A 455,542-nucleotide genomic window follows, 5' to 3' on the forward strand; every position below is an offset into this window, starting at 1 on the left:
CTGGAGCATCCTGGTGCCGGAGGTACTGCTCGGCGTGGCGAGCGTGGCCCTGCTGTGGGCGACGGTGCGCAGGTCGTTCGGGCCGGCCGCCGGATTACTCGCCGGGCTGGCACTCGCGGTGACTCCGGTCGCGGTGCTGATGTTCCGGTTCAACAACCCGGACGCGCTGCTGGTGTTCCTGATGATCGCCGCGGTGTGGGCGATGACGCGGGCGATCGAGGACGGTCGCTGGCGGTGGCTGGTGCTCACCGGCGTGCTCGTCGGATTCGGCTTTCTCACCAAGCAATTACAGGTGCTGCTGGTCGTTCCGCCGCTGGCCCTGGCCTACTTGATCGCGGGACCGCCGAAGCTCGGCACTCGGGTCCTGCAGCTGCTCGCCGCCGGCGCCGCCATGGTGGTGGCCGCGGGCTGGTGGCTGCTGGCGGTGGAGCTGTGGCCCGCCTCGTCGCGGCCGTGGATCGGTGGGTCGCAGAACAATTCGATCCTCGAACTCACCCTCGGCTACAACGGGTTCGGCCGGCTCACCGGTGACGAGAGCGGCAGCGTCGGGCCCGGTGGCGGTGATCTGCCCGCCGGTGGCAACGGCATGTGGGGCAGCACCGGCATCACCCGGATGTTCGAAGCGGCGCAGGGCGGCCAGATCGCCTGGTTGATCCCGGCCGCGCTGGTCGGCCTGGTCGCCGGAATTCTGCTGCGCGGCAAGGCCGCTCGCACCGATCGGCAGCGCGCGTCGCTGATCGTCTGGGGCGGTTGGCTGTTGGTGACCGGACTGACGTTCAGTTTCATGGCGGGGATCTTCCACCAGTACTACACCGTGGCGCTGGCCCCGGCGGTCGCCGCACTGGCCGGGATCGGTGCGGTGCAGATGTGGCGGGAGCGGCAGCGCCTGTGGGTCCGGCTGCTGCTCGCGCTCGCCGTGGGGCTGACTACGGCGACCGCGTGGATGTTGTTGTCCCGCAGCGCGCATTGGGTGCCGTGGTTGCGGTGGACCATTCTGGTCGCCGGCATTCTCGCCACGATCGCCGCGCTCGTTCCGGCACCGCGGAAACTGGCGATCGTCTCCGCGCTGGCCATCGCGTTCACCGGGCTGGCCGGTCCGACCGCGTATGCCGTCGACACGCTCGCGACCTCGCACGCGGGCGCGATCCCGTCGGCGGGACCGAATGTCGGCCGGTTCGGCATGTTCGGTCAGCGGCCGCCGTGGGCCGAAGGAATGAACGGCATGCCGGGCGGCCCCGGCGCGCCGCACCCGGATGGTCGCACACCGAACGGCGGACCCGGCCGGCCAGGCATGCCACCGCCAGGCGCGATGCCCGGCACTCCGACCGCAGGCACCGGCGGCGAAATGATGATCGGCGCGGGCGGTTTGCTCGGTGCGAGCAAGCCGAGCGACCGAGTGGTCGCCCTGCTGGAGCAGAACGGCTCCGCCTACACCTGGGTCGCCGCCGCGACCGGCTCCAACAGCGCCGCGGGTTTCCAGCTGGCCACCGAACTCCCGGTGATGCCGGTCGGCGGCTTCAACGGCAGCGACCCCTCCCCCACCCTCGCTCAGTTCAAAGACTATGTGGCCCAAGGCAAGATCCACTACTTCATCGGCGGCGAACGCGGTGGCCGGGGCGGCGGCAACCGAGACTCCGCCCCCTCCAACAGTTCTCAGATCGCCCAATGGGTCCAGGAGAACTTCACCGCTACCGAGGTGGACGGCGTCACCCTCTACGACCTCACCACCCGCTGACCCGGAAGATCCGCCGGGTACGTGGCCTCGACCCACTCGGCGAAGGTGGGGCCGGCGAGCGTCGCGTGCGGGCCGGCCAGGAGGGTGCCGTCCTCGAAGGCCTCGCGGTCCGGGTTGGCGGGATCGCTGGATTCGACGATCCGGACGGGGCTGCCCCGGTGGGCGGCCAGCAGGGTCGCGGCACCGGCCATGGTTTCCGGCTGCGGACCGGCGATTTCCGGGAAGGGCGCGCCGGTGGCTTCGGGGGCCGGGTCGACGGCGAGGTCGACCAGGGCCTCGGCGACGGTGCGGGCGGCCACCAGCTGGGTACGCATGTTCGCGACATAGGCGACATCGCCCTGGGTGCCCCACTGGGTCATCACCTCGACCAATTCGTGGAACTGGGCGGCGCGCAGGATCTGGACCGGCAGCGGGCCCTCGAGCAGCCGCCGCTCGTGCGCCAGCTTGGCGGCGTTGTAACCGGCGGTGGAATTGTCGATGCCGATGATGGAGACCACGACCAGGCGCTCGACGCCGGCCTTCCGGCCCGCCTCGTGCAGGTTGCGGGCGGCGGCGGTGAAGAACTCGGTCGCGATGGCCTGGTCGGCGGACGGGGTGCTGGAGGCGTCGATCACGACCTGCACGCCGTCCAGTGCCTCGACCAGCCCCGCGCCGGTCTCGATGTCCACGCCGTTCTTGCGGGAGAACGCCACCACCTCGTGTCCTCGCTCGATCAGCACATCCACCACGTGCTTGCCCAGCCGCCCGGTCGCCCCGGCTACCGCGATCTTCTTCGTCGTCATGGTCCCTGCTCCTCCGTGTCGGTGCGGTGTTCCGCGTTCACTGAGAGGACGACCCAGCGATCCCGAGTGTGACATCCGGACGAAAGCCGACCGAAAGCAGTCGGTTCGGGGGGTGTGATCAGGCGAGGGTGGCGAGGAGGCGGTCGTGTACCACGGTGCGGATCGCGGGGGTGAGATCGGGTTTTTCGGTGAGGAGTTCGAGCATGCGCAGGATTTGTAAGGTTTTGATGCGGGGTGCGAGGTTCGGGTCGGCGGGGTCGAAACCCGCGGCCTGGAGGAAGTCGGGCCAGGCCGGGGTGGCGGGATCGATGACGCTGACCGACCAGGCCCACCAGGCCGGGTCGAACAGCGGGTCGGCGAGGCGGACGGATTCGAAATCGAGCAGGCCGGTGATGATTTCGCCGTCGGTGAGGATGTTGACCGGGGCGAAGTCGCCGTGCGCGAGGACCGCCGGGCGATCGGCGAAGAGGGCGGGCAGCGACCGCAGGGTCCGGTCCAGGGTGGCGCGATGCGCGGCGGCGAGGTCCAGTCGGCCGGCCCAGGCGGTGGCGCTCTCCACCAGGCGGGTGGGGCTGGCCCAGAGGTCGTCGAGTTGCAGGCCCGCGGTGGGCAGGCGGCGGAACGCGGCGAGCAGCGTGCCCATTTCGCGCGCGATGATCGGGAATTGCGGACTGGCCAAGCCGATTTCGGCGCTGGCCGGAATCGGGACGCCGGGCAGCGCGTCGAACACGATCCAGGCGGGGTCGGCGTCGAGGTCGAAGCGGCGGATGCGCGGAATGGCGATGCCCCGCTTGGCGGCGGGTTCCAGCAGGGTGTGCATGACCCGCAGGCGGCGTTCGGCGTCGTCCGGATTGCGGTAGCGCTGTAGCACCATCCGGTCGCCGTCGGCGAGCGTGAGCAGGTCGGTGCGGTTCTGGAAACCCCATTCGGCCGGCGCGCTACCGGCAATCGGCTGGCCGAGAGTCTGCTCGAGCCCGCCGTACTCCGCATGGTCCATACGGCAGACCCTAAGGCACGCACGGACTGTTGCGCGCCGATCGGCGGTGCCGCGCGAAACAAGGACGTAGGGGCATACTTCGGGCGCGCTCGTTCGTCCCGGTCGGCGGCCTGATCAGGGACATCGTCCGGCCGTGAACCCGCCGCACGCACCCCCACGCGGAGCCGGCCGCGCGACGGAAATCACTCCGCGCGCGGCGCGCTGAGCGCGGCGTGCAGGGTGGCCGCCCACTGCTGGACGATCTGTTTGCGCCGCGCCGAATCGTCGGTGAGCACGTCGGCCAGGCCGAGCCCGCGTGCCATGTCGAGGGTGGCCTGCACCAGGTGGTGGGTGACCGGGTCGGCGTCGTCGACGCCGAGCGCCTCCACCGCGCGCCGGTGCGAGATCCGGCCGAACTTGGCCTCCAGCGGGACAATTCGTTCCCGCAGCGCCGGATCGGCGGCCGCGTGCGTCCACACCTGCAGCGCCGCCTTGAACAGCGGGCTGGTGTAGGACTCGACCAGGCCGGCCACCACGGCCTCGGTCCGGCCGACCCCGTCGGCCAAGGCGGCGACCGCGATCGCCTCGTCCTTGGCCTGCTGGGTCCGGCTGTCGAACATGTACTCCAGCGCGGCGGTGATCAGCTCCTCCCTGGTCGGGAAGTGATGCTGCGCCGCGCCCCTGGACACCCCGGCCCGTTCGGCGACGACCGCGACCGTCGCTGCCGCCCAGCCGGTTTCGGCCAGGCAATCGATGGTCGCCTCCAGCAGGCGCTGCCGGGTGGCTCGGCTGCGGTCCTGCTTGGGTTCGTGGGGTGTGGCCATGCGGCTATTCTGCCCAGCTCGCCGGACGACGCTGCAGGAAGGCCGTCATGCCCTCGCGCACCTCATCGGTGCCGAAGAAGCTCGCCGAGCGGGTGGCGAGTTCCTCGGCCGAGACGTCGAACTCCGCGAGCATGGCCGCGTTGACCAGCCGCTTGCTCTCGGCCAGCCCCTGCGGCGAGCCCTTGCGCAGCTCGGCGCGCAACCGCGCCACCTCGGCCGCCGGATCGGCGGCGGCGGTGGTGATCAGCCCGATCTGCTCGGCGATGTCCGCACCGAACTTCTCCCCCGTCAGGTAGTATCGGCTCGCCGCGCGCGAGGTGAGACGCGGCAGCAGGGTCAGCGAGATCATGAACGGGGCCAATCCGATTCGCACCTCGGTGAGGGCGAAGCTGCTGGTCGGCCCGGCCACCGCGATATCGCAGGCCGCGACGATGCCCATGCCGCCTGCGCGCACGTTGCCGTCGATCCGCGCGATCACCGGCTTCGGGGCGGCGATGAGGCGGCGCAGGACGCCGATCATCACCCGGGTGCGGTCGTCGGCGGCCACCGCCGGATCGGCATTGCTCGCCTCGGACAGGTCCGCGCCCGCGCAGAAGGTGTTGCCGGTGTGCGCGAGCACGATGCCGCGCACCGCGTCGTCGGCGGCCGCGTCGTCGAGCCCCTGGAGGAGTTCGGCAACGAGCTTGGACGACAACGCGTTCCGGTTGTGCGGCGAGTCGAGGGTGAGCGTCGCGAAGCCGTCCGCCACCTCGTAGCGGACGAACGGCCCGGTCACAGTGTCGGTCATGGACAGCCTCTCAGTAGGACTTCGGCAGGCCGAGCGAGTACTGGGCGACGAAGTTCAGCACCATCTCGCGGCTGACCGGCGCGATGCGGCCGATGCGCGCGGCCGCCAGCATCGCGGCCAGGCCGTACTCCTTGGTCAGGCCCGCGCCGCCGTGCGTCTGGATGGCCTGATCGAGCGCCTTGATGCTCGCCTCCGCCGCCGCGTATTTCGCCATGTTGGCGGCCTCGGCGGCGCCCATCTCGTCGCCCGTGTCGTAGAGCGTCGCGGCCTTGCGCATCATCAGCTTGGCCAGCTCCAGCTCGATCTTCACCTGGGCCAGCGGATGCGAAATGCCCTGGTGCGCACCGATCGGCGTCTTCCACACGGTGCGTTCCTTGGCGTATTGGACCGCGCGGTCGATGGCGTAGCGGCCGAGGCCGATGGCCATCGCGGCGCCCATGACCCGTTCCGGGTTGAGCCCGGCGAACAGCTGCATCAGCGCCGCGTCCTCCTTGCCGACCAGGGCGGTCGACGGCAGGCGCACGTCATCGAGGAACAGCGTGAACTGGTGGTCCGGCTCGATGATGTCCATTTCCTGGGGCGTCTTGTGGAAGCCCTCGGCATCGGTCGGCACGATGAACAGGGCGGGCTTGAGCTTGCCGGTCTTGTGGTCCTCGGTGCGGGACACGATGAGCACCGCCTCGGCCTGGTCCACGCCGGAGATGTAGATCTTGCGCCCGTTGAGGATCCAGTCGTCGCCGTCGCGGCGCGCGGTGGTGGTGATCTGGTGGGAGTTGGAGCCCGCGTCCGGCTCGGTGATGCCGAAGACCATCTTGGCCGAGCCGTCGCCGAGCTTGGGCAGCCACTGCTGCTTCTGCTCGTCGGTGCCGTACTTGGTGATGATGGTGCCGCAGATGGCCGGGGACACGACCATGAGCAGCAGGCCGGCGCCCTGTGCGGAGAGCTCCTCCATGACCAGCGCCAGCTCGTACAGGCCGGCTCCGCCGCCGCCGTACTCCTCCGGCAGGTTCACCCCGAGGAAGCCGAGTTTGCCCGCCTCGTCCCACAGTTCGGTGAGCGGCTCGTTGGCCCGTGCCTTCGGCAGCACGTAGTCGCGGTAGTTGTACTTCGCCGCCAGCGCGGCGACCGCGGACCGGAGCGCGGTCTGCTCTTCGGTTTCGACAAAACTCATTTGCTCTCCTGGGTTTCCGTGCCTTCGGCAGGGTCGACGACGGCGAGGACGGCACCGACTTCGACCTGCTGGCCGACGGTGACATTGACGGCGCTGAGCACACCGGCGGCGGGCGCGGCGATGGTGTGCTCCATCTTCATCGCCTCCAACCACAGAATCGGCTGGCCCTGTTCGACCCGGCTGCCGACCTCGGCGCCGAGCCGGATCACGCTGCCGGGCATGGGCGCGAGCAGCGAACCGGTGGCCACCTGGTCGGCCGGATCGCTGAAGCGGGGCAATTTGCGCACGCTGACCGGCCCGAGCGGGGAGTCGACGCACACCAGATCGGCGTAGCGGGCAACGGCGAAATGCCTGCGGACCGAGCCGCGTTCGCCGGGGACGGCGAGCACCACGCGGTCGGGGGCCGCTTCGACGAGTTCGAGTCCGTCGTGGCCGTCCACCGAGACGACGCCACGGGTGAAGCGGTAACCGATGTCGTGGATCCCGCTGGTGCGGCTTTCGAACAGCTTGTGCGTCGACTGGGACGGCAGGTTGCGCCATCCGCTCGGCAGTCCGCCGCCGACCCGGGCGGCGCCCCGATTCGCCGCCGCGTCGGCCAGTGCCGCGGCCACGATGGACAACGCCTCATCGGCTTCGGACACCAAAGGCGCTGCCAGCGTGTCCAATCCGTGGGTGGCGAAGAACGCGGTGTCGGTGTCGCCGGCCAGGAACGCGGGGTGCCGCAGCACCCGGACCAGCAGGTCGCGGTTGGTCACCAGACCGTGGATCTTGGCCCGGTGCAGCGCGTTGGCGAGCAATCGAGCTGCCTCGCCGCGGGTTTCGGCGTACGAGATGACCTTGGCCAGCATCGGGTCGTAGTGCACGCCGACCACCGAGCCGTCCACCACGCCGGTGTCCAGGCGCACGCCCGGACGGTCCAGCAGATCGAATTCGGTGACTACCGACGGGATGTCGAGACGATGGACGGTGCCGCTCTGCGGCTGCCAGTCGTGCGCCGGGTCCTCGGCGTAGAGCCGGACCTCGATCGAATGCCCGTACAGCCCTGGGGATTCGGCGGGCAGCTTCGCCTCCGCGGCCACCTCCAGTTGCAGGCGAACCAGATCCAGGCCGGTGGTGCACTCGGTGACCGGATGTTCCACCTGGAGCCGGGTATTCATCTCCAGGAAGAAGAACTCCCCGCGCTCGTCGGCGAGGAACTCCACGGTGCCCGCGCCGGTATAGCCGATCGCCCCCGTGGCCAGCCGGGCCGCCTCGAACAGGCGCTCGCGCATGCCCTCGGTGCGCTCGACCAGCGGCGAGGGGGCCTCCTCGAGCACCTTCTGATGCCGGCGCTGGATGGAGCATTCGCGCTCACCGACCGCCCAGATGGTGCCGTGCGTATCGGCCATCACCTGAACCTCGATGTGGCGGCCGGTTTCCAGGTACCGCTCGCAGAACACCGTCGGATCGCCGAACGCGGACGCGGCCTCCCGGCGCGCGGCCTCGATCTGCGCTTCGAGCTCGCCCAGCTCGCGCACCACCCGCATGCCGCGACCACCGCCGCCGGCCGACGCCTTGATCAGCACCGGCAGGTGCGCCTCGGTGACCTCGGCCGGATCGAGCTCGGCGAGCACGGGGACGCCGGCCGCGTCCATCATCTTCTTCGAGGCGACCTTGGAACCCATCTGCTCGATGGCCTCGACCGGCGGGCCGATCCACACCAGACCGGCGGCCAGCACCGCCTTGGCGAAATCGGCGTTCTCGGAGAGGAATCCGTAGCCGGGGTGGATCGCGTCCGCACCGGCGGCCAGCGCGGCCTCGATGATCAATTCGCCGCGCAGGTAGGTTTCCGCCGGCGTATTGCCCGGAAGCAGCACTGCCGCATCGGCTTCCGCGACGTGCGGGGCGGCGGCGTCCGCGTCGGAGTAGACCGCGACGGTACCGATGCCCATTCGCCGGCAGGTGGCGAACACCCGGCGCGCGATCTCTCCGCGATTGGCGACCAAGACGTTCGTGATCTGCCCTCCCGCCGCCCGGCCACCACCCCTCACCGAATCGCTACGCGATGCTGTCATGACTGGCCTCACATTCGGAAGACGCCGAAGCCATCGGCGCCCTTGATCGGAGCATTGTGAATGGCCGACAAGGACATTCCCAACACGGTGCGGGTATCGCGCGGATCGATGACGCCGTCGTCGAACAGGCGCCCGGACATGAACATGGCCAGCGACTCGGCCTCGATCTGCGCCTCGATCATGGCGCGCATCCCAGCGTCGGCCTCCTCGTTGAACGGCATGCCCTTGGCCTCCGCCGCCGCCCGGCCGACGATCGAGATGACGCCGGCCAGCTGCGCGCCGCCCATGACGGCGGACTTCGCACTGGGCCAGGCGTAGACGAAGCGCGGGTCGAAGGCGCGGCCGCACATGCCGTAATGCCCGGCGCCGTACGAAGCGCCCATCAGCACCGAGATGTGCGGCACCTTCGAGTTGGACACCGCGTTGATCATCATCGCGCCGTGCTTGATGATGCCGCGCTGCTCGTACTCCTTACCGACCATGTAGCCGGTGGTGTTGTGCAGGAACAGCAATGGCGTGTTCGACTTGTTCGCCAGCTGGATGAACTGGGTGGCCTTCTGCGACTCCTCGGAGAACAGCACGCCGCGCGCGTTGGCCAGGATGCCGATCGGATACCCGTGCAGCTCAGCCCATCCGGTGACCAGGCTGCCGCCGTAGAGCGGCTTGAACTCGTCGAAGTCGGAGCCGTCGACGATGCGCGCGATCACCTCGCGCGGGTCGAACGGAATCTTCAGGTCGTTCGGGACGATGCCGAGCAGGTCCTCGGGGTCGTAGAGTGGCTCGATCACCTCGGCGCGCGGCGCGGGGCCCTGCTTGCGCCAGTTGAGCCTGCGCACGATGGAGCGACCGATGCGGATCGCGTCCTGCTCGTCGAGCGCGTAATAGTCGGCCAGGCCGGAGACCCGGGCGTGCATGTCCGCGCCGCCGAGCGATTCGTCGTCGGACTCCTCGCCGGTGGCCATCTTGACCAGCGGCGGGCCGCCGAGGAACACCTTGGAGCGTTCCTTGATCATCACCACGTGATCGGACATGCCGGGGATGTAGGCGCCGCCCGCGGTCGAGTTGCCGAAGACCAGCGCGATGGTCGGGATGCCCGCGGCCGAGGCCTGGGTGAGGTCGCGGAACATGCGGCCGCCGGGGACGAAGACTTCCTTCTGCGTCGGCAGATCCGCGCCGCCGGACTCCACCAGGGAAATCACCGGCAGCCGGTTTTCCCGGACGATGTCGTTGATGCGCAACGTCTTTCGCAGCGTCCACGGGTTCGAGGTGCCGCCGCGCACGGTCGGATCCGGCGCGACGATCATGCACTCGACGCCCTCCACCACGCCGATGCCCGCGATAGTGCTTGCGCCCACGTGGAATTCGCTGCCCCAGCCGGCCAGCGGGCAGAGCTCCAGGAACGGCGAGTCCTCGTCGATCAGCAGCTCGACCCGCTCCCGCGCGGTCAGCTTGCCGCGCTTGCGATGCCGGGCCAGCTTGTCCGGCCCGCCGCCGGCGATGGCCTTGGCGAACTCGCCCTCGACCTCGGTGAGCTTGGCCGCCATGGCCTCGGCGGCGGCGGTGTACTCCGCGGACGCGGTGTCCAGGGTGCTGCGTAGTGTCGTCAAGACTGGTACCCCAATCGTTTGGCGGCGAGGCCGGTGAGGATCTCGGTGGTGCCTCCGCCGATGCCGAGGATGCGCATGTCGCGGTACTGGCGTTCGATCTCGGATTCGCGCATGTAGCCGAGTCCACCGAACAGCTGCACGGCCTGATTGGCTACCCATTCGCCGGCTTCGACGGCGGTGTTCTTGGCGAAGCAGACCTCGGCGATCAGGTCGGTCTCGCCGTTCGCGCTGCGCTGCGCCACGTCCCGGGTGTAGACGCGGGCGACATCGATGCGGCGGGCCATCTCGGTGACCGTATTCTGCACGGCCTGCCTGCTGATCAGCGGGCGGCCGAAGGTCTCCCGGCCGCGCACCCAGTCGAGGGTGAGGTCCAGGCAGCGCTGCGCGCTCGAATACGCCTGCACGGCAAGGCCGACCCGCTCGCTGACGAACGCGCCCGCGATCTGGAAGAAGCCGGAGTTCTCCGGGCCGACCAGGTTTTCCGCGGGCACCCGCACGTCGACGTAGGACAGTTCGGCGGTGTCGGAGGCGCGCCAGCCCATCTTGTCCAGCTTGCGGCTGACCGTGAAGCCCGGCGTGCCCTTCTCCACCACGAGCAGCGAGATCCCGCCGGAGCCGGGGCCGCCCGTGCGCACCGCGGTGACCACGTAGTCGGCCCGGCAGGCGGAGGTGATGTAGGTCTTGGCGCCGTTGACGATGTAGTGGTCGCCGTCGCGGCGGGCGGTGGTGGTCAGGTGGCCGACGTCGGAGCCGCCGCCGGGTTCGGTGATGGCCAGCGAGCCGATCTTCTCGCCCGCCAACGTCGGTCGCACCCAACGCTCGATGTGATCGGGGTTGCCCGAGGCGATCATATGCGGCACCGCGATGCCGCAGGTGAACAGCGACGCGAACAGGCCGCCGGAAGCACCCGCCTGGTGCAGTTCCTCGCACACGACCATCGCGTCGATGCCGTCGCCGCCGGAACCGCCTACGGCTTCGGGGAATTGGATGCCGAGCAGGCCGAGCGCACCGGCCTTCTTGTGCAGCTCGCGCGGGATCTCCCCGTCGCGCTCCCACTCGTCCAGGTAGGGCAGGACGTCCCGCTCTGCGAAACCCCGTACGGTGGCACGCAATTCGCGCCGTTCAGGGGAATTCCAAGGACTCGGACTCATGGCAACAGCTCCAATGGGATGTCGAGATGACGGGACCGCAGCCATTCGCCGAGCCCCTTGGCCTGCGGATCGAAGCGCGCCTGATAGGCGACGCCCTGACCGAGCAGGCCTTCGATGATGAAGTTCACCGCCCGCAGGTTGGGCAGCACATGCCGGGTGACCGTCAGCGGGGCGGTCTCGGGCAGTAGCTCTTTGACCCGCTCGACGGTGAGTGTGTGGGCCAGCCAACGCCATTGCGCGTCGGTGCGCACCCAGACACCGATATTGGCGTTGCCGCCCTTGTCTCCGCTGCGGGCCAACGCGATGGCGCCGAGCGGGGCGCGACGGGTTTCGGTGGCGGGCAACGGCTCCGGCAACTCGGGCTCGCCGACCTCGGCCAGCGGCAGGGTGTCCGTGGCCGGCGCGATGTCGACGCGGGAGCCGTCCGGCAGCACCGCGACGTGCGGCACCTCGGTGGCATCGACGAACCCCGGCGAGTACACGCCGTAGGGAGAACCGTTGCCGGGCATGGTGGTAAAGCTGCATCCGGGGTAGCTGGCCAAGGCCAGTTCGACGGCGACGCTGGAGAACGCGCGGCCGACCTTGTTCGGGTCCGGGTCGCGCACCACGCAGCGCAGCAGCGCGCTGGCCTGCTCCTCGGTGCCTGCGTCCGGGCGGTCCAGCCGCGCGAGCGTCCAGTCCAGCTCGGCGGGTCGCACCGGCAGCCAGGACTCCAGCTGCCGTTGCGCCAGTGCGGCTTTCGCCTCGATGTCGAGCCCGGTGAGGATGAACTCCATCTCGTTGCGGAAGCCGCCGAGGGTGTTCAGCGACACCTTCAGCCGGGCAGGCGGCGCCTCCCCGACGACGCCGCCGATCAGCACCCGGTCCGGGCCCTCCGCGCTGAGCGCGATGGAGTCCAGGCGCGCGGTGACATCGGGGCCGGCGTACCTGGCGCCCTGGATCTCGTACATGAGCTGCGCTTCGACCGTGTCGACCGTGACCGCGCCACCGGTGCCCGGGTGCTTGGTGATGACACTGCTTCCGTCCCTGCGGATTTCGGCGATCGGGAAGCCCGGCCGGCCCAGATCGGGCAGCTCGGTGAAGAACGCGTAGTTGCCGCCGGTCGCCTGGGTGCTGCATTCGATCACGTGCCCGGCCACCACCGCACCGGCGAGTGCGTCGTAATCGGTTCGGCCCCAGCCGAAGTGGGCTGCTGCCGGGCCGACGATCACCGAGGCGTCGGTGACCCGGCCGGTGACCACGATGTCCGCGCCCGCGTTCAGGCATTCGACGATGCCCCACGCACCCAGGTAGGCGTTCGCGGTGAGCGGTGCGCCGAGGCCGAGTTCGCTTGCGCGCGCGACCAGGTCGTCGCCTTCGACGTGCGCGATCTTCGCGTCCAGGCCGAGGTCGGCGGCCACCTTGCGCAGGCGCTCGGCCAGCCCGGCGGGGTTGAGACCGCCCGCGTTCGTGACGATCTGCACGTTGCGTTCCAGGGCGAGGCCGAGGCAGTCCTCGATCTGCTTCACGAAGGTCTTGGCGTAGCCGAGGCTCGGATCCTTCATCCGGTCGCGGCCGAGGATCAGCATGGTGAGCTCGGCGAGGTAGTCGCCGGTGAGCACGTCGAGCTGCCCGCCCTCGAGCATCTCGCGCATGGCGCTCAATCGATCACCGTAGAAACCGGAACAGTTGCCGATCCGGAGCACGTCCGGGTTGGCGGCCAGCACACTCATCAGCGGGGATGCCTCCTGTAACGGCGAACCGTCAGGGCACAGCCGCGTGCCGCACCCGTGAAGTCCGCGTTCCGAGGACCAGCATCACACCCGGGTCAGAAAAAAGCAAGCACGCGTGCTTGTTAATTATCAGCGCGACACCGGGGCCGCGAACACTCAGTGCCGCGGGCGCTGCACAATAGGCACAGTGTCCACCGACGTCACTGTGATCATCCTGCTCGCGCTGGCCGGCTTCTTGCTCGGCGGCGTCTACTCGACCTGGAAAACCGCGCGCAAGTTCGCGATCCTGCTGGCGGTGCTGGCCGTGCTCGCCATCGCCGGCGCGGCGGCCTGGGGACTCGGCTGACTCAGAGCTCGGAGAGCTTGAAGATGCGCAAGTCCTCGGGGACTCCGCTGAGCGGCGCGGCGAAGAAGCTGCGCCGGTAGGGCTTCACCGCATGGCCCAGCTCGGCGAGGGTCTCGGGCTTCAACGACCGCAACGTCGCCTCGGACAGCATGGTGTTGCCGTTGCCGCCCGCCTCCATCACCCTGGCCGCGATCGTGACGTCGACGCCGAGCCAGTCGCCGCCGATCTCGCGGGGCGAGCCGGTGTGCAGCCCGATCCGCATCGCCGGGCGATAATCGCGCACCTTGACCTCGGCCAGGTTGCGCTTGGCGTTGATCGCGGCGCGCACGGCCCGCTCGGCCGACGGGAACACGGCCATCACGCCATCGCCCATCCGCTTCACCACCTGACCGCCACGCTCGGCGATCGGCGGCTCGATGGCCTTGGCCACCCGGCGCAGCAGCTCCAGCGTCGCCTCGTCGCCCGCGGAGAGCGACCAGCCGGAGAAGGCCACCAGATCGGTGAACATCACAGTTACTTCTGCGTTACCTTTACCGCGGCCGACTCGCTCCAGCATCGCCTGCCAGACCTGGAGCGCGCCGAAGCCGATCTCCCTGGCCGCGCTCGGGGTATCGCCGACGAGCTTGTCCGCCGCGCGGGCCACCGCGCGCGCACCGCCCGGCCCGGTGACCGAGAGCGGGTCGCCGAACGAGGGATCGCCGGGCAGCTGCTCCCGCGCCTTACGCAGCACGCCGATGAAGTCCGTGCGATTGTTCGCCGCGTTCATCAACGCGGACAGCTGGCCCTTGCGCAGGCCTGCCCCGGGGCGACGGATCGGTCCGTCGCCGTCCGCGGGCACCAGCGGGATCACGACCTCGGGCGGGAGGCCGTTTCGGTCTTCCGGCTCCGACCCGGGCGCAGCACCGCCGGAAGGTGTTTCGCTCACGCCCAGAGGGTATCTCAGCCGACCTGTCGTCGGCGGATCACTGATCATCGCCACCTGCTACCTCCCGACGGACGGAGCGGGCACAACATTGGGGCCGCCGATGGATAACGAGCTGGTTGCTGAGTCGAACTGTACTCGCGGATCCAGCACCGATGAAGCGACCTGTTTCACAGTTTCCGGGATATTCACATAGCCCATCGACCGGTAATAATGCGGCCTCGCGCAGCCCGGGAAACGCCCATCGGCCCGGCGCGAAGGGGATCGCACCGGGCCGATGGTGACACCGTCCGCCGGGCAGTGGCGGGGCGGTGACGGGGCGCGCGGACCTCCCGACAAGGTCGGCGCGCCGAACCCGAGTGGCGAGGGAAGCGACTCGGGTCGCTGGGGGTCGCTACGCGTCGCGCTGGTTGATCATGATCAGCGCGGCGCCGTAGACGATCGCGGTGAAGCCGAGGAAGTAGAGCAGGCTGCCCCACGGACCCCAGTGCCAGTTGGCCCCGGACTCCGAGACGGCGAGGAAGTGGCTCGCGTTCTGGAAGGGCAGGAACGGCCCCACGTTGCGGCCGAAGCTGCCGAACGCGCCGAGCAGCGGCTCGATCAGCAAGGACCACAACACGATCAGCGAGATCGCGGCCGCGGACTGGCGGACCAGCACACCGACGCCGATCGCGACGGCGATCATCAGGAAGGCGTAGATCGGGATGCCGTAGACCGCCCGCCACTGCCCGTCCAGGGTCAGGTTCGCCGCGGGGGCGGACCCGCCGATGGCCTTGGCCACCCCGATGGCGAGGAAGGCGAGGATCGTGGTGAGCACGGCGCTGAAGACACCGACCAGCAGGGTCTTGGTGATCAGCACCTTGCTGCGATTGGGCACCGCCTGGAACGTCGTGCGGATGACACCGAAGCGGTATTCGCTGGTCACGGTCAACGCGGCCATGATCATCAGGACCATCACGCCGAAGCCGACGACGCCCGCGGTCGCGGTGCTCACGTCCAGCGTCGGGGTGCCCTCCGCGGGGTTGTCCCCCGCGGACTTGGTGACCAGCGCGAACAGCGCGGCCAGCCCGAGGGCGAGCGCGACCACGATGGCCGAGCACCACCAGGGCGACCTGGTCGAGGTGAGCTTGATTCGTTCTGCTGCCAGCACGCCCATCAGAGCGCACCTCCCATCGCCTGATCAACGCCTTCGCCGTGGTACTGGACCGCGCCGCCGGTCATCCGCATGAACGCCTCTTCCAGCGAAGCACGTTGCGGCGCAAGCTCGAACAGGGTGATCTCGTTCGCGCCGGCCAACTTGCCGACCGCGTCGCTCGGCACGCCGGCCACGACCAGCGCGGGGCCGTCGGTGCCGGTGCCGTCCTCGCGGACGGTCATCCCGTTCGAGGTGAGCACGCTGCGCAACTGGTCGAGCTGCGGGCTGCGCACGCGCACCGACTGTTCGGAGGCGCGCTCGATGAATTCCTGTGTGGTGGTATCGGAGATGAGCTGGCCGCGCCCGATCACCACGAGGTGCTCGGCGGTTTGCGCCATCTCGGAGAGCAGGTGGCTGGAGACCAGCACGGTGCGGCCCTCGGCGGCCAGTCGCTGCATGAACCGGCGGATCCACAGGATGCCCTCCGGGTCCAGGCCGTTGACCGGCTCGTCGAACAGCAGCACCTGCGGGTCGCCGAGCAGCGCGCCGGCCAGGCCGAGCCGCTGGGACATGCCGAGCGAGAAGCCGCCCGCGGTCTTGCCCGCCACCTCGGACAGGCCGACCAGCCGCAACACCTCCTCCACCCGGGACTTGGCGATGTCGTTGGAGGCGGCCATCCACTCGAGGTGGGCGCGCGCCGAACGGTTCGGATGCACCCACTTGGCGTCGAGCAACGCACCGACGGTGCGCAGCGGATGGTCCAGTTCGCGGTATGGCTTGCCCTGGATGAGCGCGGTCCCCGAGGTCGGCTTGTCCAGCCCCAGGATCATGCGCATCGTCGTCGACTTACCGGCTCCGTTCGGGCCCAGGAACCCCGTCACCTGTCCGGGTCGAACGGTGAAGGATAGATCCTGAACGGCGACGGTCTGCCCGTAGTGCTTGGTCAGCCCTCTCAGCTCGATCATGGTGACCAGCCTGCCCGAAAATGCCGCGACGCGCGTCACTACAAAGTGTCGTGTTGGATCATCCTCAGGGATGAGGGCCACCCCTACTACCGACGACGCCACCCTGATAGACGTCCTGAGCGGGGGTTTCGGCCCGCGACCCGGTCAGAGCGCGGGTGAGGAAGCCTGCGCCCAGAATCGTTTCGGAATGCGACCCGCCTGGCGCGCCAGATAGCCGGCGCGCACCGCGGACGCCATGGCCTCGGCCATCAACTCCGGTTGACGAGCCCTGGTCACCGCCGTCGCCAGCAGGACCGCCGAGCAGCCGAGTTCCATGGCCAGCGCGGCGTCGCTCGCGGTGCCGATGCCCGCGTCCAGGATCACCGGGACCCCGGCCTCGGCGACGATCATCTCGATATTGTGCGGATTGCCGATGCCCAGGCCGGTGCCGATCGGCGAACCCAGCGGCATCACCGCGACGCAGCCCGCGTCCTCCAGCCTGCGCGCGAGGATCGGGTCGTCGGTGGTGTAGGGCAGCACGACGAAGCCGTCGTCGACGAGTTGCTCTGCGGCGGTGATCAATTCGATCGGGTCGGGCAGCAGTGTGCGCTCGTCGGCGACCACCTCTAGCTTGACCCAGTTGGTGTCGAGCGCCTCGCGGGCCAGTTGCGCGGTGAGCACCGCCTCGGCCGCGGTGCGACAGCCGGCCGTATTGGGCAGCGGGGCGATGTTCAAGCGCTTCAGCAGATCCAGCACGCCGGTGCCGCCCGCGGCGTCCACCCGGCGCATGGCGACGGTGGTGAGTTCGGTGCCCGAGGCGACCAGCGCCTCCTCCAGCACGGCCAGGTTGTCCGCACCGCCGGTGCCCATGATCAGGCGAGAACCGAACTCGCGGTCCGCGATCCGCAGCGGTGCCTCAGCCACCCTGGACCGCCGTCAGCACCTCGATCTGCCAGCCGCGACCGACCGGCTCGTCCCAGCGGGACTTGGGGAACACCGCGCCGTCCACCGCGAGCGCGATGCCCTGCGTCGGCAGCTCCAGGCGGCCGAGCAGCTCTCGGACGGTGAGGGTTTCGGCGAATTCGTGATCTGTGCCGTTCACGCTGACGCCGATGGGGACGGATGTCGAAGTCATCGAACTCCTCCTGCGGATGACGAAGGGGACGGCCGGTGAGCCGTCGTGAAGCGTTGCGGGTCGGCGGGTTCCGCCTCGGGCAACGGTGTTCCGGCGAGCTGGGCCAGGACCGCGTCGACGGTGAGCGGCAGGGTCAGCATGCCGTTGCGGCCGTTGCCGGTGGCCGCGACGACCCGGTCGCTGAGCCTGCCGAGCAACGGCAGGTTGTCCGGGGTACCCGGGCGCGAACCCGCGCTCGCCTCGGCCAGCTCGTATTCGCCGATGCCGGGGAAGACGGCCTCGGCGTCGGCGATCAGGTCCCGGACGCCCGCGACGGTGACCGCGGTATCGAAACCCGCCTCGTATTGGGTTGCGCCGACCACGATTCCGTCGGCGCGCGGGACCAGGTACATAGCCCGGCCGTGCACCCTGGCCCGGACCACGTGCCGCGGCGCGGGGGTGACGCCGGGACGGTGGCGCAGGCGCAGGATCTCGCCCTTGACCGGCCGGACCGGCAGGTCGGGCCACAGCCGGGCAGACGCCGCGCCGGCCGACAGGACGATCTGATCGTGGGTGAGCGCGTCCAGCGCGTCCACGGATTCGGCCCGGATCTGCACTCCCGCCGCCGTCGCGGCCTTCCGCAGCGCGGCGACCAGGCGCCGATTGTCGATCGCGGGTTCGGCGGGCGCGTGCAGTCCGGCGCGGACCGTGCGCGCCAGATTCGGTTCCAGCGCACGGACGCCCGCGCGATCGAGGACCTGGAGTTCGTGACCGCGGCCACCCACCCACTCCGCGACAGTGCGCAGGTCGGCGACGTCGGCGGCGTCCAGCGCGACGGTCAGTGTCGCGTCGGCCACGAACACCGATTGGCCGGTGGCGGTCTCGACCCGGGCGGCGAACTCCGGCCAGCGGGCCAGCGCGGCCGCCCCGAACGCGAGCACCCGGTCTTCACCCGGCCAGCCCTCGGACAGCGGAGCGAGCATGCCACCGGCCACCCACGAGGCGCCGGAGCCGACCGCCGGGTCGAACAGCGTGACCGACCAGCCTGCCTCGGCGGCCTGCCAGGCCACCCCGAGCCCGATGACGCCGCCACCCACGACGGCCAGCGTCCGCATCCTGTTCCACCTGCCTCTGTCTCCGCTGCGCGGCGTTCGCGTGGCGCCGCCGTTCGCTTCCCCACGGTAGCGCGGCTACGGTCGAAGACGTGCAACCCTCCCACCCTGCCCGACCCGCATCGCCCCGGGAGCGCCTGGCCTCCGCTCGCCTCTATCTCTGTACCGACGCCAGACGGGACCGGGGCGATCTGGCCAAGTTCGCCGAGGCGGCCTTCGCGGGCGGGGTCGACATCATCCAGCTCCGGGACAAGGGTTCGCCCGGCGAGGCGAAGTTCGGCCCGCTCGAGGCGCGCGCCGAGCTCGGCGCGCTGGCCGAGCTGAAGGCGGCCGCCCGCAGGCACGGCGCGCTGGTCGCGGTGAACGACCGCGCGGATATCGCGCTGGCCGCGGGCGCCGACGTGCTGCACCTCGGCCAGGGCGATCTGCCGCCCTGGTACGCGCGGCGCATCCTCGGCCAGGACGTGGTGATCGGACGCTCCACGCACAATCGCGCGCAGGCCGGGCTGGCCGCGATCGACGAACACATCGATTACTTCTGCACCGGTCCGGTCTACGCGACCCCGACCAAGCCGGGACGGCAGGCGGCCGGCCTCGAGCTGGTGCGTTCCACCTTCGACGCGCACCCGACCCGCCCGTGGTTCGCGATCGGCGGGATCGACGCGGACAACCTGCCCGACGTGCTCGCGGCCGGCGCCGACCGCATCGTCGTGGTGCGGGCGATCACCGAGGCGCGGGACCCGGAAGCCGCGGCGCGGCAACTCAAGACGGCGCTGCTCGCCAACGGTTAGCCGATGGCCGGGCATCCGATCAGGCGGATACCGCGGTCAGGACAGGACTTGGCCGCGGGTGAGCGAGACGACCGCCGCGCCGTTGTCCGACGCGGGTCCGGGTTGCGGGGCACTCGCCTCCGGTCCGACGATTCGCGCGTAGCCACCGGGCCCGTCGGGGTCGGTGTGCAGCCAGAAGAAGCCCTGATCCGCCAGATCGATGGTGCGCGGCAGCGCGGCGGCGACGGCACGATCCTCCGCGAGTTCGCCGAGACAGACCCGGGCGGGGGCGGCCCGCAACGCGGGCCAGGCGGCGGCGAAGCCCGGATGCAACAGCCTGGCGTCGACCTCGGTCTCCGGGATCCACGCGACCTCGGAGCTTTCCCGGTTCCGGATGGTCGGCAAGGTCAGCACGGCGTCGGCGATCACGGTGGTGTAGGTCCAGCCGCTCGGCGCGGACGCGGTCACCCGCTCGCCGCGCACCCGGACCTCGGCGGGATCGATCCCCGCCTCCTCCCACGCCTCGCGCACCGCGGCATGCACCGGGGTCTCGTGGCTGTCCCGGGCTCCGCCGGGCAGCGCCCAGGTGCCGCCCTGATGACTCCAGGGCGCGCGATGCTGCATCAGGACGGCCGAGCCGCCGCCGGCCAGCGGGGCGCGCAGCAGCAATCCGGCGGCGCCGAACCGGCCCCAACGCCGCAACCCGCCGGGGTCGCGCGACCATCCGTCACCGTCACCACGCATCTGCTACCCATCCTCGATCTGCCGCCGCCGGGCCGCGTTCCGCTGCCAAGCAGGGGTATTTCACACGCCGCGGCACCGCTACGACCACAATAAACTCCGCAACGACAGACACGGGGTGACCGTTTATCCGGTCGGTCCGTCGAGAAATCCGCGAATGCGGCCCAGACTGGGGAGGTGGACATGGCTCGGATCGAGCAGGCGACGGCGGTTCTGCGGCCCTCGCCCACCGCCGAGCTCGCCGCGCGGGACAGTCCAGGCGCGCTGCGAGCCGCCTTCGTGCGCGAGCAGTTCGACCCGGCGCGGCTGCGCCTGTTCGCCGCCTCCTCGCCCGGCCGGCTGATCGCGATCGGGCTGCTGCTCATCACGGTCTGCGTGGCCGCGGGCTGGGTGACCGGCGCGACCGTCGGCGACCGGCAGCAGACGCTGAACGTGCTGCTCGACGACACCGAGCCGGACGCGTACTCCGCGCACCGCCTCTACACCTCGCTGTCCATCGCGGACGCCGCGGCGAGCACCGCGTTCATCTCCGGCGGCCTGGAGCCGCAGGCGGTGCGCGATCGCTACAGCCAGGCGATCGGCGAGGCCGCCGCGGAACTGGTCGCGGAGACCGGCCGGGCCTCGGGCACCGCGCCCAGCCGGATCGACAACACCGATACCCAGTTGCGCACCGGGATCGCGACCAGCCTGCCGGTGTACACCGGGGTGGTGGAGACGGCGCGGGCGAACAATCGCAGCGGATATCCGGTCGGCGCGGCCTATTTGAGCGAAGCGTCCAACCAGATGCAGACCGCCGTGCTGCCGATGGCCGAGGAACTACAGAACCGGCGGCAGGCGGCGGTGACCGAGGCGCAGCGCAATCACGTCCGGCCGCCGTGGACCGCCATCGTGCTGGTGGTCCTGGCGCTGGTCGCGCTGGTGTGGGCCCAGTTCGATCTGGCCAAGCGGTGGCGCCGGGTGCTCAATCCGGGGCTGCTGCTCGCCTCGGCGGCGGTGCTGATCCTGTTGACCTGGACCGTGATCGCGGGCGCGGTGTCGGCCACCTCGATGATCCACGGCCGCGACGACGGCGCGGTGCCCGCCTCCCGGCTCACCGAGAGCCGGATCCTGGCCCAGCAGGCCCGTTCGGCGGAAACGCTGAAGCTGGTCAGCCGGGACGCGACCGGCGACTTCGACCGGACCTACGACGCGAATATCGCCCGCCTCGCCGACCTGCTCGGCGGCTACCCGAGTTCCGCGCCCGCCGCCGACGACGTGCGCAATGCCATTCCGGCACTGGGCCGTTGGCGGGTCGCACACCAGCGCATGAACGACACGCTGGCCCGCGGCGACTTCAACGGCGCGGCGGCGGTGGCCACCGGTCCGGGGGCCGCCGATGTCGCGGCGCAGGTGGAGGCACTGGACAAGGCACTGGAGCAGGGCATCGACAAGACACGGAATACATTGCGCGACAAAATTTCCCAGGCGGCCCAGGTGCTCGCCTTCATGGGCCCCGGCGCGCTGGTGCTCGGCATCGTCGCGGCGGCCTGCGTCGGGCTGGGCCTGTGGCCGCGACTGCGGGAGTACCGATGAGGGCCGGGCACGGCCTGGTCGCCGTCGCACTCGCCACCGTCGCGCTGGTCGGCGGCTGTAGCACCGGCGCGCCGACCTCGCTGCCGAGCAGCACGGCCAAGTACACCGAACCGCCGCTGCCCGCGAAAGTCATTCCGGTGCTGACGGATTCGCCCACGCCCGCGGCCGCGCCCGCGCAGTGCGGCGATCCGACGGCGAGCCTGCGCCCGAGCACCGCGGGCGGACCGACCATCGACGCCATCCGGGCCCGCGGCCGGCTGGTGGTCGGGCTGGACGCGGGCAGCAACCTGTTCAGCTTCCGGGATCCGACCTCCGGGGCCATCGTCGGCTTCGACCCGGACATCGCCAGGGAGGTCGCCCGCGACCTGCTCGGCAGCCCGGACCTGATCGAATATCGCACCCTCGGCTCGGCCGACCGGGAACGCGCGCTGCAGAACCGCGAGGTGGACATCGTGGTGAAGACGATGACGATCAATTGCGAACGGCGCCAGAAGGTTACCTTCTCCACCGTCTATCTGCGCTCCAACCAGCGGGTGCTCGCGATGAAGAACTCCGGGATCAACGGCATCGCCGATCTCGCGGGCAAGCGGGTGTGCATCGTGCGCGGCACTACCTCGCTGGACCACATGCGCCACGACCAGCCCGCCGCCACCATCCTGACCGTGCCGACCTGGGCCGATTGCCTGGTCGTGTTGCAGCAGCGCCAGGTCGACGCGGCGAGCACCGACGACTCCATCCTGGCCGGGCTGGCCGCGCAGGACCCGTACACGCAGGTTGTCGGCGACAGCATCAGCGTCGAGCCGTACGGCATCGGCATCCCCAAGGGCGACGACGATCTGGTGCGCTTCGTGAACAGCACCCTGGAGCGGATTCGCAACGACGGCACCTGGGATCGCATCTATCGCCAGTGGCTGACCGTGCTCGGCCCGTCCCCCGGCCCGCCCGCCCCGAGTTACGTGGACTGACGGCCGATGAACACAGCAGACGACGCCACTCCCGACGCGGACGAAGCCACCGCCGCTCCGCCCGCGGCCGGGGACGAGCCGCTCCCCACCGAACTGTCCCGGGGTCGTCGGCCTGCGCTGAGCGAGGCAGGCGGCGAACCCGTCGAACCGGTCCGCACCGAACTGACCCGAGGTCGCAGGCACGCCCCCAGCCGGACCGCCGACGAATCCGTGGAACCGGTACGCACCGAGCTGACGCAAGGCCGCAGGCACGCCCCGAGCAAGACAGGTGACGGAACCGAAGAACCGGCTCGCACCGAACTGACCCCTGGCCGTCCCGCACCCAGCAAGACAGGCGACGAAACCGACGAGCCGGTGCACACGGAGCTGGCGGTGGGTAGCCGGCCGACGCCCAGTCAGGCGGCCGCGGCCGAAACCATCATCGGCGCTTGGCGAACCGACTCCGAACCGGACTCCGCGGCGACGATGCGGACCTCGGGCCGCAGCGTGCGCACGGCCCGGTCCCGGCCCACGATGCGCAAGCTCGGCGGCGGGCTGGTGCCGATCCCGACGGTCGAACCGGCCGATCCGCGCGCCGCCGTGCTGACCGATCCCGTTGTCTCCGAAGGCAAGCGGTTCTGCTGGCGCTGCGGCAACCCGGTCGGACGGGCCACCGCCATCCGGCCCGCGGTAACCACCGGCACCTGCGATACCTGCGGCGCCCCTTACGATTTCCGGCCGTCGCTGCACGAGGGCGACGTCGTGTCCGGCCAGTACGAGGTGCAGGGCTGCATCGCGCACGGCGGGCTCGGCTGGATCTACCTGGCGATCGACCGCAATGTCAGCGACCGCTGGGTGGTGCTCAAGGGCCTGCTGCACACCGGCGACGCCGAGGCGCAGGCGGTCGCCGTCGCCGAGCGCCAGTTCCTCGCCGAGGTCGCGCACGCCAGCATCGTCAAGATCCACAACTTCGTCGAGCACACCGATCCGGACGGTGCGCCGATCGGCTACATCGTGATGGAGTACGTGGGCGGGCGGTCGCTGCGCGACATCCTCAACTCCTATCCGCGGCCGTACCGGATGCCGGTCGCCGAGGCGATCGCCTATCTGCTGGAGATCCTGCCCGCACTGGAGTATCTGCACTCGATCGGGCTGACCTACAACGATCTGAAGCCGGACAACATCATGGTCACCGAGGATCAGGTGAAGCTGATCGATCTCGGCGCGGTCGCGACCATCGAGTCATACGGAAATCTATACGGCACCAGGGGTTTTCAAGCACCCGAGATCGCGAAGACCGGCCCCACCGTCGCGTCGGACATCTATACCGTCGGGCGCACACTGGCCGTGCTCACGCTCGAGATGCCGATGGAACAGGGCCGCTACCTCGACGGCATCCCCGACCCCGCGGATCATCCCGTGCTGGCGCGCTACGAGTTCTTCCATCGGCTGCTGCTGTGCGCGACCGATCCGGATCCGGATCGCCGATTCCCCTCTGCCCGAGCCATGTCCGCGCAGCTGTCCGGCGTGCTGCGGGAGATCCTCGCGCTGGAGACCGCCACCGAGCATCCGCAGTTGTCGACGGTGTTCAGCCCGCCGCGAGCCAGCTTCGGCACCGAGGAACTGATCCGCCAGACCGACGCCTACGCCGACGGACGGGCCCGCAGCAAGCAGCTGGAGGCCCGGGATGTGGTTGCCGCACTGCCTATTCCGTTGCTCGACTCGGCCGATCCGTCGGCGCCGCTGCTCGCGACCACGGTGCACGCCGAACCCGCCGAGTCGCTGGCGGCGTTACAGGCGGCCGAGGAACGAGCCAAGGCGGATCCGGAGAACGCGCCGGAGACCCTGGATCTGGAGCTCCGGCTGGCCGAGGCGCGGGTCCGGCTCGACCTCGGCGAGTCGTCCTCGGTGCTGCGTCTGCTCACCCGATTACCCGAAAACGATTGGCGGGTCAGCTGGTATCGCGGCCTGGCCCTGCTGCTCGATGTGGAGTACGAGCAGGCCTTCGCCAGCTTCGACGACGTGCTGCGGGTGCTGCCCGGCGAGATCGGGCCCAAGCTCGCGCTGGCCGCGACCGCGGAACTGGTACTGCAACAGTGGGATTCGACCGATCCCGAGCAGTGGCGAGCCTACGCGGAGAAGTTCTACGACACCGTCTGGCGCACCGATCGCGCGGTGGTGAACGCGGCCTTCGGGCTCGCGCGGCAGCTGGCCGCGGTCGATCGGGTAGCGGACGCGGTACACGCACTGGACGAAGTACCGGCCGCGTCAAGGCATTTCACCACCGCCAGGATGACCGCGGTGCTGCTGCTGCTCACCGCCGCTCCGGTGGCCGAACTCGAGGAATCCACTCTGCATGTCGCCGCGTCCCGGGTGTCGAGCCTGCCGACCGGCGAGGGGCGGACCGTCCAGATGCGCGTCCTGGTGCTCGGCGCCGCGCTGGCCTGGTTGCAGGCGGGCAATACGCCGAAGCGTTCCGACGCGACGCTGTTCGGCGCGCCCTTCACCGAACGCTGCCTGCGGGAGGGGACCGAGGCGGGCCTGCGCGCCCTCGCGCGCAGCGCCCCCGGCCGCAATCATCGCTATGCCCTGGTCGACCTGGCCAATTCGATCCGCGCCAAGACCTGGGTGTAGACCACTCACGAAATCCTCACGATGGGTTCGGCAGCATCTGCGTCGGATCAGGTTCGCGCAGTCACACCGAGACCCGCACCGGACCACCGCATGCCACCGGGACCGCGATGCCCTCGCCGCTCCCGGGGCAGGTCACCGGACTGCCCTCCGGGGACCGCGCGGCGAGCGGGAACATCCCGATGTGCCTGCCTCAGCGGCAGATCCGGCCCGGTCGGCCTTCCCTCCCGACCGGGCTTTGCCGCTCTCGGGGTCAGCCGGCTTCGGCGACGCGGTGCGCGGCGCGGGCGATGGCCAGTTCTTCGTTCGTCGGGACGACCAGCACCGCCACCTCCGTGTCCGGCGGCGAAATACGGCGGGCAGCACGAGATTTCGCGGTGTTGGCGGCGGGGTCGACCTCGATGCCGAAGCGGGACAACCCGGCCAGGGCATCGGCGCGAACCCGCGGGCTGTTCTCGCCGACGCCCGCGGTGAAGGTGATGGCGTCGACTCCGCCCAGGTCGATCAGGTAGGCGCCGAGGTAGCGGCGCAGGCGGTGGATGTAGACGTCGTAGGCGAGTTTCGCTGCGGCGTCACCCTTTTCGATGAGTCTCTGGAGTTCGCGGAAGTCGTTGACGCCGGACAGGCCCTTGATACCGGAGTCCCGGTTGAGCAACGTGTCGATCTGGTCGATGTCGAGGTGGGCCGAGCGCACCAGGTGCGCGATGATGCCGGGGTCGAGGTCGCCGGACCGGGTGCCCATCACCAAACCCTCCAAGGGGGTCAGGCCCATGGTGGTGTCGATCGGGTGGCCGCCGCGGATCGCCGAGGCCGAGGCGCCGTTACCCAGGTGGAAGACGATCTGATTCAGGTCGGCCGGGTCGCGGCCGAGGAGCTCGGCGACCTGGCCGGACACGTACTCGTGCGAGGTGCCGTGGAACCCGTACTTCCGAATGCCATGCGCGGCAGCGACCTTCGCATCGATGGCATAGGTCTTGGCGGCGTCGGGCAGCCCGTGGAAGAACGCGGTGTCGAACACCGCCACCTGCGGAACCTCCGGCAGCAGCTCGCGCGCGCTCTCGATGCCCGCGACATTCGCCGGATTGTGCAGCGGGGCAAGCGAAGACAGTTCGGTGATGGCCGCGACGACGTCGTCGTCGATCAGCGTCGGCCGATAGAACACCTCACCGCCGTGCACCACCCGGTGCCCGACCGCGCGGACCCCGGCATCGGCCAGATCGTGCCCGGTCTCGGCGAACATGTCGAAGATCAGCCGCAGCCCGGCGGTGTGATCGGCGACGGCGCCGCGTCGCTCGGTGGTCGAGCCGTCGGCCTGATGCTCGATCCCGGCGTTGTGCTCACCGATTCGATCGACCATGCCGGACGCCGTCACCGCGCCCGACTCCGGGTCCAGGAGTTGGTACTTGATCGACGACGAGCCGGAATTGATCACCAGCACCAGATCGTCGGCAGCCTCAGTCATCACGCCTCCCGTGTTCGGCGGTGTTCCCGCACTCCCCCAGCAACCACGCGCGCGAACCACCTGTTCCGCGGCGCGAACCGGCTGTGTCGCGACAGACACCGTCACTCACCCTGCGCCTGGATCGCGGTGATCGCCACGGTGTTGACGATGTCGGCGACCAGCGCGCCGCGGGACAGATCGTTGACCGGTTTGCGCAGACCCTGCAGCACCGGGCCGATGGCGATCGCGCCCGCGCTGCGCTGCACCGCCTTGTAGGTGTTGTTGCCGGTATTGAGATCGGGAAACACGAATACCGTTGCCTTACCGGCCACTTCGGAATCGGGCAGCTTGGTGGTCGCGACGGTCGGCTCGATCGCCGCGTCGTACTGGATCGGGCCCTCCACCGGCAGCTGCGGCGCCCGTTCCCGGACCAGCTTGGTCGCCACCCGCACCTTGTCCACGTCCGCGCCGCTGCCGGACTCGCCGGTCGAGTAGGACAGCATGGCGATCCGCGGCTCGATGCCGAACCGGGCCGCGGTGGCCGCCGAGGAGATCGCGATGTCGGCCAGCTGCTCCGACGTCGGATCGGGCACCACCGCGCAGTCGCCGTAGGCGAGCACCCGATCGGCCAGGCACATCAGGAACACACTGGACACGGTGGAGACGCCGGGCACCGTCTTGATGATCTCGAACGACGGCCGGATGGTGTGCGCCGTGGTGTGCGCGGCGCCCGACACCATGCCGTCGGCGATCCCCTTGTAGACCATCATGGTGCCGAAATACGAGATGTCGGACATGGTTTCGCGGGCGCGCTCGACCGTCATCCCCTTGTGCTTGCGCAGCTCCGCGTACTCCTCGGCGAATTCGTCCAGGTGACCGGAGGTTTGGGGATCGAGCACCTGCGCGGCGGAGATATCGACGCCGAGTTCGGCGGCGCGGGCGCGAATCGAGGACTCGTCGCCGAGGATGACCAGGTCGGCGATCTTGCGTTGCAGCACCCGTCCGGCCGCGCGCAGGACGCGGTCGTCGTCGCCCTCGGGCAGCACGATGCGCTTGCGGTCGCCCCTGGCGCGTTCGATGAGCTGGTACTCGAACATCTGCGGCGTGACCACGCTGGTCAGCGGAACCTCGATGCGGCGCAACAATTCCGCCGCGTCGACGTGCTCCTCCATCAGCGCGAGGGCGGTGTCCACCTTGCGCGGGCTGCCCGCCGACATGCGGCCGCGGGTGCGGTAGGCGGCGCTGGCGGTGTCGTAGGTGCCGAGTTCGGTGGTGAGGATCGGCAGCTTCGGCTTCAGGCCGCTCATCAGCCGCGCCACCGCCGGATGGGGCAGCATGCCGCCGTTCATGATGATGCCGGACAGCGACGGAAAGCCTTCGGCCTCATGCGCGTTCACCACGCTGAGCAGCACGTCGGAGCGGTCGCCCGGGGCGATCACCACGACGCCGTCGACCAGCCGCTCCAGAATGTGTTCGGCGGTCATGCCGCCGACCATGATCTTCAGCGCCTCGCGCTGCAGCAATTCCTGGTCGCCGCTGTACATTTCGCCGTCGATGGCGCTACAGAGTTCGGCCATGGTCGGCGAGATCAGCAGCGGCACCTCGGGCAGCGTCCAGGTGGGCACCGGAAGGTTCCGCAACGTGGCGGCGACATCATCGATGTGGTCCGGGTCGCAGCGGTTGGCGATGATCGCGACCAGCTGCGCGTGTTCCAGGACGAGCTCGCTCTGGCACAGCTCGGCCAGCTGCTTCACCTCGGCGGGGGTGCGGCCGGAGCCGCGCACCACTAGCAGCACGGGCGCGCCGAGATTCACCGCGATCCGGGCATTGAAGCGCAGCTCGCTGGGGCTGGCGACATCGGTGTAATCGCTGCCGACCACCACCACCGCGTCGCACACCTTCGCGACCTCGTGGAATCGCATGACGATCTCGCTGATCGCGGCGTCCGGGTCGGCGTGTACCTGCTCGTAGGTGACGCCGGTGGCCTGCGCGTAGTCGATATCGGCGGTGCTGTGCTCGAGCAGCAGCTCGAGGATGTAGTCGGGCTCGGTGGTAGACCGGGTGATCGGCCGGAACACCCCGACCCGCGCGGTGGTCGCGCACAGCATCTGCAACACCCCGAGGGCCACCGTCGACTTCCCGGTGTCGCCTTCGGGCGAGGCGATGTAGACGGTGGACGGAGCGTGATCGGCCATGCCGCAAAGCTTAGTGAATAAGCGGCTAACCGGGCTGCACGGCGAGACGGTCGTCACCAGCTGTTCGGAAACGATCGGCCGCTATAGTCCGGGCATGGCTGAGCAGTTTCCGAACCGGCAGTGGGGTTCGCGCACCAACGCACTGTCCCGGCTGGCGAACAAGTTCGCGGCGACCAAGCCCGGTTCCTGGTTCGTCCGCAAGATCACGCCGCTGGATCGCGCGGTGCTCGAGCGCACCGACGCCAAGTACACCGTGCTCGGCCCGATCGGCGCCCCGGTGATCCTGCTGACCACCATCGGGCGCAAGTCCGGCCAGCCGCGCACCCAGCCGCTGCTCTACGTGCACGACGGCGACGTACTGTACGTGATCGGCAGCAACTTCGGCCAGGAACGCCACCCCGCCTGGACCGCCAACCTGCTCGCCGACCCGGCCGCGACGGTCGCCATCGCGGGCCAGCGCCTCCCGGTGCGGGCCGCCCTGGTCGAGGCCGACGCCAAGGACGCGATCTTCGCCCGCTTCGTCGAGCTCACCGGCGCCTACGCCGCCTACAAGAACCGCACCAGCCGCGACCTGCGCATCTTCGCGCTGCACCGGGCGTAATTCACGACTCGTCGGCGCGTTCGATCGCCGACAGGTGCGCGATGTTGGCCTGGTCGCCGGCCTCGGCGCTCGGCCGGCCGGCGAACCAGGCGTCCAGGATTTCCTGGAGCTCCGCGCTGGAGGTCGAACGCAGGCTCAGCGCAAGGACATTCGCGTCGTTCCACTGACGCGCGCCCTGCGCCGTCGCGGCGTCGCCGCAGAGCGCCGCGCGGATGCCGTCGACCTTGTTCGCGGCGATCGACGCGCCGGTTCCGGTCCAGCAGCAGACGATCGCCTGTTCGGCGCGGCCCTGCGCGACGTCGCGGGCCGCGGCCGCGCTCGCCCAGGCCCAGTCGTCGCGCTCGCCGTCCGCGAGCGCGCCGTGCGGGACCGTCTCGTGTCCGCGCCGGGCCAGCTCCTCGATCAGTTCCTGTGCCACACCGACGCGTTCGTCCACAGCCACCGAGATCCGCATACCCCCAGCTTAATCGCGCATCGCTCAACTATTGACAGCATGCTGTCAAACATGACAGGATGCTGTCATGATCGAGAAAACAGTTCACGTTGCCGTTTACGACACCTTCGCCGACTGGGAGATCGGCGCCACCACGGCGCACATCAACCGGACGACCTGGCAACGGGAGCCGGGCACGTGGCAGACGAAAACGGTTGGGCTGACCACAGATCCGATCACCACGCTGGGCGGGATGCGGATCGTGCCGGATATGACGCTGGCCGAGCTCAGGCCGGCCGACAGCGCGATGCTGATCCTGGCCGGCGCGGACACCTGGGCAGGCGAGGAGCTGATGCCCTTCGCGGCCGCGGCGCGCGAGTTCCTCGCCGCGGGCGTTCCGGTCGCGGCGATCTGCGGCGCGACGCTCGGGCTCGCGAAGGAAGGTCTGCTCGATACCCGCAAGCACACGAGCAATGTGCGGGAGTTCTTGCTCTACAGCGGATACGCGGGTGCCGGGAACTACGTGGAAGAGGCCGCGGTGACCGACGGCGACCTGATCACGGCGGGCGGCACATCGCCGTTCGAATTCGCACGCGCGGCACTCGGCAGGCTCGGCGTGTACGAGCCGCACGTGCTCGACGGGTGGTACCGGCTGTACGGGCACTCGGATCCGGCGGGCTGGATGGTGCTCGCCGAGTACGAGGAGCAACGGTCCGTGGCGCACGCCGGATGAGGAAGAATCGGGCGGCGATCCGGTCGACCGGCCGGATCGCCGGGAGGTGCACGTGACAAGGAACGAACAGGAGCTGTTCGCGACGGCCGCCATCACATCGTTCCGGCTGAACGGGCAGTTCCTCGCGATCGCTGAGGAACTGGCCGCCCCGGCCGGACTCACCGCGGCCTGGTGGCAGGTGCTCGGCGCGGTGCTCACCGAACCGCTGCCGGTGGCGGGCATCGCCAGGGACATGGGCATCACCAGGCAGAGCGTGCAGCGCATCGCGGACCTGTTGGTGGACAAGGGCCTTGCCGAATACCGGCCGAACCCGGCGCACCGGCGCGCCAAGCTGGTCGCGGTCACCGACGCGGGGCTCGCGGCCGTGCGGCGGATCAATCCGCAGCACGCCATCATGGCCGAGCGGCTGGCCTGCGAACTCGGCTACGAACAGCTCGCGGCGGCGGTGGAGCTGCTCGCCATGCTGTCCACCGCGCTGGACGCGATCGCCACGGAAAAGTAGATCAGCCGGCGAACGGCTCCTTGGTGCGCCCGACCAGATCGGCGACGGAGTCCAGCACCAGCGTCGGCCGGTACGGATACGCCTCGACCGAGGCGCGGGTGGAGATGCCGGTGGTGACCAGGATGGTGCGCATGCCGGCCTCCAGGCCGGAGATGACGTCGGTGTCCATCCGGTCGCCGATCATCACCGTCGACTGCGAGTGCGCGCCGATCCGGCGCAGCGCCGAGCGCATCATCAGCGGGTTCGGCTTGCCGATGTAGTACGGGTCGCGGCCGGTGGCGCGGGTGATCAGCGCGGCCACCGAACCGGTCGCGGGCAGCGAGCCGTCGCGGGACGGGCCGGTCGGGTCGGGGTTGGTCGCGATGAAGCTCGCGCCGCGCTCGATCAAGCGGATCGCGGTGGTGATCGCCTCGAACGAGTAGTTGCGCGTCTCGCCGAGCACCACGTAGTCGGGGTTGCTGTCGGTGAGTACGTAGCCGATCTCGTGCAGCGCCGTGGTGAGGCCGGATTCGCCGACCACGTAGGCGGTTCCGTTCGGGCGCTGCTCGTCCAGGAAGGTGGCGGTGGCCAGGGCGGAGGTCCAGATCGCCTCCTCCGGGATGTCGAGTCCGGTGTGGCGCAGCCGGGCCTGCAGGTCGCGCGGGGTGCGGATGGAGTTGTTGGTCAGCACCAGGAACGGGGTCTCGTTGGCGCGCAGCTCGGCGAGGAACTCGTCGGCGCCGGGCACCAGTTGGTCCTCGTGCACCAGGACACCGTCCATATCGGTCAGATAGGACAGGATCGGTTCATCAGTCACCAGACAATTGTCCCACTAGGGACACTGCCGGACGGAGTCCGTCCTCGGACCGCGCATGTTCGGAGTGAATGCGGAGGGTATGCCTATCAGGCACAGTTCCGCGGGTAAGCCGGGCGCGGCGCGACCCTGCGCAGACCTGGGACTACAGCTGACTATGGTCGAAGACGGCCGTATGACGTATGTGCGGAATGCGCCGGACAGTGCTGAAATGGCCGAGGTGCGGGAACGCCAGCCGTCCCGCACCGGTTGAAGCCAAGCAGGACCGCAGCGCGTCTGCGGCCGACCAACGGTGTGCGGGAATGCCCGCACAGGTGTGCAGCGAAGCGACAGGAGTGGCGCACATGGGTGAGCTCAAGCTCGGATACAAGGCGTCGGCGGAACAGTTCGGCCCGCGCGAACTGGTGGAGATCGCGGTGCTGGCCGAGGAACACGGCCTCGACAGCGCAACGGTCAGCGATCACTTCCAGCCGTGGCGGCACAAGGGCGGGCACGCGCCGTTCTCCCTGGCCTGGATGGCCGCGGTCGGCGAGCGGACGAAGCGGATCCAGCTCGGCACCTCGGTGCTCACCCCCACCTTCCGCTACAACCCGGCGGTGATCGCGCAGGCCTTCGCCACCATGGGTTGTCTGTACCCCGACCGGATCATGCTCGGCGTCGGCTCCGGCGAGGCGCTGAACGAGATCGCCACCGGCTACAAGGGCGAGTGGCCGGAGTTCAAGGAGCGCTTCGCCCGGCTGCGCGAGTCGGTCGAGCTGATGCGCGCGCTGTGGACCGGCGACCGCGTCGACTTCGCGGGCGAGTACTACAACACCGTCGGCGCGTCCATCTACGACGTGCCCAAGGGCGGCATCCCGATCTATGTCGCCGCCGGCGGACCGCTGGTCGCGCGCTACGCGGGCCGCGCGGGTGACGGCTTCATCTGCACCTCCGGCAAGGGCATGGAGCTCTACACCGACAAGCTGATGCCCGCCGTCGCCGAGGGCGCCGCCAAGGCCGGACGCACCGTCGACGACATCGACCGGATGATCGAGATCAAGATCTCCTACGACACCGATCCCGAACTGGCACTGGAGAACACCCGCTTCTGGGCCCCGCTGAGCCTGACCCCGGAACAGAAGCACAGCATCACCGACCCGATCGAGATGGAGGCCGCCGCCGACGCCCTCCCGATCGAGCAGATCGCCAAGCGCTGGATCGTCGCCAGCGACCCCGACCAGGCCGTCGACCTGATCAAGCCCTACCTCGACGCCGGCCTCAACCACCTGGTCTTCCACGCCCCCGGCCACGACCAGCGCCGCTTCCTCGACCTGTTCCAGCGCGACCTCGCGCCGCGCCTGCGCGCACTGGGCTGATCCCACGAGAAAGGCTCCGCCCGTTCCGGATACGAACGGGCGGAGCCTTTTTCGTGGCTAGCTCAGGGCGTGGTCGAGGTCGGCGAGAAGGTCCTCGACGTCCTCGAGGCCGACGGAGATGCGGACCACGCCGTCGGAGAGGCCGATGGTGGCTCGGCCTTCCGGGCCCATCGCGCGATGAGTTGTGGTGGCGGGGTGGGTGATCAGCGACTTGGCGTCGCCGAGGTTGTTCGAGATATCGATGATGCGCAGGCGGTTGAGCACTTCGAAGGCGCGCTTCTTCGCCTCGTGCGCAGGCGCGTTCAGCTCGAAGGTGACCACGGTACCGCCGGCGCTCATCTGGCCGGTGGCCAGGTCGTGTTGCGGATGTGATTCCAGGAACGGGTATTTCACCCAGCTGACCGAGGTGCTGGTCTCCAGGAAGCGGGCTATGCGCAACGCGGACTCGGTCGAATGCCGCACGCGCAACGGCATCGTCTCCAAACCCTTGAGCAGCGTCCACGCGTTGAACGGGCTCAGCGCCGGACCGGTATGGCGCATCAGCGTTTTCACCGGGCCGTCGATGTAATCCTTCGCGCCGAGGATCGCGCCGCCGAGCACCCGGCCCTGGCCATCGATGTGCTTGGTGCCGGAATAGACGACCACGTCGGCGCCCAGCTCGAAACCGCGTTGCAGCAATGGGGTGGCAAAGACGTTGTCCAGCACCACCTTCGCGCCCGCGGCATGCGCGAGCTCGGTGACCCGGCGCACGTCGACGAGGGTCTGCATGGGGTTGGCCGGCGTCTCGAAGAACACGGCCTGGGTGGGCACCGACAGCGCCTGCTCCCATTGATCCAGATCCTCGCCGTCGACGAAGACGGTCTCCACGCCCCAGCGCGGCAGGATCTCGTTGCACACCACGAAGCAGGACCCGAACAGGCTGCGCGCGGCCACAAGTCGATCACCGGCGCCGAGCAGCGCGCCCAGCGCGGTGAAGACCGCGGACATTCCGCTCGCGGTCGCGAAGCACGCCTCGGCGCCGTCGAGCAGCCGCATCCGCTCCTCGAACATGGCGACCGTCGGGTTGCCGTAGCGGGAGTAGACGAAATGCTCCACGTCCCCGGTGAACGCGGCCTCGGCGGCCTCCGCGCTCTCGTAGACGAAACCGGAGGTCAGGTACAGCGCCTCCGAGGTTTCCTCGAAACCGGAGCGGCGCAACCCCCCTCGCACGCCGAGGGTCGCCGCGCCGACACCCTCGGGCAGCGGCTTGTCGAACGCACCACCTGTGATCACGACTGCCTCCCGACGACAGAGCTCCGCGACAACGCGTCCACCGAACAGCAGCTACTCATGACTGCCGCCAGGGCAGGCCGAGGGCGCGCCAGCCGGCGCCGCCGCGATGTCCGTCCGCGTCGAGCGGGCCCTCGAAGCCCTCGAGCACGTTGTACGAGGTGCCGAACCCGGCCTGGGTCGAGGCGATCGCCGCGCCGATCGAGCGCTGGCCGGAGCGACAGAGGAAGATCACCGGCGCCTCCGGGTTGTGCCCGTCGAGCGCCGTGACCAGCTGCTCGGTGAACTCGCCGTTGCGCGACCCGGTCGAATCGACCCACTCGATCAGTACGGTCGGGCGCTCGATCGAGCTGGTGTCGGGCACGCCGACGAACTTCCACTCGGCCTCGGTGCGCACGTCGACCAGGACGGCTTCGGGATTGTCGCGCAACAGATCCCAAGCCTGCTGCGGGGTGATGTCACCGGCATAACTCATCTGGACCCTCCTAGAATCCGCACTTGCCGCGCTCGGGTTTGACGCGCGGCCAGGTCGTCACCCGGAGCACCCCACCGCGGAGGAGGGTTGCCGACCAGTATTGCCGGGGCTTGACACTGGTTCTCATGACCTTCCGCTGAGATTGCCTGGACGAGGGTCACCCTGTCAAATGGCTGCTCACGGTATGAGAATGCTCAATTACAGACCAGCCATTTGTCGCCGGAGCGAGTCAGATTCCAGGTGGAAGTCTGCTCGTCGCCGTCGACCTTGGTGGTGACCGTGGCCTTCGCCCGGTCGCCGTCGCGCTGCGGATCGACGAGTTCGATGAATTCCACGGTCTTTCCGCCGCCGGAGCGCCCGGCGAGCGGGGAGCGTTTCGGATCGAAGCCCGGGCAGCCCGCACCAGGTGGGGGCACCAGGTCGGTGTTGTTGGACCCGTCGACGAAGTTGCGCACCGCGGCGGCGATCCGGTCGGAATCTGTGACATTTTTCTCAGCGGGCGACACGACCCCGCCGATGATGATCGCGCCGAGCACGATGACCGCGAGGACGGCCGCGGCGACGAACGGTGCCACGGAACGCTTGTCGGTCTGATCGACCGTGATGACCTCGTCTTCGGCGGGTGACTCCTGATCGCTCATGCCACGATGATCCCTGGTCGGCAGGGCTATCCGACGCTCGACCCCACCGGGGGCGCCACACCCGGCGAAGGCCGGTGTCCCGCGCGGGAGTCGACGCCGCGAGATCGGGTAGCCCGGACAGAACGCCTAGGGTGGCATCCATTCAGTTCTCGCACCGCCGAGGGCGGCCGTGGCCGCCACCGATAGAATCGCGAGACTGCGGCCTGCTGTCATAGCCGCGACTGAGGTGGCCACGAGCCGACAACCGCAGTGTCCGCGCCGTCAGGTGCAACCAGCCAGCGCGTAACTTAGCCTAGGCTAAGCAAGACGCCGTTAATTTGTTCTCGACCATAAGGGTGCGCGTAAAGATGACCGACCAGAGTGCAGCTGACCGCCCGCTCCGCATCGCCATCGTCGGCGCCGGGCCCGCGGGAATCTATGCCGCCGACGCCCTGATGAAGTCGGATGCCGAGGTGAGCATCGACCTGTTCGAGCGCATGCCCGCGCCGTTCGGGCTGATCCGCTACGGCGTCGCGCCGGACCACCCGCGGATCAAGGGCATCATCACCGCCCTGCACAAGGTGCTGGACAAGCCGCAGGTCCGCCTGCTCGGCAATATCGATTACGGCACCGACATCACCCTCGATGACCTGCGCACCTTCTACGACGCGGTGATCTTCTCCACCGGCGCCAATGCCGACCGCGCGCTGGGCATCCCGGGCATCGGCCTGGACGGCTCCTACGGCGCCGCGGACTTCGTCTCCTGGTACGACGGTCACCCGGACGTGCCGCGCACCTGGCCGCTGGACGCGGAGAAGGTCGCCGTGCTCGGCGTCGGCAACGTCGCGCTCGACGTGGCCCGCGTGCTGGCCAAGACCGGCGACGAGCTGCTGCCGACCGAGATCCCGCCGAACGTCTACGCCGGCCTCAAGGCCAACAAGGCGCTCGAGGTGCACGTGTTCGGCCGCCGCGGCCCGGCGCAGGCCAAGTTCACCCCGCTGGAACTGCGCGAGCTGGATCATTCGCCGACCATCGAGGTCATCGTCGATCCGGAGGACATCGACTACGACGAGGGCTCCGAGGCCGCGCGCAGGCACTCCAAGCAGGTCGACATGATCGCGAACACGCTCGAGCAGTGGGCGATTCGCGACGTCGGCAACCGCCCGCACAAGCTGTTCCTGCACTTCTTCGAGTCGCCCGCGGAGATCCTCGGCGAGGACGGCAAGGTCGTCGGCCTGCGCACCGAGCGCACCCAGCTCGACGGCACCGGCAACGTCAAGGGCACCGGCACGTTCAAGGAATGGGACGTGCAGGCGGTCTACCGCGCCGTCGGCTACCTGTCGCAGAACCTGACCAACCTGCCGTTCGACGACCAGGCCGGCACCGTGCCCAACGAGGCGGGCCGGGTGATCGCCGACGAGAACGCCGACGGCGCCGACCGTTACGTCCCGGCCACCTACGTCACCGGCTGGATCAAGCGCGGCCCGGTCGGCCTCATCGGCCACACCAAGGGCGACGCCAACGAGACCGTGGCCTGCCTGCTCGACGACAGCGCGAACTTCACCCCGGCCACGCGGCCGGAGCTGGACGCGGTCACCGAGTTCCTGGAGAGCAAGGGCATTCCGTTCACCACCTGGCAGGGGTGGTACCGCCTGGACGCGCACGAGCGCTCGCTCGGCGAGCCCGAGGGCCGCGAGCGGGTGAAGGTCGTCGAGCGCGAGGACATGCTGCGCGCCAGCGAGCCGCACAAGGTCTAGCCCGACCGGGTTTGTTACCTCCGCGACAGCGGAAAGACTCGCACTGAGGCATTCTGTACAGGTGTTCGATGCCCATCTCCACATCTTCGATCCGCGGTTCCCGCGGTTCGAGAACGAGGGCTACCTGCCCGGCCCGTTCACCATCGCCGATTATCGAAAGCGGATGTCCCGCTTCGACATCGGCGGCGGAGCCGTGGTCAGCGGGTCATTCCAGGGCACCGATCAGACCTATCTGCGGGCAGCCCTCGCCGAGCTCGGCGAGGGCTGGGTCGGGGTGACCCGGCTGGACCTGGACGCCACCGACGACGAGATCGTCGAGCTGGATCGGATCGGCGTGCGCGGCCTGCGGTTCAACCTCAAGCGGGCCGCCGCCGACATCACCGGCATGACCTTGCAGGCGCTGCGGGCGCACGAGCTGGTCGGCTGGCACGTCGAGGTCTACATCGACGGGCAGATGCTCGCGTCGTTGCAGCCGGTGATCTCGAAACTGCCGGTGTTCTGCATCGACCACCTCGGCATGTCCGACGAGGGCCTGCCCTACCTGCTGGATCTGGTGGACCGCGGCGCGCGCGTGAAGGCGACCGGGTTCGGCCGGGTCGCGATGAGCGTCCCGGACACCCTGCGGCGCATTCACGCGGTCAACCCCGAAGCCTTGATGTTCGGCACCGACCTCCCCGGCACCCGCGCCGGCCGTCCGTTCCAGGACTCCGACGTCGACCTCATCTGCGACGTGGTCGGCACCGACATGTTCGCCGTCCTGGAAGACAACGCCCGCGCCTTCTATCGCCTCCCCGCCCGCCTCCGCCCCCTGCCGGCCGACCCCGCCCCCACCCTCCCCCTGCTGCACCCCGACCAGCCGACGCTCCCCATCCGCCGCGACAGCCTGCCCAAACCCGAAGTGGCGGACACGATCCCGTTCCCGGTCATCGAGTAGCTAGGCGGCGATCGCGCCGATCACCCAGACGCCGGTGGCGAGCAGGGCGCCGAGGAGTTCGATGAGCATGGACAGGCCGACGCCTTTGAGCGCGTGCACCGTTGACTGCCAGGCCTGCCGGCCGACGCGCAGGCGGTGGAGTTCGGAGAGGTAGACGCCGAGCACGAAGCCGGCGAACAGGCCGACCACGGGGATGACGAAGAATCCGACGATGCCGAGGACCGCGCCGAGCACGAGTGAGCGGTTGGCCACGCCCGCGTCCTTCATCTTCCGGCCGGGCCAGGTGTATTTGATGACCCCGGACAGCACCAGCAGAGCGGTACTGATGCCGAAGACGATCCAGGCGGTCGCGCCGCCGGTCATGAAGGCCCACACCGCGATCGCGCCGAAGATCAGGATGACGCCCGGCAGGATCGGGACGATGATGCCGAGCAGGCCGACCAGAATGACCAGGCCGACGAGGACCTCACCTCCGCTACTCACGACTCCGCCTCGCCGGTCTCTCGCATGACTCCGCCTCACCGCGCGGGCTCGCCGGACGTTCCCGCGAATGGTGCGCTGGTGAGATTGTGTCGTACCGGGTGCGTCCGCGCACGACCCCGGAGCAAGGTGCCCCGGGCGACCGAGACGATGGCTGAGGCAGCGTTATTGTCATACTGTCAATACACCGGCCGGTCCGCTTCCCGAAGTGCCGCCGCAGTGCCGGTGTGCTGGATCAACGACGAACCGAGGTAGGGCGTGAGCACTCCATCCACCGCCGCTAAAGGCCCGCTGGCGGGCATCAAGGTCATCGAGCTGGCCGGTATCGGCCCGGGACCGCACGCCGCACTGCTGCTCGCCGATCTGGGCGCCGACGTGGTGCGGATCCAGCGCGCGGGGCAGATCCCCGGCGGGTTCGACCGGCCGCAGCAGCGCGGGCGGACCATCGTCGAGGCCAACCTCAAGGATCCGGCCGACATCGAGAAGGTGCTCGGGCTGGTCGAGAAGGCCGACGTGCTCATCGAGGGCTTCCGGCCGGGCGTGACCGAGCGGATGGGGCTCGGCCCGGAGGACGCGCTCGCCCGCAACCCGCGCCTGGTCTACGGACGGATGACCGGGTGGGGCCAGGAGGGTCCGCTGGCAGATCGCGCCGGGCACGACATCAACTACATCTCCATCACCGGCGTGCTGCACGCCATCGGCCGCAAGGGCGAGCGCCCGGTGCCGCCGCTGAACATGGTCGGCGACTTCGGCGGCGGCTCGATGTTCCTGGTGTTCGGCCTGCTGGCCGCGCTGGTCGAGCGGCAGACCTCGGGCAAGGGCCAGGTCGTCGACGCGGCGATGGTCGATGGCGCGCTTGCCCTTTCGCACATGATCTGGGGCATGCGCGGGTACGGCGCGTGGTCCGATGAGCGTGGCGTGAACCTGCTCGACACCGGAATGGCTTTCTACGACACCTACGAAACCGCCGACGGCAAGTACATGGCGGTCGGCTCGATCGAGCCGCAGTTCTACGCGCAGTTGCTCGCCGGCCTCGGCATCGACCCGGAGGGCCTGCCCTTCCAGCTCGATCCGGCCGGCCAGGAAACGCTGAAAAAGCTGTTCACCGAACGCTTCCTGACCAAGACCAGGGACGAGTGGGCGGAGATCTTCGTCGGCACCGACGCCTGCGTCTCCCCCGTGCTCACCTTCGAGGAAGCCACGAAGAACGAGCACATCACCGCCCGCGGCTCGTTGATCGAGGTGGACAACATCACCCAACACGCGCCGGCGCCGCGCTTCTCCCGTACCCCGAACGGCATTCCGACCCCGCCGCCCGACGCGGCGACGCCGATCGAATCCGTGTGGGCCGACTGAGTTCTCGATCCGAAGGCCCCGGGCGCGCACCGGGGCCTTTCGGGTGTCCATAGTCGCCCGGGGTCAGGCAGCGGCAGGCTCGACCTGGATCGGACGGCCGCCGTCGGCCAGCCCACGGGTGACGAGCTTGGCGACGCGCGCCACCATGGTGCGCGGGCGGCGGGGCAGCAGATGCGCGCTGGCGAAGTTCTGCACGCCGGGCACAACATAGCCCCTGTTGCGTTCCAGCGCGCGCAGCGTGGACCGCACAACCTGAGTGGCACTGCCCATTTGGCCCAGCGCGGCATCCCGGGTGCCGACGGTGTCGAAGAACGCCGTCTCGGTCGGGCCGGGGCACACGGCGAGGACCTTGATGCCGCGGCCGCGGTATTCGCTCCACAGCGACAGGCTGAAGTTCAGCACGAACGCCTTGCCGGAGGAGTACGTCGCGAAGTACGGCGACGGCTGGAAGGCCGCGGTCGAGGCGACATTCACGATTTCCCCGCTGCCCCGCGCCACCATGGCCGGGATCAGGCGGCGGGTGAGCCCGGCCAGCGCCACGACATTGACCATCAGCTGCTCGTGTTCGCGGTCCGCGCCGAGGTCCTCGAACCGGCCCGCGCTGCCGAAGCCGGCGTTGTTGATCAGTAAGTCGACCGAAAGCTGCCGTGCCGCAAGTTCTTCCGCCACTCGCGCGGCGGCGTCCGGCTCGGCGAGATCCTGCCCGATGACCTCGACACGCACGCCGTGCTGTTGATTCAGCTGCGCGGCAATCGATTCCAGGCGCGGTAGCGATCGGGCGACCAAGACGAGGTCATCGCCGCGAGCGGCCAGCGCGGCCGCGAATTCGGCGCCGATCCCGGACGAGGCGCCGGTGACGAGTGCGGTCTTTCCAGTGCGGGTCATGTCGTATCTCCTTCGATCTGATGCAACATAAGAGTAGCGCTATTTATATTAACTGCAACTTAAATGTCGCAGTTTATAGGTAAATCGCTGCTCAGATGTAGTGTGTAGGGAGTTCTACAGAACGGAGCACCCATGTCGCCCACGTCCGCACGTCCGCTGCGCGCCGACGCCGAGCGCACCGTCCGCACCATCCTGGACGCGGCCGAACGGGTGCTCAGCGAGCACCCGAACGCCACCCTCGAGCAGATCGCCGAGGCGGCCGGGGTCGCGCGGACGACCGTGCACCGGCGCTTCGCCAATCGGGACGATCTGGTGCGCACCATGGCGGTCGCCGCCTGGCGGCGCATCGCGGCCGCGGTCGACGCCGCCCGCCCGCTGACCGCCCCGCCGCTGGTCGCGCTGCACCAGGCCACCGCCAACGTCATCGAGATCAAGTACGGGGCCTCGTACGCGCTCGACCGGGTGGACAGCACCGACCCCGAGGTGGCCGAGCTGCAGGCGGACGTCTACGCGAAATGCGATGCGGCGCTGGGCCGCGCGCGCACCGACGGGTTCATCGCGGCCGACGCCGACCTCACCTGGGTCCGGCGGGTGTACCTCGCGCTGATCACCGAAACCGTACACGGCAGTAACGAATTGGACGGAACCACCGACCCGGACATCCTCGCGGGACGCGTCATCGACACATTGCTGCGGGGCGTCGGCGCACGGTCGTAGTCATCCCTTGCGGGGCAACGACTTCAGTAGCAGGTGAGCGGCTGCAGCGGATCCGCGGCCCGCGGGGTCAGCGCCTCGTACGCGGCGGCGATCGCCTTGACCGCCAAGCGAAGTTCGGGTTCCTGATGGGTGAACGGCAGCCGGATGAAGCGCTCGAAGGCGCCCTGGACGCCGAATCGCGGTCCGGCAGCAAGCAATACGCCGTGGTTGGGCGCGGTGGCGGCCAGCGCGGTGGAGACCGGAGCCGGCAGTTGCGCCCACACCGACATGCCGCCCGCGCCGTAACCGAGCCGCCAATCCGGCAGCTCCTCGGCCACGGCCTCCACCAACGCGGCCCGCTGGGCACGCAATTGGTCGCGACGGCGGTCGAGGATGGTGTCGGCATTGGCCAGCAGGTGGCAGGTGGCCAGCTGGTCCATCACCGGGGTGCCGAGGTCGACCGTGGAGCGGATGCCGAGCAGCTTGGTGATCAGCGGCTGGTTCGTCCGGATCCAGCCGACCCGCAGGCCACCCCAGAACGACTTCGAGGCCGAGCCGATGGTGACGATCTCGTTGCCCTTGGCGAACGCGGCAACCGGCGGCTGCTGCGGCTCACCGGTCAGGTGCAGATCGGCCATCGACTCGTCGATCACCACGGTCATCCTGGTTTCCCTGGCGATGGCGGCCAGTTCCGCCCGGCCGTCCGCGTCCAGCAGCAGGCCGGTGGGGTTGTTGAAGTCGGGCACCAGGTAGGCCAGGGTGGCCGCGGTTTGCCGTGCGGCACTGCGGATTCCGTCGAGATCCCAGCCCTTGTCCGGGGACTCGGGGCGCAGCGGCACCGGCACCGGGCGGGCGCCGACGTCGCGGATCGCCTCGATGGCATTCGGGTAGGTCGGGTGGTCGATGAGCACCCGGGCCGCGGGCGCGGTGAGCACGTTCAGCAACAGGCGCAGACCGTGCTGGGCGCCGAGGGTGACCAGGATCTGGTCCGGTTCGGTGGGCAGGCCGCGCTCGGTGAACCGGCGGGCGATCGCCTCGCGCAGCGCGAGCACGCCGACCGGATCCATGCCGTGCGTGCCGAGATAGGCCGGAAGACCCTCCAGCGCAACCGAATACGCCTCCTGCATCTCCAGCGGCGCGGCCATCGCGGCATAGGTCATGTCGATGGTCGGCAGCTCGGAGGCGGCCATCATGGCGAGGATGCTCCTGGCCGGCTTGCTGCCGTCGTGCTGCACGTCCCTGGGCAGGGCGACGGTGCTGCGCGAGCCCTGGCGGCTGATCAGGTAGCCGTTCTCGCGCAGCAGGGAGTAGGTCGAGGTGATCGTCGTGCGGCTGACCCCGAGGGTGCCGGCCAGGTCGCGTTCGCTGGGCAGCGCGACGCCGAGCGGGGCCCGGCCGTCGTGGATCAGCAGCCGGATGCCCTCGGCGAGAGCGAGATACGCCGGGCGTGCGGATCGCCGGCTCGGCTCGGTCTCGCCGTCGGAATCCACGTTCCGCCACCGGCCCAGGTCGCGAGCCAAGGTGCCCGCTCCGATAACTCTCGTCGCCATAAGGTCCAGTATCGAGGGAGTGGATATTTAAAGCAAGGCCAGTCGAGGCGCAAGCTGGCCTCATGACCACACTTGCCACCCTGATCATCGTCGCCGCCCTCGGCTATCTGGTCTATCGCGCCATCCCGCGGGGTGCCGAGCGGGCGTTCCGGCTGGAGCGGTTCCATCCGCACAGCCCGATGTCCGACTGGACCTCTTCCTACTACGACGAGCAGCGCCGTTACGCGGATCTGGCCGCGATCTACGGACGCGGCGACGTGCCGGAAGCGGAACCTGCCGTGATCCGGGAGCCGGAAACCGCGCAGCCCGAGGCGATTCCGGCCGCGCCGGCGCTCGCCGAACCGACCGGGCAGCCCGCCGGAACACCCGACCATTACGCATGGCGGTCCCGGCGAACCGTCGCCCCTGGTCGCACTGCGCCGCGGCGGCCCGCCCGCGGAGTCCGGCGGCTCGTCACCGATCCGAGCACCCTCGACAGCAAGGCCAGTTGAGCAAAACTGGACTGGAATATCGAAACTTGTCGGTCCCGCCGTGCACACTGAGCACATGAACGCCCCTCGTTGCCTGTCCGCCGAGGCAACACTCTTCGACACCGCGATCGGCGTCTGCGCGATCGCGTGGAGCGGAGCGACCGTGATCCGGTTCCAGCTCCCCGAGGCCAGCCCGGCCGCGACCCGTGCGCGTATCACGCGCCGCCGCACCGGCCTGCCGGACGACGAGGTCCGCGAAGAGACCCCCACCGGCGCGATCGCCGAGGCCATCACGGGCATCCGCGCCCACCTGGCCGGCGAACTCGACGACCTGCGCTGGATCCCCTTGGACACCAGCGGAATTCCGGAATTCCACCGCGCGGTCTACGCGGTGACCCGCGCCATCGACCCGGGGCACACCCTCACCTACGGCCAGGTGGCCGATCGCATCGGCCAGCCCGGTGCCGCGCAGGCGGTCGGACAGGCCTTGGGCCGCAATCCGATTCCGCTCATCATCCCGTGCCACCGGGTGCTCGCCGCGGACAACGCGCTCACCGGTTTCTCCGCGCCCGGCGGTGTCACCACCAAGCAGAACCTGCTGGAAATCGAACGCACGCCGGGGTTCGGCGAACCAACCCTGTTCTGAGTGAACGGTTCTCGCACGCCGGTCGTCGCGCGTGCGTCACCGGCCGGGCAACGCGCCGTCGCCAGGGGAATCGATCGCCGCTCCTGGACGGTTGTCTGTAAATAACGTTCACCGACGTACCGGGCCGTACCCCGCACGAAAACGGCATAGTGAGCAGCATCACAGACTTCCGGGCGCTGATCCGGCCGCCACGGCCGCCGATGAATCCACGCACCCGGCACCGTCTGAACAAGCACAGGCACCAACGACCGTTGGGCGAGACCCCGCTTCGAAAGTGAGACTGTTGTGGAGACCGTGACCTCCGCCGACGGAACGGTGATCGCGTACGACCGCCACGAGGGCCATGCCGGAACGGTGATCCTGATCGGCGGCGCCTTCGGCTACCGCAAGTTCCCCAAGATGGTCGAGCTGGCCACGGCGCTCAACGAGCATTACGGCCTCACCGTGCTCAATTACGACCGGCGCGGCCGCGGCGACAGCACCGAGGCGACCGGCGGCTACGACGTCGAACGCGAGATCGACGACCTGGCCGCCCTGATCGAGGCGGCGGGCGGGTCGGCGATGCTGTTCGGCTGGTCGTCCGGCGCGGCGCTCGCCCTGCGGGCCGCCGGGTCCGGGCGCATCCTCGGCATCACCAAGGTGGTCGCGTTCGAGCCGCCGTTCGTGGTCGATCACGAAGGCTTCGTCCCGGCCGCCGACCTGGAGCGGACGCTGCACGACCTGGTCGCCGCCGATCGGCGCGCCGAAACCGTCCGCTTCTATATGACCAAGGCGATGGGCGTCCCGCGCGTCTTCGTCTCCGTCATGCGCTTCACCCCGTTCTGGAAGAACCTGCTCGCCACCGCGAACTCGACCCCGCACGACTGGGCCGTCATGCGCGAGTTCATGCGCGGCGAACCGCTGCGGCCGGAGGACTGGACCGCCGTCAAAGCCCAAACCCTGGTCATCGCGGGCGCCAAGAGCGAAACCCTGCTGCGCAAGGGCGCCAAGGCCATCGCCGCCGTCCTGCCCGACGCCGAATTCCAGGAAATCGCCAAACTCAGCCACAACCCGAACGTCGGCCTGCTCGCCCCGCCGGCCGGTGAATTCCTCACCGGCGCAGCGGAAACCACGGGCTAGCCACCGGACGAAGTTTCGGGTTCCACAGAGCGTGCATACGGTTCACAAGGGTTAGACACCCTGTGAACCGTACGGGCGGTCTGTGGTTAGCGCGATGGCTCGGCGGGGTGGGGGTTAGGCGGTTGCGCCGAAGGTTGCGCCTGCGCTGCCGCCGAGGAGGCCGCCGGCGACACCGCCGGCCACGGCGGCGGGGAGGCCGAGAACGGCGGCTCCGGCCACGGCTCCGACGCCCGCGCCGATGGCGGCGCCGGCTCCGGTGGTTGCCGCGGCGATCGGCCAGGCGGCGACGAAGGCCGCGCCGATCGCCGGAAGCGCGCCTGCGCCGGCGGTCGGGATGCCTGCGGCGGCGGCCGCGATCGCGCCACCGGCGGCGGTGCCCGCGACACCGACCGCGAAGCCGATGCCCGCGCCTACGCCGGCACCGAGAGCGGCTCCACCGACGCCGCCGATCACGGCCGCCGGGATGCCCGCGATCGCGGCGCCGGCCACCGCACCACCGACCGCACCGGCCGCGGTGGCGGCGGCGATCTTGTCGGAGCGGGTCGGGTTGATGCCGATCGAGCGACCGCCGGTGGCGATGGCCGCCTCGACGCCCGCGGCGGTGTCGTTGACGCCGGCGAGCAGTTCGTCGGGCACCTCGTTCGGGGCCGGGGTGCTGAAGTCACCTATACGGAGCGTGCGCGGAGGCGGGGCGATCGGGGCGACGGGCTCGACCGGCTGCGGCGCGTGCAGTTGCTGCGGCTGGATCGGCGGGGCCGGTTCCGGCGTCGGCACCGGGCGGGCGTAGTTGAGGCTCTGCGTGTCCGCGGGGTCGGCCGGAGCGGGCTTCGGGCCGGTGACGCCCTGCTGGTTCGGGCTGGTGACGCCGGGTTGGCTCGGCGTATGCCGCGGTGCGGCCGGGGTACTCGGCGCACTCGGGGTGGTCACGCCGGGTTGGGTCGGGGTGCCCGGGTCGGCGGCGGCCACGCCCGCGCAGGCGACCGCGATGGCCAGCGGGAGGGCGCCGACGAGGGGGCGCATGCCGCGCCGGGTCGTCGGATTGTTCAGTTCTAGAGACCGACGAGCCACGTCGAAGCACCACCATCAGGTTTGGGTCAGCCAGCACGTCCCCGCGTACTGCGCGCTCGCACCCTATCTTTAGCTGATCGGATGCTGTCAAGTCGAGAATTCGACTTCACATTTCCTCAGATCATCGGTTTGCGCCAAATAAACGTCCTATTTTCTGCAAATACTGTTGGAGCGCATTTAACCGATTGAAAGTAGCTGACAGATCACTGATATTGGCGATCCGAGCCGGACAGCGTTGCTAACCCGCTCGGCCAGAACGAGATTCGGTCGCTGTTTCCCCGGCTGGAGCGTCGCTCCGACAGTGCCGGTGAAAGAACCGCCGGGCGGGCGGTGCACGCGCTGATGTCGTACCTGCGGCGGGTGCCGGTAGTCCTTTCGCCGGAGTCCGGGCGCGACCTGCGGTGGATTCGCCGAGGTGCGGGCCGGTTGCAGAATCGATCTGCCCGCACTCGCGGTCGAACTCGGCAAGCTATGAGGGAGGGTGGACATGACCACTGCGACGGCGGGTTCGTCAGGTGTCGCGGATCCGGCGGTCGCCGAGCCCGGCTCGGCCCTGCCGCGGATCGCCTGGCGGCCGGTGCTCACGGTCGCGGGCATGGTCGGGCTGGTCTTGCTGATCGCCAGCCGGAACTACGGCTACTTCTTCGACGAGGCGTATTTCGTGGTCGCCGGCCGAGATCACCTCGCGTGGGGGTATTTCGACCAACCCGCCCTGGTACCCGCGCTGGCTGCGGCGATGAGTCACCTCGCGCCGGACTCGCTGATCGTGTTGCGGCTGCCCGCCACGCTCGCCGCGGTCGCCGGGACGGTGCTCACCGCCGTGCTCGCGCGGGAACTGGGCGGTGCTCGCGGCGCGCAGGTGCTGGCATCGATCGGGTACGCGTTGTCCTCGGCGGTGATCCTGTGTCATTGGCTCGCAACGTATTCGCTGGATCCGGCCTTCTGGACCGCGATCGTCTGGCTGGTCGTCCGCTGGGCCCGATTGAACGCCGAAGGGCGGCCCGACGATCGGTTGCTGTTCTATGCGGGCCTGGTAACGGTGTTTTCGTTGCAGACGAAGTTCCTGGTGCCCGCGCTGTGGGTGGCACTCGTGCTGTGTGCGTTGGTGTTCGGGCCTCGGCGCTTGGCCGGGCGGCCCGCGCTGTGGGTGGGCGGGGCGGTGGCCGCCGTGGCCACGATTCCGAATCTGCTGTGGCAGAACCGGAATCGGTGGCCGTACACGCATATGTCCGAGGTCGTGGCGGCGGAGTTCCCCGGGGTGGGCAGGTTCCTGTGGGACAGCGCTTCCGGAGCAGGTCTGGCGGTCGGGTTGCCGCTGCTACTGATCGGTCTGCCGATGTTGTTGATCAGCAAGCGGTTTCGGATCTATCGGTTCGCCGGTGCCGCGCTGACCCTGGTTTTCCTTGCTTACCTGGCGAGTTCGGGTCGCTCCTACTACGCGTGCGGTTTGTACGCACTGCCGATCGCCGCGGGCGCGGTGGTCGTGGCGTCGCTCGGCAGACGGGTCGTGATCCGCGGGCTGGTGGCGGTGGCGCTGGTCATCGGCCTCGCGATGGGGGCGGCGGCGGTTCCGGTGTATCCGCGCTCCTGGGCGGAACGCATCCCGGACACCACGCTCATGCTCACCGCGAAGGCATTCGCCCAGTCCGACACCATGATCGGCGATCTCTCCGACGCCGTCGCCGCGGCCTACCACGAACTCCCCGCCGAGATCCGGCCGCACACGGCCATCGTCGCCGAGAGCTACCCGTTCGCCGCCGCCGTCGACCTGCACCGCGATTCGACCGGCCTGCCCCGCGCCTACAGCCCGCACCGCGCCTACTACTACTTCGGCGCACCACCCGAATCCGCCACGGCGGTCCTGTATATCGGCACCCCGGCCCCACTCCTGTCCGCCGCGTTCACCAGCTCCCAGCCGATAATCCCGGACCTGGCAACACTTTTGGTGGACCGAACCGTCCCGTGGGACACCCTCTGGCCCCAGCTACGCGAACAATAGCCGGCGCCGCACCACTTCTGATTTCCCGCACCGAGAATCGCATGCAATTTTCGGTGCGGGAAATCAGAGGTGGTGCGGGAACGACTCAGCCGGCGGACTCGCCGCGCATGAGTGCGCCGAGGGATTCGCGATCGGTGACGTCCATTTTGATGCAGGCGCGGTAGAGGTGGCCCTCCACCGTGCGTACCGAGACGGTGAGGCGGTCGGCGATCTGCCGGTTGGAGAGTCCGGCGGCGACGAGGTTGGCGATCTCCCGCTCGCGGGCGGTCAGCGGCAGCGGCTGGGCGGCCTGCCGCAGCGCGGGGGTACTGGCACCGCCGCAGGCCGCGGCGAGACGATTGGCCGAGGCGGCGGACTCCAGCAGACGCCGACGGTCACCCGCGCGCTCGTGTGCGGACGCCGCCTGCGCGGCCGCGTCGGCCGCGGACAACAACGCCCCGATCCGCTCGAATTCGGCTGCGGCGGCATCGAGTCCGGGCCCGTCGTGCGCGGCCAGCGCGACCGCGTGCTTGGCCTGCGCCTGCACCAGCCTGCCGTCCACCCTGGCCGCGAGATCGGCGAGCCTGCCCGCCACGGACTGCTCGCCGAAGCGGGCGGCGGCATGCAGCGCCATGGCCTCGATCGCGTGCTGGTTCGACCGGGCGGCCGCGTCGGCCGCGCTCATCGCGAGCCGGATGGCCGGGGTGACGGTGCCCTCCGCGGCGGCATGCCAGGCCCGCGCGATCTCGAGCTGCGGTTCGTAGACCGCGCTGTGCCGACCGCCGCGCGCGGTCGCCTCCGCGATCGCCTCGGCCGCCTCGGTGGACCGGCCGAGCGCCGAATACGCCTCGGCCAAGCGGATTCTCGCGGGGAACATCCACGCGGCCGCCCCCTCGGCGGCGAGCGCGGCCAACGCCTGTTCCAGATTCTCGATGGCGTCCGGAAAATGCCCCTGGGCCACGTCGACGGTGCCCTGCAGGATCTTCGACATGCCCCAGGCCAGGTACTGGCCGGGCGCCGAGTAACCGAAATAGGCTGTGGCACAATGCCGTGCGGCTTCGAGGTCGCCGGTCAGCAACAGCGCGAGCACCTCGGCGTGCGTCGACATGAACCGGTTGAGCCCATCGATCTCGCTCTCCACCGCGTGCCCGCGGGCCGCGTACTCCAGCGCGGCCGCGCCCTTGCCCATCAGGGTCAGCGCGAGCCCACCACCGAACGACGCCCACCAGATCGCCCAGGCCGGTGCGCCGTTGAGCGCCATCACCTTTTCCGCCTCGGTGATCGCGATGTCGATCTGGTTCTCGTTGACGGCGCAGGCGGAGGCCAGCCCGTCGAGAATGGCCGCGATCTTCGGGTGCTCGACCTTGCTGCGCACCAGTTTCAGCACCTGGTCGGCCTGATCGGCATCGCCCATGGCCCACAGCAGATTCGCCACCCTGGTGCTACCCCAGCGAGCCAGTTGGACCTCGGTGAGCTGATCCGGGTCGAAGCTGGCCAGCGTGCGCTCGGCCTCGATCCGATGGCCTTGCCACAGCAGCGCCCTGGCGAGCAGATCGGCCGATTCCACCCCGCCGCGACGTTCCACCGCAGCCCGCGCGAAACGTTCGCCGAGCGGCAGGTTCGCCAGGCCGATGGCATCCGCGGCGGCCGCCTCGAACAGCTCGAGATCGGCGGATTTGTCGCTGTCCAAAGCCAATTCGGCCAGCCGGATCCGGTCGGCGGCGGAATTGATCGGCCGCTCCTTGAGCGAGGAGTACAGCCGGCCACGCAACCGGCGGGCCGACGCGATCCCCAGCCTGCGCCGGATCACCTCGCCGAACAGCGGATGGTTGTAGCGCACGGACAGCTGGTGCCCATTCTCGACAACCCTGATGACGCCACGGGTTTCGGCCGATTCCACCGCCTCCTCGCCGGACAGTTCGGACAGCACGTCGAGGTCGATCGGCTCGCAGAAGGTGAGCAGCTCCAGCACATGCAGCACGTCGTCGGGTAGCTGCTCGACCCGATCTTCCAGCAGCGCAGCCAGTTCCGAGGTCACCGCCGCGCGCCCGCGCAGCTGCCAGACACCGTTCACCTGGCGCAGCGAGCCCGCCTCCAGCGCGCCCTCCACCAAATGCCTGAGGAACAGCGCGTTTCCGCCGGACGACTCCCACATCAGGTTGGCCGTGAACCCCTCGAGCTGCCCGCCGAGCATCGACTCGACCAGGTCGACGCTCTGCCGCTGGGTGAACGGATTCAGGTCGATGCGCAGCAGGTGACCGTCTTTCCACAGCGAAGTCACCGCGTCGGGCACCGGCACCCCGCTGCGCACGGTGGCCACGATGTGCGCCGCCTTGTCGATGGCCAGCTGCAAGAGCAGCGTCGCGGACAACTGATCGAGCAGATGCGCGTCGTCGACCCCGATGATGGTGTGCCCGTCCGCGAGCAGCGCCTCCCTGGCCGCGGACATGAACGTCACCGGATCGTGCGCCGTATAGACGCCGACCATGTGGGCGAACACCCCCAGCGGAATGCTGCGCGCCGATTCGGTGCCCGCCACCCAGCGAATATTGCCGCCGACCGCGGCGGTCGCCTGCCTGGCCAGCGTCGTCTTGCCGACACCGGCGTCGCCGGTGAGGACCGTGCCGACGTGTTCCGTGCCGGTGAGGGCCGCGCGGATCGCCTCGAACTCGGTCACGCGCTCGACCATCGGCCAGTTCCGAGCCATGACTCTTACTCTAGATGTAACCGATCATGTAACCCACCCATCGAACGACGAACGGCCACAATCATTCAGCGGGGCTATAACTTTCCGGTCTCAGCCGAGCACGTCGTGGCGCACGATGGTCTGATCGCGACCCGGACCGACGCCGATGCAGGAGATCCGCGCACCCGACAGCTCCTCCAGCCGCAGCACGTACGCCTGCGCATTGGCGGGCAGTTCCTCGAAGGTGCGCGCCCCGGAGATGTCCTCCCACCAGCCCGGCATCTCCTCGTAGATCGGCTTGGCGTGATGGAACCCGGTCTGCGTGGTCGGCATCTGCTCGACCCGCTCGCCGTCTACGTCGTAGGCGACGCAGATCGGCACCGTCTCCAGGCTGGAGAGCACGTCGAGCTTGGTGAGGAAGTAGTCGGTGATGCCGTTGACCCGGGTCGCGTAGCGGGCGATGACCGCGTCGAACCAGCCGCAGCGCCGGGCCCGGCCGGTGGTGACGCCGACCTCGCCGCCGGTCTTGGCCAGGTAGGTGCCGAACTCGTCGAACAGCTCGGTCGGGAACGGACCCGAGCCGACCCGGGTGGTGTAGCACTTCAGGATGCCGAGCACCGCGTTGATCTTGTTCGGCCCGACACCCGCGCCGACCGCCGCGCCGCCCGAGGTCGGGTTGGACGAGGTGACGTACGGATAGGTGCCGTGGTCGACGTCCAGCAGGGTGCCCTGCGAACCCTCCAGCAGCACGGTCTCGCCGTTCTCCAAAGCGACGTTCAGCTTCAGCCTGGTGTCGGCGATGCGGTGCTTGAAGCCCTCGGCCTGGGCCAGTACCTCGTCGACCACCTGCTGCGGGTCGAGCGCGCGCCGGTTGTAGATCTTCACCAGCACCTGGTTCTTGAACTCCAGGGCGGCCTCGACCTTCTGGGTGAGGATCTTCTCGTCCAGCACGTCGGCCACCCGGACGCCGACCCGGGCGACCTTGTCCTGGTAGCAGGGGCCGATGCCGCGACCGGTGGTGCCGATCTTGTTGTTGCCGAGGAAGCGCTCGGTGACCTTATCGATGGCCACGTGGTACGGCATGATCAGGTGCGCGTCGGCGGACAGCAGCAGACCCGAGGTGTCGACGCCGCGATCCTCCAGCCCGGCCAGTTCTTCGAGCAGCACGCCGGGATCGATCACGACGCCGTTGCCGATGACGTTCGTCACGCCGGGGGTGAGGATGCCGGACGGGATGAGGTGCAGAGCGAAGTTGTCGCCGTTGGGCAGCACCACGGTGTGGCCCGCGTTGTTGCCACCCTGGTATCGGACCACCCATTGCACCCGGCCACCGAGCAGATCGGTAGCTTTGCCCTTACCCTCGTCGCCCCACTGGGCGCCGATCAGGACGATTGCCGGCATGGTTGTATCTCCTACGGTTCGACGTGCAACACCCTGAGCGATGGCAGCCGGAAACAGACCGGCGGGGCGCGATGAGCACCCGTGTTGCAGCTACTGCCGTGTCGAGGCGGTGGCCGGGAGCACAGTCTAGTAGACGCGTCGCCGACGGCATGGGACCGCATCTCTGCGTAGGCTGATTGACGGCTCGACACCCTGTGGCCGAGGCCGTGCGGGGCTAGGGTTGCAGCCGTCGGGACCGGGCAGGGTTCGGCGGAACTGGCGAAGGGCCCGACGGAGTGTCGGCTCGAACCGAGGAGGGTGTACGGCAGTTTGAGTACCCACGTTCTCCGTTGCGACGGCGCACCGGTACCTATCGCCCTCGCGGCGCTGCCGACCAGTTCGACGGCCGCCGTCCCCGATACCACCGAGATCGACGAATTGCTGCCCGTGCTGGCTGCCGACAGCCTCCCCCGGCTCATCGTGCTCGGCGACGACGCGGCGTTGGCCACCGTGCTCACCCACCTGATGCGCACCGAACGGCTGCACGTGGAGATCGGCTATGTGCCGGTCGAGAAGACCTATGGCTCCCGCGCCTATCAGACGGGCACCGGCAATGCCGCGGCCAAGCGGGCCATCGACGGCAAGGCCACCGCGGTGCCGCTGATCCGCGACGACACCGGCCAGGTGCTGGTCGGCCGGGCCAGGATCACCGGCGTGGGCGAGGAGAAGCTGGAGGGCGAGGCCTATGTGGACGACGTGCAGCTGTTCTCCGGCAAGGTCGCCGCGATGCTGATCTCGCCGACGCTGCACCAGCCCGGCGTGCGCGCCGCCGCACCGAAGGGCATGCGCAAGCGCCGCTGGGTCGAGGGCCGGGCCGCCCAGCTCGGCACGCCGGGCGCGGTGGTGACCAGGGACGGCATCCGCACCGAGCGGACGGTGCCCCGGTCGAGTTTCTACCGGCATCACGAGCCCTGGTTGCTGGTCCGATGACCGACCGCTTCTCCGCCGAACGCCGCTCGCGCGCGATCCGGCCGAGCCCGATCTTCTTGCTGGTGGTCGTCCTCACCGCGGTCGGCGGCGGACTGGCCTGGGACGCCGAGGTGGACTCCACCCGGGCCAAGGTCGGCGTGTTCGTGCTCGTGGTGTTCGGCTGGGTCATCACGCTGTGCCTGCACGAATTCGCGCACGCGTTCACGGCCTGGCGAGCGGGCGATCGCGAGGTGGAGTTGCGCGGGTATCTCACGCTGAATCCGCTGAAGTACAGCCATCCGCTGCTGTCCATCGTGCTGCCGATGGTGTTCATCGCGCTGGGCGGCATTGGGTTGCCCGGCGGCGCGGTTTACGTTCATACGCACAACTTTTCACCGCGCACGCAGCGGATCATCAGCGGCGCGGGCCCGGCGGTGAACGCGCTGTGCGCGGTGCTGCTGCTGGTGATCGTGCGGGTATTCGGCAGTGCGAGTTCGCATCCCGCGCTCTGGTTCGGACTGAGCTTCCTGGCCTTCCTGCAGATCACGGCGACTTTCCTGAACCTGATCCCGTTGCCGGGACTCGATGGTTACGGGATCCTCGAGCCGTCGCTGAGCTATCAGACGCGCCGCGCGCTCGATCAGTTCAAGCCGTTCGGCATGTTGATCCTGTTCGCGCTGTTGTTCACTCCGGCGATCAACGGGGTCTTCTTCGACGCGGTGTACGCGTTGTTCGAAGTATCCGGGGTGCCATCCAATTGGTCACGTTACGGCAGTTTCCTGACCCGCTTCTGGACGTAAGGCCAGGCGCGTTCGATCGAGTTGCGCACCGAGGGGATCATTTCGGGCGGAATGGGGTATCTCCCCGTACGACCGCACCGCCACCGCGCCGATCAGCGCACTCGGCAGCGAAAACCGGCCGCACAACGGGGTTTTCACTGCCCATGAAGTAGATGTTGGAGCAGGATCTCTATGACCAGCACATCGCCCGCGCCGGTTCTGTCCGTCGTGATTCCCGCACTCAACGAAGCGAAGTGCATCGTGCGCACCCTGGACCGCCTCGTCGTCCAGGACGCGATCGACGAGATCATCGTCGTGGACAACGGCAGCGAGGACGGCACCCGGCAGATCGTCCGTGACTACGCGCTCGACCATCCGGAAGTCGCTCTCATCGAGGAGCCGACACCCGGCATTCCCGCGGCCCGCAACGCCGGATTCGACCGGGCGCGTGGCGATTTCCTCGCCCGCACCGACGCCGACACCCTGGTCGGCCCGGACTGGGGCGCGGTCATCCGGGACACGCTGACCGAGCAGCCGGACACCGCCGCCGTCACCGGTATCACCACCTATCACGACTCGCCGATCGGCTTCTTCCTGAAATTCGGCCTGTACCTGCAGGATCGGCGCGGCAAGCTGGGCGGTCCGGTGGGCAACATGCACGGACCCAACATGGCCATCCGCCGGTCCGCGTGGCACGCGGTGCGCGACGAGACCACCACCCGCTCGGACGTCGCCGAGGATCTGGATCTGGCGTTGTGCCTGACCAAGCGCGGGTTGCGGATCGACCAGCTGAAGCACATGCGTGCCGAGACCTCGGCCCGGCGACGCCGGACCGGCCCGCGCGATTGGTGGCGCTTCCAGCTGACCGGGTTGCGCACCATCACCGAGCAGGGCTACCAGGTGCAACCGTTCCACCGCGCGGTCATCGTCGGCGCCTGGCTGACCCACACCGTGCAGTGGCCGATCTATCGATTCTGGGACTTCGACCGCCGCCGGTTCACGCTGCGGCCCGCGCCCGCCCGGGTCTCCGCGGTCGGCGAGATCGACGCCACCTGACAGTTGGTGCCCCCAAGCATTGGGGATTCTGTCTGCGTACCAAGACAACTAGGGTCGAGACAGTGATCGGCGCGGGCCGGGCCCGTTCGTGCCGAGCGTCGTTTCCGGACTCAGGGCTGAGTCCACTCACCCCCTCTTGTCAGCCGCGCGTCTGTTCAGGGCAGGAACAGACCCTCCCGGCGGTACTCAGGCATGCCCGAACCAGATTTGGAGCAGCACCCACTCATGCACACCCCCGATGGGGCGACGGTGTTATCCATCGTCATCCCCGTGTTGAACGAGGCCGCCTGCATCACGCAGACCCTCGACCGTCTCGTCGCGCAGGACTCGATCGACGAGGTCATCGTGGTCGACAACGGCAGCGACGACGGCACCCGCGAACTGGTCAGCGACTACGCCCTCACCCACCCGAAGGTCGAACTAGTCGACGAACCGCAGCGCGGCGTCGCCCGCGCCCGCAACACCGGATTCGACAAGGCGCGTGGCGATTTCATCGGCCGCACCGACGCCGACTGCCTGGTCGCCGCCGACTGGGGCGCGACCATCCGCCGGCACCTCACCGAACAACCCGAGGTCGCCGCGGTCACCGGCATCACCACCTACTACGACTCACCGGTCGGCTTCCTGCTGAAATTCGGCTACTACCTTCAGGATCGGCGCGGCAAGCTCGGCGGCCGGGTCGGCAACATGCACGGCCCGAACATGGCCATCCGCCGCACCGCCTGGCTGGAGGTGCGCGACGACACGGTCACCCGGCCGGATGTGATCGACGATCTCGACCTGGCGCTGTGCCTGACCAAGCGCGGCCTGCCGATCGATCAGCTGATCGACATGCGGGTGCAGACCTCCGCGCGGCGCCGCCGGACCAGCCCGCGGCGCTGGTGGCAGTTCCAGCTGAGCGGCCTGCGCACCATCACCAACCAGGGCTACCTGGTGCTGCCGTTCCACCGAGTTGTCATCGTCGGCGCCTGGCTGGCGCACACCGTGCAGTGGCCGATCTATCGATTCTGGGACTTCGACCGGCGGCGCTTCACGCTGCGCCCGGGTCAGGCCAGGATGTTCCCGCTGAGCAAGGAAGAAAGCGGGGCCTGACGAACGTAGAGCCGCCCGACCGGACCCCGGATCAGGCGGCTCCACTCCTCGCAGCGGGCGAACCGCCCTTGACCCGACGGCCACCACACCTATGGCCGAGCAGGCAGTTCGCTTGTGTGCGAAGTGGTCGACCGCGACACCCCTCGTTCGATCGCGGTCACCTGTTCAAGGTATGGGCACGCGGCCGCCGGAACACGAGTAGCGGACTACCCAAAGATGGACGAGATCGGCCGCACGCCGGCGCGAGTAGTCAGTCCTCGGGCGTGACGAACGGCTTGGGCACCGTCGGCGGCAGCAGCGCGATCGCGGAGATCCGCTTCACCCCGCAGACCTGCATCAGGTCGACCACGATGGAGCGCACCTGGGCGAACACGACGTGGGCCGAAAGCCCCGCGCCCTCAACCAGTTCCGGCCGGGCCTCCTTGGCGACGGTGCGCAGCACGCGGGCGGCCTCGGCCTGGTCGGGCTGCTCGCCCGGGTCGGCGAGCATCATCCGGCGCACCACTTCGGCGGCCTGGCCGAGCCGTTCGACCTCGTCGATCAGGCGCGGGTCGAGTATCTCGTCGTCCTGCACCAGGGTGAGCGAGCGGCGCAGCAGCACCCTGGTGTTGCGCACCGCGTTGTCCAGCGGGTCCGCGGTGGCCTTGATCCGTTCCAGGCGGGCGCGAGAGTTCCAGTACAGCGGGGAGATTCGGCTGATCTCCTTACCGCCCTCCAGGGTGGCGCGCAGCGAGTCCAGTTGCGGTTGCGTCGCGCGGACCGCCGCGAGCGCGGCCCGCAGCTTGTCCGGATCCTGCTCGAGCAGGCCGTCGCCGCACTCGGTGAGCGACTTGCTCATCACCGCAAGGATTTCCGCCGCCTGTTCGCGGGCCCGCCGCACCGGGTGCAGCGGAATCGACGCCACCACAACGACTCCCACCAGGCCGCCGACCAGCGCGTCGATCATCCGGGAGAAGCCGCCGCCGGCCGAGGGCGGCAGCAGCGTCGCGACCAGCACGGCCGAACCGGCGGCCTGCATGGTGATGATCGATCCGCCGTCCAGGAACACCGCCGCCGCCATGGCGACCGCGACCACCAGCGCGATCTGCCACACGCCGGTGCCGGCGCGGGTGATGAACAGATCGCCGATGCCGATGCCCACCGCCACGCCGACCACCAGCTCCACCGAACGCCGCAGCCGCGCGCCGAACGAGATGCCGATCGACACCACGGCCGCCGTGGGCGCGAAGAACGGCTGCGGATGGCCGACCAGTTCGCGCGCGATGAACCAGGCCAGGGCCGCGCCGACCGCGCATTGCAGGATCGGCAACGCGGACAGCCGCAGCCGCGCCCAGGAGGAGCGCAGCCGATCCATGCTGCTCGCCCGGGCGAGCCCTACCCGCGGCCGGATGTTGAGGTCGAGCCCACCCGTCACCCGACCGCCACCCGCCACGGAATCGGTTCGCGATACTGGTTCACTACGTCTCAGTCGAGACCGAGTTCGGCCGCTGCCCGCGGGTCGCAGTCTTCGAGCAGATCGAGGCAGCGCGCGTATTCCTCGGTCTCACCGATCGCCTTGGCCGCCCGGGCCAGCGCGCCGACGCTGCGCAGGAAGCCCTGATTGGGTTCATGGCTCCACGGCACCGGACCGAAGCCCTTCCACCCGTTGCGCCGCAACAGGTCGAGGCCGCGGTGGTATCCGGTGCGGGCGAACGCGTACGCGGCGACAATGTCGTGATTCACCGGTTCGTCCTGGGCTTCACCCCTGGTCAGCGCCGCCTCGGCCAGATAGGCCCAGGCGATCGACGCCGACGGATGGTCGGCCGCGACGCGCACCGGATCGGTCTTGTCGAGCAACGCTTCTTCCGCGTCGGGGATTTCGGGGAGGAGTACCGGCTGCGGGCCGAGGAGATCACCGAACGAGGTCATGGGCTTCATTGTGCACCGATGTCCGATTACCTCCGCATTCACTCCGGGCAACGGCCGGACAATCGTCGCGGCCATGCGCGCTCTGATGTCGGGCTTCGTCCGGGTGTGCCCGTTAAGCTGGCCGTCGAGTTCAACTGTTCCGCCTGAGCGAGGGGTAGTGCGTGTCCGACCCGAACGACGACAAGAACCCGGTGCGGGAGAGCGCCGATCCGGCAACCCCGGCCGGTGCCGACGCACGCCCCGATGCCACCACGGAACGCAACCCGGTCGCGGACGCGGCCGCGCCTGCCGCACCTACCCGCCCTATTCCGGCCGGGAGCGAGTCGTCACGAAGCGGCACGGCGGCCGTCAAGGGTTCAGCAGGCCAGGGCTCGGCCGCACCGGACGCGGGCAAGTCCGGCTCGGCTCCCGGCGGCGCCGGTACGGCGGGAAGCACCGCGGCGCAATCCGCGAAGCCGGCCAGTACGGACTCGGCCGCTGCGAAGTCCACGGACTCGAGCCAGGCCACCGGACAGACCGCGCGTACCGCGCCGGTGGCAGGCAAAGCCGCGGCGCAAAGGCCGAATGCTGTTGCAGCGTCCGCGAATACCCCGGCCGCACCCCCCTCCGCGCCGGGAACCGCCGAGTCGGTCGGGTCACCCGCCGGGCAGACCGCGGGACGGCAGCAGGGCTCGGCAGATCCCAATGCCATTCCCAAGGTCAGCGCACCGGCCCAGGCCGCGAACCCGTCCGGCGCACGGCCCGGGTCGGCAGAGGTGACGGTGAAGCAGGCGGCTCCCGGCGCGGACGCGAAACCAGGCGCGGCGCAAAAGGACAGCCCTGCGGCCGCCGCCGAGACCGAAGTGATCGAGCGCGGCGCGCAGAACAAGTCCGGCACCGAGGCCGCTGCGGCCGAGTCCGTCGCACCCGAGTCGAAACCCGCCGCACCGCAAACAGGTAAGCCCGTCAACGTGGTGGCCGACATCGCCAAGGGCGGTGCGGCGACCGCGGAAACCGTGGCGATCGAACGCGACGCCAAGGACCGGCCCGGCGCGGCGGGCGCGAAACCGCCGACCCCGAGCGCGGCCGCCCCGCCCGCGGCGCAGTCGAAAGCAACTCCAGCACAACCGACCCCCGCGCCGGGCAATGCCGCGAAAACCGAGCCCGATCTCGCGCGCCCGGGCACAGCCGCCGACAAACCCGCCGCCGCTCCGGCCGCCGACGCCGCACAAGCAGTCGGTGCCGCTCCGGCCGCCGGTGGCGCCGAAGGCGGAACTTCCAGCGGCACAGCCGCGGCCGACGCCCGCACCGAGGCGATCAAACGCGGCCTGCGAGATCATCAGGCCGCCAAGGCATCCGGCAAGAACGCACCGGCGGCGACGCCGGTCGCGAAGGCAGGCGCGGAACCGGCTGCGCCGCAGAAAGACAACACCGGCGAAGAAAGTGCCACCGGAGCGCCGGGCGGCGCGGCGGCGAAATCCGCCTGGTTCGGCGGAACGAAACCCGGTGCGGCCCAGGACAGCGCGCCCGAGCAGTCCGCCACCGAGCAGTCCGCCGAGCCGGCGGCGAAGGACGACCTCCCCGACGGCGACGCACCGACCACGGTGATGCGGGTGCAGCAGCGTCCCGCCCCGCCGGCCGAGGACGCGGCGCCCGAGGCCGACACCGTCAAGATGCAGACCCCGGCCCAGAGCAAACCGGCCCCACCCGGATCCGAAGACGTAACCATGGCCATGCCGGTGATCAAGCCGGACGACGCGCAGACCGTCGCGCTGCCGATCCAGCGCCCCGCCGACGCGCCGAAGCCGTCCGGCACAGACCGGGTCACGCCGGGCGCGGGCCGGGTGCCGATCACCAAGCCGCCGGCCACGCCGCGCCCGGCCGCCGGTCCGAAACAGCCTGGCCCGCAAGCGCCTTCGTCGCCGCCGCAGAGCGGACCGGCCGAGGATGCCCGGCCCGTCCCGCCGCCCCCCGGCCTGCCCCGGCCGGGAACCGCGCCCTCGCCCGCGGACACCCAGCTGACGATGCCCGCGCAGCAACTCGGCGGACCGCGCCCGCCGCAGCCGCGCCCGATCGCCCCGCCGCAGCGGATCACCCCCGCCGCGCAGGCCCCGGTCGACGCGGTCGAGCCGGCGTCCGCGCCGGGCCGCTCCAAGCGGTGGCTGCTCGCGCTGGCCGGCGCCGCCGTGGTCGTGGTCATCCTGATCGGCGTGACCGTGGCGGTCATGGTGAACTCGACGGACAATTCGCCGGAGACCAAGGTCCGCGCCGCCATCACCGATTACACCCAGGCCTTGAAGACCGGTGACCTGAACACCCTGCGCAGCACCACCTGCGGTCCGCTGCACGACTTCTACCAGGGCATTGCGGCGGACCAGTTCGCCGGAGTGCACCAGCTGTCGATGGACCGGCGCACCATCCCGGTGGTGGACGAGGTCGACGCCGTCCGGATCACCGACAAGACCGCGATCGCACAGGCCACCGTCTACACCGAGGCGGATCCGAACAAGCGCTCGGCGCGCACCTTCGATCTTCAGCAGACCGACAACGGCTGGAAGGTGTGCGACCCGCCGACCAGCGGCCAGTAATACAAAGTCGAACGTGAAATAGGCTGCCCGCGCACCGGGCGGCCTATTTTTGTTTCATAGCCGATGCGCATCACCGATATCGGGCGATAAAAGTGCATTTCGGGCCCGCACATGAAGCGGAAGCAAACTCGATAGCAATTCCATATCGATCGACGGTAGCGGTGGTCACACTCGGCTGGTCAATGGTCCGGTTCATTAGTAGCGTGGCCGCATCATGGGCAGGGAACAGACGATGGCGCTCGACATTGATGATGTGCAACAAACGGCGACGCTGGCCGGGCAGCGGTTCCGCGTCCGCGACCATTACGAGGTCGGCCGGGAAAAGATCCGGGAATTCGCCCGGGCGGTGCAGAATCACCACGGCGCGCACCACCAGGAATCCGATGCGCACAAGCTCGGCCACGCCGGCGTCCTCGCGCCGCCGACCTTCGCCTCGGTCATCGGCTCGTCCGGCACCCGCTCGCTGCTCGAGTCGGTTCTCACCGAATACGACCTTTCCCAGATCCTGCAGACCGATCAGGTCTTCCAGGCCTACCGGCCGATCCTCGCCGGTGACCGGCTGACCAGCGAGATCCTGATCGAGTCGATCCGCCAGTTCGGCGACAACGATTTCGTCGTGGTCCGCTCCGCCCTGGTCAACCAGCACGGCGAGCTCGCGCTGATCGGCTCCACCACCATCGTGGCGCGCCGCGGCGCCGAGGTGGACCCCGGTCTCACCGACGTGGTCGACAACATCATGATGCACGGCCAGGTGGTCGAATTCCCCACGGCCGAACAAGGATTGGACGACAGTTCGGCGCTGATCCCGCTCGGCCCCGGCGACCTGCCCGCCCCGGCCGCGGATCGGGTGATCGCGCCGGTGCACACGCTGCCCGACTTCGATCAGCTGTCGGCCGGCGATCAGCTGCCCGCCGGTTCGTTCCGGCTGGCCCGCGGCGACCTGGCCAATTACGCCGGGGTATCCGGCGACGCCAACCCCATTCACTTCAGCGACCACGCCGCGCAGCTGGTCGGCCTGCCGACCGTGGTCGCGCACGGCATGCTGACCATGGGGCTGGCCGGCGGCTATCTGACCGACTGGCTCGGCGATCCGACCGCGATCGAGAAGTTCAGCGTGCGGTTCTCCGGCTTCGTGCCGGTGGCGGCGAACGCGGCGAGCACGGTCGACTTCACCGGCCGAATCAAATCGCTCGACCCGGCCACCCGCACCGCGACCGTCGTGCTCGGCGGCACCTCGGAGGGCCGAAAGTTGTTCGGCCGGGCCATCGCCGAGGTCCGGCTGGCCTGAGTCTGCGGTTTCACAGGTAATCCACACCCCACGGCGCCACGATTCCGGCGCAGGATGGATACCGTGAGCAACTCAGTACTGCGCCGCGTGTCCCCTGCGATCGGCGCCGCGTGTCTCGTGGTCGGCGCCCTCGCTCTGGTGCCGCCGACCGCCACCGCCGATGCCCCCGCCACCCTCATCAGCAGTCCCAACGATTCGTGGCCGACGCCGGACCGCGACGGCAAGGGCGACGATGATCGGAAGAAGCGATCGAACAGGATCTACACCGACTGCGATCAAGTGCGCGCCGAGGGCGCCGGGACGATCTACCGCGGCGATCCCCGCTTCAACTCGTTCCTCGACCAGGACGGCGACGGCATCGCCTGCAACGGCTGACCGCTACTGCACGGCCAGGAAGATCAACATCGTTGCCCCGATCCGGATCTGGTCGCCGTCGGCGAGCAGCGCGCCGTTCTCGATCGGGTCGTCGTTGACGTAGACGCCGTTGGCCGAGTGCAGGTCCTTGATCAGCAGACCGGCCCGGCTCGGCATGATGTGCGCGTGGTACCGGCTGGCCTTCGGGTCGTCGAGCACCAGGTCGTTGTCGGTCATCCGGCCGATCCGCAAGCCGCCCTGCGCGATCGGGACCACCCGGCCGTCCGGCATGCGCAGCTTGCCGCTGCGCACCGTGCTCGGCGCCTCGGTGACCGTCTCGGTCATCGCCGCGGCCATCCGTTCCACCTGCCGGTGTTCGGCCGCGCCGAGCGGTTCCTGGCGCAGCACCCGATGTTCGAGCTCGATCAGCGCAGGCCCCGGATCGATGCCGAGCTCGTCGGCGAGCACGGCCCGCACCCGGCGGCACGCGTCCAGCGCGTCGGCCTGCCGGCCGGAAAGGTAGAGCGCGGTGATCAATTGGCCCCACAGCGGTTCGCGCAGCGGATGCTCGCCGGTCATCGCGACCAGCTCGCCGATCACCGACGCGGCCCGGCCCAGCGCGATTTCGGCGTCGATCCGGGCGGAGGCGACGGCGAGCCGTTCCTCGTCCATCGCGGTGGCGAAACCGTCGGCGAACTGCAGCCCGCTCAGATCGGCCAGCGCGCGGCCGCTCCATTCGCGCAGCGCGGCGCCGAAAAGCTGTGCGGCACCGGCGTGGTCGCCGAGCGCGGCGGCCCGGCTACCGGCCTCCCTGGTCGCCTCGAACCGGCCGAGATCGCAGGCGGTCTCGGCCACTTCGAGGCGATAGCCAGAGGATTCGGTGCGCAGCACCGTCGCCGGATCCACACCCGAATTACGCAGCGCCTTACGGATATTCGAGACGAATACCTGCAGGCTGGCGGCGTAGGAGTCGGGCGGGTCCTCGTTCCACACCATGTCGGCCAGCGCGGCCGACGATACGGCGCGCCGCCGATTCACGGTGAGCGCGGCCAACAGAGCCCGCGGCTTGGGCCCGCCGACCGCCACCGGCTCACCGCCGACGAGCAACCGGACAGGCCCGAGCACGCGCACATCCAGACACATGAGCTGTCGAGCCCCCGGTGGGTTGATGAGTGGGTCAGGCGCTGATCGACCTTCCCGCGGACTTCAGATCATTGCATGCCTCGGTGACACGTGCCGCCATCGAGGTTTCGGCCTTCTTCAGGTAGCTGCGCGGGTCGTAGACCTTCTTGTTGCCGACCTCGCCGTCGATCTTCAGCACACCGTCGTAGTTGGTGAACATGTGCCCGCTGATCGGCCGGGTGAACGCGTACTGGGTGTCGGTGTCGACGTTCATCTTCACCACGCCGTAGCGCAGCGAATCCTCGATCTCCGACTTCAGCGAGCCGGAACCACCGTGGAAGACGAAGTCGAACGGCTGCGCGTCCTGGCTCAGGCCGAGCTTGGCCGCGGCCACCCGCTGCCCCTCGGCCAGCACCTCGGGCCTGAGCTTCACGTTGCCCGGCTTGTAGACGCCGTGCACGTTGCCGAAGGTCGCGGCGAGCAGGTACTTGCCGTTCTCGCCCGCGCCGAGCGCGTCGATGGTCTTCTGGAAGTCCTCCGGTGAGGTGTAGAGCTTGTCGTTGATCTCCGCCTCGACGCCGTCCTCCTCACCGCCGACGACACCGATCTCGACCTCGAGGATGATGTTCGCCTGGGCGCACGCCTTCAGCAGTTCCTTGGCGATTTCCAGGTTCTCGTCGATCGGGATCGCGGAACCGTCCCACATGTGCGACTGGAACAACGGCGCCTGCCCCTTGGTCACCCGCTCCTGCGAAATGGCGATCAGCGGCCGGACGAATCCGTCCAGCTTGTCCTTCGGGCAGTGGTCGGTGTGCAGCGCGATGGTGATGTCGTATTTCGCGGCGACCACGTGCGCGAACTCGGCCAGCGCGACCGAACCGGTCACCATGTCCTTCACGCCCAGGCCGGAGCCGAATTCCGCACCGCCGGTGGAGAACTGGATGATGCCGTCGCTGCCCGCGTCGGCAAAGCCCTTGATGGCCGCGTTGATCGTCTCCGAGGACGTGCAGTTGATCGCGGGAAAGGCGAAGGAGTGCGCTTTGGCCCGACCGAGCATCTCGGCGTAGACCTCCGGAGTCGCGATGGGCACAGTAAGACCTCCGTGATTGTTGCGGCAAAGACCTATTTTGTCAGCCACCACACTAGGACAGCGGTGTTTCGCCTGGTATCCAGGGAGGGCGGTGCCGGGGCGACCGGAGTGACCAGCCGGTTGTCCGCGCGGAACCAGCAGGTGACCGTCGGGTAGTTTCGCGCACAGCAGGGGGTTTCTCAGCTGAACCCGGTACTGTGGGGCCGGTAATTACGCTGGCAGCTTCCCGATGCGACGGCAAGCGATCAGGCCGGCCGTATCCAGAACAGGAGACCGCGTGATTCTGCTGGCAGCGACAGAATCGGTGACGAGCAATCTCGCTCTCAAAGAGTTGCTCGACCCGATGCACCTGCTCACGGAGACGTGGCTCAAGAACGCGGTGCTTCCGGCAATCCTGGTGATCGTCTTCATCGAGACCGGTCTGCTGTTCCCGATCCTGCCCGGCGATTCGCTGCTGTTCACCGGTGGCCTGCTCGCCGCGCAGACGAATCCGCCGGTGTCGATCTGGCTGCTGCTGCCCGCCGTGATCGCGATCGCCTTCGCCGGCGACCAGAGCGGATATTGGATCGGCCGGGCGATCGGGCCCGCGTTGTTCCACAAGGAAGACACCCGGTTCTTCAAGAAGCACTACGTGACCGAGACGCACGAGTTCTTCGAGAAGCACGGGCCGAAGACCATCATCCTGGCCCGGTTCGTGCCGATCGTGCGCACCTTCATGCCGGTGCTCGCCGGGGTGTCCAAGATGGACTACCGCAAGTTCGTGGCGTTCGACATCGTCGGCGCCATCCTGTGGGGCGGCGGCGTGACGGTGCTCGGCTACTTCCTCGGCAATGTCGCGTTCATCCGCGATCACGTCGAGGCGATCTTCCTGCTCATCGTGCTGATCTCGATCCTGCCCGGCATCTTCGCGGTGGCGAAGAAGCTGCTCAATCGTGGCGCGGAGCCGGCGGCCCGGCAAGAAGCCGAGCTGACCGTCTCGACGAACGAGCCGATCCGCTGAACTCGTGATCGCGGCGTCCTCGCCCCTAGCAGTGGGCAATTTCGATCCGTTGATGTCAGCGGGGCCCGCGCTCGTCTGGACAGTGGTGCTTGCCTTTGTCTTCATCGAGTGCGCGGTCATTCTCGGGCTCTTCCTGCCCGGCGACTCCATGTTGATCACCGCGGGCATCGTGATGGCGTCCAACGCCTCCGGCGAGGCACAGGTGTGGGCGTTGTCGGTGGGCACCATGCTCGCCGCCATCGCGGGTAACCAGGTGGGTTACGTGATCGGGGCGCGGACCGGGCACCGCCTGGTGGCGCGCAAGAACGGCCGCTATATCAACACGAAGAATCTGCAACGGGTCACCGAGTTGCTGGAGCGGCACGGGTTCGTCGCGGTGCTGGTCGCCCGCTGGATTCCCTGGGTGCGCACGCTGTGCCCGACGGTCGCGGGCGCGGCGGGCATGGACCATCGAAAGTTCACCATCGCCAGCACGATCGGCGCGATCATCTGGGCGCCGGTGCTGTTGCTCATCGGGTATTACGCGGGCGGTTTCCTCGACCGGGTGCCGTGGCTGATGCCCATCGTGATCGGCACGCTGGTGCTCGGCCTGATCGTCGGGACGGTGCTCGGCGTCCGGCACTACCGGCAGGAGATGGCCAAGCCCGCCGAGGAGTTCGAGCTGGAGACCTCGCCCAGCGGGATCGTCGACCCGGAGAACTGAGCCGAAGGCCGGTCTTGCGTTTACAGGCCCGCCGCGCTGACCAGGTAGGCGGCTTCCATCAGCATCCAGCCCGACAGCTGCACGGACAGGTCGCGTTCGGGCACCCGGGACGAGGTCACCGAGCCGCCCGGGGTGAACCGGCCGGCCCCGGCGATGCCGCCGGGCAGCGTCGCCGGTTTGCTCCAGTCGTGCCCGAACAGCGGCTCGCCCTCGACCTCGAGCCGGTTGGCCCAGGCGGCCGTCGCGGAGGCCCGGACGATCTCGGCCGCGACGCGTCGGTCGTTTTCCTGTTCTTTGCCCTCGCCGGGCAGCATCAGCGCGACCACCGCGAGGTAGCGGGCCAGGATGCCGTTGAACAGTCCGCCGTCGCCGCCGCCACCGCCGCTGACGATGCCCTTGACGGTCAGGTGTTCTTCGACGGCCGCGAGTAATCGGTGCACCCGCTCGCCGTGCCGCGGCTCACCGGTGTGCACGGCCAATTCGGTTTCCACACCGAGCACCACACCCTGGCAGTAACTGAACACCGGGCGCTCGATCTCGCCGGCGGGCAGATGGATTCCGTCGAGGATCAGCCCGGTCTCGGGATCGCGCAGCGTCTTGTCCAGCCAGTCGGCGATCTCCTGGGCACGCCCGGGCCGGCCGAGCCGCAACAGCGCGATGGCGGCCGGGCCGTTGGCGGGTGCGTTGTAGTAGTCCGAGCCGATGCGCCAGGGCAGGGCACCGACCGCCGGCTCGAAGCCCTCGTAGAGCGGCTTCTCCAACGCGATCAGTCCGCTGCGCGCCTCGGTGACGCCCGCGGTCCGCTCGGCCCGCTCCAACGCGATGGCCAGCCAGGCCATGTCGTCGTAGTACCGGTTCGTCCAGCCGGTGAGGTTGCGCAGCCGATGCGAGCGGGCGATCGCGGCGATCCGCTTGCGCCGCACCGGAGTCGGCACCCGGTTGGCCGCGTCGACCGCACAGTCGATCAGGTGCGCCTGCCACCAGTAGTGCCAGGACCCGAAGGCCCGCTCCCGCTTGGTGGCCGGCCAGCCGACCACACCCAGCTGAGTCCCTGGCAACGCCCACAATGCCCGCAGGTGCCGGGACACGATCGCCGATTCGGCCATGTCCGCACGCTCGGACCACAGTGCGGGCGTCGCGACGGCGCTCTCCGAGCGCTCACCCAGCGACCGCGGCGTCGAATGCCGCGGATCCTGTGCCCTCCGCGTGGTCATGCGTCAATGGTGCCAGCCGAGCCCGGATTTCCGCGCCCGATTTGTTACACAAGCGATGTGTATTTGTACTCGCAGCTCGACGCGCTACGCCGGAGCGACCGATCCTTCAGCCGGCCCGGCTACTGGTCAGGGCGCGCAGATCGAGTTCGACCGACGTTCCGGCGATATCGACGGTCGCCCGACCTGAATGCTCCCCGACCAACTCGTAGTCTCCGTCGATCAGGTGGTAGGCGGTCAGACTTGTCGGCTCGTCGAGATCGATGAGCCAGTAGTACGCGATGCCGGCCTCGGCATACTCGACGAATTTGGTGACTCGGTCGGTCCGTTTGGAACCAACCGAGAGGATCTCCACAGCCAAGAGAACATCAGCGGCGTCCCAGCGTGGAAGGTTCAGGTCGATACCCTCAGCGGGCACAGCGAGGACATCAGGAACGCGAATCGTTGGGGGTGGGCCTGATTCGATCACGACCTCGGTCTCGGTCAGAACACCATGGGTGACGGGTAGTTGCGGCTCGAGTTGTGCCGCGAGCCGCCAGTTCACCCGCTGATGCTTCGACAGCGGCCTCGGTGACACGACCAGAACCCCCTCGACAAGCTCGTAGCTACGGCTGTTGTCCTCCGGCAACGCGATCCAGTCCGCCAAGGTCAGCAGATGATCAGGCCAGTGCATATCGACAGTCATCGCTTCCTCCTCCCACGAGGTATCGCCCGCTGACAGTGTCGCACAGCAGTAGCTTGCTACCCCTTCAGCCGCAGCACCGCGAGTACGCGGCGGTGGTGGGTGTCCGAGGGTGGCAGGTCGAGCTTGGTGAAGATGTTGCCGATGTGCTTTTCCACCGCGCGTTCGGTGACCGTGAGCGAGGTGGCGATGGCGTTGTTGGACAGGCCCTGCGCCATCAGTTCCAGCACCTCGCGTTCGCGCGGGGTGAGGCGGGTCAGGGAATCCTGCTGGCGGGATGCGCCCATCAATTGGCTCACCACCTCCGGGTCTAGGGCGGTGCCGCCGGTGGCGACCCGATGGAGGGCGTCGACGAAATCGCGGACGTCGGCCACCCGGTCCTTGAGCAGGTAGCCGACGCCGCTCGCGCCGCCGGCCAGAAGCTCGGTGGCATAGCGGGTTTCGACCCACTGGGAGAAGACGAGCACACCGGTCATCGGGTATTTGCGGCGCAGTTCGATGGCGGCCAGCAGGCCCTCGTCGGTGAAGCTCGGCGGCATTCGCACGTCCACCACCGCCACGTCTGGGTTGTGCAGGCCGACCACGTCGCTCAGCGTGCTCGCGTCGCCGATCATGGCGACCACCTCGTGCCCGCGTTCGGTCAGCAGACCGGCGAGCCCGTCCCGCAGGATCGCGCTGTCCTCGGCGATCACGATGCGCAGCGACTCGGTCACCGCGAGCCGTCCTTCGGCAGCAGGATGGTGACCACGGTGGGTCCGCCGGTCGGGCTCTGCACGGTGAGGCTGCCGTCGACAGTGCGCGCACGGGCGGCCAGGCCGGACAGTCCGCTGCCCGCGGCGAGTTCGCCCGGCGCGGGTTGGAGTACGCCGCCGATCCCGTTGTCCCGCACGGTGACCGCGATGGTCCGCGAGTCCGTCGGCACCACCGAGATCCACGCCCGGGTGGCGTTGGCGTGCTTCACCACGTTGGTGAGCAGCTCGGCGACCGAGAAGTAAGCGATCGCCTCGACCGCCGGATTCGGCCGTTCCGGCAGGTGCACGCGCAGTTCCACCGGCACCGAGCAGCGCGCGGACAGCGTCTCCAGCGCCGGGCCGAGCCCGAGTTCCAGTGCGGGCGGGTGGATTCCGCGGACCAGCTCGCGCAGTTCGGTCAGCGCCTCCTTGGAACTGGCGTGCGCGTCCGCGATCAGGTCGCGCGGGTCGCCGCCCGAGGACAGCCGATCCTCGGCCCGGCCCAGCGCCATCGCGATGGTGACCAGCCGGGCCTGGGTGCCGTCGTGCAGATCGCGCTCCAGCCGGCGCAGGGTGGCCGTCGAGTCGTCGACCGCGGCCTGCCTGCCCTGCTGCAGCTCGATGATCCGCCGATCGCCCGCGGTCGCGGTCAGCAGGGCCATCGCCAGCAGCCGGTGGATCCAGCAGACCGCGCGCAGCAGCCAGGGCAGCACGAAACAGCCGAGCACGCCGAGCGCGCCGAAGCCGAGCACCCGCGGCCAGCTGTCGATGTAGAAGTCGCCGAACTGGGCCATCGAATGATGTTCCACGCCTTGGGCATCGACGTTGATCGGATCGAACAGCCACCAGGCCAGCGGGGACAGCGCGACGAACACCGTCATCGCGATGCCGAGCAGCACGAACCAGCCGACCGCGACACCGAGCACGGCCTGGGCGAGCAGGTACAGCGCGGCCCGCCAGCTGGCCCGGTCGGCGAACGCGCCCTTGACGAAGCCGATCAAGCCCGGCTCCGGCCGGAACGGCGGCGGCGCGGTCAGCTGCGCGCCGAGCAGGTCCTTGGCCAGCGCACGATAGATCCGGGCCCAGATCCGGCCGCCGAGCAGGATCACCGCCAGGATCGGCAGTCCCACGATGGTGAGGGAGATCGCCAGGCCGCCGCCCCAGCCGACGTACATGTACGCGAGGGCGAGGCAGCCGAGGGCGAACACGGTGAAGACATAGACGAGTTCTTTCCAGGCCCGGGCCTGGAACGGGGCGCGCAGCACGGCGCGGGCCACCCGGTCGGCGGAACGCCCGGCCGGTGCGGGCGCCGGGTCGAGCACCAGGGTGGGTTCGACGTGTGTCTCGGTCATGGCTTCCATGGTTGTCGGCGCGGGGATCGGTGGTCGATGGAGCTGTCCGCCGAATACGTGGTGTAGCCAGCTACACCCACTACCATCCTGCTGATGAGCTACCCGCCGCAGCAGCCACCGTACGGTTATCCAGCCTACGGACCGCCGCAGGAACACCCGCAGGCCACCATGATCCTGATCCTCGGCATCCTCAGCCTGGTGTTCTGTCAGATCATCGGTCCGGTCGCCTGGGTGATGGGCAAGCGGGCGCTCAACGAGATCGATGCCTCCGGCGGCGCGCTGGGCGGGCGCTCGAACGTCATGGTCGGCTACGTCTGCGGGATCATCGCCTCGGCGCTGATCATCATCAGCATCCTGTTCATCGTGCTGTTCGTCGTGCTCGGCGTGGTCGGCGTCTGGAGCAGCTCCAGCACCTACTGACCCCGCCGGTCCGGCCGCGTGACCGCGCGGCGGCGGGCGGAATTAGCATCGTCGGAGTGAATCACCCAGTGCCGGACGCGGCGGAGCAGGACCCGGCCGGGCCCACCGAGTGGGGCGAGCACCCGCACGGCGTCGGCCCGTGGGCCACCGAGCACGCCGAGCCGCCGCCGGACGATCCCCGGCTCGACCCCGAACTGCTCGACGCCGGTGACCGCCGCAATGTGGTCGACGCCTACCGGTATTGGACGCGCGAATCGATCGTCGCCGACATCGACCGGCGCAGGCACCCGTTCCACGTCGCCATCGAGAACTTCGGCCACGACGCCAACATCGGCACGGTGGTCCGCACCGCCAACGCCTTCGCCGCCGCGGCCGTGCACATCGTGGGCCGGAAGCGCTGGAATCGCCGCGGCGCCATGGTCACCGACCGCTATCAGCACATCGAGCACCACGCGAGCATTGCCGAACTGCTGGAATTCGCCGCGGGCGCGGGCCTCACGGTAGTCGCCGTGGACAACGTGCCCGGCTCGGTGCCGCTGGAAACCGCGGACCTTCCACGAGACTGCCTGCTGCTTTTCGGCCAAGAGGGCCCCGGGGTTACCGAGCACGCGAAAGACGCTGCGGCGATGACGGTTTCGATCGCTCAATTCGGGTCGACCCGCAGCATCAACGCGGGCGTCGCGGCCGGAATCGCCATGCACGCCTGGGTCCGCCAGCACGCGGACCTCGCCGCTGCCTGGTGACGGATATCCCCACTTCAGCGCCGCAACGAGCCTATCCTGGAGGCCTGACAGTCGGGGGTGGAGGCTGGGATGGATCACGGGCGTATCTTGCGTACGGTGCTCGCGGTGACCGCCGGGTACCTGGTTGTGCTCGGGGTGTGGCTGGGGTGGGTGGTTCAGCACACGCCGCCGGGAACGGTGCCGTATCAGATCGTGGCGTTGGTCGGGCTGTTCGGCACGTGCGTGGGAATCGGGATGATGCTGGCGGGCCGGCCGTCGAAGGCGGACCGGCGGTTGTGGCGCGACGGGCTGGAGGGATGGGCGACGGTGCACGGGGTGCATCCGTTGCGGCGGACCGATCATCACACCGAGTTGACCGAACTCGATCTGGAGCTGACCATCCCCGGAGCGGAAAGCTACCGGGGGACCATCGTTTTCGACGTCACGCCGGCGGACAAGCCGCGCCTGGCGGTCGGCGAGACCATCTCGATCCGGGTCGATCCGGCGAACCGCGATCGGATCATTGTGGTGCTGTGACAGTGGCTTTCGACCCCGCGCGGTAGATGTCGGCCAGTCCGGCGGCGGTTACGGCCATCCGGTCGCGCAGCTCAGCGGGCGCGAGCACCTCCGCGTCCACGCCCAGCCGAAGCAACAGACCGGCGGTGTGCTCGATCGTTTCCATCGGCATCGTCACGATGACCCGTCCGGTGCTGTCGGCCGGCTCGGCGCTGTCCCGCGCGGCACGGACCAGCGCGGGCTCGAGCAGGTGCGGCAGACGCTCGAGCGCACGCTTCGTCAGCCGGACCCGGGCGGTGCCCCGATAGCGGCGGGCATCGAAATCGGCGAGGTAGCCGGCCCAGCAGGTCGCCAGATCGAACCCGGCAGGGCGCTCGAACGTGCTGTCCAGCAGTTGGATTCGGAGAATCTCCGCTACCCGATAGGTGCGGATACTGTCCGACTGGGCGACCAGATACCACCGACCGGATTTGAGCACGAGCCCATAGGGCGCGACCTCACGATCCACCTCCCGTGGCTGCGCCCACCGCCGGTAGCGGATCCGAATGCGGCGCTGGGTCCAGGTCGCGTCGACCACCGCCGCCAGCTGCGCGATGCTGTCCGGATCCGCGTACCACTCCGAGGTGTCCAGATGGAACCGCTGCTGGACCCAGCCGACGCCCTCGCTCAATTCGTCCGGTAGCGCCGCCTTCAGCTTGAGCTGCGCGGTGGCCAGCACGGCACCGAGCCCTAGGTCCGCGGCCGGACCCGGCAGGCCCGCCAGGAACAGCGCCTCCGCTTCGTCGGCGGTCAAGCCGGTCAACCGGGTGCGATAACCATCGACGAGCCGGTAACCGCCGGCGTGACCCGCCTCGCCGTACAGCGGGATCCCGGCCAGGCTCAGCGATTCGACGTCTCGATAGACCGTGCGCACCGAGACCTCCAGTTCCCGCGCCAGTTGCTCCGCCGTCATCCGCCCCCGCGCCTGCAGCAACAGCATGATCGACAACAGTCTGCTCGCCCGCATACGAACCAGTTTTCCACTGACAGAAGATGGCAGTGAAACCCGGTTAGCCTCGCCGAGCCCGATTCGAACGAGAGAGGCAACAATGATCCCGAGCGATGAAACCTTCGACGGCACCTGGCCTTTCCAGGCCCGTTACACCGAAGCCGCCGGATTCCGGCAGCACTACATCGACGAGGGCCCGGCCGATGCCGACGAAACCCTCGTCCTGCTGCACGGCCAGCCGACCTGGGGATACCTGTGGCGTCACCTGATCGGCCCACTGGGCCGAGCCCGGCGCGTCGTCGTGCCGGACCATATGGGCTTCGGGAAAAGCGCTACGCCGGCCGATTCCGACTACCTCGCGTGCGACCACGTCGACAATCTGGAAGCCATCCTGGTCGAGGTGCTCGACCTGCACCGGATCACGCTGGTGCTGCACGATTGGGGCGGGCCGATCGGCGCCGCCTTCGCCCTGCGCCACCCCGACCGGATCGATCGCATCGTCGCGATCAACACCGTGCTGCCGCTCGGGCAGCCCGGGTACCGCGAGCTGATGGCAGGCAATCACGCCGACAGCGCCTGGTTCCGCTGGGCGGCCGCGGCCGAGGCGGACGGCACGCTGACGGAAGTCCTTGGTAACGCGGGCAATACGGTGATTCACGCGATGCTGGCGTTGCAGACCGTCACCCGGCCGGAGATCGTGACACCGACGTGGATCCGGGCCTACGCGAGCCACTTCACCGATCGCGCCGAATGCCTCGGCGCGATCCGCTTTCCCCAGCAGGTCGTCGCTCCCGGCCCGAAACCGTCACTGCCCGAACCCGATCCGGCAGCAGCGGCAGCCGTGCGGGCCAAACCAGCGATACTGCTGGAAGGAATGCAGGACACCGCCCTCCTACCGCGCTACATCATTCCGGCATTCCGCGCGGCCTTCCCGGACGCTCCGGTGATCGAACTGCCGAACGCGGGCCACTTTCCCCAGGAGGACACACCGGACGCGGTGCTGGCCGCCCTGGAACTGTTCCTCCAGACAACCCCCATCCACGCCGCAGCCGAGCACTAGTTCGGTGCAGACGCACCAGTTCTGATGTGCCGCACCGGGAATCGCATGCGAATTTCGGTGCGGGAAATCAGGAGTGGTGCGGCTGTGGGGGTTTCGCGTGGGCGGCCGGGTCGGCGAGCAGGAACTGGGCGGCGGCGTAGGTGGCGAGGATGACGCCCTCGGTCAGCCGGCGGCTGCGGTCGGTGCGCGCGAACAGGCGGCGTAGCACGATCAGGCCGTCGGAGACGGTGAACAGCAGGGCGCCGAGGCCCAATCGGCTGCGCGGATCGGTGTTGGGAAGGTTAACGCCCGCAATGGATTTCGCCGCGGGTGCCAACGCGGGATCGGAGGCCAGCACACCCGCGGTGCCCAGCGTCGCACCGTACGCGGTCAGCGGCACGGCCACGCCAGGCGCCTTCGCGCGCAGCAGCGCGGCCGCGCCGAGCCAGGCGGCCAGCCGCGGCACCGCCACCTCGGCGTGCGGCCGCGCGCCCTTACGCAACCACAACGCCGAGTACCCGGCCTGCATCACCGCGAACGACGACGCTCCGGCGATCAACCGGCGATCGTTGTCCGGATCGATGAGCAGGATGTCACCGAGCGTCGCGGCGCCGAGCGAACCGAGCAGCACCGCACGATCGGTGCGGTCGATATCGGTCCCCTCGGTCACCACATCCGCCGCCAGCAGCGGCATCATCAGGGGTTTCGAAACCCACTGCACCTTTTCCCTGCCGGTGGCCCCGGCATAGACGGTCGCAGCGGCCGCGGCGAGAAACCCGGCCCGGAACCACCTCATCGCGCGCGGCGTTCGTGCGGGCGCCGCCGATCAGACACTGAAGCTCGGTTCGGCCGGCTTGGGCGGCAGCGTGACGACCTGACCGGCGTAGCTGAGCCCGGCGCCGAACCCGAGCAGCAGCGCCAGCTGACCGCCCTTGGCCTTGCCGGTCACCAGCATCTCCTCCATCGCCAGCGGAATCGACGCGGCGGAGGTGTTGCCGGTCTGCACGATGTCGTTGGCCATCGGGATGTCGTCGGCCAGGCCGAGGTTCTTCTTCATCAGCTCGTTGATCCTGGCGTTGGCCTGGTGCGGGATGAAGACCTCGATGTCTTCCTTCGCCACCCCCGACACCTCCAGCGCGGTGGACAGCGCGCGCGGCAAAGTGACCGCGGCCCAACGGAAGACGCGCGGGCCCTCCATCCGCAGCGACATCCGCCCGATCGGCTCGACCGCCGGGTCGGTGCCCTGCATGGCCTGCGCCTTCTCCATGTAGTCGAGGAAGTTCACGTCCTGCGCGATCGCGGAGGCGTTCTCGCCGTCGCTGCCCCACACCGTCGGCGAGATGCCGTTCTCCTCGGCCGGCCCGATCACCACCGCGCCCGCCCCGTCACCGAAGATCATCGCGGTGCCGCGGTCGGTCGGGTCCAGGCCGACGGTCATCGTCTCCGCGCCGATCAACAGCACGTACTCCGCCGAACCGGCCCGGATCAGGTCCGCGGCCACGCCGAGACCGTAGCCGAAGCCGCCGCAGCCCGAGGTCAGGTCGAACGCCGGGATCCCGTTGATACCCAGGTCGTGCGCGACCGACGGGGCGCCGTGCGGGGTCAGCATCAGCCAGCTCGACGTGGCCAGGATCAGCGCGCCGATCTTCGACCGATCGATGCCGCTGTTGACGATCGCCCGCTCACCGGCCGCGGCCGCGATCGACTGGAGGGTCTCGTCGCCGCTGATCCAGCGCCGGGTCTGGATACCGGTGCGCTCGAAGATCCACTGCGGGGTGGAGTCGAGGACTTCGCACACTTCTTCGTTGCTGACGATTCGCTGCGGTCGATAGGCACCGATACCGAGCATCGCAACGTTGTCGCGATTTTTGTTGATTGCAATGCTCACCACTGGAGATGACCCTTCACCTTTGAAGAACTTGACCGCTGTCCAGGCTAGCTGAGGGCCAAATCCTTCAGTCCGAGGATGGATCGATACTCCAGTCCCTCGGCCGCGATCACCTGGTCGGCCCCGGTTTCCCGGTCCACCACGGTGGCCACGCCGACCACGGTCGCGCCCGCGTCGCGCAGCGCGCGCACGGCCGTGAGCGGGGAGTTTCCGGTGGTCGTGGTGTCCTCGACGACCAGCACCCGCTTGCCGACGATGTCGGGTCCCTCGATCTGGCGCTGCATGCCGTGCGCCTTCGCCGCCTTGCGCACCACGAAGGCGTCGATCGGCCGGCCCGGCGCGTGCATGACCGCGAACGCGACCGGATCCGCGCCCATGGTGAGCCCGCCGACCGCGTCGAAGTCCCAGTCCGCGACCAGTTCGCGCAGCAGCTTGCCGATCAGCGGTCCCGCGCCGTGGTGCAGCGTCGCGCGCCGCAGGTCGACGTAGTAGTCGGCCTCTTTCCCCGAGGACAGGGTGACCCTGCCGTGCACGACGGCGAGCTCGCGCACGAGCGCCGCCAATCTGTCCCGGTCCGAACCGGCCGCAGTACCCAGCGCCGACTCGTTGGTGGTTGCCTCGTCGATCATTCCTAAGTCCTTCCGCGTGCGTCGAACAAGCCGCGATTCAGTCGGGCCGCCAGGGTTCGCGGGATCATCCCGGCGACGGTTCTCAGCGTTGTGTACTGCAGGCTTCGGCAGCGACGACGTGTCGATACCGGCTCGCTCATGGGATTCGGTGTGCACGAATCCCGGGCGCAGGGCCTGGACCTGTTCGGCCAGTCCAGCTGCCAACCCTTCCGTGAAGGATACGACCTGGATCGGGGACGCCGGACACGTCGAACCGCGCCCGCAGATCACCCCGGCCACGCTGTCGAGGTTGACGACCGATCCGTCGGCCGCGGCGATCATAGACGGACGCGGGACACGTCGGTTACTGCGGCACAGGTCCCTGGTACGGACGGAAGCCCGGATGGAACGGGCCGCCGGGCGGTTCGGCCGCCGCGTCGTCCGCGCGGGCGGCCGGGCGACGGTCGGGCTCCTCGGCCCAGTCGTCGTCGGCGGGGAGCTCGTCGCGCTGGGCGGGCATCCACTTGTCGCGCGGCTCCGGGGTCTGCTCGCGCGGTTCCGGCGACCGTTCCTCGCGTCGTTCCGGAGTCCACTCGTCGGTGGTCCTGCGTTCCTCGCGAACCCGCGCGCGGGCGTCCGGCACCACGGCCAGCGACGGGCGGCGCGGCGGTTCCGGTTCGTCCGGCGCGGACAGCGGGGCGCGGTCCTCGGCGTAACTCTGCTCGGCGAACGGGGCCTCGTCTAAATCCTCGTCCTTACGCAGCCGCGGCGGCTGCACCCTGGCGCCGCCGAGAGGTTCGTCCAGCTCTTCGCCCTCGGACTCGTCCGGGCGCTGCCTGCCGCGCGGCCGCGGGCGGCCGGGGTCGTGCCCGCCGTTGTCGAAGCGTGGCTCGCTCACCGGCGGCAGCACATGCAGCAGGCCGGACAGGCGCAGCACCGCGTCGATCGAGGTCTCCCACTCACGCGAGGAGGTGCCGACCGACAGCATGCCCAGCGTCCAGTTGCCCTCACTCCAGAGCATCTGCACGGTGTCGGGCAGCGTCTCGATGAACGCCACCATCCGCTGATCGACGGCGTGCCTGGCGATTTCCGGGTTGGTCGCGAACACCACCCGGTCGCCGATCGCGCCGAGCAGCTCCAGGTCGGCGTCCTTCGGCGGCGACGCGGTCTTGAGCCGCATGTCGACATCGATGTCCGAGCCGATCTGCCTGCGCACCGCGATCAGCGTCGCGGAGTCCTCCAGATCGAAGAGCACGAACTTCTCGCCCTTGCGGATACCGGACACCACATCGACCGCGGAGAGGTAGCCGAGCTTGGCCAGCGCGCCGCGACGCCAGGTCGATGGCAGCGCAGGCTCCACCGACACATAGGTGTAGCCCTGGGATTTCGCCCAGACCTGCCGCGCGTGACCGGTCCGCTGTCGCTGGATCCGATCGAAATACAGCAGCACGATCGCACCCACGAGTGCGATCGCCGCCAAGCCGAACCACATTGCCGTCATCGGTGTCTAGCCTATCCAGCTCGGGGGGCGAATGCCCGTCGCCACCCGGCGTCGGTGCTGCGGGTCGTTCATCGTCCGCCGCCGGGCAGCGCGGTACTGATGATCACCTTGGCCTGAATCGATCCGTCCGCACCCTTGTCACCCTGGATCAACACGATGTCGCCCGCGGGCAGATCGGACACTTTGGTGCCGGACATCGAGATCACCTGGGTGTTCGCGTCGGTGCGCACGGTGACCGTGGCGCCGAGCAGGGTGCTGATGGTGAGCGTGCCGCCGTCGTTGGTGTTGATGGTGCCCATGGTCGCACCGAGATTCTCGATGCCACCGCCGAGGCCGGGCACGCTCGGAATCCCGCTCGGCGTGGGCCGCGGTGAACCGGGCAGCGGACGCGCGGTCGGAAACGCCGAGGTGCTCGCGGCGCTGGTGGACGACGAATCCTTGTTGGCGAGCAGCACTCCCGCGATGACGCCGACCACGGCGATCAGCGCGACGACCCCGAGGCCGAGTGCGATCCACAGCCCGGTGTTGCGCCGCCGCGGTGGTTCCGGCGGCGGCATGCCCGGCCCGGGCGGGACGCCGTCGACCGGCGGCGCGCCCTGCCACTGATTGCCGTAGGTGCTTTCGTAGGCACCCCATTGGTTGTCGTGCGGCGGGAACTCGCGCGTGGCGTTCGGCGGGGGCGGTGACCACGGCTCGAACTGCTCGGTCGCCGGGTACGCCGAGGGCGCGCCGGACCCGTACGCCTCGGAGTACTCCGTGGTGTGCAGCGGCTGCTCGAACCCGGACTTGCCCGCCAGGTGCTCGGTCGGAGCATCCTCCGGCCGCTGCCCCCACGGATCGTTCGGGTTGGTCATGGCTTCCAGGTTAAGCGTTCCGATGAGTCGGCGGTCGATACCCGAGGCATCGACCGCCGACTCGCCAGTACCTAGCTGCCGACGATGAGTCCGTCACCGTCCGGCGAGACCGTCACCTTCACCGTGTCGCCGTCGGTGATCTCGCCGCCGAGAAGCGCTTTGGCGAGGGTGTCCCCGATCGACTGCTGGACCAGCCTGCGCAGCGGACGCGCACCGTAGACCGGGTCGTACCCGCGCACGGCCAGCCAGAACCGGGCCGAGTCGCTCACGTCCAGCTTCAGCCTGCGCTGGGACAGCCGCTTCTGCAGCTGGTCGAGCTGGATGTCCACGATGTGCTCGAGCTGCTCCTCGTTCAGCGCGTGGAACATCACCACGTCGTCGAGCCGGTTGAGGAACTCCGGCTTGAACGCCGAGCGCACCGCGTTCAGCACGAACTCCCGATCGCCGCCCGCACCGAGATTGGAGGTCAGGATGAGGATGGTGTTGCGGAAGTCCACCGTGCGGCCCTGGCCGTCGGTGAGCCGTCCCTCGTCGAGCACGGCCAGCAGGATGTCGAACACATCCGGATGCGCCTTCTCGATCTCGTCGAACAACACCACCGTGTACGGCCTGCGCCGCACCGCCTCGGTCAGCTGACCGCCTTGGTCGTAGCCGACGTATCCGGGCGGGGCGCCGACCAGGCGGGCCACCGAGTGCTTCTCGCTGTACTCGCTCATGTCGATCCGGACCATGGCGCGTTCGTCGTCGAACAGGAAGTCCGCCAACGCCTTTGCCAGCTCCGTCTTACCGACACCGGTCGGGCCGACGAACATGAACGAGCCGGTCGGCCGGTTCGGGTCGGCAACCCCGGCGCGCGCCCGGCGCACCGCGTCCGACACCGCCTGTACCGCCTCGGTCTGGCCGACCACGCGGCGGCCGAGTTCCTCCTCCATCCGCAGCAGCTTCTGGCTCTCGCCCTCGAGCAGCCTGCCGACCTGGATGCCGGTCCACGCCGAGACCACCTCGGCGATGTCGTCGGGCCCGACCTCCTCCTTGAGCATCACCTCGCCGTCCGCCGCGGTGCCGGAGGCCTTTTCGGCCTCGGCGAGTTGCTTCTCCAGCGCCGGGATCTTGCCGTAGCGCAGCTCGGCGGCCTTGCCCAGATCGCCGTCGCGCTCGGCCCGTTCGGACTCCCCGCGCAGCGACTCCAGCTCCTCCTTGAGCACGCGGACCTGGTCGATGGCGCTCTTCTCGTTCTGCCAGCGGGTCATCAGCTGGTTCAGCTTCTCCCGGTCGTCCGCGAGTTCCGAACGCAGCTTCTCCAGCCGCTGCTTGGAGGCCTCGTCGGTCTCCTTGCTCAGCGCGACCTCTTCGATCTCCAGCCGGCGCACCGCGCGCTCGACCTCGTCGATTTCCACCGGGCGCGAGTCGATTTCCATCCGCAGCCGCGAGGCCGACTCGTCCACCAGGTCGATCGCCTTGTCCGGCAGGAACCGGGAGGTGATGTAGCGGTCGCTGAGCGTGGCGGCGGCGACCAGCGCGGAGTCGGTGATGCGCACGCCGTGGTGCACCTCGTAGCGCTCCTTGATGCCGCGCAGGATGCCGACGGTGTCCTCCACCGACGGCTCGCCGACCAGCACCTGCTGGAACCGGCGCTCCAGGGCGGCGTCCTTCTCGATGTGCTTGCGGTATTCCTCCAGCGTGGTCGCGCCGACCAGGCGCAGCTCGCCGCGGGCCAGCATGGGCTTGATCATGTTGCCCGCGTCCATCGCGGATTCGCCGGTCGCGCCGGCGCCGACGATGGTGTGCAGCTCATCGATGAACGTGATGATCTGTCCCGCACTGTTTTTGATGTCTTCCAGCACGGCCTTGAGCCGTTCCTCGAACTCGCCGCGGTACTTCGCGCCCGCGACCATCGCGCCGAGGTCGAGCGAGACCACGGACTTGCCGCGCAGCGACTCCGGCACGTCACCGGCCACGATGCGCTGGGCCAGGCCCTCGACGATGGCGGTCTTGCCGACGCCGGGCTCGCCGATCAGCACCGGGTTGTTCTTGGTGCGCCGGCTCAGAACCTGGACCACGCGCCGGATTTCGGTGTCGCGCCCGATCACCGGATCGAGCTTGCCCGCGCGGGCGGCCTCGGTGAGGTCGGTGGAGTACTTCTCCAGCGCCTGGTAGCTGCCCTCGGGGTCGGGGCTGGTCACCCTGGCGCTGCCGCGCACGGCGGTGAACGCCTCGCGCAGCGCGTCGGCGCTCGCCCCGTACTTCTTCAGCAGCATGGTCACATCCGAGTCGCCGGCGGCCAGGCCGACCATGACGTGCTCGGTGGAGACATACTCGTCGCCCAGCTCGGTGGCCAGTCGCTGGGCCGCCGTGATCGCGGCCAGCGCCTCGCGGCCGAGCTGCGGAGTGGTCGTGGCGCCGGTCGCGCTGGGCAGCCGGTCCACAATGTCCTGGGCCTCGCGCCGGACCGTCGCCGGATCGACGCCGACCGCCTTGAGCAGCGGGGCGGCGATGCCGTCGGTTTGATCCAGCAACGCCACCAGCAAGTGGGCCGGACGAATCTCCGGGTTGCCCGCAGCTGAGGCCGCCTGCAATGCGGCGGTCAGGGCCGCCTGAGTCTTGGTGGTGGGATTGAACGAGTCCACAGTTACCTTCCTACTAGTCGATTCCCGCGGCACCGAGAGCATTTGGTCAGTGGTGTGACGACCTTGGTCGACTCGTCCGCCCGACGCGCTCGCACGCGCCTCGTTGCCGTTCTGTACCGTCCAACGCACGAAAGGTTGAGTCTGTTCCGCTCAAGTTTGATTTTCTCGCCGATTCCGGGTCGCCCGCTCCCGCGAGGCGCACGTGCAGGTAGAACGCTACGCCCGACACCGCGCCAATGCCGTGAATCACAGCGTCGATGGGGTATGGATGCATACGATGACGTTTGCCGTTAGTTGATGCATCAAAGAGCGCTTGCCCGGCACGCAGGTGCGAGGCCGCACTCTTCAGCCCGATTCAAGGAGCGAATAGATGCGCGCGATTGTCGTACGGAAGTTCGGAGCCACGCCGGAGTTGACCGACATGCCGGTCCCCGAACCCGGGCCGGGAGCGGTGCGGGTGCAGCTGGAGGCCGCCGGGGTCAACCCGTTCGACGCGAAGATGGCCGACGGAATCCTGGACGGCAAACTGCCCCACGACTTTCCGATGATCCTCGGGGTGGACGGCGCGGGCGTCGTCGCCGCGGTCGGCCCCGGCGCCAGCCACTTCGCCGTCGGCGATCGAGTGGTCGGCAAGTTTCTCACCCCACCGGCCGGTCACGGCAGCTTCGCCGAGTACGCGGTCCTCCCGGAGGCGGCCACCCTGGTGCGGATCCCCGAGGGTGTCCCGACCGCGGCCGCCGCGGCCCTGCCCACCGCGGGTGTCACCGCGCAGGACCTGGTCGACGCCACCAAGATCGAGCCCGGACAGACCGTGCTGATCGTCGGCGCCACCGGCGGCGTCGGCTCGTTCCTCGTGCAATTGGCCAACATGGCGGGCGCGAACGTCATCGCCACCGCCCGCGCCGCGGTCGCCGACCAGATGACCCGGCTCGGCGCGGCCGAGACCGTCGACTACACCGCTGGCTCGATCCGCGACCAGGTCGGCGCCGCCCATCCCGACGGCATCGACGTCCTCTACGACCTGGTCAGCCCGCCCGAGGCGCTCGCCGAACTGACCACCCTGGTGCGCGACGGCGGCACCGTCTACTCCACCGTCTTCGCCGCCGACGAGGACGCCCTGCGGGCCCGCGGCATTCGCGGCGGCAACATCGAATCGAGCGGCCGCGCACCGGAATTGACCCGACTACTGGACCGGGTAGCCGAGGGCGACGTGGTCGTCCCGATCGACGCCACCCTGCCGCTGGCCGACGGCGTCGCCGCCCTGGGCGCCACCGGCGCCCGCGGCAAAACGGTGCTCACTATCTGAGCAAACTCCCTCGTCGTGCATAAATCGCCTTCAGCAAACATGTGCCCGCACCAAGAGCTACCATCTGGCCAGGCAACCTGCCCAGCACGATCCGACCCCCGGGAGCCGAAGCGCAGCGAGGCCGAACTGCCGCCCTGGTTTTCAGGGATACTGGTCAGGGGAGGACCGTGGGTTACGGATACGTTCCCGGGCAGAACTGAGGGAAAGGAAGCTTCGCGTCGTGGATGCGCGTTCGGCTGCGCTGGTCCGCGCCAACTTCCGTGCGGTGATCGAGTCCCCGCACGGACCCGAGCGGTTGGTCAGCGCGTTCTACGGCCATTTGTTCGCCGAGAACCCGCAACTGCGTGAACTCTTCCCGCCTGCGATGGAAATGCAGGCCAAGCGGATCGTCACCGCCATCCAGTACGTGCTCGATCACCTCGAGGACTGGGGGCGGGCGCAGAAGTTCCTGGAGCAGTTGGCCCGCGATCATCGCAAATACGGGGTCGACGCGGCGCACTACGACGCCGCGGGCCGGGCCCTGCTCTCGGCGTTCCGCGCGTACAACGGCATCGGGACCTGGCATCGCGGGCTGGAGGAGGGCTGGCGCGACATCACCATCCTGATCTCCGCGTCCATGGCCATCGGCGCGAACTCGGACAAATCCCAGCCGTATTGGGAGGCGACCGTGGTCGGGCACCGCCGGGTGCTCGAGGACCTGGCCATCGTGCGGCTGCAATCCGAGAGCCCGATCCCGTATCAGGCCGGACAGTACGTGCCGCTCACCGTGCCGCAGCGGCCGAAGATGTGGCGCTACTTCTCCCCCGCCATCCCGGCGAACCCGTACGGCGAGATCGAGTTCCACGTCCGCAAGATCCGCGGCGGCTGGGTCAGCCCGGCCATCGTGAACGAGACCAGGGTCGGTGACCGCTGGCAGATCGCCGGACCGCTCGGCGGCCTGCACGTCGACCGGGACAGCGGTCGCGACGTGCTGCTGATCGGCGCGGGCACCGGGATCGCCCCGCTGCGCGCGCAGCTGATCGAGATGGGCCAGCGCGGCATCAACCCGCGGGTGCACTTCTTCATCGGCGGCCGCTACCCCTGCGACCTCTACGACGTGGAGAACATGTGGCAGCTCTCGCAGAGCAATCCGTGGCTCACCATCGTCCCGGTCTGTGAACAGAAGACCAATCCGTGGTGGTACCCCCATCCGCCGCAGGAAGAGCCATACGGCATGCACCGGCGGCTGATCGGTAATCTGGGCGCGGTGGTCGCGAGCTTCGGCGCGTGGGCGGACCGGCAGATCCAGATCGCCGGATCGGCGAAGATGATCGCGGACACCCGGCGCGCGTTGATCGCGGTCGGCACTCCGGAGCACATCATCAGCTCCGATCCGGTTTGACGAAGGAGGTCCCCATGGGGGACGGCAGCGGACGGAGTCCGCGGGGTGGGTAGTACATCGGGGGACCCGGCTGCGCGGGGCAATGGCGCACACCACCCGACGGAGTGGACCTCCACGGTCGTCGGGCACCATCGAATCCGCCACGACCTGGCGGTGATTCGGCTGATCGGCGAGTTCGTCCCGTTTCTCGCGGGGCAGTCCGTCGAGGTCACCGTGCCGCAGCAACCCAGCATGCGGCGCAGGCTCTCCCCGGCGCTGCCGCCGTCGCTGGACGGCAAGCTGGAGTTCCACGTGCGCACGGTGCCCGGCGGCTGGTGCAGCGGCTCCATCGTGGCCGACACCCGGCCCGGCGACGAATGGCAGATCCGTGCCCCGTTCGGCAGTTTCGCGGTCGACCCCGCGGGCGAGGAAATCGTGATGATCGCGGGCGGCACCGGGCTGGCCCCGCTGCGCGCGCAGATCCTGGACCTGGCGCGCGAGCCGGAGCCGCCGCCCACCTACCTCTTCTTCGGCGGCCACACCCCGCGCGACCTGTACGCCTCGGACATGCTGTTCCTGCTGGCCGGTGAATTGCCTTGGCTCACCGTGATTCCCGTGGTCGAGAGCCCGGACGATCCCAGCTGGGCCGACGAGTGGTACGAGCGCAGCCGGGTGAACATCGGCTTCCCGCCGGACGAGATGCTCTTCGGCACGCTCGCGGAGGTGGTCGGTTCGCACGGCGCGTTCGACCATCATCAGGTGCTGGTGTGCGGCTCCCCCGCCATGGTCAACGCGACGGTGGACCGGTTGCTCGCCACCGGAACTCCGCCGGAGCGCATCCAATTCGAAGGTCTATAGCCGGAATCCGGTCGCGGTACTGGGCGCGACCGGATTCCGACTGGGTCCGGGATTACGGGAGGGGTCGAAATCCCGGACGGCCGGTCAGAACAGGGGGTCGTGGCGGATGTTCTTGGTGAGCGTCCCCGCGGCCATCATGCGGAACTTGGTGGTCTGCACCATCGACGGCGAGCCGACGATCTGCACGTCCCGGTCGGCCCAGGCGCCGAAGCTGGCGACCACCTTGCCGATCTGGCCGGTCAACCGCGGCTCCAGCCCCGCGTACGCGGGCGCCAGTTCGCCGGGATCGGTGTACCACCAAGGGTTTTCGTCGTGTTCGGTGACCGGGGTGACGGTCAGCCAGCGGTTGGCCACGGCCAGGCTGTTCAACGTGTCCAGATCGTAGAGGTCACAGGGGTGGTGACCGCCGACGAACAGATGCACCTTCGGGTTGGTCCGCCGCTGCGCCATCGCCATCAGCTGGGCGCGCAGCGGCGCGATGCCGGTGCCGCAGCCGACCATCAGCATCTTGCGCTTGGTGTTGCGCGGGATGCCGAGGCCGCCGAGCGGTGAGCCGAGCAGCCACTGGTCACCGATCGCGGTCTGGCCGACGATGGCCGAGCTGACCCAGCCGCCGAGCACGCCGCGGACGTGGAACTCGATCTCCCCGTTGGCATTCGCGGGCACGGCGGGCGACATATAGCGCCACATCCGCGGCCGGGACGGGATCTGCACGCTGAGGTACTGGCCGGCGGCGTATTGCATCGGCTGATCCAGCTGCAACCGCAGCACGGCCAGGTTGCGCAGCACGTCGCGGCGTTCGACCACGGTGCCGGTCCAGACCGGCGGCGTGGTTTCCTTCTCCGCGGCGCCGATCATGGTGTCGCCGATGATCTTCAGGCCTTCGTCCCAGGCCTGGTCGACCTCGTCGGTCCACATCTCGGTGCCCGCGTACACCCGCATCGCGGTCTTCAGCGAGACGGCGACCGCGGTGTAATGCGCGGGCTGCGCACCGTATTTGCGATGGTCGCGCCCGAGCTGAGCGAGGAACGGCAGGAGTTTGTTCGGCTCCTCCAACCGGTCCAGGACGTAGGCGATGGCCTTGACAAGGCGATCACGCTGTGCGTCCATGGCGGCTGGAAAGAAATCGCGGACTTGGGGGTAGTCGGTGAATAGGATCGCGTAGAACGATCTCGCTAATTTCTCCGGCCCCCCTTCCTCCGCAGCAACCGCCTTGAACGTCGTTCTGATCAAAGCGACAGTCCGCGAATCCATTTGTGTCACAACCCCATTTCGCACTCGAACACAAACTGTGCCGGCGAGTGAGGTGCTGCGGGACACTCGTCAGCAGCCGTTGCCAAGGAGTGTAGGCGAGGTTTGCCAGCAGCGGAATCCTCCGTTTAAACAACAAGCATGTAATTCCCCGGAAACGAGGAGGGGCAGCGCAAAACACTCACGAAACCGACTGGCAGACCGTAAAAAACGAGTGAAATCAGTCACGGATACACTGAATTTGCATGACTCGTTCTGCAATCCTCGTACCGGTAGCGATCCCAGAGCGACCGCACGGCAACACCACTGGGCGATCGACCGACTGAGTCGGTCCACGCCGCACGCCACGCCACGGGGGCCTGCGATGAAACTGACCAGTCGGCTATCGCCCCGAAGCCGAGGCGCTGATGCCCTGGCGCACACCACGTCTCGGCTTACCGTTGGCTATCCTTCGAAATCCCCGGTTGAATCCGACTTCGGGCCGCTGACCTCGGAGCACGATCAATTCTCCGAGGCCGGCGACCCGATAGTTAGCCAGCCGTATTCAGTATTGTTGCGGGACTGTCATTCGCTCAAATACCACGGCGATTTCGCGGTTGCCAGACCACGAGTGCGGTACTGCGTTGCGGCGGCGAAAGATCCGGCCGATAGCCGGCCCGCAGCCGATCCAGCTCGGCCGCCAGTTCGGCGACCCGCTGCTGCAATTCCTCGACCTGGTTGGTCAGTTCGATGATGCGTTTGATGCCCGCCAGGTTGACGCCCTCGTCCTGAGACAGCCGCTGCACCTCGCGCAACAGCTCGACGTCCCTGGCCGAGTAGCGTCGCCCGCCGCCCGAAGTGCGTTGTGGCGTAACCAGTCCCAGACGGTCATAGGTGCGCAGGGTCTGCGCGTGCATGCCCGCCAGCTGGGCCGCCACCGAGATCATGAAGAACTCGGCCCGCGACCCGCTGGACGCCTGCTTCGGATCATGGGACATCAAGCACCTGCCCATCCAGCCCGTGGATCGAATCCGCTTGCCTTCTCCGCCTCCGCATAGCGCCGGAGCGCCTCGGCTGCGTTGTCGTCCAACTTCTGTGGCACCGCGACCTTGACGGTGACCAGCAGGTCACCGGCGCCGCCGCCGCGCTTGGGCACGCCACGACCGCGCACCCGGAGGATGCGGCCGTCCGCGGTGCCGGGCGGCACCTTGACGCCTACGCGCCCTTCCAGCGTCGGCACGGAAACCGTGGTCCCGAGCACCAATTCGCTGTAGCTGACCGGCAGCACCAGGGTCAGGTCGTCGCCGTTGCGGCCGAAGACCTTGTCCTGGCTGACGTGCACGCTGACGAACAGATCGCCCGACGGCGCGCCCCGCAGGCCCGCCTCGCCCTGTCCGGCCAGCCGAATCCGTTGCCCGTCACTGACTCCCGGGGGAATCCGCACCGTGATGGTGCGTGTGCGGTTCTGGATGCCGCTGCCGTGGCAGTCGACGCACGGGTCGTCGATGATCGAGCCGGTGCCCCGGCAGTCGTCGCACGGCTCGCTGAAGCCGAACGCGCCCTGGTTGCGGCTGATCACGCCGGTCCCGTTGCAGTGCGGGCAGACTCGCGGGCTGGTGCCCGGCTTGGCGCCGCTGCCGTGACAGGTGGTACATGGCGACGGACTGGTCATCCGCAACGGAACCGTGACGCCCTGGGCGGCCTCGCGGAACCCGAGGGTGGTCTCGGTCTCCACGTCCGCCCCGCGACGCGGCCGGCTCGTGGTGCGGGTGCCGCCGCGGTTGAACAGACCGCCCAGCAGGTCACCGAGGCCACCGTCGCCCGCGTTCGCGGTACCGAAGATGTCGCCGATGTTGAAGTCCTGCGAAAAGCCGCCGCCCGCACCGGGAGTGAAGCCGCCGCGTGGATAACCGCCACCCGCGAACAGCTTGCGGGTCTCGTCGTACTCCTTGCGCTTGGCCGGATCCGACAGCACCGCGTGCGCTTCGCTGACGGTCTTGAACCGCTCCTCGGCCTTGGTGTCACCGGGATTGGCGTCCGGATGCAGGTCTCGCGCGAGCTTGCGGTACGCCTTCTTGATCTCGTCCTGCGAGGCGCCGGAGGAGACACCCAGTTCCTTATAGAAGTCCTTTTCGATCCACTCCCGTTGACTCACCGGATATCTCCTCCTCTCGCAGTATTCGATTCGCGGCACTCGCGGGGCCCTGCGTGGTTACGCTCCGCTACCGCCTCCGTGCCCGACGCTCGAGCCGCGGAGTTACTGTTTGTTCGCGCCGGCATCAGCGTCCGATGCCTTGGTCGAATCGGCTGTGGCCGCGTCGGCCACCCCATCGGTTACCCCGACCAGCGCGTGCCGAAGCACCCGTTCGCCGAACCGATAGCCCTTGCGCATGACCAGCCCGATCACCGGGTCGTGCCCGGAGCCCTCGTGCTGCACGGCCTCGTGCAGGGTCGGGTCGAAAGGCTCACCCTCCGAACCGAATTCCTCCAGGCCCTGCTTGTGCAGCGCGGTGGCCAGCTTGTCCGCCACCGACTTGAGCGGTCCGTTGTCCAGGTCGCCGTGCGCCCTGGCCCGATCGAGATCGTCGAGCACGCCGAGCAATTCGGTGACCACGGCGGCCTTGGCGGTGTCGATCGCGGTCTTGCGATCGCGTTCGACGCGGCGCCGGTAGTTGGCGTACTCCGCGGTCAGCCGCTGCAGGTCGGCGGTGCGCTCGGCGAGTTCCTTGCTGATGGCGTCGGCCAGCAGCTCGGCGCCCTGCGCGGTGCCGATGATCGAGTCGGTGCCGTTCCCGGCGTCCGGGCCGGGGCCGGCGGCGGACTCCGCCGCCGGCTCCCGTACGTCACCGGTCTCCGGGTCGATCTTGCGGTTGTCGACGAAGGTGACCGGCTCTTGCTCGGAGTTGCGCTGCTCCGAATCGTTGCCGTTGGTCACTTCTTCTCCGTGTCTACCGGCTCGTCCACGACCTCGGCGTCGACGACCTCGTCATCGGCGTCGGTGGCCGAGGATCCGTTGCTGGACGCGGCCGACTCGTTGGCCGAGGACTCGTAGATCGCCTGGCCGAGTGCCTGCGACTCGGTCGCCAGCTTCTCCACGGCCGCCTTGACCGCGGCGATGTCGGTGCCCTTGAGCGCCTCGTTCGCCTCGGCGATGGCCGCCTCCACCTTGGACTTGATCTCCGCGGGGACCTTGTCCTCGTTCTCCTTGATGAACTTCTCGGTCTGGTGCACCAGCGACTCGGCCTGGTTGCGGGTCTCGGCCTCCTCGCGGCGGGCCTTGTCCTCGGACGCGTGCTGCTCGGCGTCCTTCACCATCCGGTCGATCTCCTCCTTGGACAGGCCGGAGCCGTCCTGGATCTTGATCGTGTTCTCCTTGCCGGTGCCCTTGTCCTTCGCGGTCACGTGCACGATGCCGTTGGCGTCGATGTCGAAGGTGACCTCGATCTGCGGCACGCCGCGCGGGGCCGGCGGGATGCCGGTCAGCTCGAACGAGCCCAGCAGCTTGTTGTGCGAGGCGATCTCGCGCTCACCCTGGAATACCTGGATCTGCACCGAGGGCTGGTTGTCGTCGGCCGTGGTGAAGGTCTCCGAGCGCTTGGTCGGAATGGTGGTGTTGCGCTCGATGAGCTTGGTCATCACGCCGCCCTTGGTCTCGATGCCCAGCGACAGTGGGGTCACATCGAGCAGCAGGACGTCCTTGACCTCGCCCTTGAGCACACCGGCCTGCAGCGCGGCGCCGACGGCGACGACCTCGTCCGGGTTCACGCCCTTGTTCGGCTCACGGCCGCCGGTCAGTTCCTTGACCAGCTCGGAGACGGCGGGCATACGGGTGGAGCCACCGACGAGCACGACGTGGTCGATGTCGGCGACGTTGATGCCCGCGTCCTTGATCACGGACTGGAACGGCGCGCGGGTGCGGTCGAGCAGGTCCGAGGTGATCTTCTGGAACTCGGCGCGGGTCAGCTGCTCGTCGAGGAACAGCGGGTTCTTGTCCGCGTCGACGGTGATGTAGGGCAGGTTGATCGAGGTGCTCTGCGAGGAGCTGAGCTCGATCTTCGCCTTCTCGGCGGCCTCACGCAGCCGCTGCAGCGCCATCTTGTCCTTGGTCAGGTCGATGCCCGCGCTGGCCTTGAACTTGTCCACCAGCCAGGTGACCACGCGCTCGTCCCAGTCGTCACCACCGAGGTGGTTGTCGCCGGAGGTGGCGCGGACCTCGACGACGCCCTCGCCGATTTCCAGCAGCGAGACGTCGAAGGTGCCGCCACCGAGGTCGAAGACCAGGATGGTCTGTTCCTTGTCGCCCTTGTCCAGGCCGTACGCCAGCGCGGCCGCGGTGGGCTCGTTGACGATGCGCAGCACGTTCAGGCCGGCGATCTGGCCGGCTTCCTTGGTGGCCTGACGCTGGGCGTCCTCGAAGTACGCCGGCACGGTGATGACCGCGTCGGTGATCTCCTCACCGAGGTAGGCCTCCGCGTCGCGCTTCAGCTTCATGAGCGTGCGCGCGCTGATTTCCTGCGGGGTGTACTTCTTGCCATCGATCTCGACGGTCCAGTCGGTGCCGATGTGGCGCTTGACCGAGCGAATGGTGCGGTCGACGTTGGTGACGGCCTGGTTCTTGGCCGGCTGGCCGACCAGCACCTCGCCGTTCTTCGCGAAGGCGACGATCGACGGGGTGGTACGCGATCCTTCCGAGTTGGCCACGACCACCGGTTCTCCGCCTTCGAGTACGGCGACGACCGAGTTCGTGGTCCCGAGGTCGATTCCGACCGCACGAGCCATTGTTGTTCCTCCTATTTGACGTACTTACTGGTGTCGGGTGCTGGGCGGGTGCCGCCCTGCGGCCAGGTCACCCTGTGCCGCGAGACCTAGCCCCCAAACACCTGGCGGAGCACGGTCCCAGCAACGCTGAGCGTGGTCGGCTCAATCCTGCACCCAATTATCATCGGGAGTCAACTCAAACTTGAGCCCGACACACTCAACGTTGTCGAATAGCTCAACGGACGACCGCCGAGGATCATTCCCGAATCCCGGCATCGATTTCGGCCGTTCCCGATTCTCGTCCCGCGAACCCGGCGTGGCTACCCGTGGTGCGATAGCCTGCGCGGCGGGCGCGAGCCCGGCGGAAAGGAGTCCCGGTGTCGGCGAAGACGCGGTCGTGGTGGGGTTGGGGCAACGTCGAGGACGCGGTCGGCGGGGCGGAGCGGGCGGCGCTGACCGAGCGGGTCGCGGCGATCCTGCCGGGCGCCGACCTGACCGTGCACGAGCCGCCGGCGGTCGAGTCGCTCGCGCTGCCCGCGCCGCGGGTCGCCGCGCCAGACGCGCTGGCCGAGCTGGTTTCCGTCGATCCCGCCGATCGCGCGGCGCACGCGCACGGGCAGGCGTTCCGCGATGTGGTGCGAAATCTGCTCGGCGAGGTGGGAACTCCGCCCGACCTGGTGATCCGCCCACGCACCGAGGCGGACATCGTCGACGTGCTGGACTGGGCGAGCCGGGCGAACATCGCCGTAATCCCTTTCGGCGGCGGCACTTCCGTGGTCGGCGGCGTGGAGCCGCGGCTCGACGGGGACTTCGCCGGTGCGGTGAGCCTGGACCTCGGGGCGCTCGACCGTGTGCTCGAGCTCGATCCCACCAGCCGGGCCGCGCGGATTCAGGCCGGGGTGTTCGGGCCCGCGCTGGAAGGTCAACTGCGCGAAGCGAATCTGACGCTGCGGCATTTTCCGCAGTCGTTCGAGTTCTCCACCCTCGGCGGGTGGCTGGCCACCCGGGCGGGCGGGCACTTCGCGACGCTGTACACCCACATCGATGACCTGGTGGAGTCGATGCGCGTGGTGACGCCCGCGGGCGTCGGCGAATCCCGCAGGCTGCCCGGTTCCGGAGCGGGGCCCGCGCCCGATCGGATGTTCCTGGGCTCCGAGGGCACGCTCGGCGTGATCACCGAGGCCTGGATGCGTCTACAGGACCGGCCGCGTTGGCGGGCAACGACTTCCGTGCACTTCGAGGACCACGGCCGGGCGGTCGCCGCCACCCGCGCCGTCGCGCAATCCGGTCTGTACCCGGCCAACTGCCGGCTGCTCGATCCCGCCGAGGCCTTCCTCAATGCCGGCGCGGCGACCGCGGGCGGGGTGCTGGTACTCGGCTTCGAGTCCGCGGACCACCCGATCCGGCCGTGGATGGAACGCGCCGTCGAGATCGCCGAGGACCACGGCGGCACACTGCCCGAACCGGTGCGCTATTCGGACTCGGACGCGACCACCCACGGCGGCGGCACCGCCGATACCTGGCGCTCGTCGTTCCTGCGCATGCCCTATCAGCGCGACGCGCTCGCGGCCCAGTCGATGATCACCGAGACCTTCGAAACCGCCTGCACCTGGGAGAGATTCGACGAGTTGAAGGCCGCCGTCACCACTGCGGCGAACGAGGCGATCCGCGCGGTGGGCGCGACCGGCGTGGTCACCTGCCGATTCACCCATGTCTATCCGGACGGGCCCGCACCGTACTTCGGCGTCTACGCCGCGGGTCGCTGGGGTAGCACGGTCGCCCAGTGGGACGAGATCAAAGCCGCTGTCTCCGAGGCGCTCTCGGCCGCGGGCGGCACCATCACCCATCACCACGCGGTCGGCCGGGATCACCGGCCCTGGTACGACCGGCAACGCCCGGAACCGTTCGCGCTCGCGTTGCGCGCGGCCAAGTCCGCGCTCGATCCGGCGGGCATCCTGAATCCCGGTGTGCTCCTGTGAATTACGTCAGCAGGGGCGCACTCGCTCGTGGGTGAGTCCGGGATGAATCCCCGGACGTAACCCGTTGCTCGCGGCGGTGCGCTGCAACAACCCGAGCAACGTCGCCCGCTCCTCGGCGTCGAGCCCGGCGAACAGCTCGCCGTCGAGGGCGGTCACCGCCGCCTGCGCGCGACCGAGCACGTCATCGGCGGCCGGCAGCAGATACACGGCGTGGGCCCGGCGATCCGTCGGGTGTCTGCGCCGTTCGACCAGCCGTCGCTTCGCCAATTCGTCGACCAGCCCGACCATCACATTGCGATGGATGCCGAGCGTCTCGCACAACTGCTGCTGCGTCTGCCCGTCGTGTTCGCGCAGTACCCGCAGCATGCCGAAATGCCGGGGACCGATGCCGAGCGGAGCGAGCAGCTCGCCGAATCGGCCGCCGGTGTAGGCCCCCAGCTGGCCGAGCAGGAACGCCGGCTGGTCGGCCAGCGGCACGAACGTCGAATCGGCTTCGGTCACCCGCCCAGCATACCGTTAACGCACATGAAATGATTGCCATATTGCGTGATCATCACTTCAGGTGCATAGTTTGACACGTCGCCACGCCCATCGAGTCGAAGAGAGCCGCCGTGGACCACGACCCGCACCCCACCGACACCCCACCCCCACCGAATCTCGACCCGCGCCGCTGGATCGCCTTCGCGGTCGTGCTCGCCGCGGGCTTCATGGATCTGCTCGACGTCACGATCGTCAATGTCGCCGTCCCGAGCATCCAGTCCGATCTCGAAGCCCAGTACGCCCAGATCGAATGGATCGTCGCGGCCTACGTGCTCGCGTTCGCCGCGGTGCTGATCACCGGCGGCCGGCTCGGCGATCTGTACGGGCGCAAACGCGTATTCCTCGTCGGCATGGCCGGATTCACCCTCGCGTCCGCCGCCTGCGGGCTCAGCACGGACCCGGCCATGCTCATCGCGTCACGCTTCGTACAGGGCGCGATGGCGGGGCTGATGGTGCCGCAAATTCTGGCCATCATCCGGGCCACCTTCCCGGAACACGAACGGGCCAAGGCGATTGCGCTCTACAGCGGGGTCGGCGGATCCGCGTCTGCGGTCGGGCTTTCGCTCGGCGGGCTGCTCGTGCAGTGGGATCTGTTCGACCTCACTTGGCGGCCCATCTTCCTGGTAAACATCCCGGTGGGCATCGCCGCGCTGATCGCCGCGACGGTCGTGATGCGGGATTCGCGTTCGCCCGCGCCACCGCGGCTGGATGTGACCGGCATGGTGCTGGCCGTCGGCGCGGTGCTGCTGCTCGTCTATCCGATCACCGAGGGGCGCCGGCTGGGCTGGCCTGCTTGGACTTTCGCGCTCATCGTGGCCGCGTTGCTGACCTTCGGCGCGTTCGTCGCCTACGAGCGGCGGCGGATGCGCACCGTCGGTTCGCCGCTGATCGACCTCGGCCTGTTCCGCTCCCGGCCGTTCGCGATCGGGCTCGGCAGCTGGCTGCTGTTCTGGATCGGGCTCGGCGGGTTCTTCCTGGTGTGGACGCTGTTCATGCAGTCCGGACTCGGCTGGTCGCCGATGCGGGCCGGGCTGACGGCGGCGTTCTTCGCTGTGGGAGCCGGTGTGGGGGCGGGCATTTCGGTCGGGGCGCTGGCGCCGCGGTTCGGCAGGCGGGTGTTGATCGCCGGCGGAGTGGTGAACGCGATCGGGTTCGGTTCCTACGGCTGGCTCGCTACGCACTACGGGGCCGAGATCGCCTCGTGGCAGATGGTTTTCCCGCTGCTGGTGACCGGCACCGGGTTCGGCATGGTGGTCGCGCCGACCATCGACCTGCTGCTCGGTCAGGTGCCGGCGAGCGCGGCGGGCGCGGCGTCCGGGTTGCTCAATACCGGGCAGCAACTCGGCACCGCGCTCGGGGTGGCACTGGTCGGCGTCGTGTTCTTCACGCAGCTGGACCATGATTCAGCACGCGGGGTGGACGCGGTGACCCCGCAGATCCGGTCCGAGCTCGCCGAGGCCGGAGTGCCGGCACCCGCACAAGACGAGATTCTCGCCAATTTCCGGGCCTGCGTACGGGATCGATCCGCGCAGATCGACCCGACCGTGGTGCCGGACAGTTGCGCCTCGCCGACCGGCGGCGCGGAGGTCGGCGAGGCGCTGACCGCGGCCGGCGCGGACGCCAACGCGGTGAACTTCGCCAATACCTTCGAGTACACGCTCTGGTACGGCATCGGCATGCTGGCGCTGATGTGCCTCGGATTCCTCGCACTGCCGAAGGACGCGAGGCTGGCGGAGCACGAAAACACGACCACCACAGCGGATTTGACACCGATAGGGGTATGAGGACAATGGATATCTTGGTCATCGGCCGCGGCCGGAACGTTGTGGACTCGGCGATTCCGCAGATCCAGGCGCAGGGGTTCACCGCGCACGGGGTGATCGCCGACGCGGACGCACTCGCGGTGCTCGACCGCGACCCGGTCGGCATACTGCTCATCGGCGGTGGGGTGGAACGGGATTCGCGGGAGCTGCTGATCCAGCGGGCCGAGCAGCACGGCGTCGCGGTGCTCGAGGCCCAGCGCAAGGGACGTGATCTCGACACCTACCTCCAGGAGGAGGTGTTCCCGGCACTACGCGCACGGCGGTGAAATCCGAACGGGCCGGAGTGGATTCACCACTCCGGCCCGTCGTCCCGATTCAGGCGTGCGCCGGCTCCGGCAGATCGACGGTCTCGGCGATCGCGCCGCGCCGCAATCCGGTCGCCGCGATCACGCCCGCCAGCACCGCGGCCACCACCGGAACGACCAGCGCGGTCCGCAACCCGTCCATCCCGGCCTGGCCCGCGTCGACCGCCGCGACGTTCACCGCGGTAACCACCGAGATCCCCAGCGCCGCCCCGAATTGAATTCCGGTGTAGAGCAATCCACCGGCCAGGCCGTGCTCTTCCGCCGCGATGTCGTCGGTGCCCGCGATGGTCAGCGGCCCGTACACGAGCGCGAAGGCGACGGCGAGCAGCACCATCGTCGGCAGCATGGCGAGGTAGGCCCGATCGAGATCGGTCGGCAGGAACAGCGCGTAGGCCAGCGCCGCGAGCACCACGCCGCCGAAAACCACTCGGACATTGCCGAATCGACGCACCAGCCACGGCGTCAGCAGCGGCGCGAGCAGCGCGTCCAGACCCATCACCGCCATCGCCAGGCCGGTCTGCACCGTGCTCCAGCCACGGAGCTCCTGGAAATACAGCGTCGCGAGGAACTGGAAACCCATGAACGAGCCGATGAACAACACTGCGACCAGGTTGGTGCGGACCAGCGGGGCTGAGCGCAGGATGCCGAGCCGGACCAGCGGCGTGGCGGTGCGCCGTTCGTTCACGACGAACAACCCGAGCAACGCCACCCCCGCGGCGAAGGTCGCGGCGGTCAGCGCCGGTCCGTCGCCCGGGTGCTCCAGCCGGACCACGCCGTAGACCAGCAGCAGCATCGCACCCGTCACGGTCAGCGCGCCGAGCAGATCGAAGCCGCCCCGAACCCGTTCCGGCACACCGGCATCCCGGACCAGGACGATCGCGGCCAGCAGCAGCCCGGCCGAGACGAGTACCGGTACGAAGAACACCCAGCGCCAGCCGAACGCGGTCAGCAACCCGCCGACCACCATGCCGAGCGAGAACCCGCCCGCCGCGACGCCCGCGTAAAACAGCAGCGCCTTGTCGCGCACCCGCCCCTCGGCGAAGTTCGTGGTGATCAACGACAGTCCGGCCGGGGCGAGGAACGCCGCGGCCACCCCGGTCACGAAGCGTGCGGTCAGCAGCATCCAGCCGGTCGTGGCGAAACCGCCCAGGCCGGAGAAGACCAGGAACACGGTGAGCCAGCACAGGAACATCCGCCGGCGGCCGAGCAGGTCGGCGGCGCGGCCGCCGAGCAGCACGAACCCGCCGTAGCCGAGCACATACGCGGACACCACACCACTGAGCATCCCGGTGGACAGGCCGAGCTCGGCCCGGATCGAGGGCAGCGCCACATTGAGCATCGCGACATCGATGCCCTCCAGGAAGATCGCGCCGCACAGCACCGCGAGCACACCCCAGGCGCGGCCGGACATCGCCGTGAAGACCTCGACCGCTCTGACTTTCACCATCACGACTCCCCAAACAGACTCGGTTCCCGACAGTGGGGTCGGTTACCTCTTGATACCGAGGGAAAGTCTGGGGCAGAATCGGCAACCATGGAAGACGGCACATCAAGGTCACCGGGGCACTGCGGGGATACCGCCGCCGACTACGACGTTCTCCAGTGGGACACCCGCGTCGACTGCGAGGTACGCCAGATTCTCGACCGGGTCGCGGACAAATGGTCGCTGCTGGCGATCGCGCTGCTCGATCAGCGGAGCCTGCGATTCACCGAGTTGAAGCGCAAGATCGACGGCGTGAGCCAGCGCATGCTCACCCGCACACTGCGCCAGCTCGAACGCGACGGGCTGGTCTCGCGCACCGTCTTCCCGACCGTCCCGCCGCGGGTCGACTACGCGCTCACCCCGCTCGGCGCGAGCCTGCACACCACGATCAAGGCCCTCGTCACCTGGACCGAAGGGCACCAGAACGAAATCGCCGCGGCCCGCGACGACTACGACCGCCGCGCCGCCGCCGAGGCGCTCGTCACCGCCGGATCGCCGTAGCCGGCGACTGCGCGCAGTAGCGTGGACGGACTACCGATTCGAGGAGTTCACCATGCGGGCCGCCGTCGTCACCAACTCGAAGTTCGAGGTCCTCGACCTGCCGACCCCGGTACCAGGGCGCGGGCAACTACTGATCGAGGTGATCCGCTGCGGCATCTGCGGTTCCGACCTGCATGCGCGCAGCCATGCCGACGAGATGGCCGAGCTGGCCGTGACCACCGGCTACGACGCGTTCATGCGCTCGGATCAGAGCGTGGTGCTCGGCCACGAATTCAGCGGTGCGGTAGTCGATTACGGGCCGGGGTGTCGTAAGCGGTGGGCGACGGGCACACCGGTGGTGGCGCTGCCGATCGTGCGGCACGGTTCGAAGCCGCAGCTCACCGGGCTTTCGGTCGAGGCGCCGGGCGCGTACGCCGAACAGGTGGTGGTCCAGGAATCGATGACCATGCCGGTGCCCAACGGGTTGTCCGCCGAACACGCGGCGCTCACCGAACCGATGGCGGTGGCCTGGCACGCGGTGCGCAAAGGGCGAGTGGGCAAGGGACAGAACGCCTTCGTGATCGGCTGCGGGCCCATCGGCCTCGCGGTGATCAGCATGCTGAAGGCGGCGGGCGTACGCACCGTGGTGGCCAGCGACTTCTCCCCGCGCCGTAGGGAACTCGCGACCGCCTGCGGCGCGGACATCGTCGTCGACCCCGCCACCGACTCGCCCTGGACGGCAGGCCCCAAGCGCGGCCGGATCAACGGCGTCACCGACATTCTCAGCCTCGGCTTCGACACCATGGACCGCCTGCACCGCGTCCCGAAACTGCCCTGGTGGTACGTCTTCCGCCTCGCACACACCCTGAACGCCGGTCCGTCCGGTCCGGTCATCTTCGAATGTGTCGGCGTCCCAGGCATTCTCGACCAGATCATCACCGCCGCACCCCCGCTGTCCCGCGTGGTCGTCGTCGGCGTCTGCATGGAATCCGACCGCATCCAGCCCGCCATGGCCATCAACAAGGAACTCGAACTCCACTTCGCCTTCGGCTACGACCCCGGCGAATTCCGCGACACCCTCCACCTGCTCGCCGACGGCAAAGTAGACCCCGCCCCCATGATCACCGGCACCGTAGGCTTGGCCGGCATCGATTCCACCTTCACCACCCTCGCCTCCCCCGACCACCACGCCAAAATCCTGATCGACCCGGCAAGTTCCGCCACTGCGCCCTAGGACTTGGTAGCGGAGGTTTCGTAGGGGCGGTAGTCCTTGATTTTGATTGTGCGGGCGATCTTTTGGGGGGCGCCGCCGATGAGGCCGCGCCAGGGGAGGTAGGGCAGGAGGCGGACGTTGAGGTTGCGGAGGCGGATCATCCACTTGGTCGGAGGTGCATACCATTTGCCTACGCCCTCGGCGAAGGCCTGGCAGGCATTGACCAGCGGGAGCAGTTCTTTGCGGTAGCGCGGGAAGGCGACGGTGTGGTCGCCGCGGGCTGCGGCCAGTTCACCGGCCAGGACGTAGGCGCCGACGAGGGCGAGATTGGTGCCCTGGCCGGATAGCGGGGCGGCGCAGTAGCCCGCGTCGCCGACCAGTGCCACGCGGCCCTTCGACCAGTCGTCCATGTGGATCTGCGCCATGGCGTCGAAGTAGAAGTCGTCGGCGGCGGTGAGGTGTTCGAGCAGGCGGGGCACCTGCCAGCCCGCGCCGGCGAAGGTGTCGGCGACGATTCGCTTCTGCTGCTCGACGTTTCGGTAGTCGTAGTCGATCGGCTCCGACTCGAACGCGAAAACGGCTTTGGCCCGGTTGTTTTCGCGGGCGCTGTAGCTACCGGCGATCTTGCCGGGGAGGTTGTAGTCCTGCTCCCAGTGATCCAGCGCGAGCAGGTTGGGGGTGGTGTAGATGCTGATGTAGTAGCCCATGTGCCGGAGGTAGTCGGACTCCGGGCCGAAAACCAGCCTGCGCGTGTGGGAGTGCACGCCGTCGGCGCCGATGACCAGGTCGAAGGTGCGCGGCTCGGCGTGCGAAAACGTGACGTGCACACCCTTTTCGTCCTCGGTGAGGCCGATGATGCTGTCGCCGAAGAGGTATCCGGCATCGTCGCGAGTCGCTTCGTACAGCACCCTGGCCAGGTCGCCGCGCTGGATCTCGCAGTCCCCGCCCGCGCCGACACCGTTGAACACCTCGCTGCTCATGCTCGCCCGCGCCTTGCCGGTCGCGTCGACGTAGGAGGTGCCGCGCTTGCCGGTGCTGAACTCGTGCACCTGCCTGAGCAGGCCCATCTTTCGAATCACCTCGGTGCCGGCGCCGAGCACGTCGATCGCCTGACCGCCGTCACGCAGCGCGGGGGCGCGCTCGACGATGGTCACCGCGAAGCCGTAGCGGTTCAGCCAGAAGGCCAGCGTGGGCCCGGCGATGCTGGCGCCGGAGATGAGGACGGTCATCGGTCGGTTGCTCATGCGAAAAACTGTACATTTGTCTTAGGCAAGCGCGCAAGACAAATGACTGAGGCAGTCGCCTACCATGTTGAGCATGGGAAACCGGGAAGATCTGCTCGCGGGCGCACGGCAATGCCTGTTCGAGAAGGGCTACGCCCGCACCACCGTGCGCGATATCGCCACCGCGGCGGGCGGGGTCAGCATGGCCGCGATCGGCTACCACTTCGGGTCGAAGGAGGCGCTGCTGGGCGAGGCGCTCGCCGAGGCGAATCGGGAATGGGGCGTAGAACTCGAGCGCGCGTTGAGCGATGCGGCACAACCGGATTCGACGCCGCTGGAGCGTTTCGCGGCGCAGTGGACGGCGGTGATCGAGTCGCTGCGCCGTCATCGCGGGCTCTGGGCGGCCACCTTCGACACCATCGCGCAGGGCGGCCACGACCCCGCCATCAGGGAGGGGCTGGCGGCCGGCCTGGCCGAGGCACGCGCCGGATTGGCCCGGCTCTTCGAGCACATCGACGAGGACGACACGGAACAGGGCCGAATGATCGGCACCTTCTACCAGGCCCTGCTGACCGGCCTGGCCGCGCAGTATCTGCTCGACCCCGAGCACGCGCCGTCCGGCGCGGATCTGGCCGAGGCGGTGCGCCGGATCACCGCGTAGCCGGCCTACTCCGGCAGCAGACCGAGGGCGCCTTCCGCGCTGCGGGCGGCGGTGAGGCACGCGGTGGTGGTGAACTGGTCGGCGAGCGGGTGGCGGGCGCGGGATCGCCATTTGCGCACCGCGGCCACCGCCTGGTCACGCTGAACCGAAGGCGCGGCGTCGACCGGCAGCCCGAGGCGCAGGTGCGGGGCGATGCCGGAACCGCCGATGAGCCGGTGCAGTTCGGCGAGATCGGTTGGCGGCAAGGCCAATTCATCGGTGCGAAGGCGGCCGAGCAGGCGGAGTTCGGCGAAGCCGTGCACGTCGGCGAGCAGGGTGCGCACGCGGGGCAGCAGGGCGTCGGCCTCGCTGCCCGGGTAGGCAGTCAGCACGCGGGCGAGGGCGGTGAGGGCGGAGTGCGCCTTGAGCTGGTCGGCGCGCTGGCCGAATTGGACGTCGAGCACCGAGCGCAGCTCGTCTACGCCGCTGCGCGCGGTCAATTCCGCTGCCAGCGTGGCGGAGTCGCGCACGCCGAGCCGGATCAGGGTGACGGCCATCCGAATGCCGAACAGGCCGAACCGTTCCGCGAGCTGCGCCCGCAGCTCCGGTGCCACCGGCAACGCGACATCGGGACGCGCGAAGCGGTCCGCGGACAGCAGCGCCGTGCTCAGTTCGTCGACCGGAACTCCGGCCAGCGCCTCGAACGCCGCGTACTCCTGCTGCCGCAACGTGGCAGCGGCGAAGGCGAGCAGCCCGGCGACCGGAATCACGGCCTGGCACAGGCCCGTTCGCTCCAGCTCCCCGGCAAACCGGGTCGCGACATCCCGCGCGGAATGCAGGGCGTCGATCCGGCCCGCCCCGATCTCGTCGGCCCTGGACACCACCCCGACGACACCTAGCGGGCCGGAAACACCGTGCGCCGCACCGGTTCCGGCACCGACCCGTTCGAGGAACCGGACGTCGGCGGCGTCGAGCCTGCGCAGCAGATACACCACCGCGTCGGCGCCCGGAACCGCGATGCTCTGCTCGGCCTGCTCCGCGCCCGGCGTCAGCAGCCGGGCCGTGCGCCGCGACACCTCGCGCGACAGCGACGACGTGCCCGGCGTGTCGATGATTGTGGTGTGGGCCAGTGCCGCCGCGGGCCATTCGACCTCGAGGTGATCGACCTCGCGTGGGGCGGGCGCGTTCCAGTTCAATCGCTCCAAATCGAAGGTCAGTCCGTGCGTTCCGCCGCCCCGGCGCACCACCACGTTCGCGCGAGCGCCGTCGCCCGCGTGCGCGGTCACGCTGGGCGTGGATCCGTAGCGATACCAGGTGACCACCCGGGTGCACTCGGTCGCGTCGGTCGGCGCGATGTCCTGCCCGACAAGCGAATTGAGCAGCGTGGACTTGCCCGCCTTCAACGATCCGGCGAGCGCGATGCGCAACGGCTGATCCAACCGGCCCGCACAGTCCGCCAGCAATGCCCGCGGCCGCGGCTCGCTCGCCAGCGCCGCCCGCGCCGCCCCCACCAGCCGATGTGCCTCGGCCACAATCCCCGGCGCCGCGCCGACCTCTCGATTCACGGGGCAACCGTACCGGCGGGCACGCTCGGCAGCGCGGCCTGCATGGCTTCGGCATATCGGCCCAGCTCGGCGACCACGTGCAGCTGCCGCTCCAGCACCGCGCCCCGCTCGGCGCGGCGCGCGCCGGCCATGGTCGCGGCCTCCTGCGCGGCCCGCAGCGAGTCGTCGATCGAACGCAGACTCCGCTCCGCCACCCCGGCGTAGTGATCGCGCAGCGCCCGGTGGATGCGATGCAGCCGGTCCTTGGATTCCTTGCCGGTCTGGAACGCCACATCGTCGACGAACCGGCGGACCGCGGCCTTCGCCTCGGTGCGCCGCCGCGCCAGCCTGGCCTGCTTGTCGTCCCGGAAAGCCTTGCCACCCACCACGAGTCCGGCGCCGATCGAGATCGGATTGAGCAGGGCGAGCCCGGCGAAGGTGCTGGCCAGGCCGATCATCAGCACGCCACCGTAGGAGCCGCGCATGCCGACGAGCAACTTGCTGCCGAAGCCGATGTCCGGCTCCAGGTCGGCCAAGGTGCCCGCCCCGGCGTGACTGCCTCCGGCGGCGGCATCGGACCGCACGTCCGGCAGATCGGCGGTGCCGACCTCGGTGAAATGCTCGGCGACCCGCTGCGCGAGTTGCAGTGCGCGCGAATGGGTCCACAGCAGGTTGTCGCCGATCGCGGTATCGATGGTGCCGGTGAGGTATTCGGCGATGCTGTCCCAATGCCGGCCCGGATCGTGCTCGTCGATCCACTCCTCGGTGGTTCTGGCAATGCCGCGCAACCGATCTCGCAGATCGTGGTCGACGTCGCCGGCCAGGTCGGTGATGCCGTCGGCGAGGGTCTGCTGCCAGGCGGCGGTGCGGCGATGCAGTTCTTCGGCCGAGGTCCGCGCGGCCTGGAGTTCACGAACCGCGGCCGCGCCCCGGGCCGGATCGCGCACCGCGACCAGTTCGCTGCCCAGCGCGAGCGCCAGATGTTCGGCGACGGAGCGGATGTCACGGGCCACCGCACTGCGCGTAGCGAGCTGATCGCGAGCGACCACCTGATCGCGCAGGAATTGATAGAGCACCCCGAAGCCCGACTCGAGGCCGAGTTGCTGGTCTTGCAGGCGCAAGGCGTGGCTGCGCAGCAACGCGGAGACCGCGATCATCGGCACGTCCATGCCCGCCTCGGCCAGGTGGCGCTGATCGGCCTCGAATACCTGACGCCAATGCGGGTACAGGTCGGTCTTGGTGATGAGAAGCGCTACGGTGGGGCACAATTCGCGCACCTGGCGCAGGAACGCGAGCTCCGGCTCGGTGATTTCGGTGGACGCGTCGGAGAGCACCAGCACCGCGTCGGCGGCCGGCACCATGGTCAGCACGCTTGCCGCGTATGAACTTCCGTGCCCGCCGACGCCGGGGGTGTCGACCAGCACGATGCCGTCGGCCAGCAGGGCGTTGGGCACCTGGATTTCCAGCCGCAGAATCCGCCGTCCCTGCGCCAGCGGGGAACGCGCGGTGATCGAGCCGATCTCGTCGATCGGCACCGGGACCCGGGCCTCCGGACCGCCCTGGTCACCGCCGGGCGCGGTCAGCACCAGTTCCGCCTTCGGCTCGGGACCGTAGGCGAGCAGCGTGGTGACCGTGGTGGTCACGTCGTCGCCCACCGGGCAGAGCTCGAGATTCAGCAGCGCGTTGATGAACCGGCTCTTGCCCTGATCCAGTTGTCCCGCAATGACAATGCGCCGCCGCGGATCCCGCACCCGATCGGCGGCCACCTCGAGCCGGCCGACCAGATCGTTGCGGCCCGCGGCGCGCGCCGCCGCGATGGTTTCGCCGAGTACCGACAGCAGCGGTACCGCCGGTGGTGTGGCGTTCGGTGCGGGCGTCCCCATCGCGGTGTCGACCTCTTCCAGTGGAGCGGGCATTGTCAGTGCGGCGGCGGTGCGATCAGTGCAGCATCGCGTCGCCGGTGAGATCCGCACCGGCGCTGCCGGCCAGATCCGCGCCCGCGTGGGTATCGCCGAACAGGCCCGAATCGCCGTGCACCCCGGCGGTGCTGTCCAGCCCCGACCCGAACGCGCTCGAAACATCCAGCGACGACCAGGCATTCGCGGTCGAACCGACATCGCCGCTCAGCCCGGCCCCGGTGTCCACCGCGCCGTGCGTGGTGCCACCCACCGAGCCACCAAGTCCCGCGGCGGTATCGACCGCGCCATGCGTCGTACCACCCAGCGAACCACCAAGTCCCGCAGCGGTATCGACCGCACCATGCGTCGTACCACCCAGCGAACCACCGAGACCAGCACCGGTATCGACCGCACCATGCGTCGTACCACCCAGCGAACCACCGAGACCAGCAGCGGTATCGACCGCACCATGCGTCGTACCACCCAGCGAACCACCGAGACCGGTGGACAGATCGCCACCGAGACCCGCGGCCGAATTGATCCCGGTCGACAACCCGGTCTCCAGGCCGGTGGCCGCATGACCACCAACGTCGAGGCCACCGCCGAGTCCGGTCGCCAGACCGGTCCCGACCTGCGCCCCGGCCCCGGCCGAACCGTCGAGCCCGGCGGAAAGTCCGCCACCGAGACCGGCGCCGGCATCCGCCGCCGCCCCGATCCCGGTGGACAAGCCCGTCTCCAGCCCGGTCGCCGCGTGCGCGCCGGCATCGAGAGCACCGCCGAGGCCCGTGGACAACCCGGTCTCCAAGCCCGAACCCACTTGCGCCCCAGCGTTGATCGAACTATCCACCGTCGAACCGAGCCCGGCGCCGAGATCGGCGCCCACCTGCGCACCCGCGCCGAGGGCAGCACCCGCGGTACTCGACAGCCCGGTCTCCAGACCCGACCCGACCTGCACGCCCGTATTCACCGCACCATCCAGCGTCGAGGACAACCCGCCGCCGACGCCGGTGCCCGCGCCGATCGCCGCACCGAGCCCGGTCTCCAGACCCGCAGTGGCCTGCGCCGCCGAATTGCCCACGGCGCCAATGGTTGTGGACAGTCCGGCGTTCAGATCGGCCCCGCCCTGTGCGACACCATTGAGCCCGGCGGACAAGCCACCCGCCAGCTGTGCCCCGGTGGCGTTCAGACCGGCGGTCAAACCGGCGCCGAGATCGGCGCCCGCGCCCACTGCCGCGTCGAGGCCGGTCGTCGCCCCGGTCACCGCGTGCAACGCACCCTGCAATCCGGTGGAGACGTCGGCGCCTACCTGAGTGCCCGCATTGAGCGCGGCATCGAGCCCGGTGGAGATCCCGGCCGTGGCCGACCCGACCGTGCCGAGGGCGCCGCCGATACTCGTCTCGAGCCCCGTCCCGACCTGCGCTCCAGCATCCACGGCACCCTGCACACCGGCGCCGATGCCGGTGACCGCCTGCCCCGCCACACCGAGCGCGCCGCCGACCGCCGCCGACAGATTCGCGCCGATGTCGGCGATCGTCCCGAGCCCGGCGGAGAGCCCGGCACCGATATCCGCGCCGACCTGAAGCCCGGCATCGATCGCGGTGTTCAACCCCGCGTTGAGGTCGAGACCGGTTCCGACCTGACCACCGAGGTCGACCCCCAGGTCAGCGCCGATATTCAGCCCGGCATCCGCCGCCGCGGCGGCGCCGACGGTCCCGGCCGCACCGATCACCGCGGCCGCACCGGTCTGTGCCCCGGCCGCGACGATCGCCGACAGCTGCGAGCCGCCCGCGACCAGCGCGGACTCGGCGACCATCGGGGCGACGGCCGCGATGTCCTCCGGGGTGACCGCGGGCAAACCCGCCGCCGCCAGCGCCTGCGTCGGATTCGCGCAGTAGCCGACCGCCGCTTCGTGATCGCGCAGCAGGTTGAGGATGAACTCGAGAATCGCGTTGGGTGTCATCGGAAACTCCTGAGAGCCGGCGGACCTCCGCGATCCGCATCGTTGGAATGCATTTCACGCTAGGGGCGCCACTCGTTACGCGTAACGGGGCCGACCCCCACAACTCACCCGATCGCGCCCTTAGGGGCATCCGGCGCATTAGGGGAATTTCCCCGGAACTTCCCCGGCGGCGGTAACGGCGGACGGCCAGCAACCGAAACAACGAGTGCGTCGGCGTGCTCCTACCGCCGTCCACACTCGGACTACACAGCAGCGACATCGGACCACAGAGTTTTTCGAACGGGGTTCTCGAATGACAGAGCGTCTGGCGCTCGGCATCACTGTCGGGTCGTCGAATTCGGTTGCCGTGGCGGCAGCGGGGAACGGCGGCGACCACGTGGTCACGCATCCCAGCGTGTTGCGCCTCGCGGCCGGCGCGCCACCCGCCCTCGGCGCCACCGCCCGGGCCGGCGGACGGCACTCCAGCGACGTAGTGCTGGAGGGATTCCTGGCCAGGGTCGGCGATCCGGTGGACATGCTCGCCGAGGACGGCACCGCACACTCCGCCGCCGACCTCGTTTCCGCGGCCATCGCCTGCCTGATGGACGAGACCGGCACGCAGGCCGGAGAATCCGGTTCGACGGTCGCCTGCCATCCGGCGTGGTGGTCCCGGCACACGGTCGATATCCAGCGCGCGGCACTCGATCGCGCGGGCCTGCGCGAGGTGACCCTGGTGCCCGAGCCGACCGCCGCGGTCCGCTGGCTCGAATCCGCGCACGGCCCGCTCGGCGACGGCGCGGTGATCGTCTACGACCTCGGCGCCACCGGCCTCACCGTCTCGGTGGTGCGCACCGGCGATCACGCGGGCGTGCTCGGCACACCGCTGCGGACCACGGACATCGCCGGCGCCGAATTCGATCTGCTGACCATGCGCTACGTGCTGGCAAACGCTGCCCTGGCAAATGATTTCGATCCGTTCGACCCGGTTGTCGAGCGGAAATTGTCGGTATTGCGCGAGCAGTGCCGAACCGCAAAAGAAGAGCTCTCGATAAATACGGCCACGGTCGTCCCGGTGCGGTTGAATCCGGCGGACGCGCAGGGCGGCAACGTCCGGCTGGTCCGGGGCGAACTGGAAGACCTGCTGCGCGGGCCGCTGCTGACCTCGATCGAGCTGGTCCGCGACGCCGTGCACCGGGCCGGACTCGACATCGGCGATATCGGCCGGGTGCTGCTCACCGGTGGCGGCGGCGCGATTCCACTGGTCGCCGAGCTGATCTCGACCGAATTCGGGCTGCCGGTGGTCGCGGCTCCCGACCCGGCCGATACCAGTGCCCGCGGCGCCGCCGTGCTGGCCGCGGACCTGGCCTCGGTGCGGACGCCGATCGCGCCGCCCGCGCCGCTCGAGCCGGCGACCAAGGAGCTTCCCTCGGTGCCGATCTCGGCGCTGCCGAGCGCTGACACCGCACGCAAGCCGCGGTTCAGCGGCAGGCAGCGCGCCGCCATCGTCGCGAGCGCCGCCGTCGTGCTCGGATTGCTGGCCACCGGCACCGTGGCGATCGGCACCGGCGCCCAGTCCAGCCCGAACCCGGCCTCGACCGAGCACTCGTCTCCGGCCCGCGCGGCGGAGATCGCCGCGACCACCGGCGGGCAAACCGGCGACCCCAATCTGCCCGCCGCCGCGGCAGATCCGACCACCTCGGCCGCCGGCCGCCCGAAAACCGAAGCAGGACAACCCGGTTCCCCCGCCGCGACGACGGTGGCCGTGGTGAACAGCCAGCCCGCCGGCAACCAGCCCGCCGCGCCGCCCGCGGAACCCGGTGCGCCGCAACCGGCCCCGCAGCCCGCACCGGCGCCCGGACCTACCCCGGCCCCGGCTCCGCCCCCGGCACCGGGTAACTACCCCGCACCTCCGACGCCGCCGCAGGCCCCGAGCCTGCCGACCGGCACCTTGAAGGACCCGATCGATACCGTCGGCAACACCGTCGGCACCGTGCTGCGCGCGCCCGGCCAGATCCTCGGAGGAAACGGTGGCTGACATCGCGTTCGACACCCTGCCGTCGGCCCGCGAGCTCCTCCGGGAACTGGAGTCCGCCGACCAGGAACCGGTCGCGTATCTGATCCGCGGCCGCTCGCAGACCGGTAAATCCACCCTGCTCAACGAGATTCGCAATCGCCTGCGCGCCAGGGGCATCCCACTGCAGGACGCCTTGGCCGTGGAGACCGCGCACACCGGCAACGGCGCCCACGCCACGAACGGATTCGGCACCCGCATCGCGCCATCCACCGACCTTCCCGCGCTGATCGTGGACAACGCCCACACGCTGAATCCGGCCGAGCTCGAATACCTCTGCGCCACCGTCGAATCCGGGCAGCGCACGGTTGTGATCGCGGCCCAGCCGCGCCCGCACGACCACCGGCTGCGCACCCTGGCCGACACGGTCGCGCGGCGCGGCCGGGTGGTCGAGCTGCGCGCCCTCGGCGTGGCCGACATCGCCCCGTTCGCCAGGGAACTCGGCATGATGGTGCCGCGCCAGGTGTCCCAGCACATTCACCGGCAGACCGACGGCATCCGCGGCGGCGTGGTCGCCGCGCTGACCGCCGCCTGCTCGGCCCGGCTCGACGCGGGCATCGGCGCGGTCGACGCGGCCGTCGCCGGCTGGGCCCGTTCGCTGCTCGACGACCTCGCCCCGGACCTGCTGGAAACCCTCGTCGTCGCCACCACCGGCGCGGGCCTGGACGCCAGCGAGCTCACCGAGGTGCTCGGTGTGGAATCCGTTGCCGCACAGCACCTCATCGATCGGGCTCGGGCCAGCGCCCTGGTCACCGATGCCGACCTGCTGCTCACCCCGGCGGTCGGGCCGCTGCGCACGCTGCTCGGCGACCGCCGGTTCGTCGCGGTTCAGCGCAAACTGCTCGGCGCGCGACTGGACGCGGGACTGCTGCGCGATCACACCGCGCTGCTGCTCGCCGAATCCGGCGTCCGTGATCCGCGGCTGGCCGAATTCCTTTCCGCCGCCGCGGAAAAGGCCGGCCGCGAGGCAGTGCGCTATTACGCGGCCGCCGCGGCGACCGGCGCCGACCCCGATCTGATCGCATTGCGCTGGGCCGAGGCGGCCGGACGCAACGGCGACGGCGAAACCGCGATGCGGCTGGCCGAGCCGGTACTGGCCCGCTCGGGTGTGTCGAGCGCCGAACTCGCCGACGCGGTGCGGATCTGCGCCGCGGCACTGACCCGCCGCGGCCTGGTTGCCCGTGCGGCCCAACTGTATTCGTGGCTGGGCGCGCAACGCGTCGGCGCCGATTGGGCCATCGGCGCGACCGTGCTCGCGCTGGCCGGCGACCTGCCCGGGGCCACGGAGATGTCCGAATCGGCCACGCAATGGCCGCCGACCGAGGCCAACGCGCACGCCCGGCTGATCGCCACCGCACTGGCCGGCTCGCTCAACGGTCGCGAGTCCACGCACGGAAACCACACCCCGCCAACGCTGTCCACGCACGGCACCGCCTCGTCGGTCTCCGCGCTCGTGCAGGCAGCGCACGCCGACTCCGGCGTCGACCGCTTCCTCCCCTGCACCGCGGTATCCATCGCAACCCTGCTCTGCCTCGGCACCGGCGAACCCCGCCGGGCCGGCGACGCGCTGCGCCGGGCCACCGCCAGCGGCCTGCGCTGCCATCAGCTCCAGGTGCTCGCTGCCTGGGCCGCCATGCTCGGCGGCGACGAACGCGCCGCCGCCGCGACGGTCGCCGCGCTCGACCATGACTCGCTCGACGTCCGCGACCGGCTACTCGCCCACGGCGTCGCGGTCGGCTTGGCCAGGCGCACCGGCGACCACGCCGCGCTGTCCAAGGCCTGGCATGCGGCCTACCTGATGTTCGACGACGTCGAGGCCGACCTGCTCGCGCTGCTCCCGATCGGCGAATTGTGGCTGGCCGGAATCAGATTGCGGGACGAGGGCCGGATCGCACCGCTCGTCGAGGCGGCCCAGGCGATGCTGCGCCGGCTGAACGAGCCGCCCGCCTGGGCGAACGCCTTCCACTGGTACGGCGTGCAGGCCGCGATCCTGCACGAGAGCCCGGCGGAACTGATCCCGCACGCCCGCCCGCTCAAGGCCGCGGCCGAGGCGGGCGATCGGCACGCCGCCGTGCTCGCCGACGCGGGCCGGACCTGGGTGCTGGTGCTGCGCGGCGAGGTGTCGGTCGCGCCGGTCGAGGCGGCCGTGGCCGGCCTGAGCGAGATCGGCATGACCTGGGACGCCGCCCGGCTGGCCAGCGAGGCCGCCCTCGCCGCGGCCGACTCGGCGACCGCGACCGCGCTGCTCAAACTGGCCCGCACGGTCCGCGCGGACGCCAAGCCGCAGGATCCGATCCTGCCGCCGGCCACGGCAACGCCGCAGCCGGGCACCCGCCCCGCCCCCGATCCGGCGGTCGGCGAGCCGGCGGCGATCCTCAGCGAGCGCGAACGCGAGGTCGCCGAGCTGGTGCTACTCGGGCTGACGTACCGGGAGATCGGCGCTCGCCTGTACATTTCCGCCAAGACGGTGGAGCATCATGTCGCCCGGATCAGGCGGCGGATCGGTGCCCGGTCCCGGTCGGAGTTATTGTCGATGCTTCGCGCCATGGGACACGGCTCTCTGCTGGTGTGACAGAGTGCGGATTCGTACGCCGGGAAGCCGAAGCGAGGTACTGAGGATGGCCACAGGGGTGGGCCTACGCATCGCCGAGGACGAGTGCACGGCGGCGATCGTCACCGACGGCGACGAAGAACCGTTGTTCATCGTCCGCGAGTCGCTGCTCTACATGTCCGACGACGGTGACGCCACGCTCGGCGGACCGCCGCCGGACGAGAACGCGCACGCCATCACCGGCTTCGCGCTGGCGGTCGGCGATCCGGCCGGCATCTCGGTCGACGACGGTGAGGCCTACCGGGCCGAAGACCTGGTCGCGACGGCACTGTTCTGCCTGATCAACCTGACCGCGGACCACCTCAACGGCCCGGCCGAGTTCTACGCGACCCACCCCGGCGATTGGCCGCGCGAATACATCCAGGCCCTGCGCGACGCGCTGGACTACCTGGGGCTGCGGTCGGTGCTGCTGGTCAGCGAGGCCGACCTGCCGAGTGCCGAGACCGGCGAACCGGGCAGCACGTTCGCCTACGACGCCGCCCGCGCGGCCCTGGCCGCGGTGCTCTCCACCCCTGCGGGCAGCACCCCGCCGGACCCGACGCATGCCGAGAACTCGACGGTGGACACCGTCATCATTCCGGCCGTGCCCGCGTCCGAGCCGACACCGCAGGCGTATTCGGCGGCCATCCCGATGGCCGAGCCGGTACCGACGGAAGCGACCGCGGTTCCGGAAACACCCGCGCGCAAAGCCGAACCGGCCAAGGACCGCAAGCAGCTCCCGCTGCTGATCGGCGCCGCCGCGCTGATCGGACTCGTGCTCGGCGGCTTCGCGGTGGCCGTGCTGTTCCGCGACGACGGCCAGACACCGGTGCCGCCGCTGCGCGACGCCAAGTCCGACCAGGTCACGGTGAGCCCGACCCCGCCCGCGCCGCCGATCAACTTCCCGACGGTCCCATCGACGCCGCCGACCACCGAGGCGCCGGAAACCACGACGACGCCGCCACCACCGCCGCCCACCACCGAGCCGCCCCCGCCGCCGCCACCGACCACCGAGGCGCCGACGACGCCGCCGAGCACCACGCGCCCGCGGCCCACCACGACGACGCCGTACAACCCGCTGCCGCAGATTCCGACGATCCCTGGCCTGCAGATACCGGGCAGTCGGTGATTAGTAGAGACCTTCCCCGGTTTGTGCCTTAAAGTGATGCGCTGACCGGTGTTGTCGGATGAATTGCAGGCGCCCGGTCTGTTGCTGGAGGACGACTGTGAGCCAACGGATTCCAGGCCCGTTGCCGCGGATTGAGCTGGCACGTGCGTGCCAACGAAGGGATTTCATGCGCAAGTTGGTGGCGCGCAGCGCCACGGTCAAAGCTGTCGCCCTCGCTTCGACCGTTTTCCTCGCACCCTTGCTCTGCACGTCCACCGCCGCGGCGGCACCGGCGACACCCATCCAGTTGAACGCCGACGCCCTGCCGCAGGAACTGGTGCAGGCGATCGCGCGTGACCTGAAGATGACCCCGACGGAGTACCTGGACCGTGCGGCCCGCGCCCAGCAACTGCGCGACTACGCCCGCGACTTCCGCTCGGAGCGCCCGGAGGCCTTCGCCGGCGCGTGGATCGGCACCGATGGCAAGCCCGTCGTCGCGGTCACCTCGCTCGACGCCGCCAAGATCGCCGCGTCCGACGGCTACCAGACCCGGCTCGCCCCGGTGTCCGCGGACGGCCTGGAGGGCTCGCTGATGCAGCTGAATCAGTGGATCACCAGCCTGCCCAAGGAGATCTCCACCGCGATCAACTCGGTCGCCATCGACTTCCTCAACAGCCAGCTGGTGCTCAGCGTCGCCAACACCCCCGCGGGACACCTGCTGAACCTGCCGACCCTGATCGCCAACATCAAGGTCATCCTGTCCCCCGGCAGCGGCGGCGCGATCGAGCGCAGGCCGATGGGCGGCGACACCTACATCAGCGCCCCGATCCCGCTGCACGACGCCGCGCTCAAGGGCGTCGACGTCTGCTCGTTCGGCTTCAACAGCGTCGACGCGGCGGGCAACGCGCTGAATATCAGTGCGGGCCACTGCGATCCGAACATCGACAAGAGCAACCAGGACGCCACCGTCTACTTCCCCAACGTCAAGGACATCCCGAACAGCCCGGAGCTCGGCTCGTTCGTCCAGGCCAAGCTCGGCGGCCAGAGCGCGCTGGACTACTCGGTTATCAAGCTGAACGAGCGCGCGGTGCGCGCGGGCATGGATCAGCCGACGGTGCGCGGCGCCAACGGCACCACGATCGCTATCACCGGCACCGCCGACCCGATCACCGGTGCGCCGGTGTGCAAGTCGGGGCAGTCGTCCACCTTCACCTGTGGCTTCGTGGTGGCCGACCGGGTCGAGACCCAGCTCTACACCGCGGAGGGCGTCAGCAAGACCGTGCGCGGCTTCGCCAGCTCGGCCTGCACCCTCGGCGGCGACAGCGGCGGCGCGATCGTGTCCGGCACCCTCGCGCTCGGCATCACCAGCGGTTCCAACGCGGCCGAGGCGCCGGATTGCAACGAGGCGAACATCGCGCTGGCGCAGTACGGCGGCACGGCCAGCCTGGGCATTCCGATCCGGCCGATCCTGGCCGATATCGACGCCTCCGCCGGTGGCGGAGTCGGCAGCGGCATCGCGGTGCGCACCCGGCCCAACGCCGGGTGAGGCGCGCTGAACAGTGCCGTCAAATTAGCGCTCGTTATAAGTAGGCATCCCGCGTTCTAGCCCATATAGTCTGGGCATGCTCCTGCCACGTATAGGTCCTCTCCGATCAGCTGCGCGACAGACCCTGGTCCGAAAATCAGCGATCGCCGCTTCGGCGGCGATACTGCTGTTCGGACCTACAGCGGCAGTAGCGACAGCACAACCCGATCCGGCCCCGAGCCTGCCCGCCGAACTGGTGACCGCGCTCGCCCGCGATCTGAAGATCTCCCCGGAGGAGTACCTGCACCGCGCCGACGTGGCCCAGCAGGTGGCCGCGTTCGCCACCACCGCGCAGCGGCAGTTCCCGGCGGTGTTCGGCGGCTCGTGGCTCGACGACAACGGCAAGGCGGTTGTCGCCCTGGCTCAGGGGCCCGGCGCCGACGAGGCCAAGAAGGCCGCGGAGTCGGCCGGTTTCGAGGTCCGCAACGTGGCCAAGAGCGAGTCCGCGCTGCGCGGGGAGAAGACCGCGTTCCAGCGCTGGCTCGACGGGCAGCCCGAGGCGGTGTCGGCCCTGGTGCGCGGCGTGGTGATCGATACGGTCAACAACAGCATCGCGGTCCGGGTGGACAAGGCCGGCCTGCCGATGCCGAACTTCATCGACCCGGCCAGGGTCATCGTGATGGCCCCGCCGGTGGCCGGTGAGCAGGGCACGCTGCAGGCCACCGAGATCGCCGGCGCCGCCAACGGCGTGCTCGCGGGCGGCGACGGCTACGCCTCGGTCGCCGGCCGCATGTCGCTGCGCTGCTCGCTCGGCTTCAACGGCACCGACCGCAACGGCAACATCATCAATGTCACTGCGGGCCACTGCAACCCGGACATCCCGTCGGCGGGCAACGACAACGCCGCGCGGATCCACGAGCTCAACGGCGACCGGCTCGGCAACGAGCTCGGCCGGTTCGAGAAGTCGGTGCTCGGCGCGCAGGACTACTCGGTCGTGCGGATCGCCGACCAGGCGCGGGATCGGTTCAGCAACAACGAGGTCCGGGTGCCCGGCGCCGCGTCGGTGCGCATCGAGGGCGTGGCGACTCCGGTCGTCGGCGCGCCGGTCTGCAAGTCCGGTTCGCGGACCGGCTTCAGCTGCGGCGTGGTGAACGCCGTCGACCAGACCGTGCAGGTCGGCGAGCGCGAGCTCACCCAGGCGTTCTCGGCCAACATCTGCGCGCTGCCCGGCGACAGCGGCGGCCCGATCGTGACCGGCCGGCTCGCCCTCGGCATCTCCAGCGCCTCGTCGGTGGCCGACTACCCGATCTGCGAGATCCCCAACCTGATCGGCGCCCTGACCGGCAACGCCCCGCAGCTGTTCGCGCAGCCGGTGAGCGTGGTGCTCTCGGATAACCCGGGGCTGAAGATTCGCACCAACTAGCTCCACCCAGTCGAAAGGCCGGCCGCACCGCGCGGTCGGCCTTTTCGCTGTCCCGGGGAGGTTTCCACTGGCCTTGCGCGGCCCATCACCCGGCCGATGCGGTGCGGTGGCGGGCCATGTTCGGGCATTCTGAACCGATGTGTTTGGTGTTGATCGGCTGGCGGGCGCATCCGGAGTACCGGTTGATCCTCGCGGCCAACCGCGACGAGTTCTACGCCCGGCCGACCGAATCCCTGCGCTGGTGGCCGGAGGTGGCGGGCCTGCTCGCCGGGCGAGATCTCGGCGCGAAGAACACGGCCCCGGGCGACCCGCCGGGCACCTGGCTCGGGCTGCGCCGAGAAGACAAGGGCCGCAATCGTTTCGCGACGGTGACCAATGTGCGGGCGCCGAAGGACGAACGCGGTGACGCCCGTTCCCGCGGCGCGCTGCTGATGGACTTCCTGCGCGGCGTCTCGGATCGGCACCCGGGCATAGATTTCCCCGGCCCGGAGAAGTACGTGCTCGATGTCGCGGCCGCCCCGGACGACTACAACGGCTACAACCTGGTGGTGTCGGACCTGGAATCGCTGTGGTGGCATTCAAATCGCAGCGCGGCACCGCCGCGCGAACTGGCTCCGGGCTTTCACGGCCTCTCCAACGGCACGTTCGTCAGTTCGGCAGGGGTGAACCCGGATAACCCGGATTTAACCGCCCCACAGCCCATCTGGCCCAAAGTACGGACCGGTCTGACCGAGCTGCGGGCGGTGGCCGAGTCGGATCCTGGCGCCGTGGAACGTTATTTCGCGGTGCTGGCCGATCGCACCAAGGCTCCGGACGCGGAATTGCCGAGCACCGGGGTGCCGAAGCTGATGGAGCGCAGGCTGTCGTCCCGGTTCATCGCGGACGCGGCGCACGGCACCAGGGTGAGCACCGTGCTGCTGGTGCGCGCGGACGGCTCGTTCGAGATGGCGGAGCGCTCGTTCGGGCGGTTCGGGCGGCGCAAGCACACCGTCTCGTTCGACGGAACCCTGGATTTGCCCGCCTGAAAACGACGACTGGCCCGACTCTCCGAGGAGAGCGGGCCAGTGGCCGGAACTCGGGTGCTTACTTCGCCGGGAGCGGCTTGTCGGCCCACTTGGTGGTGCCGTCCGCTGCCTGGAAGGTGTTCATCAGCTCGATGCCCGCGGCGATCAGGGCCGGGCCACCGACGGCGATGGTGCCGAGGATGCCACCGATGCCGGCGCCGGCCACCAGGCCGGGGAGGCAGAACGCGGGGATCGTGATGATGCAACCGATGGTCGCGCCGATCGCGGTGCCGACGAAGCCACCGATCGCGGTCGCGATGCCGAAGTTGCTCGCGAACTCGTTCTGCGCGCGCTGGTTCTCCATCGGGGACGCGATGTCCTGCGCGACGGACGGCTTGGCGACGACCGGCTTGTCCGTAACGACCAGATCCGCGGGCTTCTGCGGGGTGACCTCGAGGACGGTGCCGTCCTTCTTCACCTCGGTCTTGACCGGCACCAGGCGACCGTCGACATCGACGTCGAGCGGGAAGGAGACGAGGGTGTTGCCCTGGCCGTCCTTCACGTTGGCGACGGAGATCTTCGGATCGGTGGCGGTGGCGCCGTCCTTCTCGGTGACCGAGAAGGTTCCCCCCTTGAGCGACGCGACAACCGTCTTGTCGACCAGCTTGACGGAGTAGTTGAGATCAGCCGGGGCCGCGACAGGCTCGGCATGCGCGGTCCCGAGGCCGATGGTCATCGCGCCGATGACCAACGCGGCACCCGCGGTGGTTCTGCGGAGGTTCATTCAGTTTCCAATCCATCATCAGGTTGCCTGCCCGCCGGTCCCCAGCACGCGAGAGCGCTCTTCATCAAATCCGGGCGGTCGCCCCGGATCCTCCCCGAGCAGTGTGAAGACAGGCACAGCAGACAGAACGTCGTGAGCGTAATCCACCGACGAGCCATAAGCGAGAAGCATTACGCGCCTTGAGGACTAAGCCTGTCCTTACCGATTAGGCCGGATGCCTCGGCGTTTACGGTGTATTGAGCTGAACACGCGCTCGGATGGGCAAACCGAGTGTGACGTTCATCACAGGTGAAATTTGCGTCAAGCCCCAGCAAGAGGGGGCATAGCTCAGCTGCAAATGGTACGACGGATAGCATATGTTACCGGTGGGTAACTTACTGCCGGTTAGGATACGAGCCAATCGGGGCGGCCGAATCGCCCCCGCTCGTGTTGCCTCTAGAGAAAGGTCGCGACATGAATGCCCTGACAGTGACGCTGGGCACGATTGGGGCGACGCTCAGCCTCCTGTGTTGGGCGTCGTTCTTCGGCGGCGTCCGCAGCATCGTCCGCGCCATCATGGTCGGACAGCCCGCACCGGACCGCTGGCGACCGTTCTTCCCGCGTTTCAAGCAGATGGTCATCGAGTTCCTCGCGCACACCCGGATGGCCAAGTTCCGCACCGTCGGCTGGGCGCACTGGCTGGTGATGATCGGCTTCATGGGTGGCGCCATCCTGTGGTTCGAGGCCTACGGCCAGACCTTCGACCCGTCGTTCCACTGGCCGATCATCGGCAACTGGGCGATCTACCACCTGTGGGACGAGATCCTCGGCATCGGCACCGTGGTCGGCATCGGCACGCTGATCGTCATCCGCCAGCTGAACCATCCGCGTCTGCCCGAGCGGCTGTCCCGGTTCAGCGGCTCGAAGTTCGGTCCCGCGTACGTGATCGAGCTCATCGTGCTGATCGAGGGTCTCGGCATGATCTTCGTGAAGGCGGGCAAGATCGCCGCCTACGGGCATTCCGATCCGTACACCGACTTCTTCACCATGCAGGTGGCCAAGCTGCTGCCCGCGAGCACCACCATGGTCGCGCTGTTCGCGTTCGTGAAGCTGATGTCCGGCATGGCCTTCCTCTACCTGGTCGGCCGCAACATCACCTGGGGCGTGGCCTGGCACCGGTTCTCCGCGTTCTTCAACATCTACTTCAAGCGTGAGGACGACGGCGGCGTCGCGCTGGGTGCGGCCAAGCCGATGATGTCCAAGGGCCTGCCGGTCGACATGGAGACCGCCGACCCGGACACCGACACGTTCGGCGCGGGGCGAATCGAGGACTTCTCCTGGAAGGGCTGGCTCGACTTCACCACCTGCACCGAGTGCGGCCGGTGCCAGTCGCAGTGCCCGGCTTGGAACACCGGAAAGCCGTTGTCGCCCAAGCTGCTCATCATGTCGCTGCGCGACCACGGCAACGCGAAGGCGCCCTACCTGCTGGCCGGCGGCCGCAAGGACATGGGCGGCGACGAGATCGGCCTGGTCGACGCCGAGGGCAAGCCGGACGAGGCGGCGCTGGCGAAGATCTCCGACGCGGCCAAGGCCGAGGCGGAGCGTCCGCTGGTCGGCGGCGAGGATGTCAGCGGCATCATCGATCCCGAGGTGCTGTGGTCGTGCACGACCTGTGGCGCCTGCGTGGAGCAGTGCCCGGTCGATATCGAGCACGTCGACCACATCATCGACATGCGCCGCTACCAGGTGCTCATCGAATCGGAGTTCCCGTCCGAGCTCGCGGGCCTGTTCAAGAACCTGGAGAACAAGGGCAACCCGTGGGGGCAGAACGCCAAGGACCGGCTCAACTGGATCAACGAGGTCGAGTTCACCGTTCCGGTCTTCGGGCAGGACGCCGACAGCTTCGACGGCTACGACTACCTGTTCTGGGTGGGTTGCGCCGGCGCCTACGAGGACCGGGCGAAGAAGACCACCAAGGCGGTCGCGGAGCTGCTCGCCACCGCGGGCGTGAAGTTCATGGTGCTCGGCCAGGAGGAGACCTGCACCGGCGACTCGGCCCGGCGCGCGGGCAACGAGTTCCTGTTCCAGCAGCTCGCCGCGCAGAACATCGAGACGCTGAACTCGGTGTTCGAGGGGGTCGAGGACAAGAAAAAGAAGATTGTCGTCACCTGTGCGCACTGCTTCAACGCGCTCAACAACGAGTACCCGCAGGTCGGTGGCAGCTACGAGGTGGTGCACCACACCCAGCTGCTCAACCGCCTGGTGCGGCAGAAGCAGCTGATCCCGGTCGCCTCGGTGTCGCAGAACGTCACCTATCACGATCCCTGCTACCTGGGCCGGCACAACAAGGTCTACAACGCACCGCGTGAGCTGATGGAGGCCTCGGGCTCGACCCTGATCGAAATGCCCCGGCACGGTGAGCGTTCCATGTGCTGTGGCGCCGGCGGCGCGCGCATGTGGATGGAGGAGCAGCTCGGCAAGCGGATCAATATCGACCGGGTCGACGAGGGATTGAACACGCTCGCGGCGAACCCGGGTGCCACGCCCGGCAAGATCGCGACCGGTTGCCCGTTCTGCCGGGTCATGCTCAACGACGGTGTCACCGCTCGCCAGGAGAAGGGCGAGGGCGAAGGGGTCGAGGTCGTCGACGTCGCGCAGTTGATGCTCGATGCCATCGATCGGGTGGACGCGGCGCGGCTCACCGAGAACCTCACCGTGGTTCAGGAGCCGAAAGCTCCTGCGGTCGAAGAGGTTTCCGAGCCGGAACCGGAGCCGGAGACCGCCGCGCCCGCGGCCAAGGCGGCGCCGGCCGGCGGTGGGCTCGCGATGAAGGGTCCGGGCAAGAAGCCGGGCGGCGGCCTCGGCATGAAGGGTGCCGCCAAGGCGCCCGGGGCCAAGGCCGAAACGCCTGCGGCCGAAGCCGAATCGGCGGCCGAGACGCCTGCCGCGCCGGTCAAGGGTCTGGCCATGAAGGGTCCGGGCAAGAAGCCGGGCGGTGGATTGGGCATGAAGGGTGCCGCCAAGGCACCCGGGGCCAAGGCCGAAACGCCTGAGACCGAAGCCGAATCGGCGGCCGAGACGCCTGTCGCGCCGGTCAAGGGTCTCGCGATGAAGGGTCCGGGCAAGAAGCCGGGCGGGCTCGGCATGAAGGGCGCCGCCAAGGCACCGGGAGCCAAGGCGACTCCGGCTCCGGAGGCCGAATCCGCGCCTGCGGCAGAAGCGGCCGAGGCGCCGGCGCCCAAGCCCGTCAAGGGCTTGGGGATGAAGGGGGCGGCCAAGGCGCCGGGTGCCAAAGCGCCAGCCGCGAAGGCGCCCGCTGCTCCCGCGACTCCAGCGGCGAGCGACTCCGACGCGGAAACCGCGACCGCCGAACCGGTTTCGGAGCCCACCGAGACCAAGCCCACGGTTCCGGCCAAGGGATTGGCGATGAAGTCCGGGTTCAAGCGTCCCGGCGCGAAGGCGCCGGGCGGCTCCGCGCCCGCGGCTCCGGCCGAACCCACTGCGGAACCCGCTGCGGATTCCGCTCCGGCGGAGTCCACGTCGGCGCAGGAATCCACCGCCGACTCGGCTGCCGCAGAACCGGTTTCGGATCAGCCGGCGAACGGCAACGGTGCCGCAGAGGTGACTCCCCCGGCAGCCAAGCCGGGTGGCCTCGGATTCAAGTCCGGCGCGAAGGCTCCCGGCCGCAAGAACTGATCGCCACAACTCCACAGTTATCCAGTTCGACCCGGATCCGCACGATGGATCCGGGTCGAACTGTTTCCGTCGATCGTCTGGGCGTGCGGATTCCGCGAGTCTGGGGATACCCGCAAGCCGGTGTTCTGATCAGCGAATCCGAGCACCACCGCACCGCTGTATTCGGCGAAACACGTGTGGGGAGGCACTGGGGAATGCCTTGCATATAGCGCAATAGCCACCAGTTCCCTTACGCCACTGTCGATCCCGGCCACGAATAGCCGCAATATGCGACACGCCCGCAGTCGCGCTCCCTCGGCGCCTTGCCCTGATTCCGGCCCGCGCCCTATCGTTTTTGGCACATTAGAGCTCGAAATGTTCTCTCTGCCAAAAAGTTTGATACTGATCAGTAAGCCGGCCACTGCTGCTCAGGCTATTAGGAGCGCAATGATCAACAAACGAAAGCTGACAGTTCTCGGGGCCGCAATTGGAATCGCACCCATCCTCGCGGTTCTGGTCCCGGCAGGCACGGCCAGCGCGCACGGGTACATCTCGTCACCGGCGAGCAGGCAGGCCCAATGCGCGGCAGGCACCGTGTCCTGCGGACCGATCAAGTACGAGCCGCAGAGCGTCGAAGGACCGAAAGGTTTGCGCAACTGCCACGGCAACCTTTCGCAATTCGCCGAACTCAGCGACGACAGCAAGCCGTGGAAGGTGCACACCGTCGGCAATTCCGCGTCGTTCACGTGGACCAACACCGCTCGGCACAGCACTTCCAACTGGGAGTACTACATCGGTAACACTCGCGTCGGCGTCGTTCCGGGCAATAACCAGCAGCCCGGCCAAACCGTCACGCACACCGTGAATTTCGGTAGCTTCACCGGACGCCAGAAACTCCTGGCCATCTGGAACATCGCCGACACGTCCAATGCCTTCTACGCCTGCGTAGACCTCAACATCGGCGGCACGCCGCCCACCACCACTCCGACCCCCACCACCACGGTGCCGCCCACCACGACGGTGCCCCCGACAACCACCAACCCACCGACCACCACCCCACCCACCTCACGCCCCTGGGCCGCGGGCACCGCCTACACCGCCGGCAACGAGGTCTCCTACGACGGCCTGCGCTACCTCTGCCGCCAAGCACACACCGCCGCCACCGGCTGGGAACCCCCGAACACCCCCGCCCTCTGGCAAAAGCTCTAACCCCACCCGTCCCGGACCCCGACCCCCGTCGAGGCCCGGGACGCTTGCGTGCGATGCCGTCGACCCGATGCCGACAACAAGTGCTGGCACCTGACATCAGTTTTGATACAGTGCGAGAGACATGACTTGGTTCTGTCTCGCTTCGGCCGCCTGCCGGACGCGATGCAATGGCACGCACTCTCCGGGAGGGCAGATGGATTACGACTGGTCAGCGCTGGATCTAGCGTTCCGGGACGAGGTGCGGGAGTTTCTCGAGGCGAAGCTGACGCCGGAGTTACGGCGGGCGGGGCGGCTGGCGACCAGCGTGTACCCGGACCACGAGGCGAGCATGGCGTGGCAGGGAATTCTGCATGAGCGCGGGTGGGCGGCGCCGGCCTGGCCGGTGGAGTTCGGCGGGTGTGATTGGAGTTTGACCCAGCACTACATCTTCAATCGGGAATCGACGTTGGCGGGGGCGCCCGCGCTGTCGCCGATGGGGATCAAGATGGTGGCGCACGCGATCATCGCGTACGGGACGCCGGAGCAGAAGGCGTTCTACCTGCCGCGGATTCTGACCGGGGAAATCTTTTTCTGTCAGGGATATTCGGAGCCGGAGGCCGGGTCGGACCTGGCATCGCTGACGATGGCCGCCGACGAGGACGGCGACGACCTCGTGTGCACCGGCAGCAAGATCTGGACAACCCATGCCACGGAAGCGAATTGGATCTTCTGCCTGGTGCGCACGTCGCGGGCCGGGAAGAAGCAGCAGGGCATCACGTTCCTGCTGATCGATATGAACACACCGGGCATCGAGATCCGGCCGCTGGTGATGACCTCGGGCGAGCAGGTGCAGAACCAGGTCTTCTTCGACCACGTCCGCGTGCCGAAGCGCAACGTGCTCGGACAGATCGACGAGGGGTGGACTGTCGCGAAGTACCTGCTCGTGCACGAGCGCGGCGGCGCGATGGCGCCGTTCCTCCAGGCGATGGCACAGGAGATCGCTGTCGAGGCAGCGAAACAGCCCGGACCAGATGGCAATTCGCTGATCGACGACCCGGCGTTCGCGGCGCGGCTGGCCGAGGCGCGGATTCGCACCGAGGTGCTGGAAATCCTGGAATACCGCACGATTTCGGCGATGTCGCGGGGACACAACCCGGGTCCGGCCTCGTCGATGCTGAAGATTCTGGCGACCGAGCTGAGCCAGAAACTGACCGAACTCGCCTTGGCCGCCGCCGGTCCGCGCGGACGCGTGTATCAGCCGCACGCCACGAAACCGGGTGGGCCGATCGCGGAGTTCATCCCGCCGGCCGACAACTACCGCAGCGGTGCGCCGTGGCAGGCCGTCGCGCCGCTGCGCTACTTCAACGACCGAGCGGGCTCGATCTACGCGGGCAGCAACGAGATTCAGCGAAACATCCTCGCCAAAGCAGCATTGGGGCTCTGATGGACTTCACCCTTACCGACGAGCAGGAACTGCTCCGCACCGCGATCGCCGGATTCCTCGGCGCCCGATACGAATTGGCGAAGAGCCGCACCGCGGCCAAGACCGGCGCCGGTTGGCAGCCCGCGGTGTGGCGCGGATTCGCCGACGAACTCGGCATTCTGGGCGCGACGCTGCCCGAGCGGGTGGACGGGATGGGCGGCGGGCCGGTCGAATTGATGGTGATCGCCGAGGAACTCGGACGGGCGCTCGTGGTCGAGCCGTTCGTGGACACGGTGGTGGTCGGCGCCGGACTGCTCGACCGGTCCGGGGGTGAGCGCGCCGATGCGCTGCTGCGCCAGATCGTGTCCGGCGACGTGCGCACCGCTTTCGCCGCGCTGGAACCGACTTCGGGCCAGACGCTGCACGACGTGTCGGCCACCGCACGGCGCGACGGCGATTCGTGGATCATCGACGGCACCAAGACCGTCGTGACCAGCGCGCCGCTGGCGACCCACCTGCTGATCACCGCCCGCACCTCCGGCAATCGCCGGGACGAGCACGGTATCTCGTTGTTCTGCACCGACTTCGACGCGGACCGCCCGCCGGCCGGTGTCGAGGTGCACTCGTACCGGACCATCGATGATCGCGTCGCCGCCGACCTGGTCTTCACCGAATTCCGCCTGCCCACCGACACATTGCTCGGTATCGAAGGCACCGCGTGGGTCGCCATCGAGCCGACCATTGACGAAGCCATCGCGGCCATCGCCGCCGAGGCAGTCGGCTGCATGCGCAAGGTCCTCGCCGACACCCTCGAATACGTCAAGCAACGCAAGCAATTCGGCCAGCCCATCGGCAGTTTCCAGGTCCTGCAGCACCGCATGGTCGACATGTACATGGAACTGGAACAGGCCATCGCCGCCGTCTACCTGGCGATCCACTCCCTCGAAGCCGACCCCGCGACCCGCGCCCGCGCCGTCTCCGCGGCGAAGGTCACCATCACCCGAGCCGCTCGATTCCTCGGCCAGAACGCCGTCCAGCTACACGGCGCCATGGGCATGACCGAGGAACTGGCCATCGGCCACTACTTCAAGCGCCTCACCGCCATCGAATACGAATTCGGCTCCGACGACCACCACCTCACCCGCTACGCAGCCCTGACCCGTCCCTAATTGTCCCAGCTGACCTGCGAAAAAGTGCCCGCAGCTCGACATCAGAACTAGTTCTGACATACTGACCCTATGAGCGCAACAGCCACCTGGTCGGAGTTCCTACGCGATCCGAACCGGGTCATCGAGGCGATGGAGGAGAGCGGGGACGTGATCCTCGTTCGCCGCGCCGCCCCGCCTGTGCGGCTCTCCGACGCGGCCGAGTCGGCGGCCACCGAGGAGACCCTCGGTGCGCTGACCCAACTCCTGGCGATCGCGCTCGACGACGAAATCCTCGAACGACTCGTGGGCCGGCTGACCATCACATTCCCCTGGATCGAACTGCTGCCCGAGTCGGAACGAACCGAGTTCGTCGCGGACTTCCTCAACCACGCACGGGGCGGACTGGCCGTCGGCCGTCTCGCGGGCCTGACCGCAACCTTGGCCGCTTGGCGGGATACCGCTGCGGCACATGCCGATCCGCGGATCCGCATCGACGGCACCGACCTCAACTTCCTCGACAAGCCGGTGACGGTGCGCGACCCAAGGGGCGGTGAGTGAGCAAGCGGCAAGATGTGCCCCGACCGCTCAAACGATGCGAATACGAACTCGCCTTCGTCACCAGCGAGGCCCAGAAGGGCTGGATAGATTGTCTCGCCGCCGCCCGCAACGCGATGGTCGACGCCTGGGACACCCTTACTCGCGCACCAGAGGTCCAGTCCCCACGTCTCTATTCACTCAAGGGCGAATTGCGATACGGCACCTATCAGGGCCGGACTTATGAGCGGTACCAGTACAAGTTCACCGACGGCGGCCGACTCTGGTACTTCGTAGAACACGCGCCGAAGGGAAGCAAGACTGCCGGCCGAGTGCTGCTCGAACGATGTCTGCCGGGCCATCCGAAGGAAACCGAGTAGCACATCGGGTACGGGTCCGTGCGGCGGCCGAACCACCCGCAAGCGATGTCCATCGATTGCTCGGCACAGAGCGAAGAGCATGAAAATTCGGCCCGTCTACCTGCAGCTATTTACACATATAGTCGCGTAAGAGACCTATTCTGCACAACACGGCCACACCCATATACGGGGTCGAACGACCGCCGAAATTCGGTGTGGCGGCGGGGGTTCGGGGGGTCTAGATTGGGTCGGTTCTGGACTGAGAGGGAATTGATGGGGACCGACGGTGTCGTGATGAGTGTGGTGGGGTTCGTGGTTCGGGGGGTGGATGAGCCTGTGGTTGCCGAGGTTCCGGCGACGGACGAGGAGGGGGTGATGCGGGCTTGGGGGCAGGTGTTTCGGCGGCGGCGGGTGCCTGCGGAGCATGTGCTGGCGATCCATGCGGAGTGGGAGCCGTCGGCGGCGGATCGGGAGTTCATGACGCGGAATTTTCCCAATCTCGCCTCGGTGACGTTCGGGTTCGAGCGCCCGGCGCCCGACGGGTGGCCCGCGGCGTTCGAACGGGCCGCGGCGGAAGTGGCGCTGCGCGAGGCGGCCGCGCAGGATCTGCACGCGACGTTCGATTCGGCGAGCGGCGACCCGGAAGCCGCTGCGCCGGTGCTGCTTCCGCTGCTGCGGATGGTTCAGCTGCCGCCGCCGCTGTCCGCGTCGCGGGAGCTGATCCCGAATCAGCTGTACCTGCTGGCGGCGCGGGTCGCGCCGACCCCGCGCGGGACCTTGGGCATGAGCTGGGTGATGCGCAATCAGGTCGACAGCGGCGAGATCGATTTCGACGAGGTGCTGGCGGAGGCGTTCTCGAATCTGTTCGACGGCATGCGGATCGGCGTCGGCGAATCCACAGACCGGACCGAGCGGCTGCTCTCCTTCGAGGGACAGTCCCCGACCTACATGCCTGCCGCCGCGATCGCCGCGCCGGATTTCCACGACCGGCTGGTCGAGCTCCTCGGCGGTGATCGTTTCGTGGCCGGAATCTCCTGCCACGACAAGTTGCATGTGGTGCGCGCGGATTCGGGCTGGCTGGGCGACCTCGAGCGGATGGTGTTCGCGGCCGATCACCTCGAGGAGGACCTGGTCCCGACACTGCTGGCGATCGAGCCCGGGAGTATCCGCATCCTCGAGCAGAACGGCACACCACTGATGTGAGCCGCTAACACCCCTCGAAGACGGCCTTGATATAGCCGGCGGATTGGTAGAAGTAGTCGTAAGCCCATCGCGCGACGGACAGGCGCGGTTCTGGATCGACGAAGAGAAGCTCTCCGCCCCAGCACTTTCCGAGAATGTAGCGCGCCCGGGAAATGTGCGGCGTGAAGGTGACGACGATGACCCGGCGCCAGCCGCCGGCACGCGCCATGCGGGCGAGGGCACGCCCCTCACCCCGGGTGGTGCGCGGCGACGGATCGAAGCACACCACCTCGAAGCTGTAGCCGCCGTGGCAGATTCGATTGATCAGCGCGCTGTGCTCGTACGGATCGGAGACGAGGACGCGCGGAGCGAGACCGTCGTGGGCCAGCCGAAGGGCTAACCGCTCGCGCCCGTCATGGGCCCCGCCGAGCACGAGGATGGCGTCGGCGGCGACCGGAGTGTCGGTGCGCGGACGGACGTAGACGGGCCACAACGCGGTCACCGCCACGGCCACCACGAGGACGAGCACGAACCCGGCCCAACCCCATCGGCGACATCGCATCCGATCGATGCTAGCCGGATCAGCGCAGGTCAGGGCCTCCGGCTCGATATATGTCGCCACATGTACACCTACCGTTGCCGTGACCCTTGCCTCGGTGACGCGGGGTGGCCACCGGCGGGGCTTATCAATCGATCATGCGATGCACAGTCTTCGGAACCGGGTACCTCGGGGCCACGCACGCGGCGTGCATGGCCGAGCTCGGGCACGACGTCATCGGGGTGGACGTCGACCCGGGCAAGGTCGCGAAGCTGTCCGATGGCGTGGTGCCGTTCTACGAACCCGGACTCGAGGATGTGCTGCGGCGCAATCTCGACTCCGGCAGGCTGCGCTTCACCACCTCCTACGCCGAGGCGGCGGACCACGCCGACGTGCATTTCCTCGGCGTGGGCACGCCGCAGAAGAAGGGCGAGTACGCCGCCGACCTGAAATACGTACACGCCGTGGTGGACACGCTCGCGCCGATGCTGGAGCGGCCGTCGGTGATCATCGGCAAGTCGACGGTGCCGGTGGGCACGGCCGCCGCGCTCGGCGTCCGGGCTCGGCAGCTGACGTCGGCGGACGTCGAGGTCGCCTGGAACCCGGAGTTCCTGCGCGAGGGCTTCGCGGTGAAGGACACGCTGCGCCCGGATCGCCTTGTGCTGGGCGTGGATCGGGAACGCGCGGCGGCGGGCTGGGTCGAGGACATGGTGCGTGCGGTCTACGCGGACCTGATCGCCGACGAGGTGCCGTTCCTCCTGACCGATTTGGCCACCGCCGAATTGGTGAAAGTCTCGGCGAACGCCTTTCTGGCAACGAAGATTTCATTCATCAACGCGGTATCGGAAGTCTGCGAGGCGACCGGCGCCGACGTGACGATGCTGGCCGACGCACTCGGCTACGACGCGCGCATCGGCCGCCGATTCCTCAATGCCGGACTGGGTTTCGGCGGCGGTTGCCTGCCGAAGGATATTCGGGCGTTCATGGCGCGCTCCGGTGAACTCGGCGCCGACCACGCGGTGGCATTCCTGCGCGAGGTCGACAACATCAACATGCGGCGCCGCACCAAGGTGGTGGACATGGCCGCGCGCGCCTGTGGCGGTTCGCTGCTCGGTGCGAATGTCGCGGTGCTCGGCGCGGCGTTCAAACCGGAATCCGACGATGTTCGCGATTCGCCCGCGCTGAATGTGGCAGGCATGATCCAGTTGCACGGCGCAGTGGTGACGGTGTATGACCCTAAGGCGCTGGAGAATTCACGCCGGGTGTTCCCGACGCTGAACTACGCGACCTCGGTCGCGGAGGCATGTGAGCGAGCCGACGTTGTGCTGGTACTCACCGAATGGGACGAGTTCACCGCACTGCGACCGGAGGATTTGAATCGGGTAGTTCGGACAAAGTCGATCATCGACGGACGGAATTGTCTCAATCGTGCCAACTGGCGAGCGGCCGGATGGGTGTACGCGGGACTCGGTACGCCGTAGAGTTGCGTCGCGAAGGGCGGGTCTACGTCGGGATGAATAGTCCTGCCGTATGCACAGACGCTCGTCGACGGTATGGTCCGGAGAGCGGGCCTTCGCGCTGGCTCGCATGTCGTGAAGTGTGAACGAGATGGGCAGCTGATGAGTTCGGTATTGGGAGTTTCGGTGGGGGCCGGCGCTGTCCGTATGGCGCGACCACACACCGCGAACCCCCACGGGCACGTCGAGGCGCATTCGTTCGATCTGCAGACCATTCCGGTGGGCGAGCAGTCCGTCGAGGAACTGGCCGCCGAGGCCATCGGCGTCACGCTGGAGACCACGCCCGGCATCACCGCGACCGCCATCGCCTACCGCAGCGAGCAGCACGCGCGCGCGCTCCGCGCGGCCATGGCCCGCCAGCAGCTGACCAACTACGAACTGGTCCCCGAGGTCGTCGCCGCGCTCGAATTCGCCCAGTCCACCGGCGATATCCGCGGCATCTCCTCGCTCGTCGTGTACGACCTCGGCAGCTCCGGGCTCACCGTGAGCGTGGTCGACACCCAGTCCCGCGAGGTGCGCCACAGCGAACGCACCAGCGATATCAGCGGCGACTACCTGGACTCGCTGATCCGCGAACAGCAGATCGCCTCCGGCCGGATCGCACATCCGCCGGACGCGGCAGGCCTGGCCGTGCTGGACGGACTGTGCCGCGAGGCCAAGGAGCAACTGTCCTCGAACACCGCGGTCGCGCTGCCCAGTGAGCAGGGCCTGGTGCTGCTGGCCCAGGAGAACTTCGAGTCGCTGATCATGCTGGCGATCGAGTCGTCGGCGCGGATGGCGCGCGACGTGATCACCCGCTCCGATCGCCCGGTGCACGGCGTGCTCGCGATCGGCGGCTGCGCCCGGATTCCGCTGGTGGCCAGGGTTCTCGAACGGTGGATGGGCGTTCCGGTGATCGTGCCGGAGAGCCCGGAGACGGTCGTCGCCCGCGGCGCCGCGCTGCTGGCCCGGCCGGTGCTGCCGGAGCCGGTGGCCGCTCCCACGACGCTCGACCCCGAGCTGTCGCCCGCGTGGCTGTCCGCTCCGCCGAAGCGCCGCAAGCGCGAGATCAGCGGCGCGGTGCTGACCGTCAGCGCCCTGGCGGTGGTCGCCGCGATCGGGCTCGGCCTCGGGTACGGTCCGCAGGTGCTGCAACGGGATTCGCACAGCGAGGGTTCCCCCTCGGCGCCGACCACCACCGTGCCCCGCACCACCAGCCTCGCCCCCCAGATCGCCGTCGCCCCCGCGACACCCACCGAGTCCGCCGCCGAATCGGTCGCCGCGCCCCCGCCGCGCCGCCAGACCACCACCGAGGCGCCGCCACCCCCGCCCGGCCCGAACACCATTGTCGTGCCCGGCCTTCCGCCGATCGTGGTACCGACCATCCCGCCCGAGGTGTTCCCCTTCCCACCGCCACGCTGAACGTCAGATGAACAGTCGCGAACCCGGCTGTGCCCTCCGCCACACTGAGTACGTCGCAATAAGCTGCGCGTTCCCGCGCGCCTTCTGATGTTCCGCACCGGAAATCGCATGCGATTCTCGGTGCGGGAAATCAGAAGGCATGCGGCGAAAGACGGGACTCGAATCAGCCGCGCGCGTGCCGGGCTCGACGCTGAGGCTCGACGTGCTCACGCTTGCCGAACGGCTTGGCGAGGACGACCGCGATGGCGGTGGTCAGCGGGACCGACAGGGCGAGCGCGATACCGCCGACCGACGAACGAGCGATCTCGATAGCCACCGCGTCTCCGGTCAGCACATCGCGAATGGACCGCCCGGCGACGCTGAACAACATCAGCAGCGGCAACGCGCCACCGGCGTAGGCCAGCACCAGGGTGTACACGGTGCTCGCGATGTGGTCCCGCCCGACGCGCATGGCCGCGGTGAAAACCTCACGCCGAGTGGCCGACTCGTCGATCGCCGCCAGCTCGAACGCGGCCGACGCCTGAGTGATGGTGACGTCGTTGAGCACACCGAGCGAGCCGATGATGAACCCGGCCAGCAGCAACCCGGTGATGCTGACGTGCTCGATATAGGTGGCGACGTTGGTGTTCTGCTCCTCGGACAGCCCGGTCAGATGGGTCATCTTGATGGCCACCCAGGACAGCACCGCCGCGACGATCATCGAGGTCAAGGTGCCGAGCAACGCCGAACTCGTGCGCAGATTCACCCCGTGCGCGAGGTACAGCACGGCATAGAGGATCAGCGCGCCCGAGACCAGCGCGACCGGAATCGCCGGCTTGCCGTCCAGCAGCGCGGGCAGCAGGAACATCACCAGCACCGCGAAGGCGAACACCAGCCCGAGTAGCGCGCGCAGTCCGCGCCAGCGCGCCACCACCACGATCACCACGACGAACACCGCCACGATCAGCAGCAGCGGCAGGCCGCGCGAATAATCTTCGAACGAGTACATCGGGGTGCCGCTCGGATCGGCCTGCCGCACCAGCCGGAGCTTGTCACCCGCGTGCAGATCGGGTTGGCCTGGGCCGGGCGGGATTTCGAGCAGCGTCCGGTTGCCCTGGTGCGGCCCGGACTCGATGTCGATCACGCTGCGCTGGCAGGTGTAGGCGTTGACCGGCGGCGCGGTCGGCTTGTCCGCGAACACCTTGCCGATCGAGGGGCTGCCGCACGGGCCGATGTCTTGCAGGACCACGGTGCCCGCCTCGGTCTGCACGGCGCCGCCGCCGGCGTTCTGCATCGGCAGCGGAATGTCGATGTGCTGTTTGCTCGGCCACAGCAGGACCGCGCCGACCAGCACGATGACGCCGATGACGGTGAGCAACCCGACGACGACGCGGGCGGCGTTGTCACCGATCGCGATCGGACCGGAGTGATCGTGGTGATGGTGATGCTCGGTCATGGCTGCGCGGGGCTCCTACCCTGTCCGTGGAAAATCGCTGGGTGGTTCCCAGCGGGCAGGAACGGCGCTGTTCAGCCCGAGTCGGCTGCCCGCAGCAGAGCTTAAAGGATTTCATTTTCAAAAGCGGGGTGGCGACCGGAAAGGCAGGCCGGAGTCGGCTCGGAGGCCGGAAAAGGGTTCGGAGGGGGCGGCGGAGAGCAGGGGGATGTCTCCGCCGCCCACAGGCCGGCGGCCCAGGGGGGTAGGCGGCCGAACCCGAGACCGGGTTAACCCAGGGGGGTAGGCAACCCGGCCGGGCACTCGAAAGTGCCGAGTCCTACTGTACACAAAAGTACTTCTAATGCGCTAGCTAGTCTCCAAACTTCGCGTATATCCATACATTCGGTCGGTTTAAGAGCTATAAGCGGGGCGACTCAGACGGTAGGACCGTTCTACAGACTATTGCCGATAGCTCGACAGGAAGTTGCCGAAACGCTCGATGGCCACCGCGAGGTCCCTGGCCCACGGCAGCGTGACGATCCGCAGATGATCATGGTCGGGCCAGTTGAAGCCGGTCCCCTGCACCATCAAGATCTTCTCCTGCAACAGCAGATCCAGGATCAGCTTCGAATCGTCATGGATCTCATGGACATTCGGATCCAGCCGGGGGAACGCGTAGAGCGCACCCTTCGGCTTCACACACGACACACCGGGAATCATGTTCAGCCGCTCCCACGCGACGTCGCGCTGCTCCAGCAACCGCCCGCCGGGCAGGATCAGATCCTCGATGCTCTGATGGCCGCCGAGCGCGACCTGAATCGCATGCTGCGCAGGCACATTCGGGCACAGCCTGGACGAGGCGAGCAGGTCGATACCCTCCAGCAGACCGGATGCGTGATCCTTCGGGCCGGTGATGGCCAGCCACCCCGCGCGATACCCCGCCACCCGGTACGCCTTGGACAGCCCGTTGAACGTGAGGCACAACAGATCTGGCGCCACCGAGGCCAGCGAAATGTGCTTCGCGTCGTCGTAGAGGATCTTGTCGTAGATCTCGTCGGCGAGCAGCAGCAGCTGGTGCTTACGCGCGATATCGGCGAGTTGCTGGAGAATTTCCGCAGAATATACGGCGCCGGTCGGATTATTCGGATTGATCACCAAAAGCGCCTTGGTTTTGTCGGTGATCTTCGATTCGATATCGGCGATGTCGGGCTGCCAGTCGCTGGACTCGTCGCACAGATAGTGCACCGGCGTGCCGCCGGCCAAACTCGTCATCGCGGTCCACAGCGGATAGTCCGGCGCCGGGATCAGCACCTCGTCACCATTGTCGAGCAGGGCCTGCATGGTGATGGTGATCAGCTCGGAGACGCCGTTGCCGAGGTACACGCTGTCCACGTCGAGTTCCGGGAAGCCGGGTACCAGTTCGTAGCGGGTGACGATGGCCCGCCGGGCGGACAGGATGCCCTTGGATTCGGAGTAGCCCTGCGCATACGGAAGCGCCGCGATGATGTCGCGCATGATCACGTCGGGGGCCTCGAACCCGAACGGCGCGGGGTTGCCGATGTTGAGCTTGAGGATCCGGTGACCCTCTGCCTCCAGCCGTGCCGCCTGCGCGTGTACCGGTCCACGAATCTCGTAGACGACATTCTGCAGCTTCGTGGACTGCTCCAGAACGCGCGGCGGGCGATGCGGTAGATGACTTGGGCTCACCCGTCCTATGGTGCCACTCGCCGCAACCGGATATAGCCCCGCTCGGTACCAATTGCCCGCATTTCACTGGCACAACGCAAGCGTGTCGGCCCGCTTATCGGCCATTGTGACGAGGACCTCAGGAAGCGGGGTTGCCAGGCGGTATCCCTTTCGCGGCCGTCGCGCCGCAGAATTCCTCGATTCGCTCGTCCAGGGAGCGCGCCTCGATCACGTCCCGGAAGTCCGGACCGGCGATCCGCCTGCGCACCCCGGTCAGTCGCTCCTCCAGCGGGGCGATGCGCTTGTCCTCGGCAAGCCCGAGCACGGGGCTCAGCGCTTCGGCGGCGCCCTCCAAGCTGCCGTTGATCAGGTGCGCGGCCGCGCAATCCACGCGCGCCAGCGACTCGGCGCCGTACGACCGCTGCTCGGACGGGCCGCTCGAGTACAGCTCGATGGCCCGCTGCGTGGCGGCGAGCGCGGGCGCCGCCAGCCCGAGGTGAATGTAGGTCGCACCGGCGTAGTACTGGGCCTTCGCCGCGTTGAAGCCGAACACGCCGCCCACTTCGTCGTGCAGCGTGTCGGTCCCGGCCACCTCGCGGGCATCGTCGGCGGCGCGGATGCAGCGGTCCGCTTCGGCCGAACTGCCGAGCTTCGACCAGATCCTGGCCTCGATATTGAGCAACCGCACCTTCGCCGTCGCCGATTCCGCGAACTCCTGGCCGCTCTGCGCCAGCAGCACCCCGCGCCGCGGTCGCTCCGACCAGTATTCGATGAGCGCGTGCATGCCCCGGGTCCATGCCCGTAACCCGTTGTGCTCGCACAATTCCGAGTAGGCCCACGCCGCTCTGATCTGTTCACCCGCCGCGTCGTAGTAGCCGAGGTCGGTACTGGCATTGGCGAGCAGACCCGACAGGGTGCCCGCCACCAGGTACAGGTGGCTGGTATCCGCCGGGCGCTGATGTCCCTCCAGCAGCCGGTAGACCCGGCGTCGCACCCGCAACATCTCGACCATCATGGGCACCGGGGGGACATGCACATAGTCGTTCGCGATGCGGGTCACATCGGCGTCGAGCTGTTCCAAGGTGGTCGCACCCACATTCGTGCTCTCCGCCTGGCCGGCGTGCTCGCTGGCCTCATGGGCAGCCGCCATGATCAGATCCCTCTCCGAAATCTCTGCTAACGCATCACCTCTCATCGCACCGGCGTCTATGAGAGCCAAAAGGTCCGCGTCGCTCGAATATTGGGCGCGCGCCGAGGAATCGGCGGGCGCGTCGAACTCCGGTGCGGTCGGCCGATCAGCCGGCGGCTGATCGACCATTGCCGCAAACCGTGCTCGCACAACGTCGTCCGACCTGGCCAGGGAGGTATCGAGAGCGGCTTGGTTGATCGGACGTGGATGGACCCGGACGCCGCCGGCCTCCCACTTCGACACCAGGCGTTCGTGCACCCCGAGGTGGGCCGCGAACTGCCGGATGCTCATGCGTTTGGCATCGCGAAGGGCACGGGCCTCTTTACCTGACCATTGCCGGACCACGATGTCATCCCTTCCGAACGAACTCTTTCCCAGGGTACGAGGGGTTTGTGAGCACGGCCACATACGAAATAGAGCTGGTATCAGAGTCATCCGAAACGACACCGCTTCCCAGAGGCAGCGGAAGGGCAGCAGAAGGCGGGCGTGCGGGCAATACCGCATCGGGCCCGAGCCCTGGACCCTTGAGGGCGGGAGGCAAGGAGTTCGCCGTGAATGTGGAGAAACTCAGGACTGTCGACGATTGGGTGGCGTTCTACCGGCATGAGTTCGGGCTACCGGTAGCGGAGCGTGGCGGGTTCGTCATGCTGCCGATCACCAGCCGCGTCTGCGTCGTCCACTTGCCGACCGCCCGTGCCGAAAAGGTGCGGGGCGCACTGGATCAGCAAGGGACCAGGGGGCCCATGCTGGCCAGGCAGATCCGGTGGAGCTTTCTCGCCGAACCGGACAGTCGGCCGGGAACGCAGGTATTGGAGGTGCTCAATCGCCTCGATATCGGCATTCCCGCCATCGGCAGTGCCGTGATGTTGCCGACCGGCCTCGGACGGTGGACCCGGGAAGGGTGCTTCTGGGTATCCCCGCCGAGACGCGGCGACACGCTGCCACCGCTATCCGTCATCATCACGACGGCGCTGGCGGTGGGAGCGGGTGGCGGGGACTGATCACGCGCCGCGATCGGTTCCCGTTGCCGCCCGGTGCCGGACCGGGCCGAGTCCGCCCCTATTTTCGGCAGTCGACGGGGCGGACTCGGACCGGTGTCACTCGGCCGGTCCGGTCAGCTATCGCACGCTGGAGCGAGTCAAGGCGAGGAAGCCGCTCTAGTGTGGAGCGATGGGGAGCGATCGGCTGAGCGACCTGCGTGGGACGTACCAGGTGCGTGCGCACCAGGTCGTTCCCGCGTCGGCCGCCGCTTTCGCGGGCCTGGATGTGGTGCGCTGCTTCGGGTTCGATGTGCTGGAGCCGGAACCGGTGCGGCGCAGGAAGATTCCCGGCGGGACGGTGAAGATCGTGTTCGCGCTGGAAGGCACGTTCGAGGGGCGCAGTCTGGACCCCACCGCGCTGGTCGTCGGGTTACACGACCGGGCGGGGACGGCCGGGCACGCCGGGCGGATGCGCAGCGTGCAGGTGCAACTCGATCCACTGGCCGCGCGGCGGCTGCTCGGGGTGCCGATGGACGAATTGCGCAACGGGGCGGTGGAACTCACACAGTTGCACGGCCAGGCGGTGCGACGACTGGCCGAACGGCTCGCCGAGACACCCACGTGGAGTGAACGATTCACGCTGGTGGCCGACTATCTCCGGACGCGATCCGCGGACGACAACGCGGACCGGGCGATCACGCACGCCGTCCGGGAACTGCGGCGGTCGGAAGGGATGCTGCCGATCGCTCGGCTCGCGGCCGAAAGCGGTTGGAGTGCGCGACATTTCCGGCGACGGTTCGCCGAACAGGTCGGGCTCCCACCGAAGGACTACGGTTCGCTGCTGCGCTTCTCGGCGGCACTCACCGCGTTGACGCAGGATCCCCGGCACGACATGTGCCGTCTCGCTGACGATTTCGGCTACTACGACCAATCGCATCTGATCCGGGACTTCCGGCGCTTCGCCGGGACGTCACCGGGCCGGCTGCTCGGCTGAGCATGTCCTATTCGTCCAATACCGCGGCGATCGGCGCGCCGTAGCGTTCCTCGCACCCGACCGCGAAGGAACCTCCACGATGTCCGCTGCACCGATCACCGTGCGGATGGCCGCCCTCGGCATTGCCATTCACGCGATCAACCATGTTCTCGTCCTGGTGCTCTCGCCGTTCAGCTGGAACGTCGGCACCGTTTTCCATCTCATCCACGCGCCGCTCTATGCCGCGCTGGTGTGGCCGGTCCTGCGCGGCAAGAACTGGGCGCGGATCCTCATCACCGTGTTGCTGGGCGGTCAATTCATCGGGCGGTTCGTCGTGTGGGTGATGTTTCCCAGTGCCGGAGCGCATCTGGCCTTGATCGGCGGGTGGGCGCTGTCGATCGTCGTGCTGACCTTGCTGTGGGCACCAGGTACGAGTCGGCGGTACTTCCGGCGGACGCGCACGCGTGCGGGGACCACGGAGGCCGCAGAAGTGACTGGTTAGCAGTCACTCTCGGCAAATGACCTACCGCGATTCCGCGGCGTCGACCACTTCGGCGGGCAACGGGAAGTTCAGGTACGACTTCGACGGCGTCGGACCGCGTTGGCCCTGGTACTTCGAGCCCGCGATGGCGCTGCCGTACGGGTGCTCGGCCGGGCTGGTCAGCCGGAGCAGGCACAGCTGGCCGATCTTCATGCCGGGCCACAGGGTGATCGGCAGGTTCGCCACGTTCGACAGCTCGAGCGTGATGTGCCCGCTGAAGCCGGGATCGATGAAACCGGCGGTCGAGTGGGTCAGCAGGCCGAGCCGGCCGAGACTCGACTTGCCCTCCAGGCGGCCGGCCAGATCGTCCGGCAGCGAGCACACCTCGAGCGTGGAGCCCAGCACGAACTCGCCGGGGTGCAGCACGAACGGCTCGCCGGGCGCGGGCTCGACCAGGCTGGTCAGCTCGTCCTGGCGTTGCGCGGGATCGATGTGGGTGTAGCGGGAGTTGTCGAACACCCGGAACATCCCGTCCAGCCGCACGTCGATGCTCGACGGCTGGATCAGGCTCTCCAGGAGCGGCTCGACGCCGAGACGCCCAGCGGCGATCTCCGCACGGATGTCACGATCGGAAAGCAGCACGCCGAGCAGCGTAGCGCCTGCTCGTGCGCGCTCGGCAGGCGCTACGCGGGTGCGCGCCTTTTCGGCGCGCGACGAGTCAGCGAGGCCGATACTCTCGCATTCGTTCGGGCGATGCGGCCCGCGACCGAAGGGATCAGCACATGACCGAGGCATCACTGTTCGATCTGACCGGCCACGTGTCCGTCGTCACCGGCGGCAACTCCGGCATCGGCCTCGGCTTCGCCCGCGGACTCGCGCGGGCAGGCGCCGACGTCTGCATCGTCGGTCGCAACCCCGAACGCAATGCCGATGCCGCCGACATCCTGCGGGCCTACGGCGGCCGGGTGCTCGCGCTGTCCTGCGATGTCGGCGACGAGCAGCAGGTGATCGACACCATCGCCCGGACCGCCGACGAGCTCGGCCGCATCGATTCGTGTTTCGTCAATGCCGGCGTGCCCCAGGGGGTCACGCCGTTCCTGGAGATGGACCTCGCCGAGTTCCGCAGGATCACCTCGATCAACCTCGACGCCGCGTTCGTCACGCTGCGCGAGGCCGCAAAGGTGATGGTGGCGCAGGGCGACGGCGGCAGCCTCGTCGGCACCGCCAGTCTCGCTGCCCGCCAGGGCGTTCCGCGTGGACAGGGGTACGCGGCGAGCAAGGCCGGGTTGATCGCCGTCATGAACTCCATCGCCGTCGAACTCGGCAAGCACGGCATCCGGGCCAACTCGGTGCTGCCCGGATGGGTCGAAACCCCCATGACCGACGGCGTTTTCGGGTGGGACCGGTTCCGCGATCGGGTGCAGCCGCGCATCCCGGCGAAGCGGTGGGGACGGCCGACCGACTTCGAATCGGTCGCGGTGTACCTGGCGAGCCCGGCCAGTTCGTACCACACCGGCGACACTTTGCTGATCGACGGCGGCTACAGCATGTTCTGACGCGCGGCGCAGTCCTCAGCCAATCCTCAGCATCGGGATGGGATCGTGGGATGGGTGACCATGAATTCCCCACCGGGCCGGAGCTGGAACCTGGTCCACGTCCTGGCCGTGCCGGCCGCCCTCCTCGCCGTTTTCGCCGTCGGACTGACCGGCAACGTCGTCGGGAAGGACGGACTCACCGCGATCGACACCCCGGTCGCGGACTGGGCCGTCGCGCATCGCAACGGCACGCTGACGCCCCTCGCGAAAATAATCAGCAACCTCGGCGGCACCGTCGCGATGACCATAGTGGCGGTGGTCGCCGTCGTCGCCTTCGCCCTGCGCGGATATCGCCGGGAGGCCGTACTGATGACCGTCGCCGGCCTCGGCGCCTGGGTGCTGGTGGACGGCGGCAAGAACCTGATCGCCCGGCCGCGGCCGCCGATTGCCGATCATCTGGTCGTCAAAACGAATTTCGCCTATCCGTCCGGGCACAGCCTCGGTTCGATCGTCGTGATCGGCGTCCTCGCCGTTCTGCTGATCCCCCGGCTGCGGCGCCCGGCGGCCCGCTGGATCGCGGCCGTCGCCGCCGTCGTATTCGTTGCCGCAGTGGGTCTTTCCCGCATCTACCTCGGGGTTCACTGGTCGACGGATGTGCTCGGCGGCTGGTCGCTCGGCGCGCTCTGGGTGATTCTCTGCTTCGGCGCCTACCGATACCTCGCTGAGCGACCGGATCGGGTCGCCAAGCGGTAGCTAGCCGTACGAGATCCAGCCGGTGCGCCGCGGCGCCCGCACCGTTAGCCTTCACCCTCGTGCCTGCACCCAACCCATGCCCCGAACACCTCTGCGCGGTCGTCTTCGACTGGCGGGGCACCCTCGTCTCGGAACTGACGCCGCACGGCTGGGCCCGCGAGGCGCTCCGCCGGATCGACCGCGACCACAGCGACGCGGCGGTCAGCACGCTCCTGCGCGATATCCGGACGGCCGCGGGCGAACCGAACCGGCTGCAGTCCCCGCACGGCAATACCAGCTACGAACGGCACAAAGAGACCTTCGACACCGTGTTCGCGGACGCTGGACTCGACACGTGCCTCGCCGAAGAACTGTTCGCGGTGGATTCCGATCCGGCGTACAACGCGTTCGCCGCCGACGCGGCGGACACCATCGCCGCGCTGCGCGATCACGGTTGCAAGATCGGCATTCTGAGCAATATCCACTTCGATATTCGCCCGGAGTTCGCCGCAGCGGGGTTGCTCGCATCGATCGACGCCTTCGTGCTGTCGGGTGAGCGTGGAATCCAGAAGCCCGACCCAGCCATCTTCGAACTGATGCTCAAGGAGCTCGACGCCCCCGCGGAGCAAACCCTCATGGTCGGCGACCGTTTCACCCGCGACGGGGCCGCCGCCGTCATCGGAATGCCGACCCTGCTCGTCCCCGCACTGACCGACCCTGAAAGACGCCAACTCCATCTGGTGACGAACACAGTCGGGATCCGGCCGAGCCGGTCCGTCCGAGCCGTCGGCTGATTCATCTAATAATGTCTTGGCGTAGAGGGGGTTTCGCAGGTTTCGAGGTGCCCCGCCGGAGTTGGTCGAGGAGGCATGGTCGTGGTGGACGGGTTGATCGAGCGCGGGTTCGAAGGGGTTTGTGCGGCGTTCGCGCAGGCGCAGAGCGGCGACGAGGGAGCGGCGCAGCTCTGTGTCTATCGGCATGGGCGCGCCGTCGTCGATCTCTGGACCGGGCAGGATCCGGAGTCCGGGATGGCGTGGGACGGGGAATCGCTGTCGGTGCTGATGTCGGTGTCGAAGGGGGTGACCGCGACCTGCGTGCACATGTTGATCGAGCGGGGACAGCTCGAGCTGTCGGCGCCGGTACGCGAGTACTGGCCGGAGTTCGCGGCGGGCGGTAAAGCCGACGTCACCGTCGCCGACCTGCTGGCGCACCGGGCGGGACTGCCCGGCTTCGACCCGGCGGCAGGCATCGGGGCTCGCGAGCTGACGGACTGGGCGATGTGCACGGAGACGCTCGCGGCGATGACGCCGCTGTGGCAGCCCGGCACCGCGTTCTACTACCACTCCATCACCTGGGGTTATTTGGCCGGCGAGCTGATCCGGCGGGTCAGTGGCAAGGGCGTCGGCGACTTCCTCGCCGCCGAAATCGCCGAGCCGCTCGGATTGAGCCTGTGGATCGGGCTGCCGGAAACCGAGGAGCATCGCGTCGTTCCGCAGTTCAGCCGCAAGGTACAGCCGAGCGCCGCGCAAGTGGCATCGGTCCTGGCCAACATCGGAATCGACACCGAAGCACCGGTGATCCGCACACTCCTCGCGACCGTCGAGACCAGGGAAGACGGGGTCGCGCTGCTCAACACCCGCGAAGGGCATGCCGCCGAGGTCCCGGCAGGCAACGCGATCGGCAACGCCCGCGCACTGGCCCGCCTATACGCCGCGACAATCGGCGAGGTCGACGGCATCCGCCTGCTCTCCCCCGACTCCGTCAATCGGGCCCGCCAACCACAAACCGACGGCCTCCGCGGCCCCGCGCCCCTGGACATCCTGCCGATAACCCACCGTTTCGCCAACGGCTACGAAATCAACGGCCCCGCCCATGCCATGCTCGGCGACGGCTCCTTCGGCCACATCGGCACCGGCGGCCGCCTCAGCTTCGCCCACCCCGAATCCGGCACCGCCGTCGGCTACACCTGCACCAACATGATCTGGGAAGACGCAGCCGGCCCCGACCCCCGCTGGTTGCCGTGGATGGCAGCACTTCAGGAGGCACTCGCCTGATCAGGAAAGTTTCACTCGGTCGAGGATTGACTTGATCAAGGGTTGCTGAGCATCGCAACTGACGGTCGAAGTGTCGTCCAACGCGGTTGTCCGCTTGGACGTGGCGGGCGCGATCGTCACGCTCAGACGGGCATCGTTATAGAAAACGGAGGCATTGCAGATGCCCCCTTTTTCCTCGGTGACCACTGCCGACTTTCCGGCAACATCCATCGTGCGCACGGACGGCAACATGCCGGGCTCCATCCGCGGCACCGGCGAACCCGACCCGTAGTTGCGATCGATCAGACTCACCGTCACGTAATCGCCCCAGCGGCAACCGATGCTGTCGACGTCCGCCGCCGCCGTCTTGGCCCGATCGACACGCTGCGGAGCAGTCACATCACCGCCCGAGTTGTAGGACAACGCCTCCACCTGCGCCGCATCGACCAGCGAACACGGATCGACATCCCGCCAACCCTGCTCCGCCGCAACATCTTTGCCGCACCCCGGCAACACTAGGCCGACCATCAAGATGCCCATGCCCGAGACAATCCGCTTCATCGTCTACACCAACCAACTCTTCGGTGGGCCGAGTTCCTCTTCGTCGTCGTACGGCTCGTCATAGCCCGTTCGATCATCCTGAATCACCGCACCACTGCTCGGATTGCCGGCGGTTGCGAAGCCGAACGGAATGCCCTGTTCGATCAGGCGGGCGACTTCCGGGGGTCGAGGCCTGCTTCCCTCCACCACATCGCGCCAGGTGTACTCACCACGAGCGATTGCGACCTCACAAGCGGCCAATTGCGGCGACGCGCCAGGTTTCCTGGCCATGGAGTTGAGCTGGGTTTCGGTAATGCCGGCGAACGGTTCCATATCCTCCTCGGCGAGTCGCTGCAAACGATTTCGCTGAGTCTCCAGATCCGCTAGCGAATTCTGAAACCGCCGCACTGCGGCTTCCGCGCCGGGTGGTATGTCGCTCTTGTCGATTCGCATGATTCAGTCCTCCCAAGCTTGCATTCCGGTCGGCGCGGCATATTTATCCTTCGGCGCGTTCGTGACCTTACTTACGTCAGCGGCGTTGATAATATCGATGCCGAGCTCTAGTTGCCGCTTCCGCTCGTCTACCTTATATTTATCCTTTAGCTTATCGATTCTACCTTGAAGTTCTTTGGCTGCCGCGTCTTGAGGATTCTGCAGTGCCTCGATGACCGCTTTCGCATCGGCGATGACTTGCTTCATCTTATCGAGGGTTTCAGTCGCATGCTGATAGATTTCCCAGATTGCTTTACCGAGGTCGTAGAGGTCCTTGGCGCGGAACAGCCAGCCCACACCGGGGATGAGCGAGGTGGACACCTTCGCGAAGACATCCTTCAGGCCTTTGTCGATCAGCTCTTCTTTGACTTTCTTATTTACATAATCGAGGAGCGTCTTGGTGGCGTCCTTGATTTCTTGAGAAGTTGCATCGAGAACTGCCTTCGCGATCCGGCCGATCGACCCCTCCCATGCCATGGCGTTGGCCAACCGCAACCCGTGGTCCTGGTAGGCATCCGCCGCCTTGCCGGTCCAACTCGAGGCAAGCTGGCTGTTACCTGCTTTCAGCGTCGAAGCCAGAGTCTCGGCAGCAGCGCCTGCCTTGCTGAAACATTCACCCGCTCGCTCCAACTCAGCCCAGTTGCCGGCCAGTGGACCAATAAGCTGCTCCAGCGGACTCCAGCCGCCGGCCGGACCTAGGCCAACGTTGTCATGCAGCCAAGCTGTGACCTCTTTGATATTCTTATCGATATCGGTCAGGATCCCTTTACTGGAATCGATGATCGACCTTATATCGCTTTCCCGATGCGCCGGAAGATCGACGTCCGGGTTATCACCCGCCGAGAACGTGGTCGCATCGGTAACCGGATCGACGTTGTATCCGGTATAGCCACCGTAATTTTCTATTTTTGAGTGCGAATCCGCGAGCTTGTCAGCCGAATTTCTATCTGTGGAGCTGTAGCGCCAAGACGCTCGCTTCAGCTCGTACCCCACCGCGTCCAGATCAACCGACCGACTGGTGAGGCGAGACGCCATCATGGAGCCGAAGATCGCCACCGCGTCATCGATGCCGACAACATCGATCAAGCCAGCATTGTCGAACGCCCCATCTCCTTTATAGGAAAAGTCAACCGGCGCTTTGGCAAGGATAGTGGCATTACGCACCGTCTGCGCCAAGGTTGCAGAAAGATCACCCATCCCATAAATATCACCCGGCCGAGCCGAAAAGGTCATGATATCCCTCCCCAATAGCGCTTCATGTCTGTAAACCTAGGACGGCGTGCGACGATGCGGCTAACTCCCTCCCGCCGCGGAGCATACGACTGGCCGCGATGGGGCGCAAGGGGGCCTACCGTCGGCCGATGCACGGCCAACGCAACCTTCGTCGCGTGGCGAGCGGCAGTTGCAGACCGCCGACGCCGCCGACCACAACAGCCGATCATCGGCGCAGGTCAAGGGAATTTGCCAGGACCTTTCCCGGTTCGTGGATGGTTCTGCTAAAGTCTCCCGAGTACCTTTACCGGTCTGCCGATGTAGTTCAATGGTAGAACTTCTGCTTCCCAAGCAGACAGCGCGGGTTCGATTCCCGTCATCGGCTCTTGTAGTGAAAGCCCTGGCCAGAGACTCTGGTGCAGGGCTTTTTCTTGTCTTAGCCCGGTGGGCAGTACCGGAGGGGGAGGTGGGGTGGCTCGGTGGGGTGATGTGGGGGTGGGGGAGGTGGGCCGACGATCTGGGGCATGTTTCGTCGCACTGTATTGGTTGTGGGGTTGGCCGCCGGGCTCGGTTCGGGAGTGTTGGCCGGATGTACGTCGGAAGGAACGCCTGGCGCTTCGCTGAGTTGGCGGCCTTGCCCGGAGAAGGCCGAATTCGATTGTGGGACAGTCACTGTGCCGGTGGATTGGGAGCGGCCGGAGGGGGAGACGATCGAGGTGGCGGTGGTGCGGGATCGGGCCGGCGATCCGGCGAGGAGGGTGGGGACGTTGGTTTCGCTGCCGGGCGGGCCGGGGTCGTCGGGGGTGGACGAGATTCTGAAAGGGGGGAAGTTTTCCGCGGAGCTGCGGGGGCGGTTCGATATTGTCAGTATCGATCCGCGTGGGGTGAAGCGGAGTCATCCGGTGCAGTGCGATGCGGGGCTGGTCAAGTACCGGCCCAACGTTATTCCGGAGCTGGGTGGGTGGATCGATGAAGTGCATTCGTATGCAAGGGATCTCGCGGCGAGCTGCCGGCAGTACACGGGGGCGCTGCTGGATCACCTCGATGCGGTGAGTATCGCGCGCGATGTCGAAGCTGTGCGGTCGGCGCTCGGGGTGGACCGAATCAGTACGTACAGCCGGTCTTACGGCACGATGCCCGCGCAGGCGTACGCCGAGCTGTTCCCGAAACACTTGCGCGCCATGCTGTTGGACAGCGTGGACGACCACAGCTTGGACGGCCGGGCCTTCCTCGCCAGCGAAGCACGAGCGGGCAAGGACACTTTCGGCGGGTTCACGCAGTGGTGTGCGCGGGATGAGCAGTGCGCGCTGCATGGGACGGACGTCGACCAGATCTTCGACGATTTATATGCCAAGGCTTCGCGTGGCGAACTGCGCGACCCCGCCGATGCCACCAAACCAGTCGGCGCGTTCGACCTGAACGCCCAGATCGTTCAGCGCCTCTACCGTCCCGAATGGTCGCGCCTGGCAACGGATCTGCGCGTACTGGCGGACCAGCCCGCCGGTAGCCCGCTGCCGCCTGCCACGGCACAGCCGCAAGGCAAACCCGCGCCGATGCCGGAGATCACCGTCTGCTCGGACTGGAACTTCGACATCGCGGACCAGGACCAGTGGATTCGACTGTGGCGCGAGCAGAACACCAACTCCGCACCGCTACGCGCCCACTTCGCTTGGGGCGCAGGCTCTTTGTGCTCCGGCTGGCCGATCCCGCCGGCGAACCCGCCGCATCGCCCGCAGATCGTGGACGGGCCACCGGTGCTCATCATCAACTCGCGGCACGACCCGGCGACGCCGCACGAATGGGCGGAGGGCGTCGCGAAGAACACACCGGATGCGACCCTGCTGACCTACGAAGGCTGGGGCCACGGCGTCTACGACCGCTCCCCGTGCACGACAAACGCCGCCGACCAATACCTGATCAACCTGACCATCCCGCAAACCAGCTGTCCCGCAGCCTGATCCAGCGGCACCGAGAGGCGACACGGGCCGACCAAGCGGCCACCCGTCGTTACGGCGAGACGACCAGCCGCCAGAGCGAGGTGACCTCCGCCGCACGAGCGGCATGCAGCGGGTCGGAGGCGTCCCGGGCACGCGGGTGCCGCGGCGTCGTATCGCTCTTGCCGATCACGTGCAGCCCGGCCGAGTCGATCATGGCGAGCAGGTCGTCCCGGGTCCGCAGTCCGAGATGTTCGGCCAGATCGGACAGGACGAGCCAGCCTTCACCATTCGGTTCGAGGTGCTCGGCGAGACCGGCGAGGAAACCGCGAAGCATGCCGCTGTCCTGGTCGTACACGCCGTGCTCGATCGCGGAGGTCGGCCGGGCCGGTAGCCACGGCGGGTTGCACACGATCAGGTCGGCGCGGCCTTCCGGGAAAAGGGCAGGACCGACGATGTCTACGGTTCCGGCGAGGCCCAGCCGATCGATGTTCTCGCGGGCGCAGACCAGGGCGCGCGGACTGTCATCGGTGCCGACGACGTGACCGGCACCGCGACGGGCGAGCACCGCGGCCAGCACTCCGGTCCCGGTACCGAGGTCGAAAGCGGTGCGATGCGTACGCGGAAGGGGCGTGCCCGCGACCAGATCGACGTACTCACCACGAATCGGCGAGAACACGCCGTAGTGCGGATAGATATGGGCGTCCAGCGCCGGAATCCGCACACCCTTTTCCCGCCACTGGGCCGCGCCGAGCACACCGAGCAACTCGGTGAGCGCGATCAGCATGGGCTCACCGGATGGTCCGTACACGTCGTCACACACTTGACGCACGTCCGGCGCGCGACGCAGCGCAAGCGTGTGATCGCCCTCGAGCTGAACGAGCAGCTTCCCGAGCACCCGCGCGCGATGATTGCGCGCCTGGCGCTGCAAACGGAACGTCTCGGCCGGACTATCACCAGACCCGGGCGCTTTCCGATCGACGCGCCGAGTCATTGCCTGGAGCAGCTGACGAGCATTGTGATAGTCGCCGCGCCACAGCAGCGCCGTGCCCTCACAGGCCAGGCGGTATGCGTTCTCGGCGGTCATCCGGTCGTCGGCGACCACGATCCGGGTCGGCGCGGGCGTGGCGCTCTCGGAGTGCCAGCGGGCAGATCGGACGGTATCGGCCTCGGTCCAGGTCATCGCGGGCATCGGTGGCTCCTCGGGTCAACGCAGTGTGCCACACCCGCCGGCCACCGCCTCGACCAGGGCTGATCGATCGCGCAGGCCGGCTATCGCGATCGGGCCCGGTGCACCGGACTCACCCGGCGAGTCCCCTGACCTCCGCGTCCAGCCGACGAAATCGACTGCCGTGGAACACGAGTGGATCGACATCGGTGCGGGTGGCGATGCGATGGATCCGCAGGATGACGACCGCGTGGTCACCCGCGGGCACCTCCGCCTCCGGCACGCCCTCGATCCACGCGGACGCACCGTCGATGAAGACCGCCTCACCGGTCCCCCGGTGCAGCGTGGTGCCGCGGAACCGGTCACCGTTGCGCGCACCGAGCGTCCGCGCGGCCTCCTGCTGATCGGTGCCGAGCAGGCTCAGGCCGAGGTGACCGGCGGCGGCCAGCTTGGGCCAGGTGGAAGACGAATTCTGCACGCAGAACGACACCAGCGGCGGATCCAGCGACACCGGCACGAACGTGCTCACCGCAAGACCCTCTGGCGTGCCGTCGATTTCGGCGCACACCGCGACCACTCCGCTGGGGAAATTGGCGAACGCGCTGCGTAGTCCGCTGCCGTCCGCGGGAAATTCGAAGAGCTCATGCATGGTTCGGCACCCCCGCGGTGACGGCGAGCGCCTGCGCGACGGAGCGCCAGCGGTCGCTGTAGCGCTCGATCACACCGTCTTCCTGAAAGGTGCGATCGGACAGGTACAGACCGGGCAGCGCCGCGGTGGCGCCCAACTCGACCAGGACCGGCTTGAGCAGCAGGTCCGGCGCCAGCGCGTGGACCGGTCCAGCGCCGAGCATCACCGGAACACCGAGCACGCCCGCCAGTCCGGTACCTCCATCGAATTGCTCGAGGAACAGCTTCAGCAACCCGGTGTAGGTAGCTTTGAAGGTCGGGCTCGCGAAAACGACCAGCTCCGAATCAGATACGGTGCGCACCGCCGCCGCGACCGCCGGATCACCCCAGCCGAGCAGCGCGGCACCGAAGTCGACCAGGTCGATCACGGTGGGCTCCACCTCGGGCCGCAGCCCCTTCGCGACCAGTGTGGCCGCCGTCAAGGTGCGGGAGGCGGGCTTCGGATTGCCTACTACGACCGTCACAGTCACTGTTCGTATCCTTTTCGATCACTTGCTGTTTCGACCGGCAACCCGGTCAGATCACGCCGTGCAACGGTGGCGCGGTACCGTGCAACAGCGCACGGCCGAGATGCTGGTACTTCCATCGGATCGGATCGTGCAGGGTATGTGTCCTCGCGTTGCGCCAGAAGTGATGCAGGTTGAGCTCCGCTGCGGCACTGCGTGTTCCGCCCACTTCGAACAGCGCACTTGACACCTCGATGGCCGCTCGGTCGGCAAGCACCTTCGCCGCGGCAACCGCCAGCGATGCCCGACCGGCGGCATTCTCCTGTTCGCTGTCTTCCACTGTGCCACGCGATTCGAATCCGGCAAGCCCCTGTTCGGGGGGTTGCGCAACGCCCACGGTGGCCGCGTCGACGGCGATACCGGCGGCGGCGAGGGTCGCCTCGGCGGCGGTCACCGCGACGGACAGCTCGCCGAACCGCTGGATCACCAGGGGGTCGTCCGCGGCGTGCGCGACCCCCGCCTCGAACCACGGCCGACTCGACGTGCGCACGAACTCCGTCGCGGCGCCGAGCGCGCCCCTGGCGATCCCCGCATCGATGGCCGCGTGCAGCAGTTGCGCGAACGCGCCGTAACCGGTGGGCGCCTGCACGGCGGCCGAACGACGGATCAACTGATCCCGCTCGACCAGCACCTCCTCGAAGGTGACAGTGCCGCTACCGGTGGTGCGCTGGCCGACGCCGTTCCAGTCATCGATGATCCGCACGCCCGCGGAATCGGCTGGCAGATAAGCGATGTACTCCCCAGGCTCCAGCCCGCTGCTCCCGTCGGGATCATCCAGTCTGGTCAGCACGGCGAGCAGATTCGCGAACAGCGAACCGGTGCAATAGAACTTGCGCCCGTCGACGCGGAACCGATTCCCGGCGGGGCGGACCGTGGTGGCGATATCGGCGATCGTCGCGCCGCCACGCTCGGACTGCGCGTTGGCGATCCGCCCGCCGTCGAGCACCTGCGCGAAGTAGCGCTTGCGCTGCTCGGCGGTTCCGGCCAGCCGCACCAGATTCACGTAAACGAAGTGGCTGTGCGGAATCTGGGCGATATTCGGATCGGCGGTCGCGAGGATGCGCACCACCTCCGCGACCGCGCTCGGCGGCAGGTCCGCGCCGCCGTACTCGGCGGGCACGGTGATGGCGAGCAGCCCGCCGGCCGCGAGCCGGTGCACCTGCTCGTGCGGCAGTATCCGGTCACGGTCGCGGGCGGCCGCACCCGATGCGAACTCGGCCGCCAGCTGCTCCGCAACCGAAAACGCCTGTGCTGCCGAGGTGATCCGATCGGCGGCGAACGCGACGGCCCCGGAGGGTGACCACGCTGAAGCCAGGGAGCGCCGACCATCGGCGACGGTCATCAGCCAACCGCCGCGACCGGCCGTCGCGCGGCCTCCAGCTCCCGAACCAGCGGAAGCACTTTCGCACCGAAGTACTCGACCTCCTCCTGAAAGTGCAGGAAGCCACCGAGAATCAGGTCGACGCCCAGCTCCCGGTAGGCGACGATGCGCTCGGCGACCTGTTCCGGCGTGCCGATCAGCTTGGTGCGGAACCCGTCGTTGTACTGCACGAGATCCTCGAACGACGAGTCGGCCCACATGCCCTTGCGGTCCTTGGTGGACGCGCCGGCTTGCTGCACCGCGTCCCGGAAGCCCTCCACCGCAGGCTTGTTCGCCTTTTCGACGATCTCGCGCAGGGTGTCCTGTGCTTCCTTCTCGGTATCGCGAGCGATGATGAAACCGTTCAGGCCGAACTTCACCTCGCGCTTGTTCGCCCTGGCGACCTCGCGCAGGTCGTCGAGCTGTTCGGTGACGCCGTCGAAGTCCTTGCCGTTGGAGAAGTACCAGTCGGCGTAGCGGCCGCCATTGCGCCGGGCCGCGGACGAGTTACCGCCCTGGAACAGTTCGGGATTCGGGCGCTCAGGGGTGTTGAGCGGCTTCGGCTTCAGCGTGAAGTCCCGGATCCGGTAGAAGTCGCCGCCGTAGTTGACGTCGTCCTCGGTCCAGATCTTGCGGATCACCTCGAGGAATTCGGCGCTGCGCCGGTACCGTTCGTCGTGCTCGAGCCACGGCTCGCCGAGCGCGGTGAATTCACCGGCGAACCAACCGGATACGACATTGATGGCGAAGCGGCCGTTGGACAGATGGTCGGCGGTGGCGCCGAACTTCGCCAGCACCGCCGGGTGCCAGAGGCCGGGGTGGATGGCCGCGATCACCTTCAGCCGCTCGGTCGCGCCGAGCAGCGCGAGGCTGAACGAGGTCGACTCGTGCTGGAATTCGGCGCCATAGGAGGCGGTGTAGCGTACCTGGGACAACGCGTAGTCGAAGCCGTTGTTCTCCGCGGTCTGGGCCAGCTTCTTGTTGTACTCGAAATCCCAGCCGGTGCGCTGTTCGATATCGCTGGTGACCAGTCCCCCGCTGACATTGGGCACCCAGTAGGCGAATTTGATCTCGTCGGCGATCTGCTCCGTGGTCATTGTTTGCTCCATGGGGTCGGGGGTAGCCGTCGATCTCCTCCCACTCCAGCACCGCGACCCGACCGGCACGAGGGTTTGAATCTGTGCGATCGGATCGCGGTACCGGGAATGTTCGGGTCTCAGGCGTGGGTGAGGGTGTTCGCGAAGGTGGATCGGTCGAACTTTCCGGCAGGCGCGAAGCGGCCGAGCAGTGCCTCCGCGTCTTCGCCGGTGACGCTGGTGATGAAGGCGTGTGCCGCGGCCACCGAGTCGACCGCGAGGAACGGCTGCGGGTGATGCAGCAGGCCGACCAGGGCGGCGGCGAACTGGGGCTCGACGGCCGCGGCCGCGAACAACGTGTTGCCGATGTCGGCCAGCTCGGGGTCGCCGAGGAACAGCCGGGTGACCTTGTTGGCGGCGTCGCCGCGCACCGCGAGGAAGCCCGCGTACTGCTCGCCGAGCCACGCCTCGTCGAACGGGCCGTCGTGCACCGCGGCCGCCGCGACGAGCCGCTGCGCCTGGATCAAACCGCTCTGCGCGCCCTGACCCGCGATCGGGTCATAGGCGGCCGAGGTGTCTCCGAGCGAGGCGACCACATGACCGCCCGCCGTCCGGCCGACGCCGGCCCGGACCACCGGCCGCACCGCGCCCTTCAACCAGGAGTGCGGGTCGTCGGCGATCACCTCGGTGGCCAGCACCTCGGGCAGATCCCAATCGATGAAGTCGCGATAGAGGTCCTGCACGATCCGGTGTGCGGACTCGGCGGAATCCGCTGCGGCGAAGCGGGTTTCCCATTCGCTGCCCGGCCTGGCCCAGCCGAGGAACGCCCAGCTCGGTCCCGCGTCCTTGTGCAGGTACGGGCCCCACCACGCCTCGCCCTGCTCGGCGAGGATGGAGAAGCCGCTGTGCCCGCCGCCCGCCGGGCTGCGATGCGCGAACACGTCTTTGCCGTAACCGATTCCGGTCACCGTGACGGTGAGCAGCGACCGTTGCGGCGCGTCGTACGGGGTGCGCGTCTGGTCGATCGGGAACAGGTCGGACAGTCCGCCGCGGCCGGTGGCGACCAGGGTGAGGTCGTTGGCGGCGGCGATCGGGTCGAGGGATTCCGGGGTCACCGGCTCGACAACGAACCGTCCGCCGCGCTCCAGGAACGCGGTGAGCCGTTCGTCGGCCTTCAGTCGGGTATCGACGGCGATACCGGCATAGCCGTCGAAATTGCCGTCGAATTGGATCAATTCGGCGCGGTCCGGTCCGGCGATCCGGACGCTGAGCCCGGAGTGCCGCGGCGCCCGCGCGGTGTAGGTGTCCAGTCCGAGCGCGGATTCGGCCTGCTGGGTGATGCCGAATTCGAGGGCGGTGCCGGTGGCCGGTACGTCGTCGCGCAGCGCGCGTTGATCGCGCTCGCTGTAGAGGGTTACGTCGAATCCGGCGTCGAGCAAGCCTAACGCCGCAGTGACGCCGGTTTGGCCGGCACCGATTACCGCGGCCGAACGGGGGGAACGGGGAACGGAATTCTGCGTTGTCATGTTCGGATCATCCGGGCTGTGACGTGGCCCTCGTGAGTGTTGCGATCAGCGAGAATCAATGAGCAGACAGGGGTTTTCCCTGGCGTACCATTCGGGCCATGTCGTTCACCGTTGCCGATCTGACCGGAGACCGGACCGAGCAGTACCAGCAGCTCGTCGCGCAGGCGGAAGCGCTGGTCGCGGGCGAGCACGACCGCGTCGCCAACGCCGCCAACCTGTCGTCGCTGGTATTCCACGCGCTGCCCGGACTGAATTGGGTCGGGTTCTATTTCTATGATGGAAACGAGCTCGTTGTCGGGCCGTTCCAGGGTCAGCCCGCGTGCGTTCGTATCGCCCTCGGTAAGGGCGTGTGCGGAACTGCGGCCCAGACCCGGGAAACCCAATTGGTGCCCGATGTGCACGCGTTTCCCGGGCATATCGCGTGTGACGCGCAGACGCGTTCGGAGGTCGTTATTCCGCTGGTGCACAATGACGAACTCGTCGGTGTCTTCGATCTCGACAGCCCGAAGCCGGATCGGTTCGACGAAATCGACCAGGCGGGACTGGAATCCGTCGCGCGGGCTTTCCTCTCGGCGCTCCCTTCCTGATGTTCCGGCGAGCACCTGAGTGCTCGCCGGACGCGGTCAGGCACTCGGCGTAGCGACCCGCGCCCCTGGGCGTGAGACCTCGTCGGGCAATGCGGTGGATCCGGGTGCACCGAGGCGGTAGCGGGCGCCGCGATGCTCGTCGGGTAACCGGTCGCCCGCTTCGAACAGCGCGTTGCGGAGCGTGCCGGGGACGTAGTCGGCGGCGTAGGCGCCACGTTCGGTCAACACCGGAACAACATGCCGCACAACATCTTCGAACGATCCCGGGGTGATGGCGTAGGCCAGATTGAACCCGTCCAGATCGGTGTCCTCGACCCATTCCTGGAGCCGGTCCGCGACGGTGGCGCCGGATCCGACGAACACCGGGCCCATCCCGCCGATGCCCGCCCACCGGCCGATATCGCGCACCGTCCACTCACGGCCGTCGTCGTCGAACTCCTGGAAGGCGGCGACGGCGGACTGGATGGCGTTGCTCTGCACCTGTCCGATCGGATCGTCCAGGTCATAGCCGGACAGGTCGATCCCCATCCAGCCGGACATGAAGACCAGGCCGCCCTCGATGCTGGCGTAGGACAGGTATTCCTCGTGTTTGCGGTGCGCCGCTTCGTCGGTGGCGTCGGTGATGATGGTCGCCAGCGCGTAGATCCGCGCGGAGTACGGATCGCGACCGGCCTCCCGAAGCGAGGCGCGGATGCGGGAAACCGTCTGGGCGAGCAGTCGTTTCGACGGCGCGGCGATGAAGATGGCCTCGGCGTTCTCCGCGGCGAACCGCACGCCACGGGTCGAGGCGCCCGCCTGATAGATCACCGGCGTGCGCTGCGGCGACGGCTCCGAAAGGTGGATGCCGGGCACGGTGAAATGCTTGCCCCGATGGCCGATGTGGTGCACCTTCGCCGGGTCGACGTAGACGCCGGCGGCGGCGTCGCGGACCACCGCGTCGTCCTCCCACGAGCCTTCCCACAGCTTGTACAGGACCTCCAGGTATTCATCGGCCTGGTTGTAGCGCTCGTCGTGGTCGAGCTGGTCGTCCGCGCCGAAATTCCGTGCCGCCGAGGGCAAGTAGCCGGTGACCACGTTCCAGCCGATGCGGCCGTTGGTCAGGTGGTCGAGGGTGGAGAGCCGGCGCGCGAACGGAAACGGATGCTCGAAACCGGTGCCGGTGGTGATGCCGAACCCGAGGTGCTCGGTGACCGCGGCCATGGCCGAGACGAGCAGCAGCGGATCGGCCACCGGGATCTGCGCGCCCTGGCGCAGCGCGGCGATGTCGGTGCCGCCGTAGACGTCGTAGGTGCCCAGCACGTCGGCGATGAAGATGCCGTCGAACCGCCCCTGCTCCAACAGCTTCGCCAATTCGGTCCAGTAGCTCAGTTCCTTGTACCGGTGCGACTGATCGTCCGGATGCCGCCACAGGCCCGGCGATTGGTGGGCGACGCAGTTCATGTCGAAGGCGTTGAACCGAATTCGGCGGGTCACTGCTGGGCCTCCGCCGCCGGTTTGCGTTCGCCCGCGCTCCAGGCGAACGGCAGCTCGGCGCCGTTGAGCAGGTGATCGCCGATGGCCCTTGCCTTTTGGATGGCCGGGTTGTGCACCGAGATGGTGCGGGCGTTGCGCCAGTGCCGGTCCAGCCGTTGGCGTTCGGAAACGACCGACGCGCCGCCGACCTCGAAGAGCAGCGTGGTGGCGGGCAGCACCAGATCGATCACCGCCAGTTGCGCCTGCGCGGCAGCGAGTTCGGCGGCCACCAAGGACTTTTCGTCCTTCGCACCGTCGGCGAGGACCTCGTCGAGAACGTCGGCGACGGCCAGCACACTCGACTCGGCGGCAAAAGCGGCGGCCGAGAGCCGGCCGATCACCTGCTGTACCAACGGATCCTCGCGCGGCACCCCCGCGGCGGAGTGCGAGTAGCTGCGCGTACGACCCGCCACCCAATCCCGTGCGTCCAGTTCCGCGCGCCGCGCGATGCCGGCCAGCACGGCGAGCTGGACCAATTGGAGATACGAGGTCGCGTAGGTCGGGCCGGGCGCGCCGTAGCCCGGGCCGAGGATGCGCTCTTCGGCGACCACGACATCGGTGAATTCTGTTGTGCCGCTAGCGGTCAGGCGCTGACCGAAGCCGTCCCAGTCGTCGTGCTGGCGCACGCCCTCGGCGTTCGCGTCGACCAGCACGCCGACCCGCTCACCGTCGCGGTCCGCCGCGGCCAGGATGTAGTCGGCGTACTGCGAGCCGGTGCTGTAGTACTTCACCCCGTTGAGCAGCCAGCGGTCACCGTCCCTGGTCAGCCGGGTGCGGTAGCGGTCCACCGCGCCCACCCCCGGCTCGGTGATCGCGTTGCCGACCAGCGTGCTCGTCACCGTCCGCAGCCACTGCTCGCGGCTCGGCCCTGGCTCGGCCAGCAGCTGATCCTCGACGAAGGAGAAGTGCACGCGCAGCGCCTGCGGCAGGTTCGATTCGGCCGCCGCGAGCTCGATCAGCTGCCGGAACAGCTGGCGAACGGTGGCCCCGTACCCGCCGAACTCGACCGGCACCCGCAGCGCGCCGAACTTCGCCTCGCGCAGCCAGCCCACCTCCTCGAACGGCAGGCGGCGGTCGGTTTCGCGCGCCACCGCCCCCTGCGCGATGCGGTCGAAGATCGGTCCGAAGACCGCATCCAGTTCGGCGTCGGTGGCGGATTTGGCCTCGAGGGATGTCATCACCCCACGATCGCGCAGCACCGTGCCCGGCTCACGGGTTGCGCGCACCGCGATCGAAATGACGGTCCGCCGGAGTTGTCGGTGGGTCCCGATACAGTCGCGGCGTGGCTGGATCGCAGTACTCGTTCACGGCGGAGGTGTGGGAACACTCCGGCATGGGGTCGTGGCATTTCATCTCACTGCCCGAGGAGATCGCCGACGAGATCGAGGAGCGCTACGCCCAGCTCGCGGGCGGGTTCGGCGCCGTTCGGGTGCATGTCACGATCGGGTCCAGCCGCTGGTCCACGTCGCTGTTTCCGGACAAGTCCCGGGCTACCTACGTGCTGCCGGTGAAGAAGGCGGTCCGTACCGCCGAGGATCTCGGCGCCGGCTCGCAAGCGCGGATCGAGCTGGTCGTCGCCATCTGACGGTCAGTACTCGCGCGGACCGTACTGCCACGAGCCGGGCGGATCACCGCCGCCTGCTTGCGCCGCTCTGCGCTTACTGCCGCTGCGCTTGACCGCGACGACGATGATCACCACGAGGCCGAGGATCAATCCGCCGCCGCCGATGCCGAGCGCCGCGAACAATTGGAAGACGAACGAATCACCGAGGCCGGGGCCGATGGCGGCGGTGCCGCCGTAATCACCCTTCGTCGTCACGTGATAGGTGCCCGGCTGCTTCGCCTCGAACGAAAAGGCCGCTTCGCCATTGTGTTTACCGAACGAGTAGGTGACCGACGCGTCGTACTTCGTCAGCGGCACAGCCGAACCGCCGGGATCGGTGATCACGATATTCACCCGGCCCGGAAGACCTTCGAAATAGACGGTGTAGCCGCCGGTTTCGGCCAGTTGCACCTCACCGGAGCCGGGCACCGCGACCCGCTGGAAGTCATCGATCTTGCCCGCGGTCTGGGTGATGCCGACAATGCCGAGACCGAGGCCGCCGAACACGCCGATCGCGATGAGCAGGCCACCGAACGCGAACCACCAGCCGGATGGCGTGATCCGTTGCGGGACGGGCGGATACGGCGAATTCTGGTTGTGCGGTTGCATGCCGGCCTCATCTCCCCCGCCGAACTACATCGACGCGACCTCAGCATAAAACGAATGCCGCGGTCGCGTCGATGAAGAAGCGGCGTGGGTCAGCGCGGGGCGGTCATGCATTCGGTGGCGATGCGGGTGCTCGCGGTGCGCGCCTTTTCCGCATCGTCCTTGCTCATGCCGAGGGTCTCCTGGTCGGCGGCCTTGGTGTCGTATTCGTTGCTGACCATGACCCGCAGGCCGTCCTGGGAGATGCCCTGGTCGATGAAGAGCTTCGCGGCGCAGTCGGCGAGCTGCTGGCTCTTGAGCCCCTTGTCCTGCAGGGACTTGGCGAGGTCCGCCTGCGTCACCGTGGGCGCTGCCGCCGCTTTGTCGTTGCCGCATGCCGCGAGCACCGGCAGCGCGATGAGCGCCGCGGCGATCAGGGAAATCCGCACCTGAATCCCTATCTGTCGAATGGACACTGTCGTCGAATGGACGCTGTGGGACGTCGGCCACGATGGTACCGATCAGGGCAGAAACCTTCGTACGAAGGAGATTTTCACAAATCCATGGCGGCGCGTAAGGCGGTATCCAAGCGTTCCAGCGTCTCGGTTTCCATGTCGTCGACGCGTTCGACAAGCCAGCCGCGGAAGATGCGGCCGATGTTGCCGGCGTGCACCCAGCCGTACCGTTCCACCGGGACCGCGAGGATGTCCCTGGGATCGTCCTCGACCACCTCGGCGGCGATCAGCCAGGGCCTCGGTGACTCGTTGATGCCGTCACTGCTGATGAGCACGACTGTGCGCCGTCGCGGCGAACCATGCGGGTTGTAGATCCACAGTTCACCCCGCCGCACGCATCGCCTCCTCGGCGGCGGCCATCTCGGCCGCGTCCGCGGCGGCCTGAGCCGTCACGTCGGGCGCCGGGCCGCAGCCGGTGCGCACGGCTTCGCGCCGCGCGGCCTTCGATATCCACGCCGAGGGTGACATGCCCGCGCGGGCCGCGGCCTGCTCGGCGAAGGACCAGGCGGCCTCGTCCAGCGAAAGGGTGACCTTACGCGTTGCCATACCTTTTACCTTACCGGCGTTTTCGGGCCACTGCCAGCGGAAATTGTCCGGTTTCGGCAGAAGATCACCAACTGATGGCTGGCGACTGCTGTTACTGTGGGCGCACGGCCGGGCGAGAGTTGGGATGACCATGTTGAACCATCATCGGGTCGGTCAGGGCGAACCATTGGTTCTGGTGCACGGCATCGGGAGCCGGTGGCAGGTGTGGGAGCCGATCATCGACACGCTCGCCGAGTCCTATGACGTGATCGCCGTCGATCTTCCAGGCTTCGCGGGATCCGCACCCCTGGCCACCACGACCGTCGACACGCTCACCGATGCGCTCGCCGATTTCCTTGCCGCACAAGGGATCGAGCGGCCGCACCTGGCGGGGAACTCGATGGGCGGGCTGATCACCTTGAACCTCGGTGCCCGCGGCCTGGCCCGCTCGGTCACCGCATTCTCACCGATCGCGTTCTGGGACAAGGCCGGTCGTGTCTGGTGCCAGCAGTCGCTCGGCAAGTCACGAATGCTCGCCGGCCCGATGAAACGTGCGCTGCCGACCATTCTCGGGACCGCGGCGGGCCGGACGGCGTTCCTCGGCCTGGTTTTCGGCAAACCGTGGGCCGTGAGCACTCAGATCGCGGTCGATACCGCGAACGGAGCGGCCGACGCACCCGGGTTCGAGGCCGCCCTGGCTTCGTTCGACGAAGCGCAGCTGCACGAAATCGGCGCTCTGGCAGACATTCCGGTCACCATTGCCTGGGGCAACCGCGACATCTTGCTCACCTACCGCACCCAGAGCCGTCGCGCCCGCGCGGCACTGCCGAACGCAGAGCACGTCACCCTGCACGGCAGCGGCCACACGCCGTTCTACGACGATCCCGCGGCGTGCGCGCGGGCAGTGCTGGACACCGCCGGCCGCTAGCTAGCGCGGCGGACGCGGCTCGGTCAGCGTGTCCGGATGCGCCGTCCCCAGCAGGATGCGCACCGCATTGCGCCAGCGGTGCTGGATGATTCGGTTCCGATCCAGCTCACCGGTCAACAACACCCGCAGCGCCATACCGGTCATGATCTCGATGGTGAACTCGGTGATCGTCGGCACCCGCGGGTCGTCCGGAAACTCGGCGCGGAAGACGTCGCGAATGCTGTTGTGCATCAACTCGAACAGTCGATGCTCCAGCGGCAGGAACGCGGCGAGCAGCTCCGGGTCAGTGCGCGCGCCGACCCACATCTCCAGCGCGGCCCAGAACGACGGTCCGCTGAGCATCCGCATGGTCAGCTCGACGGCGGCCTCCAGCCGGTCCGCCGCCTCGGGCAGCTCGGCGAATTCCCTGGTCAGCTGGTCGAATCGACGCGCGGCCAGATGTTCGACCGCGCCGGCGAGCAGGTCGGCCTTGGTCGGGAAGTGATGCTGGAGCGTGCCGCGCGGCACCCCGGCCCGCTTCTGCACCGCGAGCGTGGTGGTGCCCGCGTAACCGTCCTCGATCAGGCTCTCCACCGCCGCGTCGAGCAGCCGGGCGCGCATCCGCGCCCGGCGTTGCGCCTGGGTGTCCCTGACGCCTTCACCCGCGGCGGTCAGCGGCCCTGCCACTGGGGTTCGCGCTTCTGCGCGAAGGCGAGCGCGCCTTCCGCGGCGTCCTTGGAAAACAGTGCGGGCAAGGCGATTTCGCCCTGCTTGGCGAACGCCTCGGTCACCGTCCAGTCCGGCGACTCGTCGATGATCCGCTTGCTCGCGGCGACGGCCAGCGGTGCGGCGGAGGCGATTTCGGCGGCCAGCTCCAGCGCCGCGGCGAGTGCGGCACCGGGTTCGGTGACCCGATTGACCAGGCCGAGCTGGTAGAGCCGATCGGCGCCGATGCGCCCGCCGGTGAGCGCGAGCTCGGCGGCGATGCTGCGGGGCAGGCGTTGGGTCAGGCGGAGCACGCCGCCGCCGGCCGCGACCAGGCCGCGCCGCACCTCCGGGATGCCGAACTGCGCGTCGGCGGCGGCGACGATGAGGTCACCGGAGAGCGCCAATTCGAAGCCGCCGGCCAGCGCGAACCCCTCGACCGCCGAAATCATCGGCTTCGCCGGAGGTTTCGCGGCGATCCCGAGCGGCCCGCGGCGCTGGGTCATCGGCATTTCCCCCTTCGACGCGGCGACGAGATCCATTCCGGCGCTGAAGGTTCCACCCGCGCCGGTCAGCACGAGCACCCGCGCGGTGGCGTCGGCCTCGAACTCGTCGACGGCGGTTTCGATGGCCTGCGCGGTCGCGAGGTTGATGGCGTTGCGCGCCTCGGGGCGGTTGACGGTCAGCACGGTGATGGCATCGCGCCGGTCGACCAAGATCAGTTCGGTCATTTGACGGTCCTCTCGAGCAGGGTGAGCTTGTCGGCAGCGGCGATGTCGGCGGTGGCGCCGAGCGGGTCACCGTCATCGAAGGCGGCGACCGTCTCGGCGTCGGACGCCCGGACAAGTATGCGGGCACCGGTCGGAGTCAGAGCGCTGACCACGACGGCCTCGGGCTCATCGGCATGGTCGGGCGCGGGCCCCTTGCGATAGGCGACGGTGTACGACTCGACGGTGGCCGGCCCGGTGTAGCCGGGGGCGGCGTCGCGCCTGGCGGCGGGAACCTCCGCTTCGATCGAATGGAACAGTCGCGCAGGCGGTTTCGCGGAGTACACGCCCACGCCGTGCTTGGTGATGTACCAGCCGAGCGCGGTCGCCAGGCCGTAGGCCTCTGGATCCTCGCGCAACAAGCCGACCAGGGTCGCGATCGAATGAGTCGTGTAGTTGTTGCCGGGGCCACCACCGAAGGTGAGCCCGCCGGTGACCGACAGCGGCCGCGCCGGATCGTCGATCGGCAGGCCGAGCGCCTCGGCCGCGACCTGCACCGCCACCGGGAAGCAGGAGTAGAGGTCGATGTGCGCGACGTCATCGATGCCGATGCCGGCCGCACCGAGAGCGGCCCGCCCGGCGGCCGCGATGGCCGGCGAGGCAGCCAGGTCCGCGCGTTCGGAGACGAACCACTCGTCGGTCGCGGTGGCGCCGCCGTGCGGGAACACCCAGCGATCCCGCGGCACCCCGGCCGCGGTCGCCGCGGACGCGCTGCACAGGATCAGCCCGGCCCCCTGATTCACCGAGAGATTCGCGACGAGCAGCTTGGGATACGGCGTAGAGACCATCCGATTCGCGGGCGTCGGCGTCACCAGATCGGCGGGCGACTGCGAGGTGGGCTGCCACGCATAGGGATTGTTCGCCGCCACCGCGGACAGTCTCGACCACAGGCCACCGATGCGCGCTCGATGCTGGTCCTCGGTCAGTCCGAGCCGGCCGCGCAGCGCGGTCTCCATCAGCGCGTAGAAGTAGACCGGGCCCCACAGTCCGGCCGCGGTTTCCATGTCCGAGTTGGGTGCGCGATCCGAGCCGACGAGCTGGGTCGGCCGCGCGTCCTCCGGCTGCTCCGGCCAATCCAGCGCGGCGCCCGTGCGGGTGGCGGCATTCCACGCGGCGACCGCCTCGGCGCCGGTGATCAGCGCGATGTCCGAGCGGCCGTCGGCGATCTCCTGAGCGACCGTGTTGAGCAAGCGCTGCGGTGCGTCGCCACCGAAGCGCACGGACTGGAACGTGCGCTTCGGACTCGCGCCCAGCTCGCCGGCCACCAGCGCGCCGAGGTCCGCGTACGGCCTGCTGACCGGGGCCGCGGCGGCGATCAGATCGGCGGAGCGGAGCAGCCGGTCGCCGGTGCCGCTGTCGGCGCCCGCCCGGCGCAGGGCCTCGGCGGCGAGTTCGACCGGCCCGGGCAGACCCGGCTCGCCGCTGCGGTGCACGGCCTGTCCGGCACCGACCAGCACCGGCGTTCGGGGATCCATTCCCGCTGGCAGCATTGTTCCTCCGAAATGATCTCGCGGGCCGTCGACGCAGCTTTCGCACGGCCGCCGACGCAGTTACCGTCAGCATTGACGGTAACTTGAGTTCGATTAGAACAGAGTCCCGACGACCGGGCAATGGCCCACTGTCCAATAACTGACTCGCGGGTAAGATCCGTACATGGGCACCAACATCGCGCTGCGCTTCGACGGCGACCGCGCCTACGTCACCCTCGACCGGCCGGACAAGCACAACGGCCTCACCATCGACATGCTCGGCGACCTGATCGACACCGCGCACGCCATCGCGGGCCGCGACGACGTGCGCGCGGTCATCCTGTCCGGCAACGGCCCGAGTTTCAGCAGCGGCCTGGACATCGCGAAGGCCACCGGCGACCCGCTGTCCATCGTGCGCAGCTTCATTCCGCTGCCGTGGCGCGGCACCAACACCTTTCAGGAGGCCTGCTGGGCCTGGCGCAGGCTGCGGGTTCCGGTGATCGCCGCGGTGCACGGCCGCTGCTTCGGCGGCGGGCTGCAGCTCGCGCTGGCCGCCGATTTCCGTTTCGCCACGCCGGATTCGGAGTTCTCGGTGATGGAGGCCAAACACGGCCTGGTGCCCGACATGACCGGCGCGGCCACGCTCTCCCGGCTGATCGGCGTCGACAAGGCGCTGCTGCTGGCGATGACCGCGGACACCGTCGACGCCGCGTACGCCGAACGGATCGGCCTGGTCACCGAGGTCACCGCGGACCCGCTGGCCGCCGCGGAGAAGCTCGCCGACCGCATCGCGACCCGCTCGCCGCACGCCGTCGCAGGGGTCAAGCGGCTGTTCGACCGGGCCTGGGAGGCTTCGACACGCCGCACCTTCGCAGTGGAACGGGCGACGCAGCTGCCGTTGATCATTAGGCTGGCCACGACGCGGGGTAAGCCCACCGAGAGTTAGCGGTCAGCAGCCCCTTTTGCCCCACGCACCACATTTTCGACGAGTTCACTGCTAGCATTTCCCACAGATTTGCCAGCCAGTCGAATGTGGTGCGTTGCACACCGCGAATGGTCTGTGTATCGCGGGAATTCTGTGTTTCGTATCGCTCTCGGCGCGGACACGGAGGGCTCACAGACCTTGACCAAGACGGCATCCATCTTGCTTTCGGCGTTGGCGGGTGCTTCGGCCTTGCTTATCAGTGCATCCACCCCCGCCTGCGCAAACCCGAACACCATCAACCCCATTCCGGTGCTCAATGGCAGCAACGGCCTGCCCAACCTGGTCGGGCGGACCAAGGCCGTGTTCCAGATGACCGGCATGGCCAGCCCGAACAACACCCAGGCCTACAACGTGCTCGGCACCGACCTCGGCATCATGTGGGACAACGGCAACGGCGAGTTGCTGACCGCATTCGGCGATACCGCGGGCATCGGTTTTCCGAACCTTCTGGCCGGAAGCATGTGGTCGTGGCGGTCGAATATCCTCACTCGAAGTCATACCCAGAACCCGTCCGGCGGCATCTATTTCGACAGCGTCGTCCGGGACGTTTTCGGTCAGGCGCGGGATCTCATCCCCAGCCCAAAAATACCTTTTCTGGAGATTAGCCGCATTCCTACTGCGGGCATCTCGGTCGGCGGCGTCCAATTCATGAGCCTCATGTCCGTGCGCAGCTGGGACGAGGTCGGACAGTGGACCACGAACTATTCCGGGCTCGCCGCGTCCGGCGACAACGGCGAAACCTGGGGCGAGCTGCCGGCCACCCGGCGCCCGGACGAGGGCGGCAACAGCAACTTCCAGATGAACGCCTTCCTCAAGGACGGCGGATTCGTCTACGAGTACGGCACGCCGTCCGGGCGCAACCAGTCCGCGTACGTCGCGCGGGTACCGGAAGCCCAGATCACCGATCTCGGCGCGTACGAGTACTGGGACGGCGGGGCGTGGAAACGCGGCGACGTCAATGCCGCGGCGCCGATCATGTGGGGCGTCGGCGAGCTGTCGGTGATGTACAACGCCTATCTGGGGCAATACATCTCACTCACCACCGACCCGTTCAACTCGGTGGTCATGCGGCGCGCCCCGGCGCCGACCGGTCCGTGGAGCGATCCCGAGGTGCTGATCGACACCAGGGAGCTGCCGAGCGCGTACGCGCCGTCGATCTTCCCGTATCAGACCGGGCGCGATCTGTACTACCTCACGACCGTGCACAGTCAGTACAACGTGCTGCTCATGCGCACGCCGCTGTAACGGGGTCCCAGCTCCGAGTTCCGCGCGATCCAGCACAGCCTTGACCTCAACAGTGCTTGATGTATGAGGCTCGGCGGTGCTGGATCGTCGTCGTTCAGGAGGAACCATGGGAACCGTCGCACCCGAGATCGCCACCGTGCGTGCGTGGCTCAGCGCCAATGCCCGTCCGATCTCCGATACCGATCCCGGCCACACCGGGCCCGATCTCGACCCGCTGATCCATCGACTCGCAACGGCGACGGTGGTCGGGCTCGGCGAGTCGACGCGGTTCTCCCGGCAGATCTACGGGATGCAGGAACGCGTCTTCCGCGCGCTCGTCGAGCGGCATGGGTTCCGCGGGTTGGCGATTCAGGACAGTGCCGGCTCCGGCGAGCGGTGGGATCGCTACGTACGCACCGGAACAGGCGATCCCGAGTCGGTGCTCGCCGGGTCATGGCGACCGTGGCGGACGACGGAAACCATTGCGGCACTCAACTGGATCCGCGCGTTCAACCAGGCGCATCCCGACGATCAGGTCCGAGTGTTCGGGGTGCAGCCGCCGAACGCGGAGCCCGCGGACTACGACCTGGTACTCGACTATGTGCGGCGAATCGCACCGGATCGGCTGGCCGCCATCGAAACTCACCTGACGCCGATCCGCACCGCGCATCAACTGGACGAGCATGTCCAGCGCCATCAGGGAATTCATCCGGGACGCCCGTTCGCTGAGGACGCACGCGACGCGCTCGCCTTGCTCGAAAGCCTGCCGGCTACACCGGAATACGCTCAGGTCCGCACCCATATGGAGCGGATTCTCGACTTCCACGAGAACAGCGTCGCCGGGCAGGGCGGATTCGCCCGCGACGAGCGGCTCTCCGGACTGCGGGTCATCGACCGGCAACGCGAGACCGGCGCGAAGATCGTCTACTGGGACGGCATCGCCCACACCACGAACCTCCGATTGGACATGGGTGCGGCGGAATTCCGCGGCGTCGGCGCCTATCTGCACGAGGAGTACGGCACCGGCTACGTCTCGGTCGCCCTCGGCTTCCACCACGGCGACCTCGGGCGGACCATCGCGCCCGATCCGCTGCCCGATCTGGTGGACGCGCTCCTCGGCTCGGTCGACCTGCCCGCCTACTACGTAGACCTGCGCGCCGAGGCGCCCGAAGCGGTGCGAGCATGGCGCAGCGGCCCGGCCAAGGCGCGCGTCATCAGCGGCATCTATGACCCCGCCGAGGACGCCGGCGCCAACATCACCGTCGCGTCGCTGGCCGGCGCGTTCGACGTGCTGGTGCACATCCGGGAAACCTCGCCGGTCCATTGGCTACACGTCGGCGATCAATAGACTCGCGAGCATGGATGCGACCGAATGGGACGAGCGCTACGCGCAAACGGAATTGGTCTGGGGCGCACCGCCGAACAACACCATGGTGGAACACGTCTTCGGGCTGGACCGGAGCACGCCGCTGCGTCCGGACACGCCCGGCGGCGAACCGCCCGAACTCCCGCGCGCCCTCGACCTGGCCTGCGGCGAAGGCCGCAACGCGCTGTGGCTGGCGACGCACGGCTGGCAGGTGCACGCCGTCGACTATTCGCAGGTCGGCGTCGACAAGGGCCGCACCATCGCCACCCGCCTTTCGCGGTCCGTGCGCAGCCGGATCACCTGGCAGTGCGCCGACGTCACCGATTTCGACGCCGCCGAGATCACCGGCCCGTACGAGCTGGTCCTGATGGTCTTCCTGCATCTGCCCGCCGACCAGCGTGCCGAGGTGGTCCGCCGGGCCGCCGACGTGCTCGTCCCCGACGGCACTTTGCTCGTCCTCGGCCACGACACCACCAACCTCACCGACGGTTACGGCGGTCCCAAGGACCCCTCCGTCCTCTTCACGCCCGACGATATCGTCGCCGACCTGCAAAAGTCCGTCGCGGACAACCGCATCCGCATCCGCCTGGCCGAACGCGTCCACCGCCCGACCGAGGGCCGTGACGCCATCGACGCCTTGGTCATCGCCACCCGGCTCGAGCCGGAATCGGACGAGATCGAACCGGCTTCGTGAGGTCACGGCAGGAGTAGCCGCCAGTACAGGGCCCAGGGAACGAACGCGAGTCCCGCAAGGACCAGCAGGGCGAGCCGGACCCGGACTGCCCCGGCCAGCTGGTCCCGCGCCCGCCAATAGGTGACCGCGGTAGTGGCGGTGGCGAGCAATACCGCGACGCCGCAGATCTGTAGCGATAGCCACGGCCAGGTACGGCCGGCGACGAAGGCCGCGGCACCTCGGCCGCCGGTGGCGAATATCCATATCAGGTAGGCCGTAGTCCCGGCGACAGCCAGGAATCCCGTCGCCGACAACCACCGGGCGGGCCACCGCACCGGATTTCGACCCGACGACTCGCGCCGCCCGATCCAGGCGGTGAGCGGGTATCCGGCGAATCCGATCAGCAGCAGCGCCAGGAGCGCGTATCGCACCGCCGCAGCCTCGTACCATGCTCCGCTCGACGGCGACAGGCTCGAATGCTCCTGCGCTGGAACAGGTTCCGTGCTGGATAACGGCGCGCGACCGGCGGCGACCGACTGGACCCAGGAGGTCATAGTGCCGGCGTATACGGGTGCGAGCGCGCCGAGCGTCTTACCGTCGACAACCGGACCACCGACCTTGTCGAAGCCATCAGTGGTTACGTGCCCGGTATGCCCCGCTCTCGGTACGAACCGGATGGTGGCGTGCTGGTTACCCGCGCGGTCGAGCGCCTGCTGGAACACCGCGGCACTCTCGGCGGGCGGGGTGATGGTGTCGTGCTCGCCCCACAGCAGCAGCATCGGCAGGCGGAGCCGCTCCAGCACGGGCACCGGATCGTGTCCGGCCTCGGGAAAAAGCCCGGTGTCCGACATCAGCAATGCCCCCGGCCGCGCGACCGCGTCGGGGAAGGCACCGGAAATACCACGGTGGCGCAGTTGATTACCCAGGTTCCAGGTCTGCGTGCGCAACGGGTCGAATCCGGAGGCGCCGATCGTGATCAGAAACGCGACCTCCGGCGATTTCGCGGCGGCCAGCGGCGCCACCCAGCCGCCTTCGCTCAACGCCCACAACCCGGTCTTCGCCGGATCGACGTCCGGCCGGCCCCGCAGGGTGGCCAGGGCGGCGAGGGCGTCGTCGGCCAGCAGGTCGAAATCCCGGTTCATGAAGGAGTAGCCGTCCGTGCGTTTGTCGAAGGCCAGGGCGACAATGCCCGCGCGAGCGAAAGTCTTGGCCTCGGGGACATATTCGGCGCGCGGTCCCGGTCCCGCGCCATGGACGAGGACGATGCCGGGCCGTCTCGCATCGGCGGCCGCCCGCGGTATGAACACGGTGCCGTGCAACGTCAGCCCATGGCTCTGGAACGAGACCTCCTCCCGGATCGGATCATCGTCGGCGGGAGCCGCACCGGCCGGGCCGACGCTCGCGCCGAGACCCGCCACCACGGCGATCGCGACAAGTACCGGGCGAAGGGACATTCGACGGATCGCCGGTCTACGCTTCAGCCAGGCGATCAGGGCAATCTGCATGCTCTGCACGCTAACTACGGAAACCTCGACCGACATCGGGCTGCGGTCCTAGATCCCCAGTCCTACAAGCACTTTCGACCTACCGCCGCCGAGGGATGCGGTAGCGGCAGGCGCCGAGGTAGCGCCGCCGAAGACGCGGCCAACGATATTGGGGGCGTGTCGATGACGAGCGGCGTGGCTAGCGTTGCCGGTGATCCAACCGCAACCGTAGGAGCTACCCATGAGCCGTGCCGTCCTAAAAGTCATTGTCGCCGTGGGCATCACGCTGACCGCAGGCGCGGGGGCGGCACACGCGGCAGCCGGGATTCCGCTGGAACCCGCGCCGAGCAGCCAGGTCGCCCCGGTCGGCACCGAGGCGACGCCCATCGGCGTATCGCCCGGGTCCAGCAGCGCCGCGGCCCTGGCCTGCCTCGTGCAGTCGATCTCCTCCGGCGCCAAATACTGCATGTAGCCGCTAGCTACTCCAGCGCTCCAACCAGGGCGCGACCGTCTCGGCGATGACATCGAATCCGGTGCGGAACGAGTGCGGCTGACCCGGGATCACCCGCACCTCCGCGGCGTCGGCGGCATCCGGGATGCCGAACGGATCGCTGCCACCGTTGATCACGACCACCTCGATGTCCCCCGCGTCGAGCAACTCCGCGCGCCGCGTCTTCTCCGGCTTTCCCGGTGGATGCAGCGGGAACGACAGCGCGATCACCCCGCGCGCCCGCACCGCGATCGCCGTGCGGCAGGCCACCCGCGCCCCGTTGCTACGCCCGCCCTGGATCAGCGGGACCTGCTTGATCCGCTTGCGCAGGTCGGCCACGATCTCCAGCCACGCCTCGTCCTGCTTCACCGCCGACCCGGGCGCGCGTCGCCCAGCCACCCGGTAGGGCTGGGTCACCCTGGCCACCGCGCCGCCCAGGTCCAGCGCGGTGTCGCGCACGGTCAGGATGTCCTTGGCGTCGACGCCACCGCCTGAGCCGTGGGTCAATACCAGCAGGAAGGCGGGTTTGCGCGGCCGGTCGAGCTCGATTTCGGCCGGTCCGGCACTCGTCTCGATTCGCACGCTTCACCGTAACCCGGGTCGGCGTGTCGGCCGGCGATCCCGCGCGCGGCGCTGTTTTTCGCGTCACATTCCCGCTCGAGCCTTTGCCAGTCCATTACCGACCGGTAATATAGGTCGTAAGTTACCCGCGAGTAGCATGCGGAAAACCGGCTAACCGGTAGACGAGAAACGGGCGGGAACGGTCAACCAACCGACCGCACCAACTCAACGGAGAGTGAGTACTGACATGGGTCACTACAAGAGCAACGTCCGCGACCTGGAGTTCAACCTCTTCGAGGTCCTCGGTCTCGGGTCCATCATCGACGGTGACGCCTACGGCGACCTCGACACGGACACCGTGAAGGAGATGCTCGCCGAGGTACGTCGCCTCGCCGAGGGCCCCCTCGCCGAGTCGTTCGCCGACGCCGACCGCAACCCGCCGGTCTTCGATCCGGAGACGCACACCGTCGCCATCCCCGAATCGTTCAAGAAGTCCTTCCGCGCGCTGCAAGAAGGCGGCTGGGAGAAGCTCGGCATTCCGGAGGAGCTCGGCGGACTCGGCGTCCCGCGCACCGTGCACTGGGCGATCAGCGAGCTGATCCTCGGCGCACAGCCCGCCGCGTACATGTACGCCGCAGGCCCCGGCTTCAACACCATCTTCCACAACAACGGCACCGACGAGCAGAAGAAGTGGGCCCAGATCGCGATCGACCGCGACTGGGGCGCCACCATGGTGCTCACCGAGCCCGACGCGGGCTCCGACGTCGGCGCCGGCCGCACCAAGGCCATCAAGCAGGAAGACGGCACCTGGCACATCGAGGGTGTGAAGCGCTTCATCACCTCCGCCGATGCCGACGACATGTTCGAGAACACCATCCACCTGGTGCTGGCCCGCCCCGAGGGCGCAGGCCCCGGCACCAAGGGCCTGTCGCTGTTCTTCGTGCCGAAGTTCCACTTCGACCACGAGACCGGTGAACTCGGCGACCGCAACGGCGTCTTCGTCACCGGCGTCGAGCACAAGATGGGCCTGAAGGTTTCGGCCACCTGTGAGGTCACCTTCGGCGGCAACGGCATTCCGGCCAAGGGCTGGCTCGTCGGCGAGGTGCACAACGGCATCGCGCAGATGTTCGACGTCATCGAGAACGCGCGCATGATGGTCGGCACCAAGGCCATCGCCACCCTGTCGACCGGTTACCTGAACGCACTGGAATACGCCAAGGAGCGCGTCCAGGGTGCGGACCTGACCAAGATGACCGACAAGGCCGCGCCCCGCGTCACCATCACCCATCACCCCGACGTGCGTCGCTCGCTGGCCAGCCAGAAGGCCTACGCCGAGGGCCTGCGCGCGATCTACCTCTACACCGCCGCACACCAGGATCCCGATGTCGCCCTTCAGGTTTCGGGCGCCGACGCCGATCTCGCGGACCGGGTCAACGACCTGCTGCTGCCGATCGTCAAGGGTGTCGGTTCCGAGCGGGCCTACCAGTACCTGACCGAATCGCTGCAGACCCTGGGCGGCTCCGGCTTCCTCCAGGACTACCCGATCGAGCAGTACATCCGCGACGCGAAGATCGACTCGCTCTACGAGGGCACCACCGCCATCCAGGCGCAGGACTTCTTCTTCCGCAAGATCGCCCGTGACCGCGGCGTCGCGCTGGCCCACGTGGCCGGCCAGGTGCAGAAGTTCATCGACACCGAGGCGGGCAACGGCCGGCTCAAGGGCGAGCGCAAGCTGCTCGCCACCGCGCTCGAGGACGTGCAGGGCATGGCCGCCACCCTCACCGGGCACCTGATGGGCGCCCAGGAGAACCCGACCGAGCTGTACAAGGTCGGCCTCGGTTCGGTGCGCTTCCTGCTCGCCGTCGGCGACCTGCTCATCGGCTGGCAGTTGCTGCGTCAGGCCGAGATCGCCATCAAGGCGCTCGACAACGGCGCGACCGGTGCCGACGCGTCCTTCTACCAGGGCAAGGTCGCGGTCGCGCAGTTCTTCGCCCGCAACATGCTGCCGGAGCTGACCGCGGTCCGCACCATCCTGTCCAACCTGGACAACGACATCATGGAGCTGGACGAAGCCGCGTTCTGATCCGCTGATACGACGAAAACGGCCCGGATCGCTCCGGGCCGTTTTCGCGTTTCTAGGTCACCGTGGACGCGACCGGTTCGTCGACGACCACCATGTTCCCGCCGAGTTGTTTGGCCTCGTACATCGCCTCATCGGCCCGCCCGAGCATCGAGTACGGCAGCGGCAGCTCGCACGGTCCGTCGAACACCACCACCCCGATACTCGCGGTCACCGAGATCGTCTCCGCCGGCTCGTTCGCGTCCCGCCGCACCACCTGCGGCTCCGACACCGCCAGCCGCGCCTGCTCGGCCACCGCCCGCGCCGTCCGATCCCCCACCGGCCCGAGCATCACGAACTCCTCACCGCCCGTGCGCGCGACCACCATTCGCGAGCCACGCACCGCGAGCAGCCGCTGCGCCGTGCGCAACAGCACCTCGTCACCCACCGCGTGACCGAAGCGATCGTTGATCGCCTTGAACCGATCGAGATCGACCGCGATCGCGCACATCGCCCTGCGGCACCCCGAGCCAGCCATCGTCGCCAAGTGCAGCTCCATCCCACGCCGATTCAGCAACGTGGTCAACGGATCCCGGACCGCGTCCTGCCGCAGCACCCAGAAGCAGAACTGCATCGCCGGCATCATGACCACCCCACACACCGCCGTCATCAGCACGATCACCGCGCCGAGCATCGGATCACCGCCGCCGGCCACCATCAGCCCGGTCAGTAAAACCACCGAGAACACCGTCCACGCCGCATGCAACGCAAGCACTTTCGCGTTGTGCATCACCGCCAGGTATCCCCCGGTGATCACCAGCAGCGTCAGCCCGAGCGCGCCGTACAGCCGATTCGATTCCTGCAGATTCGCCACCGTGATCGCCACATCCGCGGCCCCGAACAGCACCAGCGATTCGACCCTGGACGGCCACGGCAGCAACCACCAGCGCAACGCCCAGTACACCGCGAACCCAGCGATGACCCAGTCGATCGCCGAGCCGATCCCCTGCGGCGGACCACCGTCCGAGGACGCCGCCAGCATGGCGATGCCCGCCAGGAAGACACCGCCCATCCCGACGACCACCTTCAACCAGCGCACCGCCGTATAGGAGTCGAGCGCGCGGGCGAGCCACGCGTAGTCCGCCGGATCCCGCCACCAAGCTCTCAACATCGCGCCGCCTTTGGCCACGGTCACCCACCTAGTGCAGAGGATCCTCACCTTGCTGACGACAGGCGCGGGATTGCGTCATCGGAATCCCACCAGCTACTTGGTCGAGTGTATGACTGGGATCGCGCGGATGCACGGAACCGAGTGGCGGACGAGGTGCAGTTCGCTGCGCCGACTGTCATCTGTCATACCTGCTCAACGCATGTTTTATGCTTTCGACCAAGGCGATACCCGGAGCACATCCGCTGTCACCGCCCACAGGTCCACTACTTCGAACATTCCTCACATAACCGGCATCGTGAACCTTCGGCAAACATCGTGAGGCGTCTCTTCTCTCCAGCTGTGACCGAGTCACGAAAACGACAAAGCGACCCGGATGCCTCCGGGCCGCTTCGCGAAATTCAGGACACCCCGCCGTCCATCCCCCGCAGTACGCGGGCGGCATCACTTCAGCGAGCTACTTGGCACCCGCCGACCCGGTTGTCAGCGCCTTGATCAGATCGACCAGCGCCGAGCTCGACCCGGTCCCATTCGGATCCGGCTCACCGACGCCGATCACCGGCTGCACCGAAATCCCCGGCTGCACAGTCACACTCGGAGCCGCACCGGCGGTAGCCAGACCCGATCCGGCGATAACCACACCGGCCGCCGCCGCCAGCACAACCCCGAACACACGCATTTTGCTCATTCAGCTGTTTCCTTTACAGAATCTTTCCTGGTCGAAAACCCCATTGGTATCGACCGAGGCAGTTCTATCACGCAGATTCAGCCTCCAGCGACTGTTCAGCCATCGCAGATTCTCACGGTTGATTGCCCATCGATTGCATGCTTAGGGCCGTGCAACTTTCAAACTGTAAGCTGACCTATAGCAGGCCACGCCCCCATTTCCACCGGCAGAACTTCCAACGGCAAGGGCTACGACCGGCAGTGACCGCACATTATTCGATACAATAGGCACTGTGCATGACCAAATCAGACGCGAAGCCAGTCGAACTGGCAAATATTTGGCATACGATCTCCGCCGGAGTAATTCGCCAACCGCATGAAATATATAGAATCAGCAATCCAGCGGCTAAGCTGTGATTCATCACATACGCTATGTATGTAACATTCCTTACTGATTCGCCGAATGCCACGCGACGCCGATAAGCCCCGGTAGACCTTACTGCCGCGGTTTCATTTCAGAGCGCGAGCTTCTGCACACCGTATTCATCGGCCACCAGAACGGCATTATCGGTCACCGCGATGCCGCGCGGGTTGCGCAGCACGCCCGGCCCCGATGGGAGCACCGACTGCACACCGTCGGGCGTCATCTTCACCACGCGCGGAGTCGAGCTCCGATACCCGGCCTGCGCGACATAGATGTTTCCGGCTCCGTCAATATCCAGACCCATCGACCGATCGAGCCCGGTGAAGGGCAGCGTGGTCTGATTGCCTGCGGCATCGAGCCGCACGATACCGATCCGGTCCTCACTGTTCGAGACGGTGATCGTCCCCGCAGTATCGACAAAGATGCCGAACGGGAAAGCCAGATTCCCGGGCGGGATCGTTTCCTGAGTGCCGTTCGGCCGCACTCGAACAATTCGATCGTTCCAGCTGTCGACCACATACAAGTTGCCGGCAGTGTCGACATGAACGTCCGTGGGGTTCCGCAGCTCAGGAATCACTATAGTCGTTTCCACCCCGGCGGTGGTCAGCCGATATACAAAGCCGCGCTGATACTTACTGTCATACTTGTAGTCAGTGACATAAACGGTGCCTGCCGCATCCACGGTCACGCCGTACGGAATCTGCAGATACCGGAACGAAAGCCTGGACTCCCGCCCCTCCGGATCCTGCTTGAAGACATAGTTGCTGACCGAACTATTCGCGATATATATATTACCGGCGTCGTCGACCGCTACACCGGCAGGGCCGTACACGGCCATTATTCACTCCTTGATAGATGTACTATTCGAAGTTCCGCCTACCCAGGCAGCACGCATGGATTCACGCTGTTTGCCGGCCACTGCAACATGTCCGCCGCTATCGGCCACCTCGTACACCGATCGCGCGTACTTCGCGACTCGGATCGTTCCGAGTCACTTTCGCCGATGAGGGTGTTGGCATCACACCGGCTCTGCACGATCGGTTCGTATGAGCACTCCGGTCACAGAGTCGTCGTACTCCTCCCGCTCGGTACGCGGAAGGGATACCTCAACCAGTTTTCCGTCATAGATCATCCACAACCCGAAGCAATCATCTTCTTAATCGCGAACCAGAACCTGCACAGAATCAGGGCGCGGCCACTCGAGCGACTCCAGATACGGAAGAAGCCCCCGCCAAGTATTACGCCCGAACTGAATCACCCACGCGTAACACTGACCGGACCCGCCATAAGTACCCGCAAACACCGAATCATCTACCCGCGTGAAACTCTGATACCACGCCCGATTGTCATCAGGCTCCGTCAAGTGCTCCATAACACCTTCAGCATCACGGGCAAGAACGACGACCTCAGCAAACCTACTCAATATTCGTGCCTCTCCTGAAATCGAGCATGAACGTAGTTCAAATTCTCGCAGCATCGAGGATGCGTTCTCGCATCTCAGGCTCGAGCCAGAACACGCCTCAGCTGAAATCAATATATTCCGACCACGCCGGATCGATCCAATGACCCAGCTCATGCATTATTTCCAGCCGTTCGCGATCCTCGGCAACGTTAGGGGAAATGTCGTCGAACCAGCCCGTAACCGACGACCATCCTTCCTCCGCCGGTTCGCCCTCAGTGATCACCCACACAGGGGGATCCGGGCGTAACAGGTCGGCCCCATCAATGACATAAAAGGAGTAGGACTGATGATCGACCAACACCAACATTCCCGCGGAGTCGACGAGGGTGTCGCCGACTTGGCGCAGCGTCGCCAGAGCAAATCGCTTGCTGTCGCTGCCCACCATCTCGACGCCGAACGAACTGCCCGCCAGCCATCGACTACGTCGTACACCGATCAACCGCAAAATCTCACGAACAGCCTGTGGGATCGCCGAGACGCCTTGCTGAACCGCCCACGCATCAATCTGTTGATCAGATGCCCCCGTCATCGACTCGCGCCTCAGCCCGTCAGCGACAACCCGCTCCACAGTCATCCGAACCGCTTCGGCAGCGTACTCGTTATTCATCAGGCCAACCTATCCTGTGCAAGACTACGGATTTCCAAACGGATACCGGGAAATATCGCCCGATAAGTCGAAACCACATCTTTACATGAGTCACATATCTGTTCAAATGCAGGAAAGCTCCGACCGGGAGGTATATCCATCACGAGTCGGACATCGCCAGTAATTTCGTCGATCGAAAACGGCGTATACTCACCTCCCGACTTCGCAGCATTTCGTGAGCCGATCTCATTGAGGTATCTAATGGATTCCTCAACCCTATCCTTTGCACGCTGTATCTGACCGCGTTTACCAGAAGGATATTCGACTCGCCCATTTTCTATATCTCTCGCAACCTTCTTCACAGCATTCTGAATTGCGGCCTCGACGTCTTTTCGAGAGAAATCCCGCACGGTCTCCAGATGTGTGCGTACGAGCTCCTCAAAAGTATTGATCTCTGAATCATTGGCCCGATCCGTAAGCCTCGCCGACCGCAGCGTTGGAGAATTAGGATCATAACTTGCAGCCTTTCGATCCTCGAATATCCGCTTATTAGGGGCGGGTCGATAAACACTCCGATCAGCGGGCGACCATGACTCTTGAGGCTTCTTTCCGCTATATCCGAAAAAGTCGCCACTCTTGCCATTATCCATCCGATACCGCGTCGTGGTAAGCGCTCGACTGCCTGGCCGGCGGACCTCGTCCAACTCCGGGTCACGCCCGGTCCTTGTGCGAACGTCGTCCAAACCGTCAGACCGCAGCTGCTTGTTCGAGCGGGTGAGATCACTGAAATCTCGGCCGGAATCGGAATCACCAGTTCCACCACGACCACCACCACCGCCACCACCACCACGACCACCGCCACCACCGGAACTTCCGCTTCCGCCGCCGGCGTTACTCCCGAGGCTCCCGCCCCGAGAACTCCCTGCGCCCCGAGCTGGCGGGATCGTACCGCCTGAACGGCCGGCCTGGTTGACGATCCGGGTCTGGGAGGAGCCGGTGACTCCGATCAGTTCTTTCGTCTCGAGTTCGACGATGGTGTCGGACTGGTGGATTACGTAGCGCAGTTGTCCGGCGATGCCTGCGTCGGTTTGGATGAGGGTGTTGGCGTAGGGGTCGGCGGGGGCGAACGGCAGTTGCTTCGCTGGGATGGGTGCGTTCTGGTTGGGGAATGTGGTGTGCGGGTTGGCTGCCGGGGCTTCGTAGCGGGTTGGTGAGCCGACGCGGGCGGGGGCCTCCGTCGGCGGCGGGGTGATCTTCGGCGCTGACGGCGACCCCGCCGAGCCGCCCCAGGAGACCGGCGGCTGCTCGGTGGGCAAGGCGGCTTTCGGCACTGAGGGCGACCCCGCTGATCCGCCCCAGGCGGCCGGCGGCTGTTCGGCGGGCAAGCCGGCCTTCGGGACCGATTTCGGTGCCGCTGAACCACCCCAGGAGAACGGGGCGGTGGAATCTGCGATACCGGCGCGGGCGGTGTTCGCCGCGATACCGGGTGCGGCCTTCGCCGCCGCGGCGGCCGCGGCGGCTTCACGAGCCAGGGCTGCGGCTTCGCGTGCTTTGAAGGCAGCGATAACTTTGGCACCGGCGCGGAAGGCGACGCGACCCGCGCCATCGAGAACAGCCAACGTCGCCAATTCGAATGCCAGATCTTCGAACTGTTCCGCGACACTCGGCCCGTGCCCAGGGTCTGTTGCCCAATGGAAACCACTGCCGTCTTTGAACAATACACCGCCGCCCGCAACTTTATAGATCTTGTCGGCGGAAACACCTGGCGGTATGAGAACTTCGGTGATTTCAGCATTGACTCCCGTGTCAGGGCGCTGCACAAATCGACGATTGCTTGTATTTTCGAATGCCTTCGGCTCTACCTCGAAGTCATACTTGCCGCCGACCGCAATACTGTATTTGACGATGGAAGGGTTCCGGGCTTCACTGCTGTTCGGAATTACCGGCTTGCCATCTGGACCATAGCGGATGATCGAGTCACCGACTTGCACCAGATGATTTCCGTTGGCGTCGGTCATCGAGCCGTCAGGATGGCGATCGAACTGCAAGAACCTGTTCGGGTCCGACGCCTTGCCCGGTTTTTCACCAATCGAAACGACATGGTCTATGCCATTTTTGCCAGCAATACTGACCTGAACGAGTAGGCCGTCTTTCCAGACAGTCTTGATTAACGCATCGCGGTCGCCATGTAGCTGGCCGAGCATGTCGGACAATTGCCGGGCAGCAATGTAGTCTTTGCTCGAAGTATCGACAGTCTTGCGATCACGGCTCAGTGCCATCGCCGCCATGACCGCACGGTTCATCTGGTCGTCGGCCTGCTTTCGCACATCGATCGCCCGGCCGGTGATTATCTGCACGCCATCTTTGAGCGTCGAGCCGGAAATCAATGATCCAGTCGGGTCATATAGCTGGCTACTGACCAGGTGTCCGTACTTGTCGAAGATCTTTTCCCGGAAGTTGTCGCCTTCCTTCTCTTGTACATGCAACTCGAGAGCTTTGTGATCGAAGCCTTCCCTGGAGGTCGGCGTCACATCCCAACGAATTCCGTTGTCATCAGTGTCGTAGCCATAACCATTGGCATCGATATCGCTGATGAGCGTGGTGTTTATGGCACCGTTTGCGCCGGGTGTGGCGACCGTGCTGCTGGTCGAGCCATTCGGATTGATGTGATCGGTTCTGATCGTGCCGTCGTCACGCACCTTGGAATCAGCTTTCGATACCGTCCCGTCGGGGTTCACCGATTCGGTATGCGTGTTCTTTCCATCGGCACTGATATCGGTCGAGATCGGGGCCGGGCCGGATGGGTCCTGGCCGGCCGGGACCGTGTAGATCTTCGCCTGGTTAGGTGGTGCTCCGTTGGTCCCGTCGGGGTACCGCACAGACAACGAACCGTCGGCGTTGGCCGTCCAGGTCGTCACTCCGCCGTTTCCGTCGGAGACCGAACGCACCTGGGTGATCGTGCCGTCGGCATTGCGGATCGTGGTGTCGATCGTTTGTCCGCCGGTACCGGGAACGATCACACTCGTCGCGACAGCTCCGTTATCCGACCTGGTCTCCCATGGCACACCCTCGGCCGGCAGCGTGGGGGCCGGCACCGTCGAATCGGCAGGGTTGGGCTGCGCCGGTGCCGGGGCGTCGACCGGTTTAGCGGCACCCGGGGTGGTGGTTGCGGGAACCTGTTGCGGCTGCTGGTTCTGGACCGACTGTGGATTCTGATTCGGTTGGGCAGGCTGGGTATTCGAACCCGGCGACGGCCGATTACCACCCGGCACCGGCGAAAACTGCTGCTGCTCATCACGTCTCGCTTGATTTGCCGCCGCCTGTTCTTCCGGCGTCATCGACCGATCACCAGGACCGGTCTGGAAACTCACCGGCTTGATCACTGACGGCGACACCACGGGCACGTCCGCGGCCGGAGCCGAATCCGCTGCTACCGACTGCGAATTCGCGGTCGGCCACGCCGCCTCGACCAGATCCTTACCCGCGAAGATCCGGGCGAGCTTCTGCCCAGAAGAGGTCGCGGTCATTCCATGGAAGTCATAGACACGGCCGTCGCCAGACCCTGCTCGGGTCGAATCATCCGACGCCCCACCGGCCGACAACGAGGCCAGGTGGGCGGTGCGCGCCGACGCCCACGGCGCCACCTCGGTTTGTGCCGGCCAAGCCGAATCAATCGCCACAACAGACCTCGATCACAATCAGAATTTGGGAATCCGAGAACGCACCGCGGTGTCAACTCGCGGAGCACACGGCAATACGACAAAGCGGCCCGGAGAATCCGGACCGCTTGTTATTTCAGTTGGCAGCTAAGTTTGATTTATGCCTGAATCCGACTCACACGTTGTGGGTCGATATGGCATCTGGAAAGAGACTCGATCAGAGCAGCCATTCGATAGAGGGCCTGTAATCGGGCAACATTTACGAATCTTCGATATCCGCTGCCCAGCTCGGAACCGGTCGACCGATTTCCCGCTTCAACTGCAGCATCTCGTACAATTCCGGAATGTTCGGTGCAGAGGCGGCAAACCATGCCGAAACACTGCTCCATGCCTGACGGGCCTCCTCGCCCTCGCTGACATCCCACACCGGCGGATCATCCTGATCGAGCACTGCCCCGTCGATCATCTGGTACGCGTATCCCTGATGAGCGCTGAGCACCAGCATCCCGGGAATATCGCGAATGTCGTGCGGTACATTGTCGACGGTTGCGGTCGCGGCGCGCTTCGTGCCGGCGTCAACGACATGCACACCGAAATGTGTACCAGCGAACCATAATCCCGGTTGGCCGCCGATGATCCGCAGGACCTCCCGTACTGCTGCCGGAACCCGGACCACGCCCTGCTCCGCAGCGAAACGATCGATCTCCCCATCTGAGGCACCGACAACCGACCCACGACGCAACCCAGCACTGACGACCCCGTCAAAGATTGCTCGTACTCGTCCACTTGCCCCGTTCAGCTGGTTGGTCATAGTGGACACACTCTTTCGCCCTCGAGATTGATGGCCTCTATCCGCACACTACGGAATACCGCCTGATACACGTGCATAAACTGCTCACAAGACCTACGGCTGACCGGACGAAACCGCGGTCATGCCCGCGGGAACGACAAAGCGACCCGGATAGCTCCGGGCCGCTTGTCATGTCGGGATGTTCAGATGTGTTCGCCGACAGCTTGTTCGGCTTCACACCGGCTATGTGACCGGCGCGTCGACCGCGATCCAGGCACCGTTGCGGAAGACGTGGTGCTCGTAGTACATGATCTGCCTGCCGTCGCGCATCTTCTGCACGCCCAGCTCCCAGTAGCCGTTGAACTGTTCCCCACCCGCTCCGACCCGGAGCCGGTGGACCTCGACGCTGTCCATTTCATATCGAATGATCAGCCGGGCCGTGTTGGACCGTTCATCGCATTCGACCGCCTGGATTCGCTTGAACCCGGGGATGTGGATGGTGTCGCCGTTCAGCGTCGGCTGTACCTCGACGACCATAAAACTCTCATACATTGCTACTTCACTCTCTGTGCTTCCCGCGGTGAACGGCTTGTCCTGCTTCAGATTTCCTCTTGCAGAGAGGACGGGATCTTGTAGCGGGCCTTGGGGGGCTCTTGACCAGGAACGTGCAAGCGCAGGAACCCACGCAGCTCGTCGATGTGTTGCTGGAGCGCGCGGATCAGGCGGATCGCTTCGCGGAAACGCTTCTTGTCGTCTGCCGCTTGGGTTTCCAGCACGTCGACGCGGGTGCGGAGTTTGCCTACCTCACGCGCCTGCCAGGCGGTGATCGCCCCGATGACGGTGGCGACCGCGATCCCGAAGGCCTGCACCAGTTCGGGATTCATCCAGTGCTGAGTCATTCATAGCCTGCCTTCCTGCCGGTCGACCGGGGTCACCGCCGGTCGAATGAGCAGGCCGGCGAGCACCGGGGTGAGCAGGCCGTACACGGCGAGAACTGCCTCGATCCACGCGGTATCGATCTGATGCCCGACGGTGAAGGCGATGACTCCGGTAACGGCGACTAGCACCGACCGGATCAACGCGGGCTCGGGAATCCGTTGTAGTGGCATCAGATTCGCCTTTCCGCGGCGGCGAGCAATCGGTCGAGTTTGAGTTCGAGGGCTTTGAGCCGCTGCTCGGTGCGGTAGTCGGCGGCGTCGGAGTTGAGCACGTAGCCTGCCACCGTGTCTCGGTACTCCGAGTCCGCGACCCGGGACTGGAAGCCGTAGGTGAGCTCGAAGTGCACCCGGCGCAGCTTGTCGAGCAGCTCGCGCTGCTCGGAATCCGAAAGTGCCATCAGTGCACTGCCTTTCAATCGTTCCGCGATATCAACGCGGAATTGGTCCATGTCCATGCAGCCGGGATCCCATTTGCCTTGCTTGGGCCCGGCCCATTCCTTGTGGCCGATCACCCGATCGGCCCCGTGGCCGAGCTTGCGCAAGATCGCCGCGCAACAGCCGACGTAGGCGTCGTACTGCGCGTCCGACCACCCCTCGGTGCCGTTGTTGGCGGCCTCGATACCGATGGTGTGGAAGTTGGCGTTGTCCTCCGGCAGCCCTGGCCACGAACCGGCGCCGGCGTGCCAGGCCACACCGACCGCGACCACGGTGACTGTGCCGTCCTGCGCGAGGTGAATCTGCGACAGCGGACCAGCCAAAGAAGTTATGCCGTATGCGATTTCGGTCGGCGGTGCCTGCGAGCTGCCGGTGTGATGCGCAACGATGCCCCAGATCTCACCGAAATCCCCGTGGCCGCGCTCACGCCACCCCGGGAATTCGACGACCCGCAGCCCTTCGTCGCGAAGCACATCCGCGAGCCATACCGGATCACCGGTCCACGACATAGTTGTCCTACTTTCCGAATGAGATTCGGCCGCGACGGCGTCCGGGTGTGTCAGGTGATCCGCACGTAGCCGCCGGCCGAGATGGTGCCTTCCACACCGCCCGGCGACACGGAGGCGAGCGCCTCTACGGTGACTACGTCACCGGCAGCGATATCGACGGTCGCGCTGACCGACAATGTTCCGGACGGCCCCTCGACGGGCGGGTCGATGGTCGCGACGATCTTCGAGTTGACCCGCAACCGGGCCTGCAACTGGGTGGCGCCCCCGAAGCCGGTGGTCGCGTCGGTGAACGGAATGGCCGCGAGCACCTTGGCAGATGTCTTGTCGGCCAACGCCTTCAGGCCGTTCTTGGTGGTGCCGACGACTACGGAGCCCGGATATCCGGCGGTGTCGGCGACCCAGCCGGTGATTTGCCCCCAGTCACCAGTCGGCATCGACTGGGTACCGCTCTTTTTCATGCCGGATGGCAGAAATACCACCGCGACGCCGGCAACGATGACGAACGACATCAGGTCCTCCGAAAGAGATGAGTGATTCGCTAGTTGAGGTCGAAGGAGAGGTAACTGTTCACACCGGCCGCGACCGTGGTGGCGAACGAGCCGAACGACGAACCGGTCATGCGCACCCACACCCGGTCGCCGCGCGCCAGGGTCACCGCCTTGGCCGGAATGTTCACCGACCCGGCCGTACTGGCGAAGGTCTGGATCGGGCTGTCGTTGAGCATCACGTCGAAACTGCGTTGCTCAGTGGCGGTCAGGTTGCCGGATACCTCCAGCCGGCACCGCACCGTCGCCGTCGCCGCACCGCTGGAAATCAGTTCGTGGTTCGCGCTGATAACGGTGTCCGCGTATCCATTGCGGACGGTCCACCCGGTCAGTTTGACGTTCGAGGTGCCACCGGGGACGGATTGCACGCCGTTCTTGTTCATACCCATCGGCGCCGCGGCCGCGGCGGTCCCGGCCGCAACGATGAATGCCATTACTGCGCACCCACCGAAACCGAAGTGTCCGCGCCACTTCCGGGTTCGGTCGGCGCCGGTTCCGGCGTGGGCGGGTCCGGCGGCTTGGGGACCGTGCCGGATCCGGTGCCGACCGGCAACTCGTTGACTTCCTGCTTCGTGGCGGATAGTGGCCAACCGAGATACATCAGACGGTCACCCCTTTGAGGCTGGCCTGCAGCCCCTTGCCGGTGCCGGCGTCCAGCGTGGTGATCGAGACGGTCAGCCGGTCACCCGGATTGAAGGTGTATGTCAACGGAATAGTGGTGTCACCAGCCTGATTCGCGGGCGTGATGGTTGCCGACGAGCCGGTGACGGTCGTGGTGCCGTTGACCTTCAGTTCGACGACCAGGTTGCCAGTGCCGGCGGTCTCGCCCCGATACGTCACCGAACTGACGGTGACCTTGCGCTCGATCCGCAGCCCCTCGGGCATCACATTGCCGACACCGGCGGCCCGGGTTCCGCTGTGCGACTTGAACGCGATGTCGTAGATCTGCCCGGCCGGGGTGGGCGTGCGGGCATCCGACAGCCGGGGGTCCGTGCTGACGATGGTGTCGATGGCGGTACGGACGTCCGCCGCGCCGGCCGCGGTGAGCATTGTCCGGCCCAACGCGGTCGAATCGGTGATCTGATTCGCCGGATGGGTGTGCGCGATCGGCGCGCGAGGATTGGTCAGGCGCGGGTCGTCGCCGGCCACTGCCGTGGTCGCAGTACTGCCGATGACCGGCGGGAACGTCGCGGGCTTACCGGTGATGCCTGCCCAATCGGTGGTGCCTGCCTGACCACGGATGACCACGCCCTGGCCGTTCGGCAACCAGCCGCCGGTCGCCGCGTGATAGACGTACAACAACCCATCTGCCTTGACCACATACTGGGCGCCCTCGGCGGGCGCGGCGGGCAGCTGCGCGTAGGTGCCGACCTGCCCATCGATCTTGATGCCTTCACCACGCGGTCCCATGACGATCGCGTTGCCCGCGGAGGCGGGCACCGGCGAAGCCAGCGTCAGGTCGACCAGGCCGGTCGAGCCGACGTCCGGATTCTGCGGATCCGCGCCCGGAACATACTCGGGCACAGTGAAACTGAACGATTCCAGCGGCACCCGCTCACCGTCATAGGACAGGTCGAACGACACCCGCCAGGTCCACTGGGATGGATTCGTGGCGGCGCTCGGCGCGACGAGCCGCACACCGCGGCGGCCTCGCCAGGTGACGAAACCCCACTCGTCCAACTGGCATTCGTAATGACTCGGCAGTTGTACGTACGTTGCCGGCCCCAACTGCGCACCTGGGACAAGCACCTTCGGCGCGTCTGCGGCGAAGGTGATCGAGCCGGTCAGCGGCGGGAACTCAGGGGTGTCCCCGACGTCACCGTCGTCGATGACGTTCGCGAGGAAGCGCCCGACGACTTTGCCGTACTTCAACGGGGGCAGATCGGCCATGGATCAATGCCTTTCGGACAGCAGGCAGCCGGAAACGGCATACCGTTTTGCGGAAAATGAGAGCGGCCGTTTGATCAGCCGTAAGAATCGCGGTCCCGGCTACACAGGAAGCGCGCGCACGTTGACATGCGAATAGCTGGAGTAGATGTTGTAGCTTCCGGTGCCCTCGACTCGATGCGCGAGGACGTACAGGGTAACCGTCTGATTGGCGGGTACCACGCCGAATGTCGCGTCGGGCTTCATCGGATACTGGAAGCCCGGCGAGATGAGCACATACGCGATGCGCGAAACTCGATGGCTCCAGCCGAGTCCGACGAGATCACCCTTGGGGCTGCCGATGCGAACCTCGATATTGCAGCGGGTCGGCTGTTCCGTCTGTACCTGGACACCACCCTCGACGATCGGCCGCCATGCCGTGGGCTGCGCCGGAATCGTAATAGCGGCAAATGTTTTCGTGTCTTCGGTGACATTCTGCGCGGCCGAGATCTGCTTCTCCCCGATCACCCACGGCCCGTTCGGCCGCGGGCTGGGCGCCGGACGGAACTTCTGCGCTGCGGCATCCCAGGCGAGCACATGATCCTGACCGAGCGGGCGCTCGTCATTGATCAGGACATCGGAGGCATCCTGGATCCGGCCACTCGCCCCCGGATCGCCGGCGTCGCCGGTCACGCCGCGGGGAAAGGTGATCTCCAACTGCTGGGCCGGCGCGGTCCCGGTGATCCGGGCCGCCGCGGCCGAGCCGGGGACGCCTGCGACGGCCGCACCGGTCAGCTGGTTCGGCGCGCCTCGACGACCGCTTGCGCGGAACGCGTCGCTGAACGCGACAAACCCCATCCCGGTCCAGTAGTAGATGCTGTTGTCCGACACGACCCGCCATGCTTTGCGTGCGTCGGCGGTGGTGAGCGGGAGCCGGCCCAGCGCGGCCGCGTCGGCGATGTCGCCCTGCCACGACCACGGCCATGCCGCGTCGCCTTCCGGACCGACCGCACCCTGGCTACCTTCCCGGAGCTCGATCAGCGCTTCCCGATCGACCACCTCGAAGGGGTTCACCGTGTAGGGCAGTCCGATCGAGTCGGCAACGCCACGCATGGTGATCATGATGTCGTCGTCGTAGACGACGGCTGTTTCGCTGGTCACAGCGTTATCGTCGGTCACAGCGCCCCCACGGGTCGGGCCATGCACACGATCTGCGCGTCGGCCATGGAGTATTCGTAGCTGGCGGTGCCGATCGCGCGACGGAGCAGCACATACAGCGTCACCGGCTGTCCGGCAGGTACCACACCGACGGTGCTGGCCGGGGTCATCCCGCGCACGCCGTAGAAGGGTTGGAATCGGGCCCGGGTACTGACACCGGTCACCAGGCCGCTGCCCAGTGCGACGATCTGGCCGGTCGCCGAGCCGATGCGTACTTCCGCCTCGATGCGGGTGGTGAATTGGTTCCAATTCTCGTCGGGACGCACGACGACGCCACCGGTGATCATCGGACGCCAATCGGTGTCCTGTGCCGGGATATTCAGCTGGGCAATGTTTTTGGTGGCGGCCGTGATGCCGGCCTCCGAGCCGGCGAAGCCCGGGCCGCCGTCCCAGGAACGGCCCTCGAGGATGGTCCACGGGCCGCGCAGGCCCGGGTACGGCCGCGGCTTCCATTTCCCGGTGGCCGAATCCCATGCCGGTACAGCTCGATCGATATGCGGACCGTCGGCGTAATCGGACGCGTTGCGGATCGGCCCAGGGCCACCGGCCTCGCCCTTGCGCCCCTTCTTGCCGCGCGGCACCGTCAGGTTCAGCACGAGGTTCGGCGCGGTGCCGGTCACCGTCGCCTGGAGCTCGGACCCGACGGGGCCGGTGTCCACCGTACCGATGGTGAGCGTGCACGGTTGCCCGTCGGGGCCCGCGGCACCGAATGCGGCAGCGAACTCGTCGAATCCGGTGCCGTTCCAATAGACGAGCGTGCCGGTCGACAGGATTCGCCAAGCCTTGCCCGCATGGGCCAGCGTCAACTTGGGGGTCAGCGCCGCGAGCGCGGCCTGGTCGGCAATGTCGCCTTCCCATCGGAACGGGCGTGCGGGCTCACCGGGCAATCCGCGCACGCCCGGGGTACCGGTCATCAGCTCGAGCGAACCGTTCCGGGGCGTGCCGTGCATGGACTGCACCACACCGGGCACACCGATCCCCTCGTCGATGCCACGGATCTGGGTGGATTCGAAATACTCTCTTACAGTAGACATCTCACCTCACTCGATAGGTTCTGCGAAGAGGACGATCGACGCGCGGTCGGGCGAGAGCCCGATCTTGCCGCCGGCGGAACCGACCTTCTCGGCCGCGACCACCAGATTCGCGGGCTGCCCCGCGGGAACCGTGGCGAAGTCCGAGGTCGGCGACAGCACCTTCGACGTGGTGCCGTCGCGATAGCACGGTGTGACCGGCAGGTACATCCAATCGCCGCTGGCGGCGATCGATGTCGCGACGATCTCACCTTGCGAATGATGCAGCCGCACAGTCGCTTCCGCGGAGGTGCCGGGTTCCGCGCGGGTGTAGATGTGCCCGTAGACGATGGGCCGCCAGCGGAAGGGCAGCGGCGGGATGGCGAACGTGGCGCCCTCGATCCGGCCGGTGTCCTCCTGCCGTTCGGCGGCGAAGTCCTCTTGGAACCACGCCCATGGGCCGAGTCCTAGCGGCGTGGCAACCGAGCGAAACTTCCGGGTGGACCGGTCGTAGGCCAGGATGCCGCCGGCGCCCGGGGCCCGAACCTTGTCGTAGTCCGGCGACTCGGTGATCTGCCCGGAGGCGCCCGGCGGCCCCTTCGGACCACGCAGCCCCGAGGGGACAGTCACCTTCAATTTCTGGTTCGCCCCCGGACCGGCGAACTCGACGGCGGGCTCGGTCAGGTTCTCCAGGCTCACCGTGTCCGTGACGGTGATCGTGGTCGGTTCCGCGACCGCCCCCTGCGGTCCGACCGCATCCGGTGAATGCCGCCACTCGGTGCCGGTCCAGACGTCCATGCCGTTGTCATCGATCCGATGCCACCAGCAGCCGCGATCGTCCGGCCCGAGCCCGGTCGGCCGCGCCGCCGCGTCGGCGATCTCGCCCATCTTCCGGAACGTAGTGCGGGGCCGGCCCCGGCCGCCGGGCGCACCGCGCGGGCCGGGCGGCAGGTCCAGCATCGCGAAGCCGTCGGAGATGGTCGCCTGCGCGGTCAGGATGGGTAACCCGTCCACGTCGGGCGCCCGCGTGATGGTGATGTGGGCGGGAAAAGATATGTCCGCCATGGTTTCTCCTCTTCGAAAGGCTCAGAAGATGAGCAGGTCGAGATCGGCGCCGACGTCGGTAGCCAGATCCTTGATCGCGGCGGCCACACGGCCGAGCCGCTGCCATGCCTTGACGATCGAGTCCTCTTCATCGGATCCGTCGCCGACCACGATGTGCCACTTCGCGGCGGTCTCGCGGTCATCGGTGAAGGTCAGCTCGGTCACGTAGTCGGTGAAGATCTGACCGTCCAGGGCGAAGCCGATCTGGTCGCCGAGCCCGTAGTCCTTGCCCAGGATGTAAGGGGCGTTGTCCTCGACGGTCACCCGCTTGCTGGTGTAACCGCGGGTCAGATGCATGCCCTGGCGCGCGGCAACCAGGCCGTCCAGGTTGAATGCCTTGTCACTGCCCGAGATATACAGCTCGCGGAAGGCGTAGGGCCCGGCCCGGTGCACCCGCTCCATGTTGCGGTAGACGTTCCAGGCGAGGAATACGTCGTTGAGCTGACCGCGATACAACCAGCCGAGCCCGATCAGCGACAGCAAACCCTTGATCACGAACTCGATGCCCGCGTTCACCCAGCCGGGCGACCGGCCGCCGACGATGATGTCGGTGGCGGTGGGCTTGTGCAGTGCGATCTCGGACTTTCCGATCCCGGAGTACTCGCCTTCGAAGTACCACACCCAGGGGAAGTTCCGGAAGGTGCCCGCGCTGAGGCGCTCGCCGTACACCGCCTCGTATTCGGTGGTGGAGTCCAGGTTCGGGTAGCGCATGGGCGTGGTGCCGTCGCCGTTGAATTCCTCGATCCAGGAACGGATTCCGTCGAGCAGCGTGCCGGTCGCGCCGGTCACGCCGGACTTGTCCACCGTCTCCAGGACGACCGTCGGCCGATCCAGGTAGAACCATTCCGGCGCGGGCTGTTCGTCCTCACCGGGCAGATAGAACCGAGCGGTCAGCATCACGCCGGAGTCTTCGAGCATGGGAGCGAACAGCTTGTCGGCCATGTCGAAGCGCGCCGACGCCGCACTCCATTTGCTGGTGTCGTGCAACGGATCCACGGGGACGACGGCGATCGGGAAGAGCATGTTGCCGGTGCCGCCCCACTCCGGCTTATCCGCATCCTGCTTCGGCACCCAGCCCGGCGCCTGCAAGCGCATCAGGTTCGCCGTCAGGTAGTTGGTGATGATGGTGCGAACCGGGCCGAACTGGATCATATGCCGCGGGAACTGCGCGAGGATCGGCGCGAAAGGGCTTGCCCAGCAACAGATCGTCGCGATGTGGTTCCAGCAGTGGATGGCCTCGATGTCGACGGTCTCGACGCCGAACTCATCTCGGACGATCGACGCCTTGGTGATATAGCCGTCCCAGCGGAACCCCTTGGTGTTCACCGTAATCGGGATGGTGGCGTCTTCGTGATCGGCATTGTTGAAGAGGTGGTCGAAATGGACCATGTCGCGCGGGCAGATCATCTTGAGGCCACCCGGCGCATTGCGCGGATAGGTGAACTCCAGCGAGAGGTAGTTGTGCTCTTCGCCGACCTCCTGCATCCATTTGTCCCAATAGCGCACCAGGACTTCGGGATCGCGTAGCTGGTCCTGTTCGTCCTTGTACGCCTTGTCCATGCGCAGGGCTTCGCTCTGCGGGTCCCAGGCAGGCATGCTCATCAGAACGGCCTCGACGATCGCGGCGTGACCGAGACGACCAGGCTCGATTGCAGGTTGCCGCCGTCGACCTGGACGACGATGTCGGTGGCGCTCCATGGAGGCAGCGCGGCGAGCCAACGCCGGCCGGCCAGCTGTCCCCAGACATTCTGGGCGATCGCGGAGTTCCCCGAGTACAGGCGAGCGGTCCGGTGCCGCGGATGCGTATCGATCCGTAGCGTCTGCCCCGCGGTGAGCCTGGGTGTCTGCACCATCCGCGGGATCTCGCTACCGGTCGGATCCAGGATCGCCCAGCGTCCGGGACCATTCATCGTGTACCGCGGCCAGGCCGGCTGGTCGGCGGCGTTGCGGGCCCGCACCTTGCCCTCGTTGAGCGCCGAGGTGTTCGTCCAGACAGCGGTTTCGTCGAAGTGTCGCTCCAGCGGATCCATCGCGGTCGCCGACATCTTGTACAGCGCAAGCGCATTACGTGCCGGATCGATCTCGCCGACGGCTTCCGGGGCGGCATCCAGCTGCACCTGCTGAAACCGCCAGCCCTGATGCCGGGTGAAAAACCCGATGGTAGAGGGCTTGTCGGTGGACCAGCCGCGGAACCAGGCGTCGTGCACCGCGTAGAAATCTCGGACCGGGTCCGTACCAGATCGTTTCGCGGACTGGGAGATCACGGCGATGAAGTCCCATTCCTTCTTCGCCCGGATCGAACGCTGGAAGGTCGCGCCGTCCTGGCGGGCACCCTCGTTGACGAGCAGTTGCACCGGAGCGAACATGTAGCCGGTCTGGTTGGACAACCGGACGCCTTCCCGACCGGCATTCGAGCCGGACAGGTGCCACACCCTGCCGTTGACGTCCCACAGGACGACCTTTGTGTTCTGGCTGTCCAATAGCTGGTGGGTCATCGACCGAGCCCTCCTCCGCGTTGTTGCGCCACCGTGCGGCGCCGGCGAACCCGCTCCACCGCGATCGCGGCGCTCTTGGGGTCCATGCCGTTGAAGTTGTAGATGTCTCCCCGGGCGGTGCGACCGCCCGGACCTTTGGCGAGGTTGGTCAGGCCGAAACCGGATCCGAGCTCCTCTTTCACCCCGCTGGCCACGAGCTCGATCGGCTTGGTGACGAACTCGGCGGCGGTGCCGGCGACCATCGAACCGATCATTGATCCGACCGCGGGGGCCAGCGCACCCAACGGGCCCAGGAACGGGGCGACCAGAGTCCCGGCAGCGGTACCTAGCGTGCTGCCGATCGTCGACGCCGCACCTTTGATCGCACCGGTGACTCCACCGACCAAGCCGTGCTGTTGCAGACCGCTCAGACCACCTTGCAGGGCGGCGAGCCCGGCCTGCTGATCACGGGTCATCTGCGGAGTCGGGCTCTGGGTGCCCGTCGGGCTCCAGTCGATGCCGGTGTACTCCTTGACGACGGCGGCGATGCTCGATGACCACTTGCCCTCGGGGTCGACGCTCTTGTAAAGGTCACCTAGGGCGTCGCCCTGCGCTGCCCCGAATTGCGCTCCGGCTTCGATGATCTGGTTGCCGTTGGTGCCGAGCAGCGGCGCGAGCACGGAGGCCGCGTCCCCGCCGAGCTTGCCGCCCGCGACGTTGAGGAAGTCCTTGAAGCTGGCGGTTTTCGGGTCATAGATCTCGTCGTAGAGTGCGAGCGACTGCGCGCCGAATCCCGCCGCACCGACCGACGGCGTTCCGTCGACGGGTGAATCACCTTGGGGGGTGATGTCATTCGCTCCCGGCGCGACGGAGGCGGCGCCCGGAGTCACGGCCCCGCCGCCTTGCTCCCCTTGCGGCTCGTTCCTTCTCGGACGGTTGCGAACCAGGTACGAACCCGCCGGCGATTGCTGCGCCGCCGAGGGGCTGGCGCCATAGGTGTAGCCCGACCCCGCGCCGCCTGAATACGAGGCACCGGAGCCCGTGGCGTCAGCGCCTGAATCCGTAAGCGGCGCAGGTGAACTTCCCTCAGCGCCGCTCCCCGGGTCCCCGGCACCGAGGCTGGTCGGCCCGCTGGCGCCAAGGCCGGATTCGCCGGTCAAGGTCATCGACGCCGACAGGCTTCCGCCGAACTTCGAGCCGATCAGACTGCCGAGCTGCGCACCGATCACCGGAGCCAGCGATCCGTCGGGACCGAGAGCCGGCGCGAGTACCGTACCCAACGCGGCACCGACCCGGCTGCCCGCTACGGTTGCCGCACCGACGATTCCGTGCGCCAGGGCGGTGGACAACGAACCCATCGGATTGATGCCAGCGGTGCGCACCGTCTCCGACCCGACGGCCGCGCCGCCGGTCGGCACCGTTCCGATCGGCGCCTGATACGCGCGACCGAAGCCGAGTCCACCCGGCGTGCCCTCGGTCCGCACCCGCAGGGCGGCACCCAACGGATTGGGCTCGCCCAGGTCAGGCGCATCCGAGCCGGTCGTCGAGGCCGGGGTCGGCGCACCTGCTGGATCACCGGAACCGATCGCCGAGCTCAGCGCGCCGCCCGGCCCGAAGGCCGGGGCGACTATCGAACCCAGTGCGGCGCCTGCCGCACCGCCCGCGTTGATGGCGGCATTTCCGATGCCGCCCAGGACATCTGCCACCAACCCGAACAGGCCGAAATCCTGCGGCCGGAAGGGTGCGTCCGCGTCCGCCGGGGCGATCGGGCTACGCAGCAGGTCCCGCCAGGACTGTGCCGCCGAGCCCGCGCCGCCGACCAGACCACCGTCGGCGAAGCCCTGCACCATCGCGCCCAGATAGGACGGAGAGGGTACCCAGCCGCCGTTGATCGCGGCCAGCAGGGGCAATGCCTTCGCCGTTGCCGCGGCGTTGACCACGAACTCGCCGTGCGACAACCGGGCCGGGATGAGGTCTTGGCGCGATCCACCGGGTCCCTGCACCATCCCGCCGGCCGCGAAGCGCTGTGGCGTCCGGCTCTCGATCCCGGCGTCGGGCACGCCCGACTCCTCGACTACCTCGTCGCCGGCGGCGTTGCCGCCCTTGCGCGGTGCCGGATCGGACAGGGTCGTCTTCGAGCTGACCCGGACGATCCGGGTCCGAGTCCTGACCCCGCTCGCATCCGGGTCATAGCGGTTGAGTGCGCCGATCGTGACCCAATTGGCGAAGAATCGCGGCACCGCGCCGAGAATCTCTTGGAAAGCCATTGCCAGCGAGCCGATTTGAACAGAATCACCGGTGATCCCGTTCGCCGACCCGGATGAATCGCCGGCGACCAGGATCGGATCATCACCGGGCAAGGTAATGATCGAGGTGCCGGTGACCTTCCCGCCCTCCCAGACCGCCCCGCTCGGCAACGAAACCTTCTGCCCCGGGGCTGGCTGACCGCTGTTGGCCATGGCCAGGATATCCGGCATCGCCATAACCGGCGGACGTGTGGCCGAAGGGCGCCTCGAGTCCGGCGGAGTCCGCACATCGGAGCTCATTTGTTTCTCCACATTCGCATCTACTTTCTCGGCCACTGCGCAGATCAACGCCCGCGAGCTATTCCTCCCAATTGAGGAACTCGTTCATCTCGCCGATCCCGGTCGCCGTGCCGATTCGTTCGCGGCTCGACTTCACGCCGGGCCTCGGCACGAGTTCCGGACGGTTGCGCCCGTTTCTGGCATCGTCGGTTTTCGCCCAGACGAGCCAGCGCAGGGAATCGGTGATGTCGGCGAGCAGGAATTGGTCGAGTTGCCAGCGGTAGGAGTCCGGGTTCATCGCGCGGAACAGCGCGGATTCGGCGGGCAGCCATCGGATGATCGCCTTCAGCTCGCGCCAGCCGAGCACCTCCGTGCCGAGCTGACGCAGTCGCAAGCCGAGCGTGATCAGGTCGTATTCGATAGCCTCGCAATGCTCTTCGAGAAGAGCATCGAGGCTTAGGATTCCCCCAGGTTGACTCCCGAGTGGGTGCGCCAGGCATCCAGCAACTCGTGGTAGGCGTCCGGATCCATCTCGTCCAGCACGGCGAGCGACTCGGCGGACAAGGTCAGCTCCAGCAGCGTGTACATCGCGTCGACATCGCCGAGGCGGCGGATTCGGCGGATCAGGCCCGGCTTGAGGTAGGACAGGGACGGCAGGTGTAGTTCGACCTCGCCCACCTTGTAGACGAAGTCGTCCTTGACCTGGAGCGGGCGGTTGAGGGTGATCGGTGCTTTCGGGGAAGTCATTGGTTCGCAGACCCTTTCATGACATATGTGTGCGCAGGCAGAGAAAAGAATTGGTGAAAAAGTTGCTGGAATAGGGCCCAACGGTGGCGGGCGGGCCTGCGCATAGGTGTGAAACCCGCCACCGCTGGGGGCTTTATCAGGCGGCCTTGATGATGCCGTCGTCGAGGTAGCGGTACGCCTTGTTGGCGGCGTCGTCCTTGAAGGCTTCGATGGTGATGTTGAAGCCGGCGAGTTCCTTCGACACGAACTTGCGCTCCTGAACCTGCGAGATCGACGCGTTCGGCAGCACGATGCGCATCTTCTTCTTTTCGCTCAGCATGTCGAACACGAACAGACGACGCTCCAGCACCGAGCCGGTCTCCTTGACCGTGTACAGCTTGCCGCTGGTGGCCGTGGCCGCGGTCACGGTGACATTTGCCTTACCGAACACCTCGTTGAGGACGTCCTCGTCCCACACCGCGTACAGGGTGAGGCCGAAGCGGACCGAATGCTCGGTCTGCAGGTTGGCGATGATATCGGCGCTCCAGTCCTTGATCTGCTCGATCTTGCGCTCGCCCTTGGACTCGATGCCGTCCTCGGAGACGTAGCCGAGGGGCTTGAAGATCGCGGGGTCGAGCGCCTCCGACGCCGAGGCCGGCAGCTTGGTGCCGAGGTTGGCGACCAGCACACCGCCGGAGACGGAGACCGGGGTACCGGCGCCGATGTACTTGCTAGAGGGCAAAGCCATGGTGATTCTCCCTTGGGATTGTTGCGCAGGCCCATGGGATGTGGTTATTCAGTTGTGGCTCCCATGAGGGGGAGTCAGGCGAGGACTACGCCTCGCACGCTTTCGGGTTGTGGCGTTCCGAGTCAGTAGATTTGAATAGCGGGCCGATCGTCGGAAACGGCGAAGCCGCCCCAATCGACTATCTCGTAGCCGCCGTCATAGTCGGCGAGCATCGAGACCAATAGCTGTTTCACGGTCTTCTGGCCCCAAGTGTCTCGATAGAAAACTTGGCTGCCGCGCACGTTGTCACCGGTGTTGTAACTGACCACACAGTTGGGAAAGTAGAATCTGGCCTCGACCTGGGTGAACTGGTCGCTGCCCGATTGCTTGACCGGATGGATATCGAAAACATAGGTGGAGGGGCCGGGATTGGCCGGTACGCGAACCAACCTCGCGTACCGGAATGGCTCCGCAATCCACCGCACGAGCAGGGTCTCGTCCTTCAGCAGGCCGATTTCTCGCTGAGTCACTGCAACTCTCCTTATTCAATCGATCAGTTGTCCTGCCACGCAAGACGTTTCAGGCGACTTTCCCGCGGACGATCAGGTCGGCGATGACGGCGTGCCGGGGGGCGGCCGTCGCCGGGTCGGTGTCGTTCTGGAGGCCGACATCCTCGATGTATTCGCACCACACCGTGCCGAGGTAACCCGGCGCCGCGGCCGAAAGGATGCCGCGGATCAGCGCGGCCAAATCGGCCGCCGCACCGGAATCGTCGGTGCATTCGACAACGACGCGTGGTCGATCCAGGATCAGATCCGGGCCGCGGCGCCCCTCCCGGTCTTCGACGTCCTGGCGCAGTATTCGGTCGTTGCGTACGACTCGGACCATGCGCGGCGGGCGAGGATCCGGAATCCGGGTCACCACCTTCGCGGTGTCGGACACTCCGGCGAGTTGCGCGGTCAGGTAATCGACCAGAGTCTTTTCGATGTCGGGGTACACGATCCGTTCGGTCATCGCGCTACCACCCTTTCGTGGCTATGGCTCTTGCCGGGCTTGTTCGATCCGTTGACGCAATTGATCGACGACTCCCGCATAGGCTTCGGTCTTTGTCGCGGCCTCGAAGGAGAGGCCGCGGGGATGGACGGCGTACCAGCGGCCGTCGTCGGTCTGGTTGACCTGGATGTCATCGAGGTCGTAGAACGACTCGGGATCCAGCACCGGCCATTCGCCGTTTTCGTCCTTGGTGACATGCAGGCCGGTGTCGAACGCACCAGGCGAACCACCCGGCGTCGCCGCCCAGCGGATCTCTTCCAGCTCGGGATGTACTCGCACACCGCGCTTTACGAGATATTCCGCGACCCGAGTCGCCTGCTTCATCCCGGTGACGGTCGGTTCGGCGATCTTGGGCGACCGCTTGCTCTGCCATTGCGGCAGATGGATTACCGACAATTCTTCCGCCAGTGCCTTCACCTGCGGATCCAGCTCCGCGGTGTCCGCGGATTCGGCAAGCTTCCCACTCAGCGCCTGCTGGATGAATGCGAGAAACTCCGGCGTGACCAGTTGCCCGGTATCAGTTTTCAGGTACTCCGGCGGAGGCTGATGATTGGCGAATTGAATGGATTCGACGACTTCTTTGTCAGGCACGATGTTCTCTCGCGATCATGTATTGCCTTCGAGTATGGGTAGGAAAAGCCCACTCCTGCAGTAGGATCGGGCCCGGCTGACACGCGTGACTCAGCTCGCGGTGCACTCCAGACGTTGCACCGAACCCTGCCAATCGGCGACCGTGACGCTGCCCGAGGCTTCGACTACGACACCGACCGGGCGGAGGATGCTCAGGAACCGGAAGGGCAGGACGGATTGCCCGCCGGCCGGGGTCAGCTTCAAAACGCGAGCGCCGTTGGAGGTTTGACCCGAGTTGGCCACATAGGTGTTGCCCGCGGAGTCGACGTCGACACCGGCGGGGGCGTCGAGGCCGGTGAAGGGCAGTTTGGTCTGCACACCCTGCGGGCTCAGCCGGACGATGCCGCGCCATTCGATCTGGTTCGACACGGTGACGTTGCCGGTACCGTCCACCGCGATACCGAAGGGACGATCCAAATCTTGGAACGGCAAAGTGGTTTCGGTACCGTCGCGGCCGAGGCGGACCACCCTGTTGTTTCCGCCGTCGACGACGTAAATGTTCCCGGCCGCATCGATGTCGACGCCGGTGGGGAATCTCAGCCCGGCGAACGGCACCGTGGTCTGCACCCCGTCGTTACCGAGTCTGACGACGCGGTGATTTCCGTAGTCGACGGCGAACACATTGCCTGCCGCATCGACCTTCACCGCATATACCGCACCGAGCCCGTTGAACGGCAGGGTGGTTTGCACACCTGCGGCACTCAGCTCGAGGATGCGGTTGTGATCGGCGACGTAGGTGTTGCGGTCGGCATCGACGTCGACACCTCGCGGGCCCGCGAGGCCGGTGAATGGCAGGTTCACTTGGGTGTAGGTCACGCGTTCGCGCTCCGATCAGGATTCGATATCGACGAGGGACACACCGACGCGACGGTCGGCAACCGATCGTGTTCACAGGCCGAGCAGGGGCAGGATCACCGGGAGGACAAGGGGGGCTAGGTGGCAGGCCAGCTTGATGAAATCGAGGGCGATGGTGAGCATGGTTCACCTCCTCTCGGTCGGGTCAGTGCTGCCGGGACGAGTCGGGCACGATGCGGCCTGCGGCGATCAAGGTGTTGAAGGCCAGGGCTTTTCGGCGGCAGTGGTCGGTGGAGCAGGCGCGGTGGACGCGCATCGACTCGTGGGCCTTGGCGATGGTGAGGGGGGCTGCGGGGGTGGCGTGGTCGGCCATGTCGAGCAGTTCCAAGACGGTGTTGTCCATGTCGGACCTCGGGTGTCGAAAGATGCTTGGCGCCAACGGGTTTGCGATGCCGCGCGGGGAAGGTGTGCCCCACCCCCGACCAGGGGGTGGATCGGGGGTGGGGCGAAACGCCCCGGTCGCTTCTTCCATCTACGACCGCGAGCGAGAGGGTCGGCGGGAGACGGGAGCGGAAACCGGGGCGGGTATGTGGCAGGCTCGTGCCCGCTTGTCGTCGATCTCGAAGAGGTTTCGGGGGCATGCCACACGTGTGGGGCGGAGCGGGATGCGCTCTGCGGCTGGACTGTTCGCGGCCCCGCCCACCGAAGTGGACGGGGCCGCGCGGAAGCCGAGTATGAAAGTAATGGGTAATGCGGAGGTTCCGGCGAGTTCCGGAAGAGGGCGCAGCTCTGGCGCTGCACAAAGCTTCACCTAAAGCGCGCCGGATGTCAACCCCCGGATACGGATTCGGGTCGAAATCGCAGGCAGATAGCTACTTTTGGGCAGACGCGAGGGAGCCGGGAAACGACGATTGCCCCACCTCTGGACGAGGTGGGGCAATCATGTCTGGTCCTCCGAGCGGATATGTCTCCCGATGAGGGTCAGGACATATCGACGCTTCGGGATTACTCGGCCGAGCCCGTGGCCAGCAGCTTGAGCAGGTCGACGAGCAGCGTGGCCGAACCGCTGTCCGCCTCGCCGGAGGTGCCGGTCTTGGCGGAGCCGGTGCCCGAACCCTCGCCCGCGGTGGCGCTGGGCTTGGCGGAGCCGGTACCCGAGCCGTCACCGGCGCCCGCGGAGGCCAGGCCCGAACCGGCCAGAACAATGCCGGCGGTAGCCGCGAACACAACGCCGAAGACGCGAATCTTGCTCATTATCGGAATCTTCCCCTTGAAGAATTGGTCCCTCCATCGGCGACCTGCTGGTCGTCGAGCAGAATTTTTCTATCACAGGGTTTCGCCGGGCAGCGACCTTTTAGCCACACCCACTAGAGCGGGATGTATTGCTCATCGATAACGGGCCATGCACGGCGAGGGTTTCGGAACAATATTCGCGGATCCACTGTCCTACCGAGACTTCTACGGTCAGGCGCCTGGCGTAGCGACGATGTCGGCATACGAGCACGTTGACGCCTCGCCAGCAATGCGAAGCCGGGCAAGCGATTTCAACCAGCCACCCTCGCGCCAGCAACCCCGGAGCGTGAATCCTCGAACAGCCGACATCGATCTGGAGTATCCAGCAATTCAGGGGTTATACTGTGATTCATTTCATATGAAACATCTGTAACTTTCGGACGCGATCTCCGATTGTTCTCCGGAATTCGTTTCGAGACACGTCAATTCGAGTCTGTCACGTCGGCCCGCGCGCGGCGCCGCGACGGATAGGCCAGATGCTCGTCCAATACCGCACCGACCGTGTACAACTCCGGCCAGCCCGGCGCCCACGGCCCGGGCTGCGGGGTGATTCTCCCTGCGTTCCTGAGTGTTTGAATCCGTCGCACAGTGAGACCTCGATACTGCTCGCCGAGTTCCCCTGCCAGGGAGGCGATCCCGGACGCGTTGAGTCGGTGCCGCCGCGCCTGCTCCACCATGCCCACGTCCAGCACTACCGGCGCGACGGGCGGGCAGACGATCCACAGCGCGGCCTGCACGACCGTGCGGATGTCCTCGGGTGCACCTTCCGCGCCCTCGGTCATGGCCAGCGCGATCAGATTTCGATCGAGCCAGCGGGCCAGGCCCGGCGTGGACGGGGACCCGGTGTAGTCGAGGCCACGCTGCTCGCAGACCAGCCGCACCCAGGACCCGAGCACCGCGTGCAAGTCGTCGGCGGCACGGGAGGCGGCGGGGTTGTAAGGCAGCGGCTGTTCGCTCGGACGGCGGTTCATCCGGTAGTCACCGCGGGTACCGAGCCGGGACTGCCGGGTCAGCGAAACGGCGAGATCCTCGGCGAGGTCAGGGATCTCGCGCAGCAGCTCGGCGAGCGCCCGGAGTTCTACGCGGTCGAGGTAGAGGTGGTTCGGGTGCTCGGTGGTCATGGGGTGGCTTCCTCTTCGGTGGAGTGCCAGTGATCGAGCGAGGTCACCGTGTGGTGGTCGCAGCGGAGCACGGGCGGATCGGGATTGACGGCGAGCAACTCGGCGGGCGGATGCCGCCAGCCGGCGTCGTCGCACATCACGCAGTGCCGGGCGGCCGCGCGGCGCTGCGCCGCGTCGGCGCGCAGGTCGTCGCCGTGCGCGGCGTCCCAGCGCTGCCTGGCTCGCCGGGCATCGCCACAGGCACCGCACGGTGGCGGCGCCGGATGCGTGCGATGGGTGGCGCATTGCCGGTCGGGTGGTGCGGATCGTGCTCCCCTGGAAGCATTTCCAAGGCCATGGACAGGGACAGGGGTTGCGATCCGCTCGGGCACTTGTTCCGCGTTCGGCCGAGCTTCGGCTGAAGTTGTTGGCGCAGTGAATGTTCGAGCATGTGGCGCAGCATTTGCTTGCGCGCGTAGCTGTCGGGCCTGCCCGGAAACCTGGCCGCCTTTGCGGCCGGCGTCGGCTCGCTTGCGGCGTCGGTCCTCGATCTCGGCTTTGGACATCTGCCGCTCGCCCCAGTCATGGAACCGGTAGCCTCCGTCTGCGGCGGTCCAAAGCCCGGCTTCGACAAGCTTTTTCGCCTGCGCCGCCGAACCGAGCCCGCGCACGATCGCGGCCGGGATGAAACCCTCGGTGAGTTGCTGCATCGACCAGGAGCCGGCCCGCACCCACAGCCCCATCGCGGCATTGCCTGCCGCGACCGCCTTGGGATGGAATCCGAGCTGGTCGTCGACCTGGAACCAGGGCATCGCAGCGGGCTCAGCTCGGGTGCGGGCCGCGGTGGCGCGCACCCACCTCACGGTTGATCGCCTCGGCGAGCAGCCGGGCGTGACCGTGCCGGATGTAGTCCTCGGTGTGCCGCCCGTCGAACAGGTAGCCGCGGGCGTAGGCGACGGCGCCGCCCCAGGAACGCCAATGCTCCGGTGACCACCAGCGTTGCAGCTGACGGCCGGTGGCCATGTCGATGATGCTCTGGCCCCAGCGCACCATGGCCTCGGGACTGGACAGGCTGAAATACGCGCTCAGGTCGGCGATCAACCGCAGCGGGTTACCGGCAGGCAGCGCCGTGATCGGATCACCCTCCGCCGCAACCCAATACGTCGGAATCCCGGTGATGTTTCGCTGCCCGACCACGCCGTAACCGCCGGGATCCTTGCCGAGGCACCGGCCGGCCGGGCGCAGCGGGTCCGCGATCAACGCACAGGCAACCACTTCCAGATGCGGGAACAGCCCCTGCCCGATATCGGCGGCGAGATCGCCCGCGATGCCCGCGCCCTGCGAATAGCCGGCCAGCAGAACACGATTGGGGGTCGCCTCGATCGCTTTGAGAAGTGCGCGCCGACCGGCGGCAACACTGTCGGCGAACGCTACGTGCCGGCCATAATCCGCTGGATAGGGCACCATGCGCAGGACAAAACGCTGCGGATCGAGCGCTTCGGCGAACGCGGCGGTGACCCGATCACCGTTCGGATTCCAGGTCCCTCCGACCATCAGCACATCGATGACCTCGCCCGGAGCTAGCAACTTGCCGAATAAACGGCGGCCGAAAATGGCCACGAGGCCGTTCCTTTCGTCGACGACGAGACCGGGTGCGCCCACGCCGGGGCCGCACCCGATCGGGTCGGAAATGAGAATCGAGAAGCGCCGGTTCAGCGCGACGCGCGAAATGCCGGGCCTGGGCGTTCCGCCGCGGTACCGCAGTGATCGCAGGAGTCCGGCGCGGCGACAATGGTTTCCAGTCGAAGATTCGCCGGGTGGGTGGCGATGGCATTGCCGAGTTCGGCGTTGATCGGATTGGGGTAGCCGTAATCGACGTACACCATCCGATGGTCGACGTCGACGATGACGCCGTGTTCGACGCCGCCGCGTTCGGCGGTTGTCCCGGTGAAGGTGACGCGCGCGCCGATATGACGCCGGAAGAGTTCGAGGGCGGGGTTCGCGCGACGGATTCGCGCCGGCTTTGTCACCGGGGCCGTGATTCGTCGTCGGCGGCGGGCTGCGGGGTCGCGATGAGCGTCGCACTGCGCACCCGGGCATCGCGCGGATCATGGATGAGAATCACCGCGACGGCATGCGGTTCGTCGCCGCCGAGGTACGGAATGCCGGAGATGCCCGGACTCCAGGCACCGAATCCGGTGAGCCGGGGCACATTGCGCGCAACCTGATCGAGTGCCATCGCCGCGGTAGCTGATCGATCGCTCACCACCGCTCGGCCGCCTTGTCGCACAGAGTGATTCGCGTCACAAAATGTTTGATGCGACACGCCGAATCCGCGAAACGAGACGCACCGGGCGAACGGAATCCGTCAGTGACGGTCATCGCAGATCCCCCGTCGGGCAGCAGGTCGACAACGCGGCAGTCCAGCGCCGCGGCAATCCGAGCGAGCTCGTCCACCGTGAACGAGCCGTGCGCGGCGAGCAGGCTGCGCAGGTCGGATGCAGGCAGCCCGGAACATGCGGCCAAGTCCTCGGGACAGAGTCCCGCGTCGGACATGGCGCGCCGCACCTTCCCGGCAACCATGAGGTCTAAGTGTTCCATACGGAGCACATTAAGGTCCGTTCGGACCTGTTGCAACTCTCGCCAGACCTTTTTGGGCGAAATGCCCGGTAGCTGCGGTGACCCTCGGCGTTTTTCCGGCATGTCGTTTGCCAGGTAGCCATTCGGACCTCAGAATGGTCCGTATGGGTGTGGAAAAGGTACCTTCGGACATCAACCGTGCGGTCGGGGCAGAACTCAGGGCGGCCCGGGCCCGGCGGGCGCTGACGCGCCCGCAACTCGCCGCGCTGACCGGACTGGGGGTCAGCACGATCCAGCGCTTCGAGAACGGCGATCGATCGCCGGACATGCAGCAGCTGCACGCGCTGTGCACCGCACTGGACATCCCGATGCGTGAATTCGTCGCCGCCGCACTGCGCGACGTCGAACGCCCGGAGGAATAGCGCGGCCCAACCGAGACCGCCGGAGTTACGACGGTTCGAAACCTATTGCGCGGGACAGCGAGCCGAAACCACTATCGGCGACCTGTTGCGGCGCAACACTTCACGCCCGAAATCGGCGCGACGCGCCGTGAAAAGAGCCGTGCCGGCACCCTACTGCCGACCCGGGAAACGCCTACGCGCAGCGCGGATCTGCGCCGTCCACCACCACCACGTCGTCGACGATCACTCCGGTGGCGGCCTCGGCGTATTGCAGCACCGCCTCGACCGGATCGACACCCATCGCCCACGCGGCGACCACGACGTCGCACAACGTGCCATTGCCCTGCACAACGCGCAGGGCTACTTCGTCTCCGATGGCCGTACCCAGCGTGACTGCGGCGTTGTTTCCCCGCCCCGCCGCATACGGTCTGACTGAGTCGATCTGGTCCACGACGGTATCCCCTTCACACTTCGCTCAACCTTGAGCCCCACTCCGAGACGGAACCGGACTGGCGTCCCGGAATCTGGCGTAGTTATATCCCATTCGCCGGGGGGTCGCTCACCAAAGTCGCCCTGCCGCAGAATGATTCGCCGCGCCCCGGACTAACCAGCGACGCGTTGCGGGTTAGCCAGGAGTTGGCTCCGATCTCCGGAGTCGTTGCGCTCACTCACATTTCACGACGGGAATCGGGTCGTACTTGACCGTGCGGGTGTGCCGGGAGATCTCGCGGCCCGAGCGCTTGTCGGTGATGATGCGGGTGTCGGAGGTGGTGAAGCCGGGCGCACCCTCGGAGGCGATGCAGTCCTTGCCCTTCGGCAGCTTGATCGTGGTCGGCTCGGTGGGCTTGCTCCGGTCGCCGGTCACCGATTCCACCTCGACCGTCTTGGTTCCCCAAAGCCGTACGGTCACTTCGGAATCCGTGGTGACGGCCTCGATGTAGACCCCGGTGGGCGCGTTGTTGCGGAAGCGCAGATCGATCGCGCCGTCGAAGACCGTCGCCTCGCGCGCGGCCGGGTAGCGGGAGATGTAATAGCTGTGCTCGGTGTGGCCCTCGTCCACCATGCCGGCGAAGTACGCGGCGTTGTAGAGGGTGGTGGCGAACTGGCTGATGCCGCCGCCGACGGCGGTGCCGGGCCGGCCGTGGTCGATGATGCCGGACTCGACATAGCCCTCGGCGGTGCCGCGCGGACCGGTGAAGTCGTTGAGCGAGAAGGTATCTCCCGGCTTCACCACCGCGCCGTTCACCTTCCTGGCGACCACCTTGATGTTCACTCCGGACGGACCGCTGAAGCCGTTGGTGGTGAACGAGCCCATGGGTTCGACGACGCCGAGCCCCTGCGCCGCCTCGGTGGTCAGCTTCGGCTCGACCTTCTCGTAGACCGCCTGGCCGGTGCGCTCCTGCGGCGCGGCGAGCAGCGCGGCGAGCTGCTCGAAGGTCTTCGGCCAGTTGATCTTGTCGCCGACCACGGCGGGCACCACCGTCGGCTTGCCGCCGCTCACCGCGAACGTCGCGTCCTTCGGCTCGATCTCGGTGGCCACCAGCTGCGGTCCCAGCAAACCGACCGCGACGTTCTGATCGATGGACAGACCGAGGCCGCCCTGACCGTCGGGCACGAACGACAGCACGCCGGCGATCTGCTCGGGGTCCAGCCTGGCGGAGGCACCCTTGCCCGCGAAGGTGATCGGCGCGCGCACCGCGGGCTCGGCCACCGTGCGCAGCGCCTGGTCGACCGCCTCCGGGCGGACGGTGAGGGGCGCGGGGTGTACCGGGAGGTCGAGCGTGATGCCGGTGATCCAGTTGTCGATCAGCTCGGCCCGGGCGGCGGAGAGGTCGAGCACCCGGCCCGGAACCGGGGCGACGGCGACCGGTCTGGCCTTGTCGAAGGCGATGGTGCCCTCGACCGACGGCCGGTCGTGCACGCGCAACGCGGTCAGCTGACGCTCGAGCGCGACGTCGTCGACGACGCTGGCCACCTTGACGTCGCGGGCGCTGAAGAACGAGGTGAACCGGGTGAGCGGATTGAGCGGCTGGGTGCCGATCCGGTCCCAGGTGCCGTCCCAGTCCACGGACAACCCCGCGGTCGCGGGAACGACCCTGGTCTGTACGTCACCGATGCGCAGCGGTAGCTCGCGGTCGGCGCGCGGCGCGAGTTCCGCGCGCAATCGCGCGTCCGCGGTGGCCCTGTCCAGGCCGCCGACCTCGATGCCGGAAACGACCGTGCCGCGCGGGACCTCTCCCGCGGACAGCACCCAGTCGACCGCGTAGCCGAGGCCGGCCACGGCGAGCACGGCGCCTACGGTGATGCCCGCCCGCTTCAGCACGGTGCGATTCAGCCGCTGCGGCGGCGGACCGGAGATCGGCCGACGCACCGGGCGCTCGCCGGGCTTGGCCCGATGGCTCGCCCGCGGTGCCGGAGTGACCTGGATCGGAACGGTGGGTGCCGAGTCGTCGCCCCACTCCGGCGCCGGTGGGGTCCTCGGCGCCTGAGGCGGGTTCGTCCCTTGGGCCTGGGCCGATTCGAGCAGCTGGCGTAAACCGACCTCGCCCGCCGGTTGGTGGCCACGACGTCCGGTGCTCGGCTGGCTCGTCACGAACCGTCCTCCCCGTTCGGTTGAGTTGGGGCTCACACGACGCGAGCCTCCGCCAACGATAGTGCGCGATGCCGACAACGTCCGGTGAGCACCGTTCTGCAGCAAATTCCGTGCAAAGGACCCGGTCGGACACGCAAAGGGCCCCGCGCAGTTGCCGGGTCGGGGGTCTGGCAACTACGCGGAGCCGATCTGATTATCGGTGCGGCGCACCGTGCGTTACACAGCCGAACAGACCAGTATCGGACCGAAGCGGGACAATCGTGGACGAACGAGTGTCCGGCCACCGCACACACGAGGGAGATGGATGGCATGCAGCTGGGAATGATCGGCCTCGGGCGGATGGGCGCCAACATCGTGCGCCGCATCGTCAGGGACGGGCACACCGCCGTCGGCTACGAACGTCGCCCGCACCAGATCGACATCTTGCGCGAGGAGCTGGGCGACGATTTCCAGGGCAGCACCGACCTCGCGGAATTCGTACAGACGCTCGAGATTCCGCGGGTGGTCTGGGTGATGATCCCGGCGGGCGCGACCGGCGCCGTCATCGACCAGGTGGCCGAGCTGCTCGAGCCCGGCGACATCATCATCGACGGCGGCAACAGCCGCTACCACGAGGACATCAAGCGCGCCGAACAGTTGCGCCCCAAGGGCATTCACTACGTGGATATCGGCACCTCGGGCGGCGTCTTCGGGCTCGATCGCGGCTTCTGCCTGATGATCGGCGGCGAGGCCGAGCAGGTGAAATATCTGGATCCGCTGCTGAAGTCCATCGCGCCCGGCGTCGAGGCGGCCGAGCGGACGCCGGGCCGCACCGGCGAGCCGTCGGCGGCCGAGCAGGGCTACCTGCACTGCGGTCCGGCCGGCGCGGGGCACTTCGTCAAGATGGTGCACAACGGCATCGAGTACGGCGCGATGGCCGCCTACGCCGAGGGCCTGAACATCCTGCACAAGGCCAACTACGGCGCCGAACACGACGGCGAGTTCTCCGCCGAGGAGACGCCGCTCGAACATCCCGAGTACTACCGGTACGAGATCGACGTGCCCGAGGTGACCGAGGTGTGGCGCCGCGGCTCGGTGGTCGCCTCCTGGTTGCTGGACCTCACCGCGAGCGCGCTGTACGCCGACCCGAACCTGGATTCCTACAGCGGCCGGGTCTCCGATTCCGGCGAGGGCCGGTGGACGCTCGACGCCGCGATCGACACCGGGGTGCCCGCCCCGGTGCTGGCTTCGGCACTGTTCCAACGGTTTTCCTCGCGCGGCGAGTCGCTCTACGCGGACAAGATGCTGTCGGCGATGCGCAAGGCGTTCGGCGGGCACAACGAGCTTCCCGGCGCGTAGCGAAAAGACCGTGGCTCCCGCGAGACACGGGGAGCCACGGTCCTCAGCGGCCGGTCAGAAGCCGGCGGCCTGTGCCATCAACTTCGCGACCGCCAGCGGGCCGTACCAGAACAGATAATTGATGCCGTAGAGAAATGCCATGGCGGGTAATCCTTTTCACTCGAAATTGCGGTCGATCCAGTCGATCGTCTGCATGCCGAACAGATCCGTGCCCCAGCCGTAGATGTCGGTGAGCATGCGGACCATGCCGCAGTCGGTGGGCTGGTAGGTCACCTCGGCGCCGCCTGCCCGATAGATGTCGGCGAGTTCCCGCGAGTCCTTGGCGGGCACCAGCGACATCGGTGAGTCGTCGGCGACGCAGGAGGTGATGGCCACCTTGGCCTTCGGTGTGCCGGAGCGGCCCAGGGTGTTCTCCTCGAACGCGCGCTGGAACGCGGGCTCGTCGGCCGGGCTCAGGCCCGAGTTGAACAGGGTGTTGAGCGGCAGAAAGGGCAGCCCGAAGTAGGCCGGCGTCTGGCACTGGGTACGGAAGGCGTTGGCCAACCCGACGCCCGCCGGGTTCAGCTTGGCGTTCACCTCCATCTCCGGGTACGCGGGCTCCAGGCCGAGCAGCGTGGCCAGCGCGAAACCGGAGCCGACCGAGCCGTCGGCGACCCGCATGAAGTTGCGCGGGTTGACCACCATTCCTTCCAGCACAGCGGATTTCACGTCGAGTTCCGGCGCGTAGGTGGGCTGGAGTTCGGCGGAGAAGGCCGCGCCGACCCCGCCGCCGGCGATGCCGAACAGGCCGATCTGCGCCTTCGGATCGAGCCCGGCCTCGCGATGCGCCAATGCCGCGCGGACACCGTCGAGCTGGGCGTGCGCGGCGAACTTGCCCGCGAATACGCCGTGCGGCTTGCGATCTCCGTCGTTGCCGACGTCGGAGATCATCACGGCGTAGCCCTTGTCGAACATCAGCGCCAGCGGGCCGAGCGCCGACCACGACGAACCGTCGAGCGGGTCGCCGCCGGTCCACTGCGTGCTCGGGTGGCAGGACCAGCCGACGCTGTCGTTGGCCTCCTGGTAGGAGATGACCTTCTTCTCCCCTACGGGCGCACCGTGATTCGGGATCATCAGGATGCCGGTGCTGATCACCGGGGTGACCCCGTCGATGCCGGTGGTGACGTACATCAGCTTGTAGGCCTCGACGTCGGGCGGGGTGATGCCCAGGAACATCACGTCGACCTTCTTCGCCTTCAACAGCGTGCCCGGCTGTTCGGCGCCGGTCAGCGGCGGCTCCTGATAGAACGGGTCATCGGCGAGCAGCGCCTGGAACGCCTGATCCGGCGGAACCGGTTGCGCACCTTGGATCTGGCCGACGACGAAACCGTTGAACACCCGGTCCAGTCCGGGCGTCGGCATCTCCCCCTGCGCCGCGGCGGTTCCCGCGCACAGCATCAGCGCGGTGGCCGTCGCGACGGCCGCGGTGAACAGTTTCATCTAGCGCACCGCCATCGTGTCGATCGGAGTTACCTGGATCTGCCGGGCGGCCGAATCCAGCAGCTGCGGAATGTTGAACAACGGGCGGTGCGATTCCATCTGGATCTCGTACGGTGTGCGCATCACGGCTTCCAATGCGGGCCAGTTGTTTTCGACCTGGAACTTGTATTTCGGCAGCAGCTCCGTGGTGATGTAGTCCCAGCGCGAGTCGAATTCCGACCAATTCCATTCCGGCAGTGGCAAAGTCATCAGCGCAGGACGTCCGTCGGCCAGCGTGACCCGCATGCGCACCGGATTGAATTCCCGGGGCGGCGCGACCCCGGCCACCGACGGCGAGCCCGCGGCGCCGCTGACGTAGGTGATGGCCTCGCCGACGCTGCCCTTGTAACCGCGCACCGAATCCCACTGGTCGCGAATCACCCATTCCTGTTCCCGGCGCAGCAGAGTGCCGTTGCCCGAGGCGATCCGGTCGTACTCACCGGAGGCGACCCCGCGCCAGGCCGCCATGATGTCCGCGCCGAACAACCCCGCGGCCTGGAATTCTTCCAGCGCCGGAAGGCCTTCGGTGACGTAGGCATCGTGCATCGGCATCAGATCGGAGAAGATGTTCTTCTGCATCACCAGGATCATCCCGATGATGTAGCGCAGGTCCTCCGGGGCAATCTGCGAACCGGCCTCGGCCAGCGCCATCAGGCCGCGCGGAAGCTGGGCCACCGCCTGCGGTCCGGCGGCCTGGTCGACCGCGGCGATGACGCCGCGCGCGGATTCGGAAAGCCCGGGCAGGCCGTAGATGTTGCCCATCATCTCGAAATCGATGAGGCCGCCGCCGAAGTCGGCGCCGACCTGACCGCCCATGCCCGCCCATTGCAGCTCACGGTGGTTCAGTTGCAGGTCTTCGTAGTAGCGGTAGGACCTGGTGAGATTGGTGCGGTTGGCCTCGACGCCCGCGCGCGGATCCCACGAGCGCAGGTCGATGCCCGCCTTGTTCGTCGCGTCGACCAGCCAGTACTGGTAGAGCAGCGCGGCGTAGCGGGTCGGCGCGACCCCTTGGGCACGCGCCTCGTCCAGCAGCCCGCGCAGCTCGGCCGCGTCGTAGGGCAGTTCCGGGTTGACGCCGCCGGGACTGCTCGCGGCGTCCCGGTTCACCAGCGGTAGATCCAGGTAGCGGTCTACCTCGCCGGCCGCTCCGGCGGGGGCCGCCGCCGCGAGTCCGAGACCGACCGCCGCCGCGAGGGCCAAGGCGGTGGCGCGCAGCGCTATACCGATTCGCATCAGCTGTTCAGCCTTCCTCTCTGCTAGCTCGATTCGAGTAATTCGTTAAGCCGAAGAGATGCCCTGCCGGTAGCTGCAAGTCGATTAATCAGCGCTTTAACACCTCATCGATTGCCGATCCCCGGTAGCACAGTAGGTGACGTGCAGGTAAACACACAGATCAAGCCCGCTGCAAGAAACGATATGACGAGCTCACGGCAAGCGGAGAAAACTTGTAACACACAAGTTGCCTGCTAGTAGCTGCTAAATAGCCTCTGCTACGTAGCGAAATGCTTCGCGGATGTGAGTCGATATTCATGAGAAAGCTCACAGCAGTCCCGGGCGGGTCATCACCGCGGTTAGGACTACCCGAATCTCACCGTCTCAGACAGAATGGGGCGGACAGCTACGTCCACGGACCGCGACCGCCGCGGCCCGGATAGTGGGGTGAATCCATGGCCGAGAAGCACGTGGTCCGCAACGGCGAGGTCGACCTCGCCGTCTATGAGCAAGGCAATCCGGATGGGCCGACGATCCTGCTGCTGCACGGCTGGCCGGACTCCCATCACCTGTGGGACAACGTCGTGCCGGAGCTGACCGAGCGCTTCCGGGTACTGAGCGTGGACAACCGCGGGCACGGCGAATCATCCAACCCGCCCGGCACCGCGGCCATCTCGACCACGACGCTGGCCGCGGACTACGTCGCGGTGATCGAGGCGCTCGGCGGGGGCGCACCCGTGCACGTGCTCGCCCACGATTGGGGCAGCGTCGCCACCTGGGAGGTCGTCTGCCGGCCCGACTCGGCCCGGCTGATCGCGTCGTTCACCTCGGTCTCCGGGCCGAGCATCGCGCATGTGGGCAAGTGGGCGCGCTCGCGCCTGTCCCGGCCGACGCCGCGCAATATCGCGCTGCCGCTGGCCCAGCTGGGTTCGTTCGCCTACTCGACCTTTCTCGCGCTTCCCGCACTGCCGAAGGCCGCGATCAAGGTGGGGATGAGCGAACAGCTCTGGCGCTCCGCGCTGTCCGCGGCCGAGGGAGCGGCGCCGGAGAACATTCATCTGGCACCGACGTTCAAGCAGGACATGGCGAACGGGCTGCGGATCTATCGCTCCACCTGGGCAGCGAATCCGCTGCGCGCCCGGGACGAATTCACCACGGTGCCAACCCAGATCATCATCGGCACCCGCGATCCCGCAGTGCGGCAGTCGAGTTACGCCGACGAGGACCGGTGGGCCGACCAGGTCTGGCTGCGCGTGGTGAAAGGCGGTCACTGGCTGCCGTTCTCGCATCCGCAACTGCTCGCCGCGGCCACCATCGAATTGATCGACTCGGTGACCGGAACGCCGCCGGCCCGGGCATTACGCCGTGCGCGAATGGGTGTGCCGCGCAGGCCGTTCGAGGATCAGCTCGTCGTGATCACCGGCGGCGGAAGCGGTATCGGCCGGGCCACCGCACTGGCGTTCGCCCAGGAGGGTGCGGAGGTGGTGGTGTCCGACGTCAACGGCGTCGCGGCCGAGGTCACCGTGGCGTTGATCGCGCAGGCCGGGGGCACCGCGCACGCCTATGAGCTGGACGTGTCCGACGAGTCCGCGATGGGTAAGCACGCCGACGGGGTGATCCGCGAACACGGCGTGCCCGACGTGCTGATCAACAACGCGGGCATCGGCCAGGCCGGGCGGTTCCTGGACACCTCGGCCGAGGATTTCGACCGAGTGCTCGCGGTGAACCTGCACGGCGTGGTCAACGGCTGCCGTGCGTTCGCCGGCGCGATGGCCGATCGCGGGCTCGGCGGGCACATCGTCAACTTGTCCAGCATGGCGGCCTACACACCGCAGCAGGCGTTCAGCGCGTACTCGACCAGTAAGGCCGCGGTGTTCATGTTCTCCGACTGCCTGCGGGCCGAATTGGCCGGCCGCGGAATAGGTGTCAGCACCATCTGCCCCGGCATCGTGCACACGAATATCGTCGCGAACACGCGGATGTCGGGCGTCTCCGCCGAGGAGGAGCGGCGCAGGCAACAGCTCTACGACCGGCTCTACCGCCTGCGCGGCTACGGGCCGGAGAAGGTCGCCGAGCAGATCGTGCGCGCGGTGCGGAAGAACAAGGATGTCGTGCCGGTGACCCCAGAGGCCAGGCTCCAGTACGTCTTCGGCCGATTCGCACCGGGCGTGGTCCGATTCGCCGCTGCCCGGGGCAGTCTGGTGCGCTGAACGACGAAAGGTGGCATCCGGGAACACCGGATGCCACCTTTCGGGAGTGCTTAGCGCTCGACGATCGCGACGACGCCCTGCCCGCCGGCGGCACAGATGGAGATCAGCGCGCGGCCGGATCCCTTCTCCGCCAGCAGCTTCGCGGTCGAGGCGACGATGCGGCCGCCGGTCGCGGCGAAGGGGTGGCCTGCGGCCAGCGAGGAGCCGTTGACGTTGAGCTTGCTGCGATCGATCGAGCCGAGCGCGCCGTCCAGGCCGAGCCGCTCCTTGCAGTACGCGTCGGACTCCCACGCGGACAGCGTGGCGAGCACCACGGAGGCGAACGCCTCGTGGATCTCGTAGTAGTCGAAGTCCTGCAGGGTCAGGCCGTTTCGGGCGAGCAGGCGCGGCACCGCGTAGGTCGGCGCCATCAGCAGGCCGTCCGGGCCGTGGATGTAATCGACCGCCGCGACCTCGCTGTCGACCAGGTTGGCCAGCACCGGCAGGTTGCGCTCGGCGGCCCACTCCTCGCTGGACAGCAGCACCGCGGAGGCGCCGTCGGTCAGCGGGGTGGAGTTACCCGCGGTCATGGTGGCGTCGCCCGCCTTGACGCCGAACACCGGCTTGAGCGTGGCCAGCTTCTCGATGGTGGAGCCGGGACGCAGGTTGTCGTCGCGGGTCAGCCCGAGGAACGGGGTGATCAGGTCATCGAAGAAGCCGCGGTCGTAGGCGGCGGCCATGTTCTTGTGCGAGAGGTAGGCCAGCTCGTCCTGCGCCTCGCGCGGCACACCGAATTCCTTGGCGGTGATCGCGGCGTGCTCACCCATGGACAGACCGGTGCGCGGCTCCGCGTTGCGCGGGATCTCGATGCCGAGCATGCTCGGGCGCAGCTGGCCGACCAGCTTGAGCCGGTCCTTGTTGGACTTGGCCCGGTTCGCGTCCAGCATCCACTCGCGCATGCCCTCGCTGACACCGATCGGGGCGTCGGAGGTGGTGTCGGTGCCGCCGCCGATGCCGGCCTCGAAGCGGCCCTGGGCGATTCCGTCGCCGACGGTGACGATGGCCTGGAGACCGGTGCCGCAGGCCAGCTGCAGATCGTGGGCCGGGGTGTACGGGCTGAGCTTGCTGCCGAGCACGCTCTCGCGGATCATGCCGTGCTCGCCGACCCGCTTGAGCACGGCGCCGCCGACCACCATGCCGAGCCGCTCGCCCTGCAGGCCGAACCGGCTGACCAGGCCGTCCAGTGCGGCGGTGAACATGTCCTGGTTCGAGGCGTGCGCATACGCCTTGTCGGAGCGAGCGAACGGAATCCGGTTGCCGCCCACGATCGCGACCGGGCGGGTGGTCTTACCGGTCTTGGCGGTGCTCTTCGCCGAACGGGATTTGGTTGTCACTCGAGTCTCCAGGTCTCGTTGGGGATGTCCGGCGCTCCGGAGTCCGCGTGGAAGTCTCCACTGATCGGCGCCCCGTCGCGGTTTGGTTTACATTAAACTTACTCTGGAGTAAGTTTGTTGTCGACACCGTACCCCGCAAATGTGCGTGAGCAGACCGAATGCGGGGGTAAACGGCAGACCCGAGAACACAATCGCGGCGTGAGCGACAGTCCCGGCGGCGGTAGCTTGGCAGGGACCGTGCACGCCGCCGACCACACAGAAAAGGCAGGGACCGTGGCAGCCAGCAAGAGCAAGGGTGCGCCCAACCTCTACGGATCGTTCGTACACTCCTCCCCGGGTCAGTTCCTGGCGAGCAAGCTCGGGCTGCCGCAGCCGGAGAATCTGCGTCGCTACAAGGCGGGCGAAGCGCCGCTGCCCGGGCCGGTGCTGCTCGGCGGCAAGGGCCGGGTCGCCGAGCCGCTGCGCACGCTGCTGACCGACTACACGTTCGCCGATTCGGCCAGTGCCGGAACCAAGTTCGGCGCGCTGGTGTTCGACGCGACCGGCATCGGTTCGATCGAGGATCTGTCGCAGCTCTACGAGTTCTTCCAGCCCGCCATGCGCAGCATCGCCGCGTCCGGCCGCATCGTGGTGATCGGCACGACCCCCGAGCTCGCCTCGACGGTGGACGAGCAGATCGCCCAGCGCGCGCTCGAGGGCTTCACCCGCTCGGTGGCCAAGGAGCTGCTGCGCGGCGCCACCGCACAGCTGGTCTACCTGCACCCGGAGGCCTCCACCGGCGCGACCGGACTGGAATCGACGCTGCGCTTCCTGCTTTCGGCCAAGTCCGCGTTCGTCGACGGCCAGGTCATCCGGGTCGGCAAGGACGACGCCACCGCCCCGGCCAGCTGGGACCGCCCGCTGGACGGCAAGGTCGCCGTGGTCACCGGCGCCGCGCGCGGCATCGGCGCGACCATCGCCGAGGTGTTCGCCCGCGACGGCGCGACCGTGATCGTCGCCGACATCCCGGCCGCCGGTGAGGCGCTCTCGCAGACCGCGAACAAGGTCGGCGGCACCGCGCTCGCGCTGGACGTCACCGCGCCCGACGCCGCGGAGAAGCTGGCCGAGTTCGCCACCGAGCGCTTCGGCGGCATCGACATCGTGGTGCACAACGCGGGCATCACCCGGGACAAGCTGCTCGCCAACATGGACGAGGGCCGCTGGAACTCGGTGCTCAACGTGAATCTCGCCGCGCCGCACCGGATCACCGAGGGCCTGGTGGCCAGGGGTGCGCTGAAGGACGGCGGGCGGGTCATCGACGTCTCCTCCATCGCCGGCATCGCGGGCAACCGCGGCCAGACCAACTACGGCGCGTCCAAGGCCGGGGTCATCGGCATGGTCAACGCCGAGGCGCCGAAGCTGGCGGAGAAGGGCATCACCATCAACGCGGTGGCGCCCGGCTTCATCGAGACCGCGATGACCGCCGCCATCCCGCTGACCACCCGCGAGGCGGGCCGGCTGATGAGCTCGCTGCTGCAGGGCGGGCAGACGGTCGACGTCGCCGAGACCATCGCCTACTTCGCCAGCCCGGCGTCGAACGCGGTGACCGGCAACATCGTTCGCGTCTGCGGGCAGAGCCTGATCGGAGCATGATGTCGCAAGTGATCTCCCTGAAAGAGACACCGAAGAACGGCCCGCTGTACCTGAAGGCGGCGCTGGGCGCGATCCCGCTGCCGCTGGTCTCGGGGCGCAAGTCGACGCTGCCGGATCGGTCGAGCCGGCTCGAGGGCCTGCGCGTGGATCCGGATCATCTGGCCGCCTACTGCCGGGCGACCGGACTGCGGTTCGGCGACGCGCTGCCGCTGACCTATCCGTTCATCCTCACCTTCCCGATCGTCATGCAACTCGTTGTGCAGCGTGACTTTCCGTTCGTCGCGGTCGGCGCGGTGCACGCGGAGAACGTGATCGAGCGGACCCGCGAGATCTCGGTGAGCGAGCCGCTGGACATCAAGTCGCACATCGAGAATCTGCGCGAGCACCCGAAGGGGCTGCTGGTCGACGCGATCAGCGAGATCAGCGTCGGCCGGGAGCTGGTCTGGCGGCAGGTCACCACGTTCCTGCACCAGCAGCGCACCTCGCTGTCCGGCGGCCCGAAGCCGGAACCCAAGCCGGAGGAGGCCGCGCCGCCGCCGCTGCGCACCTGGCGGATCGATCAGAAGACGATCAACCAGTACGCCGCCGCGTCGGGCGACCACAACCCGATCCACATCTCGTCGCTGGGCGCCAAGGCTCTGGGCTTCCCCAAGCCGATCGCGCACGGCATGTGGTCGGCCGCGCACATCCTCGGCACGATCGAGGGCCGGGTGCCGGCCAAGACCACCTACTCGGTGAAGTTCGGCAAGCCGATCTTCCTGCCGTCGACGGTGAACGTGTACGCGGATCAGGTGGCCGGCGGCTGGGATCTGGCCGTGCTGAACCCGAAGAAGGGGTTCCCGCACCTCACCGCGTCGCTGCGCTGACGCACCGAACGATCAGGAGCCGCACTCGAATCGGGTGCGGCTCCCGTCGTTTTCCGAGAATCGTTGCGCGGCAAGTGGTTCAGCAGCTGCAGTCGCAGCAGCCACAGCAGTCGCCGCAGCCGCAGTCACAGTCGCCACAGCCGCAATCGCAGCCGCCGCAATCGCAGTTGTTGATCCACGGCTGCTTGCGTTCGCCGGTGCACGGCTGGGTGTGTTCGGCGCAGCAGGCATAGCCGGTGCAGTACGAGCCGAGGATGAGCGTGAGGGATTCCCCGAGGCCGGGGCGCTGACCCGTACGCCGCGAGTCCATGTGCACGTCGCCGTGGGACATTCCGCAGGCGTGACCGGCCACTGCGCCGATGCCATGGCCGAGTTTGCGGAGCACGGACGTCAGCGGGTCGAGCAGCATCCAGCGGACGGTCGGGACCGCGTCCAGCTCGGCCTGCGCGACCGCGTCGCGCAGTCGCGAATCCGATTCCCGCAGTAGGTCGTACGCCTGCGGCATGGAGGTCCCGGTGGCGGCGAGCGGATTGAACCGGCCGCGGGCCATATCCTGGTCGTAGTCCTGCACCGCATCGGCCAGGTGTGCGATCCGGCCGAATTGCCAACCCGCCGTGCGCATTGCGTCGACGTTATCCGGGCGTTCGGCCAATATCGCTGTGTGCGCGAAGAACTCGGCGGCACAGAGCTGGGTCGGCGCGGTCAGGCGCGCGAGCGCATCCGCCCCGCTGCCCGCGGACTGCTCCAGCCGCGTTTGCGTATTCAGCGCGGCGACCAGCGGTTCTACATCCAAACCGATCCCTTGGGCGCTCACCTGCGCCTGACCGGCCCAACGGCTCGCGGCCTTCGCCATCGGTGTACGCGCCAGGACGGCCGTGTCGCCGTCGTCCACATGGTCACGGACCTTGGCCGACGCCAGCAACAGTGACGCCGTCGCGGCCAGCCGCACGCCGGGCGACTTCGCCGAGGCGACCGACGCGCGCTGCATCCCCCGGAGCGCACACCGCCCCGCCTGCGTGCGCTCGACCGCGCTCGCGGACTGCGCCTCGGTGAGCACGCTCAACACGATCGCGTCGACATTCGTTGTCGCCCGGGCCAATTGACCATGCCCGTCGCGTAGCCCGAGGCACAGCCCGCACATGTGCGTGCGCCACTCTGCCGCATCGATTCCATACTTCGCCGCGCCGTGCGAACACGGCCTGAGCAACCCGAACAATTCCGCCCCGTTCTCCCGGCTCGCCGTGGTCGGAGCCGGTCTGTGCTTGGTGATCTCCGCACTCTGGCAGGCCGTCAACCGCTATACCGGAATTACTCCGTCACGGCGCGCCGAATCCCCCTCCGGCTACTCCGCCTTCTTGCGTCCCGCCAGACCTCGCCACGCCAGATCATCGAGCAGGTCGACCGCCTCGGCCACCTCGATGCGGCCGCTGGCCACCCGGTCCGCGATCGCCTCGCCCGCGCCGATCACCGCGGCCGCGACGATGTCGAAGTTGGTGCCGGGCTCGGGGTGCTTGGCGCTGGATTCCAGCAGCTTGGCGGTCAGTTCGATGACGCGCTCGCGGGCGTTCTCGATCTCCGAGGCGAACGCCTGCTGGCCGATGGCCTGGCGATAGAGCACCTGCCAGGAACGCCGGTTGCGGTCGACGAAGCCGAGGAAGCCCTCCAGCGCGACCCGTACCTGTTCGTGCGGGGAGAGCTGCGGGTTGCCCGCGGGCACCACCGATTCGATGAAGCGCAGGCCCTCGCGCTGGATGCAGGCACGGAACAGTTCATCCTTGGAGCCGTAGTACAGATAGAGCATCGGCTTGGATATCTTCGCCTCGGCGGCAATGGCATCCATCGATGTATCGTGGAAGCCCTTGCGCGAGAACACCTCGACCGCGGCATCGAGCATCTGCTGCTCACGAACCGCCCGAGGAAGTCGCTTCGTTCCGCCCGCCATCCACTCTCCTACCGCATGGTGAAGTTCATATATTACTCCAAGGTAAGTTCCGTGGGTCGCATTTGCTCACCAGTCGCGGAAACAGTGCCTCAGCAGCGCGGAAGCGCGCCCTTGAAGGTCGCCATGCGCAGCACGGACGCGTCCACCCTGGCGGCGGGCAGCCGACCGGCCGCCACCGCCTGCTCCAGCTGGTCGAGCACGCTGGACACGGCGTTGGTGCTGATCCACAGCGCGTTGTCGGCGCCGGCGACCAACGCGGCCTCCACCGCGTCCGCGATGGACAACCGGCTGGTGATCGCGGCCATGCCGCTGAGATCGTCGGTGAAGATCGGACCCTCGAACGGCGCGGCGCCGTACCCGCTGCCCCCGCGCAGCAGGGCCATGACCTGCGGACTGATGCTGGCCGGCACGTCCGGGGTGGTGAGGCCGGGGACGTCGAGGTGGCCGACCATCACGCCCGCGCCGGAGGTGATCAGGTTGCGGAACGGGACCAGGTCGACATTCTGCAGATCCGCCAGCGGCGGGGTGCGCACCGCGCCGCGATGCGAATCGCCCGAGCCGGAGCCGTGACCGGGGAAGTGCTTCAGCACGGTGCCGACGCCGACCTCACGCATGGCCTTGATGTAGGCGTCGGCGTATTTGGTGACCACCGCCGGGTCATCGGAGAAGGAGCGGTCGCCGATGACGGAATCGTCGGGCTGGCTGCTCACGTCGCTGTCCGGCGCGAAGTCCACCGTCACCCCCAGGTCCTTCAGCGCGCGGCCCCTGGTCAGCGTGGCGTCGTGGAACTGTTCGGCGGTCATGGTCTCCGCCGTCGCCCTGGCCGACGGCGCCTTACCGATCAGGTTCCCCACCCGGGAGACGCGGCCGCCCTCCTCGTCGATGGTCACCATCAGCGGCACCTTGGCCGACTGCTTGACCTGGTCGAGCTGGCCGGAGGTGAGCAGCGTGAGATCGGTCCAGCTGCCGACGAAGATGCCGCCGACCTGTTCGGTGCTCACCACGTTCGCGGCATCGGCGGCGCCGGTGATGCCGACGGTCAGCAACTGTGCCAGCTTCTGCCGCAGGGTGAACTGCGCGAGATAGCCGGTCTTGCAATCCGGTTTCGCGGATGTCGTTGCCTGCGTGGACGATCCGGCCGTCGAGGCGGGACCCGCCGCCGACGGCGGCGCGGCGTCGCCGCCACCGCCGCTCGAGCAGGCGGTCGCGACGGCGGCCAGCACGGCGAGCATGAGCAGGGGCGTCTTCCGCATGGACGTCAACCGTACAGAGCGCTCGCGATTCCGCGCGCCAGCAGGTGGGCGGGGCCCGGTCAAGGTAGCCTTGATTAACAGCCGTGAGTCTCCCACCAGGAGGTCATCGTGCCCTGCGATCTGATGCTCATCGCCTACGACGGGTCCGAGAACGCCAAGCGGGCCATCGAATACGCCGGGCGGTTCCTCAGTGCGGACAGAGCGATCGTGCTGACCGCGTGGGAGCCGATGGTGCGTCAGGCCGCCCGCCTGTCCGGCCTGTCCGGGGTGATGCAGCCGGAGTGGGTTCCCGACGAGGAGATCGAGGACGTCGCCTACGTCGACGCGCGCACGATCAATACCGAGGGCGTCCGGCTGGCCAAACTCGCCGGGCTCAATGCCGAGGCGCGCACCGCCGAATGCACCACGACCATCTGGAACGCCATCGTCGAATGCGCCGACGACCTGGACGTCGACATCATCGTCGCGGGCACCCGCGGCGCCACCGGCATCCGTGCGCTCCTGCACAGCAGCGTCGCCGACGCGGTGCTCAAGCACTGCCACCGCCCGGTCCTCATGGTCCCGCCCGGTAAGGAGCCCGCCGCCAAAACCGGCTAGCGGTGAGCGAGTGACCCGATGACACAGCGGCGCGTGCTCTCCACGGTGGAATCGAGCGCTGGGGAGTCGTGAGTGCGCTCACGGGCCGGGCACGGCGGGCGGGCGCGGGGTTAGGGTCGAGAGACTATGGATGGATTCCTGCTTGCTCAGCCGGACGGGGTGGTCCGGGCGTTCGGCAGCCGGGTCGCCTTCGACCGGGCCGATCGGGCGGTAGCCGCGCTGCGGGACGGCGATGCGGAGATGATCGTCGGTGCGCTGCCGTTCGATCCGCGCAAGCCGGCCGCGTTGAGCGTGCCCGAGCGGGTCGAGCGCACCGCGGGACCGTGGCGGCCCGCCGCGCTGCCCGAGCTGCCCGCCGTGCGGTTCGTCACCGAGATCCCCAGTGCCGCAGAACATATCGCGCGGGTGACGAAACTCGTCGAACAGCTGAACGATCCGGCACAGCCGCTGCGCAAGGTGGTCGCCGCGCGGTCGGTGGTGGCCGATGCGGCCGACGCGCTGGCGCCCGAACTCGTCGCGGCCCACCTGCTGATCCGGCATCCACACGCGAATGTGTTCGCGGTCGACCTGACCCCGGCCGGACGCACCGGCGCGACGCTGGTCGGCGCCACCCCCGAGGTGCTCATCGCCCGGCACGGCGACACCGTCACGCTGCGCCCGCTGGCCGGCACCGCACCGCGGCGCGCCGATCCGGACGCCGACGCGGCACAGGCGCGAGAGTTGTTGGCCAGCACCAAGAATCGCGACGAGCACGCGTTCGTCATCGAATGGATCCGGGACCGGCTCGGCCCGGTCTGCGCCGAACTGTCCATTCCCGGCGGCCCGGAACTGATCAGCACCCACGAGGTCTGGCATCTCGCCACGCCGATCACCGGACGACTGCGCGACGCGTCGACCACCGCCCTCGACCTGGCGTTGCTGCTGCACCCCACGCCCGCCGTCTGCGGCACTCCGACCGGCCTGGCGCTCGACACCATCGCCGACCTGGAGGAGGACCGCGGCTTCTACGGCGGCGCGGTCGGCTGGTGCGACGCCGACGGCGACGGCGCGTGGGTGGTCGCGATCCGCTGCGCGGAATTGTCCGCCGACCGGCGCACCGTGCACGCCTACGCGGGCGGCGGCATCGTCGCCGCGTCCGATCCCAAGGCCGAGCTCGACGAGACCACCGCCAAACTCCGCACCCTGCTCGGCAGCCTGCACTGCGCCATTCCGGCGCACTGACGGGCCATCCCGGTGCACTGACGGCCCGGACCGCCGATAGCGCCGTCGACCCGCTGTGATCGCCGCCCCAGCGCATTACCTGCCCGGAATCGGCGGGCTGAACGCACCGGATACCGGAGCGGGCTGCTAGGTTGACCGGGAATGTGCCTGCATCGATGTATTGGAGTGCCGCAATGAAGTTTGCTGTTCCTGGTGTTGCGAGTGCTGTCGGCGGCGCCGTGCTCGGCGTGATCGCGGTGCTCCTCGTCACGGTTGCGGTGCAGCAGAACTCGCGGCCGGACATCGACCGCAGCGGAGACAAGGACTCCTCGTTGCTGAACAACGTCGAGTACGGCAGTCGCTGAGCTGACCCCCGCTTCACCTGCCGACTCGCTCGAACCGGCGGCGCGGCGGCACTCGATCGCGCCGCTGGGTAGACGCTGGTTCGCCGGGACGGTGCTCGCGGCGTTCCTGCTGACCTTCCTGCAGACGCCGGGGCGCACGGTCGCCGACACCAAATACGACCTGGCGCAGAATCCGCTGGGTTTTCTCGCGCGCGCCGGCCACCTGTGGAGCAGCCAGGCCCCGATGGGCCAGGTGCAGAATCAGGCCTACGGCTACTTCTTCCCGCACGGCTCGTTCTTCTCTCTCGGACACATCCTCGGCCTGCCCGCCTGGGTCACCCAGCGGATCTGGTGGGCGCTGCTGCTGCTCGCCGGATTCTGGGGCATCATCCGGCTCTGCGAAACCCTCGGCATAGGCACCCGTGGTTCGCGCGTCATCGCCGCGGTGACGTTCGCGCTGTCGCCGCGGGTACTCACCACCCTCGGCTCGATCTCCTCGGAGACGCTGCCGATGATGCTGGCACCGTGGGTGTTGCTGGCGCCGGCGGCGCTCGGCGTGCGTTATCGACGGCACAGCCGACGGGCAGCGGACACCGGCCGGCCGGCGGAACGCGAGCGGCGCGGCGGCGCCGAATCCGCGGCAGGCAGCGCGCTGGCACTCGCGCTCATGGGATCGGTCAACGCGGTGGCCACGGTCGCCGCGTTCCTGCCCGCGCTGCTGTGGTGGGCCGCGTATCGGCCGAATCGGGAGTGGTGGCGGTTCACCAGGGCCTGGGTGCCGCTGCTGGTGCTGGCCACATTCTGGTGGGCGGTGCCGCTGCTGCTGCTCGGCAAGGTGAGCCCGCCGTTCCTGGACTACATCGAATCGTCCGGGGTGACCACGCAGTGGGCCTCGCTCGCCGAGGTGCTGCGCGGCACGGACAGCTGGACACCGTTCGTCTCACCGGAGCGGATCGCGGGCGCGGTGCTGGTCACCCAGCCCGCCGCGGTGCTTGCCACCGGTTTGCTCGCAGCGGCGGGCATGGCCGGACTGGCGATGCGATCCATGCCGTATCGCGGGCGGCTGACACTGATCCTGTGCGTCGGTCTGGTCGGCATCTGCGCCGGATACGTCGGTGAACTGGGCGGCCCGTTCGCCGAGTCGGTGCGGGTGTTCCTGGATTCCGGCGGCGCGCCGCTGCGCAATGTGCACAAGCTGGAGCCGCTGATCCGAATCCCGTTGGTACTCGGCCTGGCTCAGCTGCTGGCCAGGGTGCCGCTGCCCGCCTCGGTGCCGATGCCGGTGTGGCGCAGCGCGTTCGCACACCCGGAGCGGGACCGTTCCGTCGCGGTTGCCGCGTTGATCCTCACCGCGCTCGCCCTGTCCACCTCGCTGGCCTGGACCGGCAAGCTGGCCCCGCGCGGCGCCTACGACGCGGTACCCGCGTATTGGCAGCAGACCGCGGACTGGTTGCGGCACAATGCCGCCGAGACCCGGGCGCTGGTCGTGCCCGGCGCGCCGTTCGGCAGTCAGGTGTGGGGGCTGACCCGCGACGAGCCGTTGCAGGCGCTGGCCGGCACGCCCTGGGCGATCCGCGACTCGGTGCCGCTGAACCCGCCGGGCACCATCCGCGCGATGGACTCGGTCCAGCGGCTGATCGCCGACGGCAGACCGTCGGCCGGGCTCGCGGCGACCCTGGCCGGGCAGGGCATCGGCATTCTGGTGTTGCGCAACGATCTCGACCCGGAGACCTCGCGGTCGACCCGGCCGATGCTGGCGCACAGCGCGATCGACGGGTCGCCCGGCCTGACCAAGGTGGCGGAGTTCGGCGATCCGATCGAAGCCAAGGTCATCGCCGAGGATTTGGTCGCGGACGGCGATCTGCGGCCCGCGTACCCCGCGATCGAGATCTACCGGGTACAGACGCCGACGCCGGGTACACCGGCCGAGGTGCGCAGCGGAACCGGTGCGCCGCAATCGTTCCCGGGCGCGTACACGGTTCCGCTCGACTCGGTGCCCGTGGTGCAGGGCGGTCCCGAGGTGCTCGAACGTCTGCATCGCGATCCGGGGACCACCGAGGCGCCGACCCTGCTCGCCGCCGACGCGGCCCGCGCCGGACTGCCGCCCGGACCGTTGACCGTCACCGATACCCCGATGGATCGGGAGTCCGACTTCGGCCGGGTGGACAACCACAATTCCGCCCTCCGCGCGCCCGACGACGCGCGCCGCACGCACAACCTGGTGCCCGACTATCCGGTGGACGGCGCCGGCCTGGTGCGCGGGGAATGGTCCGGCGCGACCATCACCGCGTCCAGCTCGGCCGCCGACGCCACCCAGCTGGGCGGGGCCGCACCGGGCAGCTCGACCGCGGCGGTGGTCGACGGCGATCCCGCGACATCCTGGATCAGCAACGGCTCCGAATACGCCCTCGGCCAATGGCTTCGGCTCGACCTGGACCAGCCGATCCGGGTCGGGCAACTGACCTTCAGCACCAGCGCGGCCGCCATCGGCGATCCGGTGAAGTGGGTGGAGGTCCGCACCGCCAACGGCACCGTGACCTCGCGCATCCCCGAACCCGGTAAACCCGTGTCGGTTTCGCTGCCCGCGGGCAAGACACAGTGGGTCACCATCACCGCGATCCGCACCGAAACCGGCAAGCGCGGTGGGCAGTTCGGTATCAGCGAACTCAGCCTGGACGACTACTCGGTCCGCGATCAGCCGGTCCACGTCGACATCCGGCACCGGACCGTCCTGCCGCCGGCCCGCACCGGCGCGCAGCTCGCGGGCTGGGACCTCGGACAGGAATTCCCCGGGCGCAGCGCGTGTTTCGAGTCGCCGAATCGGGTGCGTTGCAGCAAGGGTCTCGGCCTCGCGCCGGAGGAGCCGGGCACCTTCCAACGCACGCTGACGGTGCCCGAACCCATGTCCGTGACGCCTCGGCTGACCGTTCGGACCAGGCAGGGCCCGGCGCTGGAGGCCTTGCTCACCGACCGCGACCAGCCGATCGCCCGGGGCAAGGCCGACGTCGGTGACGTGCGCGGCGCCGCGTTCGCCGCGACCGACGGCGATCCGCGCACCAGCTGGACCGCGCCGGAGGACTCGGTTCGGTCGCTGACCGGCGCCAAACCGACCCTCACGATCGAACTGCCCGAACCCGCGCTGGTGAGCGGACTGGAGCTGACCCCGTCGCTCGGCGGCCTGCCCGCCGCTCCCACCTCGGTCGTGGTCAATCTCGGAGACGGTCCGCAGGTGCGCGAACCGGACCACAGCGAGCCCGGCGGGCCGGTCCGAATTTCCCTGCACCCCACCGTGACCGATCGCATCGAACTCAGCATCCGGACCTGGAAACCGGTGCTGGACATGACGGCGCTCGGCTTCGTGCAGTCCCAGCCACCGGGCCTGGCCGAGGTGCGGGTGCTCGGCCCGGACTACCCCGCGCCCGCGGCGTTGGATCGGGAAATCACGGTCCCGTGCGAAATCGGGCCCACGATCAATATCGACGGACAGCTCCGGCGCACGTCGGTCACCGCCACCGCCGGCCAACTGCGTTCCGGCGCACCGGTTCCGGCACAGCTCTGCGCGGACGACGCGCTCCAGGCCGAGGACCTCGCGCTGCCCCAGGGCAGAGCCGATGTCACGGTCGGCCCGACCGACCTGTTCTTCGTCGACCGGCTCCGCCTCGACCGCACCGGATTCACGGCGCCACCGCCATCGACGTCCGGCACCCGCCTGCTGGTGCTGCCGCTGAGCACGAATGTCGGCTGGCGCGCAACGACTTCCGACGGGCGCACGCTCGATCCCGTGGTGGTCGATGGCTGGCAACAGGCCTGGCTGCTCCCGCCCGGCGCGGACGGACCCGTCACCGTCTCCTTCCCCGCCGATCGCTGGTATCGGCTCGGCATCTTCGGCGGCCTCCTACTGCTCCTGCCTTTGATCGCGCTGGCCATCCCGCGGCGCGCTCGTCCGGTGAAACCGGTTGACGCCAAGCCGAATACCGATCCCGACCAGGCGGAGAGCACGGCCGTCGAGCCGAACGACGTTGATGCCGTGACGGATTCCGAACCACTGACTTGGGGACCCCGCTGGCTCGGCGCGATCGGCCTCGTCACCGCCGCGACCATCATCGCAGGCCCGGTCGGAACACTAGCCGCCGCAGCCACACTCGCCGCGGTCCGATTCGTCCCCGGGTTTCCCCCACGCGCGCTGGTCATCGTCGCCGGACTCGGCACCGCCCTCTCGGCGGCAGTCCTGTCGACCGGCCCGTGGCGCGCCGCCGGCGGCTACATGGGCGGGTCACTGTGGGCCCAATTGCCCGCCGTGCTCGCGGTGATCGCGGTCGGCGTCGCCGCGCTGCCTGCCCATCGGCCATTCGGGCTGCGCCGCAACGGACCTCGTTGATAATGTGACCCTGCGTGAGTACCTGTGCGGAATGCGGTTTCGTTTACGACCTGACCCGCGCGACCGAGGTCGCGCCGCTGGCCAAAGAGCACGCGGTGGAATACGCGGATCTGCTCCTCACCGACTCACCGAAGTTACGGCAGCGACCCGCCCCCGACACCTGGTCTCCGCTCGAATACGCCTGCCACATGCGCGATGTGCTGCTCATGCAGCGTGAGCGGGTGCTGGCCGCCCGCCGCTCGGATACCCCCGAGACCACGCCGATGGGTCGCGACGAGCGGGTCGAGCACGACGGCTACGCGGACCAGAAGCCCTCCGACGTCGGGCGCCAACTCCGCGACGCCGCGCTGCTGTTCGCCAATGTGCTCGACCGGCTGGACGCGAGCGACTGGGAACGGACGCTGATCTTCAGTTATCCGGAGCCGGAAAAGCGTTCGCTGCGCTGGCTCGCGCTGCACACCCTGCACGAACTCCGCCATCACCTGCTCGACATGCACCGGCAGCTGGACACCTGAACCGTCAGGGCGCCGCGAGCCGGTCCTCTTCCTCGACTTCCGGCTTCGGCGTCGCCCGGTCCCGGCCGCGCGCCCACCGCCGCATCGGTTCCTCGATCAGCGCATAGCTCGCGGCCGCGACGGGCAGGGTCAGCGCGACCGTGAGCACCAGGACGTAGCCGAAGTCTCCGCTGAACGGCACGATCCCGAACACCGGGAACACCACCCACAGCACCGCGAGATGCCAGAGGAAGATGCCGTAGGACCAGCGTCCGATGGTCGCGGCGACCCGCGACCGCAGCCAGCGATGCGGCCGGCCGGGGTCGCCGAGCACCAGCGGCGCGAGCAGCCCGAAACCGATGATCGCGCCGAGTGCCATCTTCGCCGCGTACTGCCACGGCTGGGCATGCGTCAGTCCGCCGGGGCCGCCGACATCGGTGGACGAGAGCAGGAACGCGGCCAGCGCGATAGCCCACATCACCCATTGATTCCCGGCCGGCCGACGCCATCGCGATAGCGGTCCGCTATCGAAAGACAGTTCGGCGAGCACCATTCCCATCGCGAACCACGGCAGATATCCGGGCAGCCAATTGTCGGAATGAATCGCGTCGGGCGTCGGCACCGGAATGAAGTTCCAACTCAGCGACACCGCGGCCACGCCGAGGAGCACCGGCACCCGCCACCGAGCGGCGTTGCCACGCAACCACATCGCCGCGAACGCCAGCAGGGGCAGCACGAGATAGAAGGCCACCTCGACCGAAAGACTCCACATCTGCGTCAATCCGTCGGTCAACGTCAGCGGCACGAACACTTGCAGCAGCGCCAGATTCGACACCCACACGCGCAACCCGGCGGTGCCCGCCGCACTCGGCAGCAAAACCAGGACCGCGCACACCACGGCCCAATACGCGGGCAGAATCCGCGCGGCGCGGTGGCGCAGGTAGTACCCGAGCGACGGAGCACGGCCGAGGCCCCGCGCCGCGGCGGCATGCGGGCGCCAGAGCAGGAACCCGGAGAGCGCGAAGAACACCGCGACGGCCATGTCGAACCGGCCGAGCACCCGCCCGATCACCGGCGTGCCCGCGGCCCCGGTCTGAAACGCGACGTGGGTCAACAACACTCCGAGCGCGGCCATTCCGCGCATCCCCTCGAGCGCGGGCAGGAAGGCGCGGGTCCCATCGCTGCGCGATGCTTTCACTCGTTGGGCTCCAGTCCGGCTTGCCAATTCTCAGGTGATAACTCGACGTTTCACATTCCACGCTAAACTCGGGCGATTTCTCGGCCGTTTCCGGCCTCGGCACCGCATGGTACGACACCGGACTGTTAGTGTCGGGGCTCACGAGTGCCGCGGGAGGCCCGCCGTACTCGCCGGAACGACCCTGTTCTACGACGAGGAGAGTTTGCATGGCACTGAGTGCCGGAACCAGAAGGACGGTGGCCTGCCTGCTCGTGGGTCTCGGCGCGTTGCTGATCGTCGCCGCGCTGCTGATCCCGACCTACACCGTCGGCAAACTGGCGAAGACTCCCCTCGATCTCGAGATCACCACCATCGCGACCAACGCGCCGGGCGAGGACAGCCTGGTGCTGGATTCCAAGTCGCTCAGCGCGCCGGAGGGTGCCGCGAAGATCGACTCGAACGTGCCCCTGGTCTCCCAGCGCTTCGTCACCGTCGAGGAACCCTCCGACGCCGACGAGATGACGGTGCAGGCCGGTCAGACGTTGCGGCGCATCGACAAGCAGGGCGACACCGGCCTGCTCACCGCGACCATCGACCGGGTCACCATCGACCGCAAGACCGGTGAGCCGGTCGCGAAGGAGCCCAACGGCTCCATCGCGGTCACCGTGGACAAGGAAATGAAGTCGGTCGCGGATCCGGTGCAGCACACCGGGTTGCAGTACCGCTTCCCGATCGGCACCGAGAAGAAGGACTACCCGTACTTCGATCTCAACGCGCGTAAGACCTCCGACGCCAAGTTCGTCGAGGAGACCGAGATCAACAACATGAAGGTCTACCACTTCCAGCAGTCGATCCCCGCCACCAACCTGAACGACGTGGTGAAGGCGCCGACCAACAAGCTGACCTTCCCCGCCGCGAAGTGGGGCGTGCCCGGCGAGGGCGACGTCACCATGTCGCGCTGGTACACCAACACCCGTGACCTGTGGGTCGAGCCGAAGACCGGCACCGTGATCAAGGGTGGCGAGCAGATCCACCTGTACTACGGCCGCGATTCCAAGCCCGAGGTCACCGCGCTGAAGTCGCACATCGTGTTCGACGAGAACACCATCGAGTCGCAGATCTCGGTGGCCAAGGAGAACATCGACAAGCTGTCGCTGTACGGGCGGATCATGCCGATCGTCCTCGGTGTGGTCGGTGTGATCGCGCTGATCGTCGGTGTGGTGCTCGGCATTCGCGGTGGCGGTTCGACGCCTGCCGCGGCGGGCACCGGTGGGCCGCTGAGCCAGGGCCGGGGTGCGCGCCGGGTGGACACCGATCCGCCGACCGAGCAGATCAAGATCACCAAGCAGCCTTGAGTCAGCACTGAGTTCCGGCCCCCGGTCATCGACCGGGGGCCGAATTCGTTTTTCCGCCCTTATGTTTCGAGCGAATAGGCGACCGGGTGCCTAGGCTGATAAAGCAGCATCGTGCCCGCGCCGGGGACGCGCAGGTCGATGCACCGGCCGAAACCACGGTCGACGATGTCGCCGGCGAATTGCGCTCCGCGCTCGCGCAATTCGGCGACGGTCTGCTCGAGGTCATCGCACATCAGCGAGATCTCGTGGCGCGGCGCGCCGTCGGCGGGATGCACGCCGAGTTCGCTCGGGCCGGTGCCGAAGATGAGCCAGCCCTCGTGCGCGTCGACATTCGGCCAGCGCAGGACGTCCCGGAAGAACGCGCGCGCGGCGTCCGAATCCGCTGCGTAGACCAGCGTGTGCACAGCAGTGATCATGCGCCCGATCGTAGGCCCGCCGGCCTCCTGCCAGGGGTGATAGCCGCGTATCGCGGGCAGGCTTCCGTCCGCTGCGCAGAATTCTCCGGCGAGATCGCGTCGGATGATTCTGTGCGCGTCTCGATGTCGGCGCTGCGTTGATGATGCCCCCGAATCTGTGCACAGACGCGCCGCGCGGCCACGGGTCCGACGAAGATCGAGGGGTATCTACGGCAATCGCTCGGGCTGGCGGGCGTGCAGGTCGCTGTCGCGATCCGCGGTGCGTAGGACGATCACCGCGACGACGAGGGTGGTGACGGCCGCGACGGAGGCGACGATGGTGATGAGCGCGGGAATCGAGCGGGCGAACGAAACCATCAGTGTCACTTCGACGGCGAGGCCGAGCCAGGTCAGTGCGGCGAGGGCGGTCCGGTCGACCGCGATCGCGGAGAGCATCGCCCCTTGCAGCACCGCGAGGATCGCCCCGTGCAGGGCGAACAGCCACAGCAAGCCTTGGATGGGCGCGTAGTCCTGGCCGGCCAGCAACGGAGCCAGCGGCGCGGCGAGCGCGGCGCAGATCACCGCCGCGATGCCGATGCCGGACAGTACCGCGAGCGCGGACCTGATCGCCCGGGCCGAATGCGTGGGCTGGGCCATCCGGGGATAGAGCACGACACCGACCGCCTGCGGCAGCCAGAACGCGATCTTCGCGGCGATGGTGCCGAGCGCGTAGCGGCTGGCGTCGGCGTCGTCGAGGACCATGCGAACCACGATCAGATCGGTGGACGACAACGCCATCAGCGCCGCCTGCACCTGCGCGGCGCGCAGCACCGGCAGCACCCCGATGGCGTGGACTACCTCGTCTTCATCGGTTCCGGTACGGGTCCGCGCGGGTGGCGAGCCGGCGACGAAGCGCGCCAAGACCGCGGCGACCGCGATGCCCAGCGCGGCCGCACCCAGGGCCGGCGCCGCGCCGCCACCGACGGCGAGCACCACCAGGGCGGGCGCCACGCGAAGAATTCCAGCGGCGCCGAGCACGACGCCCAACGCCCGGAACCGCCTGCCGCCCTGCAGAACTCCCTGCTCTCCGGACAGCAGCACCAGTGCGGGCGCCGCGCAGAGCGCCGCCGCGCACGCCGCGATACCGACGTTCAACGCGCTGGTCACCACCGGCACCAGCACCGCGACGACGACCGCGACGATCACCGCGCACCGCCACTGCAAACCGCGCAGCGCGGTGACGCTCGCTCCCCGGACCAGCTCCCGGGCCACCACGTTCTGTAGGGCCAGCGCGGGCACGGCACACAGCAATTGCACCGCCAGCAGGCTCGCGAACTCGCTGTACCCAGAGACCCCCAGCCACCGTCCGGCCAGCAATTGCAGCAGGTATCCCGCCACATTGGCGGTCATCGCGCCCGCCGTGACCAACGTCAGATCCGCCACCACAGGAAACCGACGGACAGCAGACACGTCCGCCATCGTCCCACCTGCGCGCCGGCCGCTACGGCCCGCCCCGCCGCGACCGGCTGCCGCACAGATCTCGCAGCGCGCGTACCCGCGCTGCGGAATGCGGCGGGAATTGCGTTACCGGGCCGATCGTCGGCCGAGCTTCCAGCGGACGTACTCGCCGAGCGGAACATCCGGCTGTTTCTTGAACCTCTTGGGCCGGCGACCGCGCAGCCGGACCTCGGCCGCGCCGGAAGCCTCCTGATCGACCGGCCCGGCGGAATGCGGCCGGGTTTGCGTGTTCGGCCGGGCTCACTCGGCCGATCGTCGGCCGAGCTTCCAGCGGACGTACTCGCCGAGCGGAACATCCGGCTGTTTCTTGAACCTCTTGGGCCGGAGACCGCGCAGCCGGGTTTCGGCCGCGTCCGAGGCCTCGACATCGAGCGGCCCGGTCGCGCCGTGCAGTTCCGCGTGCGCCCGGTGCCGGTTGGCGCGGTGCACGCGTGCGCGTTTGCGCGGCAGGTTCTTGCGCGACGCCTTGTCGTTCTCGCCGTAGTCGTTTCGGCGGTCCTTGGCGTAGCTGAGCTGCTTCTTCTCCTGCGGGGATCTCCGGGCCACCAGATCAGGGTAGGGATGCGCCGCTTCGGTGCCGAGTTGTTTTCCGGGCGTCGCGGCACGGTGCGCGGGTAGGTGACGCGGGCGGGCGGACCGTAGGGTGCACAAGCGTGACGGAGAGCTGGCGGCGACGCGACTGGTGGGTGAGGTGTGTCCCGGCCGGGTACAGCGCGGTGCTCGCGCTGCTCATCCTGGGTCCGCTGCTCGGGTCCGGGTATCTGCTGCTGCGCGACGCGGTGAGTACGCCGCGCTCCTATCTGACCGATTCGGCACTCGGGCTCGGTGATGCCGCGCCGCGGGCGGTGCCGCAGGATGCGGTGCTGGCGGTGTTGTCGCCGGTCATCGATGGCGGCCTGATCGTGAAGGCGATTCTGCTCGTCGCGCTGTGGGCGGCCGGCTACGGGGCGGCGGTGCTGGCGCGCGAACTGCTGGGCGCGCCGATCGGTGCGCAGCTCGTCGCCACGACGGTGGCGCTGTGGAATCCGTATGTCGCCGAACGCCTTGTGCAGGGGCACTGGAGTTTGCTCGCCGGGTATGCCGCGCTGCCGTGGGTTGCGTTGGCCGCGTACCGGATTCGGACCGACGGTGCGGCCGGCACCTGGGCGGGCCTGGCGGGATGCCTTGCCGCGGCAGGGCTCACGCCGACCGGCGCTCTGCTCGCCGGTGTCACCGCGCTGTCGCTGGCCGGGCGCCGGTATGTCGCCGGTGTGCTGGCCTTGCTGGTCGCCGCGTCCGTGCCGTGGTTGACCGCCACCGCGTTGTCCGGGGCGGCCGGGGAGCCGTCCGACCCGGCCGGGATCGCCGCGTTCGCCGCCCGTGCCGAGCCCGGTCTCGGCACGCTGGGCAGTCTGGCGGGGCTGGGCGGCATCTGGAATGGCGATGCGGTACCTGATTCGCGCACAACGCTTCTCGCGTTGATCGGCACCTTGCTGCTGCTCGCGGTGGTCGCGACGGGGGTCCGCTCGGTGATCTCCGACGGCGGCGATCGATACGTTCGCCGCGCACTCGTCGTACTCGCGGCGCTCGCCATTCTGCTGCCCGCACTCGGTGCGACGCCGTGGGGCACGCATGTGCTGGAATGGCTCGTCGCCCATGTTCCCGGCGCGGGTCTGCTCCGGGATACGCAGAAGTACGTGGCGCTGGCGATGCCCGCTTACGCGCTGTGCGCCGCCGCGGGTTGCGGGGTTCTCGCCAGACGATTCTCGACTGCCCCGGCGAGCGCGGCAACTGATAATGCACAGCGCACCGACGACCCGTCATTGCCGAGCTCGGGTTTCGACCGGGTGCCGAAGTTATCCACAACTGTGACGGGCACGGTCGCAACGATTCTCATCGCCCTGCTGGTGCTGCCATTACTCGATCTCGCCTGGGGTGCCGGCGGTGCCTTGCGGCCTGTGCACTACCCCGCCGGATGGCAGCAGGTCGCTGACCGGATGGACGATTCCGGCGATGTCGCGGTATTGCCCGGCGGGATGTTCCGGAAGTTCCGGTACAGCGGGACGGCGCCGGTCCTGGATCCGGCACCCCGCCTGCTGCCCCGCGACGTCCTGCAAACCGGCGAACTCCCGGTCCGCGGCCGCACCGTATCCGGCGAAGGCACCCGCGCCCGCACGGTGGAAACCCTACTGCTGCACGGCGGTTCCGCCCGGGAACTGGCCGACCAGGGCGTCGGCTGGATTCTGCTCGAACGCGGCACGCCCGGCCCGCTCGGCGAATCGAAAACCACCCTCGCGCAACTCGATCCGGTATTCGGCGACGCCGACCTCGCCCTGTATCGAGTCCCCGGCCCGATCCGGCAGCACGCCGGCTCGGCAACGGATCGCGGCATTGCCATTGCGGCCCACGCAGTATGGGCAGCGCTCCTCCTTGGCGGCCTGCTCCTCGCGACACGCATCCGGCGCACGCGCTGACCGCAGCACTCGAGTCGATACGAAACGCGCCACGGGACTTGGCCGAGACATTTTCCGAGTGACGACTGGATGATGCCCCATCGGCGACGTACGCGGCGGGCCGTCACCTTCTGCTGGAGCTCGCAGATTTACGAGCCCGGGTTCAGTGGGTGGGGCGTGGGGCGGGGGGCGATCAGTCCGGCGGAGTGCTCACCGCGGGCAACTGCCGCCAGCACTTCGTACACACCGTTTCCCGTTTGCTCCCAGGAGAATTCACGTGCCCGCGAGCGCGCCTTCTCGCCCATGACCGTGCGCGCGGCACGATCGTCGAGCAATTCGCCTACCGCGTCGGACAATTGGGCGACGTCATCGACCAGCACACCGGTGACCCCGTCGACGATGGAATCGGTGAGTCCGCGCGAACTGCGGTAACCGATCGTCGGCACGCCGTGCTGCGCGGCCTCGATGACCGCCAGACCCCAGCCTTCCTTCCGCGAGGGCAGCACGTGTACCCAAGCGCGGGAAAGCAATTCGTGCTTACGCCGTTCCCCGACGTGCCCGTGGAAGGTGACGGCGTCGGCGATGCCGAGCCGGTGCGCGTCGGCCTTCAGGTTGCCGGCCCACCATCCGTCGCCGATCACGTCGAGGTGCAGGCCGGGAACGCGGGTGCGTAGTCGCGCGACCACGGCGAGCGCGTCCTCGATCTGCTTGTGCGGCACCAGCCGCGACAGCACCACGATGCGCGGGTTCTCGGTGCGGGTTTCGGCGGCCCCGGTCGGCGCGTCGGCGGGCACCGGTTCGGCGCCGTTGCGGACCACCGCGATCCGGGACTGGTCGACGCCGAGCGTGGCCAGTTCCTCGGCCGAGGGCAGCGAGACGGTCAGGTATTGGTTGCGCCGATGCACCCGCGGCGACACCCGCGACTCGATCCACCAGCCGATCCGGCCGACCAACCGGCCCGCCACCGGCCACTGTTCCCGGTGCCCGTGGTGCACCAGCACGACCGCGGGCGCCTTGGTGGCGGCCGTGGCGAAGAACGGGATGCCGTTTTGAGTGTCGATCACCGCGTCGGGCCGCAGGCCGCGCAACGGTCCGAGGCCGAGCCGGCCGAGCGCCATCGCGCCCAGCGCCCGCGGGTAGACGGAGAAGCGCCCGCCCGCCCGGCTGATGTCGATGCCGTCGAGGCGTTCGCGTTTCGGCGCCCCCGGGTAGCGGGCGGTGCGCAGGGTGACTTTGACCCCGCGTGCGGCGAGCTGCGCGCCGACCTGTTCGAGGTATCGTTCGCTGCCGCCGCCCTGCGGGTGCCCGGTGTCTCGCCAGCACAGCAGGAGGACTTCGCGCACGGTCGAGCTTCTCTCGGTCAGGTGGTCCCGGTCGGGATCGTCGGATATCGCGCTACACCCTAACCCGAGCATCGGCGCGCAAGCCGGGCACCGACCGGTGCGCATCGCGATCCCCCGCCGTTATGCGAGACTCGGCGCCGTGTTGAAAGCCGAAGAAACGCCCGCCCATGGTTCGCGCGCGCCCCGGTTCGCGCGCCGGGCGACGCTGCGCCGGTCGCTGCGGCTGCTCGGTAGTTTCCGGTTCGAGCAGACCGATCCGGCGGTGTTCTACGGCGGCCTGGCCGAGGACAGCGCGGCGATGATCGGCGATTTCTACACCGACGTCACGGGCACGAGCCTGGCCGGAGCGACAATCCTGGATGTCGGCGGCGGTCCGGGGTATTTCGCGGACGAGTTCGCGCGGACGGGTGCGCGATACATTCCGGTCGAACCCGATCCGTCGGAGATGCACGCGGCGGGGTTGTCGGTGGCGGGCGCGGTGCGCGGCTCGGGGATGGCGTTGCCGTTCCGCGACGACGCGGTGGACATCTGCTTCTCGTCGAATGTGGCCGAGCACGTGGCCGAGCCGTGGCGGATGGCGGACGAGATGGTGCGGGTGACCAGGCCGGGTGGGCTGATCGTGTTGTCCTACACGGTGTGGCACGGGCCGTTCGGCGGGCACGAGACCGGGCCGTGGCATTACCTCGGTGGCGAGTACGCCGCGCGCCGGTACCGGCGCAAGCTGGGGAAGGAACCGAAGAATCGGTTCGGCACGTCGTTGTTCGCGGTGCGTGCGTCGGACGGGTTGCGCTGGGCGGCGGGCACTTCCGCCGACGTGCGGACGGTCTTCCCGCGGTATCACCCGCGCTGGGCCTGGTGGCTGGTCCGGGTCCCGTTCGTGCGGGAGCTACTGGTGAGCAATCTAGTCGTGGTGGCTACCAAGAAGTAGCTCTACCGTTCCAGCCAGCCTCGGCGCCAGGTACGCCTGCCGCACGGTTCGTGCGGCGGACGGGACCACGGGGACTCCTGAATGGCCAGTCCGACGGTTTCCAGCGTGGTCAACCCGACTTGATCGGCCAGCGCCCCGACGGCGGCGACGGCCTCGGCGGCCTGCATGGCCGCGGTGGCTTGCTCGATGGTCAGCGTGCGGCCGGGTAGGAAGGAGACCACCCATCCGCCCGCACCAACGCTCTTCGCTTGATGCTCGGTTTGATCGCTGGTCATCAACGATCGGTCGACCACTTGCACCGCCATGACTCGGGCTCCCCAATGGTGGAATCGGTTCAGGAATCGAGCGAGCTGATCAGTAGCTACAGCATCCTCTTTCCAGCAACAGAACGCAATAGTGCGTTCTACGAAAAGCGAACCGACAGGTTGGGATTCGTCCTGATCAGCGGGACGGCTCGGAGGTAAAACTGAAACATGTTACAGACAACCCGACGGCAAAACTGTAACGTGTTCTCATGCATTACGACAGCTTGTTCATCGGCGGCCGCTGGACCGCGCCAGCCACCGCCGAGCGCGTTCAGGTCATCTCGCCGGCCACGGTCGAGCCGGTGGGCAGCGTCCCCGCGGTCACTCGCGCCGACGTCGACGCGGCGGTAGCCGCGGCCCGCCACGCCTTCGACCAGGGTCCCTGGCCGTCCACCCCGCCGGAGGAGCGGGCCCAGGTGCTCACCAGGGCGGCCCGGCTGATCGAGGAACGCTCGGCCGATCTGGTCGCCGCGCTCACCGCGGAAATGGGTGCTCCGCAGATGATCGCGATGACGCTCAATCAGATCCCCGCCGTGGCCGCGCTCGACGCGTGCGCCGGGCTGGCGAAGTCGTTCCCCTGGAGCGAAACTCGCACCGGACTGTTCGGCACCTCGCGGGTCACCCGGGAACCGCGAGGCGTCGTCGCGGCGGTCACCGCCTGGAACGTGCCGCTGTTCCTCGCGGCCAACAAGCTCGCCCCCTCGTTGCTGGCGGGCTGCACCGTGGTGCTCAAACCCGCTCCGCTGACCCCGATCACGGCCAACATGCTCGCCGACATCTTCACCGAGGCCGGCCTGCCCGAGGGCGTGCTCTCGGTACTGCCCGCCGAAGCCGAGGCCGCCGAATACCTGGTCTCGCATCCCGGCGTGGACAAGGTCACCTTCACCGGCAGCACCGCCGTCGGCAAGAAGATCGGCGCGATCGCCACCGGACAGCTCAAGAGCGTCTCGCTCGAACTCGGCGGCAAGTCCGCGGCAATCCTGTTGCCGGACATGGATATCGCGAGCATCCCGGTGCTCGCGTTCGCCGGTTTGATGAACAGCGGGCAGGGTTGCGTCGCGCAGACCCGCATCCTCGCGCCGCGCGGCCGGTACGACGAAATCCTGGACGCGCTGGTCGACCACGTGCAGACGATGAAGGTCGGCGACCCCAACGATCCGGCCGTGCAACTGGGCCCGCTGATCTCGGAGCGCCAGCGCGATCGGGTCGAGGGGTACATCGCCAAGGGCAAGGCGGAGGGCGCGCGGGTCGCGCTGGGCGGCGGCCGTCCCGAGGGACTGGATCGCGGCTGGTACGTCGAGCCGACGATCTTCGCCGATGTGGACAACAAGTCGACCATCGCGCAGGAGGAGATCTTCGGCCCGGTGCTGTCGGTGATTCCGTACGACACCGAGGACGAGGCCGTGGCGATCGCCAACGATTCGGTGTACGGCCTGGCCGGCTCGGTGTGGACCGCGGATGTCGAGCACGGCGCGGAGATCGCCGCGCGCGTGCGGACCGGGACGTACGCGATCAACTGGTACGCGTTCGATCCGAGCTCACCGTTCGGCGGCTACAAGAATTCCGGACTCGGCCGCGAAAACGGCCCGGAGGGCCTCGACTCCTTCTGCGAGCAGAAGTCGCTGCTCATGCCCATGGGCTGGGCAGGCTGATCAGTCGGTCGGCATAACCACCCGCAGGACGGGCTCGCTGTCGCGGCCCGTGAGGCTCGGCGCGTCGACGATCTCGACGCGCCAGCCCGGGGGCAGGACGGCCTGCAAACGCCCGGCAGCGCGGCGCAGCGGCGTGCTAGCGGTCGCCAGTTCGAAGCCGGCAACCAGGGGCGTGATGGACGCCCCGGTCTCCAGATCGGTCATGCTCCAACCACCTCTCGCGCGTCGATGCCATCGTTCGCCGCGAGCATCGCGGAAACCCGATGTCGATAGGGAAGTAGTTCAGTCGATCAGTTAACAGTTAGCAATCGGACTGGTAGGTCATGAGACCAAGAACACGGCAAGCATAAGCCACTTGTGCGCAAATCTCGCACACTGGGCAACTACCCCATATCGAACTTCGGCAAACCTAGGGTGCTCGCGACCTGTGCACACCGACCATTACCAATAGCACCACAACAGTGGGTTCGCGCGGCGGGAAACACGCCATAACGGTGAAGAATGATCCGTCATGAAATGCGGTATCGGCGTGGTCGCGACTGGTTGGTATACACCGGAATTGGCGACCGGCGTAATGAAAGCCTGTGCGCCGCCGCGTTCTCCTGACGCAAGTGCCGCACCGACCCATCAGTGGCGCAATGCTCGGCGATAGTCCGCCGGGGTCGAACCGGTCGCCGCCCGCAGATGCGTGCGCAGCGCGGTCACGCTACCGAAGCCGGACCGGGTCGCCACCACTTCGATTGGCAGGTCGGTGGTTTCGAGCAGTTCGCGGGCCCGCACCGTGTGCTGCGCGTCCAGCCAGCGACGCGGGGTGCTGCCGACCTCCGCTTTGAACCGGCGGATGAAAGTGCGCTCGCTCATGTGCGCGTGCGCGGCCAATGCCGAAACGTCCGGTGCCGCAGCGGGGTTCTCGACCGCCCAGGCCATGGTCGCGGCCAGCGCGCCGTGGAAGCCGCTGCCGGCCAACGCATCCGGAATGTATTGCGCCTGGCCACCGGCCCTGTGCGGTGGGGTGACGTTCCAGCGCGCCAATTCCGCCGCCGGGCCGGCGCCCAGTTCCCGGCGGGCGATGTGCAGGCACAGATCCAGCCCGGCCGACAGGCCGGCGGAGGTCAGGACGTCGCCGTCGTCCACATAGAGAGCGGTCGGATCGAGCTTGACGGCGGGGAACAGATCGGCGAATTCGTCGCAGTACGCCCAGTGTGTCGTGGCGGGCCGGTCGTCCAGCAATCCCGCCCGCGCCAGAATGAACGCGCCGACGCAAATGCTCACCATGGTCGCGCCCCGGGCCGCCGCGGCACGCAGTGCCGCAAGTGCCTCCTCCGCCGGAGGCAACGTCGGCAATCCGATTCCGGGCACCACCACGATGTCGGCGGACGCCAACGCCTCCAACCCGTGTTCGACCTCGAGACCGAACCCGTTCGGCGTCCACACCGGACCGGGCCGCACCCCACAGGTCTCCATCTGAAATCCCACCGGCGCACCGAACTTCCCCGGGCCATGCCGGAACACCTGAACAGCGCAGGCGAGGTCATAGGCCATGACGCCATCCAAGGCGAGCGCGACGACCTGCTGCATGCCGTCAGTTTGGCATAAATCCGAGGGTTACTGTCATGCCTGCCACTTACCTTCCGAGGCCGGCACGCGTTTGACTGGACTCGAGTCATGAGCGAGCGAGAGGACTGCCGATGACCGCCGGTATGGATGGGGACTGGGCGACCAGGACACGTGGGGCGCTTTCGGGCAGACAACGCCGGGGGCTCATGGTTACCGTGACCCGCTCGCTGCCGGCGCTGCTCGCCGACCGCGCCCGCCTCGCCGCCGGCCGCCGCGGGGCGGGACGCCTCGAATTCGCCGGCCTCCGGCTACCCGACTCCGCCCTCGCCCGGGCAGCGGAAACCGAAGCGCGCGAGTCACTTTCGATACACGTCCGCGCCCACTCCTACCGCACCTACTTCTTCGGCCGGGTCCTCGCCGATCTGGACGGTGCACGCTACGACGACGAACTCGTCTACGTCTCCTGCCTACTGCACGATCTACAACTCGAACACCCCACGCCCGGAAGCTGTTTCGCCGTCACCGGCGCCGAACGCGCCGCTCGCTTCGTCGCCGACGCCGGAGCCACCCCTGAGCAAGCCCGGACCATAGGCACCGCCATCACCACCCACATAACCCCCGGCAACGGCAACGACGACCTGAGCATCCCCGGCCGCTTCATCTACGCCGGCGCCTCCGCCGACGTAATCGGCGCCCGCATAAGCGAACTCGACCCAGCCTGGGTCACCGAACTTCTCCAACTCCACCCCCGCCACAACTTCAGCAAACACATGATCAATGCCCTCACCACCGAGGCCAAGGCCATGCCCCAAGGCCGAACCCGCTGGCTGAACACCCACACCGGCCTACTCCACCTGATCCGCCTCGCCCCATTCCCCGAATAATCCGCTTGCTTGCCAGCACGCCCCGAATAACCCGCTCAACGAATTCGCGATTCTCCACAAGCTCACTCGCGGCAGGTAACTCAGTCTCGAGCGCATCGAGATGCATGGCAGATATGCAACTCCGAATCCCTAGGGATTCGCTATGCGCGCGATCGCCTTGGATTCGTTGAGCCAGCTTCGCAGTTGGACGTCAGTATTGAGGCCGACGAGTGGAGTGTGCAACGAGTGGCACATGGATGCAACAAAGGTCACAGGAGCCCACTCCGCCATGTGCCACTCGCTGGTGCCTAAAGTTGGCCGTAGGCACATGATTTGTGTATCCGGCGGCCCGCGATTCAAACGGTGCGCGCGCCATTCAGTGGAAAGTGTTGGGGCACAAAAGGAACCGCCCGCAGCGTCGGGTGACGGTGCGGGCGGTCGGGGGTTCCGGGGGTCAGCCGAGGCGTTCTTTCAGGGCCTCGAACTCGTCGCGGACGCCGGAGGGGAGTTTGTCGCCGACGAATTCGAACCATTCCTCGATGAGCGGGATCTCCTTGCGCCATTCGGCGGCGTCGACCTTGAGCGCCTCGTCGACGTCGTCGGGGTCGACCTTCAGCCCGTCGAGGTCGAGGTTGGCGGCGACGGGGACGTTGCCGACCGCGGTGGCGGTGGCCTCGGCCGAACCCTCGACGCGGCCGACGATCCACTCCAGCACGCGGGAGTTCTCGCCGAATCCGGGCCACAGGAAGCGGCCGTCGGCGCCGCGCCGGAACCAGTTGACGTAGAAGATCTTCGGCAGCTTGTTCGCGTCGGCGTTCTTGCCGAGGGTGATCCAGTGGTTCAGGTAGTCACCGACGTGGTAGCCCATGAACGGGATCATGGCCATCGGGTCGCGGCGCACGGTGCCGACCTTGCCCTCGGCCGCGGCGGTCTGCTCCGACGAGAGCGTGGCGCCCATGAACACGCCGTGCTGCCAGTCGAAGGACTCGGTGACCAGCGGAATGGTGGTCTTGCGGCGACCGCCGAACAGGATGGCCGAGATCGGCACACCCTGCGGGTCGTCCCACTCGGGAGCCAGCGTGGGGCACTGCGACATCGGCGTGCAGTAACGCGAGTTCGGGTGGGCGGCAAGGGTTTCGGTCTCCCGCAGGAACCAGTCGTTGCCCTTCCAGTCGATCAGGTGATCGGGCTCGCCCTCCAGGCCCTCCCACCACACGTCGTTGTTGTCGGTCTGCGCGACGTTGGTGTAGACGGTGTTGCCCGCCTCCATGGTGGCCATGGCGTTCGGATTGGAGCTGTGGTTGGTGCCGGGCGCGACGCCGAAGAAGCCGTACTCCGGGTTCACCGCGTAGAGCCGGCCGTCCTTGCCGAAACGCATCCAGGCGATATCGTCACCGAGGGTCTCGGCCCGCCAGCCGGGGACGGTCGGCTGGATCATCGCGAGGTTGGTCTTGCCGCAGGCGCTGGGGAACGCGGCGGCGATGTAGTAGGCCTTGTTCTCCGGCGAGATCAGCTTGAGGATCAGCATGTGCTCGGCCAGCCAGCCCTCGTCGTGCGCCATGGCCGAGGCGATGCGCAGCGAATAGCACTTCTTGCCGAGCAGCGCGTTGCCGCCGTAGCCGGAGCCGTAGCTCCAGATCTCGCGGTCCTCCGGGAAGTGGGTGATGTACTTGGTGTCGTTGCACGGCCACGGCACATCGGCCTCGCCCTCGGCCAGCGGCGCGCCGACCGAGTGCAGGGCCTTCACGAACGGGCGGTCGGTGCCGAGCTTCTCCAGCGCGGCCTTACCCATCCGGGTCATCACGCGCATCGAGACGACGACGTATTCCGAGTCGGTGATCTCCACGCCGAGCTTGGGGTCCTCGGCGCCGAGCGGGCCCATGCAGAACGGCACCACGTACAGCGTGCGGCCCTTCATCGAGCCCCGGTAGAGCTCGGTCATGGTGGCGCGCATCTCGGCGGGGTCGACCCAGTTGTTGGTCGGGCCCGCGTCGGCCTCGCTCTTGGAACAGATGTAGGTGCGCGACTCCACCCGGGCCACATCGGAGGGATCGGAGAGCGCGAGGAAGGAATTGGGCTTCTTCTTCGGATCGAGCTGCTTGAAGGTGCCCGCCTCGACCAGCTGCGCGGTCAGGCGGTCCCATTCTTCGTCGGACCCGTCGGCCCAGACCACTCGCTCCGGCTGAGTGAGTTCGGCGACTTCCTGTACCCAGGCGAGTAGTTCGCTGTGTTCGGTCGGCTGTTTACCGTCGGATCCACGAAGACCAGGAATGGTCGCTGAAGTCATGAAAACTCTCCTGAGATGGGCGGTCCCTACGATGCGTCGCCGCCTGGCCCCAAGGCCCGTTGACCAGCGCGAACACACCGAGCGCCACCATTGGCGGGAAGGCACCCGCTACGACCAGTCGAAAGCGCGCCCCGGCTGGACGGCGGACGAGGACTTAGCGGACGCCCAAGTTCCTGATTAGAGGTTAACGCGATGTGACGACCGGTACTGAATCGGGTTCGTCACTATGTACCCATTCTTATGAGTTAATCAACCCGTGATCCAACGGTCGAGGATCGCGATATCCCGTTCGCATGCCGCCAGCTGCCCCGGTTGTTCGGCGACCATCCGCCGTAAACGGGCTTCGAGTTCGGCTACTCGGCGATCGGTTTCCACCATGCGGGTGGTGCTCACCTGCACGACCCGGTCGGCCAGCACCGTCTCAGTTTCCACCAGCGCGGTCGCCACTCGCTGCTCGAGCTGGGCTTTTACATTGATCAGCGCGTCGGACACCCACTGGCGCACGTGCGCGCGATCGGCCAGCTGCCCACGCGCCCGCACCACCCAGCCGGCCGCGCCGGCGCCGAGCAGCAGGGTCACCGGGACGCTCGCGAAATCCAGCGCGGGCACCAGCGAAAGTGGCGAAACCAACAGTCGGCCGAGGCCGACACCCGCCGACGCGCCGAGCGCGATCATGAGGTGATCTTCGACACCACGGTGCCGCGGATCGGGGTCGGGTCCGACCCGCGGCGCGGGGTCGCGGCGGCGCAGCGGCTGGCTGCTTCCGGGTTCGAGGACGCCGTCGATGTGCGCGGTGAGTTCGGCCAGGCGCTGGTCGATGGCGAGGTCGACGGCGCCGGTCAGTTCGGTGGCGGCGTGCTGCAACCGCTCGGGGTAGGTGCCGAGCTCGCGGCGGCGCATCCGGTCGAGGTCGGCGCGGGTCGCCGTGTGCAGCGCCCGGATCCGGGCGCCGACCTCGGTCATCAGGTCGACCCGGGCCAGGTGCAGCTGGCCGCGCAGGGTGGACATGGCGGTGGCCCGGCCGCCGTCGCGGCCGGCCAGCAGCACGGCGCGCTCCTCGCGCAGCCTGGCCGTCTCGGCGCCGGAGTGCAGCGCGCTCACCTGTTCGGTGACCCGCTGCCTGGTGTCGGCGAGCACCCGCGCGGTGACCGCCGCGAGCCGCCCGCCGCCCTCGGCCTCCGCGCCGGCGGCGGCCGCGGCCAAGGCCGCGTGCAGCGCGCCGAGCCCGGACCGGTCCAGCAGACCCGCGTCGCCCGCGGTGCGCGCCGCCGCCGCGAGCCGCGCGGACACCGGCAGGATGTCCAGCTCGACCGCGCCCTGCGCGGCCAGCAGTTCCAGGTTGCGCGCCCGCACCGAGCGCCAATCCTGATAGGCGTGAATGCCGTTCATGGCGAGCAGGATCCGGGTCCCGTCCGAGCGCAGGCGGTGCACGACGCGCAGGGTGTCGGCGCCGATGGTGGTGCCCGCGTCCAACAGGATCAGCGCGACCGGTGACGGCGCGGTGCCCGACGGTGCGGTGGTCTCCACCGCGGCGTTCGCGTCGGCCACCGGGTCCGCGAGACCGATGCGCGGCTCGAACCGGGCCAGCTCGGTGCGCAGCAACGTGGTGTTGGCGTCGGCGGGCCCGATCAACGTGACCGCACCGGCGGCGCCCGCTCCCTCGACCGCGCGCAGCAGCGCGATTCCTTGCGGATTCCACCGTGCCACAACGGCTTCCACCTCGGGCGGTGGGCGGACGGATCGATCCGCGGGGTCGGACGGGATCGCGTCGGCGGGCAGTTCGAGCGGCCGGTCCGCCCCGGGCGGGGAGTCAGAGCCCGGCACTGCTCATCCGTTCCCATAGTCGGATGTAGCCGTTGTGCACGCGCAACGCGGCACGGCGGGCGGCGGGCGGCATGTCGCTGGAGACGACGGCCCGCCAGCGGGCGGCCCGGGCCATCGCGTCATCGGCGTCGGCCGGCGCGGGAGCCGGATAACCGGCCGCGAGATGAGCGACGGCGGGATGCGCCAGGCCCGCGCACAAACCGAGCCAGCGAGCGTCGTCGCCGAATAGATACGCCTCCAAGGCGTCTCGGGCCGTGCTGCCCTCCGCCGGAACCGCGCGCGCCGCGAGCCGGGTGAGTTCGTCGAGGAGTTCGCCGCCGCGCAGCGCGGAGACCTGCTCGTAACGGCGGTGCAGCAGCTGGTGCACCGCGTCGATTCCGCTGGCGGCGTGCAGGATTTGCAGCAGCGTCTGCGGCGCGAGCTCCGGATCGCAGGCGAGCGCGGCCAGCGCGCAGCTTACCCCGTACAGGTCCCAGCGCCGCAGCAGCTGTTCGCGACCGGCCAGGTCCGGTCCGGGTCCGACGAACAGGTCCGGCGAAAGCATCAGCGCGGCATCGGTATTCGCGGCCAGCCTGCGCAGCGAGGCCAGATCCGCGTCGGTCATCGCGCCCGCGCGGGTGCGCAGGGCGAGCGAGGCGACCACCGGAAGCACGGCGGCGCCGACCTCGCGGGCGTACTGGTCGGCGGCGGCGACCGCGTCGGCCCAACGCGCGCCGATCGCGTCCGCCTTGTTCAGCACCACTATGGTGCGCTCCGGCGGCAGCGTGGCGAGCACCCGGCGATCCGCGGGCGAGGGTGCGGCGGACAGCACGTAGATGACGATGTCCGCGTCGAACTCCGGATCGGGCATGCCCGGTTCGTCGACCGGACCGGTCTCCACCGCCGACATCAGCGCGAGCGCCTGCGACACCGTCGTGCGGCCCGCGCGCGCACGGCCCATCACCTGGATCCGCGGCGGTGTGCGCCAAGCGCTGACGGCGTTACCCGCGGCGTAGCCGATCTGCTTGTCCCGCCCCGTCCCGAACCGCAGGTCGGCGAGCAGCCGGTCGAGCTGGTCGTGTTCGCGCGCGGGTACCCCACGTTCGCGCAGCGGCCCGTCGGACTCGGTGCCTGTCGGCATGTTGCACCCCCTTTACGGTGCGCAATTCTTGCAGAAGACGCGCCGCGGGAGGTGGCGACCGGTCAGGTACCGCTGAAGTATTTGTTGACGGTGCGCACGGCCCAGTTCGGCGCGTACTTGGCGGCGGCCGCCAGGACCTTTGCCTGGGCGCCGATCTCGTAGTGCACCCGCGGCAGCCGGCCGCGCTTGCGCGTCGCGTCCCAGATGCCCGCGGCGACGTCCTCGGCGGTGAGCCGCACGCCGAGCGACTTGGTCGTCCCGGTCTGCACGCCGTCGACCATCGCGGTGTCGACGAACAGCGGCCAGATGGCGATCACCCGGATGTCGTGCCGTTCCCATTCGAGATCCAGTGCCTCCGTGAGGCTTTTGACCGCGGCCTTGCTCGCGCCATAGCTGGCGAGCTCGGGCTGGCCGTAGATCGCCGACGCCGAGCACAGGTTCACCACCTGGGCGCCGGGGGTGTCGCGCAGATAGCCGAACGCGGCGTGCGTGCCGGTGAGCACACCGCCCAGGTTGACCTCGATGATCGCCTGATGGGCGGGCAGTGTGATGGCTTCGAACGGGCCCGCGCGCAGGATGCCCGCGTTGTTGACCAGGATGTCCAGCCGCCCGGCGGCGGCGTGGAATTCGGCGAGCCGCTCGGCCCACTGGGTGGCGTTCGTCACATCGAGGACAGCGGTGTGCACGCTGCCCCCCGCGCCGGCGATCTCGGCCGCGAGCCTGGTCAGCCCGACCTCATCGATGTCGAAGGCGCCGACGTGATAGCCCTGCGCAGCGAAAAGCAGGGCCGTCGCCTGGCCGATTCCGGCCGCGGCGCCGGTGATGAACACTGACGGTCTGCCCATACCGCGCAGTCTAGTGCGGCGGGCCCGGAACGAGCGGGCTTCCCAGACCCGCTACCGGTCATTTACCCTGCATTCAAGTGGTCGGCGCCATAGTTGGTGCGCAACTTTGCTTTTCGAATACGGCAACCGACCTCACAGAGCGCTTGCGAGCCGCGGATGCGCGAGGCCGCACTGATGAGGAGGTCGCGATGACTACTGATGTCATCGGCACTGCCGATACGGAGCCCGCCCTAGCGGACGGGAAACCGCTGCTGCCGAGCAACGACCCGTTCCATCGCCCGCCCAAGGGTTTCGCCGCCAAGCCGCCCGGCACCGTCCTGCGCAGCCGCAAGATCGAGCTCGCACTGTTCGGCGTTGTGCCCCAGCAGGTCTCGGCCTGGCAGCTGCTCTACCGCAGCTGCGACATGCACGGGACGCCGGAGGCGGCGATCACCACGGTGCTGCTGCCGCTGGACGCCGATCCACGAGAAGACCGGCCGCTGTTGGCCTTTCAGACCGCGATGGACGCGGTCACCGAGAAATGCTTTCCTTCTTATGCTTTGCGCTACGGCGCCCGCGCGCTCGGCTCGGTCACCCAGTTCGAGTGGCTGCTCGTCGCGAACGCACTGCGCCGCGGCTGGGCGGTCAGCATCGCCGATCACGAGGGTCCGCGCGGAAACTTCGGTGCGCCACGCGAACCCGGCTATCGCGCGCTCGACGGCGTGCGGGCGGCGCAGCGGTTCACACCGCTCGGCCTCGGCCCGCAGACGCGGGTCGCGGTGTGGGGGTACTCCGGCGGCGGCATGGCCAGCGCCTGGATGGTGGAGATGGCGCCGGCCTACGCGCCGGAACTCGACATCGTCGGCGCCGTGCTCGGCGCGCCGGTCGGCGATCCCGGCCAGGTCTTCGCCCGGTTGAACGGCACCAGCTACGCGGGCCTGCCCGCCATCGTGATCGCGGCGCTGCGCAGGCTCTATCCGGTGCTCGGCGCGATGCTGCAGAACGAACTCACCATGGACGGCCGCCGGTTCGTCGCCCGAGCCGAGACCGCGACGCCGTTCGGCGCCATCTTCGGCCTGGCAGGCAAGCGGATGGACGACTTCCTGAGCCGCCCGCTCGACGAGGTGATCGCGACGCCGGAGTTCCAGGCCATGTTCGACGATCTGCGCCTCGGCAATTCGACGCCGACCTGCCCGCTGCTGGTGGTGCAGCCGGTGCACGACCAGGTCATCCACATGGACGGCATCGACGGTCAGGTCGAGCGCTACCGGCGCGGTGGCGCACACGTGACCTACGTCCGCGACCGGCTGAGCGAGCATTTCTCGTTGTTGCCGCTGGCCACTCCGATCAGCCTGGAGTGGCTGGCCGACCGGCTGGGCGGGCAACCGGTGAGCGACGCGGGCGACCGCACCGTGTGGTCGGTCGCCGCGTCCCTGACCGGCGCGCGCGGGCTCTACGCGATGATGGTGACCGCGGCCAAGGTCGCCCTCGGCCGCCCGCTCCGGCAGGAGAGCGCGCCGGTGGCCAGGATCGACCGCGCACGCGCCGCCTGACCTCCCGTTGGACGGCAAGCAACAGTCGATTGCCGCACCACTGCGCCGATGCTGGACAATGGACGCCGTGAACGACGCCGCGAACAATACTGCCGAGTCAGTTCCGGGCCCGCCGTCCACAGGTTCGGCCCGGACCGAGCGTGAGCCCAGGAGCAAAACCGGCTCTCGCCTCTACCCACGTGTAACCAGCTTCCGGTCGCGCCGGGGTGCGCTGACCGCGACCCAGCAGCAATCGTGGGCCCGCATGTGGCCGGCGATCGGCCGCGAGGTCGCCGACGAACCGCTGGACGCCGCCGCCTGGTTCGGCCGGGAAGCACCCCTGGTCGTCGAAATCGGCTGTGGCACCGGCACGGCCACCGCCGCGATGGCGCAGGCCGAACCGCACCTGAACCTGATCGGCATCGAGGTGTACCGGCCCGGCCTCGCCCAGCTGGTGCAGCGCATCGAGCGCGAGCAGATCGACAACATCCGGCTGCTGCGCGGCGACGCCGTCGACGTGCTGGAAAACATGGTTGCTGCCGAATCGCTGACTGGCGTCCGAGTCTTCTTTCCTGATCCATGGCCGAAGGCGCGCCATCACAAACGACGCCTGTTGCAGCCCGCGACTTTTGCGTTGATCGCCAATCGACTAAAACCGGGCGGTGTGTTGCATGTCGCGACGGACCACGCGGACTACGCGGAACACATTGCCGCGGTAGGCGCGGAAGAACCGCTGCTCAAAGGCCTGAATGAGGCCGCGGGCGGGGTCAGCGCGGACCATCGGGACAACGCACCGATCGGTTTCGAAAGGCCCGTCACGAAATTCGAAGGTAAGGCACATCGTGCCGGTAGCGCCATTACTGAGCTCATATGGGGGAAGATCGAATTATGAGTGTCAGTGAGATGGCCCACGAGGTGGTCGATGTTGCCGGGGAGGTGCAGGGCACCGGAGCCGAAGGTCTGGGTGGCGCTACGCCGGACGTGCGCCGGGTCCTGCTGGTGTGGGACGCCCCGAACCTCGACATGGGCCTCGGGGCGATTCTCGGCGGCCGGCCGACGGCGGCCTACCGTCCCCGGTTCGACGCGCTAGGGCGTTGGCTGCTGGCTCGCACGGCCGAACTGTCGGTCGGCAGCGTGCACCGGGTCGAACCGGAAGCGACCGTGTTCACCAACATCGCGCCCGGCACGGCCGATGTGGTGCGCCCGTGGGTCGAGGCGCTGCGCAACGTCGGCTACGCCGTCTTCGCCAAGCCGAAGATCGACGAGGACTCCGATGTCGACGCGGACATGCTCGCGCACATCGAACTGCGCAGTCGCGGTGCCGGACTGGCGGGCATCATGGTCGCCTCGGCCGACGGCCAGGCCTTCCGTGAGCCGTTGGAGGAACTCGCCGCGAGCGGAATACCTTGTCAGGTACTCGGCTTCCGCGAGCATGCCAGTTGGGCCGTCACATCCGATACCCTCGAGTTCATCGATCTCGAGGACATCCCGGGCGTGTTCCGCGAACCGCTGCCCAGGGTCAGCCTCGACTCGCTGCCCGACGAGGGCGCCTGGCTGCAGCCGTTCCGGCCGCTCACGGCGCTGCTCACCTCTCGCCCAGCGCAAGGAGTCGCTTAAGTGTTCACACGCTGGGGCGATCTGGTCTACAAGCTGCGCTTCGGCGTCATCGGCATCGTCGCGGCCGCGCTCTTAGCGCTGGGCGGGTACGGCCTCGGTTTGGGCGACCACCTCAGCTCCAGCGGGTGGGACGATCCGACGTCGGAATCGTCGCAGGGTGCGCGGATCGCGGACGCCTCCTTCGGGCGCGACCACAACAGCGATGTCATCGTGCTGTACACCGCGCCGGACGGTAAGACGATCGATGATCCCGATTTCCGGGACAAGGTGGTCGGCAGCCTGAACCGGCTGCCGCGCGAGTACCCGGAGATCTCCCAGGTCAACGGCGCCTACTGGAAAACCGAAACCGGCCAGGCCGTGCCGCAGACGTTCGGCTCCAAGGACAAGAAGTACACGTTCGCCTCGATCGCCATCAAGGGCAACAACGACACCGAGATGCTGAACAACTTCCGGAAAGTGAAGGACGTCTTCACCATTCCGGGAGTGGACGTGCAGGTGGCCGGCCTGCAGGCAGTGGCGGGCACGCTGAACGACACCATGGCCGAGGACCAGCACCGGATGGAGATCCTGGCCATCCCCGCCGTCGCGGTGTTGCTGTTCTTCATCTTCGGCGGCCTGGTCGCGGCCGGGCTGCCGCTGATCGTCGGCGGCCTCACGGTGATCGGCGCCCAGGGCATCGTGCTGTTCATCACCAGGTTCACCGAGGTGAACTCGTTCGTCGCGCCGGTGGTCTCGATGATCGGCCTCGGCCTGGCCATCGACTACGGCCTGTTCATCGTGAGCCGATTCCGCGAGGAACTCGCCGAGGGGTACAGCACCCCCGCCGCGGTGCGCCGATCGGTGATGACCGCGGGCCGCACCGTCGTGTTCTCCGCGACCATGATCATCGCCAGCCTCGGCGGCATGCTGCTGTTCCCGCAGGGCTTCCTGAAATCGATCGCCTACGGCTCCATCGCCACGGTCTCCCTCGCGGCGATCACCTCGATCACCATTCTGCCCGCGATGCTCGGCGTGCTCGGCCCGCGCGTGGACATGTTCGGACTCAAGCGGTTCCGCAAGACCAAGACCGCCGACGAGGTGGAGAACGGTTTCTGGGGTAAGTCCACCCGATGGGTGATGCAGCATCCGCTCAAGATCGCGATCCCGATCTGCATCCTGTTGCTGCTGTTGATCATTCCGGTCAAGAACCTGGCGTTCGGCGGCATCAACGAGCGCTATCTGCCGCCGGACAACTCGACCCGGCTCGCGCAGGCGAAGTTCGACTCGATCTTCCCGCTGCGCAAATCCGATCCGATCCAGCTGGTGTTCGTCTCGGACAGCAGCACCGACGTCGGCAAGGCGTGGGCCGAGGCCAAGCAGGCCCCCGGCCTCAACGGCACCTTCGAAGTGCCGTCCCGCTCCAATACCAACAATCAGGTCTATCGCACCAGCGCCACCCTCGCCGACTCCGAGGACGCCGATCCGACCATCGACTATCTGCGCTCGATCAATGTGCCCGACGGCGTGACCATGTACGTCGGCGGGCAGCCGGTGATCCAGAAGGACAGCATCGACGCGCTGCTGCACCGGATGCCGTTGATGATCGGGCTCGTCCTGCTGGTCACCACGCTGCTGATGTTCCTGACCTTCGGCTCGCTGGTGCTGCCGATCAAGGCCGCGCTGATGAGTGCGCTCGGATTGGGTTCCACGCTCGGCATTTTGACCTGGATCTTCGTCGACGGGCACGGCGCCGGACTGCTGAACTTCACCCCGCAGCCGATCATGTCGCCGGTGCTGGTGCTGATCATCGCGGTGATCTACGGTCTGTCCACCGACTACGAGGTATTCCTGCTGTCCCGGATGGTGGAGGCGCGCACGCAAGGCGCCTCGACCACCGAGGCCGTCCGCATCGGCACCGCGCAGACCGGCCGGATCATCACCGCGGCCGCGCTCATCCTGCTCGTGGTCACCGGCGCGTTCGCGTTCTCGGATCTGGTGATGATGCAGTACCTGGCCTACGGCATGATCGCCGCGCTGTTCATCGACGCCACCATCCTGCGCATGCTGCTGGTGCCGGCCACGATGAAGCTGCTCGGCGACGACTGCTGGTGGGCGCCCGCCTGGATGAAGAAGATCCAGCAGAAGATCGGGCTCGGCGAGCCCATCCTCGATGACGAACGCCCCGGCGGCGGCGAGGTGGTCGACCTGGTCAAGACCACGCCGATCACCGACCCGGTCACCATGCAGATCCCTGCCATCGACAACGGCAATCGGCCGCGTAAGCCGCGGCGCCCGCGCACGGTGGAGGAGATCGAGGCCGAGGCGCCCACGAAGCATCTCGACAAGGTGCCGCCCGCCGCGCCGAAGCCGCCCCGGACGCAGGCGCCCGCGCCGCTCGATCCGACGCGGCAGCGGCCGACGCCGCCATCGGGTTTCGGGTCGGAGCTCAACCTGCCGCGACAGACCGGACCCTCGGGCACCGGGACGCCGAATGCGCAACCGCCCGCGGTCTTCCCGGCGACCCCGCATGATCCCACCGGGCCGCGGCCTACTCCGCCCTCGTTGCCGTTCGACATCAGTACCGCGCGGCCCGAACCGGGGTCGTCGTTCTCGGCGTTCGAGTCCCCTGCGGTGAGGCCTTTCGAGCGGCCGGCCCCGCCCGCCTTCGAACCGCCCGCGGCTCCGGCGCCTCGATCGGCTCCGGCCGACGGCACCCGGCGACCCGAGGCCAAGTTCGAGCCGACCCAGCCCACTCCGGCGCTGGCCCCATTGGATCCGCCCGCGTACACCGAATTCATCGCGCCGCGACAGGAAAACCCACCCCCGGCCGAACAAACCGCTCACCATGCCGCACCGGAACCGGCACCCGCCGAACCGGCCGACACCGATCCCGGCGACCCGAACCGCAACAGCATCGAGGACTGGATGGCCGGACTCCGCTCGTCCCGCCGCCCCGGCAAGCCGGACGAAGGCAGGCACTCCAGCGCGGACGGCCGCACCGTCAGCGTCAACGAGTTGCTCCGCCGGCGCGATCGGGAGTAGTTCGGCGCGGGTCCGGGACAACGTTTCGACCGGCCCTAGGCAAACGGAATCCGTTACCCGTTGCGCTGCAATGGGTAACGGATCCGAGTCGCCTCGGTCAGGAAGTCGGCGCTTCGCCTGATTCCTTGGAGTTCGCACCTGCCTCGGCGAACGCACGGGCGTATCGAGTGCCCACGACGAGGAGTAGGACGCCGACGGCGAGGAAGGCGGCGACGCGGACCAGGCCGTCGAGGGTGGCCAGGTCGAACAGGAACAGTTTGGCCAAAGCCGCTGCGGTGACCAGCAATCCGGAGCCGAGGGCGAGTTTGGCGACACCGGTGGCTTTGCCGATATTGCGGAGTCCGTAGAACAGGGCGGCGGTGGCGGCGGCCATCCACAGGATGGTCGCGGCGCTGTGGCCGATGACGAAGCCGTCGGACGCGCCGGTGGCGACGCCGATCGAGACGGTGGCGGCGGTCACCGCATACAGTCCGGCGATGCTGGCCACGATCCATTGCAACTCGGCGGTCCCCTGCCAGCCCGGCAGCCTGCGCGCGCTCCACATCGCCACCGCGACGACGGCGAGCGCGAGGACCGCGCCGAGCATCGTCGAGACGCTCAGGTCTTCCACCGAACGGTGTTGGGAAGCAAGGACATCCGGACCGGCCACGTTCAGGAAGGCGAAGACGCCGAGGGTCGCGAAAGCGGCGCCGATACCGGCCGCGACGCCGGAGCGGCGTTGCCCCGCCACGCCGAGATAGCCCAGGGCGACCAGGAACCACGCGATCGGCAAGCTGCGCGGATCGGTCACCGCGACACAGACTTCGAGCAGCGCGATCGAGCCGGCGACGGCGGCGACCACTGCGGTGTGCGCCGGAATCTTAACCAGTGCAGCCAGTTTCGGAATCAACGCGGTCGCGGCCACGGTGAGCAGGACGAGCGCGAAGAGGCCCGCGATCGTCGAGGCGATGGGCCGGTCAACCTTGTACATCCCCGGCGCGGCCAGCAACGGCACGGTCGCCAGGGCGAACATCAGGGAGGCGGTGAGGTCGGCGGGCCTGCGGCGGACTACCAGCACGGTTCCGGCCAGCCCGACTACCGCGACCGCCACGGCGGCGAGCAACAGCAGCGGCCGCTGCGACCCACCGCCGACGATCCCACCCGTGACGAGCAGGAACGTGGCCAGCACCGCCGGCAACGTGCGCACCACATGCAGATACGGCCAGTCGCGCGACAATTGCACCGGCACACAGGCCAACTGCAACACGATCAGGAAGGCCAGCAGCGCCAGCTCAGTGGTCAGAACCGGCGACAACACCGCCGCGCCGCTCACCACCAGCACGGCCAGCGGCTGCGACTGCCACCGCATCGCCAACGCGACGCCGATGGCCGCGACGCCGAACGCCACCGCGAACCCGATCACCGGATGCAACCAGTGGTAAATCGAGTTCACCGCAACGACATCCAGATACGCGCCCGCAATGCCAGTGGCCGCCAACGCGATCCCGCCGACCCGGCCCCCGGCCCGATCGAACACCCGCATCCCAGCCGCCACCAGCACCGCCGAGAACGCCGCGCCCGCAACCACCCTCGGCACCGGACCGAAGAAGCCCGCCTGCGCGGCAAGCACCAGCAGCATCACTACGCCGATCAAGGTCACCGCCACCCCGGCCACCGCGAGCAGCCGGCTGATCACCCCGTCCCGCTGCCACCATGGCGTATGCGGAACCGGCGGCTTCCGCCGCGGCGGAACCGGCGGCCGCATCCCGGGCTGCGGCATCGGCATCCCCATCGGCGGCACCGGCATTCCCATCGGCGGCACCGGCCCATGCGGCCGCATCGACCCGGCCTGCGCCGCAAGCGGAGGCGGCGTCGGCGCGCCCTGCGGCACACCCCAGCCGGACATCGGCGGAGCCGACGCGAACCCCGGCACGGGCACCGGAGCCTGCGGCACTGTCGAGCCCGGCGGCACTGTCGAACCCTGCGGCACTGCAGAACCTGGCCAACCCGGCGACACCGGAGCCTGCGGCTCGGCCGACGGCGCCTGTGCCACCGGTCCCGCCGCTCTATCGGTCGAAACCGCCTGCGCCCCAGCCGAATCCCCAGCCACGTGATTCCGCAACAATGCCAAATCCCGCCCGAGCGCGCCCATCTGCGCCCCGAGCGCAGAGAACTCCCCCGAGATACGCGAAATCAACGCCGGATCGATAGATGTGGTCATAACCCAATGCTGTCCGCCCCACCTCTCCACAGCATGAGTAATTCCCCCCGGTAGACACCAAATATCTACCCGACTTTCAGCGGTCGACCACTAGTGACGGCGCAGTCGGCGGACCTACATCGACGGCCGCTCTACCGGAACAACCCGCAACAACTTCTCCAGGCCTCGATAGTCGTCTGGATTGGTCGTGAACAGTGGCAAATCTTCGACAACCGCGGTGGAAGCGATCATCAGGTCCGCGAGACGTCTTCGAGGCTTGCGACCGACGGCGACGACCGCCGCCGAGACCCGCCCGTACACTCGCGCAGCCTCTACATCGAACGGAATCGGATCGAATTCACTTTCGGCCCGCTGCAGGACATCGAGGCGCCGCGCACGTTCCTCATGCTCGTCGTACTCACCCTGCTCATCGTTGCGCCGCACCTCATGGGGACCCGATGACAACTCGGCCAGGGTGATCGCGCTGATCGCCATGCTCGCGGGAAGGCGAGCAGGATCGATGTGTCGGCGCAGGATCAAAATATTGGTATCGAGCAGCCCGAACTCAGGAACCTCATCGGTCATAGGGGCCACTCGCTTCCGTCTCCACCGCGGCCTCCTGATCGGTCCGGAACGCTTCGAGGTCAATGTCTGGAGCGTTTCGCGACATCGCTGCGAAGTCTTCGCGACTGACGAACCTCCGCTTGCGCCGCAGTGGGATCAACTCACCGATCTGGTGACCGTCTCGCGTGACCGTAAACGACCGGCCATGCTCGACGGCATCCATAATTTCCTTGGACTTGTTTCGCAGGTCCCGCTGCGTAATCTCAGGTTGAAGGGACATAGCTCCAGGCTATACCGCGTATGGCACCTGGTGCTACCTGGTGACACCGGCACTGTCAGAAGCTCGGTGACCGGCAAGGAAACCGCAGAGGTCCACTTACATCCACAGCCGACCGCGAAGGCCGACGCAGCGACCCCCACCCCGGTGTGGAGGGGTGGGAGTCGGGCTCGGCGGGGTCAGGGGGTGGTGGTTTGGAGGGTGGTTACTTTGTGCACGGCGTTGATCACGGCTTGGCGCGGCGGCATGGCCAGGACGCCGGGGGCCGGTTCGCCGGCCCAGTGCCAGCCGAGGGTGGAGTCGGTGGTGGGCAGCATGATGTGGTGGCCGCCGGGGACGATGGTCACCTGGTGGGCGGCGAGGGAACGGCGGACGGGGACCTCTACCGGGCGGGCCGGAGTCGGCGGGGTGACGAGGAAGGTCCAGTTGCGTTCGCCGGGGTCGGCGATCACCGGGGCGGTGTGCGTGCGGTCCAGTGTGGCCAGGACCTTGCGGCCCAGGTCGGGCGGCATAACGATGGCGCCGAGGATGGAGCCGGTGGTGACCATCGGACGGCCGGCCAGCAATTGGACCGGCAGGCCGTACAGGTCGCGGAGCAGATGGGCGATATCGAGGGGAGAGTGACAGCGCTCGAACATGGTTTTACCCTTCGGCGAGAACAGCGGATCGGATCGCGGAGGTTCTCGTTCGGCGGAGCGGGCCGTGCTGCTCGTGTACGCGCCGCAGGTGGCGTGTGGTGACGCCGCGGTAGATGTTCGGCATGGTGTTCATTTGCCGCCGCCCTTTGCTATGAAAGTTGCAGAAAGGCAACGGTATTCCATCCAGCGGTAAACGAGTCGTACGCAATGTCCCACTTCGGTCGAATGCGATGACTTAGCGTCGTACCCTGAAACCCAGATTTAACAAAAGGAATTGGGTACATGGACGATTCGTCGATCGGCGTTCGGATCCGCACGTTCCGCGGCAAGGCGCTCACCCAGCGTCAACTCGCGGATCAGGCCGGGGTCAGCGTCGACTTGGTGCGCAAGCTCGAGCAGGGCGGCCGGCAGACCGCCTCGATCGCCAGCCTGCAGAAACTGGCCCGTGCACTGGATGTGGACATCGCCGACCTCATCGGTAAACGCGCGGGCGTACCGTCCACCGACCCGGATTCCGGCATCGTCGCCATCCGCCGCGCGCTGACCCCGGTCGACGATCTGCTCGGCGAGACGAACGAAGAGGCGGCGATCAGCCTCGACGAAGGCAGGCGCGCGGTCGATTACGCGTGGGGCGCGTACTGGGTCGGCCGCTACGAACTGCTCACCGCGATCCTGCCGTCGGGGCTCACGCAGCTGCGGTCCACGGTGCACGCCGCGCGCAACGGCTCGGTCGCGGTGGCGAACGAACTGCTGGCGCGGATGTACTGGGTGACCGGCTGCACGCTGGTACACCTCGGCCAGACCGATCCGGCGTTCCTGGCCATCCGGCAGGCGCTGGCCGCGGCGGAGGACGGCAACGACCCGTTGCTGCTCGGCACCATTCGCGGCTCGGTCGCGTGGCAGCTGCTCGTGCAGGGCCGCTACGACGAATCGCGGCGGGTGGCGCTGCGGGCGGCGGCGAGCTTGGAACCGGCCGGCGAGGTCACCCCGGCGCACCTGTCCTCGTACGGCTCACTGATGCTGCTCGGCGCGACGGCGGCGGGCCGGGCGCAGAACGTGCCGGAGGCGTTGTCGCTGGTCGAAGCCGCGGGCGAGGTCGCGTTGCGGATCGGCGGCGACCGTCGCGATTACGAAACTTATTTCGGCCCTTCCCAAGTCGTCATGCAGACGGTGGACGTCAACGTGTCCTCCGAGCGGTACCCCGAGGCGTTGGCGGCGGCGAAGGCCATGCCGGTGAACGGCGGTCTCCCGCAATCCTCGCGCGCCCGCCACCTCACCGACACCGCCGTCGCGCTGACCCGCACCGGCCAGCACCAGCGCGCGCTCGACACCCTGCTCACCGCCGAACGCGTCGGTGGCCAGGACTGGCTCAAATATCAGTCCCTGCCCCGGCACATCGTCTCCGAGCTGCTCGATCACGACCGCCGAGTCCCGTTGCGCGCCTTCGCCCGACGGATCGGCGTCAATACCTGACGGACCTATCCGGTCGCCCCGAATGGCGCCGCGGCGCGGTCGATCACGTCGTCGAGGACCTGACGCGAGCGGACGAGGTCGTCGATGGTGCGGTCGATCCGGCGGCGCTCGATCGTCAACTGGGCGACCAATTCCGGCGTCGCCGACTCGTTCGGCCCGCCGTCCACATCACGCATACACGGCAGGATCCGGCCGATGGTCTTGCTGTTGAGCCCCGCGGCTAACAGCTCCTGAATGTGAATCACCCGATCCACTGCCCGCTCCGAGTATTCTCGATGCCCGCCCGGCGTCCGCTCCGACGCCAGCAGCAGCTGCTCCTCGTAATACCGCAGCGACCGCTCACTCACCCCGGTGCGCTTGGCCAGCTCCCCGATGCGCATCCGCCACCTCGCATTTCACCGCTCGACTTGAATCTCACATCAATGTGAGGTTTTACCGTACTCACATGACGAACACGACAGCAACCGCAGACCTCTTCGCCCCCAACACACTCGGCGCGCTGGAGCTACCGAACCGCCTGGTGATGGCACCGATGACGCGCAACCGGGCGCACGCCGACGGCACGCCGTCCGCGCTCATGGCCGCCTACTACGCGCAGCGCGCCGAAGCGGGATTGATCATCGCGGAAGCGACGACGCCGAACCGGGTAGGCCAGACCTACGCGAATATTCCGGGCATCTACACCGACGCGCATGTCGCCGGGTGGCGGACCGTCACCGACTCGGTACGCGCCGCGGGCGGGCGGATGTTCCTGCAGTTGCAGCACGGCGGCCGGGTCGGCCATCCGGACAACAGCGGCTCGATTCCGGTTGCGCCGTCGCCGATTCCGCTGCCCGGCACCATCCACACGCCGTCGGGGCATCAGGACGCGGTCGTTCCGCGGGAGCTGACCGTCGACGAGATCCGGGCCACCATCGCGGATTTCGCGACCGCCGCGCGTAACGCCATCGACGCCGGGTTCGCCGGGGTCGAGGTGCACAGCGCCAATGGTTATCTGCTGCACCAGTTCCTGTCGCAGAACACCAATCACCGCACCGACGCCTACGGCGGATCGGTGACCAACCGCATCCGGTTCACCCTCGAGGTGGTCGAGGCGGTGGCCGCGGCGATCGGCCCCGAACGAGTCGGCGTGCGGATCTCACCCGCGGTGGGCGCCAACGGCATCGAGGAAGGCGACACCGACGCCATCTACCCGCCGCTGGTCGCCGCACTGGCCGCGCACGGCCTCGCCTATCTCCACGTGGTGTTCGCGGAACCGCAACAGCCGCTCTTCCAGCGCATTCGGCAGAGCTGGCCGGGCACGCTGATCGCCAACCCGAACCTCGGCTGGGGCCGGCCGCTCCCCGCGGACGGCGGCAAGGACGCGGCCGAAACGCTGCTGGCCGCGGGTGCGGACCTGATCTCGCTCGGGCGTTCCTTCCTGGCCAACCCGGATCTGGTCACTCGCCTGCGCGCCGGCGCCCCGATCAATCAGGTCCGTGACGCGCACCTGATGTACGTCGGCGGGGCCGAGGGCTACCTCGATTACCCGACCCACGCGGCGCTTACCGCAGCAGCCTGACGCGGATCAGTGGCCCACCATCCGGCGCCAGTGCGCCATGAAGGTGTGCTTCGCGGTGATGGAGCCGAACCGGACGCGGCCGCGAACCACCAGGTGCAGCGGGCCGATCGGCGGTCCGGTGCGGACCTTGTTGTTGACGCTGGAGCCGATCAGCTCGACGTCGTTGAGGTCGACGGTCGCCTCGGCGGGCACGATCAGGGTGAGCGAGCTGCAGTAGTCGTCCACGGTCAGCTCGACCACCTGGGTCGACATGATCGCCTCGGTGAAATCCAGCGTCACCCCGGAGAGCAGGCTGTTGAGTTGCAGCGACGGCGCGACATGCCATGGCCCGCGCCGATTCACCCCGGACAGGCGGGAGCGGATCACGCCGCCGGGCGCGGGCTGCGCGCCGAGCGGGGACGGAGCCGGGCGGTGCTTGACGAACGAGGGCGCGGTGTTCACGAAGGTCGTCGGCGGCGCGGCGGGCTGACCCACCAGACGGACACCGGGCAGATCGATGAGCACGGCGTTCAGCTCGCCGCGGGTCTTCGCGGCCAGCGCCGTGTCCATCCGCTCGGTGAACTCGCCGAGCGAGAGCATGCCGAGTCCGACGGCACGCTGGAGCAGCTGGCCGACGTGCTCGCGTTCGACGTCGGATACGCGTAGATCCCGGTCGCCGACCGCGTCCCCGGAGCCGACGCCTTTGGATTCCGATTCGGGTCCGCCCATGTTTCGAGATTACCGATCCGCGGGCGGATGCGTATCAGGGCAATCCCGGATAGTGGCGTACGACTTTGCGGTGGTGATCATTCGTCGAGGCCCTGCTCGATCGCGTAGCGGGTGAGTTCGACCCGGTTGGCCAGCTGCAGTTTGCGCAGCGTCGCCTGGACGTGGTTCTCCACGGTCCGGTGGCTCAGCCCGAGGCGCGACGCGATCTGCTTGGCGGACAGGCCTTTTGCGACCATCCGCAGCACCTCGGTCTCGCGCTCGGTCAGCGCCGGACGGTGCGGTTCGTCGGGTTCGGCCGGCGTCGTGGCCATCCGCCGGTATTCGCCGAGGACCAGCCCGGCCAGGCCGGGGGTGAACACCGGTTGCCCGGCCGCGGTGGCACGCACCGCCTCGATCAGTTCCGCGACCGACGCGCTTTTCACCAGGTAACCCGAGGCACCGGCCTTGATCGCGTCGAGCACGTCGTCGCGTTCCGCGGACGCCGAGAGCACCAGCACCCGGCTCTCCGGCGAGACGCGCAGCACCTCCGCGGTCGCCTGCGCGCCGTTCCCGTCGGGCAGTTGCATATCCATCAACACCACCGCGGGCCGCACCGCCGCCGCCCGCCTGGTGGCGGCGCCGACCCCGTCCGCGGTGGCGGCGACGTGGAAGCCCGCCTCGGTGAGATCGCGCGAGACGCCGTCGCGCCACATCGGATGGTCGTCCACCACCATTACCGAAACACCCTCGGCCGCAGCGTTATCGGTCACGGCGCACCTCCTTGGTCCTGGATCGGTTTCATGTTCGCGGCACCCGGAATTCCCACTCGGTGCCGAAGCCGACGCCACCGTCGGCCTCGGCGAGCACCGCGGCGGTGCCGCCGAGGGCTTCGATCCGCCCGATGATGGAGCGGGAAACCCCGAGCCGCCCTTCGGCTTCCGCCTCGGCCAGCCGTCCCGGCGGGATGCCGACTCCGTCGTCGCGCACGCTGATCACCAGCTCCTCCCCGGTGTCCTCCAGCAGCACATAGGCTTTCGCGTCGGTTCCGGCGTGCAGCTCCACGTTGGACAACGCCGTCGCCACCGCCGCGGCGATCTCCGTACCCGCCCAGCGGCCGATCGGTATCGGATTGCCCGGCGTGGACACGAATACCGACGGCGTCGCGTGCACCGTGAGCAACGGACGCAGATCGACCTCGGCCCCACCGGAATCCCCGCGATCGGCGGTTTCGGTGATCAGTACCCGCAGCGCCACCTCCTGTTCCCCGGCTCGCTGCGCCAATTCCTCCGTGGGACCGCCGATCTCGGTGCCGCGCCGCTTGATGTAGCTGAGCACTTGCAGTACCCCGTCGTGCACCTCGCGCGAAAGTCGTTCCCGCTCTTCGGTCGCCGCGGTCAGCCGCACCGCGCGTTCGAGTTGGTCCTGGGCGCGGCGCGCGGTATTCGCCGCCAACCCCAGGGCCAGGCCGACCGAAACCAGAACCGGCACAGTGGCATCGGTCCACACGTCCTGCCCCCACTGATCCCGCACGGTCAACGCGACCGACGCGATCAGCACACCGGAGAGCACCCCGGCGACCGGCCCGCGCAGCACCCCCGCCCCGATCACCGCATTGGCGGCCCACAGCGTCGTCGGCAACGTCTGATGCCCGTGATACCAGTCGTAATCGGCGACCAGCCGGGTCGCCGCCATCAACGCGATCACCACGACGTGGTCACCGAGCACCACCCACACGCGCACCCGGCGCACGTCGGGAAAACGCCACTGCGACAACATGATCGCCGACGCGCCGGACCAGACCGCCATCAACGCGATGAGCACCCAGCTCAACCGCTGATTCTGGTAGTAGGGCGCGGACGCGAACTGTTGCAGCACCGCGTACAGCAGCGTCACCAACCGCAGTGCCTGCGCGGCCCGCCACAGCGGCGTGGTCGCCACATCGGCCGAATCCGGCTCAGCCCCGCGCGCCATCGAGCCCCCTCCCCCGCGGCTCAGCCCTTCGGCGCGCCGTCATCGGATTCCGGTCCGGCGATCCGGGTTTCGCGCGACTTGCGTTTGGCCAGCGTCGCCGCCACATCGAACCGGCCGGGTTCCGGATCATCCGGTTCGACCTCGCCGGTCTGTAGTTCCTCGAATATCTCTTCCGGAGGGCCGTCCGCGAGCAACGATCGGATGGCGGTGTTCATCACCGCGACGAACGGCACCGCGAGCAGGCCGCCGGCGATCCCGCCGAGCACCACGCCCGCGGTGATCGCCAGCACCACCGCCAGCGGATGGATGCTCACCGCGCGGCCGAGCAGCAGCGGTTGCAGCACATGCCCTTCCAGCTGCATCACCGCGATGATGATGCCGAGCACGATCAGCGAGGTGATCAGTCCCTTGGTGACCAGCGCGATGAACACCGCGACGAACCCGGCCACGAACGCGCCGATGATCGGGATGAACGCGCCGATGAACACCAGCGAGGCCAGCGGAAGCGCCAGCGGCACACCGAGAATGCCGAGCCCGGTGCCGATGCCGATGGCGTCCACCGCCGCGACGGCCACGGTGGCGCGGACGAAGCCGACCAGGGTGCCGAACCCGAGCTGTCCGGCGGTGCGCACCTTCTCACGCTGCTCGGTCGGGATGATCCGGGTGACGAAGCGCCAGATCTGATCGCCGCCGTAGAGGAAGAAGATGAGGATGAACAAGGTCAGGAAGGTGCCGGTGAGCAGCTCGGCGATGACCGTCGCGGTGGTCAGTGCCCCGCTGGTCAGCCGGTCCTGGTTGGACTGGATGGTCTTGATGATCTGGTCGCCGACATTGCGGATCTGATCGTTGCTCAGATGCGGCGGACCGGTGATCAGCCAATCCTGGATCTTGTGAATGCTGTTGGTGAATTCGTCGGACAGCTGCGGCACGCCGGCGATGAACTGCTCGACGACGAACGTCATCACCCCCGCGACCAGGCCGAGCGACCCGACCAACGCGACGAACACGCCGACCGACCGCGGCACGCCCAGGCGTTGCAGCCAGTCGACCAGCGGTGCCAGCAGCGCGGCCGCGAGCAGCGCGATGGCCAGCGGAATGACCACCGTGGCCAGCTTCTGCACGATCGCGGCCAGCGCGATCGTCACCGCGAACAGGATCAGCAGGCGCCAGCCCCACTCGGCCGACACCCGGACGATCGGATGTACCGAGTCAGCGGCCGGCCGGGATAGGGAGGCTTTCCGCTTCGAGCTTGGCTTGGGGTCCGTCACCTGGCCGAGCATAACGAGCGTAAGGCTCTGTTGTCCGTCTCCGGCCTGCGCCGGGCCGGGCGAATGCCAGGGGGCTGAACAGCGCCGCGGGGCGGCGCACATGATCGAAACGCTAGATTGTTGGTTGTGTCAGCGCCCTTGGAAGCGGTCAAACAGACCATGCGAACGCGCTGGCCGCTGTACCTGACCTCGATGTTGCTGGCCAACGCGTTCGGAGCGGTGCTGGTCTGGGCCTTCATCCAGTACGGCCTGCCGGTGCCCGAGGGCGCGAACGACGGCACCCGCAGCACCGGCCTGCTCATCCCGGCGCTGGTCTTCCTGACCGGCGGCCTGCTCAGCATGGCCGCGTCCGCGCTGATGCTGCGCCCGGTGATGCGCTGGCAGATGCGCGGCGGCCCACCGAGCCGCCAAGAGCAGATGGCCGCGCTGCACGCCCCGCTGCGCCAGGCCATCCTGCATCTGGCGCTGTGGCTGATCGGCGGCGCCATTCTCGCGTTGCTGATCATCACCGACGAGCCCAAGCTGGCGGGCGCGGTCATCGTCACCCTGTGCATGGCCGCCACCATCGTGTTCGGCTTCACCTACATGCTCGGCGAACGCATCCTGCGCCCGGTCGCAGCGGCCGCGTTGACCGCGGGCACCTTCGATCACACCCTGACGCCCGGTGTCGGCACCCGGATGGCGATGACCTGGGGCATGGGCACTTTCGCCCCCACCATCGCCATCGTGCTGCTGTGTATCACGCAGATCTCCTCGGACGTGAAGTTCTCCGCCCAGTCGCTGGCCATCTCCATCCTGCTGCTCTGCGGCGTGGTGATCCTGCAGGCGCTGGCGCTGTCCATGCTCACCGGATCGAGCATCTCCGACCCGGTGCGCCAGCTCAGCCAGGCCATCGACCGGGTGCAGGAGGGCGCGCGCGACGTTCAGGTCGAGGTGTTCGACGGCAGCGAGATCGGGCTGCTGCAGGTCGGTTTCAACCGGATGATGGAGGAGGCGGCCAAACGCCGCCAGCTGCAGGAACTGTTCGGTCAGCACGTCGGCGAGGAGGTCGCGCAGCGCGCACTCGACTACGGCACCGAGCTCGGCGGCGAAACTCGGTTCGTCGCGGTGCTGTTCGTCGACATGGTCGGTTCCACCGCGACCGCGGCCGAGCGCCCGCCGACCGAGGTGGTCAGCCTGCTCAACGAGTTCTTCCGGATCGTGGTCGACGTGATCGACCGGCACAACGGCTTCGTCAACAAGTTCGTCGGCGACGCGGCGCTGGCCATCTTCGGCGCGCCGCTGGACCGGCCGGACGCGCCGACCGCGGCGCTGGCCGCGGCCCGCGAACTGCGCGAGGTGCTGCGCGAAGTACCCGGGCTGGATATCGGTATCGGCGTCTCGGCGGGGCTTGCCGTCGCCGGAAATATCGGTGCGGCAAATCGTTTCGAATATACGGTGATCGGCGATCCGGTCAATGAGGCTTCCCGGTTGACCGAACTGGCCAAAGACCAGCCCCGGCGCACGTTGGCTTCAGGCAGCGCGCTGTATTTCGCCGATGAAAGCGAGCAGGACAAGTGGGAGACCGGCGACGAGGTACAGCTGCGTGGACGGCGCCGAAAAACGCTGCTCGCCTATCCGAAAGACAGCGTCGACCTGCCGGACGCTACAGACAGCGAAACGGTGCGTTCGTTAGGCTGACCTGGTGACGGCCGACGGGGAACTGGTAGGAGAACCAGCGTCGCCACCCACCAGCCGAAGCAAATTCTGGTGGGTCAAATGGCTGCTCGGCGTCGCTCTGCTGGCATTACTCATCGCCGAGGGTATCTATCTGTGGCCACGGCTGCACGAATCGTGGCGAAAACTCAGCGACATTCACTGGGGATGGGTCGCCGCCTGTATTTGGCTACAGGCATTGTCGATGAGCGGATTCGGGCGGGTGCAGAAACAACTGCTCAACGCCGGGGGTGTCGAGGTAAGTCAGCGGAAATCCGTCGCGGTGGTCTACGGGGCGACCGCCATGTCCGTCACCTTGCCCGCGGGCCAGGTATTTTCCACCGCTTTCACCTATCGGCAGACCCGGCGCTTCGGCGCGAGCCCGATCGTCGCGTCCTGGCAGCTGGTGTTCTCCGGCGTGGTGGCCGCGGCGGGGCTGGCGCTGCTCGGGGTGGGCGGCACGCTGCTGTCCGGCGGGACCATCGGCCCGTTCAAGTTGATCCTGTCGCTGGCCGCGGTGGTCGCGGTGGTGTGGGGCGGCAACTACGTCTCGCGCAATCCGGGGACGCTGGAAGCGCTGTTGCGCAAGGCACTCGCCCTGATCAACCGATTACGCAAGCGGCCGGCCGATCAGGGGGCAGGCAAGATCGCCGACGTGCTCGGGCAATTGGAGTCGGTGGATCTCGGCAAACGCGACGGCGCCCTGGTCGCGCTGTGGGCGCTGCTGCACCGGTTCGCCGACGTGGCCTGCCTCGGCGCCGCCTGCTACGCGGTCGGCGCGGAGCCGCGGCTGGCCGGGCTGCTGCTGGCGTTCGCCATCGGCAAGGCGGTCGGCTCGATTCCGTTCGCGCCCGGCGGGATCGTCTACGTCGACGCGACGCTCATCTACGGTCTCACCGCGGCCGCCGGGCTGCCCGCGGCGCAGGCGGTCGCCGCCGCGTTCGTCTACCGGCTGGTGAGCTTCATCCTGGTCGCGATCGTCGGCTGGATCGTGTTCCTGTTCCTGTTCCGCACCCCGCAGGACGACGACGCCGAGTTCGAAAAGGAATTCTCCCAGCGCCGGTTCTGAATCATCGGCCGCGTGGCCGCGGCGTGTTCGTGGCGCTCGCAGAACTCGCGCTGTGGTGGTCGTTATCGGAATAACACGCGGCGCAGGTGCTTCACATATCGGGGTTGGGGCCCAACTACGCTGGCGCGGGTGAAGAAACTGGTGCCGTTGGTGGTAGATGCGCTGCTGGTGATTCTGTTCTGCGCGATCGGCAGGCGCAGTCACGACGAGGCGGTGCTCACCGGACTACTTCGCACGCTGTGGCCGTTCGCGATCGGCCTGGCGATCGGCTGGACCGTCGCGGTGGCCGCGGCGAGCCGGATGTTCGGCGACGCCGGGCGCGACGCCCGGTTCGACGGAACCGCCCTGTGGCCCACCGGAATTCTGGTCTGGCTCGGCACCCTGTGCGGCGGCATGCTGCTGCGCGCGGTCAGCGGTCAGGGCACCGCGTTCAGTTTCATCGTGGTCGCGACCGTGGTGCTCGCGCTGTTCCTGCTCGGCTGGCGCGCGGCCATCAAGGCGTTGAACTGAGCAGGCCGGCTTACGTCTCCGGCGCGGCCAGCGACTGAAGCATCCGCACCGCCATCCGCGCGGTGGCGTCGCCGCTGTCCACGTCGTTGATGTGGATGGCGAAGGCCAGGTCGCCCATGATCGCGATCAGCCAGCCGTCGCGGCCTGCGGTCGCGCCGAATCCGTTGACGTCACGGTAGCCGCGCAGGCTGGCCAACTCCGGCGCGTTGGTGGAATCGCGCAGCATGCCGTGCAGCCGATCGGCGATCTCGGGGGACAGCGGGGCGAGCTGGGCGTCGGTGGTGCTCGGCCGCGCGACCTCGATCATCGGCGGCGGCACCTCGCCGCGGGCGATCGCGGCGGCGGCGATCGCCATGCCGAACGGGCTGGCCAGCACGGCATCCGAGCCGCCGCCCTGCTTGACCTGCTCGGCGCTGCGGCCGGCCACGGCCAGCCGTCCGGTCACCTCGTCGAGCCCCGGCACCTTGAAGTCGACGCCCACGCCGAGCGTGGTCGCGGCCTCGGCCGCCTCCTGGGCCGAAATCTCGTGCGGCGCCTTGCCTTTGCTGACCGCCGCGATATTGCGGAACAGCTCGATATTGCCGCCGACCGGGTAGAGGCCGGTGAAGGCGACCGGACCGTGCTCGCTGGCCTGGGTGTTCTGCGCGACCGCGACCACCGCGCCGCTGGATGGCTGGATCGCCACGATCGAGGCCGGGGTCGCCGCGCTGACCACCGCGTCCTCAGCCGCCCGTTGCAGCCGCTGATCCATGGTGCCCGCGATGTCCGGGCCGGGTGGGCCCTGCACGCCGGCCAGCTGACCGACGAAGCGGCCGTCCTGCTCGAAAATCTGCACGCCCCAGCCGGAGTGCTGCTGCTGGCTTTCCTGCTGCACCTTGCTCAGCGCGTCGAGCATGGGCGACCAGACCCGGCGGTCGGCGGAGATCAGCCGGGGCTGCTTCTCCATGACCACGCCGGGGATCGGCGCCATGTCCTTTTCCAGGATGGCGAAATCGGGCTCGCGCAGGTTCACCGCGACCACCGGCTTGCCCTGCGAGGTGGCCACCTGCTGCATCAGCGACGGACCGGTGATCAGCGGGGCGACCGGTTCGATCGCCTTCGCCAGCGCGTTGGTCGAGCCGACCGGGTCGGGCATCTTGGCCGGGTCGAGCTTGATCACGTTGATGGTCTGCTCGGTCATCAGCGGTTGGCCCGCGATGTCGTTCACCCGCGGGGCGGGCGCCGGTTCGGTACGCACCAGGCGCACGGTGCGGTTGTGGTCGAGCTGCGGCATCACGACGGCCGGGTCCCAGGAGATGCGCCAGCCGATGGCCAGCTTGCGCACGTTGCCCTGCACGCTGTAGGTCCAGTTTTTGCCGTCGCCGAAGTTCCAATCGGCGTCCATGCTGAAGATCGCCGCCTCGGAGTCGAGGCCGATGTATTGCGTCTTCTTGTAGTCCGCCTTGCCGGGCTGCAGGCCGGCAAACATTTGCTTCAGCGTTGCCGAAGCCGCCGAAGGGTAGGACGTGAGCTCCGAAGCATGGACGTAGTCCTGCTTGTCCAACAGCTCGGTGAAGCGCTCGACTACGGCTTCGGCCTCATTCTTTCCCTCGTGTACGCCGCACGATCCCATCGCGATCGCGAGCGCCGCCACCCCCGCGAGTGCCATAGCGCCCCGGACGCGAAAGCGGCGGGATCCCCAGACATCCATGTCGCCCACTCTTCACTCTTGTCACTCCAGTAACAAGACCACCGTACCTGAAAAAGACCTGTCTGCGGTGCCTACGCCGCAAGGACGTTACCCATGCTCAGCATCTCACTTTTGCCCGAAATCTCCCGTCTCGGGGGACCCGTCATGATCGTTGTCCAGTGCTACGGCGACAACCGGCGCCGCTACCGTACCGGGGCCCTGCGCAAAGTTGTGCACTTACTGCCCTACTCGGCGTTTCGGATCAATGAGTACCCAGAGCGAGGGTCTACGAACCGCGAATCACCCCCGTTAACCGGTGGCGAACTCTGTTCGCACAGAGCGGAACCATTGGCATTAATTGCGACGTAATCTTGTAATCAATGTAAGCAACACTGAAAAGTGAGTAGGTGATCCCCTCATGAGACACGAACACCGGGGACGGGGTTTCGGACGACCGGGCGGCTGGCAGCAGGCCGACCTGCCGGATCCAGCGGACGCGCCGGACTGGTTCGCGGGCAGGTTGCCCGCGGACTGGTTCGCCGGTCCACCTGTCATCGAGATCGACCGAGACGAGATCGTGGTCGTCGGCGAACTGCCGATCGGCCGGCCGGAGCAGACTCCGGTCGACGCCCCTGCGGAAGCCGACGCGGAGGCGCCGGCCGAGGAAGTTCCGCAGGCGACGAAGGAGGGCGCCATCTCGCGCTTCCGCGAGTCGACCCGGTCGGCGCGCATGCAGATCGCGGACGAGGCGCAGCGTCGCTACGGGCGCAGCGTCGCGTGGGGCGTGTCGGTGGGCGACGAGCGGGTGCTGTTCACCCACTTGGCCGTTCCGGTGATGACCCGGCTGCGGCAGCCCGAGCGAAAAGTTCTGGACACGCTCGTCGACTCGGGCGTGGCGCGGTCGCGGGCGGACGCGCTGGCCTGGACGGTGAAGCTGGCGGGCAAGCACGCGGAATCCTGGCTGGAGGAGCTGCGCGGCGCCATGCGCAAGGTCGACGACCTGCGCTCCGAAGGGCCGCAGGGACTCTAGCGGCCCGAGCGGCGCACCCGGAGGCGGGAGCTTGGCGCGGGGAATGCCGCGAACTCGATACGGACTAAGGTTGCGGGCATGTCCGCACCCGGTCCGATACTGGTTCTCAACGGCCCGAACCTGAACATGCTCGGCACCCGTCAACCGGAGGTCTACGGATCGGCGACGCTCGACGACGTGGTCGAACTGTGCAGGCAGACCGCGCACCGCTACGGCCGCGAGGTCGCTGCCTTCCAGTCCAATTCCGAAGGCGCGCTGATCGACCGGATCCACGCGGCGCGCGGCGTGGAATCGGGCATCGTGATCAATCCCGGCGGGCTCACCCACACCTCGGTGGCTTTGCGGGACGCGCTGGTGATCCCGGAACTCCCCATCGTGGAGGTGCACATCAGCAATGTGCACGCGCGGGAGGAGTTCCGGCATCACTCCTATATCTCCCCGATCGCGACCGCGGTGGTCGCCGGGATGGGGATTCAGGGGTACTCGGCCGCGATCGAATTCCTGGTGCGCTCGGCCTGAGCGCACCCCGAGCTCGTCTCCTCAGTTGATCTGAAAGACCGGGAATCCCGGTGCGATGGCGGCCAATTCCGCGTCGGTCGCGTCCTTGGTGACGCCCTCGAAGAACTTGCCGACCTCCCAGCCCCACTTCTGCAGGTACAGCCGCAGCAGCGGGACCTTGTCCGCGTCGGCGATCTCGGTGGCGGTGAATTCCTCGACCTTGCGGCCGAGGCGCAGCTCGCCGCCGCCGGCGACGCGCAGGTTGCGCACCCACTGCGTGTGACCGCGCGGGGCGACCAGGAAACGCGCGCCGTCTTCGCGGGCCATCAAGTTCACCATCGTGGTCCGCCACTGTCCGCTCTTGCGGCCGCGGACCGCGAGCAGTCGCGAACCCATGACGCTGATCCCGAGCCGGGGCAGCCAGTTGAAGATCCGGTTCATGATCGGATCCAGGCCGGCCGGGCCGATGTAGCGGGTGCTGTGGTCCATGTCTGACTCCTCTTAGTGAGCACTGCTCTCTGTTGCGATAAGTGTTCCACTTTTACGAAGGCAAAGTCAAGAGCACTGCTCTCTCTTTTTCTTTGCGCAGCTCAGCCGGGCCGACGCGCGGTAGCACACGGCGCACCCGACAATGTGGGGATGACGCGCGAGGCTGTTCGCCGGGTTGTGCTTGCCCCGGACAAGTTCAAGGGGTCGCTGACCGCACCGCAGGTGGCCGCGGCCCTTGCCGACGGCATCGCGGGGGTCGTGCCGGAGGTGCGGATCCGGCAGGTTCCGGTGGCCGATGGCGGCGACGGGACCGTCGACGCGTTCGTGGCGGCCGGATGGCCCCGGGTCGAGCTGACCGCGCCCGGTCCGACGGGGGTGCTCGGCCCCACGTCGTACGCCAGGCACGAAGCGACGGCCGTGCTCGAGTTGGCCGCGGTCGTCGGCCTGGCGAAACTCCCCGGGGGCCAACCGGATCCGCTCGGCGCGAGCACCTTCGGCCTGGGCGTGGTCATCGCGCATGCCCTCGACCACGGTGCCACCGATATCGTCATCGGACTCGGCGGCAGCGCCTCCACCGACGGCGGCGCCGGCCTGGCACAGGCGCTGGGCGCACGAATTCTCGACGCCGATGGGCGCGAATTACCGCACGGCGGTGCGGTTTTGGCACATGCTCAGCGACTGGACCGTACCGGCATGCACCCCGGAATCGCTTCCGCCACTTTTACTTTGGCCTGCGATGTCGACAACCCGCTACTCGGCCCAGCCGGTGCCGTCGCGATCTACGCACCCCAGAAGGGCGCCGGCCCAGCCGATCTCGAAACCTTGGAGTCCGCACTGACCACCTGGGCACGCCTGGCCGGGCCCGACTTCGCGAACGAGCCCGGCGCCGGCGCCGCGGGCGGAACCGGTTTCGGCGCGCTCGCCCTACTCGGCGCGAAGGTACGCAGCGGCATCGAGGTGATCCTCGAACTCCTCGATTTCCCCGCCCTGCTCGACGGCGCCTGCCTCGTCGTCACCGGCGAAGGCTCGCTGGATACCCAGAGCCTGCACGGAAAGGCGCCCATCGGCGTCTGCGAAACCGCGCGCAAGGCCGGTCTCCCGGTGATCGCCGTGGTCGGCCGCACACTCCTTGCCGCCCAAGAGATCCGGGCCGCGGGCTTCGCCGCCTGCTACGCCCTCACCGACCTCGAGCCGGATCCCGCCCGTTCGATCGCCGACGCGAGCCAACTACTGCGGCGCGTCGGCGCGCGCCTGGCAGACGAGCACCTGACTGGATAAAGTCACTGTGACGCAACCGATTACGGCGCTAGCTCGCTGACGCGAGCAGGTTGCCGAGCAGTTCGCCGCGATGCTTGTCGCCCCACTCCTCGAGCGGGCGCAGCGCGACGGCCAGTTCCTCGCCGAGCGGCGTGAGCGAGTACTCGACGCGGGGCGGAACCTCCGGATAGACCTCGCGATGCACCACGCCGCTCGCCTCGAGCTGGCGCAGGTTTTCCGCGAGCACCTTCTCGCTGACCCCGGTCAGCAAGCGCCGGAGCTCACCGAACCGGATCGGGTCGGCGCTCAGCGCCCACATCAGGTGCAGCTTCCATTTACCGCCGACGACATCGATCGCCACGGACATGCCACACACGTCGTGATCCGCGTCACCGCTCATGTCCACCGCACTCCTTCTGACCTGATTTCGAACCTCTAGGTAAGCAACCCCACCTGAACGTTCGGTCTTCCCGACTCTACCTGCGGCAACGCACCATGAAGCCAGCAACCAAAGCCGCATCGAGAATCGAAGGGACACACAATGTCCGATCAGACCGCCCCCCGCTCCGTCTCCGTCGTCGGCCTCGGGCCGATGGGCCAATCGATGGTCCGGGCCTTCCTGGACGCCGGCGTCGAGGTGACCGTGTGGAACCGCAGCACCGACAAGGTCGACGCGATGGTCGAGCTCGGCGCCAAGCGCGCCACGACGGTCGCGGAGGCGTTGGCCGCGAACGAGGTGACAGTACTGAGCCTCACCCACTATGCCGCCATGTACGACGTGCTCGGCCAGGCCACCGATCAGCTGGCCGGCAAGGTGATCGCCAACCTGTCCTCCGACTCGCCGGAAAAGGCGCGCAAAGGCGCGGAGTGGGTTCGTTCCTATGGCGCGCAGTTCATTTCGGGCGGCGTCATGTCGGCGGGTGACAACATCGCCCATCCCGCGTCGTACATCTTCTACAGCGGACCGCGGGAGGTCTTCGACGCGCACGCCGAACTGCTGCGCCCGCTGAGCCCGCAGGAGTACCTCGGCCCCGACGACGGCCTCGCCCAGGTCTTCTACCAGGCGCTGCTGACCATTTTCCATCCGTGGTTGCTGGCGTTCGACCAGGCGACCGCCATGATCGACCGGGCCGGGCACAGCATCGCCCAGTTCGTTCCGTTCGCCGTGCGCTCGGCCGCCGCGTTCCCCTACTTCATGGAGGAGTTCTCGGTGGCCAACCAGAACGGCGGCTGGGCCACGCTGGCCAGCCTGAAGATGATGGACGCGGGCGCGCAGCACATCATCGACGCCAGCGAGGAGGTCGGCGTGGACGCGACGTTCTCACACACCGCACAGTCGTTGTGGCGCAAGGCGATTGCCGCCAGCGAGGAGAAGGGCGAGGCGGTCTCGACCTACGCGCTGCTGCACGGCGCGCAGGCGTAGCCGGCCGAGTTTCGCCGGCGGAGCCGAGCCGCGGGGGTCGCGTCGTTCAGGCTTGACATGCAGCCATTCGGCTGCCTATGGTCGAAACATGCAACCGAAAGGCTGCATAAATCGAGAAGGTGACATGGACGAGGTTTTCAAGGCACTGGCCGACGCCAATCGGCGGCGACTGCTCGACAGTCTGAATGCCCGCAACGGGCAAACCCTGCGCGAGCTCTGTGCGGGGTTGGAGATGACGCGGCAGTCGGTCAGCAAACACCTGGCCGTGCTGGAGGCCGCCAACCTGATCACCACTCGCCGCAGCGGCCGGGAAAAACTGCACTACCTCAACGCCGACCCGATCAATGCCATCACCGACCGCTGGATCACCCGCTACGACCGGGCGCGCGTGCACGCCCTCGCCGATCTCAAGCAGGCCCTGGAGGCAGAACCCATGAGCGACAACACATTTGTCTACACCACCTACATCAAGACCACCCGGGAGAAGCTGTGGCAGGCCCTCACCGACTCAGCCTTCACCGAGCGGTACTGGGGCGCCGGTTTCGACACCGACTGGCGCCCGGGCTCCGAAATGGTCTGGCACCAAAAGGATTGGCGCAGCAAGGATCCGGAGCAGGTGGTGCTGGAGGCAGACCCGTACAACAAACTGTCCTACACCTGGCACACCTTCGATCCCGCGTTCGCCGCGGCGTTCGAGCTGAACCCCGACGACGTCGCCGCCTGGGGTCGCGAGCCGCGCTCCCGGGTCTCCTTCGAACTCGAGCAGGCCGGCGACACCGTGGTCAAGCTGACCGTCGTGCACGACGGGTTTCCGCCGAACAGCGCTGTCCGAGAGGGGATCAGCGACGGCTGGCCGAGCATCCTGTCCAACCTCAAATCCCTGCTGGAGACCGGCGAGGTGATCCCCGACCTGGCCATATAGCCGACCGGCACCGGTGTGGGGCCGAAACGGATTCCCCGCGGCCCCGCACCGGTAAGCTGCACAGGTCCGTGTCCAGCTCGGTTGGAGCACGCGTCCGTCAGGGCGACTGCGGGACTGAGCCCGTCGCACACAGTGGGGAACTCATGATCAAGGTCCTGCTTCAAACCTCTATGGGTGACATCGAGCTCGAACTCGACGAGACGAAGGCACCAAAGACCGTGCGGAACTTCCTGACCTACGTCAACAGCGGTCACTACGACGGCACCATCTTCCACCGCGTGATCGACGGCTTCATGATCCAGGGCGGCGGATTGGACCGGACGATGCGGGAGAAGCCCGCGCCCAACCGGGTCGAGAACGAGGCCGATAACGGGCTGAAGAACGTCATCCACAGCGTCGCCATGGCGCGCACCTCCGACCCGCACTCCGCCTCGGCGCAGTTCTTCATCAACACCAGCGACAACGCGTTCCTCGACTACCCCGGTCAAGACGGTTGGGGCTACGCGGTATTCGGCAAGGTCTCGCGCGGCGGCGACGTCGTCGACCAGATCGGCAAGGTCGAGACGGCCGGCCAGGACGTGCCGGTCCAGCCGGTCGTGCTCACCTCGGCCACCGTGACCCGCTGACCAGGCCCGTTGCCGAATCACCCGGTCCAGGTATATTGCGGACTCCAACTTTCGAGGGGTCCGCGGTGGCAGTGCGAAGTGACGAGTTCTTTCGAGTCGTGAATCAACTCGCCGACGTGCGCAGTGCCAAGGGTGAGCGGTACACGTCCTACAAGGTGCGCGGCAAACTGTTCGGCTACTACTGGCCGCGCACCCAGACCGTCGGCCTGAAACAGACACTCTCCGAACAGAAGGCCCTGGTCTCCGAACGCCCCGAGGTTTTCGAAGAACAGTTCACCGCAGGCGGTTTCGGCTGGGTGGTCGTCCACCTGGCCGGGCTCGACCTGGACGAACTGACCGAGCTGGTCTTCGAGGCCTGGCGCCTGTCCGCCCCCGAGGACCTTGCCGAAATGCACTCACCCCCAGGCTGACGGCCTTGAATTCTGTCTGTTTTCAGCCGTTGTAGATCTCTACATAGGCGTTTGTGGCGAGGGCCACTACGCCGGGGCCCACTCCGGTGCAGGCGGTGGAAATGCGCTGACCGTCGGGGGTGAAGGGGTAGCTGAGAATTTTGTAGGGGCCGACGCCGTAGATGGGGAACGGGCCGCTGGCGTAGAGGCCGAAGCAATCGACGTGCAGAACGTAATTGCTGCCGCCGTCGGGCTGGCAGACGGCGGACGCACCGAAAAGGTCGCGCTGAACGGCACAGTCCTGGGGCGCTGCCTGGGCGCTACCGGAACCGATAATCGCGACGAAGGCGAGGCCCGAAACACCCGCGGCCGCGACCCGGGCGGCGGCGGTAATTGTCTTCTTCATATGAACTCCTCCTATTCCAGTGTGCTGTCGGTACGGCGCGCTGAAATGTTACGGGAGCCCACTGAATTCGCTGCCCCCAAATTCTGGGGCAGCCGATGCGGGGACGCTCAGATTCGGGTGAGGACCTGGTCCATTGTCTTGCGCACGAGGTCGGGGACCATCGAATCGTCGGCGGGATAACCGATCGGGACCACGGCGAACGCCTTCTCGTTGCGCGGGCGCTTCAGCACCTCGCCGAGGAACTTCATCGGACTCGGGGTGTGGGTGAGGGCGGCCAGGCCGGACATGTGCAGGGCGGTGAGCAGCATGCCCACCGCGATCCCGACGGACTCGTCACCGTAGTAGTGCTTGTAGGTGGTGCCGTCCGGACGCAGGCCGAAGCGCTGCTGGAAGACGACCAGCAGGTACGGGGCATCGGTGAGATGCGGCTTGTGCTCGTCGGTGCCGAGCGGCCGCAACGCGGACAGCCACTCCTCACCGAGCCTCCCGTTGTAGGAGATCCGCTCCTCCGCCTCGGCTGCCGCGCGGATCTCGACCCGCACGTCCGGGTCCTCGACGAGCACGAAGGTCCACGGCTGCTGGTGCGCGCCCGACGGTGCGGTGTTCGCCACCGCGATCGCGTCGAGCACCAACTGCTCCGGCACCGGGTCGGTGGAGAACATCCGCACGGTGCGGCGCTCATCCATCCGCGCCCGGAACGCGGCCGACTTGGCCAGCGCCTCCTCGACCGGAATCCGGTTCGGGCGGTACGGAATTGGCGTATACGGGTGGCCGTGCAACGGCATCCAGGTGGTCATGTTTGCAGTGTGATCCGTGCCAACCGGGCAGGCAATACCGAGACGGACTTACCGTCCACCCGACCAGACATCCGCCGCGAAACAGACCGGGCGAGTGCCGGTTTCGCGGGCGCGGACCCGCACCCATCCGTGTCGCGGTCGGCCACGAATACAGGGGTATTCCGGTCTGCGATCCGGCGGAGTATCGCGATGCGGAGCGAGCGCGGCTGATCAGTGCGCGTTCATTTGTGCGGTTCCTGGTGCTGGGCGAGCGCCGGTTCCGGGGTTTGTGCACGAGGGTGATTCGACCGAGAAATAGGGGATCTTTGGCATGCGTGTTTCACGACTTACCGGTGTCCGCTGGGTTTTTGTGCCTGCGCTGGCAGTAATTGCGTTGGCGGCGTTCGTTGCTCCGGCGGAGGCCGCGGCATTGCCCGCGGTGTGCGTCACCGATTCCTGCGCGGACGTTCCGCAGGGCGGGGCTACCGCGCGGACCGGCGAACCCGGCGACGGCGTCGATACGGACGCGGCGATCGAAGAAGATGTGGTCGATGACGGCGCGCTCGACGGCGATATCCAATCCGACAGCGTGCCCAACGAATTCGTCACCGAGGCGGAGATAAACGCCGGAGATCCGGCCGACGAGGACAGCAATCCACCGATGGACGAATAGCGGTACTCCGCCGCCGATCGGCTGCCCAGATGATTCGACCGAGAAATAGAGGATCTTCGGAATGCGCGTCTCAGGAAGAATATCGTTGCGCTGGTCGTGCGTACCCGCGCTGACCGTGCTGGCGTTGCTGGCGGGACCGGTCCCGGCGCAGGCCGCGGCACCCCTGCCAGATGGCTGCAAAGCCGACGGAAACACCATCACCTGCGGCAGTTTGAAGGACGGCGACGTCGTCGAGGGCACCGGTGGCGACGACACGATTCTGATCAAGGGTGATGTACCGCAGGGTGCGGCGGTTCACGCGGGCGCGGGAAACGACACCATCACCGTCTACGACGTCGGCGGATTCGACTGCTCCGGCGGCATCGGCGCGCAGGCCAAGAAGGGCGGCGAAGTGGACGCCGGTCCGGGCGACGACACGATCGTCGTCGGTACCGGCGCGCGAGATCAGGCCTGCCGGAACAAAATCGGCAGTGAGATCCCGCTGGGCAATGTGAGCGAGCGCGGCAATGTCATCGGTGGCCCCGGCGACGACAAGATCACCGTCGGCACCCTGGGTTACATCTCCAGCGACAAGGACCACCCGGAGAAGAGTCTCGAGGTTATCGCCGGTCGCATCTCCGGCAATGACGGCGACGACGTTATCGACGTCGGCTGGGTCGCGACGGGCGCGCACTTCAACGACCCCGAGACCGCCGACGGCGTCTACGGCGGCCAGGGCGCGGACACCATGCACGCGGGCAATGTCAACGGCCTCGGATTGATGTCGGGCGGTCCTGGCCCGGACACCTTGACGGTCGACGGGATGAACACCGGTTACGTAGAGGGCAACGACGGTGACGACAAGATCTTCGCCACCAAGGGCCCGCTCATGGGTCTCGCGAAACTCAATGGCAACGCGGGAAACGACGAACTGACGGTGACCTCGTTGGAGGGAACGACGGCCGCCATGGGTGATGAGGGTGACGACATCATCAGGGTCACCAATATCAATGGGCCGGGCGAAAAGTACCCGTTGCCCGGGTTATCCGCCAGTTCCGCCGACGGTGGGCCGGGCAACGACACCATCACCGTTGACCTGATCGGCAATTCCGGTGGGGTATTGGGCGGCGAAGGCGACGACACGATCAATGTCAAGAGCGTCAACGGCCCCGAGGACGTCATCCGCGGCGACGGCGACGAACTGAAGTACCACAACAGCATCATCAACGGCTGGGCCGGCAACGACAAGATTACCGTCGGATTCGTCGGCAAGCTGGGCCAGGTGTGGGGCGACGGTTACCCCGACGCGCCGGTCCGGGGCAAGGACATCATCAAGGTCACCGACCTCGACGGGCAGGCAAAGGTGCGCGGCGGACCGCTGGCCGACCGGATCACCGTCGCCAACCTGAAGTCCAAGCAGAACTCGGTCAATGGTGAAGGCGGGAACGACATCATCACCGTCACGGGTACGAACAACGGCTCGGTGATCGGCGGCGCCGGCACCGGCGACAAATGCACGGCCAAGGGTTCGAAGAAGACCTGCGAGCTCCCCAAGGCCAAGCCGAAAAAGAAGAAGAAATAGCCGTCTCTGTCCCTACCGAACAAATGGAGAAATGACCTATGGGCTCGATGAGTTTCGATTGGATCCTGGCGGGTCAGCGCAGCGGTGACCCGTTGGCGACCGCGCTGTACGGCCCGCTGTTCCTGGTACTCGATGCCCTGCAAGTGTTCCAAGGTGGCGGCACGTACTGAACGTAGCGCCGCGTACTGCGTGGTTCAGTCGACGATAATCTGAATCACGCAGTACGCGTGCAGTTTCGGCGTCCGAGCGCGCATCAGCGCACCGGCAGCGGCGCCTCCGCGGCCTCGGTGATCGTGATCTGCCCGGTGTCGAGATAGGTCATCACCGCGTCGTCGACAACGTGGTTGCCGCGGCCGAAATTGCCGTGATCCCCGCCTTCGACGGTGAGGAGCGAACCGCCCAGCGCGCGTGCCATCGCCGGTCCCCCTTCATATTTGGTGAGCGCGTCATGGCGGCTCTGCACGACGAGCGGCGGCCTGGCCAGGCCCGCCCCGGTGATCCGGACCGGCTTGGTGACGGGCTGCCAAGCCCCACAGGCCATTCCGGAGCGGACCAGGTCCGCTCGAGCGTCCATGGCGTTACCGCCCGAGGCGATGGTCGCGATCGCCGAGCCAAGCACGTCGAGCCGTCCGGGAATCGCATTCTCGTTGCAGGTGATCGCGGCGAAGACGAACTGCCCGGTGGGGTCGGTGGACGTGGCCTTCTCGATGGTGCGCAACCGTTGCACGTTCGACGGATTGGCCATCGCTTCGGCCATCGCGCGCGCGAAGGCAGGCCAGTAGGTGCGGGTATAGCTGGCGACCGAGGTCGCGCCGAGCAACGGCCCCTGCGTGGTGGCACCGCGAGAGATCAACGTGCGCACCAGATTCTGGAGTTTCCCGGTCTGCTCGAGGCTGCCGGTGTATCCGTCGCGCGCGATCTCGGCCAGCGGCTCGGGCAGCGAGCCCGGCAGGTCGGCGAGACTGGCCGGCGGCGGCGTCAGGTTGGCGTACCAGCCGCCGCCCTGGTCGACCGCCATCCGCACCCAGTTCTGATAGACCTGCAACGCCGTGTCGCCGAGGTGGTACTCGTCGCTGTGCGCGGCGATCCAGGCGAACAGATCGTCGAGGCGCTGCTTGCCCGCGACCTGCTGCTGGGCGAATTCCTCGGTCCACACCCAGTCGGGATTGACGTTGGAATCCAGCACCATTCGCTCGACCCGGTCCGGGAACAGCGAGGCGTACACCGCCCCCAGGTAGGTCCCGTACGAAGTGCCGAGGTAGCTGATCCGGTCCAGCCCGAGCGCGGCGCGCACCGCATCGAGATCACGGGCGGTGTTCTCGGTGGTGATGGTGTCCAGATAACCGGGATGCGCGGTGTCGCAGGCTTTCTTGATGGCATTGCGATCGCCGCCGCCGAGCGAAACCCGCCCGCCGTCCCCGGTCGCGCACTCCAGCGGTGTGGCCCAGCGCAATCCGCGCGGCTGCACCGCGAGCCGATCGTAGTGGGCGTTCAGGTCGGCGGGCAGCACATCGGTCCGTAAACCCCAGAAGTCCAGCCCATCGGCGCCGGGCCCACCAGGGTTGGCGAAGATCGCGCCGCGCCGCTCGCCGGTCGCCGCGATCCGGCTGACGGTCAGCTGAATCCTCGCCCCGTCCGGATCGGCGTAGTTCATCGGCACTTCGACGACAGCACACTGCACGCCGTGCCCCGCCGCCACCGCCCCGTCCGGGCAGGCCCCGAAGGCCGGGGCGGCATCGGCCGGGCCGGACACGATCAATCCGCCGAGCAGGCACCCGGCCATGGTCGCCGCCGCCCGGGAAAACAGCCGTACCTTCATCATGTTTCGAACCTCCACGGGCCGCCGCCACGCGTGCGTGTGCGACCCCGATCAAGAGCATTCTGCGCACGCCACGAGCGACAAACAAGTCGAGCGCCCGATTCCGCCGGTCAGGCCCGTCCCGACGCGGTCGTCCCCAGACCCGGGCGGGCGCGGCGATATGTGTCGTGGAATGCGCGGATGACGTCGCACGGGAGTAGCGTCGAGCCATGTCGACGGAGGTCCGTATCAACACCGCTCTGGAACGCTTCGAGCTCTACGTCGACGGTGACAATGCCGGGTACGTCGAATACCAGGACACCCAGTCCGAACGCGCGTTCGTGCACACCGAGATCTACCCCCGCTACGAGGGCCAGGGCTACGGCCGCGTGCTGGTCGAGGCGGCGTTGAACAGCACCGCCCAGGACAAGCTCGGCGCGCTGCCGATGTGCCGGATGGTGCATCACTTCATCGAGACCCGCCCCGAATATCTGGTGATGGTCCCGCACTGGGCGCGCGACAGCCTGAACCTGCCTCAGTAGGCAGCGACCGCCCCGTCCAGGGCCAGTTGCAGATCGGCGCGCACCAGCCGCGCGATATCGCCCGGCTTGCCCGGCAATTCGGTGATCGGCACGCCGAAGTAGAAGCTGGCCGACTTGGCCTCCTCCTTGGTCGGCTGCACCGCCGGGTCGGCCCGCGGCCCGTAGCTCAGGCCCATCGAGACCAGCACCGGCTCGACGCCGAGCTTCATCGCGCGAAACGCGATGTGCCCGATGCCGCTACCGACCGGCTGCACCTGGGCCGGGTCGACCTCGTTGCAGGTGCCCTCCGGGAACACCGCGACCCCGTCGCCGCGCGCGATCCGCTGCGCGCAGATGTCCATCATTCGTTGACCAGCCGCATTGACAGCCCGGATCCCGTGGTCCTTGCCGCGGAACACCGGGATCCCGCCCATCATGTCGATCTTGCGCCGCTGCTCCGGCTCCTCGAACAGCTCGTCCTTGGCCAGCACCCGCACCCGGCCGATCACCGGGCGCAACGCACTGCGCCACGCCGCCGCCGCGACCGTGTACGGATCGTTCTCGGAAAGATGATTGATCGAGATCAACAGCGGCCGGCCCTGCCGGATCGCCGCCCGCAGACCGGCCCGCGCACCCGCGGCATAGGCGACGCGGGGATAGTAGCGACGCCCCAGAATGGCGTACGCACCCCAGGCTTTCAGCCGATTCTGCCGATGGTCGAGATAGAAGTCGTACACGGTGTCGCTGTTCTCGAGGCGCACCTCGGGCGGTTCCATGACACGGACTCTACGACGCCCGCAAGCCCCCAGCATCGGCCCCCGAACCAAATTCAGCGCACCGAACTGGTCAGCGGAAGCGCATATCGCCCGAACAACTGCGATGATGTCCGAGTGGCACGCGCAGACGACCCGGATGATCGGAAAACTCGCGGCGGGCACGGCGACCGCAAGCGGCGCGATTTCCGGCACGGCGAGCAGGTGGTGCGCGCCGGCACCCTGCTGGTGTCGGCGACCGAGCTGGCCGAACCCACCTTCCGGCGCACCGTTGTCTACATCATCGAGCACAACGAGGCGGGCAGCCTCGGCGTGGTGCTGAACCGGCCGAGCGATACGGCCGTGCACGACGTGCTCCCCCGCTGGACCGAGGTGGCGGCCGCGCCGCGCACCCTGTTCATCGGCGGCCCGGTCAAGCGGGACGCGGCGCTGTGCCTCGGCACCGTGCGGGTCGGCGCGAGCATCGACGGCATCCCCGGCCTGCGCCGCATCGACGGCCGCGTGGTGCTGGTCGACCTGGACGCCGACCCCGAGGAGATCGGGCAATTGGTCGAGGGCATCCGCATCTTCGCCGGTTACGCGGGTTGGACCTTCGGTCAGCTGGAGGGCGAGCTGGAGAACGACGACTGGATCGTGCTGTCCGCGTTGCCCTCCGACCCGATCAGCACCGGCCGCGCCGACCTCTGGGCCCACGTGCTGCGCCGCCAGCCGCTACCCCTGTCACTGCTGGCCACCCACCCGATTGAACTAGAACGAAATTGAGATGTGCGCTCTCATTGAACCGTTTGCCCCCGCTGATTCGTGGGATGAGCGGGAGGTGAGCAATGCGGGACAACCGAACCGAGTTGTTGCGGGTCTTGTACGACGAACACGCGGCCGTGCTCTGGCGGTACACGCTCGGCCTGGTGCGCGACCCCGGACGGGCCGAGGACATCGTGCAGGAAACGTTGCTGCGGGCGTGGCAGCGCCCGAACGTCTTGGATCAGTCCGACACGTCGGCGCGCGCGTGGCTGTTCACGGTGGCCCGCAATCTCGCCGTGGATGAGCATCGCAGCGCCCGCAACCGGCGCGAGTTCCGCACCGACGCGCCGCCGGAGCAGGCGACGCCGGACCAGGCCGACCGCGCCTTGGACGGCTGGGTGGTAGCGGACGCGTTGGGCAGACTCAGTCCCGATCACCGCGAGGTGATCGTGCGGGCCTACTACCGGGGCCTTTCCACGCATCAGATCGCGGCGGAGCTCGATATTCCGCCGGGCACGGTGAAATCCCGGATGCACTACGGCATGCGGGCGCTACGGCTGGCATTACAGGAGATGGGGGTGACGAACCAATGACCGATATCGCTGACGACTACACCACGTGGGACGCGCCCTACGTGCTCGGCTCGCTGACGCGAACCGAGCGCCGGGAATACGAGGAGCATTTGGCCGGCTGCCCCGCCTGCCAGGCCGCGGTGGCCGAACTGGCCGGGATGCCCGGCATGCTCGCCATGGTCGAACCCGCGACCGCGCTCGCGATGATCGACCTGCCCGAAACCGTTGCGCCGCAATCAGGTTCGGCGACGACCACGACCGGGCCCCCGGTGCCGCAGTTGCTGCCCAGGCTCGCCGACGCGGCCGAGAAGCGCAGGCGCCGGAGCCGGTGGGTATCCATCGGTGCCGCGGTCGCGGCAGCGGCCGCCGCGGTGGCCATCGCGGTTCCGGTGGTCGCCACCGTCACCTCGTCCGGCAACACCGGCACCGAACAGGTTGTCGCGGAACGCAGTATGCAACCGCTCAAGCCGAATCCGGTGACGGCCAGCTTCAAGGTCGTGCAGGACAACGGCAAGACGCGGATCGTGATGAGTTGCCGCTACGGGGCGAGCAACCAGCAGTACAACTGGAATCTGAAGTTGTTCGTGCTCGGCACCGACGGCAGCCAGACCGAGCTCGATCAGTGGCCGGCCGGGCCGGGCACCGAGCTGACCATCGACCGGACCATCGACAAGGCGCCGGACCAGATCCGGGCCGTCGAGATCCGGTTGGCGTCGACCGGCGAGACGCTGCTGTCCGGCACCGTCTGACGACACAGCGATCCCCCCGCCGAGGGTTCGGCGGGGGGATCGCTACCCCTCATCGGGTGGTCGGACTCAGCTGGTCTGGCGACGGAAAATCGAGTTGGCCCAAAGGAATCCGGCGATCGTGAGGCCGGCGCACCAGGCCAGCGCGAGGATGCCGTCGGTGCCGATCTCGGTGCCCATCAGCAGGCCGCGCACGGTCTCGGTGATCGGCGTGAACGGCTGGTACTCGGCGAACTGACGCAGGCCGACGGGCATGGTGTCGGTGCTCACCAGTCCGCTGCCGAGGAACGGCAGCATGATGATCGGGAAGACGACGTTGCTCGCGCCCTCCGGGCTCGACGACAGCAGGCCCAACGCGACCGCGAGCCAGTTCAAACCGAAGATGGTGAAGGCGAGCAGGCCGAACGCGGCGATCCATTCGACGACGTTCGCGTCCGGACGCCAGCCGATGAGCAGCGAGACCGCGGCCATCAGCACGATGCCGCCCAGCGCTTGCAGCAGCGCACCGACCACGTGCCCGGTCAGCATCGACGACTGGGTGATCCCCATGGTGCGGAACCGATTCACGATGCCCTTGGACGCGTCGGTCGCGATGGACACCGCCACCGACGCGGTGATGTAGGCGGGCACCATCAGCAGCATGCCGGGCGCGAGGTAGTCGATGTAGTTTCCGCCGGACGACTTCTCCAGCGCGCCGCCGAAGACGAACTTGAAGATCAGCAGCAGCACGGTCGGCATCACGATGATGCCGACGCTCATGCTCGGATAACGCTTGGCGTGGGTCAGGTTGCGCCGCAACATCGTTGCCGAGTCGGCGAGGGCGTAGGACATGGTGCTCATCAGACTGTTTCCGTTTCGGGGGTCGGCTGGCCGGTGAGGGTGAGGAAGACATCGTCGAGGTTGGGCGTGTGCACGGCGAGCCCGTCGACCTCGATCTGTTCGTAGTCGAGCCGATCCAGCAGTGCCCGCAGCGATTTCACGCTGCCGTCGCTCGGCACCGCAAGAGTCAGGTCCGGGTCGTCGTCGGGCTCGCCGGTCATCCGCGTGGCGACGCCGAGCGCGGCGGACGCGGCGAACAGGGCGTCACGGTCGGCGAATTGCAGCCGGATGTGCCCGCCGGGCACCAGCCGCTTCAGCTCCGCCGCAGTGCCTTCCGCGACGATCCGGCCCTGATCGAGCACCGCGATGTGGTCGGCCAGGTTGTCGGCTTCCTCCAGGTACTGGGTGGTGAGGAAGACCGTGACGTTGTAGTCGTCGACCAGCCCGCGGATGAGCTCCCAGATGACCCGCCGGCTGCGCGGGTCGAGGCCGGTGGTCGGCTCGTCCAGGAAGATGATCCGCGGATCGCCGACCAGGGTCATGGCCAGGTCCAGGCGCCGGGTCATGCCGCCGGAGTAGGTGGACGCGGGCTTGTCGGCGGCCTCGACCAGATCGAAGCGGGCCAGCAGATCCGCGGCCAGCCGTTTGCTCTCGCGCCGGGGCAGATGATGCAGGTCGCCCATCAGGATCAGGTTCTCCCGGCCGGTGAGCAGCTCGTCGACGGCGGAGAACTGACCGGTGACCCCGATCGCGTCCCGCACCGCGTCGCGTTCGGCCTCGACATCGTGGCCGCCGACCCGGTTCTCCCCGCCGTCGGCGTGGATGAGCGTGCTCAGGATCTGCACCGTGGTGGTCTTGCCCGCGCCGTTCGGGCCGAGCAGCGAGTAGATGGTGCCCTCGGGGACGACGATGTCGATGCCGTCGAGCACCACCTTGTCGCCGAACGATTTGCGCAGGCCCAGTGCCGAAATGGCGGGTGCGCGATGGCCGTTGACCATGACGGTCCTTTCGATGAATTCCATTATCGGATGCGCATGCGCGCATGTTTGTTCCACACCGCCCCCCGGGGGGGAGCGGGTTCTCGGTCGAGCAGTGGCTGTTCAGTTGTGCCGAAACGGGATTCGGCTAGATGTCGAGGTCTTCGATCTGTGGCCGCTTGGCGATGTCGACCACCCGCTCGTAAACCTTGTCCGGCAGTTTGCCTTTCAATTCCTCGATCGAGTCGACGATCTCCAGGATGAAGTCGCCCCAGTCCTGCTCGCCGACGCCGAGCATGCGCCGCCAGTTCTTCAAATCCTTGATCCAGTTGGCGGATTGGGGATACTCGTCCCAGCTGGCGTAGTGCGCGTGCAGCACGAACTTGCCCTTGCGGCTGCGGAACACCCGGACGTGCTCCATCCGGTGGTCATTGACGTCGTTCGTCTCGAACAACAGGGCGCCGGAGAATCGGACCTGCCGGACACCGTTGTGCCCGACCCGGACGATGACCTCGTCGTACCCTTCTTGCCGACCCTCTTCCAATTCGATGAACCGGCGCAGCGCCGTGGTCACCGCCCCGGACAGATTGCCGCCAACCAGTTCCTGGGCCCGCTGGAACAGCGGCAGATCGTCATCGGCAACATAGATCGTCTTGTTGGGCATGCATCGACTATACGTAGATGTATACGTACACGCAAGTCCGGCCGGCAAAGCCCGCCGAAATGCCGCAATTCGGGATCGAGACCAACCGGGCGGCGGCCGACTGGTTCATCGTTGAACCGTCTCCCCTCCCGACCCGTATCACTTCTGTACGCAGGAAGTGATCTCGCGTGTGCCCAGCGCACAGGTGGACACCCGCGGGAAGGAGCGCCGGATGCAGAGCCGGGTCGTGGATTATGTGGTGCAGGCGGTTTCGGCCCTGGGGGTCCGGCACATCTTCGGCGTCGACGGGGCGAACATCGAAGACCTGTACGACGCCGTCTTCGACGCCCCCGGCGACGTCACCGGGGTGATCGCCAAACACGAATTCGCCGCCGCGACCATGGCCGACGGCTATGCCCGATCGACCGGCGGCCTCGGCGTGGTGGCCGCGACGTCCGGCGGCGGCGCGATGAATCTCGTTGCCGGACTTGCCGAATCGTATGCGTCGCGGGTGCCGGTGCTCGCGCTGGTCGGTCAACCGCCGACCACGCTGGAGGGCAAGGGCGCCTTCCAGGACACCAGCGGGCACGCGGGCACCATCGACGCGGTCCGCGTGTTCGGCGAGATCACCCGCTATTGCGCGCGGGTCGAGCGCGCGGCCGATCTGCCCGGGCAGCTGGCCAGGGCGGTGGGCGCCGCCCGGCGCGGCGGGCCCGCGGTGCTGCTGCTGCCCAAGGACGTTCAGCAGGCGAGCAGCACGGCACAGCCGATTCGGTTGCCCACCAAGGTGTATCGGCGCGACGAGGCGGGTCTGGCCCGCCTGCGCACCGCGCTCACGACGGCTCGGCGAACCGGGAAGATCGTGATCATCGCCGGGGATCAGGTCGCTCGCGATGACGCGCGGGACGAGCTGGCCAGGCTGGCCGCCGTCCTGGATGCCGCGGTGGGCGTGGCCCCGGACGCCAAGGACACCTACGACAACACCGACCCGGGCTTCTGCGGGGTCGCGGGCACCATGGGGCATCCCGAACTCGGCGCGGCCATTCGTTCTGCGGCGTTGTGCCTGCTGGTCGGCACGCCGATGCCGGTAACCACGCGCACCGGACTGGACGAACTGCTGGCCGGCAGCACGGTGGCGAGCATCGGGGTGACGCCGCCGTATCCGCCGGCCATCCACGCCACCAGCACCGACCTCGCCCGCGCCCTGGGTGAGCTGGCCGACGAATTCGCCGGCGCCACAGGTACACCCGAGCGGCGCACGGTCACTCCACTCACCCCGCTGCGGGTTCCGCCTTCGTCGGGTCCGGGGCTGCGCTACCGGCAACTGGTGGAGACCATCGACGCGGCACTGCCCGGCGGCACCGACGTCTTCGCGGACGCGGGCAATACCGGTGCGGCCGTGGTGCATCACCTGCGGGTGCCGCGCGGCGGCCGGTTCGTCGTGGCGCTCGGGATGGGTGGCATGGGTTACGCCTTCGGCGCGGGCATCGGCTCGGCGTTCGCCCGCGGGCACGGGCCCGGCGGTGTGCGGCGCACCGTGGTCGTCGCCGGTGACGGCGCGTTCTATATGCACGGCATGGAGATTCACACCGCGATCGAGCACGCGCTGCCGATCACCTTCATCGTGCTCAACAACAACGCGCACGCCATGTGCGTGACCAGAGAACAGCTCTATTACCGAGATCGCTACAGCTTCAACAGATTCCGCCCGTCGCATCTGGGCGAGGGCGTCGGCGCCATGTTCCCCGGGCTGCCCGCGTTCTCCGTGCGCGCACCGGCCGAGCTGGCCGAAACCCTGCGGTTCTGCATGGAAACCGAAGGGCCCTCGTTCATTTCGATCGACGTGGATCCGGACGAGGTTCCGCCGTTTCTGCCGTTCTTGACGACCATCGAGCAATCCAGGAGTACGAAATGACCTTATCGCGTAGCGATTCCGTCAGGGGTGGCGGCCGGGCGACGGGCGGGCCTACCGACGCCCTGCCCGCACTCAGCGATATCCCCGCGGACGCCCTTCCGCCCGGCGTACTGCGGATCGAGAATTCCGACAAGGACGCGACCACGCCGATCATCATGGACATGCTGCGGTCGGTATACCCGCACGACCAGGTCTTCGGCGAATACTGCCCGGTGCAGGCGTATATCGCCGCGCCGCCGCGGCAGGTCTACGAGTATCTCGCCGACACCCGCTCACTGGAGGAGTGGACCTACAGCCTGCGTGGCTTCGTGCCGACCGAGGAGCCGGACCTGTGGCTGGCCTACGACCGGCTCGGCGACGAAACGCAGATCTTCACCCGCACCGTCGCCCATCCGGAGGGGATGACCGTCGACTATCACTGCGCCTGGGATCAATCGCGGCACCTGTGGATGATCTATCTGCTGCGCGTCGTCGACGCGCAGGTGGTGTTCGACAAGCCGGGATCGGTTGTGCTGTGGGTCAATTGCAAGCATCCGTTCTATGACGAGAACCCCTATCCCGAGACCGCGCCGGCCGAGCGCCCGGTGTGGGTCGGTGACTTCTGGGACATGTTCTCCGCGGGCCACCAGCTGGAGATGGACAACCTCAAGGCGATCTGCGAGTACCGGGCGGCCAACGGCCTGCCCATCAAGCCCGACTGGATGAAGTGAGACCCGGATGATCCCCAGCAACCCTGACGCTCCCGCCCTCCCCCCGGTCAGCCTGGTCGACGTGGCCAGCTACCTGCCGGGAGAACCGGTCGGCACCGAGTATTTCACCCAGTTCTCCCGGTCGGACCGGATGGCCAAGAACGTGATGTTCCGCTCGCCCAAGGGCCGCCACCACGTGCACCGGGACGAGACGGCCGTGGACATGGTCGAGCGCGCCGTCGCGCCGTTGATCGAACGCCATGGCGCGCAATTCATTTCAAATATCGACGTGCTGATCACGCACACCCAGCTGCCGGACAATCCGGTAATGGGCGCCGGACCGGAGGTGGCCAAGCGGCTCGGCGCGCGCCCCGCCTTCGTCTACGACGTGCACAACGGCGGCTGCGCGGCCTTCGTGCACATGATGTCGATCGCCCGAATGGTGTTGCAGACCACCGACGCCCGCACCGCGCTGATCGCGGCGACGCAGAATTGCGCGGGCCCGGTGTTCACCCAACCCGACATTCGCAAGCTGGCGCAGGCGCCGGTTCCGGGCGACGGATGCGGGGTGGGGCTGCTGGTCAAGAACGACAGCGCGCCGATCTTGGACATCGAATGCCGCACCTATCCCGAATTCGCCGGGGACATGGAGTTTTCCACCAACGGCGAGCGCAAGTACTGGGAGCCGGGCGAGGGCCAGGGCTGCGTCAGCTTCACCGAATCGAAGATCACCAAGGTGTTCGCCCGCGGCAACCGGCTGGTGCCGGAAGTGGCGCTGGCCGTGTGCGATCGGATCGGCGTGAAGGGGCGCGACATCGACACCTTCGTCACCAATCAGCCGAACCGGTTGTTCCTGCGCAACTGGCACGACGCACTCGAACTGCCCGCCGAGCGGCACCCGGACACCTTCGACACGTGCGGAAACCTGTTCGCCGCCGGCATCCCGGTGACCCTGGACACGGAGAACCGGGCGGGCAGGCTGCGCAACGGCTCGGTGGTGCTGCTGTCGGCGTTCGCGCACGCGGGTGACTTCGCCGGCGCCGCGGCCATCCGGTGGGACGCGGCGCGATGAGCCTGCGCGTCATCGACGAGACCATGCCGTCGCGGCGGCGGGGTGGCTCGTCGGCGCCGCCGCGGTTCGATCTGACGCTCAGCGAGAACCCGTTCCCGCCTTTGCCTTCGGTGCTGCGTGCGGTGAACAATGTGCTGGCCCAGGCGAATCGTTACCCGGAGTTCCTGCCGCGGCGGCTGCCCAGGCTGATCGCGGGGCACCTGGGCGTGCAGCCGGATCAGGTGGTGGTCGGGTCCGGCGCGACGGGGGTGGCGATGCAGATCATCCAGGCGCTGACCACGCCCGGCGCCGGAATGGTATTCGGGACGCCGACTTTCGACGGCTACCCGATCATGGCCGAGATGGCCGGGGTCGAGGTGGTTCCGGTGCCGTTGGACGCCGACGGCAACCAGGATCTGCGCGCGATGGCCAAGGCCGTCGACAAGTGGACCGGACTGGTGGTGGTGTGCCGCCCGCACAATCCGACCGGCACGGTGGCCTCGGTCGGCGCGTTGAAGGCGTTCCTGAGCAGCGTGCCCGCGCGGGTGCCGGTGATCCTGGACGAGGCGTACGTCGAGTTCCTCGGCGCCGCCGAATACGCCGATCCCCTCGCCCTGCTGCACCGTTATCCGAATCTGCTTGTGCTGCGGACCTTCTCGAAGGCTTACGGACTGGCCGGACTGCGCATCGGCTACGCGTTCGGGCGGCCCGAATTGGCCGCCAGGGTGCGCAGGTTGCAATTGCCGTTCGGGGTGAGTTCGGCGGCGGTGGCCGCGGTGTCCGCGTCCTACGCCGCCGAACCCGAACTGGCCGTGCGGACCATGCGGATCACCGCCGAGCGGGAGGCACTGCGGGACGCGTTGCGGCGCTGCGGGATCGCGGTACCGCGCAGTCACGCGAACTTCCTGTACCTGCCGGGGCCCGGCGTATCGACCGCGCTGCGCCGGGCGGGCATCGCGGCCAAGGCGTATCCCGATGGGAGCGCGCGCGTTTCGGTCGGCGATCCCGAGGCCGATCACGCCGTCCTGGCGGCCTTGGCGACGCTGCGTTAGCCGCTCACCTCGCTAGGCGGCGGGCCGCAGCTCACCCGCCTCGCCGGACTCATCCGCCTGCCTGGCCCAGCGCTGGGCCAAGGCGGCGCAGGTGATCAGCTGGATCTGATGGAACATCATCAGCGGCAACACGATCAACCCGACCGGCGAGCCGGCGAACAGCACGGTCGCCATGGGCAGGCCGGTGGCCAGGCTCTTCTTCGAGCCGCAGAACACGATCACGATCCGGTCCGGCATGGTGAAGCCGAAGATCCGGCCCATCAGCATGGTCGCGGCGATGACCAGCGCGAGCAGCACCGCGCACACGGCGGCCAGCGCGAGAATCCGCCACGGCGAGAGCATGTGCCAGATGCCCTCGACCATGCCCGCGCTGAACGCGCTGTAGACGACCAGCAGGATCGAGCCGCGGTCCACCAGCTTCGTCGGCTCGGCGTAGCGGCTCAGCCAGCCGTGCACCTTGGGCCGGATCAGCTGGCCTACGGCGAACGGCACCAGCAATTGCAGCACGATGTCGCCGATCGAGGAGAAGTCGACGCTGGCCTGGCCGGTGGTGTTCATCAACAGGATGACCAGCAGCGGCGTCACGAAGACGCCGATCAGGTTCGACGCCGTCGCACTCACGATCGCACCGGGCACATTGCCCTTCGCGATCGAGGTGAACGCGATCGAGGACTGCACGGTGGACGGCACCAGGCACAGGAACAGCAAACCGGTGTAGAGATCGTCGGTCAGCACGCTGGGCACCAGCAGGTGCGCCGCCAGCCCGAGCAGCGGGAACAGCACGAACGTGCTTGCCAGCACGACGGTGTGCAGCCGCCAGTGGGTGAGCCCGGCGATGGCCTCCTTCGGCGAGAGCCGGGTGCCGTACAGCAGGAATAGCAATGCGATGGCAATCTTCGTCAGCACGTCGACTACGTCGGCCGCGGTACCCCTGGCGGGAAACACGCTGGCCAGGGCAACCGTAGCGAGGATCGACAGGATGAAACCGTCGATATAGAACTTGCTGAGGAATCGCACACCACACGCTAACGCCGAGCGTGTTCCCAGATGGAACCAGAACCTACGTAATTCGTCACACCATGGGATCTCTGCGCATACTAGATGAATACGAACGATCGTCCGTAGTGCGACGAAGAACGACCATGAAGATCCGCAGACTCCGGAGCTCGCGGCGTTGGGGGCGGGTAGTTCCGCTATCTCGATCGGCGCGGAAATGACCGGCGGCCGCGTGCCGACGGACCGCTCGCGGGCGGCGCGAGGCCCGCGTGCTCGGCGAAAGCTGTTGCGTCCGCGGCGGTGGTCGTCTTCGGCCGGTCGGCGGCCCAGGCGACGAAACGCGCGGTGAAGTCGTTGCCGCAGGCGTGCACGAGCAGCGGGAAGCGGCGCGCGACTTCGCCGGCGCGCTTGTGCAGCAATGCGCGGGCGGCCGCGGCGACGGCGTCGGCATCGAAGCCGTCCGGCACCGGGCTCCCGGCGACCAGCGCACGAACCAGCGCCGCCTGCCGCTCGGCGAGCGCATCGGTTTCCGGCTGGGTCATGCGCGTGCCGGTCGCGCGCGGCCGGTGAGCCGCGGGCGGTGCGCGGCGGCGGCGATGGCATCGAGTTCATCGAGGAGTTCGGCGGCCGGCGGGTAATTGCCGTCGCGTTCCAGCATCAGCGGGGCCGGGCGACGTTCGGTGAATTCGCCTATGAGGGTGAGGACTTCGGCCGGAACGGGGTCGGTGTGCGTGTCGTGATAGCGGCCGCCGGATTCATGGCCGCCCGCGACGTGGCAATAGGCGATGCGTTCGGTGGGCAGGCGCAGGAGTTCGGCAAGCGGGTCCCGAGCGCGGTTGCGGGCGTTCGCGTAGACGTTGGCGATATCGAGCAGCAGGTATACGCCGGTGCGGTCGACGAGTTCGGCGAGGAACTCCGACTCGGTGTATTCATCCTCGGGCCAGTCGAACAGTGCCGCAATGTTTTCCACGGCCAGCGGTACGTCGAGTCTCGCTTGTGTGCGGGATATGTTGCGCGCCAATATGTTTAAGGATGCTTTGGTTCGGGGCACCGGAAGTAGATGTCCGGCTTCGACCCCGCCCGCGCGAACGAAGGCCACGTGCTCGCTCACCAGCGGCGCGCCCGACGCCGCGGCGCACGCGGCGAGATGGTCGATCCGGCTGTCGTCCATCGGTTCAGCGCCACCGAGCGACAACGAAATACCGTGCGGCACAACGGCTACTCCGCGTTCGATCAGCGCGGCCAACTCGGCGGGGAGCACGACTTCCGAGGTGCCGAACAGTCGGTGGCGTACCGGCAGCGACTCCGCGATCACCTCGCAGAACCCGAGCCCGTCCAGCTCCGCGATCACGCCGCAGATCTCCGGCCGCCAGCCGATGCCGAGCGCCCCGTCGGCCAACGGCCCGCGCGTCGGCAGGTCAGCCACCACAGCCACCGCCGCAGCCGCCACCCCCGCCACATCCGCCGCCGCCGCTGTCGCCACTGCTGCCGCCGTCGCCGCCCGAAGAGCTCGGTGGTTCAACGGCACTGGCGAGGCCAGGGTCGAGCGTCATCAGCGCGGCGCCGCCGAATATCGCGGCCGCGAGCGCGGCGCTCTCGACGCCATAAGTGGCATAGGCCGGCGAGTTGGACGGCCTCAGATGCGCATTGCCGCTCATCGCGTTCGTGCGGGCCAGCCGGCCCAGCGGCGTCAGCCGGGGCTTGGCCACCACCAGCCAGTAGCAGAACCCCTGCACCACAAGGGCGATGACCAGGAACGCGACCGGGCGGTCGTTCAGCGCTCCGGCGACCAATCGCACCACACCGACCAACCCGACGATCAACAGCGGCATACCGGCGTCCCACAGCCTGCGCCGGAACGCCGCGTCGGGAAAGTAGCCGCGCTTGATCATCGAGTCGCGCAGCGGTCCGAGGGCGGCCGCCGAGTTGGTGGTCAGCGCGGCGACCGTCGGCTTCGCGCCGCTCGCGATCCGGTCGTAGATGGACCGGGTGAACGGGTCGAGCCGGTGCTTGTCCGCGTCGGTCAGCGGGCGGGCCGGCGCGGCCGCCGAATCGATCAGGTCGTGGCTGCGCAGCCGGGCCAGCGCGGTCAGCACCGCCCGGCGGTCGTCGAACAGCATGGCGATCTCCGGCAGCGACAGCTCTGTGCCCGGATGCTCGATGCCGCGGGTATCGGCGGCGCCGCGAGTGACCCGCAACCGCATGATCAAGCCGATCACCAGCGCCAGCCCGATGAACGGCCAATACAGGGCCATGAAGTCGGGACCGGAGATCCCCCATGTCTCGCCGGCGGCGGCAAGGTCGAACGTTTTCATTTCCACCCCGAAAATCAAGCTGGTACTGCAACGCCCCAAGTATGGACCGCCGTCACCACCGCCGACAGGGTTCGAACCGAAACGTAACTCGCCCGATTCAACCCACCCCGGACAGCGTGGCGCCCGCGAAAGGACCTGGTCGTCCTATTGGTACGCGGGCCGCGCCGGAATGGTTCGATGAGCTGGTGACGCGACGCGAATACCAGGTGAATGCGGCGCCCGCACAGGGCACGGCGAGCCGCGTGCTGTTCCGGTTCGCCCTCGGCCGGCGCGAATTCGTGCTGCGGCAAACCATCATCGAACCCGGCGGCAGCAGCGGCTGGCACTATCACGACGGAACGCTGCTGGTCGTCGTCACGCGCGGCACGCTCGACCACCCCGGCGCGGACTGCGCACCGGTGACCTACCGTCGCGGGCGCGTCTTCCGCGAACCGAGCGGCCCGAGTTATCCCCATGTCGCACGGAATACCGGCGCGGCGCCGGTTCAGCTCTGTGTGCTCTACCTCAACCCGGTCGGGAGCCCGCTGTCGCGCAGTGTGCCCGCGCCGGACTGCGCCGGATAGCGGGTCAGGTCGCGGGCTGGCAGGCGTCGCGCAGCGAGCACGCACCGCAGGCACTGCCGCAGCCGCCGACCTCGGCGGGCGGAGCGATGGCGGCGGCGGTCGAGGCCGCCGCGTTGGCGCCGGCGCCGAGGGTGAAGAGGGCGACGACGGCCGCACCCGCGCCGACGATCAGGGCGACGACGCCGCTCGCGGCGAGGGCGACGAGACCACCGGCGAACAACAGCGCACCGGCCGCCAGCGAGGTGGGGGCGGCGACGCGATTCGCGATGCGGAAGGTCTCGTCATCGGACAGGGCCGCCTCGGTGTGCACCCCGACGAAGCGGTTGCGCGGCAACCTGCCGATCAGTCCGAGAGCGCCGGTTGCGACGGCGACCAGGGCCAGCGCGAACAGGACGAGAGCGACGACGAGCACCAATGCAGGTTATCGCATCGGTGTCGGCTGCCCGCCGGGAGCTACCCGCAACTGTTCAGCACTCCGCTCGTCACCACGTCGGACAGGCGTGTTCCACACTGTGCGACGCCGGGCGGCAGGCGTAGCAACCAAACGCACTGTTGGGACCGCTCGGATGGGAACGACAACCCACGGGGCACGCGAAGCCGGTGCGGCGCAGTCCCATCCCGACGGGCGGGTAACTTCGTCCCGGACGCGGACGCGGCGAGCCGGTGAGCACAGCCCGATTTTCGGTACTGCGGTCCGCACGTTCTACCCTGATAGACGAAGTTTGTCGGGGATCGGCGATCACAAGAAGGCAGGACCGTGCAGGACACTCGTGCAACCGATAGCGATGTACCCGAGCACCGGTACACCGCGGAGCTCGCGGGCCGCATCGAACGTCGGTGGCAGCAGACGTGGAGCGAGCGCGGGACCTTTCACGCGCCGAATCCGGTCGGTCCGCTCGCCGGTGCCACTCCCGCGGACAAGCTGTTCGTGCAGGACATGTTCCCGTACCCGTCCGGCGCCGGTCTGCACGTCGGGCATCCGCTCGGCTACATCGCCACCGATGTGTTCGCCCGGTACCACCGGATGCACGGCCGCAACGTGCTGCACGCGCTGGGCTACGACGCGTTCGGCCTGCCCGCCGAGCAGTACGCGGTGCAGACCGGCGCGCACCCGCGCGACACCACCGAGTCGAACATGGCCACCATGCAGCGCCAGCTCGATCGGCTCGGGCTCGGGCACGACCGGCGGCGCTCGTTCGCGACCACCGATCCCGAGTACTACCGCTGGACTCAGTGGATCTTCCTGCGCATCTACAACGCCTGGTACGACCAGGAGCTGAACCGGGCCCGCCCGATCGCCGAACTGGAGGACCAGTTCGCCTCCGGCGCCCGGCCCGCCCCCGACGGCAAGGACTGGGCGGCGCTGACCGCCGCCGAGCGCGCGGCCGTGCTCGACTCGTATCGCCTGGTGTACCAGACCGATTCGATGGTCAACTGGTGCCCCGGTCTCGGCACGGTGCTGTCCAACGAGGAGGTCACCGCCGAGGGCCGCAGCGAGCGCGGCAACTTCCCGGTGTTCCGTAAGCGGTTGTGGCAGTGGATGATGCGCATCACCGCGTACTCCGACCGGCTGGTCGACGATCTCGATCATCTGGATTGGCCGGAGAACGTGAAGGCCATGCAGCGCAACTGGATCGGGCGCTCGCGGGGTGCGCAGGTCAGGTTCGACGCGAACGGCGAACAGATCGAGGTCTTCACGACCCGTCCGGACACGCTGTTCGGCGCGACGTATGTCGTGCTCGCGCCCGAGCACGAGCTGGTCGACCGGCTGACCGCGGCGGCCTGGCCCGAGGGCACGGACGCCCGCTGGACCGGCGAGGGCAGCGCGTCCCCCGCGGATGCCGTTGCGGCCTACCGCAAGTCGATCGCGGCCAAGTCCGATCTGGAGCGCCAGGAGAACAAGGAGAAGTCCGGCGTCTTCCTCGGCAGCTACGCCACCAACCCGGCCAACGGCGAGCCGATGCCGATCTTCATCGCCGACTACGTGCTGAGCGGCTACGGCACCGGCGCGATCATGGCGGTGCCCGGGCACGACCAGCGCGACTGGGACTTCGCCACCGCGCTCGGCCTGCCGATCAAGGAGGTCGTCGCGGGCGGCGACCTGAGCGCCGGGGCCTACACCGGCGACGGCGCGATCGTGAATTCCGGTTACCTGGACGGACTTTCGATCGAGGAGGCGAAGGCGACGATCGTCGCCCGGCTGGAGGCCGACGGTCACGGCAAGGGCACCATCCAGTACAAGCTGCGGGACTGGCTGTTCGCCCGGCAGCGCTACTGGGGCGAGCCGTTCCCGATCGTCTACGACGAGGACGGCGCGCCGCACGCGCTGCCGGAATCCATGCTGCCGGTACGGCTTCCGGACATGGACGACTTCGCCCCGGTGACCTTCGATCCGAACGACGCGAACTCCGAGCCGTCGCCGCCGCTGGCCAAGGCGACCGACTGGGTGAACGTCGAACTGGATCTCGGCGACGGGCCGAAGCGCTACCGGCGCGACACCAACGTCATGCCCAACTGGGCGGGCAGCTCCTGGTATCAGCTGCGCTACGCAGACCCGACCAACTCGGAAGCGTTCTGCGCCAAGGAGAACGAGCAGTACTGGCTCGGGCCGCGCACGGCCGAGCACGGCCCGAACGACCCCGGCGGCGTGGACCTGTACGTCGGCGGCGTCGAGCACGCGGTGCTGCACCTGCTGTACGCGCGGTTCTGGCAGAAGGTGCTGTTCGATCTGGGCGACGTGTCCGGGTACGAGCCGTACCGGCGGCTGTTCAACCAGGGCTACATCCAGGCCTACGCCTACACCGACGAGCGCGGCGCCTACATTCCGGCGGCCGAGGTGGTCGAGCGCGACGGCAAGTTCTTCTGGACCGACCCGACCGGCACCGAGATCCCGGTGAACCAGGAGTACGGCAAGATCGGCAAGTCGCTGAAGAACGCCATCTCGCCGGACGAGATGTGCGATCTGTACGGCGCGGACACCTTCCGCTTCTACGAGATGTCCATGGGCCCGCTGGACACGTCGCGGCCGTGGGCAACCAAGGACGTCGTCGGCGCACACCGCTTCCTGCAACGGATTTGGCGCCTGGTGGTGGACGAGGAGACCGGCGCGGTGCGGGTCACCGACGCCGCGCCGGCCGACGAGACGCTGCGCCTGCTGCACAAGACGATCGCGGGCGTGGACGAGGATCTGGCCGCGCTGCGCGACAACACCGCAGGCGCGAAACTCATCGAACTGACCAACCACCTCACCAAGACCTACCCCGACGGCGCACCGCGCACCGTGGTGGAGCCGCTGGTGCTGATGCTGGCGCCGCTGTCCCCGCACATCGCCGAGGAACTGTGGGAACGGCTGGGGCACACCGCATCACTGGCACACGGCCCGTTCCCGGTGGCCGATCCGGCGCTGCTGGTCGACGAGTCGGTCGAATACCCGATTCAGGTGAACGGCAAGGTACGCAGCCGAATTCACGTCCCCGCCGACGCCGACACCGCGGCAATCGAGGCGGCCGCCCTGTCCGACGAGAAGATCGCCGCCCTCCTGAACGGCGCCGCCCCCCGCAAACTGATCGTCGTCCCCGGCCGCCTGATCAACATCGTCGCCTGAACCCACCACCATCGAGCCGAGTCAAAAGGTCGCTGAATGATCTTGAACAGCAGCCTTTTGACTCGACTCGATGAGCACGAACGACCTTTTGACTCGACTCGATGAGCGGGGCCGATGCTCACCCTCTTCGTTGATCGAACCGCCCACGCGCCCCACGGCGGTGACCAAACCACTCACTCGACGCACCTCGCTTCCCGAGCCTCTTTGAACCGGACCACAACCCGATGACCACGCTGGAACTTCCGCATTGCCCATGCCAACTGCGTGAGTAGGTCGGGGACCCCGCCTGACGTGCTCAGCACTATCGATCATCTCGGGGAGCAGGTGTACCTGACTCGCCAGGTAGACCCCCGGCATGTCCCAACCCGACCTGACGAGAAAACTGAAGACCTACCCAGGTTTTCACTGAAGTAGTGCTGAGCACGTCGCCTGCCGTACCCGGCTTTAGGCGCACGTCGAGCACGCGGCGTCGAGTTCCAGCGTGGTCATCTGGCTGTGGTTGCGTTATCGAGACTTCTTCGCAAACCTGCTTCATCCTTCGCATACCTGTTGAACGGTTGAGGGGTGTGTGAAGGACGAAATAGGTGTGCGAGGGCGAACCTATCTGTCGCTTGGTCTGGGGCGATGGTTCGCTCCAGCTCGTCAGCTCGAGAGAAGGTGGGGGCGTGCGGTGGGTTCAGTGCGGGGGGAGGAGGACGTCGTTGAGGGTGACCATGGCCAGGTTGCGTTCGCGGATTATGTCCACCAGTTGGCCGTAGCAGTGGGTGACGGCGGGGGCGTTGGCGTGGCCGATGATGATGGTCTGGGGGTGGAAGTACTTGCGGGCGCACTCGATCAGGTAGTCCTCGGTGATGACACCGGAGTCCGAGAGGGAGCCGTACCACATGGTCGGCACGGTGTAGCCGAGATCGGCGGCCACCTTGTCGACGGTGGCGTTGTGCCGGCCGAACGGGGGGCGGTAGTACGGCGCGCCGTCGACGCCGAAGTTGTTGTGCAAGTATGCCTTCGCGCGCTGCAGCTGATCGGCGACCGCGCCGGCCGACAGCTTGGTCAGGTCGGGGTGATCCCAGGTGTGGTTGGCGAGCTGGATCTGACCCGCATCGACCAAGGGGCGCAACACGTCCCGGTGAATCGCCCATGAGTCGTAGTACGCGGTCACGAAGAAGGTGAATCGGGCCCCGGTGTCCTTGGCGAACTTGATGTACGCGCCGACCACCTCTGGGCTGGCCCCGTCGTCCACGGTCAGCGCCATGCTGGTGCCGGGCCCGGGCAGCGCGGTGATGGTCGCGGCCGGAATCGGCGTCTTCGGCCCGCCGGGCGGCGGCGGCAACAGGGGCGGGCGCGGCGGTGCGAGCGGGCCGCTGCCGGCCGACCCACTGGTGATCGGATCTCCCTCCGCGACCGCGCACCCGGCCAGCGCGACCGCGGTACCCGCGGCAAGCATCAACATCCGGCGTCTATCCACTGCTCTGAACCCTTAACTCTGGTCGAACGAACCGTCCCCGCACGCGGCGCGACGGTGCACAAACAGCGCCAGGCTACCGATCGAATCTGTCCACAACCTGAACCGTTGCGCACACCGGGGCGACGGCTAGCTCGACGTGGGCCGCAGCACGATCTCCGTCGGATGCCCGTCCCGCGGCGTCTCGATCGCGTGGCGCACCACGCCGGCCACCGTCTCCGCGCGCAGGAACTGCTCCGGCCGGTACTCGCGGCCCTCCTGCGCGATGATCTCGCGCTGCATATCGGTGTCGATGCGGCCGGGATGGATCGAGGTGACCCGCAGGGCCTGCTCCTCCAGCCGCAGCGCGTCGGCGAACGCGCGCAACCCGAACTTGCTGGCCGCGTAGGAGGCCCAGCCCGCGTTCGCGCGCAGCCCCGCCCCCGAATTGATCAGCACCACGTGCCCACCGGCGGCGCGCAGCGCGGGCAACAGCAGCCTGGTCAGCTCGACCACCGCGATCAGGTTGGCCTCCAACGTGTTTCGCCACTGATCGACGGTCGACTCGGCGATCGAGGCCAGGTCCTGGATGCCCGCGTTGTGCACCAGCACGTCCAGCCGGCGGATCGGCTCGGCCGCCGCGGCCACCGCGGCGTAGTCGGTCAGCTCGACCGGCCAGCCGACCGCCTCGGGCAGTTCGTTGCCGATGTCCCGCAGCGCGTCGGCGGAGCGGGCGCCGAGCAGCAGGTCGTGCGTCGGCGCGAGTTCACGGGCGATGGCGGCACCGAGGCCGCGGCTGGCTCCGGTGATCAGCGCGGTCGGCTTCGGGGAGCTGGTCACGGCATTGGTCATGAGCCCCACCGTAATAGCCCGCGAAAGCCGAGCGATGCACGCATACATTGAACGAACAATCTCGAGCAGCGAATTATGGACGGGGCATTCGAGCGTGAGAACCGCCGAGCACGAGCCACCCACCGGCAGGTGGGACCAGGCCGAGTCGGACACCGCTGAGCGGGCGTACTTGCCGGTGACATCGCAGAATAGGGGGATGGCACACCCGGGTTTCACTCCGACACAGCTCGCGGCCCGCGCCGCCTATCTGCTGCGTGGCAACGACCTGGGCACGATGACCAGTGCCGCGCCGCGCCTGTATCCGCACATGTGGAGCTGGGACGCCGCGTTCGTCGCGGTCGGGCTCGCCCCGCTGAGCGTGGAACGGGCCGTGATCGAGCTGGACACGCTGCTGTCCGCGCAATGGAAGAACGGCATGATCCCGCACATCGTCTTCGCCAACGGCGTGGACGGCTACTTTCCCGGCCCGGCCCGCTGGGAGTGCCGCAAGCTGGCCGCCAACGCGCCCGACGGCCCGGACACCTCGGGCATCACCCAGCCGCCCGTGCACGCCATCGCGGTGCAGCGCATTCTCGATCACTCCCGGCGGCACGGCCGTAGCACCCGCGCGGTCGCCGAGGAATTCCTGAACCGGCGCTGGCCGGACCTGGTGCGCTGGCACCGCTGGCTGGCGCACGCCCGCGACCCCAAGGAGACCGGGCGGATCACGCTGTATCACGGCTGGGAATCCGGCATGGACAACTCGCCGCGCTGGGACCGCGCCTACGAGAACGTGATTCCCGGCGATCTGCCGCCGTACGACCGCGAGGACGTGCGGGTGGTCGCCGATCCGACGCAGCGGCCGAGCGACCGCGAGTACGACCGCTACCTGTGGCTGGTCGAGCAGATGCGCCGGGCGGGTTACGACGACTACCAGTTGGCCTCGACCATGAGTTTCGCGGTCGAGGACGTGTTCGTCACCGGGATCTTCGCGCTGGCCTGCGAGGTACTCGCGAACATCGGCGAGGAGTACAAGCAGCCGCACGCCGACGTGCGCGACCTGTACGCGTGGGCCGACCGGTTCCGGGCCGGCGTGGTCGCGACGGCCGATGCCAGAACCGGTGCGGCCAGGGACTTCGACGTCCGGTTGCAGCGCTGGATCAGCACCGAGACGCTGTCCATGTTCGCGCCGCTGCTGTGCGGCGGGCTGCCCCGCGACACCGAACGCAGCCTGCTGCGCACGTTCGAGGGGCCGCGCTTCTGCGGGCATCCGGACCTGCGCTACGCGCTACCGCCGTCCACCTCGCCGGTGTCGCGCGACTTCCGCTCCCGCGAGTACTGGCGCGGGCCGGTATGGCCGGTGATGAGCTGGCTGTTCTCCTGGGTGTTCGCCCGGCGCGGCTGGGCCGAGCGCTCGTTCATGCTGCGCGCCGAGGGCCTGCGCCAGGCCAGCGACGGCAGCTTCGCCGAGTACTACGAGCCGTTCACCGGGGAACCGCTCGGCAGCATGCAGCAGTCGTGGACGGCGGCCTCGGTGCTCGATTGGCTCGGCTGAGCCCGGTCAGCGCGGGATTCGGGTAAATATTGCGCAACTGCACCTTCTGCAACATTGGTCACAGGAAGATCAAATAGCTATCGTCGAACACCATGGACACCTCTCGATGGAGCTCGACCATCCGTCGCCGCGGCACGGCGCTCTCGCTGATCGCGCTTTCCGGCATCCTCGCGGCTAACCTAGCCGCGCGGGCGGAGGCCACCCCGACGGGCCCGGACGTCTCGTCCTGGCAGCACATCGACGGACGGCTGATCGACTGGTTCGCGGTGAAGCGGTCCGGTCACGCCTTCGCCATGGTCAAGGCCACCGAGGGCGTGAGCTACATCAATCCGTACTTCGTGGCGGACAGCCTGCTGATGCGCGCGGCCGGCGTCGCTCGCGGGACCTATCACTACGCCAGGCCGAACCTGCCGCCGGAACCGCAGGCCGCCATGTACGCCGCGGTGGTGCTCGGCCAGAACGGCGCGCTGGACCTGCCGCCGGTGCTCGACCTGGAGACCACCGGCGGCCTGCCGCCCGCCGCGCTGATCGACTGGACGCACCGGTACCTGAACGCGGTGCAGGCGCTGACCGGACGGACCCCGATCGTCTACACCTATCCGAACTTCTGGAAGACGGCCATGGCCGACACCGACGAGTTCACCCGCTACCCGCTGTGGATCGCCGACTACCGCGGCAACGACGCACCCGAGGTGCCCGGCGGTTGGCCCACCTGGACGTTCTGGCAGACCACCGACAGCGGCGGCATCGACGGCATCGCGGGCAACACCGATTTGAACGTATACAGCGGCGCCCAAGGGGATTTCGCGCGCTTCGCCAATATGTAGCGGGGTATTCCGTACCGCACACGAGAATGCCGCGCTGTTCGAGAAGCTCGAATCAACGCGGCATTCGGTGGGGCTAGGCATTCACCGCAAGGGCGATGACGACCTCGTGCTCGTTCTCCGGCAGGTAGTGCACCCGCAGGATGCGCCCGACCTGCACCTGCCCGACACTGCTCGGTGCGAGGAACTTTTCGACGCGGGTGCCGAAGGTGGACCCGTCGGGGCGGGTGACGACCAGGCCGAGTTCGATCTTGGAATGCCCGTCGCGGATCTCGCCGGGCACCGAAAGCGATTGCACCACAGCCTGAGCCGCGACGCCGCGCTCGGCGATGTCGAGCTTGTGCCGGGTGGTGATGCCCTTGCGCATCATCGACTCGTTCAGCGCCCGCTGCGCGCCGGCCGGGTCGCCGGACATGTCGACCTCGACCTTGTCGGTCCGGCCGGGCAGGTAGCGCACCGGCAGCACCACGCCGGGTTGCAGCAGCGCCAATTCGGTAAGCGGCACAATCATTTTCGCGGCGGCGGTGAAGTTCTTCCCGTCCACGCCCTCGACGCTGAACTCGATGCGGACCTGCGGTTGGTCGTTGACGGTCAGGCCGGTCTGCGCGAACGACCTGATGGTGCCGAGACCGACCAGGCCGTCCCGGAATTCGGCGCTGTTGCGACCGGTGAAGGCCGCGACGATGCCCTCGCCGGTGAACGCGAAGACGATGGGGACCAGGGTGAGAGCGGTGATCGGCAGCGCCATCTGCCAACCGACCCAGGCCATTGCGGCGGGCTCGTAGTCGCTGGTGCTGACGTAGGTGAAGCCGTGGAAGAGGTAGTAGCCGATGGCCAGTGCGGCGAGCGCGGCGGTGATCCAGCGGACGGATTTCATGATGTTCCTCGATTGTTCGAAAGGTGGTGCCTGCGCTGTCGGCCCGCTCGGGCGAACCCGAGCGGGCCGGAGACAATTCAGCCGCCGACGACGGTCGAGCAGGCGAAGGTGACGTCGAACTTGGACGACTTCGGGCCGGCCAGCGGGTTGGTCAGATCCGCGCTGACGCCCTCGCCGGTGACCTTGTAGGTGTTGCCGTCCTTGGTCAGCGTGGCCGAGCCGCCGGGCATCCCGTTGCCGAAGCCGATCGCGTACGGCTGGCCCGCGTCGCCGCCCTTGGTGCCCGCGATGCCGACCGCCTGCACGGTGTCGGTGCCGGTGATGGTGGCGCTCACCGAGAGGTTGCCGTACGCGGCGTTGGCGGCGTCGGTCAGTGCGAGCGCCAGCGTGCTGCCCTGCTTGGCGCAGGTGGTGGTGAACTTGGCGTCGAACGCCTTGCCGTCGACCGACGCGGTCGAGGCGCCCGACGGCGCGGAGCCGGTCTGCGGGGCGGCGGTGGCGGCCGAGGTCTTGGGCGGGGTGCTGCTCGCGTTGTCGCTGCAACCGGTGAGGAAGCAGGCGGCCGCGGCGGCGGAGGCGACGAGGGCGGCGGTGACGGACTTGGTGTTCATGGTTTCTCCTGGGTTCGGCGGCCCGGGTGTCTGGGCCGATACGAGAAACCTAGGAACGGTTCGCGTCCTACCGATCCCAGGTTTTGGCCGGGTCGAATCGGACAAAAGTCCGTTAACCTGGTCGAATGCGACGACCGCGCGCCATGGTGCTCGACGAGGTGTGGCGCAAGCTCGACGGCGTGGAACCGCTCAGCGGTCCGCACGGCGGGCCGTTGCGCCGCACGGTGAAGCTGATCCTCGATCCGCTGGTGATCCGGCCGGTCCAGCACCCGGCGTGCGCGGGGCCGATCGTGACCGCCGACGGCGCGGTGCTGCTGGCCGCGCGGGTGCACGCCGCGGCGGACGTGCTGCGTGCGACGGCGGCCTGGTTCACCGTGCTCAAGCAGGTGCGGCGGGCGCTGCGGATCACCGAGGGGCATCCGCAGGATCTGTACTTTCAGCGCTGTTTCGAGCTGGCGACGACCTCGGGGATGCCGGATCCGTTGCGGGACAGAGCCGTAGCCGAGGCGACGCTGCGTGACGTGCACGAGTACGCGGCGGGTCGCACCACGCAGGCGTTGAAAGAGTATGTCGCGGACCGGACTCCGGAGCTGGCCGCGCTGATCGACGTCGCGTGGCGGCGGCGGCCGTTGACCGGTCCGGCGGGCGGTGATCACACCGGCACGTTCGCCGAGCTGCTCGAGGCCTGTGCCGCTGCCCGATTGGACCAGGGCCGGGACAACGGGCAGGCGGCGTGGGACGAACTGATCGGCGCGCACGCGGGAACGCACGCGGGCATTCGGCTGTGGCGGGCCGGAACCGGTTACTCCGCAGCCGAACTGGGGCTCACCGCGCATCCCCTGCCGCAACCGCCCGCGGTCGGTGCGTCGGCCGCGAAATCCACGCTGGGGCTGCCGTTCGATCGGACCGTGTACGAGCGGGTGTTCACGGCACTACAGGCCTCCAGCGAACGCGCTGAGCTGCCGCCGATTCCGGAGCTGGTGGCCACCGAGATCGCCCGGAGTTGCTCGCCGTGGGCGCTTTTGGACGAGACGCTGCGGGTGGCGGCGACGGCGGGCGTCGCGCTCGCCAACGGACTCGCACCGATCGGCACGGCGGTTCGCCGTCCACGTTCGGACCTCGGTGTGGCAGTTTTACCGGGTACACCGGCGACCACCGCGCACCGCGTCATCAACGGCCGCTGGCAGCGTGAGGCGTACGTGCTGCAGGCCCGGCGGCTGGCGGTGCAGGCCGGCACCGAGTCCCCGCCGGCCGGGCCGCTGGCCGCGATCGCGGCCGAGTTGGGCACGCCCTGGCGGCCGTACCTGCGGCGGCTGTGGGTCCGGCTGCACGGGCGCGATGTCCGGGAGTTCGCGGTGTACGACCCGGACGAACTGTGGGATCTGCTCGACGGTGTGGCGCGCTCGGTCATCCTCGATCACCGGACGCGGGTCAAACAGGCGCTGAGTGCGAGTGCGGCCGAATCGGATTCGACGGAATCGAGGGCGAGCTGATGAGCGGGACGGTGCGGATTCGGCAGGCGGCCGACGGGCTGTGGGTCGTCGCGCCCGACGGTGCGCCGACCGTTCTCGACGGTGCGGCAGCGCTCGACGTGCTGGTGCTCGAGGCGGCCGGCGGGCATCTGACCTGGAGCCTGCTGGACGAGCAGCCGATTCCGGCCGCGGTGCTCGATGACGTGAAGCTCGCCCAGGAATGGCTGTGGGCGGTCTACGGCGAGGAGATCGCGCTGGCGCTCGACGGCGGCGAATCCGGCGAACTCATCGTCGCGCCCGGGTTACCGGAGCTGGTCGCGAGCGCGTGGCGGCTGGGTTACGCGCACTGGGCGGCGCGGTGGTGGCCCGCATCGACCATCGATGACATTGCGCCGCTGAATGATCGGCTGCTGCTGGACGAGATCGCCACGCTGGCCGAGGCGTGCGAGATGATCGTCGACGGCGCGGACGAGGCCGTCGACGTGGCCGCGCCGTACACCGTCGGCCTGCCGGATGGTCGCGGCCGCGCGGAGGATTACGCGCTCGCGGCCGGCCCGGCGACCTCCGTACCGCAGGGCGCGATGGTGCTGGCCAGGGGCAGCGGCGGCTGGGATTGGCGACGCTGCCCGCCCGGACTGCTCGACGCGTCCGAGCACGCGGTGTCCTGGGAGGTGGTGCGCCAGGCGGGAATCACGACCGTGGTAGTGCGCGTGGTCGCCATGCCGCAGCGCAGCGTTCCGGCCCACCTTCATCCGCAAGCCCTGGTGCGCACGGCCGCAGGCACCGCCAAGGCGGCGCTGGCACCGGCCGGTGACGTGTGGATCGCCGAGGTGCCCGCGCCGGAGGGCGCGGAATCCGCTGTGTCCGTCGAGATCTACGTCCCCGGCGTCGGCGACGCCGAGCGCAGTGACCCGGCGGTGCGCCAACAGCTTCGCGACTTCGCCGCCGCCCGCCTGCGCCGCGCCGCCGACCCCACCGACGACGCCCCCTTGCTCGCCGAAATCGCCGCCGCCGCTTCTGATTCGGACTTCTGAGATGACCGTCGAAACACCTGATGAAGGCCGTGCCCTCCTCGCCGCGGGCGCCGACGCCTACACCCGCGGCGACACCGCGGGCGCGCTGCGCGTCTTCGAGGACGCCGCCCGCACCACCACCGGCGACGTCCGCATCGGCGCCATCGTCAACGCGGCCAGCATGGCGGACGAACTCGGCGACCACGCCAGATCGCTGAGCCTGTACCGCGAAGCACTCGCCGCCATGCCCGAGGACGCGCCGAAGCTGCGGCCGAACACGCTGGTCAACATGTCCCAAGCCTTGCAGCATCTCGGCGAACTAGACGAGGCCCAAGCCGCATTGGAGCAGGCCCGCGAGTTGCTCGCCGACGTCACCGACCAGGGCGTACTGCGGGTGGCCTGCCTGCTGTCCTTGACCGCCGTCGCCCTGCACCGCCAGAACTGGGCCTACGCCGCCGAACTCGCGACCGAATCCCTGGACGCGGCTCGGCGTTTCGCCCCGCAGCTGGCCGGGCACCCGCTGATGAACCTGGCCGCAACGTATTTCGAGACCGGACGCCGCGACCTCGCCGTCGACTTCGCCCGGCAGGCCCTGGCCGCGTTCGAGTCGGCGGGCGACCGCAACGCCGTCGCCGAGACGCAGCAGAACCTCGCCACCATGCTGGTCCGCACCGACCGCCTCGACGAGGCCGAAGCGCCGCTGCACGCCAGCCAGCGGTACTTCGAGCAGGCCGGTCTCGGCTACCGCGCCGGCATCGGGCTCAAGACCATGGCATTCCTCGCCGAGGGCCGCGCGGACCTCACTCAGGCGCAGGATCTCTACGCGCGCAGCCTGGCCTGCTTCGTCGAATCCGGCGCCGTGCTCGACGCCGCCGACCTGCGCATGCGCCTGGCCACCGTGGCCTTCAAGAGCGGCCGGTCAGAGGAGTGCGAGGCGTTGCTCGCCGAGGCGTTCGGCGCGTACGCCGAGCGCGGCCTCGGCTTGCACTGCGCCCAACTCGATTACTGGCACGCGTCGCTGCTCGAAGGCGTCGTCGCCGACTCCCCCGAGTTGCTTCCCCAGGCGGTCGGCATCGCGGTGCCGGCCGCGCTCGCCATCGACGCCGTGCGCTACACCTTCCCCAACGGCAATCAGCGCGACCAGTGGAACCGCCAGATCGCCGATCCCGCCATGCGATTGGCCTTCCGCTTCGCCTACCTGGCCGGGGACGGGTTGCTGCTGGCGGACCTGATCGAAACCCAATGCGCGGGAACCACACTGCACATCGACCGATCCGAGGACGGCCACGCCACCCGGTTGCCGCTCGAACTCCTCGATCCCCCAGCCGATCTCGCCGAGCACCCCGGTGCGGCCGCGCTCCAGCTCGGCGCGGCGCTGGCCGAGGTCGCCGCCGGTGCGGGGCTGCCGGTTTCGCCGCCGCCACGCCTCGAGCTCGCCGCCGAGGGCCGAATCGCGCTGGCCCCCTACATCGCTGCCGCCGAGCAACGCTACGGCCGGCTGATCCGGGACGATCGGGTGTTGACGGTATGACGCGGGAACAACCGACCGTCGTGGTCCGCATGGCGGACGCGGGAGATGTGTACACGTCCTGGCGCTGGGCCGGCGACACCGCGCCACGCGGCGCCGCCATGCTGCCGGGCGAGCCGGTGCTGGCGGCGGTGCGGCGGCTGTCGGACGCGCTGCCGCAGCCCGCCGAGCCGGGTGGCCTCGAACGCGCCATGACCACCGGGGCTTTCACCGACCCGCACGCCGAATACCTGATCGCCCAGGCGCTTTCCCGCGCGCTGCTGCCGCAGGCGCTGGCGGCGCAGCTCTACGAGTTGTATCGGCGCGGCGTCCGCCCGCACATCCGGCTCCAGCCGTCGCCGCGCGTCGCCCAGGTCCCGTGGGAGATCCTCGCCCCCGGGCCGGATGTCCGGCTGATCGACATCGCCGACGTCAGCCTGCTCGCGCCGGCCGGCCTCGTGCACGCGCCGGATCGCGTCGCCCGCAGCTGGACCGAGTCACACGGCGGACCCGTTGTCGCCGTGCTCGATCCGCGCATCCCCGGCTTCCGTGCCGACTCCCTGCTCGGCTCGGTGCTCGGCCGCATGCCCGCGGATGCCCCACTCGCCCAGCGGGTTGCCGGCTACGCGGCGCGAAATCGGCTGCTCCCAGCGGTACTCGACCCGACGGAAGCCTTCCGCCGGACCGATATCGACCGCACCTGGTTGAGCACGGCGCTACGCGACGGCGCCAGCCGCCTGATCTACGTCGGCCACGTCACCGCCGCGCCGCCCGAATCCGGCCGGAGCGAGGCCGCCGAACTCCATCTCGCCTGCACCGCGGACACGCTCGGCTTCGCCGTCCCGCACCGCACCCATCGCCCGTTGTCCGCCAAGGACTTCCTGCTCGGCACGCACACCCTGACCGCGGAACCCGCTGACGGCCGCGACCTTTGGCCCATTCCCAGCCGGGTCGCCCTGATCGCCTGCGAGAGCGGCGGCGACCTGCGCTTCACCGAGGCGCTCGGACTGACCGCGGCGATGATCAACGGCGGCGCCGAGCTGGTGACCGCCAGCCGCTGGCCGCTGCCCACCGACCTCGCCTTCCATCGCGTCGCGGGCGCGCCGGCCACGGAACACCCGCTGCAGCAGGCCATCTGCGCCATCGACGCGGCACACGAGCAGCCGGACCCGGTCGCGGCCCTCGCGGCATGGCAGCGCGAGCGACTGCACGCCTGGCGCACCGAACGCACCATCGAGCACTCGCCGCTGCTGTGGTCGGCGTTCGCCACCCTGTGCGCCTGAGTCAGCCGCGCAGCCCGCGGTCCACCGTCGGGTGCACGCCGAGGACGTCGAGCATCTCCGAGATGGACATGGCGCGGAACTCGGTCGCGCCCGCGTAGCCGGGGCGGGCGGCGTCGGCCAGTTCGGCGTACAGGTGCAGGCGGTCGTAGTCGGCCATGGACATGATGACCGCCACCTCGGTGCCGTCGTCGGTGATGACCGCGTCTTCGCCGGTCGCGATGACGTCGCGGACGACGGCGGTGATGTCCGCGGACAGCTCGTGCAGATTGCGCGTATTCGTGTTGGGCATGCTCCGCATTCGGAGCCGAGTGCCTATTCGGATCGGCCCGTCACCGTCTTGTTAGCGAGACGATCGGAATTACCCGGTCGGTTTTGGTTTCGTGGTCGGCGAAAAACGGATATGCCAGCTTCAACATGGTCCACATGTGGTCGCGTTCGACGCCCGTGATGGGGGTGGCGAGCGCCGCGAAGGTCTCGTCGCCGACCTCGACGATGACCGCGGGATCGCGGATCAGGTTCCGATACCAGTCCGGATGCGTGGGTGCGCCGATATTCGACGCGATGACCAGCAGTCGGTCGCCGTCGAGGTGGAACATCATCGGCGTCGTATGGGGTTTGCCGCTGGCCCGGCCGGTGGTGGTGAGCAGGAGCAGCTTCTCCCGGTGCATGCCCTCGATCTCGCCGCCCGCGCGGAATTGATCGATGGTTTTGCGGTTGATTTCTTTGACGTCCATGAACTCGCCTCCGGTGCGTAGACCTTGTGGTCCACAATTCACCCCGGCGGGCGCTGTGTCAGGGGAACGGTGACGTTATGTGCGGTGCGCGAGCAGGTGCTGCATGATCAGCCGGGTCAATTCCTCGGGTGCCTGCTCGGGGATCCAATGCGATACCTCCTCGAGCATTTCGAATCGATACGGTCCGGTCACGTGCTGCGCGGTGGCCATGGCCGCGGCGGAGCCGACGGTGCTGTCCTCGGTGCTCCACACGTACAGCGTCGGCACCGGCACGGGGCCGGTCGGCCCGGACAGGTGCATCGCCCGGTACCAGTTCAGGGCCGCGGTGAGCGCCTCCGGCTGGGAGAGCCGGTGCACGTAGTCGTCGACGCGCTCCTCCGGAATCTTCCATTCGAAGATCTTTCGCAGCCCCGCCCCGTCGTCCATGAGCAGCGCGCGCTCGGCCACCCGCGGCTGGCGCAGCAGCGAAAAGTATTGCGACCGTTGGGCCTGATCCTCGTCCTCGGCCATCGCCCGCAGGAAAGCGGCCGGATGCGGCAGCGACACCGCGGTCAAACTGCGGATCCGTTCGGGCATCTCCGCCGCTGCCGCCCACCCGACATACGCCCCCCAGTCGTGTCCGACCAGATCGAAGCGCTGCCAACCCAATTCGTCGGCCAGCGCGGCGACATCGCCGACCAGGTCGGCGAGCCGATAGTCGGCGACCCGATCCGGTCGCACACCCGGCGAGTAACCCCGCTGATCAGGCGCCACCGCATGGCACCCGCCGCCACCGAGCGCGTGCAGCTGGAACTCCCACTCGATGGCCGCCTCCGGAAAGCCGTGCAGCAGCATGACTTCCCGTCCCCCGGCGTCCCCGCTGGACAGTGCGTCGAACGTACCGGCCGCGGTGGCTATCTTTATCGCCTCGATCACGGGCTTGACTCTAGAACCTCACACCGACCTCAGTGCTCGTCGTAGTGCCCGTCGTGTGCGGCGTGGCGGTGGCCGTCGTGCACGTAGTCGACGTGATCGCCGTGCTGGACGGTGTCGTGGCCGCAGCCGGGACCGTGCTCGTGCGCGTGGTCGGTGTGCTCGGTGTGGCCGGTCGGCTCGCACTCGTCGTAGTGGCCGTCGTGCTCGCGGTGCAGGTGGCCGTCGTGTGCGTAGTCGACGTGATCGCCGTGCTCGATCACCGCGTGCCCGCAATCCGGGCCGTGCGCGTGGTCGTGCTCGGTGTGCTGCATGTGTGCCGTTGTCATCAGATCTCCCTCTTTCCAAGCGTGGACAGATGGATATGTGAGCGCAGACACATTAGCAGATGCGCATCAATGCAGTTAGCCAGGGGTGCGCTACAGCACCTGGGAAAGGAAGCGCTGCAGGCGCGGAGTCTCGGCGTTGTCGAACAGCGCGTCCGGCGTGCCGGTCTCCACGACCTGGCCCTCGTCCATGAAGACCACGCTGTCGGAGACCGTGCGGGCGAAGCCCATCTCATGGGTCACCACGATCATCGACATGCCGCCGGCGGCCAGGTCGGCCATCAGCGCGAGCACGCCCTTGACCAGCTCGGGGTCCAGCGCCGAGGTGGCCTCGTCGAAGAACATGACCTCCGGCTTCATCGCCAGGGCGCGGGCAATCGCGACCCGCTGCTGCTGGCCGCCGGACAGGTTCGCCGGGCGAGCGTCGAGCTTGTCGGACAGCCCGACGATCTCCAGCTGCTCGGCCGCCACGGCGCGCGCCTCGTCCTTGGACAGTCCGCGCAACTTGCGCGGGCCGAGCGAGACGTTGTCCGCGACCGTCTTGTGCGGGAACAGGTTGAAGTGCTGGAACACCATGCCGATGCGCTGGCGCAGCTTGTCCGGGTCCTCGGTGAGCACCGATTCGCCGTCGAGCAGGACATCGCCCCGGTCCGGCTCGTGCAGCCGGTTCAGCACCCGCAGCAGCGTCGACTTGCCCGAGCCGGACGGGCCGATCACCGTGGTGGTCTTGCCCGCGTCGACGTGGATATCGATGCCGCGCAGCACATGGTTGTGCCCGAGCGTCAAATGCAGTCCGGTACCAGTAAGGGAGGCACTCATGACTTAACCGCGCCCTTCCGTGATCGTGGCGGCCTCGACCGGGTCGATCGGACGGTCCGGCCGTCCGGTGCGCATGCGCCGATCTATGTAGTTCACCAGGTGGGTGAGCGGGATGGTCAGCAGCAGGTAGACCAGGCCGGCCGCCACCAACGGGGACAGATTGCCGGTCTGCGCGTTGAGGTCGCGGCCGACCGCGAACAGCTCACGCTGGGTGGCGAGCAGGCCGAGGAAGTAGATCAGCGACGAGTCCTTGATCAACGCGATGAACTGGTTCATCAGCGCGGGCAGCACCCGCCGGACGCCCTGCGGGATCACCACCAGCGTCATTGCCTGCCGGTAGCCGAAGCCGATGGCCCGGGCCGCCTCCAGCTGGCCGGCCTCCACGGACTGGATGCCGGAACGGAAGATCTCGCCGATGTAGGCCGACGCCAGCAAGGCCAGCGCTACCGCGCCGAGCCAGTACGGGTTGCTGCCGGTCACGTTGCGCACCACCGGACCGATGCCGAGTCCGATCAGCAGGATGATCACCACGGCGGGCAGGCCGCGGAAGATGTCGGTGTAGACCCGGGCGGGCCAGCGCAGCCAGCGGGTCCTGGCGATGCCCGCCACCGCGAGCAGCATGCCGAGCAGGGTGCCCAGCACGCCCGAAACCACCGCCAGGATCAGGGTATTCGGCAGGCCGGTCTTGAACAGGTCGGGAAAGGCCTTGCGGTACAACGACCAGTCGAAGAACGTGTCCTTCAGTTGTTGCAGTGTGGATTTCGGCGCGACCACCGTGGCGTCGGCCGGCTTGCGTTCCGCGGCAAGGGCGGCGAAGTCCGGCAGCTCGGGCAGCGGCGCCGCCTTGGAGCCCGGCTTCCAGCCCGGCGGCAGCTGCCTGGGCACCCAGTCGCTGTAGAGCTTGGCGTAGGTGCCGTCCGCGATGACCGCGTCCAAGCCGCTGTTGAGCGCGTCGGTCAGCGGCTGGTTGTTCTTCGCGACGGCCCAGCCGACGAAGTTGTCCAGGCTGAAGGTGTTCTGCACCACCGCGGTTCCGTCGCCCGGCTTGATCGCGCCCTCGGCCTGCGCCGACGGGGCGACCCAGGCGTCGACCTGGCCGGACTTCAGGTTGGCGTAGGCGGTGTTGTAGTCGGGGAACTTCACCGGATCCAGGTGCAGCGTGTTGATCACGTACTCGTCCTGCACCGTGCCCTGCACGACCGCGATCCGGGTGCCCTTGTTCAGATCCGAAAAGCCCTTGATGCCACCGGAATTCGGTGCGACGAGGGAGAAGTAGCCGAAGTCGTAGCCGTTGGTGAAGCCGACCAGCTGCCTGCGTGCGTCGGTGGTGGTGATGCTGGAGGAGCCGACGTCGAAGCGGTTGCCCGCGACCTGGGCGAGCAGGCCGGCGAACTCGGTGCCCGAGAACTCCACCTGCAGACCGAGTTTGGTGGCGACGGCCTTCAGCAGTTCGTTGTCGAAGCCGGTGAAGCTGCCCGCGCCGTTCACGCAGATGCTCGGCGGGGCGTCGGACAGGGTGCCGACGCTGAGCGTGCCCGGTGTGATCAGCCCGAGCTTCGAGGTGTCGATCGAGGACACCGGCGCGGTGCTCGCCGTCGTGTACTTGTCCGTCCCCGCGGACTGCGCGGACGCCAGGTTCGTCGGCGCGGCCGAGGCCGCGCTCACCCCGGGCGGGGAGCACAGATCGCGTTCCGAGGACGCGCCATCGGAGCCGGAACCACACGCCGTGGCCGCGAGACCGACAGCAAGCAATATCACGGCGATCAACGCACGAGACCGCACAGCGGGCAGACCAGCCATGATGAAGAACCCTAGCCGCGCCGCAAGTGTTAACCCGCAGCTACCCCGCCCGCGTGTGCGCCGTCACCTGGCCCGTGCCGACGCGGACCAGGACCGGCAGAGTTCGGATCAGCGTGATCCGAATTCGGCTCGCGCCGCCGCGACCGGCACCGCAATCCGGGCCCGGACCCGGCGAGCCGTGGTTCAGGCGAGCCCGCTGACCGGCTCCGGATTGATCTCGTCGCGCCAGCGGATGGCCCGCTCGACCTCGCCGAGGTCGTAGTCGGGGCCGCTGACGCCGATGGTGAACAGCGATACTCCGGCGTCGACGAAGGCCGGGGCCTGGTCCAGGCCAGGCCAGTGCACGGAGCGTTCGATGCGCGACTGGTCGCTGCCGACCGCGGCGCAGTGCTCGGCGAGCACCTTGTCCTTGTGCGCGAGCGCGTCCAGATCGGCGAAGGTGTGCCACAGGTCCGCGTACTCGGCGACCAGGCGCAGCGTCTTCTTCTCGCCACCGCCGCCGATCAGGATCGGGATCTCGCGGGCCGGCTGCGGGTTCAGCTTCTTCAGCCGGGCGGTGAGCCTGGCCAAATTGTCCTTCAACAGGGCGAGCCGGGAGCCCGCGGTGCCGAACTCGTAGCCGTACTCGGCGTAGTCCTTCTCGAACCAGCCCGCGCCGATGCCGAGGATGAGCCGGCCGCCGCTGATGTGATCCACGGTGCGGGCCATGTCGGCGAGCAGGTCCGGATTGCGGTAGCCGCCGCCGGTGACCAGCGCGCCGATCTCCACCCGCTCGGTCTGCTCGGCGAACGCGCCGAGCATGGTCCAGCATTCGAAGTGGGCGCCGTCGGGGTCGCCGGTGAGCGGGAAGAAGTGGTCCCAGTTGAAGACGACGTCGACACCCGCGTCCTCGGCGCGCAGTACCGCGTCCCGGATGAGCCGGTACTCGGGCGCGTGCTGCGGTTGGATCTGAACTCCGATACGAACTGCTCGGGTCATGAAATGCTCCTCGTCGTCCGGATTGCCCCCGATCGAGGCTACCGGCGCGGCAGCGGTCGAGCCCAGCGATCCGGCGCAGGCCACCGGCCGGGAGTTGCACGATCAATGGTGGCCGAGCGCTCCGATCTAGCCGGTTTGCGCGCGAACTCGAGCATTTCGAGCGCGAATCGAGCAGACATAGTAATGTCGCCGGTCAACCCTTACTCGGATCGTCCGGCACGTTCCTGCCGGTGATGGGATGTGATTTTGTCATGGCCACGGTGACCTTCGACCGCGCTACCCGGCTCTACCCGGGATCCACCAAACCTGCTGTCGACCAGTTGAATCTGGAGATCGAAGACGGCGAATTCCTCGTTCTCGTCGGCCCCTCCGGCTGCGGCAAATCGACCTCGCTGCGCATGCTGGCCGGCCTGGAGGACGTCAGCGACGGGCGCATCCTGATCGGCTCGAACGACGTGACGCACGCCGAGCCCAAGGAACGCGACATCGCGATGGTGTTCCAGAACTACGCGCTCTACCCGCACATGACCGTCGCCGAGAACATGGGCTTCGCGCTGAAACTGGCCAAGGTGGCCAAGTCGGAGACGCAGAAGCGGGTGCTCGAGGCGGCGAAGCTGCTGGACCTGGAGCCGTACCTGGATCGCAAGCCGAAGGCGCTGTCCGGCGGCCAGCGCCAGCGCGTCGCGATGGGCCGGGCGATCGTGCGCCAGCCGCAGGTGTTCCTCATGGATGAGCCGCTGTCCAACCTGGACGCCAAACTGCGCGTGCAGACCCGCACCCAGATCGCGCAGTTGCAGCGCAGGCTCGGCACCACCACCGTGTACGTCACCCACGACCAGGTCGAGGCGATGACCATGGGCGATCGCGTCGCGGTGCTCAAAGACGGTCTGCTGCAACAGTGTGCGACGCCGCGCGACCTGTACCAGGACCCGGTCAACGTGTTCGTGGCCGGCTTCATGGGTTCGCCCGCGATGAACCTGTTCACCCTGCCGGTGGCCGACGGCGCCGTCTCGCTCGGCGGGCACACGCTGCCGCTGCCGCGCTCGGTCATCGACTCGGCCGAGGGTTCGGTCTCGGTCGGCATCCGGCCCGAGCACTTGGAACTCGGCGGTTCGGGTGCGGGTATCGAGATGGAGGTCGACGTCGTCGAGGAGCTCGGTTCCGACGCCTACATCTATGGCCGCACCACTGCCGAGGGGCAAAACATTGTGGCGCGGGCGGATTGGCGTAACCCGCCGGCCAAGGGCACCCGGGCCCGCCTGTCCACCGACCCGCAGCACACCTACTTCTTCTCCGCCGCCGATGGGCGCCGCCTGCACTGAGCTCGATAACCGACGAGCCCGGTCCGTACGGACCGGGCTCGGTCTTTTCCGGCCGCCAACCGTTTCAGCGGGCAAGCCATCCGGCGAAGCGGCGGGTGAGCAACGGCATGATCACCCACACCATGGCGGCTACCGCCACGGGCAGGATGCAGGCCAGGCGCACCGGGGCCGGGAGTGATTCGAGCAGTGGGCCGGTCACCGTCACCAGCGCGGTCAGCAGCGGGTAGAGGCCGGCCATGGTCAGCAGCCAGAACTTCCACTTCGCCGGGTGCGCGGCGGCCGGAGCCGCAGGCTCATTCAGCGTGGTTTCCGCATCGTCGACTGCGATTTCCTTGGTAAGAGACATTTCCCGCTCCCAACTTCTGCGCCGTGGTGATCGGCCGTTACCGAGAAGACGATGCGGCCGCCGCGACTGTGACATCGATGCTGATCCGGCCGTCGTCAACGGCGGGTGAGTTCGATGCCGAGCACGTCGCGGATGTAGATCTCCACGAAACCCGGCAGCTGCGGGTCCGCCGCGATCCGGTCGAAGACCTCCGCGAAGCGCGGGTCGGGGGCTTCGGTGAGATGCACGATCCGCCAGGTGTTCAGCGGTCGTTCCTCGGTGCCCGCGGTGCCGTGCTCGACATGAAAGATCGGCTGCTCAGTGCCGGCGTGCAGGAGTTCGCCAGTGGGACCGGGCAATTCGGCCGCGCCGATGAACGTGACGACCTGGTTCGCGTGATCGAGATGGGTCTGTTCGAGGACCAGCCCGTCCGCTTCCGGTCGCAGCCACAGTCGCTGCCGGGATTTCCGCACGAAGACGTCCCCCTCGCCCCAGGCTTGCGCGTCGCCCGTGACGACGTAGGGGATGTAGATATCCGGGCGACGAGCCTTGCGAGTCTCCATGTCCCACAGCATGGTTCGGGTGAAGGTCAGCGGGCTCGCCAGTTCGTAGCGATCGGCGAGCACCTGATTGACATCCAGCGGCGGCAGCTCGTAGGTCGTGTTCGCCTGGTCCTCCCACGCCGCGCGAAAGATCTTCTCGTGGTCGACGGTATCCATGTCCATCTCCAACTCTGTTGTGCCGGCTCCGATCCATCCCGACCCGAGGAGCCACTATGAAATGTATAGTGACTACCAATCTGCAAGTCAATACTCGATCCGTGTTACCGTCGGAAGATGGACGATGCAGCGGTGGTACACCCCGACCTGCGGCCAGGCTTCTGCACGAGCTACCACCGCGGCGTAGAGCTGATCGGCAAGCGCTGGAACGGCGTGATCCTGCGCGAATTGCTGCTCGGCGCAAAGCATTTCGTCCAAATCAGGCGAGCCATCCCCGACCTCACCGACAGCATGCTCGCTTCCCGCCTCCGCGAACTGGAGGCCGCGGGCATCATCTCCCGGACCGTCTACGACCAAACCCCGGTCTGCGTCGAATACCAGCTCACCGAAATAGGCCGCGACCTCCAGGAAGCAGTCGCCGCCCTCAGCCGCTGGGCCAACCGCTGGTTCCCCGAAGACGACGAAGCGCCGGCCCGGCCTTGAGCACGGGGCAATGACTGTTCAGCCCTTGGACTTTCGGGCGTGGCGGGCGTTGAGGTAGTCGTCGTTGACGCGGATGGCGAGTTGTTCGAGGGGGACTTCGTGGCCGGAGTCGCTGCGGACTTGGACTCGGACGGGGGAGCCGGTGGATTGTTCGACCAGCAGGAGTGGGGGTGGGCCGGGTTGGAGGTAGGCGTCGCCCCACTGCATGAGGGCTAGGACCACGGGGAGGAGGTCGCGGCCCATGGGGGTGAGGATGTATTCGTTGCGGGTGCGTTTGCCCTGCTCCTGGTAGGGCTGCTTGGTGAGCAGGCCGGCCTCGGTGAGTTTGCGGAGCTGGGTGGCGGCCGCGGCGTCGGTGATGCCGACGCGCTGAGCGAAGCCGTCGAAGCGGGTGGTGCCGTAGTAGGCCTCACGCAGGATGAGTACCGCCGAACGGGTGCCGACGAGTTCGATCGCCTTGGCGATCGAGCAATCCGTGGGCTGCCACGAGCTCAGATCGGCCAACGGTCCTTCCATCACTGCTGCCATGACCAACATCATAGCCATGCTGACTTGCCTCGACTATTGCCAGGTGTAACCTGACTATGTGTTGATAGAGCCAGGCAAGGCCGCCCGGTTCTCGGTCCGAGAGGAAGCACGATGAGAGACGCGGTAATTGTCGAAGCGGTACGCACCCCGATCGGCAAGGGCAAGCCGAACGGCGCATTGCACGACGTGAACGCGGTGGACCTGCTCGCGCACAGCCTGCGCGAGGTGGTCGAGCGCAGCGGCATCGATCCGGTGCTCATCGACGATGTGATCGCGGGCATCGTCACCCAGGTGGGCGAGCAGGGCGCGAACATGGCCCGGCGCGCGGCCCTGGCCGCCGGATATCCCGAATCCGTCCCCGCGACCACGGTGGACCGGCAGTGCGGCAGCAGCCAGCAGGCGATCCACTTCGCCGCTCAGGGTGTGATCTCCGGAGTGTACGACATCGTCGTGGCCGCCGGCGTCGAATCGATGGGCCGGATTCCCATGGGCGCCAACCTGATCGGTTCCGCGGATGTCTCGGGCGTCGGTTTCACCGCGCGGTATCCGGAAGGCCTGGTGCCGCAAGGGATCAGCGCCGAACTGATCGCCGCGAAGTGGGGCCTGACCCGTACCCAGCTCGACGAGTTCGCGCTCGGCAGCCACGAAAAGGCCGCGCTGGCAACGAAGAACGGCCTGTTCGCCGACGAACTGGCGCCGATCAATGGGCTGAGCACCGATGAGGGCATCCGCGTCGGCAGCACCCTCGACACCCTGGCCAAGCTGCGTCCCGCCTACTACGACGAGGCGATGGCCGCCCGGTTCCCGCAGATCGGCTGGGAGATCACCGCGGCCAGCGCGAGCCAGGTGAGCGACGGCAGCGCCGCGGTGCTGATCATGACCGGTGAGCGCGCGAAGGAGCTCGGACTGAAACCGCTGGCCCGGCTGCACAGCTTCGCGGTGGTCGGCGACGATCCGCTGCTGATGCTCACCGCCGTGATTCCGGCGACCCGAAAGGTGTTGCAGCGCGCGGGACTCCAGATTTCCGACATCGATCTGTTCGAGGTGAACGAGGCGTTCTCACCGGTCGTGCTCGCGTGGGCACAGGAGACCGGGGCCGATCTCGGCAAGGTCAACGTCAACGGCGGCGCGATCGCCATCGGTCACCCGCTCGGCGCCTCCGGCTCCCGCCTCGCCACCACGCTGGTGCACGCCATGCAGGATCGCGGCGCCCGCTACGGATTGCAAACCATGTGTGAGGCAGGCGGACTGTCGAACGCGATGATTCTCGAACGCCTCTGAATCTCGGTCACGTGGTGCCCGTCGCGCGGTGGGCACCACGTCAGAGCACCAGCGCGACCAAGAATCCGGCCACCCACGATTCGATGATCAACGGCACCGCGATCAGTGACGTCCACCCGACCGACCGGCGATTACGCACCTTGCGCACCATCAGCCACGCCGCCCAAATCACCGACGCCGCAATCCCTCCCCAGCCGACGACCTGAGCCACCGGCAGATATCGCCAGGCCCGCCCGTCCGCGTCACCGCGCGCAACCACCTCGTACAGCGGCACGAACGACGCCATGAGCCAGGCGAAACCGACCGTGACCACCGACCCGAACGCCACGCGCACGAGGTCGGGCAACCGCTCAGGTTGTTCCCACGCCATACCCCAGCATTACCCGCTACCCCCCATGACGCGCATCGAATCGCGCGCTGCGCACAAACCTGCCGACGACTTCATCCGCGGCGGCCCAATCCGTGCGCAGCTCGAACCGCGGCACCCGCCAGATGACGCTGACGATCCCACGCGCGCGGCGAAATTCGTGCACGGCGGGAGCAATGCGCACGAATCCATCTGTCGCGCACGAGTTCGCTGACGATGCCGCGAACAGCGGGACGATGCGTGCGCGGCAGGGGCCGTGGGCACGAATTCATTTACTGCACACGAATTTGCTGACGATGCCCGCACCAGCAGGACGATGCGGGCGCGGCTGGTGGTGCCTCGGGGCTCAGGGGGTGGCGTAGACGTGGGAGGCGAGGGATACGCCGCCGGCGAAGGAGGCGACGATGAGGAGGGCGGCGAGGACGGGCCAGTACCACATGTACCAGCGCTTCAGGCCGGCGACGATGATCATTATCAGCGAGCCGACCAGGGCGATTGCGGTGCCGCCCCAGGAAACGATGAAGGCGGCGCCCAGGTAGCCGTCGTTGCAGTTGTTCGTGCCACACGCGTCGGCGGCGAAGGCGAAGAAGATGGTGGCGTAGGCGGCGAGCATGCCGAGCACCGCCGCGGCGGAGTACAGCACGATGGTGAGGACCAGGTCCCAGGTCCGCTGCGGCTGCTGAGGCGGCGGCGACTGCCACTGCGGCTGAGGTTGCGGCGACTGCCACTGCACCTGCGGCTGCGGCGACTCCGGTTGCTGTGCGTGCGCCTGCGAAGACTGCGACGACTGCCATTGCGGTTGCGGCTGCGCCCACTCCGATTGTTGTGCGTGCGGCTGCAAGGACTGCCAGTGCGGCTGCGGCTGCGGCTGAGATTGCGGCTGCGGGGACTCCGGCTGTTGTGCGTGCGGCTGCGCCGACTGCGGCGGGGACTGCTCCCACCACTGCGACTGCTGCGGCCCTGGCTGCTGCGCTGTCGGGTAGGTCATGCACTCAGTTTCGCGGTCGACCAGCGGGCGCAGGTCCGCAAAACTACTCAGATCGGATGGGGAGAATTCGCGGACAGTGACGGAAACCGCTGGTCAGGCGGACCCGGTCCGAACCGGGTAGCGGCGGTTAAGCTGGGCGGCGATGACCGATCACGTTGTTGAGAGCATCGTCTACGCGATCCCGATGCGCACCCGATTCCGTGGCATCACCGTGCGCGAGGGGGTGCTGGTCCGGGGTCCGCTGGGGTGGGGGGACTTCTGTCCGTTCACCGAGTACGACGACCGGGAGGCGGCGGGCTGGCTGGCCACCGCGCTCGAGCAGGTGACGGTGGGCTGGCCGGAGCCGGTGCGGGAACGGATTCCGATCAACTGCACGGTGCCCGCGGTCGATCCGGAGCGCGCGCACGCGATCGTCGCGGGTTCGGGTTGCGGAACCGCGAAGGTGAAGATCGCCGATCATCCCGATTCGCTCGCGGAGGATCTCGCCAGAGTCGAGGCGGTGCGGGACGCGCTCGGACCGAATGGGGCCGTTCGGGTGGACGCCAACGCGGTCTGGGATGTGCCGACGGCGATCGCGCACATCAGCCGAATCGATAAGGCCGCAGGCGGTTTGGAGTACGTCGAACAGCCGTGCCGGACGATCGAGGAACTGGCCGCGGTGCGCCGGCGCGTCGATGTGCGCATCGCCGCGGACGAATCCATCCGGCGAGCGGAGGATCCGCTGCGGGTCGCGGTCGCCGGGGCCGCGGACATCGCGGTGCTGAAATGCACTCCGCTGGGCGGCGTCCGGCGCGCGCTACAGGTGGCCGAAGCCGCCGGGCTCCCCTGCGTGGTGTCCTCAGCTTTGGAAACCAGCGTCGGTCTGGCCGCGCAACTCGCGCTGGCCGGCGCGCTTCCCGAACTGGACTTCGCCTGCGGGCTGGGCACATTGTCGCTGCTCACCGGGGATGTGGTGGCCGATTCGCTGCGTCCGGTCGACGGATTTCTCCCGGTGCCCAGGACTCCACCGCAGCCCGATCCGGCCAGCGCCGAGGAGTACCGGCAACGTGACCCCGAGCGGACCGCGTGGTGGGAAGACCGGCTGGCGCGCGTCCTGCGACTGGTCGAGTCACCGCGGAGGACGGTCTGAGCGGACAATTTCCGCCCCGATCACGCCGAAATAGCCACTACGGCTTCGATTTCGTCCGCATAGACCGGGGCGTCACCCCACCCGAACCCCGCAACCCAGCATCGTCGCCCGCAACACCAGCGCCGCCTCCGGCCCGATGACGCCGTCGACCAATTCCAGGTATCGGCCGCAGAATTCGGGCCCGTGCGGAGCGACCGAGCCGACGTTGGACTCCAGATGATGCGCCAATTCGTGCAGGATCACGAGCTCGCGCAGCGCCCATGCCCGGCTGCCGGTATGCAGCGGTACGGCGAGCACCGCGTCCTCGGCCTCATAGTGCGCGGCGGTCGTGCCCGCGCGCGACCGCACCCGTACCGCGGTTCCGGCGCGATCCCATTGTCCTCGAACCCAATTGAGCGCGAGCACCTTGTCCGCATAGCTCTGCACCGAATCGACCGAGGCGAACCGCCGCTCGATCGGCAACGTGATGTGCGAACCGTACAGCTCGACCGTCCGGCTCCCGTGCTCATCGGCCCGATCGAACATCCCCCGCACCAACTGCTCGGCGTCATACACCTTGGCGCGCTGCGTATCTCGAACGCTCACGCGGAACCGTTGCCCGAACCGCGCGACTTCCGCGTGGTCAATTGCCCACGGGGCGCGCCGAGTTCCGGCGAATTACCCAGCCGGGCCGCCTTGCCCGCCCGGTCCCCCGCCCGCCGCGCCGCCGCCGAATGCCCGGCCGAGGCCTGCGGCCCACGCCAGGTCCCGCGCGCCTCGGAGGTGCTGGCGTAGAAGTCGGTGAGCTCGATCTCCTTGTTGCGCAAGGCGAGCGCGGTGCCGGTGGCCGAACTGTCGCCGGGCACCACCTCGGCCTCGACCTCCGCCTTCACCGCGGCCAGCCGCTGCCCGATCCGCGCCGCGAACGCCATCTGGAAGTTCAGCCGCGCCGTCACCCCGGCGACCGGCGCCTGCACCTTGCGTTGCACCTTGCGCCCCCAGCGCTTTTCGGTGACCACCTTCTCCACCGTAGCGGTGCGGTACTGCCCGGACTTGATGTACTGATCCGACGCCCGCACCATCTGCACGAGCAGACTCGCGTACAACGCCTCGCACGTGTCGATATCGGAATCGAAACCGTAGGCGTACACCTGTGTGGAGGTGCGAGCGACATCGCAGCGCACATCGTTGGCGTGCGCGATCGCGACGAACAACTGGACGTAGGTGCGCAGCCCGCGCTTGCCCGGCTCGCCGATCGGGATGATCCGCTGGATCGGCGTCGGCCTGCGTTCACGGCCCGCGACGTGCGCACGGGCCACCGTCAGGTCGATCGACGAGCGGGTCGCCAGCCGCTGGGCGGCGGCGAGGAACGCCTCGGCCTCGTGCTCGTTGTCGGTGGATTCGGCCTGGCGCAGCAGCCCGCCGATGCGGGTCAGCATCCGCTCGGGAACCGGGTTCGGCGATGTCATCACACGCCAGAGTAGCGAGGACTTCCCGCCACAATCCCCCGAGTCACTCCCCCACCATGTATCTTGCGTTGTGCAACCGGCAGGGTGTGCTAATGCTCACGATCGACTTGGAGTGTCCGCGATGGCTGTGAAAAAGGTGTCGTCCCTACGTACGTCGCTCGTACCGAAGGCCGCGTTCGCGGCCGTCTCGGTCGCGCTGCTGACGGCGACGTTCACCAGCTCCTGCTCTAGCGACAGCGGCGGGAGCCCGGCGAGCCAGAACCTCAGCGGGCGCGGGCCGATCACCTACGTCGAGGGCAAGGACACCACCGAGACCGGTGCGGTCAAGCAGCTCATCGAGCGCTGGAACGCGTCGCACCCGGACGAGCAGGTGACGTTCAAGGAGCAGTCGAACGACGCCTCGCAGCAGTACGACGACCTGGTCGAGCACATGCGCTCCAAGCAGTCCAACTACGACGTGGTCGCCCTGGACGTGCCGTGGACCGCCGAGTTCGCCGCGAAGGGCTGGATCCAGCCGCTGAAGGATTCCTTCGCCATCGACACCTCCGCGCTGCTGTCCCCGCCGGTCGCCAGCGCCACCTACAACAACACGCTGTACGCGGCGCCCCGGAACACCAACGGCGGCTTGCTGTTCTACCGCAAGGACCTGGTGCCCAACCCGCCCAAGACCTGGACCGAACTGATCTCGCAGTGCCCGGTCGCCAAGGCGCAGAACATCGGCTGCTACGCCGGGCAGTTCGCGCCGTACGAGGGCCTGACGGTGAACGCGGCCGAGGTGATCAACGCCTACGGCGGCAGCTTCGTCGGCGCCGACGGCAAGACCCCGACGGTGAACAGCCCGCAGGCGCGCGCCGGACTCAAGGTCCTGGTCGACGCCTACAAGGACGGCAACATCCCGCAGGAAGCGATCACCTTCAAGGAACCGGAGAGCAGCAACGCGTTCGCGCAGGGCAAGCTCATGTTCCTGCGTTCGTGGCCGTCCACCTACGGTGACGTCGGCGGCGACGCCTCCTCGGTGAAGGACAAGTTCGGTGTCGCCCCGCTGCCCGGCGAGAACGGCGTCGGCGCGTCCACGCTCGGCGGCTACAACGCGGCGATCAGCGCCTACTCCAAGAACAAGGCCACCGCGCTGGACTTCCTGCGGTTCCTGATCAGCGAGGACGCCCAGCACATCGTCGCCTCGGGGGCGCTGCCCTCGGTGCGCGCCTCGATGTACGACGACCCGGCGCTGATCGCGAAGATGCCGTACCTGCCCGCGCTCAAGGATTCCATCGCCAGCGCGGTGCCGCGTCCGGTCACGCCGTTCTACCCCGCGGTGTCGAAAGCCATCCAGGACAACGCTTATGCTGCGCTCAAGCAGAACAAGTCCGTCGACGACGCGATCATCGGGATGCAGAAGGGCATCGAGACCGCGGGATCGTAGGCGGATAGCGCAACGGACCCGACGAGACCCGTAGGAGAGAGAAACGGTGTCGGATCCTTCGGGAGCGGCCAGCACTGTGCCGAGTGACGAGTTCCTGCCACGCAAGCGTGGCCTCGGCGAGACCCTGGCTGTGGAAATGCGGCGCTCGGGCAAGGCGTGGCTGTTCGTCACGCCGGTGCTGCTGGCGCTGGCGGTGGTCATCGGCTACCCGGTGATCCGGGCGCTGTGGATGTCGTTCCAGAAGGATTCGGGGCTGGACCCGGCGACCGGCATGTTCGTCGAGGGCGGCAGCGCCGGCTTCTCGAACTACACGCACTGGCTGCTGCAGCAGTGCCAGGCGGGCGGCGAGACGGTCAGCTGCCCGACCGGCAACCTCGGTTCGCAATTCTGGGTGGCGATCGGCGTCACGCTGTTCTTCACCGTGATCACGGTGACGCTGGAGGCCACCCTCGGCCTCGGCTTCGCCATGGTGATGGGCAAGACGTTCAAGGGCCGCGCGCTGCTACGGGCCGCCGTGCTGATCCCGTGGGCGATCCCGACCGCCGTCACCGCGCGGTTGTGGGAGTTCATGTTCCAGTACGACGGAGTGGTGAACCGGGTCCTCGGCACGCACATCCTGTGGACGTCGGACGCGTGGCCCGCGCGGTTCGCGGTGATCGCCGCCGACGTGTGGAAGACGACGCCGTTCATGGCGCTGCTGCTGCTGGCCGGCCTGCAGGTGATCCCGGCCGACGTGTACGAGGCGGCCCGGGTCGACGGCGCGTCGGCCTGGCAGCGGTTCACCCAGATCACGCTGCCGCTGCTGAAGCCGGCCCTGCTGGTCGCGGTGCTGTTCCGCACCATGGACGCGCTGCGCATGTACGACCTGCCCGCGATCATGACGCTGAGCAACCCGTCCACCCGGGTGGTGTCGATCCTGGTGGTCGATCAGGTCCGGCAGGGTCCGAACAGCGCCGCCGCGCTGTCGACGATCACCTTCCTGATGATCTTCGCGGTGGCCTTCGTACTGGTGAAGGTGCTGGGCGCCAACGCAGTCCGCACGCAGGAAGAACAGCGGGAGGCGCACTGATGTCGGATCGGAACGCGGAAAAGCCTGCCGCGCAGAAGGTTGCGTGGCTGCAACGATTCCGGTCGGTGCGGCTCTACGCCGGTGTGGCGATCGTGCTGATCTGGGGGCTCGGGCCGTTCTACTGGATGACCGTGACCGCGTTCCGCGATCCGGACTACACCTTCGACAGCACGCCCTGGCCGACGCACCTCACCTTCGAGAACTTCCGCAACGCCTTCGACACCAGCCGCGGCAACAACTTCGGCAAGGCGCTGGCCAACAGCGTGATCATCGGTTCGATCACCACGGTGATCGCGCTGGTGCTCGGCGTGCTCGCCGCGTACGCGCTGGCCCGGCTCACCTTCCGGGGCAAGTACGTGGTGTCCGGGCTGATCCTGAGCGCGTCGATGTTCCCGGTGGTCGTGCTGGTCACGCCGCTGTTCCAGCTGTTCACCAATATCGGCTGGATCGGCAAGTACCAGGCGATGATCGTCCCGAACATCTCGTTCGTGCTGCCGATGACCGTCTACATCCTCGCGTCGTTCTTCGCCGAACTCCCCTGGGAGCTCGAAGAAGCCGCGCGGATCGACGGCGCCACCAAGTCGCAGGCGTTCCGGCTGGTGATGCTGCCGCTGGCGGCGCCGGCGGTGTTCACCACGGCGATCCTCGCGTTCATCGCGGCGGTGAACGAATACCTGCTGGCCCGACTGCTTTCCAGCGGCGGCACCGAACCGGTGACGGTCGCGGTGGCTCGCTTTTCCGGCAACAATCCGCTGGTCGAGCCGTACGCGGCGATCATGGCCGCGGGTGTCATGGTGTCGATTCCGCTGGTCATCATGGTGCTGCTGTTCCAGCGCCGGATCATCTCCGGTCTGACGGCGGGCGGCGTCAAGAGCTAGAAACACCGCTCAGGCCGTGTTTTTCGGGCAATAGCCGCGATCGTGGCCGGCGGTCTGCACCCGGTGTTAGCATCGCGGCTCACCCACCGCACGAGTAAAGTCGGGCGCGTGGGGTAGGTCCTTTTCCGATCGTTGTTCGTGCGGGTGAGTTTCGGCCGACGCTCCGGGAGGAGATGATCGTGAACGAGCGCCACCGGGAACGCGCCGCGCCTGGCCGCGCGCGGGTGCCGAGCGTCAGTGAGACGCGGTCGTGAGCTCGTTCCGGCGGCGGCGCGGCCGCTCGCGGAACAAGCCGGAGACCCCGCTGTACGCCTCCATCGCGGGCTTCAACGAGCTGGAGACCGTCCCCGCCCGCGGCAAGCGGCGTGCGCGCGCCACGCGGGAGCCGAAGCCGCCGCGCCCGGCGCCCGATCCGAATCGCCCACCGCACACCCGCGGCGAACGCTTCCGCCGCCTGGTGCTCGCCCTGTTCATCATCTTCGGCGCGGTGCCGGCGCTGCTGTTCGTGCTCGTCTACTGGAGCGCGGAAATCCCCGGCCCGGATTCGGTGCAGACCAATCAGATCGCCACCGTGCTGGCCTCGGACGGCAGCACGGTGATCGCGAAAGTCGTGCCGCCCAACGGCAATCGCACGCCGATCCCGCTGGCCGAGGTGCCGCAGTCGACCCGCGACGCGATGCTCTCCGCCGAGGACCGCAACTTCTACACCAACCCCGGCTACTCGACCGCCGGCTTCCTGCGCGCCGCCCGGGACAACCTGCTCGGGCGGGACAACGCGGGCGGCGGCTCCACCATCACCCAGCAGTACGTGAAGAACGCCTTCCTCGGCTCCGAGCGCACGCTCACCCGGAAGATGCGCGAGCTGATCATCTCGGCCAAGATGGCCCGGCAGTGGAGCAAGGACGACATCCTCGCCGCCTACCTCAACACCATCTACTACGGGCGCGGCTCCTACGGCATCGCCGCGGCGGCCAAGGTCTATTTCAACAAGCCGGTGAACCAGCTGAGCCTCGCCGAGGGCGCGGTGCTGGCCGCGCTGGTGCGCACGCCGTCCATCCTGGACCCGGAAACGCACCTGCCCGATCTGACCGCGCGCTGGAAGTACGTGCTCGACGGCATGGTCGAGATGGGCGTGCTCTCGCCCGGCAATCGGGACGCCACCGTGTTCCCGCCGATCATCCCGCTCAACGAGATCCCGGACGACAACGTGGCCCGCGGCCCCGAGGGCCTGATCCGCGCCCAGGTGGTGCGCGAGCTGCGCTCCTCCGGCATCAGCGACCACGAGCTCGACACCGGCGCACTGCAGATCACCACCACGATCGACGCGAAGGCGCAGCAGTCGGTGCTGGACGCGGTGCGCGACCGGCTCGGCGGGCAGCCGCCCGAGCTGCGCGCCGCGATCGTGTCGATCGACCCGCGCTCCGGCGCGGTGCGCGCCTACTTCGGCGGTAACGACGGCATCGGCTACGACTACGCGCAGGCGCCGTTGCAGACCGGGTCGGCGTTCAAGCCGTTCGCGGTGATCGCCGCACAGCAGCAGAGCGTTCCGCTGAATCGCCTGCTGGACAGTTCCCCGGTCACCGATCGCGGCACCAAGATCACCAACGTGGACGGCGAGTCGTGCGGCCGGTGCAGCATGGCCGAGGCGCTCAAGCGCTCGCTCAACACGAGCTTCTACCGGTTGACCATGTCGATGTTCGACGGGCCCAAGGCCATTGCCGACGCGGCGCACGCGGCGGGCATCCCGGAGGAGATCCCCGGCGTCGCGGGCAAGACCCTGACCGAGGACGGCGGGCGGCCGCTGAACGGAATCGTGCTGGGGCAGTACCTCGTTCGCCCGATCGACATGGCCTCGGCGTACGGGACGATCGGCGCGTCCGGCGTGTATCACCCGCCGTACTTCGTGCAGCGCGTGGTGACCGGCGACGGGCGCGTGCTGCTCGACCGCGGCGCGCCCGAGCAGCGGACCGGCAAGCAGCTGCCGGAGGGTCAGCAACGCATCCCGCGCGCCATCGCCGACAACACCACCCAGGCGATGACCCCGATCGCCGCGTACTCCAACGGCCACGCCCTGGCCGGCGGCCGCCCGTCCGCGGCCAAGACCGGCACCACCCAGCTCGGCGAGTCCAAGCTGAACAAGGACGCCTGGATGATCGGCTACACCCCGTCGCTGTCCACCGCGGTGTGGATCGGCACCGAACAGTCGCAGCCGATCCACACCGCCCGCGGCACCGACATCTACGGGTCCGGCCTACCCGCCGACATCTGGAAGCAGGTGATGGACGGCGCACTGGCCGGCACGCCGAACGAGCAGTTCCCCGGCGCGCCCGCGACGGCGGACATCGCTGCCGTGCCGCCGCCGGCGAACAAGCCGTCCGGCGGTCCCTACGACATCTTGAATCCACCGCCGGGCCCGCAGCGCGAACCGATCGTCATCATCCCGCCCGCCCCGCCGACCCCTAAGGAAGTGGAAATTTTCCCCGGACTGACCATCCCGGTGCCTGGATAGCGATGATGCTGTGACCTTCCTGCACCCAGGGGAACGGATGACATGGCAGCATCGTTTGCCAGAGTGAGAGCGAACAGCGAGTGTGTCGGACAAGGCCGACGCCGATGCCGCGGGATCGATGCGGAAGGATATGCGCTCGAGCGACGACGCCGCCAATTGGAGACAGACGAGACATAGGGGCTACGCCGGTGGATTTCAATGTCGTTGACCAACCCGAGACGCTGGTGGCGGGAACAGTACTTCGCAGCCCGGCGCTCGCGGTCGAAGGACCGCGCCGCGCGAAAGTCGAGGAAGCGTGGAAGCGCAACCTGGCCCGCCAGCTGCCCGGGCCGCCGACGACCGCGTACGTCGACCACGCGCCGGAAATCAATTCGTACTTAACCCATATCGTCGGCTACCGCTGCCGCAGCGTGGACGACCTGTTACCCGGCGACATACTCGCCAGGGTGCCCGCGGGCCGGTTCGCCCGGTTCATCGCCAGCGGGGACAACCTGGGCGACACCATCGTGCACATCTGGCGCTCGGTATGGGACGCCGAGGCCGCGGGCCGGTTCGTGCGCGCCTACACCGGCGATTGGGAGCACTATCCCGACGCGCGCACGGCCGAAGTCTTCGTAGCGCTGGCAGACGATCAAGTCGACGGGTAGGAACAACACTGTGGACTTCGAGATTGTCACGTTGGACGAAAGCCTGGTCGCCGGACTGACCGTCCCGCTCGCCGGACGCGAGGTGACCGCGCGCGACCTCGACCTGGTGAACTTCACCTGGGACCGCTACCTGGCGCGGGAGAAGAGCGTGCCCAGGGTGGCCGCCTACATCGGCCAGAACGATCACGCCGTCGCCGTGCTCGGCTACGAGGTGGCGTCGATGGACGACATGGACGCCGGCGACGTGCTCACCCGCGTCCCGCACGGCCGCTACGCCAAGTTCGTCGTCTCCGACAAGCCCTACGACCTGCTGCGCACCGCATGGGCACAGGTGCGCAAGGCGGAGAGCGCCGGCACCATCACCCGCTCCCACACCGCGGAGATCGAGCGCTACACCGGACCGACCTCGGTCGAGGTCTACGTCTCGCTGGACTGAACCCCCGCACCACGCGAACGAGCCGGGCCCCACGAAAGTTCGTGGGGCCCGGCTCATCTCGTTGCCTGCTACTCGGCGCCGATGATGAAGGCTTCCAGTTGCGCGCGGGCGACGTCGTCGGCCAGCTGCTGCGGCGGGGACTTCATCAGGTACGCCGAGGCCGGGATGACCGGTCCGCCGATGCCGCGGTCCTTGGCGATCTTCGCGGCGCGCACCGCGTCGATGATGATGCCCGCCGAGTTCGGCGAGTCCCACACCTCGAGCTTGTACTCCAGGTTCAGCGGCACGTCGCCGAAGGCGCGCCCCTCGAGCCGGACGTAGGCCCACTTGCGGTCGTCGAGCCAGCCGACGTGGTCGGACGGGCCGATGTGCACGTCGTTGGCGGTGAGCTCCTTCTTCAGGTTGCTGGTGACCGCCTGGGTCTTGGAGATCTTCTTGGACTCCAGCCGCTCGCGCTCGAGCATGTTCTTGAAGTCCATGTTGCCGCCGACGTTGAGCTGCATGGTGCGGTCGAGCTGCACGCCGCGGTCCTCGAACAGCTTGGCCATCACGCGGTGCGTGATGGTCGCGCCGACCTGGCTCTTGATGTCGTCACCGACGATGGGCACACCCGCCTTGGTGAACTTCTCGGCCCACACCGGGTCGGAGGCGATGAACACCGGCAGCGCGTTGACGAAGGCGACGTTCGCGTCGATGGCGCACTGGGCGTAGAACTTGTCCGCCTCCTCCGAGCCCACCGGCAGGTAGGAGACGAGGACGTCGACGTTGTTGTCCTTCAGGACCCTGACCACGTCCACCGGCTCGGCCTCGGACAGGTCGATCGTCTCGGCGTAGTACTTGCCGATGCCGTCGAGCGTCGGACCACGCTGCACGACCACGTCGCTCGGCGGCACGTCGGAGATCTTGATGGTGTTGTTCTCGCTGGCGAAGATGGCCTCTGCGAGGTCGAAGCCGACCTTCTTCGCGTCGACGTCGAACGCGGCGACGAACTTCACGTCCCGGACGTGGTACTTGCCGAACTTGACGTGCATGAGCCCGGGCACGGTCGCGGTCTCGTCCGCGTCCTTGTAGTACTGCACACCCTGGACCAGCGAGGAAGCGCAGTTACCCACACCTACGATGGCGACGCGTACTTCGGTGGCGTTGTCAGCCTTCTTGTCATCACTCATGGCCGATATTTCCCTCTTTCTGTGGTGCCGCCTTCGTCGATTGCTCCGCCGCAATCAACTCGTTGAGCCAGCGCACTTCGCGCTCGCTTGATTCGAGTCCGAGCTGGTGGAGCTGCCGGGTGTAGCGATCGAGCGACCCGCTGGCCCGCTTGATCGCCTCCCGGAGTCCCTCTCGGCGCTCCTCGACCTGGCGTCGCCTGCCCTCCAGAATCCGCATCCGCGCGGCGGCGGGGGTGCGGCTGAAGAAGGCGAGGTGAACGCCGAAGCCGTCGTCGGTGTAGTTCTGCGGTCCGGTGTCGGCGAGCAGTTCGCTGAACCGTTCGCGTCCCGCCGGAGTCAGTTGGTAGACACGGCGGGCTCGGCGCGTGACCACGCCCGCCGGGATCTCCTCGGCGATCAGCCCGTCCGACTGCATGCGACGCAGCGTCGGATAGAGCGATCCGTAGGAGAAAGCCCGAAACGCGCCGAGCAGGCCGGTGAGCCGCTTGCGCAGCTCGTAGCCGTGCATGGGCGATTCGAGGAGCAGCCCGAGGATTGCCAGCTCGAGCACCGGGCTTCACCTCCCTGACGATGGACAGACCTTACCGATGGATGCGACTCCAAACTATATCGGAGCGATATAACCGTGCACAGTCCTGGTCGATATAAACAGCGATCTAGCGGGTGTGCGATACCCCTGAGCCAGGGCGGCCCCCCGGCAACACCGCTACTCTGGTTCTCGTGCGAATCCAGCGGCAGGTGGTCGACTACGCCCTTCGGCGTCGGTCGTTGCTGGCTGACGTGTATGCGGGCCGCGTCGATGTCGCCTCGGTATGTGATGCGAATCCCTACCTGCTGCGTGCGGCGAAGTTCCACGGTCGGGGGAGCGAGGTCACATGCCCGATCTGCCGGAAAGAACAGCTCACGCTTGTATCTTGGGTCTACGGCGACGGTCTCGGGCCGGTGGCGGGTTCGGCCCGCACTCCGGAGGAGCTGACCCGCCTCGCCGAGACTCGTGAGGAGTTCTCGGTCCATGTCGTCGAGGTATGCCGCAGCTGCAGCTGGAATCATCTGGTGCAGTCCTACGTCCTCGGTACCACGCCGGCGCCAACACGGCGCCGCACCGGGACCCGGCGCACCGCAGCCGAATGAAGTGCCTGGTCATCTGCCCGTCGGATGACTCGCGGAGCCAACACGTGTCCGCTGCGGTCGCGCTGACCGCCCCGAGCCATCCGCAACGTTACGAGTTATGGAGATCTTGTCAGTGAATTCGCCCTACGAGACTTCCCCCTACGGCGATGAACCGCACGGCGGCCGTCCTCCACGGAGTTCACATCCTGGTCCCAACCCGTATCAGAATCCCCGCCCCGGCCCGCCGCCACCGCCCGGCGCCCGGCCCGGCCCGCCGCCGGCCCAGCGGCCCGCCCCCTACCCGGGAGAGCTGCGCGGCCCGCAGCCCCAGCGTCGTCCGGGACCGCCCCCGCCGCCGCACCAGCGGCCGCCGCAGGGCAGGCCCAACCCCGCCCCGCCGCCCGGCGCGCAGGCGACCCAGAAGATCGAGCGCAACTCGCTGAGCGACGTGGTCGCCGACCGCGGCAGGCGCGGTGGTCCGCCGACCGGACCGCGGCCGACCGCCGACCGCGCCCGTCGTGTCGGCGATCCCGGCAACGGCACCGGCGAACGCAGACAGACCGCGGGTGGCCCGCCGTCCGGCCCGCCCCCGCGCCGCAACGGCGGCAGCGGTGGCGACGGTTCCGGTCCGGGCAAGCGCAAGCCCGGCGCGAAGAAGAAGTCGCCGTGGCGGATCGTGCGCCGGGTCATCTACGTGATGATGGCCATGGCCATCCTGATTCCCAGTGGCGTCTTCCTGATCGCGTACACGACTGTTTCGGTACCCCAGCCCGGTGACCTCAAAACCAATCAGGTGGCGACCATCCTGGCCGCCGACGGCGAGACCGTGGTCAGCAAAGTCGTTCCGCCGGAAGGCAACCGGACCGATGTCACGATCGAGCAGATCCCGGCGCACGTGCGCAACGCGGTCATCGCGGCCGAGGACCGGGACTTCTACTCCAACCCTGGCTTCTCCATCTCCGGTTTCGCCCGCGCCGCGCGCGACAACGTGCTCGGCAAGGAAAGCGCGGGCGGTGGTTCCACGATCACCCAGCAGTACGTGAAGAACGCGCTGGTCGGTGACGAACGCTCGCTCACCCGAAAGCTGCGCGAGCTGGTCATCTCGGCCAAGATGGCGCGCCAGTGGAGCAAGGACGAGATCCTCACCGCGTACCTGAACACCATTTACTTCGGTCGTGGCGCCTACGGCATCGACGCGGCCGCCAAGGCCTACTTCGGCAAGCCGGTGACCGAACTGACCCCCGCCGAGGGTGCGGTGCTCGCCGCCACCATCCAGCAGCCGTCCGGCCTGGACCCGGAGAAGAACCCCGAGGGCGCGAAGACCCGCTGGAACTATGTGCTCGACGGCATGGTGTCCGGCGGCAATCTGCCCGCGGCCGAGCGGCAGGGCATGCAGTACCCGCAGGTGGTCCCGGTGCAGGCAGCCGCCAAGGACAAGACCCTGGACAGCGGCCCGGAGGGCCTGATCAAGACCCAGGTGCTCAAGGAACTGTCCGCCGAGGGCATCAGCGAGCAGCAGATGAACACCGCGGGCCTGTCGATCACCACGACCATCGATCCGAAGGCGCAGAAGGCCGCCGTGGACGCCGCGCAGAAGAAGATGCAGGGCGAACCGGAGAAGCTGCGCGCCGCGGTGGTCTCGGTCAATCCCAAGACCGGTGGCGTGGTCGCCTACTACGGCGGTGACGACGGACAGGGCTGGGACTACGCCAACGCCGGCCTGCAGCCGGGCTCGTCGTTCAAGGTGTTCGGCCTGGCGGCGAATCTCGAACAGGGCGTTCCGCTTTCACAGCTATACGACAGCTCGCCGATCACAGTCAACGGCATCAAGATCACCAACGTCGAGGGCGAGGGCTGCGGCATGTGCACCATCGCCGAGGCGCTGAAGCGGTCGCTGAACACCAGCTTCTACCGGATGCAGATCGATATGGGCAACGGCCCCAAGAAGATCGCCGACATGGCGCACAAGCTCGGCATCCCGGAGAACATCCCCGGCGTCGGCCCGTCGCTGACCGAACCGGACGGCAACGGCCCGAACAACGGCATCGTGCTCGGCCAGTACGACTCGCGCCCGCTCGACATGGCCTCCGCCTACGCCACATTGGCTGCCTCGGGCGTCTACCACAAGCCGCACTTCGTGCAGAAGGTCGTCGCGGCCGACGGTTCGGTGCTGCTGGACCGCGGTGAGGTCGCCGGCGAAAAGCGGGTCGACGCCGCGGTGGCGGACAACGTCACCGACGCGATGAAGCCGATCGCCGCCTGGTCGCGCAACCACAACCTGGCGGGCGGCCGCGAGTCGGCCACCAAGACCGGCACCGCCCAGCTCGGCGATTCCGGCGAGAACAAGGACGCCTGGATGGTCGGCTACACGCCGTCGCTGTCCACCGCGGTGTGGGTGGGTGCGGTCGACAGCACCGCGCTGCGCAACTACCAGGGCGGCATGATCTACGGTTCCGGCCTGCCGTCGGATATCTGGAAGGCCACCATGGACGGTGCGCTGGAGGGCACGAAGAACGAGACGTTCCCCAAGCCCGCGCCGATCAAGGGCCAGGCGGGCGTGCCCGCGTGGTCGGCCCCGTTCACCCCGCCGTCGACCACCGACGCACCGCCGCCGCTGATCCCGCCGATCATGCTCCCGCCGCAGATCGACACCCCGTTCGGGCCGATCCAGATCCCGGGTGGGCAGCCACGCCCGCAGGCTCAGCAGCAACCGCAACAGCAACAGCAGCCGCGCGAGGACGGCCCGACACCGCTGCCCGGCCAGCCGATGGCGACCGAGGCGCCGACGTCCGGATCGCCACGACCCGGTCAGGCGGAGAGCAACGGCGCTCCGCCGACCACGCGCAGCAGGTAGACCGAGCGCGTCGTCCCCGCCCAGCCGAGTGGGGACGACGCGATCCGAACCCATGGCCGAACTCAAGGTAGCGTCGGGTGCCGTGACCGATCAGGAACTGGTGGACCAGCGAACGAACGGGAGCGTGCCGCAAGCGGGTGGGGCGTCTTCCGGTGGCGCGTACTACGTCGCCCCCGGCCCGCTCGCGCCGGATCTTCGGTCGGCCGACGCGCGAGATCGGCCCAGCCGCAACGATTCCCTGACCGCGCAGCTGTCCACGGTGATCGGCGGGCCGGTGGGAGAGCACGCGCTGATCGGGCGGGTGCGGTTCTGGACGCCGATGCGGGTGCTGCTCGCGTTCACCGTGGTGTTCCTGGCGTTCGGCTGGTTCGGCAAGGCGGGCTGCATTCAGCAGACCACGACCGCGGACGGCTCGCTCACGCTGGACTGGAACAACGGCCGCCAGTACGTGGCGATGTGTTACTCGGACACGGTCCCGCTCTACGGCGCGGAGCGGTTGAACGAGGGCGCGTTCCCGTACAAGAAGGACTGGACCGAGCAGACCGCGGACGGTGGCCGGGAAACCCGGTACATGGAATACCCGGTGTTATCCGGTCTGTACCAATACCTTTCGATGCGCATCGCCAAGGCCTGGGATGCCTCGCCGCTGCCGGGCGCGCTCCAGGTGGTGATCTATTTCAACGTGGTCGCGTTCGGCCTCGCGCTGGCCTGGCTGGTCACCGTATGGGCGAGCGCGCAGCTGGCCGGACGCCGGGTGTGGGACGTGGCGCTGGTCGCCTGCTCGCCGCTGGTGATCGTGCACATCTTCACCAATTTCGACGCCCTGGCAACGGCTTTGGCCGCCACCGGCCTGCTCGCCTGGGCGCGCAGACGTCCCGCGCTCGCGGGACTGCTGCTCGGTCTCGGCGGCGCCGCCAAGCTGTATCCGCTGCTACTGCTCGGCCCGATCGTGGTGCTGTGCTTGCGCGCCGATCCGATGCAGCGGATGCCGAGCACCCAGCTCGGGCTGCGGCTGCGCGATATCACCAGCTGGTCCACCGCGCTGGACTGGATTCGTGAAACCCCGTACCGCGTGCACTTGCTCAGCACTCGCCCGCTCGGCGCGGCGGCCGTCACCGTCTCGGCCGCGCTCGGCACCTGGATCGCGGTGAACCTGCCGATCGCCGCGCTGTATCCGGACGGATGGCGGGAGTTCTTCCGGCTCAACACCTCCCGGCACGCCGACCCGGACTCGCTGTACAACGTGATCACCTCGTTCACCGGCTGGCCCGGCTTCGACGGAGTGCTCACCCACGACCAGCAACCGGTCATCCTGAACGCGGTATCGCTGCTGGCGTTCGTCCTCGCGTGCGCCGTGATCGGCTATATCGCGCTCACCGCGCCGCAACGCCCGCGGCTCGCGCAGCTGTGCTTCCTGGTGATCGCCGCCTTCCTGCTGACCAACAAGGTGTGGAGCCCGCAGTATTCGCTGTGGCTGGTGCCGATCGCGGTGCTCGCCCTGCCGCACCGGCGAATCCTGCTGGCCTGGATGACGATCGACGCGCTGGTCTGGGCGCCGCGCATGTTCTACTACCTCGGCCTGGACAAGAAGGGCCTACCCGAGCAGTGGTTCACCGGCGCCGTGGTGCTGCGTGACCTCGCGGTGATCGCGCTGTGCGCCTTGATCATCCGGCAGATTTATCGCCCCGGCGAGGACCTGGTGCGGCGCGACTATGTCGACGATCCGGTCGGCGGCATCGTCGATCGGGCGCCGGATCCGTTGCTGGCCTGGCTGCCCCAATTCCTCCGGCCCCGGGTGGCGCCGGCCCGCGAATGGAACTCGCAGGCCGGCGATGCCACCCGCGGCGTGGGTAACCACGCAGAGGTATCGAACATCGCGAATCCGATTCAGTGGGTGCGCAGGTAACGCGCGAGCAGCGCGGGCTCCTGGGGTAGCAGATCCAGGTCCAGCTGCCACGGGCTGCCGGTCCACGGATCGAACAGCGGCGTCCCGTCCACCGTCGGCAGGTGCCTGCACGACTGGGACAGCATGGCCACGGTCGTGTCGGCCGAGTCGGATTCGTCGCTGCCGATGATCACCGTCGACAGCCCGATCAGATCGCCCCGCATGATCAGCGAGCCGATCCGCTGCGCGTCCGAACTCTGGTAGCCGTGCGGGAAATCCGCGGCGATCAGGATCCGGTGCTCCGTGGGCGGGCTGCCCATGCCGCTGGTGAAGGCCAGCTCGGCCAGCTCGGCGGCCTGGACCAGCGCCTGCAACCGCTCGGAGATCTCGCCGTGGTCGGTGATCGGCGGTCCGTTCAGCACCGGCGCGAGCAGCCCGGTGAATCCACTGAACGCCCCGGTCAGATCGATGATGTCGACCAGCGTGCGCCGGCCCGGCGTCGAGGTGAGCAGCCGCGCGAGCAGCGCACCCACCACCGGCGCCACCGCGCGAGTGGATTCGGTATCTATCCACAGCGGCCGATTCAACGGCACCGGAACGCAATACGGCACGCGCAGCGTCCCGCGTTCGCGGGCGTACAGCTCGCCGAGGCGGATGCCGTCGCTGGGCGTGATCGGCTTGTCCCAGGCCGGCGAGTCCCAGGACGCCAGCGCGGGCGGCAGCATCAGGTCGGCATCGGCGAGCTCGCGCACGAGCTGCGCGCTGTCGCGCTCGTGGTTGCGTTCGGCGGTGGCGATCAGCTCGTCGTTGCGCTGCTGCGCGGCCCGGCGCGCGGCGTCGGCGGCCGGGGTGTTGCGCGTCGCGGGATCGGAGACAGCGGCGGACAATTCGTGATCGAGCCGCTTGGCCGCGTAGTCCCTGGCGGAGACCAGCGCGGCGGCCGAGCGAGCGGCATCCTCGAAAATCATCCACAGGCGTTCTAGCCCGTGCCCGACCTCGATCGGCGCCGCGCCGGCCGAGCGGGCCTCGCCGGCCATCGGCCCGGACATGGTGTGCACGCCGGGGCCCGGCGCGCGCACTCCGCTCGGCTGGGCCACCTCGCCGGTCTGCGCCGCCGAACCGGTCTGCGCCGAGGGGTCCGCCGGATCGTCCTCGACCTCGACGCCGTGCGCGGTCAGCAGCACGCCGAGCCCGCCGGAGTAACCCTGCCCGACGGCACGCAGCCGCCAGCCGGTGCCGCGGCGATAAACCTCCAGGCAGATCAGCGCCGCCTCGCCGGAGGACGGCGTCACCACGAATTCCGCTGCCGCCTCGTCGTTTTCGGACAGGGTCGCGGTCACCGTGCCGAGGCCACCCGGCCGGCCGGGCACCGCCGGATCGGCGCTGACCACGAGCAGCACCGATTTCGCGTCACCGCGCACCTCGGCCGGCGTGACGGTCACCCGGTTCGCGTCCAGCCGGACGCCCCGCGCGCTCGGCTGGTTGTAGAAGACGAAATCGTCCGGGCTGAACACCTTGAGGTTCTCCGCCACCACCAGCGCCGAAACATCCAGCGCCGCCGCGGCTTTCGCCTCGAACCGGACGACTCCACCGGCCAGGGGTATGTTCTGGCCGGGCTTCAGTTGAATCACGTTGTCTGCCTTGCTGTTCGCGCCACCTCGATCAGTGCTGCAAGAACCGGCCGAGGTGGGGAACCGCCTCGCCGGGGTGCTTGGCCGAGAAGCCCTCGCCGATCGCCTGCAGCTTCCAGTCGCCGCCGACCCGGAAGACCTTGGCCATCGCCATCGCGGTGAACGGCATGCCGCCGGCCAGGGTGTAGCGGGCCAGCTCGGCGTTGGTGGTGCCGTCGACCAAGCGGCAGAACGCATTCTGGATCTGCTCGAAGGTGTGACCCTTGTAGGAGGTCACGATGAACACCAGCGTGCTCACGTGCGCCGGGATGCGGGTGAGATCGACCAGGATCACCTCGTCGTCGCCGTCGCCCTCGCCGGTGAGGTTGTCGCCCTGATGCCGGATCGAGCCGTCCTTGGAGGTCAGCTGGCCGTAATAGGCGACGTCGACCGGATTGTTGTCGGCGAACATGACCACCGACGCGTCGAGATCCACGTCGACGGTGCGGTTGCCGAACATGCCGCGGTTCTTCACCGGATCCCAGCCGAGGCCCATCTTGACGAAGGTCAGCGCGGCGCCGCCCTCCTTGCGCAGGGTGACCCGCTGGCCCTTGACCAGGCTGACCGGGCGGTCCTTGCTGAGGCTGACCTCGGCGGGCGGCTGCTGCGGCGGGGGCGGCTGTCCGGCCGGCGGGTATCCACCCTGCGCGGGCGGCGGGTAACCACCGGGTCCGGGCGGCGGCGGGTAACCACCGGGGGCGGGCGGGGGCGGGTAACCCGGGCCGGGCGGCGGGTAGCCGGGTCCCGGCGGCGGGTAGCCACCGGTCGGCGCGGCCTGCGGATTCTGCTGCGCCGGGTACGCGGGCGTGGTCGGCGGCGGGTAGTTCGGCGCGGGCTGCGTCGGGTAGGCCGGGGCCTGCTGGGGCGGCGCAGGCGCGGCTTGGGGCGCGGGCGCGGCCTGCGGCGCGGGCGAGTCGTCGACGGTCACGCCGTGGTCGGTGACCAGCGCGGCGAAACCGCCCGCGTAGCCCTGCCCGACGGCGCGCACCTTCCAGCTGCCCTGGCGGCGGTACAGCTCCAGCGCGATGACGATCGACTCGGTGCTCAAGCCCTCGATCTGGTACTCGTACAACCGGTTACCGGTCGTGTCGGACACGATCGCGGTGGGGGCGGGGAACCGGCCGAAGTTGCTGTTCGCGTCGTCCAGGGTGATCACCGCGCGGATCTGCGCGATATCGGCGGGCACCGCGTTCAACGACACCGCAAGCGAGGCGGGTTGCCCGGCGGGTGCGGGCTGTAGGTTGACCCCTGGTCCGCTCGGCTGGTTGAAGAAGACGAAGTCCGCGTCGGTACGGACCTTGCCCTGCTCGGTGACCAATAGTGCGGACAGATCCGCGGGCGCCGTGAGCTGGATGGAGACCACCACGTCGTTCGTGGCCAGCGGACCGTTTTGGCCCTTGGCGAGTGTTGCGGACAAGTTAGACCCTTCGCTTGTCGGTGCGTTCGATGCCACTCTACGAGAAACGCTCGGGCGACGGTTCCGGTAAACCGGCCGATGGTCCCGACGATCGCGGGGGTGATCGGTTAATGTGTCGGCACGCAGTTGGAATGTGGTGGTTTCCATGTTCCCGATCGAGACAGCAGGCAGAACACCCTCATGGCGCAACTGTTCGAACAATCCAAGAAGGTGATCGAGGCGCATCTCGCCGGGACCAGCCTTCGCGCGATTTCCGGCTCGATGATCGCCTACGAAGGCAACGTCCAGTTCAAGGCGGCCGGATTCGGCGGCGGGGACGGCGTGCTCGCCGGGCTCAAGCGCCGCGCCACCGGCGAGAAACTCTCGCTGATGGAATGCTCCGGCAACGGCCGGGTCTTCTTCGCGGTGAACGGGCAGCACGTCACCGTGGTCAACCTGAACAACGAGACGTTGCAGGTCGAATCGCAGCAACTGCTCGCGTTCGCCGGGAACTTGCGCACCGATGTGCGCTTCGCCGGCCTGCGCGGCGCCTCGACCGGGGCCGGGCTGTTCACCACGACGGTGACCGGGCAGGGCCAAGTCGCGCTGCTGTCGGCGGGCGGGCCGCTGATCCACCTCGAGGTATCGCCGCAATATCCGCTGGTGGTCGACCCGGACGCGTTCGTCGCGGCGCGCGGCAACCTCAATCAGTCCTTCGTCACCGACGTGTCCTGGCGCACGCTCGTCGGCCAGGACGCCGGCGAGGCGTTCTCGCTGCGCTGGGACGGCCAGGGCGTGGTACTGATCCAGCCGGCGGAACGGTAAGGGCGAGCGGATGTTCGAGAAGGTCAACGGCAAAGTCGTCAAGGTCAACGTCGGCATGGCGGGTGGCGTGGCCGCCCGCACCGGCGCCATGCTGTTCTATACCGGCGACGTTTCCTTTGCGCCGCACCAGATTCCGGGCGGCCAGGGCATGGGCGGCGGCGGTGGCGGGCTGATGCGGATGGCCGGCCGGATGATGGCGGGCGAGCACGAGCGCACCATGCTCGCGCAAGGCAACGGCGAGGTGCATTACGGATTCGCGGGACTGGAGGTCCACGTGGTCCAGATGCAGCCCGGCGCGGTGCTGCGGGTCGAGGCGTCGCGGCTGCTGGCCAATACCGCCGGATTGCAGAGTTCCATTGTCTCGGTGATGAGTTCGGGGGGCGGAGGTGGCGGCGGCGGCATCATGGGTGCGTTGCGCGGGGCCGCGACCGGCGCGCTGACCGGGCAGGGCATGTTCACCACGCAGCTGTCCGGACAGGGCGCGGCGGTGCTGCTCGCGCATGGCGGATTCCTGGAATTGCCAGTGGGCGGGCCGAATCCGATCGTCGTGGACCCGCAGGCCTTCGTCGCCGCGTACGGCAATGTGCAGACCGAACTCAAAACCGCGCTCAGTTGGCGCGACGCGGTAGGGCGCGGCTCCGGCGAGGCCATGCAATTGCATTGTGTCGGACAGGGAGTCGTGTACGTGCAGGCCTCGGAAGAGAAGTTGTGACCATGCCGGAAATCCTGAATCCGATGAATCTCGGGGAGAGCGACAACCTCCCGGGAAACAGTTACGCCTATTGCATCGACCTGAACAAGCCGTGGTTCATGCGCAAGGGCGCGATGATCGCCTACTACGGCGACATGCGATTCCAGATGCTCACCCACGGCCTGCAGGGCGGGCTGTTACACATGGTGTCGCAACAATTCTCGGCCCCGCTGTTCACCGGCGACTATGTGGTGGCCGAGGGGCACGGCAAGCTGATCATCGGCGACCGCGGCTATGACATCAATTCCTATGACCTCGAGGACAACGGCAACCTCACCATCCGCGCCGCCAATTTGCTGGCCTTCGAACCCGGCCTGTCGCTGAACCAGTCGATCGTGCCCGGCTTCCTCACCCTGATCGGCACCGGCAAATTCCTCGCCTCCTCCAACGGCCCGGTCATGTTCGCCGAGCCGCCGCTGCGGGTGGACCCGGAGGCCCTGGTCGGCTGGGCCGACTGCCCCTCCCCCAGCCATCATTACGACCAGCGCTGGATCTCCGGCTTCCTGGCCGCCGGCGCGGCGCGGTTCGGCGTGAACTCCGGCGAGGAACGGCAATTCGACTTCACCGGCGCGGGCACCGTGCTGATCCAGTCCAGCGAGAAGGTACTCAGCGACGCCATGCTGGTGCGCACCATCGAGGGACAGATCCAGAGCGGCATCACACCGAACGGCCTGCAACGCCTGCAGGCCGTCATCACCCAGCAGCTGGGCGGGCAGCAGGGGTACTGAGGACCCGCAATCATCCTTCAGGTCCTACGTTCGACGGACTCTGGGGCGGTGGCGACGGCGTTAGTTTTCCCGGCAGGACTTCTTGCTGGGAGGCATCATGAGTGTCGGGTTGATGTTCGCGATCATCGCCGGGGCGATCGTGTTGATCGTGAAGCGGTTCCTGGGGGAGCCGGTCGACGCGCGGGACACCTTTCTGACGCCGTTGATCCTGGTGGGGATCGGTGTCTACAGCGTGACCAAGGTCGGCGATCTCGGTTCGGCCGATATCGTCTGGCTGATCATCGGCGGTGTGGTCGGCATCGCGTTCGGCGCGGTGCGCGGGACGACCACGGTGCTGTTCGAGCGCGACGGGCATCTGTGGCAGCGCTATACGGTGAAAACCCTTGTCGTCTGGGGGACTTCGATCGTTGCCGGCTTCGGGATCAGTCTGCTCGGCAGCACGATGGGTATGCATCACGATGCCAAGCCGATCACGTTGTCGATCGGCATCGGCATGCTCGGGGAGATGCTCACCCTCGGATTGCGGGCGATCTCGACCGGCGTGCCGTTCGCGCCGGACAAGAAGGCGGCCGCGGCCCGGGCCAAGACGTATAGCGTTCGCGGGGAGGACAATTCGTATCTCGATCGGTTTCTGCACAACCTCGGACATCCGGGAACCGCGCAGCCGAGTGACTCCCGGGACGGCGGCTATGGCCGCGTCGACCCTGCCCTTCGCGACTGGTCCGATCGAGCGCAGAACCAGCGCAAGCCCGCCAACATGGCGGACGACCGGGAGCAGCGAGAGCAGCGGCAGCAACGGGAGCAGCCGAGGATCGATCGATCGCCGAGCCTGCGCGACGGCATCGACTGGCTCAATCAATTCCGCGATCGCAGGCAGTGACCGGCCGGTCAGGGCGTCGGCCGCGCCGCCCATCCACTGCGGAGAATCGTCGCTATATCTGAACTCCTTGCCTCCCAACCCAATACCCTGCGTGCCGAGCCGCTGTCGCTGACCAGACACGGCGGCTCCGGTACGGCGGGCAGGTGTTCGACGGCGATCGCCCGGCCGGTCATCCGAGCGGCTTCAGCAACGAGTTCGTTGACGCTGGTGCCAATTCCGCTGCCAATGTTGTACCGGGCGCAGTTCCCCGGACCCGGCAGGTGCGTGAGCGCCGCCACGAAAGCCGCTGCGGCATCACGGATATGCACATAGTCCCGAACAGCGCTGCCATCGCCGTTGATCGCCAGGCACGGACTGTCCCCGGCCGCCACCGCGAGAATCCGCGGCACGATCCTGGTCGGATCGGGATCGGCGCCACCCGCGATATTGAACAGCCGCAAGACAACCGCGGCCAGCCGCCCGGTCGCCGCCTGCGCGGCGATCACCGCTTCGGCGGCCTGCTTGCTCGCCGCATACGGATGCGGCGGACGATCCGGCAGCTTCTCCGACATCGGCTGCCGCTCCGGCGTCCCATAGATCGACGCGGTGGACGCGAAGACCAGCCTGCCCACCTCCGCCTCGGCCATCGCCCGCAGCAACGAAACCGTCCCACCCACATTGACCTCGAAGAACCGCAACGGATCACCGAACGATTCCCGAACCCGAGTGCATCCGGCCAGATGGCATACCGCGTCGACACCGTCGAGCGCCGCGCGCAGCGCCCCGATATCGAGCAGGTCGGCGACCCGGACCGGCACCCCGTGCGGCACCCGCGCCCGCGCATGACGCACCAGACCGACCACGTCGTGACCACCGGCTCGTAGCGCCTCGGCAACAACACCGCCGAGATACCCGTTCGCTCCCGTCACCAACACCCGCATCCGAGCATTGTCGGTCACCGGTAGCGGTCGAACTCCCACGGATCATGCGCACTGAACACCGAGACCTGGTCGCCGTGGTCGCGAACCAGCTCGCGCAGGCGCGCCTGGGTGCCGAGGCGCAAGTCGCGGTGGACCTCCGAGGTGGTCTGCACGATGTCCATAATCGGGTGTGGATGATGCCGCTGTTCCAGTTCCCGGTGGTAGTAGTAGGCGTCGCCGCTGTGCAGCAGCCAGCGATCGCCGTCGCGTACCGCCACTCCGGTGTGCCCCGCGGTGTGGCCACCGAGCGGGATCAGCTTGAAGTCCTCGGGCAGGCCTCGCAGCGGAGTCGCGGTGAATCCGAACCAGTCCTCGCCGGCCTCGGGCGTGTAGGTGACCCAGTGCGGGTCGTGCGCCCAATGCGCATCGCGGTAGCGGAAACTCGGCGCCTCGGCGACCGCCGCCGCGTGCTCTGCGGCGAGGACATGCACCTCGGCCTGCGGGAAGTCGGGCAGACCACCGCAGTGATCCACGTCCAAGTGGGTGAGGATGATGTAGCGGACGTCCGCCGGTGCATAGCCGAGGCGCGCTACCTGGCGGAAGGCTGTCTCGTCCTCGTCGAGCAGCGGCTGCGCCATGGCGACCCAGTCCGCGCCGAGCGTGCCGTCCGGGTCGTGGACATTGCCGAGTCCCATCCCGGTTTCGACGAGAACCAGTCCGGCCGAATCGGTTTCGACCAGCAGGCAGTGGTTGACCGCAGGTGCCGGCGCAGGCCCCGGGTAGGTGGCTTCGATCTGCCGCACGGACCCGCAATTGAGGTGGTGGATGTTCATACCGAGTAGTCTTCAACTTGAAGCGCGCTTCAAGTCAAGGAGAACAATGACCGACACCCTGCTGGACATCGCCGAGGTGGCCGAGGAGTCCGGGCTCGCACCATCGGCCCTGCGGTTCTACGAAAAGCGCGGCCTGATCACACCGGCGGGCCGCAACGGCCTGCGCCGCACCTTCCGTCCCGAGGTGCTCGGGCGCCTGGCCCTGATCTCCTGCGCCCGCGGCGCCGGTTTCACCATCGCCGAAATCGCCGGATTCCTCCGCGCCACCCCGAGCGATACCGAACTCCGTGCCGGAATGGCCCGCAAGGCTACGGAACTCGACGAAGACATCGCCCGCCTCACCCGCATGCGCGACAGCCTGCGGCACGCCTCGACCTGCGCCCATGCGCCCCTGGTCGAATGCCCGGACTTCAAAGCGACGTTCGAAGGCCCTGCGCCCCAGTCGATCCGGGCGTGAAGGCTGAACTAATCCGCAGCCTCCGGTGAGCCCTTGATGAACCAGTTGATGATTTCCTCGCCGGCCAGGATGCCGGTGGCGCGGGTGATGGTGAGGTTGGGGTGGGTCCAGTTGAGGTGTTCGAGTTCGCCGTGGCGGGGGCGGATGGCGTAGTCGGCGCTGCGCAGCATCTCGGCGTCCAGCGCGCCGTCGCCGGCCGCGAAAGTCTGTGCCTCGGTGGCGAGTTCGCCGGAGTCGAGCAGGCGGCGGCGGACCTCGGCGACCGCGTGGCTCTTGCAGACGACGTCGGGCATCGAGTAGATCTTGCGGCCCTGCTGGGAGGCGGACCAGCCGCGGGCCCGGCACCAGGCGTCCCATTCGGCGAGGAAGCCGGCCGGGACCTCTTTGGGGCGGACGACGAGGTAGCAGAACAGGTCGTCGGCTTCGCGGAACTTGGTGACCCACGAATCGTCGATCCGGGTGCGCAGTTCGGCGGTGACCTCGGACAGGGTCGCCCCCCGCGCGCGGACCTTGGCGTCGATGTCGATGCGCCAGCTCAGGTCCGGCACGCCGTCCACGAGAATGTTGCCGCCGTTGCTGGTGATGGCGTAACGCCATGGGGCGCCGGGCAATTGGATGCGGTTGAACTGTTTGATGGTCCGCGTGGTGGTCGGGATGACCGCAGCGGGCTGGGTGAGGGTCTGCATGCGCAGCGCCGCGGCCGTCGTCATGAACGACAGCGGCGCGCCCTCGAGGTGTTCCACGCAGACCGTCGGCACGTCGGTGTGCGCGCTGAACGCGTTGCGCGAGTAGATCATTGTCCGATCCAGGTCGGTGGCGACCAACGTGTGTCTTCGCCTGCGTAGGTCCATCATGTCTGCTGCACGTCCTTGATCAGTCCCATGCACGAGTAGGCCAGGTCGGGCACGACCTCGACCGGCACGCCGCGGGCCGCGGCGAGCAGGCGGATATGCGCGTGTTCGGGCGCCTCGGCCTCCCGGACCAGCACCAGCCACGGCATCCGCCGCAGCAGCACCCGGGTGGTCTCGCCGACCCCCGGCTTCACGAAATTCACGCTGGCGATGCCGTATTCGGCGCGCACCTGCTCGACCGACGCCCAGCCGGTCCAGGTCGGCGTGCGGTCGCTGTCCCGCACGGCGGCCACTTCCGCGGGCACCCGGTCGCGCACCGCTTCGAAGGCGGCACTCACGGTGTCGAGCAGGCGGAGCGAGACGTCGTCCTCGGCGAGTTCGCGATAGAACTTGGCCCCGTGGAACTCTCCGGGCCCGATCAACGTGTCGTTCAGCACGGTGCGCGAAACCAGTCCGGACACGGTGGAATTCAGGCAGGCCGAGGCGATGAGGAAGTCGTCGCGCGTGCCATAGGTGCGCACGCAGTGACCGGGATCGGCGAGCACGGCGAGTTCCGGGTTGAACCGCGCGCCGCCGGCCGCGTGATAGGCCTCGAGCGCCTCGGTGAGCTCGTGTGTGATGGCGCCCTTGCCGGTCCAGCCGTCCACGAACACGATCGAGCTCGGATCATGATGCTGGGCAAGGTAATCGAGCGCGACGGCATCGATGCCCCGGTCCCGGACGATCGACACCGCGTAGTGCGGCACGTCGAGGCTCGGCCGGCCGGGGCCGCGCCCGGACTTCAGCCATCGGCGCATGAGCACGCCGATCGGCGTGCCCGCCCGCGCCAGCGACACCAGCACGACATCGTCACCGCGTTCGGCGACCACGAGTTCCGCGACGGTCGCGACCGCCAGCGCCAGCCGCTCGGCACTGTCGGCGAGCACCTCGTCGAACAACGAGCGATACGCGGCGTCGGGCTGGTACTCGATCGGCAGCGACTCCGCGTAATGCGCGACACCGGCCTGGATTCGCCGTTCCCGGACGGCCACGTCGGCCTCCAGGTCGACCTCGGACAGGTCCTTGAGCAGCCAGGAAACCTCTTCGGCCGCATACGATCCGAACGCGGGGCCGTGCAGCGGCGCGGGCAGCGGGGGCGCGCTGCGCTCGGCGTGCAGCGTGCGCGGGTCGGCGCCGGGGAGCACCGCGACCAGCACATCCGCCCCGGACGCGGTCAGCACGTCGACCAGTCCGCCGTCCGCGACGAGTTCCTCGGTGTCGGCCGGCGGATCGATGACGACCACCAGGACCGGATCGACCGTGGCGGGCCGCACCTCGCCGGGCTGACCGGAGAACTCCGCCGACCAGTGCGCGTTGTACAGATAGCGCGGCTGTTCCTGCCCGGATTCCGGTGCGGTGAACCGGAATCCACGGCGCAGCGGATAGCCCGGCTCGTCCAGCACATAGGCCGGCGACCGCGTGGTGGTCTGGTATCGGGTAGGCGTACCGGAATCGGCCAGCTCAGCCGCCAACCGCAGCGGCAGATACATCAGTTCCTCGTGCGCGAGCACGAGGACGGGCCGACCCGCGAAGTCCGTGTCGAGCCGCGCCCGCAAGACATCGTGCGCGGCTCCGACGGCCGCGTCGAACGCGGTGAAATCCGCACGCAGCACCCCGTGCCTACCGCCTTCCGGCACTGCGGCGGGCCATGGCAGATCGATTCGTGAGAACGAACCACGCTGCGCGGCAACCGGATTCAACGCGGGCTCCGGCAGTCCGGCGACCGCGTCCACCAGTCCGTCCGGCAGCACGGTGTGCCCCGAGGCCAAGCAGACGGTGTCGATGCTCGCGCCCAACTCCGCTGCCGCCCGCTCGAAGGCGGTGCGATCCGCGTCCAGGCGCATGTCCACCAGCGAGGCCAGCACGTAACGCGAGCGCGGCGAGAACGCGTGCAACGCCCGGATCGCGTCGAGCGCGGTTGCGCCGGTGGAGATCTCGTCGTCGACCAGCACCAGCGGCAGATCGTTGACGAAGATATCGGCGGGCATGGGCTGCAGCTGATGCGAGGTGGCGTGCGAGTGCCCCTCCTCGAAGCCGGTCAGCGTCTCCGCCGCGTCGACATCGCGGCGCGTCGAATGCAGATAGCCGACCGCGTCGATCCGCGCCGCGACGCAATGCCCTAGCCCCGTGGCGGTTTCGGCGAATCCGAGCACCAGCGCCTCGCGGCCGCCGAGCATCTCGCGCACCAGATCGCCGAGCCGGTTGCCGCCGTCGAGCACCACCCGGGGATCGGTCGGCAGGTGTTTACCGAGCACGGTGGACACCAGCAGATGCACCCGCTTCGGATTGCGCCGCAGCCCAGGCTGAATCAGCTCCGCGATGGCCAGCTCCGCAGGCAGCACACTGCCCGGCCGCGCCACGCCATACGATTCCTCGTGGTGCAGTCGAAGACCGAGATTCTTTGTCGCCCAGGGAATATCGACAACATCGAGCGCGGCGCCGCTCATACCGTCACCAACGCCGTCAGCAGATCCACGAACGACACTCCCTTGTTGGCCACCCCGAACACCCGCGCCCGCAGCAGCGTCTGGCGCGCCCAGCTACGGTGCGGGCGCATCTCATTCATCTTGTTCCGGTATCCCGAGGCCGCGACCCCGCCGACATCCACCTGCAGGATGTCCAGCGCGTCCGAGTACTCCTCGTGTGTCACCACCGACAGCGCGTGCACCGCCGCCACGTGCGACGGATGGATCACCGTCTTGCCCTGGATCCCGTTGGCCCGATCGAGGGTGATCTCACGCAACAGCCCGTCCAGGTCCCGGCTCACCAGGTACTGCCGGAACGGCACCGCGTCGGACTCCTCGAACGGCGCGGTGCGCAGTAACGGCCGGAACATCCGCTCGTGATCGGCGAAGTACTCCCAGACCGGCCCGGTGATCACGAAACCGGTCCCGTCCGCGCGCCCGAGGTAGTTCACGATGTCGGCGATGACATCGGCCACCACCCGCACGTCGTAGATGGTCAGGTCGCGGTCGCGCCGGATGCCGAAGGTCGAGCACATGTCGGTCGCGCCGACGCGCACCGCGAGCACCCGCTCCCGATGCTCGGCCAGCAGTTCCGCGATCCGGGTCAGCTCCTGATCCCGGGTCTGCCGGTGCACCAGCCCCGCCGATTCGAGCACCGGCATCCCGTAGATCGGCCGGTCCAGCCGCTGCACCGCCGCGTTCAGCGCGGTCAGGTACTGCGGTCCGGTGGTGCTGTCGAACTTGGGAAAGACGAACCCGGTCAGCACCGAGGCGCCCGCGCCCAATTGCTCCACGATCTCGGTGATCGTGGCCGCGTCGCGCACCCGGACGAACAGCAGCGGATTCGAATCACCGTTGGCGGCAAGCGAATTCAGTGTTTCCACGGTCTGCCGCTTGGCGAATTCGACCTCGTGATCGGCGACCGCGTCCTCCAGATCGATCACCATCGAGCACACCCCGCGCTCGGCGCGCTTGCCGATGGTCAGCGCCAGGTCCGGCCGGGTGGCCGGCGCGTACAGCGTCGCGCCCAGCCCGACGGCCAGTAATTCTCGATCGGTGTAGTCGTCGCCGAAGGGCTCCGGCGCCCGGTGAAACAGATTCCGTGCCTCGGGGCCGTGCAGCTGCCGGAAGTGGCGCAGCGGCATGCTCTTACGCAGGGAAACTTCCCGCTGGACGGCGATGCCTGCGGTCATCGTTACCCCACCCTCATTCTCGTCGTGGTCCTGCTTGTTTTCTCATGCGATCCACCACCCCGGCGATGAAGTCGGTGATGGTATCCAGCTCGGCCACGTAGGCCCAGTAGTCGGGGTGCCGCCCCGTCAGCGTCTCGCTGATTCGATCGATCCGTGCGGCCTGCGCGTCCAGCACAGAACCCCATTCGGTGACGAGCCCGCGACTCACCGCGAGCATTTGAGCGTCCCGCAGCCGAAATCGTACGGCCTTGGCTTTCTCTTGCGGGTCGGACCTGACCTCGCGCAACGTGGCGAGCCGTTTGGTGACGGCGTCGACCTGGTGCTCGGCCTCCGTGAGATACCCGCGAGCGGATGTGGTCAGATCAAGTGCAATCTCCGGGTTGTTCTCCGCCGCTGCCGCACGCGCGCGGCCGAGCGCCGCATCCGCGGCGTCGATGGCTCGCTGACTTTCCCGCTCATTGTCAGCTAAATCCGCGGAACTCGCAGCGTTGAATTCGCGCAGCAACGCGGAATAGGCCGGAGCGAGCCCCTCGGCCCTGGTGCGCGCCGCGGCGAGCCGGGTGCTCACCGAGGAGATCGCGGTCTTCGCCGCGGCGGCCCGAGATGGGGCCTGCGCCAACGCATCCGCCAGCCGCTTGGCCGCCGCCTCCAGCCGGTTCGCGCCGGTCCGGACCACCGCCGCCGACGCGCCCGGACCGGCGGCCTCCAGTGTGATGAGAGCCTCATCCACGGCCGCGGCATTCTCGCGCACCGAGGGGTAGTTCGCGTACTCGGATTCGGCCGCCTGTCCGCGCACCGCCGCGGCCGCGGCCTTCACCTGCTGGGCCAGTTGCGGCACGGTGCCGAGCACCGCGACCGCGTTCTCCAGTTGCCCCTGGTTGCCGCGATAGAACGCGTCCACGGCACGGGCCGCGTCGGTCAACTGTCTGGTCACCGAGTCGGCCTGCTGCGGTCCCTGCGGCATCGGGGTTCCGTCGCGTTCGGCCTGCTCGAGCTGCTCGGTGAGCGCCACGTACGCCCCAGCAGCGTCGTAGCAACGGCTCCGCACCGGCTCCCAGGCCGCCGCCATCCGGCGATCGGGGAACACCTCCTCGGCCGCGTGCACCGCCGCCTCGGCCGCGCTCTGACGCTGGTCCATATCGAGGAACGCCGAGGCCAGCGACTGTCGCGCCGCGCTGATCCATTCGTTGTTCCCGGCGGACCGGAACCATCCACGCCTGCGACCTACCACGCCCCGATCTTAGAGATCTCCCGTGTTCACCGGGGGTTCTGCGGGTTCCTACGCAAGTTCGCGGAAACCTACTACTGTCGTAAGGCGTACCCGGCGATTCGGACATGCTGGGAACCAATGACGGACTATTGAAAGGGAATCCCGCATGGGTGTCAGTTTGTCCAAGGGCGGCAATGTCTCGCTGACCAAGGCGGCGCCTAACCTCACCAACGTCGCAGTCGGCCTAGGGTGGGATGTGCGGACCACCACCGGTACCGACTTCGACCTCGATGCCAGCGCGATCGCGACCGGCGCGGACAAGAAGGTGCTGTCGGACCAGCACTTCGTGTTCTTCAACAACCTGAAGTCGCCGGAAGGCGCCATCGAGCACGCGGGTGACAACACCACCGGCGAGGGCGAGGGCGACGACGAGATCATCAACGTCGACCTGGCCAACACCCCGCCGACCATCGAGAGCATCTTCTTCCCGGTCTCGATCTACGACGCCGAGACCCGGCAGCAGTCGTTCGGTCAGGTGCGCAACGCTTACATCCGCGTGGTCGACCGCAGCAACAACAACGAGCTCGCCCGCTACGACCTCACCGAGGACGCCTCGACCGAAACCGCCATGGTGTTCGGCGAGCTGTACCGCAACGGGGCCGAGTGGAAGTTCCGCGCGATCGGCCAGGGCTACGCCTCCGGGCTGGCCGGCATCGCCCGTGACTACGGCGTGAACGTCTAAGGAACACCTCGAGGTTCGGAGGGGGCCCGGCAACGGGCCCCCTCGTCATGCGCCCGGGCCGCCCGGGAAGACTGCAGAACGCCCGCCGCCGCGGCGGCGCGACACCGTTGGACATCCGGCGGCCCAGCGGCCACGCTGGTAACAGCGGCGTCAGAATCGGTTTCATCGAACTAGCGCTCGGACGGATCCACGTCCGGCCGACGCAAACGAAAGGTCCCCCGCGTGGTCCTGCGTATTTTCGGCATGTCAATAGTCGTGACGGTGCTGTCGCTCGCCGCCGCGCTGCTCTACGGAGGACCGACCGCGCTGGCGCTGGCCGCGATCCTCGGCATCCTCGAAGTGTCGTTGTCCTTCGACAATGCCGTCATCAACGCGACGGTGCTGGAGCGGATGAGCGCGTTCTGGCAGCGCATCTTCCTCACCGTCGGCGTGCTCATCGCCGTGTTCGGCATGCGCCTGGTCTTCCCGCTGGCGATCGTCTGGGTCACCGCCGGGCTGAACCCGGTGAAGGCCTTCGATCTGGCGCTCAACCCGCCCGCCGACGGCGCCGCGTACTTCGCCAACGGCGACCCGAGTTACGAGACGCTGCTCACCGACGCGCATCCGCAGATCGCCGCGTTCGGCGGCATGTTCCTGCTGCTGCTGTTCCTGAACTTCATCTTCGAAGAGCGCGACATCACCTGGCTGTCCTGGCTGGAACGCCCGCTGGGCAAGCTGGGCAAGCTCGACATGCTCTCGGTGGTCGTCGCGGCGGTCGGGCTGGTGCTCACCGCGGAACTGATCGCCGCCGACGACAAGCGCGCCACCGTCCTGATCGCCGGCCTACTCGGCATGATCACCTACATCGTGGTGGACGGTCTCGGCTCGATGTTCCACACCGAGGAACACTCCGGCGACGGCCCCTCGGAGCTGGTCAAGGCGACCGGCAAGGCCGGGTTCTTCCTGTTCCTCTACCTCGAGGTGCTCGACGCGTCGTTCTCCTTCGACGGCGTGATCGGCGCGTTCGCCGTCACCTCCGACCCGATCATCATCGCCCTCGGCCTCGGCCTGATCGGCGCCATGTTCGTCCGCTCGATCACCGTGTACCTGGTGCGCAAGGGCACGCTGTCGGAGTACGTCTACCTCGAGCACGGCGCGCACTGGGCAATCGGCGCGCTGGCGGTCATCCTGTTCGTCTCGATCGGCGTGCACATCAGCGAGCTCATCACCGGCCTGGTCGGTGTCGCGTTCATCGGTGCGGCGTTCATCACCAGCGTGCTGCGCAATCGGCGCGAGGACGACGAAAAAGTGGACAGCGAACGGGAGCCGACCCCGGTAGGCTGATTTTCGGCGAGCAAGCCGGAGACTCGTGCGGCAGCGGCCACTCCCTCGCGGAGCCCGCTGCCGTTTCCATATCTGTGTCACGCACACTGCCCGAGGGGGATCACGCCGATGGCGAACGACAGCAACGCCGGTGGGGTCAGCCTGGCCAAGGTGACCCTGTCGAAGGCGACCCCCAGCATCAACCTCACCAAGCCCGGTGAGCAGCAAGGGACCATGCGGGTCAATCTGAACTGGTCCACCGGTTCGAAGGGTTTCTTCCGCCGATCCAAACCGGTCGACCTCGACCTCGGCTGCCTCTACGAACTGGCCGACGGCACCAAGGGCGTGGTGCAGGCGGTGGGCAACAACTTCGGCGCACTCGACACCGCGCCGTACATCCGGCTCGACGGCGACGATCGCAGCGGCACCGCGGCCGGCGGTGAGAACATGCACATCAATCTCGCTCGGCCCGAACTGTTCCGGCGCGTGCTGATCTTCGCCTTCATCTACGAGGGCGTGCCGAACTGGGCCGCCGCCGACGGTGTGGTCACCCTGTTCCCGACCTCGGGTCCGCAGATCGAGGTCCGCCTCGACTCCCCCGTGGACGGCGCCCGGTCCTGTGCGATCGCGTTGTTGCAGAATCAGGGTGCGGGCATCACGGTGCACCGGGAGGTGCACTACATCAACGGTGCGCAGAAGGAGATCGACGAGGCCTACCGCTGGGGCATGAACTGGCACAGCGCCCGCAAGTAGCCCAGCGCCGCTAGCCCCAGCGCCCGCGAGTAAGCACAGCGCCCGCGAGTAGCTCGACGCCCGCAACGAGCTCAGCGCACCGCGACCGCCGGACGGGGCACGACCGCGGGCGCCGGCGACGGTTTGCGCGAGGCGAAGACCAGGCCGATCAGTCCGACCGCGAGTCCGGCAATGGTCAACGGCCGCAACGGCTGATCGATCAGCACCCAGGCGAGCAGCGCGGTCACCGCGGGCGTGGCGAAGAACAGCCGGCCGACCCTGGTGGCGTCCCAGCGGCGCAGCATCGAGTTCAGCAGCAGGAACGCGACCATCGAGTTCACCAGCACCATCCAGGTGAGCGAGCCGGCGAACCTGGCCACATCCGTCACCTGGATCTGACCGGTCAGCCAGGCGAGCACCCCGGCGACCGGCGCGCTCACCACCACGTGCACCGCAGTGGACGCCCGGGAATCGACCTCGGGCACGAAGCGCTTCTGATACACCGTGCCGATGCTCAGGCCGAGCAGCCCGATCACGCACAGCAGCAAGCCGATCCGGGAGAAGTTCGACTGGTCCATCACCGCCATCGCGACGCCGACCCCGCCGATGCCGAAGCCGAACCACTGCCGCGCCGTGACGGTTTCGCCGAGCACCCCGGCGAACAATGCGATGACCACCGGATTCAGGCCCTGCACCAGCGCGATCACCGCGCCGGACACGTGCTCGCCCATCGCCGTGTAGAACGCGCCGAACTGCACCGCCTGCATCAGCAGCCCGGCGACCGCGACGTGCCGCCACTGCCGCCCGCGCGGCCAGGTCGCGCGGACCGCGAAGGCATAACCGACGAGCAGCACCCCCGCGATGGCGTAGCGCGCGAACAACACCATCATCGGCGGCGCCGCGCCGACCCCGATGATGCCGGCGATGAACGCGCTGCTCCACAGCACGACGAACAGCGGCTGCGCGGCCACCGACATGAACTGAGTCTTCACGGACCCTCCTGAGCTAACCGCCTTAAGTGGTTATTACGTTCGCAGTTGACCGCATAACCTGTCAAGGTGGTTACTATGAGAGGGTGTTCACCTTCGTCAGCGGGAATCTCGCCTTGGATTTCGCGGGCACGGTCAAGGCCCGTACCGGCACGTTCGACGACGCCCTCGTCGCACCCTCCGCGCTCGCGGACTGGCTGGTCGCCGCCGAATTGCTCGACCGCGCACCCGATTGCGACGCGTCGACCTTCGACCGTGCGGTGCGCCTGCGGGAGGCCGCGTACCGGATGGCCGTGGCCGTGTCCCAGGGCAAACCGGTCGCCGACGCCGACCGCAGACTGATCAACGAGTGCGCGAAGGGCGAACTCCCGGCAATCAGCTTGCGGCTCAACGGCACCATCGCCCGCTCGGGCACCCCCGACGCCGCGCTCACCGCGATCGCCCGTTCCGCCATCGAACTGCTCGGCAGCGCGGCCACGATCAAGGAATGCGGCCGCCCCGAATGCACCCGCCTCTACGTCGACGCCTCCCGCGGCGGCACCCGCCGCTGGTGCGATATGACCATCTGCGGCAACCGGGTCAAGAGCGCCGCGTTCCGCGCCAGGCACGCCGAGTAGGTCGCTGAACTGCGCGTTCGGCGAACATTCAGGCCGCGTTCAGTCGGCCCCGGAGGCTGAGAGGGATCGATCGCCCACCTGTTTCCGGCGATCCGACCCGAACTGGAGGAACGATGACCGCCACCCCGAATGTGCTACTCGTGCACGGCGCCTGGGCCGACGGGTCCTGCTGGAACAAGGTGATCGAGCGGCTGTTCGACCGCGGCTTCGGCGCCGTCGTGGCCAGCCAGCTACCGCTGCGCGGCTTCGCCGAGGACGTCGCCGTCGTCACCCGCGATCTGGACGCGCTGACCGGACCGACGATCCTGGTCGGTCACTCCTACGGCGGCGCGGTGATCAGCCAGGCCGGTTCGGGCCGCGACGATGTCACCGGGCTGGTGTACGTCGCCGCGTACGCGCCCGCCGCGGGCCAGTCCGCCTTCCAGATCAACCAGGAATTCGGGCCGGGGCTGCCCAGCGGCGCGGATCTGGTGAACATCGGCGCCGACGACGTCCCGGATCTGATCATCGCCCGCGACCGCTACCACGCCGACTTCGCCGCCGATGCCGACCCGCGCGAAACCGCGCTGCTGGCCGCCACGCAGAAGCCGACTTCCGTTCTCTCCCTAACCGGCTCGGGCACCGCGACGCCCGCCTGGGAGACCCTGCGGGACAACACCTGGTACCAGATCTCCGAGTTGGACGCGATGATCCCGCCGGACCTGGAGACCAAGATGGCGTACCAGGTGGCAACCGAGGATCACATCGTCTCGCTGGCCACCGGGCACGCGTCGATGGTCACCGAGCCGGACGCGATCGCCGATCTCATCGCGCGGGCCGCCGCCGGGCAGTAGCGGGCGGGACCTCAGCCGCTCGGCACGCCTTCGGCCTGCGTGCCGAGCAGGTCGTCGATGATTTCGAGATACCTTGTCGCGCCGATGGTTTCGGCGCGCATGCGGGCTTCCCGGCGCAGTTCGCGGGCGCGTTCGGACTCGCCGTCGCGCTGACCGGCCGCGGCCAGTTCCAGCAGGGCCGGGATCAGCTCGACCGGTGAGTCGTAGCGGCGCAGCAGGCCGACGGCCTGGTCGAGCAGGTCCGCGTCGACACCGCCCGGTGCGGCCAAAGCCGTGGCGCGCAAGGCCCTTCCGATGGTGCCCGGGGTATCCCACCGCCGGGCCAGTTCGAGTTCCGCCGTGGCGAGTTCGTGGGCCTGCTCGCGCTCGCCGAGGCGCACGAGTTCGATGGCCGCGCAGCTGCGCCACGGGATGTGGGCCGGGTTGCGGATGCCCACCGCGGCGACGCGCCGGCCACAGTCCATGAAGTGCGCGATCGCCGGACGCGAGTCGCCGCGGGCGGCGCAGACCAGGCCCTTGACGTGGATGACCACGGTCCACTCCCACGTCTCGGGGTTGGCGTGGTGGGCCACACTGTCGAGCCACCGCTCGGCCTCGGTCAGCCGGCCGAGGCCGAGCAAAGCGTGCGCGAACTGGGCGACCAGCGCGAGCGGCGGCCGGATGGACTCGTCGCCCAGCGTGCCGACCATCGGCGCGACCTCGCGCAGGGCCCGCCGGTAGTCGCCGCAGCGCAGCAGCACCTCCGAGCGCAGGATGAGGCGGTAGACGTCGATGGTGCCGAAGTGGTGATCGTTGCGCTGTTCGCTGAGCCGGCTGGCGAGCGCGAGATCGCCCGCCCACATGGACAGGTGCGCGAGCAGGCCGATCAGCTGCTGCGGCAACACATCCCAGCCGCCGGCCGGAACCGGTTCGGCGGGGAAGCGGGCGATTGTCTCACGCGCGGTGTGGTGCACGCCGAAGGCATCGTCCCAGGTGAGCACCGCCGTGGTGATCTGGTCGGTCGATCCCGTGGCGCGCAGTCCGGCGACGAAATCGCGCCAAGTCGCCGAGGTGAGTCCGGCGACCGCCCAGGACGCGGATCGAATATCCCTGGCCGCCAGCGGGTCTCGGGCTTCCGTCTCGGCCAGCACCTCGGCGAGCAGGCTCATCGCCGCACCAGCCTGCCAGCGCGTCGACATCGTCCAGGCCAGCGGGATGACGGCGGTCGGGGCGACCCGGCGGTCACGCTGGCTGTGCAGCGCTTCCTCCAAGTGGGCGCGGGCCGCGGCCGGGTTGGTCCACAGTTCGAGCTGGCCGAGCCGAACGAGGATGTCGTCGCGGCCTTGCGGCGCGGTGATCCGCAGGGCCGCCGCCAATTGCCGTACCGCCTCGGCGATCATGCCGTGGCGCAGGCATTCCTCGGCGGCGTCCAGCAGCACGACGGTCCAGCGGGAGTACTGCACGCCGGCCAGGTCGCCGAGGTAGGCCGCGACCTGCCTGGCCGAGTATCCGGCGCTGCGTGCCTGTTCGGCCGCGGCGATCCGGTAGCGGTCCGTATCGGCGCGCCCGCCGAGCCGGCGAATCGTGTTGCCGATCAACGGATGACGGAGAACAGGCGGCGTCGCCGAGGCCAAAATGCCGCTGGCGGCGAGTAATTCGCAGCGATCGCGCACCACGCCCGCCGGCTCGGCGCAGGCGGCGGCGAGCACCTCGATAGTCGGTGCGAGGTCTTGCAGCACGGCGAGGGCACGCAACATGGCGGCACCGCTCGGCGAGTATCGGTCGAGCAGCCGGCTGACCGAACGCGAATAGCAGCCGTCCGGGAGGTAGTCCGGTATGTGGCCGTGGTCGCGGAGGGCGGCGAGGTCGGTGATCAACGCACCGGCCAGCAGCGGGATATCGGCCGTGGCGAGCTGGATGTCGGCGGCCAGTCCCGGCGGGCACATCGTGCCGGTGCGTCGTTCGTACAGGGCCTCGACGGCGGCGACGCTGAGTCCACCTGGGCGCAGTATCGCGACGGCGAGCGGTTCGAGCCGGGCATGCAGCTCGAGAATGCCGGACTCCCAGGAACTTTCGTCCAATGCCAGGACGAAAAGCACAGACATCCTGCGTAGTCGCGGTGCCACGGCGGTCAGTATCCGGACGGAGCGCTCGTCCAGCCGTTGCGCATCGTCCACCAGTACGACGAGCGCTTCGGTGGCCGACGCCTCGATCAACTTGGCGCACAACGCTTCTGCCACCTGAGCGTCGGTGTTCCGCGCCGAGACGGGGGAACCGATCAGCTCCTCGATCAGGCCGGTCTGCGGGGCGCCGTCGAATGGTGGCAGCAGGTCGATCCGCCGCGCACCGGGTACCCGCCGTGCCACCTCGTCGAGCATTTGGGTCTTGCCGTAGCCGGGGCGACCCGAAATCACCACCAGGCCGCCGTTGCCCTTGGCCGCGCTCGCGGTCCAGCCCGCGATTCGGGACAGATCGTGATCCCGCTCGAATACCAGCGGCGCTGTCGAATCCGGGGCCGGCCAGAGCGTCGCCACCACGCCGAGCCGACCAACTGCCTCGTCCGCCGCTGATGTCGAAAGTTCTTGTACAGCAGCATCTTCCGAAGCCATCACCGAGCGTGATGAAACCGGTGACTGCCGGGCCGAGCCATGTGGAACCGCACCGACCGAGTTCGAGGCGGTCCTGTGACCGGCCGCATCCTCGGTCGCGCCGGGCGCTTCGACGGCAAGGGGTCGGCTCTCCTGATCCGCAGCGCCGTCCGGCAGTACCAGGCTTTCCCCGGCCAGTATCTGCTTGTGCAGCGCACGCAGCTCTTCGCCCGGCTCCACACCCAGCTGATCTACCAGCAGATTCCGGGTCACGCGGTAGACGTCCAACGCTTCGGACTGGCGACCTCGCGAATACAGCGCGCGCATCAGTACGGCGCGCGGGCGTTCGCGCAGGGGATATTCCGCGGTGAGCACGCGCAACCGATCGATCACCTCGTCGGAACGGCCCAGTGCGACAGCGACATCGAGGCTGTCCTCGACCACGGCCAGCCGTCGTTCGGCCAGCGCCGTCCGTTGACGTTGCGCGAAGGGGCCGGGCAATCCGGCCAGTGGTTCGCCCGCGTACAAGGCGAGGGCCTGCGCGTAGCGGGCCTCGGCCAGTGCCCAATCACGCGCTGCACGAGCTCGCCCGGCCTCGCCGACCAGCCGGTCGAACACACTGAGGTCGATCTGCTCGTCATCGATCCGCAGCTGATATCCACCGTGCCCGGACAGCAGCACCGCCGGCGGTGTGCGCGGCTTGCGGTCCGGCTCGAGCACCCGGCGCAGGGCCGACACATAGGTCTGGATCACGCCGACGCCACTGGCCGGCGGCACACCGTCGTACAACGCGGCCAGCAGACTCGACGCCGACACCCACTGCCGCCGCCGGAATGCCAGCACGCACAGCACCGCCCGCCGCTGCGGCGGACCGAGCGGCAGAACCTCGCCGGCCAGGTACGCTTCCACCCCGTTGAGCAGCGTCAATCGCAGCACGACGGGCGCGAGGGCACCCGCGTCCGCCTGATCCATCTGTTTTCCACCGCCTCGTCGCGTCGCCTAGCCCGACCAGCGTAAACGGACCGGTGTCCAGTCAGCGCGGACGGATGCGCCGCGCAGGCGGCTACGCACTGCCGGCGATCGGGTCCGACCGCCCACCGGACCCCTGAGCTGGAGCTACGACGATCAATGGGTGGCGGTGGCCGCCCGCCCACCGACGCGGTCAGTGACACACCTCGCAGAGCAGGACTCGGGGGCGCTGAGTTCTCACCGCCGCAGCCGCACAACCTTTGTGACGTCCGCACGCGCGTGGGCGCGGCGATTCTGTGTGCGGGAAATCAGCAGGCGTGCGGCCGAGCGAGCCCTAGCCCAAACCCAACCTGTGCGCCTGCGCGATCGCTTGCGGACGATCGCGGACATGCAGCTTCGCGAACAGCGAGTTGATGTGACTCTTGACGGTGCTGACGCCGATGAACAGCTCCTTGGCGATCTCGGAATTGTTGTGCCCCTTGGCAATTAACCCAAGCACGTCGAGTTCCCTGGCGCTGAGTCCCAATTCGGCGACGGCGGCGGAAGTCGACGATTCGGCGGGCGTCGACAACGAGGCGACCAGCCGCTGACCGACCTCGGCGGCGAACGTCGCCTGACCACCCGCGACCGAGCGAATGGCCGTGGCGATCTCCCGGCGCCCCGCGTCCTTGGTCAGATACCCGCGCGCACCGGCCCGCAACGCGCCCGCGATCGATTCGTCGTCGGCGTAGGTGGTCAGCACCAGAACCGCGGTCCCGGAATGCCCCTCGGTGATCGCGGCCGTGGCGGCGACCCCATCGAGGACCGGCATCCGCAGATCCATCAGCACGACGTCGGGCGCGAGGCGGTGCACCAACTCGACCGCTTCGGCGCCGTCGCGCGCCTCGCCGACCACCTCGATATCCGGCAGCAGCGACAGCACGGTGGTCAGCCCCTCGCGCACGATGGTCTGATCATCGGCCACCACCACCGTGATCACCGCCGCGGCACCGTCATTCGCACTGTCCACCGGTCACCCGCCTTTCCCGCCTCGACCGTGCCGCCGAGCGCACCGATCCGCTCGCGCATCCCGAGCAGCCCGGCGCCCATCCCCGAGGCCGACAGTAACCCGGACCGGTCGGCCAGCGGATTCGAGGCGACCAGTTCCGCCTGCTCCGCACCGACCGACAACCGCAGCTCGACCTCCGCGCCCGGCGCGTGCTTGCGGGCATTGGTCAGCGACTCCTGCACGCCGCGAAGCAGCGCGACGCGCACCTGCTCGCCGAGCTGCTCGGCGTCACCGGACAGGTCCATGGTCACTCGACCGCCCGCATTGCGGTGCTCGGTCGTCAACCGTTCGAATTCGGCTGGCAGATCTATTCTTTCGGCTCGCAACGCACCGACAACCTGCCGCGCGTCATCGAGCCCCGAGACGGCCAGCTCCCGCGACGCGCGGACCCTGTCGGCCGCCCGTTCCGTCTCGCCCGCCTCCAGCAGCGCGTCCGCGGCGTCGAGCTGCAGCACCAACCCGCCCAGGGTGTGCGCGAGCACGTCGTGCACCTCGCGCGCGATCCGCCCGCGTTCGGCCAGCGTGGCGGCGCGATCACGCTCCGCTCGAATCTCCCGGCTCTGCTCCACCAGCAACCGATTCTGCTCGGCGGTCACGCGAAACTGCCTGCGGCTCAATCCCATCAGCGCCACCAGTAGCACGCCGGCAAGCAGCCCCAGGTAGGCGCTCGGCGTGTGGTGCGCCGCCACCGACGACACCCCCACCGCGATCACCTCGACGCCGATGATCAACGCGCCGAACGTCACAGAATGCTGCACGACAGCGACACCGGCGAACGCCGCGGCGAGCAGCGGGACCAGCGACCCGCCCACCTGCGCGACGGTCAGACCGCTGCAGATCGCCATCACCCCGAGCACAGATCTGCTCACCCACGGTCGCCCCATCGGACCCACCGCCCAGACCAGCAGCGCGAGCCCGGCGATACCGACCATGATCAAGATCGCTACCCCCTGCCGCGCGAGCTGGTCGTCCCGCAGCAACACGACCATGGCGGCGACCCCGGCCAGGCGCAACAGCCTGTTCGGGGTCGTCGGTGCGATGTACGCGCCGGCCGGCATCAGCTCAGTGTGCCCGAACCATGGGCCGCGAACCGGTCAGCCGTTCGGCCCGCGTCGAGAGGACCAGCATCCGGCCGAGCCGGTTGACCGCGAGCAGCACGATGATGGCGCCGGCCGAGACCGCGGCTTTCGCCCCGAAGTTCACCGCCACCACGTCGACGCCGACGCGCACCGCGATGAGCACCACCCACAGCGCCGAGGCGAACGCGCCGGTGCGCACCATCAGTTGCCCGTCCGGCCGGGCGAATTTCGACAGCACACCCATCAGCGCGCCGACCGCCAGTCCGAGCACGCCTTCGAAGACCAGCAGCGCGATATCCACGGTGTGCATCGCGGGGGCGTTGTCCGCGGACGCGAGCATCAGCACGCCGACGATGCCGAGCACCAGCGGTCCCCGCCACATCCGGGCGGGATCGAAGGGCCGCCACTGATTCTGCCGATAGATGATCCAGCCGAGTATCGCCAGCACCAGCCCGGCGGTGAGCACATTGTTCGAGGTCATGCCCATAACCCTCGGGGAATCGCCGCTCATTCGGCACCACCCCGGGGTGGAACCGTGGGTGGAATCCGCGGACTAACCGACCGGGATCAACTCACCCGGCGCAAACCGCGGCACCGCGGGCGGCACGGGGCGAAACCCACGCGGCACGGCCCGCAGGAACAGGAAGAACAGCACGACCAACAGCACCGCCCGGCCCCACACCCCGAACTGGACGAGCTTCTCCATCTGCTCCGCCGGCCGACCGGTGCCCAGCGCGTAGAAGTACCGGAACACGCCGATCCCGAGCGCCGCGTCGGCGACGAGGTACGCCCCGATCGCCGCCCACGGCACCTCGAGCAGCACCAGGAACGGCACCAGCCACAACGTGTACTGCGGCGAATGCACCTTGTGGAACAACAGGAATCCACACAGCATGGCAGCGCTCACCCCGACCCACGGGAATACGCCCGAGGCCAGGTAGCGCTTCCAGCCCAGCCACATGGCCAGCGCGAACGCGGCCAGGATCAACGTCGGCGACGCGATCGACACCACCTGCTGGAACAGCGTCTCGCTCTGCGCGTCCGTCCCGAACAGCTGCCGAAGTCCCCAGTACCAAATGGAATTCGTGGTGATGTCGGCCTGCCGCAACTGCTGGAAGGTGATCGACGCGCGCCAGCCCGCGTAACCCGCCAGCGCGAAGGGCAGGTTCACCGCGACCACGGTGGCGATGGCCGCGCCCGCCGTCATCAGCGCGCCGCGGACATCCAGGCCCGGTTCGTCGCGCTCGTGCTCGACGCCGCCGGTGAGCACGTACGCCAGCAGCGGCAGCACGAAGATCCCCGGATAGAGCTTGAGGCAGAAACCGAGGCCGAGCAGGATCGCGGCCAGAATTCCCCTGGTACGCAACGAATATCGGGTCAACGTAGCGACCACGTACACCGCGCCCACCGCCGTGCACACCACCGGGAGTTCCCAGTTGTGGAAGGCGTAGAGCACCAGCGGCGGACCCACCGCCCACAGCAACGCCGCGCGACCCGCGAGCCGGGCCAGCATCCAGGCGGTCAGCAAGGCGAACGGCGCGAGCAGCAGCGCGGAGTGCCTCAGGAAGTCGGCGTCGTTGTGCGCACCGAGCGCGCCGAGCCACATCAAAGCGCCGCTGAGCACCGGATATTCAACCGCGCCGCCGACCAGCGCGCCGTCCTCGGTGATGCCGCCGTGCACATAGGGAAAGACGTGTTCGTTGATGTCGCGGCCGAGCCAGAGGAACTGGATATCGGAGTAACAGACATCCGAATCCTTGTTCGTGTCGAATACCGTACTGCGGCCGTCCGCGGTGAACGGCCCGCCCGCACAACGCGCTTTGTTCGCGTACCCGAGCGCGAGCGTGAGCCCGCACAGCACCAGCACCACCGCCGCCAGCGCCGCGCGACGAGTCACGCGGCGCGCGATCAGGTCGCTGGTGGCGCGTCCGGTCGGCATGTGGACCACCCTAGGCGGCGGGCAACGTCAACGTTCGCGTTCCCTCGCCGATGGGATCGATTTCAGTGGTCAGGGCGGTTCATGTAGCCTTGTCGGGTTGCTGACGCAACGACCCTCCTGCCACGGAGAGCCCGTGGCCGTTTCCTAGTCCACAGGAGGTGATTGGTCCGTGCGTCATTACGAAGTGATGGTTATCCTCGATCCCAGTCTGGACGAGCGCACCGTAGCCCCGTCTCTCGAGACGATGCTCACCGTGGTTCGTACCGAAGGCGGCAAGGTCGACAAGGTCGATATCTGGGGCCGCCGCCGGCTTGCCTACGAGATCGCCAAGCAGGCCGAGGGCATCTACGCGGTGGTCGATCTGACCGCGGAGCCCGCGACCGTGAGCGAACTCGACCGCCAGCTCGGCCTGAACGAGTCTGTGCTGCGCACCAAGGTTCTGCGCCACGACAAGTAGTCCGGCAACCCTCGATTGCGTCGGTGTCTATCTCTAGGCTCTAGCGCAACTAGCGAGATGCGGACTGCACCCTGAGCAGGAGGAACCACATGGCAGGCGACACGGTCATCACCGTCATCGGAAACTTGACGGCCGACCCCGAGCTTCGATTCACGCCCGCGGGAGCGGCGGTGGCCAATTTCACCGTCGCGTCGACACCCCGTGTGTTCGATCGTAATTCGAACGAATGGAAAGACGGCGAAGCGCTGTTCCTGCGCTGCAATATCTGGCGCGAAGCCGCGGAAAATGTCGCCGAAAGCCTGACCCGGGGTTCCCGAGTCATCGTGAGCGGACGGCTCAAGCAGCGCTCCTACGAAACCCGCGAGGGTGAGAAGCGCCAGGTCGTCGAGCTCGAGGTCGATGAGGTCGGGCCCTCGCTGCGCTACGCCACCGCGAAGGTCAACAAGACCAGTCGTGGCGGCGGTGGCGGCGGCTTCGGGTCCGGCGGCAGCGGTCGCTCCGGCGGCGGCAGCGCCCCGGCCGGCTCCGGCGGTCGTTCCGGCGGCGCCGAGGACGATCCCTGGGGCAGTGCGCCCGCGGCCGGCTCCTTCGGGGGCGGCGGCCGCGTAGATGACGAACCGCCGTTCTGATAACGGCAAACTCATAGGTCTGCCTTGCGTGGACCATCACTGATTACGGAGTAAAAGACCATGCCTAAAGCGCCAGCGCGCGAAAAGGTGCTCAAGAAGAAGGCCTGCGCATTCTGCAAGGAAGCCAAGTCCGGAATCGTCAACATCGATTACAAGGACACGGCACTGCTGCGTAAGTACGTCAGCGATCGCGGCAAGATCCGCGCCCGCCGCGTCACCGGCAACTGCGTGCAGCACCAGCGTGACATCGCGGTTGCCGTCAAGAACTCGCGTGAGGTGGCCCTGCTTCCTTACGTGTCGACGGCTCGCTGAGTAAGGGAGACACGCAAATGAAGTTGATTCTGACTGCTGACGTGGACAACCTCGGTGCGCCCGGCGACACCGTCGAGGTCAAGGACGGCTACGGCCGCAATTTCCTGCTGCCGCGCGGACTGGCGATCGTGGCCAGCCGTGGCGCCGAGAAGCAGGTCGCGGGCATCCGCCGGGCGCAGGACGCCCGCAAGGTGCGCGACCTGGATCACGCCAACGAACTGAAGCAGGCCATCGAGAACCTCGATGCGGTCTCGCTTTCGGTGAAGACGGCGGGCACCGGCAAGCTGTTCGGCTCGGTGAGCCAGGCGGATGTCGCCGCGGCCATCAAGGCGGCCGGCGGGCCCGTGGTCGACAAGCGCAGCATCGAGCTGCCGAAGTCGCACATCAAGACGACCGGCAAGCACGGCGTCGTGGTGCACCTGCACCCGGACGTGGTGGCCAAGTTCGACCTGACGGTCGCTGCCAGCTGATATAGCACCCCTTCGAAGGCCACTCCCGTGTTCGGCACGGGGGTGGTCTTCGGCTGTGCGCTGCGGCCCACTTTTTTGAATAACTCATAGTTTGCCCGGTAGGCAGCTCTGCCATTCGGAACATTCTCGGCAAATCCGCGCTGGTCATCGAGGTTCCCGGTGCGAGGCCTGTGGATTACTTGGGAAACCGACCGGTGGCAATGTGATTCAGCTCATACCCGTCACACGTGCCGTTAACCCAACACGCCCGGCCGTTCAACTTGGTCGACACGCCGCGACTTTATTCATCCACACGTGGATAGCCGTGGAAATCGATATCTATCAGCGCGTTTTGGCTGGATGACCTGGGTTTTCCCCACGTTGTCCACAGGGGGTGCACACGGTTAGGTGAACAGTCCCCAACTTATCCACAGGAGTGTGCACAGTACGGTTTGGTGACTGCCCTCGGGTCGCCTAGGTTCGTCCCTACGTCGTGGTAGACGCGGCCCGAACGTCCGGAATTCATGGATCTCGCAACGGTAGCTGGAACTCGCAGGTGGCCTCGGCCGGCGTGCGAGCGGCGGGCGCTGCCGCTGCGCCGTACGTGTCGAAGCCGGAGAGTAGGACCAATCATCAATAGGGTGAGCCCGGTAGGTGGAGAGAGGACGGTCGAGTCTCATGGCAGTCGTCGATGACCGCGGGCATGCGGACTACCCGCCCGAGCCGCCCGGCGAAGACTTCGGGCGTCAGCCACCGCACGACATGGCGGCCGAGCAGTCCGTGCTCGGTGGCATGCTGCTGAGCAAGGACGCGATCGCCGACGTCATCGAGGTGATGCGCCCCGGCGACTTCTACCGCCCCGCCCACCAGCTCATCTACGACACCATCCTCGATCTCTACGGTCGCGGCGAACCCGCCGACCCGGTGACCGTCTCGGCCGGCCTGGACCGCCGCGGCGAACTCAAGCGCATCGGCGGACCCCCCTACCTCGTCACCCTCACCCAGACCGTCCCCACCGCGGCCAACGCCAGCTTCTACGCCGAGATCGTCGCTGAGAAGGCCATCCTGCGCCGCCTCGTCGAGGCAGGCACCCGGATCGTCCAGTACGGCTACGCCGGCGCCGACGGCCAAGACGTCGCCGAGGTCGTCGACCGCGCCCAGGCCGAGATCTACGAGGTCACCGACAAACGCACCACCGAAGACTTCCTCCCGCTCGAGGAACTCCTCCAGCCCACGATGGACGAAATCGACTCCATCGCCAGCCGCGGCGGCATCTCCCTCGGCGTCCCCACCGGCTTCACCGAACTCGACGAACTCACCAACGGCCTCCACCCCGGCCAGATGATCATCGTCGCCGCCCGCCCCGGCGTCGGTAAGGCCCTGGCCCTAGACACCCCGCTACCGACTCCCGGCGGCTGGACCACGATGGGCGAGGTCCAGGTGGGCGACGAGCTCTTAGACGCCGAGGGGCGCCCCACCCGAGTCGTGGCCGCCACCGACATCCTCACCGACCGCCCGTGCTACGAGGTCGAATTCTCCGACGGCACAGTGCTCGTCGCGGACGAGGAACACCAGTGGCTCACCGAGACCCGGGCCTCCCGGCGGTCGGCACAACAGGCGGCCACCGGCTACAACCGTCACCGCAACCAGCGCACCTTCGCCGCGGTCCGTACCACCGGCGACATCGCCGCCACGCTGCGCTGCGAGACTGCCGACCGCAGGCTCAACCACTCCGTCACCAACACGCGCCCCCTCCAATTGGCGGCTCGCGACTTGCTGGTGCCGCCGTACACTCTCGGCGCGTGGCTCGGTGACGGTACGTCGGCGGCCGCCCAGCTCACTTCGGCAGACCCGGAGGTCATCGCCCGCATCGAAGCCGAGGGACTGGTGGCCGTCCCATCCCGGTCCGCGCACCTGCGCTATCAGCTGCAGTTGCCTGCCGATGAACCGATCTCGCCGCGCGAATGCGTGGTCTGTGGCGCGGAGTTCATCCCGTTCACCAGCGAGATTCGTACCTGCGGACGATCGTGTGGTGGCAAGGCACGCTTCTACTCCGCGCCGGTCGCCCCGCCCAGCTGCGCGCACTGCGGTGGCCCGTCGATCGGGCTGCGCCTGTGCCAGGCCTGCCGGAACACGGTGGGCAGTGTGCAGGCTTGGCTGCGGACGATCGGTGTGCTCGGCGACAAGCACATTCCGACGCAGTACCTGAGATCCAGTGAGGCGCAACGACGTGCGCTGCTCGCGGGTCTGCTGGATACCGATGGCACTGTGACGCATGGCGGTTCGGTCCAGTTCACGGTCACCAGCGAACGGTTGTTCCGGGATGTTCAGGAGCTGGTGGTCAGCCTCGGGTACCGCTGCCACGTCTCGACCAAGCGGGTTCGTGGCCGGTCCGAGAGCTCGTCGACCGCCTTCACCATGACCTTCGCCACCGACGACGAAGTATTCGGTCTGTACCGGAAAGCACTGCTGCACAAGGAACGCCGAGCAAGTCGCAGCACTGCACGATCCGGGTCTCGATACATCGTGGACGTCCGGCGCATCGACAGCGTGCCCGTCCGCTGCGTGGAAGTCGACAACGCCGACCATCTCTACCTGGCCGGGCGATCGATGGTGCCGACGCACAATTCCACGCTCGGCATGGATTTCATGCGCAGTTGCTCGATCAAGCACGGGTTGCCCAGCGTTATTTTCTCGTTGGAGATGAGTCGCACGGAAATTGTCATGCGCCTGTTGTCGGCCGAGGCGAAGATCAAGCTCGGGGATATGCGGTCGGGGCGGATGAGTGATGACGACTGGACCAAGCTGGCGCGGCGGATGAGTGAGATCAGTGAGGCGCCGCTGTTCGTCGACGACTCACCGAACTTGACCATGATGGAGATTCGGGCGAAGGCGCGCCGGCTCAAACAGCGCCACGATCTCAAACTTGTTGTGGTGGACTACCTTCAGCTGATGAGCTCGGGCAAGAAGGTCGAATCCCGGCAGCAGGAAGTCTCGGACTTCTCCCGAAGCCTGAAGCTGCTCGCCAAGGAACTCGAGGTTCCGGTGATCGCGATCAGTCAGCTGAACCGTGGTCCCGAACAGCGAACCGACAAGCGCCCCATGGTCTCCGACCTTCGCGAATCCGGCTCCCTCGAGCAGGACGCCGACATGGTCATCCTGCTCCATCGCCCCGACGCCATCGAACGCGACGACCCCCGCGGCGGCGAAGCCGACCTGATCGTCGGCAAGCACCGTAACGGCCCCACCGCCACCATCACCGTCGCCCACCAGCTGCACCTGAGCCGGTTCGTGGATATGGCTCGCGGCTAGCGAGCTCATGTAGGGGTCTCAGAACTCGTGGCGGAATCTCAGAATGATCGGCGGTCCACCGGCGGATCCGCCTTGTGTGTTTATTCGAAGGTTGTTGTTCGACCGCGCTGTCAGGGACAGGTGATCGTGAACTCGGCACCGCGGCGCGCCTCTATCTTCTTGAAGTCGGGAAAGTTGTTGCTGGTGCCGACTTCGGCCCCGTAGTGGCCGCGCAGCTTCCACAGCCCGTCCTTGCACGGGTACGACGACCCGTCGGTGCTCACGTGTGCCGACGGGTTGTTTTTCGACCCGGTCTTCTTGCTCGCGAACTCGGAGACCACTTCCTGGTCGCCGGGAGCCGTGATGGTGTAGTAGCTCGGATCCCAGGTGTTGCACTGATAGGAATCGCCCCATGCGCTCGTAAACCCCGTCTGCATCTGGCAGTGCATCTTCAGCCGGGGCACCACCCCGCCCTCCGTCGGCTGTAGACAGAGCTGGCTGAGAATACGCACGGTTTTGGCGTCGGTGAACTCCTCTGAACACTGTTCCTGCCCCGCAGCGACAGGAGCCGCCTCGTGGATCGGGCCGATCTCACCGAACGCAGCACCGGGCACCGGACCCGCCACGAGTACAACCACACCGAAAACAACCCCCCGACCGCGTGACCAAACCCCGGAAACCTTGATGCGGACCACTCTCCTTCAATCGTGGTGTATCGGACACGTGAACAACACAGGTACTTCGTACTGAATGGAAGGTCGGATGGGTCCACGGCAGAACGGCCAAAGATGCGTGCGTGCGTTCGGGGGATGCTGCGTTTCCGCGTAGACGCTGTCGGGGACGCAGCCAGTCGCGGTCCTCTCGATGTCGGCGAATTCTGTTTCCTGCGAGGCGGTTCCAGCATCCGACGAACGACAGTGCCCTCGCGATGCGGCCGACGCAGCCGTCGCGCCCGGCGCGGGAGCTCACGCCGCGGCATCGGCTGCGTGAGGAAATGCCAACGATTTGAGACTGGCGGCCGTACCCACGACGTGAATTAACCGGCAAAACCTCAGGTCGCCGCGTCGAGAGATACCACGAGTTTTGAGACCCTACAGCTCAGTCTCTTGACGGTGCTGCCGAAGCCATCAAGGCACTAGGTCACGATCGGGAACGGTGGCGCCAGGTTCGGGGTCGTAACCGCCGTCGTCCACTACATAAGGGCGCATAGCTGCCGCAATCTACCAATCCTTGGGTCATGGATTCGGTGTCCTGTTCTGGCAAGGTTGTCGGCATGCGAACAGTATGGAGATCATTTGCAACCTGTGCCGGCGCATTGGTTGTGGTCGGGGCGGTGGCGGGCAACGCGAGTGCCGAAGGCACGTTCATCGGCGAGTACGAGACCCAGTCGGCGTGCGTGCAGGCGGGGGAGAAATGGCAGGCGTGGTACGGCAGCTCCGACACCCGGCCCGACTGCGTCTATGGTCAGCAAGGTAGCGGCTGGCAACTGTGGATCCGCTCGATCTGAGCGGTAGAACTCGTGATCAGGTGTGCCGAGAGACGCTTCGGTTTTCTGCGGCAAACTGCCATGGCCACCGCGTGAGACCAGCGAGAAGATGCAGGTCAGCGGCTTGGCAGTGGCCACGACTTCTGGGACCCGACAGCTCAGTCGAGGACGGCGTATGCCTCGACCTCGACGAGGACGTCGGGCTCGAAGAGGTAGTCGACGCCGATCGCTGAGACGGGGGGCAAGGGCTGGGGTATTCCCAGCTCGGCGGTGACGCGCTCGATGCCTTCGATGAAGGCGGGGTACTTGTCCGGGGTCCAGTGGGTGACGAAGAAGCGGAGGCGTACCACATCGGCGAAGGTTGCGCCGGCTCCGGCGAGGCCGCGCGCGGTGCTGCGCAGTGCGTGGGCGACCTGTCCGGCGAGGTCGCTGGTCGCGACCGGCCGGCCGGCGGCGTCGCGGGCGATCTGGCCGGCCACGTGCACGTGGCGGGTGCCCGTGCCGATCGAAACATGGTGGTACGGAACGGGACTGAACATGCCCTCGGGGGTCAGCAACTGCACTGCCATGGGTGTCTCTTTCGCTGTCGGAGTAGGTATCTGATGTCTACCTGGTACCCCGAGGGCACTTCAACGAGACTAGGTGTCATGCAGGAAACCGCTCCCCTGTCTCCGGACAGCCCGCAGCTCACGGACCAGCATCGCGAGCTGCTCGATCACGTGCTGGACAAGTGGTCGCTCCAGATCCTCGACGCACTGTGCGAACGAGGATCGTTGCGCTTCAACGAACTCCGCCGAACCATCCCCGCAGTGACCCAGAAGTCGCTCACGGCCGCCCTCCGACGCCTGGAACGCAACGGCATGATCGAGCGTGTCGTCACGAGCACCCGCCCCATCGCCGTCGAGTACCGCCTCACCGACCTCGGCCGCTCACTGCAAGACCTCATCGACGCCCTCCTACGCTGGACCACAACCACCCTCCCCGACGTCGAACGCGCCCGCAGTCGCTTCGACGCCCAGGCCCGAGCGGGAGCAGCGTCCACTCAGCCCTGAGGGGCAAGGGTCGCCGAGGCTTCTTGTCGGAGAAGCACACTCAGAGCTGCGGCGATACCCGGTAGACGATCTCCACCGCGCCCCCGGTCAGCGGTCGCGAACTCTCGAATTCCAGACCGGTTCGCGTATTCAGCGATTCGGTCAGGCGCATACCGTTGCCGACGAAGAAGGGCAGGATCACGAGCTCGAGTTTGTCGAGAACACCGAGGGCGCGATAGGTCTCGATCGTGCCGGGCCCGCCGATGAGGTGGACATCACCGCCGCGATTCGACGCGCGGATCTTCTCCAGCAGCCGTAGCGGATCGTCGTCGATAGTGACGTCGTCGGGGGTGCCCGCCGGCCGGGTCGAGCCCAGCACGAAGACCTTCAGATCCGGCCATGGCCAGCGATCGGCGGTGAGCGCGGGTTCAAAAGTGGTGCGGCCCATCAGCGCGGCCTCACAGGTCCGCAGGAATTCGGCGATGCCGTGACTACCCGGACCGTGCGTCGGATCGATGACCTGAGGCGGCCAGCCATCCGGAGTAGTGACATAGCCGTCGGCGGACATGCACAGTCGAGCCAGTATCTGCACGAGTTCATCCCTTCTATGGAGTCACAGACAAGACGCCGTCTACCAGCGAAATTCATCGGTGTTCCACCGGTCAGGTCGGCGAAGTCGGTGCCTGTGCAGCGAGGGCGTGAGCTACTTCGATGGCGATTTCGATGGTGCGGGCGAGTATGGGAGATTGGGCGCTGCGGCCGGGCGGGTAATGGAGGTAGATGGTGCGGGCGGGGGTGGGGGCCAGGTGGTGGACGTGGAGGTCGGGCCACCCTTCCGGTCCGTGGATCGCGCCGCAGGAGCGGCAGATGACGTGATGGATCGTCAGCCAGGGCAGGACGGCGAGCCCCATGCCGGCGCGGACCATCGAGAGGATGGTTTCGTTACCGGCAGAGCGAAACACTATGTGCGGCTTGGCGCCTGCGTGCGCGAGGGACCGTTCCAGTCTGGGCTGGTCGGAGGTCGCGGGCCAGGCCACCATTGCCTTCCCGTCCAGCATCCGCGCGGGCACCGGGCCGGTGGGCAGGTCATCCGGAAGGGCCACCGCCAGATAGGGATCTTCCATCAGCAGGACGGATTCCGTTGCGTCGCTGAGTAATCCGTCGTAGAACAAAAGATCGAGTTCGCCCATCTGTGCCACATCCGGTTCCGCTTCAGCGAGCCGGATCTCACAGTTGGGCTGTTCGTCCCGGAGGCGGCGCAGCACGGTGGGCAGGATCGCGTGGGAGACGCTCTGCAGGGTGCCGATGTCGATGCGGCCGTCGCCGGCCTTGAATCGATCGACCGCGTGCCCGAGCGCTTCGGCCTTCGACAGCAGCGCACGGCCTTGCTCGAGCACCACGGCGCCGAGCGGAGTTATCCGCACCGGCCTCGGCCCGCCCGGCCGATCGAAGACAGCGCCGCCAACCGCCTTCTCCAGCGCCGCGATGTGCTGACTCACGCTCGACTGGGTGTAGCCCAGGCGGTTCGCCGCCCGGGAGAACGTCCCCTCTTCGGCGATCGCGATCATCGTCGTCAGTTGCCGTAAGTCGAACTCGGCCATGCCTTATGTATAACAGATCGCGATGAATATGATCGTAAATGATCGCTTTTCTTGATGGCTCGCAGCTCATAGCGTCGACGTCATGACAACAATCGTCGACAACGACACGAAGAACTACACCCGGCCACTCGGATTGCCCACTCTGGCGTGGACCTTGGGGGCGTGCCACCTCATCGCTCGGGCGGGCGGCTTCGTACAGCCGATGCTGGTGCTGTACCTGACCCAAGAGCAGCGGATGACCCCGATGGCCGCGGGCGCCGTGGTGGCGGCCGTGGGCATCGGCGATTTCGCCTCGCAGTTGCTGGGCGGCTGGCTCGGGGACCGGTTCGGGCGCAGGCAGACGATGCTGCTGGGGTTCCTGGGAACGGCAATCGCACTGGCCGCCTTGGGATCCGCCGGAACGGCGCCGGTCATCTGGGCCGCGGCGGTCGGCTACGGCCTCACCGCGGGGCTTTTCCGGCCGGCCGGCTCGGCGGCCGTGGCGGACCTCCCGCCGGAACAGCGGGTGCGAGCTTACAGCCTGCTCTACTGGGCGGCGAACCTCGGATACGCCGTTGCCGCAACGGGTTCCGGGGTGCTGGCCAGTCACGGTTACGGCCTGCTGTTCTGGTTGAACGCCCTCGCCATGCTGGCCGCGGCATCGATCGTGGTGCTCGCGGTGCCGGAGACGCGTTCGACGACGATCCGGGCCCGCCGCGCGCTGCTGCCGACGCTGCTCGGCGACCGCCTGATGATCACCATGGCACTGCTGCACGTCGTCTACTTCACGCTGAATATGCAGGCGTTCGCCACGTTGCCGCTGTTGATGACCGCGCAGGGGTACGGCCCGAGCACGTATGGCGTCGTGATCGCCGTCGACGGAGTCGCCATCGTCCTGCTGCAGCCGCTGGCCGTCGCCGCGCTGGCGCACCGCGACCGCGGCACCGTCCTCGCCGTCTCGATGCTGCTGGCAGGCATCGGCGGAGTTCTGGCCACCGTGGCGCAGAGCACCGCAGGCTATGCCGCCGCGGTCCTCGTTCTCGGCCTCGGGCAGATCGGGATGGCGGTCCACTTCAGCGCCACGTTCGCCGACCTGGCGCCGACCGAACTGCGCAGTGGATACCTCGGCGTCGCGTCGAGCACGTGGAGCCTCGGCACCATCCTGGGTCCGCTCGTCGGCACGACACTGCTGCAGCACACCGACCGAATCTGGCTGGGGACCGGCGCCCTCGTCACCGGGCTCCTGCTCTTCGCCGCACTGAAGGCCATCGCCGGAGCCCTGCGCGCACGACAGGCAGATCCGGTCAGGGCCTGACCCGAGCCACAGTCCCTTGACAATCTTCCGTAAACGGGAATGTAGTTCCATTAGAGCCGGTTATGCAGTACTGTCACCCTAACGCTAACGGGAACACAGAACCGTTAGCGCAGGGCAGTGGAGAGGACAGAACAATGCAGAACACCTTGCGGGTCAAGCTCGCCGCGACCGCCGTCGCCGCCGCTGCCGTGCTCGGCGGCATCGCCATCGGCACCGCCGCCGAGGTCGAGGCGGCGTGGGATACCGGATGGATGGCCGCGCCGCAGTCGCCCAGCGTCGGGTTCGAACCGAACTGGGCGCAGGACGGTTTCGGCGATCAGACGGTGCGGCAGGTGGTCCGGGTGACCGATGGGGGCAACGCCGCCAGGATCACCCTGTCCAACGTGTACGGCACCGCACCGCTACGGGTGGATCACGTCACCATCGCCCGCGCCGCGCGCGGTGCCGCCGTGGACTCGAAGTCGTTGCGGGAGTTGACCTTCGACGGCAAGGCCAGGGCCGAGATCCCGGTCGGCCACACGCTGACCAGCGATGCCGCCGACCTGAATCTCGCCTCACTGGATTCGGTCGGCGTCACCATGTACCTCGCCGACCGCACCGGTCCGGCCACCTTCCACTCGCAGGCCTACGCCAGCAGCTACCGCGCCGCGGGCAACCACGCCGCCGACCCGGCGGCGGACGCCTTCACCGAGACCACCCACTCCTGGTACTACCTGACCGATGTCCAGGTGTCCGGCGACGACGCGGATGCGGGCGGCACCGTCGTCACGGTCGGCGACTCGATCACCGACGGCTACGGATCCACCTACGACACCAACACCCGCTACCCGGACCGGCTCGCGCAACGGCTCGTCGAGGCCGGCACCCCGCGTCCGGTGCTCAACGCGGGCATCGGCGGCAACCTGATCCTCAATGATTCCCCGTGGTTCGGCGCCGCGACGGTCCGGCGCTTCGAACGTGACGTCCTCGCCAAGCCGGACGTCACCAGCGTGCTGGTCCTCGGTGGTCTCAACGACTTCGGCTTCTCCGAGGTAGACCTGCCCACCTACAAGCCGAATCCGAATATCTCGGTGGCCCAACTGATCGACGGCCATCGTCAGCTCATCGCCGCCGCGCACCGGGCGGGCGTGCGGATCACCGGCGCCACCCTGCTGCCGATGAAGGGTGCGGAGTACTACACCGACACCTCGGCGGCGAAGATCCGCGAGTTCAATCAGTGGATGCGGACCAGCGGCGAATACGACGCCGTGGTCGATTTCAACGCGGCCGTCCGCGACCCGGCCGACCCCGAAAACCTCGACCCGGCCTTCGATTCCGGCGACCACAAGCACCCCAATGCGGCGGGCTACCGGGCGATGGCCGACGCGATCGACCTGGCAACCCTCTGACCCGAAATACCGACAGCGGCACCCGAATCCGGGTGCCGCTGTCGAGCGTCGATGGCCTAGCGCCTCACCGAACCCGAAGGCGCGCTAGCAGATCCCCGGCACTTCGCCGTGGATGAGAACTTGAATCAGGCACTGCAGGTTCGAGCTGCCCGAACTCGGAGCGGGCGCCGGATCCGCGCTCGCCGCCGGGGCAGCCACCAACGCCGTCAGGACAAAAGCGGCAGCCGAGATCGCCACAGCCACACTGTTTCTGATACTCACACCAATCTCCTTGTCTAGGGACCGGATCACGGTACCGACGCCCGCTCGATCCCCACAGCCCCCACTTCTTGCTGCGCCCAGCACGGTGCGTCCCGCAATCGACGCCCGGCCGAGTCGGCTACCGAATGCGATACGCCCGGAGGAAGGTTCGCACTCCCTCGACGATGAGCGGCCGCACGCGGGTGTCCTCCATCGCGTTCGCGGAACCGAAACGGTTGAGTGCGACGCCGAAGGTCAGCGCCAGGAACTGGTCGGCCGCGAGTCGCGGGTCGGGCACATCGAGCAGCCCGGCCGCGCCGAACGCGGCGAACCGCTCGGCCAGCGCCTCGTCGGGGGTGTCGGCCATCGGATTCCCGCCATCGGGCAGCTTCCCGGTTTCCGCCCGGACCAGTCGTTGCAGCGTGGCGTACTCCGCCGAGTCGAGCATGTCGGCGGCGATCCGCATCGAGAACGTGACCAGGACGTCCTCCAGGTCGGCGGCTTCGGTGCGGTCGGTAAGGGTGTCGTCGAGGATGCGCCGAATGGTGGCGATCAGCGATTGGCTGATCGAACCGACCACGGCTTGCAGCAGCGTGTGCTTGTCGCCGAAGTAGTCGTAGACCGTCCGCTTGGACACCACGGCCCGGGCGGCGACCGCGTCGACGCTGGTCCGGTCGAAGCCGTCGGCGAGGAACAGTTCCCGGGCCGCGGAGAGAATGGCGGCCCGTTTCTGCGTGGACCCCTCGCGCAGTGTCTTCGTCGTCGGCATCGTCACATCATAGCTCGACTACACTGCACGGTGTAGTGCAATCTTTGATGTCATGATCACGACCCTGTCTCCGCCGGCCCGCATCGGGAGGGCCGCAGTCGGAGCCCTCGGCCTGCTGGCCGCAGCCACCGGAACCCTGGAGTCGGTGGTGACACCGACCCTCCCGCTGCTGCAACGCGAACTGTCGATGAGCCCGGCCGAAGGGGCACTGCTCAGCATCACGATGCTGATCACCGGCGCACTCGTGACGCCCGTCGCGGGCAACCTCGGTGACCGCTACGGCGGGAAACGGGTGATGCTCCGGCTGATGGCCGTGGTCTCGGCCGGCGGTCTGGTGTCCGCGCTGGCGCCGAACCTGCCGGTGCTGCTGCTCGGTCAGGTGCTGGAGGGCGCGATGGTCGGCGCGATGCCGCTGTCGTTCATCCTGGTCCGCAAGCACCTTCCGGCCGGTGCGTCCGCGGTGGCCATCGGGCTGGTCAGCGGGTTGTTCGTGGGCGGCGGCATGCTGGGCACGCTGCTGGCCGGACCCATCGCGGAGGGTCTGTCCAGGCATTGGATGTTCGCGATACCGACGATCGCGATCGTGGTGGCGACGCTGCTCGTGCACTGGCTGATGCCCGCCGATCCGCCGGCGGGATCGGCCGCCGGGATGGACTGGCCGGGCCTGTTTCTGCTGAGTGGCGTGCTGCTGACGCTCATGGCCGGGCTGTCGGTCGCGCCCGACGCCGGTCGACAGCCGCTCGTACTCGCCGCCTTGGTGCTGCTCCTGGCCCTCTTCATCGCCGGATTGGCCTACGTCGAACGCCGGTCACCCGCGCCGATGCTCGATCTACGGCTGCTGGCCGAGCCCGCGTTGTGGAGTTCCTACGTGATCACCTTCGCGGTCTGCGTGGGCACCTCGGTGGCGACCTATCTCGTTCCGCAGCTGTTCGCGGTGGCCGGTGACGGGTACGGCTTCGGGGCGAGCGCCACCGACATCGGCCGGTATCTGTTGCCCAGCGCCGTCGCGGCCGCGATCAGCGGGCCGCTCGGCGGGCTCGCGGCGCGCCGGTTCGGCTCGAGCGCCGTGGTCGCCACCGGGATCGGGGTCATGACGGCGATGTTGGTAGCACTGGCGGTCCTGCACACCGACGTGTGGCACCTCGTCGTCGCCAAAGCGTTGATCGCCCTGGCCAGCGGCGTCTGCATCACGGCGATGGTGGTCAAGACCGCGACCGCGGTCGATCACGGCAACACCGGCATCGCCACCAGCCTGGTCCTGGTCACCCGGGTGATCGGCTTCGCGGTGGGCGTGCAGATCAGCGGCGCCATCCTCACCGCGGGAACCCGTCCCGGAATGCAGAACCCGGCCGAATCGGCCTTCGTCACCGGCCTCGTCGTGGCCGGCGCCGTCACGGCGCTGTCGCTCCTCGTCGTCCGGGCCATGAGTAAAGGAGTCGAGCAATGACCGATACCGCGCACCCGCGCACCGCCTTGATATCGGGGGCCAGCATCGCGGGTCCCGCCCTCGCATTCTGGTTGAACCGCAACGGATTTGCGGTCACCGTCGTGGAAAAGGCGAGCACCGTACGCAGCGGTGGTTATCCCATCGACGTCCGCGGCACCGCACTGGAGGTCGTCCGGCGGATGGGGATCCTGCCGCGACTACGCGACGCGCACATCGATTCGCGGCGCTTCACCTTCCTCGACGCGGACGGCCGCACCGTGGTCGCGATCGACCCGCGCATCCTCGGCGGCAGCGTCGCGGGCCAGGACCTCGAGGTGCGGCGCGGTGACCTGACCGACGCGCTGTACACGGCGGTCCGCGACGACGTGGAATTCCTGTTCGACGACTCCATCCACACCCTCGACCAATCCGCCGACGGGGTCGACATCACCTTCCGCAGCGGCGGCAGCCGCACCTTCGACCTGGTCGTCGGCGCGGACGGATTGCACTCGCGCACCCGCGAATTCCTGTTCGGCCCCGAGGCACAGTTCCACCGCTACCTCGGATACTGTTTCGCCGGCTTCACCATGCCCAACACCTTCGGCCTCGCACACGAGATCACCATGTGGAACACCCCCGGCAGAGCTGCCGCGCTGTATGCCGTAGGGGACAGCGACGAAGTACACGCCTTTCTGAACTTCGCCCACCAGGACCCGCCGTTCGACGCGTTCCGTGACCCGGCGGCCCAGCGCGATCTGGTCGCCGCGACCTTCGCCGACGCGGGCTGGGAAGTCCCGGGCATGCTCGCGGCCATGCGCGACGCGGACGATCTGTTCGTCGACGTGGTCAGCCAGATCCGGCTGCCGCGCTGGTCCCGCGGCAGGGTCGGGCTGGTCGGCGATGCCGCGTACGCGCCCTCGTTCCTCACCGGGCAAGGCACCAGCCTCGCGCTCGTCGGCGCGTACATGCTCGCCGATGCCCTGGCCGGCCGAGACGCCGGCGCAGGCTTCGCCGCCTACGAGCACAGCACCCGTGCGTTCGTGGCCTTGAACCAGGACCAGATCGGCGCGGGCGACGCCACCCTGTTCCCCACTACCGCGCAGGCCTTGGCGCAGCGAAATGCCATGCTGCGCAACCTCAGTGCGCTGCCCGCCACGCAAGGACGCCCCGCCCACTCGGCCCTCACCCTGCCCGAACTCGCACCCGCGACCTGATCACCGAACACCCCCTCAGGTGTCGAGCAGTTCGCGCACGAACACCGCTTCGCAGGTCAGGTGCCGGGCCGACAATCCTTGCTCGTGGTGATAGCGCAGAAAGGTGTCGATGGATCGCAACGACGTGCAGCATCGGGAGTGGCTGACCTCGATACCGCCATTCGTTCGAATACATCGGAGATCCCTCCGCAACGGCCAACGCGCAGGCACCGTTCCACTTTCCGAGGTGCCGTTAGAGTCGTGGCGCAGTGTCGGTTACTCGAGGGGTTGGTATGGGGCGCTCCCAGAAGTTGATCGGCCCGATGTCGTTGGTGTGGGCGTTGGGGGTCGCGGTGGCGGCGGTGGTTTTCATGTTGGGCACGCTGAGCTTCGACCTGTGGCGAGTGCAGGTCGAAACACAGTTCCCGCATCCGGATTCAGGCACCGAAGCCTGTGTGCGAAAACAGTTCCTCTATCCGAAGTACCGCGAGGTCAAGGCGCGGGCATTGGCCGAGCGACTCAGTGCCGGCTCCTCGGTTCCGATTGTGGTGCGCAAGAATTCGGCGTTGTTCGACATTCCCGAACGGCCCATCTGGATCGATATCTGGTGACCCGTCGGGCCGGTGCCGATGCCCGCACGACGAGAGCATCGGCACCGATGCGAGTTACCTTGCCTTACACGTATTTCGGGATCGGCTGCCCGGTGCCGGTGGTGATGAGTTGCGGCAGGCTCGTCTCGATATAGAACGTCCAGCCGCGCGAACACGCCTCGAAGCATTCGGATTCGCGGCGGTCAGGCCCTGGTGGGTGAAGCGAACCGTCGTCCCTTCCGGCGTGGCGGCGAGATCGAAGACGACGTCGGTGCCATCAGATAGCGACGTTCGGCGTCGGTCGGTGCCAGTACCTGCTCTTCTTCGTACGCCGCCGCGGCTTCGATCAACCGGCCATCCCGGCGAAGCAAGCCGGCCCGAGTCGCGGGCAGTAGGTAATAGCCCGCCGGCTTCCCCGACTCGGCCAGCTCATCGACCCGAGCCAGACCGGCCGGAATGCCGTCGGCCATGGCGATCGCCACCGCGCGGTTGAGGTCCACCACCGGCGACGGCCGACCCCGATCAACGACCGCGGAATCGCTTCGCGCGCTCCAACGCAAGGCTGATCATGAATCTGTTTGCGTCCCTGCCAGATTTGCCGCCGCGCGGGGACACGCGGTGGCGCGGACCGCTATCGCACGATCCGCCCAACTGTGGCGCGCATCCAGTTACCCTGAGGTGATGCGATTCCGGTTTCGTCGTTATGCCTCGACCGTTCTCGCCGCCGCCGCGTCGACGATGTTGCTATGCACGCAGTCGTCCGCGGCCCCGATGATCCGGCCGGTCGCCGCCGCGGCGCCGCTGGATCCGGGATTCCTGTGGGGGGTCGCGGCTTCCGGATTCCAGTCCGAAGGGCATGCGCCCGACAGTAATTGGACGAGATATATCGCCGCGCGGCCCGATTACGACGGATTACAGGATTCGGTCGACTTCTACGGCCGCTACGCGTCCGACATCGAGCTGGCCGCCTCGCTCGGCGTGCGGGTGTTCCGGATCGGGATCGAATGGGCCCGGCTGCAACCCGCGCCGGGCGTGTGGGACGAGGGCGCGTTCCGTTTCTACGACGCTGTGATCGGGGAGATCGAGCGGGCCGGGATGCGGCCGATGATCACCCTGGACCACTGGGTGTACCCCGGCTGGGCCGTCGATCGCGGCGGCTGGCGCAATCCGGGGATGGTCGGCGACTGGCTGGCAAACATGCGGGCGGTGGTCGATCGCTATGCGTCCCGTAACCCGTTGTGGGTCACGGTGAACGAACCGGTCGCCTATATCTCGCAGGAGGTCGGCCGGGGTGGCGCCGATCCGGGGCAGATGCTGGATCGAGTCGCGCAGGCGCACAACGAGGTCCATGACTACATCCACCAAGTCCAGCCCGGCGCAATGGTTACCAGCAATGTCGGCTACGTCGCGGGTGTGGAGGCCGAGGTGAACGGCGGCTTCATCGACCGGGTCGCGGCCCGGCTCGACTACGTCGGCATCGACTACTACTTCGGGTATGACCCGGCGCAGTCGCTGCTCAGCGCCATCACCAGGGCGACCGGCTCCGCGGTGCCGATGCCCGGCATGAACATCTGGGATCTGCCCTTGCGCACCGAGGGCATCTACTATGCGCTGCAATACTATTCGCGCCGCCTGCCGGGCAAGCCGCTCTACATCGTGGAGAACGGCATGCCCACCGACAACGGCCGTCCGCGCGCCGACGGCTACTCCCGCAGCGATCACCTGCGCGACACCGTCTACTGGATCCAGCGCGCCAGGGCCGACGGCATGAACGTCATCGGCTACAACTACTGGAGCCTCACCGACAACTACGAATGGGGTAGCTACACACCACGATTCGGCCTCTACACGGTCGACGTGCGCACCGATCCCGGCCTCACCCGACGCCCCACCGACGCGGTCGGCACCTACACCCAGATCGTCAACGCGGGCGGTGTCCCGGACGACTACCGGCCCACCCGTGCCCCCTCCTTCTGCGTTCTGGTCGACCCGCCCGCCAGCTGCCTGAGCCCGGTCGGCGTCCCCTAGGCGCGCGGGTCCGCCGCAGGCCAGGGCGGATGTCTGCGGCGCGCGCGCATGGTCGAACATGGGCGTATGTCGCTCAGCACGCAAGAAGCCGATCTATTCGAGAGCTATCGGGGCCGCCTGGAGGCGATCGCCTACCGGCTGCTCGGATCGGCCGGCGATGCCGAGGACGCCGTGCAGGAGACGTTCCTGCGCTGGCACGCGGCGGACCGGACGCTGATCGACACGCCGGTGGCCTGGCTGACCAAGGTGCTCACCAACCTCTGCCTCAACCAGCTGACGTCGGCCCGGGCCCGGCGGGAGACCTACGTCGGGCAGTGGCTCCCGGAGCCGGTGCTGGCCGGCGACCCGATGCTCGGCCCGGCCGACACCGCCGAGCAGCGCGAATCGGTCTCGCTCGCGATGCTGACGCTGATGCAGCGGTTGTCGCCGAACGAGCGCGCGGTGTACGTGCTGCGCGAGGCGTTCGGGTACACGCATCGGGAGATCGCGGAGATCCTCGACCTCACCGAGAGCAACTGCCAGCAGATCTACCGGCGGGCCAAGCAGCACGTCAGCACCGGCGAGACCCGCACCGAGGTCGACGCGGCCACCGCGCGCGAGATCGTCGAGCGGTTCCTCGCCGCGGCGCTCAGCGGCGAGACCGAGCCGCTGATCCGGTTGCTCACCGACGGCGCGGTCAGCGTCGCGGACGGCGGCGGGCGGATTCCGGCCCGCAAGACCCCGGTCGTCGGCGCGTTCGAGATCGCCCGGTACGTGCGGAATCTGTTCCGGCCGACCGATGCCCGGCGCGCGTTCGTCGGGGACGAGGTGGTCTTCTACGCCGACGTCGTCAACGGTGCGCCCGCCGTGCTGATCGTGGCCGGCGAGCGGGTCTACGGCATCTTCGCCCTCGACCCCGCCGCCGACGGCGTCGCGGCGATCCACATCCAGGTGAACCCCGAGAAACTGGAACGGATCACGCGGCAGTGGACGGCCGCCGGACCGCATCGGCCGCTCGACCTGGTGTGGTGAGCCACATCACATCACTGTGGTGTCAGGGATCGCGTGGCTGCCCGGTTCATGAGGTGAGTGCAACCAGATAGGAGCTCACCATGAAGCATCGCATCGTCGTCCTCGGAGCCGGATACGCGGGCGGTATCGCCGCCGGGCGCCTGGCCAAGCGGCTGCACCGCGACGACGTCGAGATCACCCTGGTCAACGCCGATTCGGAGTTCGTCGAACGGGTCCGCATGCACCAGCTCGCCAGCGGACAGGAGCTGCCGCGGCGCGCGCTGCGCGATGTCTACGCGGGCACCGGCGTACAGATCCGGATTGCCCGGGTCGTCGCGGTCGACGCCGACCGCAAGCTCGTCGATCTGCTCGGTGCGGAGGGTGCCGAGACCCTGGGTTACGACACCCTCGTGTATGCCCTGGGCAGCGTGGTCGCCGACTACGGGGTCCCCGGCGTCGCCGAATACGCCTACAACGTGGCGGGTAAGCAGGCCGCACTGCGATTGCGAACACGGTTGGGCGAGTTGGCCTCCGGCGCGTCCGTGCTGGTCGTCGGCGGTGGCCTGACCGGTATCGAAGCGGCCACCGAGATCGCCGAGGCCCGTCCGGACCTGGCGGTGACGATCGCCGCTCGCGGCGGCGTCGGCGACTGGCTGAACGAGAAGGCTCAGCGCCACCTGCGCACCGCCTTCGACCGGCTCGGCATCACGGTCCGGGCAGGCGCCGAGATCACCCGCGTCGAACCGCACGGCGTGCTCACCCCGGCGGGTGAGATTCCGGCCCAAATGACCATCTGGACAGCGGGTTTTATGGTCGACCCGATCGCCGCCGCCAGCACCCTCGAGGTCTCCGGCACCGGCCGGATCGTCGTCGACGGCACCCTGCGCTCGGTCTCGCACCCCGACGTGTACGCCATCGGCGACGCCGCGTTCGCCGCCGGCATCGGCGGCAAGGAACTCCGAATGGGTTGCGCGACCGCGATTCCGATGGCCTGGCAAGGCGCCGATGCCCTCGCCGCCCGCCTGACCGGCCGCAAGGTTCCCGAATCCCCGATCGGCTACGCCACCCAGTGCATCAGCCTCGGCCGCCGCGACGCCATCGTCCAAAAGGTAACCCCCGCAGACCAGCCCACCTCCACTGTCCTCACCGGCCGAACCGCCGCCCGCGTCAAGAACTTCATCTGCGCCTCCGCCGCCTGGAGCATCACCCACCCCACCATGCTCATCCCCACCCGCCGCCACCACCTCACCACGCCGGCATCGGCCATGAGGTGAGCACTACCGCCGGATAGGACCACCGGCCGACCCGCGTCGGCCGGTAGCGGGTGCGGCTCTAGTGGGGTGGGGGGAGGTGGGCTATTTGGATCAGTTGAGGGGGGTGGGGGTGGGTTAGGAGGGTGCCTCGGCCTGGGGGGAGGGGGGTGGCTCGGAGGGTGGGGGTGAAGGGTTTTCCGGCTTCGGTGGGGGCGCTCATGAGGAGGGTGGTGGCGGAGATTTCGTGGAGGCGGGCGAGGAAGGTGCCGTTGAGGGCTCGGGTCAGGTTGGTGGCTCGGCGGGCGATGATGAGGTGCAGGCCGATGTCGTGGGCGATGGGGAGGAATTCGAGGAGGGGTTCGAGGGGGTCGTCGCCGTCGGTGACGACTAGGTCATGATCGTCCACTACGACATAGAGTTCGGGGCCGGCCCACCAGGTGCGCTCGCGGAGTTGGGCCGGGCCGATGCCGGGGCCCGGGATGCGGGTGGCGAGGGTGCCGCACAGGTCGGCGACGGCGTCGGGCACGGTTGCCGCGGACGCGCAGTAGGCGGTCAGGTGTTTCGGGTCGACGGCGTGCAGCAGGGTGCGGCGGTAGTCGATGAGCAGGATCGCGGCCTGGTCTGGGGTGGCGTTCTCGGTGAGGCCGAGCAGGATGTTGTGCAGCAGTGTGGTTTTGCCGCAACCCTGATCGGCGAAGGCCATCAGATGTGGCTGGGCGTCGAAATCCAGTATCAGTGGCGACAATTCGTTTTCGCCGAGGCCGACGGCCAGGTGCGTCGCGTCCTGGGTGACGCCGGCGTGCAGCGCCGACCGCAGGACATGCGCGCGCGGAATCTCGGTGGGCAGCAGGCGAACCTCGGGTGCCCGCCGGGAGCCGTAGATCGTGCGCAACTGCTTGGCGGCCGCCGCCATACCGCTGGGCAGTTGCTTCGGATCGGTATCGGAATCCAGCCGCGGTAGCGCGATGAGCAGGTGGAGTTTGCCGGGCGAAAGGCCGCGTCCCGGACGATCCGGCGGCACGGTTCCGGCTGCCGCGCGGTCGAGTTGGGAGTCCGCGGGGTCGCCGAGCCGCAGCTCGATGAGGGTGCCGACCATGTCCGGCGACACGAGCGGAGTCCTGGTCCACGGTGGCAGCGTGACCACGACATGGATCCCGTAACGAGGTCCCTGCGTCGCGATGGTGACGATCGTCGGCTCCAGCGCCGGATAGTCCTGCTGGACGACATCGAGCCCGTCGACGATCAGGAAGACGTCACCGTACCGGTCCGCCGAGATCGGATCGGCCGCTTGCTTTTCCGCCGACAGCCGGTCTACCCGCGCTTTGCGGGAACGGAATTCGTGCATCGAGGCGAGGCCGAATTCACGGAACCGCTGTTCCCGGCGACCGGCGAGGGCGGCCAGCTCGGCGACGGTGCGCCGCACCCGATCCGAATCGCGCCGCCCGGCCACCGACCCCACATGCGGGAACTCGGCCGAGCCGGCCAGCGCGCCACCGAGATCCAGGCAATAGAACTGCACCTGTTCGGGCGTGTGCGTAGCCGCGGCGGACACGATCAGCGTGCGCAGCGCCGTCGACTTCCCCGACCGGGGCCCACCGACGATCGCCATATGCCCGGAACTGTCCGACAGATCGGCACACAGCACCTCGCGGTAGTGCTTGCGCGGCACATCGACGACGCCGATCGGCAGCCGCAGCAGTCCGGGACCATCCGCCGAAGGAGATGAATTCCACTGCCGCAGCAGCATTCCCACCGTCGGCGACGCTTGTAACGGCTCGGTCCACACCTGGTGCGCGGCAGACCCGTGCCGACCGAGGGTGACGGCCAGCGACTCCGACACCGGACGATCGACGGGCCCGGCACCACCGCGGCCGGGGACGGACGGCCCCGGACCCGACGCGTACGCCGCCCGGAAGCGCGTGGCGGTACCGGTACCGATCCGCAGATACCCGTACCCGGGGATGCGGGGCAGGTGATAGGCATCCGTGGTACCCAGCACCAATCGCGACTCGGCAGCCGAAAAAGTCCGCAGCGCAATACGATACGAGAGATAGCTGTCCAGCGCACGCAATCGCCATTCGTCCGGTCGCTGTGTACCGAGCAGCAGATGCATGCCGAGCGAACGACCGAGCCGTCCAATCCGGACCAGCACATCGACGAACGTCGAAGTGCCGGAGAGCAATTCCACGAATTCCTCGATGACGATCACCAGAGCGGGCAGCGGCGGCAGCACCGCCCCGGCCGCGCGGGCCCGCTCATACTCCGCGATCGTGGTGTACGGCCCGCTCTCCTCGAGCAGCCGGCGCCGCCGATCGATCTCGCCGTCGAGTACCGCTTGCAGCCGTTCGCGCAGGTACAGATCCTGTTCCACGTCGCGGACGTGACCGGCCACGTGCCGCAGACTGGTCAGCGGCTGGAACGTCGCGCCGTTCTTGAAGTCGACCAGCAGGAAGTTCACCTGATCCGGACCGTGATGCAACGCCAGCCCGAGCACGATGGTCCGCAGCAGCTCCGATTTTCCGGCGCCGATCGCCCCGACCACCAGGCCGTGCGGACCCATGCCGCCCTCGGCCCCCTGCTTGAGATCGAGCAGCACGGGATCGCCTGGACGCGTCGCGCCGATCGGGATGCGCAGCTGTTCCCGGACGGGCCGCTCCCGCCACCAGTGCTCGATATCGAAGACCGAGCTGTCGTCGAGCCCGTGCAGCGCGGCGAAATCCGCCTCGACGTCGGGCCCGGCCGATCCAGCACCGGTCCCCGCCGCCGCATGCCGCGCCCGCATCCGCGCGACCAAATCCGCTGCGCCGTCGGTCATGTCGTCCACCATCGCGGGGTCCGCGGGCGGCTCCCGAATGTCGGGCACCGCGATCCGGAACGGCTGTTGCTGATGCAGCCCCCACCCCGGTCCTTCCGGCAGGCGTAGCGCGAGCTCCGGATCGATGTGCGAATCGCGCGGCTGATGCATGCGCAGCTCGATCTGGACGGCCAGCAGCCTGCTCATCCAGTCCGGCACCTCGTTCCAGTCCCGCACGGTGGCCACCACGTGCACCGCGTACTCAGGTCCGGCATCGGCGATGCGGCGCACCGTATCCCCCGCCTTGGGCAGCAGGTCGGCGAAATCGTCCCAGCGGTCCAGGACCAGGAACAGATCCGGCACCGGTCCCTCGGGCAGCGCGTCGCGGGCCGCGCGCAGGCCGGCCGGTGAGTCGATATTGTGCTTGCGGTACAACCGCTTTCGGCTGCCGATCTCGTCCAGAACGCGCTGCAACAGGGCGGCGACCTGCTCGGGCTCGTCGTCGCAGACCACATCGCCGACGTGCGGCAGTTCGCGCATCGAGCCGAGGCGGTTACTGGACTCCAGCACGTGCACGCGCGCTTCGCCCGGAGAGTGGGTCAGCGCCAGTGACGCCACCAGGGTGCGCAGCAGGGTGCTCTTGCCGGAACCGGAGCGCCCGACGACGAGCAGTCCGTTGTCCGGCCCGGCGAACTCGAGCTGCACGATGTCGCCGACGGTCCCGTCCGGTCGCCGTTGCCTGCCGATCGGCACGGCCAATCTACCGGTCCCCCACCAGTTCTCCGCCCGCAGACCGGCGTCCTCCACCTGCTCCAATCGGCCGAGCAGGCTGCCGAGCAGCACCCGATCGCCGCCGTCGCTGGCGCCCGCGGTTCGCCGCCGGGTCCGCGCGATGAACACCTCGTCGTTCAAAAACCCGTAGTGACTGGGTGTTTGGCGGTCGGTGCGGCGACGCACCTCATCGCTCACATACGTCCACAGATCGTGGGTACTGATCTCCCCGGTGCCGCTGCCCGCCAGCCCGGTGGTGGTGATGCCGTTGACGATCGCCGAGGTGAACATCGATAGCGGCACGGAATCATCCGCGGCGGAACGGATCCCGTCCTCAGCGATCTGCACGCCCGTGCACGCGGTCATCACGCAGATCCCGTCCCCGGTGACCAGATGCTCGCCGACGCCGTCGTCGATGCCGCCGACCGCCTTGATCACGTCGTTGCCGAGAAACGCTCCGCTGTAACAGCAATCGAGCAGGATGATCTTCGCCGCGGCACTGGACTCGCGGATCAGTTCCTTGATGAACGCGGACGACACCGCGGAACTGCTGGGCAGGTTCGGGTCGGTGTTGCAGGCGGCCAAGTACAGATTCCGGCTGGTCCGGAACCCGTGGCCGGAGTAGTAGAACAGCACCAGGTCCTCGGGTCCCGCGTTGCGGAACAGCCGCTCGATGCTGCGCTCGATCTCGGTCTTCGACTCGTTGACGAGTATGTCGGCAGGCTGGAACGCGCCGATGCTGGGGTCGTGCAACAGGTTTCGCAGCTCTCTGGCGTCCGAGACCGGGGCGTAGAGCTGCGAGATCGACGTCGAGTAAAAGGTGTCATTGGCGACGAACAGCGCGATCCGGCGTCCCCGGGGGCTAGTCATCGGCGAATAGGCTCCGCAACTGATCGACGACGCCGTCGACCTGTTCATCGGTCGGCCGGACGATGGTGATGTCGCGATCGCCGTGGCGCACCGTGACGGATTCCGCCCGGCCGCGGGCCAGGAATCGGAGGACGATGTCGCGAATTGCCCAGGCCGCGGTGCTGAGCGCGCCCCCCGACACCAGTAGCTGCCCGATCTCCACCGCGGTACCGGACTTGGTTCCCGGCGTGGCTGCCGTGGTCGCCGCCCCGACGGTAACCCCGGAGATTTCCCGTAGCTCGTCGGCCAGTTCCTCGGTCAGGCGATCGAGCCGCTGTGCGTCCTGCGAACCGGCCGTGACGATGAACAACACGTCGGCCATGGCTTGCCTCCCCGTTTCACCCCGCCGCATGATGCGGCACAACCACAGTCTAGCCAGGCGACCGCCGCTGAACACGGCAAACGATGTGCGGTCTTGCACCTCGGAAAGAACGTCGGCTCAATTGTCGTATCGCGTTATCGTGACGGTGCGCCGAGAAAACGACGTCGATGGTGGGGCTGTAGTGGATGAGCAACAACAGGATTCGCATTTCGCCCGCTCGATGTTCACCCGGGTCGACCGCCACGCCAAGGCCTATACCGACGTGGACCTGTTTCCATTCTTGGCGAAGAATTGGGCCGAGCGCAGGCGGGAGGGGGAACAGGATCTGCTGGATTCGTTCAACCGGCACGTCGAGGCGGTCATCGCCGGATACGACCCGCCCGGCATTCGACGACGCAGCGACAGCCTGCTATTCGCCCGCGGCTACGCGGATCTGGGCAAGGCGGCCGACTCGGACGCGCAGGTAGCACCGGAAGTCCTGGTCGCCCTGTTCGCCGCCGAGGTCGAATACCGGGGGCCGCTGAAGTTGAGCCGCACGCAGAGCCGGCGGCTGGCCGAGGTCTACGAACAGATCGGCGGGCGGCTCGCGCTGGTGCTGCCCGGCCATGCGGCGATGTCGTTCCGGCGGGCGTGGAGCCTGTACCGCCAGGACGGGGACACCGACGCGGAGGACCGCTGCGGCTTGAGCCTGGCGCGAGCCCGGCGCTGGGGACAGCCGATCCGCTGGCGGCGCTTGGTCGGCTATTTCTCGGATCTGGTGTGCGGCTATGGATATCGGCCGTATCGGATGCTGCTGTGGATCTTTCTCCAGGTCGCGTTGTCGATCGCGGTGGTGCGTTCGCTGTCCACCGCGTCGACCCTGTCGATCGTCTACGACTGCGCCATGAATTATCTGAACCCCCTCGGCCCGGCGGATACCGCAGGGCTCGAGGGGACCGATCAGCTGGTATTCGTGGTGGAGGCGTACGCGGGGGTGCTGTCCACATCGGTGTTCTTCGCGCTGCTGGTGCGCCGCTGGTTCCGGCTCTGAGCAGTCACCAGTCGTGGCTGATGATCTTCGAATGCCGCAGCGCCTTGAGGGTCGCGGTAGTCATCCGGTCACGCAATTGCCCGACCCGGGCGGTCCATTGCCGGCTGAAGCCCGGGTCCGATTCCAGCTCCGCCCACAGCGGGCGTAACTCCGGCGCGGCGTGCGCACCCGGCATCCACAGCGGCACAAGCTGATCCAGCAACGGCACGAGCTGATCCAGCAGCGTGTCGGTATCGTGATCGTTTCGCCCCGCCCGCTCGGCCACCTGGTCGATGGTGGTGAGCAGCCAGTCGTGGATCGCGAGATCCTCGCAGAACCGTTGCGCCGCAGCGACATCCTTGGTCCCCAGGGTGAGTCGCACGGTCCGCAGTGTGTTACCGGCCAGATGAAAAGCGAAGCGGGGCACCTGAGTCGGCTTCGCGCCGACCTCGACCGCCCAGCGCAGCCGGGTGGCGCCCGCGCGGAACGGCATTTTCTGATCCAGCCGGGGATCCACCCGGGCGAACGTCGACATCCGCTGGCTGATCGAGGTCAGGTCGAGCTTGTCGTCGCCGTGCGCGCGCAGATGCCCGTCCACCAGCCGCCCGGCCGGCTCGTCGCCGAGCCTGCTCACCGCGTCCACGGTGCCCGGCCTGCTCAGGTAGTACGACCAGGCCTGCCGTTCCGGCGAACGCATCACCCGGGTCTGGGACGAGCCCTGCAGCACCCGGCCGCCGATCACCACCGTGCGCGACGCGACCGTGCCGACCACATGAATGTGCTTGCCAGACAACGGAATCAGGTCACAGTCGACACCTTCGTACCGGTTCGGCGAAATCACCAGCGGCAGCGGCCGCTCGCGGGAGGTCACCGTCAGCCCGCGCTGCACCGCGCTCAGCAGTTCGATGCTCGCCGCGATGTCCAGCACGTGCTGCGACGGCAGCAGACAGGTGTGTATCTCGCCGAGCACGACCAGCGGCGGGCCATCCGGATTCGCGGCGGTGTCGGCCATGTCATGCCCCATCGGCGCGCGGACGCTTGACGACCTCGTCGACGAACATGTGCGACAGCCGGCCGGTGACCTCGCGCGGAATCGAAATACCTTCACTCTCAGCGCGTTTGATCGCCTTCGCCAGGACTTCCTGATCGATCACGATGTGGTCGAGGATGGTCTGCACCGCGTGCTCGATCTTCAGGTATTCGCGCGGCAGAATGGACAGCGCGCGATACGCCTCGAACGGCGCGGCCTGCGGATTCAGCTTGATCACCGACGGCATCTCCCACCAGCTCGCCGGCCAGCGCTCACCGGGGGGTTGCGGCTCGACCACCGCCCTGCCCTCGTAACGCACCATGCCCAGCCGCAGCAGCTGCCAGATCGACGCCAGGAACGGGCAGGACCAGCGGGTGTGCTCCTCGCCGTCCTTGTTGATCAAGGTGTTCCACAGTTCGATGTCGAGGAAGATCGTGTGTTCCCGGCGCGCGAACTCCTCGGGGCGGCGATAGGCCTCCGTCACCTGCATCGCCTGCTCCGAGTCGTGTTCGGACGAGCGCCGTCCGTTACACAGCCAGCCGGACTCGACATCGGGCGGACGCCGTCCGGTGGTCTGCTTCAACGGCTCGGCCACGACCCAGGACGCGACCATTTCGGCCAGCGGAATCTGCTGCCCGGTCAGGCGGCCGTCGACGTACAGCGGTGTCTCCCAGCAGCCGGCCTCTCGTGCGAGGTAGTCGATGCGCAACCCGCATTTCTCGGCGATGCCGAGCACCTTGTCCAGCACCTCGGTGGGGTTCGTGTTCGACCCGAAGTAGTCATCGATCAGGAAGCAGGTACTCACCCGCGCCGAGGGCCCGTATTCGGCTTTGGCCTCCGCGGTATGCAGGTCGACCAGCCTGGCCACCCGCTCGAAATGCGCGCGAATCTTCTCCTCCCCGTCGAGCAGGCTTTTCATATAGAAGTGCCCGGTCTCGATGGACAGGTGCGCGAAGCTCACCCCGGCGACCTGGACCTGCTCGGCCGCCTCGCTGTACACAGTGGCACCGTTCATCGTCAGAAGAGCCTCTCCCACGTCGCGTCGTCCATGAGTTCCACTGCCAATTCTTTGAAGGCGATCACCGTCTCCTCGTTGGCGATCTTCGCGTCGACGTCGGCGTCGAGGATCAACTGTTCCCGCCACTGCAGCACCGGCTCCATCGGCGTCGTGCCGAGCTTGACACTGGAACCCAATTGATTGGCCAGGGCGAGCTGTTCCAGGGCCTCGTTCTGTTTGCGCAGCCAAGCCCATTGCGGCCCACGGTCTTTGTCGCCGGACCCCTCATTGGTCGACGGCACCGCGGTGCGGATATAGCGCACCGACTCGAGCAGATCACCGACGTCGTGGCCGCATTTCTGCCCGGCCTCCAGCAGGCCGTTCGGGCCGTGTACCAGGCCGTTCGCCGCGAGAATATGCTGGCGGGTCCACCGGTGGAAGACCAGCCACCTGGCCGGCACCGCACGCAATGACTCGGCGGCCGTGGCGCGCAGCACGATCTCCAACGCCGCCGATCGGCCCGCGCTGAGATCGACGAACGTGACATCGAATTCCTGCTGGCAGATCATCAACAGCTCGACACACTGCTTCACCACCTGCGCGGTCGCCGGGAATTCCCCGCCGCCGCGATCTCCCGGAAAAAGCGTGAGCTGATAGGGGTGGCGGAGTGCGTGCAGGTCTTTGCGGTTGGTCTCCGACCGGATATCGCACCTGGCCGGAATGGTGATCCGGTTGTTCAGGTATTCGTGCAGTCCCTGCTTACCGGAGACGCCGCGATCCATCTTCTCGATCTCGAACAATGCGCCGGAGGTCGGCGAGCCGAAATCGAAATCGAGATAGGCGACGCTCTTGCCGTCCACGCTCAGCCGGTAGGCGATATTGCAACTGGTCACCGAACGCCCGGTGCCACCCTTGTCCGAGGTGGAGAAAACCAGTATCCGCTCGGTCAACCTACTCACCTCTCATAGCGTCGAGGCCGGCGACTTCGAGCCCGTCCAATTCGCGCAGGGCGTCGACACAGAGACTGAATGCCGTGGCCGGACGCTCATCGATCAATTTGCTGGCGCGCACCAAGTTCTTTTCTATGTTCTCCAGTGCCCGGCGATTCGGCGTGTTGTCCCGCTCGCTGAGCTCCAGGAATTTTTGATTGAGCAGGTGGTCGGCCTCGTCGAGCAGTTCCAGCGCGCGGGTCAGCGACGTCGGGGACCGGAACGGCGGGTTCTGGTAGCTCGATTCGGCGACGACCAGACATTCGATGATGCGCTCGGTGAAATACCAGGAGGGTTCCTGCGGTTCGTCCGCCGGGGGCGGCTCCGGCTGGCCGGTCGCGGACGGCTCCACGAAAACCCGTGCCGCGTCGTCCCACAGCCCCTTGGCCGGGGCGCGCTGGAAGGCGCGCTGTTCCAGATGATCCATGGTCGCCTGCGCCAGTTGCAGCAGCTGCCTGCGGGTGGACAGCGTGCGCGACAGCTGCGCCGCCTGCAATATCCGCTTCAGCAGCATCGGCGCGTAGTCCGACACCGCCCAGTACAGCAGCGGGCCGCCGTCGATGCCCTCGGTGCCGTTCAACCGCAGCAGCACACCCGGAATGTGCAGGGCGCGTGCGGGATCGTGCTCGGTCAGGCGGCGGGTGATCCGGCCGCGCCGGGCCAGCTCGTCGAAAACGCGGGTGGCCCTGGTGAGGTCGTCGTCATCGGCCTCCCTCGCGATGAGGTCCTGGATCAGCAGGCCGGACACGCAGAGGCTGAAGTAGTCGGATTCCTCGGTGTCGGAGGTGCGCCAGGGGATGTCCTCCAGCGGCCAGTCGCCTTCGCCGAAGCGGGCCATCGCCGACCAATAGCGTTGCGCCAGATCCCAGCGCAGTTGCAGCGCGTCGGCCAGGCGACGCTGGTCCGCGTCGAGCAGGTCGAGCTCGCGGGTGCGGGGCTGGGTCAAGTCGTTGATGCCGTCGAGTGCGGTGATGGTGAAGTACAGGTAGGGCCGACCGACCGCGAAACCCTCCGACTTGGCGATCGGCACATCGAGGAAGTCGATGACCTCGGCGCCCTCGACCACGCCCCAGCTCCAGCCACATTCGAACATCAGGGCCGGGCTCGCGAGGTCGGCCTGCGGCGTCTTGTTCAGCGTGACGTCGCGGAGCAGCCGGCTGCGGACGCGTTCGAGCCGCTTGGCTACGCCGGCGACGATCGCCTCGTTTTCCGCTCCGGTCTGATTGAACATGCTGAGCATGGCCAGGCCCGTGTCGGTTTCGGGGTCCACCGACTGCACGACGAAGCTGCGCACCAATCCGACCATGGCCGCGGTGAGCCGCCGGTTGAGCCGCACCTGCACCGGTTTGATCAACCGTTCCAGCCGCTGCTGGTCGGCGGCGCCGGTCGAATCCTGGAGTGCGCGAAGGTATTGCAGGCCGGCCAGGCAGACCGTCAGCGACATCGAGTACGAATCCACCACATCGACCGCGCGCTGCCGATCGGTCGCCTCGGCGCCCTCGATGGCTCGCAGGTAACTGCCGCCGGAGAAGATCGGTTGATCGTCGCGTTCGTAGCGCCGCAGGTACTCGTCCATCACCTCGACGATCTTCAGGCCGATGCGGCGTTCGCGGCCAAGCGGTTTCAGGGTGGTCCGGACATCGTCGGCGATCCGGTCCGGGTTGTGCAGCGCGAAGCTGCCGATCTGAGTGGCCGGGTACAGCAGGCACAACAGTTGTTCGGCGTCGCTGATGGAGTTCGATCCGTCCCGCCCACCCCAGATCCAGGTGTCGTCTTGATAGCAGGCCGCCAGCAATGAACTCCAGACATTCAGAATCTGGCGCCGTGGCTGGATTCTCATCGATCGCAGCCTTTCTGTCGTCTATGGCTCGCATGAGAACAGAGCGCCCGGCAATAAAGCCGACCGCCCAGTTTGCTTATCTGGTTAGCCTGTACGCGGACAACATCGTTCGCCGTCACGAGATGATCAGTGCAACACCTATTGCCTGCAACAGAAGCGTATCGCGCTACTGCGGGACACGTACGATTAACCTGAGGTTCCGGCAAACGGCGACGGACCGGCGGAACCGTTCGGAAACTTTGCTAAAGATTTGCGATCGGCAATGGTGAGCACGCCATTTTCGGAATGGCCGGGCCGTTACCGAAAGCGGTGCGTGACAATCTTTCCGGCTAGCCGCCCGTCGTGGCCAATTCGATGACCGCGGCCGAGTCGACCAGCAACACGTCCGGCGCCTGTTGTCCGGTGCGCGCGAGATACGCGTCCACGAGCCGGTTTCCGACGGCATAGCCCGCCCCGGTCGGCAATCCCACAGGGGTGCCGCCGAATCGGGCGGCGATCGCATCGCCGTGGACGTAGGCGGCGAAGTTCTGCATGCCGCGCACGCCGAGGCCGGCGACGACCTTGTCGTACACCGCGTCATCGTGCAGCGACGCGACGCCGATGCGGGTGTAGCCGAGTTCGCCGTACAGGTGCCTGGCGAACGCGTCGGCGAGGCCCTCGCTGATCACGTGCTCGCCGACGGTCACGGTATCCGGGTCCCAGCGCACATTGCTGTAGCGCAGGTTGTGGTTCAGCTCGTGCACGGCCGTCGACTCCAGCCGGGCCAGGTTCTCCGCGCTCGGCCAGACGGTGAGCGACACGTAGCCGGAGATGCCGCCGTTGCCGGTCACACCGAGGGCGACATCCATGAAGTGCGGGTCGGAGGGGTCGCCGAGCACCAGCATCACCTGGATGTCGGGGACTTCGATGTCCGGCGTGGCGTTCAGCTGGACCGCCAGCGCGGCGTTCATGGCGGTTTCGATCCGATCCCAGGCGCCGGCGTCGTGCAGTGCCTCCAGTCCGGCCAGCGCGCCGTCGGCCTCACGGTCCACCCGGAACGCGCCGCCCATGTGGTGCAACTCCACCAGATCCGGCGTGCCGGGGAAGTAACGGAACATGCCCGCCGTCGGCTCGAGCATCCGGCGGAGCAACTCGGGCCGTTCGGCGAGCGGCGCGGTCAGTGTGGCGCGCATCTCGGTATAGCTGTCCAGCACGGTGATCGTCACGGGCGACCACGATAGTGATTGCCCCAGCGGCAAGGTCAACCGATTTTCGGCGAGATATTAAAGCGCCATTGCATTTACGGCGTAATTCACCAGGTGAAGCCTGGCTCAACCGGCCCGGGATCGGGAATGGTCAATGCCCCTGTCACTGGGGGCAATTGCCGTTCCCGCAGCATGACTCGGCCCGCCCGGCGCCGCATTCGGACTCGGCCGCGTAACGCTCACCTCCCCTTTTCCGACGTCTCTGTTGACGCATGGCCTCGGGGGGCCAGGCCCGTCCAACATGCCGGTAATTGGAATGGGGATCAGGACATGGATTTTCGCGGGTTCTTTGCCCGACATCGTATTGCCTCCGCTGTCGCCGCACCCGCGGCGCTCGGCGTCGCGGCGATCGTCGCCACCACGTTCGCGCTGACATCGTCGCCGCAGACCAGGGATACGCAGCTCACCTCCTCGGTGACCGAGTGCCACGACATGGTCAGCATCTCGGTCGCCGGGCGCAACGACACACCCAAGCAGGGCACGACAAAGCTGCTGGTGGACGCCAACGGCAACGAATTGCCCGCCGCGCTCTCCGGTGATCACAGCAGCGAATGGGTCGACCCGGTGGTCAACCCGGCCGCCGGCGCCGTCGAACCCGGCTCGTACGCCGCCGTATATATCGCCTACCCGGCGAACATGGCCACCTACGAGGACGCGGTCAACGCCGGTGCGGCGAACACCGAGAAGGTGATGCGGGAAATCGCGCAGGCCTGCCCCGACACCAAGTTCTCGATCGTCGGCTACAGCGAGGGCGCCGACGTGGTGCGCCGGGTCGCGATGAAGGTCGGACATCAGGAAGCGGGCGCGGACGGCCAGTACGGGATCGTCGATCCGGACAAGGTCGTCGGCGTCGTCATCCTCGCCGACGCCGGTCGCTCCGCGGGCGACGGACCGTTCCCCGGCGCGAAGGATCCGAACCATCCCGACGGCTTCGATCAGAACTACCAGAACGGCAAGAACCCGACGCCGGGCCAGGGCGCGTTGCCCGGCACCAGCGGTGATTTCGGCAAGCTGAACGGCAAGATCGCCTCGTTCTGCTCCGACGGTGACCTGACCTGCTCTGCGCCGCAGAACATTTCGCTGCTGCAACTGGTGGTGAACGTGGGCCGGCAGATCAATGTCGACGCGCTCGAACGCGACGGGCTCAACCCGGCGACCGGACAGGACGTCGCCGTCGTGCTCGGTCGCATCGCACTCGCCGCGTTCGCGGACATCTCGTCGAACCCGAACTGGCTCAAGAGCGACGAGACCTTCCTCCAGGTGCTGCTGAAGGTTTCCGACCCGGCGTACAAGCCGGGCCAGGCGCCGAAGCAGCCGGTGGCCAAGGCCGACGCGATCGCGGCCGACACCATGTCGCCGCTGGCCTACCTGCCGCAGAAGATCCTCAACGAGATCATCGGCCTCATCGTGACCAACCAGAACACCATCCCGGTGGTCATGAGCGACCCGTACAAGCTCACCCTCGGCCCCGACCACACCGGTCACCACTTCGACTACTGGCACGACGCCGACCCGGCCAACGGCAGGCCGATGACCTCCGCCGAATACGCCGCCGCGTGGATCACCCACCTGGCCCAGCAGGCGCAGCAGGGCAAGAAGGTCGACACCACCGCCAAGCCCACCGAGGCCGACCTCGCCGCCGCCTACAAGGCCGCCGCTCCCACCACCACCTCACCCACCAAGACCACCACCCCGACCACCACCAGTGCCGCCCCCACCACGAGCAGCACCACGACCACGTCGCCGACCACCACCACGTCGCCGGCCACCACCGGCACAACGACGACAACCGCACCGGCGCCGACCACGGTCGCCCCGACCGAGACCACCAAGCCGGCCACCACCACCCCGACCACAACGGAATCCGCGGCACCCACCACCACGACTGCCGCACCCACCACCACCGCCACCGTCGGCTGACCGAACCGGAAAACCCTGCCCGGCACATCCCGTGTCCGGCAGGGTTTTTCGCTGTCCGGACCTCGACTGTTCCGAGTCAGCGAGGACATCAGCCCATATCCGCCAGCGCGTCGGCGTTCAGAAACACATCGACTCGATTGCTCTCCACTGCAACCGATTCGGCATCGAACATCCCCATCGGCGGCCCGGGCAACTCCCGGGGCGAGGCGATGAAGGCCAGGGCATACCCACCTTCCTCCGGATACAGCGCAGCCACGGGTTCGGATTCCGGCGAATACCGAGCTCCCACCAACAATTCCCACACCGTCTCGTAGCTGAATGTCTCCCGATCCTCCGGGATCAGCCGAGCAGGCAGGAGGATTCGCTGCGGCCACCCCTGCCGCCCGCACTGCACCAACTCATCCCAGAAATCACGCCACCAAAAGCGTTGCGGCGGCGCACCCGCCGCCCACAAAAATTTGCGCCGACCGGCCTGGCCGACCTCGATGGTCAGGAGACGCGTTTTCTTTCGCCGGCCGCTGCTGTGTGCTGAAAGCTCTTTCCGAAGAACACCAGCGACTTCTGCCGTAGTCATCACGGTCATCCAGTCCGCGAACCACCATCCCGGGCCGCTTCGACGGAACGCGAGGTCGCTTACGTGCTTGCCCTTCGACCGCGCGTAGGTATCCAACGGTCCTGGCCAATCCGGTAGCGGGAAAACGTAGAAAGGCTGCTCGCCCAACGGCTTCAACGAATATTCCCACAGCTGCCCGAGGTCCACGTAGATGTGATGCCGCGAGGGATTCGATCCCAGGGTCGCGGTCTTTACCTCGAAGGAAACCGCTTTCCCTGGACGTAATGGCAGATTGCGCACATCGATATCCACTCCTGCGACCGGCCACCACATAGCGGCCCTCGATCGGAACCGATACAGAATATATTGGCTTACCCAGTGTTCGAGCGTCTTTTCCGGCACGGACACACCCATGCGCGACATGATATGTCGCGCTACGCACGGCGGCACCTGCACGAAGTGCGGCCACCAGTCCGCTTTGCGGCAGATCGCTACCGCACCGATCGTCGGTGTGACTCCGAGTAGGGCACCGAATCGGGGGAGCGAGTACCCGACGAATAATCGCGTGCTGCCGGTCGAGCGCCTAATTAGGCTCAGGCCCATGCGTTTTCTCGTGCCCTACCACCTCGACCAGCACCGGCCCGGGCTGGACGCGCCGCTCACCCCGGACGAGGTGATCACCGCCGAACTTCCCGGCACCGATGATCCCTGGGCACGCATGGCGGTCCTATACCACGCGGTGGCCGAGCGAGTGGCGGCGTCCATCCGCCGCGCCGACCACCCGGCGGTGGTCGCGTCCGGTGACTGCACGACCTCGCTCGGCGTCGTCGCCGGACTGCAACGCGCGGGGCTCGACCCGTCGATCGTCTGGTTCGACGCGCACGGCGATGTCCAGACCCTGGAGACGTCTACCTCCGGTTATCTCGGCGGAATGCCGCTGCGGATGCTCACCGGTTACGGCAGGCACCTGATCGCCGACCGCATCGGTTTACACGACATCCCCGAGGAACGCGCAATCCTGGTCGACGGCCGCGACCTCGATCCACCGGAACAGGAATTCCTGCGCACGGCTCGCATCCGGCACCGCACAGTCGACGACCTCGGCGACCTCCCCGAGGGCCCGATCTACCTGCACCTCGACTGCGATGTGGTCGACCCCGGCGACCTGCCCGGCCTGATCTTCCCCGCGCCCGGCGGCCCAAGCCTGCACTCGGTCTCGGCCGCGATCCGCGGCATCATCGACACCGGCCGGGTCGCCGCGTTCGGTCTGGCCTGCACCTGGCGCGACGATCGAGGCGCCGCCGACCGCGTGCGCCCACTGGCCGACTCGATCTGAGGCCGAAAATCGCCGACGCCCGGGCCGGACCGGGCAAAAGTGGCCTGGTCCAAGCCCCGAAAAGTGGATCTGTCGGATGATCGGACCTTGGGTCTAAGCTCCCGTTTGATCGAAAGCGAGTGGAGCATGCCAGTTAGTCACACCTCCCCCATTGTTTCGTGCCGACGGGCGGTCGTGCGATGACGCGGCGCGGCTGGTTGCTGTTCCTCGCGATGGGCGTGATCTGGGGCGTGCCGTACGCGATGATCCGGATCGCGGTGGAGGACTTCGATCCGGTGGTGGTCGCGTTCGGCCGGACGTTGCTCGGTGCGCTGGTGCTGCTGCCGATCGCGTTGTACACCAAGGCCTTAGGGCCGGTGTTCCGGCGGTGGCGGCCGCTGCTGTTGTACACCGTGGTGGAGATCGTCGGACCGTGGCTGTTCATCGGATTCGCCGAGACCACGCTGAACAGCTCTACCGTCGGGTTACTGATCGCGGCCGTGCCGTTGATCGCGGTGGTCATCGTGACCAAGCTCGGCCAGGATCGCTTCGACCGCAGGCGGGTCACCGGGCTGCTGGTCGGCTTCGCCGGTGTGGCCGCGCTGGTCGGTCTCGACATCGATCTGTCCAATCCGGCGGCGCTCGGCGCTATCGCGCTGACCACCATCGGTTACGCGGTCGGCCCGATCGTGATCAACCGGGCGCTGGCGGACCTGCCGCCGCTCGGCGTGGTGACCGCGTCGCTGATCATCGCCGCGGTGGTCTACGCGCCGTTCGCGGCCTTGCGCAGGCCGGACAGTTACCCCGCCGACGCCACGCTGTCGGTCCTCGGCCTCGCGCTGATCTGCACGGCCGCCGCGTTCCTGCTGTTCTTCGCGCTCATCTCCGAGGTCGGCCCGGCCCGCGCGACCGTCATCACCTACATCAACCCCGCGGTCGCCATCGTGCTGGGCGTCGCGGCCCTCGGCGAACCGCTCACCGCGGGCATGGCGATCGGCTTCCCGCTCGTCATCCTCGGCTCGATCCTCGGCACCGCCCGCGGCCGCGAGACGCCGGAGGAAGACCTGTGCACCACGCCGGCGGCGCCCGAGGCGGCCACCATCACCCGCGAGGTGATCGATCGCGGCCATAAGGATGATCGCGCCGCGCCTGCCGGGCTCGACCTGGTCGACGATGTCCGCGACCATACGTGACACGGTGAGCTGACGCCGACCGCCGGCCGCCCCGCGTGCTGTGGATGATGTTGGGGTGGTTGGAAATCGGAACACCCCCGCCGACGTGGACATCACCCGTGCCGCCTACGACGACATCGCGGACGTCTACGCGGAATTCGCCAAGGATCATCTCGCCGGGCAGCCGCAGGACCGCGCCATGCTGTCCCTGTTCGCCGAACTCCTGCCGACCGGCAGTGCCGGCGGGGTGGCCGACATCGGTTGTGGCGAAGGAAGACTCACCGCGCATCTGAACACGCTCGGCCTGCCCGCCTTCGGTATCGATCTGTCGCCGGCGATGATCGCCATCGCCCGGCGGCAGTATCCGGAGCTGTCCTTCGAGGTGGGTTCGATGGAGCGCCTCGCGCTCGCCGACGCCGGCCTGCGCGGCCTGATCGCGTGGTATTCGTTCATTCATCTGCCGCCCGAGCGAATGCCGGATGTGTTGACCGAGTTCTATCGGGTACTCGAGGTGAAAGGGCACGCGCTACTGGCCTTCTTCGCGACCGACGCACCCGACACGGTAGAAGCGTTCGACCACAAGGTGACTCGCGCCTACCGATGGCCACCCGAGCGGCTTGCCGCACTGTTGCGGGACGCCGGGTTCACGGTGCACACGCGGATGGTCCGGGAGCCGGATCCGGGCGAACGATTCCAGCAGGCCTACTTACTGGTATCAAAGCTTCGCTAAAGACCGCGCAGTGACCGTCCGGACCAGGTAACTTAGTGGTGTCGCGCAGGATTCATGGCTGCGCGCGGGCCCGCCCGACAACGTGGTCGATTCGATTGCACACCACACCTGTCGTCAGGGGGCGACCACACCATGGATCTCATTGCACCCATCGATGCCGTTTTCCTGCTCGCCGAATCCCGCGAACACCCCATGCACGTCGGCTCGCTCCAGCTGTTCGAGGCGCCCGACGACGCCGGACCCGACTTCGCCGGGCAGACCTTCGAGAAGTTGTTGTCCCGCAGGGACATCGACCCGACCTTCCGGAAACACCCGGCCACCCTGTTCGGCGCGCCGCAGATGGCGTGGACCAGGGCGGACGACGTCGAACTCGAATACCACGTCCGCCGTCTCGCGCTGCCGCGCCCGGGCCGGATGGACCAGTTGGTCGAACTCGCGTCCCGGCTGCACAGCAACCTGCTCGACCGGCACCGCCCGCTGTGGGAGGTCTACCTCATCGAGGGCCTCGCCGACGGCCGCTTCGCCGTGTACTCCAAGATGCACCACGCCCTGATCGACGGCGTCTCCGCGCAGCGGCTCATTCAGCGCACGCTGACCAGCGAGCCGGACGCGGTCGAGGCGAAGGTCCCGTGGAACCTGCCGCGGACGCCGCGCAAACCCGCGCCGGAGTCCCCGTCCGGACTGCGCGGCGCGGCCCGGAACCTGTTGTCCGCGGCCGCATCCGGGCCCGCCCTGCTGCGCACCGCCCGTCAGGTGCTGCTCGAGCAGCAGCTGACCATGCCGTTCGAGGCGCCGCGCACCATGTTCAACGTGCCGATCGGCGGCGCCCGCCGCACCGTGGTCCGGTCCTGGCCGCTGGAACGGATCAAGCAGGTGAAGAAGGCGACCGGCTCGACCGTCAACGACGTGGTGCTGACCATGTCCGCCGGCGCACTGCGCTCCTACCTCGCGGAGCGGAACGCGTTGCCGGACAAGCCGTTGATCGCCATGGTGCCGATGTCGTTGCGCGCGGCCGACGACGTGGAGACCAATGGCGTGAAGGTCGGCGCGGTGCTGTGCAACCTCGGCACCGACATCGCCGACCCGCTGGACCGGCTACGCGTGGTCAGCGAGTCGATGCGCAAGAGCAAGGACGTCTACAGCTCGCTGTCCAGCCTCCAGACGATGGCGCTGTCCGCGCTGATGGTCAGCCCGATCGCGCTGAGCCTGCTGCCCGGCCTGGTCCCGCTGACCAAGCCGGCGTTCAACATCGTCATCTCGAACGTGCCCGGCCCGCGCGAGCCCATGTACTGGAACGGCGCCCGCCTCGACGCCAGCTACCCGATGTCCATCCCGTTCGACGGCCAGGCGGTGAACATCACGCTGACCACCAACGCGGGCAATCTCGACTTCGGCCTGGTCGGCTGCCGGCGCAGCGTTCCGGAACTTCCCCGCCTGCTCGACCACCTGGAAACCGCCCTCAGCGAGCTGGAGGAAGCCGCCGTCTGAAAGACCCCTGCCGGTCAAAACTAGAACGTGTTACTGTCGATTGATGGTGCACCGACCAGTCGAGGACGCCGCGGTCGTGTCATGGCGATCTCTGCGGCTCGCGGCGAATTCGACGGGTCGGGGGCCGAGCATGCTCCGGCGCGCACCGCGGACATCTATGTAACTCGTTCTAGGACAAGCTGCCGATCGTCGTTCGCGGCGGCGCGGCGGTAAGGGAGACCAGCACGCCATGCGTACCGAAATCTGCGAACGGCTCGGGATCGAATTCCCCATCTTCGCGTTCACCCATTGCCGCGACGTGGCGGCCGCGGTCAGCAATGCCGGCGGTCTCGGCGTGCTCGGTGCGGTCGGCTTCACCGCCGAGGAGCTGGAGGTCGAGCTGAGCTGGCTCGACGAACACGTGCACGGGGTGTACGGCGTCGACCTGGTGATCCCCAGCAAGTACGAGGGCAAGGGCATCGACGGCCTCACCCCCGAGGAGCTGGAAAGCAAACTGGCGGAACTGGTTCCGCACGGCCACCGGGATTTCGCGGAGAAGATCCTGGCCGACCACGGCGTGCCCGCGCTGCCCGACGGCGAGCGGCACAACCAGCTGCTCGGCTGGACCGCGACCACCGCGGCCCCGCAGGTCGAGGTGATCCTGCGGCACCCGAAGGCCAAGCTGGTCGCCAACGCGCTCGGCACCCCGCCCGACGACGTGATCAAGCAGGTGCAGGACTCCGGCCGGCTGATCGGCGCGCTGTGCGGCTCGGTGAAGCACGCGCTCAACCACAAGAACGCGGGCCTGGACTTCGTCGTCTGCCAGGGCACCGAGGGCGGCGGGCACTGCGGCGAGATCTCGTCGCTGGTGCTGTGGCCGCAGGTGATCGACGCGGTCGGTGACCTGCCGGTGCTGGCGGCCGGCGGGGTCGGCAACGGCCGCCAGGTCGCGGCGGCGATGGCGATGGGCGCGGCGGGCGCGTGGACCGGCTCGCTGTGGCTGACCGTCGAGGAGGCCAACGTGCCGCCCGCACAGATGCAGACCTACATCGACGCGTCCAGCCACGACACCGTGCGCTCGCGTTCGTGGACCGGCAAGCCGTGCCGGATGCTGCGCAACGACTGGACCGACGCGTGGGAGCAGGCCGACACCCCGGACCCGCTGCCCATGCCGCTGCAGATGATGGTCGCGCTGGACGGCGTGAAGCGCGGTCACCGCTATCCCGAGGCGGCCAAGGATGTGAACTTCAATCCGGTCGGCCAGGTGGTCGGCATGATGACCAAGGTCGAGCGGTCCGCGGATGTGGTGAACCGGCTGATCCAGGAGTACGTCGAGGCCTGCGATCGGCTCAACAAGCTAAACGGCGGGCTGTAGCTCAACCCGGCCAAGGCGCGTCACCGCGCTTCAGCACCGGGTCGGTGATGCCGCCCCAGCAGGTCAGCTGGTCGGTATCCCACCCGGCCAGCTCGGCGCCGTTCGCGTAGACGGACTGGAAGAACTCGAGGGCGGCGCCCACCGGATCGGCGGTCCGGCGGGCGGCGTCATACGCGTAGTACGCCGAGTGGCCCGCGCCGGACGCGACCCAGTGGGCCTCCGCCGGGGCCAGCGCGCGTTCGACCAGGCCGGCCGGTTCGGGTGCGGTGTAGGAGTAGAAGGTCGGCTCGGGCACCTTGTCGTCGCCGAACCAGAATCCGGAGCTGATCACCTCACGGGAGTAGGCCTCGCGAGTCACCGAATCCACCGTGTCGGGCATTTCGATGTGCCGCGGCGAGAATCGCTGCACCGCGATATCGAAGGTGTGCCAGAACAATTGGACCGGGCTGATCTTGCCGGAGTAGGTCGCGCTGAACTCCTCGAGTATCCGTCCGACCTGGCTCTGCGCCTGAAAGGCGTGGCGCGCCTTGTCGGGGTCGTAGTCCCGGTGCTCGTCGTCGTCCTTGAACGGGCGCTGCGCGTCGGGGAGGTCGAACGGGTGCGGATGCGCGAGCACCACCTCGACGTCGAGGTCGCGCAGGCCGTTCAGCACATCACCGTAGAAGGTCGCCACCGATTGGTCGACGAGGTCGATCTCGACCTGTGTGCCCTGATCCGTCGCGATCCGCAGCACGTGATCGAAGAAGTCGAACGCGCAGGTGAACACCGGTCCGCTGCGTGCGGAGCCGAGCGGGACGGTGGTCCAGCCGCGTGCGGTGAGCCGATAGGTCATGTGCCACCAGTGGTTGCGCCGCACGCCCTTGGTCAGCGCCACCTTGCCGACGATCTGGGCGAAACGGTGCAGTGTCTCCTTGGTCGGTCGCCAGGCTTCCAGCGGGATCGCGGGCAACGGCTCGAATGAGACGGTCATGGACGAAACGGTACGCCGGCCCGTCGGCGAGATCCCCGATCGGGCACTCGGATTCAACTGTCTGAGACAGTATATACTGTGCCGGTCACGCTCGATCGCGGGCGGGCTGGCAACAGACGGAAGTGACTGGATGACAACCTTTCTCACCATCCTCGGCATCGTGATCGCGATCGGCGGCGTCGCCGGGCTGGTCACCCTGATCGTGTCCCGGCGCTGGACCAAAGCCCTGCTCGCGGGTGGCGGCAATCCACTGACGCCGATCAAGGCGGACAGGTTGCGCACATTCATCGATGACAAGGCCGCATTCGTGGTTACCGCCGAGCAGACATTCGACGCCGAGCCCGCGCGGGTCTGGGCCGCGCTCGACACCAACGGGCTGTTCTCCTGGCTGCCGCTGATCAACGGCATGCGCTACCGCGACGACGCGCGCGGCGTCGGGTCGACGCGGGTGTTCGACGGCCTGCTCGTCGCGGGCGCGGAACAGGTGATCGTCAGGGAGGAGGGGCATCGGCTCGCGCTCACCGCGACCACATCGTCGGTGCCGTTCGTCATGAAGTCGATCGCCGAGGAATACGTCCTCAGCGCAACGGATTCCGGCGCCACCACGCTCACCTGGACACTCGCCGCACATCCGCGTCTCGGCGGACTGCTGCCGGTACAGATGTTCGCCCCACTGGCGCGGCCGGTGGCACGATGGAGTCTGCGCGGGCTCAGCACTCGCATCTGATTCATCCGGAGGTGGCATGTACCCGTGCGCGAATCGTCGGTGTGCGGACTCGGCACACGAGTCCCCCGAGTGCCCGAACCTGGTGCGCTCGGACGCGCCCGCGCGCCGGGATCTGGTGATCCTCGCGGTGCTGGCCGTGCTGATCGTGGCCGGGCTGGTCATCGCCGCGTCCGCCGCCGTCCATCACTGAGGCCGGACATCGACGCACCGAACAGGTTGCGGCCGAGACGATCTCGCCCCCATTACCGATGGTCAGGCGGCGGCGCCGTCCTCGCTGAAACCCGGCAGCCAGCGCGAGACCAGTTCGATGAACGGCCCCTCGGCGTCGAGCTGGGCGCACACCCCGACGACACCGGCGAAGACCCGGCCGAGCATGGCGAGTTCCGGAATCTCGGCCGGCGCCTTCACCGCCCTGGTATTGGCCAGCGACACATTCTTCAGGTCCAGTGCGCGAGTGGTGTGCCCCTGCAACAGTTCTCGGCTGATGTGCACGCTGTCGCCGTTGATCTGCGCCACGATCGGCGCGACCAGTCGTCGAATGGGGGCGAGCTCGAGTGCGTGGCCCGGCCGGACGAAACCGTTGTCTCGCAGCACGATTGCCAGCCGCTCGTAGTCCTCCCGCACGGCGCAGCGGGCCAGCTCGCCGATCACCGCCGGAATCCCCGCCGGTAGCGCGATGGACGCGCCGAAGTCGATGATGCCGAGGCGTCCGTCCGCGAGCAGCTGGAAGTTCCCCGGATGCGGATCGCAGTGCAGGTAGCCGACCCGGACGGGCGAAGACAGGGAGAATTCGGCGAGCAGCCGTCCCGCCCGGTCACGCTGCGCCTTAGGGCCGTCGACGATGATGGCGGACAACGGGGTGGCTTGCATCCATTCGGAGACAATCACTTTCGGCGCGCTCGCGATCACCCTGGGCACCTGGAAGTCCGGGTCGCCCGCGAACTCTTTCGCGAAACGCCGCTGGTGATCCGCCTCGATCCGGTAGTCGAGTTCGTCGGCGGTGCGGTCGATGAACTCGGCGATCAAGGCCTTGGCGTCCGCGCCGGGCAGCATGAGACCGAAAGCGCCGGAGAACATCTGGAGCATCTTCAGGTCCGACATGAGCGCCGTATCGGCGCCGGGATACTGCACCTTCACCGCGACGGTCCGGCCGTCCCGCCATACCGCGCGGTGCACCTGCCCGATGCTCGCCGCGGCGACCGGCTGGTCGTCGAACTCGGTGAAGCGCTCCCGCCATCGGCTGCCGAGCTGGTCGGACAGCATGCGCCGCACCGAACTCGCCGGCATCGGCGGCGCCTGCGACTGCAATCGGGTGAGCGCGTCGCGATAGCGGTCCGCGAAACGCGGCGGAATGCCGGCCTCGGCCACACTCAGCGCCTGGCCGAGCTTCATCGCCCCGCCCTTGAGCTCGCCGAGCACCGCGAACATCTGATCCGCGGCCTTGTCGATGAGCTCGTCGTCGAGCTCGCCGCGCGGCGCCCCGGTCATGATCGCGCGACCGGTCGCGGTGACCCGGCGGGCCATGATGCCCATCGGCAGTCCGGCCAGTTTCGCCGACCGCGCCAATCCCTTACGCCTGCTGCCTGCCATGGCTACCTCGCTTCGCTGCGTGCCGCCCAGCCTATTCTGTCTGGGACAGTGAGGCAATGGGGCGGTACATCAACCCGAGCCGAATTCATTGCGCGCGACAGCGCCGAATGGCGGGCAGGAAAGCGAACGGTGCGCGGTCAGGCGGTGGCGGCGTGCTCGGCGTCGGTTCGCTCGGGGGATGCGCCGACCAGCTCGTCGAAGCGCAGGACGACCCGCTCGTGGTACATCCCGAACAGATCCTCGAACAGCGCCACCTGGGCGTCGGACGGCCCGGAACCGGAGTCCCACACCGCCGCCAGCGCCCGCCAGACCAGCACGTGCAGGTCCGGCGCGCCGGCGAAGAAGGCCTCGACCGCCTCCGGCACCTCGAGCACCATCTCGCCGATCGAGTTCATGATCGCCCGCTGCATGGTGAGCCCGAGCGCGGTCAGCAGGGTACGCACCAGGCCGACCTCGATCGCCAGGATCTGGCGCAGGTCCGGATCATCCTGGCGGGCAATGGCTTCGAGCTTGTCGATCTCGGCCTTGAGCACCGCCTGATCGATCGCCTGATCGCTGCCCGTGTAGGCGAGCAGCGTCTCCATCACGATGCCGCGCTCGACGTCGACGATGTCGCGGAACATCTCGATCGCGATGTCCGGCATCGGAATCGAGAAGCGGAACAGCTGCCGATACACGTCGACGCCACCGGCCTCGCGGACGTCGCGGATGGTGAAGCCCTTACCGCGGCGCGCCTCGACGAATCCGTTCGTTTCCAGCCTCCCCAGCGTCAGCTGCGCGGTCGCCCGGTTCATATCGAACTCTTCGGCCACCTGGCGCACGGACGGCATGAGGTCCCCCGGCTGATACTCCCCCGCGGCAACCCGGCGTGCCAACTCATCGGCAACGTCGGCGACTACCGTCTGGGATCCCATCGAAGTCACCTTTCGACTACGTTAGTTTACGTCCCAGACAGTCTAAGCCCTACTGTGCCAGACTGCACGTGTGCAACACTGGTCCGCGCACAGTGTGAGGTGAGTCATGGCTATCCGGCGCAGCGGCGACAGTTCTGACGAGGGTTCAACGGGCAGGCGATCCCGCCTGTTCGCGTCGAGGTCCGACGGCAAACCCCCAGTTCGCGCCTCTGTTCGCAATGCCAAGCTGGCCGCGCTGCCGCTGGCCTTCGCCGGACGACAGGCCGCGGGCGTCGGCAAGCGGGCACTCGGCAGATCGTCCGAAGAAGTCAATCGGGACATCCAGTTGCGCACCGCGCAGCACATGTTCGAGGTACTCGGCGAACTGAAGGGCTGCGCCGCGAAACTCGGTCAGCTGCTTGCCATTTACGAGCTGGCGCTGCCGCCGGAGATCGCCGAGCCCTACCGGATCGCGCTGAGCCGGCTACAGGACGCGGCGCCGATCATGCTCCCGGCCACCGTGCACGAGGCGATCGCGGCCAGCATGGGCGCGGACTGGCGCGCGCAGTTCCAGGAATTCGACGATCGCCGGGCCGCGGCCGCCTCGCTGGGCCAGGTGCACCGCGCGGTGTGGCACGACGGCAGGCAGGTCGCGGTCAAGGTGATGTATCCCGGCGGCCGCCAGGCCGTCGAGGCCGACCTGGAGCAACTGCGCCGGATCTCGCTGCTGGCCACGGTCTTCCTGCCCGGCGCCGACGTCAAAGCGGTCACCGAGGCGATCTGCGACAGTGTCCGCGAGGAACTCGACTATGCCGCCGAGGCCGAATACCAGCGCACCTTCGCCGCCGCCTACGCCGGCGACCCGGACTTCTACATTCCCCAGGTGATCGCGCAGCGCGGCGACGTGCTGATCACCGAGTGGGTCGAGGGCACCCCGGTCACCCGCATCGTGGCCGCGGGCGCGCAGGCCGAGCGGGACCGGGTCGGCATGCTCATGCTCCGGTTCATCACCTCGGGCTGGGGCCTGCACGGGCTGCTCTACGCCGACCCGCATCCCGGCAACTTCCGCGTGCTGCCGGACGGGCGGCTCGGCGTGGTCGACTTCGGCGCCTGCTGCCCGTGGCCGCCGGAGGGCTTCGACGAACTGGCGCTGGACTATTGCAAGGTCTTCTTCAGCACGGGCGGCCCGTCGGAGCTGGCCGCGGCGACCAGGCGGCACGGCTTCGTGGCATCCGGGCGGAGTTTCGATACCGAAGCGCTGTACGCGGCGGTCGAGCCGTGCAGCGAGCCGTTCAAGCATTCGACCTATCGCATGACGACGCCGTGGCTGCGCAGGCAGGTGCTGCGCACCACGAATCCGCGGCTGTCGAACGTGATCCGCGAGATGACCATGCCCGCCTACTTCACCCCGTTCGCCAGGGCCGTGCTCACGCTGGTCGGCGTGCTGAGCCAGCTCGAGACCGAGGGGCCCTACCGGGACGAGATCCTGCGCTGGCTACCCGTGCTCGCCGAGGCGCTCGGCGCCATCGAGGCGCCGGACCCGGATCGCCCGGTGGACCTGGCCGCGGTGCGCAAGCGGCGGGCCGACGAGCAGGACCGCCAGATGTCGGTCGGCTGACCCGCCGACCTCGATGAACCCGCACCCACCTGCGGGTTTCCCGGCGTGCGCCACGCCTGGGCAAACTGTCCCAGACAGTGCTATCGTCGCCTGTAGCACTACCAACGGAGGTAACCGTGTCGATAGCACCTGCGCAGGCGGCGCATCCGCGTTCGGTCGAGCGGCCCGATTTCGAAGTCGTCGTCATCGGCGCCGGCTTCGGCGGCATCGGGATGGGAGTCGAGCTCCGCAAGGCCGGAATTCACAACTTCCTGATCGTCGACAAGAACAGCGACATCGGCGGCACCTGGCAGGCGAATACCTATCCCGGTGTGGCGGTCGATATTCCGTCGGTCTACTACAGCTTCTCCTACGAGCCGCCGAAAGTGTGGTCGCGGATGTTCGCGCCGGGCGCCGAGGTGAAGGCGTACGCCGATCAGGTGGTGGACAAGTACGGGTTGCGACCGCGAATCCTGCTGAACACCAAGGTGGTCGGCGGCGAGTGGGACGAACGGAACCACCTCTGGCGGGGCAAGCTCGACACCGGCCAGGAGGTCACGTCACGCTTCGTCGTCGGCGCCGTGGGCGGCCTGGAGGTGCCGAAGATGCCCGACATCGAGGGGATCGATAAGTTCGGCGGCAAGATCGTGCACACCGCGAAGTGGGACCACGACTTCGACTACACGGGCAAGCGAATCGCGATCATCGGCACGGGTGCGACTGCGCTGCAACTGATTCCGGAGATGGCCGACATCGCGTCGAACCTCACGGTGTTCCAGCGGCGGCCGATCTGGGTCGCGCCGAAGCCGGACTTCCCGATTCCGGCGTTCGCGAAGAACGTCATGGTCAATGTGGGTCCGCTACGCCGGGTATTGCGCGCCGCGGTGACCCTCGGCATCGACTTCGGCATCTCCGGTGCCGGGGTGTTCCACAGCCGGATACCGGGCGCGGTCAAGCTCGCCCAGCGCGGGGGCGGGGCGCTGTACCGGGCCCAGCTGGCGGGGAATCCCGAACTGGCCCAACGGTTGACGCCGGACTACGCGCCGGGCTGTAAGCGGCCCTCGGTGTCGAACCGGTATCTGCGCACCTTCACCAGAGAGCACGTCGAGCTGGTCACCGATCCGATCCGGAAGGTCACCAAGACCGGTGTGGTCACCGCGGACGGTGTGCTGCGCAAGGCCGATGTGCTGGTGTGCGCCACCGGTTTCCGGGTGATGGACAAGGGCTACACGCCGCCGTATCCGCTGTTCGGCCGGGACGGTCTGGAACTCGGCGATTTCTGGGATCGCCACCGCTACCAGGCTTATCAGGGCGTGACGGTGCCGAAGTTCCCGAATCTGTTCCTGATCACCGGGCCGTACGGATTCGCGGCCGGCTCCTATCTCGCGATGATCGAGTGCACCACCCGGCACGCGGCCCGGGCGATCACGGAGGCGCGCAAACGCGGCGCCACCGCGGTGGAGATCAAGCAGGAGCCGCACGACGCCTACTACCGGCAGTGCGTGCGACGCGGGTCGCGGACGATGTGGCTGTCGGACGCGTGCGCGGGCTCCAACACCTACTACGTCAACTATCAGGGCGACCCGGCGGCCATCCGGCCGAGTACCCACCTCGAAATGTGGTGGGGCAACAAGCACTTCCCGTTCGATCACTACGCGTTCACCAGGACGGCCGGCGCTACCTCGGACACGTACACCGGCGCCATCGAAGACGTCCGCCCGGACTCGTTCACCACCGAGGACCTGGCCGAGTTCTTCCGCGGCCGCAGGCTGAGCGTCCGCACCTAACGCCTACCCAGGAGACATCATGCGCAGCAGAATCATCGGCCGTCGCAAGCGGCGCAAGGCAACTCGGGCGCTGGCGGCGGGCAAACCGCCGCAGCAGCCCGTCGTGCTCACCGCGCGGACACCGGACAGCGTGCGCGCCCGGGCATTCGGGCTCGGGCTGGCCGGGACCGGGGCCGCCCATTTCACCGCACCCCGGGCCTTCGACCCGCTGACCGCGCGCGCCTTCCCGCGCGCAACCCGCCGCTGGACCTACCGCAACGGATTCACCGAGATGGTGCTCGGCCTGGCCATCACCTTCCGGCGCAGCAGGCCGATCGGGTCGGTCGGCTTCATCGCCTACCTCGCGTTTCTCGCCGCGCGCTTTTCCGGTGCGCGGCCGGCCGGGGAATCCGGAACGGGCGGCTGGTAGTCACACCGGACGTCCGGACCTGACCGTTCGCACCTCTGCCCAGCAGTCCGCGCACAAAACGAACACCACCTGTGCGAGGCGATAGCCGGGCAATATGATCGCCAGAGGTGCGACGGGAGGGAGTGAGTGGTGTGACAACCGAGTCGATACCGCAGGCGCAGGCGCGGCCGGAGCGGTTCGCGGACGTGTTCGCCCATCGGCGGTGGATCCGCCGCAGTCAGCCATTCCCGCACGTCTACGCCCGGGACGTGTTCGTGCCCGAGTACTACCAGCGGATGACCGACGACCTGGCACGGGTGCGGCGCGAACGGCCGGAATTGTTCGGGCAGGTGGCGACGAACTACAGCGCCGTCGGCGTCCGGCTCGCCGATCTGGCCGACACCGCGCTCTCGGTCTTCACCTCCCGCGAATGGCACGACCTGATCACCGGCGTCGCGGGCGTCACCGGGACCGGTGACCTCGAGGGCTCGGTACATCATCACGCCCCGGGCGCCCCGTACGGATGGCCGCACAACGATCTCAATCCCGCGTGGTTCCCCGGCGAGCCGCCGGGACCCGGCGAGGTCCGGCTGCCGGACGGCACGGTGGACACCAAGTCCGGGGCGCGCGCCGACGGTGTGGTCGCCCGCGAGACGGTCCGCGCGGTGGCGGTGCTGTTCTATTTCGGCAACCCCGGCTGGCAGCCGGGCGACGGCGGCGAGACGGCACTCTACGACAACATCGCCGACGGCGAGAAGCTGCCGGAGCTCACTCTGGTTCCGCCGCTGGACAATTCGCTCATCCTGTTCGAGGTGACACCGCGCACCTGGCACACCTTCGCCGGCGGCAACACCAAGGACCGCAACAGCGTGGTGATGTGGGCGCACCGGACCAAGGACGAGGCACTCGAGCGCTGGGGAGGGGACCGCATTGTCTACTGGTGAACGCCGGGTCTGCCTGATCACGGGCGCGGGCGGGACGCTGGGCAACGTGTTCTGCCGCTCCTACTACACCGATTACGACATCGTCGCGGTCTGCCGCACCCGCACGCCCGCGGTGCCGTCGCAGCTGGAGTGGTTCGTCGATCCGCTCGACCCGGAAAGGCCGGTGCCGGAGAACAATTCGCGGGTCTTCGTGATCCGCGCCGATCTCACCGCGCCGGGCGAGGTGGAGCGGGTGGTCGACCTCGCGCTGGCCAAGTTCGGGAAGGTCGATCTGCTGGTCAACAATGCCGCGCACGTTCAGCTGCAACCGCGCGGCATCGTCGACGGCGACGCCGCGCTGGAGCAGTTCGATCCGCATTTCACCCTGAATGTCAGCGTGCCGCTGCGGCTTTCGGCGCGGCTGGCGCAGCGGTTCTGGCTGCACAACGGCGTGCGGAACCGCGCGGCGAACCGCAATATCGTCAACGTCTCCAGCATCTCCGGCTCGGAGGTGTACCCGGGACAGACGCTGTACTCCGCGTCGAAGGCCGCGCTCAACCAGCTGACCCGCAACATCGCCGACGAGTTCGCCGAGTTCGGGGTGCGCGCGAACGCCATTGCGCCGACCAGCTTTCCGGCGCTGGTGTCCACCGAGCAGGTGGCGCAGGCGATCGTCGAGCTGGATGGGAACGACTTCACCGGCGGTGTGTTCGGCGTCGGGCAGGAGCCGAGCGCGGCGGACAACGCCCACCACGACCGGCTCGCCGAGGCCGACCGGTAACTACCCGGTGATCCGCTCGGACAGCTCCCACAGCTGTTGCGCCAGAGCGGAATCCACCGCCTGCCGGTTGCTCGGCGGCTCCAGCTTGAATCGGTGGAAGTACAACCCGTTGATCTCCTCATGCGTGGTCGCCAAGTGCACCAGCGGTTCCGAGCCCTTGTCCGGCCGGATGAAGAACGGCTTGGCCAGCGGCGACCGGATGAGCCGGCCGAGGCCGAGCGGCGCGTGGTCGTACACCCGGGTGGCGACCGCACCCGGATGGAAAGCGGCGGTGGTCAACCCGGTGCCCTCGGTGCGGCGCGCGAGTTCCCTGGTGAACAGGATGTTCGCCAGCTTCGACGCGGCGTAGGCACCCATCTGGTTGAACGAGCCCGTGGTGGCGTTGACGGTGTCCAGGTTCAGCCTGGCCATCCGGTAGGTCGTGCTCGCCGTATTGATCACCCTGGCCTGCGACTGCACGAGCCGGTCGAGCAGCAGGGTGGTCAGCAAGAACGGGGACAGGTGGTTGACCTGGAAGGTCAGCTCGTTGCCGTCGGCGGTGGCGGTGCGCTTGGGCCAGGAGCCGCCCGCGTTGTTGGCCAGCACGTCGATGCGCGGATAGCGGTCGAGCAGCTGGCCCGCGAGCTTGCGCACCTCGTCGAAGCGGGCGAAGTCGGCGAGGAACGGCTCGGCCCCCGCCCTGGCCGCCACCTCCGCCGTCCGTTCCGGTGATCGGCCGACCACCGCGACGGTCGCGCCCCGCGCAACCAGCGTCGCGGCCGCCTCGGCGCCGATGCCGGAGCTCGCACCGGTCACCACCACGGTCTTCCCGGTCAGATCCTGGGCCTGCACAGCCATTCCTGCCTCCTGTTCAAAGCCTCGCGCGTCGCGGATGCGCAAGGCCGCACGTCGGTCTAGCCGACCTGATCGTCTTCGGCTCGGGCGGATTCGGCAACAGCAGCGCCCGCCTGGTAATGCGCGGCGATCTCGTCGGTGGTGGTCAGCCACACGCCGGGATGGTTCACCACATACTCCAGCGCCTGGTCCAGATACTTGGCCCGGAACGCCTGCCCGATGACGAACGGGTGCAGCGCGAGCGCCAGCACCCGGCCGCTGCCGGCCGACTCCGCATACAGCTGATCGAGCTGATCCTTGACGATCTGGACGAAGTCGGGACCGCTGGTGCCCTTGCCGAGGAACAGCGTGTTGTCGTTCAGCTCGACCGTGTACGGAACGCTCAGCATCCCCGGCACATTCAGCGGATAGGGCTGGTCGTCGTTGGTCCAGTCGAGCACGTAGTTCAGACCGAGTTCGGCCAGCAGCGCCGGGGTGTCGAAGGTTTCGGTGAGCGCCGGTCCCATCCAGCCGCGCGGCCTGCGACCGGTGGCCCGCTCGATGGTCTCGACCACCTCGGTGAGATACGCGCGCTCCTGCTCGATCGACATGGCGGCCTGGAAGATCGAGTTGTTCTTGCCGTGCGCCAGCCACGCCCAGTCCCGCTCCAGACCCGCCGCGATGATCTGCGGATTGTGCTGGACCACATCGGAATTGAGCAGCGCACTGGCGCGAATGCCGTGCCGGTCCAGGATTTCGGTCAACCGCCAGATGCCGACGCGCGGGCCGTAGTCGCGCCAGCCGTAATTCAGCGGATCCGGGGCCAGGCCCGCCGTGCCGGGAAAGATGCTGGTCGAAGGCTGATCCACCTGATAGTGCTCGATGTTGAGGCCGACGTAGAAGGCGACCCGCGCGCCGCCGGGCCACTGAATCGGCGCGCGGTCGGTGATCGGGCTGTAGTCGTAGAGCTCGTTGTCCATGCGGCCATTCTCGAACTTGACGCCAATGTCAGATTCAACCTGTGTAAGGGTGAGATAACGCACAGGGCAGCGGGCCGGCCGACATTCGAACCAACAGACGCGGCGTGTCGGTGTGAATTCTCGGCCAGTCAGACGCAACTACTGATTTCGTGGGCACATGGGCAACTCGTCGGTACGCCCAGAACTCAGCCCTGCCCTGAACCGCCACCCCGCGACGGTAGGTTAAGCGCACCCCACGACCGGCAAAAGGCGCGGAGAGGCGGAGAAGCACGGAGAGGCGGAGGAGCACATGCGAGTCGACGGGCGGGAAATCCCGGTAACGGGGAACCTGCTGCAGCCGCTGTTGCGGCGGACGAGTGACATCATCCGCGTCGTGCTGGCCGCGGTGTGGGTGGCGATTGTCGTCGCGGCCTCGGTGATCACCCGGCCGGAATGGCTTGCGCTGGAACGATCGGTGTCCAACATCGTCGGGTTCCTGAATCCCGACCAATCGAATTTGGTCTATCTCGTCTACGGCATGGCGATCCTGGCGTTGCCGTTCGCCATCCTGCTCGAGCTGATCATCGGCAGGCAGTGGAAACTGCTCGCCGGGTACGCGGCGGCCGGCCTGACCGCGGGACTGCTGCTCTCCATCACCGGCACCGGCCTCTCGGCCCCGAAATGGCATCTGCAGGTGCCGGATCGACTCGACACGTTCCTCTCCCAATTCCTGGACGACCCGCGCTGGATCGCGATGCTGGCGGCCGTGCTGACGGTGTCCAGCCCGTGGCTGCCGAACCGGCCGCGGCGGTATCTGTGGTTTCTGCTGCTGGCCTTCGCGCCGATCCACCTGGTGGTCAGCACCGTGGTGCCCGCGCGGGCGATGTTCGGGCTGGCCGTCGGCTGGCTGGTCGGCGCGATCATCGTGCTCGTCGTCGGCACGCCCGCGCTGGAGGTGCCGCTCGACGCCGCGGTACGGGTGCTGGCCAAACGCGGGCACACGGTCACCAGATTCACCGTGGTGCATCCGGCCGGGCGCGGGCCGCTGGTGCTGGCCGCCGCCATCGACGGGCCCGAGCGCGGGCTGGTCGTCGAGATGTACGGCAAGAACCAGCGCAGCTTCGGCGCGCTGCGCCAGCTGTGGCGCTGGCTCACCTTCCGCGCCAGCGAGACCGCGGCCATCCACGGATCCATGCATCGCGCGGTCGAACATCGCGCGCTGATGGCCCTCGCGATCGGCGACCTCGGCCTGGCCAGCAGCACGCCGGTCGCCGTCGCGGCGCTGGACCGCGGCTGGATGCTGCACGCGCACACCATGCCCAAGGGCACCCGGCTCAGCGAGGCGCCGGTCGAGCAGCTGGCCGGGGTGTGGAAGTCGCTCGACGAGCTGCACCAGGGCCAGATCTCACACGGCGACCTGCGCCCGACCGAGATCCGGATCGACAACGGCACCACCCGGTTCGGCGGCTTCGCCAGCGCCGAATACGGCGCCTCGCTCAAGCAGCAGCAGTCCGACATCGCGCAGCTGCTGGTGTCGACGACCGCGATCTTCGGTAAGGAACCGGCGGTCAGCGCGGCCATCGAGACCCTCGGCGAGCAGCCGGTGCTGGCCGCCGCGAGCCGGTTGACCAAGTCCGCCATGCCCGCCGGGCTGCGGAAAACGGTGCCGGACTGGAAGGACGCGCTGTCCGCCGCGCGCGACGAGGTGCGCAAGCAGACCGGGCAGGACCGGATTCAGGCCGAGCAGATCACCCGCTTCACCCGCAACCAGATCATCCAGCTGGTGCTGCTGATCGCGCTGGTCTATGTCGCGTACCCGTTCATCAGCGCGGTGCCGACCTTCTTCACTCAGCTCAAGACCGCCAACTGGTGGTGGGCCCTGCTCGGGCTCGCGGTCTCCTGCCTGACCTATGTCGGTGCGGCGGCGGCACTGTGGGCCTGCGCGTCCGGCGCGGTGAGCTTCAAGAACCTGGTGATCATGCAGATCGCCAACACCTTCGCCGCGACCACCACGCCGGCCAGGGTCGGCGGGCTCGCGCTCAGCGTGCGCTTCCTGCAGCGGGGCGGCGTCGGCACGGTGCGCGCCACCGCCGCGGTGGCGCTGCAACAGGCGGTGCAGGTGATCACCCACCTGTGCCTGCTCGCCGTGTTCAGCGTCGCGGCGGGCACGTCCGCGGACCTTTCGCACTTCGTCCCGGATGCCACAGTGTTGTATCTGATCGCCGGGGTCGGCGTCGGCATCATCGGCACCTTCATGTTCGTGCCGAAATTGCGGCACTGGCTGAACAATTCGGTGCGCCCGCAATTGCAGGAGGTGCTCGGCGAGCTGGCCGATCTGGCCCGCGATCCGAAGCGCTTCTCGGTGATCATTCTCGGCTGCGCCGTGACCATCCTCGGCATGGCCGGGGCGCTGTGGGCCAGTGTGGAGGCCTTCGGCGGCGGCACCACCTTCGTCACCGTCACCATCGTCACCATGATCGGCGGCACGCTGGCCTCCGCGGCGCCCACCCCCGGCGGCGTCGGCGCCGTCGAGGCCGCGCTGATCGGTGGCCTCGGCGCGTTCAACGTTCCGCTGGATATCGCGGTCCCGTCGGTGCTGCTCTACCGGGTTCTCACCTGCTGGCTGCCGGTGCTGTGCGGCTGGTTCACCATGCGCTGGCTGGCCGCGAAGGACATGATCTAGCCACGGATTTCCTTGGCGGCGAGCAGAACTCCGCAATATCGGGCGAGGCCGTCAGAGCGAAGGTTGCGGTCTCGGTGTCCGGGCGGCACCAAGGTCGAATCGGCAATTCGTCACAGTATTGGAATGTTCGGTCGCGTAGTCGATCATTTCCACGGCCGGGCCGATACCGATTACGCTGCCGCCGGAGGCTGCGCGAAGCACCGGCTCTGTAGCGAGATAGCATGGGCTACAACAGATTTCGGTGACATTACGATCAGGTCCGGGCCGCCGAGCGCGACCGGCCCATGGATGCGTCCCGCGCCGCGTCCGAACGGAAATAGGGCCGGGAAAGTGCGGTAACTCCGCGGCTCGGTAAGCAGAACTCCGGTTTCGGTGTCATGGTAGCCCTGTCGAATGGAAGACTGGGGTGCGTTTTTGGTCATGTGTTCATGGTCGGGAGGGGCCGCCACTTCGACCAGAGGCAAACTACGGAAACCGTTCCATTCGGGACGGATTCGCGACATTTGTACGGGAGGCACATTGTCGTCGGAAGTGAAAAGACTGACGGGCAGCACGGATCGCCGGGTACGGCGGACGAAAAGCCTGCTGCATCGGGCGTTGATCGAACTCATGCTGGAGCGCGGCTACGACCGAATTTCGGTGCGGGACATACTGCATCGGGCCGACGTCGGACGGTCCACGTTCTACGCGCATTTCCGCGACAAGGACGACCTGCTGCTGGTGAGCAGCACCGACTATCTGCGGGCCGCGGTGACCGCGCCGGGCAGCGAGGCCGGGGCCGGGGCCGACGCCGCGACGCCGCTCGCCCCGGTGCACACGCTGTTCCAGCTGGCCGCCGCGAATCCCGAGGTGTACCAGGCGTTGCTCGGCCGCAAGAGCGGTGCGCTGCTGCTGCGGACCACGCGGGAGATGGTCGCCGAGATCCTGGCCGAACGGCTGACCGAGCTGCTCGACATGGACGAGGCCGAATTCGATTCGACCGTGACGTTCCTGTCCTGGGGTGTGGTCGGCGTGCTCGGCGCGATCGCCGACGCGGACCCGCCGCTGCCGCCCACCGAGGCGTACCGGCGACTGGAACAGCTGATCGGACCCGGTCTGTCCGGCCGGGTCCGCGCGAGCTGAGTCAGTTTCCGTATTGCGCGGTCTCCGGGCGCTCGATCAACAGGGTGTGTGCGGGCCGCTCGGCGACCGGACGGTGCCGAACTCCCTTGGGCACCACGAAGATCTCGCCCGCGCGGAGGGTGACCGGATCCTGCCCCGCCAGTTCGATCCGGAACTCGCCGTCCCAGCACAGGAACAGTTCGTCTTCGTCGTGGTGGTGCCACGGGAATTCGCCGGCCAGCTGAGCGACGCGCACGACGGTGTCGTTGACGACGGCCAATTCGCGCTGCTGGAAGGGGCCGGGCAGCCCGGCGACCACGTCCTGAACCGACACCGGAGCGGAGATTCTTGCTGTCATGGCGGTAATCGTCGAACGGGCCGGGTCGCCACGCCATGGCCAATCGGGCAGAATTGGTTTGGCTATGGAGCCAATCAATGTCGCCGAACGCCTCGGGCGCTGGTCAGCGGGCCGGGGCACGCTCTACGCGCTGCTGGCCGCGCGACTGCGCCGCCTGATCGACGACGGTGAATTGCCCGCGGGCACACCACTGCCGCCGGACCGGGTGCTGGCGAAAACGCTGGCGGTGGGACGCAGCACGGTGGTCGCCGCGTACGACCTGTTGCAGTCGGAGGGCAGGATCGTCCGGCGCCAGGGCAGCGGAACCCGGGTGGCCGGAAATCCGCTCGCTCGCCCCGCCGACACCACCAGCGCGCCGGTCTTTCTCGACCTGCTCGAGCCGCGTCCCGAGGTGATTGCGCTGGCCTGCGCCGCGCCGGACACCCCGCCGGTGGAGCTGACCGAGTGCTACGCCCGCATCCTGCCCGAGCTGGCGGCGACCACCAGCGATATCGGGTACTACCCGGCCGGGCATCCCCGCTTGCGGCACGCCCTCGCCGAGTACTACCGGAATCGTGGTGTGCCAACGACTTTCGAGCAGATACTGGTCACCACCGGTGGGCAACAGGCGCTTTCACTGCTGGCGCGGTGTTTTCTGCAGCCCGGTGATCGGGTCCTGATGGAGGCGCCCAGCTCGCCGCCCGCACTGGAGGCGTTCCGCGCGGAAGCGGCCGTGGTCGAGGGCCTTTCGCCCGGGCTGGCCGGATTCGCCGCGGCCGCGCGGGAACATCGTCCCGCGCTCGCCTATGTGATTCCCACCTTTCAGAACCCCACCGGATCGGTGCTGTCGCCGCTGGCCCGCAGGCGATTGGCCGAAACGGCGGCAACGCAGGGTGTTCCGCTCATCGAGGATGAGGTACTCGCCGAACTCGGCTTTCCCGGATTCCGCACGCCCTCGCCGCTGGCGGCGCACTCGGATGCGGTGCTCACCGTCGGCTCGCTGAGCAAGACGGTGTGGGGCGGCCTGCGCATCGGCTGGGTGCGGGCCGCGGCGCCGACCATCGCCCGGCTCGCCCAGATCCGCGCGGTGCACGATCTCGGCGGCGACGTGCCCGCGCAGTTGGCGGCGGCCGAGCTGATGCCGCGCCTGGCCGCCGTCTGCGCGCGGCTCGCGCCGGAACGCAAGGCCAGGCACGACCACCTGCGCGCGGAACTGGCTCGGCTACTGCCCGATTGGACGGTGCCGGAGGTCCCGGGTGGTCAAACCCTGTGGTTGCGTTTGCCTTATGGCGACGGCGCCTCGTTCGCCCAGGCGGCGTTGCGCCACGGTGTCGCGATTCTGCCCGGCAGCGGGCTGGATTCGACCGGCGGCAGCGCGGACCACGTTCGCGTCCACTTCCTGCATCCGGCCGAGACGCTCACCGAGGCGGCCCACCGCCTCGCCGAGGCGTGGCGCACCTACCGGCCGCCGGCCCAGGTGATTCCGTCGCCGCCGGCGCTCGCGATGTAGGAACAGTTATGCCACAACGGCTTCCGCGAGCCGTGCGGTGATGAGCGCTTCGGCCTCGCCGACCATCCGGGTGATGAGCTCCGCGCAGGTCGGGATGTCGTGGATGAGGCCCTGGACCTGACCCGCGCTCCAGATGCCCGCGTCCAGATCCCCCTCCTCGAAGACGCGACGGCCGCGCGCACCGGCGACCAGGTCGCGCACGTCCTCGAAAGTGCCGCCCGCCTTCTCGATTTCGACGACCTTGCGGCTGATCTCGTTGTCCGCGACGCGGGCGGTGTTGTGCATGGTGCGGAAGATCAGCTGGGTGTCGCGCTCGGTGTGCGCGACGATCTGCTCCTTGACCTTCTGGTGCACCGCGGACTCCTGGGTGCACAGGAAGCGGGTGCCCATGTTGACCCCGTCCGCGCCGAGCGCGAGCGCGGCGACCAGGCCACTGGCGTCGGCGAAACCGCCCGACGCGATCATCGGAATGTCCAGCACCCTGGCGGCCGCGGGGATCAGGATCAGGCCGGGCACGTCGTCCTCGCCCGGGTGGCCCGCGCATTCGAAGCCGTCGATGCTGACACCGTCGACGCCGATCCGCTGCGCCTTCAGCGCGTGCCGCACGCTGGTGCACTTGTGCAGCACCTTGATGCCCGCGTCCTTGTAGTACGGCAGGAACGGCTCCGGATTGCTGCCCGCCGTCTCGACGATCGTGACGCCGCTGTCGATGATCGCCTGCACGTACTCGGCGTACGGCGGCGGGTTGATCGACGGCAGGATGGTGACGTTCACGCCGAACGGCTGGTCGGTCAGCTCCCTGGTGCGGGCGATCTCGCGGCGCAGGTCGTCCGGCGTCGGCTGGGTGAGCGCGGTGATGAAACCGAGCCCGCCCGCGTTGGCGACGGCCGCGACGAGTTCGGCCCGGCCGACCCACATCATGCCGCCCTGCACGATCGGGTGTCGCACACCGAAGGTCTCGGTGAACCTGGTCCGCAGCATTGCGCTCTCCTCTTGCCTCGCGCGGGCGTGCCAGTTCGCCCGAAGACCTGAATAGTGACACGGGGATCCATCGGTATTCAACCCGTAAGTAAGCCGACATTCGCATCTGATCAACGCACTGTCCGGCTTCTCACTGCGCCTGATCGACCGAAAGCGGTCGTAAAACAACAGTTGAGACCGGGTTTACCCACCTCGACGCCGAACCGGTCTGATTAACGACGATTCATCTCGCGAACCCTTGCCGTCCAGATAAGTTAGTTGATATTCTGCGCTCAGTTCAGCCCGTCACAGCGGTCGGCCATCCCGGCGGACGCACGTGCCGGTGCGAGAGGAGTTCGTGGCATGACCACCCGTGTACCTGAGGGACGGCAGCAGGCGGAGCCGGTGCGAAACTCGCTCGACGAGCCGCTCAGGTCGCGGCGTAATCACTGGAACAACCAGATCGCCGTGCACGCGCAGATGCGCCCGGACGCGGTCGCGCTGCGGTTCCGGGACGCGGACACCACCTGGCGGCAACTGCACGAGCGCTCGCAGAAGTTCGCCGACGCCCTCGCTCGCCGCGGCGTCGGCTTCGGCGACCGGGTGCTGATCCTGGCACTGAACTACCCCGAATACGTCGAGGCGGTGTTCGGCATCAACGCACTGGGCGCCATCGCGGTCCCGGTGAACTTCCGGCTCACCCCGCCCGAGGTCGCATACATCGTCGGCGACAGCGGGGCGAAGGCGATCGTCACCGACACCGTGCTGCTGCCGCTGGCCACCGCGGTGCGGGCGCAATCCGCCACGCTGGAAACCTGTTTCGTGATCGGCGGGCCGAGCGCGGACGGCGTGTTCGGCTTCGAGGACGTACTCGCCGAGGGCGGCGAGCCGCACACCCCGCTCGACATTCCCGAGGACACCCCCGCGCTGATCATGTACACCTCGGGCACCACGGGTAGCCCGAAGGGCGCGATCCTGTCCTACGCGAACATGAATTCCCAAGCGCTGACCGTGATCCGGGCGCTGGCGACCGAACAGAGCTCGATCGGGTTCTGCACCTCGCCGCTGTTCCACATCGCCGGACTCGGCAGTCTCGCACCGTGTTTCCTGCTCGGTGCGAAGACCGTGCTGCATCCGCTCGGCGCGTTCGATCCCACCGAGTTCCTCGACGCGGTCGAGCGGGAACAGGCCACCAGCGCGTTCTGCGTGCCCGCGCAGTGGCAGGCCATCTGCGCCGAACCGCGGGTGAAGGAGCGGAAACTGGCGCTGACCGCGCTCAGCTGGGGTGCCGCGCCCGCCTCCGACACGGTGCTGAAGGCGATGGCCGACTGCTTCCCGAACGCGTTCAATGTCGCGGTGTTCGGGCAGACCGAAATGTCGCCGATCACCTGCGTGCTGGAGGGCAAGGACGCGCTGCGCAAGCTCGGCTCGGTCGGCAAGCCCATCCCGACCATTCAGACCAGGATCGTCGACGACGAGATGAACGACGTCGCACCCGGTGAGATCGGCGAAATCGTCTACCGCGGACCGACACTCATGCAGGGGTACTGGAACAAGCCGGAGGCGACGGCGGAGGCCTTCGCCGGCGGCTGGTTCCACTCCGGCGACCTGGTCAGCCAGGACGAGGAGGGCTTCATCTGGGTGGTGGACCGGAAGAAGGACATGATCATCTCCGGCGGCGAGAACATCTACTGCGCCGAGGTGGAGAACGTGCTCTTCGCCCACCCGAAGATCCGCGAGGCCGCGGTGATCGGGCGCGCTCACGAGAAGTGGGGCGAGGTGCCGGTCGCCGTCGTCGCGCTCAACACCGCCGAGGACGAGCTGACGCTGGACGAGCTGACCGGGTTCCTCGACGCGAACCTGGCCCGCTACAAGCATCCGAAGGATCTGGTACTCGTCGCGGAACTGCCCCGCAACGCCAGCGGCAAGGTGGTCAAAGTTCAACTGCGCAAAGATTATTCGTCCTGAGCGCGGTGAGCTGACGTAGGGTCGGGGGATGGCGATCCCCCGTATCCGCGCGGCCGTACTCGCACTGCACTGGCAGGTGAACGTGATCAAACCCGACGGCTTCTTCGGGCCGATGCTCGCCGAGCCGGTCGCAGCCAGCGGCGTAGTCGCGCGTGCGGTCGATTTCCATAAAGCCGCCGCTGCGCAGGGATTTCCGGTGGTCTTCACCCGATTCACCATCCCGGTCGGCGAGGGCGAGCTGGTGCGCAACACCGGCTTCATGCGATCGGTGGGCGCGGCGCAGACCGAGTTCCGGCCGGATTCCGCGGGTGCCCAGCTCATTCCGGAGATGAATGGGCTGGCGAGCGAGGTGTTCGACAACCAGAAGCTGTCCGGGCTGGCGGGTAACGCACTGGCACAGTGGTTCACCGAGCAGAACATCGACACACTGTTCGTCACGGGCGTGGCGACCAACCTGACCGTCGAGCAGACCGCTAGGCACGCGACCGATCTGGGGTTCACCGTGCACCCGGTGGCCGACTGCGTCGCCGCGGCGAGCACCGAGGCACACGAGGCGGCGCTGGCGAATCTCGAACTCGTCAGCGCCGGTTCGCTGACCGCCGCACAGGCGCTCGAGCTGCTGATCCGCCGCTGATCTTGATCCGGGCGCGTGGCGGCGTGTTTGAATGGATGTCGGCAACATGACAGCTACGGCCGAATCATGCTGTACCTGCACCGATTCGGCCGCTTCGCCTAGAGATCAGGAGCCAACTCGGTGAAATTCCTCCACCTGACGGCAGTCGCCGCGACCGCCCTCGCGGTAGTGGCCGGCACGGCCGGCTGCGGCGGCAACAACGAGACGGACCACTCGGCCCACGCCATGTCGACTGTCCAGCAAGCCCCCACCGCCGCCGTCAACCCCACGTCGGCCACCTCTCCCGGCCGCGCCACGTCCCCGGCGATCGCCACCTCACCGGCCGCCGTGGCCGACGTCGACTGCGGCCCGGTTACCGACGCGGGCGGCGGCACCCGCACCGTCACCGCCGTCGGCACCCCGGCAGGCCGGGTCGGCTGCACGGAAGCGATCAACGTCGCGACGAAATACGCGACCACGGTGAGCAATACCGACGCCCAGACCATCGAAGGCTGGCAGTGCAACGCCCAGCCCGACCCCGCCACCCCGTCCAAGTGCACCAAGGACGGCTTGATCATCGGCCTCCGCGCCAGCTGACGCGCTGATCGGACGCCGGGCCCACGCCTGCGGCCGGGCCCGGCGTGCTGCGCTCTGCCCGGCCGGCGGCGTCGTGGTACTTCAGCTCGCCCGAACCGCGCGGGCCAGGACCGCGTCGTAATCGTGGCTGGCGATTACCTCGACATCGGCCGGAAGGGCGTGCAGGCGCTGGATGGTGCGGAACGCGGCGTCGCGATCGGCGTCGAAGAGGTTGCCGGGCATCGGGGCCTTCTCGCGGATCAGCTTGACCTGCAAGGTGTTCCAGACGGCGTCGCCGGCGAGCAGCACCCGGGTGCCGTCGTCCACCGCGAGGAGCACGCCGATGCTGCCGGGGGTGTGGCCCGCCAGATCGACCAGGACGACGGCGCCGTCGCCGAACACGTCGTGGCTGCGCGGGAAGGTCAGCACGGGTGGGCCGTCGAGCTCGACCGGCGCGATGGACTGGCCGCGCAACGGTTCCCGGATGACGCCGATCGGCGCGGTGTCGCCGTGCATGGCCCACGCGTATTCGACCGCGGGAACGCGGAGTTCGATCGAATCCGGCAGCTCGAGCAGGCCGGCGACGTGGTCCCAGTGCAGGTGGGTGGCGAGGGTGAAATCGATATCGGAGACCGCGAGGTCGCGGGCCGCGAGCGCGTTGCTCAACCCGAGCACCGGCTTGTCCGGTGACACCAGCTTGCCTATCGGGAAGGGATGCCCCGGCAATACCCGCGTGTGCACGTCGGCGCAGATGGCGGGATCGACGAGGAACCTTGCCTGCGGATGCTCGACCAGGAACGCGCCCATCGACATCGGCAACTCGCGCAGGCTCCGCACACCCTCGGCGACGATGATGGCCGGCGCGGCCATCGTGGCCTGCGGCAGCGCGATCAGCCGGACCGTCGCGGTGGCCGTCGGCGCGGGCGCGGACACCAGACCGGCGAGAAACGCCTGGTCGGGTCGGCGCGGCCGGAGAAGCCGACTCGGGGTGGCGGCCAGTGCGGCGCAACACCGCACCAGCGTGCCGAGGGTTCCGGGGCGTCCATCGGCCGGCCGTGCGGAGTTATCGCTCACCTCGCCACGGTAGGCGATCGGCCGTGTCGGCGCAGGCCACGCAAAAGACTCTTCTCCATAGTGCGATATCTCGGCATAATCGCGGGTGGTACCTGGGCGGTAGAGACGAGCCGCCGATTCGGGGGTAGGCACGTCTCGGGATGGATCGGAGCTCGATGGTACGCAGTCGTGCGGCGCTCACGACCACGGCGGTGACGGCCGTGGCCGAGTTGCTCGGCGTCGACGCGACCGCCGTCTGCACCGACGCGCCGTTCACCGATCTGGGCCTGAGCTCCACCCAGCTGGCCCGGCTGACCGCGCGGCTCGAGGATGCCATGGGGTTCGAGGTCTCGTTGACCGCGATGTACGACTACCCCGACATAGACCAATTGGTCGAGTATCTCGCGATGCGATGACCGGGGTATCCATCGTCGGGATCGGCTGCCGGGTGCCGGGAGCCGACGGCGGCGACGAATTCTGGCGAATGCTGCTCGCCGGGCCGCCGCCGGCCGGCCGACGCGGCGGGTACCTGGCGGGCATCGACGCGTTCGACCACAAGTGGTTCGCCCTGCCCGAGCGGGAGAGCGCGCTGATGGATCCGCGGCAGCGGCTGGCCATGGAGGTCGCGGTCGAGGCCATCGACGATGCCGGGATCGGCTACCGCACAACGGGTTCCGGCGCGGCGGTGGTGTTCGGCGCGGGCGGCTACGGCATAGCCGTGCTCAACCGGGACGGATTCGACGCGCCCTACGCCGTTCCCAGTTTTGCGCCCGGCCTCATCGCCAATCGCCTGTCCCACGTGCTGGATCTACGCGGCCCGAGTCTGGTGCTGGACAGCGCGTGCTCGTCCTCGCTGGCCGCCGTCGACCTGGCGGTCCGGCTGGTCGCCGACGGCACGGCGCCGTTCGCGATCGCCGGCGGGGTCGATCTCCTGCCGCGTGTCTCGAACTATCCGGCGGACGGCGGTTTCCCGGGGACCGGCGGACGACCGGAACCGGTCGACGCGGCCGCGGACGGATATCCGCGGGCGGACGGCTGTGCGGTGGTGATCCTGCAACGCACCGAAGACGCGGTGCGCGAGGGCAATCGGGTGTACGCGGAGATCGCCGGGACGGCGGTGGGCTCGGGTGGACGCTCCGATGGGCTGCGGGCGCCGAACGGCGAAGCACAGCAGGAAACGGTGCGCGCCGCCTGGTCCCGCGCCGGACTCGAGCCGAGCAGCGCCGGATACTTCGAATGTCACGGCACCGGGCCGGCATTCGGCGATGCGATGGAGGTCGGTGCGCTGGCTTCCGTTGCCGCGCAGGGCACCTCGGCGCGCGCGGAGCCGATCTGGATCGGCTCGGCGACGTCCGCCATCGGGCACCTGGAAGCAGCCTCCGGCGTGGCCGGTGTGATCACAGCGGCATTGTCCATCCACCACGGTGTCATCGCGCCGATGAACAGCTTCCGGACCGGCGGCCCGCTGCCGGAGCAGGCCGGGCGCGAGCTGCGGGTGCCGGCCGCGGCCGTCGACTGGAGCGCGGTCCCGGTCGGCGAACGTCGCGCGGGGGTCAGCTCTTTCGGCTTCGGCGGCACCGCCGCGCACGCGGTGCTACGCGGAGTCGAACTGCCGCACGCGGTCCGCGCGGACGAACCGCCGGTGCTGATCTCGCTCACCGGTCGCGATACCGCGGAGCTGACGGCCGAGGCAGGCCGGTACGCCGAGCGACTCGAGGCGGGGGCCGAATCGTTGCGCGAGTTCGCCTCCGCCACCGCCAGATTGCTGCCGCAGCGGTCGCGGGCCTGCGTGCTGGTGCGCGATCGTGGCGACGCGCTGGAGCAGCTCCAGGCCGTCGCGCAGGGTGATTCGAGCGCGGCGCTGATCGGTCCGTCGGCGACCCGGCGCAAGGGTGGCGTGCTCTTCCTGTTCGCCGGGCAAGGCGGCCAGCACGTCGCGATGGGGCGAGCGCTCGCGGTGCGGCACAGTGTGTTCGCCGGTGCGTTGACCAAGGTCGCCGACGCGATCGTCGCGGCGGGCGGGCCGCGGGTCTGGACGCCGCGACACGGCTTCCCACTGACCGCCGCGGGCAATGGAAACCGGTCGCGCGCTATGGCACTTGTCCAGCCGGCGATCTTCGCGTTCCAGGTAGCGATGGCGGAATTGCTGACGGCGTGGGGCATTCGGCCGGACGCGGTGGCGGGGCACGGGCTCGGGGAGATCGCCGCGGCCGTCGTCGGTGGCGCGTTGTCGCTGGCCGACGCGGCGCTGATCGTGGTGCGGCGCGGCCGGATCGTGGCGGCGCCGGACGATCGAACGGCGATGGCGCTGCTGACCGCGGCGCCGTTCGAGGCGGTGAAGCTGGTGGAACCGATGCGGGCGCAGGTCGGCATCGCGGCGGTGAACGGTCCACGGTCGGTGGTCGTTTCCGGTATCCCGCGCTACATCGACACGCTCATCCGGCGGGCCAAGCGCCGCGATATGCCCGCGCTGCGGATCGCGGACGACGACGCCACCGCCTACAGTCCGCTTGCCGCCCCCGTGCCGCCCGAGTTCGTCGAAGCGCTGGCGGATCTGCGGCCGGTGCCGCCGCGAATCCCGCTGTACTCCACCGCCCGCCGCGCCGAATTGATCACCACGGCAGCGATGGACGGCACCTATTGGGCCGAGAATGCCTCGGGAACAGTCGAACTCGCCGCGGCACTGGAACGCGCGGCCGCCGACGGGCTTTCGACGGTGCTGGAGATTTCGCCGCATCCCGTGCTGACCCCGGCGGTGCGTGAGTATCCCGAGTTCCGCGACGCGACGCATCCGGCGGCGTCGCGCGATGACGAGGCAGGCGCGTTTCTCGCCTGCCTGGCCCGGCTGCACCTCGAGGGCCGGCCGATCGACTGGTCGGCGCAGGGGCCGTTCGGCACCCCGTCGCGACGCACGTGGCGCAAGCGCGTCTTCCCGCTGGGCGCGTCCTGGCCCGAACCGGAGAGCTCCGAAACAGTCTTTCCCCCTGACGATCTCACCGATCACGTGATTCACGGCGAACCGATCGTGCCGACCGCGTTCTGGCTGCGCAGGCTGCTGCATCTGGCGCGCGGCACGGTGCTCACCGATTTCACGGTGCACGAACGGACCGCGCTCTCGGCGCTGCCGGAGGTCGGCTATCGCCGCGGCGGCGACGGAAGCGTACGGGCGGAGGTCGCGGAGGTCGCAGCGCTGGCATCGGCTCGGCCCGCCGGTGACCCCACACCCGCGGATATCGTCGCATGGATGCGGGTGGTGGACGCCAACCGGGCTGGGCGACACCGGATGCGGCTCATCGCGCCCGCCGCCTTCTATGCCGAACTGCATCGGCTGCGGCTGGAGTACGGGCCGCGGTTCCGGGTGCTGCGCGGCATCGCGACCGCACCGGACAGCGCGATCGGCCTGTTCGACGTCGCCGAATTGCACAGCACCGCAACGCTGAGCGGGTGCCTGCAAGCGCTGACGGCGCCCGGGTACGACGAGGTGCCCGCCGGCGCGCTCCCGTTGCCGGTCGCTATCGCCTCCGCGTGGTTGTCCGCCGAACCGAATCGGACGGTCCTCGAGGTACACGCGTTCGTCCGCGAGCGCACGGTCACCGGCCTGGTCGGCGACGTCATCGGGACCGACCAGCACGGTGTGCCGTGCCTCGCGCTGTCCGGCGTGCGCATCCGGTTCGCCGGATCGGATTCTCCGGCGCGGGCCGCCGCGGCGCCGCGAAAGGCCGATCGCCCCATCCCTTTCCGCGAGCAGTCCTGGCAGACTGTCGATCCCGGGTTCTTCGACGGTGCACGCGATCGGATGGCCGAGCGCGCCTTGGTGATCGGCGATTCGGACCTCGCTCGCCGGCTGGCGGGCACGCTGGCGGACAGCCTCCCCACCGATCGGGTTCCGCGCGAGCCCGACGCGCCGCGGCCGCTCATCACCGACCTGCCGCTGGGCGGCTCCGCCGGCGCGCGCACCGCGGTGGTCCTGGTCTGGCCGACCGAAACAGATCCGGCGGCAACCCACTCCGATCCCATCGGCCCTGGCCGCAATGCCGCCGCGACGACCTGCCGGGTCCTGGATCTGCTCCAGCGGGTGCACGCCGATCCCGGCACCGCGTCCCTCACGGTCATCCTGCCGGAACCCACGGCGGTCCACCCGCATCGGGTCGATCCCGAAATCCTGGCCGCGCCACACGCGATCGCCGGTCTGGTCCGTTCCCTGCAACTCGAATCCAGCCGCGCGGTGCGCCTGATCTGGACCGATGCGGACTCGCGGAGCGTGACACTGCTCCGCCGCTCGGTGACGGACCTACCGCGCACCGCGACTGCTGACGAATTGCGCTGCGTCGCAGGTAGCCTCGCCATCCTCGGGTTCACGCCCGCGCGACTCCGATCGACCTCGGCCGGCATCGACGCCGCCGGAACCTACGTGGTCACCGGCGGATTGGGCACGATCGGCGCCGTCGCGGTGCGCTGGCTGCTCGATTCCGGAGCCCGCGACGTAGTGATCCTCACCCGTGCGCCCCGCCCCGTGCCGCCGCTGCTCGACGGATTGGAGGACCGGATCGTCGTGGTCCGCTGCGATACCGCCGACCGGCGCGATCTGGCCAACGCGCTCAACGACATCCGCGAATGCGGCTCGACCATTCGCGGCCTGGTGCACGCGGCGGGCACGACCACGAAGGCTAGCTTCGATGCCACCACACCCGACCTGCTGACCACGGCGTTCTCCGCCAGACTGACCGCGGCCGGCAACCTGATCGAGCTCAGCGCGGCCGACCCGACCGACTTCATCCTGCTGTTCTCCTGCGCCACCGGCGCGTTCGGCGCACCCGGCCGGGCCGCCGACGCCGCAGCCGGCGCCGCGATGGATTCCCTTGCTCTGACCTATCCGGGGCGGGGTGTGCTCAGCGTCGGCTGGGGTCGATGGGCGACCGGTTCGCTCGCGGCGATCCGGCAGGCGGGCATCGCCGCATTCGACCCTCGGCACGATGCCGGGCTGCTGTCCGAACTGCTGCGATATCCCGGGACCTATCTCTCGGCAGTGGACTACGCTCCGACCGCCGACACCTCTGCGTTGGCGGTGCGCCTCTCGAACCTCCTCGGCACCGCGCCGCTCGATCGGCCGGCCGCACACCCCGGCGAGGCCTCGTGACCGCCTGCAACAGCCTCGCCGCGCGGATCGCCGAGCTGGCCACGATCCGACCGGACGACATCGCCTACACCGAGCTGCGCTATCGCATGCACGAACGGCTGCCCGTCTCGATGACCTACGCCGGCCTGCACTGCGCCGCAGGCGAACTCGCCGCGCGACTGCGGGAGGGGAGCGCACCGGGCGACCGGATCGCCATCCTCTGCGCGCACGGACTCGACTACGCCGTCGCCTTTCTCGCCTGCCTGTACAGCAATCGCATTGCCGTGCCGCTGTTTCCGGTGGCGGGCCCGCGCAACAAGGAGCGGCTGCTCGCGGTGCTGGCCGACGCGCGACCGGCGCTCGCCCTGCTGTCCCACGGCGACTCGGCCCGCGCGTCGATCCTCGGTCCGGCGCTCGGCGCGGTGATCGAGCTCGCCGCGGATGTCACCGCGCCCCTGGTGGATTCGCCCGCACCGGTCATCGATCCGATCCGGACCGAGCTCGCCTATCTCCAGTACACCTCGGGCTCGACCCAGTCCCCCGCCGGCGTCCGGGTCACCCACGCGAACCTGACCACAGCGCTGGAACAACTGTGCCAGGCGCTGCGACCGGCGCCCGGCAAACCCATCCTGACCTGGCTGCCGTTCTTCCACGACATGGGTCTCATCCTCGGCCTGTCGCTGCCGCTCTATTGCGGCGTACCCGGCTTGACCATGTCCCCCGCGGAATTCGCGAAGCGGCCGATCCGGTGGCTGCGCGCCGTGAGCGACTATCGCGCGGGCATCACCGGCGGCCCCAATTTCGGTCTGGGCCTGACGGTTTCCGCGACCACACCGCAGGAGCGCGCCGGACTCGACCTGTCCTGCCTGGACATGCTGCTCAACGGCTCCGAACCGGTCCGGGCCGACGCGCTCGCCGAATTCACCGATACCTTCGCCGAATACGGTTTCCGCCACCGGGCGCACACCCCCGGCTTCGGCCTGGCCGAGGCCACGCTGACCGTGACCATCGGCGACTGGCAGGCCGACCCGGTGGCACAGCACTTCGACCGCAGCGCGCTCGCCGAAGGCCGGGCGGTCCGGCTCGCGCAATCCCTCGGCGGCACACCGCTGGTCGGCTGCGGCGCCCCGGTCGGACAGGACGTGCGCATCGTGCACCCGGTGTCCTGCGCCGAGCTGCCCGCCGGCCGGGTCGGCGAGATCTGGGTGGCCGGCGCCAACGTCTGCGACGGCTACTACGGCAGACCCGATGCCACCGCCGAGACCTTTCACGCCACTCTGCGCGGCAGCGACGCCGACTGGCTGCGCACCGGCGACCTCGGCTTCTGGTTCGACGAGCAGCTCTACATCGCGGGCAGGCGCAAAGACGTGATCGTGGTCGACGGACGCAACCACTTCCCGGCCGACATCGAGGCGACCGTCGAGGCCTGCGCGGTGGAGATCCGGCCGGGACACGTGACGGCGTTCGGGTACGACGACGGGCGTCGCGAGGATCTGGTGATCGTGGCCGAGCTGCGCGTCGTCGAGGCCACCGAGCCCGCCGAGCTCTCGGTGCTCGCCCGCCGGATCCGCACCGCGGTCGCGGCCGCGCACGAGGTGATACCGGGTTCGGTGATGCTGGTCGAGCCGGGCCGAATCCCCAAGACCACCAGCGGCAAGCTGCGCCGCGGCGAGTGCCGGGCCCGGTATATCGCCGGGCAGCTCGCCCCGGTGGCGATGATCTGAGCCGTTCCGAAACACCGTCGAGGTCCCGCCGATCCGGGCCACGGGCCGCGATGATGAGGTGTATGGCGACCGACAGCATCTCCGTGCAGTGGAAAGACGAGCCGGAGGAGCACGACTACCCGGCAGCCGCCGACTACCTGGAGTTGCTGGCCGGGCCGAAGGTGGTCAGCGCCGTGGTGGACGATCTGCGTGCGGGTCCCATCGTGCACAAGAAGGCCAAGGACATTCTGCGCGCGGCCCGGCTCGAGCTGCTACCACCGGAGAATCCGCATGTCCGGCGAGACCTCATCAAGATCAACAACGGTAAGTCGCTGTCCCCGATTCTGCTGGTGCGCGGCGATTTCCGCACCGGTACGCCGATGGTGATCGCCGACGGCTACCACCGGGTCTGCGCGATCCACTGGGCCGACGAGAACATCGCGATTCCGGCGAAGATCGCCGCCATGCCGTGACCTTCTCCACCCTCGCACTCGTCCTCGCGCTCGGCCTGTTCGGGCCGCTGCTCGCACTGCGCAGTTCGTGGCACCTGCCGGTGATCCTCGGCGAGGTGATCGCCGGAATCGTGTTCGGCGCCACCGGGTTCGGCGTGCTGCACAGCGCCGACCCGATCTTCACGTTTCTAGCGGACATGGGCTTCGCGGTGGTCATGTTCGTCGCGGGAACCCATGTGCCGGTGCGTGATCCGGCGGTGCGGTCGGCCCTCAGGGTCGGCGTCGTCCGTGCCGTGCTTGTCGGATTGCTCGCTGCCGCAGTGGGATTCGGTATCGCGCGCTGGTTCGATACCGGACACGGCGCCATGTATGCGGTGCTGCTCGCGTCCTCGTCGGCGGCGCTGGTGCTGCCGATCATCGACTCGCTCGGGCTGGCGGGCACGCCGGTACTGGCGCTGACCGCGCAGGTGGCGGTCGCCGATACCGCCTGCGTGGTGGCGCTGCCGTTGGCGATCGACCCAGAGCACGCGGGGCGTGCGGCGCTCGGCGCCCTGGCGGTCGCCGCCTGCGGCATCGTGCTCTTCGTGGTGCTGCGCCGGCTGGAGCAGTCGGGTGCGCGGCGCCGGGCCCATCGGTTGTCCGAGGATCGCAAGCTCGCCCTCGAATTGCGGGTGAGCCTCGCGGTCCTGTTCGCGCTGTGCGCGGTGGCCACCCAGACCCGGGTGTCGATCATGTTGGCGGGCTTCGCCGCCGGGCTCGCGGTGGCCGCGATCGGCGAGCCGCGGCGGGTGGCCCGGCAACTGTTCGCGATCAACGACGGCTTCCTCGGGCCGCTGTTCTTCGTCTGGCTCGGCGCTCGGCTCAACCTGCGCGACTTCGGCGACCATCCGCGCCTCATCGCGCTCGGTCTGGCGCTCGGCGTCGGCGCGGTGCTGGTTCACCTGATTCCGCGGCTGATCGGGCAGCCGGTCGGCTACGGGGCGCTCGCGGCGGCGCAGATCGGCGTTCCGGTCGCGGCGGTCACCGTCGGCACACAGCTGCATGTGCTGGTGCCGGGGGAGGCGGCGGCGTTGATGCTCGGCGCGCTGTGCACCATCGCCGTGGCGGCGGTGGCGGCGAATCGATTGGCCGCCAAGGCAGTGGCGAAGCCGACCTCGGCTTGACTCAGCTCTCGGTGCGGCCGAGGAGGCGATCCGTTTCGCGCCGTTCGCGTTTGGTGGGCCGGCCGGATCCGCGGTCACGGCGCGGCAGGGCGGCGAGGATTTCGCGCGAGGGTGGCGGCGGGCTGCGGTCGATCAGGCATTGCGCGGCGACCGGGGCGCTGACCCGCTTGGTGATGATCTGCTCGACGATCACGATGCGTTCGACGCCGCTCAGGCGGATGCGCACCTCGTCGCCGGGTTTGACCGGCTGGGCAGGCTTGGCCGCGACGCCGTTGACGCGGACGTGTCCGCCCCGGCAGGCCTCGGCGGCAGCGGATCTGGTTTTGAACAGGCGCACGGCCCAAGTCCATGAATCGACTCGGGCCTGCGTCGTGGTGCTCTTTCCGTTCGCACGGATGCCGTTTTCGGCGGGGGTCACTCGTTAAACGATACGGCGTGCGGTAACCACATCGCCGGCGCGGAGCGGAGTGTAGGAGACGGGCGAGCCGGACTGAACGGCGTTGAGCAGCTTGCCGTCACCCGCGTAGATGCCGACGTGGCCGCCGCCGTTGGTCACGACGATGTCGCCGGGCTGCAGGTTCTGGAAGGCCACCGGAGCGCCGACGTGCGACTGCTCGAAGCTGGTGCGGGGGAGTTCGACGCCGGCCTGCCGGTAGGCCCACTGGACCAGACCCGAGCAGTCGAAGTTGGAGGGGCCTGCGGCACCCCAGGAGTACATCGCGCCGACCTTGGTCTTGGCCGCGTCGAGCGCGATATCGCTGGCACTGGGGGCGGGGTTGAACAGACCGGGCATGTTCGGCGCGAAGTTCGGTACGCCTGGCGCCGCCTGCTGCTGCGGTGCGCCGGGAACCTGCGCGTTCGGCATGGCCGACACGGCCTGCTGGATCTGCTGGTTGAGCTGCTGGACCGGCGCTTCGTATTCCTGCGGCACAGGAACATCGAAGTTACCGAGTCCGGGAACGTTGATGGTTGCCGCCATCGCGGGGATCGCGGGCATCGCGCCGGTTGTCGCGGCCACCGCGCCCATGACGAGGGCACCCTTGACGGAATTCGGCAAGCGCGAATCCCGCTGCATGCTGTGTTTACCCACCGAGCTACGTCTCCGATCTTCGTACTCTCCCGCCGACCGGTGAGCGACCAGTAAATGGCCGCAAGGAATCACCCAGTCGAACACTGCGGGTGTTCCCGGCGCGGCAGGCGGGAAGATGGCCCCGACGGCCGCTGAGGCGGTAACTCTGTGGCGCCGCTTCTCTTTCGAAACGACAGGACTCCACTAAGTCACGAAGAGATTACGATGCCGACGCGGTGTTGTCCAGCGCACAGACCTGGTAGTTTTCCCGTCCCGGCAAACTCCCTGGACGATCGCCCGGAATCGCGACACGCCCACTGGGTCACGACACGATATCGGCGAATAAGTGTCCGTTACCGATCGGCGGCAAATGTCCGAATCGTCCTTCGCTAATTCAGGATTCGCGGTCGTCGGCCGCCGCGCCGTCGCGGTCGGCGAGCGCCCGCTCGAGGTCGGCGATCCGGCGCCGCGCATCGGCGAGACCGACCTCCAGGTGCCCGAGCGCCATCACCAGCGGCCCGACCGCGAGGTCCGCGACCAGCTGCGGATCGTCATAGCCCTGCCCTATCGCCGCCAGGATGTTGGCCCGGATGCGGTGCGCCACCGTCGCTCCCGTCGGCACGTTCCAGGATTGGACCACCTCGGCGGTGGTCGGGGTGGGTTCGTCGGACATGACCCTCCGATACTCGCTGGAAACGCCAGCAGCGTAATGACTTCCGTGCCCATCTCAACCGTGCGAGAGCCATCGTGCAATACCGGCCGCTAGCAATATCTAGGACACGCCGTAGATACCGACAGATTTCGCGGACATAACGGGCTACGGTGTTAGGGCATGGACCCCGTGCGGAATCCGTATGCTCCCGGAGCCGGACAGCGCCCACCCGAATTGGCCGGGCGCGACAAGCAACTCACCGCTTTCGACATCGTGCTGGAACGCATCGCGCGCGGCCGGCCGGAACGCAGCGTCATGCTCACCGGCCTGCGCGGCGTCGGAAAAACGGTGCTGCTCAATCAACTTCGCTCGGCCGCCATCTCGCGCGGCTGGGGCACCGGCAAGATCGAGGCGCGGCCGGATCAGGAACTGCGCCGTCCGCTGTCCTCCGCGCTGCACATGGCGGTCCGCGCGATCGCCATGGCGCACCGCAACCCGGAACGGGTCGACGACTTCCTCGGCATCCTCAAGGCGTTCGCGTTGCGGGCCACCGCGGACAAGGGGATGCGCGAACGCTGGCAGCCGGGCATCGACGTCCCCGCGGTCACCGGCCGCGCGGATTCCGGCGATATCGAGATCGACCTGGTCGAGCTTCTGGTCGAGGCGGCGGCGCTGGCCGCCGAAATCGGTGTCGGCATCGCGATTTTCATCGACGAGATGCAGGATCTGAGTCCGGCCGACATCTCCGCGATCTGCGGGGCCTGCCACGAATTGAGCCAGGACACCGCGCCGTTGATCGTGGTCGGCGCCGGCCTGCCGCATCTGCCCGCGGTGCTGTCCGCGTCGAAGAGTTACTCCGAGCGCCTGTTCAGTTACCACCGCATCGATCGGCTCGACCGCGAATCCGCCGACCTCGCGCTGATCGCGCCCGCCGAGCGCGAGGAGGTGAAGTTCACCGACGAAGCGCTGGATGCGCTCTACCACAAGGCCGATGGTTACCCGTACTTTGTCCAGGCCTACGGCAAGGCCGCCTGGGATCAGGCGCCGGAGAGTCCGATCTCCGCGGAGGATGTCGAGGTGGCCTCGCCGACCGCGGAGGAGGAGCTGGCGGTCGGCTTCTTCGGCTCCCGCTACGAACGGGCAACGCCGGCCGAGCGAGAGTACATGCGCGCCATGGCCGATCTGGCCGGCGACGACGGTCCGGTGGCGACCTCGGCGGTGGCCAGCGAACTCGGGCGCAAACCCGCCTCGCTCTCGCCGGCCCGGGACGGGCTGATCAAGAAGGGCCTCATCTATTCGGCCGAGCGCGGCACGATCGGGTTCACCGTGCCGCACTTCGGTCGCTACCTACGCAGCGTGTGAGGTCGAAACCGGGCAATACGGCCATCGTCGGATAGCTCCTTATTAGCTTGTCTACCAAGATCATTAGAGATCGATAGAAATCAATCGACCTGCGGCCCTACCGGCGGGTAACTAAAGTTCCTACACTCGAATGTGATCCTGATCACGTCCGAGGAGGACATCATGGCGACAGCCGCGAAAGTCGACGCCACCGAAGAACAGGCCCGAGCACTGGTCGAGGAATCTCGCGAAACCACCTGGGCCAAACCATCCTTCGCGAAGGAGATGTTTCTCGGCAGGTTCCGGCTCGATCTGATCCACCCGTACCCCCAGCCGGGGTCCGCGGACGCCGCCCGCACCGAGGCCTATCTGGCCAGGCTGCGCCCGTTCTGCGAATCCATCGACGGCCGGGTGATCGAGGCGGAGGGCCGGATCCCGGACGAGTACGTCAAGGGGCTCGCCGAGCTCGGCTGCTTCGGGCTGAAGATCCCGGAATCCTATGGCGGACAGGGCCTTTCCCAGTTCGGCTACAACCGTGCGCTGATGCTGGTCGGCTCGGCGCACCCGAGTCTGGGCGTGCTGCTGTCGGCGCATCAGTCCATCGGCGTGCCCGAACCGCTGAAGCTGGCCGGCACCGACGAGCAGAAGGCCGAGTTCCTGCCGCGCTGTGCCGCCGGCGCGGTCAGCGCGTTCCTGCTCACCGAGCCCGACGTCGGCTCCGATCCGGCCCGGATGGCCAGCACCGCGACCCCGGTCGAGGACGGAACGGCGTACGAGCTCAACGGCGTCAAGCTGTGGACCACCAACGGGGTGGTCGCCGAGCTGCTGGTGGTGATGGCCAGGGTGCCGAAGAGCGAAGGGCATCGCGGCGGCATCTCCGCGTTCGTGGTCGAGGCCGATTCGCCGGGCATCACGGTCGAGCGGCGCAACGCGTTCATGGGCCTGCGCGGCATCGAGAACGGCGTCACCAGGATGCACAACGTGCGGGTGCCGCGGGCGAATCTAATCGGGCGCGAGGGAGACGGCCTCAAGATCGCGCTCACCACGCTCAACGCGGGCCGGCTCGCCATCCCGGCGCTGTGCACGGCATCGGCGAAGTGGTCGCTGAAGATCGCCAGGGAGTGGAGTACCGAGCGGGTGCAGTGGGGCAAGCCGGTCGGCGAGCACGAGGCGGTCGGCCAGAAGATCTCCTTCATCGCCGCGACCACCTACGCGCTCGAGGCCGCGCTCGACCTGTCCGCCGCCATGTGCGACGAGGCGCGCAACGACATCCGGATCGAGGCGGCGCTGGCCAAGTTGTGGGCCAGCGAGATGAGCTGCACCATCGCCGACGAGCTGGTGCAGATCCGCGGCGGCCGCGGTTACGAGACGGCCGCCTCGCTCGAGGCGCGCGGCGAGCGTGCGGTCGGCGCCGAACAGCTGGTCCGCGATCTGCGGATCAATCGCATCTTCGAGGGTTCCAGTGAGATCATGCGGCTGCTGATCGCCAGGGAGATGGCCGACGCGCACATGTCCGCGGCGGGCGCGCTGGTCGACCGCAACGCCGAGTTCAAGGACAAGGCGAAGGCCGCGGTCGGCGCGACCGGCTTCTACGCCAAGTGGTTCCCGCAGCTCGCGGTCGGTTCCGGCACCGTACCCGCCACCTATACCGAATTCGGCACGCTGGCAAAGCATCTGCGGTTCGTCGAGCGCAGCTCGCGCAAGCAGGCCAGGTCCCTGATGTACGCGATGGGCCGCTGGCAGGCCGGCCTGGAATACAAGCAGAACTTCCTCGGCCGGATCGTCGACATCGGCGCCGAACTGTTCGCCATGTCCGCGTCCTGCATGCGCGCCCAAGCCCTGCGCACCGCAGGCGCACCGGAGGCCACCGCCGCGACCGAACTCGCGGACGTCTTCTGCAAGCAATCCCGAGTCCGCATCCGCCGGCTGTTCGACGCACTCTGGGACAACACCGACGACGACGACCGCACCCTCGCCCGCGGCGTCCTCACCGGCCGCTACACCTGGCTGGAGGAAGGCGTCTTCGACCCGAGCGAAGGCACCGGCCCGTGGATCGCCGAATGGCAACTCGGCCCCTCCACCGAACAAAACCTCCTCCGCCCCTTCCTCCCCTCCACCCGCACCCCCGCCACCCCCTGACCAAACGCTCGGCCGCCCCCCGGACGTCACGCCCGCTCCCTGCCCCATGACGTGACGTCCGGCGGGCGCCTTGCCGAATATCCACTAGTATCGGCAAATCACTAGATAGACATAGATTTTCCTCATCGGGAGAGGAGCCAATTAGAGGAATCTAGGGGACTCTAGAAAATCCCTTCGATAGACCGATATTCGGCAAGTCACGACCGGGTATGGGCTTCTACCGGAATCTAGCCTCTGCGCTAGCGATTCGTAGATTCTTCGATCGGGGTGGGTGGGTGGGGGTGGACGTGCATCCTGTGCATCGGTTGGACAACTTGTCCGTAACGGGGGGTATGGGCTGGTAACGCGGGGGAAATGTCTATCGACAACCGGGCTAGAACGCTCCGCAAGGATGCACCCTCCTAGGAGGACGTCATGTCCACGACGATCGCCCGCTGCGCCGCCGATTACGACGGGCACCGTGTCACGGTGCCGGCCGAGGACGGGATCCCCATCTCGGTTCGCACGTTCGGGACCGAGGCCGCGTCACTCACCGTGGTTTTCGTGCACGGCCACTGCCTGCGCACCGAATCCTGGTCTTTTCTGCGTGCTCAACTACTGCGGCAGTGGGGCGCGGAGACCCGGATGGTCTTCTACGACCATCGCGGGCACGGCGAATCCGGTCAGGCCGATCCTTCGACATACACCATCGACCAGCTCGGCCGCGATCTCGACACCGTGCTGCGGACGGTCGCGCCGGCCGGGCCGGTGATCCTGGTCGGGCACTCGATGGGCGCGATGGTGGTGCTCGCCTACTCCCGGTTGTTCCCGGAGACGATCGGTACCCGGATCGTCGGCGTCGGCCTGATCGCGGGCGCCGCGAACGGGCTCACCGAGGTGGGGCTGGGGCGGTTCCTGAAGCGGCGGGCGGTGAACTCGCTGCAGGTGGCGGTGGTCCGCGCGCCACGGGTCATGCAAGGTTCGAAGCGGATGTCGCGCCGGATCTTCGAGCCGATCATGCGCGCGGCGAATTCCGGGACCCGGCGGGTGAATCCGCGGATGGTCGCGGTCGCCACCGCCATGCTGAACGACACCCCGCTGCTGACCATGTCGAGCTTCCTCGCCTCGCTGATCACCTTCGACGAGACCGCGACCCTGCACCGGCTCGGCGCCATCCCGGCGCTGGTGCTGGCCGGCACCGCGGACATCATGGTGCCGTTCACGCACTCGGTGGTGCTCGCCTCGCAGCTGGCCGGTTCGCGACTGGTGCCGCTCGAAGGTGCGGGGCACAGCGTGATCTTCGAGCGCGCCGAAGAGGTCGCGCTGTCCATCGTCGGCTGGGTCGATCAGGTCGTCGGCGGACTGCGCGGGCAGGGGCCGGAGTACGCCGTCGCCGGATGAATGCTGGGCGGCGCGCGACCACCGAAGTTGACCGATCGGTGGTTCACACCAAGCGCGCCGGCCGGACTCGGGCAACACTTGGGCGAACTGCCGAAGATTCGCAGCTGGCGAGCCAGATCCGAATTCTTTCTGTACTGTGTTAAAGATCACGTTGTGTGGTGAGTCACACGGCTTGGTGCAGCGCGCTTCCAGGCAGACCATGGAAGTACCCGTTACCCACCGAGTTCGCATGTCTGCCAGGAACACAGGAGGTATCGATGACACGCAGCGAAATCGCGGAACTCCGCTACACGGTCGGCCAGCTCCGGCAATCCATCGGCGCATTGCGCAGCCACTACGGCGACGCCAATATGGTGCGGCGGCTGGAGAACGACCTCGAGCGGCTCGTCATCGACGCCGACGAGCTCGAGCAGTCGCCGCCGCCGGAAATCCGGCGCCGCCCGCAGGACACCATCTACGTCCCGGACAGCAAGTCCGACGAGGCGGCCTGGATGGGTGCGCAGGACGAGGGCCTGGGCTTCCACTCGCGCCCGCGGACCGAGTAACCCGAACCGACTTCGCGGGCCTGCGCCGTGCCGGTGAGTCCGCGAAGTTCTGTTCGCGGTCAGGCGCGGTGCTTGCCGAACCGGCGATTCGGCCGGGCGCCGTGGAACCTGGCGCCGCGCGGGGTCTCGACGATCGGCGCGGACCCGGCCGACTCGAACAAGGCCGCGATGCCGTGGTCATGGCCGAGGGCGATCGCTTCCAGCCCGTAGTTGCCACCGGTGCGCGCGAGCTCGTGCAGCATCGTGGTCATGATCCGCAGGCCGGTGGCGCCGACCGGGTGACCGAGAGCGATGGCCGAGCCGTTCACGTTGAGCCGGTCGCTCGGATCGAAATCCCATTCCTTGGCCAGCGCAAGCACTTCCACCGCGAAACCCTCGTTGATCTCGACCAGATCGATGTCGTCCAGGTCGATACCGGTCCGGCCGAGCAGCTTCGCCACCGCGGGCGCCGCGCCGAGCGACGCGGCCGGCGAATCACATCCGGCCGCGGCCCAGCCCACCAGATACGCCATCGGGGTCAGCCCGAGATCGACGAGGCGGTCCTCGGCGACCACCAGGCAGGCCGACGCGCCGTGCCGGTGCGCACTCATGTTGCCCGCGGTCACCACACCGTTGACCAGCAGCGGGCGCAACGCGGCCAGGGTGTAGGTGGACACGTCGTCACGCAGGCCCTCGTCGCGCAGAATCCGGTGTCCCCCAGTGCCTTCGAGGCCAGGGTCGGCCCAGCCCGGTTCGTCCAGCACGCCGACCGGAATCACCTCGGCGGCAAAGGTTCCCTGCCGCCAGGCACGCGCGGCCTTGCGATGACTGGCCACCGCGAACTCGTCGGCCTCGGTCCGGCTGATGCCGTAATAGCGGGCCACGTCCTCGGCGTTCAGCAGATCGGACCGGCTGGCCGATTCCCCGTGGCAGGCAGGAGCATCCGCGGCGCACTCCACGCCGCCGGCCACCACGACATCGGCCGCGCCGGTCTGCACCATCATGGCCGCGGTGATCACCGCCTGGAGCCCGCTGCCGCAGCGTCGATCGGTCAGGAAACCGGGCACGGCGAACGGCAGACCCGCGCCGCGCGCGGCCAGCCTGCTCAACTCCGGGCCGGTAGCCAGACCGCCGTCGATGCACGCCATGGCGACGTCCTCGATGCGCATCGGGTCGATGCCGGAGCGTTCGATCACCGCCGACAGCACCGTCGAAGCCATCCATTCCGGCGGCATTCCGGACAGCGCACCCCCTTCGATCCCACTCGGCGTACGCACCGGCGCGACGATCGCGGCTCTTCTCATCTTGGTACTCCTTCCCCCGGCCGAGCGCTGCGTCCGATCAGCGGCGTTCGCAGTCCCTCCGTGGTTACGCAGGCTGCCGCCTTCGGGACCGATGCTCACGCCGCGGGCGGACGTGGGTATCAGCGCACGTCAGCGGGTACATCTCGGGAGAAGATCACCACAAATATGTTGCCTCCGTGTGACAACCGGCGCGTCGCGATTTCGACCTCAGGTTTCGTTCGGCCGGGCTGTCCTCGAATGCTGTTCTGTTTTAGTCGAGTTCGAAAAGTTTGCGGTCCGTTCACCGCTCTACGGTGACAGTTGAAACTTCGGCCAATGTGGCGCAAATCACGGGCATTCACCCGGACCCGGTATGCCGGGACCCCGCTCGAGCGATAGCGGGGGTGTCGTATGGTGCTGGGCATCACATTCGAATTGCGGAGGTATCGATGACCAACCGCACAGCAGATCAGCGAGGCATCCACCTGTGAGTGCCGCACCGACCACCACCTCGGAAACGGGGACCGGTGTCTTCAGCAAGACCAGGGCCCGAATCTCCGAACGCACACTACGCACCGACCGATGGTGGGTTCCACCGCTGGTCACGGTGCTGGGTCTGGGTGCGTTCGTCATCTACGCGACGGTCAGATCCTTTGTGCGCACGGCATATTGGGTCTCCGACTACCACTACCTGACGCCGTTCTACTCGCCGTGCCTGAGCACCTCGTGCGTCGAAGGCTCCAGCCACTTCGGCACGCCGTTCGGCGATCTGCCCACGATCATTCCGCTCGGCTTCGTGGTGCTGCCGTTCCTGCTCGGCTTCCGGCTGACCTGCTACTACTACCGCAAGGCCTACTACCGGGCCGTGTGGTTCTCCCCGCCGGCCTGCGCGGTCGCCGAGCCGCATGCCAAGTACACCGGCGAGACCCGGCTGCCGCTGATCATCCAGAACGCGCACCGCTACTTCTTCTATGTGGCCGTGGTGGTTTCGGTGATCAACACCTACGACGCAGCCGTCGCGTTCCACGGCAAGGACGGCGGCTTCGGCCTCGGTCTCGGCAACGTCGTGCTGTGGCTCAACGTGATCCTGCTGTGGGCGTACACGTTGTCCTGCCACTCCTGCCGGCACATCGCGGGCGGACGGCTCAAGCACTTCTCCGCCCATCCGGTGCGCTATTGGTTCTGGACCCAGGTCTCCAAACTGAACACCCGGCACATGGCCTTGGCCTGGACCACCCTCGGCACCCTCGTGCTGACCGACTTCTACGTCATGTTGGTTGCCAGCAAGACGATTTCGGACTTGCGGTTCATCAACTGATCCGCCCCAACCCCAGGAGTATTCGCGGCCATGCCAGAAGTGGAACGGCACAAGTACGACGTCGTCGTCATCGGGGCCGGTGGCGCAGGATTGCGCGCGGTGATCGAGGCCAGAGAACACGGCCACTCCGTCGCGGTGGTGTGCAAGTCCTTGTTCGGCAAGGCGCACACCGTGATGGCCGAGGGCGGCTGCGCCGCGTCGATGGGCAATGCCAACGAAAAGGACAACTGGCAAACGCATTTCAAGGACACGATGCGTGGCGGCAAGTTCCTGAACAACTGGCGCATGGCCGAACTGCACGCCCAGGAGGCGCCCGATCGGGTGTGGGAACTGGAAACCTATGGGGCACTGTTCGATCGGACCGCCGACGGCCGGATCAGCCAGCGCAACTTCGGCGGCCACACCTACCCGCGGCTGGCACACGTCGGTGACCGCACCGGCCTGGAGATCATCCGCACCATGCAGCAGAAGATCGTCTCGCTGCAGCAGGAGGATTTCGCCGCGACCGGCGACTACGAGTCGCGGATCAAGGTCTTCTCCGAATGCACCGTCACCGAACTGCTCAAGGACGGCGACCGGATCTCCGGCGCGTTCGGCTACTGGCGCGAATCCGGCCGCTTCATCCTGTTCGAAACGCCCGCAGTGGTTTTGGCGACCGGCGGCATCGGCAAGTCGTACAAGGTGACCTCGAATTCCTGGGAGTACACCGGCGACGGCCACGCGCTCGCGCTGCGCGCCGGGGCCACGCTGATCAACATGGAGTTCCTGCAGTTCCACCCGACAGGCATGGTCTGGCCGCCCAGCGTCAAGGGCATCCTGGTCACCGAGGGTGTGCGCGGTGACGGCGGCGTGCTCAAGAACACCGACGGCAAGCGGTTCATGTTCGACTACATCCCGCCGGTGTTCAAGGGGCAGTACGCCGAGACCGAGGAGGAGGCCGATCAGTGGTTGCGCGACAACGACTCCGCGCGCCGAACCCCTGACCTGCTGCCCCGCGACGAGGTCGCGCGCGCGATCAACGAGGAGGTCAAGGCCGGCCGCGGTACCCCGCACGGCGGAGTGTTCCTCGATATCGCCTCGCGCATGCCCGCCGAGGAGATCAAGCGCCGCCTGCCGTCCATGCACCACCAGTTCAAAGAGCTTGCGGACGTGGACATCACGGCCGAGCCGATGGAGGTCGGTCCGACCTGTCACTACGTGATGGGCGGGGTCGAGGTCGATCCCGACACCGGCGCCGCGACGGTTCCCGGTTTGTTCGCCGCGGGTGAGTGTTCCGGCGGCATGCACGGCTCCAACCGGCTCGGCGGCAACTCGCTGTCGGACCTGCTGGTGTTCGGCCGCCGGGCCGGCTTGGGCGCCGCGGCGTACGTCGAACAGCTCACGGAGCGGCCGACGGTCACCGATGCCGACATCACGGCGGCGGCGAAGATCGCGCTCGCGCCGTTCGATCCGCCCGCCGAGGGCGCGGGCGAGAACCCCTACACCCTGCACACCGACCTGCAGCAGACGATGAACGACCTGGTCGGCATCATCCGCAAGGAGCACGAGGTGCAGGAGGCGCTGACCAAGCTGGCCGAGCTGCGCGAGCGGTTCAAGCAGGTCACCGTCGAGGGCCATCGCCAGTTCAACCCGGGCTGGCATCTCGCGCTGGACATGGAGAACATGCTGCTGGTCAGCGAGTGCGTCGCGAAGGCGGCGTTGCTGCGCACCGAGAGTCGCGGCGGGCACACCCGCGACGATCATCCGTCGATGGATCCGGACTGGCGGCACAAGCTGCTGGTCTGCGCGGTGGATCCGAGCACGGCGGGGGAGACCATCCCGGCGGTCACGGTGACGCCCAAGGATCAGACCCCGATGCGGCCGGAACTGCTCGCCCTCTTCGACCTCGGCGAGCTGGAGAAGTACTACACCCCGGCCGAGATCGCCGGGCATCCGGCGCAGGCCGGGAAATCGACTGAGCGAGAGGCGTAGCGATGGGTTACGACGCCAAATTCCGCGTGTGGCGCGGCGACCTCGACGGCGGTGAGCTGCACGACTTCACCGTCGCGGTGAACGAGGGTGAGGTGGTGCTCGACATCATCCACCGGTTGCAGGCCACGCAGGCGCCCGATCTGGCGGTGCGCTGGAACTGCAAGGCGGGCAAGTGCGGCTCCTGCTCGGCCGAGGTGAACGGGCGCCCGCGCCTGCTGTGCATGACCCGGATGTCCACCTTCACCGAGGCCGACGTCATCACGGTCACCCCGATGCGCACGTTCCCGGTGATCAAGGATCTGGTCACCGACGTGTCCTTCAATTATCAGAAGGCACGCGAAATTCCGTCGTTCACCCCGCCGGCTGATCTCAAGCCGGGCGACTACCGGATGAAGCAGATCGATGTGGAGCGCTCGCAGGAGTTCCGCAAGTGCATCGAATGCTTCCTCTGTCAGGACACCTGTCACGTGGTGCGTGACCACGAGGAGAACAAGACCTCGTTCGCCGGGCCGCGGTTCCTGATGCGGATCGCGGAGCTGGAAATGCATCCCTTGGACGTGGCCGATCGGCGCGATCTGGCGCAGGACGAGCAGGGGCTCGGCCTCTGCAATATCACCAAGTGCTGCACCGAGGTCTGCCCGGAGCACATCAAGATCACCGATAATGCGCTCATCCCGATGAAGGAGCGCGTCGCGGACCATAAATACGATCCGCTGGTGTGGTTGGGTAACAAGCTGTTTCGGCGCTGACCGGCTGGTTCAACGCTGACGATGTGCCCTCCGGCCTTGCCGGGGGGCACATCCGTTTACAACATGGCCACCACCGCGACGGCCACAACGCCGACGAGCAGGCCGATGACCAGCGACGACATCAGCGATCCGGTGAGAATGAACAAACCGATCGCCGTCACGGCAAACAGCAACGCGACGATCAGCCATTCGACCCAATCCCCGGGTCGCAATTTCTTGTACCTGGAGTGGGAACCTTTGAGCCCACGGTCCACAAAGAGTGGGCTACCCCATTGTTATAGAAGCGAAACTATTCGGGACGGTCGAACTCGCCGTCGTGCACGCCCGCGGTGAACGCGGCCCATTCCGACGGCGTGAAGACCAGCGCGGGACCGTCGGGATTCTTGCCGTCGCGCAGGCCGATGTGGCCGTCTGCCAGCAGGGCTACCTCGACGCTGTCCTTACCCTCGCCGTTGCCCGCCTTGCGCCAGGTCGCGCCGGAAAGATCAACTTTCGCGCCATTGTCGATGCTCACGACTGCAACTCCTTTGTCGGAGCCAGGTCGGCAAACGGATGCCATAACCCCGGCTGTGAACGTAATTTATTGCGCCCCAATAAGTTGACTACTCATGCCGCGAACTCTTTGGCCAGTTGCCTGAGCAGCTGCCTGCTGGCCGGGATATCCAGCGCGGCGCGCTGCAAGCTCTCGTGTGCCCGATGGTACCGCTGCACATCGACCGGGCGTTCGAGATACAGATCGCCGGTGAAGCCCTCCACGTACACCACCGGCGGCTCTACCGGCTGTCCCTTGCTGTCGGTGCCGAACTCCAGCACGGTGAACGGCCCGGTGGAATCGCCCAGCGGTATGCCTGCCGCGAACGGCAGGATGCGCACCGAGACGTTGTCGCTGGTGCTCAGGTCCGCGAGGTGCCGGAGCTGGGCTGCCATCACCTTCGCGCCACCGACCACCCGGCGCAGCACCGACTCGTGCAACACCACGGCAACCGTCGCGGGGGAGCACTTGCGGGTGATCAACGCCTGTCGCTGTAACCGCAGCTGGACGCGGCGCTCCAATTCCGCCGCCGAATCGTCGGGATAGCCGAGACGATGCAGGGCCCTGGCGTAGTCGGCGGTTTGCAGCAGACCGAGCACCAGTTCCGAGTGGTAGGAACTCAGTTGCTGGGCCGAGGCCTCCAAACCCACATAGACGTCGAAGTTTTCGGGGATCAGGTCGCCGTAGGCATGCCACCAGCTCTTCACCGCGGCCTGCTGGGCCAGGCCCTTGAGCCCGTCGGCGAGCTGCTCATGGATGCCGTAGATGCGGCACAGTTCCTGGATGTCGATGGTGCGGATGCGGTCGGCCTGCCCCTTTTCCAGCCGTTGCAAAGTGCTTGCGCCCCATTCCATCAGCCGTGAGGCCTCGGCGATGGTGAGCCCCGCCTGGGTCCGCCAATCGCGCAGATAACGGCCTAGTTGCCTGCGCGGTAGAGTCGAGGAGCCGCTCTCGGTACCGGTCGGTTTGTCGAACCCCCCGGACGATCGCTCCGAACTCACTGACGTTCTTGCCGAACTCGCTGACACAGCACGCTCCGTTCTGTGTTCTGCTGCTCACCGGCGATTTTGCGGGGGCAACCAGCAAGCTCGGTTCCCCGTCACTTCGCTTGGGCAGCGGGCTCTTTCGTCCACTATGGAGAATCCTCCCCTCCCGGCTGGTTTTCGTGCTGGGAATTCGCGCGAAATCTTTGGATATCCATCGCGGGCGTTGTTTCGGGCACCAGGCAATGGTGTGCTGGAAGTATGCCCGGACGGACCGAACGCCCTCCCCGGCGTCCCCGCCTCGAAACTTCCGGGCCCTCAGCAAGAGTCGCCCGCAGGAACGAGGAGTCATGGCTGTACATGTCATTGCGTCGTCCTTGATGACCAGCGATCTCACCACGCATCGAGCGCGCAGTGTAGGAAACGGAAGCTGGGTGGTCTCCTACCTTCCCGGCCGCACCCTGAGCTGTGCGCAAGCCGTTGCCGCACTGCGCGTTGCCGAGGTGGTGCCGTCACTGCTCGATCTGGTCGGTGAGCTCGCCGACGAGGTCGGGCTGACCGCGCTGGAGGCGGTCGGGATGGCGGTGCGGCCGTCCGCCTGGCCGGAGGAGCCGACACCGGCCCGACATCGATGGGCCGGGCACCCGCAGCCGGCGGGGGTCGCCTGATGCAGCTCACGAACCTGAACATGCATGTGGCCGCGATGCTCGCCTGTGGCGCCGATCCGGGCGTGCTGAACATCGAACAGGCCCATGCGGCAATGCAATTGCACCTCGACTGCACCGTGGACCGCTGCCGGGTGCGGCGGCGGGCGCGGGCGACGCTGGTGGAGGCGGGCAAGTGCGTGCTGGACGAGCGCGCGCTGCCGTCCTGAGCAATAGCCACGGTCGACCGGCGGAATAGCTACGGCCGACCCGCACCGCGCCGATCCGCTACCGTTCTCTGCGCGAGACGGTATGTGAGAGGTGGGTCATTTGTTGGTGCGGGTGTTGCGGCGGTCGGTGGCGGTGATCGCGGTGTCGGTGCTCGCCGTCGTGCCTGTGTACAGCAATGCCGCGCCGGGAGACGATGCGCGCCCGGCCGGCCTGGACCGGTTCTACAGCCAGCAGCCACAATGGCATCCCTGCGGTATCGAGAACCTGGACAAGGCCGGCGGCGAGTGCGCCGATCTGACGGTGCCGCTCGACTACGGGCGACCCGACGGCCGGACCATGACCGTGGCGATCTCGCGGGTCAAGGCCACCGAACCGGCTCGGCGCCAAGGGATTCTGCTGGCCAATCCGGGTGGGCCCGGTGGCGAGGGACTGGACAGTATCGATCTGCTCGGTGATGTGCTGACGCCGGACGTCCTGGCGACGCACGATCTGATCGGGATGGATCCGCGCGGGGTCGGGGAGTCGGGGCGCAGTCCGCGCTGCGGGTGGCCGGTCGGGGAGATGATCCGTTCGGCCGGGCTGGATCCGCTCGGTTTCGTGCACGACACGGTGCAGTCGGCGGGGATGGCCGCGGGTTGCCTGGTGCACGACCCGGAGATGATGCGGCAGTTCACGACTCGCAATACCGCCAGGGACATGGACGTCGTGCGCGGGGTGCTCGGCGAGCCGACGATCGACTATTACGGGGTGTCCTACGGCACCTACCTCGGTGCGGTGTTCACCCAGCTGTTCCCGCAACGCAGCGGGCGGATCGTGCTGGACAGCGCGATCGACCCGGACCGGTATTGGGAAGGGCTGGTTCAGGATTGGGGTCCGGCCGACGAGCGGGCGCTGGACGACTGGGCGACCTGGGCCGCGACGAAGGACGACACCTACCGCTTCGGCGCGACGCCGCAACAGGTGCGGGCCACGGTGGAGGGTTTGGTGCGGGCCGCGGCGCGGCAGCCGATCGTCATCGACGGCTTCGCGATCGACGATCATTGGCTGCCGTTCGTGCTGCACGGGATGCTGATGAACTTCCGGCTGAACGAGGCCCTGGCCGATACCGTGCGCGAAATCGCCGATGCCGCAGGCGGTCCGCCGGCCACGGCGCGCTCACCTCGGCTCACGGCGATTCTGACCGCGTTGCGCGACGGGGAGAACTCGACGTTGGCGCAGATCGCCTGCGCAGACGCCGGGGTGCCCCGGGATCCGGGATGGTACTGGCGCAATATCGAGGAGACTCGTTCCAGCCAGCCGGTATTCGGGGCGATGGCGGGCAACATTCAGCCGTGCGCGTTCTGGGCGGGACCGGTGGAACCCGCGACCGCGGTGCGTAATTCGGTGCCCGCGCTCATCCTGAATTCGACCGGTGATCCGCGGACGCCGTATGCACATGCGGTTCGGTTACATCAGGACATGTCCGGGTCGCGGCTGGTCACGTTGCAAGATGTGCGTATTCACCTGACCTTTCGGCCGGGTCTCAGTTCGTGTGTGAACGACGCGATCAATACGTACTTCGGTTCGGGTGCGTTGCCTGCGGAGGACACCACCTGTTACGCGGATCGGCCGAGTCCGTAGCGGGCCGGCGCGAACCGTCATCGTGGTCAGCGGGAAGCGCTCAGATCGCCGGCATCGGTGTAGGGGTTGTCGTCGACCCAGGGTTGACCGTCGAGGAATCGGGTCGACCGGAACGGTGTGAGATCCACCAGTTCCGGTGCGCCTTCGGTGATCCATTCGGCGAGGCAGATGCCGATCGCGGGGGCCGTTTTGAAGGAGGTACCGCTGTCGCCGGTCATCACCCAGAGCCCAGGGACGGCGGGCACCTGATCGATGATGGGGTGACCGTCCGGGCTGCGCATATATGCTCCCGCCCAGCCGCCGCGCATCGTTGCGGCGGCGAAGCCGGGAAACCGGTGAGCCAGCACCGCCCTGGCGCGGGTGATCGCGGGTGCGTCGATGGTTTCGTCGGCCTCGTCCGGATCGGCCGGGCGGGCCGCCGAGCCGAGCCCGACCAGTGTTCCGGCGCCGTCCTCCGGCCGGAACCAGGAGCCGCGCGTCGAATCGACGAGGACCCGATGCTTCCGGCTGGGGTCGACGGTGGCGGGCCAGCGGAAGATCACCACCTGGCTGCGCACCGGGACCAGGCCGAAGTCGAGTCCGAGCGGGCGCAGGAGGCGATCGGACCAAGCGCCCGCGGCGAGGACGACGGTGCCGGTCGAGATCGGTCCCGCCGAGGTGACGACGCCGGCGACCCGGTCGCCACCGGTCACGATCCGGGCCGCCGGGGTGTCGGTCAGAATCGTCACGCCGAGTTTCCGGGCCGCCTCGGCGAGACCGTAGAGCGCTCCGTTGGGATCGGCGACTCCCGAGCCGGGTTCGAACGCCGCGACGGTCAGGTCGTCGGTGCGGATCAGCGGTTCGATGGCGCGCAGCTCGTCGGCGGTGACGACGCTCGTCTCGATCCCGATTGCCTGCTGCGCCGCGACATTCGCGCGCAGCCGGGCTTCGTCGCGCGGCGCCACGAGGCGCAGGAAGCCGACCGGATCGAAGCCGGGTGAGCCCGCGCCGACCTCGTCGCCCCACGCGCGGAAGATGCGCAGGCTCTCGTGGGCGAGCCGGGCCTCGGGCACGTTCGCGTAGTGGCAGCGGATGAGGGCACCCGATTTTCCGGTCGCTCCCGCGCCCAGCTGCCGCCGCTCGACCACGACGACATCGCGCACGCCCCGTTTCGCCAATTGCAAGGCGGTAGATATGCCGACGATACCGCCGCCGATAATCACGACCTCGGCCGTTTTCGGCTGCTGGACCGCCATTACCGCCCTTTCGCTCATCGCCCGTGATCGTCGATCGCGAACGAACTTACGCGGAGCCGGTCAACCTGTGCCGCACCCCGATGTTTCCTGCTATTCGGTGTGTCGGGAGCTAGGTGTCGCACCGCGGTTTGCAGGCGGTCGAGCCGCTTCGGTCAGGCGGCTGCCGTTACCGGTTCGTCGGCGAACTGGGTGCGGTACAGCTCGGCGTAGCGGCCTTCTTCGGCCAGCAGCTGAGTGTGCGTGCCGCGCTCGATGATTCGGCCGTCCTCCATGACCAGGATCTGATCCGCCGCGCGGATGGTGGACAGCCGGTGTGCGATCACCAGGGCGGTCCGGCCTACCAGGGCTTCCGAAAGTGCCTCCTGGACAGCGGCTTCCGAGGTCGAGTCGAGTGAGGCGGTGGCCTCGTCGAGGATGACCACGCGCGGCTGCTTGAGCAGCAGGCGGGCAATGGTGAGGCGCTGGCGCTCGCCGCCGGAGAGGCGGTAGCCGCGTTCGCCGACCACGGTGTCCAGGCCGTCCGACAGCGATTCGACCAGGTCGCGTAACCGGGCCCGCTGCAACGCGTCCCACAGGTCCGCCTCCTGCGCCGCCGGGCGGGCGAGCAGCAGGTTCGCCCGGATGGTGTCGTGGAACAGGTGCCCGTCCTGGGTGACCAGGCCGACGGTGTCCCGGATCGACTGGCTGGTCAGGTCGCGCACATCGGTGCCGTTCAGCCGCACCGCGCCGGCGTCCACGTCGTACAGGCGGGAAACCAGCTGGGCGACAGTGGATTTGCCGGCACCGGACGAACCGACCAGCGCGACCAGCTGTCCTGGCTCGGCGCGCAGCGACACGTCGTGCAGCACGTCGACGCCGCCGCGGGTATCCAGGGTCGCGACATCCTCCAGCGAGGCCAGCGACACCTTGTCCGCCGACGGGTAACCGAAGGTCACGCCGTCCAGTTCGACCGCGACCGGTCCGTCCGGCACGGCGACCGCGCCGGGGGCGTCCTCGATCAGCGGCTTGACGTCGAGCACCTCGAAAACCCGCTCGAAGCTCACCAGCGCCGCCATGATCTCCATCCGGGCGCTGGCCAGCGCGGTCAGCGGCGTGTAGAGCCTGGTCAGCAGCAGCGACAGGGCCACGACGGCGCCGGCGTCCAGCTGTCCGCGCAGCGCGTACCAGCCGCCGAGCCCGTAGACCAGGGCGACCGCCAGCGCCGAGACCAGGGTGAGCGAGGTGACGAAGATGGTTTGCAGCATCGAGGTGCGCACGCCGATGTCGCGCACGCGGCGGGCGCGCAGGGCGAATTCGCTGGATTCCTGCTGCGGCCGGCCGAACAGTTTGACCAGCGTCGCGCCGGGCGCCGAGAACCGCTCGGTCATCTGGGTGCTCATGGCGGCGTTCAACTTGGCCGCCTCGCGCTGCATGTCCGCCAGCCGGTTGCCCATCCGCCGGGCGGGCAGCACGAACACCGGCAGCAGGATCAGCGCGAGCAGGGTGATCTGCCAGGAGATGCTGAGCATCACGCCGAGCGTGAGCGCGAGGGTGACCAGGTTGGCGACCACGCCGGAGAGCGTGTCGCTGAACGCGCGCTGGGCGCCGATCACGTCGTTGTTCAACCGGCTCACCAGTGCGCCGGTCCGGGTGCGGGTGAAGAACGCGATCGGCATCTTCTGCACGTGATCGAAGACCGCGGTGCGTAGATCGAGGATCAGGCCTTCTCCGATGCGCGCGGACAGCCAGCGGATGACCAGCCCGAACGCGGCGTCGAAGACCGCGAGCGCCGCGATGATCAGGGCCAGCTCGACCACGACCCGCGGCGCGGCCCCGCCGACGATGTTGTCGACCACCCGGCCGGCCAGCACCGGCGTGGCGACGGCCAGCAGTGCCGACAACACGCTGAACACGAGGAACACGCTGATCCGGCGCCGGTGTGGCGCGGCGAATCGGAGGATGCGCCGCGCGGTGGCCAGGCTGAACTGCCGCTGCTCCTGTGGCGCGTTGGCCCGCCGGTACATCTGGCTCCAAGCCACCGATTCGATACTCACGTTCTCTCTCCCTCTCGCTCCCCACCCATCAAAGCCCTCGGCACCGACACTAAGACCTCAACAAAGGTTGAGAGCAAGCCCATCCGCCGGATCCGGATTCCGCGCACAGCGAAATCTCCGCGCTCGCGCCTAGGCTGGCCGGGTGACCAAGGACCGGGTGGTGCAGGCGCTGAGCGGCAGGCTCGGCGATGTGGTCGACGCGTCCGAGCGGCGGCGAGCGGAGTATTCGTCGGACGCCTCCAATTATCGGGTGTTGCCGCGGGCAGTGGTATTTCCCCGGTCGGACGAGGATGTGGCCGTCGCGCTGGAGCTCGCCAGGGACAACGGGCTCCCGGTGACCGCGCGTGGCGCCGGGACCTCGGTGGCGGGCAATGCGATCGGTCCGGGGCTGGTGCTGGACTTCAGCAGGCACCTGAATCGGATCCTGGAACTGGACCCCGAGGCGCGGGTCGCCAAGGTGCAGCCCGGCGTCGTGCTGTCGGAATTGCAGCGCGCCGCGCGGCCGCACGGGCTGCGGTTCGGACCGGATCCGTCCACCCAGAACCGGTGCACGCTGGGCGGCATGATCGGCAACAATGCCTGCGGGCCGCGCGCGGTGGCCTGGGGGCGCACCTCGGATACGGTGCGGGAACTGCGGATTCTCGATGGGACGGGGACCGAGCGGACGCTGGCCAACGATCCGGCGGTGCTGCCGGGGCTCGCCGAGTTCACCGCGGCGAATCTCGCGGTGCTGCGCACCGGTTTGGGCCGCTTCGAGCGCCAGGCCTCGGGTTACGGGCTCGAACATCTACTGCCCGAACGTGGTTCGGCGGTGGCCAAGGCGTTCGTCGGGTCCGAGGGGACCTGCGGGTTGCTACTCGACGCGACGGTCGAGCTGGTCGCGCTGCCGAAGGCCGCAGTGTTGACGGTGCTCGGCTATCCCGATATCGCCACCGCCGCGGACAATGTCGCGGCGGTGCTGGCCTGCCGGCCGACCGCGGTCGAGGGCATCGACGCGCGGCTGGTCGACGCGGTCCGGGCCCATCGTGGCACCGTTGCGGAACTGCCGCGCGGGGGCGGGTGGTTGTTCGTGGAAACGTCGGGCGAGACGCCCGCGGAAGCGTTGGCCGTGGCCGAGCGGCTGCGCCGGTCCGTCGACGCGCTCGATTCCCGCATCGTCACCGATCCTGCTGCGGCGGCGGCACTCTGGCACATTCGCGCCGACGGTGCGGGCCTGGCCGGCCGCACGCCGGACGGTCAGCCGGCCTGGCCGGGCTGGGAAGACGCGGCGGTGCCGCCGGAACGGCTCGGCGCCTATCTGCGTGATTTCGCCGATCTGACCGCCGAGCACGGCGTGGACGGCCTGCTGTACGGCCATATCGGTGACGGTTGCATTCACGTGCGGCTGGATCTCCCGATCGCCGATGCGCCGCAACGCTTCCGGCGCTTCCTGTTCGACGCCGCCGAACTGGTTGTCCGGCACGGTGGTTCGCTGTCCGGCGAGCACGGCGACGGGCGGGCCCGCTCGGAGCTGCTCTCGCTCATGTACTCCCGCGATGTGCTCGACGTATTCGCCGGATACAAGGCCCTTTTCGATCCCGCCGGCGTACTCAACCCCGGGGTGCTCGTCGAGCCACGACCGATCGATGCCGATCTGCGACTGGCCGGTCTGCCGTTGCTACCCGCCTCGGGCGGCTTCGCGTTCCCACACGACCACGGCGATGTGAGTACCGCGGTGCACCGCTGCGTCGGCGTCGGCAAGTGCCGGGCCGATACTCGCGCCGCCGGTGGATTCATGTGCCCGTCGTATCTGGCCACCAAGGACGAGAAGGACAGCACCCGTGGCCGGGCCAGGGTGCTGCAGGAGGTGGTGCGGGGCGCGCTGCCGTGGTCATCCGACGCGGTCGCCGAGTCGCTGGATCTGTGCCTGTCCTGCAAGGCCTGTCGCTCGGACTGCCCGGCGGGCGTCGACGTGGCGGCCTACAAAGCCGAGGCGCTGTACCGCCGATACCGGCGCCGTCCGCGTCCGATCGACCACTACTCGCTCGGCTGGCTGCCGCGCTGGCTGGCCCTGGCGACCCGTCTGCCGCGCACCGCCAACCGGCTCGCGGGCAACCCGGTATTGCGCCGGATCGGGTTGCGCGCGGCGGGCATTGATCCCCGTCGCGAAGTGCCCCGGCTGGCGGATCGCAGCTTCCGCCGGATGTGGGGCGACCTCGGTGGAGTGGTCCCGCCCGCGGTGCCGGGGCGCGTGGGCGATATCTCGTCCACCGCAACGGAAGTCGGCACCGACCGCCCCGACGTCATGCTGTGGGTCGACACTTTCACCGACGCCTTCGATCCCGAGATCGCATGGGCGGCAGTGCGATTGGTGCAGTCGCTCGGTTACCGGGTGCGGATTCCCGGCCGGCGCGTGTGCTGCGGGCTCACCTGGATCAGCACCGGTCAGCTGGACGGCGCCCGCGCGCGACTGCGCGCCACGGTGGACGCACTCGACGAACACGTACGCGGCGGCGGCATCGTGCTCGGGCTGGAACCGTCCTGCACCGCGGTGTTGCGTTCGGACCTGCCCGAATTATTGCCGGAGGACCCGCGCGCGGCCGCGACGGCCGAGGCCGTGCGCACGCTCGCCGAGTTCCTGGCCGAACAACCGAACTGGCAACCGCCACCATCACAGGGCCGCACAGTTGTGGTTCAGCCACATTGTCACCAGCACGCGATTATGGGATTCGACGCCGATCGCCAGCTATTAGCCACAATGGGAATCAATGTGACTGAAATCACCGGGTGCTGTGGTCTCGCGGGAAACTTCGGAATGCAGCGTGACCATTACGACATTTCGGTCGCGATAGCCGGGAACGGCCTGCTATCCGCGCTGCGCACCGCCGGCCAGGAATCGGTCCTGCTCGCGGACGGCTTCTCCTGCCGCACCCAGGCGGCGCACCTGGCCGGGCGCCGAGCCCGCCATCTGGCCCAGTTCCTGCTGGAGCAGTGAGCTTTCGCGCGCTCGCCGGGCCACCGCCGCGGCGAGTGCGCGATACCGGTCAGCTACCGAACGGCAGGGTGCCGGGCGGAATCTGATAACCCGAACTGCCTGCGGAAACACCACCCCAGGCGTTGAGCAACCAGTTGAGCAAGTTGGTGATCATTCGATACCTCCACGTGGCGACTGCCAGCTGTTTGCCGATCGGAACGAATATCGCCACATCCATTCTTCGTGTTACAAAATACCGGGGACCTGCGGTCATGCATATCCGGTATCGAATAGCGCCGAATCGCGTTGTGCGCGAGTAGTTTCTCGATCGATCGTGGCCTGACCCACATTCCGGGGCAGGGCATCGGGCAGAATGGTCCGATGCGTAACGCGACGGCCGAACCGGTAGGGGACCCCACCGGTCTGGCCAGGACCGTGACGTCGGACCGCCCGATCGACCTGGCCGCCACCATTTCCCCGCTGCGCCGCGGCGCCGGCGATCCGTGCCATCACACGACCCGCGACGGCGCGCACTGGCACGCCTCCCGCATGCCCTCGGGCCCGGTCACCTACCGGCTCACCCAAGCCGGACCGGCCGCGGTGCAGGGCAAGGCCTGGGGTCCGGGCGCCGAGGAATTCCTCGACGGGCTCGACCACATGCTGTGCCTGGACGAGGACGTGCACGGCTTCGTCCCGGACCACCCGAAGCTCGTCGAGGCGCATCGCCGCTTCCCCGGATTGCGCATGCTGCGCACCGGCCTGGTCTTCGAGGCGCTGGTCCCGGCGATCATAGAGCAGAAGGTGCACAACATCGCGGCCCGCGATTCCTGGCGAAAGCTGGTGCGGCAGTTCGGCGATCCCGCTCCGGGACCGGCCCCGGAGAGCCTGCGGCTGCCGCCCGAGGCCGATACCTGGCGGCGGGTGCCGTCCTGG

General features: G+C 68.1%; 421 protein-coding genes, 1 tRNA gene, 1 pseudogene and 1 riboswitch (2 of these 424 only partly in view). Of the genes and pseudogenes, 198 read left to right on the top strand and 225 right to left on the bottom strand.

From position 1 onward, the window contains the following. Positions 1-1,735, top strand: partial view of a glycosyltransferase family 39 protein gene (locus ACFYO1_RS22125; protein WP_387233922.1) — the 3' portion only. Its footprint begins 302 nt before the window's first position; the window shows 1,735 of its 2,037 coding nt (coding positions 303-2,037); its start codon lies beyond the left edge, outside the window; its stop codon occupies positions 1,733-1,735. On the opposite strand, the gene ACFYO1_RS22130 is transcribed toward ACFYO1_RS22125, so the two are convergent. The 9 genes from ACFYO1_RS22130 to ACFYO1_RS22170 all read right to left on the bottom strand — a co-directional run bounded on the left by ACFYO1_RS22130 (position 1,714) and on the right by ACFYO1_RS22170 (position 12,799). After that, positions 1,714-2,517: an SDR family oxidoreductase gene (locus tag ACFYO1_RS22130; protein ID WP_387233925.1), complete on the bottom strand. Its 804-nt coding sequence runs from the start codon at positions 2,515-2,517 to the stop codon at positions 1,714-1,716. The genes ACFYO1_RS22125 and ACFYO1_RS22130 overlap by 22 nt on opposite strands. Before the next feature lie 118 nt (positions 2,518-2,635). After that, positions 2,636-3,514 carry a phosphotransferase family protein gene (locus tag ACFYO1_RS22135; protein ID WP_387233928.1) on the bottom strand — a complete coding sequence of 293 codons (879 nt, stop codon included), beginning with the start codon at positions 3,512-3,514 and terminating at the stop codon, positions 2,636-2,638. A 182-nt stretch (positions 3,515-3,696) separates the two neighbouring features. Then, positions 3,697-4,317, bottom strand: coding sequence for a TetR/AcrR family transcriptional regulator (locus tag ACFYO1_RS22140; RefSeq protein ID WP_387233931.1), 621 nt, complete (start codon positions 4,315-4,317; stop codon positions 3,697-3,699). Positions 4,318-4,321: 4 nt separating this feature from the next. Next, a complete protein-coding gene (locus tag ACFYO1_RS22145; RefSeq protein ID WP_387233933.1) occupies positions 4,322-5,104 on the bottom strand; it encodes an enoyl-CoA hydratase family protein in 783 nt (260 codons plus the stop codon). A gap of 10 nt (positions 5,105-5,114) precedes the next feature. Beyond that, on the bottom strand, positions 5,115-6,275 hold the full coding sequence (locus ACFYO1_RS22150) for an acyl-CoA dehydrogenase family protein (RefSeq protein WP_387233936.1): 1,161 nt from the start codon (positions 6,273-6,275) through the stop codon (positions 5,115-5,117). Next, on the bottom strand, positions 6,272-8,329 hold the full coding sequence (locus ACFYO1_RS22155) for an acetyl/propionyl/methylcrotonyl-CoA carboxylase subunit alpha (protein ID WP_387233938.1): 2,058 nt from the start codon (positions 8,327-8,329) through the stop codon (positions 6,272-6,274). The genes ACFYO1_RS22150 and ACFYO1_RS22155 overlap by 4 nt, the downstream gene beginning before the upstream one ends. Positions 8,330-8,337: 8 nt before the next feature. Then, positions 8,338-9,936, bottom strand: coding sequence for an acyl-CoA carboxylase subunit beta (locus ACFYO1_RS22160; protein WP_387233941.1), 1,599 nt, complete (start codon positions 9,934-9,936; stop codon positions 8,338-8,340). Next, positions 9,933-11,087 carry an acyl-CoA dehydrogenase family protein gene (locus ACFYO1_RS22165; RefSeq protein WP_387233944.1) on the bottom strand — a complete coding sequence of 385 codons (1,155 nt, stop codon included), beginning with the start codon at positions 11,085-11,087 and terminating at the stop codon, positions 9,933-9,935. Before ACFYO1_RS22165 ends, ACFYO1_RS22160 begins: the two co-directional genes overlap by 4 nt. Next, positions 11,084-12,799, bottom strand: a complete 1,716-nt coding sequence (locus ACFYO1_RS22170; protein WP_387233947.1) for an acyclic terpene utilization AtuA family protein — start codon at positions 12,797-12,799, stop codon at positions 11,084-11,086. Before ACFYO1_RS22170 ends, ACFYO1_RS22165 begins: the two co-directional genes overlap by 4 nt. A 187-nt stretch (positions 12,800-12,986) precedes the next feature. On the opposite strand from ACFYO1_RS22170, the gene ACFYO1_RS22175 reads away from it, so the two are divergent. Beyond that, on the top strand, positions 12,987-13,145 hold the full coding sequence (locus tag ACFYO1_RS22175; RefSeq protein ID WP_387233949.1) for a hypothetical protein: 159 nt from the start codon (positions 12,987-12,989) through the stop codon (positions 13,143-13,145). 1 nt (position 13,146) lies between these two features. Here the strand turns inward: ACFYO1_RS22175 and ACFYO1_RS22180 are convergent, their stop codons facing one another. The 6 genes from ACFYO1_RS22180 to thiO all read right to left on the bottom strand — a co-directional run bounded on the left by ACFYO1_RS22180 (position 13,147) and on the right by thiO (position 18,375). After that, on the bottom strand, positions 13,147-14,070 hold the full coding sequence (locus ACFYO1_RS22180; RefSeq protein ID WP_387233953.1) for an adenylate/guanylate cyclase domain-containing protein: 924 nt from the start codon (positions 14,068-14,070) through the stop codon (positions 13,147-13,149). 391 nt (positions 14,071-14,461) lie between these two features. Further along, a complete protein-coding gene (locus ACFYO1_RS22185; protein ID WP_150400042.1) occupies positions 14,462-15,223 on the bottom strand; it encodes an ABC transporter permease in 762 nt (253 codons plus the stop codon). Continuing rightward, positions 15,223-16,167 (bottom strand): ABC transporter ATP-binding protein, encoded by a 945-nt coding sequence (locus ACFYO1_RS22190; protein ID WP_387233956.1) that lies wholly within the window; start codon positions 16,165-16,167, stop codon positions 15,223-15,225. The genes ACFYO1_RS22185 and ACFYO1_RS22190 overlap by 1 nt, the downstream gene beginning before the upstream one ends. Positions 16,168-16,311: 144 nt before the next feature. Then, positions 16,312-17,070, bottom strand: coding sequence for a thiazole synthase (locus tag ACFYO1_RS22195; RefSeq protein WP_387233959.1), 759 nt, complete (start codon positions 17,068-17,070; stop codon positions 16,312-16,314). Continuing rightward, positions 17,063-17,281, bottom strand: coding sequence for a sulfur carrier protein ThiS (gene thiS, locus ACFYO1_RS22200; RefSeq protein ID WP_150400045.1), 219 nt, complete (start codon positions 17,279-17,281; stop codon positions 17,063-17,065). Before thiS ends, ACFYO1_RS22195 begins: the two co-directional genes overlap by 8 nt. Further along, on the bottom strand, positions 17,278-18,375 hold the full coding sequence (gene thiO, locus ACFYO1_RS22205) for a glycine oxidase ThiO (protein ID WP_387233962.1): 1,098 nt from the start codon (positions 18,373-18,375) through the stop codon (positions 17,278-17,280). Before thiO ends, thiS begins: the two co-directional genes overlap by 4 nt. 89 nt (positions 18,376-18,464) lie before the next feature. Here thiO and thiE point away from each other — a divergent pair, with 89 nt between their 5' ends. Next, positions 18,465-19,163 (top strand): thiamine phosphate synthase, encoded by a 699-nt coding sequence (gene thiE / locus ACFYO1_RS22210; protein WP_387233965.1) that lies wholly within the window; start codon positions 18,465-18,467, stop codon positions 19,161-19,163. 36 nt (positions 19,164-19,199) lie between these two features. Here thiE and ACFYO1_RS22215 read toward each other — a convergent pair whose 3' ends face one another. Next, positions 19,200-19,886 (bottom strand): NUDIX domain-containing protein, encoded by a 687-nt coding sequence (locus ACFYO1_RS22215; protein WP_387233968.1) that lies wholly within the window; start codon positions 19,884-19,886, stop codon positions 19,200-19,202. Positions 19,887-20,066: 180 nt separating this feature from the next. Here ACFYO1_RS22215 and ACFYO1_RS22220 point away from each other — a divergent pair, with 180 nt between their 5' ends. Genes ACFYO1_RS22220 through ACFYO1_RS22230 form a run of 3 tightly spaced genes read left to right on the top strand, consistent with a single transcriptional unit; the run spans position 20,067 to position 25,033 of the window. Beyond that, positions 20,067-21,455 carry a hypothetical protein gene (locus ACFYO1_RS22220; protein ID WP_387233971.1) on the top strand — a complete coding sequence of 463 codons (1,389 nt, stop codon included), beginning with the start codon at positions 20,067-20,069 and terminating at the stop codon, positions 21,453-21,455. Next, positions 21,452-22,420: a glutamate ABC transporter substrate-binding protein gene (locus ACFYO1_RS22225; protein ID WP_387233974.1), complete on the top strand. Its 969-nt coding sequence runs from the start codon at positions 21,452-21,454 to the stop codon at positions 22,418-22,420. Before ACFYO1_RS22220 ends, ACFYO1_RS22225 begins: the two co-directional genes overlap by 4 nt. Positions 22,421-22,426: 6 nt before the next feature. Continuing rightward, complete coding sequence (locus ACFYO1_RS22230; RefSeq protein WP_387233978.1) at positions 22,427-25,033, top strand: tetratricopeptide repeat protein; 2,607 nt, start codon at positions 22,427-22,429, stop codon at positions 25,031-25,033. A 250-nt stretch (positions 25,034-25,283) separates the two neighbouring features. Here ACFYO1_RS22230 and ACFYO1_RS22235 read toward each other — a convergent pair whose 3' ends face one another. Both ACFYO1_RS22235 and pta read right to left on the bottom strand, forming a co-directional pair. Continuing rightward, positions 25,284-26,492: an acetate kinase gene (locus ACFYO1_RS22235; RefSeq protein WP_387233981.1), complete on the bottom strand. Its 1,209-nt coding sequence runs from the start codon at positions 26,490-26,492 to the stop codon at positions 25,284-25,286. Between the two features lie 101 nt (positions 26,493-26,593). Continuing rightward, positions 26,594-28,666, bottom strand: a complete 2,073-nt coding sequence (pta, locus tag ACFYO1_RS22240; RefSeq protein ID WP_387233984.1) for a phosphate acetyltransferase — start codon at positions 28,664-28,666, stop codon at positions 26,594-26,596. Positions 28,667-28,760: 94 nt separating this feature from the next. On the opposite strand from pta, the gene ACFYO1_RS22245 reads away from it, so the two are divergent. Next, complete coding sequence (locus tag ACFYO1_RS22245; RefSeq protein WP_387233987.1) at positions 28,761-29,267, top strand: nitroreductase family deazaflavin-dependent oxidoreductase; 507 nt, start codon at positions 28,761-28,763, stop codon at positions 29,265-29,267. A 1-nt stretch (position 29,268) separates the two neighbouring features. On the opposite strand, the gene ACFYO1_RS22250 is transcribed toward ACFYO1_RS22245, so the two are convergent. Further along, entirely contained in the window at positions 29,269-29,721 is a 453-nt protein-coding gene (locus tag ACFYO1_RS22250; protein ID WP_387233990.1) for an RpiB/LacA/LacB family sugar-phosphate isomerase, read from the bottom strand. Between the two features lie 67 nt (positions 29,722-29,788). Here ACFYO1_RS22250 and ACFYO1_RS22255 point away from each other — a divergent pair, with 67 nt between their 5' ends. Both ACFYO1_RS22255 and ACFYO1_RS22260 read left to right on the top strand, forming a co-directional pair. Beyond that, positions 29,789-30,433: a DJ-1/PfpI family protein gene (locus tag ACFYO1_RS22255; RefSeq protein ID WP_387233993.1), complete on the top strand. Its 645-nt coding sequence runs from the start codon at positions 29,789-29,791 to the stop codon at positions 30,431-30,433. Between the two features lie 52 nt (positions 30,434-30,485). Beyond that, positions 30,486-30,935 (top strand): MarR family winged helix-turn-helix transcriptional regulator, encoded by a 450-nt coding sequence (locus ACFYO1_RS22260; RefSeq protein ID WP_387233996.1) that lies wholly within the window; start codon positions 30,486-30,488, stop codon positions 30,933-30,935. Between the two features lies 1 nt (position 30,936). Here the strand turns inward: ACFYO1_RS22260 and ACFYO1_RS22265 are convergent, their stop codons facing one another. Next, positions 30,937-31,695 carry an HAD-IIA family hydrolase gene (locus ACFYO1_RS22265; protein WP_150400851.1) on the bottom strand — a complete coding sequence of 253 codons (759 nt, stop codon included), beginning with the start codon at positions 31,693-31,695 and terminating at the stop codon, positions 30,937-30,939. Between the two features lie 377 nt (positions 31,696-32,072). Between ACFYO1_RS22265 and fgd the strand changes: the two genes are divergently transcribed. Continuing rightward, complete coding sequence (fgd, locus tag ACFYO1_RS22270; RefSeq protein WP_387233998.1) at positions 32,073-33,083, top strand: glucose-6-phosphate dehydrogenase (coenzyme-F420); 1,011 nt, start codon at positions 32,073-32,075, stop codon at positions 33,081-33,083. A 57-nt stretch (positions 33,084-33,140) separates the two neighbouring features. On the opposite strand, the gene ACFYO1_RS22275 is transcribed toward fgd, so the two are convergent. From ACFYO1_RS22275 to ACFYO1_RS22285, 3 genes are all read right to left on the bottom strand, one after another. Continuing rightward, positions 33,141-34,355, bottom strand: a complete 1,215-nt coding sequence (locus tag ACFYO1_RS22275) for an O-succinylhomoserine sulfhydrylase (protein ID WP_387234002.1) — start codon at positions 34,353-34,355, stop codon at positions 33,141-33,143. A 55-nt stretch (positions 34,356-34,410) separates the two neighbouring features. Beyond that, on the bottom strand, positions 34,411-34,827 hold the full coding sequence (locus ACFYO1_RS22280) for a rhodanese-like domain-containing protein (RefSeq protein WP_387234004.1): 417 nt from the start codon (positions 34,825-34,827) through the stop codon (positions 34,411-34,413). Between the two features lie 14 nt (positions 34,828-34,841). After that, a riboswitch (SAM riboswitch) is annotated at positions 34,842-34,958 on the bottom strand. 63 nt (positions 34,959-35,021) lie between these two features. Then, positions 35,022-35,468 (bottom strand): hypothetical protein, encoded by a 447-nt coding sequence (locus tag ACFYO1_RS22285; RefSeq protein ID WP_387234007.1) that lies wholly within the window; start codon positions 35,466-35,468, stop codon positions 35,022-35,024. A gap of 347 nt (positions 35,469-35,815) precedes the next feature. On the opposite strand from ACFYO1_RS22285, the gene ACFYO1_RS22290 reads away from it, so the two are divergent. Continuing rightward, on the top strand, positions 35,816-37,204 hold the full coding sequence (locus tag ACFYO1_RS22290) for an FAD-dependent oxidoreductase (protein ID WP_387234010.1): 1,389 nt from the start codon (positions 35,816-35,818) through the stop codon (positions 37,202-37,204). 61 nt (positions 37,205-37,265) lie between these two features. Then, a complete protein-coding gene (locus ACFYO1_RS22295) occupies positions 37,266-38,138 on the top strand; it encodes an amidohydrolase family protein (protein WP_387234012.1) in 873 nt (290 codons plus the stop codon). Here the strand turns inward: ACFYO1_RS22295 and ACFYO1_RS22300 are convergent, their stop codons facing one another. After that, complete coding sequence (locus ACFYO1_RS22300) at positions 38,139-38,621, bottom strand: DUF456 domain-containing protein (RefSeq protein WP_387234014.1); 483 nt, start codon at positions 38,619-38,621, stop codon at positions 38,139-38,141. It abuts the gene before it with no gap. Positions 38,622-38,876: 255 nt separating this feature from the next. Here ACFYO1_RS22300 and ACFYO1_RS22305 point away from each other — a divergent pair, with 255 nt between their 5' ends. Then, the gene (locus ACFYO1_RS22305; protein WP_387234017.1) at positions 38,877-39,974 is read left to right on the top strand and encodes a CaiB/BaiF CoA transferase family protein; all 1,098 of its coding nucleotides are present in this window, start codon (positions 38,877-38,879) and stop codon (positions 39,972-39,974) included. A gap of 63 nt (positions 39,975-40,037) precedes the next feature. Here the strand turns inward: ACFYO1_RS22305 and ACFYO1_RS22310 are convergent, their stop codons facing one another. Further along, complete coding sequence (locus ACFYO1_RS22310) at positions 40,038-40,859, bottom strand: SDR family NAD(P)-dependent oxidoreductase (RefSeq protein WP_387234020.1); 822 nt, start codon at positions 40,857-40,859, stop codon at positions 40,038-40,040. A gap of 132 nt (positions 40,860-40,991) precedes the next feature. Between ACFYO1_RS22310 and ACFYO1_RS22315 the strand changes: the two genes are divergently transcribed. Further along, positions 40,992-41,576: a TetR/AcrR family transcriptional regulator gene (locus ACFYO1_RS22315; RefSeq protein WP_387234023.1), complete on the top strand. Its 585-nt coding sequence runs from the start codon at positions 40,992-40,994 to the stop codon at positions 41,574-41,576. A 23-nt stretch (positions 41,577-41,599) separates the two neighbouring features. Here ACFYO1_RS22315 and ACFYO1_RS22320 read toward each other — a convergent pair whose 3' ends face one another. Then, on the bottom strand, positions 41,600-43,105 hold the full coding sequence (locus tag ACFYO1_RS22320) for a PLP-dependent aminotransferase family protein (RefSeq protein WP_387234027.1): 1,506 nt from the start codon (positions 43,103-43,105) through the stop codon (positions 41,600-41,602). A gap of 62 nt (positions 43,106-43,167) precedes the next feature. On the opposite strand from ACFYO1_RS22320, the gene ACFYO1_RS22325 reads away from it, so the two are divergent. The 3 genes from ACFYO1_RS22325 to ACFYO1_RS22335 all read left to right on the top strand — a co-directional run bounded on the left by ACFYO1_RS22325 (position 43,168) and on the right by ACFYO1_RS22335 (position 45,340). Then, entirely contained in the window at positions 43,168-43,596 is a 429-nt protein-coding gene (locus ACFYO1_RS22325; protein WP_387234029.1) for a hypothetical protein, read from the top strand. Positions 43,597-43,651: 55 nt separating this feature from the next. Beyond that, positions 43,652-44,221: a methylated-DNA--[protein]-cysteine S-methyltransferase gene (locus tag ACFYO1_RS22330; protein ID WP_387234031.1), complete on the top strand. Its 570-nt coding sequence runs from the start codon at positions 43,652-43,654 to the stop codon at positions 44,219-44,221. A gap of 285 nt (positions 44,222-44,506) precedes the next feature. Beyond that, complete coding sequence (locus ACFYO1_RS22335) at positions 44,507-45,340, top strand: alpha/beta fold hydrolase (protein WP_387234034.1); 834 nt, start codon at positions 44,507-44,509, stop codon at positions 45,338-45,340. Positions 45,341-45,454: 114 nt separating this feature from the next. Here ACFYO1_RS22335 and ACFYO1_RS22340 read toward each other — a convergent pair whose 3' ends face one another. Continuing rightward, positions 45,455-46,408 carry a hypothetical protein gene (locus ACFYO1_RS22340; protein ID WP_387234037.1) on the bottom strand — a complete coding sequence of 318 codons (954 nt, stop codon included), beginning with the start codon at positions 46,406-46,408 and terminating at the stop codon, positions 45,455-45,457. A gap of 487 nt (positions 46,409-46,895) precedes the next feature. Between ACFYO1_RS22340 and ACFYO1_RS22345 the strand changes: the two genes are divergently transcribed. After that, the gene (locus tag ACFYO1_RS22345; protein ID WP_387234040.1) at positions 46,896-48,407 is read left to right on the top strand and encodes a glycosyltransferase family 39 protein; all 1,512 of its coding nucleotides are present in this window, start codon (positions 46,896-46,898) and stop codon (positions 48,405-48,407) included. Between the two features lie 85 nt (positions 48,408-48,492). Here ACFYO1_RS22345 and ACFYO1_RS22350 read toward each other — a convergent pair whose 3' ends face one another. Further along, a complete protein-coding gene (locus tag ACFYO1_RS22350) occupies positions 48,493-51,093 on the bottom strand; it encodes a LuxR C-terminal-related transcriptional regulator (RefSeq protein ID WP_387234043.1) in 2,601 nt (866 codons plus the stop codon). Positions 51,094-51,183: 90 nt separating this feature from the next. Next, positions 51,184-52,473, bottom strand: a complete 1,290-nt coding sequence (locus ACFYO1_RS22355) for an adenylosuccinate synthase (RefSeq protein ID WP_150400075.1) — start codon at positions 52,471-52,473, stop codon at positions 51,184-51,186. Between the two features lie 309 nt (positions 52,474-52,782). Here ACFYO1_RS22355 and ACFYO1_RS22360 point away from each other — a divergent pair, with 309 nt between their 5' ends. The 4 genes from ACFYO1_RS22360 (at position 52,783) to ACFYO1_RS22375 (ending at position 56,348) form a co-directional block, all read left to right on the top strand. Beyond that, positions 52,783-53,442, top strand: coding sequence for a hypothetical protein (locus tag ACFYO1_RS22360; protein ID WP_387234046.1), 660 nt, complete (start codon positions 52,783-52,785; stop codon positions 53,440-53,442). After that, complete coding sequence (locus ACFYO1_RS22365; RefSeq protein WP_387234049.1) at positions 53,439-54,221, top strand: site-2 protease family protein; 783 nt, start codon at positions 53,439-53,441, stop codon at positions 54,219-54,221. The genes ACFYO1_RS22360 and ACFYO1_RS22365 overlap by 4 nt, the downstream gene beginning before the upstream one ends. A gap of 171 nt (positions 54,222-54,392) precedes the next feature. Beyond that, positions 54,393-55,256 (top strand): glycosyltransferase, encoded by an 864-nt coding sequence (locus ACFYO1_RS22370; RefSeq protein ID WP_387234052.1) that lies wholly within the window; start codon positions 54,393-54,395, stop codon positions 55,254-55,256. A gap of 192 nt (positions 55,257-55,448) precedes the next feature. After that, entirely contained in the window at positions 55,449-56,348 is a 900-nt protein-coding gene (locus tag ACFYO1_RS22375; protein ID WP_387234055.1) for a glycosyltransferase, read from the top strand. 250 nt (positions 56,349-56,598) lie between these two features. Here the strand turns inward: ACFYO1_RS22375 and ACFYO1_RS22380 are convergent, their stop codons facing one another. Continuing rightward, positions 56,599-57,702 (bottom strand): aromatic acid exporter family protein, encoded by a 1,104-nt coding sequence (locus tag ACFYO1_RS22380; RefSeq protein ID WP_387235306.1) that lies wholly within the window; start codon positions 57,700-57,702, stop codon positions 56,599-56,601. Between the two features lie 110 nt (positions 57,703-57,812). Continuing rightward, positions 57,813-58,256: a DUF3151 domain-containing protein gene (locus ACFYO1_RS22385; RefSeq protein WP_387234058.1), complete on the bottom strand. Its 444-nt coding sequence runs from the start codon at positions 58,254-58,256 to the stop codon at positions 57,813-57,815. A 161-nt stretch (positions 58,257-58,417) separates the two neighbouring features. Here ACFYO1_RS22385 and ACFYO1_RS22390 point away from each other — a divergent pair, with 161 nt between their 5' ends. The 3 genes from ACFYO1_RS22390 to ACFYO1_RS22400 all read left to right on the top strand — a co-directional run bounded on the left by ACFYO1_RS22390 (position 58,418) and on the right by ACFYO1_RS22400 (position 62,486). Beyond that, a complete protein-coding gene (locus ACFYO1_RS22390) occupies positions 58,418-60,823 on the top strand; it encodes a hypothetical protein (protein WP_387234061.1) in 2,406 nt (801 codons plus the stop codon). A 232-nt stretch (positions 60,824-61,055) separates the two neighbouring features. Then, the gene (locus ACFYO1_RS22395) at positions 61,056-62,111 is read left to right on the top strand and encodes a fused (3R)-hydroxyacyl-ACP dehydratase subunits HadA/HadB (RefSeq protein ID WP_387234063.1); all 1,056 of its coding nucleotides are present in this window, start codon (positions 61,056-61,058) and stop codon (positions 62,109-62,111) included. A gap of 63 nt (positions 62,112-62,174) precedes the next feature. Then, complete coding sequence (locus ACFYO1_RS22400; RefSeq protein WP_387234066.1) at positions 62,175-62,486, top strand: excalibur calcium-binding domain-containing protein; 312 nt, start codon at positions 62,175-62,177, stop codon at positions 62,484-62,486. Positions 62,487-62,489: 3 nt separating this feature from the next. Here the strand turns inward: ACFYO1_RS22400 and ACFYO1_RS22405 are convergent, their stop codons facing one another. Then, on the bottom strand, positions 62,490-63,608 hold the full coding sequence (locus tag ACFYO1_RS22405) for a BTAD domain-containing putative transcriptional regulator (RefSeq protein ID WP_378723967.1): 1,119 nt from the start codon (positions 63,606-63,608) through the stop codon (positions 62,490-62,492). A gap of 34 nt (positions 63,609-63,642) precedes the next feature. Continuing rightward, positions 63,643-64,677, bottom strand: coding sequence for a class II fructose-bisphosphate aldolase (gene fbaA / locus ACFYO1_RS22410; RefSeq protein ID WP_387234069.1), 1,035 nt, complete (start codon positions 64,675-64,677; stop codon positions 63,643-63,645). Positions 64,678-65,020: 343 nt separating this feature from the next. Here fbaA and ACFYO1_RS22415 point away from each other — a divergent pair, with 343 nt between their 5' ends. After that, positions 65,021-65,677, top strand: a complete 657-nt coding sequence (locus tag ACFYO1_RS22415) for a DedA family protein (protein WP_387235309.1) — start codon at positions 65,021-65,023, stop codon at positions 65,675-65,677. 52 nt (positions 65,678-65,729) lie between these two features. Next, entirely contained in the window at positions 65,730-66,380 is a 651-nt protein-coding gene (locus tag ACFYO1_RS22420) for a DedA family protein (protein WP_387234072.1), read from the top strand. Between the two features lie 20 nt (positions 66,381-66,400). Here the strand turns inward: ACFYO1_RS22420 and ACFYO1_RS22425 are convergent, their stop codons facing one another. The 4 genes from ACFYO1_RS22425 to ACFYO1_RS22440 all read right to left on the bottom strand — a co-directional run bounded on the left by ACFYO1_RS22425 (position 66,401) and on the right by ACFYO1_RS22440 (position 70,356). Continuing rightward, the gene (locus ACFYO1_RS22425; protein WP_387235312.1) at positions 66,401-67,486 is read right to left on the bottom strand and encodes a glycoside hydrolase family 76 protein; all 1,086 of its coding nucleotides are present in this window, start codon (positions 67,484-67,486) and stop codon (positions 66,401-66,403) included. A 214-nt stretch (positions 67,487-67,700) separates the two neighbouring features. Next, positions 67,701-68,237 carry a Uma2 family endonuclease gene (locus ACFYO1_RS22430; RefSeq protein WP_387234075.1) on the bottom strand — a complete coding sequence of 179 codons (537 nt, stop codon included), beginning with the start codon at positions 68,235-68,237 and terminating at the stop codon, positions 67,701-67,703. Positions 68,238-68,332: 95 nt separating this feature from the next. Further along, the gene (locus tag ACFYO1_RS22435; protein ID WP_387235315.1) at positions 68,333-68,974 is read right to left on the bottom strand and encodes a LuxR C-terminal-related transcriptional regulator; all 642 of its coding nucleotides are present in this window, start codon (positions 68,972-68,974) and stop codon (positions 68,333-68,335) included. An 8-nt stretch (positions 68,975-68,982) separates the two neighbouring features. Then, a complete protein-coding gene (locus ACFYO1_RS22440; RefSeq protein ID WP_387234078.1) occupies positions 68,983-70,356 on the bottom strand; it encodes a sensor histidine kinase in 1,374 nt (457 codons plus the stop codon). 93 nt (positions 70,357-70,449) lie between these two features. Between ACFYO1_RS22440 and ACFYO1_RS22445 the strand changes: the two genes are divergently transcribed. The 3 genes from ACFYO1_RS22445 (at position 70,450) to ACFYO1_RS22455 (ending at position 72,035) form a co-directional block, all read left to right on the top strand. After that, entirely contained in the window at positions 70,450-70,776 is a 327-nt protein-coding gene (locus tag ACFYO1_RS22445) for a DUF4190 domain-containing protein (protein WP_387234081.1), read from the top strand. Between the two features lie 56 nt (positions 70,777-70,832). Beyond that, positions 70,833-71,519 (top strand): TrmH family RNA methyltransferase, encoded by a 687-nt coding sequence (locus ACFYO1_RS22450; RefSeq protein WP_387234084.1) that lies wholly within the window; start codon positions 70,833-70,835, stop codon positions 71,517-71,519. Positions 71,520-71,588: 69 nt separating this feature from the next. Continuing rightward, a complete protein-coding gene (locus ACFYO1_RS22455; protein WP_387234087.1) occupies positions 71,589-72,035 on the top strand; it encodes a hypothetical protein in 447 nt (148 codons plus the stop codon). Here ACFYO1_RS22455 and ACFYO1_RS22460 read toward each other — a convergent pair. Beyond that, the gene (locus ACFYO1_RS22460) at positions 72,019-73,020 is read right to left on the bottom strand and encodes a helix-turn-helix transcriptional regulator (protein WP_387234089.1); all 1,002 of its coding nucleotides are present in this window, start codon (positions 73,018-73,020) and stop codon (positions 72,019-72,021) included. The two genes, ACFYO1_RS22455 and ACFYO1_RS22460, sit on opposite strands and share 17 nt — an antisense overlap. Positions 73,021-73,102: 82 nt before the next feature. On the opposite strand from ACFYO1_RS22460, the gene ACFYO1_RS22465 reads away from it, so the two are divergent. Beyond that, positions 73,103-74,062, top strand: a complete 960-nt coding sequence (locus ACFYO1_RS22465) for an alpha/beta fold hydrolase (RefSeq protein WP_387234091.1) — start codon at positions 73,103-73,105, stop codon at positions 74,060-74,062. Between the two features lie 67 nt (positions 74,063-74,129). On the opposite strand, the gene ACFYO1_RS22470 is transcribed toward ACFYO1_RS22465, so the two are convergent. The 6 genes from ACFYO1_RS22470 to clpB all read right to left on the bottom strand — a co-directional run bounded on the left by ACFYO1_RS22470 (position 74,130) and on the right by clpB (position 81,519). Continuing rightward, positions 74,130-74,837 (bottom strand): lysoplasmalogenase, encoded by a 708-nt coding sequence (locus tag ACFYO1_RS22470; RefSeq protein WP_387234094.1) that lies wholly within the window; start codon positions 74,835-74,837, stop codon positions 74,130-74,132. A 30-nt stretch (positions 74,838-74,867) separates the two neighbouring features. Then, a complete protein-coding gene (locus ACFYO1_RS22475; RefSeq protein WP_387234096.1) occupies positions 74,868-75,932 on the bottom strand; it encodes a beta-ketoacyl-ACP synthase 3 in 1,065 nt (354 codons plus the stop codon). A 44-nt stretch (positions 75,933-75,976) separates the two neighbouring features. Continuing rightward, complete coding sequence (gene pyrE / locus ACFYO1_RS22480; protein WP_387234098.1) at positions 75,977-76,558, bottom strand: orotate phosphoribosyltransferase; 582 nt, start codon at positions 76,556-76,558, stop codon at positions 75,977-75,979. A gap of 343 nt (positions 76,559-76,901) precedes the next feature. Next, a complete protein-coding gene (locus tag ACFYO1_RS22485) occupies positions 76,902-78,038 on the bottom strand; it encodes a hypothetical protein (protein WP_387234101.1) in 1,137 nt (378 codons plus the stop codon). A 68-nt stretch (positions 78,039-78,106) separates the two neighbouring features. Beyond that, entirely contained in the window at positions 78,107-78,892 is a 786-nt protein-coding gene (locus ACFYO1_RS22490; protein WP_387234104.1) for a DUF5666 domain-containing protein, read from the bottom strand. A gap of 71 nt (positions 78,893-78,963) precedes the next feature. After that, entirely contained in the window at positions 78,964-81,519 is a 2,556-nt protein-coding gene (clpB, locus tag ACFYO1_RS22495) for an ATP-dependent chaperone ClpB (RefSeq protein WP_387234107.1), read from the bottom strand. 370 nt (positions 81,520-81,889) lie between these two features. On the opposite strand from clpB, the gene ACFYO1_RS22500 reads away from it, so the two are divergent. The 3 genes from ACFYO1_RS22500 (at position 81,890) to ACFYO1_RS22510 (ending at position 85,043) form a co-directional block, all read left to right on the top strand. Continuing rightward, entirely contained in the window at positions 81,890-82,825 is a 936-nt protein-coding gene (locus tag ACFYO1_RS22500) for an NADP-dependent oxidoreductase (RefSeq protein WP_387234110.1), read from the top strand. A gap of 220 nt (positions 82,826-83,045) precedes the next feature. After that, positions 83,046-84,206 (top strand): FAD-binding oxidoreductase, encoded by a 1,161-nt coding sequence (locus ACFYO1_RS22505; RefSeq protein WP_150400100.1) that lies wholly within the window; start codon positions 83,046-83,048, stop codon positions 84,204-84,206. Between the two features lie 45 nt (positions 84,207-84,251). Then, a complete protein-coding gene (locus ACFYO1_RS22510; protein WP_387234114.1) occupies positions 84,252-85,043 on the top strand; it encodes an FAD-binding oxidoreductase in 792 nt (263 codons plus the stop codon). 84 nt (positions 85,044-85,127) lie between these two features. Here ACFYO1_RS22510 and ACFYO1_RS22515 read toward each other — a convergent pair whose 3' ends face one another. From ACFYO1_RS22515 to dnaK, 5 genes are all read right to left on the bottom strand, one after another. Then, positions 85,128-86,297 (bottom strand): FAD-binding oxidoreductase, encoded by a 1,170-nt coding sequence (locus tag ACFYO1_RS22515; protein WP_387234116.1) that lies wholly within the window; start codon positions 86,295-86,297, stop codon positions 85,128-85,130. Between the two features lie 569 nt (positions 86,298-86,866). Further along, positions 86,867-87,271: a heat shock protein transcriptional repressor HspR gene (locus ACFYO1_RS22520; RefSeq protein ID WP_364724558.1), complete on the bottom strand. Its 405-nt coding sequence runs from the start codon at positions 87,269-87,271 to the stop codon at positions 86,867-86,869. Beyond that, positions 87,271-88,428: a molecular chaperone DnaJ gene (gene dnaJ, locus ACFYO1_RS22525; protein WP_150400104.1), complete on the bottom strand. Its 1,158-nt coding sequence runs from the start codon at positions 88,426-88,428 to the stop codon at positions 87,271-87,273. Before dnaJ ends, ACFYO1_RS22520 begins: the two co-directional genes overlap by 1 nt. Positions 88,429-88,530: 102 nt before the next feature. Next, positions 88,531-89,208, bottom strand: coding sequence for a nucleotide exchange factor GrpE (grpE, locus tag ACFYO1_RS22530; protein ID WP_387234120.1), 678 nt, complete (start codon positions 89,206-89,208; stop codon positions 88,531-88,533). Then, the gene (gene dnaK, locus ACFYO1_RS22535) at positions 89,205-91,052 is read right to left on the bottom strand and encodes a molecular chaperone DnaK (protein ID WP_150400106.1); all 1,848 of its coding nucleotides are present in this window, start codon (positions 91,050-91,052) and stop codon (positions 89,205-89,207) included. Before dnaK ends, grpE begins: the two co-directional genes overlap by 4 nt. Positions 91,053-91,408: 356 nt before the next feature. Here dnaK and ACFYO1_RS22540 point away from each other — a divergent pair, with 356 nt between their 5' ends. Beyond that, entirely contained in the window at positions 91,409-93,010 is a 1,602-nt protein-coding gene (locus ACFYO1_RS22540) for an FAD-binding oxidoreductase (RefSeq protein WP_387234123.1), read from the top strand. A 6-nt stretch (positions 93,011-93,016) separates the two neighbouring features. Here the strand turns inward: ACFYO1_RS22540 and ACFYO1_RS22545 are convergent, their stop codons facing one another. Continuing rightward, positions 93,017-93,511, bottom strand: a complete 495-nt coding sequence (locus ACFYO1_RS22545) for a MarR family winged helix-turn-helix transcriptional regulator (protein ID WP_387234126.1) — start codon at positions 93,509-93,511, stop codon at positions 93,017-93,019. Between the two features lie 110 nt (positions 93,512-93,621). Between ACFYO1_RS22545 and ACFYO1_RS22550 the strand changes: the two genes are divergently transcribed. Together ACFYO1_RS22550 and ACFYO1_RS22555 are read left to right on the top strand one after the other, a co-directional pair. Beyond that, entirely contained in the window at positions 93,622-95,334 is a 1,713-nt protein-coding gene (locus tag ACFYO1_RS22550; RefSeq protein WP_387234129.1) for an MFS transporter, read from the top strand. A gap of 5 nt (positions 95,335-95,339) precedes the next feature. Next, a complete protein-coding gene (locus tag ACFYO1_RS22555) occupies positions 95,340-95,639 on the top strand; it encodes a hypothetical protein (RefSeq protein ID WP_387234132.1) in 300 nt (99 codons plus the stop codon). A 49-nt stretch (positions 95,640-95,688) separates the two neighbouring features. Here the strand turns inward: ACFYO1_RS22555 and ACFYO1_RS22560 are convergent, their stop codons facing one another. Beyond that, positions 95,689-97,125 carry an MFS transporter gene (locus tag ACFYO1_RS22560; RefSeq protein WP_387234135.1) on the bottom strand — a complete coding sequence of 479 codons (1,437 nt, stop codon included), beginning with the start codon at positions 97,123-97,125 and terminating at the stop codon, positions 95,689-95,691. 87 nt (positions 97,126-97,212) lie between these two features. Between ACFYO1_RS22560 and ACFYO1_RS22565 the strand changes: the two genes are divergently transcribed. Then, the gene (locus ACFYO1_RS22565; protein WP_387234138.1) at positions 97,213-97,662 is read left to right on the top strand and encodes a winged helix-turn-helix transcriptional regulator; all 450 of its coding nucleotides are present in this window, start codon (positions 97,213-97,215) and stop codon (positions 97,660-97,662) included. 52 nt (positions 97,663-97,714) lie between these two features. Beyond that, positions 97,715-98,875 carry a zinc-binding dehydrogenase gene (locus ACFYO1_RS22570; protein WP_387234140.1) on the top strand — a complete coding sequence of 387 codons (1,161 nt, stop codon included), beginning with the start codon at positions 97,715-97,717 and terminating at the stop codon, positions 98,873-98,875. Here the strand turns inward: ACFYO1_RS22570 and ACFYO1_RS22575 are convergent. Beyond that, complete coding sequence (locus ACFYO1_RS22575; RefSeq protein ID WP_387234143.1) at positions 98,872-100,098, bottom strand: FAD-dependent monooxygenase; 1,227 nt, start codon at positions 100,096-100,098, stop codon at positions 98,872-98,874. The two genes, ACFYO1_RS22570 and ACFYO1_RS22575, sit on opposite strands and share 4 nt — an antisense overlap. 73 nt (positions 100,099-100,171) lie before the next feature. Here ACFYO1_RS22575 and ACFYO1_RS22580 point away from each other — a divergent pair, with 73 nt between their 5' ends. Then, positions 100,172-100,738, top strand: coding sequence for a TetR/AcrR family transcriptional regulator (locus ACFYO1_RS22580; RefSeq protein ID WP_387234146.1), 567 nt, complete (start codon positions 100,172-100,174; stop codon positions 100,736-100,738). A 5-nt stretch (positions 100,739-100,743) separates the two neighbouring features. Here the strand turns inward: ACFYO1_RS22580 and ACFYO1_RS22585 are convergent, their stop codons facing one another. From ACFYO1_RS22585 to ACFYO1_RS22595, 3 genes are read right to left on the bottom strand one after another with little or no spacing between them, the layout of a single operon-like run. Continuing rightward, the gene (locus tag ACFYO1_RS22585; RefSeq protein ID WP_387234149.1) at positions 100,744-102,282 is read right to left on the bottom strand and encodes a dynamin family protein; all 1,539 of its coding nucleotides are present in this window, start codon (positions 102,280-102,282) and stop codon (positions 100,744-100,746) included. Beyond that, the gene (locus ACFYO1_RS22590; RefSeq protein WP_387235318.1) at positions 102,279-104,144 is read right to left on the bottom strand and encodes a dynamin family protein; all 1,866 of its coding nucleotides are present in this window, start codon (positions 104,142-104,144) and stop codon (positions 102,279-102,281) included. The genes ACFYO1_RS22585 and ACFYO1_RS22590 overlap by 4 nt, the downstream gene beginning before the upstream one ends. A gap of 55 nt (positions 104,145-104,199) precedes the next feature. Continuing rightward, a complete protein-coding gene (locus tag ACFYO1_RS22595; RefSeq protein WP_387234152.1) occupies positions 104,200-106,119 on the bottom strand; it encodes an IniB N-terminal domain-containing protein in 1,920 nt (639 codons plus the stop codon). A 292-nt stretch (positions 106,120-106,411) separates the two neighbouring features. Here ACFYO1_RS22595 and ACFYO1_RS22600 point away from each other — a divergent pair, with 292 nt between their 5' ends. From ACFYO1_RS22600 to ACFYO1_RS22625, 6 genes are all read left to right on the top strand, one after another. After that, complete coding sequence (locus ACFYO1_RS22600) at positions 106,412-108,133, top strand: Hsp70 family protein (protein WP_387234154.1); 1,722 nt, start codon at positions 106,412-106,414, stop codon at positions 108,131-108,133. Beyond that, positions 108,126-110,741, top strand: a complete 2,616-nt coding sequence (locus ACFYO1_RS22605; RefSeq protein WP_387234157.1) for a LuxR C-terminal-related transcriptional regulator — start codon at positions 108,126-108,128, stop codon at positions 110,739-110,741. The genes ACFYO1_RS22600 and ACFYO1_RS22605 overlap by 8 nt, the downstream gene beginning before the upstream one ends. Positions 110,742-110,787: 46 nt before the next feature. After that, positions 110,788-111,888, top strand: a complete 1,101-nt coding sequence (locus tag ACFYO1_RS22610) for a hypothetical protein (RefSeq protein WP_387234159.1) — start codon at positions 110,788-110,790, stop codon at positions 111,886-111,888. A gap of 166 nt (positions 111,889-112,054) precedes the next feature. Further along, entirely contained in the window at positions 112,055-113,413 is a 1,359-nt protein-coding gene (locus ACFYO1_RS22615; protein WP_387234161.1) for a S1 family peptidase, read from the top strand. Between the two features lie 76 nt (positions 113,414-113,489). Beyond that, positions 113,490-114,815 (top strand): S1 family peptidase, encoded by a 1,326-nt coding sequence (locus ACFYO1_RS22620; RefSeq protein WP_387234164.1) that lies wholly within the window; start codon positions 113,490-113,492, stop codon positions 114,813-114,815. Positions 114,816-114,952: 137 nt separating this feature from the next. Then, a complete protein-coding gene (locus tag ACFYO1_RS22625) occupies positions 114,953-115,840 on the top strand; it encodes an NRDE family protein (RefSeq protein WP_387234167.1) in 888 nt (295 codons plus the stop codon). A gap of 58 nt (positions 115,841-115,898) precedes the next feature. Here the strand turns inward: ACFYO1_RS22625 and ACFYO1_RS22630 are convergent, their stop codons facing one another. After that, positions 115,899-116,603 (bottom strand): hypothetical protein, encoded by a 705-nt coding sequence (locus tag ACFYO1_RS22630; protein ID WP_387234170.1) that lies wholly within the window; start codon positions 116,601-116,603, stop codon positions 115,899-115,901. Positions 116,604-117,056: 453 nt separating this feature from the next. Here ACFYO1_RS22630 and ACFYO1_RS22635 point away from each other — a divergent pair, with 453 nt between their 5' ends. From ACFYO1_RS22635 to ACFYO1_RS22665, 7 genes are all read left to right on the top strand, one after another. Next, positions 117,057-120,278, top strand: a complete 3,222-nt coding sequence (locus tag ACFYO1_RS22635; RefSeq protein WP_387234173.1) for a heterodisulfide reductase-related iron-sulfur binding cluster — start codon at positions 117,057-117,059, stop codon at positions 120,276-120,278. Positions 120,279-120,704: 426 nt separating this feature from the next. Further along, on the top strand, positions 120,705-121,466 hold the full coding sequence (locus tag ACFYO1_RS22640) for a lytic polysaccharide monooxygenase (protein WP_387234176.1): 762 nt from the start codon (positions 120,705-120,707) through the stop codon (positions 121,464-121,466). A gap of 193 nt (positions 121,467-121,659) precedes the next feature. Beyond that, a complete protein-coding gene (locus ACFYO1_RS22645; protein WP_387234179.1) occupies positions 121,660-122,889 on the top strand; it encodes an acyl-CoA dehydrogenase family protein in 1,230 nt (409 codons plus the stop codon). Further along, positions 122,889-124,037, top strand: a complete 1,149-nt coding sequence (locus ACFYO1_RS22650) for an acyl-CoA dehydrogenase family protein (RefSeq protein ID WP_387234182.1) — start codon at positions 122,889-122,891, stop codon at positions 124,035-124,037. Before ACFYO1_RS22645 ends, ACFYO1_RS22650 begins: the two co-directional genes overlap by 1 nt. A gap of 69 nt (positions 124,038-124,106) precedes the next feature. Beyond that, positions 124,107-124,574: a hypothetical protein gene (locus tag ACFYO1_RS22655; RefSeq protein WP_387234184.1), complete on the top strand. Its 468-nt coding sequence runs from the start codon at positions 124,107-124,109 to the stop codon at positions 124,572-124,574. Beyond that, positions 124,571-124,930 (top strand): hypothetical protein, encoded by a 360-nt coding sequence (locus tag ACFYO1_RS22660; RefSeq protein ID WP_387234187.1) that lies wholly within the window; start codon positions 124,571-124,573, stop codon positions 124,928-124,930. Before ACFYO1_RS22655 ends, ACFYO1_RS22660 begins: the two co-directional genes overlap by 4 nt. 303 nt (positions 124,931-125,233) lie before the next feature. Further along, positions 125,234-126,112 (top strand): hypothetical protein, encoded by an 879-nt coding sequence (locus ACFYO1_RS22665; protein ID WP_387234189.1) that lies wholly within the window; start codon positions 125,234-125,236, stop codon positions 126,110-126,112. Positions 126,113-126,116: 4 nt separating this feature from the next. On the opposite strand, the gene ACFYO1_RS22670 is transcribed toward ACFYO1_RS22665, so the two are convergent. Next, complete coding sequence (locus tag ACFYO1_RS22670; RefSeq protein ID WP_387234192.1) at positions 126,117-126,653, bottom strand: YdcF family protein; 537 nt, start codon at positions 126,651-126,653, stop codon at positions 126,117-126,119. Between the two features lie 134 nt (positions 126,654-126,787). Between ACFYO1_RS22670 and ACFYO1_RS22675 the strand changes: the two genes are divergently transcribed. Both ACFYO1_RS22675 and ACFYO1_RS22680 read left to right on the top strand, forming a co-directional pair. After that, a complete protein-coding gene (locus tag ACFYO1_RS22675) occupies positions 126,788-128,110 on the top strand; it encodes a UDP-glucose dehydrogenase family protein (RefSeq protein WP_387234195.1) in 1,323 nt (440 codons plus the stop codon). A gap of 138 nt (positions 128,111-128,248) precedes the next feature. Beyond that, entirely contained in the window at positions 128,249-129,547 is a 1,299-nt protein-coding gene (locus tag ACFYO1_RS22680; protein WP_387234197.1) for an Hsp70 family protein, read from the top strand. A gap of 163 nt (positions 129,548-129,710) precedes the next feature. Here the strand turns inward: ACFYO1_RS22680 and ACFYO1_RS22685 are convergent, their stop codons facing one another. The 3 genes from ACFYO1_RS22685 to ACFYO1_RS22695 all read right to left on the bottom strand — a co-directional run bounded on the left by ACFYO1_RS22685 (position 129,711) and on the right by ACFYO1_RS22695 (position 133,797). Next, positions 129,711-130,982: a YibE/F family protein gene (locus ACFYO1_RS22685; RefSeq protein ID WP_387234200.1), complete on the bottom strand. Its 1,272-nt coding sequence runs from the start codon at positions 130,980-130,982 to the stop codon at positions 129,711-129,713. A gap of 438 nt (positions 130,983-131,420) precedes the next feature. Further along, positions 131,421-132,677, bottom strand: a complete 1,257-nt coding sequence (locus ACFYO1_RS22690; protein ID WP_387235321.1) for a pyridoxal phosphate-dependent aminotransferase — start codon at positions 132,675-132,677, stop codon at positions 131,421-131,423. A 109-nt stretch (positions 132,678-132,786) separates the two neighbouring features. Beyond that, positions 132,787-133,797 (bottom strand): XRE family transcriptional regulator, encoded by a 1,011-nt coding sequence (locus ACFYO1_RS22695; RefSeq protein WP_378722887.1) that lies wholly within the window; start codon positions 133,795-133,797, stop codon positions 132,787-132,789. A gap of 590 nt (positions 133,798-134,387) precedes the next feature. Here ACFYO1_RS22695 and ACFYO1_RS22700 point away from each other — a divergent pair. The 3 genes from ACFYO1_RS22700 to ACFYO1_RS22710 all read left to right on the top strand — a co-directional run bounded on the left by ACFYO1_RS22700 (position 134,388) and on the right by ACFYO1_RS22710 (position 136,291). Next, entirely contained in the window at positions 134,388-134,837 is a 450-nt protein-coding gene (locus tag ACFYO1_RS22700) for a hypothetical protein (RefSeq protein WP_387234203.1), read from the top strand. Positions 134,838-135,006: 169 nt separating this feature from the next. Next, on the top strand, positions 135,007-135,810 hold the full coding sequence (locus ACFYO1_RS22705) for a helix-turn-helix domain-containing protein (RefSeq protein ID WP_387234205.1): 804 nt from the start codon (positions 135,007-135,009) through the stop codon (positions 135,808-135,810). Positions 135,811-135,889: 79 nt separating this feature from the next. Then, positions 135,890-136,291, top strand: coding sequence for a hypothetical protein (locus ACFYO1_RS22710; RefSeq protein WP_387234208.1), 402 nt, complete (start codon positions 135,890-135,892; stop codon positions 136,289-136,291). Between the two features lie 21 nt (positions 136,292-136,312). Here the strand turns inward: ACFYO1_RS22710 and dcd are convergent, their stop codons facing one another. After that, positions 136,313-136,912, bottom strand: coding sequence for a dCTP deaminase (gene dcd / locus ACFYO1_RS22715; protein ID WP_150400135.1), 600 nt, complete (start codon positions 136,910-136,912; stop codon positions 136,313-136,315). Positions 136,913-137,052: 140 nt separating this feature from the next. Here dcd and ACFYO1_RS22720 point away from each other — a divergent pair, with 140 nt between their 5' ends. From ACFYO1_RS22720 to ACFYO1_RS22735, 4 genes are all read left to right on the top strand, one after another. Further along, positions 137,053-137,826 (top strand): SDR family NAD(P)-dependent oxidoreductase, encoded by a 774-nt coding sequence (locus tag ACFYO1_RS22720; RefSeq protein ID WP_387234212.1) that lies wholly within the window; start codon positions 137,053-137,055, stop codon positions 137,824-137,826. A 60-nt stretch (positions 137,827-137,886) separates the two neighbouring features. Beyond that, the gene (locus ACFYO1_RS22725) at positions 137,887-138,558 is read left to right on the top strand and encodes a phosphatase PAP2 family protein (RefSeq protein ID WP_387235324.1); all 672 of its coding nucleotides are present in this window, start codon (positions 137,887-137,889) and stop codon (positions 138,556-138,558) included. A gap of 59 nt (positions 138,559-138,617) precedes the next feature. Then, a complete protein-coding gene (locus ACFYO1_RS22730; protein ID WP_387234214.1) occupies positions 138,618-139,331 on the top strand; it encodes an HAD family hydrolase in 714 nt (237 codons plus the stop codon). A gap of 75 nt (positions 139,332-139,406) precedes the next feature. Further along, positions 139,407-140,591, top strand: a complete 1,185-nt coding sequence (locus tag ACFYO1_RS22735; RefSeq protein ID WP_387234217.1) for a serine hydrolase domain-containing protein — start codon at positions 139,407-139,409, stop codon at positions 140,589-140,591. On the opposite strand, the gene ACFYO1_RS22740 is transcribed toward ACFYO1_RS22735, so the two are convergent. The 3 genes from ACFYO1_RS22740 to ACFYO1_RS22750 are packed head-to-tail and all read right to left on the bottom strand — an operon-like array spanning position 140,592 to position 142,835. Continuing rightward, positions 140,592-141,131: a hypothetical protein gene (locus ACFYO1_RS22740; protein ID WP_387234220.1), complete on the bottom strand. Its 540-nt coding sequence runs from the start codon at positions 141,129-141,131 to the stop codon at positions 140,592-140,594. Positions 141,132-141,134: 3 nt separating this feature from the next. After that, positions 141,135-141,563: a hypothetical protein gene (locus ACFYO1_RS22745; protein WP_387234223.1), complete on the bottom strand. Its 429-nt coding sequence runs from the start codon at positions 141,561-141,563 to the stop codon at positions 141,135-141,137. 3 nt (positions 141,564-141,566) lie between these two features. Then, the gene (locus tag ACFYO1_RS22750) at positions 141,567-142,835 is read right to left on the bottom strand and encodes a hypothetical protein (RefSeq protein ID WP_387234226.1); all 1,269 of its coding nucleotides are present in this window, start codon (positions 142,833-142,835) and stop codon (positions 141,567-141,569) included. A gap of 293 nt (positions 142,836-143,128) precedes the next feature. On the opposite strand from ACFYO1_RS22750, the gene ACFYO1_RS22755 reads away from it, so the two are divergent. Together ACFYO1_RS22755 and ACFYO1_RS22760 are read left to right on the top strand one after the other, a co-directional pair. After that, positions 143,129-143,199, top strand: a tRNA-Gly gene (locus ACFYO1_RS22755). Positions 143,200-143,488: 289 nt separating this feature from the next. Beyond that, positions 143,489-144,772 carry an alpha/beta hydrolase gene (locus ACFYO1_RS22760; protein ID WP_387234229.1) on the top strand — a complete coding sequence of 428 codons (1,284 nt, stop codon included), beginning with the start codon at positions 143,489-143,491 and terminating at the stop codon, positions 144,770-144,772. Positions 144,773-144,821: 49 nt separating this feature from the next. Here the strand turns inward: ACFYO1_RS22760 and ACFYO1_RS22765 are convergent, their stop codons facing one another. The 6 genes from ACFYO1_RS22765 to ACFYO1_RS22790 form a co-directional block, all read right to left on the bottom strand. Beyond that, positions 144,822-145,940 (bottom strand): methyltransferase, encoded by a 1,119-nt coding sequence (locus tag ACFYO1_RS22765; RefSeq protein ID WP_387234232.1) that lies wholly within the window; start codon positions 145,938-145,940, stop codon positions 144,822-144,824. A 109-nt stretch (positions 145,941-146,049) separates the two neighbouring features. Continuing rightward, positions 146,050-146,565 (bottom strand): flavin reductase family protein, encoded by a 516-nt coding sequence (locus ACFYO1_RS22770; protein ID WP_387234236.1) that lies wholly within the window; start codon positions 146,563-146,565, stop codon positions 146,050-146,052. Next, positions 146,558-147,073, bottom strand: coding sequence for an NADPH-dependent FMN reductase (locus ACFYO1_RS22775; protein WP_387234239.1), 516 nt, complete (start codon positions 147,071-147,073; stop codon positions 146,558-146,560). The genes ACFYO1_RS22770 and ACFYO1_RS22775 overlap by 8 nt, the downstream gene beginning before the upstream one ends. Positions 147,074-147,119: 46 nt before the next feature. Then, entirely contained in the window at positions 147,120-148,451 is a 1,332-nt protein-coding gene (locus tag ACFYO1_RS22780) for an SfnB family sulfur acquisition oxidoreductase (protein ID WP_387234242.1), read from the bottom strand. Further along, positions 148,451-149,566, bottom strand: coding sequence for a dimethylsulfone monooxygenase SfnG (gene sfnG, locus ACFYO1_RS22785; protein WP_387234245.1), 1,116 nt, complete (start codon positions 149,564-149,566; stop codon positions 148,451-148,453). The genes ACFYO1_RS22780 and sfnG overlap by 1 nt, the downstream gene beginning before the upstream one ends. Positions 149,567-149,685: 119 nt before the next feature. After that, a complete protein-coding gene (locus tag ACFYO1_RS22790) occupies positions 149,686-151,071 on the bottom strand; it encodes a styrene monooxygenase/indole monooxygenase family protein (RefSeq protein ID WP_387234247.1) in 1,386 nt (461 codons plus the stop codon). A gap of 98 nt (positions 151,072-151,169) precedes the next feature. On the opposite strand from ACFYO1_RS22790, the gene ACFYO1_RS22795 reads away from it, so the two are divergent. Further along, on the top strand, positions 151,170-151,658 hold the full coding sequence (locus tag ACFYO1_RS22795) for a GAF domain-containing protein (protein WP_387234250.1): 489 nt from the start codon (positions 151,170-151,172) through the stop codon (positions 151,656-151,658). A gap of 36 nt (positions 151,659-151,694) precedes the next feature. On the opposite strand, the gene ACFYO1_RS22800 is transcribed toward ACFYO1_RS22795, so the two are convergent. Both ACFYO1_RS22800 and ACFYO1_RS22805 read right to left on the bottom strand, forming a co-directional pair. After that, positions 151,695-153,131, bottom strand: a complete 1,437-nt coding sequence (locus ACFYO1_RS22800; RefSeq protein WP_387234253.1) for an LLM class flavin-dependent oxidoreductase — start codon at positions 153,129-153,131, stop codon at positions 151,695-151,697. Next, a complete protein-coding gene (locus ACFYO1_RS22805; protein ID WP_387234256.1) occupies positions 153,128-154,348 on the bottom strand; it encodes an acyl-CoA dehydrogenase family protein in 1,221 nt (406 codons plus the stop codon). The genes ACFYO1_RS22800 and ACFYO1_RS22805 overlap by 4 nt, the downstream gene beginning before the upstream one ends. A gap of 104 nt (positions 154,349-154,452) precedes the next feature. Here ACFYO1_RS22805 and ACFYO1_RS22810 point away from each other — a divergent pair, with 104 nt between their 5' ends. Further along, positions 154,453-154,755, top strand: coding sequence for a DUF1905 domain-containing protein (locus tag ACFYO1_RS22810; RefSeq protein ID WP_387234259.1), 303 nt, complete (start codon positions 154,453-154,455; stop codon positions 154,753-154,755). A 3-nt stretch (positions 154,756-154,758) separates the two neighbouring features. Here the strand turns inward: ACFYO1_RS22810 and ACFYO1_RS22815 are convergent, their stop codons facing one another. From ACFYO1_RS22815 to ACFYO1_RS22830, 4 genes are all read right to left on the bottom strand, one after another. Further along, positions 154,759-155,382, bottom strand: coding sequence for a hypothetical protein (locus ACFYO1_RS22815; RefSeq protein ID WP_387234262.1), 624 nt, complete (start codon positions 155,380-155,382; stop codon positions 154,759-154,761). Between the two features lie 89 nt (positions 155,383-155,471). Continuing rightward, complete coding sequence (locus ACFYO1_RS22820; protein WP_150400154.1) at positions 155,472-155,807, bottom strand: hypothetical protein; 336 nt, start codon at positions 155,805-155,807, stop codon at positions 155,472-155,474. 104 nt (positions 155,808-155,911) lie between these two features. Further along, positions 155,912-156,208 (bottom strand): hypothetical protein, encoded by a 297-nt coding sequence (locus ACFYO1_RS22825; RefSeq protein ID WP_387234265.1) that lies wholly within the window; start codon positions 156,206-156,208, stop codon positions 155,912-155,914. Continuing rightward, positions 156,195-156,419, bottom strand: a complete 225-nt coding sequence (locus ACFYO1_RS22830) for a hypothetical protein (RefSeq protein ID WP_135233911.1) — start codon at positions 156,417-156,419, stop codon at positions 156,195-156,197. Before ACFYO1_RS22830 ends, ACFYO1_RS22825 begins: the two co-directional genes overlap by 14 nt. A gap of 124 nt (positions 156,420-156,543) precedes the next feature. Between ACFYO1_RS22830 and ACFYO1_RS22835 the strand changes: the two genes are divergently transcribed. Further along, positions 156,544-157,326, top strand: a complete 783-nt coding sequence (locus tag ACFYO1_RS22835) for an alpha/beta fold hydrolase (protein WP_387234268.1) — start codon at positions 156,544-156,546, stop codon at positions 157,324-157,326. Here the strand turns inward: ACFYO1_RS22835 and ACFYO1_RS22840 are convergent, their stop codons facing one another. The 3 genes from ACFYO1_RS22840 to ACFYO1_RS22850 are packed head-to-tail and all read right to left on the bottom strand — an operon-like array spanning position 157,327 to position 160,267. After that, on the bottom strand, positions 157,327-157,992 hold the full coding sequence (locus ACFYO1_RS22840; protein ID WP_387234270.1) for a TetR/AcrR family transcriptional regulator: 666 nt from the start codon (positions 157,990-157,992) through the stop codon (positions 157,327-157,329). Then, on the bottom strand, positions 157,977-158,741 hold the full coding sequence (locus tag ACFYO1_RS22845; protein WP_387234273.1) for a crotonase/enoyl-CoA hydratase family protein: 765 nt from the start codon (positions 158,739-158,741) through the stop codon (positions 157,977-157,979). The genes ACFYO1_RS22840 and ACFYO1_RS22845 overlap by 16 nt, the downstream gene beginning before the upstream one ends. Further along, positions 158,738-160,267, bottom strand: coding sequence for an acetyl-CoA acetyltransferase (locus ACFYO1_RS22850; protein ID WP_387234276.1), 1,530 nt, complete (start codon positions 160,265-160,267; stop codon positions 158,738-158,740). Before ACFYO1_RS22850 ends, ACFYO1_RS22845 begins: the two co-directional genes overlap by 4 nt. Positions 160,268-160,430: 163 nt before the next feature. Between ACFYO1_RS22850 and ACFYO1_RS22855 the strand changes: the two genes are divergently transcribed. The 4 genes from ACFYO1_RS22855 (at position 160,431) to ACFYO1_RS22870 (ending at position 164,515) form a co-directional block, all read left to right on the top strand. Beyond that, positions 160,431-161,192, top strand: a complete 762-nt coding sequence (locus tag ACFYO1_RS22855) for a crotonase/enoyl-CoA hydratase family protein (protein WP_387234278.1) — start codon at positions 160,431-160,433, stop codon at positions 161,190-161,192. Positions 161,193-161,369: 177 nt separating this feature from the next. After that, positions 161,370-162,476, top strand: a complete 1,107-nt coding sequence (locus ACFYO1_RS22860; RefSeq protein ID WP_387234281.1) for a DUF4185 domain-containing protein — start codon at positions 161,370-161,372, stop codon at positions 162,474-162,476. Positions 162,477-162,582: 106 nt separating this feature from the next. Continuing rightward, positions 162,583-163,803, top strand: a complete 1,221-nt coding sequence (locus tag ACFYO1_RS22865) for an erythromycin esterase family protein (protein WP_387234284.1) — start codon at positions 162,583-162,585, stop codon at positions 163,801-163,803. 10 nt (positions 163,804-163,813) lie between these two features. Next, complete coding sequence (locus ACFYO1_RS22870) at positions 163,814-164,515, top strand: class I SAM-dependent methyltransferase (RefSeq protein ID WP_387234287.1); 702 nt, start codon at positions 163,814-163,816, stop codon at positions 164,513-164,515. Positions 164,516-164,517: 2 nt separating this feature from the next. Here the strand turns inward: ACFYO1_RS22870 and ACFYO1_RS22875 are convergent, their stop codons facing one another. After that, positions 164,518-165,999 carry an alpha/beta hydrolase gene (locus tag ACFYO1_RS22875; RefSeq protein ID WP_387234289.1) on the bottom strand — a complete coding sequence of 494 codons (1,482 nt, stop codon included), beginning with the start codon at positions 165,997-165,999 and terminating at the stop codon, positions 164,518-164,520. A 220-nt stretch (positions 166,000-166,219) separates the two neighbouring features. On the opposite strand from ACFYO1_RS22875, the gene ACFYO1_RS22880 reads away from it, so the two are divergent. Further along, positions 166,220-166,450 (top strand): hypothetical protein, encoded by a 231-nt coding sequence (locus tag ACFYO1_RS22880; RefSeq protein ID WP_387234292.1) that lies wholly within the window; start codon positions 166,220-166,222, stop codon positions 166,448-166,450. Between the two features lie 3 nt (positions 166,451-166,453). Here ACFYO1_RS22880 and ACFYO1_RS22885 read toward each other — a convergent pair whose 3' ends face one another. After that, a complete protein-coding gene (locus ACFYO1_RS22885; RefSeq protein WP_387234295.1) occupies positions 166,454-167,050 on the bottom strand; it encodes an alpha/beta family hydrolase in 597 nt (198 codons plus the stop codon). 226 nt (positions 167,051-167,276) lie between these two features. Here ACFYO1_RS22885 and ACFYO1_RS22890 point away from each other — a divergent pair, with 226 nt between their 5' ends. After that, positions 167,277-169,112, top strand: coding sequence for an acyl-CoA dehydrogenase (locus ACFYO1_RS22890; RefSeq protein ID WP_387235326.1), 1,836 nt, complete (start codon positions 167,277-167,279; stop codon positions 169,110-169,112). Between the two features lie 52 nt (positions 169,113-169,164). Here ACFYO1_RS22890 and ACFYO1_RS22895 read toward each other — a convergent pair whose 3' ends face one another. The 34 genes from ACFYO1_RS22895 to ACFYO1_RS23060 all read right to left on the bottom strand — a co-directional run bounded on the left by ACFYO1_RS22895 (position 169,165) and on the right by ACFYO1_RS23060 (position 199,494). Further along, complete coding sequence (locus tag ACFYO1_RS22895; RefSeq protein ID WP_387234298.1) at positions 169,165-170,259, bottom strand: GGDEF domain-containing protein; 1,095 nt, start codon at positions 170,257-170,259, stop codon at positions 169,165-169,167. Positions 170,260-170,713: 454 nt separating this feature from the next. Then, the gene (locus ACFYO1_RS22900) at positions 170,714-170,944 is read right to left on the bottom strand and encodes a hypothetical protein (RefSeq protein WP_150400168.1); all 231 of its coding nucleotides are present in this window, start codon (positions 170,942-170,944) and stop codon (positions 170,714-170,716) included. A 493-nt stretch (positions 170,945-171,437) separates the two neighbouring features. Further along, positions 171,438-172,184, bottom strand: coding sequence for a hypothetical protein (locus ACFYO1_RS22905; RefSeq protein WP_387234301.1), 747 nt, complete (start codon positions 172,182-172,184; stop codon positions 171,438-171,440). A gap of 682 nt (positions 172,185-172,866) precedes the next feature. Then, positions 172,867-173,415 (bottom strand): hypothetical protein, encoded by a 549-nt coding sequence (locus ACFYO1_RS22910; RefSeq protein WP_387234305.1) that lies wholly within the window; start codon positions 173,413-173,415, stop codon positions 172,867-172,869. Further along, complete coding sequence (locus ACFYO1_RS22915) at positions 173,415-176,921, bottom strand: hypothetical protein (RefSeq protein WP_387234308.1); 3,507 nt, start codon at positions 176,919-176,921, stop codon at positions 173,415-173,417. Before ACFYO1_RS22915 ends, ACFYO1_RS22910 begins: the two co-directional genes overlap by 1 nt. A gap of 391 nt (positions 176,922-177,312) precedes the next feature. After that, entirely contained in the window at positions 177,313-177,864 is a 552-nt protein-coding gene (locus ACFYO1_RS22920) for a hypothetical protein (protein ID WP_387234311.1), read from the bottom strand. A gap of 222 nt (positions 177,865-178,086) precedes the next feature. Further along, the gene (locus ACFYO1_RS22925; RefSeq protein WP_387234314.1) at positions 178,087-178,380 is read right to left on the bottom strand and encodes a hypothetical protein; all 294 of its coding nucleotides are present in this window, start codon (positions 178,378-178,380) and stop codon (positions 178,087-178,089) included. Between the two features lie 62 nt (positions 178,381-178,442). After that, positions 178,443-178,742 (bottom strand): hypothetical protein, encoded by a 300-nt coding sequence (locus tag ACFYO1_RS22930; RefSeq protein WP_375921380.1) that lies wholly within the window; start codon positions 178,740-178,742, stop codon positions 178,443-178,445. Next, the gene (locus ACFYO1_RS22935; RefSeq protein WP_387234317.1) at positions 178,743-178,952 is read right to left on the bottom strand and encodes a hypothetical protein; all 210 of its coding nucleotides are present in this window, start codon (positions 178,950-178,952) and stop codon (positions 178,743-178,745) included. It abuts the gene before it with no gap. Next, on the bottom strand, positions 178,952-179,725 hold the full coding sequence (locus tag ACFYO1_RS22940) for an N-acetylmuramoyl-L-alanine amidase (protein WP_387234320.1): 774 nt from the start codon (positions 179,723-179,725) through the stop codon (positions 178,952-178,954). The genes ACFYO1_RS22935 and ACFYO1_RS22940 overlap by 1 nt, the downstream gene beginning before the upstream one ends. Positions 179,726-179,775: 50 nt before the next feature. Continuing rightward, complete coding sequence (locus tag ACFYO1_RS22945) at positions 179,776-180,234, bottom strand: hypothetical protein (RefSeq protein WP_387234323.1); 459 nt, start codon at positions 180,232-180,234, stop codon at positions 179,776-179,778. 29 nt (positions 180,235-180,263) lie between these two features. Beyond that, positions 180,264-180,704 carry a hypothetical protein gene (locus ACFYO1_RS22950; RefSeq protein ID WP_387234326.1) on the bottom strand — a complete coding sequence of 147 codons (441 nt, stop codon included), beginning with the start codon at positions 180,702-180,704 and terminating at the stop codon, positions 180,264-180,266. 166 nt (positions 180,705-180,870) lie between these two features. Continuing rightward, positions 180,871-182,160, bottom strand: a complete 1,290-nt coding sequence (locus ACFYO1_RS22955; RefSeq protein ID WP_387234328.1) for a hypothetical protein — start codon at positions 182,158-182,160, stop codon at positions 180,871-180,873. 99 nt (positions 182,161-182,259) lie between these two features. Further along, positions 182,260-183,297 (bottom strand): hypothetical protein, encoded by a 1,038-nt coding sequence (locus ACFYO1_RS22960; RefSeq protein WP_387234331.1) that lies wholly within the window; start codon positions 183,295-183,297, stop codon positions 182,260-182,262. A 14-nt stretch (positions 183,298-183,311) separates the two neighbouring features. Continuing rightward, on the bottom strand, positions 183,312-184,388 hold the full coding sequence (locus ACFYO1_RS22965) for a hypothetical protein (RefSeq protein WP_387234334.1): 1,077 nt from the start codon (positions 184,386-184,388) through the stop codon (positions 183,312-183,314). Between the two features lie 6 nt (positions 184,389-184,394). Next, positions 184,395-185,429 carry a hypothetical protein gene (locus ACFYO1_RS22970; protein ID WP_387234337.1) on the bottom strand — a complete coding sequence of 345 codons (1,035 nt, stop codon included), beginning with the start codon at positions 185,427-185,429 and terminating at the stop codon, positions 184,395-184,397. A gap of 21 nt (positions 185,430-185,450) precedes the next feature. Next, positions 185,451-187,070: a phage tail protein gene (locus tag ACFYO1_RS22975; RefSeq protein ID WP_387234340.1), complete on the bottom strand. Its 1,620-nt coding sequence runs from the start codon at positions 187,068-187,070 to the stop codon at positions 185,451-185,453. After that, positions 187,070-187,963, bottom strand: coding sequence for a phage tail protein (locus ACFYO1_RS22980; RefSeq protein WP_387234343.1), 894 nt, complete (start codon positions 187,961-187,963; stop codon positions 187,070-187,072). Before ACFYO1_RS22980 ends, ACFYO1_RS22975 begins: the two co-directional genes overlap by 1 nt. Then, a complete protein-coding gene (locus tag ACFYO1_RS22985) occupies positions 187,960-190,419 on the bottom strand; it encodes a hypothetical protein (protein WP_387234346.1) in 2,460 nt (819 codons plus the stop codon). The genes ACFYO1_RS22980 and ACFYO1_RS22985 overlap by 4 nt, the downstream gene beginning before the upstream one ends. Before the next feature lie 127 nt (positions 190,420-190,546). Further along, positions 190,547-190,861 (bottom strand): DUF5361 domain-containing protein, encoded by a 315-nt coding sequence (locus ACFYO1_RS22990; protein ID WP_150400186.1) that lies wholly within the window; start codon positions 190,859-190,861, stop codon positions 190,547-190,549. 62 nt (positions 190,862-190,923) lie between these two features. Then, positions 190,924-191,214 (bottom strand): hypothetical protein, encoded by a 291-nt coding sequence (locus tag ACFYO1_RS22995; protein WP_387234349.1) that lies wholly within the window; start codon positions 191,212-191,214, stop codon positions 190,924-190,926. Between the two features lie 136 nt (positions 191,215-191,350). After that, a complete protein-coding gene (locus tag ACFYO1_RS23000; RefSeq protein ID WP_150400188.1) occupies positions 191,351-191,941 on the bottom strand; it encodes a hypothetical protein in 591 nt (196 codons plus the stop codon). 122 nt (positions 191,942-192,063) lie between these two features. Then, positions 192,064-192,450, bottom strand: a complete 387-nt coding sequence (locus tag ACFYO1_RS23005) for a hypothetical protein (RefSeq protein ID WP_387234352.1) — start codon at positions 192,448-192,450, stop codon at positions 192,064-192,066. 49 nt (positions 192,451-192,499) lie between these two features. Next, positions 192,500-192,934, bottom strand: a complete 435-nt coding sequence (locus tag ACFYO1_RS23010; RefSeq protein ID WP_387234355.1) for a hypothetical protein — start codon at positions 192,932-192,934, stop codon at positions 192,500-192,502. 21 nt (positions 192,935-192,955) lie between these two features. Then, positions 192,956-193,564 (bottom strand): hypothetical protein, encoded by a 609-nt coding sequence (locus ACFYO1_RS23015; protein WP_387234357.1) that lies wholly within the window; start codon positions 193,562-193,564, stop codon positions 192,956-192,958. A gap of 90 nt (positions 193,565-193,654) precedes the next feature. Further along, positions 193,655-194,419: a hypothetical protein gene (locus ACFYO1_RS23020; protein WP_387234360.1), complete on the bottom strand. Its 765-nt coding sequence runs from the start codon at positions 194,417-194,419 to the stop codon at positions 193,655-193,657. Positions 194,420-194,603: 184 nt separating this feature from the next. Then, positions 194,604-194,801 carry a hypothetical protein gene (locus ACFYO1_RS23025; RefSeq protein WP_387234363.1) on the bottom strand — a complete coding sequence of 66 codons (198 nt, stop codon included), beginning with the start codon at positions 194,799-194,801 and terminating at the stop codon, positions 194,604-194,606. Positions 194,802-195,403: 602 nt separating this feature from the next. Further along, complete coding sequence (locus tag ACFYO1_RS23030) at positions 195,404-195,652, bottom strand: hypothetical protein (protein ID WP_387234365.1); 249 nt, start codon at positions 195,650-195,652, stop codon at positions 195,404-195,406. 461 nt (positions 195,653-196,113) lie between these two features. Beyond that, complete coding sequence (locus ACFYO1_RS23035) at positions 196,114-196,812, bottom strand: hypothetical protein (protein WP_387234368.1); 699 nt, start codon at positions 196,810-196,812, stop codon at positions 196,114-196,116. Further along, the gene (locus ACFYO1_RS23040) at positions 196,809-197,645 is read right to left on the bottom strand and encodes a hypothetical protein (protein WP_387234372.1); all 837 of its coding nucleotides are present in this window, start codon (positions 197,643-197,645) and stop codon (positions 196,809-196,811) included. Before ACFYO1_RS23040 ends, ACFYO1_RS23035 begins: the two co-directional genes overlap by 4 nt. Further along, on the bottom strand, positions 197,614-198,411 hold the full coding sequence (locus ACFYO1_RS23045; RefSeq protein WP_387234374.1) for a hypothetical protein: 798 nt from the start codon (positions 198,409-198,411) through the stop codon (positions 197,614-197,616). The genes ACFYO1_RS23040 and ACFYO1_RS23045 overlap by 32 nt, the downstream gene beginning before the upstream one ends. A 92-nt stretch (positions 198,412-198,503) precedes the next feature. Further along, positions 198,504-198,821, bottom strand: coding sequence for a hypothetical protein (locus ACFYO1_RS23050; protein WP_387234377.1), 318 nt, complete (start codon positions 198,819-198,821; stop codon positions 198,504-198,506). Next, entirely contained in the window at positions 198,818-199,057 is a 240-nt protein-coding gene (locus ACFYO1_RS23055) for a hypothetical protein (RefSeq protein WP_387234380.1), read from the bottom strand. Before ACFYO1_RS23055 ends, ACFYO1_RS23050 begins: the two co-directional genes overlap by 4 nt. After that, the gene (locus ACFYO1_RS23060; protein ID WP_387234383.1) at positions 199,054-199,494 is read right to left on the bottom strand and encodes a helix-turn-helix domain-containing protein; all 441 of its coding nucleotides are present in this window, start codon (positions 199,492-199,494) and stop codon (positions 199,054-199,056) included. The genes ACFYO1_RS23055 and ACFYO1_RS23060 overlap by 4 nt, the downstream gene beginning before the upstream one ends. A 41-nt stretch (positions 199,495-199,535) precedes the next feature. Here ACFYO1_RS23060 and ACFYO1_RS23065 point away from each other — a divergent pair, with 41 nt between their 5' ends. Further along, positions 199,536-199,793: a helix-turn-helix domain-containing protein gene (locus tag ACFYO1_RS23065; RefSeq protein WP_191093744.1), complete on the top strand. Its 258-nt coding sequence runs from the start codon at positions 199,536-199,538 to the stop codon at positions 199,791-199,793. A gap of 172 nt (positions 199,794-199,965) precedes the next feature. Here ACFYO1_RS23065 and ACFYO1_RS23070 read toward each other — a convergent pair whose 3' ends face one another. Then, the gene (locus ACFYO1_RS23070) at positions 199,966-200,223 is read right to left on the bottom strand and encodes a hypothetical protein (protein WP_387234387.1); all 258 of its coding nucleotides are present in this window, start codon (positions 200,221-200,223) and stop codon (positions 199,966-199,968) included. Between the two features lie 213 nt (positions 200,224-200,436). Then, entirely contained in the window at positions 200,437-202,365 is a 1,929-nt protein-coding gene (locus tag ACFYO1_RS23075) for a VanW family protein (RefSeq protein ID WP_387234390.1), read from the bottom strand. A 309-nt stretch (positions 202,366-202,674) separates the two neighbouring features. Between ACFYO1_RS23075 and gnd the strand changes: the two genes are divergently transcribed. Then, complete coding sequence (gene gnd / locus ACFYO1_RS23080) at positions 202,675-203,703, top strand: phosphogluconate dehydrogenase (NAD(+)-dependent, decarboxylating) (RefSeq protein ID WP_387234393.1); 1,029 nt, start codon at positions 202,675-202,677, stop codon at positions 203,701-203,703. Between the two features lie 156 nt (positions 203,704-203,859). Here gnd and ACFYO1_RS23085 read toward each other — a convergent pair whose 3' ends face one another. Next, entirely contained in the window at positions 203,860-205,182 is a 1,323-nt protein-coding gene (locus tag ACFYO1_RS23085) for a lipase family protein (protein ID WP_387234396.1), read from the bottom strand. After that, positions 205,183-206,454 carry a hypothetical protein gene (locus tag ACFYO1_RS23090; RefSeq protein WP_387234399.1) on the bottom strand — a complete coding sequence of 424 codons (1,272 nt, stop codon included), beginning with the start codon at positions 206,452-206,454 and terminating at the stop codon, positions 205,183-205,185. A gap of 434 nt (positions 206,455-206,888) precedes the next feature. Here ACFYO1_RS23090 and ACFYO1_RS23095 point away from each other — a divergent pair, with 434 nt between their 5' ends. Next, on the top strand, positions 206,889-208,643 hold the full coding sequence (locus ACFYO1_RS23095) for an SDR family oxidoreductase (protein WP_387234403.1): 1,755 nt from the start codon (positions 206,889-206,891) through the stop codon (positions 208,641-208,643). Between the two features lie 50 nt (positions 208,644-208,693). Here the strand turns inward: ACFYO1_RS23095 and ACFYO1_RS23100 are convergent, their stop codons facing one another. Then, a complete protein-coding gene (locus tag ACFYO1_RS23100) occupies positions 208,694-210,016 on the bottom strand; it encodes an acetyl-CoA C-acetyltransferase (RefSeq protein ID WP_387234406.1) in 1,323 nt (440 codons plus the stop codon). Positions 210,017-210,289: 273 nt separating this feature from the next. On the opposite strand from ACFYO1_RS23100, the gene ACFYO1_RS23105 reads away from it, so the two are divergent. Then, positions 210,290-211,648, top strand: coding sequence for a 3-oxoacyl-ACP reductase (locus tag ACFYO1_RS23105; RefSeq protein WP_387235329.1), 1,359 nt, complete (start codon positions 210,290-210,292; stop codon positions 211,646-211,648). Further along, entirely contained in the window at positions 211,645-212,514 is an 870-nt protein-coding gene (locus ACFYO1_RS23110) for a MaoC family dehydratase (protein WP_387234409.1), read from the top strand. The genes ACFYO1_RS23105 and ACFYO1_RS23110 overlap by 4 nt, the downstream gene beginning before the upstream one ends. Before the next feature lie 79 nt (positions 212,515-212,593). Here the strand turns inward: ACFYO1_RS23110 and ACFYO1_RS23115 are convergent, their stop codons facing one another. The 3 genes from ACFYO1_RS23115 to ACFYO1_RS23125 form a co-directional block, all read right to left on the bottom strand. Then, positions 212,594-213,808 (bottom strand): DUF5685 family protein, encoded by a 1,215-nt coding sequence (locus ACFYO1_RS23115; RefSeq protein ID WP_387234411.1) that lies wholly within the window; start codon positions 213,806-213,808, stop codon positions 212,594-212,596. Positions 213,809-213,856: 48 nt separating this feature from the next. Further along, positions 213,857-214,456, bottom strand: coding sequence for a TetR/AcrR family transcriptional regulator (locus ACFYO1_RS23120; RefSeq protein ID WP_150400211.1), 600 nt, complete (start codon positions 214,454-214,456; stop codon positions 213,857-213,859). 89 nt (positions 214,457-214,545) lie between these two features. Continuing rightward, positions 214,546-215,709 (bottom strand): glycoside hydrolase family 3 N-terminal domain-containing protein, encoded by a 1,164-nt coding sequence (locus ACFYO1_RS23125; protein ID WP_387234414.1) that lies wholly within the window; start codon positions 215,707-215,709, stop codon positions 214,546-214,548. 108 nt (positions 215,710-215,817) lie between these two features. Between ACFYO1_RS23125 and ACFYO1_RS23130 the strand changes: the two genes are divergently transcribed. The 5 genes from ACFYO1_RS23130 (at position 215,818) to ACFYO1_RS23150 (ending at position 222,743) form a co-directional block, all read left to right on the top strand. Further along, entirely contained in the window at positions 215,818-216,306 is a 489-nt protein-coding gene (locus ACFYO1_RS23130; RefSeq protein WP_387234417.1) for a universal stress protein, read from the top strand. A gap of 126 nt (positions 216,307-216,432) precedes the next feature. After that, complete coding sequence (locus ACFYO1_RS23135; RefSeq protein WP_387234420.1) at positions 216,433-217,527, top strand: isochorismate synthase MenF; 1,095 nt, start codon at positions 216,433-216,435, stop codon at positions 217,525-217,527. Positions 217,528-217,700: 173 nt separating this feature from the next. Next, positions 217,701-217,871 (top strand): DUF2613 domain-containing protein, encoded by a 171-nt coding sequence (locus tag ACFYO1_RS23140; protein ID WP_083894819.1) that lies wholly within the window; start codon positions 217,701-217,703, stop codon positions 217,869-217,871. A 91-nt stretch (positions 217,872-217,962) separates the two neighbouring features. Then, complete coding sequence (locus ACFYO1_RS23145; protein WP_387234423.1) at positions 217,963-222,228, top strand: alpha-(1->3)-arabinofuranosyltransferase family protein; 4,266 nt, start codon at positions 217,963-217,965, stop codon at positions 222,226-222,228. Between the two features lie 14 nt (positions 222,229-222,242). Beyond that, the gene (locus ACFYO1_RS23150) at positions 222,243-222,743 is read left to right on the top strand and encodes a DinB family protein (protein WP_387234426.1); all 501 of its coding nucleotides are present in this window, start codon (positions 222,243-222,245) and stop codon (positions 222,741-222,743) included. A gap of 4 nt (positions 222,744-222,747) precedes the next feature. On the opposite strand, the gene ACFYO1_RS23155 is transcribed toward ACFYO1_RS23150, so the two are convergent. After that, positions 222,748-223,866 carry an acyltransferase family protein gene (locus tag ACFYO1_RS23155; RefSeq protein ID WP_387235331.1) on the bottom strand — a complete coding sequence of 373 codons (1,119 nt, stop codon included), beginning with the start codon at positions 223,864-223,866 and terminating at the stop codon, positions 222,748-222,750. 260 nt (positions 223,867-224,126) lie between these two features. Here ACFYO1_RS23155 and ACFYO1_RS23160 point away from each other — a divergent pair, with 260 nt between their 5' ends. Continuing rightward, entirely contained in the window at positions 224,127-225,254 is a 1,128-nt protein-coding gene (locus tag ACFYO1_RS23160; protein WP_387234429.1) for a DUF3068 domain-containing protein, read from the top strand. Between the two features lie 59 nt (positions 225,255-225,313). On the opposite strand, the gene ACFYO1_RS23165 is transcribed toward ACFYO1_RS23160, so the two are convergent. The 3 genes from ACFYO1_RS23165 to ACFYO1_RS23175 all read right to left on the bottom strand — a co-directional run bounded on the left by ACFYO1_RS23165 (position 225,314) and on the right by ACFYO1_RS23175 (position 227,713). Then, positions 225,314-225,670 carry a VOC family protein gene (locus ACFYO1_RS23165; protein ID WP_387234432.1) on the bottom strand — a complete coding sequence of 119 codons (357 nt, stop codon included), beginning with the start codon at positions 225,668-225,670 and terminating at the stop codon, positions 225,314-225,316. A 207-nt stretch (positions 225,671-225,877) separates the two neighbouring features. Then, a complete protein-coding gene (locus ACFYO1_RS23170) occupies positions 225,878-227,128 on the bottom strand; it encodes a polysaccharide biosynthesis protein (RefSeq protein WP_387234435.1) in 1,251 nt (416 codons plus the stop codon). A 279-nt stretch (positions 227,129-227,407) separates the two neighbouring features. Then, positions 227,408-227,713, bottom strand: coding sequence for a hypothetical protein (locus tag ACFYO1_RS23175; protein WP_387234438.1), 306 nt, complete (start codon positions 227,711-227,713; stop codon positions 227,408-227,410). Between the two features lie 107 nt (positions 227,714-227,820). Here ACFYO1_RS23175 and ACFYO1_RS23180 point away from each other — a divergent pair, with 107 nt between their 5' ends. After that, positions 227,821-229,620 carry a hypothetical protein gene (locus ACFYO1_RS23180; protein WP_387234441.1) on the top strand — a complete coding sequence of 600 codons (1,800 nt, stop codon included), beginning with the start codon at positions 227,821-227,823 and terminating at the stop codon, positions 229,618-229,620. A 128-nt stretch (positions 229,621-229,748) separates the two neighbouring features. Here ACFYO1_RS23180 and ACFYO1_RS23185 read toward each other — a convergent pair whose 3' ends face one another. Beyond that, positions 229,749-230,942: a glycosyltransferase family 4 protein gene (locus ACFYO1_RS23185; protein WP_387234443.1), complete on the bottom strand. Its 1,194-nt coding sequence runs from the start codon at positions 230,940-230,942 to the stop codon at positions 229,749-229,751. Between the two features lie 139 nt (positions 230,943-231,081). Between ACFYO1_RS23185 and ACFYO1_RS23190 the strand changes: the two genes are divergently transcribed. After that, positions 231,082-231,870 carry a class I SAM-dependent methyltransferase gene (locus ACFYO1_RS23190; RefSeq protein ID WP_387234446.1) on the top strand — a complete coding sequence of 263 codons (789 nt, stop codon included), beginning with the start codon at positions 231,082-231,084 and terminating at the stop codon, positions 231,868-231,870. A 2-nt stretch (positions 231,871-231,872) separates the two neighbouring features. On the opposite strand, the gene ACFYO1_RS23195 is transcribed toward ACFYO1_RS23190, so the two are convergent. Next, complete coding sequence (locus ACFYO1_RS23195; RefSeq protein WP_387234449.1) at positions 231,873-232,175, bottom strand: hypothetical protein; 303 nt, start codon at positions 232,173-232,175, stop codon at positions 231,873-231,875. A gap of 209 nt (positions 232,176-232,384) precedes the next feature. On the opposite strand from ACFYO1_RS23195, the gene ACFYO1_RS23200 reads away from it, so the two are divergent. After that, entirely contained in the window at positions 232,385-233,827 is a 1,443-nt protein-coding gene (locus ACFYO1_RS23200) for an aldehyde dehydrogenase (protein ID WP_387234452.1), read from the top strand. Here the strand turns inward: ACFYO1_RS23200 and ACFYO1_RS23205 are convergent, their stop codons facing one another. Both ACFYO1_RS23205 and ACFYO1_RS23210 read right to left on the bottom strand, forming a co-directional pair. After that, the gene (locus ACFYO1_RS23205) at positions 233,828-234,031 is read right to left on the bottom strand and encodes a hypothetical protein (protein WP_150400225.1); all 204 of its coding nucleotides are present in this window, start codon (positions 234,029-234,031) and stop codon (positions 233,828-233,830) included. Between the two features lie 423 nt (positions 234,032-234,454). Further along, entirely contained in the window at positions 234,455-235,405 is a 951-nt protein-coding gene (locus ACFYO1_RS23210) for a GlxA family transcriptional regulator (RefSeq protein ID WP_387234454.1), read from the bottom strand. Between the two features lie 110 nt (positions 235,406-235,515). Here ACFYO1_RS23210 and ACFYO1_RS23215 point away from each other — a divergent pair, with 110 nt between their 5' ends. After that, complete coding sequence (locus ACFYO1_RS23215) at positions 235,516-236,268, top strand: phosphohydrolase (RefSeq protein WP_387234457.1); 753 nt, start codon at positions 235,516-235,518, stop codon at positions 236,266-236,268. Positions 236,269-236,701: 433 nt separating this feature from the next. On the opposite strand, the gene ACFYO1_RS23220 is transcribed toward ACFYO1_RS23215, so the two are convergent. From ACFYO1_RS23220 to ACFYO1_RS23235, 4 genes are all read right to left on the bottom strand, one after another. After that, positions 236,702-238,534: a phosphoenolpyruvate carboxykinase (GTP) gene (locus ACFYO1_RS23220; RefSeq protein WP_387234460.1), complete on the bottom strand. Its 1,833-nt coding sequence runs from the start codon at positions 238,532-238,534 to the stop codon at positions 236,702-236,704. Between the two features lie 249 nt (positions 238,535-238,783). Continuing rightward, positions 238,784-240,358: a hypothetical protein gene (locus ACFYO1_RS23225; protein ID WP_387234463.1), complete on the bottom strand. Its 1,575-nt coding sequence runs from the start codon at positions 240,356-240,358 to the stop codon at positions 238,784-238,786. Continuing rightward, positions 240,345-241,478, bottom strand: a complete 1,134-nt coding sequence (locus tag ACFYO1_RS23230) for a hypothetical protein (protein WP_387234466.1) — start codon at positions 241,476-241,478, stop codon at positions 240,345-240,347. The genes ACFYO1_RS23225 and ACFYO1_RS23230 overlap by 14 nt, the downstream gene beginning before the upstream one ends. A gap of 62 nt (positions 241,479-241,540) precedes the next feature. Continuing rightward, on the bottom strand, positions 241,541-242,323 hold the full coding sequence (locus tag ACFYO1_RS23235; protein WP_387234469.1) for an SDR family oxidoreductase: 783 nt from the start codon (positions 242,321-242,323) through the stop codon (positions 241,541-241,543). A gap of 188 nt (positions 242,324-242,511) precedes the next feature. Between ACFYO1_RS23235 and ACFYO1_RS23240 the strand changes: the two genes are divergently transcribed. From ACFYO1_RS23240 to ACFYO1_RS23255, 4 genes are read left to right on the top strand one after another with little or no spacing between them, the layout of a single operon-like run. Then, a complete protein-coding gene (locus ACFYO1_RS23240; protein WP_387234472.1) occupies positions 242,512-243,855 on the top strand; it encodes a lipase family protein in 1,344 nt (447 codons plus the stop codon). Positions 243,856-243,913: 58 nt separating this feature from the next. Next, positions 243,914-244,726 carry a tRNA (guanosine(46)-N7)-methyltransferase TrmB gene (trmB, locus tag ACFYO1_RS23245; RefSeq protein ID WP_387234474.1) on the top strand — a complete coding sequence of 271 codons (813 nt, stop codon included), beginning with the start codon at positions 243,914-243,916 and terminating at the stop codon, positions 244,724-244,726. After that, positions 244,723-245,451 carry an NYN domain-containing protein gene (locus ACFYO1_RS23250; protein WP_191093746.1) on the top strand — a complete coding sequence of 243 codons (729 nt, stop codon included), beginning with the start codon at positions 244,723-244,725 and terminating at the stop codon, positions 245,449-245,451. The genes trmB and ACFYO1_RS23250 overlap by 4 nt, the downstream gene beginning before the upstream one ends. Beyond that, complete coding sequence (locus ACFYO1_RS23255; RefSeq protein WP_387234477.1) at positions 245,452-248,472, top strand: MMPL family transporter; 3,021 nt, start codon at positions 245,452-245,454, stop codon at positions 248,470-248,472. A gap of 97 nt (positions 248,473-248,569) precedes the next feature. On the opposite strand, the gene ACFYO1_RS23260 is transcribed toward ACFYO1_RS23255, so the two are convergent. The 4 genes from ACFYO1_RS23260 to ACFYO1_RS23275 form a co-directional block, all read right to left on the bottom strand. Beyond that, positions 248,570-250,357 (bottom strand): DUF2339 domain-containing protein, encoded by a 1,788-nt coding sequence (locus tag ACFYO1_RS23260; protein WP_387234480.1) that lies wholly within the window; start codon positions 250,355-250,357, stop codon positions 248,570-248,572. Between the two features lie 429 nt (positions 250,358-250,786). Next, positions 250,787-251,236, bottom strand: coding sequence for a type II toxin-antitoxin system VapC family toxin (locus ACFYO1_RS23265; protein WP_387234483.1), 450 nt, complete (start codon positions 251,234-251,236; stop codon positions 250,787-250,789). Further along, complete coding sequence (locus ACFYO1_RS23270; protein ID WP_387234486.1) at positions 251,226-251,495, bottom strand: type II toxin-antitoxin system Phd/YefM family antitoxin; 270 nt, start codon at positions 251,493-251,495, stop codon at positions 251,226-251,228. The genes ACFYO1_RS23265 and ACFYO1_RS23270 overlap by 11 nt, the downstream gene beginning before the upstream one ends. A 176-nt stretch (positions 251,496-251,671) precedes the next feature. Then, positions 251,672-252,130 carry a hypothetical protein gene (locus ACFYO1_RS23275; RefSeq protein ID WP_387234489.1) on the bottom strand — a complete coding sequence of 153 codons (459 nt, stop codon included), beginning with the start codon at positions 252,128-252,130 and terminating at the stop codon, positions 251,672-251,674. A gap of 282 nt (positions 252,131-252,412) precedes the next feature. Here ACFYO1_RS23275 and ACFYO1_RS23280 point away from each other — a divergent pair, with 282 nt between their 5' ends. Next, positions 252,413-253,603 (top strand): helix-turn-helix domain-containing protein, encoded by a 1,191-nt coding sequence (locus ACFYO1_RS23280; protein ID WP_387234492.1) that lies wholly within the window; start codon positions 252,413-252,415, stop codon positions 253,601-253,603. 5 nt (positions 253,604-253,608) lie between these two features. Here ACFYO1_RS23280 and ACFYO1_RS23285 read toward each other — a convergent pair whose 3' ends face one another. Then, the gene (locus ACFYO1_RS23285; protein WP_387234495.1) at positions 253,609-253,983 is read right to left on the bottom strand and encodes a MerR family transcriptional regulator; all 375 of its coding nucleotides are present in this window, start codon (positions 253,981-253,983) and stop codon (positions 253,609-253,611) included. A gap of 65 nt (positions 253,984-254,048) precedes the next feature. On the opposite strand from ACFYO1_RS23285, the gene ACFYO1_RS23290 reads away from it, so the two are divergent. Then, entirely contained in the window at positions 254,049-255,164 is a 1,116-nt protein-coding gene (locus tag ACFYO1_RS23290) for an alkene reductase (protein WP_387234498.1), read from the top strand. A 6-nt stretch (positions 255,165-255,170) separates the two neighbouring features. Here the strand turns inward: ACFYO1_RS23290 and ACFYO1_RS23295 are convergent, their stop codons facing one another. The 4 genes from ACFYO1_RS23295 to ACFYO1_RS23310 all read right to left on the bottom strand — a co-directional run bounded on the left by ACFYO1_RS23295 (position 255,171) and on the right by ACFYO1_RS23310 (position 259,090). After that, positions 255,171-255,872 (bottom strand): DUF1707 domain-containing protein, encoded by a 702-nt coding sequence (locus ACFYO1_RS23295; protein WP_387234501.1) that lies wholly within the window; start codon positions 255,870-255,872, stop codon positions 255,171-255,173. A gap of 77 nt (positions 255,873-255,949) precedes the next feature. Next, entirely contained in the window at positions 255,950-256,585 is a 636-nt protein-coding gene (locus tag ACFYO1_RS23300; RefSeq protein WP_387235334.1) for a response regulator, read from the bottom strand. 64 nt (positions 256,586-256,649) lie between these two features. Next, a complete protein-coding gene (gene macS / locus ACFYO1_RS23305) occupies positions 256,650-257,822 on the bottom strand; it encodes a MacS family sensor histidine kinase (protein ID WP_387234504.1) in 1,173 nt (390 codons plus the stop codon). Between the two features lie 20 nt (positions 257,823-257,842). Beyond that, complete coding sequence (locus tag ACFYO1_RS23310) at positions 257,843-259,090, bottom strand: AI-2E family transporter (RefSeq protein ID WP_387234507.1); 1,248 nt, start codon at positions 259,088-259,090, stop codon at positions 257,843-257,845. 159 nt (positions 259,091-259,249) lie between these two features. On the opposite strand from ACFYO1_RS23310, the gene ACFYO1_RS23315 reads away from it, so the two are divergent. The 3 genes from ACFYO1_RS23315 (at position 259,250) to ACFYO1_RS23325 (ending at position 262,364) form a co-directional block, all read left to right on the top strand. Further along, on the top strand, positions 259,250-260,770 hold the full coding sequence (locus ACFYO1_RS23315) for an adenylate/guanylate cyclase domain-containing protein (protein ID WP_387235337.1): 1,521 nt from the start codon (positions 259,250-259,252) through the stop codon (positions 260,768-260,770). A 4-nt stretch (positions 260,771-260,774) separates the two neighbouring features. Beyond that, the gene (locus ACFYO1_RS23320) at positions 260,775-261,854 is read left to right on the top strand and encodes a YbhN family protein (RefSeq protein WP_387234510.1); all 1,080 of its coding nucleotides are present in this window, start codon (positions 260,775-260,777) and stop codon (positions 261,852-261,854) included. Positions 261,855-261,983: 129 nt separating this feature from the next. Then, a complete protein-coding gene (locus tag ACFYO1_RS23325) occupies positions 261,984-262,364 on the top strand; it encodes a DUF3054 domain-containing protein (RefSeq protein WP_150400245.1) in 381 nt (126 codons plus the stop codon). Positions 262,365-262,374: 10 nt separating this feature from the next. On the opposite strand, the gene ACFYO1_RS23330 is transcribed toward ACFYO1_RS23325, so the two are convergent. After that, positions 262,375-264,054, bottom strand: coding sequence for an NTF2-like N-terminal transpeptidase domain-containing protein (locus ACFYO1_RS23330; protein WP_387234514.1), 1,680 nt, complete (start codon positions 264,052-264,054; stop codon positions 262,375-262,377). 397 nt (positions 264,055-264,451) lie between these two features. On the opposite strand from ACFYO1_RS23330, the gene ACFYO1_RS23335 reads away from it, so the two are divergent. After that, positions 264,452-265,063 carry a hypothetical protein gene (locus tag ACFYO1_RS23335; RefSeq protein WP_387234517.1) on the top strand — a complete coding sequence of 204 codons (612 nt, stop codon included), beginning with the start codon at positions 264,452-264,454 and terminating at the stop codon, positions 265,061-265,063. Positions 265,064-265,141: 78 nt separating this feature from the next. Beyond that, positions 265,142-265,582 (top strand): type II 3-dehydroquinate dehydratase, encoded by a 441-nt coding sequence (gene aroQ, locus ACFYO1_RS23340; RefSeq protein WP_387234520.1) that lies wholly within the window; start codon positions 265,142-265,144, stop codon positions 265,580-265,582. 21 nt (positions 265,583-265,603) lie between these two features. Here the strand turns inward: aroQ and ACFYO1_RS23345 are convergent, their stop codons facing one another. Beyond that, positions 265,604-266,050 carry a nitroreductase family deazaflavin-dependent oxidoreductase gene (locus tag ACFYO1_RS23345; protein ID WP_387234522.1) on the bottom strand — a complete coding sequence of 149 codons (447 nt, stop codon included), beginning with the start codon at positions 266,048-266,050 and terminating at the stop codon, positions 265,604-265,606. Positions 266,051-266,200: 150 nt separating this feature from the next. Here ACFYO1_RS23345 and ACFYO1_RS23350 point away from each other — a divergent pair, with 150 nt between their 5' ends. Further along, positions 266,201-267,328 (top strand): glycerate kinase, encoded by a 1,128-nt coding sequence (locus tag ACFYO1_RS23350; protein ID WP_387234525.1) that lies wholly within the window; start codon positions 266,201-266,203, stop codon positions 267,326-267,328. Positions 267,329-267,356: 28 nt separating this feature from the next. On the opposite strand, the gene ACFYO1_RS23355 is transcribed toward ACFYO1_RS23350, so the two are convergent. After that, a complete protein-coding gene (locus ACFYO1_RS23355) occupies positions 267,357-267,707 on the bottom strand; it encodes a winged helix-turn-helix transcriptional regulator (RefSeq protein WP_387234527.1) in 351 nt (116 codons plus the stop codon). Between the two features lie 114 nt (positions 267,708-267,821). Here ACFYO1_RS23355 and ACFYO1_RS23360 point away from each other — a divergent pair. The 4 genes and pseudogenes from ACFYO1_RS23360 to ACFYO1_RS23375 all read left to right on the top strand — a co-directional run. Continuing rightward, positions 267,822-268,730 (top strand): annotated as a pseudogene (locus tag ACFYO1_RS23360) (NAD(P)-dependent oxidoreductase); the annotation flags it as partial. Between the two features lie 124 nt (positions 268,731-268,854). Then, positions 268,855-269,652 carry an ArsR/SmtB family transcription factor gene (locus ACFYO1_RS23365; protein WP_387234530.1) on the top strand — a complete coding sequence of 266 codons (798 nt, stop codon included), beginning with the start codon at positions 268,855-268,857 and terminating at the stop codon, positions 269,650-269,652. A 143-nt stretch (positions 269,653-269,795) separates the two neighbouring features. Continuing rightward, positions 269,796-270,278, top strand: coding sequence for a peptidylprolyl isomerase (locus tag ACFYO1_RS23370; RefSeq protein ID WP_387234533.1), 483 nt, complete (start codon positions 269,796-269,798; stop codon positions 270,276-270,278). A 65-nt stretch (positions 270,279-270,343) separates the two neighbouring features. After that, positions 270,344-270,688 carry an MmcQ/YjbR family DNA-binding protein gene (locus tag ACFYO1_RS23375; protein WP_387234536.1) on the top strand — a complete coding sequence of 115 codons (345 nt, stop codon included), beginning with the start codon at positions 270,344-270,346 and terminating at the stop codon, positions 270,686-270,688. A gap of 22 nt (positions 270,689-270,710) precedes the next feature. Here ACFYO1_RS23375 and ACFYO1_RS23380 read toward each other — a convergent pair whose 3' ends face one another. Both ACFYO1_RS23380 and ACFYO1_RS23385 read right to left on the bottom strand, forming a co-directional pair. Next, on the bottom strand, positions 270,711-271,073 hold the full coding sequence (locus ACFYO1_RS23380) for a hypothetical protein (protein WP_387234538.1): 363 nt from the start codon (positions 271,071-271,073) through the stop codon (positions 270,711-270,713). 107 nt (positions 271,074-271,180) lie between these two features. Further along, entirely contained in the window at positions 271,181-271,870 is a 690-nt protein-coding gene (locus tag ACFYO1_RS23385) for a nitroreductase family protein (RefSeq protein WP_387234541.1), read from the bottom strand. A 310-nt stretch (positions 271,871-272,180) separates the two neighbouring features. On the opposite strand from ACFYO1_RS23385, the gene ACFYO1_RS23390 reads away from it, so the two are divergent. From ACFYO1_RS23390 to ACFYO1_RS23400, 3 genes are all read left to right on the top strand, one after another. Then, positions 272,181-272,522, top strand: a complete 342-nt coding sequence (locus tag ACFYO1_RS23390; protein ID WP_387234544.1) for a hypothetical protein — start codon at positions 272,181-272,183, stop codon at positions 272,520-272,522. Between the two features lie 61 nt (positions 272,523-272,583). Further along, positions 272,584-274,083 carry a hypothetical protein gene (locus ACFYO1_RS23395; protein WP_387234547.1) on the top strand — a complete coding sequence of 500 codons (1,500 nt, stop codon included), beginning with the start codon at positions 272,584-272,586 and terminating at the stop codon, positions 274,081-274,083. A gap of 47 nt (positions 274,084-274,130) precedes the next feature. Beyond that, complete coding sequence (locus ACFYO1_RS23400) at positions 274,131-274,253, top strand: hypothetical protein (RefSeq protein ID WP_387234550.1); 123 nt, start codon at positions 274,131-274,133, stop codon at positions 274,251-274,253. Between the two features lie 83 nt (positions 274,254-274,336). On the opposite strand, the gene ACFYO1_RS23405 is transcribed toward ACFYO1_RS23400, so the two are convergent. Continuing rightward, on the bottom strand, positions 274,337-275,905 hold the full coding sequence (locus tag ACFYO1_RS23405; RefSeq protein ID WP_387234554.1) for an alpha/beta hydrolase: 1,569 nt from the start codon (positions 275,903-275,905) through the stop codon (positions 274,337-274,339). Positions 275,906-276,111: 206 nt separating this feature from the next. Between ACFYO1_RS23405 and ACFYO1_RS23410 the strand changes: the two genes are divergently transcribed. Further along, entirely contained in the window at positions 276,112-276,423 is a 312-nt protein-coding gene (locus ACFYO1_RS23410; protein ID WP_387234557.1) for a GNAT family N-acetyltransferase, read from the top strand. Here ACFYO1_RS23410 and ACFYO1_RS23415 read toward each other — a convergent pair. Then, entirely contained in the window at positions 276,417-277,178 is a 762-nt protein-coding gene (locus ACFYO1_RS23415) for a lysophospholipid acyltransferase family protein (protein WP_387234560.1), read from the bottom strand. The genes ACFYO1_RS23410 and ACFYO1_RS23415 overlap by 7 nt on opposite strands. Before the next feature lie 114 nt (positions 277,179-277,292). Here ACFYO1_RS23415 and ACFYO1_RS23420 point away from each other — a divergent pair, with 114 nt between their 5' ends. From ACFYO1_RS23420 to ACFYO1_RS23430, 3 genes are all read left to right on the top strand, one after another. Beyond that, positions 277,293-277,937, top strand: coding sequence for a YqgE/AlgH family protein (locus ACFYO1_RS23420; protein WP_387234563.1), 645 nt, complete (start codon positions 277,293-277,295; stop codon positions 277,935-277,937). A gap of 62 nt (positions 277,938-277,999) precedes the next feature. After that, the gene (locus ACFYO1_RS23425) at positions 278,000-278,509 is read left to right on the top strand and encodes a sigma-70 family RNA polymerase sigma factor (protein WP_387234566.1); all 510 of its coding nucleotides are present in this window, start codon (positions 278,000-278,002) and stop codon (positions 278,507-278,509) included. Then, positions 278,506-279,237 (top strand): anti-sigma factor family protein, encoded by a 732-nt coding sequence (locus ACFYO1_RS23430; RefSeq protein WP_387234569.1) that lies wholly within the window; start codon positions 278,506-278,508, stop codon positions 279,235-279,237. Before ACFYO1_RS23425 ends, ACFYO1_RS23430 begins: the two co-directional genes overlap by 4 nt. A 66-nt stretch (positions 279,238-279,303) precedes the next feature. Here ACFYO1_RS23430 and ACFYO1_RS23435 read toward each other — a convergent pair whose 3' ends face one another. The 3 genes from ACFYO1_RS23435 to ACFYO1_RS23445 form a co-directional block, all read right to left on the bottom strand. Then, positions 279,304-280,074 (bottom strand): ABC transporter permease, encoded by a 771-nt coding sequence (locus ACFYO1_RS23435; RefSeq protein ID WP_387234572.1) that lies wholly within the window; start codon positions 280,072-280,074, stop codon positions 279,304-279,306. Further along, positions 280,074-281,051, bottom strand: a complete 978-nt coding sequence (locus ACFYO1_RS23440; RefSeq protein WP_387235340.1) for an ATP-binding cassette domain-containing protein — start codon at positions 281,049-281,051, stop codon at positions 280,074-280,076. The genes ACFYO1_RS23435 and ACFYO1_RS23440 overlap by 1 nt, the downstream gene beginning before the upstream one ends. 127 nt (positions 281,052-281,178) lie before the next feature. Next, complete coding sequence (locus tag ACFYO1_RS23445; RefSeq protein WP_357384617.1) at positions 281,179-281,694, bottom strand: EXLDI protein; 516 nt, start codon at positions 281,692-281,694, stop codon at positions 281,179-281,181. A 211-nt stretch (positions 281,695-281,905) separates the two neighbouring features. Here ACFYO1_RS23445 and ACFYO1_RS23450 point away from each other — a divergent pair, with 211 nt between their 5' ends. From ACFYO1_RS23450 to ACFYO1_RS23465, 4 genes are read left to right on the top strand one after another with little or no spacing between them, the layout of a single operon-like run. After that, the gene (locus tag ACFYO1_RS23450) at positions 281,906-283,588 is read left to right on the top strand and encodes a thiamine pyrophosphate-binding protein (RefSeq protein WP_387234576.1); all 1,683 of its coding nucleotides are present in this window, start codon (positions 281,906-281,908) and stop codon (positions 283,586-283,588) included. Beyond that, complete coding sequence (locus ACFYO1_RS23455) at positions 283,585-284,298, top strand: SRPBCC family protein (protein WP_387234579.1); 714 nt, start codon at positions 283,585-283,587, stop codon at positions 284,296-284,298. The genes ACFYO1_RS23450 and ACFYO1_RS23455 overlap by 4 nt, the downstream gene beginning before the upstream one ends. A gap of 7 nt (positions 284,299-284,305) precedes the next feature. Further along, complete coding sequence (locus ACFYO1_RS23460) at positions 284,306-285,349, top strand: 3-oxoacyl-ACP synthase III family protein (RefSeq protein WP_387234582.1); 1,044 nt, start codon at positions 284,306-284,308, stop codon at positions 285,347-285,349. After that, positions 285,346-286,380 (top strand): aminotransferase class I/II-fold pyridoxal phosphate-dependent enzyme, encoded by a 1,035-nt coding sequence (locus ACFYO1_RS23465; RefSeq protein WP_387234585.1) that lies wholly within the window; start codon positions 285,346-285,348, stop codon positions 286,378-286,380. Before ACFYO1_RS23460 ends, ACFYO1_RS23465 begins: the two co-directional genes overlap by 4 nt. 12 nt (positions 286,381-286,392) lie before the next feature. On the opposite strand, the gene ACFYO1_RS23470 is transcribed toward ACFYO1_RS23465, so the two are convergent. The 4 genes from ACFYO1_RS23470 to ACFYO1_RS23485 form a co-directional block, all read right to left on the bottom strand. Continuing rightward, on the bottom strand, positions 286,393-287,397 hold the full coding sequence (locus tag ACFYO1_RS23470) for a bile acid:sodium symporter family protein (protein WP_387234588.1): 1,005 nt from the start codon (positions 287,395-287,397) through the stop codon (positions 286,393-286,395). Positions 287,398-287,573: 176 nt separating this feature from the next. Beyond that, positions 287,574-287,918, bottom strand: coding sequence for a hypothetical protein (locus tag ACFYO1_RS23475; protein WP_387234591.1), 345 nt, complete (start codon positions 287,916-287,918; stop codon positions 287,574-287,576). Next, positions 287,915-288,802 carry a DUF692 domain-containing protein gene (locus tag ACFYO1_RS23480; protein WP_387234594.1) on the bottom strand — a complete coding sequence of 296 codons (888 nt, stop codon included), beginning with the start codon at positions 288,800-288,802 and terminating at the stop codon, positions 287,915-287,917. Before ACFYO1_RS23480 ends, ACFYO1_RS23475 begins: the two co-directional genes overlap by 4 nt. Next, positions 288,795-289,691, bottom strand: coding sequence for a TIGR04222 domain-containing membrane protein (locus ACFYO1_RS23485; protein ID WP_387234597.1), 897 nt, complete (start codon positions 289,689-289,691; stop codon positions 288,795-288,797). The genes ACFYO1_RS23480 and ACFYO1_RS23485 overlap by 8 nt, the downstream gene beginning before the upstream one ends. Before the next feature lie 185 nt (positions 289,692-289,876). Here ACFYO1_RS23485 and ACFYO1_RS23490 point away from each other — a divergent pair, with 185 nt between their 5' ends. After that, entirely contained in the window at positions 289,877-290,254 is a 378-nt protein-coding gene (locus ACFYO1_RS23490; protein WP_387234600.1) for a cupin domain-containing protein, read from the top strand. A gap of 4 nt (positions 290,255-290,258) precedes the next feature. Here ACFYO1_RS23490 and ACFYO1_RS23495 read toward each other — a convergent pair whose 3' ends face one another. Beyond that, positions 290,259-290,666, bottom strand: coding sequence for an SdpI family protein (locus tag ACFYO1_RS23495; RefSeq protein ID WP_387234603.1), 408 nt, complete (start codon positions 290,664-290,666; stop codon positions 290,259-290,261). Positions 290,667-291,011: 345 nt separating this feature from the next. Here ACFYO1_RS23495 and leuS point away from each other — a divergent pair, with 345 nt between their 5' ends. Continuing rightward, entirely contained in the window at positions 291,012-293,858 is a 2,847-nt protein-coding gene (gene leuS, locus ACFYO1_RS23500; RefSeq protein ID WP_387234606.1) for a leucine--tRNA ligase, read from the top strand. Between the two features lie 676 nt (positions 293,859-294,534). On the opposite strand, the gene ACFYO1_RS23505 is transcribed toward leuS, so the two are convergent. Continuing rightward, positions 294,535-295,308, bottom strand: coding sequence for a polysaccharide deacetylase family protein (locus tag ACFYO1_RS23505; protein WP_387234609.1), 774 nt, complete (start codon positions 295,306-295,308; stop codon positions 294,535-294,537). Between the two features lie 141 nt (positions 295,309-295,449). Further along, positions 295,450-296,151: an SDR family oxidoreductase gene (locus tag ACFYO1_RS23510; protein WP_387234612.1), complete on the bottom strand. Its 702-nt coding sequence runs from the start codon at positions 296,149-296,151 to the stop codon at positions 295,450-295,452. A 196-nt stretch (positions 296,152-296,347) separates the two neighbouring features. Here ACFYO1_RS23510 and ACFYO1_RS23515 point away from each other — a divergent pair, with 196 nt between their 5' ends. Together ACFYO1_RS23515 and ACFYO1_RS23520 are read left to right on the top strand one after the other, a co-directional pair. Continuing rightward, the gene (locus tag ACFYO1_RS23515; RefSeq protein WP_387234615.1) at positions 296,348-297,685 is read left to right on the top strand and encodes a glycogen debranching protein; all 1,338 of its coding nucleotides are present in this window, start codon (positions 296,348-296,350) and stop codon (positions 297,683-297,685) included. A 92-nt stretch (positions 297,686-297,777) separates the two neighbouring features. Next, positions 297,778-298,512, top strand: a complete 735-nt coding sequence (locus ACFYO1_RS23520) for a glycoside hydrolase family 25 protein (protein WP_387234617.1) — start codon at positions 297,778-297,780, stop codon at positions 298,510-298,512. A gap of 73 nt (positions 298,513-298,585) precedes the next feature. Here ACFYO1_RS23520 and ACFYO1_RS23525 read toward each other — a convergent pair whose 3' ends face one another. Beyond that, positions 298,586-299,389, bottom strand: coding sequence for a hypothetical protein (locus ACFYO1_RS23525; RefSeq protein WP_387235343.1), 804 nt, complete (start codon positions 299,387-299,389; stop codon positions 298,586-298,588). A 74-nt stretch (positions 299,390-299,463) separates the two neighbouring features. Continuing rightward, positions 299,464-299,997, bottom strand: coding sequence for a lipoprotein LpqH (locus ACFYO1_RS23530; RefSeq protein ID WP_387234620.1), 534 nt, complete (start codon positions 299,995-299,997; stop codon positions 299,464-299,466). A gap of 143 nt (positions 299,998-300,140) precedes the next feature. Between ACFYO1_RS23530 and ACFYO1_RS23535 the strand changes: the two genes are divergently transcribed. From ACFYO1_RS23535 to ACFYO1_RS23550, 4 genes are read left to right on the top strand one after another with little or no spacing between them, the layout of a single operon-like run. Beyond that, positions 300,141-301,490 (top strand): hypothetical protein, encoded by a 1,350-nt coding sequence (locus ACFYO1_RS23535; RefSeq protein WP_387235345.1) that lies wholly within the window; start codon positions 300,141-300,143, stop codon positions 301,488-301,490. Continuing rightward, the gene (locus tag ACFYO1_RS23540; protein ID WP_387234623.1) at positions 301,490-302,503 is read left to right on the top strand and encodes a hypothetical protein; all 1,014 of its coding nucleotides are present in this window, start codon (positions 301,490-301,492) and stop codon (positions 302,501-302,503) included. Before ACFYO1_RS23535 ends, ACFYO1_RS23540 begins: the two co-directional genes overlap by 1 nt. A gap of 1 nt (position 302,504) precedes the next feature. Further along, positions 302,505-304,013: a tetratricopeptide repeat protein gene (locus tag ACFYO1_RS23545; protein ID WP_387234626.1), complete on the top strand. Its 1,509-nt coding sequence runs from the start codon at positions 302,505-302,507 to the stop codon at positions 304,011-304,013. After that, entirely contained in the window at positions 304,010-305,272 is a 1,263-nt protein-coding gene (locus ACFYO1_RS23550) for a CHAT domain-containing protein (RefSeq protein ID WP_387234629.1), read from the top strand. Before ACFYO1_RS23545 ends, ACFYO1_RS23550 begins: the two co-directional genes overlap by 4 nt. A gap of 1 nt (position 305,273) precedes the next feature. Here the strand turns inward: ACFYO1_RS23550 and ACFYO1_RS23555 are convergent, their stop codons facing one another. From ACFYO1_RS23555 to ACFYO1_RS23585, 7 genes are all read right to left on the bottom strand, one after another. Next, positions 305,274-305,561 (bottom strand): type II toxin-antitoxin system Phd/YefM family antitoxin, encoded by a 288-nt coding sequence (locus ACFYO1_RS23555; RefSeq protein WP_150400283.1) that lies wholly within the window; start codon positions 305,559-305,561, stop codon positions 305,274-305,276. 40 nt (positions 305,562-305,601) lie between these two features. Then, positions 305,602-306,006, bottom strand: coding sequence for a nitroreductase family deazaflavin-dependent oxidoreductase (locus tag ACFYO1_RS23560; protein ID WP_387234632.1), 405 nt, complete (start codon positions 306,004-306,006; stop codon positions 305,602-305,604). A gap of 75 nt (positions 306,007-306,081) precedes the next feature. Next, positions 306,082-306,921 (bottom strand): alpha/beta fold hydrolase, encoded by an 840-nt coding sequence (locus ACFYO1_RS23565; protein ID WP_387234635.1) that lies wholly within the window; start codon positions 306,919-306,921, stop codon positions 306,082-306,084. Between the two features lie 29 nt (positions 306,922-306,950). Next, the gene (locus tag ACFYO1_RS23570) at positions 306,951-307,247 is read right to left on the bottom strand and encodes a hypothetical protein (RefSeq protein WP_375907073.1); all 297 of its coding nucleotides are present in this window, start codon (positions 307,245-307,247) and stop codon (positions 306,951-306,953) included. A 90-nt stretch (positions 307,248-307,337) separates the two neighbouring features. Beyond that, positions 307,338-308,063: an amino acid ABC transporter ATP-binding protein gene (locus ACFYO1_RS23575; RefSeq protein WP_387234638.1), complete on the bottom strand. Its 726-nt coding sequence runs from the start codon at positions 308,061-308,063 to the stop codon at positions 307,338-307,340. 3 nt (positions 308,064-308,066) lie between these two features. Beyond that, positions 308,067-309,863, bottom strand: coding sequence for an ABC transporter substrate-binding protein/permease (locus ACFYO1_RS23580; RefSeq protein WP_387234641.1), 1,797 nt, complete (start codon positions 309,861-309,863; stop codon positions 308,067-308,069). 183 nt (positions 309,864-310,046) lie between these two features. Continuing rightward, a complete protein-coding gene (locus tag ACFYO1_RS23585) occupies positions 310,047-310,841 on the bottom strand; it encodes an LLM class F420-dependent oxidoreductase (RefSeq protein ID WP_387234645.1) in 795 nt (264 codons plus the stop codon). A gap of 251 nt (positions 310,842-311,092) precedes the next feature. Here ACFYO1_RS23585 and ACFYO1_RS23590 point away from each other — a divergent pair, with 251 nt between their 5' ends. Next, positions 311,093-312,163, top strand: a complete 1,071-nt coding sequence (locus tag ACFYO1_RS23590) for an ABC transporter ATP-binding protein (RefSeq protein ID WP_387234648.1) — start codon at positions 311,093-311,095, stop codon at positions 312,161-312,163. Between the two features lie 64 nt (positions 312,164-312,227). Here the strand turns inward: ACFYO1_RS23590 and ACFYO1_RS23595 are convergent, their stop codons facing one another. Further along, positions 312,228-312,509, bottom strand: a complete 282-nt coding sequence (locus ACFYO1_RS23595; RefSeq protein ID WP_387234651.1) for a hypothetical protein — start codon at positions 312,507-312,509, stop codon at positions 312,228-312,230. Between the two features lie 95 nt (positions 312,510-312,604). Continuing rightward, the gene (locus ACFYO1_RS23600) at positions 312,605-313,207 is read right to left on the bottom strand and encodes a hypothetical protein (protein ID WP_387234654.1); all 603 of its coding nucleotides are present in this window, start codon (positions 313,205-313,207) and stop codon (positions 312,605-312,607) included. 117 nt (positions 313,208-313,324) lie between these two features. Here ACFYO1_RS23600 and ACFYO1_RS23605 point away from each other — a divergent pair, with 117 nt between their 5' ends. After that, entirely contained in the window at positions 313,325-313,690 is a 366-nt protein-coding gene (locus ACFYO1_RS23605; RefSeq protein ID WP_387234657.1) for a winged helix-turn-helix transcriptional regulator, read from the top strand. Between the two features lie 18 nt (positions 313,691-313,708). Here ACFYO1_RS23605 and ACFYO1_RS23610 read toward each other — a convergent pair whose 3' ends face one another. Continuing rightward, positions 313,709-314,230, bottom strand: coding sequence for a winged helix-turn-helix transcriptional regulator (locus ACFYO1_RS23610; RefSeq protein ID WP_387235347.1), 522 nt, complete (start codon positions 314,228-314,230; stop codon positions 313,709-313,711). 99 nt (positions 314,231-314,329) lie between these two features. Between ACFYO1_RS23610 and ACFYO1_RS23615 the strand changes: the two genes are divergently transcribed. Further along, positions 314,330-315,499 (top strand): thiolase family protein, encoded by a 1,170-nt coding sequence (locus tag ACFYO1_RS23615; RefSeq protein ID WP_387234660.1) that lies wholly within the window; start codon positions 314,330-314,332, stop codon positions 315,497-315,499. A gap of 40 nt (positions 315,500-315,539) precedes the next feature. Here the strand turns inward: ACFYO1_RS23615 and ACFYO1_RS23620 are convergent, their stop codons facing one another. Both ACFYO1_RS23620 and ACFYO1_RS23625 read right to left on the bottom strand, forming a co-directional pair. Then, positions 315,540-315,869: a hypothetical protein gene (locus ACFYO1_RS23620; RefSeq protein ID WP_387234663.1), complete on the bottom strand. Its 330-nt coding sequence runs from the start codon at positions 315,867-315,869 to the stop codon at positions 315,540-315,542. Positions 315,870-316,212: 343 nt separating this feature from the next. Then, positions 316,213-316,854, bottom strand: a complete 642-nt coding sequence (locus ACFYO1_RS23625; RefSeq protein ID WP_387234666.1) for a hypothetical protein — start codon at positions 316,852-316,854, stop codon at positions 316,213-316,215. 142 nt (positions 316,855-316,996) lie between these two features. Between ACFYO1_RS23625 and ACFYO1_RS23630 the strand changes: the two genes are divergently transcribed. Next, positions 316,997-317,983, top strand: coding sequence for an o-succinylbenzoate synthase (locus ACFYO1_RS23630; protein ID WP_387234669.1), 987 nt, complete (start codon positions 316,997-316,999; stop codon positions 317,981-317,983). Positions 317,984-318,055: 72 nt separating this feature from the next. Here ACFYO1_RS23630 and ACFYO1_RS23635 read toward each other — a convergent pair whose 3' ends face one another. Then, positions 318,056-318,568 (bottom strand): TIGR04338 family metallohydrolase, encoded by a 513-nt coding sequence (locus tag ACFYO1_RS23635; RefSeq protein ID WP_387234672.1) that lies wholly within the window; start codon positions 318,566-318,568, stop codon positions 318,056-318,058. Next, positions 318,565-319,431 carry a DUF2786 domain-containing protein gene (locus ACFYO1_RS23640; RefSeq protein ID WP_387234675.1) on the bottom strand — a complete coding sequence of 289 codons (867 nt, stop codon included), beginning with the start codon at positions 319,429-319,431 and terminating at the stop codon, positions 318,565-318,567. Before ACFYO1_RS23640 ends, ACFYO1_RS23635 begins: the two co-directional genes overlap by 4 nt. A gap of 121 nt (positions 319,432-319,552) precedes the next feature. Here ACFYO1_RS23640 and ACFYO1_RS23645 point away from each other — a divergent pair, with 121 nt between their 5' ends. From ACFYO1_RS23645 to ACFYO1_RS23670, 6 genes are all read left to right on the top strand, one after another. Next, the gene (locus ACFYO1_RS23645) at positions 319,553-320,854 is read left to right on the top strand and encodes an ABC transporter substrate-binding protein (protein ID WP_387234678.1); all 1,302 of its coding nucleotides are present in this window, start codon (positions 319,553-319,555) and stop codon (positions 320,852-320,854) included. A 46-nt stretch (positions 320,855-320,900) separates the two neighbouring features. Then, entirely contained in the window at positions 320,901-321,923 is a 1,023-nt protein-coding gene (locus tag ACFYO1_RS23650; RefSeq protein WP_387234681.1) for a carbohydrate ABC transporter permease, read from the top strand. Further along, a complete protein-coding gene (locus tag ACFYO1_RS23655; protein ID WP_387234684.1) occupies positions 321,923-322,801 on the top strand; it encodes a carbohydrate ABC transporter permease in 879 nt (292 codons plus the stop codon). Before ACFYO1_RS23650 ends, ACFYO1_RS23655 begins: the two co-directional genes overlap by 1 nt. 250 nt (positions 322,802-323,051) lie before the next feature. Continuing rightward, positions 323,052-325,310, top strand: coding sequence for a transglycosylase domain-containing protein (locus tag ACFYO1_RS23660; RefSeq protein WP_387234687.1), 2,259 nt, complete (start codon positions 323,052-323,054; stop codon positions 325,308-325,310). Between the two features lie 188 nt (positions 325,311-325,498). Then, positions 325,499-325,957: a GyrI-like domain-containing protein gene (locus tag ACFYO1_RS23665; RefSeq protein WP_387234690.1), complete on the top strand. Its 459-nt coding sequence runs from the start codon at positions 325,499-325,501 to the stop codon at positions 325,955-325,957. Positions 325,958-325,967: 10 nt separating this feature from the next. Then, complete coding sequence (locus ACFYO1_RS23670; protein WP_150400307.1) at positions 325,968-326,393, top strand: GyrI-like domain-containing protein; 426 nt, start codon at positions 325,968-325,970, stop codon at positions 326,391-326,393. A 68-nt stretch (positions 326,394-326,461) separates the two neighbouring features. Here the strand turns inward: ACFYO1_RS23670 and ACFYO1_RS23675 are convergent, their stop codons facing one another. Continuing rightward, a complete protein-coding gene (locus tag ACFYO1_RS23675) occupies positions 326,462-327,562 on the bottom strand; it encodes an inositol-3-phosphate synthase (RefSeq protein WP_387234694.1) in 1,101 nt (366 codons plus the stop codon). Continuing rightward, positions 327,555-328,112 (bottom strand): PadR family transcriptional regulator, encoded by a 558-nt coding sequence (locus tag ACFYO1_RS23680; RefSeq protein WP_040740009.1) that lies wholly within the window; start codon positions 328,110-328,112, stop codon positions 327,555-327,557. The genes ACFYO1_RS23675 and ACFYO1_RS23680 overlap by 8 nt, the downstream gene beginning before the upstream one ends. A 170-nt stretch (positions 328,113-328,282) precedes the next feature. On the opposite strand from ACFYO1_RS23680, the gene ACFYO1_RS23685 reads away from it, so the two are divergent. From ACFYO1_RS23685 to ACFYO1_RS23695, 3 genes are all read left to right on the top strand, one after another. Then, on the top strand, positions 328,283-328,693 hold the full coding sequence (locus ACFYO1_RS23685) for a DUF5318 domain-containing protein (protein ID WP_191093751.1): 411 nt from the start codon (positions 328,283-328,285) through the stop codon (positions 328,691-328,693). Positions 328,694-328,790: 97 nt separating this feature from the next. After that, positions 328,791-331,526: a transglycosylase domain-containing protein gene (locus ACFYO1_RS23690; RefSeq protein WP_387234697.1), complete on the top strand. Its 2,736-nt coding sequence runs from the start codon at positions 328,791-328,793 to the stop codon at positions 331,524-331,526. Between the two features lie 82 nt (positions 331,527-331,608). Next, positions 331,609-333,432 carry a glycosyltransferase family 87 protein gene (locus ACFYO1_RS23695; RefSeq protein WP_387234701.1) on the top strand — a complete coding sequence of 608 codons (1,824 nt, stop codon included), beginning with the start codon at positions 331,609-331,611 and terminating at the stop codon, positions 333,430-333,432. On the opposite strand, the gene ACFYO1_RS23700 is transcribed toward ACFYO1_RS23695, so the two are convergent. Continuing rightward, complete coding sequence (locus ACFYO1_RS23700) at positions 333,414-335,042, bottom strand: TerD family protein (RefSeq protein ID WP_387234704.1); 1,629 nt, start codon at positions 335,040-335,042, stop codon at positions 333,414-333,416. The two genes, ACFYO1_RS23695 and ACFYO1_RS23700, sit on opposite strands and share 19 nt — an antisense overlap. Positions 335,043-335,073: 31 nt before the next feature. Continuing rightward, on the bottom strand, positions 335,074-336,498 hold the full coding sequence (locus ACFYO1_RS23705) for a TerD family protein (RefSeq protein ID WP_387234707.1): 1,425 nt from the start codon (positions 336,496-336,498) through the stop codon (positions 335,074-335,076). A gap of 180 nt (positions 336,499-336,678) precedes the next feature. Between ACFYO1_RS23705 and ACFYO1_RS23710 the strand changes: the two genes are divergently transcribed. The 4 genes from ACFYO1_RS23710 to ACFYO1_RS23725 all read left to right on the top strand — a co-directional run bounded on the left by ACFYO1_RS23710 (position 336,679) and on the right by ACFYO1_RS23725 (position 339,661). Continuing rightward, positions 336,679-337,302, top strand: a complete 624-nt coding sequence (locus ACFYO1_RS23710) for an AIM24 family protein (protein ID WP_387234710.1) — start codon at positions 336,679-336,681, stop codon at positions 337,300-337,302. 10 nt (positions 337,303-337,312) lie between these two features. Further along, complete coding sequence (locus ACFYO1_RS23715; RefSeq protein WP_387234713.1) at positions 337,313-338,014, top strand: AIM24 family protein; 702 nt, start codon at positions 337,313-337,315, stop codon at positions 338,012-338,014. A gap of 2 nt (positions 338,015-338,016) precedes the next feature. Continuing rightward, a complete protein-coding gene (locus ACFYO1_RS23720) occupies positions 338,017-338,781 on the top strand; it encodes an AIM24 family protein (RefSeq protein WP_387235350.1) in 765 nt (254 codons plus the stop codon). A gap of 97 nt (positions 338,782-338,878) precedes the next feature. Further along, positions 338,879-339,661 (top strand): hypothetical protein, encoded by a 783-nt coding sequence (locus ACFYO1_RS23725; protein ID WP_387234716.1) that lies wholly within the window; start codon positions 338,879-338,881, stop codon positions 339,659-339,661. Between the two features lie 8 nt (positions 339,662-339,669). Here the strand turns inward: ACFYO1_RS23725 and ACFYO1_RS23730 are convergent, their stop codons facing one another. Continuing rightward, complete coding sequence (locus ACFYO1_RS23730; RefSeq protein ID WP_387234718.1) at positions 339,670-340,581, bottom strand: NAD-dependent epimerase/dehydratase family protein; 912 nt, start codon at positions 340,579-340,581, stop codon at positions 339,670-339,672. 14 nt (positions 340,582-340,595) lie between these two features. After that, positions 340,596-341,393: an MBL fold metallo-hydrolase gene (locus ACFYO1_RS23735; RefSeq protein ID WP_387234720.1), complete on the bottom strand. Its 798-nt coding sequence runs from the start codon at positions 341,391-341,393 to the stop codon at positions 340,596-340,598. Positions 341,394-341,439: 46 nt separating this feature from the next. Between ACFYO1_RS23735 and ACFYO1_RS23740 the strand changes: the two genes are divergently transcribed. Further along, on the top strand, positions 341,440-341,850 hold the full coding sequence (locus ACFYO1_RS23740) for a MerR family transcriptional regulator (protein ID WP_387234723.1): 411 nt from the start codon (positions 341,440-341,442) through the stop codon (positions 341,848-341,850). 8 nt (positions 341,851-341,858) lie between these two features. On the opposite strand, the gene ACFYO1_RS23745 is transcribed toward ACFYO1_RS23740, so the two are convergent. From ACFYO1_RS23745 to ACFYO1_RS23760, 4 genes are read right to left on the bottom strand one after another with little or no spacing between them, the layout of a single operon-like run. Then, positions 341,859-342,704 (bottom strand): HAD family hydrolase, encoded by an 846-nt coding sequence (locus ACFYO1_RS23745; protein ID WP_387234726.1) that lies wholly within the window; start codon positions 342,702-342,704, stop codon positions 341,859-341,861. After that, complete coding sequence (locus tag ACFYO1_RS23750) at positions 342,701-345,187, bottom strand: phosphoribosyltransferase (protein ID WP_387234728.1); 2,487 nt, start codon at positions 345,185-345,187, stop codon at positions 342,701-342,703. Before ACFYO1_RS23750 ends, ACFYO1_RS23745 begins: the two co-directional genes overlap by 4 nt. Beyond that, on the bottom strand, positions 345,184-346,398 hold the full coding sequence (locus ACFYO1_RS23755; protein WP_387234730.1) for an HpcH/HpaI aldolase/citrate lyase family protein: 1,215 nt from the start codon (positions 346,396-346,398) through the stop codon (positions 345,184-345,186). Before ACFYO1_RS23755 ends, ACFYO1_RS23750 begins: the two co-directional genes overlap by 4 nt. A 13-nt stretch (positions 346,399-346,411) precedes the next feature. Next, complete coding sequence (locus tag ACFYO1_RS23760; protein ID WP_387234733.1) at positions 346,412-347,629, bottom strand: hypothetical protein; 1,218 nt, start codon at positions 347,627-347,629, stop codon at positions 346,412-346,414. 145 nt (positions 347,630-347,774) lie between these two features. On the opposite strand from ACFYO1_RS23760, the gene ACFYO1_RS23765 reads away from it, so the two are divergent. From ACFYO1_RS23765 to ACFYO1_RS23775, 3 genes are all read left to right on the top strand, one after another. Then, a complete protein-coding gene (locus ACFYO1_RS23765) occupies positions 347,775-348,350 on the top strand; it encodes a TerD family protein (RefSeq protein ID WP_387234736.1) in 576 nt (191 codons plus the stop codon). A gap of 222 nt (positions 348,351-348,572) precedes the next feature. Further along, on the top strand, positions 348,573-349,673 hold the full coding sequence (locus ACFYO1_RS23770; RefSeq protein ID WP_387234739.1) for a DUF475 domain-containing protein: 1,101 nt from the start codon (positions 348,573-348,575) through the stop codon (positions 349,671-349,673). Positions 349,674-349,781: 108 nt separating this feature from the next. Further along, positions 349,782-350,405, top strand: coding sequence for a Tellurium resistance (locus tag ACFYO1_RS23775; RefSeq protein WP_387234742.1), 624 nt, complete (start codon positions 349,782-349,784; stop codon positions 350,403-350,405). A gap of 71 nt (positions 350,406-350,476) precedes the next feature. Here ACFYO1_RS23775 and ACFYO1_RS23780 read toward each other — a convergent pair whose 3' ends face one another. Beyond that, a complete protein-coding gene (locus ACFYO1_RS23780) occupies positions 350,477-351,376 on the bottom strand; it encodes a DMT family transporter (protein WP_387234745.1) in 900 nt (299 codons plus the stop codon). An 83-nt stretch (positions 351,377-351,459) separates the two neighbouring features. Here ACFYO1_RS23780 and ACFYO1_RS23785 point away from each other — a divergent pair, with 83 nt between their 5' ends. Continuing rightward, complete coding sequence (locus ACFYO1_RS23785; protein ID WP_387234748.1) at positions 351,460-351,990, top strand: CGNR zinc finger domain-containing protein; 531 nt, start codon at positions 351,460-351,462, stop codon at positions 351,988-351,990. A gap of 113 nt (positions 351,991-352,103) precedes the next feature. Further along, positions 352,104-352,823, top strand: a complete 720-nt coding sequence (locus tag ACFYO1_RS23790) for an alpha/beta fold hydrolase (protein WP_387234751.1) — start codon at positions 352,104-352,106, stop codon at positions 352,821-352,823. Positions 352,824-352,834: 11 nt separating this feature from the next. Here the strand turns inward: ACFYO1_RS23790 and ACFYO1_RS23795 are convergent, their stop codons facing one another. The 5 genes from ACFYO1_RS23795 to ACFYO1_RS23815 form a co-directional block, all read right to left on the bottom strand. Beyond that, positions 352,835-356,362, bottom strand: a complete 3,528-nt coding sequence (locus ACFYO1_RS23795; RefSeq protein ID WP_387234753.1) for a BTAD domain-containing putative transcriptional regulator — start codon at positions 356,360-356,362, stop codon at positions 352,835-352,837. Between the two features lie 331 nt (positions 356,363-356,693). Next, entirely contained in the window at positions 356,694-357,368 is a 675-nt protein-coding gene (locus ACFYO1_RS23800) for a response regulator (protein ID WP_387234756.1), read from the bottom strand. Continuing rightward, entirely contained in the window at positions 357,335-358,465 is a 1,131-nt protein-coding gene (locus ACFYO1_RS23805) for a sensor histidine kinase (RefSeq protein ID WP_387234759.1), read from the bottom strand. The genes ACFYO1_RS23800 and ACFYO1_RS23805 overlap by 34 nt, the downstream gene beginning before the upstream one ends. Positions 358,466-358,469: 4 nt before the next feature. Further along, the gene (locus ACFYO1_RS23810; protein ID WP_387234762.1) at positions 358,470-358,967 is read right to left on the bottom strand and encodes a hypothetical protein; all 498 of its coding nucleotides are present in this window, start codon (positions 358,965-358,967) and stop codon (positions 358,470-358,472) included. Between the two features lie 72 nt (positions 358,968-359,039). Next, positions 359,040-360,425, bottom strand: a complete 1,386-nt coding sequence (locus tag ACFYO1_RS23815) for a glycosyltransferase family 87 protein (RefSeq protein ID WP_387234766.1) — start codon at positions 360,423-360,425, stop codon at positions 359,040-359,042. Between the two features lie 169 nt (positions 360,426-360,594). Between ACFYO1_RS23815 and rpsF the strand changes: the two genes are divergently transcribed. The 5 genes from rpsF to dnaB all read left to right on the top strand — a co-directional run bounded on the left by rpsF (position 360,595) and on the right by dnaB (position 365,584). Beyond that, the gene (gene rpsF / locus ACFYO1_RS23820; RefSeq protein ID WP_150400327.1) at positions 360,595-360,882 is read left to right on the top strand and encodes a 30S ribosomal protein S6; all 288 of its coding nucleotides are present in this window, start codon (positions 360,595-360,597) and stop codon (positions 360,880-360,882) included. An 89-nt stretch (positions 360,883-360,971) separates the two neighbouring features. Continuing rightward, positions 360,972-361,511: a single-stranded DNA-binding protein gene (locus ACFYO1_RS23825; RefSeq protein ID WP_387234769.1), complete on the top strand. Its 540-nt coding sequence runs from the start codon at positions 360,972-360,974 to the stop codon at positions 361,509-361,511. 60 nt (positions 361,512-361,571) lie between these two features. Continuing rightward, a complete protein-coding gene (gene rpsR, locus ACFYO1_RS23830; RefSeq protein WP_014989074.1) occupies positions 361,572-361,823 on the top strand; it encodes a 30S ribosomal protein S18 in 252 nt (83 codons plus the stop codon). Between the two features lie 17 nt (positions 361,824-361,840). Further along, positions 361,841-362,293, top strand: a complete 453-nt coding sequence (gene rplI, locus ACFYO1_RS23835; protein WP_387234773.1) for a 50S ribosomal protein L9 — start codon at positions 361,841-361,843, stop codon at positions 362,291-362,293. 657 nt (positions 362,294-362,950) lie between these two features. After that, positions 362,951-365,584, top strand: a complete 2,634-nt coding sequence (gene dnaB, locus ACFYO1_RS23840; protein ID WP_387234775.1) for a replicative DNA helicase — start codon at positions 362,951-362,953, stop codon at positions 365,582-365,584. Positions 365,585-365,694: 110 nt separating this feature from the next. Here dnaB and ACFYO1_RS23845 read toward each other — a convergent pair whose 3' ends face one another. Further along, positions 365,695-366,189, bottom strand: coding sequence for a hypothetical protein (locus ACFYO1_RS23845; RefSeq protein ID WP_387234778.1), 495 nt, complete (start codon positions 366,187-366,189; stop codon positions 365,695-365,697). A gap of 611 nt (positions 366,190-366,800) precedes the next feature. On the opposite strand from ACFYO1_RS23845, the gene ACFYO1_RS23850 reads away from it, so the two are divergent. Further along, the gene (locus tag ACFYO1_RS23850) at positions 366,801-367,070 is read left to right on the top strand and encodes a hypothetical protein (RefSeq protein WP_387234781.1); all 270 of its coding nucleotides are present in this window, start codon (positions 366,801-366,803) and stop codon (positions 367,068-367,070) included. A 137-nt stretch (positions 367,071-367,207) separates the two neighbouring features. Here the strand turns inward: ACFYO1_RS23850 and ACFYO1_RS23855 are convergent, their stop codons facing one another. Beyond that, positions 367,208-367,618: a RidA family protein gene (locus ACFYO1_RS23855; protein WP_387234784.1), complete on the bottom strand. Its 411-nt coding sequence runs from the start codon at positions 367,616-367,618 to the stop codon at positions 367,208-367,210. 78 nt (positions 367,619-367,696) lie between these two features. Here ACFYO1_RS23855 and ACFYO1_RS23860 point away from each other — a divergent pair, with 78 nt between their 5' ends. Then, positions 367,697-368,101 carry a winged helix-turn-helix transcriptional regulator gene (locus ACFYO1_RS23860; RefSeq protein ID WP_387234787.1) on the top strand — a complete coding sequence of 135 codons (405 nt, stop codon included), beginning with the start codon at positions 367,697-367,699 and terminating at the stop codon, positions 368,099-368,101. Between the two features lie 40 nt (positions 368,102-368,141). On the opposite strand, the gene ACFYO1_RS23865 is transcribed toward ACFYO1_RS23860, so the two are convergent. After that, positions 368,142-368,672 (bottom strand): dihydrofolate reductase family protein, encoded by a 531-nt coding sequence (locus ACFYO1_RS23865; RefSeq protein ID WP_387234790.1) that lies wholly within the window; start codon positions 368,670-368,672, stop codon positions 368,142-368,144. 70 nt (positions 368,673-368,742) lie between these two features. Continuing rightward, the gene (locus ACFYO1_RS23870; RefSeq protein ID WP_387234793.1) at positions 368,743-369,681 is read right to left on the bottom strand and encodes a LysR family transcriptional regulator; all 939 of its coding nucleotides are present in this window, start codon (positions 369,679-369,681) and stop codon (positions 368,743-368,745) included. A gap of 82 nt (positions 369,682-369,763) precedes the next feature. Between ACFYO1_RS23870 and ACFYO1_RS23875 the strand changes: the two genes are divergently transcribed. Continuing rightward, positions 369,764-370,975: an MFS transporter gene (locus ACFYO1_RS23875; protein ID WP_387234796.1), complete on the top strand. Its 1,212-nt coding sequence runs from the start codon at positions 369,764-369,766 to the stop codon at positions 370,973-370,975. Between the two features lie 134 nt (positions 370,976-371,109). After that, complete coding sequence (locus ACFYO1_RS23880; protein ID WP_387234799.1) at positions 371,110-372,363, top strand: SGNH/GDSL hydrolase family protein; 1,254 nt, start codon at positions 371,110-371,112, stop codon at positions 372,361-372,363. An 84-nt stretch (positions 372,364-372,447) separates the two neighbouring features. Here ACFYO1_RS23880 and ACFYO1_RS23885 read toward each other — a convergent pair whose 3' ends face one another. Then, a complete protein-coding gene (locus ACFYO1_RS23885; protein WP_387234801.1) occupies positions 372,448-372,624 on the bottom strand; it encodes a hypothetical protein in 177 nt (58 codons plus the stop codon). A 118-nt stretch (positions 372,625-372,742) separates the two neighbouring features. Further along, complete coding sequence (locus tag ACFYO1_RS23890) at positions 372,743-373,372, bottom strand: TetR/AcrR family transcriptional regulator (protein ID WP_387234804.1); 630 nt, start codon at positions 373,370-373,372, stop codon at positions 372,743-372,745. A 52-nt stretch (positions 373,373-373,424) separates the two neighbouring features. On the opposite strand from ACFYO1_RS23890, the gene ACFYO1_RS23895 reads away from it, so the two are divergent. The 3 genes from ACFYO1_RS23895 to ACFYO1_RS23905 all read left to right on the top strand — a co-directional run bounded on the left by ACFYO1_RS23895 (position 373,425) and on the right by ACFYO1_RS23905 (position 376,602). Then, positions 373,425-374,819, top strand: coding sequence for an MFS transporter (locus ACFYO1_RS23895; protein WP_387234807.1), 1,395 nt, complete (start codon positions 373,425-373,427; stop codon positions 374,817-374,819). After that, complete coding sequence (locus ACFYO1_RS23900) at positions 374,816-376,012, top strand: FAD-dependent monooxygenase (RefSeq protein ID WP_387234809.1); 1,197 nt, start codon at positions 374,816-374,818, stop codon at positions 376,010-376,012. Before ACFYO1_RS23895 ends, ACFYO1_RS23900 begins: the two co-directional genes overlap by 4 nt. A gap of 272 nt (positions 376,013-376,284) precedes the next feature. Further along, positions 376,285-376,602 (top strand): hypothetical protein, encoded by a 318-nt coding sequence (locus ACFYO1_RS23905; protein WP_387234812.1) that lies wholly within the window; start codon positions 376,285-376,287, stop codon positions 376,600-376,602. Positions 376,603-376,784: 182 nt separating this feature from the next. Here the strand turns inward: ACFYO1_RS23905 and ACFYO1_RS23910 are convergent, their stop codons facing one another. Further along, complete coding sequence (locus ACFYO1_RS23910) at positions 376,785-377,084, bottom strand: hypothetical protein (RefSeq protein ID WP_387234815.1); 300 nt, start codon at positions 377,082-377,084, stop codon at positions 376,785-376,787. A 178-nt stretch (positions 377,085-377,262) separates the two neighbouring features. Between ACFYO1_RS23910 and ACFYO1_RS23915 the strand changes: the two genes are divergently transcribed. The 3 genes from ACFYO1_RS23915 (at position 377,263) to ACFYO1_RS23925 (ending at position 380,873) form a co-directional block, all read left to right on the top strand. Next, the gene (locus ACFYO1_RS23915) at positions 377,263-378,609 is read left to right on the top strand and encodes a family 1 glycosylhydrolase (protein ID WP_387234818.1); all 1,347 of its coding nucleotides are present in this window, start codon (positions 377,263-377,265) and stop codon (positions 378,607-378,609) included. Between the two features lie 66 nt (positions 378,610-378,675). Further along, positions 378,676-379,620, top strand: a complete 945-nt coding sequence (sigJ, locus tag ACFYO1_RS23920) for an RNA polymerase sigma factor SigJ (protein ID WP_387234820.1) — start codon at positions 378,676-378,678, stop codon at positions 379,618-379,620. Positions 379,621-379,700: 80 nt separating this feature from the next. Further along, the gene (locus tag ACFYO1_RS23925; protein WP_387234823.1) at positions 379,701-380,873 is read left to right on the top strand and encodes an NAD(P)/FAD-dependent oxidoreductase; all 1,173 of its coding nucleotides are present in this window, start codon (positions 379,701-379,703) and stop codon (positions 380,871-380,873) included. Between the two features lie 58 nt (positions 380,874-380,931). On the opposite strand, the gene eccCb is transcribed toward ACFYO1_RS23925, so the two are convergent. Together eccCb and ACFYO1_RS23935 are read right to left on the bottom strand one after the other, a co-directional pair. After that, the gene (gene eccCb / locus ACFYO1_RS23930) at positions 380,932-385,287 is read right to left on the bottom strand and encodes a type VII secretion protein EccCb (protein ID WP_387234826.1); all 4,356 of its coding nucleotides are present in this window, start codon (positions 385,285-385,287) and stop codon (positions 380,932-380,934) included. Then, positions 385,280-385,648 carry a hypothetical protein gene (locus tag ACFYO1_RS23935; RefSeq protein WP_387234829.1) on the bottom strand — a complete coding sequence of 123 codons (369 nt, stop codon included), beginning with the start codon at positions 385,646-385,648 and terminating at the stop codon, positions 385,280-385,282. Before ACFYO1_RS23935 ends, eccCb begins: the two co-directional genes overlap by 8 nt. 181 nt (positions 385,649-385,829) lie before the next feature. Between ACFYO1_RS23935 and ACFYO1_RS23940 the strand changes: the two genes are divergently transcribed. Continuing rightward, the gene (locus ACFYO1_RS23940) at positions 385,830-386,678 is read left to right on the top strand and encodes a hypothetical protein (RefSeq protein WP_387234832.1); all 849 of its coding nucleotides are present in this window, start codon (positions 385,830-385,832) and stop codon (positions 386,676-386,678) included. Positions 386,679-386,682: 4 nt separating this feature from the next. On the opposite strand, the gene ACFYO1_RS23945 is transcribed toward ACFYO1_RS23940, so the two are convergent. From ACFYO1_RS23945 to ACFYO1_RS23965, 5 genes are all read right to left on the bottom strand, one after another. Then, positions 386,683-387,669 (bottom strand): SCO2521 family protein, encoded by a 987-nt coding sequence (locus tag ACFYO1_RS23945; protein WP_387234834.1) that lies wholly within the window; start codon positions 387,667-387,669, stop codon positions 386,683-386,685. 1 nt (position 387,670) lies between these two features. Further along, entirely contained in the window at positions 387,671-388,702 is a 1,032-nt protein-coding gene (locus ACFYO1_RS23950) for an SCO2522 family protein (RefSeq protein ID WP_387234837.1), read from the bottom strand. A 2-nt stretch (positions 388,703-388,704) separates the two neighbouring features. Beyond that, complete coding sequence (locus tag ACFYO1_RS23955) at positions 388,705-389,643, bottom strand: SCO2523 family variant P-loop protein (RefSeq protein WP_387234839.1); 939 nt, start codon at positions 389,641-389,643, stop codon at positions 388,705-388,707. Continuing rightward, positions 389,636-391,513, bottom strand: a complete 1,878-nt coding sequence (locus ACFYO1_RS23960) for an SCO2524 family protein (RefSeq protein WP_387234842.1) — start codon at positions 391,511-391,513, stop codon at positions 389,636-389,638. Before ACFYO1_RS23960 ends, ACFYO1_RS23955 begins: the two co-directional genes overlap by 8 nt. Before the next feature lie 329 nt (positions 391,514-391,842). After that, the gene (locus ACFYO1_RS23965) at positions 391,843-392,718 is read right to left on the bottom strand and encodes a DUF2268 domain-containing protein (protein ID WP_387234845.1); all 876 of its coding nucleotides are present in this window, start codon (positions 392,716-392,718) and stop codon (positions 391,843-391,845) included. A gap of 309 nt (positions 392,719-393,027) precedes the next feature. On the opposite strand from ACFYO1_RS23965, the gene ACFYO1_RS23970 reads away from it, so the two are divergent. After that, entirely contained in the window at positions 393,028-394,677 is a 1,650-nt protein-coding gene (locus ACFYO1_RS23970) for a cutinase family protein (RefSeq protein ID WP_387234848.1), read from the top strand. A gap of 88 nt (positions 394,678-394,765) precedes the next feature. On the opposite strand, the gene ACFYO1_RS23975 is transcribed toward ACFYO1_RS23970, so the two are convergent. Next, positions 394,766-395,644 carry a hypothetical protein gene (locus ACFYO1_RS23975; RefSeq protein ID WP_387234850.1) on the bottom strand — a complete coding sequence of 293 codons (879 nt, stop codon included), beginning with the start codon at positions 395,642-395,644 and terminating at the stop codon, positions 394,766-394,768. Between the two features lie 187 nt (positions 395,645-395,831). Here ACFYO1_RS23975 and ACFYO1_RS23980 point away from each other — a divergent pair, with 187 nt between their 5' ends. The 5 genes from ACFYO1_RS23980 to ACFYO1_RS24000 all read left to right on the top strand — a co-directional run bounded on the left by ACFYO1_RS23980 (position 395,832) and on the right by ACFYO1_RS24000 (position 401,289). Further along, the gene (locus ACFYO1_RS23980; RefSeq protein ID WP_387234853.1) at positions 395,832-396,566 is read left to right on the top strand and encodes an arginase family protein; all 735 of its coding nucleotides are present in this window, start codon (positions 395,832-395,834) and stop codon (positions 396,564-396,566) included. A gap of 179 nt (positions 396,567-396,745) precedes the next feature. Next, positions 396,746-397,738, top strand: a complete 993-nt coding sequence (locus ACFYO1_RS23985) for a DMT family transporter (RefSeq protein WP_387234856.1) — start codon at positions 396,746-396,748, stop codon at positions 397,736-397,738. A gap of 55 nt (positions 397,739-397,793) precedes the next feature. After that, a complete protein-coding gene (locus ACFYO1_RS23990; RefSeq protein WP_387234859.1) occupies positions 397,794-398,447 on the top strand; it encodes a class I SAM-dependent DNA methyltransferase in 654 nt (217 codons plus the stop codon). A 132-nt stretch (positions 398,448-398,579) separates the two neighbouring features. Continuing rightward, complete coding sequence (locus tag ACFYO1_RS23995; protein WP_387234862.1) at positions 398,580-399,935, top strand: wax ester/triacylglycerol synthase family O-acyltransferase; 1,356 nt, start codon at positions 398,580-398,582, stop codon at positions 399,933-399,935. 229 nt (positions 399,936-400,164) lie between these two features. Further along, positions 400,165-401,289, top strand: coding sequence for an NAD(P)H-dependent flavin oxidoreductase (locus ACFYO1_RS24000; protein ID WP_387234865.1), 1,125 nt, complete (start codon positions 400,165-400,167; stop codon positions 401,287-401,289). A gap of 1 nt (position 401,290) precedes the next feature. Here ACFYO1_RS24000 and ACFYO1_RS24005 read toward each other — a convergent pair whose 3' ends face one another. Then, on the bottom strand, positions 401,291-402,259 hold the full coding sequence (locus tag ACFYO1_RS24005; RefSeq protein ID WP_387234868.1) for a DUF5996 family protein: 969 nt from the start codon (positions 402,257-402,259) through the stop codon (positions 401,291-401,293). Positions 402,260-402,389: 130 nt separating this feature from the next. Here ACFYO1_RS24005 and ACFYO1_RS24010 point away from each other — a divergent pair, with 130 nt between their 5' ends. Both ACFYO1_RS24010 and ACFYO1_RS24015 read left to right on the top strand, forming a co-directional pair. Beyond that, positions 402,390-402,986 (top strand): SRPBCC family protein, encoded by a 597-nt coding sequence (locus ACFYO1_RS24010; RefSeq protein WP_387234871.1) that lies wholly within the window; start codon positions 402,390-402,392, stop codon positions 402,984-402,986. Positions 402,987-403,002: 16 nt separating this feature from the next. Then, entirely contained in the window at positions 403,003-403,176 is a 174-nt protein-coding gene (locus tag ACFYO1_RS24015; RefSeq protein ID WP_387234873.1) for a hypothetical protein, read from the top strand. Positions 403,177-403,238: 62 nt separating this feature from the next. Here ACFYO1_RS24015 and ACFYO1_RS24020 read toward each other — a convergent pair whose 3' ends face one another. Together ACFYO1_RS24020 and ACFYO1_RS24025 are read right to left on the bottom strand one after the other, a co-directional pair. Continuing rightward, positions 403,239-404,576 carry an ABC1 kinase family protein gene (locus ACFYO1_RS24020; protein ID WP_387234876.1) on the bottom strand — a complete coding sequence of 446 codons (1,338 nt, stop codon included), beginning with the start codon at positions 404,574-404,576 and terminating at the stop codon, positions 403,239-403,241. A 137-nt stretch (positions 404,577-404,713) separates the two neighbouring features. Beyond that, positions 404,714-405,490: a GntR family transcriptional regulator gene (locus tag ACFYO1_RS24025; protein ID WP_387234879.1), complete on the bottom strand. Its 777-nt coding sequence runs from the start codon at positions 405,488-405,490 to the stop codon at positions 404,714-404,716. 106 nt (positions 405,491-405,596) lie between these two features. Here ACFYO1_RS24025 and ACFYO1_RS24030 point away from each other — a divergent pair, with 106 nt between their 5' ends. The 5 genes from ACFYO1_RS24030 to ACFYO1_RS24050 all read left to right on the top strand — a co-directional run bounded on the left by ACFYO1_RS24030 (position 405,597) and on the right by ACFYO1_RS24050 (position 410,945). Next, positions 405,597-407,087 carry an ABC1 kinase family protein gene (locus ACFYO1_RS24030; protein ID WP_387234882.1) on the top strand — a complete coding sequence of 497 codons (1,491 nt, stop codon included), beginning with the start codon at positions 405,597-405,599 and terminating at the stop codon, positions 407,085-407,087. 116 nt (positions 407,088-407,203) lie between these two features. Next, the gene (locus ACFYO1_RS24035) at positions 407,204-408,853 is read left to right on the top strand and encodes a flavin-containing monooxygenase (RefSeq protein WP_387234885.1); all 1,650 of its coding nucleotides are present in this window, start codon (positions 407,204-407,206) and stop codon (positions 408,851-408,853) included. Between the two features lie 19 nt (positions 408,854-408,872). Beyond that, positions 408,873-409,262, top strand: a complete 390-nt coding sequence (locus tag ACFYO1_RS24040; RefSeq protein WP_387234888.1) for a hypothetical protein — start codon at positions 408,873-408,875, stop codon at positions 409,260-409,262. A 131-nt stretch (positions 409,263-409,393) separates the two neighbouring features. After that, entirely contained in the window at positions 409,394-410,185 is a 792-nt protein-coding gene (locus ACFYO1_RS24045; protein ID WP_387234891.1) for a 2OG-Fe(II) oxygenase family protein, read from the top strand. Further along, positions 410,172-410,945, top strand: a complete 774-nt coding sequence (locus ACFYO1_RS24050) for an SDR family NAD(P)-dependent oxidoreductase (RefSeq protein ID WP_387234894.1) — start codon at positions 410,172-410,174, stop codon at positions 410,943-410,945. The genes ACFYO1_RS24045 and ACFYO1_RS24050 overlap by 14 nt, the downstream gene beginning before the upstream one ends. On the opposite strand, the gene ACFYO1_RS24055 is transcribed toward ACFYO1_RS24050, so the two are convergent. Both ACFYO1_RS24055 and ACFYO1_RS24060 read right to left on the bottom strand, forming a co-directional pair. Further along, positions 410,946-411,782 carry an SDR family NAD(P)-dependent oxidoreductase gene (locus tag ACFYO1_RS24055; protein ID WP_387234897.1) on the bottom strand — a complete coding sequence of 279 codons (837 nt, stop codon included), beginning with the start codon at positions 411,780-411,782 and terminating at the stop codon, positions 410,946-410,948. It lies immediately after the preceding gene. Between the two features lie 56 nt (positions 411,783-411,838). Beyond that, complete coding sequence (locus ACFYO1_RS24060; protein WP_387234900.1) at positions 411,839-412,738, bottom strand: polysaccharide deacetylase family protein; 900 nt, start codon at positions 412,736-412,738, stop codon at positions 411,839-411,841. Positions 412,739-413,027: 289 nt separating this feature from the next. Here ACFYO1_RS24060 and ACFYO1_RS24065 point away from each other — a divergent pair, with 289 nt between their 5' ends. Both ACFYO1_RS24065 and ACFYO1_RS24070 read left to right on the top strand, forming a co-directional pair. Continuing rightward, positions 413,028-415,400: a flippase-like domain-containing protein gene (locus ACFYO1_RS24065; RefSeq protein WP_387234903.1), complete on the top strand. Its 2,373-nt coding sequence runs from the start codon at positions 413,028-413,030 to the stop codon at positions 415,398-415,400. Positions 415,401-415,931: 531 nt separating this feature from the next. Further along, positions 415,932-416,522: a TetR/AcrR family transcriptional regulator gene (locus tag ACFYO1_RS24070; RefSeq protein WP_387234906.1), complete on the top strand. Its 591-nt coding sequence runs from the start codon at positions 415,932-415,934 to the stop codon at positions 416,520-416,522. 1 nt (position 416,523) lies between these two features. On the opposite strand, the gene ACFYO1_RS24075 is transcribed toward ACFYO1_RS24070, so the two are convergent. Next, positions 416,524-416,859 carry a cupin domain-containing protein gene (locus ACFYO1_RS24075; RefSeq protein ID WP_387234909.1) on the bottom strand — a complete coding sequence of 112 codons (336 nt, stop codon included), beginning with the start codon at positions 416,857-416,859 and terminating at the stop codon, positions 416,524-416,526. Positions 416,860-416,923: 64 nt separating this feature from the next. On the opposite strand from ACFYO1_RS24075, the gene ACFYO1_RS24080 reads away from it, so the two are divergent. Further along, the gene (locus tag ACFYO1_RS24080) at positions 416,924-418,348 is read left to right on the top strand and encodes a PLP-dependent aminotransferase family protein (RefSeq protein ID WP_387234912.1); all 1,425 of its coding nucleotides are present in this window, start codon (positions 416,924-416,926) and stop codon (positions 418,346-418,348) included. A 6-nt stretch (positions 418,349-418,354) separates the two neighbouring features. Here the strand turns inward: ACFYO1_RS24080 and ACFYO1_RS24085 are convergent, their stop codons facing one another. After that, on the bottom strand, positions 418,355-419,329 hold the full coding sequence (locus tag ACFYO1_RS24085; protein WP_387234915.1) for an NAD(P)H-dependent flavin oxidoreductase: 975 nt from the start codon (positions 419,327-419,329) through the stop codon (positions 418,355-418,357). A gap of 342 nt (positions 419,330-419,671) precedes the next feature. Here ACFYO1_RS24085 and fadD5 point away from each other — a divergent pair, with 342 nt between their 5' ends. The 3 genes from fadD5 to ACFYO1_RS24100 all read left to right on the top strand — a co-directional run bounded on the left by fadD5 (position 419,672) and on the right by ACFYO1_RS24100 (position 422,486). Then, positions 419,672-421,276, top strand: a complete 1,605-nt coding sequence (gene fadD5, locus ACFYO1_RS24090) for a fatty-acid--CoA ligase FadD5 (protein ID WP_387234917.1) — start codon at positions 419,672-419,674, stop codon at positions 421,274-421,276. Positions 421,277-421,304: 28 nt separating this feature from the next. Further along, positions 421,305-421,910 (top strand): cysteine hydrolase, encoded by a 606-nt coding sequence (locus tag ACFYO1_RS24095; protein WP_387234920.1) that lies wholly within the window; start codon positions 421,305-421,307, stop codon positions 421,908-421,910. A 120-nt stretch (positions 421,911-422,030) separates the two neighbouring features. Beyond that, positions 422,031-422,486: a hypothetical protein gene (locus ACFYO1_RS24100; protein WP_387234923.1), complete on the top strand. Its 456-nt coding sequence runs from the start codon at positions 422,031-422,033 to the stop codon at positions 422,484-422,486. 81 nt (positions 422,487-422,567) lie between these two features. Here ACFYO1_RS24100 and ACFYO1_RS24105 read toward each other — a convergent pair whose 3' ends face one another. After that, positions 422,568-423,539 carry an MBL fold metallo-hydrolase gene (locus ACFYO1_RS24105; protein ID WP_387234926.1) on the bottom strand — a complete coding sequence of 324 codons (972 nt, stop codon included), beginning with the start codon at positions 423,537-423,539 and terminating at the stop codon, positions 422,568-422,570. A gap of 155 nt (positions 423,540-423,694) precedes the next feature. Between ACFYO1_RS24105 and ACFYO1_RS24110 the strand changes: the two genes are divergently transcribed. The 5 genes from ACFYO1_RS24110 (at position 423,695) to ACFYO1_RS24130 (ending at position 431,952) form a co-directional block, all read left to right on the top strand. Then, on the top strand, positions 423,695-423,934 hold the full coding sequence (locus ACFYO1_RS24110; protein ID WP_387234929.1) for an acyl carrier protein: 240 nt from the start codon (positions 423,695-423,697) through the stop codon (positions 423,932-423,934). After that, a complete protein-coding gene (locus tag ACFYO1_RS24115; protein ID WP_387234932.1) occupies positions 423,931-428,655 on the top strand; it encodes a type I polyketide synthase in 4,725 nt (1,574 codons plus the stop codon). The genes ACFYO1_RS24110 and ACFYO1_RS24115 overlap by 4 nt, the downstream gene beginning before the upstream one ends. Then, positions 428,652-430,358, top strand: coding sequence for a fatty acyl-AMP ligase (locus tag ACFYO1_RS24120; protein ID WP_387234935.1), 1,707 nt, complete (start codon positions 428,652-428,654; stop codon positions 430,356-430,358). The genes ACFYO1_RS24115 and ACFYO1_RS24120 overlap by 4 nt, the downstream gene beginning before the upstream one ends. Before the next feature lie 62 nt (positions 430,359-430,420). Next, on the top strand, positions 430,421-430,810 hold the full coding sequence (locus tag ACFYO1_RS24125; protein WP_387234938.1) for a hypothetical protein: 390 nt from the start codon (positions 430,421-430,423) through the stop codon (positions 430,808-430,810). After that, entirely contained in the window at positions 430,807-431,952 is a 1,146-nt protein-coding gene (locus ACFYO1_RS24130) for a cation:proton antiporter (RefSeq protein WP_387234941.1), read from the top strand. Before ACFYO1_RS24125 ends, ACFYO1_RS24130 begins: the two co-directional genes overlap by 4 nt. 1 nt (position 431,953) lies before the next feature. On the opposite strand, the gene ACFYO1_RS24135 is transcribed toward ACFYO1_RS24130, so the two are convergent. The 3 genes from ACFYO1_RS24135 to ACFYO1_RS24145 form a co-directional block, all read right to left on the bottom strand. Beyond that, entirely contained in the window at positions 431,954-432,370 is a 417-nt protein-coding gene (locus ACFYO1_RS24135) for an RNA-binding S4 domain-containing protein (protein WP_387234944.1), read from the bottom strand. A 3-nt stretch (positions 432,371-432,373) separates the two neighbouring features. Continuing rightward, positions 432,374-432,979, bottom strand: a complete 606-nt coding sequence (locus ACFYO1_RS24140) for a C40 family peptidase (protein WP_387235353.1) — start codon at positions 432,977-432,979, stop codon at positions 432,374-432,376. A gap of 436 nt (positions 432,980-433,415) precedes the next feature. Continuing rightward, positions 433,416-433,694, bottom strand: a complete 279-nt coding sequence (locus tag ACFYO1_RS24145) for a hypothetical protein (RefSeq protein WP_387234947.1) — start codon at positions 433,692-433,694, stop codon at positions 433,416-433,418. A 159-nt stretch (positions 433,695-433,853) separates the two neighbouring features. On the opposite strand from ACFYO1_RS24145, the gene ACFYO1_RS24150 reads away from it, so the two are divergent. From ACFYO1_RS24150 to ACFYO1_RS24165, 4 genes are all read left to right on the top strand, one after another. Continuing rightward, positions 433,854-435,035 (top strand): AAA family ATPase, encoded by a 1,182-nt coding sequence (locus ACFYO1_RS24150; protein WP_387234950.1) that lies wholly within the window; start codon positions 433,854-433,856, stop codon positions 435,033-435,035. 162 nt (positions 435,036-435,197) lie between these two features. Then, complete coding sequence (locus ACFYO1_RS24155) at positions 435,198-437,153, top strand: acyl-CoA dehydrogenase family protein (RefSeq protein WP_387234953.1); 1,956 nt, start codon at positions 435,198-435,200, stop codon at positions 437,151-437,153. A gap of 414 nt (positions 437,154-437,567) precedes the next feature. Further along, a complete protein-coding gene (locus tag ACFYO1_RS24160) occupies positions 437,568-438,533 on the top strand; it encodes an alpha/beta fold hydrolase (RefSeq protein WP_387234956.1) in 966 nt (321 codons plus the stop codon). Positions 438,534-438,790: 257 nt separating this feature from the next. Further along, on the top strand, positions 438,791-439,078 hold the full coding sequence (locus ACFYO1_RS24165; protein WP_150400394.1) for a hypothetical protein: 288 nt from the start codon (positions 438,791-438,793) through the stop codon (positions 439,076-439,078). Positions 439,079-439,137: 59 nt separating this feature from the next. On the opposite strand, the gene ACFYO1_RS24170 is transcribed toward ACFYO1_RS24165, so the two are convergent. Further along, positions 439,138-440,361 (bottom strand): acetyl-CoA C-acyltransferase, encoded by a 1,224-nt coding sequence (locus tag ACFYO1_RS24170; protein ID WP_387234960.1) that lies wholly within the window; start codon positions 440,359-440,361, stop codon positions 439,138-439,140. A gap of 466 nt (positions 440,362-440,827) precedes the next feature. On the opposite strand from ACFYO1_RS24170, the gene ACFYO1_RS24175 reads away from it, so the two are divergent. Genes ACFYO1_RS24175 through ACFYO1_RS24185 form a run of 3 tightly spaced genes read left to right on the top strand, consistent with a single transcriptional unit; the run spans position 440,828 to position 444,378 of the window. Further along, complete coding sequence (locus ACFYO1_RS24175; protein WP_387234962.1) at positions 440,828-441,658, top strand: hypothetical protein; 831 nt, start codon at positions 440,828-440,830, stop codon at positions 441,656-441,658. Between the two features lie 30 nt (positions 441,659-441,688). Then, positions 441,689-443,629: a fumarate reductase/succinate dehydrogenase flavoprotein subunit gene (locus ACFYO1_RS24180; RefSeq protein ID WP_387234965.1), complete on the top strand. Its 1,941-nt coding sequence runs from the start codon at positions 441,689-441,691 to the stop codon at positions 443,627-443,629. A 2-nt stretch (positions 443,630-443,631) separates the two neighbouring features. After that, positions 443,632-444,378 (top strand): succinate dehydrogenase/fumarate reductase iron-sulfur subunit, encoded by a 747-nt coding sequence (locus ACFYO1_RS24185; RefSeq protein WP_150400398.1) that lies wholly within the window; start codon positions 443,632-443,634, stop codon positions 444,376-444,378. A gap of 56 nt (positions 444,379-444,434) precedes the next feature. On the opposite strand, the gene ACFYO1_RS24190 is transcribed toward ACFYO1_RS24185, so the two are convergent. The 3 genes from ACFYO1_RS24190 to ACFYO1_RS24200 form a co-directional block, all read right to left on the bottom strand. After that, complete coding sequence (locus tag ACFYO1_RS24190; protein WP_364725454.1) at positions 444,435-444,590, bottom strand: hypothetical protein; 156 nt, start codon at positions 444,588-444,590, stop codon at positions 444,435-444,437. A gap of 77 nt (positions 444,591-444,667) precedes the next feature. Continuing rightward, positions 444,668-444,892 carry a DUF397 domain-containing protein gene (locus ACFYO1_RS24195; RefSeq protein WP_387234969.1) on the bottom strand — a complete coding sequence of 75 codons (225 nt, stop codon included), beginning with the start codon at positions 444,890-444,892 and terminating at the stop codon, positions 444,668-444,670. Positions 444,893-444,984: 92 nt separating this feature from the next. Beyond that, positions 444,985-445,911, bottom strand: coding sequence for a helix-turn-helix domain-containing protein (locus tag ACFYO1_RS24200; RefSeq protein WP_387234972.1), 927 nt, complete (start codon positions 445,909-445,911; stop codon positions 444,985-444,987). 332 nt (positions 445,912-446,243) lie between these two features. On the opposite strand from ACFYO1_RS24200, the gene ACFYO1_RS24205 reads away from it, so the two are divergent. The 3 genes from ACFYO1_RS24205 (at position 446,244) to ACFYO1_RS24215 (ending at position 448,388) form a co-directional block, all read left to right on the top strand. Next, complete coding sequence (locus ACFYO1_RS24205) at positions 446,244-446,561, top strand: hypothetical protein (RefSeq protein WP_387234975.1); 318 nt, start codon at positions 446,244-446,246, stop codon at positions 446,559-446,561. Continuing rightward, the gene (locus ACFYO1_RS24210) at positions 446,561-446,767 is read left to right on the top strand and encodes a hypothetical protein (protein WP_387234978.1); all 207 of its coding nucleotides are present in this window, start codon (positions 446,561-446,563) and stop codon (positions 446,765-446,767) included. The genes ACFYO1_RS24205 and ACFYO1_RS24210 overlap by 1 nt, the downstream gene beginning before the upstream one ends. Before the next feature lie 91 nt (positions 446,768-446,858). Beyond that, positions 446,859-448,388: an alpha/beta fold hydrolase gene (locus ACFYO1_RS24215; protein ID WP_387234982.1), complete on the top strand. Its 1,530-nt coding sequence runs from the start codon at positions 446,859-446,861 to the stop codon at positions 448,386-448,388. A gap of 26 nt (positions 448,389-448,414) precedes the next feature. Here the strand turns inward: ACFYO1_RS24215 and ACFYO1_RS24220 are convergent, their stop codons facing one another. Both ACFYO1_RS24220 and ACFYO1_RS24225 read right to left on the bottom strand, forming a co-directional pair. Then, positions 448,415-449,641: an NAD(P)/FAD-dependent oxidoreductase gene (locus tag ACFYO1_RS24220; protein ID WP_387234985.1), complete on the bottom strand. Its 1,227-nt coding sequence runs from the start codon at positions 449,639-449,641 to the stop codon at positions 448,415-448,417. Between the two features lie 134 nt (positions 449,642-449,775). After that, the gene (locus ACFYO1_RS24225) at positions 449,776-451,656 is read right to left on the bottom strand and encodes an ABC transporter ATP-binding protein (protein ID WP_387234988.1); all 1,881 of its coding nucleotides are present in this window, start codon (positions 451,654-451,656) and stop codon (positions 449,776-449,778) included. A 142-nt stretch (positions 451,657-451,798) separates the two neighbouring features. Between ACFYO1_RS24225 and ACFYO1_RS24230 the strand changes: the two genes are divergently transcribed. Next, entirely contained in the window at positions 451,799-454,630 is a 2,832-nt protein-coding gene (locus tag ACFYO1_RS24230) for an FAD-binding and (Fe-S)-binding domain-containing protein (RefSeq protein WP_387234991.1), read from the top strand. A 360-nt stretch (positions 454,631-454,990) separates the two neighbouring features. Then, positions 454,991-455,542 carry the 5' portion of a DNA-3-methyladenine glycosylase family protein gene (locus tag ACFYO1_RS24235; protein ID WP_387234994.1) on the top strand. It continues 396 nt past the right edge of the window, so only the first 552 of its 948 coding nucleotides appear in the window; the start codon lies at positions 454,991-454,993; its stop codon lies off the right edge, out of view.

The organism is Nocardia sp. NPDC006044, assembly GCF_042871115.1.
Lineage (GTDB): Bacteria > Actinomycetota > Actinomycetes > Mycobacteriales > Mycobacteriaceae > Nocardia.

What these genes read in the sequence shown, in the direction of transcription:
- ACFYO1_RS22130 (WP_387233925.1), bottom strand. Translation starts at nt 2,517, where the DNA reads ATGACGACGAAGAAGATCGCGGTAGCCGGGGCGACCGGGCGGCTGGGC.
- ACFYO1_RS22135 (WP_387233928.1), bottom strand. Translation starts at nt 3,514, where the DNA reads ATGGACCATGCGGAGTACGGCGGGCTCGAGCAGACTCTCGGCCAGCCG.
- ACFYO1_RS22140 (WP_387233931.1), bottom strand. Translation starts at nt 4,317, where the DNA reads ATGGCCACACCCCACGAACCCAAGCAGGACCGCAGCCGAGCCACCCGG.
- ACFYO1_RS22145 (WP_387233933.1), bottom strand. Translation starts at nt 5,104, where the DNA reads ATGACCGACACTGTGACCGGGCCGTTCGTCCGCTACGAGGTGGCGGAC.
- ACFYO1_RS22150 (WP_387233936.1), bottom strand. Translation starts at nt 6,275, where the DNA reads ATGAGTTTTGTCGAAACCGAAGAGCAGACCGCGCTCCGGTCCGCGGTC.
- ACFYO1_RS22155 (WP_387233938.1), bottom strand. Translation starts at nt 8,329, where the DNA reads ATGACAGCATCGCGTAGCGATTCGGTGAGGGGTGGTGGCCGGGCGGCG.
- ACFYO1_RS22165 (WP_387233944.1), bottom strand. Translation starts at nt 11,087, where the DNA reads ATGAGTCCGAGTCCTTGGAATTCCCCTGAACGGCGCGAATTGCGTGCC.
- ACFYO1_RS22170 (WP_387233947.1), bottom strand. Translation starts at nt 12,799, where the DNA reads ATGAGTGTGCTGGCCGCCAACCCGGACGTGCTCCGGATCGGCAACTGT.
- ACFYO1_RS22185 (WP_150400042.1), bottom strand. Translation starts at nt 15,223, where the DNA reads ATGGGCGTGCTGGCAGCAGAACGAATCAAGCTCACCTCGACCAGGTCG.
- ACFYO1_RS22190 (WP_387233956.1), bottom strand. Translation starts at nt 16,167, where the DNA reads ATGATCGAGCTGAGAGGGCTGACCAAGCACTACGGGCAGACCGTCGCC.
- thiS (WP_150400045.1), bottom strand. Translation starts at nt 17,281, where the DNA reads ATGACTTCGACATCCGTCCCCATCGGCGTCAGCGTGAACGGCACAGAT.
- thiO (WP_387233962.1), bottom strand. Translation starts at nt 18,375, where the DNA reads ATGCGGACGCTGGCCGTCGTGGGTGGCGGCGTCATCGGGCTCGGGGTG.
- ACFYO1_RS22215 (WP_387233968.1), bottom strand. Translation starts at nt 19,886, where the DNA reads ATGCGTGGTGACGGTGACGGATGGTCGCGCGACCCCGGCGGGTTGCGG.
- ACFYO1_RS22220 (WP_387233971.1), top strand. Translation starts at nt 20,067, where the DNA reads ATGGCTCGGATCGAGCAGGCGACGGCGGTTCTGCGGCCCTCGCCCACC.
- ACFYO1_RS22225 (WP_387233974.1), top strand. Translation starts at nt 21,452, where the DNA reads ATGAGGGCCGGGCACGGCCTGGTCGCCGTCGCACTCGCCACCGTCGCG.
- ACFYO1_RS22230 (WP_387233978.1), top strand. Translation starts at nt 22,427, where the DNA reads ATGAACACAGCAGACGACGCCACTCCCGACGCGGACGAAGCCACCGCC.
- ACFYO1_RS22235 (WP_387233981.1), bottom strand. Translation starts at nt 26,492, where the DNA reads ATGACTGAGGCTGCCGACGATCTGGTGCTGGTGATCAATTCCGGCTCG.
- pta (WP_387233984.1), bottom strand. Translation starts at nt 28,666, where the DNA reads ATGGCCGATCACGCTCCGTCCACCGTCTACATCGCCTCGCCCGAAGGC.
- ACFYO1_RS22245 (WP_387233987.1), top strand. Translation starts at nt 28,761, where the DNA reads ATGGCTGAGCAGTTTCCGAACCGGCAGTGGGGTTCGCGCACCAACGCA.
- ACFYO1_RS22250 (WP_387233990.1), bottom strand. Translation starts at nt 29,721, where the DNA reads ATGCGGATCTCGGTGGCTGTGGACGAACGCGTCGGTGTGGCACAGGAA.
- ACFYO1_RS22255 (WP_387233993.1), top strand. Translation starts at nt 29,789, where the DNA reads ATGATCGAGAAAACAGTTCACGTTGCCGTTTACGACACCTTCGCCGAC.
- ACFYO1_RS22265 (WP_150400851.1), bottom strand. Translation starts at nt 31,695, where the DNA reads ATGGACGGTGTCCTGGTGCACGAGGACCAACTGGTGCCCGGCGCCGAC.
- fgd (WP_387233998.1), top strand. Translation starts at nt 32,073, where the DNA reads ATGGGTGAGCTCAAGCTCGGATACAAGGCGTCGGCGGAACAGTTCGGC.
- ACFYO1_RS22280 (WP_387234004.1), bottom strand. Translation starts at nt 34,827, where the DNA reads ATGAGTTATGCCGGTGACATCACCCCGCAGCAGGCTTGGGATCTGTTG.
- ACFYO1_RS22285 (WP_387234007.1), bottom strand. Translation starts at nt 35,468, where the DNA reads ATGAGCGATCAGGAGTCACCCGCCGAAGACGAGGTCATCACGGTCGAT.
- ACFYO1_RS22290 (WP_387234010.1), top strand. Translation starts at nt 35,816, where the DNA reads ATGACCGACCAGAGTGCAGCTGACCGCCCGCTCCGCATCGCCATCGTC.
- ACFYO1_RS22310 (WP_387234020.1), bottom strand. Translation starts at nt 40,859, where the DNA reads ATGACCCGCACTGGAAAGACCGCACTCGTCACCGGCGCCTCGTCCGGG.
- ACFYO1_RS22315 (WP_387234023.1), top strand. Translation starts at nt 40,992, where the DNA reads ATGTCGCCCACGTCCGCACGTCCGCTGCGCGCCGACGCCGAGCGCACC.
- ACFYO1_RS22320 (WP_387234027.1), bottom strand. Translation starts at nt 43,105, where the DNA reads ATGGCGACGAGAGTTATCGGAGCGGGCACCTTGGCTCGCGACCTGGGC.
- ACFYO1_RS22325 (WP_387234029.1), top strand. Translation starts at nt 43,168, where the DNA reads ATGACCACACTTGCCACCCTGATCATCGTCGCCGCCCTCGGCTATCTG.
- ACFYO1_RS22330 (WP_387234031.1), top strand. Translation starts at nt 43,652, where the DNA reads ATGAACGCCCCTCGTTGCCTGTCCGCCGAGGCAACACTCTTCGACACC.
- ACFYO1_RS22345 (WP_387234040.1), top strand. Translation starts at nt 46,896, where the DNA reads ATGACCACTGCGACGGCGGGTTCGTCAGGTGTCGCGGATCCGGCGGTC.
- ACFYO1_RS22350 (WP_387234043.1), bottom strand. Translation starts at nt 51,093, where the DNA reads ATGGCTCGGAACTGGCCGATGGTCGAGCGCGTGACCGAGTTCGAGGCG.
- ACFYO1_RS22355 (WP_150400075.1), bottom strand. Translation starts at nt 52,473, where the DNA reads ATGCCGGCAATCGTCCTGATCGGCGCCCAGTGGGGCGACGAGGGTAAG.
- ACFYO1_RS22365 (WP_387234049.1), top strand. Translation starts at nt 53,439, where the DNA reads ATGACCGACCGCTTCTCCGCCGAACGCCGCTCGCGCGCGATCCGGCCG.
- ACFYO1_RS22370 (WP_387234052.1), top strand. Translation starts at nt 54,393, where the DNA reads ATGACCAGCACATCGCCCGCGCCGGTTCTGTCCGTCGTGATTCCCGCA.
- ACFYO1_RS22375 (WP_387234055.1), top strand. Translation starts at nt 55,449, where the DNA reads ATGCCCGAACCAGATTTGGAGCAGCACCCACTCATGCACACCCCCGAT.
- ACFYO1_RS22380 (WP_387235306.1), bottom strand. Translation starts at nt 57,702, where the DNA reads ATGGATCGGCTGCGCTCCTCCTGGGCGCGGCTGCGGCTGTCCGCGTTG.
- ACFYO1_RS22385 (WP_387234058.1), bottom strand. Translation starts at nt 58,256, where the DNA reads ATGACCTCGTTCGGTGATCTCCTCGGCCCGCAGCCGGTACTCCTCCCC.
- ACFYO1_RS22395 (WP_387234063.1), top strand. Translation starts at nt 61,056, where the DNA reads ATGGCGCTCGACATTGATGATGTGCAACAAACGGCGACGCTGGCCGGG.
- ACFYO1_RS22405 (WP_378723967.1), bottom strand. Translation starts at nt 63,608, where the DNA reads ATGTGTCTGGATGTGCGCGTGCTCGGGCCTGTCCGGTTGCTCGTCGGC.
- ACFYO1_RS22415 (WP_387235309.1), top strand. Translation starts at nt 65,021, where the DNA reads ATGCACCTGCTCACGGAGACGTGGCTCAAGAACGCGGTGCTTCCGGCA.
- ACFYO1_RS22420 (WP_387234072.1), top strand. Translation starts at nt 65,730, where the DNA reads ATGTCAGCGGGGCCCGCGCTCGTCTGGACAGTGGTGCTTGCCTTTGTC.
- ACFYO1_RS22425 (WP_387235312.1), bottom strand. Translation starts at nt 67,486, where the DNA reads ATGGCCGAATCGGCGATCGTGTCCCGGCACCTGCGGGCATTGTGGGCG.
- ACFYO1_RS22440 (WP_387234078.1), bottom strand. Translation starts at nt 70,356, where the DNA reads ATGACCGAGACACACGTCGAACCCACCCTGGTGCTCGACCCGGCGCCC.
- ACFYO1_RS22445 (WP_387234081.1), top strand. Translation starts at nt 70,450, where the DNA reads ATGAGCTACCCGCCGCAGCAGCCACCGTACGGTTATCCAGCCTACGGA.
- ACFYO1_RS22455 (WP_387234087.1), top strand. Translation starts at nt 71,589, where the DNA reads ATGGATCACGGGCGTATCTTGCGTACGGTGCTCGCGGTGACCGCCGGG.
- ACFYO1_RS22460 (WP_387234089.1), bottom strand. Translation starts at nt 73,020, where the DNA reads ATGCGGGCGAGCAGACTGTTGTCGATCATGCTGTTGCTGCAGGCGCGG.
- ACFYO1_RS22465 (WP_387234091.1), top strand. Translation starts at nt 73,103, where the DNA reads ATGATCCCGAGCGATGAAACCTTCGACGGCACCTGGCCTTTCCAGGCC.
- ACFYO1_RS22470 (WP_387234094.1), bottom strand. Translation starts at nt 74,837, where the DNA reads ATGAGGTGGTTCCGGGCCGGGTTTCTCGCCGCGGCCGCTGCGACCGTC.
- pyrE (WP_387234098.1), bottom strand. Translation starts at nt 76,558, where the DNA reads ATGATCGACGAGGCAACCACCAACGAGTCGGCGCTGGGTACTGCGGCC.
- ACFYO1_RS22485 (WP_387234101.1), bottom strand. Translation starts at nt 78,038, where the DNA reads ATGACGGCAATGTGGTTCGGCTTGGCGGCGATCGCACTCGTGGGTGCG.
- ACFYO1_RS22490 (WP_387234104.1), bottom strand. Translation starts at nt 78,892, where the DNA reads ATGACCAACCCGAACGATCCGTGGGGGCAGCGGCCGGAGGATGCTCCG.
- ACFYO1_RS22500 (WP_387234110.1), top strand. Translation starts at nt 81,890, where the DNA reads ATGCGCGCGATTGTCGTACGGAAGTTCGGAGCCACGCCGGAGTTGACC.
- ACFYO1_RS22515 (WP_387234116.1), bottom strand. Translation starts at nt 86,297, where the DNA reads ATGGATTCGCGGACTGTCGCTTTGATCAGAACGACGTTCAAGGCGGTT.
- ACFYO1_RS22520 (WP_364724558.1), bottom strand. Translation starts at nt 87,271, where the DNA reads ATGTCCCATGATCCGAAGCAGGCGTCCAGCGGGTCGCGGGCCGAGTTC.
- dnaK (WP_150400106.1), bottom strand. Translation starts at nt 91,052, where the DNA reads ATGGCTCGTGCGGTCGGAATCGACCTCGGGACCACGAACTCGGTCGTC.
- ACFYO1_RS22555 (WP_387234132.1), top strand. Translation starts at nt 95,340, where the DNA reads ATGGATATCTTGGTCATCGGCCGCGGCCGGAACGTTGTGGACTCGGCG.
- ACFYO1_RS22560 (WP_387234135.1), bottom strand. Translation starts at nt 97,125, where the DNA reads ATGGTGAAAGTCAGAGCGGTCGAGGTCTTCACGGCGATGTCCGGCCGC.
- ACFYO1_RS22565 (WP_387234138.1), top strand. Translation starts at nt 97,213, where the DNA reads ATGGAAGACGGCACATCAAGGTCACCGGGGCACTGCGGGGATACCGCC.
- ACFYO1_RS22570 (WP_387234140.1), top strand. Translation starts at nt 97,715, where the DNA reads ATGCGGGCCGCCGTCGTCACCAACTCGAAGTTCGAGGTCCTCGACCTG.
- ACFYO1_RS22575 (WP_387234143.1), bottom strand. Translation starts at nt 100,098, where the DNA reads ATGAGCAACCGACCGATGACCGTCCTCATCTCCGGCGCCAGCATCGCC.
- ACFYO1_RS22580 (WP_387234146.1), top strand. Translation starts at nt 100,172, where the DNA reads ATGGGAAACCGGGAAGATCTGCTCGCGGGCGCACGGCAATGCCTGTTC.
- ACFYO1_RS22590 (WP_387235318.1), bottom strand. Translation starts at nt 104,144, where the DNA reads ATGGGGACGCCCGCACCGAACGCCACACCACCGGCGGTACCGCTGCTG.
- ACFYO1_RS22595 (WP_387234152.1), bottom strand. Translation starts at nt 106,119, where the DNA reads ATGACACCCAACGCGATTCTCGAGTTCATCCTCAACCTGCTGCGCGAT.
- ACFYO1_RS22600 (WP_387234154.1), top strand. Translation starts at nt 106,412, where the DNA reads ATGACAGAGCGTCTGGCGCTCGGCATCACTGTCGGGTCGTCGAATTCG.
- ACFYO1_RS22610 (WP_387234159.1), top strand. Translation starts at nt 110,788, where the DNA reads ATGGCCACAGGGGTGGGCCTACGCATCGCCGAGGACGAGTGCACGGCG.
- ACFYO1_RS22615 (WP_387234161.1), top strand. Translation starts at nt 112,055, where the DNA reads ATGCGCAAGTTGGTGGCGCGCAGCGCCACGGTCAAAGCTGTCGCCCTC.
- ACFYO1_RS22620 (WP_387234164.1), top strand. Translation starts at nt 113,490, where the DNA reads ATGCTCCTGCCACGTATAGGTCCTCTCCGATCAGCTGCGCGACAGACC.
- ACFYO1_RS22625 (WP_387234167.1), top strand. Translation starts at nt 114,953, where the DNA reads ATGTGTTTGGTGTTGATCGGCTGGCGGGCGCATCCGGAGTACCGGTTG.
- ACFYO1_RS22630 (WP_387234170.1), bottom strand. Translation starts at nt 116,603, where the DNA reads ATGAACCTCCGCAGAACCACCGCGGGTGCCGCGTTGGTCATCGGCGCG.
- ACFYO1_RS22635 (WP_387234173.1), top strand. Translation starts at nt 117,057, where the DNA reads ATGAATGCCCTGACAGTGACGCTGGGCACGATTGGGGCGACGCTCAGC.
- ACFYO1_RS22640 (WP_387234176.1), top strand. Translation starts at nt 120,705, where the DNA reads ATGATCAACAAACGAAAGCTGACAGTTCTCGGGGCCGCAATTGGAATC.
- ACFYO1_RS22645 (WP_387234179.1), top strand. Translation starts at nt 121,660, where the DNA reads ATGGATTACGACTGGTCAGCGCTGGATCTAGCGTTCCGGGACGAGGTG.
- ACFYO1_RS22650 (WP_387234182.1), top strand. Translation starts at nt 122,889, where the DNA reads ATGGACTTCACCCTTACCGACGAGCAGGAACTGCTCCGCACCGCGATC.
- ACFYO1_RS22655 (WP_387234184.1), top strand. Translation starts at nt 124,107, where the DNA reads ATGAGCGCAACAGCCACCTGGTCGGAGTTCCTACGCGATCCGAACCGG.
- ACFYO1_RS22670 (WP_387234192.1), bottom strand. Translation starts at nt 126,653, where the DNA reads ATGCGATGTCGCCGATGGGGTTGGGCCGGGTTCGTGCTCGTCCTCGTG.
- ACFYO1_RS22675 (WP_387234195.1), top strand. Translation starts at nt 126,788, where the DNA reads ATGCGATGCACAGTCTTCGGAACCGGGTACCTCGGGGCCACGCACGCG.
- ACFYO1_RS22680 (WP_387234197.1), top strand. Translation starts at nt 128,249, where the DNA reads ATGAGTTCGGTATTGGGAGTTTCGGTGGGGGCCGGCGCTGTCCGTATG.
- ACFYO1_RS22685 (WP_387234200.1), bottom strand. Translation starts at nt 130,982, where the DNA reads ATGACCGAGCATCACCATCACCACGATCACTCCGGTCCGATCGCGATC.
- ACFYO1_RS22695 (WP_378722887.1), bottom strand. Translation starts at nt 133,797, where the DNA reads ATGGCGGCTGCCCATGAGGCCAGCGAGCACGCCGGCCAGGCGGAGAGC.
- ACFYO1_RS22705 (WP_387234205.1), top strand. Translation starts at nt 135,007, where the DNA reads ATGGGGAGCGATCGGCTGAGCGACCTGCGTGGGACGTACCAGGTGCGT.
- ACFYO1_RS22710 (WP_387234208.1), top strand. Translation starts at nt 135,890, where the DNA reads ATGTCCGCTGCACCGATCACCGTGCGGATGGCCGCCCTCGGCATTGCC.
- ACFYO1_RS22720 (WP_387234212.1), top strand. Translation starts at nt 137,053, where the DNA reads ATGACCGAGGCATCACTGTTCGATCTGACCGGCCACGTGTCCGTCGTC.
- ACFYO1_RS22725 (WP_387235324.1), top strand. Translation starts at nt 137,887, where the DNA reads ATGAATTCCCCACCGGGCCGGAGCTGGAACCTGGTCCACGTCCTGGCC.
- ACFYO1_RS22735 (WP_387234217.1), top strand. Translation starts at nt 139,407, where the DNA reads ATGGTCGTGGTGGACGGGTTGATCGAGCGCGGGTTCGAAGGGGTTTGT.
- ACFYO1_RS22740 (WP_387234220.1), bottom strand. Translation starts at nt 141,131, where the DNA reads ATGAAGCGGATTGTCTCGGGCATGGGCATCTTGATGGTCGGCCTAGTG.
- ACFYO1_RS22745 (WP_387234223.1), bottom strand. Translation starts at nt 141,563, where the DNA reads ATGCGAATCGACAAGAGCGACATACCACCCGGCGCGGAAGCCGCAGTG.
- ACFYO1_RS22750 (WP_387234226.1), bottom strand. Translation starts at nt 142,835, where the DNA reads ATGACCTTTTCGGCTCGGCCGGGTGATATTTATGGGATGGGTGATCTT.
- ACFYO1_RS22765 (WP_387234232.1), bottom strand. Translation starts at nt 145,940, where the DNA reads ATGCCCGCGATGACCTGGACCGAGGCCGATACCGTCCGATCTGCCCGC.
- ACFYO1_RS22770 (WP_387234236.1), bottom strand. Translation starts at nt 146,565, where the DNA reads ATGCATGAGCTCTTCGAATTTCCCGCGGACGGCAGCGGACTACGCAGC.
- ACFYO1_RS22780 (WP_387234242.1), bottom strand. Translation starts at nt 148,451, where the DNA reads ATGACCGTCGCCGATGGTCGGCGCTCCCTGGCTTCAGCGTGGTCACCC.
- sfnG (WP_387234245.1), bottom strand. Translation starts at nt 149,566, where the DNA reads ATGACCACGGAGCAGATCGCCGACGAGATCAAATTCGCCTACTGGGTG.
- ACFYO1_RS22790 (WP_387234247.1), bottom strand. Translation starts at nt 151,071, where the DNA reads ATGACAACGCAGAATTCCGTTCCCCGTTCCCCCCGTTCGGCCGCGGTA.
- ACFYO1_RS22795 (WP_387234250.1), top strand. Translation starts at nt 151,170, where the DNA reads ATGTCGTTCACCGTTGCCGATCTGACCGGAGACCGGACCGAGCAGTAC.
- ACFYO1_RS22805 (WP_387234256.1), bottom strand. Translation starts at nt 154,348, where the DNA reads ATGACATCCCTCGAGGCCAAATCCGCCACCGACGCCGAACTGGATGCG.
- ACFYO1_RS22815 (WP_387234262.1), bottom strand. Translation starts at nt 155,382, where the DNA reads ATGCAACCGCACAACCAGAATTCGCCGTATCCGCCCGTCCCGCAACGG.
- ACFYO1_RS22830 (WP_135233911.1), bottom strand. Translation starts at nt 156,419, where the DNA reads ATGGCAACGCGTAAGGTCACCCTTTCGCTGGACGAGGCCGCCTGGTCC.
- ACFYO1_RS22835 (WP_387234268.1), top strand. Translation starts at nt 156,544, where the DNA reads ATGACCATGTTGAACCATCATCGGGTCGGTCAGGGCGAACCATTGGTT.
- ACFYO1_RS22845 (WP_387234273.1), bottom strand. Translation starts at nt 158,741, where the DNA reads ATGACCGAACTGATCTTGGTCGACCGGCGCGATGCCATCACCGTGCTG.
- ACFYO1_RS22850 (WP_387234276.1), bottom strand. Translation starts at nt 160,267, where the DNA reads ATGCTGCCAGCGGGAATGGATCCCCGAACGCCGGTGCTGGTCGGTGCC.
- ACFYO1_RS22855 (WP_387234278.1), top strand. Translation starts at nt 160,431, where the DNA reads ATGGGCACCAACATCGCGCTGCGCTTCGACGGCGACCGCGCCTACGTC.
- ACFYO1_RS22865 (WP_387234284.1), top strand. Translation starts at nt 162,583, where the DNA reads ATGGGAACCGTCGCACCCGAGATCGCCACCGTGCGTGCGTGGCTCAGC.
- ACFYO1_RS22870 (WP_387234287.1), top strand. Translation starts at nt 163,814, where the DNA reads ATGGATGCGACCGAATGGGACGAGCGCTACGCGCAAACGGAATTGGTC.
- ACFYO1_RS22875 (WP_387234289.1), bottom strand. Translation starts at nt 165,999, where the DNA reads ATGCAGATTGCCCTGATCGCCTGGCTGAAGCGTAGACCGGCGATCCGT.
- ACFYO1_RS22880 (WP_387234292.1), top strand. Translation starts at nt 166,220, where the DNA reads ATGAGCCGTGCCGTCCTAAAAGTCATTGTCGCCGTGGGCATCACGCTG.
- ACFYO1_RS22890 (WP_387235326.1), top strand. Translation starts at nt 167,277, where the DNA reads ATGGGTCACTACAAGAGCAACGTCCGCGACCTGGAGTTCAACCTCTTC.
- ACFYO1_RS22895 (WP_387234298.1), bottom strand. Translation starts at nt 170,259, where the DNA reads ATGTTGAGAGCTTGGTGGCGGGATCCGGCGGACTACGCGTGGCTCGCC.
- ACFYO1_RS22900 (WP_150400168.1), bottom strand. Translation starts at nt 170,944, where the DNA reads ATGAGCAAAATGCGTGTGTTCGGGGTTGTGCTGGCGGCGGCGGCCGGT.
- ACFYO1_RS22905 (WP_387234301.1), bottom strand. Translation starts at nt 172,184, where the DNA reads ATGGCCGTGTACGGCCCTGCCGGTGTAGCGGTCGACGACGCCGGTAAT.
- ACFYO1_RS22910 (WP_387234305.1), bottom strand. Translation starts at nt 173,415, where the DNA reads ATGAATAACGAGTACGCTGCCGAAGCGGTTCGGATGACTGTGGAGCGG.
- ACFYO1_RS22915 (WP_387234308.1), bottom strand. Translation starts at nt 176,921, where the DNA reads ATGACCGCGACCTCTTCTGGGCAGAAGCTCGCCCGGATCTTCGCGGGT.
- ACFYO1_RS22920 (WP_387234311.1), bottom strand. Translation starts at nt 177,864, where the DNA reads ATGACCAACCAGCTGAACGGGGCAAGTGGACGAGTACGAGCAATCTTT.
- ACFYO1_RS22925 (WP_387234314.1), bottom strand. Translation starts at nt 178,380, where the DNA reads ATGGTCGTCGAGGTACAGCCGACGCTGAACGGCGACACCATCCACATC.
- ACFYO1_RS22930 (WP_375921380.1), bottom strand. Translation starts at nt 178,742, where the DNA reads ATGACTCAGCACTGGATGAATCCCGAACTGGTGCAGGCCTTCGGGATC.
- ACFYO1_RS22935 (WP_387234317.1), bottom strand. Translation starts at nt 178,952, where the DNA reads ATGCCACTACAACGGATTCCCGAGCCCGCGTTGATCCGGTCGGTGCTA.
- ACFYO1_RS22940 (WP_387234320.1), bottom strand. Translation starts at nt 179,725, where the DNA reads ATGTCGTGGACCGGTGATCCGGTATGGCTCGCGGATGTGCTTCGCGAC.
- ACFYO1_RS22945 (WP_387234323.1), bottom strand. Translation starts at nt 180,234, where the DNA reads ATGTCGTTCGTCATCGTTGCCGGCGTCGCGGTGGTATTTCTGCCATCC.
- ACFYO1_RS22950 (WP_387234326.1), bottom strand. Translation starts at nt 180,704, where the DNA reads ATGGCATTCATCGTTGCGGCCGGGACCGCCGCGGCCGCGGCGCCGATG.
- ACFYO1_RS22955 (WP_387234328.1), bottom strand. Translation starts at nt 182,160, where the DNA reads ATGGCCGATCTGCCCCCGTTGAAGTACGGCAAAGTCGTCGGGCGCTTC.
- ACFYO1_RS22965 (WP_387234334.1), bottom strand. Translation starts at nt 184,388, where the DNA reads ATGTCTACTGTAAGAGAGTATTTCGAATCCACCCAGATCCGTGGCATC.
- ACFYO1_RS22970 (WP_387234337.1), bottom strand. Translation starts at nt 185,429, where the DNA reads ATGGCGGACATATCTTTTCCCGCCCACATCACCATCACGCGGGCGCCC.
- ACFYO1_RS22975 (WP_387234340.1), bottom strand. Translation starts at nt 187,070, where the DNA reads ATGAGCATGCCTGCCTGGGACCCGCAGAGCGAAGCCCTGCGCATGGAC.
- ACFYO1_RS22980 (WP_387234343.1), bottom strand. Translation starts at nt 187,963, where the DNA reads ATGACCCACCAGCTATTGGACAGCCAGAACACAAAGGTCGTCCTGTGG.
- ACFYO1_RS22985 (WP_387234346.1), bottom strand. Translation starts at nt 190,419, where the DNA reads ATGCCGGATATCCTGGCCATGGCCAACAGCGGTCAGCCAGCCCCGGGG.
- ACFYO1_RS22995 (WP_387234349.1), bottom strand. Translation starts at nt 191,214, where the DNA reads ATGACTTCCCCGAAAGCACCGATCACCCTCAACCGCCCGCTCCAGGTC.
- ACFYO1_RS23000 (WP_150400188.1), bottom strand. Translation starts at nt 191,941, where the DNA reads ATGGCTTTGCCCTCTAGCAAGTACATCGGCGCCGGTACCCCGGTCTCC.
- ACFYO1_RS23010 (WP_387234355.1), bottom strand. Translation starts at nt 192,934, where the DNA reads ATGACCGAACGGATCGTGTACCCCGACATCGAAAAGACTCTGGTCGAT.
- ACFYO1_RS23025 (WP_387234363.1), bottom strand. Translation starts at nt 194,801, where the DNA reads ATGGACAACACCGTCTTGGAACTGCTCGACATGGCCGACCACGCCACC.
- ACFYO1_RS23030 (WP_387234365.1), bottom strand. Translation starts at nt 195,652, where the DNA reads ATGAGCAAGATTCGCGTCTTCGGCGTTGTGTTCGCGGCTACCGCCGGC.
- ACFYO1_RS23035 (WP_387234368.1), bottom strand. Translation starts at nt 196,812, where the DNA reads ATGACCACCGAGCACCCGAACCACCTCTACCTCGACCGCGTAGAACTC.
- ACFYO1_RS23060 (WP_387234383.1), bottom strand. Translation starts at nt 199,494, where the DNA reads ATGCCGGAAAAACGCCGAGGGTCACCGCAGCTACCGGGCATTTCGCCC.
- ACFYO1_RS23065 (WP_191093744.1), top strand. Translation starts at nt 199,536, where the DNA reads ATGGGTGTGGAAAAGGTACCTTCGGACATCAACCGTGCGGTCGGGGCA.
- gnd (WP_387234393.1), top strand. Translation starts at nt 202,675, where the DNA reads ATGCAGCTGGGAATGATCGGCCTCGGGCGGATGGGCGCCAACATCGTG.
- ACFYO1_RS23085 (WP_387234396.1), bottom strand. Translation starts at nt 205,182, where the DNA reads ATGAAACTGTTCACCGCGGCCGTCGCGACGGCCACCGCGCTGATGCTG.
- ACFYO1_RS23090 (WP_387234399.1), bottom strand. Translation starts at nt 206,454, where the DNA reads ATGCGAATCGGTATAGCGCTGCGCGCCACCGCCTTGGCCCTCGCGGCG.
- ACFYO1_RS23095 (WP_387234403.1), top strand. Translation starts at nt 206,889, where the DNA reads ATGGCCGAGAAGCACGTGGTCCGCAACGGCGAGGTCGACCTCGCCGTC.
- ACFYO1_RS23110 (WP_387234409.1), top strand. Translation starts at nt 211,645, where the DNA reads ATGATGTCGCAAGTGATCTCCCTGAAAGAGACACCGAAGAACGGCCCG.
- ACFYO1_RS23120 (WP_150400211.1), bottom strand. Translation starts at nt 214,456, where the DNA reads ATGGCGGGCGGAACGAAGCGACTTCCTCGGGCGGTTCGTGAGCAGCAG.
- ACFYO1_RS23125 (WP_387234414.1), bottom strand. Translation starts at nt 215,709, where the DNA reads ATGCGGAAGACGCCCCTGCTCATGCTCGCCGTGCTGGCCGCCGTCGCG.
- ACFYO1_RS23135 (WP_387234420.1), top strand. Translation starts at nt 216,433, where the DNA reads ATGGATGGATTCCTGCTTGCTCAGCCGGACGGGGTGGTCCGGGCGTTC.
- ACFYO1_RS23140 (WP_083894819.1), top strand. Translation starts at nt 217,701, where the DNA reads ATGAAGTTTGCTGTTCCTGGTGTTGCGAGTGCTGTCGGCGGCGCCGTG.
- ACFYO1_RS23155 (WP_387235331.1), bottom strand. Translation starts at nt 223,866, where the DNA reads ATGCGCGGAATGGCCGCGCTCGGAGTGTTGTTGACCCACGTCGCGTTT.
- ACFYO1_RS23160 (WP_387234429.1), top strand. Translation starts at nt 224,127, where the DNA reads ATGGCACTGAGTGCCGGAACCAGAAGGACGGTGGCCTGCCTGCTCGTG.
- ACFYO1_RS23165 (WP_387234432.1), bottom strand. Translation starts at nt 225,670, where the DNA reads ATGATCACTGCTGTGCACACGCTGGTCTACGCAGCGGATTCGGACGCC.
- ACFYO1_RS23170 (WP_387234435.1), bottom strand. Translation starts at nt 227,128, where the DNA reads ATGGCGGACGTGTCTGCTGTCCGTCGGTTTCCTGTGGTGGCGGATCTG.
- ACFYO1_RS23195 (WP_387234449.1), bottom strand. Translation starts at nt 232,175, where the DNA reads ATGGCGGTGCAAGTGGTCGACCGATCGTTGATGACCAGCGATCAAACC.
- ACFYO1_RS23200 (WP_387234452.1), top strand. Translation starts at nt 232,385, where the DNA reads ATGCATTACGACAGCTTGTTCATCGGCGGCCGCTGGACCGCGCCAGCC.
- ACFYO1_RS23205 (WP_150400225.1), bottom strand. Translation starts at nt 234,031, where the DNA reads ATGACCGATCTGGAGACCGGGGCGTCCATCACGCCCCTGGTTGCCGGC.
- ACFYO1_RS23210 (WP_387234454.1), bottom strand. Translation starts at nt 235,405, where the DNA reads ATGCAGCAGGTCGTCGCGCTCGCCTTGGATGGCGTCATGGCCTATGAC.
- ACFYO1_RS23215 (WP_387234457.1), top strand. Translation starts at nt 235,516, where the DNA reads ATGACCGCCGGTATGGATGGGGACTGGGCGACCAGGACACGTGGGGCG.
- ACFYO1_RS23220 (WP_387234460.1), bottom strand. Translation starts at nt 238,534, where the DNA reads ATGACTTCAGCGACCATTCCTGGTCTTCGTGGATCCGACGGTAAACAG.
- ACFYO1_RS23230 (WP_387234466.1), bottom strand. Translation starts at nt 241,478, where the DNA reads ATGCCGACAGGCACCGAGTCCGACGGGCCGCTGCGCGAACGTGGGGTA.
- ACFYO1_RS23235 (WP_387234469.1), bottom strand. Translation starts at nt 242,323, where the DNA reads ATGGGCAGACCGTCAGTGTTCATCACCGGCGCCGCGGCCGGAATCGGC.
- ACFYO1_RS23240 (WP_387234472.1), top strand. Translation starts at nt 242,512, where the DNA reads ATGACTACTGATGTCATCGGCACTGCCGATACGGAGCCCGCCCTAGCG.
- trmB (WP_387234474.1), top strand. Translation starts at nt 243,914, where the DNA reads ATGGACGCCGTGAACGACGCCGCGAACAATACTGCCGAGTCAGTTCCG.
- ACFYO1_RS23250 (WP_191093746.1), top strand. Translation starts at nt 244,723, where the DNA reads ATGAGTGTCAGTGAGATGGCCCACGAGGTGGTCGATGTTGCCGGGGAG.
- ACFYO1_RS23260 (WP_387234480.1), bottom strand. Translation starts at nt 250,357, where the DNA reads ATGTCCGGCTGGGGTGTGCCGCAGGGCGCGCCGACGCCGCCTCCGCTT.
- ACFYO1_RS23265 (WP_387234483.1), bottom strand. Translation starts at nt 251,236, where the DNA reads ATGACCGATGAGGTTCCTGAGTTCGGGCTGCTCGATACCAATATTTTG.
- ACFYO1_RS23270 (WP_387234486.1), bottom strand. Translation starts at nt 251,495, where the DNA reads ATGTCCCTTCAACCTGAGATTACGCAGCGGGACCTGCGAAACAAGTCC.
- ACFYO1_RS23275 (WP_387234489.1), bottom strand. Translation starts at nt 252,130, where the DNA reads ATGTTCGAGCGCTGTCACTCTCCCCTCGATATCGCCCATCTGCTCCGC.
- ACFYO1_RS23280 (WP_387234492.1), top strand. Translation starts at nt 252,413, where the DNA reads ATGGACGATTCGTCGATCGGCGTTCGGATCCGCACGTTCCGCGGCAAG.
- ACFYO1_RS23285 (WP_387234495.1), bottom strand. Translation starts at nt 253,983, where the DNA reads ATGCGCATCGGGGAGCTGGCCAAGCGCACCGGGGTGAGTGAGCGGTCG.
- ACFYO1_RS23290 (WP_387234498.1), top strand. Translation starts at nt 254,049, where the DNA reads ATGACGAACACGACAGCAACCGCAGACCTCTTCGCCCCCAACACACTC.
- ACFYO1_RS23295 (WP_387234501.1), bottom strand. Translation starts at nt 255,872, where the DNA reads ATGGGCGGACCCGAATCGGAATCCAAAGGCGTCGGCTCCGGGGACGCG.
- ACFYO1_RS23300 (WP_387235334.1), bottom strand. Translation starts at nt 256,585, where the DNA reads ATGGTGGTGGACGACCATCCGATGTGGCGCGACGGCGTCTCGCGCGAT.
- macS (WP_387234504.1), bottom strand. Translation starts at nt 257,822, where the DNA reads ATGGCGCGCGGGGCTGAGCCGGATTCGGCCGATGTGGCGACCACGCCG.
- ACFYO1_RS23315 (WP_387235337.1), top strand. Translation starts at nt 259,250, where the DNA reads ATGCGAACGCGCTGGCCGCTGTACCTGACCTCGATGTTGCTGGCCAAC.
- ACFYO1_RS23330 (WP_387234514.1), bottom strand. Translation starts at nt 264,054, where the DNA reads ATGGATGTCTGGGGATCCCGCCGCTTTCGCGTCCGGGGCGCTATGGCA.
- ACFYO1_RS23335 (WP_387234517.1), top strand. Translation starts at nt 264,452, where the DNA reads ATGAGACACGAACACCGGGGACGGGGTTTCGGACGACCGGGCGGCTGG.
- aroQ (WP_387234520.1), top strand. Translation starts at nt 265,142, where the DNA reads ATGTCCGCACCCGGTCCGATACTGGTTCTCAACGGCCCGAACCTGAAC.
- ACFYO1_RS23345 (WP_387234522.1), bottom strand. Translation starts at nt 266,050, where the DNA reads ATGGACCACAGCACCCGCTACATCGGCCCGGCCGGCCTGGATCCGATC.
- ACFYO1_RS23350 (WP_387234525.1), top strand. Translation starts at nt 266,201, where the DNA reads ATGACGCGCGAGGCTGTTCGCCGGGTTGTGCTTGCCCCGGACAAGTTC.
- ACFYO1_RS23355 (WP_387234527.1), bottom strand. Translation starts at nt 267,707, where the DNA reads ATGAGCGGTGACGCGGATCACGACGTGTGTGGCATGTCCGTGGCGATC.
- ACFYO1_RS23365 (WP_387234530.1), top strand. Translation starts at nt 268,855, where the DNA reads ATGGACGAGGTTTTCAAGGCACTGGCCGACGCCAATCGGCGGCGACTG.
- ACFYO1_RS23370 (WP_387234533.1), top strand. Translation starts at nt 269,796, where the DNA reads ATGATCAAGGTCCTGCTTCAAACCTCTATGGGTGACATCGAGCTCGAA.
- ACFYO1_RS23380 (WP_387234538.1), bottom strand. Translation starts at nt 271,073, where the DNA reads ATGAAGAAGACAATTACCGCCGCCGCCCGGGTCGCGGCCGCGGGTGTT.
- ACFYO1_RS23385 (WP_387234541.1), bottom strand. Translation starts at nt 271,870, where the DNA reads ATGACCACCTGGATGCCGTTGCACGGCCACCCGTATACGCCAATTCCG.
- ACFYO1_RS23390 (WP_387234544.1), top strand. Translation starts at nt 272,181, where the DNA reads ATGCGTGTTTCACGACTTACCGGTGTCCGCTGGGTTTTTGTGCCTGCG.
- ACFYO1_RS23395 (WP_387234547.1), top strand. Translation starts at nt 272,584, where the DNA reads ATGCGCGTCTCAGGAAGAATATCGTTGCGCTGGTCGTGCGTACCCGCG.
- ACFYO1_RS23400 (WP_387234550.1), top strand. Translation starts at nt 274,131, where the DNA reads ATGAGTTTCGATTGGATCCTGGCGGGTCAGCGCAGCGGTGACCCGTTG.
- ACFYO1_RS23405 (WP_387234554.1), bottom strand. Translation starts at nt 275,905, where the DNA reads ATGATGAAGGTACGGCTGTTTTCCCGGGCGGCGGCGACCATGGCCGGG.
- ACFYO1_RS23410 (WP_387234557.1), top strand. Translation starts at nt 276,112, where the DNA reads ATGTCGACGGAGGTCCGTATCAACACCGCTCTGGAACGCTTCGAGCTC.
- ACFYO1_RS23415 (WP_387234560.1), bottom strand. Translation starts at nt 277,178, where the DNA reads ATGGAACCGCCCGAGGTGCGCCTCGAGAACAGCGACACCGTGTACGAC.
- ACFYO1_RS23425 (WP_387234566.1), top strand. Translation starts at nt 278,000, where the DNA reads ATGCGGGACAACCGAACCGAGTTGTTGCGGGTCTTGTACGACGAACAC.
- ACFYO1_RS23430 (WP_387234569.1), top strand. Translation starts at nt 278,506, where the DNA reads ATGACCGATATCGCTGACGACTACACCACGTGGGACGCGCCCTACGTG.
- ACFYO1_RS23435 (WP_387234572.1), bottom strand. Translation starts at nt 280,074, where the DNA reads ATGAGCACCATGTCCTACGCCCTCGCCGACTCGGCAACGATGTTGCGG.
- ACFYO1_RS23440 (WP_387235340.1), bottom strand. Translation starts at nt 281,051, where the DNA reads ATGGTCAACGGCCATCGCGCACCCGCCATTTCGGCACTGGGCCTGCGC.
- ACFYO1_RS23445 (WP_357384617.1), bottom strand. Translation starts at nt 281,694, where the DNA reads ATGCCCAACAAGACGATCTATGTTGCCGATGACGATCTGCCGCTGTTC.
- ACFYO1_RS23450 (WP_387234576.1), top strand. Translation starts at nt 281,906, where the DNA reads ATGCAGAGCCGGGTCGTGGATTATGTGGTGCAGGCGGTTTCGGCCCTG.
- ACFYO1_RS23455 (WP_387234579.1), top strand. Translation starts at nt 283,585, where the DNA reads ATGACCTTATCGCGTAGCGATTCCGTCAGGGGTGGCGGCCGGGCGACG.
- ACFYO1_RS23460 (WP_387234582.1), top strand. Translation starts at nt 284,306, where the DNA reads ATGATCCCCAGCAACCCTGACGCTCCCGCCCTCCCCCCGGTCAGCCTG.
- ACFYO1_RS23465 (WP_387234585.1), top strand. Translation starts at nt 285,346, where the DNA reads ATGAGCCTGCGCGTCATCGACGAGACCATGCCGTCGCGGCGGCGGGGT.
- ACFYO1_RS23475 (WP_387234591.1), bottom strand. Translation starts at nt 287,918, where the DNA reads ATGACCCAGCCGGAAACCGATGCGCTCGCCGAGCGGCAGGCGGCGCTG.
- ACFYO1_RS23485 (WP_387234597.1), bottom strand. Translation starts at nt 289,691, where the DNA reads ATGAAAACGTTCGACCTTGCCGCCGCCGGCGAGACATGGGGGATCTCC.
- ACFYO1_RS23505 (WP_387234609.1), bottom strand. Translation starts at nt 295,308, where the DNA reads ATGTTGATGCTTGCCGCGGGTACCGCGGTCGCGCTGGCCGGGTGCGCG.
- ACFYO1_RS23510 (WP_387234612.1), bottom strand. Translation starts at nt 296,151, where the DNA reads ATGACCAATGCCGTGACCAGCTCCCCGAAGCCGACCGCGCTGATCACC.
- ACFYO1_RS23515 (WP_387234615.1), top strand. Translation starts at nt 296,348, where the DNA reads ATGGCACACCCGGGTTTCACTCCGACACAGCTCGCGGCCCGCGCCGCC.
- ACFYO1_RS23520 (WP_387234617.1), top strand. Translation starts at nt 297,778, where the DNA reads ATGGACACCTCTCGATGGAGCTCGACCATCCGTCGCCGCGGCACGGCG.
- ACFYO1_RS23530 (WP_387234620.1), bottom strand. Translation starts at nt 299,997, where the DNA reads ATGAACACCAAGTCCGTCACCGCCGCCCTCGTCGCCTCCGCCGCCGCG.
- ACFYO1_RS23535 (WP_387235345.1), top strand. Translation starts at nt 300,141, where the DNA reads ATGGTGCTCGACGAGGTGTGGCGCAAGCTCGACGGCGTGGAACCGCTC.
- ACFYO1_RS23540 (WP_387234623.1), top strand. Translation starts at nt 301,490, where the DNA reads ATGAGCGGGACGGTGCGGATTCGGCAGGCGGCCGACGGGCTGTGGGTC.
- ACFYO1_RS23545 (WP_387234626.1), top strand. Translation starts at nt 302,505, where the DNA reads ATGACCGTCGAAACACCTGATGAAGGCCGTGCCCTCCTCGCCGCGGGC.
- ACFYO1_RS23550 (WP_387234629.1), top strand. Translation starts at nt 304,010, where the DNA reads ATGACGCGGGAACAACCGACCGTCGTGGTCCGCATGGCGGACGCGGGA.
- ACFYO1_RS23555 (WP_150400283.1), bottom strand. Translation starts at nt 305,561, where the DNA reads ATGCCCAACACGAATACGCGCAATCTGCACGAGCTGTCCGCGGACATC.
- ACFYO1_RS23560 (WP_387234632.1), bottom strand. Translation starts at nt 306,006, where the DNA reads ATGGACGTCAAAGAAATCAACCGCAAAACCATCGATCAATTCCGCGCG.
- ACFYO1_RS23570 (WP_375907073.1), bottom strand. Translation starts at nt 307,247, where the DNA reads ATGACAACGGCACACATGCAGCACACCGAGCACGACCACGCGCACGGC.
- ACFYO1_RS23575 (WP_387234638.1), bottom strand. Translation starts at nt 308,063, where the DNA reads ATGAGTGCCTCCCTTACTGGTACCGGACTGCATTTGACGCTCGGGCAC.
- ACFYO1_RS23580 (WP_387234641.1), bottom strand. Translation starts at nt 309,863, where the DNA reads ATGGCTGGTCTGCCCGCTGTGCGGTCTCGTGCGTTGATCGCCGTGATA.
- ACFYO1_RS23585 (WP_387234645.1), bottom strand. Translation starts at nt 310,841, where the DNA reads ATGACCCGAGCAGTTCGTATCGGAGTTCAGATCCAACCGCAGCACGCG.
- ACFYO1_RS23590 (WP_387234648.1), top strand. Translation starts at nt 311,093, where the DNA reads ATGGCCACGGTGACCTTCGACCGCGCTACCCGGCTCTACCCGGGATCC.
- ACFYO1_RS23595 (WP_387234651.1), bottom strand. Translation starts at nt 312,509, where the DNA reads ATGTCTCTTACCAAGGAAATCGCAGTCGACGATGCGGAAACCACGCTG.
- ACFYO1_RS23600 (WP_387234654.1), bottom strand. Translation starts at nt 313,207, where the DNA reads ATGGATACCGTCGACCACGAGAAGATCTTTCGCGCGGCGTGGGAGGAC.
- ACFYO1_RS23605 (WP_387234657.1), top strand. Translation starts at nt 313,325, where the DNA reads ATGGACGATGCAGCGGTGGTACACCCCGACCTGCGGCCAGGCTTCTGC.
- ACFYO1_RS23610 (WP_387235347.1), bottom strand. Translation starts at nt 314,230, where the DNA reads ATGATGTTGGTCATGGCAGCAGTGATGGAAGGACCGTTGGCCGATCTG.
- ACFYO1_RS23615 (WP_387234660.1), top strand. Translation starts at nt 314,330, where the DNA reads ATGAGAGACGCGGTAATTGTCGAAGCGGTACGCACCCCGATCGGCAAG.
- ACFYO1_RS23620 (WP_387234663.1), bottom strand. Translation starts at nt 315,869, where the DNA reads ATGGCGTGGGAACAACCTGAGCGGTTGCCCGACCTCGTGCGCGTGGCG.
- ACFYO1_RS23625 (WP_387234666.1), bottom strand. Translation starts at nt 316,854, where the DNA reads ATGACCTACCCGACAGCGCAGCAGCCAGGGCCGCAGCAGTCGCAGTGG.
- ACFYO1_RS23630 (WP_387234669.1), top strand. Translation starts at nt 316,997, where the DNA reads ATGACCGATCACGTTGTTGAGAGCATCGTCTACGCGATCCCGATGCGC.
- ACFYO1_RS23640 (WP_387234675.1), bottom strand. Translation starts at nt 319,431, where the DNA reads ATGACATCGCCGAACCCGGTTCCCGAGCGGATGCTGACCCGCATCGGC.
- ACFYO1_RS23645 (WP_387234678.1), top strand. Translation starts at nt 319,553, where the DNA reads ATGGCTGTGAAAAAGGTGTCGTCCCTACGTACGTCGCTCGTACCGAAG.
- ACFYO1_RS23655 (WP_387234684.1), top strand. Translation starts at nt 321,923, where the DNA reads ATGTCGGATCGGAACGCGGAAAAGCCTGCCGCGCAGAAGGTTGCGTGG.
- ACFYO1_RS23675 (WP_387234694.1), bottom strand. Translation starts at nt 327,562, where the DNA reads ATGAGTGATGACAAGAAGGCTGACAACGCCACCGAAGTACGCGTCGCC.
- ACFYO1_RS23690 (WP_387234697.1), top strand. Translation starts at nt 328,791, where the DNA reads ATGGAGATCTTGTCAGTGAATTCGCCCTACGAGACTTCCCCCTACGGC.
- ACFYO1_RS23710 (WP_387234710.1), top strand. Translation starts at nt 336,679, where the DNA reads ATGGCGCAACTGTTCGAACAATCCAAGAAGGTGATCGAGGCGCATCTC.
- ACFYO1_RS23715 (WP_387234713.1), top strand. Translation starts at nt 337,313, where the DNA reads ATGTTCGAGAAGGTCAACGGCAAAGTCGTCAAGGTCAACGTCGGCATG.
- ACFYO1_RS23720 (WP_387235350.1), top strand. Translation starts at nt 338,017, where the DNA reads ATGCCGGAAATCCTGAATCCGATGAATCTCGGGGAGAGCGACAACCTC.
- ACFYO1_RS23725 (WP_387234716.1), top strand. Translation starts at nt 338,879, where the DNA reads ATGAGTGTCGGGTTGATGTTCGCGATCATCGCCGGGGCGATCGTGTTG.
- ACFYO1_RS23730 (WP_387234718.1), bottom strand. Translation starts at nt 340,581, where the DNA reads ATGCGGGTGTTGGTGACGGGAGCGAACGGGTATCTCGGCGGTGTTGTT.
- ACFYO1_RS23735 (WP_387234720.1), bottom strand. Translation starts at nt 341,393, where the DNA reads ATGAACATCCACCACCTCAATTGCGGGTCCGTGCGGCAGATCGAAGCC.
- ACFYO1_RS23740 (WP_387234723.1), top strand. Translation starts at nt 341,440, where the DNA reads ATGACCGACACCCTGCTGGACATCGCCGAGGTGGCCGAGGAGTCCGGG.
- ACFYO1_RS23745 (WP_387234726.1), bottom strand. Translation starts at nt 342,704, where the DNA reads ATGATGGACCTACGCAGGCGAAGACACACGTTGGTCGCCACCGACCTG.
- ACFYO1_RS23750 (WP_387234728.1), bottom strand. Translation starts at nt 345,187, where the DNA reads ATGAGCGGCGCCGCGCTCGATGTTGTCGATATTCCCTGGGCGACAAAG.
- ACFYO1_RS23755 (WP_387234730.1), bottom strand. Translation starts at nt 346,398, where the DNA reads ATGACCGCAGGCATCGCCGTCCAGCGGGAAGTTTCCCTGCGTAAGAGC.
- ACFYO1_RS23765 (WP_387234736.1), top strand. Translation starts at nt 347,775, where the DNA reads ATGGGTGTCAGTTTGTCCAAGGGCGGCAATGTCTCGCTGACCAAGGCG.
- ACFYO1_RS23775 (WP_387234742.1), top strand. Translation starts at nt 349,782, where the DNA reads ATGGCGAACGACAGCAACGCCGGTGGGGTCAGCCTGGCCAAGGTGACC.
- ACFYO1_RS23790 (WP_387234751.1), top strand. Translation starts at nt 352,104, where the DNA reads ATGACCGCCACCCCGAATGTGCTACTCGTGCACGGCGCCTGGGCCGAC.
- ACFYO1_RS23795 (WP_387234753.1), bottom strand. Translation starts at nt 356,362, where the DNA reads ATGGATCAGGCGGACGCGGGTGCCCTCGCGCCCGTCGTGCTGCGATTG.
- ACFYO1_RS23805 (WP_387234759.1), bottom strand. Translation starts at nt 358,465, where the DNA reads ATGCCGGCCGGCGCGTACATCGCACCGACGACCCCGAACAGGCTGTTG.
- ACFYO1_RS23810 (WP_387234762.1), bottom strand. Translation starts at nt 358,967, where the DNA reads ATGACCTCGAACAATGTGCTCACCGCCGGGCTGGTGCTGGCGATACTC.
- ACFYO1_RS23815 (WP_387234766.1), bottom strand. Translation starts at nt 360,425, where the DNA reads ATGCCGACCGGACGCGCCACCAGCGACCTGATCGCGCGCCGCGTGACT.
- ACFYO1_RS23825 (WP_387234769.1), top strand. Translation starts at nt 360,972, where the DNA reads ATGGCAGGCGACACGGTCATCACCGTCATCGGAAACTTGACGGCCGAC.
- rpsR (WP_014989074.1), top strand. Translation starts at nt 361,572, where the DNA reads ATGCCTAAAGCGCCAGCGCGCGAAAAGGTGCTCAAGAAGAAGGCCTGC.
- rplI (WP_387234773.1), top strand. Translation starts at nt 361,841, where the DNA reads ATGAAGTTGATTCTGACTGCTGACGTGGACAACCTCGGTGCGCCCGGC.
- dnaB (WP_387234775.1), top strand. Translation starts at nt 362,951, where the DNA reads ATGGCAGTCGTCGATGACCGCGGGCATGCGGACTACCCGCCCGAGCCG.
- ACFYO1_RS23850 (WP_387234781.1), top strand. Translation starts at nt 366,801, where the DNA reads ATGGATTCGGTGTCCTGTTCTGGCAAGGTTGTCGGCATGCGAACAGTA.
- ACFYO1_RS23855 (WP_387234784.1), bottom strand. Translation starts at nt 367,618, where the DNA reads ATGGCAGTGCAGTTGCTGACCCCCGAGGGCATGTTCAGTCCCGTTCCG.
- ACFYO1_RS23860 (WP_387234787.1), top strand. Translation starts at nt 367,697, where the DNA reads ATGCAGGAAACCGCTCCCCTGTCTCCGGACAGCCCGCAGCTCACGGAC.
- ACFYO1_RS23870 (WP_387234793.1), bottom strand. Translation starts at nt 369,681, where the DNA reads ATGGCCGAGTTCGACTTACGGCAACTGACGACGATGATCGCGATCGCC.
- ACFYO1_RS23875 (WP_387234796.1), top strand. Translation starts at nt 369,764, where the DNA reads ATGACAACAATCGTCGACAACGACACGAAGAACTACACCCGGCCACTC.
- ACFYO1_RS23880 (WP_387234799.1), top strand. Translation starts at nt 371,110, where the DNA reads ATGCAGAACACCTTGCGGGTCAAGCTCGCCGCGACCGCCGTCGCCGCC.
- ACFYO1_RS23890 (WP_387234804.1), bottom strand. Translation starts at nt 373,372, where the DNA reads ATGCCGACGACGAAGACACTGCGCGAGGGGTCCACGCAGAAACGGGCC.
- ACFYO1_RS23895 (WP_387234807.1), top strand. Translation starts at nt 373,425, where the DNA reads ATGATCACGACCCTGTCTCCGCCGGCCCGCATCGGGAGGGCCGCAGTC.
- ACFYO1_RS23900 (WP_387234809.1), top strand. Translation starts at nt 374,816, where the DNA reads ATGACCGATACCGCGCACCCGCGCACCGCCTTGATATCGGGGGCCAGC.
- ACFYO1_RS23905 (WP_387234812.1), top strand. Translation starts at nt 376,285, where the DNA reads ATGGGGCGCTCCCAGAAGTTGATCGGCCCGATGTCGTTGGTGTGGGCG.
- ACFYO1_RS23915 (WP_387234818.1), top strand. Translation starts at nt 377,263, where the DNA reads ATGCGATTCCGGTTTCGTCGTTATGCCTCGACCGTTCTCGCCGCCGCC.
- sigJ (WP_387234820.1), top strand. Translation starts at nt 378,676, where the DNA reads ATGTCGCTCAGCACGCAAGAAGCCGATCTATTCGAGAGCTATCGGGGC.
- ACFYO1_RS23925 (WP_387234823.1), top strand. Translation starts at nt 379,701, where the DNA reads ATGAAGCATCGCATCGTCGTCCTCGGAGCCGGATACGCGGGCGGTATC.
- eccCb (WP_387234826.1), bottom strand. Translation starts at nt 385,287, where the DNA reads ATGACTAGCCCCCGGGGACGCCGGATCGCGCTGTTCGTCGCCAATGAC.
- ACFYO1_RS23935 (WP_387234829.1), bottom strand. Translation starts at nt 385,648, where the DNA reads ATGGCCGACGTGTTGTTCATCGTCACGGCCGGTTCGCAGGACGCACAG.
- ACFYO1_RS23945 (WP_387234834.1), bottom strand. Translation starts at nt 387,669, where the DNA reads ATGGCCGACACCGCCGCGAATCCGGATGGCCCGCCGCTGGTCGTGCTC.
- ACFYO1_RS23950 (WP_387234837.1), bottom strand. Translation starts at nt 388,702, where the DNA reads ATGAACGGTGCCACTGTGTACAGCGAGGCGGCCGAGCAGGTCCAGGTC.
- ACFYO1_RS23960 (WP_387234842.1), bottom strand. Translation starts at nt 391,513, where the DNA reads ATGAGAATCCAGCCACGGCGCCAGATTCTGAATGTCTGGAGTTCATTG.
- ACFYO1_RS23970 (WP_387234848.1), top strand. Translation starts at nt 393,028, where the DNA reads ATGGATTTTCGCGGGTTCTTTGCCCGACATCGTATTGCCTCCGCTGTC.
- ACFYO1_RS23975 (WP_387234850.1), bottom strand. Translation starts at nt 395,644, where the DNA reads ATGGGTGTGTCCGTGCCGGAAAAGACGCTCGAACACTGGGTAAGCCAA.
- ACFYO1_RS23980 (WP_387234853.1), top strand. Translation starts at nt 395,832, where the DNA reads ATGCGTTTTCTCGTGCCCTACCACCTCGACCAGCACCGGCCCGGGCTG.
- ACFYO1_RS23985 (WP_387234856.1), top strand. Translation starts at nt 396,746, where the DNA reads ATGACGCGGCGCGGCTGGTTGCTGTTCCTCGCGATGGGCGTGATCTGG.
- ACFYO1_RS23995 (WP_387234862.1), top strand. Translation starts at nt 398,580, where the DNA reads ATGGATCTCATTGCACCCATCGATGCCGTTTTCCTGCTCGCCGAATCC.
- ACFYO1_RS24000 (WP_387234865.1), top strand. Translation starts at nt 400,165, where the DNA reads ATGCGTACCGAAATCTGCGAACGGCTCGGGATCGAATTCCCCATCTTC.
- ACFYO1_RS24005 (WP_387234868.1), bottom strand. Translation starts at nt 402,259, where the DNA reads ATGACCGTCTCATTCGAGCCGTTGCCCGCGATCCCGCTGGAAGCCTGG.
- ACFYO1_RS24010 (WP_387234871.1), top strand. Translation starts at nt 402,390, where the DNA reads ATGACAACCTTTCTCACCATCCTCGGCATCGTGATCGCGATCGGCGGC.
- ACFYO1_RS24015 (WP_387234873.1), top strand. Translation starts at nt 403,003, where the DNA reads ATGTACCCGTGCGCGAATCGTCGGTGTGCGGACTCGGCACACGAGTCC.
- ACFYO1_RS24020 (WP_387234876.1), bottom strand. Translation starts at nt 404,576, where the DNA reads ATGGCAGGCAGCAGGCGTAAGGGATTGGCGCGGTCGGCGAAACTGGCC.
- ACFYO1_RS24025 (WP_387234879.1), bottom strand. Translation starts at nt 405,490, where the DNA reads ATGGGATCCCAGACGGTAGTCGCCGACGTTGCCGATGAGTTGGCACGC.
- ACFYO1_RS24030 (WP_387234882.1), top strand. Translation starts at nt 405,597, where the DNA reads ATGGCTATCCGGCGCAGCGGCGACAGTTCTGACGAGGGTTCAACGGGC.
- ACFYO1_RS24040 (WP_387234888.1), top strand. Translation starts at nt 408,873, where the DNA reads ATGCGCAGCAGAATCATCGGCCGTCGCAAGCGGCGCAAGGCAACTCGG.
- ACFYO1_RS24055 (WP_387234897.1), bottom strand. Translation starts at nt 411,782, where the DNA reads ATGGCTGTGCAGGCCCAGGATCTGACCGGGAAGACCGTGGTGGTGACC.
- ACFYO1_RS24060 (WP_387234900.1), bottom strand. Translation starts at nt 412,738, where the DNA reads ATGGACAACGAGCTCTACGACTACAGCCCGATCACCGACCGCGCGCCG.
- ACFYO1_RS24065 (WP_387234903.1), top strand. Translation starts at nt 413,028, where the DNA reads ATGCGAGTCGACGGGCGGGAAATCCCGGTAACGGGGAACCTGCTGCAG.
- ACFYO1_RS24075 (WP_387234909.1), bottom strand. Translation starts at nt 416,859, where the DNA reads ATGACAGCAAGAATCTCCGCTCCGGTGTCGGTTCAGGACGTGGTCGCC.
- ACFYO1_RS24080 (WP_387234912.1), top strand. Translation starts at nt 416,924, where the DNA reads ATGGAGCCAATCAATGTCGCCGAACGCCTCGGGCGCTGGTCAGCGGGC.
- ACFYO1_RS24085 (WP_387234915.1), bottom strand. Translation starts at nt 419,329, where the DNA reads ATGCTGCGGACCAGGTTCACCGAGACCTTCGGTGTGCGACACCCGATC.
- fadD5 (WP_387234917.1), top strand. Translation starts at nt 419,672, where the DNA reads ATGACCACCCGTGTACCTGAGGGACGGCAGCAGGCGGAGCCGGTGCGA.
- ACFYO1_RS24095 (WP_387234920.1), top strand. Translation starts at nt 421,305, where the DNA reads ATGGCGATCCCCCGTATCCGCGCGGCCGTACTCGCACTGCACTGGCAG.
- ACFYO1_RS24110 (WP_387234929.1), top strand. Translation starts at nt 423,695, where the DNA reads ATGGTACGCAGTCGTGCGGCGCTCACGACCACGGCGGTGACGGCCGTG.
- ACFYO1_RS24115 (WP_387234932.1), top strand. Translation starts at nt 423,931, where the DNA reads ATGACCGGGGTATCCATCGTCGGGATCGGCTGCCGGGTGCCGGGAGCC.
- ACFYO1_RS24125 (WP_387234938.1), top strand. Translation starts at nt 430,421, where the DNA reads ATGGCGACCGACAGCATCTCCGTGCAGTGGAAAGACGAGCCGGAGGAG.
- ACFYO1_RS24140 (WP_387235353.1), bottom strand. Translation starts at nt 432,979, where the DNA reads ATGGGCGCGGTGGCCGCGACAACCGGCGCGATGCCCGCGATCCCCGCG.
- ACFYO1_RS24145 (WP_387234947.1), bottom strand. Translation starts at nt 433,694, where the DNA reads ATGTCCGACGAACCCACCCCGACCACCGCCGAGGTGGTCCAATCCTGG.
- ACFYO1_RS24150 (WP_387234950.1), top strand. Translation starts at nt 433,854, where the DNA reads ATGGACCCCGTGCGGAATCCGTATGCTCCCGGAGCCGGACAGCGCCCA.
- ACFYO1_RS24155 (WP_387234953.1), top strand. Translation starts at nt 435,198, where the DNA reads ATGGCGACAGCCGCGAAAGTCGACGCCACCGAAGAACAGGCCCGAGCA.
- ACFYO1_RS24160 (WP_387234956.1), top strand. Translation starts at nt 437,568, where the DNA reads ATGTCCACGACGATCGCCCGCTGCGCCGCCGATTACGACGGGCACCGT.
- ACFYO1_RS24165 (WP_150400394.1), top strand. Translation starts at nt 438,791, where the DNA reads ATGACACGCAGCGAAATCGCGGAACTCCGCTACACGGTCGGCCAGCTC.
- ACFYO1_RS24170 (WP_387234960.1), bottom strand. Translation starts at nt 440,361, where the DNA reads ATGAGAAGAGCCGCGATCGTCGCGCCGGTGCGTACGCCGAGTGGGATC.
- ACFYO1_RS24180 (WP_387234965.1), top strand. Translation starts at nt 441,689, where the DNA reads ATGCCAGAAGTGGAACGGCACAAGTACGACGTCGTCGTCATCGGGGCC.
- ACFYO1_RS24185 (WP_150400398.1), top strand. Translation starts at nt 443,632, where the DNA reads ATGGGTTACGACGCCAAATTCCGCGTGTGGCGCGGCGACCTCGACGGC.
- ACFYO1_RS24205 (WP_387234975.1), top strand. Translation starts at nt 446,244, where the DNA reads ATGGCTGTACATGTCATTGCGTCGTCCTTGATGACCAGCGATCTCACC.
- ACFYO1_RS24210 (WP_387234978.1), top strand. Translation starts at nt 446,561, where the DNA reads ATGCAGCTCACGAACCTGAACATGCATGTGGCCGCGATGCTCGCCTGT.
- ACFYO1_RS24220 (WP_387234985.1), bottom strand. Translation starts at nt 449,641, where the DNA reads ATGAGCGAAAGGGCGGTAATGGCGGTCCAGCAGCCGAAAACGGCCGAG.